The organism is Endozoicomonas sp. ALD068 (genome assembly GCF_049310145.1).
Lineage (GTDB): Bacteria > Pseudomonadota > Gammaproteobacteria > Pseudomonadales > Endozoicomonadaceae > Endozoicomonas_A.
On sequence record NZ_JBLYNU010000004.1, the window covers coordinates 1672474 to 2133846 of the forward strand.

Below are 461373 nucleotides of genomic sequence, written 5' to 3' on the forward strand. Positions count from 1 at the left end.
CACTGCCGTGCAGGCAGCTTAGAAAAGTCGGCAGGGTGACAGAAACAGTATCATGTAGTTCACTGCCGTGCAGGCAGCTTAGAAAAGTTTAAAACAAGTGCAGCAATACGGTTTGCCGTTCACTGCCGTGCAGGCAGCTTAGAAACAGCAGATCCTGCCCAATCCTCCCTTTCTTTTGTTCACTGCCGTGCAGGCAGCTTAGAAAATTGGCCGCCTGATAAAAGTTATTGGCCGCTAGTTCACTGCCGTGCAGGCAGCTTAGAAAATTGGCCGCCTGATAAAAGTTATTGGCCGCTAGTTCACTGCCGTGCAGGCAGCTTAGAAAAGCATGGCCCCGGTCTGAACCGCAGCCATTTCGTTCACTGCCGTGCAGGCAGCTTAGAAAATGTCCGGGACGTGTCCCGTTTAGGACGAACCGTTCACTGCCGTGCAGGCAGCTTAGAAAGACGTAGACCACGCCGATGCCGCGGCGTTTATGCTCACTGCCGTGCAGGCAGCTTAGAAAGGCAAGCCTTCCGGCTCAGGTTTTACCGTGACGTTCACTGCCGTGCAGGCAGCTTAGAAAATACGATGTCATAACAACGTCGTGTAAATGACGTTCACTGCCGTGCAGGCAGCTTAGAAATGAACAGCTTGCCACGCTCTGAACCGAGAACGGTTCACTGCCGTGCAGGCAGCTTAGAAATGTTCGGCAGTGTACATAGCGCAGGAGAACCAGTTCACTGCCGTGCAGGTAGCTTAGAAAAAATCAAGGATATACTCGACAAAATCCTTTCGTGTTCACTGCCGTGCAGGCAGCTTAGAAACCATGATTCTGGTCCTTGTTGTTATTGGTTTCGGTTCACTGCCGTGCAGGCAGCTTAGAAAACATCTGGGCATGGTTAAAGAACTGGGCACCACGTTCACTGCCGTGCAGGCAGCTTAGAAAACTCACAGATCGGTCAGGCCGCTTGGACTCAAGTTCACTGCCGTGCAGGCAGCTTAGAAAAGGGTGTCACTGTACGTGTCCGTTCTGCATCGGGTTCACTGCCGTGCAGGCAGCTTAGAAATCTCAGCGGTTACAGGGTTGATACTAGTGTCAGTTCACTGCCGTGCAGGCAGCTTAGAAATGAAACAGCATCCATTCAGGATGCCTTTTTAGGTTCACTGCCGTGCAGGCAGCTTAGAAAAATACAGTCCATCTAAAACGATTAAAATATATGTTCACTGCCGTGCAGGCAGCTTAGAAACTCAATGGGCAGGCCTTGCTGCTGGAGAAAAGGTTCACTGCCGTGCAGGCAGCTTAGAAACAGACAAAGGGGGAGCAATGCTCAAATATCATGTTCACTGCCGTGCAGGCAGCTTAGAAAACAGTAGCAAGGTTCGCCAATCCAACCGGCTGGTTCACTGCCGTGCAGGCAGCTTAGAAAAACGACGCTTGCGGAGATGACGAAAAAGATTAGTTCACTGCCGTGCAGGCAGCTTAGAAATGATGCTCTCCAACGTTGAAAACAGCGGAGAAGTTCACTGCCGTGCAGGCAGCTTAGAAACGACAAACTCATTATTGACCCGACGCAACTCCCGTTCACTGCCGTGCAGGCAGCTTAGAAATCAGCAGTGATCACATCAGAGGTAGACTGCTTGTTCACTGCCGTGCAGGCAGCTTAGAAAACTTGAGCTTACAGCTAATGCCGTTGTTGTTCGTTCACTGCCGTGCAGGCAGCTTAGAAATTGTAGATACCTATTTCATCAATGTCGTTGTTGTTCACTGCCGTGCAGGCAGCTTAGAAAGCTCGTTCAGTGTCGAATACCAGGGAGTCAAGGTTCACTGCCGTGCAGGCAGCTTAGAAAGTTGCTTCCGTCACTGTCCACCTGTTCCACGGGTTTACTGCCGTGCAGGCAGCTTAGAAAACACCCTGAACGCCGACCCGCAGGTGATGGACGTTCACTGCCGTGCAGGCAGCTTAGAAACACCACTGACGAAGCGATGAAAGCGGAGTGGGGTTCACTGCCGTGCAGGCAGCTTAGAAATGATCAACAAGGCCACCCTGAAAGCCCTGCGCGTTCACTGCCGTGCAGGCAGCTTAGAAATCTGGCTGGTTAGCATTTTCGCATGCGAAATTGTTCACTGCCGTGCAGGCAGCTTAGAAAAGAGTAATGACTGCTGTGTAGGTTCCGGTTGAGTTCACTGCCGTGCAGGCAGCTTAGAAAACGAATGGATTATCCATCCCAACTAATGTTGCGTTCACTGCCGTGCAGGCAGCTTAGAAAAGTTCTGAAAACCTGGCACGCTTTGCAGCTTAGTTCACTGCCGTGCAGGCGGCTTAGAAAATTTGGGACAGATCGCTCTGGCTGACGCTGCTGTTCAATGCCGCACAGGCAGCTTAGAAATTCTCAGATGAGCGCCTGACCCTGCCTGCTTTGTTGACTGCCGCACAGACAGCTCATAAAACGCTGGATTTCATCACAAAAAGGGTTTTTGAGAGCCGCCGATACCAGCGACTCCCTAACAGTGTTAAAACTCAGGAACAGTGGCTTTTTCTAAAGCCAGACCGTAGCTGTTAAACCGTCCTACTTCAGAGTTGGCTTTGCTATGGCGCTCTATAAACAGCAGAAAATTCTGACCGTTACTGCTGCTCTTCAGTCCAAGATGAGGTAACTGAAGCGGTTTTGAGATTTGTGAAAGGACAGCTTGCTCCAACTCATCTGACCAGGTCCCTCGCTCAAGATGACGCTTTTTTTGCCTTCGCAATCTGCTGTTACCCTTGGGTTGACGACGATGATAGCAACTATGTTCAGTGACACTCCCAGGTATCGTACTGACCGGTTTCAGCAAGGCATAATCCTTGATAACAGCATGACCTACCAGAGTTGAATGCAAGGCATCAATATCCGCTTTTTTTCCCAGAATACGAATAGTACCGCCCAGTGTACGCTGCTGTCTGTAGGCGGGGAAACTCAGGCCTATACGACCCTCATAGGTCGGTAATAGCTTGTGCAGTGCCTGAATAATTGCCGAAACCACAGCGGACTGGATAATCTCAGGGTTGGGCAGTGCTTTAAGCTCACAGTAGCTGTCCATAATTACTCCTTGCCGGATTCACCGAAGACACCACCACGGATCAGGATAGCCATCACATAGTGCTGTTGCTCTACAGAGGGCTTTTTGTCCTTGAGTACCCAGTTATCAAACAGGCTATAGAAATCTTTTTTTTCCTTTGGTTGCCGAAAGGCTTCACCCAGAGTTGTTACCGAACCATAAGGTTCGACGGCGATAGGCATCATGGCATCGTCACTGTACCAGGTATCAATAGTACGGATTGCATTACCGATTTTTTGAGAGTGCATGCCTGTCTGGCAAGTGGTTTCATTCACGATATAAAGTTCCTTGCTTTTTGTCTTTCCTGTATCCAGTACCAGCTCCTGTGAAGGGTAAACCTCCTGACCAAAGCCTAGGCAGGCATGGGCTTCAACATTGAGAAGAATAAAATGCTCATCACGTAATCCCGAAGCTATCCATTTGGCGACGGTGGCGATTTCATTGGACTTGTGATCAAAAGTTTGCAAACTCAGCTGGCGGGCACTGCCGATGGTGACGCGTTTCTCTGTGCCATCTATTTTACAGCGCACAGTGACTGAAACAGACTCACTGCCAAGACGGTTTCGCCACAGCCAGCGGGCGTTGAGTATATTAGTTGCATAACGTCTTGCCAGTTCTTCTACACCATGATCATGGATATAATGAGCAACAATGGATTTCACCTTGGCCTGGTAGTGCTGGTTATTACAGACACTGGGAGTGCCATCAAAAGGTATCACTTTGCATGAAAAATTGATCTTGAGAGTGTCATTGTCACTATTCAACATGGCGACATCGACAGTTTGCAGGTTAGGTACCTGAATTTTTGCGTCCAGTTTGGCCGGGTCGCTGGCATCCTTGTTTTTCAGGCGGTTGGAGATTGTGCCTCGAATGGACTTGGTACGAACGGCAATTACGGTCTCCTGAGGATGTTCCAGCTGACTATTGAATTGACTGAATACCGCGTCGGAGATATCCAGGTTGCGTTCGAAAGCGAGAACTGAGGCTGTTGCTAGTTTAGTCATTACATAACTCCTTTGATATCAGTCGACATTTTGCGCAATCAGATACAAACCGTTTTCACCGGTGTTCATTCGCCAGAAGGCGTTGTCCAGTGAGTTGAGGCTGTAAGGGAAAATCCAGCGACCAAGGCTGTAGAGTGTTTCGACATACTGGCTTGGATACTGGGGAGTCCGGCTATGTTGCATAGTTGCAGGTTCAAAAAGCGGTGAGATTGACTGGTAACCGACCGGTATTGGCACCAGCCAGCCCCGGCCATGTTTTATGCTGGTCGTCTTCCAGTGCACGGGTTGTTCTTTGTCTTCATTCTTTGCGGGCAACTGTTCGGGTAAGTGATGCAGCATCGCCGTCTCGAGAAGCGCATCCAGAGCGGTCGCATCGGGTGATTGCTGCTGTAGCTGCCTGGTAATTTCTATCATCTCCTGACGGGCATCCATAAGAATAAAGGCTGGTGCCAGACGAGCCTTTAGCTGATCGAGGTTTTCTACCGATATCAGCTCAACCGTTTTGATACTAAATACACTTCCACCAGCCATTCTCTGTTGCTGTAATGTTTGATCAATCCAGTGACAAAACTCTTGTTCATTGTCATGAAGCCAGTCCTCGTCATCGAAGCCCTCACAGCGTACAGGTATGACCAGGCTGATAGTCATATCAACCTTGCCCTCTTCAACAATGGCTGGTGTTGTTCCGTTTTTCTTGATCGGGTTGCGGCTTTGATTGAATGTGTAGTCGCTGAAAGCATTGGGACGATAACGTCTTACCCTGCAATCATGGCTGGCTATCAGTGCTCCATCAAAAGTCAGGCTGACAGGAAACGTGATTTTACGTTCCAGAGCGTGAACAGCACCTAAAAAACCTGTTAAAGCTGGAAAGCCATAACTGAGCGGGCCAGAGATGGCATTGGCAGCCTGTACCTTGATTTGGGCAATATGCAGGTAGTAATCAATATCACTCATGAGAATATCCCCGCATCATGACGCTGGCTCGCTTTGATGGCTGCTTCCATTTCTCGCTGCCATTCACTGAATTCCACATCGTCAAAGTCGGTGGCTTGTTTTTTGAATCTTGCCTGCAGCAAATTGTTCAACCAGAGTGCGAAATCCTGCATTACGATCTTTACCCATTCGCCTCTTTCTCTCTGTTCTTTGAAAGCGTCCTGGTCTTCCTGATCTGCTCGCAGAGGGTCGAGCCAGAGTTTGTGCGGCATTTTTAGCCGGTAGTTTTCACTCCACCCTGCAAGAAAGTTTTGTTGTATATAGGCCGCTATTTGTAAAATCTGGCCAAGAATGAGATTGAGAGCTTCTTTTCGCTGTTCACGAATATCCATGATACTGCCGGGAGCTTCGATCACTGCATACAGCATCTGTAGACCTTCGTAACAGTGATAAGCCAGATTCCTGTTAAAGAAGTTTTCTTGTCGTTTGCCAACGGAAAACTCATTCCGTCGGGAGTAGGTGGGTGGCAGGGATTCAAGTAGCAGGTTTACCCCACCCTGTATCCCCGTTATTGCGCTCACATTTCTTGATTTTAAAAAGCCTCCACCACCTAAGATACATTTTGCAATTGAAGAGATGGTGACATAGGGGGCAGCGTCGCTGCCTTTCTTATATCTGCCTTTCACCACCCCGATTGATATTTGCCTAAAATCTGTTGTCAAAGAAATAAACAGACATTCAGGTGCACCAACATGCCTCAAGCTCAATACCAGTCTAAGAACCTCAACCACCTTGGCTTGGTTGCCGCTATGTGTCGGGAGTTAAAGATAGCCGAATACATTGATGCCCGTATCACAAATGACTCCGATGTTCGTAATGTCACTATTGGACAAGCTGTAGTTGCAATGATCATCAATGGCTTGGGCTTTACGGGGCAAACTCTGTACATGCTCCCTGAGTTTTTTGAGGATAAGCCGATTGACCGCCTTATCGGGGAAGGTATACAGGCTGAACACTTGAACGACAAGGTACTTGGTCGGGCTCTCGACAGTTTGTACGACGCTGGTGTTAGCGACTTGTATCTCAATCTGGCCGTCAAGGTCGTCAATCATCTGAAACTTCCTTGCAAGGCATTAAATCTGGATGGCACCAGCTTTCATGTGGATGGAGTCTATAACAGTCATGACAATCCAGACGACTTAAATTGTATTCATATCTGCCAAGGTTACAGCCGTGACCACCGGCCTGACCTGAATCAGGTAGTCTTGCAGTTAATGACTGAAAATCAGGCGGGCATCCCTGTGTTTATGGCCCCTGCCAGCGGTAATGTAAACGACAAAACCTGTTTTCAGGAAATTATCAAAAATCATCTGTCATGTTTTAAGGCCGCTTTGAATAGCCGCTATCTGGTTGCTGATGCTGCCATGTATGTTGCAGAAACCCTTCAGTTGCTTGATGAGCAAAAGCAGCTGTTTATCTCCCGGGTGCCCCTGAACATCAAGGAGGCAAAGGAGCTGGTCTGCAAAGCGCCAACCATGTCGCTGGTGCCTGTTGAAGGCTATGAAGATTACTATTCAGCTGAAGTGCCTTCCTGCTACGGAGGGGTTCAGCAACGATGGTTCCTGTTTCTCAACAAAAAGCGCGGGCTTAGTGAACGGAAAACATTGACCCGAAAGATGCAAAAGCAGTCACTGAAAGAGGCCCGTGATCTGGAGAAGCTGAGCAAAAAGGCCTTTTTGTGCCGGGACGATGCATTGAAGGCTTTTGCCTTGTGGCAGAAACAATCGAAACTTTGCCAAAGCGAAACAGAGCCAGAGGTTATCCGTAAACCCTGCTATTCGGGCAAAGGAAGACCATCGCCGGATAGCAAGCCTGATCACTTCGAGTACTTTGTGCAGGCTGAATGCTTTGTTTCCTGCGAGAAAAGGGAGCATGCAGAAGCCTCACTGGGTTGTTTTATCCTAAGCACCAATGAACTGGATAAAAATAGTTTGAATGCCTCTGAGCTGCTGTCTACTTATAAGTCGCAACAAAAAGTTGAAGGCGGCTTTCGGTTTCTGAAGAGCCCGGACTTTCTGGTCTCTTCGCTCTATCTGAAGAAAGCGGAACGTATTGAAGCCCTGTTAATGGTGATGACTCTATGCCTGATGGTCTATGCTGCTATCCAGCACAGAATCAGGCAGGAACTGAAAAAGCAAAGTCGTGTATTTCCAGACCAGAAAAAAAAGCCCTGCCAGAACCCAACAGCAAGATGGGTATTTTTCTGTTTCCAGGGGCTTAGTGTATTAACGGTCAATAATCAGGAGGAACATGTGATTGGCTTGAAGGAAAGGCAGTGGACGATCATTCAAATTTTGGGCATTTTTTACGAGTCCATGTATTCCTGATAGGGGTGGTGAAAGGCGGTTATATCTATTAGCCTTATTTTTTCTATTATCTTCACTGTTACGTGCACTTTCAATTTTAGTGAATGCCTTGTTAATTAAAATGGTTGGGTGAAGAGGTAAAAGGTTGCGATAACTGTCTTTTTTTATAGCATTTTGCATAGGCCAAAGCAGTTGCTTGTTAACTCCTGATGCTTTTGGCGATTCCTGTCTGCTAGTCAGAGAGTTATAAAAACTTTCTTGATATTTCTTTGATGTCGCTATGTCATCAGAAAAAGCTCCTTCTAACGACTGGTGCTCACCAATTATCAGGTCACGAAGTTTGTTTTCCTGAATTTGGATGTCAAAAAAATCAGCTAGTGGCAAGGCCGCAGAGTTTCCACTGGCATCTAACTCATCCCCCAAAGCTTGTTGTGAGCCGATAATTCCATCGGGAAGGTTGTTTTGCGGACGGAAGTTGATGTTATCCCCTTTTGAGTCTGGGTGTATGCCCTTTGAAAAGTGAGATCCAAATGTTAGCTGCTTAGCTAGCGTTGTGGCGAAAAATTCCAGTCGCACGGGCTTGGAATATTTACGCTTTTTAACTTCAATAGACTTGATGATATTTGATTCTGTATTGCTGTTAGGCTCTGCCTTAACCAGTTTCTTCTGCTCTGGCCCCAGTTTGCTCCGGAGCTGTTCACTGAGATACTGATCAATAGCCTGGATGACGTCATCAGGTGTGATTGACTTCATGGCTTCTTTCCACCTTATATCAATTCAGTCGAACTGACAGTATGGCAGAAAAAAGAAACCATTCGGGTGTGATTCTTAAAATATGAAAGTGCGATTCTTTGTGTAATCAAAAAACTTTGACTTTTTATAGTTGTGGTAGACTTTGCTTTTCTGCCGAGCAGGCAGCTTATAAAATTCAAGTGTGGTTCTTCATGCAAAAATTACTGCCGAACAGGCAGACACCAAAAGGGCTTTCTGTTAGAAGCCCTTTTGGTGATGCATCTCACTTCCGGGTGTCAGCTCAGGCTGGCCAAAACCCAAACCATGGATGAAAGCGCCAGCTTTTTTGTTCGGCCAATCGTATTGAACTGAAGCGAATAGAAGTCTTTATTGGTGATTCGTCATTCAACTGTGCACAAAGGTCATCCAATGCCGTATGAAAATCACTGACCAACCAGGGCTGGCTTGTCGCATTTTGTGGTGCAAAATCGTCGTAGGCAAACTGGCTGTTTATGCTGTCTTGCCCCTGAGGGTTCTCCCGGGCTTTATCCGCATAACGAAAACGTATTCCTGCCGGGTAGCCCTCGTCAGGTACAGCAACAATGTCAGCCTGTGGGATCTGATCATATCGAAATGGAGTTGCTCGCTGCATATGGATGTTGGCCTGTGCTGCAGTGTTGCGCTGCCAGAAAGCATTGACAACGTTAGTACTTTCCGAGTTGAGAAGGTCGGCCATAACTGCATGTTCAAGGTCGGCCAGCCGAAGGTCTGGCTGGAGTTCATCGGGCCGGGCTATTCGAGGGACTGAATTGATATTATCCATCTGCTGACCGGTAATCAGGCGATCTGAGCAGCGATGGCTATTGAGAAGATGCGTTTTGCTCTCAAATCCAGGCCGCAGAAATACAGGGTCTCCAACCCCCAGATTGCTCCCGGCCTGAAGGGCTTTGATGTTGCTATCAAGAATCAGCACATTGGCTTTGGTCGCTATCTTATCTGGTCGGTGTCGCCAGATTCGCCCAACCAGCTGAATGATTGAGCGCATTGATGATGGTTCAATTATGGCCCAGTCGTAATCGTGATCCCGGCCCACTTCAGCAACAGCTGTAGCAAGAACGATAAAGATATGATGTTGTTTATCGCCGTTCTGAACTGCATTGGTAATTTCTGGATGGTCAAACAGGTTTTTGTCTCTATTCCGGTTGAGAATACGATCCAGCTTATGTTCCAGTCGGCTGCGTAAAAGAAGCAGTTGTCGGGCATGATAACAGCAGATATGTAGTTGAATATTGTCCGGTAACGTTGACTGGTAAAGTGCTCTTGCCAGATCAACCATTGGATCAATATTCGCCATCCGAACCAGGCCAACACTGGCGGTTCTGTGACTTACAGGACAGGTTTCATGATAGGTGTTGTGCAGGCGTAAACAGGCATCGGTAATAATTTGTGCCAGAGTACGGTTGTGAATTTTTTCCTCTTCAGATGCTTTGGGAAGAACAGTAGGTAGAATTTCTCCTATACGTTTTGGCGGAAGTGCACTCAACGCTCTAATACGCCTGCGAATAAATTTGGTGTGGCACCTGGCAAAGGTTTGTCCGTTAATGCAAGGTTCAATATGTTGGTTGAATTCATCAAACCATGCACAGTAGATATCCATGTTTTTTTCATTCTGGTTAAGTTGCCAGAGCTGGCGGCCTTTTTGGTAGGCTACAAAGAGTCCTTGAACCAGGTCTGGTGTCAGGGTGGCAGAAGAGAGCAGGATATTACTCCCCATCATACCAGCCATATGAACCAGACGACTCAGGGCGGGCAAATCATTTTGATCAAAGTCATCAGGCTCATCAAGAATCAGGTCGCTGGTCATTAGACGGAGGATCGGCACGATATGGCGCCCACCGCGCAGTGTTTCTGTTGCACTGATAATGTGGTCAACTGTACAGGAAACTACCGGTGCGTAGAGCAGGTCGCTGGCTTTTGGATCTTGAATAATGGTTCCCAAGGTGGATTTATCCAGTACGCAGTTCTCGTAGTCGAGCTTATCGATAATCAGATCGGCAGCCGATTCACTGCCGTTATCCTCGGTAATCTCCTCTTCCACTTCCTGCTGTAGATCAAACAGTGTCCGTTGGGCCGTACCGCCGACAAGAATAGCCAGTTCGGTATCATCCAGGTTTAATCTTTCTCGCAAGGCCATGCCCGTCTGAAGGGTTAATACCCGCAAGCCAAGGGCGATGGTAAAGCGGGGTCCTCGCTCGGGATCAGCAAGTGCGGCCATGATCCGGGCATTGCCCAGAGTTTTACCACAGCCCGTGCTGGCCAGATTTACACCAAAAAAACCTTGCCGACGAGCCTCCTTCTGGTGTTTTTTTATCAGGCTCCAACCTTGGTTTTGCCACTGGAATCTTGGTATTGAAGTCCGTCTGGAAAATGGGCTGATATCCTCGAGGCGGGGCAATTCATGGGCAAACCGTGGTAGTAAGCGCGAGAAATCACCCGTAAACCGGGCAACCCCAAGCAGATGCTCATCCAAGGCTTGTTTTGGTTGTTTTGATAGGTAATCAGTATTGGCAATAAGTGAAGTTGAAAGGCTTTGATCACCAGTAACACGACGTTTGTCATCCGCAGACAGGCTGGAATAGTTGTGGTCGCCCACCATAAGACATAAGCGTGCCAAGTGCATCAGTAATGGATTATTCGTTTCAGGTGGATTCAATAGCTGAGGATGGTTCAGTGCTTTTGTGGCCCAGCGTTTTACTGTTTTTTGCCACATCAGGCTGTCGGTGGCTTGAGCTGAAAATCGCCAAAAATCTCCTGTATCATTGCGTTCACTCTGTGCTTTTTCCGAGAAAACCCAATAGTTATAGGCTGATAGCCGCTTGTAGAAGCGATCAAGATCCAGTTGCAAAAACTTCAACTGGTCGCATAGTTTTTCCCTTTCCCTAAAATTATGTCGGTCATCACAGGGGAGGCGGTGGTGGGTGACAATCAACCAGGAAACTAATTGTGCCAAGGGTGGAAGATAGGCAATACCTTTGGATTTGTTTTTGTGTTTATGGTCGTTGTAGAGGTTATCAACCCAGTTGGGTTGCTGTTTGAAATAGATGGGCAGATTGCATAATCTTTCCAGCCATTCCCTGTCAGTCGAACAATCATAAATCAGCGCCTCAAATAGGCGAAGGGATATCCACTCGTGACGGTAAGGGTCACTTTGTTGAGTTCCAGAGCTCTTAAGTTTTCGTTGGAATCCAACCGTTGCTTTGCCCAGGTCGTGCAGAAGTGCAGCAAGTACGGCAACAATTTGTATTGAGGTTGCCATAGTCCAGTTGTTTTCCCACTCTGTGCCCGTCAGAGTTCTCCGGGTTCGATTGACTGGCACAAGGCCTTTGTTATTAAAGGCGCTGCGTTTGCCCACCACCCACACCAACTCACTACGCGACCGAGACCGAATCCAGTGGCAACTGACGGCAGTACTCTTAGTCGCTGTTTTGCGCAGCAGTTTTTTAACGGCGTTTAATCCCTCCTGAGTAATAATGGTTTGCCAGGTGTTGTCGCCAATTCGGTCTGCAAAAGCATCCAGAACCCGTCGTGTTTTTTTCAGAGCATTTTTTTCACACTGGGAGACAAAGGTGACCATCATGGCTGCTTACTCCCAGTCATCTTTCAGGGCTATGGCTTTTACCTGATCAAACATAAAATCCAGGGCCTTATGATCAGTAAATGCCTGCAAGCACTGTTGCCGGAACTCTTGCTCTGTGGCGTCTTCCTTTGCACAGATAAACGACCAGGGAAGAACCAGCGTATCCTTGATGAGATCAGCTACGTCGAATACCAGGGCTCCCCGGCGGGTTTTGCCGTGCATCACTGCAAAACCGTGGGGGATGCCTAATACCCAAAGCGTGGTTGCTGCCAGTCCGTAAGCCAGATAATTACCATGATTCAAAAATGTATTGGCCTGATCTTCTGCGCTGCGTTCACGAGTAAATGAACCATAACCGGTTTGCCGTGCTGCAAACTTATAAAGCGTCTTGGTCAGCCGTGCCTCTGCCTGTAGTAAATCATTGACTGTTAATACCTTGTTGATTGTGCTCTCAGTAGTCTCAAGGTCAGGCTTTATGCTATCAATGAGAAAGCCTTCATTTTTGAGGTCTCGGTCTTTGCTCCAAATTGTTTTCATAAACTGAATTCTGGCGAGCTGCATTTGTTTTGCTGCTTGTAATCTTTTCTGGTCATCAAACCAGAACTGCATCCAGCCCTGCATGTATTCTGTAGGGCGATATTCACTTTGTGGCGTTAACCATTCCACCTCATTGGCCATCAACAGGGGCGTTCCACCGCCACCACAAAAACCAATTAACACACCGGCAGAAGCCAGCATACGAACAGCGGCCTGAGTAATAGAGGTTCCGTTGCCCAATAGCAGGCAAGTGGTGTTGGCAATGGGAATATTCCAGTAGTGGTTGTTATTTTTTGCTTCGGTGAGATACAGTACCCGGCCATCTTTCTGCATGATCCGGCATTTTTCCAGATAATAGATATTGGCTCTTTTTGAGTGCAGAATAGCCTTGAGATCAGTCAATATATCCATTGCATAATACTCCTTTTCTGAATCATGGCTTTCGTTTAAACGCATTAAATTCAGATTTAGAAAAATAGGTAGGATTGGTTGGCTGTCGTATTTCAACGAGCTTGGGAATTGATAAAAGAGGGCTTTCAAGCCCTCCCGGATCGGTCGATCAGATATCAATCACGTCAAAAGGCACTAATGGATTAACATCCGCCTCATAATCAACGCCTTCAACACCAAAACCAAAGAGTTTCAGGAACTCTTCCTTGTATTCAACGTAATCAGTCAACTCGGCCAGGTTTTCGTTGGTCAGTGTTGGCCAGAGTGCCTGACAGTGTGATTGAATGTCGTCTCTCAGCTCCCAGTCATCCAGGCGCAGGCGATTGGTGTCGTCCACTGCCGGAGTCTGGCCGTCTTCTCTGTAAAGGCGATCACGAAACATTCGGTTGATCTGCTCGATGCAGCCTTCATGAACACCTTCTTCGCGCATCTTTTTGAAGACCATGGCGATATAGAGAGGCATTACCGGAATGGCGGAGCTGGCCTGGGTAACGACACTCTTCAGTACTGCGATGTTGGCTGAACCATTCAGGCTCTTGAGTTGTTTATCAATGGCGTGGGCGGCACGGTCGAGATCCTTTTTGGCTTGACCCAATGCACCTTCCCAGTAAATAGGCCAGGTAAGTTCGGTACCAATATAGCTATAGGCCACAGTTTTACAGCCTTCTGCCAGGACATCGGCTTCTGAAAGAGCTTTTATCCAGAGTTCCCAGTCTTCACCCCCCATTACCGTCACCGTTGCTGCTACTTCTTCTTCGGTCGCAGGCTCAACAGAGGCTTCAAACAGTTGATCTTTGTTGGTGTCGACGGCAGTCGCCTTATAAGGCTGTCCCATAGGCTTGAGTACGGAACGGATCACTTCACCACTGTCAGGCAGTTTACGGACGGGAGAAGCCAGGGAATAAACTACCAGATCGATCTGGCCCAGATCTTCCCTGATCAGTTCGATTGTTTTGGTTTTGGCTTCGTGACTGAATGCATCTCCGTTCAGGCTTTTTGCATAGAGACCTGCTTCATGGGCCAGCTTTTCGAAAGCGGCAGAATTGTACCAACCTGCCGTACCGGGTTTTTTTTCGGTCGCAGGCTTTTCAAAGAAAACACCGATAGTGGCCGCGCCTGAACCAAAAGCCGCAGTAATTCGAGAGGCAAGGCCGTAACCACTGGAAGCACCAATAACCAGGACCCGCTTGGGACCCCCGGCCACTTCACCCTGAGCCCTGGTATAAGCGATCTGCTCTTTAACGTTCTGCTCACACCCGACAGGGTGGGTCGTTGTGCAGATAAATCCGCGAATCCTTGGCTTGATAATCATCTTTGGCTCCGGTTAACGATAAGAGACGGCACTCGGTTCACTGTGCCATAACAGTCGAGTAAAGCTTATCCAAAACCGGCAGGGTGGAAAAGGCGCAGGCGGTATAGATCAGTCGGTATATTGATACGAAATGTATCAAGAGCTCTCAAGATAGAAAAGTTTGTCCCGAACACTGCGCTTAAAGTCGCTTGGCGTGAGCTGGAAGTGTTTCTGAAACAGTCGGCTGAAATAGTCAGGGTCTGTGTATCCGGCCTGGTAGGCTGCTTCCCTGATTGAAAGGTCGGTACTTTTCAGGAGATCCGAGGCCAGTGTCAATCTCATTCGCTGAATATAAGCGGTGGGGGAGAAGCCCGTTGCTTCCTTGAATCTTCTGTGCAGCGTTCTTCGTGTCAAGCCTGAAGCAGCTACCAGGTTTTCCATCTCAATAGCTTCACAATAATGCTGCCTTATCCATTCCTGAAGCCGGACGATGATTTCATCGTTATGAGCGGTTGTGTGATCTTCGGCGAACAGCATCTGATCCATAGGTCGACGAATTTCGTGGGAGAACTGCTGCTCGACCTTATGGGCAATTTGTTCTCCCATACTCAGCTTAATAAGGTGAACCATAAGATCGGCAACCGAGTTGACACTTCCGGCACAGAATATTCTGCCCGAGCGGGTAATCAGGTGGTGGGGTTTAAAATCAACCTTGGGATAGTGTCGCTTTAATCGTTCAAGAAAATACCAGTGAGTCGCTGCGGGCTGGTGATTCAATAAACCTGTTTCGGCCATAAATGTGACCCCGGTTGCTGCTACGCAGAAGGTAGCGCCCTGCTGATGCTGATACCTTAGCCATTTCACCATTGCTCTGGATTGTTTGACCACGGGTAGGGGATTGCGCCAAAGGCCGGGCACAATGACAAGGTCTCCGGGACCTGTTTCAGGAAAGGTCACTTCCGGTGTCAGAGGAATTCTGCTCATGCTGATGATCGGGTTAAGTTGCTCAGCACAGAAACAGACTTCGACGTCTGGATACTGATGTCTCAGTCGACTATAGGTGACTCCTGCCTGGATCATTTCAAGGGGTAAACTGATGCTGGTAGACAGCATATGATCCACAAGGGGAATCAGAACTCTATTCAGTGAAAGCGTTTTCTGTACCAATGCACCGGCCTGTGAATTCGATGGTATGGCGTAATAATCAGGTATATTGGCGTAAATGTACAGATGAGTTGATGAATGTCCTATTAAACTACCGCTATATCTTTTCTCTAAATGGAGTTGTTACCGTGAGCAGATTGCCGGTCATTGTCGCGCAGGGAGGCATCAGCCCGGCGGGACGAAGTTCAGGGTTTCATGGCTATCATCGCCTGATATTTGATCAATTGGGTGCTCAGCAACAGCAGAAAACATTGTCTGCTATCGCACGACTCAGGGGGTTGGATAAAGACACTCCGGCAGACACCATTCTTTCAGGTACTTTGATCAGGCAGCTGGAAACCAATCTGTTTGATAATAACGCTCTCTATTATCACCAGCCCCTCAAAGCCGACAAGGGGTCCGAGCTGATTCTGCCCAAGTGCAGGTTGCCCAAGCCATTGCCGGAAAACTGGCAGGTGGAAGCACTGAATGATGGTCGAAATGTCAGAGTTTGTTTTTCTGGTCTGCAAACCCTGATGTTGCCTTCAACAAGGGCTGGTTCGGTCAATGCTGCTGGTCAGTTACCCAGCGGTTTTGATCCTGCTGCGCTCTATCAGTCGAGACATCATCCCCGCTCACTGGCTATGACGGTTTATGGTGCGTCAGATGCCTTGCAATCCTCAGGTTTGGAGTGGCAGCTCTTAAAAGAGAATTTGTCTCCCGAACAGATTGCTGTCTATTCTGGCAGTGCCATGAGCCAGCTCGACTATAACGGCTATGGCGGTATGCTGAAAGCCCGCCTGATGGGTAAGAGAGTCAGTTCCAAGCAATGTCCACTGGGCTTTGCTGAAATGTCTGCTGACTTTATCAATGCTTATATCCTGGGTTCACTGGGTAATACCGGCACTTCAATGGGAGCCTGTGCGACCTTGCTTTATAACCTGCAGCTGGCAGTAAACGACATTCGTTCCGGCAAGCGCCGTGTGGTGATTGTTGGCAACAGTGAGGCACCGGTCATTCCTGAAATCATGGATGGCTATAGCACCATGGGAGCTCTGGCTACGGATGATGCTTTGAGGAAGCTTGATGGTCTTGACGATCTTACCAACCCCGATTGGCGTAATGCCTGTCGTCCTTTTGCAGAGAGTGCCGGTTTTACCATTGCCGAGTCTTCTCAATACTTTGTCTTGATGGATGATGGACTGGCGCTGGAGACCGGTGCTGAAATTCTCGGCGCGGTGGCTGATGTTTTTGTGAACGCAGACGGCTATAAGAAATCCATTTCAGCGCCCGGTGCCGGCAACTATCTGACCCTTGCCAGGGCTGCCGCTCTCGGCAGGGCCATTCTGGGAGAGGACGCTCTGCGACAGAGAAGTTTTGTTCAGGCTCACGGTACCGGTACCCCACAGAACCGGGTGACTGAATCCCGCATCCTCAATGAAACGGCTCGTCATTTTGGTATGAATAACTGGCCTGTCACTGCAGTTAAGAGCTATCTGGGTCACTCTATTGGTGCGGCTGCCGGTGATCAGCTAATGTCGACACTGGGTGTCTGGCATCAGGGCATTATTCCCGGAATCAGAACCATTTCCGGCATTGCTGAAGACGTTCATCATTCACACCTTGATATCAGTATGAATCACAAACAGATGGACCCATCACAGATGGCCATGTCGCTGATCAATGCCAAAGGTTTTGGGGGCAACAACGCTACGGCACTGGTTCTGAGTCCTGATATAACCCGTGAGATGTTAAAAGCCAGACACGGCGAGCAGGCACTTTCATCCTGGCAGCAGTGCTACGAAACTACGTTCCGCCGTCAGGAAGAGTATGAGTCTGCACAGCTGTCTGGCCAGGCGGAGCCTATTTATCTATTTGGTGAAGGGGTTCTTGGAGAAGACGATCTGGAGTACACCGACCAATCCATTAAGGTACCCGGTTTCGGCCACCCGGTGAATCTGGAAGTAGATAATCCTTTCTGGTCTTTTTGATCTTGGAAGCCTGATGAAGTGGGGGCACCACCTTTCCAGCCCGGGACATAAGAAGAGTTAATGTATCCCGTTATTCGGCTGCACTGGATGATATTATTGAGTCATACCCGAGCAAACGTTCAGTTGATTTATGGTCTATTTTACGGGCATGTTCTTCAAAAGCTTTACATCATTATCCGGGCTGGTCATTGAGTTATGTATAAAGGTAGACTCAATCAGTCCTCAGTATCTCATTAAAGGGAGAAAGTCATAATGAGAACCAGACTCAAACTGACCGGAATACTGATTAGCTCTATTGTTCTTACTGGCATGGCTGCCAGTATGGTAACGGCAGATGAAGATGAACAGGCAGGAAGAGTGGAAGTCAGTCACGCCAACAGTACTCATTTAACGCTTTACCCGGACAAAACCCTGGTTCGTCAGCAGTTCAAAGTGCTTCCCGGATCGGATGGGAGCCTGGTCGTCGAAGGCATGGCCGATGACTGGGAAGATGACAGCCTTGAGCTGGAATACATCAAAGACAAACAAGGTCTGGTGCCCGATAGCCTCACTTGGCACAGAGGTGGGCTGGACCGGGATCATCTATACAACAGGTTGGTCGGCAAGTCGGTTGAACTCGTAGGGGGAGGGCTGAACGTTCCGGTACAGGGTGTGTTGCTCTCCTATGACAGTGGAATGGGTCTGGTCCAGGGCAGTAATGGTCGACAATACCTGGTGGACTGGAACGATCCGCAGGGTATCAGGCTGGCTTCGCGCGAACAGGTTTTTCTGGAAAAAGACTATCAGACTCGTCTGATAGCACGCTTCCCGGATCTGGAAGGTACCGACCAGTTACGTCTTTCTTACATCACGCCTTCCATTCGCTATTCAAGCCATTATCGAATGACTCTTGATGATGATGGAAAGGCCCGTATTGAGCTGACGGCGCTGTTAAACAACAACACAGAAACCGATTACAACAACGCAGATATCAAGCTGGTGGCCGGTGATATGGGGCGACCCAACGTGGGCTATGCCCATAAAATGGTGAGGGCGAATGCTGCCAGTCCCATGCCCGGTCAGGAAAATCAGCGGGTGGGTGAAGTCATGGTCATACCCTTGCCGAAGGATCAAACGAAACTGACCCCGTTCTCCTGGCAACAGATGACGCTCTACAAGGAAGATCAGATAGCACTCGATCATTACTATCAGCTGGATGTCAATGGACGTTCATATTCGGGCAGAGGTTCAGATCTGCAAAGACCCAGACTGAATTATCGCTTTAAGGCAGGGCGCGATCTTCCTGCGGGTGAGGTGAGAATTCTTGAGTCTACCGGCGACGGCACTGTGATTATCAGTGGTAATGCCATGATTCCCCAGACCACCAAAGGGGATTATGCCCATCTTGCTATGGGCGAAGCTCTGACTGTGAGGGTTGAGAGAAAGCGTGTTGACAGTCAGCAGCGCGAGAAGGAGCTGATCAGTCGCTGGCAGGCCGTCGTATTCAATGACAGTGATGAAGAGGTGACCTTGATGATGACAGATCGCGATCATTCTCTGATTAAGTTGGAAGATGTGAAAGGCGGTACTCTGGAGCAGACTGACACCATCAAAGTCAAAGTTCCCGCAAAAAGCAAGAAAACGTATACATATACCTCGGTATACACTCGGTAATACCGTTCAGGTCAGAAGTCTGAAGGCAATAGTTGTTCAGGCTTCTGGCAAAATAAAATGCAACTTACTACAGATCAAAGGCTCATGCTCAATTATCCATCCATTGTAGTTCTGACTGGTGCCGGTATTTCTGCCGAGTCGGGTATTCGAACCTTCAGGGGCAGTGATGGCCTTTGGGAAAACCATTCGATTGAAGATGTCGCCACGCCGGAAGGTTATTATCGCAATCCGGCCCTGGTGCAGGCTTTCTATAATGACAGGCGACAACGACTGAGTGAAGTGGTTTGTAATGCTGCTCATAAGGCTCTTTCAGACTTTGAAAAGTCTTTTGATGGTGAGTTTCTGCTGGTAACCCAAAACGTGGATGATCTGCATTCCCGGGCGGGCAGTCAGAACCTGATTCACATGCATGGTGAGCTTTATAAAGCGAGTTGTCAGGATACAGAGCAGGTTTTCGAGTGGTATGAGGATCTGACTACCGAAACACTCTGCCCCTGTTGTCAAATGGCGGGCAATTTGCGGCCTCATATCGTCTGGTTTGGTGAAATGCCCCTGGAGATGGATCGTATCTACAAAGCTTTGTCGCAGTGTGATCTTTTTGTATCCATCGGAACTTCAGGTAATGTTTATCCGGCTGCTGGCTTTTTTGAAGAAGCCAAAGCTGCGGGTGCCGAAACTGTAGAGTTGAATCTTGAGCCCGGCTCCAACGCCTCCCGGTTTGATCGAAGTCTAAGCGGTCCTGCTACTGAATTGGTTCCTGAATTCTTTAATACTTTGCTGGAATAGATGTACGGCAATATTATCCTATCTCAAATTTTTCGATGCCCTGCATGTTATGCTTCTTCTCAATTGGAGAAAGCGGAGTGTGTTTTTTTTGGCAGTTCGTGCTTCTGTTCCGAAGAGGAATTTTTTACTTTTGGGGTATTATCCAAAGGCGACAGTTTGTCTGAGTGGTCAGGCTTGTAATCTGAATGCAATGGGTCAACGGCATCAGGCGCGTGTTGAGATACAGCGGCTGCAGAACAGCCAGAGACTGCCTCTTCCCTAAAGTCACCGACGAATATAGCAGCTCTTTTACCAGCGCGCCTTTCACCAAGCGTTTGACCAGTAGCCGGAAAGGCAACAAAATTGAAGAGTTCAGGGTTGATACTGTTATACCTTGTAAACAGATGCTTCAAAACATCTTTAGTGAAGACGCTGCTGAGACAGCCTGAATATTCAAATTCAATCCTGATAATAGGTTTGTCCGATGTACGCTCCGATACTGTTCGTTTGACAAAAAGAGACTGTCCATCTGCAGACCAGCTGAACGAGGCTTTTTCCAGAGACTCAGGGGGAAACCATACCATTGGAACAGCATCAAATCGGTAAGTAACCGAGGTACCGGGCAGGCCAACAGAGACAACAGAGGTAGTACCTTTGATTTCGGGCGGATGAACAAGAATATTCAGCGATGATAAGAAGAAATTTTGCTTGGCTTTACCTTTAAATGACTTCACGTAGCTGAGGTAACCTGCATTCCTGTAATTAGCAGTAGCGTGGTAATCATGGTCAACGATCCACAGATACTCAGGGAACAAATCTGCCGGTGCCTGCGCCATAACCGCTCGAACCGTTGTCATAACAATCAGAAAAATAACAGTTTGTCGCACCAGAAATACCTGCTGGTTTATAACAAACGGTAACTATAGACGCTCAAAATGGTTCTGCAGACAACCTTGATCGGAAAATAAAAAATAAAGGGCAATCACAAGCTAAAGGCATTAAAGGAAGGACCAACAGCTGTCACCAATTCATCATGAAACTGACACCCTTGTAACATCACTGTGTCTTATTTCTTACATACCCTGTGCTCGCAAAATAACCCATAACAAACGGGAGTCCTTGTGAGAGTTCTGAGTTTTATACCACTGATTGTTTTTTCACTATTGCTGAGTGGCTGTGACGATGAAACAGAAACCGCCAATGGTGACAATAATACCAGTGAATACCACTGCCCAGTTGAATAAATAGTAAAGGCAATCAGCTAATTATGAAAAAAGCGTTGAGTCGTCGTAAATTTTTAAAAGCGTCAGGTATCGGTTTAACTGGAGTGACAGCATCAGGGTTGCTTCCACCTTCAATTGTGAAGGCTTTATCCATTCCGGCAAATAATGTCCATGGCAACATCAATGATGTCGAGCATGTGGTTATATTGATGCAGGAAAACCGGGCTTTTGACCACTATTTTGGAACCTTGGCAGGGGTTCGTGGTTTTGCTGATCGCCATCCTGTTCCTACGGTGTATGGCAATGTCTGGAAGCAAAAATATAAGCAACGAAATAATGAACGCTTTATTTATCCCTATCATCTGGATGCGGAACAGGGTAATGCCCAGCGGGTGAATGGTACGCCACACACTTTTCCGGATGCCCATGAAGCCTGGGATCACGGGCGCATGAGCGATTGGCCAACCTATAAAGAAGATCAGTCGATGGGTTACTACACAGAGGCTGAATTACCTTTTCAATTTGCCCTGGCCGATGCTTTTACTGTCTGTGATGAATACTACTGCTCATTCCATGGGGGAACTAACCCTAACCGGCTGTATCATTGGACGGGTATCAATCATCACGAACTGGACCCTAACCCACCTGCCATTTTTAATGATTATGATAGTCTGGGCTCGTCCAGTGAAGGGTATACATGGACAACCTATCCCGAGCGTCTGGAGCAGGCGGGTGTCAGTTGGAGGATTTATCAGAACTTACCTGATAATTTTACAGACAACCCTCTGGCCGGTTTTAGACAGTACCGGGAAGCCAATGAATCAAAAGGCAATCAATCCAATGGTAAGCCTTATCCCGAATGGTCAGAAGACGATGACAACATAAGCCCTTTGCTGAAAGGCGTCGCCAATACCATGGCTGACGGTGGCTTTTTGGAAAGTCTTAAAAATGATATTGAAAACAAAACTTTGCCACAAGTGTCATGGATTATTGCGCCAGCAACTTATTCCGAGCACCCGGGACCTTCGTCACCGGTACAGGGAGGCTGGTATACACAGGAAGTTCTGGATGCATTAACCAGTGACCCGGACACCTGGAGTAAAACAGTCCTGATTATCAATTTTGATGAAAATGATGGTTTCTTTGATCATATGCCTCCACCTTGCCCGCCTTCCCTGAGTGAGGGAGCTTTTCATGGTGAAAGTACTGTTGATACAACCGGAGAGTATCATACTGAAAATCAGGCTTATGGTCCGGGTCCAAGAGTTCCGGCATTGATTGTTTCTCCGTGGAGCCGGGGAGGCTGGGTGAACTCACAGGTGTTCGATCATACGTCGGTGTTACAGTTTCTGGAGAAGCGTTTTGGAGTGATCGAAGAGAATATTACGCCTTTTCGCCGTGCGGTTTGCGGTAATTTATTATCGGCGTTTAATTTTGAAAACCCTAATGACGAGCCATTGCCATCGCTACCGGAAATGACTAAGTCCGAGGCTGATACCATAAGATTCTTCCAACAACTATTGCCACAGATTAATCCTCCGGCTGAAGATGACCAGCTACCGCCCGCTGCGGATGCAGGTATCCGGCCTTCAAGAGCTCTTCCTTATGAGCTGCACGTCAACGCTTTGGTCGATATTGATCAGTATTCCGTTGTTCTGACTATGACCAACAGTGGACAGCAGGGCGCGGTGATTCATGTCTATGATCAACTGAATCTGGAAGAGATACCTAAGCGTTTTGTCATTGGAGCCGGAGATACCGTACGGGCTACATGGCCGACATCTCTCGACAATAAGTATGACTTGTGGGTGCTCTCTGCTAACGGTTTTCATCGTCAGTTTAAGGGAACCTGCGAGCAGGAACATAACCAGGAAGTCTCCGTATGTTATGGAGTTAACAAGGAAACGCCGTCGGTTCTTGTCAAGCTGGAAAATCTTGCAGATACAGAGAAGCGTGTAACTGTAGACTTCTCAGCCTACGAGCCAGGTAATCAAAAGACTGTCACTCTGGCAGCCGGTGAAAAATCGTCTGTTGAGCAGTTTATCAAGCCTGCATCCAACTGGTATGAGCTGGAAGTCAGTGTTGAAGGAAGTGACACGTTCAGACGTTATTGTGGCAGGGTTGAAAATGGCACTCATGGCGTTTCAGACCCTCTGATGGGGTCATAAAACTTCTGAAAATTCAGAGGGTGCCCAAAGTGATGGGGGATACCAATCGAACTTTCTAACTTCCTATTGCGCTGAAGATTTGAGCCTTAATCCTGCGTTGGCGATCGTCGCCATAGTTAAGGCTATGACTCCTCACGCCGCCTTGTCTCAAGGCTCAAATCTCCATGCTCATCATGGCAGTTAGCAAGCACGATTGGTATAACCTTTGTTTTTAGCCACATTGGCTGTCAGTCTGGGAGGTTTGGCTCATGATGGATATTTTGAGGCAGGATGACTATGGAAAAATAACTGGCCAGATGAAATGATAACCCTTAGTAATACTTTTTTAGACACTATCTGCAGGACATTCTATTGAGCCCTTCAACATGTCAGCTTCCGGATGGTCTGGTTGATGCAATGCGACATTTCAGTGCAATTGATGCCATCTATCTATACGGTTCACGGGCAAAAGGGAATGCCAGGGACGACAGCGACTGGGATCTTGCTGTTATTTATACAGATTATGAAACCGATCTTCTGGAACGTGCCGTCCGGCCACAAATGATGGAAGCCGAGCTAGAGCGGCTGTACCCCGAGCTTGAACTCAGTGTTGTTGATCTTCGAGAGGTACCTGTGCCTCTGCAATGGAATATTATTCAGGGTATGAAACTGTTTGACCGCTATGTTCCGGCCGTTCGCCGTCTTGAGCATGCCATTATTTCTGCCTGGGAAAAAGACTATGAACGATAAAGCGTACGAACAGGAAATTGAGAATGTTCAGCAGGAGATGATACTTATTCTTGATGAGCTTCATGATGATCTTGGCAGCTGGAGAGCCAGGGACATGCTGGCTGCCCAGAGAGCATTACAAATTCTGATTGAGTCGCTGATTGGCTTATCCCGATATGTTTATCAGGAAAAATTCGGAGTTAAAGTCACAAAATCCCGGGCGGCAATCGATGGTTTAGAGAAGCGGAACGCTTTAACTCGACAGGATTACGACACAGCGATGAAGATGATCGGTTTTCGAAATGTACTAGTGCATGACTATCTTGACGTCAATCGCAATATTCTTGAAGCCATTATAAAGAATAAGTTTTATCGTGATATTCAAAGGATTACTCTTCATATACAGTCTCTTTTGTAATATTTATCTGCTACCTGCAGTGCTACCTGCATGACATCCATAAACCTTCGTTTCCATAAACCTTCGTTTTCAACTGACTCACGGGTTTGGTGAGGGCTGCCCAGACTGAGGCCGGATGATCAGAACCATAGTACCTTAGTCAATTACCCTGAAATCTTCACGAGTACCGCTATTCCAAGGAATACTGGAAATTTGAAAGGTTCGTCAGGGTCAGTCAGAAGAAGCTGAAGAAGACTTTTTACTTGACGGTTTACTTGGTCGCTGAAATGGATGGGTTCACTGGCAAGTGCTTCGTTGAGAGTCTGCTCAATCGCTTTTAAGTATGAAGGCGATAATATGGTGTTGAGTCGCCGGCATCGTCGGCCTGACGCAATGCTTGATAATGGGTATTTTGTTGGTCACGAATGATGGTTTCTACGGGCAAAAAAGCCATCGGCTCAGCAATGGCATCACGGATGGAAGGTCGCAACGGCGTAAAAAGCCCTTGCTACACAAGAGTTTCAGGCAAAAAGAAACCCGCGACTCTGGGGGAAGAGTACGCGGGCTAAGACCATTTTAGGAGTGAAACATAGGTACACAATGCAAGTATCAAGGCCACTTAAGTCAGCAGCCCAGACTGATTGATCGTAGGGGGAAGTCGACCGGATCAGTAGAAGTAATTATGGTGCAGATTCTTCTCGCGTCCACTGAGCTATAAGATCAATTCTGAATAATCAGCTTTTTTATTACTCTTGAATGATTTGATGCCTCTCAGTTTATTCACCAGGCGTCAGTTCAAAGTGTTTCTGTTGTCCAGAGTCTCTGAGCCTGAGCCACTGTTTAATCCTATCTGCTGCAGTTCTTTCACCTCATCAGGGGTGATATAAAGATCTCCTTCCTTACCTTCCAGAGCGCCATGGCCATGCCAGGGAAGCAGTTTGTAGTCCGAATGGTGGGTATAATCGAGAAAGGGGTATTTAATGATCTGGAAATAGGGAGAGTAGTCAAAGTCACTGGGTGTGCAGAGTTTGGGATTGCGCTGAAACAGCTGAACACCATTTTCTCCATTCATTTTCACCAGAGGCAAAATCGGGAAGTGAATAAAACTGAATGCCTCGGCAATCATACTGGAGCAAACAGTTTTGGTTTCATCTCCGGGTGAATGTTGAAATAAAGTGGAACGCCAGCGCCTGGGCATTATGGAATAAGGGAAGAAAAAGCGGGCCAGGTCCAATATATGGCGCACGTTGTAATCAAGACCCAAACGGCTGACAGCATAGTGAATGACCTGCTGGCTGTCGGAATAGTTTAATCCATTGGGTCGACAAATTCTCAGGTGTTCACCTTCATAGCGGCTTAAAGGGTGTACGACTGTTCCAAATCCAAGCTCACTCTCAATGATAAGTTGATCATCCGGAGAGCCGTCATAAGACTCTTTAACGGTCTGTCGAATACGGTCGTCTTCTATATCATGCAGGCGGCCAACATAAAGCATGGCATGGGACCAGGGGCTCTGGGTGATCTGTTTGATGACATTGCTGACTCGAGATTTACCTTCAACGAGCACTACATCGCAGGGCTTAAGCTCATGGCGGATTCTTTCGAAATCACAGAGAGGTCGGTTGTTGTCTTCAGGCTGTTGCATGAGCCATTTGGTGAGTAAGCCAGCGAGTGATTTGAAGAGCTGCATTGTTTTTCCCTGTCGTTCTTCGACTATGCACTTCTCCATAACTTCAGTGCTTCAACTTAAATAGTAGCATTTGTCATATCCCTGATAGGGTCATGGGTGACTTCTAATCTCGATCTTGCGAACTATCCTTTCTGGATCGATCGAGTGTCCGGCAGAGATAAATCAGACGGCGTCCTCATTAAGACGATATAATGTCTTTGTTGCATCCGTGTTTCATTCGAGTACTGACGTTTCGCCAGAACAATGACAACAGACTGAGGGGCCGAATTATGAGTGATCAATCCATATCACCCGGACAGCTGGCTGAGAGCATGAAGCCTCTCCTGAAACAGCAGGGGTTACCTCCTGTTCATTCATGGAATCCCGATTTTTGTGGGGATATAGACATGAAAATCTGTCGGGATGGCAGTTGGCTCTACATGGGATCACCCATAGCCAGAGAGTCCATGGTTAAACTGTTTTCTAACATTCTCAGGCATGATGAGGATGACTGTTTTTATCTGGTGACCCCGGTAGAGAAGGTGAGAATCCAGGTAGAAGATGCTCCGTTTGTGGCTGTCTCCGTTGAAAATAATGACAATGGCCTGACTTTCACTACTAACGTAGGTGATAAAGTGACTCTGGATCGAGAGCATCCTTTGTGGGTGAATATTGATTCGTCGACGGGAGAGCCTTCACCGTACATCAGAGTCAGGGCTCAGCTGGATGCTCTGGTTCATCGTAACGTCTTCTATCAACTCATTGAGATGGCAGAAGAAAAATCTACGGAGCATGATGATGTAGAGTTGTGCCTCAACAGTCACGGTCAAACTTTCACCATTGGCAGTATAAAACCTGAATACTGATCCGGGATGGGAGGCAATAAATCTGCCTGAGCATCCATAAAACAGAAAAGGAGCCTGATGGCTCCTTTTCTGTGTAACCCGAGCTACATGTTCGGGTAGTTAGGGCCGCCGGTACCTTCCGGAGCTACCCAGGTGATGTTCTGAGCAGGGTCCTTGATGTCACAGGTTTTACAGTGAACACAGTTTTGACTGTTGATCTGGAAGCGTTGTTCGCCGGACGTTTCCTCTTCGACAATTTCATAGACACCAGCCGGACAGTAACGCTGAGCAGGCTCGTCGTATTTTGGCAGATTATCTTTCAGAGGAATCGATGCGTCCGCCAGTTTCAGGTGGCAAGGCTGGTCTTCTTCATGGTTGGTGTTGGACAGGAACACAGAACTCAGGCGATCAAAGCTGATGACTCCATCCGGTTTTGGGTAATCAATCTTCTTGCTATCAGCGGCTGGTTTCAGGGTTGCATAGTCGGGTGTTTTATCATGCAGGGTAAACGGCAGCTTGCCGCCAAAAATATTCTGGTCGACAAAAGCAAAGCCGGCACCCACAAAATTGCCCCACTTATGCATGGCCGGTCCAAAGTTTCTCTGTGCCTTAAGCTCTTCACCCAGCCAGGAGTTTTCAAAAGCCCGGGCGTAAGAGGTGAGATCTTCACCACCTTCGGAACCAGTGCTGATTGACTTGAAAACTTCTTCAGCCGCCAACATGCCGGACTTCATGGCCGTATGAGAGCCCTTGATTTTGGCACCGTTCATGGTGCCGGCATCACAACCGATCAGAATGCCACCGGCAAAGGTCATTTTTGGCAGCGACTGAGGTCCACCTTTAGCAAGGGCGCGGGCACCGTAAGAAACCCGTTTGCCTCCCTCTAGGAATTTCTTGATGGTTGGGCTCTGTTTATAACGCTGGAACTCTTCAAACGGACTGATGTGGGGGTTGGAGTAACTCAGGTCGGTAATGAGACCCAGAACGACCTGATTGTTTTCAATGTGGTAAAGAAAGCCACCACCGGTTGAGCCGCTTTCAGTCAGAGGCCAGCCAGCGGTGTGCACTACCAGGCCCTGAGAGTGGTTCTCTGGAGCTATATCCCACAACTCCTTGATGCCTATACCGTAATGCTGAGGGTCTTTACCTTCGTCCAGATTAAAACGGCTGATAAGTTCTTTGCCCAGTTGACCACGACAGCCCTCTGAGAAAAGGGTGTATTTGGCGTGCAGTTCCATGCCAGGCATGTAACTGTCTTTTTTCTCGCCATTGGCAGAGATGCCCATGTCACCAGTAGCAACCCCTTTAACACTGCCATCTTCGTTGAACAGAATTTCGTTGGCAGCAAAGCCTGGGAAAACTTCTACACCCATGCTTTCTGCCTGCTCGGCCAGCCAGCGGCAGAGGTTACCCAGGCTGATGATGTAATTGCCTTCGTTGTGCATGGTCTTGGGTACAAAGACCCCCGGCACTTTCAGAGCCTTTTCCTGAGAACTCAACCAGTAGATATCGTCGGATGCGACAGCGGTATTCAGTGGCGCACCTTTTTCTTTCCAGTCAGGAAACAGTTCATGCAGAGCAGTGGGTTCGAATACGGCGCCGGACAGGATGTGTGCTCCTACCTCTGATCCTTTCTCAACGACGCAGACAGAGAGTTCCTGACCCGCTTCCTGTGACAGTTGCATAAGACGACATGCTGCAGACAAACCGGATGGACCAGCGCCCACAATTACCACGTCGAATGGCATAGACTCGCGTTCCAAAATGAATCCCCTCCCTCACCGAGTTATCATATGGTGATTTTCATACACTATTTTTTATCTGATGACGCTTTAACTTTTCCGGTTAAATTTTCCGGCTGCCGTTGTCAGAAGAATCTGCCAGCATGAAAATCAAACAGTTGTTTGAATTTTTTTCTGCATTATACTGTCTCATACGCAAATAACCAGCATTCGCTGAGTCGGAGTCCGTTCGATGCAGAAGAGTGTCAGGTGGCTTTCTGCCAATGAGATGCCTCTGAGGCAGTTTGCAGAATATGCGATAATGCTCGGGCGCTCTAATAAAAGGCACTGGTCAGACAAATTGTTCATAAAACTGCTTGATAATCATCAATCTTGAACATAGGTTTGAACCCTTATTGACGTGCTGTTAGACTGCCCACACAGCAGTGATGTGAAACAATGATAACAATTGATGCTCCGCGCGATGTTTTCGGAGATTTCATGCCCTGCCTCACAACCAAGTATCCAGTCATAGTATAAATAAGGAAGGCTGCGAACCCATGAAAATTCTTGTAGCCGTTAAGAGAGTCATCGACTATAACGTCAAGGTTCGTGTAAAAGCGGACCATAGTGATGTCGATCTGACGAACGTAAAAATGGCCATCAACCCTTTCTGTGAAATTGCTGTTGAAGAAGCGGTGAGACTCAAGGAAAAGGGTGTTGCAAGTGAAATCGTTGTCGTATCTCTCGGTACCAAAGAGAGTCAGGAGCAAATACGCACCGCTCTGGCTCTGGGTGCTGATCGCGGCATTCTGGTAGAAACCGACGAAAAGCCCGGTTCTCTGTCTGTTGCCAAACTGCTGAAAGCCATTGTTGATGAAGAAAAGCCGGATCTGGTGATTCTGGGTAAACAGTCCATCGACAGTGATAACAACCAAACCGGTCAGATGCTGGCGGCACTGTCTGGTCTTCCTCAGGGTACTTTCGCCTCTGAAGTGACTGTAGAAGATGGTAAGGCCTGTGTCACTCGTGAAGTTGATGGTGGTCTGCAGACTGTTTCCCTGTCACTGCCCGCTATCGTGACGACTGACCTGCGCTTGAATGAGCCTCGTTATGCTTCCCTCCCCAACATCATGAAGGCCAAGCGTAAACCTCTGGACGTCAAAACACCTGCAGATCTGGGTGTTGAGGTAACTTCCTCCCTGAACACACTGAAAGTTGAGCCGCCCGCCGAGCGCAGTGCCGGTATCCGTGTGGGCAGTGTTGATGAACTGATCGAAAAACTGAAAACAGAAGCGAAGGTAATCTAATGGCTATTCTCGTAGTTGCAGAACATGATAATGCAGCCTTGGGCGCAGCCACTCTGAATACTGTAGCGGCTGCCCGCCAAATAGGCGATGATGTTCATGTATTAGTCGCCGGGTCCGGATGTGGTTCTGTTGCCGAAGCAGCATCAGCCGTTGAAGGTGTCAACAAGGTTATGGTTGTGGACAACGCCGCCTATGAGCATCAGCTGGCAGAAAATGTCAGTTTGCTGGTTGCTGAGCTGGGCAAAGGCTATAGCCATATTCTGAGTGCTGCCAGCACCGGCGGTAAAAACTATATGCCTCGTGTTGCTGCTCTGCTGGATGTTGATCAGATTTCTGACATTATCCGTGTAGATAATGCTGACACTTTTGCCCGTCCTATCTATGCCGGTAACGCCATCGCAACAGTACAGAGTGGTGCTCCTGTGAAGGTTATCACCGTTCGTGGTACCGGCTTTGATCCTGTCGCCGCTACAGGTGGCAGTGCAGCTGTTGAACAGTTGGATATTGCCCACGATGCAGGTATTTCTTCTTTTGTCAGTGAAGAAATGGCCAAGTCTGATCGCCCTGAGCTGGGTGGTGCCAAAATCGTAGTATCCGGTGGTCGTGGTATGGGTAATGGAGAAAACTTCGAAATCCTGTACAAACTGGCTGACAAGCTGGGTGCTGCCGTAGGAGCTTCTCGTGCTGCGGTGGACGCAGGCTTTGTTCCTAATGACATGCAGGTCGGTCAGACCGGCAAGATTGTTGCTCCCAACCTCTATGTTGCTGTAGGTATTTCCGGTGCGATCCAGCACCTGGCAGGTATGAAAGACTCTAAAGTCATTGTTGCCATCAACAAGGACGAAGAAGCGCCTATCTTCCAGGTAGCCGACTATGGTCTGGTAGCAGATCTGTTTGAAGCTGTACCAGAGCTGGAAGGCAAACTCTGATTTCAGAGTCTGATGTTGCTATCAGGCTGGTAGCATAATAAGCCTGCTGTACGGTATTATTCGTGCACAGGCTTTTTTGGTGGCATTGGAATGATTTACCATCAGGGAAGTAAGAGACGGATTAGGAAAATAACAACTATAAAGATGCAGGTTGGAGTGTTTCATGATTCGCGTACTGATTGCTGACGATCATGATCTGGTGAGAACGGGGCTATCCCGTATGCTTTCTGATGTACAGGAGCTGGTCATTGTCGGAGAGGCCAGCAGTGGGGAAGAAGCCATTGAGAAATGTCGAAGCCTGAAGCCTCAGGTTGTCTTGATGGATGTTCGTATGCCAGGCATTGGTGGTTTGGAAGCCACCCGCAGAATTAATCAGTCATTCCCGGGAATTCAGGTCATTGCTGTCACCGTCTGCAATGATGAGCTTTATCCTGCCAAGCTGATGGAAGCCGGTGCAGCCGGGTACGTGACCAAAGGCATCAGTATCGACGAGATGGTGACCACCATCAAGTCAGTGGTCGTTGGCAAGCGTTGCATTAGCCCTGATATTGCACAGCAAATGGCACTGAAATCGTTACGTCCTTCCTCCGGCTCCCCCTTTGAAAAACTTTCCAGCCGGGAAATGCAGATATGCCTGATGATCGTCAACTGTGAAAAGGTGCAAACTATTTCAGACAAGCTGTGTCTGAGTAGTAAAACGGTGAACAGTTATCGCTACCGTATTTTTGAGAAGCTACAAATAAACAGTGATGTGGAGTTAACTCATCTGGCCATTCGATGTGGCCTGATTGAAGTGGGGCAGGATATTGTTTCTGTCTAATCAGCCGTATGCTCTGAACTAAAGTTTCAGTAGGTCTCTGGGTTAGTTTGTCAGTATACTGTTCGAAATTAATCGACAGTATTAACACTCCATGACAGGCTCAATGGTTCAGGGTGAAGAAAAAGAGCGCTTCGATCACAAGGCTTTTCTAAAACAGGCGCCCAGACAACCGGGTGTCTATGACATGCGGGACAATCTCGGGAATACCCTCTATATCGGTAAGGCGAAAAATCTTAAAAACCGTCTTTCCAGTTACTTTCGTCCTACTGGTCTGACCACCAAAACCATGGCACTGGTCAGCAAGATACACACTATAGAGGTTACCATTACCAACTCCGAGTTGGAGGCTCTGCTGTTGGAGCAAAACCTCATCAAGGACCGGAAGCCGCCTTACAATATCCTTCTCAGAGACGATAAGTCCTATCCCTTTATTTATCTTTCTTTAGAAGATGAATACCCTCGCATTGGCTATCAGAGAGGTCGGAGTAAAAGCAAGAAAGGCTTGTTTTTTGGCCCTTATCCCAGTGGCGGTGCCGTGCGGGAAAGTCTGAATCTACTGCAAAAGGTGTTCAAAGTCAGGCAGTGCGAGAACAGTTATTTTCGCAATAGAAGCCGTCCCTGTCTCCAGCACCAGATTCAACGCTGTAAGGCTCCGTGTGTCAATCTGGTCAGGCCGGAAGAGTATCAGCAAGATGTGCAGGATACTCGTCAGTTTCTGGAAGGAAAGAGTCAACAACTCATCCGTAAACTGATCAAGAGAATGGAGAATGAGGCTGAAGCATTGAGGTTTGAAGAGGCAGCTGAAATTCGGGATCAGATCAGCCAGCTCAGACATGTCCAGGAGCAGCAGTCGGTGAACCGCAGCACCGGCGATGCTGACATAGTCGGTTACAGCAACCAGATGGGTAAGGTCTGTTTTGCGGTACTTATTTTCCGCAATGGTCAGCTATTGGGTCACAAGAGCTATTTTCCGAACTTCAGACTGGATCTTCAGCCGGAAGATCACCTGTCAGAATTTCTGGCCCAATTTTATATCAAGCTCGCCAACAGTCGCAATTTTCCCTCTGAGATTATCCTGCCCATTGCCATGGAGGATTGTCAGGTGCTAGAGCAGGGAATAAGTCAGTTGTCGGGTAAAAGTGTCAAAATCAAGCATCGGGTGAGGGGAGAGCGGCAGGACTGGTTGAAGCTGGCAGAAAAAAATGCACAGATGAGCCTTCAGTCTGAGCTGGCCGGGAAAACTCACCAGCGCAAGCGCACGGAACAATTGGGTAAGCTGCTGAAGCTGAAAGAACCTTTAGCCCGGTTTGAATGTTTTGATATCAGTCATACCATGGGAGAAGCAACTGTTGCCTCCTGTGTTGTTTTTAATCAGGATGGGCCTGATAAAAGCCAGTATCGGCGTTTCGACATAACAGGCATTGAGCCCGGTGATGATTATGCAGCCATGAAGAAAGCCTTACATAAGCGTTATAAAGGCTTGGCTGAGCATCCAGAGAACACACCTGGTCTGATATTGATTGATGGCGGTAAGGGGCAGTTGAGGGTGGCAGAGGAAGTCATGTACGATTTGTCTCTGCAACATATTCCTTTATTGGGTGTCGCTAAAGGAGTTTCCAGAAAACCAGGTCTTGAAACACTCATCTATAAGGGCAGGGAGCTAGCTGCACTGGAACAAGATGGCGCTCTGCTACTGATTCAACATATACGAGACGAGGCACACAGGTTTGCCATTACCGGCCACCGGCAGAAGCGCAGTGTTGCCAGAAAGCGATCAACTCTGGAAGATATTCCGGGCATTGGTGCCAAACGCCGTTCTGCATTGCTCAAGTTCTTCGGAGGGCGTCATGGCGTAATGAATGCACCAGTAGATGAGTTGGCAAAAGTCGAGGGAATCAGTCAGAACCTGGCAGAGCAAATACATGCTCATTTACATGGTTCCTAGGAGGCCGAAATTGACAGGCTTCTGGATTCGGGTTTGTACTCTGTCTCCTGACTGTGTAACTTATGCGGCTGTAAATACTTTCAACGACAGTCTGTCGGGTCTCCATCTGCACCAGACCATTCGAGGTTGTATGGGGGCTCTTATACAAAGATCTCAGCACTGTTTTCACATCATGGTTAGTTATCTGTTGCTATGAATATTCCAAATACTTTGACGATGCTACGCGTTGTTCTGGTTCCTTTTCTGGTCTTGATTTTCTACCTGCCCATTGAGATGCGTTACACCCTTTGTGCAGGCATCTTTGCAGCAGCTGCTGTCACTGACTGGTTTGACGGATATCTTGCCAGGCGCTGGAATCAGACCACACCCTTCGGGGCTTTTTTTGATCCTGTAGCAGACAAAATCATGGTTGCAACAGCGTTGTGTCTGCTGGTCGACGAATTCAGGGCAGCCTGGATGACCATACCCGCTGTTATCATTATTGGTCGGGAAATCGTTATTTCTGCTCTGCGTGAATGGATGGCCGAAATAGGAAAGCGTACCAGTGTGGCGGTGAATATGATCGGAAAATTTAAAACGGCCGGGCAAATGATGGCGATTACCTTGTTACTGCTTGCACCTGCTCCCCTGGAATCCATGATTGGTTATATTGGTTTGGCACTGCTTTACATTTCTGCGATCCTCACACTCTGGTCCATGTACGTATACCTTCATGCGGCATGGCCTGATCTGACACCATTCTCTAGGGCTGAAAGCTAATTCGTTGCTCCAATCTATTGACAGCAGACGAAATATTCTTAAACTACGCAGCATCTTCGACGGAGACGAAGCCCAAACGCTTCAAGCACTGACGAATACAAATGCGGGAATAGCTCGGTAGGTAGAGCACAACCTTGCCAAGGTTGGGGTCGCCTCAGAGTTAAAGAGTGAGTCTCGTTTCCTGCTCCGGACTTTGAAGAAGTCCTAAATTATCTTCATTGCGGGAATAGCTCAGTTGGTAGAGCACAACCTTGCCAAGGTTGGGGTCGCCTCAGAGTTAAAGAGTGAGTCTCGTTTCCTGCTCCGGACTTTGAAGAAGTCCTAAATTATCTTCATTGCGGGAATAGCTCAGTTGGTAGAGCACAACCTTGCCAAGGTTGGGGTCGCCTCAGAGTTAAAGAGTGAGTCTCGTTTCCTGCTCCGGACTTTGAAGAAGTCCTAAATTATCTTCATTGCGGGAATAGCTCAGTTGGTAGAGCACAACCTTGCCAAGGTTGGGGTCGCGAGTTCGAGTCTCGTTTCCCGCTCCAGTTCAATTACAGATAAGTCTGCGAGCTGAGAAAGGTTGGGTTCGTCTATACATGGCAGTGGCGAAACCCGTTCCCGATCCAGTCTCTCAAGAGATAAAAGGCGAGTTAGCAAAGCGGTTATGCAGTGGACTGCAACTCCATTTAGACCGGTTCGACTCCGGTACTCGCCTCCAAATTCAAAAAAACAGGTAACTAGCCTGTTTTTTTTCGGCTTGAATAGATAAGCTATTTATTTAGCCCGGGTGGTGAAATTGGTAGACACAGCAGACTTAAAATCTGCCGATCGTTAAGATCGTGCCGGTTCGATTCCGGCTCCGGGCACCAATCACAAAGGTCATTGTTTATTCAATGGCCTTTTTTTGTGCCTGTTTTAAAGCCTTAGCCCTTGCAAAACGTGCCTTTCGAGCAAAATTGACAATTTTCAAAATTTTTATTTCTCACTATTTTTCACCTCGTTTCACTGTGTTTTTCGTTCAAAAATTACCACTCTTCCACCACTCGATCTACCACTAAAATCTCCTCTGTAGACTTAGTATCAGAGGATGTTCAGTAATGGCGACTTTTGAAAAGCGTAGGCACGGATGGCTTGCCAGAGTGCAAAAACTGGGAGTTCGTGAAAGCAAGACTTTTGACCTGAAAAAAGAGGCTATTGTCTGGGCTGAACAAAGGGAAGAAGAAATAGCGGCCATGGGCAACTCTGAAAGAGAGGTGGCAAAAGTGATAAGGCAGAAGATTACCCTTCGCCAGTGCTTTGAACGATACATCAGGGAAGTGAGTCCCAAGAAAAAAGGCAAAGAGACTGCTCAGCGAGAAGGCAAACGGTTTATGCAGTTTTGCACCAATCCTTCTCACGAACCGCTGGGCAGTTTGATGGATAAGAAAATGTCAAGAATCGAGCCCCATCATATTGCTGAATGGAAACTGAATCGCTTAAACCATGTGACTAATGGTTCGGTGGTCAGGGATAAGAATTTTCTTAGCCATGTATTCAGTACAGCGAGGGAGTGGGGGTATATAGAAGAAACCCCGTTTGGCGGAAAAGTGAAATTCAGTGAGGACGATGACAGCGATCGGCAACGGAGGGTAACTAATCAGGAAATTGAGGAAATGCTGTTTGCTCTGGACGACTGGGATCGCCACAGAAAACCGGAAACAACAAGAGAGACTGTGGCGCTGTTATGGTGTCTCTGCCTTGAAACGGGAATGCGTTTACAAGAAGTGAAATTTCTTGAAGCGACCGAAATCGATCTGAAATCGGGCGTGATCGATTTACCCAGGGAAAAGGTCAAAGAGAAACGTAAAAAGTCAGTAGCCCTTACAGATGAAGCACTGCGGTTAATTCAGTTGGGAAAAACAGAAGAAAAGTTCTGGTTTGGCAGCAACAAACTGAATGTGAGCGCCATTTTCTCAACGGCCAGCCGACAGACGACAATAAAAAATCTCCAGTTCCGGGATTCCAGGCATGAAGCATTAACACGTCTGTCTGAAAAGCTGAAACCCTTTGAGCTGGCTCGTCAGGCAGGGCACAGGGATATAAACCGGACTTTAAAATATTATCGGAAAACAGCAAGGGAGTTCGGGCAAAAGCTTCGTGATTAATTGGCGGCTCGCTTGCGACCTCTCTTTTTGGGGGGCTTCTCAGCTGGATTCTTAGACTGGACGTAGGCATTTTGAGCCCACAAAATCACATCACTGTTTAACCACCGGGGTTTGCTTTTGTGACGCTGACCATCGATAACGATTTCGTTATGTCTCGGAGGAGGGAAACCAGGCTGTTTTACCAGCACGTTACGAGTGTAGTTTATGGAATGATCAAGAAAGCGGGCGATGCTTCTAATAGACCAGAACTCGGTTTCATTGTTCATCTTTCAGTGCCTTTGACAAAGAGCGGAATAGCTCATTATTAGGGTAATGGAGTGAAGATAGGGGATGGGTTCCTGTGATTTTTGTTGCGGTATATTCTCGATCATCGATCCATTGTTGCTCGTTGGCCACTTCGACCAGCCGGTCAACCAACGCTGTGAAGGAGAGTACTCCCTGACGAACCAGCTTGATATTGCCGGGCGGGCGCATCAGAAATAGTGCAGGATAAGAAAGAATGTGCAGTGCATCTGGTGGTGATAATTCAACACGACTATTGGGGAACTCATCAATCATGCCTCCGTCCGTTGATATTGGAATTACTTCAAATCCATAGTTCATTTGTAGCAAGAGAACGGTTTTGGCCTGAACATGACATAAGGGGCAGCTGCTTTTGTAATAAAATACCAGCCCCGCAATTTTAGAGATTTTTTTCAGAACGGATTCTTTGGCTTTGTAGGCAATATCATCTTTCAGCCTTGCCGCTACGGGAGATATAGGGCGTCGGACGTTTTCATCCAGATAAGGATCGCTTTCTATAATTTGCTTACCGACGTGAGCAAATCGCTCGGCTTTGTCTTTCACAATTTTATTCAGATAAAGATAGGCACTAACATTCTTTTTGCTTGGGGCGTCTATTGCCCTGTCGAGATACTGACCGATATTCTTTCTGATCCAGCTGGCAGATAGCTCATATGAAGATACGCGTGTCACTGGTTGGTTTTTAGTTTGCTCTTCTGGTTCAGGTATAGATTCATACCAGAACCAGCCTTCAGAGTGGCGGCTAAACCATTGTTGTTCAGCTGAAGCAGTCACTGAAATTAATCCGACTAATAGCAGAACGAAGGGCATCAGACTTTCTTCTGCCAGTTGGCTGTCCACCATCCCAGACAAATTGCAGTCAGCCAGGCTGCAGCAGGAATTAGTAATACGGGAACCGGCAGAGGGATGATGATTAGATAAAGAAATAAACCCGGAATCCATTTTGATGCCCGTCGGCTCCAGAGGTTTTGCAATGGACTGGTATAGTGAAAATCGTGATAACGGATTTTTCGGATTAAAAGGCCGTCGATAATGGCTGCAATAAACATCACGCCCCAGAATGGCAGGCAAGCCAGCAATACGGAAATTCGATAGAACAGCTGTCGTATCAGACTAAAGAAGTTCTTAGTCACACCCTGAAAGAGCTCCATGGCCTTTGCCAACCCTTCACCCGAGTTTCGATCTGTAGTCGTATGTTCCAAAAGAAAGCGCTGAATACCCGATTTCATAATGGTGGCTGCATATAATTGGTCGCCTGTTCGTATAATCCACACAGCGTTCTCCTGCCCCAGCCTTTGAGCATATTGTTGCTGCTCTTTGTACAGGTACTGGTTCATGTTTTGGTCCGAAAACACCAACCAAAGCAGTATCAGACCGATTCCAAAACACCAGATTGCAACGGGGCTGGTTTGTTTTTGAGAAGTTGTCATAAGAAAGATGGAATCAAAGGTTCAGGGTTTTGGGGAGCAAAGAATCGGGATTCTTCCTTTCAATAAACGTCCTCCGCCCAATCGTGCAACGTATTCCAGATTGGGCAGCTCACCAAGCAGTTGTGGTGGAAACAAGTCTCCGGTTTCTTCCAATTGCTGTTCACTGAGGTTTCCGGTGAATTCCATGGGGCGGTTAGCGTCGGTGCTGATGCCCTGATTACGGATAAAGTAGCGGTAACGAACCGGCGGCAGCTTATCGGTGATAAATTTCTGGGTGTCAGGGTTCTGTGTTCTCAGGCAGATAAGGTGATTGCAGTTGTCTATAAACTGTTGGGCAGCCGCTTTCGAGCCCAACTGAGCTTCAAAATCAGCCAGTGTCTGGGTAGCGACGTATAACCGGAATTGAGCCCCCCGGCCTTTGTTAAGCAGGGACAGAAGTTGAGGGCAAAGCACTTCTGCGGCTTCATCGACAAACAGGTTGATGGGTTTGTCGTTGTTAGCTGCGTAGTTATAACGATCTCCCGCCACGGCTGCCAGGTCTGCCAATAGCAACTGTCCAATAGCTTTGCCAACCATGGGATCAGACAGGGAATCGAGCCCAAAATACATCACCTTGTTTTGCTCAATCAGGCTGGCGGTATGGGTACAGGGGCGCAGGTCGTCTGTATCGGTGGGATCAGGTGATAGCAGTCGGGCCAGTGGGCCTCCTGTCAGCATTCCCAAAGCAGGCAGTAAGGTGGCAATCATTTTTCCATAATGGGCCCGATCATGTTCAAACAGCGAGATTAGTCCTTCCACGTCGGTGCAGGACGATTCAGGCATGACCTTATCCCGATAGAACTCTATCCAGCGTCGTGCCTCAGCTTCGGCTTTATTCTTGCCTTTAACTTCCTTCGCCCGAATGATATCTGCTGCCTGAGCCAGGTGTCGTGTACAGACAATAGTGAGCGCTCTGATTAGCAGTCTGGTGACGCCACCTTCCAGTCCCTGACGAATCATGACAAGGGTCGGGCGCTGACCACAGAGCAGATAGCCCTGAACTACGGCATCAACGGCTTTTTGGGCAAAAGCCTGAAAGGGGGCATTATCACCACCGGAAGGCATCAATCCAGAAATCCGGCTGGCCAGCTCACTGGAACGGTTGAAGTTCTGTAGCAGGTTGATACGAATGGAATTTGCAGGAAAGCCCGGATGGAACTTCATAAACCGGTATTGATTGCCTGACAGCTCGCAACTTCTGAGGGTATGGCTAGCAAGATCATGGTCGCCTTTTGGGTCGACGATAATAACAGGCTCATTGCGTAATACGGCTTGTGTCACCAACAAATCAAAGAGTCGGGTTTTACCGCTGCCCGGGACACCGATCACCATGGTATGCATCTGAGTCTGTTCAAGAGGCTGATATAACGGCTCCTCATGTTCTTCCATACCGTGAATCCAGCCTGCTCCCATGTTTTTTTCTGACTTGGTTGGCAGGTTATCACTTCCTAATAAGTCCCAGGCTCTTTGTCCATGGAGCCGTTGCCATTCAAAGCCCCAGCCTAACCAGACTCCTTGCTTCTGATTCTTTGTTTGCAATGAATGGCATTTTTTTCCCGTTAGCTTTAACAGAGCCAGCTTTTTCCCCTTAAGCCGCCGATGCTGTTGCCATCTTGGCAAAGCCTGTCTCAGCCGAATGAACATCATGGCCCCGCAGAAAGTAGAGGTTAGAACAAAACCAATCTGCGGCAGTAAACTGTAAAACGACAATGTATAGGCTGTAATAATGGCGGAAAACCATACGGCAGAAGAAATCAACTCATAAATGGGTCGCCAGTTTTGCAGATATGGGCGATCACTGATCATGCTGTGTCCCCGTGATGTTTTTTGTTGGTAACCATTGTTTGCACTGTTCGGAAATGACAGGTTGCAGAGCAATGACCAGTCGGCCATTACGTCGAAAAATAATCTGATTCCCAACAGGTCTGATCCAACCTCTCTGGTTCCATTGTTTGAGCAAGATATCTGGTTCTGGAGTTTCCCTGGATTTGACTGCATTAGGCCAAGGCAGCAGAAGGCTGTCTTTCGCCCATTTGATATCCTCTGCGTGGAGGTTACCTATAACCAGCTCGAGCCAAACCAGTTCATCATCTTTTTTTGCTGTTGACTGATTCTCAGTTTTGGATGGTTTCATGATCTGGTTAAGCGCTTCCCCGTTTTCGAAATGCAATTTGATGCTTTTCAGACGCGCCAGCTCAACGGCATCGATGATTTGCGATACGCCATGGCCGCTTTTTTGTCCGGTAAGCGCACCGATAAAAGTCTGCCAGAGAGCACCATTACTGTTGTCGGGTTGCAGGGCATTGCGGAATGCCTGAGGAGTCAGCAGCGGCAAAAGTAACAGATTGATGGCCGTATATTCTGGTCCTAATGGTTTCCTGGGATCGGTATCACACTGTTTCCAATGGGGTGAGTAATGGCTAATGCGGTGTTGTTGCAACCAGCTTCCAAGAGGTTGCTGGAACGCTGGCCATTGCTCTGCTGATTGCTCTGCGGATGATGTTTGAACAACAAGACAAGAGGTCATTCGCCCACTGTCATATAAAAGTCCGGCGATCCCTGCCATTAACCGCCATAGCGGTTCCCTCGCTCTGCGTTGATCTGGATACAAGTCGTGGTCTCTGTGAATCTGTTGCATGGCTGTGACGGACCAGAAGGCCGTTTCCAGAGCATGGCGGATCGCGCCTGCTGGTTCACAGTGGTGCTGAGGATGAGCAGGTAAGAGATGGAGCCAGTTGGTGAGATTATCCAGTGTTTGGTCAAACATGCGCTGCAGGTCTGCTGGCAAATTCAGCTGCTCGTTTAACTGTTCCAAAAGCTTTTGTTGCTGATGCAGGATTGTTCCTGTGCTCACCTGATACCCAGCGCAACCTGAACCTGGTTGTATAGACTGATCAGCTTCTGGAAGATTGATTGGTAATAGGATTTTTTCATCAGCGTGATGCGGGTGTAACCAGTGATCGATAAGGGCTAAAGCCTTTGAGGTGAACATGGTTAAAGCCCGAAAATGGAATTAATAATGGTGGGAGTGACCTGCAATCCGACAGCGGCCCCCACTCCGGTAGCAAAGCCGATTAATGAGTTTCGAGCCATGCCGTAGGCCAGTCCGATCAGGACAAAAGAGATAGACAGTGTTCGCCCCAGGTCTCCCTTGATCCAACCCACCAAACGACCATAAATTTCCGCAAAGTCAGTGGAACCTGTCACATTGACAGGATTGGCCGCCTGCAGCTCCTGTGGCAGTAGAGAAAGAATGATCAGAGGTGCCAGCGACACCATCAGTTTCTGCAGCTTCATAATAAATGGTGGTCTATCAACAAGAAGTACAGGCATGGTCAATGACTCCATTAATCATCAGACGGTGAATAGACGGGAATGGCAGACTGCCAGTCTCTTGGTGCGATATCGGTCATCACAACTCCGCCGCTGTGCCAGTTGCCCTGCTTGTCAACCCAGGGTGCAATCCAGATTTTCAGGATTTGAGCGGGTGTGCGGTTGGGTATCGCTTCGGGCGTTACAAAACGAAGATCGGGTTCTGAATAGTTTTTCGGAGTTGAAGGAAACAGGTTTTCAGCAAACGTTGAACCGGTATCCTGATAGACCTGTCTTGCCGATTTACACACGCCTTTGCCGGGTTCCGGGCAGGCATACTCAGCTTCACCAACACCAAACAGTGAGCAGCCCTGAATAACAGGTACCAGCGAAACCATCAGAAGCAATGCTCTGGTATCGTGTTTAGACATAGAAAAAGCCTCGAAAGATTAGTTTTTCAGACCACGGGTGAGAATCAGGTCCACCTTACGTTCGGCGCTGATTTCAATGACGGGCACCATCTGGTCAGCCAGCTGCAGGTAAAAATCTGCCAGCTTTTCCAATGCTTTGTTACTGCCCTTTATCAGAGAGCTTTGCAGAGCTTGGCTGCCCTTCAAGCCAGACTGAAAAGGAGACTGAATCTGGCCGTTCTGGTTGGGGATTACAGACAAGACTGGGACGGGTTTGGTATCAAAGGCCTCACTGATACCGCTGAGAAAGCCTGCCATAGCCGCCTTGGCCATAACCTGCCCCTGTTTACTGACCAGCCTGCCACGTAATCCGGCTTTGCCATCTTCTCCGGCGATATAACCTTCTAAAGGTCGTTCAATCACTTCTTCCTTGTCGTTGTATTTGAAGATGCACGACAGGGTTTCACTGCGAAGATAAGCCCGCTCGGAACTCAGGTCGCCATAGCCCGATGCCAGAACAAAGCATTCCCTGACGTTAGTGCGATAGCGATTGGGCAAAATGGCAGAAGCTTTGATGCGGATAAGGACAGGATAAGGTTCACGTCTTGCGCCTTGCCCTGTTGGAACATCCAGCCCGGTGATTAACTGGCCGGATAGCAGGCTTCCTGCCGGTAAGCGCAAAAGCTTTGGTTTATCCTCTGGTTTTGAATTTAGGGTGACTGCCTGAGGGTTGGTAGTTCCTAATACCCGGATAGGTCTGGGTGGTTGAGGAGGTGTGTCATAGTAATCAGTTTCGTTGTATTGGGTTACTGGTGATTGACTGTACTGATTCCACTGCAATACATCCGGAACAGGCTCTGGCAACGAAGGTTCAGGAGCAGAGAGTGTGGGTTGAACGGGCTGCTTCAGCTGGCTAATTTCCTGTTGCAACCGCTCCATTTCTTGTTGATGTGCTCCATGCATAGCTTTCTGTTGCTGATGGATGCGTTCCAGATCACCACTGATACGGTTCAGAGTTAACTCTTTGGGTGGCACACCGGTAAAGTCTACAGAGGTGGTAGTTTGCTCCGGGGTTTTGGTAATTCCTGAATCCTGCCGCTTACTGGTCATAAAAATCAGGGTGACCAGAACTGCTGCGGTACCCAACACAATGCCATAACGCTTTATTCCTGGTGTTAAATAATGGTTGATGGTGTTCATTGCTCTGCGATTAGTAGTTCAGCAGGGAAGGGCGCAATATGGGAGCAGATTCATAATCAGGCGTATTCAGAAGAATAAAAAGCTCTCTGCGCTGGCCAGGATGCAGGGTGTTGTTTGGCCACATTGCGACAGCGGCGGTATGGCTGCCCTGGCAATTTTTTTCATGGAATGTAAGCGGCTTTTCGGTGTTATTTCGGGCAGTACCTATCAGAATGCTGAAATGATGCCCCTGAACCTGCTGGCCTTTGGAAAAATCAAACATCAGGCCGTCCTGCTCGCAATGCTGAATATCGGATTGATGCAACATGCTCAGTTCATAACCTTCCGGTATCTGTCCCTTCACCAGCGCAGCAAGCACTTCCGTGATAGCCTGCTGATAGTCCGAGGCTTCTTCAAATCGTTTTGCTAATGCCTTGTTGTGGTTGATTTTTTGCTGCCATGGTTTTGATAGTGACAGTTGGATTTCTTTGGGAGGAACATCCAGTGGTGTTACCAGCAAAGAAAGGGCATGAGACTCATTGTCATGAGGAGTGATATACACGACAAAAGGTTCTTCTTGCTGCGAAGAGAGATAAATCACTGAACCTTCAATCCGAATATCAGCCTGATCAATGGTTCGAATCTGGGGAGCGGAAAAAGGCGTGACAATTCGATTCAGGTGTAGACGACTCAGGGTTATGGGTTGCTGTTGACCCGGTGATACCTGCAGCTTCACTGGCGCAGCTGCCAGAGTCAATGAACAGTAAAAACAGACAACAACAAGCGCTTTGTTCATAGAGGAATCTCTGAATAAAGGAAGGATTACTTGAGATCAGATTCAATCTGAATGACAGCAAGCACAGGGCGATAACGGGTCAGACTGAACTGAAAGGTAAAGGTTTTCTGCCCAGACAGGCGTTGATGGCCCGATGAGAGAGCACTGTTCCCCGTCACTCTGACCTCATGAGTGTTTTCATCAAAGTCAAGCTGCAATGGCTCAAAGCTCAGGGAAACATTGTCTTCCCGTAACTGGTGGAACTGCCGATTCAATATTTCATGGACTTGCCGGTGCAGATTGGGTGAAAGCAGACTTTGCAGCCTGGACTCAACAAACGACAGATTCTGCGGATTGAGATTGCCCAGCAATTCAGCCAGAGACAGTCCCCACCACTCGTAATAGATCTGCGAAGCCTCACCGGAGTGAATGACGATCTGCCCATCCATCAATGGCAAAGTCAGCTCAACAGCCGGTTTGCGACTGAGGCATTGGAAAAGCAGCAGTGCATTCGTCAGCACCAGTACCAGCAACATCAGCCTGTCCACACAGAGCTGCTGCTGCCATTGCTTCAAACGACGCAGATAGTCTTGAATGGTCATTTTCGGGAAGGGTAAAAGACCCTGACATAAGGGTTGGGCAAGGTTCTGGCTTTCACAAAATAAAAACCCAGCCAGTAAAGCCGGTGGCTCAGGTGGCCGTCAGGGTGACGATCCCGGAATCGTCGATAGACACGAATTGCCATCCAGCCCAGAAACATGCCCAGAAGCAGCTGGTCAAACCAGATACCCCAGATCAGACCCACGGCTACGGGGTAGATTTCATCCAGAGACCAGAACAGGAACTGGATGGGGTCGTTGATGGTGCGGGGGATTTCCAATGGTTTATTGTCCTTGCTGGCGTATTGATTCTGTTTTTCGGAATTGATAGTAATTGAGTTCGGATGGGCTGATGTTGTTGTATCGCGCTTCCAGCCTCTTTCGACTGTCCTCCCGGTGCTGGTCGAAATCCAGCCTTGACCCTTTGCCTGTCAGAGTTTCCAGATTCAACTGTTTCAATGTATCGGCATTCAACTCTGGCAGTTTGTTTTGCAATTTTAACAATGCCAGCCACTCGCTAAGGTCAATCTGGCTCCAGTCCACTGAATGCAGAGTTTCAGGCGTTATACCCGAGCAATCGGGATGTTCGGCAGAACCCCATCCAGTGTTCAGCTGCTTCCTGATCTGCATTTGCAGGATGCGGGACAGGGGTGAACTGAAACAGCAATAGCTGTTGTACTCCATGCTGCTCAATCCCAACAATTTGCTTTCCCTGTAACTGCCGACTTTATGGCAGGTTTTCATCTCCCGTTTGGCGGCCAATTCAAATTCTTCGGTATCACATTTGTTGGTGATCTGGATAATCAGTTTGGTCATGGTATAAGCCGTGTAGATCATGGTGACGACGCTGATCGCTGAGGTGATGGCCGGGTTCATAATCAGGGTTTGTTGGCTCAGCTGACCGCCCTGAGAAGCCAGGTTGTCACCAACCGTTTGGAACAGCAGATTGGTGGCATCCTCGCCCAGAATTTTATGGACGACTTCCGCCATCTTTCGCATCAATTGTTGTTGCATATTTCCGAGCATAGATTTCTGAGCTTCCTGCGACAGTTCTCCGGCAATGGGCTTGGCAGTGGCAGCCTGGGTATGAACTTCAGCCGGTGTCGGCCATAGCCTTTCTGTGAGCTTGTCCCAGCTTTTGCCTAAATCGGACCATAGATTCTTTGCAGGCTGACTGAGCTTGTTGATGCCCTCCATCAGTGGTTCCCTCATTTTCTGATAAGACCCGGTCAGCTGATTGGGAAAATTCCCCTGTAGATGGATTGCTGATTGATCAAACAGATAGCCCATCAGCAGCAGGTTCATATAGCCGGCAAAATTCACATGGGTAGGTAGATTGCAGCAGTCCACTATATTGAAAATGCCTTGTTTGCAGGTGCAGGGCTTGCCGCTGAATATCCTGCAACCACTCCCGTCCTGATTGCACTGTATATCGTGCGCCATATGTTTTGCGGCATGGAGACCGCTGACGGCACTGGCAAAGTCAGTGTTATCCGCATCGGAAATATTGGCCTGACACTCGCCTAACATGCACTGCATGGGTTCACCTTCGCAGTGAATACTTTCCTCGATACCGATGCGATTTACGTGGCCTTTGTAGCCACAGTCATAACGATCCTGTCGGGTATAACAGATGCCGGACTTTTCCCCTAAACAACGGCTGTCCAGATACTCACAGTGAGGGTTATTGGCATAGTGAGCACAGTGATCCGGCGGAGATTGTGATGATCTCGTTTTGTAGTAGAAACAGTCGACTTCAGCCTTGGCCATTTTACAGTCCGAAGGTAATTCTGGAGACAGTGAAGAGAACAGAGGGACGGTTTTGCCGTGAACGGTATATTCAGCTGCGGGCAGTCGTTCAAGGCAGTGAAACGACAGCTTGCATAGACCATCGTTATGCCACTGCTGCATATTGGCCAGCAGCTCTTGTTGTGCCAACGTCCCCCAATGGTCTGATGAAACCAGCTGACCAAGATCAAAATACAGACGGACCAAGGCAAAGCCTTCCCCTTTATCACCGACGAAGGTTCTTAACCGAAAGGATATATCGGGTACTCCGGACTGAATGACTTCCCTGGCAAGGCTGACTTCCTGGTTCAGGTAATAGTTTTTATCCCGGTCACACCGGCCACCGGATTCTGGCGGAAAATCTGGGTTGCTTTGCCAGAGCTTATGATCATTCAGCCAGAGTTGAATGCGGTCATCCCAACGGGCATCGACCAGTTTGACTCGATTGAGGGCTTCGGGTTTCAGCAGTTGCACCGTCAGTGACTCTTCCTTAATACAGCAGCGGCAACGGTAGTAGTTGTCAGCACTGCGGCTGAAGCCCAACCGGATTTCCAGGCAACCTTCTGTGTCTGAACCACTGTCGCAGGCTTTTAGACCGGAGATACTGCTGCCGCGTATATGTTTCAAAAAAGGCTGGACAGTCAGGTGACGATTGAGTGTCAGGCTGTGATCTTTAACCAGAACCCGGCTGCACTCCCTGATGTCCGGGCTGTGTACCTGACGGTCTTGTTTCAGTACCAGTGTTCTTTGGTAGTCACAGCCTCTGAAGTGTCGACGTAGTCGTGCGATCGTGGCACTCATTTCGCTCTGCCCATCTAAAGAGTTGTCGTATATGGGATTGCCATTAGCATCTGTAGGCCAGTGCTTCTGTTTAGACCAGGTGTTGGGGTGCTGCAGGGCCTTAATACTTTGCTCTACAGGGTGGAGAATCGTGTGTTCGTTGGCATCGGGGTAATATCGATCCGGTGACTGGTTCAATAGGCGCCATGCTTCACCTACCGGGGATTGTTCAGTTTCCAGTTGTTGCGCCCGCTGTTCACCAAAAGATTGTAAGCCATCGAAATCTTCATTTTGATAATAACTTTCCAACTTCCGACGGTGAGTAGTGTCTGAAGGTTTTTCCATCATCAGGTTTGGTAGCTGGTTGGAAACAGGTTGAGGGTTTCTTGTAATAGCTTCAGATTGCTGGTTAATCTGATGGAGCCAGGTTGAGCGGGTATGCTGCTCAAATGTGCGAATGGCTTCCTGAGTGGTTTCTGCCATTGCCGTGTGAAAGCAGAAAGCTAACAACCGACCCAGTAGGTTGTAGCAGGCACGTATTGTCATTGACTGACGGTCTGGCAACAATCCCGATATTGCCAAAGCAGATACATAGCGTCGTCTTTAGCCAATGGGTGACGATGCATTCCCCATGTTGCGGCTGAAGCTCCTATCCAGTGTGCTTTCTGCTTTTCCGGCTCAGGCCAGAACATGCTCATTTTGTACTGGCTTTTGGGGAGCCAGGGAGTGATCCGGCTCTGGCACTGGGCCTCTTCTCCTATGGTTTTTCTGCCAAGACCAATCCGGTGAATTTTGGCTAGAGCACGTGTTGCCAGCAGACTGGTGTTATCGGCAAAGTGACCGAAGGTGCTGGTAAAACCGGATAGAGGATAAAGGGAACCCCAGCTACCAGCGCACCAGTGTAGATTATCCATAGGTTGTGAATTCAAAGCGGCTAGGCCATCAGCTGTACAGGCATTCATGGCAGCAGGATCGGCATAAGCGGCCAGCTCGGGAGAGAGCAGGGCGGCCAGCTCCGGGTGATTCCACGACGGGTCTACTTCTGACAAATTCAGCAGGTCAAAATCCACCAGATCACTGGTACAGCCGCCAATACCGGTATACATATTCAGCATTTCAATCAGTGGCAGGCTGTAAACGTGAGCGTGGAGATAGGTTAAGCCTTTGGGAATATTGGCAGAACCCAGTGTTCCCCAACGACGATGGTCAACCATATGTAGCTTGTGACCACCCAATGCCATCAGGCAGCCGGGACTGCGGGTTAGTTCAATCAGCTTTTGAGGTCGCCAGAAGCCGGTAGTCACGCCAGGGTGAAACATGCCCGTACTGTCTTCGCAGAAGCATGACCCCGTACTGGTGTTAGCTCTGTCATCAGGCTCTTTGCCCGAACCCAGTTTTGCCAGTCCGATACGAATGGGAAACAGCTCTTTCCAAGGTACAGAATTAATCAGCTTCTCTGACAGAATCGGTACGTTCTGGCACAGGGCTTTTGATGGGTTGTCTGTGGTTTCCTGAGCAGAGGCAGATTGTGCTGACATGGAAATCAAAGTTCTTGCCCATGACACCACATCAATGGCAGAAAACTGTGATACTGCTGCTGTTATCACTCGCCAGTGATTCAGGTTTTCTGGTGTCATTAATGCGGGCAAGGTAGTCAGTTGAAAGCGATGAATCAGCTCCGGGGGCATGATGTAAATTGGATGTTCATGCCAGAGACTGGATGGTTTTTGAAGCTGTTGCAGTGATCCACTGGATACCAAAATCAGGGCATCAGGATATTGCTGTAACCATGGAATCACCGCCTTCAATTGCTGACGATCATTGATATCCACGGCAATCATAGGTGTGCGCCAGTGACCGGGTATTTTCACAACTTTGCTGGATGCCTCTTGGCTGGTTGGGAGCTTAGCTCCGAAAGAAAGGGTTTTAGCTTGCAACCGTTTCTGCGCTTTTTCTTGAAGGGCTTGCCAGTTCTGTTGTTTGAGCCGCAGCAACAAATGCTCCAATAAATCCGGTTCGCTGACAGGAAGTATTGAGCCATAGGCTCCAATATTGCCACGTCTGCCAGCACGGTACTGGCGCATCATCCATTCAGGTGAGGTAACACCAAAAGCGGTCAGTTCATTATTGCCGTTAACGACAACAGTTATTGCGGGTACATGATTTATATTCTGTTCCCGAAACAAAACAGGGTTGATTTGAATCTCCTTCCCGAGACCGGCCTGCCTTATCCGGTATTGCCAGCGACTGATACTATGAGTCAGATTGGTATCTTTGGCTCCCATTCCTCGCACGATGATATTGAAGTTGTGAAGAGATGCTGTCTCCCGCAGTAACTCAATCAGAGTCACCTCACCCAGAGCTTCAGATACAAACAGATTAATGGTGAGGTTAGAAGACAGTGCTGTATTGGCTGGCAATAGCAGAATAATCACCAGCCAGAAGGGCGAGAGAATCATACGTTTTTAAGTTCATCAATCCGCAGGCGAACCTCAGGGCGGGTTAAGTAATGCCAGACCGCTCGTGTTGCCAACGTATCGGACAAAGCACGATGCGCTTCGCCTTCCCATTTGTGCAGCACATACTGACTGGCTTTGTTGAGATTCTGCCATTTGTAATTGCCATGCCAGGCACTCCATTCACCGAAGTGTTGGGCAAACAGCAGCATGCAGCACTGTACAATTTTCGCTGCTCCAAGTTCTGTGCCCAGATATTGGCTGTCGTACGCCCTGTTGTAGATTACCACTTCCTGATTCTGAAACAGCGTCTGGATTGTAGTCCGAAGCTCATCATAAGTCGGAGCATGGGCCACTGCTTTCGGACTGACTCCGTGAATCGCCTGGGCTTCTGGCCAGCAATCATGATGTGTTGGTCTGACCAGTGTATTCAGGAGAGCTTCACCATCATCATTGACAATAGCTATCTCAACAATCTCGTCTTGTGGGCTAAGGCCGGTAGTTTCAGTGTCAACGTAGATAGTCATACAGCATTCCTGTCTTTCAGTACCTGCATAATGGCATCACTCAGAGAAAGTCCCAGAGATCGATAAGTCCGGATCGCACTTTCATCTTCAGGGTGACTGGAATAGAGTAGCTTTTTAAAGGGATTCAGAATCAAACGGCCAATTCCAGAGCCCTGTTCTGTGAGCACCAGTGCTTCTGAATATTTGCCTTCAACGGTATGGACGGTTTTCAGCAGTTTGTAACCTTCTGGTGATAAGGGTAAGCGTTGCTGTTTTTCTAATTCATTGATAGTGGACAGCTGTTGCTTGAGCAGAAATTGAGTGGCACTGTTATCCATCGCGGCCCGCCCTGCAGCGGTTTCATAAAAGTCTTCAATCCGCTGTGCCGCCATCAGGTTGGCACCATTAAATCGTCGAAAACGGCGGAAACCATGTTCGATGAATAGGGCAGCTCCCTGAGTATCCCGCATCAGGCTCCAGGCTTCGTCAATCACCACCAACTTCCGGCGGCTGACATCACCAAAGTACATAATCTGCTGGATCAGGTAGATTAGCTCCAGAATCACCACTCGTTGCAAGTGCTTGCGATTGTCCAGATGCCGAAGTTCAAGCACGGTAAAAGACTGATTGATATCCAGCGTATTGTCTCCACAGAAAAAACGACCATATTCACCTTTGGAAGTGAAGGCTCCAAGCTGCACGGCCAGGTCGGTGATACGTTCATCCGGATGTTGCTGTAATCGCTCCTGTAACAGATCAATACAGCTGTCCGTACCTTCCCCTTCCCAGAGTTCCCGAATTTGTTCACGTAAACCGGCTTCCTGATATGGGGTTAAAGGCTCTCGTGGAGACACCATGGCAATGATCAGTGCCAGCAGAATATCGCCTTCCTCTTCATAGTCATGGACCAGAGCGAACGGGTTCATACCGATCTCACTGCCCTGATCAAAGTCCAGAAACAATCCATCAAAATGCTGGCACAGCTTTTTATAACCCTCGCCAATATCCAGTGCCCAGCATTGCCCACCCCGAATCAGAATATTGCTGATGACTTCATTGACCAGCACGGTTTTCCCTGCGCCGGAAGTAGCTGCAATAATGGCGTTGTAGTTGCTGTTGGACTCAAACAACGACAGGTTCATCAGCTGCCCACGACGGGATACCAGGTTCAATAACGCCTCCTGATGCCCTGACCAGTCATCAAATAACGGCAGCAGTGGAACGGCGTGACGGGTTGCCAGGGTCTTCTCATGCATGGCAATGGTCTGAGTGCTTTTCTGGACATTGCCGGGCAAGGTGTTGAGAAACATCGGGAGCATGAAATACACGTCTTCATAAAGCATAAACCCCAGTTCACGGAAGTAGCTGCAGGCATTGGACGACAACCGGCTGGCTTCTTTGTTGGAACTACAATAAAGCACCAGGGTAAATGTCAGCTTCAGGGGGGCATCGCCCTTGTTAAGTGCTTCAAACAGCACATCAAAATCTTTCTTGCGCTCCATAAGCCTTGGTTCAAAACGGGTAATAGGGCTGGAGGCTTGCTGTATGGCAATACGCTGTTTGTTGTTCAGTGAAGATTGCAGCTGGTTGATTGACGGGAAGTGAAGCAGTACATGAATGTGGGCGTAACACTTGATACCCCGGTTGCCATTCTGGCTGTCACCCAGGTAATTAAATGCCTGACCCAGTGGTGCATAGGCTGGGAGCTTTTTTGCAACCAGTACTTTAACGACTCTGGATTTATGTCCGGAGCCCAGCTCTATCTGATGTGGTGACACAGCCAGAGGTGTATCTGGATCGAACACCTGCCGGTTAAGAGGTCGTTCTGAATCCACACGGGCACCTTCCATTGCCCAGTGGCCGTATTCATGATGATTGGTAAGGACCATGTTTAGGCGAAGCCAGTCATGTTGAGTCATAGTGATAGACAACAGCCCGGCTGTTTCAATGCCTCCCTGGAAGGAAGATTTGAGTTGCCTGACTTTCAGTAAATCATCTTCATTAGGTGAGAGCTCGCGAATGGGAACCTTGATCGTGAACCATAAAATCCCATGCCTTAGCATTTGTTCATTGGTTACCGGTTCATGAATGCCTGCTTGCAACTGCTGAATATTCTGTTTCAGCATGGCTTTGAAACGAGGTTCAGTTTGATCCCTGGCCAGCATCAGTTGGCGAATGGTGTTCATCACGTCGGGGCTGGAAATCAAGCCGCACTGGAGTAGTGTGTCGTTGGGCCAGTCCTGGTTGAGTAATCCGTTCAGACGGTCATCCAGTCCACTGTCCAGACCGCTCAGAGGCAGGCTGAGAAATCCGAAAAACAGATGTTTATCGTCGCATAAGAAAACCTGACTTTCAGGATCGTAAGCACGGGTCGTCAGTAGTGAATCTGTATACTGGGGTTCTATAGGTATCGTTGTATTGGGGTTTTCAAACATTCGGCATTTCCCGGCTGATTTTGAACTATGTTGATGAACGAAACTGAAAACTCAGTAGGGAGCTACTGGGAGGTGAAGACGATGAATTTGTTAAAACGGATTAAAGGGTTTGTAGCCAGTCTGATAGGGCTGACTTTTTGTTGTCTGTTGATTGAGCAGTTGGTTTACCTGGTTTTGGTTCCGGGCTATGGCTGGAAGCTTTTGGGGTCTCCGGTTCTTTGGGGCCTGTTTTCTGTTGGGTGCTTTTTTCTGCTTTGGCAGTTTAACCGGGAGTTCTCTGAAAAAATCGCTTCACAGCCAGCCAGTGAGGGTTGGCAGTTAAAGGGAGAAACCAATCCGACAACCGGCTTGCCTATGGCAGGTGGAATTGATGTGGGAGGAACACCTTATGGAGGACGGCCGGAGTCGGGTTTTATCAAGTTCGATAGCTTCTGACTTGCATCTCGATGTGTTCTCGATAATTTACTTGGTGGCTCCCGGTAGAGGCCTTTATCCTGTCTGCCGAAAACCCTAAGGTTGTTGTCTGACTGGCGCTGCTGAATCTCACTCCCGACATTGCTACCGATATGTTCAGGAGGCATAGTCGTATCAAGGTAGTTGCCTTCCATCGGGAGTAATGATTGTCCCCTTAACCATTTTTCAATTGAATGTTCATAATGTTTTAGTTCTGGCTGATAAAGCCGGTTCATTTCTCCGATCAGTGTCAGTGCCGCATCAGTATGTTGTGGGTTATCTGCAGCGTGGGTCAGATGATTAAAGGCGTGCTGACCTAAAACTGCACTTTGATCTCCCCAGCCTCGGCTGATTTCAGCAATGGATTGCCCTAAACGATGACGTCGGTCTTCTGGATCAGAGCTTCGTTCATATTTTGGATCACGGTCTTTGACCAGTGACGCAAATGTTGCGGCCTGATTATCTGTCAGGCCGTGGGATGCAGCTCGATCAAAAGCCTGATTGTATGTCAGCTGCATTCCCGAGCCCGATGTAGAAGGGGCGGTACCGTAGGCACTGTTTTTTAAGAGGCTTGTGATATAAGGCTTGTTCCGACCTGAATGCAGATACCGACTTTCGATAGATTGGTTGGACTGGTCATAATCTTTAGCCAGTGGCCGGAGAGCATCGTGCAATTGCAGTTCGGCAGATGATTGAAGATTTGCCACTTGTAAGGTTTTTGGTTCTGGTAGCTGGCTGGACTCTGATATGTGTTGTTTAACCTTATCGTCGTTTAGGCTTTCTGGTTGATTCAGAGCTTTGTTGATAGTGGCTGCAATATTGTTACCACTTCTTTGTTGTGAAACCAATGATTGATTGTATTCAGGGCTGTGCTTCTCAGTAGCTGAGCTCATAATGTCGGACTTCTGTAAAGCCTCACCCAATCTGCTCAAATCTGCCTCGCTGGAACCGCTCAGATAGGTTGAAACCAGCGCCGCTGCCAGTGTTTCTGATGGGCTAGCAAACTGATCATTGAATCTTTGAACATTGCGATTAACCTGCTGTTGGAACTCAGGATCAAAGGGTTTCGATTGCAGTATGTCCATGGCCGATTCTGAGGCAGCTATGCGGTTAGCCCAGATTGCGGGTCCACACTTCAAAGCTTGCCCCAGTTGTTGTTGTAACTGATTGGCCTGTTCAAAACTTTTCTTGCTACTAAGACTTTCCTGAGCCATTTTCTGATAGGACAGGTCATCACTCATGCCCAGTTCTTTCATCCAGCTTTGGGAATGGCTTTGAGTGGCATCCATTGAAAGAGCTTTCTGGAGATGAGAACTCCAGTTTTTTGAGAAGCTTTCTTTGTTCAGGTATGTGACCGCATTCTGGAATGCATCAGTTATTACATCGCGGTTTATTCCTGACCACTGCTTTTTATAATTACCAGCTACGCCAAATAAACTACCAAGCAAACTGCCGGTTGAGATTCCACCTCCGGCTTCAAGTACTTTTGTCGTGGCCATATCCTTGGCTGTCTGGGAACCCAGACCAAATTGCTTTTGCAGGTCTCTCGCCAAATCATCCCGCATCTGAGCCACCTGGCTTTCCCCTGTGCTCAGGCTGCTGCTGAATTGACGTAGCTCCCGGCTATCCACTGTATTTCCGTAACGTTGCTGAATCGCATGACCAGTCGCCTGACTGAACGCCATCCCGGAAGATTTCCGTGCCGCATCTTTGGATTGTACGAGATTGGATAGATGACTACTGGCTGATAATGCCGGAACCACTTGATCAATTTGCCCACGAGTCGCTCCCTGCTGCGGTCCGATATTCCAGCCAGCTTGCTGGTTAATAGCAGACCCCGGCATCATAATATCTGGGGCAGAGACCTTCTCATTAATAAAATCACCACTTTGCATCCTGCCCGCAAGATGGGTGGCGGTGATCGCGCTGCCATAAAGCAACATCAGAACCAATGCTGGCGTAGACGCGGCCATCAGTCCACCAACACCCAACCAATATTCCAGAATCGGTCCCGACTCCATGATACCGGTGAAGCTGGTGATCGGGGCCGACAATGCAGCCATAGCGCCCTGAGAAACCAGAGTAATATAGAGATTATTGATCGCCAGCACTGGCATCCAAAGCTGGACCCATAACAACAGCATCAGATATTTAAAGGCCAGCCGCACGCCAAACAATCCAACGCAAACCAGCAATCCCATCAGGGGAGTCACGGCGAACACAAACCCTTCAATATACGCCATCATTGCCCGCATGCTGCTCAGAAAAAGATGTTGTTCTCCTGCCCATTGAGTATTGCGTTGCAGAATGGCTTGCTGAGTCATAATGGCAGCTTGTGGCTGTTGCATATCCTGCAATTTTTCGATGGTGGCATCGTGATAAATAGGAAGAAGAGCAGAGGCCATCAGAAAATTACGGCTGGATTCTGCACCCTGGCTTAATGACTGTAATGCAGCACCCAAAGATAAATTCCTGTCAGGAGAGGCACTGTCTCTTTGGAGTTCTCGATCAAACCAGCCCGTCATTCTGGGTTTCAACCAGGTGAATGCCTCTGTGCAGGTCACATTGGTAGGTTGCCCATTCCTGTAAATCAGAGTACCGAATACTTCAGAGGGAAATTCCAGTGCCGCAAGAACGTCACTGTTATTGAATACTTCATGCAACGTTTTGAAATTCAGATCAATGCCAATGAGCGTGCACTCCTTGATGTAGTTTCGCCATGACTGAGCCAGTGTCGGATGGTTCTGAAACTGATTCATGGCTTTGCTGCGGGCTTCCATCATTCTGGTCAGACTGGACAGGTAGCCGTTATGGGTAAGTTTTGCGGCATCGACACTATGAAAGGTTTGTTCAAAAGTTTCCGTCAGTTTCCAGGTAATCGTGGACAGCATACTGGCTGTCAGGGCGATACCAAACGGCACATTATCGACCTTGCGATTGGTGTCGGTATAAACATCATATATATCCACGTTGATACCCTTGTAACTCCTGCCTGCCGTGGGTAAACCAAATAAAGCGGAGTAGATCAGAAGACTGAGAAGCAAGTGCTGGAATGCTGGAAACTTTCCTGCCATTAGCCCCTGTAGAGCCAGATAAAACACGCCAATAGTGAATCCAATCTTGATGGTCATCAGGAACTCAGGATCGTTGACGATCATTACGAGACCATTCAGGACTGTGTAGAGAAAACTCGCATCACCAATGGAATAGATGGTCTCAATCAACGCTCTTGGCCTTCTGATAGCGTTGATAGTGATTGGGTTCCAGCTGAAGTCTCTGATATCGCTTCTGTTCGGCTACCGCCAGCATATGGCGATAGTCTTGTATCAGTTCTCCAAACCGGCCATAGCGTTCTCCCAGCCTTTGTAGCTCCTGATGCAACTGGGTTTTGGAAGATTTCAGTGTGTCCTGAAGTTGTTGGGCAAAGGGATGATAGTCACCTTCCATATTCACCAGCGACACGGTGATATGGTGTAGATCTTCCATAAACTGATGCACCATGTAGAAAGCAATATGTGGCGCAGCCTGAGTAATAAATAGCTTGGCTAACTGAACGTCGGCAGCCGTCAGATTTCGGATCATGGCTCCGATGCCTGCGGGTAAATTCTGAAGCAGTGCTGGAGCTGAAACACCGTTAACCGTCAGCAGGGAATCTTTTGCATTGCGATGCCAGTGATCTGCCAGAGCATTCAGCAATTGAGTCAAATGCTCAGATAATCCCGACAGTTTTTGCTTATCCATCAATGTCATAGACAAGCAAGCTGAATGGTTATGACAACGATACAGACTTACCTTATCAGAGCCATAAATCAGGTCCTCCACTTTCAACTGATTACCCACATAGCTAAACAATCGTGGCTGAGTATCTCCGGATTCCATGGAAACAATGATGGTTCCTGTCAGGCTCATAACTGCTTCACGGTACTCATTGCCGGTAATAGCAGAGGACTTTTTCAGTGCATTCCAAACCAGATTACCCAGCATCTTTTCCTGATCCTGCGGACTGGCCGATTGCCGCCAGGCTTTGACCGGATCACGGTTGGATAATCCCGTGCCGGTAAACGACTGAAAGGTGTCAGCCACATTGGCGCGACTTATATTCAGTGACGCATCGGTCTGAAATTTTTTCATAGCCGCAGGCATTGGCATACTGTTCACTAAACCCTGTCCCATCTGGCAGGAGTTTGAGAAGAGACTGTTCAGGTGCATGATTTTTTCCTGCAAGGCCTCGATATGCTGATAGGCCTTTTCATTCATGGCGCTGATGGCCAGTCCCAGTAAATATCCTGAAGCATTACCGGCGATATCCCGAATCAACTTGTTGAACTGTTCGCTGTTGATGAAAGAAAAAGAGCCGCCATAGAGGTCAATTCCGCCACAACCAGCCGAAAATTCCGGAGGTACAATCCCCGTCAAGTTGGTTTCATTGATGCGATTTCGGGCATGAAAGGCACCCCCTGAAATGACACCACGACGCTGGGTTTGGTATGCCGCCGGATCGGAACTGCTGGACAGGGTGTTCAGCATTTTGTTCAGTTCCTGCTGCAGTGAGATGGCGTCAACCGGAACCAGGCAGGAGAACACCAACAGATAAAACAGAATCAGGTTCCTGACCTGACTATGATGGGTCAGTGCTTTCTGAAGCTTCATCAGTTTGATGCACGGATTTTTGATATTGAATGTACTTCCTCCGCAAGGGCAGGAAGTGATCAACACAGTCAGATAAGCCTTTGGATATAGCCCTGGTCCAGACTCTGACCGGTTCACGGGACTCTTCACGCTCCCATTGTCCTGTCAGCCATAACTGGTCACATCGTTGAACCAGTAAGTCAAAGTCTTTCAGCAAATTAATATAGATTTGGGCATGAGGCGTCGTACAGGAAATCTCAACGGTTTTTGGGTAGCTGTATTCTACGGAGGTGCTGTCATTGCATAGAGTTGGCAACTCTTCGATGGCATTTTTCAAATCGGCATCGAGTTGCTCTAATAATTGAATAATCTTCTGCACAGCACTTTCAGCCATGTTTTGCAGAGTCTCATTCTCCTTGTATACCACTTCCAGCATAAACAACATGTTTTTCAACCTGAAATCCATCCAGATACTCATTCTTTGTGCCTGGTTAGTCTGCAAAAGACATTCAGCAACAATGGCTGGTTGGGATCGTTTTTGATTGTTTGACATGATTGAGACTGCTAATCAGAGAAGAATTTAAAACAAAGGCTACCGCACGTCTCCGACCTTAGGAGCATTTGGCAAAAGTATTTCCAACAGGCAAAGGAGCAGCCTGCTTTTTTTGATAAGCAAAAAGCACAGAAAAGATCAGAGTGGCTGAAGCCGTCAGGCGGAAACAGTCTTCTGAATCAGTGACCTTGCTGTTGGTATTAAAGGAGTTGAATCAGTAATAAAACGAAACAGCTGCTTCCAATCCGAACAGCAAAAGGGAGGTGGCTTTTGAGACAAGATTAAGATCGTCATGATACAACTCCTGAGAGCAGCTCATGCCGAAGTCACAAATTGACTGTCAGAACGACAACCGAGTGGCTTTGACATAATGGCAGTAACAGGAAACCAGATTGAATCAGTTGAATTTCCTGTCGTTAAAATCAGCTACTTCTTAGGCCAAGCACCTGATCAGTATTGGAGTATAGAAGATTTGATAATCTATCAAGACAAAATTGAAAGTTATTTCTTAATAATCAATATTGCTTCTTATAACCTGTTTTTAAGACGGCAGTGACTGAGTATCTGGTTAACACTTATGAAAGGATCAGGGAAATCTGTTTACCGGTGAAGCGGGAAGGGAGGTATTGATGGTACCCTTTGGCGATAGCTGCTTCGACAATATCTGGCAGACGGTGAACACCAAATTTTGTCTTGAGAGCACTGATACGACCTCTGACTGCAGATTCAGAGATGTTAAGAATCCTCGCAATCTCTTTTGTTTTTTTATCGCAGAGCAATAAAAAAAGAACTTCGGTTTGAGAGTCTGGCAGATCTTCCGGACACTGACGCAGAATGGAGATATCAGACTTCCCCGTGAAATAGTTATAAAGCCGCTGCAAACCCATTACTCCATTTTTCCAATGCTCGAGCACATCCCGCCCCTGATGTAAGGTGCCAACGATTTCTGCTTCATGGTGCTTTGCATGAGAACTGCTGATGACCTCATTTTCCAATAGGAAAATGGGCGTCTTTCTGAAAATATAAACGAACCATTCATCCTTATTTCCAGGGTGTATATCCAGTACTTCAATAGTACTGCGGGTTTGCAGGCAGTGTTCGTTCTGTTCGATAAAATTGCCTGCGCAGACGTCATAACAGGCTGCGGGAGGTTCGGTCATATGACGACCTTCAAAATCATAACTCTTATTAAGACCCACCACCTTGTTAAGATTTTTGTTGGCAAAGGCAAATCGATTGTGGATGTCCATTATGTCCCAGACGTCCTGAGGGTGGTATTCCATTAAAGAACGATAGTGCAATATTACAGAACGAGCCTTATCCATAACAGAATGACTGTCTTCTCGGGTGATTGATGAAAAAATCTGTTTATTGTTTTGAGGAAGATGGTCAAACACACGGTCGCCTATGTAACGAGACTGGGCAGCATGATCCGGTCACTATCCAAGTGCTCAGGCGGGCATACAAACATGAATACCAGGTCAGATGTAGCCATAAGCTGGTGTGCGGTTCCGGCATCTATGGTGAAGTTGTCTCCCGTAGATACTTTGCGGGACAGTGTCTCGCCAATCTGACCGTCATCGTCTACTACTGCGGTAAAAATAATGCCTTCGCCGGAAAGGATAGAATAGACCTCCTCTCCATCGGTGTGGTAGTGGCAACCTACTTTATGGCCTTCTTTGATTTCTGCACAGAACAGGCAGAAATTCTTACCAGAGGAGAGCGGAGCAATAGCAATTCCGACATTTTCATCGGTTTTTGCCTGGCTCAGGGCTTCTTTGATATTTATAATCGTCTTCACAGTATTTCTCACTCGACTGAATTTTTATTCGTAGGTCAAAGCATTGTTTAAGAACCGAAAAAGACAAGTTAATGAAGTCGTCGTTATTAAAATGATTTGAAATCGAAAATAGTTGGATTAATAACCGTTTAATACAGTAAAAATTACAGGTCAGCTTTTTGAAATGCTGATTTATACTTCGAACGATTTGTTTTTAATGCGAGGTCATTGTTGTTATTTCGAAATAAGTTTTCTTCCAGAACCCCATCAATCGTATTTGAGAAGCTAGTCTGTTAATTTCGATATTTCATTATTCAAGAGCAGTATCGTAAAGCAGTAAGAGACAGAGTGCCCTGCCTAAAGAACACCCTGTCGACGCTCACCACAGGGGGTGAACCGGCTTCTCAACCAGCCCCTGCCATTATGTCAAAGTCACAGGCTGACTATGAAACCGTTGGTTATTATAGTCAGTTCTGCGACTTGGGCCTAAATACTTTTATGGAGTATTTATGTTCAGGTATCTCCTGCGGACAGCCTTTGCCTTAAAGGCTGCCGGTCTGGATCTTCTGTTCCTCCAATACCTTTCGAAGCCTGTTCTCCAGCTGATCGTCCGATCGAGACTATTTCGAAGTTTATACCCGGTTTTTCAGTAACCGCTGTGCAACCTGCTGTTGTCTGACGGCAGCAGATACTTTCATTTCGGCACAGCGATTTGCTTTGTTTTCCAACCATGGAAGCCAAAAAAGAAAAAGCCCGGTCATAGAACCGGGCTTCCTGTAGCAATGTCTGTTGTGTCAGTGCAGGACCATACATTGCCTGTTCTCTTTCTAGTTGAGATTGGCGTGTCTGGCAAGGTTTCTTGTCATGAACAAGTTGTCTGACGTTCCGGTTGATCCGACCGGGTATCTTCAGGAAAAAAAGCTGGATTTTGCGTTATTGAGTTCTCTGATTGGATTAAGAGTTGGGCGGGACTGGTGGTATGGTGATTGCCTTGAGTACCCGCTTATAAACGTTCGTGGTCAGGTAACAGGATGTGAGCGAATCTATCCGCGAGGGTTGTTGCACAAACATTGTCCGGATCGCTTTGCAGTCAAAGACAACAAGAAAGTTACCAGGGGAACGAAAGTTTCTCAGAGTTTTACCTTAGTGGGAATTTCTCATACAGAGCTGCCAAAGTATCATGGCTGTCTAAGAATGGTTGGCGGTATGGCTGATGCGATCAATGTCTACCTGGCCACTGGTAAACCTGTGGTTTGTATAGTCGGCGAAAACAATGCCCGGTCAATTGCTGCACAATTGACTAATAAATGGCCGCACCTTGCCCGTAACCTTATCATTGCTTTGGATCATGATTTGCCGGGAATAATGGCGTGTCATCGTGCCGGTTTTCGGTGGGTGATACCGCAAAGATACGGAGAAGACTGGAGCGACGTAAGGCTGGATGCAGGTTTCCAGGGCTTAAGACGACAGCTGCAGTGGGTGAAGAAACCAATACACGCTATCAATTTAAAATCTGTGCCCGTAGCTGCTGTCGAAATGGCAAAGGATAATTTCTGTGGTGACTATCAAAGTGCCCTTAAGCTTCTTGCCAAAGCTAATAATGAGCAATCTGCGGGAACACTGGCAAAAGCCATTGTCAGTCGCTTTCATCAAAAGGTTCCAGCCCAGTGTGACGAACACGATTTTATTCAGAAGATTCAGGCCGCTAATCCCTGTCTTTTCCATCCTGACACACTGAACCAGCTTAAACGGCAGTTAAGCGGCTACTGTTACAGGCAGCAACAGGCTATTCAGAGTGGGTGTGGATTAAGCTCTGGTAAACGAAAGTCACTAGGAGAGTCCTATCACCCGGTATCAGCAATTACGCCCCAAACCGTTTCTTTAGAAAAAGGTCGGATAACTCTTGTCAAAGCCCCTTATGGATCAGGTAAAACAAAACTGATGTCGGCACTCTCTCAATCTGCTGTGCAGAAGGGTGAGCGGATTTTAGCTATTACGCATCTGGTTTCCCTGGCTCATGAACTGGCAAAACGACTGGGGCTGGAGAGTTATCTGGATACCCATGAATTCTGCATGGCAACTGTCAACCGGCTAGTGACGTGCATTAACAGCCTGTGTGCCCCGAATGTCAGCCGATTTCTGGAAACAGGAAAGACCGATATTTTGCTGCTGGATGAATTTTCGCAACATATCTCTGTGCTGGGGACCAGTCCTCATATCAAAGACCCTTCAGTTCTTGCACGTTACCTGGATTTAATTGAACAAACGCCTACCGTCGTTATCTGTGATGCCGACTTGTCCTCTTATCATTTAGGGTTGTTGCAGGAGTGGTTTCCTGAGAGGGAAATACATTTTTACGAGATGCCGTATTCTCGGGATGTAATGCTGTCCTGCCAGTTTGCTACTGGCAAAACTCAGGCTAAATCGGTCATCGATCAGCAGCTACTGCCCTCTGTCGCTCAGGGCAGAAAAATAGCGATTGCTACAGACAGCCGAGTGTATGCAGGCAAACTGGAAAAAATCATCCGAAAACAGTACCCAGACATTTCAATGTTGCTGTTTCATGGAAAAAATCGTAATGAGCCTGATCAGATGGCCTTTCAGAAAAACTTTGATCAGGAAGCTCAGCGATACCAGGTCATCATCTATACGCCCGCCATTGAGTCAGGTGTTTCGATTCAGACGCCGTTCGATCAGGTGTTTGGTTTTTCCCATAATGTTGTTTTGCCGACGAAGTTTGTGCAAATGCTCCGGAGGTTCAGGTCTGCCCAACAGTTTACTATGGTTGCCGATCTGATTCCGGGTAAAAAGGATAATGAGGACTGGCTGGCCAGAGTCCGGGCATTGCAGTATGCCGAGCGCTATGTACGCAACACTGATGGCATAACAGTGGGGGAATACGATGGATTTTGTGAAGCAGAACGTAGCCGACAGGTGAAGCTCAGGGCATTGGGCGGCAATGGTCTTTTTTATCTGATGCAGAACCGAGGATTTGCTATTGAGTATTACCAAGGTAAACAACAATCAGAATCGTTTGATTTGTGCTGGAAAGCCACTGAAGAGGAGGTGGAAAAAGAGGAGAGGGCAGCGATACAACAGTCGCCTATCGTCTCTGCAAGCCAGTACGATGAGCTGTCTCATAAAGTCGAACCAAGGCTACAGGAAATATGCAGTTGTGAACGCTATCGAATCTGTGAAGAGTTGGGTATTGAGCCGGTAGCTCTGAAAGGTGAGGATATTGAGTTCTGGAAGAAGGTTGGGCTGACACGACTCAGGCGATTTATGCAGTTCCCATTGCCGGATGGTAGCCATTACCGGCCAGAGCCTGATCAGGAAAGCACTTCCATTTGTCATCGACGATTTGAATCCATTGGCGTTGATGTTTATCGAGAGCTTTTGAAGCCATTATTTCCCAACTGGGATTACCAGCAATCATGGGGGGAGAAAGAAGCAGAGCAGGTGGTGGATAGAGTTGAGGCTTACCATAATGAGTATCCTTTCATGCTGAACCAGCTCAAGCTGATACCGGATTCTGTGATTTTGAACACTTCGGAAGGGGCAAGATTTCAGCGCCCAAAATCGGCCTGCAATTTCGTCAATCGATTGTTGAGAATGGCTGGGTTGGTCATCAATAGTCAGCAGGTGCGAACTGGTGAAATGCTTGCCGATACTGGACAGGGGAAGAGGGTCAGGCGTTATAGTATCAATTTGGAGTCATTGGCTTGTATGCGTGGTTATGCTCGATCCAGGGCGGTTTACAAGCAAATTGGGCTGTCACACACTGGTGTGGGTAGTATGAAAAGAGGGCAATGTGTGACAGCTTGTAAGCATCAGCATCAAGTAACGGCTTGCGAGACATTTCACATTGCAACAGAGTCCCAGCAACCTGAAAAAACGGATTGTCCAGATGTACTGAGCACCCCGTCAGGAAATATGGAGAAATCAAACATCAACTTAGAATACAGTCGGGAAATAACCTGAATGCGTACATCACAGTCACATCCTCTAATCATTGAATGACTCATTTTTCGGGATCAAACCTGCATGCTGTCGAGCGACATAAAGGCTTTGAAAAGCTTCCGGTGGTTCCGGTTGCGCTATTCCAGATCAGGCTCCCTGGATCACCTACGTAAGTTGATTTCTGAAAGCAGTTCTTCACCACCTTGCAGGTTGCGGATATTTTTCGCTGTAGTGTAGTGGTCAAGTAAAAACGGACACAACCTGACTGGCAGTCTTTCTTCTGCAAACAATGCAGGAGATGCGAAGCATGAATCAACCGACAAACCCCTTTACCCGACTCACCCCCGAACAGTGGCTGCGGATTATTGACCAGCAAATGGCTAGCGGTTGAGCCAGAAAGCTTTTTGCCAAACTCAAAACATCAGCCCGGCTAACTTCACAAACTAGAAACGTAAACTCAAGAGCGAGGCCTTCGGTGCGTGACTTGAAGGTTTATAAAGCCTGGCCTTCAAAGGAAAAACTAACGTGAAATAGCAGTGTTTCAACAGCCTGGTGCGCACACTAACGAACTGTACAGAGCTGCAGGAAACCATGGGAGGCCTGAAAGTCAGAAGGGAAGGCTACTACTGGTACTGGATGATCCATCTCTGCCACTGCAAAACAATCTCAGCGAGAGCCAGATCAGTGTCGGTACACTAAGCGAATTCCAGGTAGCTTCAAAGCATTTCCTCCAGGCATTGGTTTACATATCAGCAGTCGCTTTGCAAAGTGAGGTATTCCAATTAGTCTTGGTGCACTGAGCGAGAGCTTTAATGTCATTGTAATGAGAAAGAGGTTCGCTGAACCTGAGAAAGAATATTTTCCCCGAAGCTGCAGCGAAACCTGTTTCGAAAATTAGCCGCTGTTCCGGACAGCGAGTCTCGCCCTGAAGGTATCCTTTTCTGGTGGCGCATTCACAAACGTCGCGTATTCAAAACATTGTCGAATGTCGTCGGCTCCATCTGAAATATTGACAATGTCGGATCGTTGATCTGTCTGATACAGACAAAACCACCTGATTCATTGGCGGCTATCACGCATAGCAGCCGAATAGCAGATTCTGTGTTCAGCAAATGGTATTGTTACAATGCCTGTTCGATTATAAGGCGGTACTGACATTGGTCGGGTGTCATGATTGCATTTGTACAGGAATTGCGAATGATTCAGGCTTTCTTTTTGGGGGGCTTGAAAACCACTACAACCCTTAAAGTCAAGGCAAAAAAAAGCCACTACCGGAGTGGCTGGATATTTTACAGTACTCTACCTGGCAAAAGGATTTCATGCGTCTCACAGAAAACCCACTTTAACAACGGATGATAGAAAAGATGTCAGCTTTTACCAAAAAAATAATTGCATTTTTTTAGAACAAATAATGCTTAAGCTGGCATCAGTTGATGCGAACTTTTTAGCTGTATCAGTTGTTGACCTTAGAACAAAACGCAGTCAGAACTATCGGTTCATCAATGGCCCTCTGAAATATTGGTATCAACCTTGAGTCAGATTCAGGGCAGACTATTTATAATTACCACATCCAACTGATATCAAGATGGAAGGGAGATGTCACAAATCTCAGAAGAGAGGCGAGACATATTCCTTCCGGGCAAAGGAGGCTTCTTATCAACCTCAAGCAATTAGATCAGCAGTGCAGTCGGCATTTCTATTTCAGGGATATCATTTGCTGCGGTGAAACCTTTATGCGAGAGGCGATAGACAACCTCCCGTTACAGCAGGCTAGTTGGGAAGCTGTATCAGACCTCGCCCAAAATATTCTCGATCCGGTAGTTGATAAATTTGGCTCACTTCAGCTTACCTACGGCTTTTGTAGCCATAAACTGGGACTGGCAATAGCGAAAAACGAGTTCCCACGAATCGCTCCAAAACTTGATCAGCACGCTGCCTACGAACTGAACACAAAGGGCAAGCGAATTTGTGAACGTGGTGGTTTGGCCTGTGACTTTATTGTCCCCGAAACTTCATCGTCAGAGCTGGCTGCATGGGTGGTAAATCATTGTCTGTTCGACCGACTTTATTACTACGGACAAGATCTGCCTATTCACGTCAGTTACTCCATTAATCCCAGTGGCGAAGTATGTTGGATGACGGGATCTAGGTTTGGCAGGCGTCAGCCTCGACGCTACACTGTTGAGGACTTTTTGCAGCAACTGACCGATCATGAGTCCTGAACAATACCACGAATATGTTGATGGCTTATCCATTGGGAAAAAGTTGCCCAAAGCCGTGTATCTTCACAAATCTGCTCTGCAAGGTATTGAAGAACAACTTAAAGAGTACGCCCTAATACAAGTTGTCACCGTGGGACTCAAGGAGCAGGACTGGGATATCCTCAAATTTCATCGTGACGGATTCAGGCTGACACTACTCAGCTATCCTGCATTTTTTTCTGATGCATACCCTGCCTTACACAAAAGCATCAGCATTGATCTGGCTAAACAGCAATGCAAACAAACCTGTTATCAGAAAACAGATAACCCGCCAATACTGCACCGTAAAGAGTTAATGGTGCAGAGCAACTCACCGCACTACGAAGATTTTTGCCTGATTACCCAGGAGGGGGAGCTGGCTGGTTTGTATGAAAACAGCCGGGCCATTGGCTTCAAACGATCCTGGGAAAGTTTACTGGAAAGTAAAGGCTATACGCTGGTAGATGGAAGATTGTTTCGCTCCGCCGCCGTTGACTCGTCGGAAGTACACACCATTGACAGACATAAAACGGCTCTATCAAGGAACGACCTATCGACTCCGATGAGGTCACTGGCAAATCACGGCTATCTGGATGGCCGATTTTCAGTATTTGATTACGGATGTGGGCATTCTGATGATTTGCGGGAGCTGGAAGCACACGGAATCACAGCCCAGGGGTGGGATCCTAACTGGCGTCCAGAGGGCAGCAAGGTCAATGCAGATTTGGTCAACCTTGGCTTTGTGATTAATGTCATCGAAGATATTGAAGAACGGGTTGATGCACTGCTTGGCGCATGGCGGCTTACCGATAAACTTCTGGTCATCGCAGCCATGCTGGGCACTGAGGCTCATGTTAGCAAGTTTAAAGCCTACAAAGACGGGGTGATCACTTCACGAAACACCTTTCAGAAATACTACAGTCAGCCAGAGCTTCAGAGCTTTATTGAGCAGGTGTTGGAAGAGGAGCCGATAGCAGTCGGCCCTGGCGTATTCTATGTGTTCAAAGACAAAGAGGAAGAACAACTATACCTTGCCAACAAAGGTCGACGCCGACAGCGATGGCGGCAATTGTCTCAGAAAACGGTACGAGTCCCAAAAGTTCAGCAAGTTCTGGAGAAGCATTCTGAGTTGGTTCAGTCGTTTTGGGAAAGGTGTCTTGAGCTTGGCCGACTTCCCGCACTTGAAGAACTTGATGCCAGAGATAAGATAAAAAGGTGCCTGGGTTCACCCAAACAGTCTTTTAAACTGGCTTGCCTGAAATACGACCAAAATGACTTCCTCCGTTCAGAACAGCAAAGGAAAGAGGAGTTGCTGATCTATTTTGCCCTGCAACTCTTTAGCAAACGCCGCCCCTACAAAAGTATGCCGGAACAGCTAAAAAGGGATATCAAAGTGTTCTTTGGAAATTACCGCTCGGCTACAGAGGAATCCAAAAACCTGCTTTTCTCCCTTGCTCAGCCCGATCTGATCAATCAGAAATGTGAAGAAGCTCACCAGTCGCTGCCAGCCAGTATTTTGAATGGCAGACATTCTCTGATTATGCACACCCGTTTTATTGACCAGCTTCCCATAGAGTTACAGCTCTACATTGGTTGTGCGACTCAGCTTTACGGGGAGATAGAGGGGGTAGACCTGATAAAAATCCATATCCGTTCAGGTAAGCTGTCGTTGATGGTTTACGACGGCTTTGAAACTCAGCCATTACCTATGCTGCGAGAACGGGTCAAGGTCAATATGCGGGCAGGGCGGATAGAGTTCTTTGACTATGGCTATGGTGACTATGAACCGCAGCCGTTGTATTGGAAGTCAAAATTGATTGATGACAGTTTTTCGGATTACAGTAAGCAGCTGTCGTTTGATCGTCGGCTGCAGGAGATGAAGTTGCTTGATGAGAGCAAGAACTTTGGTCCAACTATGGATGAGTTGACCAGAGTACTCAAGGGCATTCATTGTTTTGAAGTGAGGGGGTATCGTTTTTTCAGGGTGAACGGTTGAGGTTTGTCTTGATGCGAAAAATACGATTCTTATAGTGTTGAACAGGGTGTTTTACAAAATCTTTGGTGAGCAAGATCAGGAATTTTATTTGCGAGCTCTTGAGCTCCAAGCGGTTGGTAATGCTCTTGAAATCACTCTCGCCATTGGTCTCATCAAGAGCCAAGTCTAAAAACCGGGCGAGTTCAGAAAGTACTGTTGAATGCTGGCTTGAAATGTTTGTAAGCGAAGCATTGAGTAGCCTGCGGGCGGTGTAGGCTGTTGAGTTAAGCTCGGCAGCTATTGTGCGAAACGGAGTGTTATTAGCCATGAGCTTAAGAAGAAGGTACTCCTCCTCCGGTAGCCTTTCGCTCAGCTCATCACAGAGATTTGAAACAGTGCGTGAGAGTGGGCGATGTTTTGCTGAAGATAAACCAGTTTTTCCTGTGGTTTCATTAGGGTGATTTAGGCGGTCATCTTCGATAGGGCTCTTCATACTAACTCAGTTACTCCCGGGTACAGGGAGAATTGCTCCCCCCCCCTTCTTTAAGTGATATAAGAATTTACTATCAAACTCTCTGTGTTTTAGTAGTTTATGTCCCAAGAACGAAGAGAACTTAGGAATATCCATTTGGGTTGATGGGTCTGTAGCAATAACTTCCAAAATCTCGCCTGCCTTCATTTTTCTGACAGCATTATGAAGCATCATGACGGGCACTGGACAGTTTAGCCCCTGTGTATCAAGTGTGTGATCTATTTGATAGTTTTCTGCAAGTTCTGGTAGGGCCATTTTATATTACTCATAGGTCTTAGACTGTTTGTGATAATCTTACTATTTTCACTTCCAGTGTATAGTTGTACAATATATTTTTTACATACAGACGCCAGCATGAGTTCCAATCATTTACGTGAATTTAGTCATACCTTTCCGGCGGTGAGAGGGATACAATCCGGTCGACCATGCTACATAGCCATGTGCCCCATGCGACTTATCCCTAAAATATTTGTCTTTGACGAAGAAGAAGTTCCGCCTGAGCTCAGGGCGCAGCGCACACTGAACCGCTCCCGTATTCCTGAGATGGTAAGATATCTGATTGGCAACAGAGAGGACTATACCCTTTCTGCCATCACGGCTTCCATTAATGATCAAGTGCATTTTGAACCACTGGCCGATACCGGTGTTGCAGTAAACCTTGGCCTTCTATCAGTACCTATGGATTCTCAAATCCTCATTAACGATGGCCAGCATCGCAGGGCAGCCATTGAGGACGCGATCAGGGAGAACAGTGAGCTGGGGCATGACAACATCCCGGTTCTGTTTTTCATTGATGAGGGTTTGAAACGCAGCCAGCAGATGTTTGCGGATCTCAACAAGCATGCGGTACGCCCCAGTGAGTCGCTGAGCACTTTGTACGATCATCGTGATCCAAGCTCAAATATGGCTCGTTACATTGTTGATAATGTTTCATGTTTTAAAAAGCTAACAGAGCTTGAGAAGTCAAGCATTTCTAACCGAAGTATCAAATTATTTACATTGAGCAGTGTAAAGCTAGCCAGTCGCAGCTTACTGAGAAAGGGCCTGAAAGATAGTATCACTCTGGAAGAAATGCAGCTGGCTAGCGATTATTGGCGGGCAGTTACTGAGGCCATGCCAGACTGGAAAGACGCAGAGAATCGTAAAGTATCTTCAGCGGAACTCAGAACGAACTTTGTTCATGCGCACGGGGTAACGCTCCACGCTTTAGGGTGTGCTGGTGCAGACCTGCTAAGTCAACATCCAGATAGCTGGCAATCTCGACTGCAAAAGCTAAATACCATTGACTGGTCAAGAGCGAATAAGGAACTTTGGGAAGGGCGAGCATTGCTGCATGGGAAGTTAAGCAAGGCACGAACCAACGTGGCTTTGACGGCAAATATAATACGTAAGGCGCTGGATGTAAGGCTCAATCCATTAGACAAGTCTCTTGAAGAGGCATTTGAATTATGACTGATAAAGCCCTTTTATATTCCAGTATTGATGAAATGCTGGAGGATGTTGACAGCCTCTATGCGGGCCGTCCTCTAAAAGACCTTGTATACGAAATTCAGGAGCTTTATCTCCACGACGATAAGCCTTGGGTTATTGGTTTCTCTGGTGGTAAAGACTCAACGACGATTTTATCACTGGTTTACACAGCTCTTCTTAAACTGAAACCGGTAGAACTGAAAAAACATGTATATGTTGTTTCTTCTGATACATTGGTAGAAACTCCTGTTGTTGTTGATCAGATCAAATATGTTATTGATACCATAAATAAAGGCGCCAAAGAGCATACGCTCCCTATGTCTGCTCATCAGGTATTTCCTAAAACAGACGAGACATTTTGGACAAACTTGCTTGGTAAAGGTTATCCGGCCCCGACTACCTCTTTTCGTTGGTGTACTGAGCGAATGAAAATTGATCCAGTAAGCGAATTTATCATGGATAAAGTCGAGCAGTTTGGAGAAGTTATTGTAATTCTTGGTTCACGTAGTCAGGAAAGTTCGTCTCGTGCTCAGGTGATAGCCAAACACAAAATAGATGGCAGCATACTCTCTCGCCACGCTTCTCTGCCAGGGGCATTTACTTACATGCCCATCGAAGATTGGTCTCATGATGAAGTTTGGATGTATTTGTTGGCAACTTATGCGCCATGGGGCGGCACCAATCGAGAGTTATTTGACCTCTATAAAGGCTCTAACGCTGGTGAATGTCCTTTGGTCATCGACAAAAATACGCCTTCCTGTGGTAGTTCCCGTTTTGGGTGCTGGACTTGTACCGTTGTTACTAAGGATAAAGCGATTGAAGGCCTGATTCAGAATGGTGCAGCTTGGATGCAGCCCATGCTCGAATTTAGGCAAAAGCTATGGGATACAACGAGACCTGAAAATAAAGACAAAATACGTAATAAACGTCGCAGAAATGGCTATATATCATATGTATCAAGTAGAAAGATCAATGATGATGGCAAAAATGAGATCAAGCGCTCCTTTGGTCCATACCTTCTGGAACACCGTAAGCAATGGTTGAAAGAACTTTTAGAAATTGAGAGAACTCTGCGAGAGCAGGGACATGATATTGAACTAATAACTCGACCTGAGTTACATGCAATTCGCAATGAATGGTTGCACGATCCGCTTGAGCCAGATTGGTCTGATCAATTGCCTTCTTTGTATCGAGAAATATATGGAGAAGACCTCGATTGGGTTGAAAATGATGCAGGTGCTTTTACAAAGCCAGATTCTGATTTACTTCGTGAACTCGAAGAGGATCACGATGTGCCTGCCGAGTTAATTATGAAGTTAATTGAGCTTGAATTGTCCATGGAAGGTCTCAGTCGACGAAAGGGGTTAATGGAAAAGTTGGATGGGCTTTTGCGACAGGATTGGATCGAGGAAGAAGCTCTTTCGCACCGTGAAGATGTTGTTACAAAATTAGATAGTTATAAAACCGAATTAAAAATATTGCGTGGAAAGTACGAAGAGCTCACTAAATCAGAGGCTCAGTCATGATTCTTGAAGAACTGAAAATCTGTGACTTCAGGGTCATCAGTGATGAAGAAACTATCAGCCTGACGCCTCAGGTGCGTGCTGGTCGCAAACGTCCAATCGTATTATTTGGCGGTTTAAACGGTGCGGGTAAAACTACAACACTGACGGCTATTCGTCTGGCTTTGTATGGCAAGCACAGTTTGGGCAGCAATGTTTCTATCAGGGAATATAAAGAGTACCTGAAAGAATCTATACATAAGAGCAAAAAGGCTAATATAAGGAAAAACTCTGCAAAAATTCATCTGACGTTTAGCTATGCAACCCGTGGTAAAGTCTCTCGCTATACAATTAAACGTGAATGGACAGCCAATGGCGGTAAAGTTCATGAAATTCTTAAAATTGAGAAAGATGGGCAAGTGCTCAGCGGTCTTAACGATGACCAATGTCAGAATTTTCTTAATGAATTGATTCCTATTGGTGTATCCGACCTGTTTTTCTTCGATGGTGAAAAAATCGCTGAACTTGCAGAAGATACAACAGGCCGAGCTCTGGGGACTGCCATCAGGAAATTGCTTGGCCTGGATGTTATCAATCGGATGCGTGATGATCTGGCCATTTATCTTCGGGAAAAAAACACCTTATATATGCCAGAGCAGCATCAACAAATAATCGGTGCTCTTAAAGAAAAGTATGATGTTGCTTATGCCACTTACGAAGCAGCATTGAATGAGAAAAGCGAAGCTATCCGTCAGGTTGTAGTTATCGACAGTGATATCAGAGAATCTGAATCTTATATTTCCAGCAAGGGTGGAGCATGGGCTCGTTCAAGAAATGAAGAGCAGGCAAGGCTGGAACAGCTGATTGCTGAAAAGAAGCATCTTGAAGAACAGATTCGCACTTCTATGGGAACCATCTACCCTTTAGTGCTGGCTATTGGCCGTGTGAAGAATTTGCTAAACCAGCTTGAAAAAGAACAGGATTTTAAAAGGCAAGCCATTCTCAAGGGCAGCTTTGACCAGAAGGTTGAATTGTTGAAAAGCTCGTTATTGCAGTCAATCAATGATAAACAAGCGGTTGAGATTGCAATTAACAACGCCTTCACTGAATTGTTTGATGAAATAGAACAGATTGATATCGTCCACGATTGTTCTGAACGTCAGTTCAATCGTGTTCAACTATTGCTGGAAAATATTATACCTGCCTCAAGACAACAGATGTTGGATATGGGTAAGCAGTTGGCTGATATTCAAAGCCAGCTGGATCATGCCAGTGAAAACCTGCAACGTGCACCAGATGTAGCTTTCCTCAAAGACGAGCTTAAACGGCTCCGTGAATTGAATGAGAAGAGAACAGCCGTGAAAAACAGAATGGCTGTTGCAAAAGATGATGCCAAAAATGCCTTGCGTGAGGCTATGGACATCATGCGTCAAATGCAGAAAAAAGAACAGGAGTCCAGTGTTAACTTCTCTAGTAACCGTGCCTACCAGATGGCTCAACGCTCCAGAGAATTGCTTAATGTCTTTGCTTCTAAAGCTACTGAAAATAAAGTGAAACAGCTTGAAAAAGAATTTGTTAAATCCTTTAGAAAGCTGGCACGTAAGGATGATATCAGCCTTCGGGCTTGGATTGATCCGAAAAACTTTGGCGTTAAACTGCTCGACAAGCAGGGCAATGAAATCAATAAAAAGCAGCTTTCTGCTGGTGAGAAACAGATTTTTGCGATTTCTATTCTGGAGGCCTTGGCACGTACATCCGGCAGGAAACTGCCAATCATTATCGATACTCCATTGGGCAGACTGGATAGTAAACACCGCGGCAAGTTGGTGGAAAATTACTTCCCAACAGCCAGTCATCAGGTGATTATTCTTTCCACGGATACCGAGATAGACCAGGATTACTTCAGACAGTTATCGCCACATATTTCTCATGTCTATGAAGTGGAATACTTCCCAAAAGAGGGATATTCTGAATACCTGAGAAAGCACTATTTCGGCTTCAAGATATCTAAAGATGCTGAAAATAAAGAGCAGGAGCTCGCTGAAGATGTTGCCTAACAGAATTCGTATATCCAAGAAGGCTACAGACCTACTGGCAAGGATGAAGGGAAATACCGGACTGACGCCCAATATTCTGGCACGGCTGGCAATTGCCCATTCTTTGGAGACAGGCAGCCTGAAAAAGAAGGTCAAAACTGTACAAGATGGTCAGGAATTCAATACCAATACCTTGCTTGGTGAGCAGGCTGATGTTTATGCCATGCTAATACGTCAGCAGTCTCAGGATATTGAAATTTCCAAGGCTGTGGCTCAGCTCGTTGATGATGGGCTTGGGGTCTTTTCCGGGGTTAACGATCTTTCGGATTTGGTTTTGAAATGTAATGGGAAGGTGGCATAAGCCACCTTGATCATGATTACTATTTTTTAAATGAGCTCCTCAGTATAATCAATAACTCTCTGAATATGTGTAGCGTTAGAGTCCAACTCGGTAATACTCACACCGTTACCTAAGAGGGATAGCAGTCTGTATCGATCAATAAAAATAGGAACGGTAATGTCTGTGTGATCAGACGGTTTTCCGTTCGTTTTTCTTGAATCGTAGGGTATGCAGATCATGATAGTATAATTATTGTTTAGACTTAGATGGTTGTTGATTTTATCAGGTTCATGTTGTTTGTTTTTCCAATCTCTTCCTGTCGCACATTGCGCAAAATAAATTTGATTATAGTTTTTATAAGTATCTCCTGGGATATGTGACCACGCAACAATATCTAAACCTTTGTCTCCAGTATCTGAAGCGGCGAAATCATCGACATCAAAGGTAGTGTTAGTGCCTAAATCTCTTGCTAATAATCTAAGCTTTTGTGAAATATGGCCAGAATACCTGTCAGTTTCTAAGCCTGACTTTCCAAAAATATGACAATCAGAAAAAATAGGAAGGTAATATTTTATTGCGCTATTACACAAATGCTCAAAGTCTCGTCTTAAATCAGAAGCGACACTTCTATCTAACTTTGAAGTACATGAGCAAAGTAAAAGAAAAATGTAAGCTCTATTTAGATTGGTTTGATCTTCTCGTAATTTCAGTGTTTCATTGTCATCCAATAAAAATGGATAGTTTTCGCCGTATATATCTGATCGATATGCAATTAACTCATAGCAATCAGTTAAAAAGTCGTTTGTTGTTTCCTCATTTTGATTGTCTCCATCATCAAAGATTCTTTCTGATGCTTCATCCTTTGATATACCTTCCTCATCTTGGCTTAGAGCTAAAAGTTCGATGAAATCAGCAAAATGATGTTTTAGATATTTTGCATCAGAGGGAGGGTTTTCTAAATCGAGCATAACAACCTTCCCTAGCTTAATTATTCTCTATTGCATTAATTGTTAATTTTATGATTTCAGCAGTTTTGATGATTTCTGAAAGTGTCTCAATATCTGTTTCATATGCTTCCTTGATACTTGGTAATTGGTGCATTGCATTTGTGATATGTTTCTTAGAAATAGCAAGATTGTGATTAAATGAGTCGTATGTTTTATCTAACTTTTCGTATGATTCTTCTAGATCTTCATTTCTAAATAAATATTCTGTGGCTATTCTGTCTGCTAATACGGCATCTAGTTTAGATAAGCTATCACTGTCACCTCTTATGGCGACTCTATTTCTACCAGATTTGTCGAAAAACCATTTTATAAGTCTTTCAAAATTAGCATGTTTAGCTTGAATGTTGTGATATTCTTCAAGAGGGTTTTCGCTTCTTGTATTTACTCCAATGAATTTGCTAATATTGGATCTTCTCAATGAATCTAATAAATAGTTAAAGTGAAACTTTTCTTCTGTTAGATCATTGATATTGAAAAAATTATTGCTTTCAATTTCACTGTATAATTCAAACCCAATTAGTAGTCGGTTCACGTAATCAGATTTACTACCAATTGCTTTAGCTAGCTCCTTCTTTAACTGAATGGGATTGCTAATTTCCAGTTCTTCAGCAAGTGAGTTTAGATATCTAGCTTTTGATAACAACTCCCATTCTTTTACGCCAGTGACATGTCGGTAGCCAAGGTATTTATTAACTTCGCTGCGATTGGAAAAAATTATACACGGAATTTCTGTAGGTCTTTCTGTTGTTTCTTCAATAACTGTTTTTACTTTCTTTTTATGGCGATTGGCAATTGTTGAATCTTGCAATAATTTAAGAGATGCAAGTCGTCTATTACCTTCTATAACAATGTATCTATCACCTTCTTTTATAGTGAGTAGCGGTTCTCCTGGAAAGAATCCATTGTTTCCTATTGCAAGCATTAACTCAATAAGGGATGCATCAGTTAGCATCCAGTTTATTACAACTTCTTCTGGTTGAATACGTAATCTTGTTGGTAAACGAGGGTTGTGGTGATCTAGTTCGAGTTGCTCTAAATTAATAACTTCATATTGCTCTTTCATGTTTTACCCAAATATTACATTAATTTACTTTAATAGTAGTAAAAGTTATAAAGTAAGAAACTTTATGACCTTCAAGGTGTGAAAATGTTCTCGTTATGCCAGTCAATATAGGTTCTCTGAGGAAGGTCTTCATCATTAAGCGGCAAATGGAACTTTCTTCCCTGATACCGATAAATCAGGTCAGTAAAACCTTGTCCGCCATATGCAAGACTACTGATCTTAATTGTATAGTCTTTTGTTAGCGTCAAGACGCCTCTATCGAAAGCCTTATGATGTAACGCGCACATGGCTATTCCATTGTCTATAGTTGAGGGACCATTGCTCTGATGCCACCTGATATGGGCGGCCTCAAGACCAATAGATGCGTGACCCAGTCGGCAGTCAAACCCACATATAGCACATTTATAGCTGTAAGCTGTCAGGACTTTATGACGAAAGTTAGGATCACGTTTATGGGGGTTACCCATATACTCAGTAATATCAAGCTTCTCAATAATATCTTCGTGAATCGTCTCGGGAAAAAACTCATCTAACAATGATCCAATAGTTAAGGCCAAATTATCTCTGTTCTGGATATTGTCAAATTCACTCTGAATTAATCCACCTGCAACGTTGTATCTGAGTAGCTCCGTTTTTTTCGCATCAGAGTTACTGGAACGAGGTTGAGCTTTTTCATGGTTCTTTAACTCCCAAAATCCATCATTTTGCAATCGCCAAAATGGATATTCCGGGTGATGAGATTTCCGATAAGGACCAAATTCAATCAGCAGATCTTTAAGCGGCTCATCAATTTCAGAGTACGAGAAAAAACGATCATGACCTTTTTGATATTGTGACAGCGCATATAACAACAAGAGCGGTTTATGAACCGCTCTTTGGCTGCCACGCTTCCATACGTTTAAATTTAGCTCCATTGCTTTCCTTTAACGCTCACCCAAGCTACTAATATTTATTTTCTTCACACTGAGTTCCAACTCACCATACTGATTAAGATGCTGCCCAACAGACAAACATTGCCCTTTCTTAAGCTTACTCAACTGCTCAATCCAATGCTGCCGTTTAGAACCCTGAACAGTAACCTCCAAAATCTCAGCATATTTCTTGATTTCAGTTTCCGCTGGAGCAAAAAACAGCTTATGTGCTGCCTGAAACAAGCGATCCTGCTCATCTTTTGATAGATTGCTTAGTGTTTGGGTCGCTAGAATCAGTGAAAGGCCATATTTACGGCCTTCCGTCAGCATTTTACCCAGAGGGCTATCCAGTCGATGATCCAGGTTTTGCACCTCGTCCAGAACAACTGGCAGAGGGTTATGCTTATTGCCTGTGCTGCAAGCATGGGCATACAAATCCCAGAGAATAAATTCTGTTGCCAACCGCTGAACATCGGTTGGAATACTGGCCAGCTGAATCATATGGGAATGACAGTCTGTGCTGTTATAAATCGCATCCCAACCGCCTTCTGCACGGGTATCAAACAGATTGCTTTTCACCATGGTGGAGAGTTTGTTTGCCAGTGCTTCACCGACTTTGCTTTCCTCGGCCAGATGAGTCAGCAACTGCTGGAAGGTATAGTCTTCACCAAAGCATTGAACACCGTTTTCAATCACGTTATTCAGCGTAGCCAGCTGCTGCTCACCGATGGTGGAGTACACAGAGTTAAATACTGAGGAAACTCGTCCTGCTATAACATGGGGCTGATCAGCCAGTTCAATACCAGCAATCAGCTGCTTCTGCTTTCTGAATGGATTAATCGCCAGCGGAGAATGTGCCACCAGATGGGTTTTAGGATTAACTGCCGCCTGAAACTCTGGCTCAAGGTGATCCGGCAGGAAACCATTGGTGTAATCCACCACCATGGAGTTGCACTGGGCTTTTGCTAGTTCCTGAAGAATACCCTGTATGCAATACGTCTTACCCTGGCCGGAACGGCCAAAGATCAGCAGATGTCGGTTTGGCAACTTCTCATGGTTAAATTCCCAGTACACTGGCTGATGGGTCATTTCTTCCCGGCCAAATAGAATTCTTCCGGATTCTGCTTCTGTCGCTGGAGTGACTATGGTAGCCGATTTGTTTTCAGCTTCAGTCGACTTGGCAGGCTTTTCCGTTTTAGTTTCTACTTCTTCAACAGATTCAATGGCCATTACTGAATCATCTGCTTTAGTTGCTGGAATAGAGGATACCTTGCTGTTTTGCCCAAGGAACCATTGTTCAGAAATACCAAGAACATTGTCTTCCAGCACCCAGGGCAATAGTTTCTGATAGGGAGTACTGATCAAATGATCCTGATAATCTGGAATCTCCAGCTGCAACAAGCCATCTTCGAAGGTTTCCTTGGTATGAATGGTGGTTGGGCTGGTCAGATGCGCTATAACCATCTTTTCAGGGAAGTCTGCAATGGTGCCTAGCTCGTAGTCACCCGTAAGCCACTGCTCACGCTGATTCAAGAATGCTTCAAAATAGTCAGCCTTAAACACTTCATAGAGCTGATACTTTTCAATCTGCATCAGCACCTGGCGGATGAACAGGCTCCTGTAGATACGACCTTCCAGAGTTTTTGGCCCCAGAATACGCTCAACCAGATAAGCTCGCAGTTTTTCAGCTTGTTCTCTGGCTTTTTCTAGAGAGGTGCCGCCATGCTCGCCTGCTTTCACCTCAACTGGCAGAAGGAAGAGCTTATTATCTTTAAAGCCAGCAAACAGAATATCGTCGGACATCTTGCCGCTGTAGTCATCTTTGTTGTGTAAAACAGCAAAATCACTCTGATTCATCTTCAGACCGATATTGCCGGAAACCCTGACCATTTCAGCGATAGAAATTGGAATCCATGTAATATCTGACTGCGACAGCATGGCACTCACCAGCTTCCAGCCGGCAACAATGCCTAGTTTGCCTTTCTTATCATTTTCCGGATCTGTGACCATTTTCAGCAGCCACTCACCATTGAAGGCATTAAACTCTTCAATCAGCTGGTCGCCCTGCTGACTCAGCATTTTCTTATACAGGTCAGACTGACGGGTTACGGTAATAGCGTCGTAGCCTGCTGAATTGGTGTACTGATCCGAATAATGAATCAGAATCAGGTCTTGTTCCTGCTGGAAGAAGTCCAGAGTCACTTTCGGATCAATAATCGTAGTCCAGATAGAGCTATCGTAGGAACGTTCCAGCTGTTCCTTGAAAGAATCGCTGACAGCAATACCAATGGAGGAGTGGGCATGGTATTGCTGGTTCGGCTCCAGGCACGGCTTAAACAACCGGCCATAAAGGCGGGACATTTCCAGATGTTGCTGACCATCAGTGTTTATTTTGTTGAGGCCGTAGGCTGTCTGGAAGGTTTTATTTTCGCAGACAGAAGCTTCACCACTCAGTAATCCGTTGCAGGCAATGCCGGAAATAAATTTGTCGATATCGCTTTCGAAGGTGGTCACCTTCTGATTGTTCTTGAAGAAGCTCAGGTGGGCGTAGTTTTGCTCAGTCACATCTTTGTGTTTGAACTTTGAAAACGACAGTTTTGTGCGGAGCAGGTCGGTAATATATTCCGATTGTTCCCGGGCTGAACCTTTATCCAGAGAATATCGCTGTTTTATCTCCTCGTGGGAACTCATCTCCGCGAAGATATCAAACTCTGTTTCGCAGAACTGGTCGTCATACAGGTTGACATGAACCGGATGACATTTAGTCAGATTCTTTTTGAAATAGGTCAGCAGCCCCATAAACACTTCACAGTTGTCGCCATTGTTTATAGAATTGATAATCAGCGGCGCATCATTCACCTGTTTGAACAGCTCGCTAAAGGTTTCGATGAACTCTTTAGACTTTTCCTTTACCAGAGTGCTGACATAATCGTAGTCAGCGTCCTTTCTGGGAACGAGTTTAAGCCAGAGCGGATTTTCCTTCACCTTTTGGGTATAGCTGAACTGGTTGCCTTTACTGTAGACGAAAGGTAGCAAGCCTTTGGGGTTCAATCTTTCCATGGTCACTGCAGGCAGGTTACGGAAAGATTTGTGCTGTTTGTCAGCCCGAATTTCATCCACCACCTTCAGGTAATAACTCAGAATTAATGGGTGGTAAGGGGAGAGGTATTTATTACCTTCAAACTCTGCCATACCCATAGCCAGAACAATACGATTTTCATCACTCAAGGTGCTGTCCATTGGGATAGCATTGAGAGAGTTCAGAGCAGCTTGCACATAGTTTCTGACTCGTGCTGTGAGATCATCCCCCCAAAATTCAAGGGATAACAAAGACTTCCTCTTTTTAAGGTGGTCCGAGAGCTCCATCCAGGCTGCATATAATTCAGGTTCAATTGATTCCAGCTCCTCTGCTTTAATAGCATCGGGACCAATAGAGATGAGTCCCTCAGTCAGAAATTCCTCTTCCCTACGTAATAAGGGCAGACGAATACCCGGTACTTTAGATTCCTTATGGTCGATAACGACCTTGCCCTTGGCGTTGATAAATTGACCGTAATGATCGTCTTTAAACAGCTCATTGAAACGGCCGGTGTCCATCAGGATAGGTAATGACAAGCTTACCGGGCTGGCTTCTCCCTCAATGGTGAACTTGATCAAATGGTCATTGCTCTGAACTTTAAATGAGACGACTTCTGACTCTTCGTAGACCTGCTGGTAATTGAGAGTACTGTAGATGCTGGCATCAACCACTTCATTATTTTCTGAGAGAATAAACTCTGAACCTGATTTTTCTGTCAGCTCCAGGCTCATATCTTCAGTTTGCAGAATTAGACCGTTTTGGTTGGGTTTAGGTTTAACCAGGAACTTGTTTTTAATAGCTGGTATATAAAAATCACCTTCTTCCACTACCAGAATCTGGAAGGTGAAGCACTCATTGTTGTTAGTTCGTTTTACCTTCAGGGTGAAGAAGGTAGGTGAACCATCAAAAGGCGCATTGACTGTAACATGGCGCTGAACAGAACCGGCAATCTTGATAATGCTGTTTTTCAGTCCACGCAGGACTTTGTTATTAATCAGCTGTAGCTGTTCTTTTTTTAGGTCGTTACCATCAAAAGTTAGCTTAAAATCGAATGTTTCGCTGCCTTTAGGTACTTCGAGAATAATGTGGTTTTCCCGCTTTTCTGCAGCTTTCTCTGATTTTGTGCGAGGGCCTGTCAGTCTGGCATTTCCTGAGCTGACAGACGCAAAGCTAATGATGTTTTCTTTCTGTTTTTCTTGTTCGGTAAATACATCGCCCATGTCCAACTGTGCGCGCCACTCTTCGCTAGACGTGTCGGAGAAATGCTTTTTAATGAACTCTTCGCCCAGCTTTGGAAGTTTGTCATGGATTTCCTCTGGGTGATTTTGCAGGGTTTGTTCCAACTTGTCGTGGAATTCTTTGTTGTCTTTCAGGCGTTTTTCGATTTGGGCTGGTTTACTCAATTCCCAGAGGCCCTTATCACGAAGAAAGCCCAGCTTTGATAGATCTGGAGTATCACCGCTGGTCATGGCAGCGTAAAGCTTTACAAAGCCAAACATGCTGCCGCTATCTTCTTTAAGCTGTTCAGCTTTAGTCTTGAGAAGATATCTCAGGACAGTATTGTTCTGTGGTTGATTATCGATCAGTTTTTTCAGCTGCTCCTCAATGCCGTGAGCAGACCATGGCATATCACCATGAGCCAGGTCTATGGCGTTTTTGACCAGAGTATCCAGCGCACTGTTATGGATAAAAATCAGCGCCGTGTTTTCAAAGTCTCCAGATTTTGAGGATACGCAATCTCTCAGGTGAGAAATGTAGTATTCATTGAAATACTGGTCTGGTGCTTCCTGCTCATCGAAGTGTGTGGCAAAGATGACTTTTATCCCATTCACCACAAAATAGCGAAGCTCTGTGCCATCGTAGAAGAATGACTGGGTACATTTGTAGATTTCGGCGTATAACCGCTGGGTATTATTCAGGTTAGTGGAGCGAAGCTGGTACTTCTCTCCGACTTGCACGTTCTGGTCGAGCCAGCCTTTAATACGCTCTACAGCAAACTGTTCAAATTGTACTGCGCACATAGACGGCATCCCCACTATCACTCATACGGTCTACATTGCCCACACGCTCATAAAAAGCGATCAGAGCCTGTTCGGATTGTTTATCAAAGTACACGCCACGCTGACGGAATTCCTGAAGCAGTTCCTGGAAACGCAGTTGGCGGTTATCGCCAATGGCAATATTGGTCAGCAGAAGCAGGAAGTCTTGGTTTATTACCAGTACACGCCCTGAACGACCTCGACTCTGTATGAAATGTTTGCCAATATGTTCAACAAATTGTTTCTGGTAGGCGTCCCTGATTTCATGTCGGCTGGCATCTGTGTCGTACCGCTTTATATCAAATTGGTCGAGCGCATACCGGAATAGCTGATTAAGCTGGGCCTTTGGTGTTAACTCCGCTGCGTCCCGAGCTTTGATTTTTCTTTTTTCCTGAAAGTTACTGGCAAAGCGTTGAAGGGCTACAGCGACTTCTTCAGCAGAAAAAACATCAGACTCTAATGCTTGAGTGTACTGCCATAGTGGAACTACCTTGCCTTTCCTGCCTTCCTTTCCTGCTTTATTGATGTTTTCCAGCATCGAAAGTGTAGGGAATATCGTACCAAATGACGAGAACAGGTGCTGATAGCCATCGTCCTGAATATGTGTGCGTTCCTGGCTGGCTTTCTCAGTATCCAGAATAAAGTACAGCGGACGTTTTTTGGGAACATCAAACTTGAAGTTCTTGATGTTGAGCGCCAGCTGAGAGCAGTAGATAAAGTTGTAAAGCTCCAGAAAACTCTCCAGATGGCTTAACAAGTACTCCGGTTTGCTGTTGAGAAACTGAATATCCTTGGCGAACAGGTCAGCAATGTAAGGTAGATAAGGTTCTACATTAGAAGCTTCCTGTCTGACTGGCTTCAGGTATCTTTGCATGACTTCCCAGAAGATCTTCTCGATAAAATTCGCTTTGGATATATCCTTACAGCTGAGATCTTGCTGAGTCAGAAAGTTGCGAAAGATTTCGCTGAGGTGAGCACTGGCTTTGGATTCTGCCCCCTGACGACCCAGAAGCAAAAATTCAGGTGATACCTTCAGTAGGGCATTATTCTGGAAGTAGATATTTTTGAAGTGTTCCAGAATGCTTTCATCAGAGAGCTTGCTGGCTAGTTCATCCAGACAGGTTTCCTCGAACTCAGCCGGATCAAATCCATGAAGCTTTTTACCGAGCAGCAAGCCCAGAACATTTCCCGCTACGGTGTCATAATTAAGGACATTTTTCTTACTGCGAATGGGCAGATAATTGCTCAGATTGTTGTCACCAATCTTGCTTTGATCAATCTCACCGAGGGCTACTAAACGACTAACAATGCTCATTAGTAATCCTCCTCGACAGTAATCTCGTCATAGTCTTCGTCATTAGTCAAAACCCATTGTCCCTCAGTGGTATGGATTTTGAGCTGATTACTGTCTCGCAGTTGGGCTGTAACCTGGTCAATAAACTCCTCGAGGATCACAATATTATTTTTATCGTGCTTATTGGGACGATAACCGCTGTTGATTTTCATAATCAGTTCCAGAAAATTGGCACTGATCTGAAGTGGTTGCTCCAAAGGTTTGCCGTTAAGCATCAGCATGGCATTGAAGTACCCCAGTCGCTTGGAGCGGTTATTTGGCAGAACCTTCAGGTTATCTTTAATGACAGCTCGGGTCGACAGACAGTAGCTATTGTAATCAGCCAGATACCACTGCTTTTGCCCCAGTTCAGGAGCCAGTCGGTTAGCAAAGCGGAAAATGGCCTCCAGCAAATCATTCTGGTAAAAATCTCGCAGGATATCCCGGTGGCTTTTATCTTTACTATCGAATTGGTCGTGTAAGCGCCAGATATTAATGTATTTCTGATACAGCTCTTGGTTAAAGCTTGATCTGAACTGATGGTGGTAGTTGTTTTCGAGAGATTTATCCTGAAGTAAATAGAAGCAGCGTATCCATGAACCCACTTCCATATAATCTTCATTTATCAGATGACGGATGCCGTCTTTGAAACGATTGAATTTATCGTCCTTAACCTTCATTGAACTCTGGATCAGGAAAATATCAATATCTTTTGAGCGAATGGTGCAAGGATCAAAATGCATCAGTGCTCTGGTTAACTCTGTGGCTGTATTGGTAAATATATTATCGAAAAGGTAGCCGGGACCGGTCAGTGCTGAGTAGATAAAATCGAGCAGCGTGCGTGCAGTGAGGAACTGATCATATTTGAGTCGTACTTTCAGGAGAGTCTGGACTATAACCTTCTGCACTTCCGGCATTTGCAACATTTCATAGTTGGCATGCAGTATTTCTGGATAGTGATCTTTCTCTTTGAACCAGGCTTGGTAAAAGGCATTTTCGTCAGTAGGTTGAGTCAGCTTAACCAGCAGCTTTTCGATAAAGTCAGCAGAAACACTGACACCTTCAGGCTTGAATTTTGAGTAGTCTTCAAAATTCAGAAAGATGTGATGAGGAGACAGACCTTCTTTATCATCATTGAGAAAAGCCTTTATAGACTGAATAATATCCAGATGCTCTCTTGAACCTTCTTCAGCGTAGTTTCCGAGCATGCCAATATTGATGCCGACGATAATGGGCTTGCCTTCTAACTTATGGAGTGAAAACTGGTTATCCAGTGTCTGAATCGCACTCATATCTGGCTGGAAGCTATGAGTAGCGTCTAGATGGAATCGGAACTGATGTTCGTATCGATCATAAAACTTGGTCAGAATTTCAGACTTGCCATCACCACTGGAGCCGCACAGAAAAATGATGGTCTCCGGGGAGTTTGAGTCTTCAACGTATCGCTGAAAATCAGTCTCAATGGGGGTTTTGATATATAGATAGTCTTTAAGAGGGTTCCCTTTAGAGTTACCCAGCGTCCTGACTGCTTCGGCTGACGATCTTGAGAGTGGCGCTAATAGTTTTCTGAGCTTCATAAGCACATGGCTCGTTGATATGATCAGGTTGCAAGAATGCTACCGCCCGTTGGACTTTATGCAGCCTCTTACAGGCTGAATGGGCGTATGTCTCATAGCTTAATGCAAATTGTCGTTTGATAATTAAATGGTTCGATTGTGCCAGATTTTTTGAAGGCTTGGTAGCATGCCACGATAGAGTGTTTCATCGGGAAAGGCCGCACAATATACACTTTTAGGCTTGTGATTATGGTGCGGCTAACTTGATGTCGGCATTGTGCTGACAGCTATCAGTGTCACATACATTTATAAATCACCACAAAGGCTAAAGTTGGTTGTATGAATAGGTTTTAACTGATTTCTGAATACGTTCCAGCGCATTTGCTATTATTTCACCGTCAGTGCTATGTCACTTAAAGCGGACATATGCACGTTAAAAGGGCATTCTGCTAAGGAAGGAGAAGTTAAGACTTCGACGTTAAGTTCTGCAGAATCCAACTTTTTGCCGTGAGGCAACCACCACTCTTTGCGAGTCTTCCCACGCAGCAGCCTCCTTGCTGCAATTACACCAGAGCTTAATCACTCTGGCTGGCGTGTTGTTCTGCTCGTCAGAATAACCTGTCACATTTGCTGCCCATTTCTCAGAGCGTGAGTACCTGTGTTTGCCATCACCCATTACATCGGATCACAGGTAAGTGCGCACTGAAATCTGGTTGCAGCGCATTTCCAAAAAAAACCATTTCAAGAGACCCTCTCTGGATATATTGGCATCCGTGCCACACAGCCAGACCAGTGTCTTCTACCGGCATTTTCTGTTGATTTGATCAACTTTTTTATAAGCAGGCGAACGTGCTAAACCCGGCCATTCTTCAGTATTGGTTATAACAGCAACCGCCTCAGCTGCTGGCATCAGCAAAGCTCAGCTCTCTGGAGCAATGAGCGTCACTGCCCGCAACCCTTGCGTTACAGGCTGTCCCGTCTGGCCACTGCGTGATGTGGCTTCGAATTGAACTTTGTTCAGGGTTTCGGGACTGATTGTCCGATGTGCCAGATTTGGATGGAGGGGTGGAGCTGTGTCTCATTTTTTAAGCCGTAACGGCCATAATTTTGGTTTTGGCCGACAGTTGTCTTATGCCGGACGGAATGCACTCAGGGCAATGATGCCGGGTCAATTTTGTACGGTGGCCACCCACTCTGAGCGATGGAAACAGTTTTGTGCCTGGTGTCAGACCCGGAATATTTGTGAAGCTCATCAGTTGAATAACCGGACATTGAAGCACTATGCCGTTTACCTGCGGGCAAGGCTGGAAGGGCAGGGCAAACCATTATCTGTTGCCACAGCACAGAATCTGCTGTCTACCTGCAATGTGGTTTTGAAGGCGCTGCGAGGCAATGAAGATATAAGGATTAAACCCTCTGAGGCTCTACAGGTGAACCGGGAGAAAATTCGCACTGAACCACCGGAGCTAAGCAGGGATAAGTTGGCTCAGGCACAAGCCGAGTTACTTTTGAAAGGGCAGGAGCGAATAGCAGCCGTTTTAGGTCTATGTCGAGAGCTTGGGCTGCGTTCCCGTGAAGCTGTGCTATTGGATTGCCATAGGGCTCTTGAGCAAGACAAAGCCTGCGGAAAAATCGATATTGAGCGGGGTACAAAAGGCGGACGTGGAAAATCGACGTCTACCAGTCCTTCACGAGTTGAACGGTGGGTTCCAGTATCCGGCTATGCACGTATGGCTTTGTCTCAAGCGGTAAGGATGCAGGGCGACAACGATTGCCTGATACCTGTCGGTAAAAAGCTTGAAGATTTTCTGGCTCTGGTGCGTATGCTCAGCGGCCCGGTTCTCAAAAAGTATGGGCTGAATAACCGGCATGATCTCCGGGCGGCCTACGCTTGTGAACAATATCAACAAATTACAGGTTGTTCTGCACCTGTTTTATCAAGTGGTATCAACATTGATATACACGGCGATCTTCAAGCCCGGAAGGCCATCGCTGGTCTGCTAGGCCATCACAGAAGCACTGTGGTTTCAGCCTACATTGGCAGTAATCAGCGAGATAGAAGCAAAGGGCGACTGCCGAAAAAACGACGTTGAATTAGCGATCTGAAATAACTGGACAACACGAAGAGTCGGTCACTACGCGACCTGATTAAAATCAATGCGTTCCAGCTTTGCTGTATCGACCACTTGCCTGGCTTTCCACAAGTCAAAGCTTTCCTGAAGTGTCATCCAGCTTTCAGCAGAACCACCCAGTACTTCCGACAGTCGAATGGCCATTTCCGGTGAAACACCTGCTTTTTCATTCAGCAAACGATTGAAAGTACTTCTGGCCACGCCCAGTTGGTCGGCAATTCTATTAGCGGTCATTGAGGTGAATGGCTCAATATAGGTGCGGTAGATCAATGCCCCTGGGTGAGGTGGGTCAAATTGTTGTGTAGCCATCAGTGGTAATCCTCGTAGTTCACGATGTAGGCATCTCCGTCTTTAAATTCAAACACAATGCGCCAGTTACCTGATACGTTAACGGCCCAAAGGCCTTCACGGTCGCCCTTCAACGGATGGAGGCGGTAGCCCGGTTTATCCATGTCATCAATGGTTTTTGCTGCATTCAAAAAAGCCAGACGATCACTGATTCGGGTGGCATGGGAAGGTCTTATACCTGATTTGGAACCTTTGGTGTAGAACTTCTCAAGCCCTTTGTGTTTAAAGCTTTTGATCATTATTGTAACGTAGCTATAAATTCCCTGTTGCGCAATTAGTAATCATTTTATTATGGTTAAATGCCGCAGATTCCAGGTTAGTGAGATCTGCAACCACTAGTTCGTTCGTTTCTGCCAATATTTGATAATGATTGTAGTTAGAATCAGGTCATGCAGGTTGCAAGCTGCATAGACCGTTGCCTTGGTAAATTCATAACTCGCATCAGCAGCTTGATATGAGATCAGCGCAATTCCGCACACAGTCTGTGCTGAATCTCTGAAATAGAAGATAGAATCGGCGATGACTGGACCCCTGAGCAAGTTGTGAAGCGACACGAAAAAATTGAATTAGCGATCATGTGTCCTATAGTTACCACTCCTTCCTGGAATATGATCTATGGCGTAGTGACCTCATCCTTGATGAGACCGCTACAACGGTAATGATCAGAATACGATCTCACAGGTCAGTGTGTTTTGCAGATCCGGCAGATAAAACACGCGCAGCGGTGAGGTGGTTGTCACAGGGAAATGACATTCCGGAATCAGCCTGTCAGCTTTGCGATCAGACATTCAGAGCATCAATTTTCTACTGACGTTAGCAGAGAAAGTCTGTTTTCGTGTCCATTGATCACTTCGGTGATCCACCCTTGTCGTATGAGCTTCTGGCTTCGCCAGAATCTTATTCGTCCCTCTGCATGGCAGAATTTCTCTGTCATCTGAGGAAGTTCTGTCTTGCATCTTGTTTTTCAGGAAAGTGAGAGAGAACTTCTTATGAATCATTCTTGTGTTGTTAATGATAGTGGCAGTGCCAACGATCTGGTGGCTCGTTTTGCGGAGCGCTATGGCTTCCGTGAAGATGAGTTGTTGAATACTTTGGCGCAGACAGCGTTTCGACAGCAGAACGGCAGCGTTCCCACCCGGGAGCAAATGCTGTCTTTGCTGGCAGTGGCAGACAGCTATGGTTTGAACCCATTTATCCGGCAGGTGTGGGCTTTATCCGACAGAAAAGGTGGAGTATTGCCTGTGATATCTGTCGATGGTTGGGTTTGTATCATGAACTCCTATCCAGAAAGTGATGGGATTGAATTCGGTTATCCCGATGAACTTATCCAGTTCGATGAGGATATGAAACCCTGCCATCCCTGGATTGAGTGCACGGTTCACCGTAAAGATCGGGAACATGCGATTCGGGTACGTGAGTATCTTGATGAGCTCTACCGGCCTGCGGTGATAAAGAATGGCAAGAAATTTCCCGGCCCCTGGCAGACTTGTCCTAAGCGAATGCTTCGCCATAAGTCTCAGATTCAGGCCATTCGGATTTCCTATGGTCTCAGCGGATTATTTGAACCGGATGAAGCTGAACGGTTACTGGAAACCCAGATGGGTGATCCTGTGCCTGATCTGCGGGAGTCTGAGTCAAAGCTGGCAGAAGCAGCGGGCAAGAAAGTGAAGGAAAAAGCTGGGCTTGTGTCGCCTGAACCGGATGTTCAGGATGACACGCTGGCTGAGATAGCAGGGGAGTTATTACCAGCGAAAGCCATTATTGGTGATGAAGTGCCTGAGCCCAATGGTCTTGAACCACAGGTTGTGTCGTTTATTGAACAGATTGTGGAACGAGCCAGGGGAACAGGAGCCTTTACCGCCGCTCAGGGTTTTGCCCAGGAGCGGTTTAAGGAAGATGGTAATGCTCTGAATTACTGCCTGTTCCGGCTGGATGTTGCGCAAGCAGAATCAGCAGAACAGGCTGTTTAAGGTGATTTGTGATGAAGCAGGTCAATCTTGAACAGCGATCCAGGGAATGGTTCGACTGGAGAAGCTGTGGCGTCACAGCCAGTGATGCCGCAGTGATCCTTGGGCAGTCACCTTATAAATCTCGTTGGCAGCTTTGGTGTGAAAAGAAAGGTGCAGAGAAATCAGGGATTCTGAAGGAACCGGATTTATCTTCAAACCCTCATGTTCAACGCGGGATTGAGGATGAAGACGACGCAAGGATTCAGATGGAAGAAGCGTTGGGCGATGCACCGCTCTTGCCCGTTTGTGGAGAGTGGGAACAGAACCCAAGGCTGCGTGCCAGTTTTGACGGTATGACCAGGGACGGTATTCCGGTAGAACTGAAAGCGCCAAGTGAAAAAATCTATCAGGATGTGAAGACTTTGAAGGGTCAGTCGGAAGGCTATCGACGTGCATTTGCACAAGTGCAGTTTCAGATGTTGGTTGCAGACTCTAACCGCGCCTGGCTCTGTTTTTATCGAAAAGGTAGGCCGATTCTTCCAGCCTGTATCAGCAGGGACGATCACCTGATTCAGCAATTGCGGACGGAAGCAGAAGCTTTCTGGCAGCTTGTGGAAGATGGTGATGAGCCGGAGAAAGATCCGAATCTGGATGTTTATGTGCCAGAAGGTCCGATGGAGCAGGCGCATTGGCTCAAGCTGGCAATGGTCTATCGCCGTCGTCAGTATCGTCTCGATGAGTTGAAAGGGATGCTGGAAACCGGGAAGTCTCAACAGAAGCGGCTGCAACAGGAGTTGCAAAAGTTAATGGGCGCTTTCCGGGTAGCTGAGTCTGATGGTTTACGTGTCTGCTGCAGTGAATGCAGTGGTTCCATAGATTATCAGAAAGCGCTGGAAGCGTTGTGCAAACAGCACCAGCTGGCGTTGCCGGATCTTGATGCTTTTCGCCGCAAGGCGAGAGAACAGGTAAGGGTAACCTTGTTGGAAAGGAGAGTGGACGACAGAGAGTCAGAAATTGAAGTGTCTGAGAATGATCGGTTGATCTTAAACCCGACCGTCAGTCACCAGAACTTCTATTTCTGAATCCAATTTTCATTAACCCGGGTGGGGCAGTTGTTTTCCCCATCCGGGGGAGATTTCTGCCCTTTTTTTGTTTTATGAGAGTGCAGGATATTAACAATGGAAAATGATGCTCAGTCTGAGCCAGTGGGCTTGCAACCGGCATTTTATGAGCTGAATGAAACCTTCGATCTGGATTCCAATCAACTGATCCTGCTCGAAGGTTATAAGGAATGTGGGCATCCGGCAGTACCGGCTGTTCAGCCTTATGTATTTGACAGAGACCGGCTGCGGAAGGTGCTGGCGTTTCTGGATAATCCGGAGGGTGATGGCTTGTATTTGTGCGGTCCGACAGGGTGTGGGAAAACCAGTCTGGTTTCCCAGGCTGCTGCAAGGTTGCACTGGCCAGTGCAGATGGTGCCTGTTCATGGAAAGTTAGAGCTGGATGATTTGCTGGGACAGAAAGTGTTGGATAAGGGATCAACTCCCTTCCAATATGGCGCTCTCAGCATTGCGGTAAAAGACGGTCATATTCTGATCCTGGATGAGATGGATGTTGCCGACCCGGCAGAACTCGCTGGTTTGTATGATCTGCTGGATGGTGCGCCTCTGGTATTGGCGCAAAACGGCGGAGAAATCATTCCGGTGCATCCACGATTCCGGTTTGTTGCCACCGGTAACAGTGCCGGAGCAGGGGATGGCAGTGGTCTGTATCAGGGCATATTAAGACAATCATTAGCCTGGTTGGATCGGTTTCGTGTGATTTCGGTGGATTATCCTGACGAATTCACAGAGCTGATGATTCTCAACCAGGTGGTGCCCGACCTGCCCGTTGTCGTCAGAGAAAAGATGGTGAAACTCGCTAACGAGGTGCGTCGTCTGTTCACGGGTGACTCTGATGGAAGAGCCGGAGAAGGCGAATCACAGCTCAGTGTCACTTTGTCCACTCGTGGACTGGTGCGCTGGGCAAGATTATCACTCCGGTTTCAGGGTGCACCCAGAGTATTTGAGTATGCGCTGGAACAAGCCCTGACTGCCAGAGTGGAACCTGCGGAGCGACAGGCGATTCATCGGATTGGGCATGATGTATTCGGTGACTTATGGTCTTCAGGAGTCGACTCATGACAGATCACGCTGTTGTAGACAAAGTTCTGGATCAAATGTCTGTGATTGCCCTGGACTGCTCCATCTGGTCGGGTGCCCGTCGTCTGAAACCAGAGGATTTGGTGCTGGGAAAAGGTGGTCAGTTGCCGTCTGATGAAGTGGCATCGCTGGGAAGCAAAAAACTGTGTAAACGGGAAGTGCTCAAGCCATTTCATCGTCTGAGAGATCAGGCCTGTCGGCTCTGTGGTAGAGAAGGTGTGCGGTTTCTGGGTGGTTATGCTGTGCCCGATCATTATGTTTCAGGATTAAGTCTGACACTGGATCAGGTTCAGCAGGACTTTAACCAGGAAAAGAGGGTGTTTCTGACAGGCTATGACCAGCATATTCAGGAATGGGTGAGTGCCCATCCTGACTTTGCCGAAGCCATAAGAAGTGCCGTGCCGGATGCTCAGGATGTAGGTCAACGTTTTCATTTTGGTTACACGACTTACAAAGTTGTGGCATCGCCCCAGCCGGAGAACCTGAATCAACAGGTAAACCAGTTGGGTGGCACACTGCGAGAAGAAATCAGTCGAGATGCCCAGGCTCTGTTTGAGCAGACCTTCAAAGGGAAAAACAAAGTCACCCGTAAAGCCCTGAATCCGATTCTTCGGCTCAGAGATAAACTGGATGGTCTGTCGTTTGTTGATCCCGGAATTTCACCCATAGTGCAACGGCTGGATGCCGGGTTATCGCAATTGCCTAACAACGGAGCATTGGAGGGTGAGGTGCTGACTCAGCTGATGGAGCGGGTTTTACTGCTGTGTTCTGTGGAGCAAATGGAGCGTTGTGCGGAGGGGTTGATGGCTCTTGAACCTGTGAAGGTGCAGGAACAGGAAATGCCTCAAACCCAGTCGCCGACATTAAATGAGATAGAGATTCAGGAAGAACCTCTCAAAGAGCAACAGGTTGTCATACCGCAGGAAACGGTTCCTACAGCCACTTTCTACTTTTGAACCGGCTGGTGTAATCCAGCCATCCCAAGCGGGACATAGTGCCCGCTTGGGCAGGAGCTATGTCCCTTTTTTATGTATACGAGGTATTTGGATATGGCTTCTGTTTTACAAAAAGCGCTCCCTATTGTTGGCTGTGCATTGGGCAGAAAGATGGGTGTTCGGGTTGAAGTCTCTGGCCGTAAAGCGTGCACCGATGGCGAGTGCATCTGGATTCCAGCCTTTGACCCGCAGCAACGTGAACAAGAAACCCTTTGTTGGGGATTCTTGAGTCATGAGGCTGCTCATGTGCGTTACACGGATTTTGATCTGGACTATGAAGGCTCTGCTCTTCGGCACAGGCTGACTAACCTGCTTGAGGACATTCGGATCGAAAAAGCAATCAGCCAGGAATACCCTGGTGCTGGCTTTTCGCTTGCAGAAGTCATCCGGCAGTTAGTGGCTGAAGGTCGTGTAGGTGCACCAAAAAAGAGTGATCCACCTGTGAAGGTGTTAAACGACTCTTTATTGTCGATTCTGCGCTACGAGGTGCTGGGACAGATCGCTTTGGAGCAGGAAGCAGCGAAAGCCCGTGAAGTGATGAAAGACTGTTTTTCCAGACAGTTACTGGATTCGCTTGATGAACATTTGGTCAAGGTGCCTGACCTGAAAAGCACGAAGGAAGCTTTGAGTCTGGCTGACCAGATTATCGCGTTATTTCAGAATCTCAGCCATGAAAATTCTGAAAGCGAAGATTCAGGTGAGGCAAGTGCGGAAAAAACAGAAAATTCGTCAGTAGATCAGGAAATCTATTCTCAGCATTCTGATACACAGGATCAGGAGGATAAATCAGATTCTGTGTTAGGTGATGATCTGGAATCCGATTCTGAGGAAGGAAAAGAAATAAAAACTGAGAATTTGTCAGGAAACGATGATCAATCTGTTTCAGCAAACGGAGAAGCTTCAGACAAGGCTGAAGACCCGATTCTGAAACGAATCCTGGAGTCGTCCGATGTTGACTGGCCTGAAGACCTCTACGAATCCGTGGCAGGACAGCTTGAATGCTGGAGTTACAAGCAATCACCCAGATTGTCAGCAATAACTACGACACCTGGAATTGATGAAGTGTTCATAAATGATGAAGACAGAGAGGCCGCAAAGGATTTGCTCTGGAAGGTAAAGTCAGAATCCGCTCGTCTAGTTGCACAGCTAGCCGGATTGGTTCAGGCGAAGACCTTAACCAGAGATCGCACTGGCAAGCGAGGTATGAGAATCAATGGTAAAAGGCTGCACAGGATAGCTCTGGACGATGGTCGTCTTTTCAAACGACGTTCAGAATCCATAGAAACCAATGCGACAGTTCATATTTCTCTCGATATCTCAGCGTCCATGGGCCCACGGATGGAACTGGCAAGAGAAGCGGTTCTGGCTCTGATAATGGCATTGAAGCCGATTAAAGGAGTCACTGTGACCGCTTCTGCCTATCCTGGCACTCTGTCTGACCGGGTATACCCAATAGTTTCAGGCAAGGAGTCCGATCTACGAATTGCAGGAACACTCTCTGCTCTGGACAGCCATGACTCAACCCCCATGGCCACAGGGTTGTGGTATGCAGTGCATCAGATTTGTCAGTCAAATGCCGAAAGGCGCTTGATTCTGATGATGACCGATGGAGCACCGGATATTGATCACTATGATGCGGTGGTTGATCTGGTGAAACGCTGTGGCTTTTCAGGGATAGATGTTGTGGGGCTGGGGATCGGTATTCAGTTGTCGGAGGAGCTGTTCCCAAGAAATCTGATGATTGAGCAGTTGGGGCAGCTAAAGTCCTCTCTCTTCGCTTTGACCTGGGACTGGTTGGTTCGATAGGTTGTGGATCAGATTGATGGAGATTAATAAAACCGGGCAGGGAGTGCCCTTTAAAAATGTTTTCCTGCTTGCCAATGTGGTTAACGCCAGTGAAGTCGAGTGGCTGAGTTTTGCTTTCATTGGGAAAGGATCTGCTGTTCACAGAGGAGTTGGCATTGCTTCTAAGCAGAAAATCTTTAAACTGACTGAATGCAGCTGGGGCGTCTAAATGGCCTACCGCCTGCGAAAAAGCTTGCCGAATATACCCGGGGCTGGATGGGGTATTTCAGAATAAACGAATATTACCGTGCTATACCGCTAATGGATCAATGGATACGTCGGCGCATCCGCTGCTTTTTCATTAAGCAGTGGCGCAAGCCGAAAACCCGTTATCGAAATTTAGTCAAGTTAGGTGTTGATCATATCAAAGCCGCTTCGATTGCAGCCAACAGCAAAGGGTATTATCGCTTGAGCAAAACCTTCGCAACACAGCAGGCATTCAACGACAGTTACCTTGCAAAAATTGGGCTTGTTTCTCTGAAAGAGTTGTGGATCAGGTTTCACTATCCTCGGTGAACCGCCCGGTGCGGACCCGCATGCTGGTATGGTTGGGGAGGGCTGGAGAAAGACCAGCTCTTACCCGATTTAGCTTTGGCTTTGGGTTTGTATAAATTTTTTGGCTATTTTAAGGTTTTCATGTCTAAACAGACTGAGAACTGCTATGTACAAAAATGAAAGACAGAACGACATTATTGATGAATTTGAAAGAGTTGAAAGACCTTTTATGTAAACTGGTGTAATAGCTACAGAACAAGTTACTATGTATAGCCCCATATAGAGACTTACTCCATGCTTTTTTATGAAAGGTTTGGAGTAGAATTGTTTCCATTTATATGCGTTGGCCTCTCTATCAAATTCAATAAAATGGTTGGACTCATTTCTCTGACTTATTTCAAAGCTGGGTGAGCCTTTATTTAAAAGGTGCTTTATTTCATCTATCGAATATGTTTTTCCACTTAACGCAAAGAAGCCTTTCTCGATTATATATGGGTGTGTTTCCTTATTTTTTAAATCTTCAAGGAACTTCTTGGTAAATTCGTATTCATCTCTTCTACGGATTGACTTTGCCAAGACTACATCAACGATCAACTTGTACAAGGCAAAAACACTTGCCAAAGAACCAATAAACTTCAAAAAGAGTTCAATATCCATTTAATTCTCGATGTTGATGTTTGATAGAACCTAACATGGGATAATACAGAACACGCAGTATAATATCATTAACAACCGTACCAAGTAGGATAGTATCATGGCAGGGAAAGCTGCTCCCAAGTAAATGGCAAAGGCCGACCATTGCATCCGCATGGCCAAAGCCCGCCTTATCAGGGACATCCTCATCGGCTGGAAATAATGCCCATTTCAGCCTTACCGCCGAAGGCAACCTAGTGGACGCAGCCCCTATGGAAAAATCATGAAACCCCACACCCAGCAAGGACTTCAGACAGGTATTGTGTGTTCATGGCTGCCTTTTTCTGTTTACGCTTTAAGCCTGCTTAAAAGGTTTTGGTATTGTTCAACATATTCACTGCCATATGCCGAAAACCTGTGAGCATTTCAGCGGCATTGCCCCTTCTGATTCGACAATCATCTTCTCGCATTGCAACATCCATTTTCCAATGGAGTTTATTTTCGATCGCCCAATGCTCTCTTGCGGCATGTGAAAATTCTTCTGCTGTTAACTTCGCAGAGGAGATATAATAACGGACACTGATATCATCAGCATTGAACACTTTATCTTCCATTCTGGCAGAGAAAATAATCCCGAGTGTTTTCATTCCTTTCCAATCAAAAGAAAAATTAACGAACTCATCAAAGGTATCACTTACTATGTGAAGGCGTGTTTCCATTCTACCATGGCTTTTCTCTTCGATTCTGAAAGTATCACCATTCCATTGATTCACTTTTTCAACAGAGAAATGTTTCTCAAATGCTTCATAAAGCTTACCCTGGTTGCCTTTTACCGCTAACAAATAATCAGCGCCTTTATCAACGATTTTCTTGGCAATATCCCTCTGACACCCCATGGCGTCTATAGTTATGAGGCAGCCACGGATTTCCAGGAGATCAAGCAATTCAGGTATGGCGGTAATCTCGTTACTTTTATCATTAATTTTAATTTGGCCAAGAACCAATTCATTTGCAGTCGCAAATGCACTCACCATGTGAATTGCACCTTTGTCCTTGCCTTTATCGTAAGAGCCTCTTGCTGTTTTTCCATCAATTGCAATGATCTCACCATTGGTTGTCTGGTGACAGGCTTGCATCCACTCAATAAAGCATTTCTGGAATTGCTTTGGGTTAATAGCAGCAACTACTCTGGAAATTGTATGATGTGAAGGAATACCGTATTCAAATTCACCATACTTTTTTAACCATTGCAGTCTTTCATTGCCGAAGTCTTCAATTTCTTCTCAACCTTCGCAGCCTGCAATGACAGCACAGATGGTTAAGAGCAGAATATCGGCAAGTTTATGATCTACTTTCCATTGCTGACGTGCGTCATAAATGACAGATAGCCTATTCATTAAATCAAATGCATTCATTTCCAGGACATCCAAATCTTTTTTATATAAGACAATGGATGTGTATTTTACTCTATAGGTGGATATCCTTATAGCCATTGAGCTCAGTGGCTTCGGGGGCTTTCATGATTTCTCCCTAGAGTTAACAGTGTAGTGTGGGGGGAGCTGAAGAAAGACCAGCTCTTACCCGATTTTGATTTACTTGCATTTATTCGTGAAATACCTTCGTACATATGTATCAAGTAAGGCATTCAATTCCTTATCTACAGCATCATGCTTCTGTGGATTTCTTGCTTTTCTCAGATGTTTCTCAATAAATTTATTTGATAATTTGATAACAACTTTTTTATGTTCAGTATAAAGTTCTTTTGTCCAATTTAATTCTTTAGCTTTCTCTAAGTTGTTATTGAATGATCTTGTAATAATAAATGCAAATTTACCGTAATCATTTGCAAGGTAAGAGTTTATTTGCCTGTATTCTGTTGATCCTAATTCTTGGTAGTTCTTTATTTCAAAAATAATTTGCCTAGTTTTATAGTCATCTAATATTCGTTTCCAGAACTTGGTTTCACCCAAGTTTGTACCCACGATGTCTCTCTGTTGCAATCCATTTTTATTTGGGTGTATTTCAATATTGCATATAGATCCAGCGAAAATTACTTTAAGTGATTTTAGAGCCCAAGATTCAAAATCATAAGCGCCAAGTTTTCCTTCTTTTATATCTTCTATTTCTTGAAGTAATGCTTCTATTCTTTGGTTTCTATGCTCTTTACTTATAGAAGTTACTTCAATGTCGTATTCGTCGTTTATGTCTTCTGCTTCGTCAATTTTTAGTTCTGACTGAGTTGTTGCTAAAGCCAACCAGTAGCATGGATGTATGAGAAACCGAGACTCTGAATTAAAATCTCTATCAGGATCTTTGCCGTCATGACAGAATACAAAGGACGCAGATTGTTCATTATACATCCCCAAAAAGCCAACACTGTACAAGCTTTGTAAAACCTGCTTTGCATTTTCGAATAGGAAAATATCTTGTTGTTTATTTCTTTTTAATCCATCTTTGCTAAGAGGTCTATCAATAATTTCAATTGATTGTTCTAAGTTTATTTCTGATGATGAACCATGAAAAGATGAAGTAAACTGATCCAATGATGGAAAAATATATTCATATTCCTTATGTAAGTCAGAGAGTCTATTTGATGAAATTGTTTTTGCTGTAATTTCAATATCGTCAAGAACTATATGTTTTCTCTCTTTAGAGTTAGCTCTTAGAAATGCTTCGTTAAGCAGTACTAGAATATCTCTTGGGCGGTAGAGAGTACGTTTAAGTGCAACCCTAAAACCTTCCATGCCTTTTAGTTCTTTAGCGGCGAATTCATTCCAAACTCTTACACTTTTTTCTGTGTCGGTATTAAATGCAGCTCTTAATCTTTTACAGACAAGATTAAATAAATTATATTCATCCCAGTGTAGTCTTAATGCTTGGCCTTCGATATTTCTTGTGAAATCAGGATCAAGTTTTGAAATTGCTCTATATATATTGTCCCTAACAAATGCGAAGGCTACTACTTTCTCGTCTAGTTTAGATTTTATGTCTATAACTGTTTGTACGAATCCATCTACTATTGCAACACCTAAATTGTCCGGGCTATAACCTTCATCTAACTTATCTGCAAAAATAACATATTGTACATTCGAATTTTCTAAAGCTTCTGAAAGAACTTCTTCTAAAAGATCGAGTTCAAGAGAGTCGGATAAATCGGCAATTCTTGACTGTGGTGTTGCAGCTTCAGTTAATAATGATTTAAGCTTCCTTCTTACTTTCGTAGCAATACTTTGCCGCTTAGACCCCCAAGATGATATATGATCACGAATAGCGGCAGCGTCAATGTTCTTTGAATATTTATAATGATTTGTTATGTCGGTAATTACTTCCATATAAATCGCATATCTCCACGCCATTTTTGTACCGGCTTTTATATGGAGATATTTATCACCAAATAATTCAAAAATATCTCTAAGACCAATAACTTGTTCTTCTTCTGGTGCGATTTTTATAATAGAAGTTCTTGGCTTTGCTTCCCAGTGCTTCGATAACTTGTGAGCAATTGCACTTTTTCCTGTACCTCTTCTACCCACTACTATCGGTCGATCATAGGATTCAACTAAAGCTTTGTAATCTGAAGATTCCCAAAATGCACTCTCTAACATTTTGGTATCTTGTTCAGCTCTAATGTCACCGAGTACATTTCCCTTCATTTACTTCTCTCTAAATTATTAATGATAATGTTTGGTTAAACCTAACGAACCTGTAGAAAAAACCAAAAACAAAGCCGTAAAACTTTTGGCCCCTGTTTTTAGCGAGAGCTGATCTGCAGGCTCCCGGTTAATTTATAACTTTTCCATCTTGGCTTATTACCAGTCTGAGAACCGTTCAGAACACTGCAGGCGCTTCTGGCGGGGCAAGCTGTTCACACAAACACCGACCAGAGTCTCAGCGTTTCTTTTTGATCTTCTCCATCCGCTGTAGCAGCTTCTCGCCGCCATAACCATGGATTTTCTTGAGATTGTGCAAAGCGCATATCAATTGCTACTGGGCATTGACCTTAGGACGCCCTCGAAGCATGAACTGGGTGAGCCCCATCTCATGCATATGACCGAAGGGCGGTTCGGCTATGGCGAGGCGTTTGCTGTAAATCCGTTTATTTTCCTGCACCCCATTTTGAGTTCTGCCTGTCAGTCTCTTTGGCGGATTGCGGTGACGAAGCTTTAATAGCTCTTCACTGTCGTTCACCCGTCTGGTTCGCTCCTGACCTGCCGCTGGTTGAGACTAAACGCTTGAAGGCGTTCTCCCCAAAGCTTCACAACTTGGATTACTCCGCAGCATGTCCGGGTAGGAGCAGCTGGAAGTACAGCAGTCCGAATCACATTATATGTGTCGATACCTCAGCCTTACCCTTGTGAATCGGGCTTATGCGTCCCCGATTCGCTGGTCGCATGCACGCTACCGCTCCTCAATACCATTTCATGAGTCCTCAGGCTGTTTTGCTGCTCTATAAACAGTATTAAAATCACTGTTGTACATCATTTCGGATTCTTCCGTTCTGAGATAAATCAATCAATACAGGCATCCCAGCTCGGAAAATAATCAAATTCATATCCCTCAGTTACTACAAAGCTCAAATGCCAAAAGTACGCAAATGTGTGCCAACTTCATATCTGAACAGTAGTCAGTAGCTATTATGCAGTAATTTCCTACTGCATCAAATCGTTGAAAAATAATGCCTTCATGTCACAGTATCCGACAGTTTTATTGCGGGATAATATTTCATGCCTCTGAAGGGCTGAACCTGCTTATCGACACCGATCATAGCCCGAGTTTGTAAGCATTCAGGCGAGATAGCCTTTTTTTGGTGCTATACGAGATATTGCAGGCGGCAGCGTTAAGGCGCTACAACCAAAAGATATTTCTGGCTTGAGTGAGCTGCTTAATGATGAGCTGATAACCACCGTGCTGACCGGTAGGCGGGCAGCGGTCTGGCTCCAGGAAGGGGACATTCTTTTTATCAGTAAAGGATTACGTCATCCTGCCTGTTTTGTTCCGCAGAATTTGCCTCTGACTACGGCGGCTCCTAGCCTGTTTCTGCTAAGGGTGAAACTGGAATATAAGGGCAGACTCAATCTGGAATTTTTGGTCTGGCAGATGAACCAACTTCCCATTCAGCGATATCTTATGAACAGTGCCGAGGGCAGCCGCCAGATTAACATTCGCAAGGCTGTTCTCGCCGCTACACCTGTGGTCTTGCCAGATATTGAGACACAAAACACCATTGCCTGATTATACGCAGTAAGCATTCGTGAAAATGCTCTTCTGCAAAAGCTGATTGCCAATAGGCAACAGCAACTTTACACTATTGCTACTGATTTATTCGCTTCAGATTACTAACTGAGAATCGATGTACCTCATTCCCCTATTAACCAGCAAGAGATCAACAATACTGTCTGGGAGGCTTGTGACACCTATAGGTGCACTGTTGATCCGTCCATCTATAAAGACTTTATTCTGACAAAAAAACCTGCCAGAACCCAACAGCGAGATGGATATTTTTCTGTTTCCAGAGGCTTAGTGTATTAACGGTCAATAATCAGGAGGAACATTTGGTTGGCTTGAAGGAAAGGCAGTCGAAGATCATTCAAGTTTTGGGCATTTTTTACGAGTCCATGTATTCCTGATAGGGGTGGTGAAAGGCGGTGGTAAACAAATGACTTGAGTTTATGAACTTTATTGAGGATAATTTTTATTAGCATCAGCGGTGTTTTTATGGTTATTTTGTCTGCTAACAAAAAACCTACTAAAAATCAGCCGCTGGTACTTCTACCTATCAAATTGACTGATTTTTACCCACAGACATCCCTGAAGAGCCCTTTTTATAGACTTGCACTTATAGCTCACAAACTTTTTGAAATTTCAGGTAACTACCCCGTTATTCAACATGCTGATGATGACAGCTGATGCCACGCACATTGTAAAAGAACTCCATCACTGAAAGGTCTTTTTGGGGCGAAAATCAGGTAGTATTTTTTGCTATATGGCACATGAAATGGCATTAATTCAAATCGGCCCTTGAGCCAAAGGCTATTCGATTCCGGCTCCGGGCACCAACTCCAAAAAGTCTTCCAGAAATGGGAGGCTTTTTTTTGTGGTGCGCCGAGTATGGCGCGTAGCGCCAAACGGCGCTGTACCAGTACGCGTGGTGGCGGCTGGATGACTTGGAGGTGAAAGTCCTCTATCAGCCCGGCAAGGGGAATGATTAGCCGAACGGCAAGGGTGTCCATCGTGAGGTGGAATCTGAAGAAAGCTGAAGGCAAAACACTGACCCGACGAACAGGAATCGCATAGTAGGCGGTCGCAGTGGGTAAGAAGGCCATTATCTTCAAAGCCCAATACTTGCATGGAAACTGCGGACGTAGATGCGGCGGGTATAAGTGGTAGAGAAATTAGGACACCCAAATATGGAGGGCGGTGTTTGTCAACAAAGAGGTCGCCTCAACTTATGCAGCTAAATCACAATGCTGCTGATTCTCTGATCGCTCAGGGTTAAGCCATACCTCTAGGAGCCTTATATGGTCCGCCCCGTTTTGCAAGAGCCTGTTTTGTTAATTAACAAACAAAGATAACTGCAATCATATATACGGCCTATTCATGAGGTCTAACCCTCTGGCCCTGATGGGTATCCGCGCAACCTGGCCTTATCAGTCCGACGGCCTCAAGGGCCAAGACTCCTATCAGGTTTCAGGTTGCCGGTTTTTACCTGTTTGCCATCAACTGTACATGCTCATCGCAATCTGCGGGGGGGTTCCCCTTTGATTAAGCTTATGCTTTACTTTGCCGCTGCCGCCTTTACCTCATTATGCAGCCTTGTAAACTTCATTTCGGGTCATGATGACCCAGACAATCCGAGCCATTTTATTAGCCAGACCAACGGCGGCAACGTTGTGATTGCTGCGCTCATTAAGTTGGCTAACCCATTTTTTACAGCGGTCATCCTTATTTTTGAGGCAGTGGAGTACCGAACGTGCGCCGTGTATCAATAATGTGCGCAGGTATTTATCACCCCGTTTACTGATGCCCAGCAGGACTGACTTACCGCCTGTGGAATGCTGTCTTGGAACTAATCCCAACCATGCGGCAAGGTGTCGACCAGATTTAAAATACGTCGCATCACCAACGGCTGCCTTCAATGCTGTGGCAGTGATGGCTCCGATACCCGGCATAGTCATCATTCGACGACATTCGTCGTCGTTTCCAGCCAGCTCCTGAATTTTCTGGTCATACTGTTGAATACGCTTGTCAAGACTGGCCAACTCTTCTGATAAACCATGTAGCAGCTCACGAGTCAGCGAATGGAGTCCATTTTCAGCATCTTCCAGAATTCGTGGAAGCTGTGCACGAACTTTACCAATACCCTGGGCAACCACAATACCTTCTTCCAATAGTGACCCCCGGATCTGGTTAACCAGGGCAGTTCTCTGATCAACCGCTTGTTGACGATAGCGGTGCAGAAGTTGCCAGGCCTGCTGCTCTGACGTTTTAACAGGTACAAAACGCATGCTGGGCCGTGAAGCTGCTTCTGCAATCGCTTCAGCATCGTTGTAGTCATTTTTGTTGGTCTTGACATAAGGCTTGACAAATTGAGGTGAAATCAGCTTGACAGTATGCCCATAGTTCTTGAATAACCGAGCCAAATAGTGAGCACCACCACAAGCTTCCATAGCGATAATGCATGGCTCCAGATTTGCCACGTACTCCAGAAGGTTCTTCCTGGACAACTTCTTTCTGATGACTTTGCTACCCTGGTCATCAACACCAAACAGGTGAAAGTTGTTCTTGCCAATATCGATACCAAGTACTGAAATAGTCATGGGTGGTTCGCTCCGGTTAATCTTGTTTAAATGGTTAACTCCATTTTGGCTCATTTGAAGCCGTTTAGGAGGGGCGGACCATCCCATTAGACCGAGAATAGCGCCCGTCTAGGCGACCCCGTAGCGAGGACGGCAGAAAATTGAGGATGAAAATTCGGTTTTGTGAGGTGAATAGCGAGCTATTTGACGAACAAAAGCGGATTTTCAGACCAATTTGCTGCCGCCACAGTAGGGCAGTCTATTCTCGGTCAGGCTCCTAGGAGCCTGACCGAGAATAGGCTTATCTGTTATGATAAGCCTTAAACCAACTCTGATTATGCCAAATGTCACCACCACCAAAGTTTAAGGACAGTCCTGTTGAGTTTGATCAGCATCTGCTGTTCCCAACCAACGTTTTCGATTTGCTTCCCAAAGATCATGATTGTTTTATTTATGAAAGCATTTTTCAGAACATTAATACGTCTGAAGTCGAAAAAAAATATCACCACCTTGGTCAGCACGCATACCCTCCAAAGCTCATTGTCGCTATTCTGATCTACGCATACAGCCATGGTGTTTTCAGTTCCCGTGAGATTGAGCGACGGTGTCGACAAGACTTGGCGTTCATGTATATCTCACAAATGAACTGCCCGAATTTCAGGGTTCTTGGTGACTTTCGTAAGGATAATCTGTCGTTTTTCCATGACTGCTTCAAACAGTCAGTCAAACTGGCCATTGAACTCAAAATGGCATCACTGGGTCATATCAGCCTGGACGGCTCCAAGTTCAAAGCCAACAGCTCAAAACACAAGGCCATGAGCTACGGGAGGCTCAAAGCGAAAGAGGCAGAACTCAGTGCCGAAGTGGATGAGCTGATCAAAAAAGCCAGTCAGTGTGATCAGGAAGAAGATGACGCCTACAAAGCAACCAATGGTTACAGCATTCCTGAAGACCTCCAGTTTAAAGAAGAGCGCCTGAAAAAAATCAAAGAGGCCAAGAAAGCACTTGAAGAACGTGAAAAAGCTTTAAATCCAGACAAACCAATAGACGACAAAAAGCAGATCAGTTTTGCAGATCACGATGCCCGCATGATGAGCAAGAAGGGGTATTGTGAGTACAGCTACAATGCTCAAATTACAGTTGATTCCGATAACCAGATCATTGTTGGCCAGCATGTCAGCCAACACGCCAACGATGTACAGGAAGTGGAGCCGGCGCTGAGGGCATTATCAGGAGCCACTGATGGCGCGGCTGTAGATAAGTGGAGTATGGATAATGGTTACTTTTCAGGGTCAAACTTACATACAGTCGAGCGACATGAGATTGATGCCTATATCGCAACCGACAAGGCGGAGAAGCCTGCCGCTGACGACCTTGAAAGCTCTGACAGGAAGTTTGTCAAAGCGGATTTTGCGTATGATTCCGAAGCTGATGTATTTATCTGTCCGGCAGGGGAAAAGCTGGTAACGAACCCGGCCAGCAAAAGCAAAAGAAAAAGCTACCGGGCAAACAAGACGGTATGCAGGGAATGCCCTTATCGTCGGAATTGCAGTGATTCAAAGAAAGAGGCTGGCAGGGTTATCCGTACCGATAAGTTTGAAAAAGCACGTCAGGCTATGAATAAGAAAATGGAGACAGCCGGTGCGAAAGCCATATATGAGCGTCGTAAAGTTATTGCGGAGCCACCATTTGGACAGATAAAAGAATCTGGTTTCCGAGGGTTCAGTCTCCGCGGCAAAGAAAAAGTTTCAGCGGAATTTTCACTGGTATGCACTGCGCATAATATCAAAAAATTTGTAAAAGCGGCTTCCACGAGGTCAATCCGTCTTGAAGATTTGAAAGAGGCTAAAAAGGCAGCATAGAGGCTGTGAGAAGGCATAAATATGCAAAAATGAGCAAAATCCCACTAATAATTGGATATTTTTTGCTCATTTTAAGATTTGGGAAAACTTCTGTTGGTCTGGTTGCGCTATTCTCGGTCAGGCTCCTAGCAGCCTGTCGGACTTAAGACTGTCCTACTGCGGTTGCAATAAATTGGTCTAAAAATCTCTGTTTCTTCGTCAAATAGCTCGCTATTCTCCTCAGAAACAGAGATTTTTATCCTCAATTTCTTGCAATCCTCGCTACGGACGCTTAAGTCCGACAGGCTGCTAGCGGTAATTTCCAGTTTCTGGTTATACGACTTCAGCAACGCTCAGGGTGTTGCTCTTTTGCTTTACGGTAAACTCTTTCACGATTCAGACCCTTTTTTTGAGCCTTCCTTGTGTGTCTGTCGTAACTTGATGCCACTGTGCTTATGCTCCATGTTGTACCAGTTTACGAACCCATACACCCACTCTCTGGCTGACTCCAGACTGGAGAAGTGATTCGGATACCCGGGTCGGTATTTCATGATTTTGAAGTCTGATTCCGGGTTTGAGTTATAGTCACTCACGCGTGGCCTGCTGAACGATGTCTGTGCACCCAGCTGCTGAAGAGTACTCAGTATGGTCGCCCCCTTCATCAGACTACCATTATCCGAGTGCAGGACCAGCGGTTGTTCCTGAAGGCTGATCTTATGATGCATGAAAGCTTTGCGGATCATCTGAGCAGACAGATCAGAGGACTCCCTCTGATGGACTTCCCAACTCTCAATCATGCGGCTATAGACGTCCAGAACCAAATAGTTTTTGTTAGGCATCCTTACATCTCTGTCAGTAACAATATTGAACTTAATAAAGAACTAAAGAACTAAAGGACGACTAAGAGGACTAAAATACATGAATCCAGTAACCACAAGCTCTAGCTTACTTGGCAAACACTCTAATATTGATCAAGAAAAAGCTCAAAGTATACAAGATACTACAGCAAGAAAAATACCTGAATTTGAAAGTGCTACACCAGAAGGAAAGCACATAGCACAAAGAGGGGTTGAGTGGCTTAATTATGGCGATCCGAAAATTTGGGATCTTGAATTTGAAAATGCAGTAACAAACGCAGTGGATAGTATTAAAAAAAATGACCTGAAATCATCAAACATTATTGAGCATTTTGAAAAAACAAGAAACCATATAGCGCTCAAAAGAAATAATGAGAAATTCAACCTATTTGGTTTGCGTAGAGATTTAAATACAGGGGGTGCTTTATTTAATAATAAATCGTGTTATACAAAAATAAACCGTAAAAGTAAGGCATATGGCTATGCACTGGAACGGGCTGTAAAGATTCCATATGACAAAAAACACTTTTTCAATTTGATCAGTGACGACGGATTATTATGGGCAAGAAAACATTTTTATGGCGGTGGTGCTACGGGTGAATTGAGATATGGCTTGGTTCATGGCCACATAGATGATACGCCAATTCCATTAACGCAGTATGTTTTTTGCCCTAGAGAATCTGGCAATAGAAGATATGAAAGCGAAAGATGGTTTGGAGTGGGCGATGATGATTATATTGGAGATAATCAAGAATCTGGTCTTTGGCTACACACTGGTAGGGAACAAATACCCATCGTGCTAGAGCATGTAAGAAATTTAATAGATAAAGCCATAAGCGGTGATCTAAGTGTTATTCCAAGAATACACTGGTGGTACGTTCACCTTGCTCCAACCTGCAGAGGCTCTGGGGGAATAGCAGAGATGTTAACAAATACATTGTGTCGGCTCCACGGTATTGACTTGCCAGCTTGGAAAAAGGGTATTGCACCATCTGTAGAAGTGCTTCTTGAGCCTAATGAAGAAAAGTTTTGCTCTAACTACCGTCTATTGTTTGAGCAAGGTGAAAAGAAACTCAAAGAAGTATTCCAGCCTGAATTAGATGCCTAATCGGGAAAGGGCAGAGTCTCACAACTCTGCTCCTCCCACAACACCGGCCATACGGATCACGTAGCTAAAAAAATGCCTCGTCAGCAAAATCTGTGGGGCATTTCTGGGTATTCCGGAGCCATTCCGGTAGTATCCGGCCACTGATTCCGGTAAATCCAGCCACCCCTTTTCTGACCAGTGGCGCAGTCCTATTTTTCACCGCTACCCTCAAACTTGAGACCTCTTCAAGGACGAGCGGATAGCATCATGAAGAGACTGCCCATGCGCAAGATTCGTGAAGTACTCAGACTCAAATTCGAGCACCTCCTCAGCGAGCGGAAAATCGCTAACAGCTGTAATATTTCCCGAGCAACCGTAAGTGACTATCTGGGACGCTTTGCCGTGTCGGGGTTGACTTGGCCACTACCAACGTTCCTAGCATAAAGGGCGTCATACCACCGAGCCAGGGCATATGCCTGAAAAACACCGAAACTATGCCGAATGGACGCCTGAGCGACTGCAAAACAGGGCGGCAAGGACAGGTCCGGAAACAGAAGCAGTTATCCGCCGCATCCTCTCAACCCGTCGACATCCAGAGCAAAGTGACCGCAGTTGCCTCGGCATCATGAAGTTAGGTTAAGGCTATGGTCATGACCGGTTGGAAAACGCCCGCCGTCGTGCACTGTATGCAGATACCTGCTCCTACCGAAGCATTGAGTCCATCCTGAAAAACAATCTGGATCAACAGTCGTTGTCAGAGCTGGAGCCTGATGAAGTGCTGCTGGATGACCATGAGAACCTGCGCGGCTCAGACTACTACCAATAACAGTTAACAAAGGGATAAGAATCATGTTACTCAATCCTACCCTGGAAAAGCTTCAGACTCTCAAGCTAACAGGCATGTTGGAAACTGGGCTCCCCTTCAGGCTCATTTCATATTGGAAGAGACTAAACTGGCAAGATCCAAATATAAGTCCTAAGCTCCATTCCGATGCGTCGCTGCGCTCCGATGAGGGAGGTGGCCGGATGCTACCGGATTGAGTGGCCGAATGCTCTGGAATAGCCAGGGTTGACAGGTTTGGCCGAAACGCCACTGATAAAGGCTGCTTTCCATTGCTGTATTTGTTCAGCAAAAAGGCCTTTCTTACGACAGTATTCGGCCATTTCTGCTTTATATAACGCCGCCGTTTCAATGATCACGGCTAATTGGTTTTCCGGTGTCCACTGATCTGGATTTTTTCCGTTGCCTGGCACAGGTATTCCTTGAGATAAAGCTTTCTTTCGCCAAGTGTACAGAGTCACATCGGGGATACCAGTATCACGTACCAGCTGAGAAACTGGCGCATTATTATTGGGGGGCATCATCATCTGAATGATGGACTCTTTGAGCTCTTCTGAATAGCGAGCCATTGATCACTCAGTGCCCGCCCCCTGTTTAGGTTTCTAAATTCAGGAGAGGCGACAACTATGCTGGCACAGGGGGGATTTGGATATTCAGGTATGCTCAAATTTATATGTTAAGTGAGGTTTTTCAGTGGAAAAAAGTTTGTTGCAGACATTGTTAATTTCTATTTTGATTACCACTGGAACGGTTAAAGGAGCTACTCTCCCAAATGCTCCGCCTGGGCCATTATCTATAGTTCTCGGTGACGGTTTCATTATTGTTGAGGCCGATATGATTTTATCGATCCATGGTTTTACTCCATTTTTTGATTCCCAAAAAGGCTCGGTACTCCTTATTTCTGACATTAACAAGAAAAATATCATCAGACTTCGGGCAGATGCTCACCAGTCCCTGGTTGTGACTGATATTTCAGATAATCAGATACCTATTGATTTGCAGGCTCTGGCAAAAAAGAAGAAGGTTTTTTTTGCGCCTGTTGATGCTTCAACTGATATTAAAAAAACAGGGCAGCATTTTTCAGGTATTACTATAACGGCAAAAGAATGGCCGACTGGTTTAAATCAAAAGGGCAGTCAGCAAGAATACTATTCAGGCAGCCTGACTCCGGGTCAGGCTATTTTTTCTCTTTCAGGTCTTGGCGATCAGGGAAAGACACTCTTACCGACAAATTATGGACTACCGGGAATAAACGACAACAAAGCGTTACGCTCTGACTTTCTGGATTATCCGTTAACGCCAGCTTTTCTGGAAGTGACGGCCTATATCAATTATAACAACTACCCAGATACTGGAGATATCAATGACACTATGATTCTGCTGAGGTTTTTGGCGGAGAAATCGCCCACAGCAACCACTTTTTATTCTTTGTTGCACGCAATGTTTCCTGACAACCTTGCTGGGAAAGATGAGTTTATGAAAAGATTCTGCAAGAAAGATCAATCGCTAAAGCTGAAAAAACTTTATAACTATTTGGTAGCCAAAAAGCAAAGAGAAATAAGCAATGCGCCCCAATCCACTGAAGGTGCAACCGGGGGAGCTTCGGCGGTGTTGACAGAGTCTGAAAACGCAGTAACAGCACTGGGTTATATGATTGCCAATCAAATTAGAAGTGGGCATCAAAGAAACAGAAATGACGAGATCAATGCTGTCCTGGAACGTTTCCTTGCACCGGTAGCCGTTCTGCCTGTTCAAAAACCATCTGCCTCCCAACGGGGTGTACCTGTCTGGAGGGGCGGTGCAAATACCGTTTCTGTTGATGATGGTTCTGCAGGAGGTACTTTAATGCTTACTCGCCAGGGTGCAGAAACGATACCAAGGGGTGAGCTACGGGGACTCCAGTGTGCTGTGCAGCGTGCCACCGGGGTAGATATGGAACTGTCAGATGAAGGTGAAGATGAGGCTGCAGCTGAGCCACTGTATGATCAGGCCACTTCTGGCGATGAACCTCTGCCCCTGCAATGCTGTCGTTCCGGAAATATTGAGGCGCTGTCTGACTGGCTTGACCGGGAATCCGAGCTGGCCGGTCAAAGCTTCTACTCAGCGTTTTATGGTGGCTATGTCACGCTGCTGCATATCGCTGTCCAGGCCGGCAATGAGGCGTGTGTACAGATGCTTATTGACCATCACTCTGATGTCAATGCCGTCTCGTCTTCAGGCGCGACGCCCCTGCATTTTGCTGCCGAATTTGGCCAGGAGCAGTGTGTCAGGACATTGGTCTGCAATGGTGCCAATATCAATATCCGGGACAGTATGGGCAGGTCGCCCCTGCACAGCGCTGCCCTGCATGGTCAGGTGAAGTGCGTGGAACGTTTTCTTGAATTCAAGGCGATTGGCAATGAAATTGACCATTTTGAAACCACTCCCCTGCATCTCGCAGCTATGATGGGGCACGATGCGTGTGTGGCAGCCCTGCTCTTCATCGGGCCCAGACAGAAACGGGAGAGGAGTTGGGTGAGGCATGAAGAGAACATAGATGCCACCCGTGATCACCACCATACGGCACTGCACCTTGCCGTTCTCAATGGTCATGGCAAGTGTGCTCAAATCCTGCTGGATCACGGAGCCGATATCAATGCCCTGCTGGACAAGGGCAAGACGCTCTTGCATGTTCTCACCCGAAGTGGCCCCATTAATTCCCTGCAAGTACTGCTTGACAGAGGGTTAGCTGTCGATGCCAAAGACGACAATGGCTGGACAGCCCTGCACGTTGCCGCCTTTACTGGCCGTATGGACTTTCTGGAACTGTTGCTCAAGCACAATGCCAGCCTGCTGGATGCCACGGACAACGGCGGCTCTACGCCCCTACATATGGCAGCCCTGGCTGGCAACGCCCGGTGCGTGGAGTGGCTGCTGCACCGACAGGCAAACGTCAATTGCAGAAACAACAGAAACTTGTCGCCACTGAGCAGCGCTGCCCATCAAGGGTATCCGGAGTGTGTAAAGCTTTTACTCGCTCATGGTGCCGGGTTTATTGAAGCCACCACAGAGCCTGGCTGGTCACCCCTGCACAGTGCCACAGATCAGGGACATGTTGAATGTGTGGAACTTTTGCTTGGCGCCGGGCATGAGGTCAATGCGGCCACCTCTGACGGTATGACTGCTCTTCACAGAGCCACCTTAACTCCCCAGCGAAACTCCGTGGATATCCTGCTCAAATACGGTGCCAACATCCAGGCCCTTACAGAGGGCAATAATACCCCCCTCCATAATACCCTCATGTTCGACAGCGTGGAGTATCTGCTGGCCTTGATCAGGCAAGGGGCTGATATCAATGCCAGGACCCTTTATGGCTTGACGCCCCTGCATATTGCTGCCCGGGAAGGGAGTGTAAAGTGTCTGAAAGTCTTGCTTGAACACCAGGCGCTGATCGTTAGCTCCCAACGAGGAGGGGGATGGACGCCCATGCATTTTGCCAGCAAAAATGATCACAGTGAATGTCTTCGGTTACTGATGATGGACAAAAGGGTGAGCATCAATCCCGTGGATGAGGCAGGCTTTACCCCCCTGCACATCGCTGCTCAGTTTGGCAGGGTTCGTTGTATGGCTGTGTTGTTGAATGCTAAAGACCATGTGCATATTAATTTAAGGAGTAACAGGCATTGGAGCCCTCTGCATTTGGCCGCACAATTTGGCCAGTTGGAGTGTGTTCAACTCCTTTTGGCTTATAAAGCAGATATTAATATCAGGAATGTACAGGGCCTGACTCCCCTGCACCTGGCCGTCATGAACGGTCACGTGCAGTGTGTGCAAGTCCTGATCGATAACAATGCCAATATCAGTGCCACGGATAGCGGTGGATTTTCGCCCGGGTTCTACGCTGCCCGACATGGTCATTCTGCCTGCCTGGAACTGTTGATTGATAAGCAGACAAAGTCCGGTATTTCCGTCAATGAGTTAAAGGGAGGGGAATCGCTCTTGCATCACGCGGCCCAGTGTAGCCGAATCGACTGTGCTCAAGTCCTTATTAACAGCGGGGCAGATGTTAATATCGCTTCACCTGAAGGCTTGACCCCGCTGCACAAGGCCATGAAGCGGGACATGGCAAAGACTGCACAATTCCTGATCCATAACGGGGCAAATATCGATGCTACCAGCAGCATGGGCCGGACGGTGCTGCATCATGCTGTCATGTTAAATGCCATTCGGTCTCTGTCTGTCCTGATCGACAGCGGCGCTGATATCCATGCCAGGGATTGCCATGGCCAGACACCCCTGGACCTGGCCAGGAGGAAAAAACGTGAGCAGCTGATATTGATGCTTGAGAAGGCAGAAGCAAACCTGGGCAACACTCCCGACACAGCAGGGCCATGATCCTTCGTTCTTTTTGCCATGGATTTTCGCTTTGCTATCCAGGCTGGCGGTCACCACATAGCGGCCATCGCCACTGAAGGTAGCTGAGTACTTATAGCTCGATGTGTGCGCAGAGCATATTTGTATGGAGAGGACCGTTTTTGTGATATAGTTACTGTAATAAATATTACGGTAACTTTTTATGATATTCTATAATCGAGAAGATGAGCTTGAACAGCTCCGTGAGTGGAGTGAACTAGCCTCTAAAGGAACGGCCCACCTGACAACTGTAGTAGGAAGGCGCCGGGTCGGTAAAACAGCGCTGTTAAATAAAACCTTTCCTCAGCGCAATACTTCTGCAGCCTCTATCTATCTGTTCGTATCCAGAAAGCAGGAGTCATTGCTGTGCGAGGAGTTTGTCGAGCAAATCAGAACGGTCTTGAATATTCCCATATTTGGTCAGCCTGCACGTCTTCGGGAAGTCATGGAAATCCTGTTGCAGTTCAGCATCACAACGCCGGTTACCGTCATACTGGATGAATTTCAGGATATCCAGCGGGTTAATCGGGCGTTTTTTTCCGAACTTCAGGATTTATGGGATCGATACAGACAACAGAGTCGTATGCACCTGGTCTGCTGTGGCTCTTTATACAGCCTTATGACCCGGTTGTTTCAGGATGGACGAGAGCCCTTGTTTGGTCGTGCCGATCATCGCATCAACCTTCAGCCGTTGCGTTGTCGCTATATCGCCCAGATGCTGAATGACCGGCAGGAGTTTACGCCTGAAAAACTTCTGCAGTGGTACATGCTCAGTGGCGGTGTTCCTAAATATCTGGAGTGGCTGTTTAACATTGATCCTGCAACCGACCTTTGGTCGCAGCTGATTAACGCACACAGTCTGGTCATTGAGGAAGGGCATTATCGTCTGGCTGAAGAGTTCGGACCTGAACATGGTACCTATTTTTCCATACTGGCTGCTATTGCTTCCGGGAGTACGAGCCGACCTGAAATAGAATCTTTGCTGGGTATTTCCGTGGGGCCACAGCTTGATCGCCTGGAAAATGAATTTGATATCATCAGCCGAAACCGACCAGTGTTGTCTAAACCGGGAACCCGGTTGGTTAAATATCGTATTGCCGATGCTTTCCTGGCCTTTTGGTTTCGCTTTATTTATAAGCACCGTAGCGCAGTGGAGATTGGCAACTTTCCGTTTATCCATAAAGTCATTGAGCGTGATTACCCGACCTGGAGTGGTCACTGGCTGGAAGAAATCGTCAGGGAAGTGATTGCGGAAACTGGCGAGTACAATATCGTCGGCAGTTACTGGGAGAGAGGGAACCAGAATGAAATTGATCTTGTCGCGGTCAATGAACTGGATAAAAAAGTCCTGATTGCTGAAATCAAGCGTAACCCGAAAAATATCCGAAAAACGCATTTACAGGAAAAAGCCACCAAGTTGGTGCAGCAACTGAAGGGATATGAAATTGAGTACAGGGGCTTTTCTCTCGACGATCTGGCAGATTGGTTTTGACAGGATTGCTCTGCCATGACGGTTCTGTCCGACGGGTCAACAGGCGACGCTACGCGCATGAAAAGGATTTTTCCTTATCAAGTCCCGTGAAATTCGCGCAGGGCGTGATTGAAAAATCATGGCTAATATTACTGCCCAGACGGACTCCGAACACAGGCACCCTGAAAGTACCCGGAAAACAGGTGAAGCTGGCAACGTTCAAATTTTTTGATCACAACAGGATTACCACTAATTCTGTAAGTAACTGGAATATCCAGGATTAATTTTCCGGCTCCGGGCACCAACTCCAAAAAGTCTTCCAGAAATGGGAGGCTTTTTTTGTACCTGTTACTCACGTTTTCTCACTATTAGATTTTGCTCCTTGTAGATTTCTTTGTCATATTTTTGCTGATCTACCCGATTTCACTTCGGGGGAATCACTGCTTCAGCAACTGACTTCTTGACCTCGAGGAGGAATGCATTTGAGTCATATCCCTTGTCAGCAAGAACGGAGTCCGCTGAAAATCACTCTATCAGAGCATTTGCCTGTCCGTATTCTGATGCTTGTCCAGCCGTGAGAATGAAGGGAAGAGGATTACCAAGCGCATCCGTCGCAACGTGGATCCTGGTTGTTAAACCGTAAACGCCAAACAAACCCACGTACTTCAGAATCAAACTCCAGCCTGAAATGATAAGCCTCCCAAGAAAACGGAGGCCGGTATGGCAAAAAACTCACCCGAGCACAATGAATGGCAAGAACGCATCCAGGCCTGGCAGGCGTCGGGACTGACCCAGAATGCCTGGTGCAAGCAGCACGACATCCGGGTATCCAAATTTGGATACTGGAAACGAAAGCTGGAAAAACCTCTAGCAGCCTGCCGTCCTCGCTACGGGCGCTATTCTCGGTCTAAGGCTCCTAGATCACTTTCAGGTGTCTTTCCGGTTAGGTGTCTGATGTTTTTATCTGTTCGGTCGGCCTCCTGGAGGGAGTCTGTTCGCTTACTTCTGTTCAACTCTACGTTTCGAACTGATATTTTTTTCCAGGTCTAAACGTAGGATTTTATGCCTTGAAGCTTGCTCAGGTTTTCAGTCCAGACCGAGCGCTACAAGCTATACTGCATCGTCGCTTCTATCGTATCTCTCAGGTCTTCTAAAGCCTGCTGTGTGTATGAATATCATGAAAACAATTGCCTTGGTACATACCTGCTTCAGTATTTTTTACTGCCTGAAGGTTTTTCCGAGTCTAACTGCTACGGCAGCGCTACCCGCTGTAAATAAGCAGGCGGCGTAAGTGTTAATTCATCAGAGGTTATTTATTATGAGACTGCACAACTACAAAACATTTTTCTATTGTTTGTTATTGCTAATTTTATCTGCTCAAAGCTTTGCCGAAGAAAATACGCAGGGCAACGCTTTCGAAAATCTTGTTTACTTTCAACCCCGGATTTACATTGCAGAAAAGGCTCAACCTTGTATTGGGGTGCGGGTTTCAAAAAAGCATATTTTTACCTCGCCATCCTGCGCCAAGCAAATACTCGCGCTATTCATGCAAGCCGTTGACATAAATGTACTGAGTCCCGGTAGCGTGAAGCTTGGCCATATTCAAACTTCACATAATCGGTCGGCTACAGCAGGTCTCCTGTCTATAGATCTTTATGCTGATAACTTGCCCTATCAACCGCCTGTATTGAGTACCGTTAATGTTACAAATGGAATTGAGCTAACGGCTTATTACATGCAACAAGGCGATGAAGAGATGAATGTTACAAAGCATTATTTTATCTTTGATAGCCAGCAAAATTCCGGAGTGCAAACAATGATCAAGCTGCCATCGGATATCAGTATCCCTGATGGGGCTCCGGTTAGACTAAGAAACCAGCTGTTCTGCGTAGTGGTAAGCGATACTTGCATCAGGTCATCCTACTTATTAAACGCTTCTGCAAAAGACTATGACCCCGGATGTCCAAGGGCTAACGATACTTATTATTTTCATTGCCGAGAAAGGGGGATGTACAATTGTAGTGAAGTTATATCACCAGAAGGTGTTGCAGGTCTTGATGTAAATGGGTCATGCGTTAACCCCAAGTCAAAAGAGCAGTGTACATTCAACTCTTCGTACGCTTTTAATTCTGATGAAATGGATTATGAGAGGAAGGGTGATTTTATTACATGCAAATCTTGTTCAGCCCAGTATACGTGGTCTAATTCGTCGTTGACCGGCAGCAAATCTGTGATTTGCAGACCCAAAGGCTGTATGCCAGGTTGTAAAGGTAAACCTGATCCAAAGCATTCTGGCAAAAAAACTGCTGACTCCATCGGAGAAGGAATAGCTGGAGAAGTTGCAGCGTTTGTTTTAATTGGTGTGATTGCTTCTGTGGGCTACCTGATTTACAAACTCTACCACAGGGCAAATTATCAGAGTTTGTAGTTCGGCGGCAGGTGCCCAGCTGATGACCCTGCCATGTTATTAAAGGCGGTTCTGTTCGCCTATTCCACAGCATAACTTCCAGTCCCCGGATTGCCAGGGCTTGTCAGGAAAACGTGATATTCATGGCGCTGTTTGCTGACGAGCGTTGCTGTAACCGGCTCTCATCTTCATTCGCGTAAGACCTTCAACGAGCTTGGGGGGCTTACGCGAATTAAGGATGAAGATGCCAAGAATCTGTTGCTCGAAGTTCACAGAACCAACCAGGGGCTACCAATGAGAATAATAGGGCAGGGTGATTGTTTTCTTCTTTTTAGCCGAGGTGAGCCTGACGCCGCTGCGGTGGTTGGTATCAACAAGTGTGAACATGGCCAGGAGTATTGGGTAAATACGGAGGAGCACAAATTCTTCTGGCATCAAACTTACTTTGATGTCATCGAACCTGCTGACACATTCATAGTAAACAGCCAATGGCGTAGGCTATACATACCGGGGCGCAGGGCTAAAATGTGGATGCTGCGGTGATGATCTGACACGATAAGAACTTTTGGCTGGCGCATTGCTGAAGTGCGTTGTTAAAGGTACAACCAGACGAAAAAAAACGCCAATCTTGCGATTGACGTTTCCAGAGAAGCTTCGAAATGGCGTCAGCCTGTTGTTGGCCTTCCTTGCATGCATCTTGCAAGCAAGTCCTTTGCTCCCCCTTTGTCCATTGGTTGTAGTTTCTCAAACCTGTCCGGTTTTCATCATCTGTGGTTATACCTGAATTTCTACGGCCAACCTGGTTCGATCCGGCTAATTTATGCTGGAAGTGGTCAGGTGCCTTCACCAGTTGCATTAAAAAGAGTATGAAAGTACCTGGGACAGGTCTGTTGAATGCTTGCTTCTGTCATATCTCTGCGTGATTTACCTGCGGTGTGGGGAATTGCCTGCTCATCAGCAGCTTTGCTTGCTACTTTTTTGACACCCTCCTGAGCACTTGAGTTCTGGAAGATAGCAAAGAAGTCCATCCAGAATCGTGCCGTCACGGAGCTTTTTCAGGAATGATCTGCCCGCCCTTTTCTATTCACCCCTTAACTCTGTGACATAAGACAGAATTTTACTGCGCAACCAGCAGTTGGTTTTGCTATTCCGGACCCGGCTATGGGCTAGCAATTTGTAGTTAATGGGCAAAGAACGAAACGGTATTTTCATGATCTGTAAACCAAATTGTTGAGAAAACATCTTTGCCAGACTGCTGCTCATAGTGCCAATACTTTCACTACTGGCTACCAGAGCCATTAACGCAAGCAGGGAGTCGCACTCAGCCATAACCTTCCTTGGTTGCAGGGGCTCTTGCGTAAAAGAGTCTGCCAAAAATGTATTTTCACGCCTTAGTTTCAACGTTATATGTTTTTCCTGATAAAACTGCTCAGCTGTAACGCTTCCCTGGATTCTGGGGTGGGATTGGCTGGCAATCAGGCAGATCTGGTCAGTAAACAAAGGCTGGGAAAAATAAGATAAGGTGGAGACATGAGCAAAATCTATTGCTAAATCCGCTTGCCGTAAATTGAGCTTATCAAGTAACTCTTCCTCAGTGGTCGGTGTTGGGAAAAGCACTATTTCCCGGTTTTCCAATGTTGAGTCAGCTTCAATCTTGGGGAGCAGTACCAGCATTACGGGCTCTGGGGTATACACGATGAACCGGCGCTTTCCATGATGGCTGAGTCCCTGCATATCAATGAGAGTATTGTTTATAGTTTCCAGGGCGGGCTCAATCTGGCGGGCTATTTCGTGGGCAAAATCCGTTGGCGCAATGCCTCGGCCATCACGAACAAACAGGGTATCTCCCAATTGGTTTTGCATTCTCTTTAATGCGCCACTGACGCCGGGCTGGGTTAGCTCCATAACCTCAGCCGCCACTGTGATTGATTGATAGCGATAGACCGCCAGAAAAACTCGCAGGAGATTAAGGTCGAACTTTGATGCTTTCATCAATATATAACCAGCAGTGATGATTAAACTAAAAAATCGTAAATTTATCATTATGAATTTAGCCATTAAAGTGATCGAGTCTTCAGTTCAACTGTGAATAAGGACCACTATGAAACCGACACAGACTCTATCAGCTATTACCCTTGCTATTCTTGCGTCGTTTAATGCAAGTGCTGAATATACCAGCCTCGAGGACTATCAGGGCGAACCTGCCACTGCCCATACTGAACAGGCAAACCAGAATCTGGCAAAAAACCTGCCATGGAAAGATGTATCCGCTTTTGAACGTACCCGCAAAGGGCTGATCGCAGAATTTGGCAATCATGCTGCGGGAGAGCTGAAAAATCGTTTTCAGTACATGACGGATATGTCGATTGACGAAATACCTGCCACGGTGAATCCGTCTATCTGGCGTCAGGGTATGCTGAATTATACGGCGGGTGGCTTGTATCAGGTGACGGATGGTGTCTATCAGATTCGCGGGGCTGATCTATCCAATATGACCATTTATCGATCCAAAAACGGCTATGTCATTCATGATCCGTTGTTGTCCCGGGAAGCGGCTGCAGCTGCCTGGGATTTTGCCAAAACACACCTGCCTGAAATCAATGGTGAGCATAAAATTACCGGGATGATTTACTCCCATATGCATGCTGATCACTTTGGTGGTTCCAGGGGTGTCTATGAGTCCGGCAACTTCGCCGAAGGCGCGCAAATCTACGCGCCAAAAGATTTCATCAAAGAGCTGGCTGACGAAAACGTCATCGCCGGTACTGCTATGGGCCGCCGGGCAAACTATCAGTATGGAACAACGTTAACCAATAGTACCAAAGGCATCGTTGACAATGCTCTGGGGTTGGGTACGTCAAGGGGCGAGGTCACTCTTGTGGCGCCTACGACAGAAATTACGTCACGTGAAAAAGTGATTAATATTGATGGCCTGGAGTTTCATGCCATAAATATGCCGGGCGCTGAAGCACCTGCGGAAATGGTGCTCTATGTTCCGCAATACCGCTCACTCAATACCGCTGAGCTCACTTATGACGGCATGCATAACATCTACACTTTCCGGGGAGCAAAAGTTCGTGATGCTCTGGTCTGGACCAAGTATCTGACTGAACTGAAAATGCGTTTTGTGGATTCCGGAATGGTTGACAGTATTCACGCTGCACACTCTGCACCAGTCTGGAATGATCCCGCCACTGAAAACAACGAAATTGCCGAGTATATGACCCTGCAGCGGGATAACTATGGCTTTATTCACAATCAGGCCATGCGCCTGGCCAACCATGGCACCACTATTAACGACGTAGGTCGTGAAATTGAGAAGCTGGTGCCAGAGGTTCAAAAGCAGACCTGGCACACCAATGGCTACCACGGTTCATACAGTCACAACGCTCGCGCGGTGGTCAATTTATATCTTGGTTATCACGATATGAACCCGGTAAACACCAACCCGCTTGAAACCAGAGACAAGTCCTGTGTTTATGTGGATGCAGCGGGTGCAGGGGCACTTTATAGCGCAGGAGTTTCACACTTCAATAACGGGCAATATCAAGAAGCATCCCAGCTGTTCAACGATCTGGTGCAATGTCACCCGGATAATCTGGATTATCGCTATGCACTGGCTGACAGCTTTGAGCAACAGGGTTATCAGTCAGAAACCATGGCGTGGCGCAACTCCTACCTGCAAGGTGCAGTGGAGTTGAGAACCGGAGAGATCAAACCATCCATTAAGCTGGCCTCTGCCGATGTTATTGCTAATACGCCAACAGGCATGTTTCTTGACTTTCTGGCGGTTCGCCTCAATGCCGAAAAAGCGGAGCAGGCGGGTTTAGACTTTAGTTTTGGCCTTTATCACCCGGACTTGGAGCAGCGCTTTTTTGGTGAAGTTTCAAACGCCAATATGAGTAATATAGAAGTGGAAACACTGCCGGAGACTGATGTTGAACTGGTCATTCAAAAAACTGACCTGACAAAAATGGCGCTGGGTCAAACTTCCCTGACAACCCTCCTGAAGTCAGGTGATGCTGAGATCAAAGGCAACGCAGAGCTGATAGAAAAGCTGTCAGCAACTCTGGATGACTTTGACGGAATGTTTGAGATCATTCCAATGCCTGCCAGCTAATGACTTTCTTTGAATGATTTTTTGGTTGGGATGAACGACAGTAGTCATCTCAACCTTTTTTTCTATTTACAAACTTTATCCGAATCTTTTAGTGAAAAAAATTCCTCCACACGCATTTGCAGGCGCCATTGACTATGACATGTGACTGTCGTGGCAGAAGAGCTGCAGGATATGTCTGATCCTCTGGCGGTCCAGACACAGGTTGGTGCTGGCATCGCAGAGTCCGATATCAGGATCTAATGGATTACAAAGCGGCTGTAGGTGCTATAAGACTTTCAGCTTTGGATGAGTTATCAGCCTTGGCACATGCGCATAAGCCGGAGTTATGTGGGGCGGCCCGCCGTTGACAATCATCACCAGGGGCTGCGAATTGGCTCAGGATTACTAAAGAACGTCATGCTGCGTAAATGCCAAACACATTGCTGACTTATTTCCTCAATGATCGCTGGCGCAGTCTGGTTTGGCCTTGCTGAAGTGTTTACATGGAACGGAATAAGCGACTTTTGGAACACATATCGCTTTGGTGATTGACCCGGTTATGGCTATTGCTCCGTCACGACAAGAGAACATTCCGGTAGTTGATATGTAGCGTCTGATCATTTACGAGCGACCTGATACCGGGTACTGCGACCACCACCCGGCAATTTCTCAATACATCCTTTATTCAATAAATAAGACAAATGTCGGGTAGCTGTTGCCTTGCTGACTTTTGCCACCTTCTGGTATTGCGATGCACTGATCCCGGATTCAAACCCTTTCTCCCCGCCGTCGAGTAGCCGGTTAAGTACTTTGATCTGCTCATCGGAAAGCCCCGTATCGTGAAATGCCCGCCAGAACCGCGTTTTGTGTAGTGTACGATCAATCTTTCTCAACGAGGCTTTGATCGTTTCATCGAGCATTTGTAAAAACCAGAGCAGCCAGTGGGTGATGTCCACCTTCCCACGCTGGGATTGTTCCAGGATCTGATAATACGCTTTGCGATTATCCAGAATCGCGCTGGACATAGCGTAGAGCCGGATGCTTTGGGCATCGGCTTGTGCCAGGGCCAGGTCGGTAATAGCCCGGGTTAATCGCCCATTACCATCATCAAAAGGATGCAGTGTCACAAACCAGAAATGACTGATGGCAGCACGAAGCAGGGGATCACACTTTGGATCGTTTCTGCTCTGGTTAAACCAGTCAAAGAATCGCTCCAGCTCTGACACCAATACACTTCTTGGCGGTGCTTCAAAATGAACGGTGGGCCGATCAATACGTCCGGACACCACCTGCATGGGTTCATCGCCCCTTAACTGACCTGCCTGAACCTTATGAAAGGTAAACTCTGTATTGGGAAACAGCCAGCGGTGCCATTGGAAAAGACGATCCAGACTCAGAGGGTCATCCAGGTTAGTGATTGCATCCAGCATCATTTCTGCCAACCCTTCGGTTCGCTCGGAAGTCGGGTAGGCAGTGTCATCAGTACCTTTGAGATTCAGGCGTTTCGCCAGTGATGACCGGACAGACTGGGCATTAAGGCGTTCACCTTCGATGGCAGAAGAGGTGATGATGTTTTCCAGCAGGGTGTCCAGTGCAGAGGCTTCTGCTTTATCACTCTGGGTAGTGCTGGCTTTTCCTAACAGGACTCCCAGGCTGAAGCGAACTTCTCTGAGTAGAGGTAACACAGCCTCTTCTTGCCAGCAAAACTGGGGCCAGTCTTTGTTTTGCCAGATCCACAGCGTTGGTGAATAATCGGTCATTTACGGGTTTACCCAAGATAGTGAGCCGGTTGTGAATCTTAATCGACTCAAATTATGAGCTAAATAGTAGTATTAATTGGCTCAAACAACAAGATTACAGGGTCAATCAAAACTACTGAACACAACATCAGTCACAACTAATTCCGTAAATCTGCAAAAACGGATTGTTCGGATATACTAAAAGATCCCGTCAGAAACTATGGGAATATCGATTATTAACTCAGAATAAAGTCCGGGAATCATTTAAATGCGAGCATCACAATCAAATCCTTTAGTCATTGATAGCGTTTCTATTCCCGGAGGTGGAATTCTGGGCATGGCCGTTGCACCCGGTAAGAAGGGGCAGTCAATGTTTGGAGAGGACTGGAACCGGGATCTGGCTACAGACATTACCACTATAAAAAAATGGGGCGCAGTGCTGGTGATCTCTCTGATTGAAGAACATGAGTTCCACATGCTGGGTATCGGTGAGCTTGAAGATGAGGTTAACAAAGCAGGTATGCAGTGGCTGCATTTGCCGATAAAAGATTTCTCCATTCCTGATGCCCGATTTGAACAGCATTGGCAGCAGTCTGTTAATACGATTTATCGTTGCCTGGACCAGGGGAAGAAAGTATTGGTTCATTGTCGTGGAGGGCTTGGGCGCACCGGACTGTTGGTTGCCAGACTGCTAATGGCCTATGGTGCATCATCTGATGAGGCTATTTCAAATGTACGAAAGGCCAGGATCGGAGCCATAGAAACCAGGGAACAGGAAGATTACGTGCGGTCTATGCCCTCGGGCAATCACCCTGTCAACACTAAAGCAAAAAAAGTTTAACAAGCCGCACAAGAAAACACTGTTTTATTCAATGCTTTCTGATGCAGCCTGATATCGCTGCGACCACGATGTTTATCTTTACGGTTATAAGTACTCAACCATACGAAATCATATTTTCTGACTTATTGTTCAGGCACTCGCGGCAACTGCTCCTGCGTTGCTCTAGCTCCTGCATCCATGCAGTCGTGATGCGTTGCAACTCTGGTCACATAGCTTGCTATGTTCCCGTCGTTGCGCCTTGCAGAGCACCTGCCCAATAAGCCAGAAATATTCGATTCCGTATGGCTGAGTACTTAGCGGTTTTTCAGCTCTTCCCGACGTTGGCGAAACATAGGGCCTTGCATCAGTTTCAGCACCGCCGAAGGCGAGTGCTTACGAGCGTTTTTTTGCTTTTTCATTGTTCGGTCTCCTGAATGTTGTTGGTATCTTTCCATTCCGGCCTTGAATGTTGCATTCATTCTGGTAATACACGTTGCGCACTGCAAACCTGGATTCATGGTTTCAGGTTTCAATCACTCGGTAACTCCAGACCATTGCTACTTCTCTTTTTTCCTAGTGCAGCCAAGCCTTGATATCCATACAGGCCACTCGTTCCGATACTCTGAGGTCGTCATTCCCGCGAAGGCGGGAATCCAGCGCCAACAGCGGGTCTCTGCCTTCTCGCGGATGAAAAGGCCAGGGGGACACCGGGCAGTATGGTTCTGGTGATGAGTCTGTGTGGATTCCCGCCTTCGCGGGAATGACGGGAGTGAGGCCGGAAATGACGGGAGGGGAACGGGTTTTGCGACACCCTCTGTTGCGTGGGAACGAGGGGTGTATGGATATCAGAGCTTAGCTGCACTAGCCTTTCACATTAACGATCTGTCGCAGTGTGCACACGACCTCAACCAGATCGTTCTGCAGGCTCATGACCTTATCGATATTTTTGTAAGCGGCGGGAATTTCATCCAGTACGCCTTTGTCCTTTCTGCACTCTATGCCCTGTGTCTGATCTTCAAGATCACGAACAGAGAAGGTTTTTTTGGCAGCGGTACGGGACATGCTCCGTCCAGCTCCGTGAGCGCAGCTGCAAAATGCTTCGGGATTGCCTCTGCCACGGATAATGTAAGACCTGGCTCCCATAGAGCCGGGTATAATGCCCAGTTCGTTGTTTCTGGCCCGGATGGCTCCTTTACGAGTTACCCAGACTTGCTGGCCATCATGTAGCTCCTGCTCAACAAAGTTGTGGTGGCAGTTAATAGCTTCATTGATGACGGTGAACGGTTTCAGATGCTGGTGCAATACGTTGAGAATACTGTTCATCATGTGTTCCCGGTTCAGCAGGGCGTAGTTTTGTGCCCATGCCACGGCTTCAACGTAATCATCAAAGTGGTCCGAGCCTTCCTTCAGGTAGCCGAGGTCTCTGTCGGGCAGATGAATCTGCTGCCTTTCCATGTCTTTTCGAGCCAGATGAATAAAGTACTGACCTATCTGGTTACCGATACCCCGGCTTCCGGAATGCAACATTACCCATACGTTGTCGTGTTCATCCAGGCACAGTTCAATAAAGTGATTGCCAGAACCCAGACTGCCCATCTGACGAACAAACTTGTCCCGATTGCCTCTACGAACAATATCCGGATGCTTTTCCAGAATACGTTGCAAGCCATGAGCAACAGATGAATCTCCGGCTATTTGCGCTTCTTTATGCTGTCCGCCGGCTCCAAGGGGAATAGCCTTTTCAATATCATGCCGGATGGCCAGAAGGTTGTCCGGCAGATCAGAGGCTTTCAGCGATAACTGAACCGCATTCATGCCACAGCCTATATCGACGCCAACTGCGGCAGGAATAATGGCTTCTGTGGTAGCAATAACCGATCCTATTGTTGCACCTTTGCCCAGATGGATATCAGGCATGCCAGCCACATGTTTGTGAATAAAGGGCAGGCTGGCGACTTTACGCATCTGTTCAAGTGCCTGTGGGCTGACCTCATCCGTCCAAATCTTAACTGGCTTTTGGCTATCGGTACCCTCTAGCAAAGTAATCACTGGCATGATGTTGCACCTCTCTTATTTTTTTCAGCGGTATGGTCCAAAATTTTATGGAGCAGGTGATTGATGGTCTCAAATGATCCCACAGTCGTTTGCTGGCTGCCCTTGAAGGCTTCCAGCGCAGAGAGTTGTGACTCCATGAATTCATTCAGTCCCAGCATAGCCTGAATGGTTTTCGTTTCGCTACTCCCCAGGCGCAGCTCCCGGATTCAATGGCATAGTGAATAATGACGTTGTGGTCTTTAATACGTTCTAAAATCTCATCTCTCATATTGCGCTCCCTGAAAGTTGATGGCTTGCTCATTGATTGTTTCAGATGTACTGAATGGTTAGACCAAATGCCGTGCCAATAAGTTCATTATGAGCTGAAAAAAAATAAGGCACTGATATGTAGAGGTTTAATTTTAAGCTATCCTCAAGTTCTCCAGTGTTTCTGTGACGACAGGACAGGTTACCTTCCCTTTGACGTTTATCTTCCCGTACCTGTTCTTCATTTTTTGCCAGCGCTGAACCCTGTGTATCGACAGGTTGAGCCTGGCGTGGGCCTTCACAGTACAAGTTCCCTTTGCCTTGTTTGTCAGAACTAACAGAGCCGATGGATTCTTACCATCACCGGGCACGAGTATACCTTGCACTTTTGTCTGTTTGCGTCAAGTATACAGAGCTGCATCAGTAATGCCGGTTTCTCTTTTTTAAGCTGAGCCACGAAAACATTACTGGCTAGGAGCCTGACCGAGAATAGTCTGCCCTATGCGGCAACTGCTCCTGCGTTGCTCTAGCTCCTGCATCCATGCAGTCGTCGGCAACTGCTCCTGCGTTGCTCTAGCTCCTGCATCCATGCAGTCGTGCGGCGGCAGCAAATTGGTCTGAAAATCCGCTTTTGTTCGTCAAATAGCTCGCTATTCTCCTCACAAAACCGAATTTTCATCCTCAATTTTCTGCCGTCCTCGCTACGGGGTCGCCTAGACGGGCGCTATTCTCGGTCAGGCTCCTGGCAGCCTGTCGGACTTAAGACTGTCCTACTGCGGTTGCAATAAATTGGTCTAAAAATCTCTGTTTCTTCGTCAAATAGCTCGCTATTCTCCTCAGAAACAGAGATTTTTATCCTCAATTTCTTGCAATCCTCGCTACGGACGCTTAAGTCCGACAGGCTGCTAGCATCACCTTCTGGAAAATGGGTTCTTCCATTTTTTGCAGCAGCGAGCCAAAACAGTCTCTTTTTATCTGCTCTCACTTATTGAAAGTCATGTATCAAAAGAGGCGATATCTATCCTGACGTAGGGGTTACCTATATGTCATTTATTTATGAAGCCAAAATATTATTCTACCGCTTTAGAGTATTAGTTACGCTAACATTCATATTTTTAGATGTATGTCCCAGCTCTATGGCGGGGTCAGATCTGATGCCTCCCCCACCCACGATATCCTCATCAGGAGGAGCAAGCGGCGGTGATGATCGTGACCCATGTCACTGGCAGAAACGCTGGGTGAAAATTGGTCAACAAACATTTTATGTGCATGCCGAAGATGAAGAACTCCTTCAGCAGCTTTCACAACAACTTGAGCAGATGCGAAATGCTGGGATGCTTATCCCCTATAGCATCAATCGGGGAGCCAATCTCTTTCCAGGTGAATGGATACCGCAAGCAATAAGAAGACTGATGGTACGCTATCCAAATGGAGTGACTATTTTTTCAGCCAGTGTCTGTTTTGCCGGAATGATAGCTTATTGCAGATATAATGGAATCAGTGGCACGTTAAGTCCAATACTGCAAGGTGCCGGCTCGGCCACTTTTGCACACATGATGTTTTTTGTAAATCTATGCCCTTCTTACTTACAGCGACCATTAATAGTTGGTTCTATAGGTGCGTCTGTCACTAATACGATTTGTAGAAATGCCATTGCTCATCATCGTTCACTATTAAATGCACGCAGGACTACAGTTATAAATCCTCAAGTTATTTTTCTGGAGCTACGGGAAGGCCAAATTCAAATGTTGAATGCTGATCAAGATGTAATTGTGCAAGCACAAGCAATAAGACCGGATGATGAACACAATATTGATGATAGATTACTTACTCATACCCGAACTTTAATAAGAACATCGCTAAACTATTTTTGGCAAACATATCATTGGCTTATGCACCTTTATTTCCGTTATCGATAATTGATGTTTCAAGGAACATAACCGCCTGCTTCAGCCGAGCGCTGGCAGGCGACTAAAAGTCATACACGACCACCAATGTGTAACTTACGGGAAAATTCTACCTATACCACGACTGGATCAATGGATACGCCAGCATATCCAGACGGACGCTAAAGTCCGACAGCCTCCTGGAGACCTTCGAAAACCCGATTTATGTCGCGTTTATAGACTACCTTTTTGAATTTATAGTATGAAAGGTTGAGGTGAGGTCGTTATGCACTATTTTGGGCTGGTTTTTCTAATTGTCTACTCCAGTTGCATTTTTGCATTAGATAGACAAAAGCGATACACAGAACCCACTCAAGTTGTTGCACCTGGCTTGCTACCTTGGGTTGTTAAAATGACAAATACCGGTGGCACTTTTACTGGAGTATTGATATCAGACAGACATATAGTAACGGTTGCTCATGCGTTAGATTCTTTTCCAGATGCTGACTGCCTTAAGGCTCATTTTAAAAATGCTTTGACTCCATTTTCGGTTAAAGCAAGCAGATATATATTGTACTCGAAATTTGATTCTTCACGAATTATTTATAATTATGACTTTGCGATAGTTGAGCTAGATCAAAAAATTTTTCTGGATGAGAAAGGTATAAAGCTACCCTTAATCGATAATAAAACATATTTAATAAATGATTTATATAAAATCAATCCCATTTACGCTGCTGCTTATTCAGATCACGATGCCTTGAAGAAAGTGATTCTTACATGGTTATCAGTTAAGAATTCAGTTTATGAGTTAAATTATGCTGGTTATGCAGAAAATGGCAATTCCGGAGGCCCCCTATTCTACAGCATGAACGGTACTGCATATTTATTAGGATTACTTGACGCAAGCGCTGGCGTGGCTGGTGGCGTAATTATCTTCGAAACCCTATCAAAATATCTTGATTTTATCGTAGATAATACCAGTTTAAAAAAGTCTCAAAAAGATAATTGGAAGGATGTTATTTGTATTTTTGACATTACTGTTGGCATTGGAGCTGGTGTTGTTGGCACTCTTCTTGGAATAACAGCCATTCTATATGTAAGTAGAAAGCTCAAAGAAACCCGCATGACAGGAGAAACAATATAATTGGGATAGGGCAGAGTCTCACAACTCTGCATCTCACTGACCAGGATCAATGCAGATCACCCAGGGATTATGGGAAAGAAAAGGCGTGTTAAACCGCTTTCAATAAATGCACACCGTCGGGCAATTATTATGTTCATGTTCACCTTCTTACGGGTATAGGGGATGCCTGCAAACAGGGCAGTGTTTTAACCTGTTTTGAACCATCGCAAGGCCGCACTCCCCGTGGACCTGGTGGGAGCAGGGAAGGACAAAACGGCTGCCGGGGACCTCTTCCAGACAGATGCAGCAGGTTTCGCGCCCTGAGATTTGCCGGCATTTGTGCGTGCTTTGTAAATTTATATCAAGGCAAAGGTTGCAAACATCACAGTGAAAGAGTTTATCCTTGCTCCTATGGCAAGCATCACATTTATCGCAGTGGAACATGGATCTTTCGCTAGAGGTAAAGAGTTTGCAACGTGCACAGAAATATTCCGACATTTGCTGGTGGCAGCCAGGGCATTTCTGGGAGTTTTCTGTAATGTCCCCCTCATATTTGCAGAGAGAACATTGAAACTGTTTTGCATCAAACGGCAGTTTATTCGTAACCTCGCATAGATCACTTTCGTTATGACATCTATGGCAGGGGAAATAGAATCTGCAGCAGTCAAATTTCAGAAGGCAGAGTCTGTAGTAATGAAAACAGAGCGACATTGGTTTTTTTTGTACAGATGTCGTCGACTGTGCCTTCGACGGGCTGGTCGTTGAAATCGGTTGCTGCTCTCCATGGGGCATATCGTCTACTGATGGTAGCTCTGAATGCTCATTGGATGAGTTTGTCGCCTCATACGAAGGGGTTGCAAGCTCATTGTGAGTGCCCGACTGCTGGTAAGAACCACTATGCCCGGCACCATTGCTTCCCATCGGCGGGCTGGCGGCTGTCATAGGTTCTTGCGCCCAATGGGGCATAGCGTTTAATGATTCTCGTAGCTCTCTGAGCACATACTGCGCCTTTTCAAGTTGTTTACTAAAGCATTCGTTTTCAGCCTGCAGGTAGCTCACGCAGCTCCGTAATCCCTGGTTATCTGTATTTAACGCTTGATTCTGCCTTCTTAACCCTTCAGCCTCCATTCTTAACTCTCGATTCTCTTTGCTTAGCCCTTTAACTTTTTCAGTTAACTCTTCAATCTGTTGTCTTTTATTTTCTTGTTTTTCCTGAGCTCCTCTTTTCAGCTCAACTTCGATTCTTAGCCTGCTGTACTCATTTAAAACAGTTTCCAGCTTTTCTAAACCACAATTGATAGTTTGAAATTCTTGATTGTTGGGGCTGTCGCCTGCATTAGATGGATTTCCCGGAGTAATCGCTGGGGTATCTGAAAGTAGTCCGTGGGTATACTTCATCGGTGCAGGCAGGGATGGTTGGGAATAAGGTTGCCGAGTGAGAAGGGAGTTGTCGGCAAAGCCAGAGGCTATTGTTCTGTTAGAAGTGCTGTCTCTACTAATGATTGCAGCCCCTTGCAGTGGAGGCTGCTGTGGTAAAGTGTAAGTTTTTAACTGAATCAACAGTCGATTTAAGAAATGTTTTAATTCATGAAACGATGGGTGTTGAGGGAATTGTGTAACGGTATATAAAAAAGAGGTGGAAAGTGTAAATGACTGTGCGCCAATAAGAATATCTAGCCTTACTTCCGGATCTGATATTTGTCCTAACGGATAAAGAATAAGTTCAAGTGGGTTGGAACGGAGCAGGAACAATTGAACGAAGTACTCTGCAAAGCAACATTTTTCAAATTGTCCTATAGGTGGCTGTTGGCTGGATTGGTTGACCCTGTGGATTATATCCCGAACAATTTTATACAAAATGATCAGGTTCTTGTTTCCAGCTTCGGACAGAGTCCGGTCAGGTGGAATTATCGGCTGGAGTTCAGACGGAATGTTAACATCATCCAAAGTCCGTGTTTTATCACTGGTGGCTTCTATCAGCTGTTCGATAAAACGGTTGCGCGTTGAGTTTTCGTAGAAGGAACGCTGCAGCTTCAATATCGCCTCAAGGGGCGTGAGACTAATGCCCTCGGTGTTTGTGCTTTTTGTTTCCAAAACCTGCAAACGCAGAGGCATGTTCAGCTCAACCAGTATTTGCCTCAGCTTAAAAACGGCATCGGGATCGTCGCTTTCAATGATGGCTACAAGTTGCTTCGCCAGTACCTGAAGGTCTTGAGTCCTGCTGTTTTTTTCACTTTCTTTTCCATTGTCGTCTTTTCTGTTATTACCATCTCCACTGCTATCATTGTCTTCTCGCTGTGAATTGCGCTCCTGATCTTCAGGGGCACCTTTTTTTTCTTTTTGATGGTCGTTATTTTCGTTCTTTAGTGATTTATCTTGTACCTTATCCGATGACTCCCCATCCCCATTACCTGCCTTTAATACATCAGCATGATCTGTCTTCAAGGCAGTGTACTCAAGAAATAGTTTTAGACAGTCAAGCTGCCACTGAAGGCTCTCGCTGGCTGGGCAAGTAGTGGCGGCACGCTGGAAGAGGGTGTTCCAGAAATTAACATCGGTCAGTTGTTCTATATTCAGGAAGTTAAGCCAACCAACGGGTATAACGGCCTCACTGGAAGAGCCGTCGGCATTGACGCGTGTCATTTTCAGACGCGCCGGGGATCGCTGTTCCGCAAACGAGACAGAATCCTTGCCTATGGACATCAGCCAGTTGATGACGGGTTTCAGGATAACCAGGTCAATTTCGAAGAATCCCGATGGTCTTCCCCCTCCGCCTCCCGGAGAGGGAGGCGAATAGAAAAAGCCTCCATTACCGCCACCGGTAAAATCGGTGTTGCCAGCGAACCCGGCTCCTTTCAATGTGATTGTGTTATTTCGGGTTTGCCCGATTTTCAGCCCAATGTCGGGCAGGTTGTCGGGATAGAGCAGAAGGGTCAGCGGGCTAGCCTGGGTTTTGTCGTTCAGCGGTTGATCGGTGGTTACAGAAATAAGCTCTGGTCTGTCCGCCGTCGTGGATTTCAAGCGAACCAGTGCGCTATTCTCAGAGGCACCTTGTGAGAGAGGCCGGAAGACGGGTGTTTGCTTCTCATTTGGAAGCACTAGCTTATAGCAATAGTCACTCAAGTCGTTCGTGACCCATATTGCGATACTGTTCAAATCAGTTGGTACCACAGGTGCCTTAAAGCAAAGAATGCTGTTTCGGTCATTGAAGCTTTCCGAAAGCAGCAAACTCACTTGCCAATGACTCACATCCCGGGGATCTGTATCGTCGCTGATTTCAATCTGAACTCTTTGTCCATCGGGATTATGTCGGTCGATGATGGTTGAAGAATAGACTGATGGCACAACTACGATAGTTATCAGAGAAACAACAAATGCTATGAATAAACGACAAATTTGCATTCGAATCCCTCAAAAAAGGCTGTGTCAATAATATCAATTCCATTCTTTTCGCCTGATAGCAAACGGCAGGACAATCCGTTTTGACTTTCTGTTCTGGAAAAATAAAGGAACATCATTGGTTGATTTCATTATTTGTTGTAGAAACAGAGAATAGCCAAAAATTTCTGAATCGCTAAACGGTTAATTGTCTTGTGCCAGAGTGCTTTTCGCTGAATCAACTTCTTTGCCAGAAAAATACTTGTCTATCTGGCCAGTTAAGTATTTACAACGGGTTTTTCGGATGAGCTTTCTATTCAATCAGTCTTCCTTCCATAACTCAGTGATTGTTGCCTTGTGACCACCCATCGCCATGGGACCTCTGCCGGCGGTCACCACAAAGCGACTATCGTTGCTGAAGGAGGCTGGTTTTATCGGACCACCATGTCGGATGGTGACTTCATGTTTCCATGTTGCATCGCCCCTACGGCTATAGATTTTCGCCCTTCTATCTACACCAGCGGTTAACACAAAGCGGCTATCGGGGCTGAAGGTGGCTGATATCACTGGGTCATAATGGCGGATGATGGTTTCTTCTTCCCATAATCCATCATCCGTCAGGCTATAGATTTTTGCTTTACCATCTTCACTGGCGGTTATTACATAACGGCTATTGGCGCTGAAGGTGGCTGAGTTAATCATACCTTTATGGTGAATGGTGGCATCTTCTTTCCATGAGCCATCATCTTTCAGACCATAGATTTTCGCCTTTCTATCATCACTGGCGGTCACCAGATGGTGGCTATCGGCACTGAAGCTGGCTGAATTGACCGTCTTATCATGGGTAATGATGACACTTTCTTTCCATAAACCATCGCTCCACTGGCCAGTGATTTTTACCTCGTTATCCTTACCGACAGTCACAATATGGCTGCCATCAGCACTGAAGCTAGCTGATTTGACCGGAGTATTATGGCGAATGGTCATTTCTTCTTGCCATGATCCATCGTTTTTCTGAGCAAAGATTTTCGCAGTATGATCCTCACTGGCGGTCACCAGATGGAGGCTATCTGCACTGAAGATGGCTGAGTTGACAGTGTTGTCATGGACAATGATGGCTTTTTCTTTCCAGACTTGATCGGCTCGCTTGCCAGCTACTGTCACCCGATTTTTGTTTTTTATAGTTACAAAAAGCTGACCATCGGCATTAATTTCAACGACTCTCTCCCTTTGCCCATTAGATACAGTCAGTACATGGTTGCCATCGGCACTGAAGGAGGCTGATTCGATCGAACCACTATGGTGAATAGTGGCTTCTGTTTCCCAGGTTCCATCGTCCTTTTGGCCAGTAATTTTCGCCCTGTGATGCCTGCCGACAGTGACCACATGTCGTCCATCCTGACTGAAGGAGGCTGATTTGATCGGACCATAGTGGCTGATAGTGACTTCTTCTTGCCATGATCCATCCGCCTGGTAGCCATAGATTTTTGCCGTTCCATCGTCACTGGCGGTTATTACCAGGTGGCCATTGCTGCTGAAGACGGCGGAGTTGATCTTATATTTATGGATAATCTCAGCTTTTATAACCGGATGAATTATTTTTCGCAGGATACTTACATACTGTAAATCATCCGATGCCTGGCTGTTATGTCTGCAAAGTTGGACAAAATGATATAAGACTCCATGACATGCTTCTGCTTTATTCCATTCGTTCACTGCTCTGGCAGCAATATCTAATGAGTAACAACCGTCGTATTTATCCAATAGCCCATTTAAGTCTTTAAGTTTGTTCCTTAAGCTAATCAATTCTGCGCGACAAACAGGGCAGGTTTTAACTGTCCTGTTTCGCAGTCTGGTTTGCAGCCACTGATACAAACAATGCACGTGAAAAAGGTGTTTACATGGCGTTTTCATTATACTTGCCGTGTGTGACCCATAACAGACTGAACAATTCTCGTCAGTAACTTGCGCTTGTTCCAGTTTGAATGCACTGTCGCTGAAAGCACTAATGTTGATTAAAGCATTCAATGCTGTTTTTTCAGTGACATCGGAGGTTCTACCCTTACTAACAGAAGATGATACACTTCCCCGGCGAGCTCGCTTTGGTGGTGGCGAGTATGAACCTGAAATGCTGGAGTTATTATTAATTCCGTCCATGTCTGGCTCCTCCAAAGTTAGCGTTTATTTCCGGTTAGCAAAGACAGTAAACATTGATTCTGTAAATCAGAATGGGTTTTAGCATGAAAGTTCATAACATCTTGTTTAGCGCAACGGATAAAGTTTCTTTCAGCACCTACAGGGTGATGTTATCCAGTGACAGCAGACAAAAAATGATGTCTCCGCAGTTCAGTGATTTTTACCATGCCATACTCGCTGGAGGTGATCACCTGGCTGCCATCAGCGCTAAAGGTGGCCGATGAGAGCCAGTCATCATGAACAATGGTGGCTTTTTCTGACCAGGACCCATCATCTTGCTGACCAATGATTTTTGCCGTTTTATCAAGGCTGGCAGTCACCAGATGGCGGCCATCAGGGCTGAAGTTGGCTGATATGACGTGACTCTTATGGGAAAAGGTGGTTTTTACTTTCCACGAGCCATTGGCTTTTCTGCGGTAAATTTTTACTCTGTGATCGTAGCCGACAGTCACCAGATGGTGGTTATCGGTGCTGAATCTGGCGGATTTGACCCAGTGTTGAATGGTGGTATTTTTTTTCCATGATCCATCGGCCTCCTTGCCATAGATTTTCGCCTTCCGATCAGGAGTGTTGGCGATCACATTGCCAGTGTCGGCTCTGAAGATGGCTGACAAGACGTTACTAACATGGGTAATGGTATCTTTTTCTTCCCATGATCCATCGTACTTCTGGCTATGGATTGTCACCGTGTTATCAGAGGCGGTTAATACATGGCAGCCATCGATGCTGAAAATGGCATCATAGAAAAAAGTCTCATTGGGAAGGGTGGCCGTTAGCTCCCATGATCCATCGTTCTTTCGACTATGGATTTTCGCTGTATAATCCCAACTGGCGGTCAGGATATTTCGACCATTGCTGCTAAAGCTGGCTGATTTGACGATACCATTATGGTGAATGAGGGTGTTTGGCTCCCATGATTCATCACAACTCAGATCATATATCTTCGCCGTACCATCCGAACTGGCGGTGACTGCATGATGACCATCGGGGCTGAAAATCGCTGATCTGACCCGTCCTTCATGGGCAATGGTGGTATTTTTTTCCCATGTTCCATCAGGCTTATGGCCGTAGATTTTTGCCGTATTGTCTCCATTGGCGGTCACCAGATAGCGGCCATCGGCACTGAGTGCGGCCGAGTAGACTACATTGATGCTTCCCATTCGGATGAGATCGTCAATGTTGGCTTTAGTAACCAATTCAAAGGTATCACATTCAGACATCAGCTTAGCCTTGGTGAAAAATAACAGACCAGGTAAATAAACACTCGTCGGTCGGCGATCTGCGAGTGAATCGGCTAACGCTTTATTATTCGAAAATGACTCAAACCATGCACGGAGTTGATCCTTGTTTTTTGTACTGAGGGTCATCCTTAGTTGCTGCTGATGTGCTGAAGTAAACTGGCGATACCAGGCTTTTGCCAGAGCGTTATCTTGCTTGATAACGTCGCGAAGACGGGTAGATACCTTTTGTAAACTGCGAATATCCCGAAGTTTCAAATGGCAAAAAATCATGGAAAGTGTATCTGAGGCCAAATCCTGTAATGAAAGTTTTTGCTTTTCTTTCTTGTCAGCTACTGTGATGGACCTACCCTGATGGTCAGCCGTTAGTGCCAGCGCTCTGGCTCTGGCTCGCGTCAGTGGAGGTTCAAAACCGGAATTATTGATTCCATGCATGTCTGGATCCTACAAAGTGGGTGTTTAATCTCGATCATCAGGGAGGTTTAAAAATTATTTAGTTAGTCAGAGACATTTCCAGAATGAAAGTTCATAACAGGTTGGTTAGTGAAACTGACAAAATGACTTTCGGCCCATGCAGAATAGTGTCACCCACTGACTGCAGACAATAAATGATTCCTGCGTAGTTCAGTGATTTTTACTATGCCATCCTCACTGGAGCTGATCACCTGACTGCCATCGGCATTAAAGGAGGCCGATGAGAGCCAGTCATGATGAACAATGGTGGCTTTTTCTGACCATGAGCCATCGTCCTGCTGACCAATGATTTTCGCCGTTTTGTCCCGGCTGGCAGTCACCAGATGGCGGCCATCAGGGCTGAAGGTGGCTGAAATGACGGTACTCGTATGGGAAAAGGTGGCTTTTTCTTGCCACAAGCCATTGGCTTTTCTGCCGTAAATTTTTACTTTGTAATCGTTGCCGGCAGTCACCAGATGTCGGCTGTCGGGGCTGAAGGTGATCGAGCTGACAGCTTCCCCTTGATTGAAGGCACTTTCTTCCCATGACCCATCGGCCCTCTTGCCATAGATTTTCGCCTTGCCATCCAAACCGGCAGTGGCCGCAAAGCCATTATCGGCACTGAAGGTGGCTGACATGACAAAACCATTATGGGGAATGATATCTTTTTCTTCCCATGATCCATCGTACTTCTGGCTATGGATTTCCACCGTTTTATCAGAGGTGGTTAATACATGGCAGCCATCGATGCTGAAAATGGCTGAATGCACAAAAGACCGATTGGGAAGGGTGGCCGCTAACTCCCATGATCCATCGTTCTTGCGGCTATGGATTTTCGCTGTGCCATCCCAGCTGGCGGTCAAGACATGTCGACCATTGGTGCTGAAGCTAGCTGAGTTGACGATACCATGATGGTGAATGAGAGTGTTTGGCTCCCATGATTCATCACAACTCAGACCATATATCTTCGCCACATGATCCGAACTGGCGGTGACTAAATGATGACCATCGGGACTGAAAATCGCTGATTTGACCCGTCCGTCATGGGGAATGGAGGTTTTTTTTTCCCATGTTCCATCAGTCTTATGGCCGTAGATTTTTGCCGTATTGTCTCCATTGGCGGTCACCAGATAGCGGCCATCGGCACTCAGTGCGGCCGAGTGGACTGTATTGATGCGTCTAATTCGGACGAGATCGTCAATGCTGTTGGTTAAGTGTGTGTTATAAGTTTTGTCAATGGTGGCTTTAGTAACTAATTCAAAGGTATCACATTCAGACATCAGCTTTGCCTTGGTGAAAAATAACAGACCAGGTAAATAAACACTCGTCGGCCGACGATCTGCGAGTGAATCGGCTAACGCTTTATTATTCGAAAATGACTCTAACCATGCGCGGAGTTGATCCTTGTTTTTTGTACTGATGGTCATCCTTAGTTGCTGCTGATGTGCTGAAGTAAACTGGCGATACCAGGCTTTTGCCAGAGCGTTATCTTGTTTGATAACGTCACGAAGGCGGGTAGATACCTTTTGTAAACTGCGAATATCCCGAAGTTTCAAATGGCAAAAAATCATGGAGAGTGTACCTGAGGCTAAATCTTGCAATGAAAGTTTTTGCTTTTCTTGCTTCTCAGCAACAGAGACGGACCTGCCCGCATTGTTACCCGTTAGTGCCAGTGCTCTGGTCTGGGCTCGCTTCAGTGGTGGTTCAAAACCGGAATTATTGATTCCATGCATGTCAGGATCCTGCAAAGCGGGTGTTTGTTCTTGATCACCGGCGAGGGTTAAAAATTGTTTAGTTAGTCAGAGGCATTTCCAGAATGAAAGTTCATAACAGGCTGGTTAGTAAAACTAACAAAATGACGTTCAGTGCCTGCAAGATGGTGTCACTCAGTGACAGCAGACCATGAATGATTCCTTTGCAGTTCAGTGATTTTTACTATGCCATCCGAACAAGAGGTGATCACCTGACTGCCATCAGCGCTAAAGGTGGCCGATGTGACGAAGTCATCATGGGCAATGGTGGCTTTTTCTAACCATGTCCCATCATCCTGCTGACCAATAATTTTCACAGTTTTCTCATAGTAGGCAGTAGTCAGCAGATGGCGACCTTCAGGACTGAAGGTGACTGATGAGACCGCCCTGCCATGGGAAAAGGTGGCTTTTATTTCCCAAAAGCCATCAGCTTTTCGGCCGTAGATTTTCGTGCCATCGCTGCTGCCAGTGGCTAGATGTCGGCCATCAGGACTGAAGTTAGCCGATTTGACCAGATTCCTGTGTTGAATGATTTTATTTTCTTCCCATGATCCATTGGCCTTCTTGCTGAAGATTCTCGCCTTGCAATCCTTACTGGTGGTGACCACATAGCCACCATCGGCGCTGAAGGCGGCTGACATGACAGAACTATCATGGGGAATGGCATCCTTTTCTTCCCATGATTCATCAGCCCTCTGACTATAGATTTTTGCGGTATTATCCCAACAGGTGGTTATCAGATGGCAGCCATCGTTGCTGAGGGCTGCTGATTCGAGACGAAATCCTAGGGAAAGTATGGCTGTTAATTTCCATGATCCATCGCGCTTGTGGCTATGGATCTTCACCTCTCCGTCGAGACTGCCGGTCAATACATGTCGGCCATCGGTGCTGAAGGCGGCTGAATGGATCTGATAATAATGGAGAATGATGATTTTTCGTTTCCATGATTCATCGCACCCCAGATCATATATCTCTGCCGTGCAGCCCGCACTGGTGGTGATTACATGGTGTCCATAGGCACTAAAAATCGCTGATTCGACCAGTCCGCTATGGGGCAGGGAGGTTTTTTTTTCCCATGTTCCATCAGCCTTTTGGCCGTAGATTTTTGCCGTTTTGTCGCCATTGGCGGTGACCAGATAGCGGCCATCGGCACTGAGGGCCGCCGTGCTAACTCGATTGCGGTTTAATATACGAAGGTATTCAGCAATGCTGTTCGCTGAGTTGGTATTATAAGTTTTGTCAATGGTGGCTTTAGTGACTGATTCAAATGTTTCACATTGAGACATCAGTTTAGCCCTGGTGAAAAATAATACCGGTGAATAAACACTCGTCGGCTGGCGATCAGTGAGTGACTCGAGTAACGCCTGATCATTGGAAAACGGCTCAAACCATGCACGGAGTTGATTCTCGGTTTTTGTAGTGAGGGTCATCGTGAGTTGATTCTGGTGTGCTGAAGAAAACTGGCAATACCAGGCTTTTGCCAGAGTGTTATCTTCCTTGATAACGTCGCGAAGGCGGGTACATACCTTTTGTAAACTGCGAATATCCCGAAGTTTCAAATGACAAAAAATCATGGAAAGTGTATCTGAGGCTAAATCTTGCAATGAAAATTTTTGCTTTTCTTTCTTGTCAGCTTCAGTGATGGACCTACCCTCGAGGTTACCTGTTGGTGTTAGTGATAGAGCTTGAGCTTGTTTTAGTGGTGGTTCAATAACGGAATTATTATTTATTCCATGCATGTCTGAATCCTGCAAAGTTGGTGTTTATTTTCGATCACCAGGGAGCTTTAAAAATTATTCAGTCAGTCAGATAAAGTTCCAGAATGAAAGTTCATAACAAGTTGGTAAGTACAACTAACAAAATTTCTTTCGGCACACTCAAGATGGTGTTACTCACTGACAGCAGACCATGAATGATTCCTTCGCAGTTCAGTGATTTTCACTATACCGTCCCGACTGGAGGTGACTACCTGACTGCCATCAGCGTTAAAGGTGGCCGATGAGATCCAGGCATCATGGGCGATGGTGGCTTTTTCTGACCATGAGCCATCATGCTGCTGACCAATGATTTTCACCGTTTTCTTGTGGCTGGCAGTAGTCACTATATGAAGACCATCAGGACTGAAGGTGGCTGATGTGTCCCAACCAGTATGGGGAAAGGTGGTTTTTTCTGCCCATGAGCCATTGGCTTTCAGGCCGTAGATTTTTAATGTGCCATCATTGCTGGCAGTGACTACGTGGCGGCCATCGAGGCTGAAGGTGGCAGAGTTGACTCTTATCCTGTGTTCAATGATGGTATTTTCTTCCCAGGATCCATCGGCGCTCTTGCCATAGATTTTCGCCTTGCCATCCAGACTGGCAGTGACCACATAGCTACCATCGGCGTTGAAGGTGGCTGAAATGACACCTCTATCATGGGGAATGACACCTTTTTCTTGCCATGATCCATCGCCCCTCTGGCTATGGATTTTCGCCGTCTTATCCCAACAGACGGTCACCACATGGCAGCCATCGGTGCTGAAAGTGGCTGACTCGACAAGATCGTTATGGGGAAGGGTGGCCGTTAATTCCCATGATCCATTATCTTTCTGGCTATGGATTTTCGCTGTTTGATCCCAACTGGCAGTCACCAGATGTCGACCATCGGTGCTGAAGTTGGCTGATCTGATGAATCCATCATGAATAATGGTGGTTTTTGGTTCCCATGGTTCATCACACTCCAGATCATATACCTTCGCTCTGTTATGACTGGCGGTGACCAGGTAGTGACTATCGAGGCTGAAAATCGCTGATCTGACCCATCCTTCATGAGGAATGGTTGTTTTTATTTCCCATGATCCATCAGGCTTGTGGCCATAGATTTTTGCCTTCAGGTTTGCATTGGTGGTAACCAGATAGCGGCCATCAGCACTGAGGGCCGCTGAGTCGACTTCATTTTCATGCACCATACGGATGCGATCATTTAATGAGGTGGCTGAGTTGGCTTTGTAAGTTTTGTCAATGGTGGCTTTGGTGACTAATTCAAAGGTTTCACATTTAGACATCAGCTCAGCCCTGGTGAAAAATAACAAAGCAGGTGAATAAACACTCATCGGCTGGCGATCTGTGAGTGACTCGACTAACGCTCTATTATTCGTAAATGACTCAAACCAGGCACGGAGTTGATCCTTGTTTTTTGTACTGAGGGCCATCCTGAGTTGCTGCTGGTGTGCTGAAGTAAACTGGCGATACCAGGCTTTTGCCAGAGTGTTATCTTGCTTGATAACGTCGCGAAGGCGGGTAGATACCTTTTGTAAACTGCGAATATCCCGAAGTTTCAAATGGCAAAAAATCATGGAAAGTGTATCTGAGGCTAAATCCTGCAATGAAAGTTTTTGCTTTTCTTTCGTGTCAGCCAGAGTGATGGACCTGCCCGCATGGTTACCCGCCTGTGCCAGCGCTCTGGCTCGGGCTCGCGTCAGTGGTGGTTCATAACCGGAACTATTGATTCCATGCATGTCTGGATCCTGCAAAGCGGGTGTTTATTCTCGATCACCGGGGAGGGTTAAAAATTGTTTAGTTAGTCAGAGATATTTCCGGAATGAAAGTTCATAACAGGTTGGTTAGTAAAACTAACAAAATGACTTTCAGTACCTGCAAGATAGTGTCACTCAGTGACAGCAGACCATGAATGCTTCCTTCGCAGTTCAGTGATTTTTACGATGCCGTCCCGACTGGAGGTGACCACCTGACTGCCATCAGCGTTAAAGGTGGCCGATGAGATCCAGTCATCATGGGCGATGGTGGCTTTTTCTGACCATGTCCCATCATGCTGCTGACCAATGATTTTCACCGTTTTCCTGTAGCTGGCAGTAGTCACTATATGGAGACCATCAGGACTGAAGGTGGCCGATGTGACCAAACCAGTATGGAGAAAGGTGGTTTTTTCTGCCCATGAGCCATTGGCTTTCAGGCCGTAGATTTTTAATGTGCCATCATCGCTGGCAGTGACTACGTGGCGGCCATCGAGGCTGAAGCTGGCCGAGTTGACTATTAGCCTGTGTTCAATGATGGTATTTTCTTCCCAGGATCCATCGGCCCTCTTGCCATAGATTTTCGCCTTGCCATCCAGACTGGCGGTGACCACATAGCTACCATCGGCGTTGAAGGTGGCTGACATGACAGCTCTATCATGGGGAATGACACCTTTTTTTTCCCATGATCCATCGCCCTTCTGGCTAAGGATTTTCGCCTTCTTATGCTGACAGACGGTCACCACATGGCAGACATCGGTGCTGAAAGTGACTGAATGGACAGAATCGTTATAGGGAAGGGTAAGGGTGGCCGTTAATTCCCATGATTCATCCTCTTTCTGGCTATGGATTTTCGTTGTGCCATCACGACTGGCGGTCACCACATGTCGACTATCGGAACTGAAAGCGGCTGATATGACGAAATTACCATGGGAAATGGTGGTGTTTGGTTCCCATGATTCATTGCACCCCCGATCATAGATTTTCGCAGTGTGATCTCCACTGGCGGTGACTACGTGGTGACTATCGGGGCTGAAAATCGCTGATTTGACACATCCTTCATGAGGAATGGTTGTTTTTATTTCCCATGATCCATCAGGCTTGTGGCCATAGATTTTTGCCGTCCTGTCTGCATTGGCGGTAACCAGATAGCGGCCATCAGCACTGAGGGCCGCTGAGTTGACTTCATTTTCATACATCATACGGATGCGATCATTTAATGAGGTGGTTGAGTTGGCTTTATAAGTTTCGTAAATGATGGCTATGTTGACTAATTCAAAGGTTTCACATTGAGACATCAGCTCAGCCCTGGTGAAAAATAACAAAGCAGGTGAATAAACACTCATCGGCTGGCGATCTGTGAGTGACTCGACTAACGCTCTGTTATTCGTAAATGACTCAAACCAGGCACGGAGTTGATCCTTGTTTTTTGTACTGAGGGCCATCCTGAGTTGCTGCTGATGTGCTGAAGTAAACTGGCGATACCAGGCTTTTGCCAGAGCGTTATCTTGCTTGATAACGTCGCGAAGGCGGCTAGATACCTTTTGTAAACTGCGAATATCCCGAAGTTTCAAATGGCAAAAAATCATGGAAAGTGTATCTGAGGCTAAATCCTGCAATGAAAGTTTTTGCTTTTCTTTCGTGTCAGCCAGAGTGATGGACCTGCCCGCATGGTTACCCGCCTGTGCCAGCGCTCTGGCTCGGGCTCGCGTCAGTGGTGGTTCAAAACCGGAATTATTGATTCCATGCATGTCTGGATCCTGCAAAGCTGGTGTTTATTCTCGATCATCAGGGAGGGTTAAAAATTGTTTAGTTAGTCAGAGACATTTCCGGAATGAAAGTTCATAACAGGTTGGTTAGTAAAACTAACAAAATGACTTTCAGTACCTGCAAGATAGTGTCACTCAGTGACAGCAGACCATGAATGCTTCCTTCGCAGTTCAGTGATTTTTACGATGCCGTCCCGACTGGAGGTGACCACCTGACTGCCATCAGCGTTAAAGGTGGCCGATGAGATCCAGTCATCATGGGTGATGGTGGCTTTTTCTATCCATGTCCCATCATCTTGCTGACCAATAATTTTCACAGTGTTGTCATAGCAGGCAGTAGTCAGCATATGGCGGCCCTCAGGGCTAAAGGTGGCTGATAAGGTCCAATCCCCATAGGACTCATAGAAAAAGGTGGCTTTTTTTTTCCACAAGCCGTTGGCTTTTCTGCCGTAAATTTTCACTTTGTTATCGTTGTCGGTAATCAACAGGTGGCGGCCATCGTTGCTGAACCTGGCTGATCTGACAATTCCCCAGTGTTGAATGGTGGTATTTTTTTTCCATGATCCATCGGCCTTCTGACCATAGATTTTCGCCTTCCATTCCAGACCAGTGGCAACCAAATAGTGACCCTCGGCGCTAAAGGTGGCTGACAGGACATCACCAACATGAGGAATGGCATCTTTTTCTTCCCATGATCCATCGTCCTTCTGGCTATGGATTTTCACCGTATTATCAGAGGTGGTTAACACATGGCAGCCATCGATGCTGAAAATGGCTGAAGCGCCAGCAGTTTTATGGGGCAGGGTGGCCGTTAGCTCCCATGATCCATCGTCCTTCCGGCTATGGATTTTCGCTGTGCCATTCCAACTGGTGGTCACGACATGTCGACTATTGGCGCTGAAGTTGGCTGATTTGATGTCACCATTATGGGAAATGATGGTGTTTGGCTCCCATGTTTCGTCGCACCTCAGATTGTATATCGTCACCGTGCCACCCGAACTGGCAGTTACCAGATGGTGACCATCAGAGCTGAAAATCGCTGATTTGATCTCTCTGACATGGGGAATGATGGTTTTTTTTTCCCATGTTCCATCAGGCTTATGGCTGTAGATTTTTACCGTATTGTCGCCATTGGTGGTCACCAGAAAGCGGCCATCGACACTGAGTGCGGCCGAGTGGACTCTATTGTTTCGTCTAATTCGGATGGGATCGATAATGCTGTTGGATGAGTGGGTTTTATAAGTTTTGTCAAGGGTGGCTTTAGTGACTAATTCAAAGGTATCACATACGGACATCAGCTTAGCCTTGGTGAAAAATAACAGACCAGGTGAATAAAGTCTCATCGACCGACGGTCTGTGAGAGATTCGACTAACGCTCTATTATTCGTAAATGACTCAAACCAGGCACGGAGTTGATCTTTGTTTTTTGTACTGAGGGCCATCCTGAGTTGCTGCTGGTGTGCTGAAGTAAACTGGCGATACCAGGCTTTTGCCAGAGCGTTATCTTGCTCAATAACGTCGCGAAGGCGGGTAGATACCTTTTGTAAACTGCGAATATCCCGAAGTTTCAAATGGCAAAAAATCATGGAAAGTGTATCTGAGGCTAAATCCTGCAATGAAAGTTTTTGCTTTTCTTTCGTGTCAGCCAAAGTGATGGACCTGCCCGCATGGTTACCCGCCTGTGCCAGCGCTCTGGCTCGGGCTCGCGTCAGTGGTGGTTCAAAACCGGAATTATTGATTCCATGCATGTCTGGATCCTGCAAAGCGGGTGTTTATTATCGATCACCTGGAAGATTTGAAAATTATTTAGTTAGTCAGAGACAGTTCCGGAATGAAAGTTCATACCAGGTTGGTAAGTACAGCTAACAAAATGACTTTCGTCGCGTGCCGGATGGTGTCACTCAGTGACAGCAGACCATGAATGATTCCTCCGTAGTTCAGTGATTTTTACTATGCCATCCTCGCTGGATGTGATCACCTGGCTACCGTCGGCGCTAAAGGTGGCCGATGTGAGCCAGCCTTCATGGACAATGGTGGCTTTTTCTAACCATGAGCCATCATCCTGCTGACCAATGATTTTCGCCGTATTGTCCATGCTGGCAGTCACCAGATGACGGCCATCAGGGCTGAAGGTGGCCGAGAAGACCCGACCCTTATGGAAAAAGGTGCCTTTTTCTTTCCAAAAGCCATTGGCTGTTTTACCGTAAATTTTCACTTTACAATCATTGCTGGCAGTGACTAAATGGCGGCCATCGGGGCTGAAGCTGGTCGAGTTGATAAAATCACCGTGTTGAATGATGCCGCTTTTTGCCCATGATCCGTCGGCCTTTTTCTCATAGATTACCGCTTTGCGATCCGGACTGACGATGACCACAGAGCCGCCATTGGCACTAAAGGTGGCTGAAATGATACTACCGTCATGAGGAATGGCATCTTTTTCTTCCCATGATTCAGCGTCCTTCTGGCCAATGATTTTCAACGTCTTATCCTTACCGGCGGCTACCACATAACAACCATCGGTGCTGAAATTGGCTGAATAGATAGCATTCTTATAAAAAAAGCTGGCTGATAACTTCCATGATCCCTCACCTTTCTTACTAAGGATTTTCACTTTACCATCCAGACTGGAGGTGACCAGATGTTGGCTATCGGTGCTGAAGGTGGCTGACCTGATGTACCCATTATGAACAATGGTGGTTTTTGGTTCCCATGATTGATCACATCCCAGATCATATATCTTCGCTGCACAATGACGATTGACGGTGACTAAATGGTGACTATTGGGGCTGAAAATGGCTGGTTGGAAATTGCTTTCATGAGGAAAAGAGGTTTCTAGTTCCCATGTTTTATCAGGATTTTGGCGGTAGATTTTTGCCCTATGGTCGCCATTGGTGGTTGCCAGATAGCAGCCATCGGCACTGAGGGCCGCTGATTTGACCTTGTTGAGACTTGCGTTAGCGTTGGGGTTTTGTAGGCTGATGGCTGGGTTGATTTCATGAGTTTTGTCAATGGTGGCTTTAGTGACTAATTCAAAGGTTTTACATTTAGACATCAGCTCAGTCCGGGCGAAAAATAATAGTGCAGGTAAATAAATATTCGTCGGCTGGAGATCCAGGAGTGACTCGACTAACGCCTTATTATTTGAAAACGACTCAAGCCACTCACGGCGTTGATTCTTATCTTTTGCGCTGATGGTCATCCTCAGTTGATTCTGTTGTGCTGAAGAAAACTGGCGATACCAGGCTTTTTCCAGAGCGTTATTTTCCTTGATTGTGTCGCGAAGACGAGTACATACCTTTTGTAAACTGCGAATATCCCGAAGTTTCAAATGGCAAAAAATCATGGAAAGTGTATCTGAGTCTAAATCTTGCAATGAAAGTTTTTGCTTTTCTTGCTCGTCAGCTTCAGTGATGGACCTGCCCTCGTGGTTACCCGTTGGTGTTAGCGATAGAGCTTGCACTGATGGTGGTTCAATAACGGAATTATTATTTATTTCATGCATATCTTGACCCTGTAAAGCGGGTGTTTATTCTCGATCGCCAGGGCGGTTAAAAAGTTATTTAGTTAGAGACAGTTCCAGAATGAAAGTTCAAGACGGGCTGGTCAGTGAAACTAACAAAATGACTTTTGGTGGATGCAGGATGGTGTTACTGAGATAGCGTCACTCAGTGACAGCAGACAATAAATGATTCCTTTGCAGTTCAGTGATTCTCACCGTGCCGTCCTCACTGGATGTGATTACCTGGCTGCCGTCGGCGCTAAAGTTGGCCGATGAGAGCCAGTCATCATGGACAATGGCGGCTTTTTCTGACCATGACCCATCATCCTGCTGACCAATGATTTTCGCCGTTTTGTCATAGCTGGCAGTCACCAGATGGCGGCCATCAGGGCTGAAGGTGGCTGATATGACCAGACTCCTATGGGAAAAGGTAGCTTTTTCTTCCCATAAGCCATTGGCTTTTCTGTCGTAAATTTTTACTGTGTGATCATAGCTGGCAGTCACCAGATGTCGGCCATCGGGGCTGAAGTTGGCCGACTTGACAGGTCCCCTGTGTCGAATGACGGCATTTTCTGCCCATGATCCATCAGTCTTCTTGCTGTAAATGATCGCCTTGCAATCGACAATACTGGCAGTGGCTACACAGTCACCATCGGCGCTGAAGGTGGCTGAGATGACACTGCCACCATGTTGAATGACATCTTTTACTTCCCATGATGGATTGTCCTTCTGGCGATGGATTTTCACTGTCCTATCCTGACAGGCGATTAACGCGTAGCAGCCATCGGTGCTGAAAGTGGCTGAATAGATATCACAATGATGGGAAAAGATGACTGATAACACCCATGATCCATCATCTTTTTGGCTACTGATTTTAACTGTGTTATCCAAACTGGTGGTCACGATATGTCGACCATCGTTGCTGAAGGTGGCTGATCTGATGAGATCATAATGAGTAATGGTGGCTTTTGGTTCCCATGATTCATTGCATCCCAGAGCATAAATCTTCGCTGTGCCATCACCACTGAAGCTCACTGCATGGTGACTATCGGGGCTGAAATTCGCTGATTTGACCCATCCTTCATGAGGAATGGTTGTTTTTATTTCCCATGATCCATCAGGCTTGTGGCCGTAGATTTTTGCCGTATTGTCGCCATTGGCCGTGACCAGGTAGCGGCCATCACTACTGAGGGCGGCTGAATTGACTCTATTGAGGTGTTCCAGGTGGATACGATCGACTAATTGAAGGTCTGGGTTGGGTTTATATATTTTGTCAATGGTGGCATTAGTGACTAATTCAAATCTTTCACATTTGGACATCAGCTCAGCCCTGCTGAAAAATAACAGAGCTGCTAGATAAACGCTCGTCGGCTGCCGATCTGAGAGTGACTCGAGTAACGCCTGATCATTCGAAAACGACTTAAACCAGGCTCGGAGTTGATTCTTATCTTTTCCAGCGATGGTCATCCTTAGTTGAGACTGGTGTTCTGAAGAAAACTGGCAAAACCAGGCTTTTGCCAGAGCGTTATCTTCTTTGATAGTGTCGCGAAGGCGGGTAGATACCTTTTGTAAACTGCGAATATCCCGAAGTTTCAAATGGCAAAAAATTAAGGACAGTGTCTCTGAGGGTAAATCCTGTAATGAAAGTTTTTGCTTTTCTTTCGTGTCAGCTATAGAGGTGGACCTGCCCGCGTAGTTACCCGTTAGTGCCGGGGCTTTGGTTGGAGCTGGCGTCGGTGGTGGTTCAAAACCGGAATTATTGATTCCATTCATGTCTGGATCCTGCAAAGCTGTTGTTTATTCTCGATCGTCAGGGCGGTTTAAAAATTATTTAGTGAGCAGAGACATTTCCAGAATGAAAGTTCAAAACAGGCTGGTCAGTGAAACTAACAAAATGACTTTCGGTGCATGCGCAATGGTGTTGATGAGATAGCGTCACTCAGTGACAGCAGACAATAGATGATTCCTTCGCAGTTCAGTGATTCTCACTATGCCGTCCTCACTGGATGTGATCACCTGACTGCCATCGGCGTTAAAGGTGGCAGATAAGATAGGGCCATCATGAACAATCCTGGCCTTTTCTAACCATGTGCCATCATCCTGCTGACCAATGATTTTCGCCGTCTTGTCCCTGCTCGCAGTCACCAGATGACGGCCATCTGGGCTGAAGGTGGCTGATAAGGCACAATGCTTATGGGAAAAGGTGGCTTTTTCTTCCCATAAACCATTGGCTTTTCTGCTGCAAATTTTCACTGTGCCATCCTGGCAGGCAATCACCAAGTGATGGCCATCGGGGCTGAAGGTGGCTGATCTGAGAGGTTTCTCGTGTCGAATGATGGTGTTTTTTTCCCATGATACATCGGACTTCTTCTCATAGATTTTCGCAGTGTGATCCACACTGGCAGTCACCAAATAGTGGCCATTGGGACTGAAGGTGGCTGAGCAGACAAGCTCATTATGGGGAATGACATCTATTTCTTCCCACAGTTCATCGACCACCTGTTTATGGATTTTCGCAGTATTATCATAACTGGCGGTTACCACATAGCGGCCATCGGTGCTGAAACTGGCTGACCAGACAGCTCTTTTATGGCGAAGGGTAGCGGTTAATTTCCATGAACCATCGCGTTTTTGGCTATGGATTTTCGCTGTTCGGTCGCCACTGGCGGTCACTACATGTTGGCAATCGGTGCTGAAGGCAGCTGACAGGATGGGACTACCATGGGCAATGGTGGTGTTTGGTTCCCATGATTCATTGCGCACCAGATCATATATCTTGGCCCTGCCATCCAGACTGGCTGTCACTAGATGTTGGCTGTCGTTGCTGAAGGTCGCTAATTGGACCCAGAAGTCATAGGGAATGCTGGTTTCTTTGTCCCATGTTTCATCAGCCTTTTGGCCGTAGATTTTTGCCGTATGGTCTTCATTGGCGGTGACCAGGTATCGGCCATCAGCACTGAGTTTTGCTGAGTACACATCACACTTTATGTCAATGGAGGCCTTAGTGACTAATTCAAAGGTTTCACATTGAGACATCAGCTTAGCCCTGGTGAAAAATAATAAAGCAGGTGAATAAACACTCGTCAGCTGGCGATCTGTGAGTGACTTGATTAACGCCTGATCATTGGAAAACGACTCAAACCAGGCTCGGAGTTGATTTTTATCTTTGCTGGTGATGGTCATCCCCAGTTGATTCTGGTGTGGTGATGAAAACTGGCGATACCAGGCTTTTGCCAGTGTGTTATCTTCTTTGATAACTTCCCGAAGGCGGGTGCATACCTTTTGTAAACTGCGAATATCCCGAAGTTTCAAATGGCAAAAAATCATGGAAAGTGTATCTGAGTCTAAATCTTGCAATGAAAGATTTTGCTTTTCTTGCTTGTCAGCTTCAGTGATGGACCTGGCCGCGTGGTGACCCGCTGATCTTAGCGATAGAGCTTGAACTTGCGTCAGTGGTTGCTCAAAACCGGAATTATTGATTCCATCCATGTCTGTATCCTGCAAAGCTGGTGTTTATTCTCGATTATGAGGGGATTTTGAAAATTATTTAGTTAGTCAGAGACAGTTCCGGGATGAAAGTTCATAACAGGTTGGTAAGTAAAACTGACAAAATGACTTTTTGTGCATGCTGAATGGTGTCACTCAGTGACAGCAGGCGATAAATAATTCCTCCGTAGTTCAGTAATTTTCACTATGCCATCTTCACTGGATGTGATCACCTGACTGGCATCGGCGCTAAAGGTGGCCGATGAGATCCAGTCATTATGGGCAATGTTGGCTTTTTCTAACCATGAGCCATCATCCTGTTGACCAATGATTTTCGCCGTTTTACAAAACACGACAGTAGTCACTAGATGGCGGCTATCAGGACTGAAGTTGGCTGACAAGAGCCAAAGCTTATGGGGAAAGGAGGCTTTTTCTTCCCATAAGCCATCGACTTTTCGGCCGTAAATTTTCACTGTGCGATCTCTGCTGGTAGTCGCCAGATGGCGGCTATCGGGGCTGAAAGTGCCCGAGTTGACAGTATCTTTGTGTTGTATAGTGGTATTTTTTATCCATGATCCATCGGACTTCTTCTCATAGATTTTCGCTTTGTAATCCATACTGGCGGTGACCAGATAGCGACCATCGGCGCTGAAGGCGGCTGACAGGACAGTCGCCTCATGGGGAAAAACCTTTTTTTCTGTCCATGATCCATCGGTCTGCTGACTATGGATTTTCGCAGTGTTATCGTAACTGGCGGTAACCACATGGCAGCCATCGGTGCTGAAACTGGCCGAATAGAGCGATTTCTCATGAGGAAGGATGGCTGTTAACTGCCAGGAACCATCGCGCTTTTGGCTATGGATCTTCGCCGTTCCGTCCATACTGGCGGTCAACACATGTTGGCTATCGGTGCTGAAGGAAGCTGATCTGATGTGATTTTCATGGGAAATGGTGGTGTTTGGTTCCCATGATTCATTGCATCCCAGGTCACATATCTTTGCCATGTCATTACTAATGACGGTGACTAAATGATGACTATCGGGGCTGAAAATTGCTGATTTGACATGGCCTTCATGAGGAATGGTGGTTTTAATTTCCCATGTTCCATCAGGGTTTTGACTGTAGATTTTTGCCGTATTGTCTCCATTGGCGGTGACCAGATAACGGCCATCGCTGCTGAGGGCGGCTGAATTGACTTTACTGAGCTGTCCCAGGCGGATGCGATTAATAATGCCGGTGGCTGAGTTGGTTTTGTAAGTTTTATCAATGGTAGCTTTAGTGACTAATTCAAAGGTTTTACAGTTCGACATCAGCTCTGCCTTGGTGAAAAATAACAGAGCAGGTAAATAAACACTCGTTGGTCGGCGATTCGTAAGCGACTCGATGAACGCCTGATCATTGGAAAACGATTCAAACCAGGCACGCAGTTGATTCTTATTTTTTACAGTGATGGTCATCCTTAGTTGAGACTGATGTTGAGGAGAAAACTGGCGATACCAGGCTTTTGCCAGTGTCTTATCTTCTCTGATAACGTCGCGAAGACGGGTACAGACCTTCTGTAAACTGCGAATATCCCGAATTTTCAAATGGCAAAAGATCAGGGACAGTGTATCTGAGGCCAAATCCTGCAATGAATGTTTTTGCTTTTCTTTCTTGTCAGCTACAGCGATGGATCTGCCTGCATGGATACCCGTTGGTGTTAGCGATAGAGCCTGCGTCAGTGGTGGTTCAATACCGGGCTTATTATTTATTCCATGCATGCCTGGTTCCTGAAAAGTTGTTATTTATCTACGATCAGCAAGGACGTTTAAAAATTATTTAGTCAGTCAGAGACAGTTTCAGAGTGAAAGTTCATAACAGGCTGGTCAGTGAAATTAACAAAATGACTTTCGGTACATTCAAAAGGGTGTCACTCAGTGACAGCAGACAATAAATGATTTCTCCGTAATTCAGTGATTTTCACTATGCCATCTTTACTGGATGTGATCACCTGACTGCCATCGGCGCTGAAGCTGGCCGATGTGATAAAGTCATCATGGACAATGTTGGCTTTTTCTAACCATGAGCCATTATCCTGCTGACCAATGATTTTTGCCGTTTTACAACGCTTGTAGATTGACACCAGGTGGCGGCCATCAGGGCTGAAGCTGGCTGACAATACTTCATCATCATGGAAAAAAATGGCTTTTACTTTCCATACACCATTGGCGTTTCGACCGTAGATATTTACTGTGCCAAAGTTGCTGCCGGTCACTAAATGGCGGCTATCGGGGCTGAAGGTGGCCGATTTGTTAACGTTGTTGTATAGAGTGAGGGTATTTTCTTTCCATGATCCATCGGACTTCTTCTCAAAGAGTTTCGTCCTGCAATCCATACTGGCGGTGACCAAATAGCAACCATTGGGGCTGAAATTGGCTGAAATGACTTTACCACTATGGGGAATGGAATCTGTTTCTTCCCATGATCCATCCGCCTTCTGGCTATGAATTTCCACCGTTTTATTAAAAGAGGTGGTGACCACATGGCAGCCATCATCGCTGAAGTTGGCTGAGTTGTAGGCTTTCCTGAGGGTGGCCGTTAATTGCCACGATCCATCATCCTTCCGGCTAAGGATTTTCCCTGTCTCATCACAACCGGTGATCACCGCATGACGACTATCAGTGCTGAAGGTGGCTGAATTGATGAGAGCACCATGGCGAAAGGTGGTGTTTGGTTCCCATGATTCATCCCATGCCAGATCATATATCTTCGCCGCATTAAAACTTACGATTAATATATGGTGACTATCGGGGCTGAAAATGGCTGATACAACCGGTTTGTCATGGGGAATAGTGGTTTTTATTTCCCATATTCCATCAGCCTTGAGGCCGTAGATTTTTGCCGTACGGTCTCCATTAGCTGTGACCAGATAGCGGCTATCAGCACTGAGAGCGGCTGAGTTAACCCTATTGAGCTCTGGCCTATTCAAGGGACCGGCAATGGGGGGGGATGAGTTCGCTTTATAAGTTTTGTCAATGGTGGCTCTGGTGACTAATTCATAGGTTTTACATTGAGACATCAGCTCAGCCCTGGTGAAAAATAATAGAGCGGGTGAATAAACACTCGTCGGCTCGCGCTCTGTGAGTGACTGGAGTAACGCCTGATCATCGGAAAAGGACTCAAACCAGGCTCGGAGTTGATTCTTATCTTTAATGGTGAGGGGCATTCTCAGTTGATTCTGGTGTGATGAAGAAAACTGGCGAAACCAGGCTTTTGCCAGAGCCTTGTCTTCTTTGATCAGGTCGCGAAGGCGGGTACATACCTTTTGTAAACTGCGAATATCCCGAAGTTTCAAATGACGAAAAATCAGGGACAGTGTATCTGAGGTTAAATCCTGAAATGAATATTTTATTTCCTTGTCAGATACAGTAACGGACCTGCCCGCACTGTTATCCGTTGTTGTTAGCGATAGAGCTTGTGTTAGTGGTGATTCAGTAACGCGATTTTTATTTATTCCATTCATGACTGGCTCTTGCAAAGTTGCTTTTTATCGTTGATCAACAAGGGCAGTTAAAAAATATTCAGTCAGTTAGAGAAAATTTCAGAATGAACGTTCATAACAGGCTGATCAGTGGAACTAACAAAATGCCTTTCGGTGCATGCAGAAAGATGTCACTCAGTGACAGCAGACAATGAATGATTTCTCCGTAATTCAGTGATTTTCACTATGCCATCCACACTGGATGTGATCACCTGGCTGCCATCGGCGCTGAAGCTGGCCGATGAAACAGAGTCATCATGGAAAATGTTGGCTTTTTCTAACCATGAGCCATCATCCTGCTGACCAATGATTTTCGCCGTTCCGTCCTTGCTTGCAGTCACCACATGACGGCCGTCAGGGCTGAAGGTGGCTGAAAAGACCCAATCATCATGGAAAAAAGAGGCTTTTTCTTCCCATAAGCCATCGGCTTTTCGGCCGTAAATTTTCACGGTTTGATCTCTTCTGGCCGTCACTAAATGACGGCCATCGGGGCTGAAGGTGGCGGATTTGACATATTTAGTGTGTTGAATGAAGGTATTTTCTTCCCATGATCCATCGGATTTCTTCTCATAGATTCTTGCCTTGCAATCATTCATACCGACGGTAACCACATAGCGATCATCGGCGCTGAAGGCGGCTGACAGGATAGCCTCCTCATGGGGAAAAACTTCTTTTTCTTCCCATAATCTGCCGTTCTGGCTGTAGATTTTCGCGGTTTTATCCCTGCAGGCAATTAGCAAATGGCGGCCATCGGTGCTGAAAATGGCTGAATGGATAGCATCGTAATGGGCAAGGATGGCAGTTGAATTCCATGATCCATCATCCTTCTGACTGTAGATTTTTGCTGTGTGATCCAAACTGGCGGTTACTACATGTCGACTATCGGTGCTGAAAGTGGCAGAAGAGATTGGATTATCATGGCGAATGGTGGCCTTTGGTTGCCATGTTTCATTAGATCCCAGGTCAAATACCTTCACCATGCCATAGCCATACGAACTGACGATCACCAGATGGTGACCATCGGGACTGAAAATTGCTGATACGACCTGTCTATCAAGAGGAATGGTGGTTTTAATTTCCCATGTTCCATCCGTCTTGTGGCCGTAGATTTTTGCTGTATTGTCGCCATTGGCGGTTACCAGATAGCGGCCATCAGCACTGAGGTCGGCTGAGTGGACTCTATTGTCAGCTTCCATAATCATGAGCTCGTCAGAGCTGGTGTCTGAGTTGGCTTTATAAATTTTGTCAATGGTGGCTTTTCTGACTAATTCAAAGGTTTTACATTGAGACATCAGCTTAGCCCTGGTGAAAAATAATAGAGCAGGTGAATAAACACTCGTCGGCTCGCGCTCTGTAAGTGACCGGAGTAACGCCTTATCATTGGAAAACAACTCAAACCAGGCTCGGAGTTGATTCTTGTCTTTTATGGAGAGGGTCATCTTCAGTTGATTCTGGTGTGCCGAAGAAAACTGGCGATACCAGGCTTTTGCCAGAGCGCTATCTTCTTTGATCACGTCGCGAAGGCGGGTACAAACCTTTTGTAAACTGCGAATATCCCGAAGTTTCAAATGGCGAAAAATCAGGGACAGCGTATCTGAGGTTAAATCCTGAAATGAAGATTTTTTTTCCTCGTCAGATACAGTAATGGACCAGCCTGCACTGTTACCCGTTGGTGTTAGCGATAGAACTTGAGTTTGCGTTATTGGCGGTTCAATAACGGGTTTATTATCTATTCCATGCATGAAGGGCTCCTGCAAAGTTGTTATTTGTCTTTGATCAACAAGGACGTTTAGAAATTTTTAGTCAGTCAGAGACAGTTTTAGAATGAAAGTTCAAAACAGGTTGGTAAGTACAACTAACAAAATGATTTTTGGTGCATGCAGGATAGTGCTACTGAGATAGTGTCACTCAGTGACAACAGACAATAAATGATTCCTCCGTAATTCAGTGATTTTCACTTTTATTGCTCACTGTTGAAGGCTGCCCGATGGTTGGGCTCCATAGTCTTCAAGAAGTTTCTTGCAGTCTGTGCAGATAAGCTGCATAGCATAGTCGAGAGCCGTCCTGCCATATTTATCCTTCTCTTTGGCTACTAAGCGGTCAAAGTCCAGCAATTTCTGGATGACCTCTGGATGGCCACAATTAGCAGCTGTGTGGAGAGCCGTTTTGCCATTGTTGTCCTTCTCTTTGGTCAGTGAGCGGTCAAATTCCAGCAATGTCTGGATGGCCACTGTGTTGCCACGAAAAGCAGCATTGTGGAGAGCCGTTTTGCCATCGTTGTCCCTCTCTTTGGCCAGTGAGGGGGCAATTTTCAGCAATTTGTGGATGGTCTCTGAGGGGCCTTCATAAGCAGCTTTGTGGAGAGCCGTTTCGCCAAAGATATTCTTCTCTTTGACCAGGGAGGGGTCAAAGTTCAGCAATGTCTGGATGACCTCTGTCTGGCCTTCCGAAGCAGCCAGGTGAAGAGCCGTTTCGCGATCAATCTTCTCTTTGGCCAGGGAGGGGTAAAAGTCCAGCATTCTCTTGATGAATTTTGTGTTGCCATTGCGAACAGCAGTATGCAAATCCCGAAGGTGCTTGATTCGGTCACTGTCCGACAATACCTTGGCCTTGACGGCCTCTGTGTGGCCTTGACCGGTAGCAAAGTGGGGTGATTTTGCTCCATCAGACGACGAGCTTTTTTCTTCTGGCTTCAATTCAGGTCGAACATCAAACACTTTCGTCACAACAATCTCAGGCAATCGGATGGTTGTTAACTGATTGGCTGAAATACTCTTGCGACAGAGAGAACACTCTTTTTTGTCTTCTACCCAACGGGTAATGCAATCTTTATGGAAGAGTTGACCGCAACAGGGAGTGGCCGCAACATGTTCGACCATTGCCTCCATGCAAATTGGACACTCCATGTGAGCCACTGCGTCTGAAAGCTCCTGAGTTGATGGCGATGAAGCAATTTCAGATGACGTGGGTTTTTGATTGAATATCGGCTCAAGCAGCCCCAGAACCTGTTTGAGTTTCAGGTCTTTTTCAAGGTAAGGAGATACACGAGCATAATCGTATAAAGGCCGCCAGCTAAGTTCGCCTACGAGATTTTTATCAAGCAGCTCATTGGCCACAGCATCTGATAAACCATGCAAAAGCCAGGAAAAAATAGTACCGGCGCCGATACCTCGATCAACCAATATATGAAAAGGCGTACAACCAGCAATATTGGCTTCTGATAGCATGGCTGGCGTAATGGTTTCAGCATTGCGTTCAAAGAATGCTGCAATCTCTTCAGGTGAGCTGTTTCTTGCTATTTCGTGTAACTGGTTTTTACCACTGGCGACAGTGACTATGGATTTTTCTGTGATGCTTTTTTCTCGCTCTTCCTTCAACCAGTCAAGTCGATGTGACCTGACTTGAAACAGCCTGGCCTGTTGAAACAGCTCGTCCCAGCTGAGTTCAGGGTTAGTCTCCAAAAGTGTTTTTAGAAGCTGGTCATGCTTATGCTCAAGGTCAGCCCGCAACCAAGACGATGCAGCTGCAGGAGAAGTATGCTGTAAAAACATCTGAGATACAGAGACACCGGCATGGTTGGTTGTTAATCCTATGAGATAATCAAAGTAAACCCTGCCCAGAAATGCTTTGGTCAGTGAGATATTACCTCTGGCAAAGAGAAGATGCAGCGGGGTATAGCCATCAATGGCTCGTTTTTTGCGTAACACCTTAGAGTCAAGGTAAATGCGACAGCCTTCAATAAGCCGTTGAATGGTAGATGGATAAGCCTGACCAAACAGTATGTGCAGTGGCGTTTCGCCATTATGGGCTTCAGCCTCCAGCATAGCACCGGTCATCAGGGAATAATTCTGGTCAATAAAATTATAAATCAGCGTGTTACTGCAACTGGCAAAAAGAATATGCAGCAGGTTTGCGCCACTGAAATTCTGCATTGCCAGATCCTGGCGAACAGGTCTGCCTGTCTGATTTTGTAATCTTTGAAACACTCCCTCCACTGCCCGGAAGAAATTCCGGTGATAAAGAATATGAAGCGGAGTTGAACCTCGGCGGTTCTGCCGGGCCTGCAATTCCCAGGTAATCATCTTGCCATTAGATTGAATGGTTTCCATGATGTCCTGTTCCGACTGATATTGAAACAGGTAGTGTGCTGATGTCCAGCCGTCATTGTCTGGAAGCTGTATCAGTTCAGCGGTTACCCAATGCTTGAAACGCTGCAGAAACGACCGGATGACTGCCGGTGAAGTATATTGAGCCAGATCGTGAAGCACGGTTCTGTGGTTACGATCTGTCTGATTTATATCCTCAGCGACTATCGGTAAATCGAATTGTTGTAACAGGTCGAGCAGGGTTTCTTCGGTTCCGAAACGAATCATGAAACGGAACAGAGTCAGAGTACTGTCCATTGAAGGTGTTCCCGGTACTTGCCCTCTGTACCGAGTGCACTGACTTTGGGTATGGCTTTTTAGCATTACTTGGCGTGCGTCAAGGGTACCTGCAATGGGTCTGAATTGTTGACACTGATCGCATGTTATCCGGTGCCTTTCTGCGTGAGGCAGTACTTCCTGAAGCAGAAACCCGCTTTGTTCGCAATCCACACAAGATAGCCTTAAACCGGCTTCTGACGCAGGCCTGTCCAGATTCGCTAACACCTGTCGTTTGCTGACGTGATATTCGGTTTGATGCAGTATGACGGTGTAATACTCATCATCCCCGGACAATGCATTATGAGTGTAATCGGTACCTTTGTTATCAGGTTCTGGATAATTCTGCTCTGGCTGGTTTTGTTGTTTTTCATTGTTGTGTGTCTGGCGGCCTGAATAACGCTGTTTGTTGCCTTTATTCACTGCGGGATTTTGTGAACTTGTGCTTTCGGAGTTTCCCAGCTGTATGGTTCCGGGGGGTGTCTGAGTCTTGGTCTGTCTTCTAAAGGTGCGTTCCAGTTCCGAGTATTCAAACTCAAGACTGAACTCAGTATCTGGAAGTTCCAACACGATAGCCAGTTGCTTTCGGAGGGATTTAAGGATTTCTTCAGATAATGGGTTGGGTAGTTCATCTGAGTCTGCTGTCAGCTCCAGAAGCTGTTGTATCAGATGCTCCCTGCCACTGAGTTTGGGTGCGAGCCAGTGTAAAAGCGCCCGTGTATTAAGCAGCTTATCCGCCAGTTCCCGGGATTCAGCCAGGCTGATTTGGAAGGTAAGCGGCGGCGAATCGCCGAACCGCACAACCATCGTTACTCCTTCGGGCTGAGTATTGGTAAGCCAGTGGTACACCCCGACAAAGGGCAGATAATCACGCCAGTTAGCAGGCAGGCTCAGAGTGGGCAGGAGAATCAGGTCGACCATCATTTTGTCAGGTACGGGCATAAAGGGCGGTCGTTTGAAATCGTTGTCATCGTCAGTGTCGTAGCCACCACCTGAAGGGCTTTGAAACAACACAGGCTTGATTGGCATATCGGCGGGAGGAATTGCCCCGGCATTTTGAGTATTGAGCGTTTTTTCTACTCGTCCATCTACCACTAAAAAAGGCCTTTTTGAACGCAGATATTGCCCTGATGTGAATGGATACGGGTGATTAAAAGACTCCGGGCAAGGCTGGCTTTCTTTAATCGTCATTCTGCCCGTTCGCTCACTCAACGTAAGCACATAAAGGTGGGTTGATTTATCATTATCAGAAAAGGGGAAAGGTACAACAGCACTGGCTTGATAAGTAAAGCCCTGAGCGTTTAAGCCTTGTGCACAGACAATGAATGGCTGGTCGATCTGCCCGAAAATAGTAACTTCGCCAGTAAAAGACTGTGTTCGTGTGCTCTGAGTTTTTGTAGCAACACTTACCGACCTGGCTCGAACGGATAGAGAGGCATCACTTTGTTGGTTTACAGGCAACTGCCATTCCAAATATTCACCAGCGGCCACTTCAGGATTTGTGAAAAAGGAAATTACTGTTGCTACAAATGATACAGTCGACAGCTGTAGAAAGGTGTAAAAGATGTACATTGCCAAAGAGTTTAGGTTGCTGAGTTTATACAGGGTAGTCTGTTTTGTTGAGACTGAGAATTGGAATAAGCCTTGTGAGGCTGTCGCAAAACTCCAACAACTCGTTCCCATACTCCGAGGTTGTCGAAAAACCCTGGTTCCCCTCCCGTCATTCCCGGCTAGACTCCCGTCATTCCCGGCTAGACTCCCGTCATTCCCGGCTAGACTCACGTCATTCCCGCGAAGGCGGGAATCCACACTGAATCACCACCAGAACCATACTGCCCGGTGCCCCTGGCCTTTTCATCCGCGAGAAGGCAGAGGCCCACTGTTGGCGCTGGATTCCCGCCTTCGCGGGAATGACGACCTCAGAGCTTGGGAACGAGGGCTGTATGGATATCAAGGCTTAGCTGCACTAGTCTCTTCCAAAATTGATGCAGTTATTTTTCGGCGTGCTACCTGAAGACTAAAGTCGAGAAACGTTGGTGAAAAGGCGTTTATTAAGGATGGGGAGGTCAAAGGTACTGCGACGGGTTTAGCGCAGTATGAGGGCGAGGTTTGAAATAATCAGGAATCGGTTCTCCGCGCAATTTTATTGCTCACTGTTGAAGGCTGCCCGATGGTTGGGCTCCATAGTCTTCAAGAAGTTTCTTGCACTTTCTGTGGCCACACTTGATAGCAAAGTCGAGAGCCGTTTTGCCATCGTTATCCTTTTCTTTGGCCAGGGAGCGGTCAAAGTTCAGCAATGTCCGAATGTCCGCTGTGCATCCCTCACGAGCAGCTTTGTGGAGAGCGGTTTCGCCGTAGTTATCCTTCTCTTTAGCCAGCGAGAGGTCAAACTTCAGCAATGTCTGGATAACCACTGTATGGCCCCAAAAATTAGAAACAGCTTTGTGAAGAGCCGTATTGCCATAATAATCCTTCTCTTTGGCCAGAGAACGGTCAAACTTCAGCAATGTCCGGGTGGCCTTTAAGTGGCCACATTCAGAAGCGAAGTGGAGAGCCGTACAGCCATAGTTATCCTTCTCTTTGGCCATTGAGGGGTCAAAGTTCAGCAATGTCTGGATGGCCTCTGTGTGGCCGTTATAAGCAGCTAAGTGGAGAGCCGTACAGCCATAGTTATCCTTCTCTTTGGCCAGTGAGGGGTCAAAGTTCAGCAATGTCTGGATGGTTTCTAGTTGGCCATTACGAGCAGCTGAGTGGAGAGCCGTCGAGCCATCGTTAGCCTTCTCTTTGGCCAGGGAGGGATCAACCTTCAGCGATTCCCTGATCAACCATGTGTTGCCATTGCGGGCAGCAACGTTAAAATCCCAAAAGCGGATGAATCGGTCAATGTCCGACAATACCTTGGCTTCGACGGTGTCTGTTTGGCCTTGACTAGTAGCCAAGTGGGGTAATGGTGTATCGCCCATCTTATCTGTCGTTTCTAATTGCATACCGGCTTTAAAGTCAGGTTCAACACCAAAGGCAAAACCTTTTGCTCCATCAGGCGACGAGCTTTTTTCTTCTGGCTTCACTTTAGGCTGAGCATCAAACCCTTTCGGAACAACAATATTAGGCAGTCGGATGGTTGTTAATTGATTGGCTGAAATACTCTCGCGACAGAGAGAACACTCTTTTTTGTCTTCTACCCAACGGGTAATGCAATCTTTATGGAAGAGTTGACCGCAACAGGGAGTGGCCGCAACATTTTCGACCATTGCCTCCATACAAATTGGACACTCCATATGAGCCTCTGCGTCTGAAAACTCCTGAGTTGATGGCGATGAAGCAATTTCAGATGATGTGGGTTTTTGATTGAATATCGGCTTAAGCAGGCCCAGAACCTGTTTGAGTTTCAGGTCTTTTTCAAGATAAGGAGATACACGAGCGTAATCGTATAAGTGCCGCCAGCTAAGTTCGGCAAAGAGATTTTTATCAAGCAGCTCAACGGTCACAGCATCTGATAAACCATGCGAAAGCCAAGACAAAATAGTACCGGCGCTGATACCTCGAACAACCAATATATGAAAAGGCGTAATACCAGCAGTATTGGCTTTTGATAGCATGGCTGGCGTGATGGTTTCAGCATTGCGTTCGAAGATTGCTGCAATCTCTTCAGGTGAGCTGTTTCTTGCTATTACGTGTAACTGGTTTTCACCACTGGCGACAGTGACTATGGATTTTTCTGTGATGCTTAAAACCTCTGAAGATTTTTCAGCACTTGCAATGGAGACTTCCGAAGTCGTTGCTTTCTCCGGTACAAACAGCGGCGGAGCGGATGGCCCATGAGCAAGCCTTGTCGAACCCAAAGGTTCTGAAAGCGGTGCCGAAAATCCAACAAATGATGGTTCAAGTTTTTCTCGCTCTACCTTCAACCAGTCAAGTCGATGTGACCTGACCTGAAGCTGCCCGGCCCGTTGAAACAGCTCGTCCCAGCTGAGTTCAGGGTTAGTCTCCAAAAGTGTTTTTAGAAGCTGCTTATGCACATGCACAAGGGTAGCCCGCAACCAGGTCGATGCAGCTGCAGGAGAAGCATGCTGCAACAACATCTGAAGTACAGAGACACCGGCATGGTTGGTTGTTAGTCCTGTGAGATAATTAAAGTCAAAGCTGTCCAGAAATGCTTTAGTCAGTGAGATATCACCTCTGGCAAAGAGAAGATGCAGCAGGGTATAGCCATCAATGGCTCGTTTTCTGCTTAACACCTGAGAGTCAAGGTAATTTTTATAGAGGTCAATAAGCCGTTGAATGGCAGATGAAGAACCCTGCTCAAACAGTATGTGCAGAGGCGTTTCGCCGTTATGGGCTACATCCCCCAGCATAAAACCGGTCTTCAGGTAATTCCGGTCAATAAAATGATAAATCAGCGGGGTACTGCCACTGGCAAAAAGAATATGCAGCAGGTTCACGCCACTGAAATCCTTCACTGCCAGATCCTGGCTAACAGGTCTGCCTGTCTGATTTTGTAATCTTTGAAACACTTCCGCCACTGCCCGGAAGAAATGCCGGTGATAAAGAATATGAAGCAGGGTTGAACCTTGGTGGTTTCGCCGGGACTGCAATTCCCAGGTAATCATCTTGCCATTAGATTGAATGGTTTCAGTGATGGCTTGTTCTGACTGATATTGAAACAGGTAGTGTGCTGAAGTCCAGCCGTAATTGTCTGGAAGCTGTATTAGTTCTGCTGTTACCCAATGTTTGAAACGCTGAAGAAACGATCGGATGACTGCCGGTGAAGTATATTGAGCCAGATCGTGAAGCACGGTTCTGTGGTTACGATCGGTCTGATTTAAATCCTCAGCGACTATCGGTAAATCGAATTGTTGTAACAGGTCGAGCAGGGTTTTTTCCGTTCCGAAACGAATCATGAAACGGAACAGAGTCAGAGTATTGTCCATTAAAGGTGCTCCCAGTACCTGCCCTCTGTAGCGAGTACACTGACTTTGGGTATGGTTTTGTAGCATTATTTGGCGCGCATCAAGGGTACCTGCAATGGGTCTGAATTGTTGACACCGATCGCATGTTATCCGGTGCCTTTCTGCGTGAGGCAGTAGTTCCTCAAGCAGAAACCCGCTTTGTTCGCAATCCACACAAGATAGCCTTAAACCGGCTTCTGACGCAGGCCTGTCCAGATTCGCTAACACCTGTCGTTTGCTGACGTGATATTCGGTTTGATGCAGTATGACAGTGTAATACTCATCATCCTCGGAAAATGCATTATGAGTGTAATCGGTACCTTTGTTATCAGGTTCTGGATAATTCTGCTCTGGCTGGTTTTGTTGTTTTTCATTGTTGTGTGTCTGGCGGCCTGAATAACGCTGTTTGTTGCCTTTATTCACTGCGGGATTTTGTGAACTTGTGCTTTCGGAGTTTCCCAGCTGTATGGTTCCGGGGGGTGTCTGAGTCTTGGTCTGTCTTCTAAAGGTGCGTTCCAGTTCCGAGTATTCAAACTCAAGACTGAACTCAGTATCTGGAAGTTCCAACACGATAGCCAGTTGCTTTCGGAGGGATTTAAGGATTTCTTCAGATAATGGGTTGGGTAGTTCATCTGAGTCTGCTGTCAGCTCCAGAAGCTGTTGTATCAGATGCTCCCTGCCACTGAGTTTGGGTGCGAGCCAGTGTAAAAGCGCCCGTGTATTAAGCAGCTTATCCGCCAGTTCCCGGGATTCAGCCAGGCTGATTTGGAAGGTAAGCGGCGGCGAATCACCGAACCGTACAACCATCGTTACTCCTTCGGGCTGTGTATTGGTAAGCCAGTGGTACACCCCGACAAAGGGCAGATAATCACGCCAGTTAGCAGGCAGGCTGAGAGTGGGCAGGAGAAGCAGGTCGACCATCATTTTGTCAGGCACGGGCATAAAGGGCGGACGTTTGAAATCGTTGAAATCGTCAGTGTCGTAGCCACCGCCTGAAGGGCTTTGAAACAATACAGGCTTGATTGGCATGTCGGCAGGGGGAATGGCCCCGGCATTTTGAGTATTGAGCGTTTTTTCTACTCGTCCATCTACCACTAAAAAAGGCCTTTTTGAACGCAGATATTGCCCTGATGTGAATGGATACGGGTGATTAAAAGACTCCGGACAAGGCTGGCTTTTTTTAATCGCCATTCTGCCCGTTTGCTCACTCAACCTGAGCACATAAAGATGGGTTGATTTTGCACTATCAGAAAAGGGGAAAGGTACAACAGCACTGGCTTCATAAGTAAAGCCCTGAGCGTTTAAGCCTTGTGCACAGACGATAAATGGCTGGTCGATCTGCCCGAAAACAGTGACTTCGCCAGTAAAAGGCTGCGTTCGTGTGCCCTGAGTTTTTTTAGCAACACTTACCGACCTGGCTCGAACGGATAGAGAGGCATCACTTTGTTGGTTTACAGGCAACTGCCATTCCAAATATTCACCAGTGGCCACTTCAGGATTTGTGAAAAAGGAAATTACTGTTGCTACAAATGCTACATTGGACAACTGTAGAAAGGTGTAAAAGCTGTACATTGCCTGATCGGTTAGGTTGCTGAATTTATTCAAGGTAGTCTGTTTTGCTGAGACTGAGAATTGGAATAAGCCTTGTGAGGCTGTCGCAAAACTCTAACAACTCGTTCCCTCGCTCCGTGGGTGTCGCAAAACTCCAACAGCTCGTTCCCATGCTCTGAGGTCGTCATTCCCGCGAAGGCGGGAATCCAGCGCCAACGGTGGATCTCTGACTTCTCGGGGATGACAAGGCCAGGGGGGCTCCGGGCAGTATGGTTCTGGTGGTGAGTCAGTGTGGATTCCCGCCTTCGCGGGAATGACGGGAATGACGGGAATGACGGGAATGACGGGAATGACGGGAATGACGGGAATGACGGGAATGAAGCCGGGAATGACGGGAGTCAACTCGTTCCCTCACTCTGTGGGTGTCGCAAAACTCCAACAGCTCGTTCCCATGCTCTGAGGTCGTCATTCCCGCGAAGGCGGGAATCCAGCGCCAACGGTGGATCTCTGACTTCTCGGGGATGACAAGGCCAGGGGGGCTCCGGGCAGTATGGTTCTGGTGGTGAGTCAGTGTGGATTCCCGCCTTCGCGGGAATGACGGGAATGAGGCCGGGAATGACGGGAATGAGGCCGGGAATGGCGGGAATGAAGCCGGGAATGACGGGAGTCAACTCGTTCCCTCACTCTGTGGGTGTCGCAAAACTCCATCGCAAAACTCCAACATGGGTGTCGCAAAACTCCAACATCAACTCTTTCCCATGCTCTGAGGTCGTCATTCCCGCGAAGGCGGGAATCCAGCGCCAACGGTGGATCTCTGACTTCTCGGGGATGGCAAGGCCAGGGGGGCTCCGGGCAGTATGGTTCTGGTGGTGGGTCAGTGTGGATTCCCGCCTTCGCGGGAATGACGGGAATGACGGGAATGACGGGAATGACGGGAATGACGGGAATGACGGGAATGACGGGAATGACGGGAATGACGGGAATGACGGGAATGAAGCCGGGAATGACGGGAGTCAACTCGTTCCCTCACTCCGTGGGTGTCGTAAAACTCTAAAACTCCATGTAGGATGGTGTCACTCAGTGACAGCAGACAATAAATGATGCCTCCGTAATTCAGTGATTTTCACTATGCCATCCTCACTGGATGTGATCACCTGACTGCCATCGGCGCTAAAGGCGGCCGATGCGATAGTGTCACTATGGACAATGTTGGCTTTTTCTAACCATGTCCCATCATTCTGCTGACCAATGATTTTCGCCGTTTTGTCATAGCTGGCAGTCACCAAATGGCGGCCATCAGGGCTGAAGGTGGCTGAGAAGACCGAACTCTTATGAGAAAAGGTGGCTTTTTCTTCCCACAAGCCATCGGCTTTTCGGACGTAAATTTTCACTGTGTTATCTGCTCTGGTCGTCACTAGATGACGGCCATCGGGGCTGAAGGAGGCCGATTTGACAGTGTTAATGGGTTGAATGAAGGCATTCTCTTCCCATGATCCATCGGACTTTTTCTCATAGATTTTCGCCTTGCCATCATACATAGTGACGGTGACCACACTACGATCATCGGCGCTGAAGGCAGCTGACAGGACTGTCTCCTCATGGGGAAAAACCTCTTTTTCTTCCCATAATTCATCGGCTCTCTGGCTATAGATTTTCGCCGTTTTATCCCCGCAGCCGATTAGCAAATGGCGGCCATCGGTGCTGAAAATGGCTGAAAGGACAGAACCGTGATGGGGAAGGGTGGTTGTTAACTTCCATGTTCCATCATCCTTCTGACTGTATATTTTTGCTGTTTTATCAAAACTGGCGGTCACGACATGTCGACTATCGGTGCTGAAGGTGACTGAACAGAGTGGACTTTCATTGCAAATGGTGGCGCTTAGTTTCCATGATTCATCAGATCCCAGGTCACATAGCCACACGGTGCCATGCATACTGCCGAGGACCAGATGGTGACTATCGGGACTGAAAGTGGCTGATTTGACCGGTCTGTGTAGAGGAATGGTGGTTTTAATTTCCCATGTTCCATCTGACTTGTAGTCGTAGATTTTTACTGTGTTGTCGCCATTGGCGGTGGCCAGATAGCGGCCATCAGCACTGAGATCAGCAGAGTGGACTTTATTGTGAACTTCCATAGACATGAGCTCGTCAAAGCTGGTGGCTGAGTTGGTTTTATAAATTTTGTCAATGGTGGCTTTTGTGACTAATTCAAAGGTTTTACATTGAGACATCAGCTCAGCCTTTGAGAAAAATAATAGAGCAGGTGAATAAACACTCGTTGGCTCGCGCTCTCTGAGGGACTGGAGTAACGCCTTATCATTGGAAAACGACTCAAACCAGGCTCGGAGTTGATTCTTGTCTTTTCTGTTGATCGTCATCCTCAGTTGATTCTGGTGTGCTGGAGAAAACTGGCGATACCAGGCTTTTGCCAGTGCGTTATCTTCTTTGATCTCGTCGCGAAGGCGGGTACATACCTTTTGTAAACTGCGAATATCCCGAAGTTTCAAATGGCGAAAAATCACGGACAGTGTATTTGAGGTTAAATCCAGAAATGAAGATTTTTTTTCCTTGTCAGATACGGTAATGGACCAGCCCGCACTGTTACCCGTTGGTGTTAGCGATAGAGCTTGAGTTATTGGTGCTTCAATAGCGGATTTATTATTTATTCCATGCATGACGGGTTCCTGCTTATCTTTGATCAACAAGGACGGTTAAAACTATTTAGTCAGTCAGAGACAATTTCAGAATGAAAGTTCAAAACAGGTTGGTCAGTGAAACTAACAAAATGAATTTCGGCACATGCAGGATAGTGCTGTTGAGACAGTGTTATTGAGACAGTGTCACTCAGTGACAGCAGACAATAAATGATTCCCCCGTAGTTCACTGATTTTCACTATGCCATCGAAACCGGATGTGATCACCTGGCTGCCATCGTCGCTAAAGGTGGCCGATGTGACCTCGTCATCATGGACAATGGTGGCTTTTTCTAACCATGTACCATCATCCTGCTGACCAATGACTTTCGCCGTTTTGTCCTCGCTGGCAGTCACCACATGGCGGCTATCAGGGCTGAAGGTGGCAGATATGACGAAATCCTTATGGGAAAAAATGGCTCTTTTTTCCCATAAGCCATCGGCTTTTCGGCTGTATATTCTCACTGTGCCATCGTTGCTGGCAGTGACAAGATGGCGGCCATCGGGGCTGAAGTTAGCTGAGTTGACAATTTTCTTATGTTCAATGATGGTATTTATTTTCCATGATCCATCGGCCTTCTTGCTAAAGATTTTCGCCATGCAATAATCCACACCGGCGGTGGCCACATAGCGACCATCAGGGCTGATGGTGGCGGTGGGTGACATGTCACCATCATTAATGGGAATAACATCTTTTTTTTCCCATGACCCATCGTCCTTCCGGCTGAAGATTTTCACCGTTCCATCGCAACAGGCGGTTACCAGATAGCAGCCATCATTGCTGAAAGAGGCTGATGAGACAGTATTTTCATGGGAAAGGGTGGTGGTTAACTGCCATGATCCATCGCGTTTTTTGCTATGGATTTTCGCCGCCTGGCGGCTACCGGCGGTCACCACGTGCTGGCTATCGGGGCTGAAGGTGGCTGAGTTGACGTAAAGATCATCGAGAGTGGTGATCTTTGGTTCCCATGATTCATCGCCCAGATCATATATTTCCGCCGTGTTCATCGAACTGGAGGTCAGTACATGGTGACTATCGGGGCTGAAAACCACTGATTCGACCCTTTCATCATAATGGGGAATGGTGATTTTTATTTCCCATGTTCCATCAGCCTTGTGTTCGTAGATTTTTGCTGTGTTGTCGCCATTGGCGGTGGCCAGGTAGCGGCCGTCAGCACTGAGTGCGGCTGAAATGACTCGATTGTGAAATGCCATATCTGAAATATTGGCAGAGAGATCATAGGAGTCGGCTTTATAAGTTTTGTCAATGGTGGCGATAGTGACCAATTCAAAGGTTTCACATTGAGACATCAGCTCAGCCCTGATGAAAAATAGTAGAGCAGACGAATAAAGGCCTGTGGGCTGGCGTTCTGTAAGTGAATTGAGTAACGCCTGATCATTGGTAAACGACTCAAACCAGGCTCGGAGTTGATTCTTGTCTTTTCGGGTGAGGGTCACCCTCAGCTGATTCAGGTGTGCTGGAGAAAGCTGTCGATACCAGGCTTTTGCCAGAGCGTTGTCTTCTTTGATAACGTCGCGAAGGCGGGTACATACCTGTTGTAAACTGCGAATATCCCGAACTTTCAAATGGCGAAAAATCAGGGACAGTGTATCTGAGGTTAAATCCTGAAATGAAGATTTTTGTTCCTTGTCAGATACAGTAAAGGACCAGACCGCACTTTTTCCCATTGGTGTTAGCGATAGAGCTTGAGTTTGCGCTATTGGCGGTTCAATAAAGGAATTATTTATTTCATACATGACTGCTTCCTGTAAAGTTGTTATTTATCTTTGATCAACAAAGGCGTTTAAAAATCATCAACAATAATCAGAGAGAATTTCTGAACGAAAGTTCAAAACAGATTGGTCAGTGAAATTAACAAAAGTTCTTTCGGCACGTGCAGGATAGTTCTATTAAGATAGCGTCACGCAGTGACAGCAGACAATGAATGATTCCTCCGTAGTTCAGTGATTTTCACCACGCCATCCAGGCTGGATGTGATCACCTGGCTGCCATCGGCGCTAAAGGTGGCCGATGTGATAATGTCACTGTGGACAATGTTGGCTTTTTCTGACCATGACCCGTCGTCCTGCTGACCCATGATTTTCGCCGTTTTGTCATAGCTTTTAGTCACCACATGGCGGCCATCAGGGCTGAACTTGGCTGATGTGACCCAACCCTCATGGGAAAAGGTGGCTTTTTCTTCCCAAAAGCCATCGGCTTTTCTGTCGTAAATTTTCACTGTGCAATCTTTGCTGGCGGTCACTACATGACGGCTATCGGGGCTGAAAACGGCGGATTGGACAGTTTTCCTGTGTTCAATGATGGTATTTTCTTTCCATGATCCATCGGCTTTCTTCTCACAGATTTTCGCATTGCAATCATCACTGGCGGTAACCAAATAGCAACCATCGGCGCTGAAGGTGGCTGACATGACAGAAGAATTATGAGTAATGACACCTTTTCCTTCCCATAATCTATCGTCTCTCTGGCTAAGGATTATTGCCACTTTATCGTGACAGCCCAATACCAGATGGCGGGCATCGGTGCTGAAAAAGGCTGAATAGACAGGTCTGTAATGGGGAAGGGTGGCTCTTAACTGCCATGATCTGTCATCGTCGTTTCGGCTGTGGATTTTCGTTACGCCATCATAACTGGCGGTCAAGATATGTCGACTGTCGGTGCTGAAGCTGGCTGAAGTGATGCCACCACCATGGGAAATGGTAGTGTTTGGTTGCCATGATTCATCGCACTCCCGAACATATATCTGTACCGTGCCATTATCACTGGCAGTAAGTAGATGGTGACTATCGGGGCTGAAAATCGCTGACTTGACCCATTCGTTATGGGGAGTGGAGGTTTTTTTTTCCCAGGTTCCATCAGACTTTTGGCAGTAGATTATTGCCGTATAGTCTCCATTGACGGTAACCAGATAGTGTTCATCAGCACTGAGGGCGGTAGAGTAGACTTTACTGAGTTGTCTCATATAGAGGCGGTCGCCCCTGTCGGCAGCCGGGTTGGGTTTATTCGTTTTGTCAATGGTGGCTTTTGTGACTAATTCAAAGGTTTTACATTGAGACATCAGCTCAGCCCTGATGAAAAATAATAGAGCAGGTGAATAAACACTCGTGGGCTGGCGATCTGAGAGTGACTCGAGAAACGCCCTGTCATTCGTAAACGACTCAAACCAGGCTCGGAGTTGATTCTTGTCTTTTCTGGTGATGGCCATCTTCAGTTGATTCTGGTGTGCTGAAGAAAACTGTCGAAACCAGGCTTTTGCCAGTGTGTTATCTTCTTTGATCAGGTCTCGAAGTCGGGTACATACCTTTTGTAAACTGCGAATATCCCGAAGTTTCAAATGACGAAAAATCAGGGACAGCGTATTTGAGGTTAAATTCTGAAATGAAGATTGTTTTTCCTTGTCAGATTCAGTAATGGACCAGCCCGCATGGTTACCCGTTGGTGTGAGAGATAGAGTTTGAACTTGCTTTAGTGGTGGTTCAGTAACAGCATTATTATCTATTCCATGCATGACGGGTTCCTGCGTAGTTCAGTGATTTTCACCACGCCATCCACACTGGATGTGATTACCTGGCTGCCATCGGCGCTAAAGGTGGCCGATGAGATAGCGGCATCATGGACAATGTTGGCTTTTTCTAACCAGGTACCATCATCCTGCTGACCAATGATTGTCGCCGCTTTACAATGCAAGGTAGTTGTCACCAGGTGGCGGCCATCAGGGCTGAAGGTGGCTGACATGGCCAAAAAATTATTGTCAAAGGAGGCTTTTTCTTCCCATAAGCCTTTGGCTTTTCTGCCGTAGATTCTCACTGTGCCATCGAAGATGGTAGTCACGACATGACGGCCATCGGGGCTGAAGGTAGCTGAGTTGACACCATTTCTGTGTTGACTGATGGTGTTTATTTTCCATGATCCATCGGACTTCTTCCTATAGATGTTCACTGTGCCATCGAGGCTGGCTGTGACCACAGAGTTACCAGCGGGGCTGAAGTCGGCTGACATGACAGCACCTTCATGGGGAAAAACCTCTTTTTTTTCCCATAATCTATCGTCTCTCTGGCTATAGATTCTTGCCGTTTTACTCCCGCAGGCGGTTACCACATGGCGGCCATCGCTGCTGAAAGTGGCTGAATAGACAGAATAATTATGGGAAAAGGTAACTGTTAACTCCCATGATCCATCATCTTTCCGGCTATGAATTTTCACTGTTTTATCATAACTGGCAGTCACGACATGACGACTATCGGTGCTGAAGGTGGCTGAACTGATCTGATGATCATGGAGAATGTTGATGTTTGGTTTCCATAACTCATTGCATCCCAGGCCACATATCTTCGCCCTGTGATTCGAGACGGTTACCAGATGGTGACTATCGGGGCTGAAAATCGCTGATCTGACCGAACTGCCATGGGGTATGGAGGTTGTTATTTCCCATATTCCATCAGCCTTTTGGCGGTAGATTTTTGCCGAATTGTCTCCATTGGTGGTGATCAGGTAGCGGCCATCGGCACTGAGAGCGGCAGATTGGACTTTATTGAGTTTTCTAAAATGGTCGGTTTCGTCAATGCCGGTGGCTGAGTCGACCTTACAAATTTTGTCAATCGTGGCTTTTGTGACTAATTCAAAGGTTTCACATTGAGACATCAGCTCAGCCCTGGTGAAAAATAATAGAGCAGGTGAAAAAACACTCGTGGGCTGGCGATCTGAGAGTGACTCGAGAAACGCCTGATCATTGGAAAACGACTCAAACCAGGCTCGGAGTTGATTATTATCTTTTCCGGTGATGGCCATCTTCAGTTGATTCTGGTGTGCTGAAGAAAACTGTCGAAACCAGGCTTTTGCCAGAGCGTTATCTTCTTTGATTAGGTCACGAAGGCGGGTACATACCTTTTGTAAACTGCGAATATCCCGAAGTTTCAAATGACGAAAAATCCGGGACAGCGTATCTGAGGTTAAATCCTGAAATGAAGATTTTTTTTCCTTGTCAGATTCAGTAATGGACCAGCCCGCATGGTTACCCGTTGGTGTGAGAGATAGAGTTTGAACTTGCTTTAGTGGTGGTTCAGTAACAGCATTATTATCTATTCCATGCATGACGGGTTCCTGCGTAGTTCAGTGATTTTCACTATGCCATCCTCACTGGATGTGATCACCTGGCTGCCATCGGCGCTAAAGGTGGCCGATGAGATAGCGGCATCATGGACAATGTTGGCTTTTTCTAACCAGGTACCATCATCCTGCTGACCAATGATTGTCGCCGCTTTACAATGCAAGGTAGTTGTCACCAGGTGGCGGCCATCAGGGCTGAAGGTGGCTGACATGGCCAAAAAATTATTGGCAAAGGAGGCTTTTTCTTCCCATAAGCCTTTGGCTTTTCTGCCGTAGATTTTCACTGTGCCATCGAAGATGGCAGTTACGACATGACGGCCATCAGGGCTGAAGGTGGCTGAGTTGACACCTTTTCTGTGTTGACTGATGGTATTTTTTTGCCATGATCCATCGGACTTCTTCTTATAGATGTTCACTGTGCCATCGAGGCTGGCTGTGACCACAGAGTTACCAGCGGGGCTGAAGTCGGCTGACATGACAACACGTTCATGGGGAAAAACCACTTTTTCTTCCCATAATCTATCGTCTCTCTGGCTATAGATTCTTGCCGTTTTATCCCCGCAGGCGGTTACCACATGGCGGCCATCGCTGCTGAAAGTGGCTGAATAGACAGAATAATTATGGGAAAAGGTAACTGTTAACTCCCATGATCCATCATCCTTCTGACTATGAATTTTCACTGTTTTATCATAACTGGCAGTCACGACATGACGACTATCGGTGCTGAAGGTGGCTGAACTGATCTGATGATCATGGAGAATGTTGATGTTTAGTTTCCATAACTCATTACACCCCAGGCCACATATCTTCGCCCTGTGATTCGAGACGGTTACCAGATGGTGACTATCGGGGCTGAAAATCCCTGATCTGACCGAACTGCCATGGGGTATGCCGGTTGTTCTTTCCCATATTCCATCAGCCTTTTGGCGGTAGATTATTGCCGAATTGTCTCCATTGGTGGTGATCAGGTAGCGGCCATCGGCACTGAGAGTGGCAGATTGGACTTTATTGAGTTTTCTTAAATAGTTGGTGTCGTCAATGCCGGTGGCTGAGTCGACTTTACAAATTTTGTCAATCGTGGCTTTTGTGACTAATTCAAAGGTTTCACATTGAGACATCAGCTCAGCCCTGGTGAAAAATAATAGAGCAGGTGAAAAAACACTCGTGGGCTGGCGATCTGAGAGTGACTCGAGAAACGCCTGATCATTGGAAAACGACTCAAACCAGGCTCGGAGTTGATTATTATCTTTTCCGGTGATGGCCATCTTCAGTTGATTCTGGTGTGCTGAAGAAAACTGTCGAAACCAGGCTTTTGCCAGAGCGTTATCTTCCTTGATTAGGTCACGAAGGCGGGTACATACCTTTTGTAAACTGCGAATATCCCGAAGTTTCAAATGACGAAAAATCCGGGACAGCGTATCTGAGGTTAAATCCTGAAATGAAGATTTCTTTTCCTCATCAGTTACAGTAACAGACCTGCCCGCACTATTGCCCGTTGGTGTTAACGATAGAGCTTGAACTTGCGCTAGTGGTGGTTCAGTACCGGAATCATTTTTTATTCCATGCATGACGGGTTCCTGCAAAGTTGTTATTTATTTTTCATCAACAAGGACGGTTAAAAATTATTTAGTCAGTCAGAGACAATTTCAGAATGAAAGTTCATAACCGGTTGGTCAGTGAAACTAACAAAATTTCTTTCGGCACAGGCAGGAAGGTGTCACTCAGTGACAGCAGACAATAAATGATTCCTCCGTAGTTCAGTGATTTTCACTATGCCATCCACACTGGCTGTGATCACCTGGCTGCCATCGGCGCTAAAGGTGGCCGATGAGATCCTTTCATCATGGGTAATGGTGGCTTTTTCTGACCATGACCCATTATCCTGCTGACCAATGATGAACGCCGTTTTGTGATAAATCACCATATGTCGGCCATCAGGGCTGAAGGTGGCTGATAAGCCCGGACACTCAGAGGGTGTATCAAAACCTCTGGTTCCCGGGCTCCAGCGTGGTAACCCATACAATATCACAGGCTGTAGAGTCTGGTTTTCAGGGAAGTAATGTATTCTCACCCTCTGCGTGGGAACGAGTTGTTGGAATTTTTCGACACTCTCCTTAAGGCGAAAGGTGGTTTCTTTTTCCCATGAGCCACTGGCGGTTCTGTCGTAAATTTTCACTGTGCCATCGTCGCTGGCAGTCACTAAATGGCGGCTATCGGGGCTGAAGGTGGCCGAGTTGACAGTTTCCTTGTGTATAATGATGTAATTTTCTTCCCATGATCCATCGGCCTCCCTGGTATAGATTTTCACCTTGCCATCCATGCTGGCGGTGACCACGTAGTTACCATCGGCGCTGAAGGTGGCTGACAGGACAGGATCTCTATGGGGAATGGTTTTTTTTACTTCCCATGATTCGTCCTCCTGGCTGTAGATTCTCGCCGTTTTGTTCCAGCAGGCTGTGACCAGATGGCTGCCATCGGTGCTGAAACTGGCTGAAAAGACTAAATCCTTATGGCGAAGGGTGGCCGTTAACTGCCATGATCCATCATCGTCCTTCCGGCTATGGATTTTTACTGTTTTATCGTTACTGGCGGTCACCAGCTGTCGGCTATCGGTGCTGAAGGTGGCTGATCTGACGGCACTATAATGGCGAATGGTGGTGATTGGTTCCCATGATTCATCGCACCTCAGATCAACTATCTTCACCTTGCCATTCCCGCCGGCAGTCACCAGATGTTGCATATCGGGACTGAAAGTCGCTGATCCGACCACTCCATCATGGGGAATGATGGTTTTTAATTCCCATGTTCCATCAGGCTTGTGGCCGTAGATTTTTGCCGTATGGTCTCCATTGGCGGTGACCAGATAGCGGCCATCAGCGCTGAGGCAGGCTGAGTTGATTTTATTCTTGCGTAGTATATCGTCGCGATCCTCATCGCTGGTGGCTGAGTTCGCTTTATACGTTTTGTCAATGGTGGCTTTAGTGACTAATTCAAAGGTTTTACATTGAGACATCAGCTCTGCTCTGGTGAAAAATAATAGAGCAGGTGAATAGACACTCGTCAGCTGGCGATCTGTGAGAGACTTGAGTAACGCCTGATCATTAGAAAATAATTCAAACCAGGCCCGGAGTTGATTCTTGTCTTTTCTGTTGATGGCCATCTTCAGTTGATTCTGGTGTGCTGAAGAAAACTGTCGAAACCAGGCTTTTGCCAGTGTGTTATCTTCTTTGATAACGTCGCGAAGGCGGGTACATACCTTTTGTAAACTGCGAATATCCCGAAGTTTCAAATGACGAAAAATCAGGGACAGTGTATCTGAGGTTAAATCCTGAAATGAAGATTTCTTTTCCTTGTCAGTTACAGTGATGGACCTGCCAGCATGGTTACCCGTTAGCGATAGAGTTTGAGTTTGCGTTATTGGTGGTTTAATAACGGAATCGTTATTTATTTGATGCATGACTGGTTCCTGCAAAGTTGTTATTTATCCTTGATCAACAGGGGCGTTTAAAAATTGTTTAGTCAGTCAGAGACAATTACAGAATGAAAGTTCAGAACAGGTTGGTAAGTGCAACTAACAAAATGCCTTTCGGCACATGCATGAAGGTGTTACTCAGCGACAGCAGACAATAAATGATTCCTCCGTAGTTCAGTGATTTTCACTATGCCATCGAAACCGGATGTGATCACCTGGCTGCCATCGGCGCTGAAGGAGGCCGATGAGATAGGTTCATCATGAACAATATTGGCTTTTTCTGACCATGACCCATCATCCTGCTGACCAATGATCTTCGCCGTTTTGTCATAGCTGGCAGTCACCAGATGGCGGCCATCGGGGCTGAAGGTGGCTGATAAGACCCAATCTTTATGGGAAAAGGTGGCTTTTTTTTCCCAAGAGCCATCGGCTTTTCTACCGTAAATTCTCACTGTGTTATCTTTGCTGGCAGTCACTACATAACGGCTATCGGGGCTGAAGGTGGCCGAGTTGACAGTTTTGCTGTGTTCAATGAAGAAATTTTCTTCCCATGAGCCATCGGCCTTCTTGCTATAGATTCTCGCTGTGCCATCGATATTTGCGGTGACCACATAGCGACTATCGGGACTGAGCGTGGCTGACTGGGCATTTGTATAATTGGCGATGGTACCTTCTTCTTCCCATAATCCATTGTCCTTCTGGCTATGGATTTTCACCGTTTTATCCCAGCAGGCGGTTATCATATGGCGGCCATCGGTGCTGAAAATGGCTGAATAGACAGATTTTTTATGGGGAAGGATAGCTGTTGACACCCATGATCGATCATCCTTCCGGCTATGGATTTGCGCTGTCTTATCGCAACTGGCGGTCACGACATGACAACTATCGGTGCTGAAGCTGGCTGAATTGATCTCAAGATCATGGCGAATGGTGATGTTTGCTTCCCATGATTCATTGCATCTCAGACTATATATCTTCGCCGTGCCATCATCACTGATGGTTACTACATGGTTACTATCGGGGCTGAAATTCGCTGATTCGACCCCTTTATCATGAGGAATGGTCGTTTTTATTTCCCATGTTCCATCAGGTTTGTGGCCGTAGATTTTTGCCGTACAGTCTCCGTCGGTGGTGACCAGGTATCGGTCATCAGCACTGAGCTCGGCTGAGTAAACTTCACACTTTATGTCAATGATGGCTTTAGTGACTAATTCAAAGGTTTTACATTGAGACATCAGCTCAGCCCTGGTGAAAAATAATAGAGCCGGTGAATAAACACTTGTGGGCCGGAGATTTGTAAGTGACCTGAGTAACGCCTGATCATTGGAAAACGACTCAAACCAGGCTCGGAGTTGATTCTTGTCTTTTCTGTTGATGGTCATCCTCAGTTGATTCTGGTGTGCTGAAGAAAACTGGCGATACCAGGCTTTTGCCAGTGCATTATCTTGTTTGATCAGGTCGCGAAGGCGGGTACATACCTTTTGCAAACTGCGAATATCCCGAAGTTTCAAATGGCGAAAAATCAGGGACAGTGTATCTGAGGTTAAATCCTGAAATGAAGATGTTTTTTTCTTGTCAGGAACAGTGATGGACCTGCGCGCATGTTTACGCGTTGGTGTTAGCGATAGAGCCTTAGTTTGCGTTATTGGTGGTTCAATAACGGAATCATTTATTCCATGCATGACTGCTTCCTGCAAAGTTGTTATTTATCCTTGATCAACAGGGGCGTTTAAAAATTGTTTAGTCAGTCAGAGACAATTACAGAATGAAAGTTCAGAACAGGTTGGTAAGTGCAACTAACAAAATGCCTTTCGGCACATGCATGAAGGTGTTACTCAGCGACAGCAGACAATAAATGATTCCTCCGAAGTTCAGTGATTTTCACTGTGCCATCGAAACCGGATGTGATCACCTGGCTGCCATCGGCGCTAAAGGTGGCCGATGTGACCCAGTCATCATGGACAATGTTGGCTTTTTCTGACCATGTGCCATCATCCTGTTGACCAATGATTTTCGCCGTTTTACTGGAGAAGATAGTAGTCACCACATGGCAGCCATCGGGGCTGAAGGTGGCTGATAAGACAAACCCGCTATAGGAAAAGGTGGCTTTTTCTTCCCAGACGTCATTGGCTTTTCTGCCATAAATTTTAACTGTGCGATCGTCGCTGGCAGTCACTACGTGGCGGCCATCGGGGCTGAAGGTGGCCGAGTTGAGATAATCACCGTGTTGAATGACGGTATTTTCTACCCATGATCCATCGTACTTCTTGCCATAGATTTTCGCCTTGCAATCGGTACTGGCAATGATCACATAGCAACCATCGGCGCTGAAGGTCGCTAACTCGACAACACTATCATGGGAAATGATATCTTTTTGTTCCCAGGATCCATCGCCCTTCTGGCTATAGATTATCACCGTCTTATCCTGACAGGCAGTTACCAAATGACAGCCATCAATGCTGAAAATGGCTGAAAGGAAGGCATTGTGACGGGGAAGGGTGGCTGTTAACTGCCATGATCCATCATCTTTCTGGCTATGGATTTTCGCTGTGTTAGCCAAACTGGTGATCAAGACATGTCGACTATCGGTGCTGAAGGTGGCTGATTTGATCTTACGATCATGGAAAATGGTGGTGTTTTGTTCCCATGATTCATTGCATCCCAGATCATATATCATTGCCTTGGCATCACTGGTGATAACAGCATGGCGACTATCGGGGCTGAAAATCGCTGATCTGGTGTGTCCGTAGTGGCGAATGATGATTTTTATTTCCCATGTTCCATCAGCCTTGCAGCCGTAGATTTTTGCCGAACAGTCTTTATTGGCGGTGAGCAGATAGCGGCCATCAGCACTGAGAGCGGCTGAGTCGACTCCGCTGAGGTGTACCATACGGAGGCGATCAACTTCGCTGGTGGCTGAGTTGGGTTTATAAGTTTTGTCAATGGTGGATTGAGTGACCAATTCAAATGTTTTACATTGACACATCATCTCAACCCTGTTGAAAAATAACAGGCTAGCTGAATAAACACTCGTCGTCTGGCGATCTGTGAGTGACTCGAGTAATACCTGATCATTGGAAAACGACTCAAACCAGGCTCGGAGTTGATTCTTGTCTTTTCTGTTGATGGACATCCTCAGTTGATTCTGGTGTGCTGAAGAAAACTGGCGAAACCAGGCTTTTGCCAGAGCGTTATCTTCTTTGATCAGGTCGCGAAAGCGGGTACATACCTTTTGTAAACTGCGAATATCCCGAAGTTTCAAATGGCGAAAAATCAGGGGCAGTGTCTCTGAGGCTAAATGCTGCAATGAAGGTTTCTTTTCCTCATCAGTTACAGTAATGGACCTGCCCGCATGGTTACCCGTTGGTGTTAGCGATAGAGCTTCGACTTGCGGTAGTGGTGGTTCATTAACGGAATCATTATTTATTCCATGCATGACGGGTTCCAGCAAAGTTGTTATTTATCTTTGATCAACAAGGACGGTTCAAAATTATTTAGTCAGTCAGAGACAATTTCAGAATGAAAGTTCATAACAGGTTGGTCAGTGAAACTAACAAAATTTCTTTCGGCGCATGTAGGAAGTTGTTACTCAGCAACAGCAGACAATAAATGATTCCTCCGTAATTCAGTGATTTTTACTACGCCATCCAGGCTGGTTGTGATCACCTGGCTGCCATCGGCGCTAAAGGTGGCCGATGAGATAGTGTCGTCATGGACAATGTTGGCTTTTTCTGACCATGAACCATCATCCTGCTGACCAATGATTTTTGCCGTTTTACAATACGAGGGCGTTGTCACAAGGTGGCGGCCATCAGGGCTGAAGTAGGCTGATTCGACCGAATGCTTATGGGAAAAGGTGGCTTTTTCTTCCCAAAAGCCATCGGCTTTTCTGTCGTAAATTTTCACTGTACGATCTTTACTGGCGGTCACTACATGACGGCTATCGGGGCTGAAAACGGCCGAGTTGACAGTTTTCCTGTGTTGAATGATGCTATTTTCTTCCCATGATCCATCGGCTTTCTTCTCACAGATTTTCGCATTGCCATCAGCACTGGCTGTAACCAAATAGCAACCATCGACACTGAAGGTGGCTGACATGACAGGAGCATTATGAGTAATGACACCTTCTACTTCCCATAATCTATCGTCTCTCTGGCTAAGGATTTTTGCCATTTTATCGTCGCAGGCGGTCACAACATGGCGGGCATCGGTGCTGAAAAAGGCTGAATAGACAGGTATGTAATCGGGAAGGGGAAGAGTGGCTGTTAACTGCCATGATCTATCATCGTCGTTCCGGCTATGGATTTGCGTTGTGCCATCATAACAGGCGGTCAAGACATGTCGACTGTCGGTGCTGAAGCTGGCTGACTGGATGCCTGCATCATGGGAAATGGTAGTGTTTGGTTGCCATGATTCATCGTACTCCCGATTAACTATCTTTACTGTGTAATCAGCACCGGCAGTCAGTAGATGGTGACTATCGGGGCTAAAAATCGCTGATTTGACCAATCTGTTATGGGTAATGGAGGTTATTTTTCCCCAGGTTCCATCAGCCTTTTGGCGGTAGATTTTTGCCGTATGGTCGCCATTGGCGGTGACCAGATAGCGGCCATCGGCACTGAGGTCTGCTGAGTAGACTTTACACTTTAGACTAATGGTGGCTTTAGAGACTAATTCAAAGGTTTTACATTGAGACATCAGCTCAGCCCTGGTGAAAAATAATAGAGCAGGTGAATAGACGCTCGTCGGCTGACGATCTGTGAGAGACTTGAGTAACGCCTGATCATTCGTAAACGACTCAAACCAGGCTCGGAGTTGATTATTATCTTTTCCGGTGATGGACATCCTCAGTTGATTCTGGTGTGCTGAAGAAAACTGGCGAAACCAGGCTTTTGCCAGAGCGTTATCTTCTTTGATCAGGTCGCGAAAGCGAGTACATACCTTTTGTAAACAACGAATATCCCGAAGTTTCAAATGGCGAAAAATCAGAGACAGCGTATCTGAGCTTAAATCCTGAAATGAAGATTTTTTTTCCTTGTCAGGGACAGTAATAGACCTGCCCGCACTATTACCCGTTGGTGTTAGCGATAGAGCTTCGATTTGCGGTAGTGGTGGTTCATTAACGGAATCATTATTTATTCCATGCATGACGGGTTCCTGCAAAGTTGTTATTTATCTTTGATCAACAAGGAGGGTTCAAAATTATTTAGTAGTCAGAGACAATTTCAGAATGAAAGTTCATAACAGGTTGGTCAGTGAAACTAACAAAATTTCTTTCGGTACATTCAGGATGGTGCCACTCAGTGACATCAAACAATATATGATTCCTCCGAAGTTCAGTGATTTTCACTATGCCATCCAGACTGGCTGTGATCACCAGGCTACCCTCGGCGCTGAAGGTGGCCGATATGATCCTTTCATCATGGGTAATGGAGGCTTTTTCTGACCATGACCCATCATCCCGCTGACCAACGATGATCGCCGTTTTGTGATAAAACACCATATGTCGGCCATCAGGGCTGAAGGTGGCTGATAAGCCCAGAAACTGACAGAGTGTCGCAAAACCTTTGGTTCCCACGCTCTGGCGTGGAAACCCATACCTTATCTTACCAGGGCGAAAGGTGGTTTCTCTTTCCCAGGTGCCACTGGCTGTTCTGTCGTAAATTCTCACTGTGCCATCGTCGCTGGCAGTCACTAAATGGCGGCTATCGGGGCTGAAGGTGGCCGAGTGGACAGTTTCCCTGTGTTCAATGATGAAATTTTCTTCCCATGATCCATCTTCCTTCTTGGTATAGATTTTCGCCTTGCCATCCTGACTGGCGGTGACCACATAGTTACCATCGGCGCTGAAGGTGGCTGACAGGACAGCCTCTCTATGGGGAATGGCTTTTTTTACTTTCCATGATCCGTTCTTCTGGCTGTAGATTCTCGCCGAGTGATCCCAGCAGGCAGTGACCAGATGACTGCCATCGGTGCTGAAACTGGCTGAAAAGACTGCATCGTTATGGGGAAGGGTGGCCGTTAACTGCCATGATCCATCATCTTTCTGGCTATGGATTTTCACTGTTTTATCGCAACTGGCGGTCACCAGCTGTCGGCTATCGGTGCTGAAGGTGGCTGATCTGACGGAAGCATAATGGCGAATGGTGGTGTTTGGTTCCCATGATTCATCGCACCTCAGATCATATATCTTCGCCTTGCCACTCCCGCCGGCAGTAACCAGATGTTGAGTATTGGGGCTGAAAGTTACTGATCCGACCCCTCCACCATGAGGAATGATGGTTTTTATTTCCCATGTTCCATCAGGCTTGTGGCCGTAGATTTTTGCTGTACAGTCTCCATTGCCGGTGACCAGATAGCGGCCATCAGCACTGAGGCAGGCTGAGTAGATTTTATTCTTGTGTGGTATATCGTCGCGTTCTTCATCGCTGGTGGCTGAGTTTGCTTTATACGTTTTGTCAATGGTGGCTTTAGTGACTGGTTCAAAGGTTTCACATTGAGACATCAGCTCTGCTCTGGTGAAAAATAATAGAGCAGGTGAATAAACACTTGTGGGCTGGCGATCTGTGAGAGACTTGAGTAACGCCTGATCATTAGAAAATAATTCAAACCAGGCCCGGAGTTGATTCTTGTCTTTTGTGTTGATGGACATCCTCAGTTGATTCTGGTGTGCTGAAGAAAACTGTCGAAACCAGGCTTTTGCCAGTGTGTTATCTTCTTTGATAACGTCGCGAAGGCGGGTACATACCTTTTGTAAACTGCGAATATCCCGAAGTTTCAAATGGCGAAAAATCAGGGACAGCGTATCTGAGGCTAAATCCTGAAATGAAGATTTTTTTTCCTTGTCAGTTACAGCAACAGACCTGCCCGCACTATTACCGGTTGGTGTTAGCGATAGAGTTTGGGTTTGCGTTATTGGTGGTTTAATAACGGAATCATTATTTATTACATGCATGACTGTTCCTGCAAAGTTGTTATTTATCCTTAATTAACAGGGGTGTTTAAAAATTATCTAGTCAGTCAGACACAGTTTCAGAATGAAAGTTCAGAACAGGTTGGTAAGTGCAACTAACAAAATGACTTTCGGTGCATGCAGGATAGTGTGATTGAGATAGTGTGATTGAGATAGTGTCACTCAGTGACAGCAGACAATAAATTATTCCTGCGCAGTTCAGTGATTTTCACTATGCCATTCCAACTGGCGGTGACCACATGGCTGCCATCGGCGCTAAAGGTGGCCGATAAGACCCAGTCGTCATGGGCAATGGTGGCTTTTTCTGACCAGGAACCATCATCCTGCTGACCAATGATTTTCGCCGTTTTGTCATGACTGGCAGTCACCAGATGGCGGCCATCAGGGCTGAAGGTGGCTGATAAGACCGAATTCTTATGGGAAAAGGTGGCTTTTTCTTCCCAAAAACCATCGGTTTTTCGGCCATATATTTTCACTGTGCCGTCGTTGCTGGCAGTCACCAGATGGCGGCCATCGGGACTGAAGCTGGCCGAGTTGACAGTTTGCGTGTGTTGAATAATGGTATTTTCCTGCCATGATCCATCGGTTTTCTTCTCATAGATTTTCGCCTTGTAATCCATACTGGCGCTGACCACATAGCAACCATCGCTACTGAAGCTGGCTGACAGGACGGCACGATCATGGGGAATGGCATCTTTTTCCTCCCAGGGTCGATCAGCCCTCTGGCTATAGATCTTCGTCGTCTTATCGTTACAGGCGGTTACCAAATGGCTGCCATCGGTGCTGAAAGTGGCTGAACGGACTGAAGAGTTATGGGGAAGGGTGGCTGTTAACTGCCATGATCCATCGTCCTTCCGGCTATGGATTTTCGTTGTGTTATCCGAACCGGCGGTCACCAGATGACGGCAATCGCTGCTGAAGCTGGCTGAATTGATGAGACCATCATGGCGAATGATGGTGTTTGGTTGCCATGATTGATCGCACCCCAGATCATATATCCTCGCCTTTCCATTCAAACTGACGGTGACTAAATGGTGACTATCGGGGCTGAAAAGGGCTAACTCGACCCATGCGTCATGGGCAAGGGTGGTTTTTTTTTCCCATGTTCCACCGGGCTTTTGGGCGTATATTTTCGCCGTTTTGTCGCCATTGGCGGTGACCAGATACTGGCCATCGGCACTGAGGTCGATTGAGTTGACTTGATTGAGGCCTGCTAAACGGTTGCATTCCTCAGTGCTGCTGGCTGAGTTGGCTTTATACGTTTTATCAATGGTGGCTTTAGTCAATAATTTAAACGTTTCACATTCAGACATCAGCTTAGCCCTGGTGAAAAATAACAGACCGGCTGAATAAACACTCTTCGGCCGGCGATTTGTGAGTGACTTGACTAATGCCCTGTCATTCGAAAACGACCTGAGCCACGCACGGAGTTGATGCTTGTTTTTTGTCCTGATGCTCATCCTTAGTTGTTGCTGGTGTGGTAAAGAAAACTGGCGATACCAGGCTTTTACCAGAGCCTTATCTTCTTTAATGACGTCGCGAAGGCGGGTACATACCTTTTGTAAACTGCGAATATCCCGAAGTTTTAAATGGCGAAAAATCAGGGACAGTGTATCTGAGGCTAAATCCTGCAATGAAACTGTTTTTTTTTTCTTATCAGTTACAGTGATGGACCTGTACCCATGGTTACCCGTTAGTGCCAGCGATTGATCTTGCGTTAGTGGTGCTTTAATACCGGGATTGTTATTTATTCTTTGCATCTCTGGTTCCTGCAAGTGCTATTTATCTCCGATCAACAAGAACGTTTAAAAAATTAATAAGTACCTGGTTAGGTACTTACGTCAGTTGGAGAAATTTTCAGAATGAAAGTTCATAACAGGTTGTTAAGTGCAACTAACAAAATTTCTTTCGACACATGCAAGAGGGTGTTACTCAGTGACAACAGGCAATGAACGATTCTTTCGTAGTTCAGTGATTATCACTGTGCCATCCTCACTGGCTGTGATCACCTGGCTGCAATCGGTGCTAAAGGCGGCCGATGAGATCTTGCCATCATGGGTAATGGTGGCTTTTTCTAACCATGACCCGTCATCCTGCTGAGCGATGATTTTCACTGTTTTGTCTCTGCTGGCAGTCACCAGATGGCGACCGTCAGGGCTGAAGGTCGCTGATAAGGCCCAATTCTTATGGGAAAAGGTGGCTTTCTCTTCCCAAAGGCCATTGGCTTTTCGAGCGTAGATTTTCACCGTGCCATCGTTGCTGGCAGTGGCTAGATGGCGGCCATCGGGGCTGAAAGTGGCTGTGTTGACGACTCTGGTGTGTTTAATGGTGGTAATTTTTTTCCATGATCCGTCGGCCTTCTTGATAAAGATTCTTGCCTTGCAATCCCTACTGGCGGTGACCAGATAGCGGCCATTGGGGCTGAACCTGGCTGATATGACAATACCTTTATGGGGAATGGAGTCTTTTTCTTGCCATGAAAATCCATCAGCCCCCAGGCTATGAATTTTCACCGTTTTATCATGACAGCCCGTTACCAAGAGACAGTCATCAGTGCTGAAATTGGCTGAATAGACACCAGACCCGTGGGGAAGGATGGCTGTATATTGCCATGATTCATCATCCTTCAGGCTATAGATTTTCGCTGTGCAATCCCAACTGGCGGTCACCACATGTTGACTATTGGTGCTGAAGGCGGCTGATTTGATGCGTTCATTATGGTGAATGGTGGTTTTTGGTTCCCATGATCCATCGGACCCCAGGGCACATATCTTCGCCTTGTAATTCAAACAGATGGTGAGTAAATGTTGACTATCGGGGCTGAAAATGACTGACTCGACCCGGTTTTCATGGGGAATAGTGGTGTTTATTTCCCATATCCCATCCGCATTGCGGGCGTAGACTTTTACCCTATAGTCTCCATTGGCGGTAACCAGATAGCGGCCATCAGCACTGAGGGCGGCTGAATACACTTTAGCGAGGAATTCTATCGGCAGGTGATCAGGAGTGTCGATGGCAGAGTTGGCATGATAAGTTTTATCAAAGATGGCTTTAGTGACCAGTTCATAGCTTTCACATTTAGACATCAGCTCTGCCCTGGTGAAAAATAACAGATCAGTTAAATCAACACTTTCTGGCCGACAATCTGTGAGCGAATTGAGTAACGCCTGATCATTAGAAAACGACTCAAGCCAGGCACGGAGTTGATCCTTGTCTTTTGCATTAATGGTCATCCTCAGTTGCTTCTGGTGTGGTGATGAAAACTGGCTAAACCAGGCTTTTGCCAGAGTGTTATCTGTTTTGATAAGGTCGCGAAGGCGGACACATACCTTTTGTAAACTGCGAATATCCCGAAGTGTTAAATGGCAAAAAATCCTGGATAGTGTATCTGAGGATAAAGCCAGCAATGAAGATTGTTGTCTTATTTTCTTATCGGCTACAGAGACGGACCTACCCGCATTCCTGCCCACTGGTGCTAACAATCGATCTCGGGCTCGCTTTAGTCGAGGTTTAATACCGGGATTATTATTTATTCCATGCATGACTGTTTCCCACAAGGTTGATATTTATCCTTGATTAACAAGAACGGTTAAAAATCATTTATTTAGTTGGAGACATTTTCGGAACGAAAGTTCATAACAGCTTGTTAAGTGCAACTGACAAAGTTTCTTTCGGTGCATGCAGGAGGGTGTCTTTTGGTGACAGCAGACAACGAATGATACCAAAGCAGTTCAGTGATTCTCACGCTGGCATCCCAACCGGCGGTGATCACACGATGGCCATCGTCGTTAAAAGTCGCTGATGATATCCAGTTAAAATGGGCAATGCTGGCTATTTCTGACCATGAGCCATCGGCCTTCTGAGCAATGATTTTGGCCGATGAGTCACCGCTGGCAGTCACAATATGGCGGCCATCAGGGCTGAAGATGGCTGATATGACCCAGGCCCTATGATAAAAGATGGCTTTTCTTTCCCATGAACCATCGGCTTTTCTGCCGTAAATTTTCACTGTGTGATCTTTGCTGGCAGTGACTACATGACGGCTATCCGGGCTGAAGTTGGCTATCTTGACATGATCCTTGTGGTCAATGATGGCCTTTACTTCCCATAAACCTTTGTCGTTCTTACCGCAGATTTTCGCGGTGTGATCCCTGCTGGCAGTGACCACATAGCGGTTATCGAGACTGAAGCTGGCTGAATTGACTATGTCATTATGGTGAATGATGGCTTCTAATTTCCATGGTTCATTGTCCTTCCGGGAATGGATTTTCGCTGTTTTATCCCAACTGGCGGTGACCACATGGCGGCCATCGCTGCTGAAGGTAGCTGATTGGACAAAATCATCATGGCAAAAGGTGGCTGTTAATTGCCATGATCCATCGTCCTTCTGGCAATGGATTTTCGCTGTCTTGTCCCAACTGGCGGTCAACACGTGGCGGCTATCGGCACTGAAGGTGGCTGATTGCACCGAATACTCATGGGTAATGATGGCTTTTTGTGTCCATGATTTATCGCACCCCAGACCATATATTTTTGCCGTACCATCATAACAGGCAGTCACCAGATGTTGACCATCGAGGCTGAAACTGATTGAGTTGAGGTCATGGTTGTGTGAAATGAGGACTTTTTGTGTCCATGATCCATTGGCCTCCCTGGCGTAGATTCTCGCCATATCACTGGCGGTAGCCAGATGGCGGCCATCGGCACTGAGGGCGGCTGAGTTGATAGTTCTCTCTTCCTCGATGATGGAATTTGTTACCAGTTTAATCCTTTCATCATGAGACATCAGCTTGGCCCTGGTGAAATACAAGAGAGCAGGAAAATAAACACTTTCCCGTCGCCCCACCAGTGAATTGACTAACTCTTTGTCATTCGAAAACGACTGCAACCAATCACGGAGCTGATAGTCATTTTTTCTGCTGATGGTCATGCTCAGTTGATGCTGATGGGGTGAAGGAAACCGGCGATACCAGGCTTTTGCCAGAGCGTTATCCTGTTCGACAAGATCGCGAAGGTAAATACATACCTGTTGTAAACTGCGAATATCCCTAAGCTTCAAATAACGAAAAACCCTGGAAAGAGATAATAAGGTTAAATGCTGCAGTGAAGGTTTTTCATTGTTTTCTGTGTCAGTCAGACTGATGGTTCTGCCCGCACGGGTAGCCCCATCTGTTCTTGATTGAGCTTGCACAGGTGGTGAATAAAAGCCTTCAATGCTGGAGTTATTACCTATCCCATTCATGGTTTGTTCCCAGAGACTGAGTATTTATCCTTGATTAACAATTACCATTGAGCTGGTTAATTGCCGAATGGCGTCTCTCAGTGAACAGCATTCAATTATTTCTCTGAAGTTCATTGATTTGCACTGTTCCATCCCAACTGGCGGTTACCACATAGCGATTATCGGCGCTAAAGTTGGCTGTCGTAATCCTGTCATAATCGCTGATGCTGGCTCTTTCTGACCATGACCCATCGATCGCCTGAGCAATAATTTTTACTATACCGTTATCGCAAGCCGTCGCTATAAGTTGGCCATCAAGGCTGAAGGTGGCAGAACACACAGCGTCAGAATGTTCAATCACGGCTTTTATTTGCCATGATTCATTAGCGTCCAGGTAGTAAATTTTCACTGTACCATCATGACTGGCAGTCACTATATGGCGGCTATCGGGGCTGAAGGCAGCTGAGTTGACAGAATCCTCGTGGTCAATGGTGGCTATTTGTACCCATAATCCATTGCTATCCCTGGTAAAGATTTTCGCCTCTTTGTCTCTGCTGGCAGTCACTACATAGCGGTCATCGGGGCTGAAGCTGACTGAATTGATCGTTTTTTTATGGGAAATGATACCTTCTAAGTCCCAGGATCCATCGGTCTTCCGGCTATGGATGTTCGCTGTGTGATTCCCCCAGGTGATTACCAAATGGTTGCCATCGGTGCTGAAGGTGGCAGATATCTCATTGGCGTCATCGGCCCTCATGAATTTACATGATTCGATAGGATCCCGGGAAAGGCTGGCTGTTACTGCCCATGATCCATCGTCCATCCGGCTATGGATTTTCGCTGTGTGATCCCGAAAGACGGTTATCACATGGCAGCCATCGCTGCTGAAAGCGGCTGATTGGACAATACCATCATTGCGCAGGGTGAGGGTGGTTGATAATGCCCATGATTCATCGGACCCCAGGCTATATATTTTCGCCGTGCAATCGCTGCTGATTGTTAGCAAATGCAGACCATCAGGGCTGAACATGGGTGGTTTGACCCTGCAGTTATGGGGAATGCTGGTTTTTTTTACCCATGATCCAACACTCTTATGGTCATAGATAGTTGCCTCATGGTTATCATTGGCAGTCACAAGATGACGGCCATCGACGCTGAGGGCGGCTGAGTTGATCAAACTATTTTCGTGAATAGTGGCTTCTGTATTCAGATTAAATGTTTCACATTGAGACATTAGCCGGGTTCTGGTGAAATATAACAGCGCAGGCGAATAATCGCTCTCCAGCGAGAGATTTGCCATTGACTCGGCTAACGCCTTATCTTCCATAAAGGGCTTCAACCAATCACGAATTTGATTCCTGTCTTTTGCATTGATGGCCGTATTCAGTTGCTGCTGGTGTGCTGAAGAAAACTGGCTATACCAGGCTTTTGCCAGAGCATTCTGTTCTTTGAAAGCCGTTCCAAGGCGCTCGCGTGTCAGTGTTGTATTGTCAATATCTCTAAGCTGCAAACAGCGAAAAATCATGGAAGGTGAGAATAAAGACAGTAGTGATGGTCTTTGCTTTTTTTCCTCACCAGCAACAGTGACGCTCCTGCCCGCGCTGTCATTCGCTGGTGTTGCCAGTCGAGCTAGCTTTGGTGGTGAGACCTGACCTTCAACGAAGGGATTATTATCTATTCCGTGCATGTCTGACTCCTGAAAAATTTGGAATTATCTTCGTCCAATAGAGACGTTCGAAAGTTAATCATTCAGGTTAGAAACTGTTTCGGAATGATAAGTTCAAAACATTGTGTTAAGTGCAACTAACAAAGTTTCTGTCTTTTCGCCTGCGCAGAAAGATGTCAGACAATGACAGCAGGTAATGAATCATTCATCCGTAGTTCAGTGATTTGCACCTCACAGTCCCTGCCGGCAGTAATCACATGGCTGCCATCGGCGCTGAAGGTAGCATATAAGACGTTGCCTTTGTGGTAAATTCTGGCTTTTTCTGACCATGATCCATCGTCGTTCTGGCCGATGATTTTCGCCGTTCCGTCCCAGCTGGCAGTGACCAGATGGCGACTATCAGGGCTGAAGCTGGCTGAATTGACCCCATCGTCATGGTTAAAGGTGGCTTTTTTTATCCATTTTTCATCAGCGTTCAGGTAATAGATTTTCACCGTGCAGTCGTTACTGGCAGTGAGCACGTAATGGCCATCGGGACTGAAGTTGGCTGACTTGACAGCACAATCGTGTTCAATGGTGATTTCTGGCAGCCATGACCCATCGGCCTGCCTGCCATAGATTTTCGCTGTGAAATCACGGCTGGCGGTCACGATATAGTGACTGTCCGGGCTGAAGTTGCCCGTGTAGACGAGACTTTTATGGGGAATGATACCTTTCACTTCCCATGATCCATCGGTCTTCTGACTGTGTATTTTTGCTGTGTAATCAAAACCCGCTGTGACCAGATGGCAGCCATCGGCGCTGAGGGCGGCTGATTCGATACGTGCATTATGGGAAAGGGTGGTTGGTAATTCCCATGATCCATCGTCTTTCAGGCCATGGATCATCGTCGTTCCGTCCCTGCTGGTAGTCAAGACATGGCGCTCATCGGCAATGAAGCTTAATGAATGACGATTATTTGCAAGGGTCGCTTTATGTTTCCATGACCCATCAGCCTCCTTGTCATAGATTTTCACTGTGCCATCGCTACAGGCGGTCAACACACGGTCACCATCGAGGCTAAAAATAACTGAGTTGACCCAGTCCTCATGGGGAATGGTGGTTATATTTTCCCATGATCCGTCAGTCTTATAAACGTAGATTTGCGGCGTTCTTTCTCTTGGGTCTTCAGCGACGGTTACCATATGGCGGCCGTCAACACTGAGGAGAGCTGTTCTGATAGCCCTGTCTTCCTTGATGGTGGCTTTATTAACCAATTTAAAGGTTTTACACTCGGACATCAGCCTGGTCTTGGTGAAATATAACCGTGCAGGTAAATAAACACTCTCAGGTTTGCAATCTTTGAACGACGTCAGTACCGCCTCATCATTAGTAAATGACTGCAACCAGGCACGGAGTTGATTCCCATTTTTTGTATTGATGGTTTTCCTGAGTTGATACTGGTGTGGTGAAGAAAACTGTCGATACCAGGCTTTTGCCAGAGCGTTATCTTCGTTGATAAGGTCGCGAAAGCGGGTACATACTTTTGTTAAGCTGCTAACATCCCGAAACTTCAAATGGGAAAAAATCATGGAAAGTGATAATGAAGATAAAACCTGCAATGAAGGTTTATTCTCGATTTCCTTGTCGGGTTCAATGACGCTCCTGCCCGCGCAGATAACCTTTGGTGTTTCCAAACGAACTTGCCCGGGTGGTGGTGAGTGTGAACCATCGGTGCTCGATTTATTATCTATTCCATGCATGTTTTATTTCCCTGAAAGTGAATACTTATCCCTGATTGGCAAAGACGTCCAATATTGATTCAGGTAGTTAGAATCGGATTTAGAGGGAAAGTTCATGACATGTTGTTTAGTTCAACTAACAAAAACAGGACTCTGATTCCGGACAATGGTTAATAATTTCTATCTTTCAACGCAGGCAGAATGGCGTCACTCAGTGACGCTAAACAATGAATGATTCTTCCGCAGTTCAGTGATTTTGACCGAGCGGTTGCTGGCGACGCTTACCACATATTGGCCATCGGTGCTGAAGCTGGCTGAGTTGATCCAGCAGCCATCCTTGTGGGAAATGCAGGCTTTTTCTAACCATGTCCCATCGTCCTTTTTGCCAATGATTTTCGCTGTTCCGTCATTGCCTGCGGTCACTACATTCCGGCCATCAGGGCTGAAAATGCCTGAGAAGACTCCCTGTTCATGGACAATGTTGGCTTCTGGCTGCCATGATCCATCGGCTCTCTGGCTATGGATTTTTACCGTGCCTTCCAAACTGGCAGTTACCACATAGCGGCTATCGGGGCTGAAGTTGGCTGTGAGCACACGGCTAATATGGTGAATGGTGTCTTCTGGTTCCCATGACCCATCGGCCTTTTGGCCATTGATTTTTGCCGTTTTATCCATACTGGCGGTCACCACATGGCGGCCATCGGGACTGAAGGCGGCTGAGATGACCATATCAAAATGGGGAATGGTAGCTTTTTCTCGCCATGATCCATCGGTCTGCTGAGTATGGATTTTCGCCGTGTCAACTAAACACGCGGTTATTAGGTGGTAGCCATCGGGGCTGAAAGTAGCAAATATGATCGGACTGTTCGTGAGTATAGTGGCTTCACTTTCCCAGGACCCATCGTCCTTGAGGCCATAGATTTTCGCCGACATATCGGAACTGGCGGTCACCACACGGCGGCCATCGGTGCTGAAGGTGGCTGATTGGACTTTTTTGGTATGGGAAATGCGGCCCACTGGTTCCCAGGACCTGTCGGCCTTAAGGCCGTAAATTATAGCCGTGCCATCTTTACTGGCAGTCACCACATGGTCACCAGAGGGGCTGAAGCTGGCAGAAGTGACCGCTTTGGCATGAGGAAAGATGGCCTCTGGTTGCCATGATCCGTCAGGCTTATTGACGAAGATTTTTGCTGAGTCATTAATACAGGTGGTGATCATATGGCGGCCATCAACACTGAGGCTGGCTGAAGTTACCTGTTCATTTTTCTTAATCTTTGATGCTGTAACTAATTTAAACGTTTTACATTCAGACATCAGTTTACTCTTGGTGAAAAAAAACAGAGCCGGTACATAAACTTCCTCCGGGTTGCGGTCTGCCAGTGATTTCACCAGTGCCTGATCACTGGTAAACGACTCAAACCAATCATAAAGTTGATTCTTGTTTTTTGCAGTCATAGACATCTTCAGTTGGTACTGGTGTGACGAAGAAAACCGACGATACCAGGCTTTTGCCAGAGCATTATCTTCTTTGACAACCTTGTGAAGGAAGTTACATACCTGTTCTAAACTGCGGATATCCCGGAGCTGCAGATAACGAAAAATCCTGGAAAATGCTAATGAGGGTAATTTCCGCAATGAAGGTTGATCCTCCATTTTCTCGTCAGGTACCCTGATACTCCTGCCCGCATAGGTACCCCTTGGTGTTTCCATACGAACTTGCTCAGGTGGTAAGAGCGAAACTTGAGTTCTGGCGTTATTATCTGTTCCATTCATATTTTTTTCTCTGAAAGCAGGTAGCTATCCTCGATGAGCAACGATGTTCAATATTCATCCAGCTGCTTAGAGTTGGTTTTAGAATGAAAGTTCATGACATCTGGTGAAGTTTCTCGTCATTCCCGCGAAAGCGGGAATCCACACTGACTCACCACCAGAACCATACTGCCCGGTGCCCCCCGGCCTTGTCATCCCCGAGAAGGCAGAGACCCACTGTTGGCGCTGGATTCCCGCCTTCGCGGGAATGACGACTTCAGAGCGTGAGAACGAGCTGTTGAAGTTTTGCGACACCCTCTTGAGTAAGAAAAATCACAAGATGGTACAGATACGCTGAAGAAGGGGTGGGGCAGCAGGCAATAAATCACTCCACTGTAGTTCAGTGATTATCACCTTGTTGCCACCAGCGGTCACCACATGACTGCCACCGTCGCTAAAACTGGCTGACATAACCCGGTATCCATGGGAAATGCGGGCTTTTTCTAACCATGACCCATCGCGCTGCAGACCAATGATTTTCGCTGTGCCATCATTACTGGCGGTCACCAAATGGCGGCCATCAGGGCTGAAGGCCGCTGAGCTGACAGGATCATTATGTTTAAAGGTGGCTTTTATTACCCATGATCCATTGTTTTTCTGGCGATGGATTTTCACTGTATTATCCCAACTGGTGGTGACCACATGGTGGTTATCGGGGCTGAAGGTGGCTGATAGAACCGTGTGATCATGGGAAATACAGGCTATTTCTAACCATGAGCCATCGGGCTGCTGACTAATGATTTTCGCCGTGCCATCTTCGCTGGCAGTCACCAGGTGGCGGCCATCAGGGCTGAAGGTGGCTGAACTGACACGATTCTGATGGTTAAAAGTGAAGGCTGCTTCTTCCCATGATCCATCGGTTTTCTGGCGATGTATTTTCACTGTCTTGTCCCAACTGGCGGTGGCTACATGGTGGCCATCGGGGCTCAAGTTGCCTGAGTAAACAGCTTCATTATGGAAAAATGTGGCTGTCAATTGCCATGATCCATCGTCCTTCCGGCTATGGATTTGCGCCGTTCTGTCCGAACTGTTGGTTATCACATGGCGGCCATTGCTGCTAAAGCTGGCTGCCAGAACCGAGTCATTATGGAAAATGCAGGCTTTTTCTGACCATGATCCATCGCACCCCAGACGGTATATTTTCGCTGTGCCATCCCAACTGGCGGTTAACACTTGCTCCCCATCGGGGCTGAAAATAGCTGAGACGACCCTTCTTCCATGGGGAATGGTGGTGTTTGTTTCCCATGATCCATCAGCCATGCGGCGGTAGATTTTTGCTGTATAATCGAAACTGGCGATTAACAGATGGCGGCCATCGACACTGAGGGCGGCTGAGTCGACACATTCATTTGCGTGAATGGTATCTTTTCTCACCAAATTAAATATTTTATATTCGGACATCAGCCTGGCTCTGGTGAAATATAACTGAGCAGGCACAGAAGCCCCCACCGGGTTGAGGTCTGTGAGTGACTTCAACAATGTCTGATTATTCGTGAACGACTTTAACCAATCACGGAGTTGAGTAGCATCTTTTGTTTTGATGGCTGTTCTTAGTTGATACTGCTGTGGTGAAGGAAACTGACGGTACCAGGCTTTTGCCAGAGCCTTATCCTCTTTGACAGCCTCGTGAAGAAAGGTACAGGTACGTTCTATGCTGCGGATATCCCTAAGCTCCAAATATGAAAAAATCATGGAAAGTGATAATGGGGATAAAAACTGCAATGAAGGTTTATCCTTTCTTTTCTGGTCAGGTACCCTGACCCTCCTGTCTGCATGGTTACCCTCTGGTGTTTGCAATTGAGCTCGCTTGGGAGGCGAGTGTGAAACTTCAATTCTGGGGTTATTGTCTATTCCATTCATATTTTTTTCTCTGAAAGCAGGTACGTATCCTCAATGAGCAGCGACGTTTAATATTGATCCAGCGGTTTAGAATCGGTTTTAGAATGAAAGTTCATGACATGTTGTTAAGTGCAGCTAACAAAATTTATTTTTTTCAACACAGGCCGTATGGTGTCACTCATTGACCACCCGTGTTGAGTAAGAAAAATCACAAGATTGTACAGATACGCTGAAGAAGGGGTGGGGCAGCAGGCAATAAATCACTCCACTGTAGTTCAGTGATTATCGCCGTGTTGTCACCAGCGGTCACCACATGACTGCCATCGTCGCTAAAACAGGCTGATATAACCCAGTATCCATGGGAAATGCAGGCTTTTTCTAACCATGAGCCATCGAGCTGCAGACCAATGATTTTCGCTGTGCCATCATCACTGGCGGTCACCAAATGGCGGCCATCAGGGCTGAAGGTCGCTGAGGTGACAGGATCCTCATGTTTAAAGATGGCTTTTTCTACCCATTTTCCATTATTTTTCTGGCCGTAGATTTTCACTTTGCAATCACTGCAGGTCACCAAATGACGGCAGTCGGGGCTGAAGCTGGCTGATAGAACCTTCTTATCATGGGAAAAGCAGGCTATTTCTAACCATGAGCCATCGGGCTGCTGGCTGATGATTTTTGCTGTGCCATCGTCGCTGGCGGTCACCAGATGGTGGCCATCAGGGCTGAAGGCGGCTGAACTGACTCGATCCTGATGGTAAAAAGTGAAGACTGCTTCTTCCCATGATCCATCGGTCTTCTGGCGATGGATTTTCGCTGTCTTGTCCCAACTGGCGGTGACCAGATGGTGGCCATCGGGGCTCAGGTTACCTGAGTAAACAGCATTATCATGGAAAAATGTGGCTGTCAATTGCCATGATCCATCGTCCTTCCGGCTATGGATTTGCGCCGTTTTATCCGAGCTGTTGGTTATCACATGGCGGCCATTGGCGCTAAAGCTGGCTTTTATAACCGAGCCATTATGGAAAATGCAGGCTTTTTCTGACCATGACCCATCGCACCCCAGACGGTATATTTTTGCTGTGTCATCCCAACTGGCGGTTAAAACTTGCTCCCCATCGGGGCTGAAAATAGCTGTGCGGATCCTTCTTCCATGGGGAATGATGGTGTTTGTTTCCCATGATCCATCAGCCATGCGGCGGTAGATTTTTGCTGCATAATCGCAGTTGGCGATTAACAGATGGCGGCCATCGACACTGAGGACGGCTGAGTCGACTGATTCATTTTCGTAAATGGTGTCTTTTCTCACCAAATTAAATATTTTATATTCGGACATCAGCCTGGCTCTGGTGAAATATAACTGAGCAGGCACAGAAACCCCCACCGGGTTGAGGCCTGTGAGTGACTTCAACAACGCCTGATTATTCGTGAACGACTTTAACCAATCACGGAGTTGAGTAGCATCTTTTGTTTTGATGGCTGTTCTTAGTTGATACTGCTGTGGTGAAGGAAACCGACGATACCAGGCTTTTGCCAGAGCGTTATCCTTTTTGACAGCCGTGCGAAGGATGGTACAGGTAAGTTCCAGGCTGCGGATATCTCTAAACTCCAAATAGGAAAAAATCATGGAAAGTGGTAATGGGGTTAAAGCCTGCAATGAAGGTTTATCTTCTATTTTCTGGTCAGGTACCCTGACGCTCCTGTCTGCATGGTTACCCTCTGGTGTTTGCAAATGAGCTCGTTTAGGAGGCGAGTGTGAAACTTCAATTCTGGGGTTATTGTCTATTCCATTCATATTTTTTTCTCTGAAAGCAGGTACGTATCCTCAATGAGCAGCGACGTTTAATATTGATCCAGCTAGAATCCAACCATTGACCACCCTGTTGAGTAAGAAAAATCACAAGATTGTACAGGTACGCTGTAAAAGGGGTGGGGCAGGCAATAAATCACTCCGCTTTAGTTCAGTGATTTTCACCATGTGGCCACCAGCGGTCAGCACATGACTGCCATCGTCGCTAAAGCTGGCTGATAGAACCCAGCCATCATGGGAAATGCAGGCTTTTTCTACCCATGACCCATCGGGCAGCTGACCAATGATTTTCGCCGTGCCGTCGTCACTGGCGGTCACGAAATGGAGGCCATCAAGGCTGAAGGCGGCTGACCTGACGCGACCCTTATGGTGAATGATGGCTTTTACTAGCCATGATCCATTGTCTTTCCGGGCGTAGATTTTCACTGTGCCATCATAGCCGACAGTCACCAAATGACGGCAGTCGGGACTGAAGGTGGCTGATTCGACAATAGCATTATGGAGAAATATGGCGGTTAATTCCCATGAACCATTGTCTCTGCGGCTATGGATTTTTACAGTGCAATCACTACTGGTGGTCACGAGATGGCGGTTATCAGGGCTGAAGGTGGCTGATAAGACACTACTCTCATGGTCAATGATGGCTTCTTCTTCCCATGATCCATCGGTCTTCCGGGCAAGGATTTTCGCCGTACTATCCCAACTGGCGGTGACTGCATAGCGGCTATCAGGGCTGAAGCTGGCCGATTCGACACCATCATTATGGGAAAATGTGGCTGTCAATTGCCATGATCCATCGTCTATCTGGCTATGGATTTGCACCTTTCCATCCGAACTGTGGGTTATCACATGTTGGCTATCGGCGCTAAAGTTGGCTGATAGAACCATGGTATCATGGGAAATGATGGCTTTTGGTTGCCATGATTCATCCAGTTTCCATGCTTCTTCGTACCCCAAACTATATATTTTTGCTGTGCCATCGCGGCTGGCGGTCAACACATGCTTCCCGTCGAGGCTGAAAATAGCTGAGTAGACAAAGCTTTTATGGGAAATGGTGGTTACTTTTTCCCATGATCCATCAGTCATGTGGCGATAGATTTTTGCCTTGTTTTGGTAATTGACGGCTACCAGATAGCGGCCGTCGGAACTGAGTGCGGCTGAGGCGATACGTTTTTTTCCGTGAATGGTGGCTTTTGTCAGCAAATTAAATGTTTTACATTCGGACATCAGCCTGATTTTGGTGGAATATAACCGGGCAGGGAAACAACTATCCTCGCGATCGAGATTTATGAGTGACTCCACCAACGCCCGGTCATTCGAGAACGACTCTAACCAATCACGAAGTTGATTATCATCTTTTGTTTTGATGGCAGTGCCTAGTCGACACTGCTGTGCTGAAGAAAACCGACGATACCAGTCTTTTGCCAGAGCCTTATCAGCTATGACAGTCTCGCGAAGGGGGGGACAAACCCGTTCTGAACTGCGGATATCCCGAGGCTCCAAATCGTGAAGAATCATGGCAGATGATGACGGGGATATAACTGATAATGAAGGTTTTTCTTTTTCTTCCATGCCAGATACCATGATGCTCCTTCCTGCCCTTGTAACCGCTGATGTATCCAATCGAGCTCGTTTGGGTGGTGGCGAGTGAGGGCCTTGAACGATGGAGCTATTGTCTATTTTATTCATGTTTTGTTCCTTGAAAGTGAGTATTTCATCCTTGATAAGCAAGGGGCGCTATAGTTGATACTTGAATTTAGATTCGATTTTTGCAGGGAAGTTCATAACAGGTTGATAAGTAAAACCAACAAAATTTTATTATCTGACACTGGCAGAATGGCTGATTTCCAGGATGGTGCGTAACTTGAGTTATTTAAATCAGCTCATTTTTTGTATTTTCGGAGGTGTGGCTCCGTCAGTCGAGGTGTTAGTGAACGGACGCTTAGATGATTTCATTGTATTCCCACTATTTGTTGGGAAAGCACCGGCTGTTGAAACAACATCGGACAGAAATTCGATAATTGTATGAGCACCTTTTTTTCTTGCATAATCTAATGGACTATCACCTTCAGTTGTTAACTGGTCAAGAGTGAAGTCAGATCGTTTTAATAGTAATTGGATGAAACTTAGTGAATCAGACTCAATAGCTGCCATCAGTACAGTTTTTTTGCAGCCTTTTTTCTGAAGAAGTGTTTTTCTATTGCTGATCGCCTCTTCAACTTTTTTACGTGCTTTATCATAATTGTGAGAAGTTTTATTATACTCGCCAATTAATGCTACGATTTTATCTCCGTGAAATTCAACTCCCACTCTTGTATCTTTCAGATTATCTGCCAATGTCTCTATATCATAAAATTGCTGCTCGTTTAGCTTCCTCTTTATAAAGCTACGTACTGTGATATCGTATTTAATGGGCTGGTCAATATTCGCACCCAGATTGATTAGTTTGTTAATGATCTCAAGGCTTGTTGAGTTAATCTTTATCTGCAAGGCAATATGGCCTAATGCAGTCTTACCCTCAGAGTCCTTAGCATCAACGCAGAGTTTATGAGAATCTAATAGTGACTGAATTATCTCAGTAAAATCACTATTGGCATTCCTGTCTTTGCTTTTTTTGTAACAGTCAATAGCTACTTGGAGCGGTGTTATTCCTTTGAGGCCGGGAGCATTGATATCTTCTTTTTCTATTAATATCTTGACAACCTTCACGGCAGTATTCTGGATAGCATAAATAAGCGGTGTTTCATTGTTGACTTTTAAATTATTAATACTCAAGCGATTTATCATTATTTCCATCAGATCTGATGAGTCGGCTTGGATAATCGACATTAATAATCTTTCTTTGTAGTTATCTTTCAGATCACTAGCTTTGAGTGACAGCATCTCTTTTCTTATTATTTCATAAGCTTCAAATCGATCCATGCTGGTAAGTGTGTTTAGTTTGGCAATCGATGGTATCAACGGAAACCGGCCATTTCTGAAGTCTTCCAGATTGTCTGCCAATGTCTCTATATCATAAAATTCCTGCTTCTTTAGCTTCCCTTTTAAAAAGCTACGTACTGTTATATCGGGCATAATGGGCTGATCAATATTGCCACCCAGAGTGATTAGTTTGTTAATAATCTCAAAGCTTGTTGAATCAATTTTTTTCTGATGGGCAATATGGCACAATGCGGTCTTGCCCCGAAAGTCTTTAGCATCAACGCAGAGTTTATGACAATCTAATAGGGACTGAATTATCCTGGTAAAATCACTAGTACAATTACGATCGGTATCCTTATCTTTCCTTTTCTTGTAACAGTCAATAGCTACTTGGAGTGGTGTTTTTCCTTCGAGGCCGGGAGCATTGATATCTTGTTTTTCTATTAATATCCTGACAACCTTCACGGCAGCATTCTGGATAGCATAAATAAGCGGTGTTTCATTGTTGACTTTTAAATTATTAATACCCAGGCGATTTATTATTAATTCCATCAGATCTGATGAGTCGGCTTGGATAATCGACATAAATAATCTTTCTTTGTAGTTATCTTTCAGAACACTAGCCTTTATTGCCAGTATTTCTTTTCTTATTTTTTCATAAGCTTCGAATCGATCTAAACCGGAAAGTTTTTTTAGGTTGGCAGTCGATTCTATCAAAGAGTCAATAGTTAATTCATGGCTAATACCCTTCTGACTTCTGGAATTCTCTGTTTTTTCGACATCCCATAAAATTTTTATGTGATCGATAATACGGAGTCCATTGCTTAAAATGCAGGAATATAAATCACTATTCTTACCAGAACATCTATCGGGATGAAAATATTTTGTTAACGTTTTAATAATGTACTCTACATTTGAATTGTCTGAATTTTGATCAATCTTCAATATGTTGGCTAACAGAAACTTGAATATTGTTTTTTCGTTATCAGTTATTGTAACTCCGTTCTCAACTTTATTTAGAATTGATTCTATGTAGTTTCCGACACCTTTAAGTTCCCTTAAAGATTCTTTTAAATTAATCCTCTTTGATCTTTGTTGCTTATTGATCTCTTCTAGAGCGTCTTGTATTTCTATCGAATCAGCAATATTGCTCTCTATCGTTCTGCAGAAAGTTTCGGCATGCCTGTTTAATCCATCAAAAAAATCAGAGGTTTGAGCAAGGGTGGGTAATATATGAATGAATTCGATAGTTCTTTCATTGACAGGTGTGTCATTCGGAAGTTTATTGGAAAATTTAAGGCTCTGCTGACTATAAACTTCCATAAGTCTAATTTTTAAAAAGCGTCCCACAGATCTGCTGTTGCCTGAATGAATCAGGCAGCCACCTGTGTTATGTTCGTCAAACAGAACCTTTGAAATCAAACCAAGCGCTTCCATGTTCATAGTTATGTACTTCCTTTCATTAATTTTTTGTAAATGGTTTTTAGACTTTATTATTGATTAGGTCATCCGTTAGACTTTTACTTCTACTAAAAGTTCAATTAAGAGAATTTTGACTCGTGCCCACGGACCAGAGAGGCTGTCGCAAAACACTGGTTCCCATGCTTTTAGACCCTGTGGGTCCCAGCGTGGGAACCCATACCCAGCTCGCGCTGCAGAGTCCGTTTCTCATGGCAGGTATGCATTCCCACGTAGGGCGAGTGTGTTGCAAAACTTCAACAGCTCGTTCTCACGCTCTGAAGTCGTCATTCCCGCGAAGGCGGGAATCCAGTGCCAACGGTGGATCTCTGCCTTCTCCGGGATGACAAGGCCAGGGGTACACCGGGCAGTATGGTTCTGGTGGTGAGTCAGTGTGGATTCCCGCCTTCGCGGGAATGACGAGAATGAAGCCGGGAATGACGAGAATGAAGCCGGGAATGACGGGAGTCAACTCGTTCCCAGGCTGGAGAGAGTTTTGCGACACCCTCTCCAGCGTGGGAACGAGCCATGTCACCTATAGTGACTGATTTTCAGGATGATGCGTACTTGAGTTAGTTAAATCAGCTCATTTTTTGTATTTTCGGAGGTGTGGCTCCGTCAGTGGAGGTGTTAGTGAATGGACTATTTGATGACTGCTTTGTATTCCCACTATTTGTTGGGAAAGCACCGGTTGTTGAAACAACATCGGACAGAAATTCGACAATTGTATGAGCACCTTTTTTTCTTGCATAATCTAATGGACTATCACCTTCAGTTGTTAGCTGGTCAAGACTGAAATCAGATCGTTTTAATAGTAATTGAATGAAACTTAGTGCGTTAGACTCAATAGCTGCCATCAGTACAGTTTTTTTGCAGTCTTTTTTCTGAAGAAGTGTTTTTCTATTGCTGATCGCCTCTTCAACTTTTTTAAGTGCTTTATCATTATTGTGAGAAGTTTTATTGTACTCGTCAATTAATGCCACAATGTCATCTCCGTGAAATTCAACTCCCACTCTTAAATCTTACAGATTATCTGCCAATGTCTCTATATCATAAAATTGCTTTTCGTTTAGCCTCCTCTTTATAAAGCTACGTACTGTTATATCGCGTATAATGCGCTGATCAATATTGGCGCCCAGATTGATTAGTTTGTTAATAATCTCAAGGCTTGTTGAATCAATTTCTTTCTGAAGGGCAATATGGCATAATGCGGTATTGCCCTCAAAGTCTTTAGCATCAACGCAGAGTTTATGAGAATCTAATAGGGACTGAATTATCTCAATAAAATCACTATTCGCATTCTTATCTTTCCTTTTCTTGTAACAGTGAATAGCTACTTGGAGTGGTGTTATTCTTTCGAGGCCGGGAGCATTGATATCTTCTTTTTCTATTAATATCTTGATAACCTCCACGGCAGTATTCTGGATAGCATAAATAAGCGGTGTTTCATTGTTGACTTTTAAATTACTAATACTTAGCCGATTTATCATTATTTTTATCAGCTCTGATGAGTCGGCTTTTATAATCGACCTTAATAATCTTTCTTTGTAGTTATCTTTCAGATCACTAGCCTTGAGTGCCAGCATCTCTTTTCTTATTTTTTCAGAAGCTTCGAATCGATCTATACTGGAAAGTTTTTTTAGGTTGGCAATCGATGGTATCAATGGAAACCGGCCATTTCTGAAGTCTTCCAGATTATCTACCAATGTTTCTATGTCACAAAATTGCTTCTCGTTTAGCCTCCTCTTTATAAAGCTACGTACTGTTATATCGCGTATAATGCACTGATCAATATTGGCACCCAGATTGATTAGTTTGTTAATAATCTCAAGGCTTGTTGAATCAATTTCTTTCTGAAGGGCAATATGGCATAATGCGGTCTTGCCCTCAAAGTCTTTAGCATCAACGCAGAGTTTATGACAATCTAATAGGGACTGAATTATCTCAGTAAAATCACTATTGGCATTCTTATCTTTGCTTTTCTTGTAACAGTGAATAGCTACTTGGAGTGGTGTTATTCTTTCGAGGCCGGGAGCATTGATATCTTCTTTTTCTATTAATATCTTGATAGCCTCCACGGCAGTATTCTGGATAGCATAAATAAGCGGTGTTTCATTGTTGACTTTTAAATTATTAATACTCAAGCGATTTATCATTATTTCCATCAAATCTGATGAGTCGGCTTGGATAATCGACATAAATAATCTTTCTTTGTCGTTATCTTTCAGATCACTAGCCTTGATTGCCAGTATCTCTTTTCTTATTTTTTCATAAGCTTCGAATCGATGCATACTGGAAAGTTTTTTTAGGTTGGCAATCGATTCTATCAAAGAGTCAATAGTTAATTCATGGCTAATACCCTTCTGACTTCTGGAATTCTCTGTTTTTTCGACATCCCATAAAATTTTTATGTGATCGATAATACGGAGTCCATTGCTTAAAATGCAGGAATATAAATCACTATTCTTACCAGAACATCTATCGGGATGAAAATATTTTGTCAAGGTTTTGATGATGTACTTTACATTTGAATTGTCTGTGTTTTGATCAATCTTCAATATGTTGGCTAACAGAAACTTGAATATTGTTTTTTCGTTATCGGTTATTTTATCTCCGTTCTCAACTTTATTTAGAATTGAATCCATCAAGTTTCCGACACCTTTAAGTTCCCTTAAAGATTCTTTTAAATCGATTCTCTTCGGTCTATGTTCCTTGTTGAGCTCTTCTAGAGCGTCTTGTATTTCTATTGAATCAGCAATATTACTCTCTATCGTTCTGCAGAAATTTTCGGCATGCCTGTTTAATCCATCAAAAAAATCAGAGGTTTGAGCAAGGGTGGGTAATATATGAATGAATTCGATAGTTCTTTCATTGATAGGTGTGTCATTCGGAAGTTTATTGGAAAATTTAAGGCTCTGCTGACTATAAACTTCCATAAGTCTAATTTTTAAAAAGCGTCCCACAGATCTGCTGTTGCCTGAATGAATCAGGCAGCCACCTGTGTTATGTTCGTCAAACAGAACCTTTGAAATCAAACCAAGCGCTTCCATGTTCATAGTTATGTACTTCCTTTCATTAATTTTTTGTAAATGGTTTTTAGACTTTATTATTGATTAGGTCATCAGTTAGACTTTTACTTCTACTAAAAGTTCAATTAAGAGAATTTTGACTCGTGCCCACGGACCAGAGAGGCTGTCGCAAAACACTGGTTCCCATGCTTTTAGACCCTGTGGGTCCCAGCGTGGGAACCCATACCCAGCTCGCGCTGCAGAGTCCGTTTCTCATGGCAGGTATGCATTCCCACGTAGGGCGAGTGTGTTGCAAAACTTCAACAGCTCGTTCTCACGCTCTGAAGTCGTCATTCCCGCGAAGGCGGGAATCCAGTGCCAACGGTAGATCTCTGCCTTCTCCGGGATGACAAGGCCAGGGGTACACCGGGCAGTATGGTTCTGGTGGTGAGTCAGTGTGGATTCCCGCCTTCGCGGGAATGACGAGAATGAAGCCGGGAATGACGAGAATGAAGCCGGGAATGACGGGAGTCAACTCGTTCCCAGGCTGGAGAGAGTTTTGCGACACCCTCTCCAGCGTGGGAACGAGCCATGTCACCTATAGTGACTGATTTTCAGGATGATGCGTACTTGAGTTAGTTAAATCAGCTCATTTTTTGTATTTTCGGACGTGTGGCTCCGTCAGTGGAGGTGTTAGTGAATGGACTATTTGATGACTGCTTTGTATTCCCACTATTTGTTGGGAAAGCACCGGTTGTTGAAACAACATCGGACAGAAATTCGACAATTGTATGAGCACCTTTTTTTCTTGCATAATCTAATGGACTATCACCTTCAGTTGTTAGCTGGTCAAGACTGAAATCAGATCGTTTTAATAGTAATTGAATGAAACTTAGTGCGTTAGACTCAATAGCTGCCATCAGTACAGTTTTTTTGCAGTCTTTTTTCTGAAGAAGTGTTTTTCTATTGCTGATCGCCTCTTCAACTTTTTTACGTGCTTTATCATTATTGTGAGAAGTTTTATTGTACTCGCCAATTAATGCCACAATCTCATCTCCGTGAAATTCAACTCCCACTCTTATATCTTACAGATTATCTGCCAATGTCTCTATATCATAAAATTTATTCTTATTTATCTTCCCTTTTAAAAAGCTACGTACTGTTATATCGGGCATAATGGGCTGATCAATATTGGCACCCAGACTGATTAGTTTTTTTATAATCAGAAGGCTATTTGGATCAATTTTTTCCTGAAAAGCAATATGGCATAATGCGGTTTTACCATCAGAGTCCTTAGCATCAACAGAGAGTTTATGATAATCTGATATGAACAGAATTATCGCAGGTAAACAACTAGTGAAAATCTGATCTTTCTTTTTCTTGTAACAGTCAATGGCTATTTGGAGCGGTGTTTTTCCTTCGAGGCTGAGAGCATTGATATCTTCTTTTTCTATTAATATCTTGACAATCTCCACGGCAGAATTCTGGATGGCATAAATAAGCGGTGTTTCATTGTTTATTTTTAAATTATTAATACATAGGCGATTTATCATTATTTTCAGCAGCGACGATGAATCGGTTTGGATAATCGTCATTAATAATTCTTCTTTGTGGTTATCTTTCAGATCACTAGCTTTGAGTGCCAGCATCTCTTTTTTTATTTTTTCATAAGTTTTGAGTCGATAGCAGTTGTCAATTTTGTTTAGGTTGGCAATCGATTCTATCAAAGAGTCAATAGTTAATTCATGGCTAATACCCTTCTGACTTCTGGAATTCTCTGTTTTGTCGACATCCCATAAATTATTTATCTGTTTGATAATATCGAATCCATTGCTTAAAATGCAGGAATATAAATCACTATTCTTACCAAGACATTTGTCAGGATGTAAATATCTTATCAACGTTCTAATAATGTACTCTACATCTGAATTATCTGTATTTTGGTCAATCTTTAATATGTTGGATAACAGAAACTTGTATATTTTTTTTTCATTATCAGTTATTGTAACTCTGTCATAAATTTTACTTATAATTGATTTTATGAAATTTCCGACACCTTTAAGTTCCTTTAAAGATTCTTTTAAATTGATCCTCTTCGATCTATATTGCTTGTTGAGCTCTTCTAGAGCGTCTTGTATTTCTATTGAATCAGCAATATTACTCTCTATCGTTCTGCAGAAATTTTCGGCATGCCTGTTTAATCTATCAAAAAAATCGGAGGTTTGAGCAAGGGTGGGCAATATATGAATGAATTCAACAGTTCTTTCATTGATAGGTGTGTCATTCGGAAATTTATTGGAAGATTTAAGGCTCTGCTGATTATAAACTTCCATAAGTTTAATTTTTAAATCGGGTCCCACAGATGAGCCATTGCCTGAATGCATCAAGTAGCCACCTCTGTCATGTACGTCAAACAGGACCTTTGAAATGTAACCAATCGCTTCCATGTTCATAGTTATGTACTCCCTTGTATTAACTTTTTGCAAATAGCTTTTAGACTTTATTATTGATTAGGTTATTAAGTTAGACTTTTGCTTGTACTAAAAGTTCAATTAAGAGCATTTTGATTCCTTCCCACGCTCCAGAGGCTGTCGCAATGACCTGCATATGCTCTCCACATATGCTCTGGTAGGATTTAGCTCAGTAGAACTCTTAATATGAGCTAAAATATTGGATGTCCCACACATGCCACACATGTTATATGCACATACGCTAAGTACTCAGCCATACGGAATCGAATATTTCTGGCTTATTGGGTAGGTGCTCTGCAAGGCGCAACGACGGGAACATAGCAAGTATGTGACCAGAGTTGCAACGCATCACGACTGCATGGATGCAGGAGCTAGAGCAACGCAGGAGCAGTTGCCGCGAGTGCCTGAACAGTAAGTCAGAAAATATGATTTCGTATGGTTGAGTACTTATGCTTCGGGCGAGGCCGCGTTTGACTTAGACAGAGCCGTATCGTCATATGGCAGTGTGGTAAGTAATAGCGAGGGTGAAATCATGAAATTAATTATCTCCTTTTTAACTTCTCTGCTGCTATTTTTTCCGTTTTCTTTGTTTGCTGATTCTTTTGCATTGCACAATCCAGATGAATACACCATAGAAGTATTTGATGGGGATTCAGTCGTATACGACAGGCATGACAGAAGCGTCTATTTTGGGGTAAACCCTAAAACCAATTACTACACAGTAAAAGTAGATAAGTTCCCAACTCCTATAAATGTAAAATTAAACAGTTCTTTAAATCAAAAGTACTATGAAGGAGGTTGTAATTATACCTTTACACTTAGCAAAGAACTTGGTTGGGAATTTACAGGCTCTGCTTTCCCTTGCACAGAAGGTCAGCATCATTTTTACCCTGTATTTACCGTCCGAAACGATTCGAATGTCCCAGGTGATCCAACTAAAAAAGGAATCAATGTCTACCCAGCGATTGCTGCAACTAAAGACGATTTTGCCACTGATCACCTACGGGGGGTTCTCGAACCAGGAGACTCCAGACTGATTACTGAAGACAATATTATATTAGTGAACTTAGGTATAAAAATTGGTTCAAATATACAAATAGGATTTTTTGATCCTGAAATTCCTGGCTATATAGCTTGTGGGGATGATGTAATGACTTATAAGGGTCGATATACATTCACACTGACGAAAGCTAAAAAGTGTGTTATTACAAAAAGTATTGACCAGGCAAAAGCTGACTGATTATTGGAATGCGTTTGACTCCTTCCCACGCAGAGCGTGGGAAGGAGTTGTTGGGCTTTTGCGACAACCTCTCCAGCATGGGAAGGAGCCATAGCTAAATAACCAGAAGCACCCTGTTTTATTGCATCGAACTCAGTTTTGAGCAGTCAGGAACTTCTGCCTCCAAGCCAACAATCATTTCAAGTCAGAGCAGTAAGTTGCCTCGTTCCATCCTCACTGGTGGTCTCCAGGATGCGGCCATCGTAGTAGAAGATTAATGATTCGATCGGCCCATCGTGGTCAATGGTGATTTGTTTTGACCATGATCCGTTGGCCACCTCGCAATAGACTTTGGCCGTGTGATCGTCACTGGCGGTCACCACATGTTTGTCATCAGCGCTGAAGGTGGCTATTCCGATTTTGGCACTGTGGTAAATAGTGGCTTTTACTGCCCATGATCCGTCGTCAGTCAACCCAAAGATATTTGCTGTGTGATCGTCACTGGTGGTCAGCAGATGCCTGTCATCAGAGCTAAAGGTGACTGATCTGATGTTGTCATCATGGTAAATGCAGGCTTTTTCTATCCATGATCCATCTGCCTGCAGGTCAAAAATTTTTGCCGTGTAATCGTCACTGATGGTCACCAGATGCTTGTTATCATTGCTAAAGGTGGCTGATCTGATCTTGTCACCATGGCAAATACCGGTTTTTTCTGTCCATGATCCGTCTGCCTGCAGGTCAAAAATTTTTGCCGTGTAATCGTTACTGATGGTTACCAGATGGAGACCATTGAGGCTTAAGGTGGCTGAGCTGACAGGACCTGTAGTGGGAACGGTGGACTCTGCTAGTGATCCATCGGCCTGCCGATTATAGATCTTCGCGCAGCCATCGGCACTGACGGCCACCGAACGGTGGAGACCAATGCTTCCTTCGCCTTGAGTATGGTAGCTTTGCTGTTGCAAACTCTCATAACGCTCCATACAAAATTGTCTCAGTTCAACTGCAGTAACAACCTTTCCGAAACCAACACCTGTTGATGCGCTCTGCGGCTGAGCAGGTTTTGTTGAGTGTAAGTCCGGAAGTCCGTTAGCACCGGGAGCGCTATTTAAGTTATTCATATCATGTTCCTTTTTATTAAGTTGGATTTATCCTTCATTGCATAGATATTGTATTGAAGGTCATCCAATATTGATTTTCTCCATTTATTGGGAGTTCCTTTCAGGATAAAAGTTCATAACATTGTCGTAAGTGCAGTTAACAAGAAAACAGGACTCTGATTCGAAAAATGATCAATAAGTACTCAGTCATACGAAATCGAATATTTCTGGCTTATTGGGCAGGTGCTCTGCAAGGCGCAACGACGGGAACATAGCAAGCTATGTGACCAGAGTTGCAACGCAGCACGACTGCATGGATGCTGGAGCTAGAGCAACGCAGGAGCAGTTGCCGCGAGTGCCTGAACAATAAGTCAGAAAATATGATTTCGTATGGTTGAGTACTTAAGACTGAGTTTTTAAATGTCTTTTTAAAGTGAAGAGTTTAAGGCCCTGGCATGAAAAGCGATATGATCGCTGATAAAACTGGCTATATAGAAATAGCTATGGTCATAGCCTTCATCCATCGATAGCTGGATGGGGTAATTCACCTTATCACACGCCGACTTGAAATGATTTGTCAGTAATTGCTGCTGCAAGAAATTGTCCGACAGACCCTGATTAATCATAATAGGCAAAACACGATCGTATGCCTGATTCGCAATTAATACAGTGGCGTCGTAGGCAAGCCATGCGTCCTGGTTGTGCCCTAAATAATAAGTAAATGCCTTTTGTCCCCATGGGCACTGACTGGGGTTTACGATCGGCGCAAAAGCCGAAATTGACTCATAATGATTGGCATTGTTCAGACCAATCACCAAGGCGCCGTGGCCACCCATAGAATGCCCTGAGATTGATTTTTTACCAGTAACGGGAAAGTTAGCCTCGATCAGGGCTGGAAGTTCGTGCACCACATAATCGTACATCTGATAGTGCTCAGCCCATGGCTGCTCTGTTGCATTGACATAGAAACCGGCCCCTGAACCCAAATCCCAGGCGCCTTCGGAATCGTCTGCCACAGCCTCTCCACGAGGGCTGGTATCTGGACAAACAATAGCAACACCATGTTCTTGCGCAAACTGTTGGGCGCCCGCTTTTGTCACAAAGTTCTGATCCGTACAGGTAAGACCTGACAGCCAATACAGAACCGGAACCTTTTCGGATTCGGCTTTACTGGGTAAATAAATCGAGAACTGCATAGTGCAGTGGGTAGTGTCAGCTTCATGCTCATTTTGTAGTTGAACGCCACCAAAGCATTTAACACGAGATAATTCTTTCATAGCTGGTTTTGCCTGTTGATTCACTTAAAAAGTTACCTGGCGGGTGAGTAGAATTCACGAGCCTCATTCACTCATTTGTCAATATTCGATGACAGTGCGAATCGATTTACCTTCATGCATCAGCTCAAAGGCTATATTAATGTCTTCTAACGGCATTGTATGGGTGACCATTTCGTCGACTTTAATTTCACCCGCCATATATTTTTCAACATACTCTGGCAGTTGCGTCCGCCCTTTAACCCCGCCAAAGGCGCTGCCGCGCCAGACACGGCCTGTGACTAATTGAAAGGGACGGGTACTGATTTCCTGACCAGCGCCAGCGACACCAATAATCGTCGACTCACCCCAACCTTTATGACAGCACTCCAGGGCGCTTCTCATGGTTTCAGTTCGACCGATGCACTCGAATGAGTAATCTACTCCGCCCCCGGTGAGTTCCACAATCACATCCTGAATCGGTTTATCGTAATCTTTTGGATTGATGCAATCGGTGGCACCAAGGTCTTTGGCCATTTGAAATTTATCGGGATTAATATCCACCACTAAAATGCGTGCGGCTTTGGCCATCACAGCGCCCTGAACTGCCGACAGGCCAACACCGCCCAAACCAAATATAGCCACCGTAGCTCCCTCTTCCACCTTAGCTGTATTCAGAACAGCACCAATACCGGTAGACACTCCACAAGCTAACAAACAGACTTTATCCAATGGTGCGGCCTGATTGATTTTTGCCACGGCAATTTCAGGTAATACCGTATGCTCTGCAAAGGTTGATGTACCCATAAAGTGATAAATGGGCTGCCCATCTTTTGAAAAACGCGAGGTTCCATCCGGCATCAGGCCTTTGCCCTGAGTTTCACGAATGGCCTGACAGAGATTGGTTTTACCAGAGGTACAAAATTTACATTCGCCGCATTCCGGAGTGTATAGCGGGATAACGTGATCACCCACCGCGACGGATGTAACTCCTTCTCCTACGGCTTCTACAACACCTGCACCCTCATGACCCAATATACAGGGAAAGATACCCTCAGGGTCCTCGCCACTCAGGGTAAAGGCATCGGTGTGACATACGCCGGATGCTGTTAATTTTACCAGGACTTCGCCAGCCTGGGGTTCTTGAAGGTCAACTTCCTCAATAGTGAGAGGCTTGCCTGGCCCCCAGGCGACAGCTGCACGTGTTTTCATGGTTATACCTTTTTAAGTTGGACAATAAGTACTCAACCATACGAAATCATATTTTCTGACTTATTGTTCAGGTACTCGCGGCAACTGCTCCTGCGTTGCTCTAGCTCCTGCATCCATGCAGTCGTGATGCGTTGCAACTCTGGTCACATAGCTTGCTATGTTCCCGTCGTTGCGCCTTGCAGAGCACCTGCCCAATAAGCCAGAAATATTCGATTCCGTATGGCTGAGTACTTAACTGAAACTACCTGGCTTTTCTCAAACTGCTGCCGAGCTCAGCAAAATTGTAATGAGAATGAATCCTGAAATGAAGGTTTTTCCTTTTTTTCTTGTAGAGTGATGGGTCCACTCTCACTGGTTTGCTGTATTCAGTCAGAATTACTTCGGGAACACGACTTATATTTGGAAATCGTATACTTCGAAAAACATCTCATATTTTGGATCAATGCCTAAGTATCTTCTTGAAGCTGAGAATATTCTAAAGTAAGGACGATCATCCGAATTGCCTAAGGTTGAAAACAATGTAGGCAAAATCTTCTGGTTAAAAATAGCTTTAGAGCAGGATTTGTTTTTTCTTGTTTTTATTATTTTATTAAATGATGGTTCGATTTTATTTAAATCTTCTGTCATTTTTTTTATTTCATCTTCCCTTTCTTTAGAAAAAAGTGATGGCAAATTATTCTCCTGATAAAACAAAATCATATCATTGGTTTTTTTTAAGCTTTTTTTATTTTTGACTATTGTTGAAGAGTCACCATTCAGCCATTGATCAAGACTAAACGCGTCTACCATCGACTGTAAGATATGGAATCTGTTGTTTTTCCTCAGAATAACAAATTCATGAGAATATACTTTCACATTATCGTTTATGTAACTGATTCTGTGTGAAAAAGCATAATTATTTTCTGGATTGCCATTGATGTATTCCTTGTATAATTGTTGTTCGCCAAACATGAAGGTATGAGTTACTGAATACTTTTCTTTAGAGAGATGTTTTTCAAGAACTGATACCGTTGTGTGGCATATATTTTTATCTTTTAGTTCATTAATACTCAACTCTAATGGAGATAAGGTGGCAGCTCTTGCTTCTGCCTGAGGTTTTTCAGACAAACATTGTGTGTCTGCAGTCGATGTTTCAGAAGTAGCATGAGATAACAATCTACTGTCTTCCTTTACCTCATTATGAAGTGAGACACATCTTGAAAAGACAGAGGTGGCTTCATTTAAAGCTTCCTTAACAAGCTGTGATTTTTTCTCCGGAGCAATTGATTGGGCTGCACCTTCTGAGGGAGGAATATTGACTGACAAAAGTTCACTCTTGTTATGTACACTGATGTCTCTACCCATACTGACAACAGTTGGTGTTTCTGATGGCGGTTGATTAGATGTTAATGGGGTGGAGCTGTCAATACTGGATTTGTTATTTATTCCGTTCATGCTTTCATCTCTTTAAGTAAGTATTTGTCCTCAATTAGGGGCTAAATCCTTTCCACCTGTCACAGCTAAATCGGCATAGAGAGGCAACCAAAAGGATCAGTAATTTACTCTAAACGGTATTTGTTTTGAATAATATTCAGGCGCTAATCTAACGATCCTTATTGATTCTGAAGGGTATGTCTCCAGAGCAGCAGGTAAAGATTGGAAAAATATATCAATCGGACCATGCTTACTTATACATCTTCCACCTCCGATATAAAACAGACTATGAATCAATTTTTCATTTGAAAATAATTGCAGAATATCTCCGATGCATAGTTTTGTTTTGTCATCTGTATGAATGGAAGCAAAAGGAAGTTTTTCATACCACCCATTGAATTTTATATCCTTTTGTTTATCCATACCAAATGCCAAATAATTTACAAGCTGGTGACAGAAACCGTGAGAATCAATTTCTTTATTTTCAAGAGGAAAAACCGTTTTGCAAACATTCTCAAAGCCCTTTGTAAAGAGACAGGACAGCCTGCTTTTTATTTGATTCAAATAACATGAATCAATATTTGCTTCCTCAGTTAAAGGCAAAGAAACCAAACATTCTTCCTTTAAAATAGGGGTATTAGCTGGCACTTTATAATGTTTGACTCCATTCAAAGTAAAAGGTAAAAGTTTAAGCTTCCAATACACAAGAGTTTCTTCAGCGTAGAGTTCTGGATTGTCAATTTGTTCAAAAAAGATTGTTCCATCGCATTTTTGGTTAGCATATAATATTTCCGTGTGGTGCTCTTCATCAAGGAACAAAAGTTTATTGGTGGAGCCAATCTTTCTTTCTGATAATGATTTCCCTTCAACCTGCGATGGCTGGCTTTGATCAGCTTTTAAGTGATGAGTTGCTAATTCTTTTGGTGCTGACTCTCTAGTGTCTGAAATGCCTATTTGCGCTAAAGCAGGGGCAAGTTGTAAGTTTGTTTCTGTCACTGGGTTCATTGTCATACAGTCCGTGATATTTTTGTAAGTTCCCGATCAGCTGGCTTCGCCTTCCTGGAAGGCGGCTTTTTCATCCTACTGCATTTCAGGCTTGGTTGTATTGACAGATAAAACGAACAGTAATTCATTATTTTGTTAATTAATACTAACCATAAAGTAAGCCAGAATAACAAAGAGTGGCATAGAAAGGATGACAGTTGCGCCGTTACTGATGACCCAGAGCATAAGCAACCTGTTTGCCATATAATGGGCACAAGTACGATCGCAATGGATTACTCACGGTATGTTTGAAACCATAGATGCTCTCAAAGCCCAATTGGATGCCCTCAGGCCCCTGCCAAAAAACAGTGTCCAGTCGCTCCATGAAGCAATGATGCTTGAGTGGACTTATCATTCCAATGCGATAGAGGGTAATACCTTGACTCTCAAGGAAACCAAGGTGGTTCTTGAGGGTATTACTGTTGGCGGCAAGTCAATCAGGGAGCATTTTGAAGCCATTAATCACCGGGAGGCCATTGAGTGGGTAGAGTCTGTAATCGCAAGAGATGAGCCATTCAGTGAACGACTGATTAAGTCTATTCATCAGTTGCTATTAAAAAATATTGATAACACTAATGCGGGTTGCTATCGACAGGAAAATGTAATGATTGCAGGTGCTCAACACGCCTCCTGAACACCTGCACTTGCAGTCGTTAATGACGGAACTGGTGGATGGCTATGAAAATCAGGATTACCATCCTGTTGAGAGGGCAGCGAGGCTGCATGTTGATTTTGTAGGAATTCATCCTTTTGTCGATGGCAATGGCCGTACAGCCCGCTTGCTGATGAACTTTGACTTAATGAGCAGTGGTTACTTACCCGTCATTATCAGAGCGGAAAATCGTCTTGCTTATTATGAAGCTTTGGATAAAGCTCATACCAGCCTGTGCTATCAAGACTTCATAGCAATGGTCGTTGAAGCAGAGGAGGACGCTTTTAAACGTTATCTGAGCATTGTTAGTTGAATTTGCCACAGCCAAAGCTCCCGGACATAAATGATGGAGCATAACCATAAAACCAGGCTCCATCATTCTTCTGAAACACCCGGAAATCTGAATCCCTTCAGTCTTCGTAGTTCTGGAATACCAGACAAGCGTTGGTGCCACCAAAACCGAAGCTGTTAGACATGATGCGGTTCAGTTTCTGCTCGCGAGCTTTACCGACCAGAATGGGCAGATCTCTGGCTTCCTCGTCCAGGGTCTCTATGTTGGCTGAAGCCGCGATGAAGTTGTGTTTCATCATCAGCAGACAGTAGATCGCTTCCTGGACACCAGCCGCTCCCAGAGAGTGACCGGAGAGGGACTTGGTGGAGCTGATGGCAGGCATTGTGTCACCAAAGACTTCTTTCAGTGCTTTCAGTTCTGCTACATCACCAACGGGAGTAGATGTACCGTGGGTATTGATGTAATCGACAGGACCGGCAACCGTTTCCAGAGCCAGACGCATGCAACGGGAAGCCCCTTCACCGGAAGGAGCAACCATGTCATAACCGTCAGAAGTAGCACCGTAGCCCACGACTTCTGCATAAATTTTGGCACCACGGGCTTTGGCGTGCTCCAGTTCTTCCAGAACCACCATGCCACCACCGCCGGCAATGACAAATCCGTCACGGTCAGCATCGTAAGCTCGGGAAGCTTTGTCCGGGCTGTCGTTGTACTTGCAACTCAGTGCGCCCATAGCGTCGAACAGGCCGGTCTGTGACCAGTGCTCTTCTTCACCACCGCCAGCAAAGACAACATTCTGTTTGCCCAGCTGGATCTGTTCAACCGCACTACCGATGCAGTGAGCACTGGTAGCACAGGCAGAAGTAATGGAGTAATTGACGCCTTTGATCTTGAATGGGGTCGCCAGACAGGCAGATACTGTGCTGCCCATCGTTCGGGTGACACGGTAAGGGCCTACACGCTTGACACCTTTTTCACGCATGATGTCAGCGGCCTCGACAATGTTTTCGGATGAGGCGCCACCGGATGCAGCAATCAGGCCAGTTCTTGGGTTGGAAACCTGTTCTTCTGACAGGCCAGAATCTTCAATTGCCTGCTTCATGGCGATGTAGGCGTAAGAAGCCGCCATACCCATAAAACGCTGGGTTTTACGATCAATATGCTCGCTAAGGTCAATGTCGACAGTGCCGGAAACCTGGCTGCGAAAGCCTTTTTCAGCGTAGCTTTCGTTAAAGCTGATACCGGATTTTCCCTGTTTGAGACTGTCGGCCACGTCACTCTGGGTGTTTCCCAGGCAGGAGGTAATGCCGATCCCTGTAACTACAACACGTTTCATTAATCTAAACCTGAATTATCCGAATGAATCAGAATGCGTCGGTGCTCTGGAAAAGGCCTACCCGGAGCCCATCGGCAGTATAAATCTCACGTCCATCGACACTGACAGTTCCATCAGCAATACCCAGCGCCAGTTTGCGACTGATAATACGCTTGATATTGATCTGGTAGGTCACTTTCTTATTAGTTGGCAGAATCTGGCCGGTGAATTTGACTTCACCGCTGCCCAGCGCCCTGCCACGACCGGGATTACCCATCCAGCCCAGATAAAAACCGACCAGCTGCCACATAGCGTCCAGACCCAGGCAACCAGGCATAACCGGGTCGCCCGGAAAGTGACAGTCGAAGAACCAAAGGTCTGGAGTGATATCCAGCTCGGCAACGATTTCGCCCTTACCGTATTTACCGCCTTCCTCAGAGATCCGAACGATACGGTCCAGCATCAGCATGTTGGGTGCTGGCAGTTGGGCATTGCCTGGCCCGAAAAGCTCACCCTGTGAACAGCGGAGCAGGTCGTCTTTATCGAAGGATTGTTGCTTCATTCGTTCATTATTCCTGGAAAATGACATGGTCGCCCGATAAGGCAGGGGTGACACGGGTACATCGACTCCCTTTCTGGCTGATCACTGATCACGGGAATTCATTACTATCGTTCCGGCGTGCACTATACCACCGGTCTCAGACTGTCATCATCGAATTCTGTTGAAATTAACAAAAAAACAACAGATGTGGCAGCTCTCGTGACATTTAATCAAGATCTGACCTTAATGGTCAGGGTTTTTTGTGCCTTGAAAAACGCAATACCGACTTATGCACTAACTTATGTACTTAGCCCATGCTATAAACGTTTCAGGTATTGTATTATTTGTTCGAATCATTTTTCCCCGGCTTGAGGCTGAAAAGATGATTCTTGACTCATGGCCTGCCCAATAGGCTGATTTGCACCAGATCAAGAGAAATAAAGCCGAAATTATAATGATGACGCCGAATAACGATAGCAAGCAGTATACCATAGCCATCCTGGGTGGAGGCAGCTTTGGTACGGCACTGTCTGATATATCAGCTCACAACGGCCATCAGGTTAAACTCTGGATGCGCAGTGATGAGCAGGTAAAGGGGATTAACCGGGATCATATTAATCATCGCTATCTACCGGATTTTACCATTCATCCTTCGGTTCAGGCTTGTACTGATATCAAGGCCGCAGTCTCATCTGCAGATCTTGTCCTGATTGCCATTCCCAGCAAATCCTTCCGTTCAGTGGTTCAGATGGCGGGCGATGCACTGGAAGGCAAAATGGTAATAAGTACCACCAAGGGGATCGAACCGGTCACCTTTGATCTGATGAGTGAAATTCTGAATGAGGAACTTGACTCAGCCAGAGTGGGTGTTCTCAGTGGCCCCAACCTGGCCAGGGAAATTATCGCCAAAGCAGTGACGGCGACCGTGATTGCCAGCGAAGATAACGAGTTGTGTGAGATAGTACAAAAGGTGCTGCATTCGGATTACTTCAGAGTCTATTCCAATCGGGATGTCTATGGCGTTGAACTGGCCGGTGCCCTGAAAAATATTTATGCCATTGTCTCGGGTATCGGGGCGGCCATGGGTATGGGTGAAAATACCAAGAGTATGCTTATAACCCGCAGTTTGGCAGAAATGAGTCGTTTTGCTGTCAAGCTTGGTGCGGACCCTATGACTTTTCTCGGACTGTCCGGGGTAGGGGATCTGGTCGCCACCTGTACTTCCAGTCTCAGCCGTAATTTCAGGGTTGGTTATGCTCTGGGTCAGGGGAAAACCCTGGAAGAAGCTGAAGCTGAACTGGGTCAGGTCGCAGAGGGGGTTAATACCTTACAGCAGGTCAGGCAAAAAGCGGTTGAGCTGGAAGTCTATATGCCGATTGTTGAAGCATTGCATATGGTCATCTTCAAAGAGTTTGATGTCAATCAGCTGGTGCGCGGTATGATGCTTCGAGAACAGAAAACTGATGTCGAATTTATGGTCAGATGAAGGGCTGGAGGGCTTTCCTTCCTTAATATTGTCAATTAATGACGCATATCCATTAACAAAAACGGCGAGGGTTTTTTTATGGATGAGAAAGTGTTAGATAATCTGAAATCAGAGTCCCGATGGCTCAGGCTGTTGTTCATGGTGTTGTTTTACATGCTGGCCCATATTGTCGGGTTGCTGATTCTATTGATTGCCATTATTCAGGTGATTCACGGGTTTATTAAATCTGAACCGAATTCACGGTTGCTGGATTTCTCAGCCGGGCTGAATCAATATTTTTATCAGATTATCCAGTTTGTTACTTATAACGCCGACACCAAGCCTTACCCATTCAGTGACTGGCCCGGAGAGAAAGAGCCTGTCAGTGATGAGAAAGATGCCTGAATTCGTGTTGAGATGTTGTCGAAGGAGCCAGAAATCCGGACTTTCACAGGGTGTCAGGATGTAGCTGTTTTTGTATCCAAAATTGTATATATTCAGTCGTATATCAGCTCATTTAAACAAACAGGTATCTAATCATGAAACTGATCATAATGCGTCATGGGCAAGCCAGTTGGTCAGCGCCAAATGATCAGGGAAGACCTTTAACGGGCATGGGTCAGCAAGAAGTGCTCAGCACAGCTTCGAAGCTGACCCATCTTGGCATTAACAGGATACTGGCCAGTCCTTATCTCAGGGCTCAGCAGTCCGGCAGGATTCTGGCAGAAACGCTGGGCTGCTCCCTGGAAACAATGGATTGCATTACTCCAGACGACGATCCGATGGCTGTTATCTCAGAACTGCCTGCTCAGGGAAATATCGTTCTTGCCAGTCATATGCCTCTTGTCGGCGCTTTAACCGGACTGCTCTGCGAAGGATCAATTCATCAGGGACCCGGCTTTATGACTGGCAATGCAGCTGTACTGGAAATGGAGCTTCCCGGTCCGGGATTGGCAACATTGGTTGAGATGGTCGTGCCCTGAAAACATTCCATTCTTCGCCACTTTGGCTAATCTTTCTCCAGGCCGCTTTGGTTAAACCGCTTTGTTCGAAACAATGGCAAAGAACAGCCGACCGCAAAACAAATATAGCCTTATCGTGAACTGTGGATTTTTGCCTGGATTTTTTGGCTCGAAACACTTAAGCAGGTATGCTTGGTGGCACTTTTAATCCTGTGTTATCGCAGTTGCAGGACGTTGAAAAGGACAGGTTAACTCGAGAATGCCATTACTAAGATTTGACAATATAAACCTTGCCTATGGCGATCATCCCCTGATGGATGGCGCTGAGTTTCAGATACGTAAAGGTGAACGGGTCTGTTTGCTGGGACGTAATGGTGCTGGCAAGTCCACCATGATGAAATTGGTATCCGGCAAAATCGATGCAGATGATGGCAGCATCTGGCGAAAGCCGGGTATGCGTATTGGCGTTCTGAACCAGGATCTTCCTGAGCAGGATGAGAAAAAAGTTTACGATGTCGTGGCTTCCGGCCTTGAACAAGTGGGCGATTGGATCAGTCAGTTTCACGAATTGTCCCAGAATATTCAGTCGGATGAAGATATAAAAGCTCTGGAAAAAGTTCAGCAAAAGCTGGAAACTGCTGATGGCTGGAGTCTTCAGCAGAAGGTAGACACAGTGATTCAGAAACTGGGTCTGCCGGAAGAGAAGAAAATGAAGGAACTCTCCGGTGGCTGGCGCAGAAGGGTAGAGTTGGCAAGGGCACTGGTGTGTGAACCTGATCTGTTATTGCTGGACGAACCCACTAACCATCTTGATGTTGTTGCCATTGACTGGCTTGAGAAGCAGCTGCTTGATTTTCAGGGCGCTCTTCTGTTTATCACCCACGATCGTTCATTTCTGCAGTCTCTCGCTACCCGGATTGTCGAGCTCGATCGGGGTATCCTGACCAGTTGGGACTGTGATTATAAAACTTACCTGGACAGAAAAGCCCATGCACTGGAAGTGGAAGCGGAACAGAATGCGCTTTTCGATAAAAAGCTGGCTCAGGAAGAAGCCTGGATTCGCCAGGGTATCAAAGCACGAAGAACCCGTAATGAAGGCCGTGTCAGAGCGTTGAAAGTGCTTCGAAATGAAAGAATGGAGCGCCGGGTAGTTCAAGGTAAGGCAAGCTTCTCTCTGGAGCAGGGCGGTAGTTCCGGTAAGCTGGTGATGGAAGCCAGGGGTATTTCAAAGTCCTGGGAAGGTCGGCACATTATTAAAGATTTTGATCTCAGGGTGATCCGGGGCGACAAGATCGGATTGATTGGCGCCAACGGTGCTGGCAAATCAACATTATTAAGTATTTTGCTGGGGCAACTTCAACCTGAATCCGGTTCTATCAAGGAAGGCACCAAGCTGGAAGTAGCCTACTTTGACCAGTTGAGAAATCAACTGGATCTTGAAAAAACGGTCATAGATAACGTGGCTGAAGGCCGTGAGAGCATCATGATTAACGGAGCCAGCCGGCACGTGATCAGCTATCTCGGAGATTTCCTGTTCCCCGCTAACCGTTGTCGTGTTCCTGTAAAGGCTTTGTCTGGCGGAGAGCGAAATCGTTTGCTGCTGGCAAGGTTGTTCAGTAAGCCCGCTAACCTGCTGGTCATGGATGAGCCAACCAACGATCTGGACGTCGAAACGCTTGAGCTCCTTGAGTCATTACTGGTGGACTTTGAGGGTACGGTGCTGCTGGTCAGCCATGATCGTGAATTTCTCGATAATGTGGTTTCCAGTACCCTCGTATTCCAGCCTGACGGCAGGATTAAAGAGTATGTGGGTGGTTTTGAAGATTGGCTCAGACAGGGAGGCGAGGTCAGTCAACTGGTTGCGCAAGCGCAAACCAGCAAGCCAGAAAAGAAGGCTGAACCTGAACCCGGCATTCAATCCCGGTCGGAACCGAAAAAGAAAAAACTCAGTTACAAGCTTCAGCGTGAACTGGATGCTTTGCCGGGAGAGCTTGAAACGTTAGAAGAAGAGTTGATTCAGCTGGAAGAAACTGTCGCCGATCCTGTCTTTTATCAGAGTGATCAGGAAATTGTTCAAACCACTCTCGCACGTTTGGAAGCCGTCAATCAGGATATTGAAGAGAAGATGCAGCGTTGGGAAGAACTCGAAAATATGAGTTGAAAACCTTCGGTATTAAGTGGGGAGTTAGCAGTCGTTAATGTGCAGTCCTATATCTGCCAGCATTTCACTCACAGCTTCTGTTCTTATTTATGTGGCCGGTGCAGAACATCGGCTATGGTTCTGCCCAGGCTGGTTTTTTCTGCAATGATCAAACGCATCAGGTTAACAAAAGTTACTTTAGATCAATGGCTGACTATGATTACTTGCGAAGCGTTTGAAAATATTGCTGCCCTTTCTTAAGGATTTGAACCAGCTCATTCACACTGTAAGCATCGAATTTATTAATATCATCAATTATGGTGGGTGAAAAACCTTCTCGCAGAAGGAGTCCGTTCAGCAGAATACAGCCGATGGTTCTGGCATTCCCATCTCTGAAAGGGTGGGTATGCTGAAGATTCCGACATAGTTCAACAATGGCATGAATAATTGCATCCTGTCGCCGTTGGCTGTCAGTTTCAGTTATTTCTTGCAACTTTTTCTCAAAGGTTTGGCAATAATTTTTTGATAACTCCATACCTTTGTGATCTTTATAATCAAAATCAACAAGATATGTATCAGAATTCAGCCTTTCTATTTTTGGAAAATTGTTCACACTAGCCAGTCTCGTTATTTCTTCTAAACCATCCTCTGTCAAGTTTATGCCTCTTTTATAGAAAACGCTGCCTTCGTTCCAGGAGATGTCTTTAATGGCCACATCTTCATTGCTTGACAAAACCCCGGATGTTGTCAAAGTATGAATGGCTTCAATTTTACTGTAATCTAGGGGTTTATTAGCCAATATATTACCAACTTCTTTAAAGGCTCTTAGCATAGCGGCTGCGTACCCGGGCTCATCCTCATAACAAAACAGCCCTAAACCGTACTCTTTCGAGTGATCCTCATCAATAAAAAGCCGGTACAGCTCTTCCACAGGAAAGCCTTTGCACTGTTCTGTGTGATCCAGCATGGTCTGCACTTCTTCAGCCTCCTCAGAAGCACGGCAAATCCCCTTTAAAAGGTGATATAACCGCAAAGAGAAGCGCTTTTCACCTTTTTCGTGTTCAATAAGAGATTGTCGAATTTCTTCAATACTCATTTCTGAAAGAAGAAGGGCGCAAGCCTTACGTGTAAAAGCCCCAACCTTCTTATAATAATTAAAATAATTAGGCAGTTGGTCTATAGCGCTGACCAAGTCTTCACATTTACTCAGAGTGCTGTTTTCATTCCACTGAAACATGGGTACTGATTCAAAATGGCTGAGCCAGCCGTCCAGTCTCGCAAGAAAGTATGCATAATAAGTATGCCTCCGCCCTTGAACAACCGTTGCTACTCTTCCCAGATTAAATGCAGCTTTACAGTCGTTCACTATTTTTTCAAAACTGCGATCATTCTGTTTAAAATTATCGTGAGATAATCTGGTTATTTTTCTGGCATGTAACAGGGTATCAGGAGTTTGTGATGGATCCGGGTACAAGTGTCTCTTTTCGGTAGAAGGACATCTGCCAAAAACAAATCGTGACTGTTCTTTCGAGCCAAACAGATAGCGGTCTTTATCGCTCAAATCGTCTAATGGATGAATCATATTCCTGAGTGCAGTAGCAAAATAAGAAGGTATCATTGGATAGTTCGTTGTTATTTTCTGAAGTACTTGTCTATCAATTTATTGATTTTTCTGTGATTCTGTCAAGAAAACTTAAGAAGTTACAGCCCGTCAACCAGACAGCTCAAGGTCTCCGGTCAGGGCAGATACTTATGATTCAATATACGTTCAGCAATGATAGCAGGTACTCCATAAGCCTCGAGCTATCAATTAACTTGAACAATTCACCAAACCGTTATTTAAGAAAGCACGATGGGTAAGAGCTGAGGTTACAGACGACAATATACCGGTGAGTGTCAGTTCAGATATTGGTGACTAAAGCTTAAAATTGAGCATTGCTGTGATCCTTGGACTACTTTATGAGGGGCGTTTAAAGACTAAGGGAAGCAGAATGATCAGTAACTCGCTGTCTCAGTTAACGAAAACAACAAGGTCCTCGAAATATCCCCATCGAAGTAAGACTAATCAGCTATTCGCAGCCTCCCTTGGTCTCGTTATCATGGCTTGCCCTTACTCAAAACTGCTGGCAGCAAACCCTTTGTTTACGCCGTTCGATGAAAGATTTGTTGAAGAAAAGGGGGCCAAGGCGTCTGACTACTTATCCGCTTTAATTAACCATAATGCCCTTACGGGTAGGTTTCCTTTCATCACCCCTAATGATACTGATTTTATCTTTGCCATGAACTCCGGGAATGAGCATGGCATAAATAAGAGAAAGGGCCGGAAAAAACCGCAGGGAGCTGGAGCACCGCAGATGCAGCCATTAATGAACTTTCCACTCCGGCCAATGTCCCGTGCACAGATCGCTGAAATTATCCGGAAATTGAATTCAGGCCTCTCAGAAGACACCATAACCACTCTGTTGAACAATATTCCGGAAATGCCTCCCGGTGATAACCTGACCATTGCAGGCTTGATTGAGCAAGTGAAGATGAGTCTTCAAATTAACATTGACCAAAATCATAATGCAATCCTGGAAACTCTATCTTATATTCAGGGGACCCAGTCCCCTGTTAATCCGAGCAATTCAGAACATCAACAGCGCCTTGCCTGTTTTTTGCTGGCTTACTATGCAGCCATAAATTCAAGCAGTGCTTCCCCTCAAAGTGCCCATGCTTTTTTTACTTCATTTCTGCTTCATGCCGCTGATATGGCTGGAATGTCTGGATTCCTCCACCATCTGCACATAGCTCAACTGTTAGGTAGAAATAAACCGATAAAAGATAAAGCTTCTTTAAAAGAAAATGTTGCAATATCATCTTTGGTATTCTCTGGTCTGAAAGTCTTGGAAACAGAACGCATCAAGTTTTTTCAACAAGTGCTGGATCCCTCAGAGTCTGAGCAATCCAGTATATCAGTCGATGCATTACTAAGAGACTCAGCCAAACTGCTGAACGATGGCATCGACAGGAACGGAATGTCGAGTCATAAGCGACAGCTAAAATCATCCGAACGAATGCTGGAACTAATAGAAGAATATGGTGAAGATAGACCTGAATTAATAGCCTGGAACTATCATTTCCTGAATTTGGTTGATGTCGTATGTCTGGTTCTTAACCCTTTCGCGCCACAATGTGAATATCCGAATGTAAATATTGAAGATATAGAGGATTATTTTAGAAAATCAGGTAAGGATACGACCTTTTATTCCGGTAGAGACAAAAGAAGGGATTTGTTTGAAGAATTCAAAAAAGTATCAATGGAAGTGATGCATGATCAAAACAATCAAGATGTTAAAGCATTTAAGAAATTGTTTTTATACATAAAAATATATGTAGCGCAACAATTGCACTTAACTTTTACTGATGAAAATGATTGCGACACCATAGAGGAAACCCTTGCTATTGGATTCAGGGCTCTATTGGAACAATCATATGATTTATTGGCACTGCTTCCTGATAAAGCTATTGGTTCCAATGATACTGTGCAGGTTGATGAAGTCATGCATGATGAGGCAGCTAAGGAACATGAAGGAACAGAGCTTAGTGAAGAAGAGAAGAGAAAAAGAAACCAGAAAAAACGAATAAAGTACTTAAAAGAACTCGTCGAATGGCTTGAATATTACTTTGGTACTAGTCAAATGGTTCCTGATCCTGCTGACAGTAGTGAATCTGAAAAAAATGATACTGACAGTAGTGATCTTGACAGTAGTGATTTTGACAGTAACCCTGACTGGACTGATTCAGACGGGAGCGATATTGACACACCGAAGCTGTAACTCAGTAAGTCAAATGTTCGCAAGTACGAAAAAAAGATAACAGGCTGTCAGCGGTCTGCGCAATGCAGGAGCTGTTACCGTGAAGGACTGGCTTAAAACAAGCTCCTGAAACATAAATCTGAGCGTAGTTGTGATCCCTGGTCTACTTTTCTAGCAGCCTGTCGGACTTAAGCGTCCGTAGCGAGGATTGCAAGAAATTGAGGATAAAAATCTCTGTTTCTGAGGAGAATAGCGAGCTATTTGACGAAGAAACAGAGATTTTTAGACCAATTTATTGCAACCGCAGTAGGACAGTCTTAAGTCCGACAGGCTGCTAGAGACATTCGAACACTTGAGTAGTTAGCATGATCAGCCACTCTATATTTCAATTACCAAAAACGACAAAGTCATCCATATTGTCCAATCGTGCTAAGACTAATCAACTAGTCGCAGGTTCCCTTGGTATTATTATGGCTTGCCACTGTTCAATATTGCTGGCAGCAAACCCTTTATTAACGCCGGTGGATGAAAGATCTTTTGAAGGAAAGGGAACAAAAGAGTCTGACTTCCTATCCGATTTGATTGACCATAATATTCTTACAGGCAGGCTTCCCTTAGTCACTCCAAATGATACCAATCTTATCTTTGCCATGCACAACGGGAATGAGCCAGACGTCAATGAGAGTGAGGTTCAGGAACAACTGCAGGGAGCTGAAGCAGCGCAGATGCAGCCTTTGATGAACCTTCCGCTGCCGCTAATGTCCCGCGAACAAATTGCAGAAATTATCCGTAAATTGAACTCAGGCCTCTCAGAAGACACTCTAAACACCCTGTTGAACAACATTCCCGAAATGCCCCCTGTTGATAACCTGAGCATTGCGAGCATGATTGAGCAAGTTAAGGCTAGTCTTCACGTTGACGTTAACCAAAATCAGAATGCGATCATAGTAGCTCTATCTCATATTCAGGGTACCAAGTCTCCTGTCAATCCGAACAATTCGCAACAACAAATGAGTCTCGCTTATTTGATGCTGGCTTACTATGCAGCCATAAATTCAAGTGGTGCTTCTATGTACAGAGCCCATGTTTTTTTTAATTCATTCATGCTTCACGCTGCTAACATGGCTGGAATATCTATACTTCACAGGCAAAAAACCAAACTATTAGCTGAAAATAAACCGATAAAAGATAAAGATGCTTTAAAAGGTAATGTTGCAAAATTATATCCAGTATTTTACGTTCTGGAATCTTTAGAAAAAGAGCGCATTACCTTTTTGCAACCATCTGAGGATCTATTTGAAGATCCATTTGAGGACCCCTCAGTTGAGTCAATTGATGCCTTACTGTGTGACGCAGGCAAACTGCTCAATAATGACCTTGATAGGAACGAAATATCGATGTATAAGCGACAGCGAACGTCAGCTGAGCGAATGTTGGAGCTTATCGAAAAATATGGTGAAGATGAACCTGAATTAGTAGCCTGGAACTATCAGTTCTTGAATTTAATTGATCTCATTGGACTGATGCTTGACCCTTTCGCTTCGGAAAAAATAGACCTGATAGCAAAGATTGATAACATAGACGTCTATTTTAGAAAATCAGATATGAGGGCAACCTTTATTTCCCATGGGAGTGGAAAAAGCAGGGAGTTGCTGACAGAAATAAGAAAAGTAATAGTAGACGCAATGCTCGACGAAGAAAATCAAAATCATAAATCATTTAAAATAGTGATTGAATACTTAAAGTCCTATATAGCGGGACAACTGCATGTTGCTTTTACTAACGAAAAGCATCATCAAGTTATAGTGGAAACCCTCACTAAAGGGTTAAAGGCCCTGCATCAACAATCATATCAATTATGGGTAATGCTTTCTGATACAACTAATGGCACTGATATCTCTGAGCAAGCTGGCGAAGCCAGATATGATGAGGCAGTAAAAAGACAAGAAGACAAAGAGATTAGTAGAAAAGAGAGGAGGAAAAAATACCTGAAAAAGCGGCTAAAGCACCTGAATGAATGCGTACAATGGCTCGATTGCTTCTTTGGTAGTAGGACATGTGTTCCTGATTACTCATACACTAGTGAATCTGAAAGAAGTGATACTGATAGTAGTGATTCCAGTAGTTGCTCTGACGGGAGCGATTCTGAACTTGCTACGGGGTCGCCTAGATGGGGTCGCCTAGATGGGGTCGCCTAGATGGGGTCGCCTAGATGGGGTCGCCTAGATGGGGTCGCCTAGACGGACGCTTAAGCCCGACAGTCTCCCAGAGACGACAATGAACCGATGAGTGTCAGATCTGATATTCGTGATCAGAATTGAGCATTATTACCATCCCTGGTCTACTTTATATGGGGTCCTTAAACCTTTAAGTAACTAGAATGATCAGCTACTCCATTTTTGAATTCTCAAAAACAACAAGGCTATCAATCACCCATCGTACCAGGGCTAATCAGCTAGTCGCAGGCTCCTTTGGTATTATTATGGCTTGCCACTGCTCAATATTGCTGGCAACAAACCCTATATTAACGCCGTTTGATGAAAGATTTTTTTTAGAAAAGGGAACAAAAGAGTCTGACTTTCTATCTGATTTGATTAACCATAATTCACTTACAGGGAGGTTTCCTTTAGTCACCCCAAATGATACCAATCTTATCTTTGCCATCAACATCGGGAATGAGCCAGACGTCAATGAAAGTGAGGTTCAGGAACAACCGCAGGGAGCTGTAGCACTGTATATGCAGCCTTTGATGAACTTTTCGCTCCCGCCAATGTCCCGTGAACAAATTGCTGAAATTATCCGAAAATTGAATGTAGGACTTTCAGAAGACACAGTAACTACACTGTTGAACAATATTCCGGAAATGCCCCCTGGTGATAACCCGACCATTGCCAGCATGATTGAGCAAGTGAAGGCTAGTCTTAACGTTGACGTTAACCAAAATCAGAATGCAATCATAATAGCCCTGTCTTATACCCAGGGTGCCGGGTCTCCTGTCAATCCTTTTAATCCGCATGACATGGAGAACCTCGCCTATTTGCTGATGGCTTACTATGCAGCCATAAATTCAAGTAGTGTTTCCCCTCAAAGGGCTCGTACTTTTTTTACTTCATTCCTGCTTCACGCTGCTGAAATGGCTGGAATATCAAGACTCCACTGGCATAAAGATCTACTGTTAGGTAATGGTAAACCGATAAAAGATAAAAATGTTTTAAAAGAAAATGTTGCAAAATCATCTTCAGTCTTTTCTGGTATCAGATCTTTAGAAGCAGAGCGCATTAAGCTATTGGAACAATTGAAGGATCCCTTAGAATCTGAGCAACCCAATGTACCAGTCGAGGCATTACTGAGAGACACTGCTAAATTACTCAACCATAATATTGATAGTTACAGAATACCGATGTATAAGCGACAGCAAACATCAGCTGAGCACATGCTGGAGCTAATACAAGAATATGGTGGCGAAGAACCTGAATTAGTGGTTTGGGGAAATCAGTACCTGAATCTGATTGATGTCATTAGCCCAATGCTTGACCCTTTCGATCCAGAAGAGAGAGGCGTGATTACAAATATTTTTAACATGGAGGAATATTTCAAAAAAACAGGTAAAAAGACAACCTTTTATAATTATAAGAGTAAAAAAAGGAAATTACTTAAAGAAATCAAACAAGCAATGGCAGTTGAATTTTTTGGCCAGGAAAATCCAGGCTCTAAATCATTTCTAAAAGTGTTGGTACAGATGAAGTTTTATATATGCCAACAATTACAAGTGGCTTTTCCAGATGAAAATGAATTTCAAGTCATACAGGAAACCATCACTAAAGGATTTAAGGCCCTGCAGTTGCAATCATATGATTTAGTGGAAGCGCTTGACAGGTCTATCAGGTCTGATGTCGCTGAGCCAGCTGACGATACCATGCAAGACCAGGCAGTAAGCGGACAAGAAGACAAAGAGCTTAGCAAAGAAGAGACTAAGAGGAAAAGGAAACGCCTGAAAAAACGGTTAAATCACTTGGATGAATTCGTGCAATGGCTCGATTATTTCTATGGTAGAAGTCTCTCTGTTCCTTATCATTGTTGGAGTAGTGATTCTGATAGTGAGGATTCCAGAAATTATCCTGACAGCAGTGGTTCTGACAAGGATGATGTTGACAAGCCACAAGGTGTAATTCGGTAAGTAAAATGTTCTCAAGTAAGAAAAAATTTCCTTTTTCCAGTAAACATTTGTCGTGTTCCTGTTAAGGCATTGACCGCTGGAGAACTCAGCCGCTTGCTGGCTGGCAAGACTGTTCGGGAGGTCAGTCAATCTGTTGGCCATAAACGAGGCTGCAACGAACTGGATGTTGAAATGCTTGAGCTGCCCGGGCCACTGCTGAAATTCTGGAATCAGGTAAAGTACGCTCTATGGAGAGCAGGTCGTTAGAATCAGACCACGACAATGAACCGGTGAGTGTCAGGTCTGATATTCGTGACCAGAATCGGGCATTATTGCGATCGTTGGTCTACTTTACGAGGGTTCTTCAAACCTTTAGGAAGTAGAATGATCAGCCAGTCCATTTCTCAATTATCAAAAACAACAAGGCTATCAATATTTACCCATCGTACCAGGGCGAGTCAGCTAGTCGCAGGTTCACTCGGTATTATTATGGCTTGCCACTGCTCAACATTGCTGGCAGCAAACCCTTTATTAACGCCGGTGGATGAAAGATTTTTTGCAGGAAAGGGAACAAAAGAGTCTGACTTTCTATCCGATTTGATTAATCATAATGCTCTTACAGGGAGGTTTCCCTTAGCCACCCCGAATGATACCAATCTTATCTTTGCCATGAATACCGGGTATGAACAAGACGTCAATGAGAGTGAGGTTCAAGAGCAACCGCAGGGAGCTGAAGCACCGCAGATGCAGCCTTTGATGAACCTTTCGCTGCCGCCAATGTCCCGCGAACAAATTGCAGAAATTATCCGCAAATTGAATTTAGAGTTCTCAGAAGAGACTCTAACCACGCTGTTGAACAACATTCCGGAAATGCCCCCGGGTAATAATCTAACCATTGCAACTATGATTGAGCAAGTAAAGGCCAGTCTTCACGTTGACCTCGATGAAAATCAGAATGTAATCATGAAAACTTTATCTTATCTCCAAAGTACCCTGTCTCCTGTCGATCTTAACAATTCGCAACAACAAGAGAACCTCGCGTATTTGCTGGTGGCTTACTATGCAGCCATAAATTCAAGTGGAGCTTCTTCTCAAAGGGCCCATGTTTTTTTTACTTCATTCCTGCTTCACGCTGCTGAAATAGCTGGAATATCCAGACTCCACTGGTATAGAGATGCACTGTTAGGTAAACGTAAACCGATAGAAGATAAAAATGTTTTAAAAGAAAATGTTGCAAAATCATTTTCAGTGTTTTCTGGTCTGAAATCTTTTGAAAAAGAACGCATTAAGCTTTTGCAACAATTGGAGAATCCCTTAGAGTCTGGACAACCCGATAATGTATCAGTCGATGGATTATTAAACGGCGCTGTTAAATTGCTCAATCATGACATTGACAGACACGGAATACCGAAATATGTACGACAGCGAAGATCGGCTGAGCAAATGCTGTGGCTAATACAAGTACATGGTGGCTTAGGGCCTGAATTAGTGTCTTGGGGCAATCAGTTCTTGAAGCTGATTGATGTCATAAGTCTGATGCTTGACCCTTTCGATCATATAAGGTTAATAGACCTAACTACAGCTATTGATAACATAGAGGAATATTTCAGAGCATCAGGTAAAAAGACAACCTTTTATAACCATGAGCACATAACAAAGAATTTATTTGAAGAAATCAGGAAAGGAATAGTAGAAATAATGATTGATTTGGGGGATCTGGAACCTGAATCATTTCTAAAACTGTTGATACACATCAAATATTATATATGCCAAGAATTACACGCAGCTTTTCCTGATGAAAATGATTATCACGCCATACTGGCAACCCTCACTAGAGGATTTAAGGCTCTGGTGGTGCAATCAATTGATTTATGGCAACTGCTTCCTGATACAACTCTTGGCTCTATAGAACCTGAACAAGCTAACGAAGCCACGGATGACGAGGCAGCAGAGTTACAGAAAAAAGAACTGATAAAACGTCTGAATGACGAGGCAGCAAAGTTAGAGAAAAGAGTCCTGATGAAACGTATGGAGTCATTGGATGAATTCTCGAAATGGCTTGATTATTTAATTGGTTGGAGTACGGAGGTTTCTGAATTCGATTACCAGAGTGAATCTGAAAGAAGTTACACTGATGGTAGTGATTCCAGCAGTTATTCTGACTGGAGTGATTCTGAACAGGATTGATATTGACACAGCAGAAGGTGTAAATCCCACGCAGCAACTGCTCCTGCGTTGCTCTGGCTCCTGCATTCATGCAGCGGTTCGGTTGCAATAAATGGGTCTGAAAATTTCTCGCAATCCTCGCTGTGGGGTCGCCCAGACGGGGTCGCCCAGACGGGGTCGCCTAGACGGATGCTGAAGTCTGACAGTCTCCCAGAGACGACAATGAGCCGGTGAGTGTCAGATCTGATATTCGTGACAAGAATTGAGCATTATTGTGATCCTTGGTCTACTTTCCGAGGGTGCTTCAAACCTTTAAGGAAGTAGAATGATCAGCCACTCCATTTCTCAATTATCAAAAACAACAAGGCTATCAATATTCACCCATCGTACCAGGGCAAGTCAGCTAGTCGCCGGTTCCCTTGGTATTATCATGGCTTGCCCCTGTATGGCATTGCTGGCGGAAAATCCTTTATTAACACAGGTGGATGAAATATTTTTTGAAGGAAAGGGAACAAAAGAGTCCAACTTTCTACCCGACTTGATTAACCATAATGCTCTTACGGGGAGGTTTCCCTTAATCAACCCAAATGATACCAATCTTATTTTTGCCATGAACACCGGGAATGAACAAGACGTCAATGAGATTGAGGTTCAGGAAGAACCGCAGGGAGCTGAAGCAGCGCAGATGCAGCCTTTGATGAACCTTTCGCTGCCGCCAATGTCCCGTGAACAAATTGCAGAAATTATCCGCAAATTAAACTCAGGCCTCTCAGAAGACACTCTAACCACTTTGTTGAATAACATTCCGGAAATGCCCCCGGGTAATAATCTGACCATTGCAAGCATGATTGAGCAAGCCAAGGCTAGTCTTCACGTTGACCTTGATCAAAATCAGAATGCAATCATGGAGGCTCTATCTTATCTCCAAGGTACCCTGTCGCCTGTCGATCTTAACAATTCGCAACAACAAGAGAGCCTCGCGTATTTGCTGTTGGCTTACTATGCAGCCATAAAGTCAAACGGAGCTTCCTCTCAAAGGGCCCATGTTTTTTTTACTTCATTCCTGATTCACGCTGCTGAAATAGCTGGAATATCCAGACTTCACTGGCATAAAGATGAGCTGTTAGGTAAAAGTAAACCGATAAAAGATAAAAATGTTTTAAAGGAAAATGTTGAAAAATCGTCTTCAGTCTTTTCCGGACTGAAATCTTTTGAAACAGAACGCATGAAACTTTTTCAGCAATTGGAGGCTCCCTTAGAGTCTGGGCAATACAATAATGTGTCAGTCGATTCATTATTAATAGAGGCTGCCAAACTGCTCAACAATAACATTAATAGTCATAGAATAGCGGTCTATAAGCGACAGCAAAGATCAGCTGATCATATGCTGAAGCTAATACAAGAATATGGTGATGAAGAACCTGAATTAGTGGCTTGGGGTAATCAGTTCTTGAAACTGATTGATGTCATAAGTCTGATGCTTGATCCTTTCGATCATTCAAGGTATTCATACGTAGAGACAGATATTGTTAATATAAAGAAATATTTCAGAGCATCAGGTAAAGCGATAACCTTTTATAACTATAAGCGCAATGAAAAGGAATTATTTCAACAAATCAAATTTGGAATGACTGTAACATACAATAATATTGGAAACCTGGATCCTGAATTATTTCGAAAACTATTGGTACAAATCAAATATTATATTAGCCAACAATTACACAGAGCTTTTCCTGATCAAAATGATTATCGCGCCTTACTGACAATCCTCACTGTCGGATTTAAGGATCTGGTGTTTCAATCATTTGAATTATGGGAGCTGCTTCCTGACACAACTATTGGCTTGCTTCCTTCTGACACAACTATTGGCTCCAATGACGCTGAACAAGCTAATGAAACCATGGACGAGGCAGCAAAGTTACAGAGAAAAGAACTGAGAAAACGTCTACGTGACAAGAGAGCAAAGTTACAGAAAAGAGATCTGATAAAACGTGTATATTATTTGATGAAATTCACGGAGTGGCTTGATTATCTAAAGAAGATGCGAACAAGTCCTCAACCATGAGATACTATTTTTATTAAGTCAGGAGTCAACAGTCAGCAGCGTGCAGCCTTAAGAACAGATATCTGCCAACTGTAAACTCACCACTTCGGTTTTTATTTATGGTTGTTATTTTTACCCACTCTTACCGCCAGAACGTCACAGCCTGCACCATGCAGAATGCTGGTTGATGTTGAACCGAGGATCAGGGCCAGACCGTGTCTGCCGTGGCTTCCAACAACGATCAGGTCAACGTCTGATTCGTCAGCGATGCGATGTACTTCTCTTTCCGGGCGGCCATAAACGACATGCTGCTCGCCCTTGTCCAGATTAATACTCTCTGCCAAACGCGAAATACGCTCTCTGGCCTGCTGGGTGATTTCATCCTGAAGGGTTGTGAGATCCAGTGGGATATCACTGCCATAAGCCACACTCAGTGGTTCAACCACATGCACCAGGGTTAGTCTCGCCTGGTAGGTTTCTGCAAGAGACTTTGCTTTATCCAGAACATCGTCTGCCTCGTCAGACAGGTCAATAGCAACGAGTATATGGTTATATTGACTCATAGACCGTCTCTCTCTTCCCGGTGTTTTTCAGAGAAATGCAGCTCAATCCAGTTTCGTAGCCATTTTTATCATCTGAGCCGGTGAGCTGCATTTCCGGATCATGGCTGTGCACTATAACCACAACAGCTACAATACCGCTGCATAAAGTTGCGATATGAGGTTGTGACATAAAGTGGCGATTAACTGCAGGCATCATAGACCAAACGCCTATATTGTATGGCTGTAGCTGGAGTTGTCCAAGTAAATTTGCAATGGGTATTTGTTATGAATCAGTATTTTTGCGGATATATTGGTGTTCATTTCCTTGACATTGATAAAAAATTCAAAGAAGGTAGGCTCAAAAATTCAAACGGTTGTATGAATTTCTGGCGAACACAGTCTGAGATGTATTCATCAGGAGTCTTACTGAGAATAATCTGCCATTTTCGTTAAAGGCACTATTTTCAGTCAGACTTCTGGCGCCATTTGTTCAGACGTCAGTTATCAGGACAACCTTTTTCAATCCGTCCGGAGAGAGATAAATGATATATCAGGGGAAAGCGTTCAAGGTTCTGGCACTTGAAAGCGGCATCGCTGAGTTGAGATTTGACCTGGATGGGGAGTCGGTGAACAAGTTCAACCGGCTTGCCATTGAAGATCTTAATGCTGCAGTCCAGGCCATCAAGTCGGACGGCACCATTAAGGGTGTCGTTCTTACCAGTGGCAAGGAAGGCGTTTTCATTGTTGGTGCTGATATCAAGGAGTTCACTTCCAACTTCCGTCAGGAAGAGAGTGAACTGATGGAGATGGTCATGGGCGTAAACCAGACCTTCAGCAGTTTTGAAGATCTGGATATGCCGACCGTTGCCGCCATCAATGGCAGCGCTCTGGGTGGTGGTTTTGAGATCTGCCTGTGTGCTGACTATCGTGTTCTGTCCAACAAAGGCGGTGTCGGCCTGCCTGAAGTTAAACTCGGTATCTACCCGGGATGGGGTGGGACTGTCCGTTTGCCACGTTTGATCGGTGTTGATAACGCGATCGAGTGGATTGCTGCCGGTCGTGAACAGAAGCCTGATGCAGCTCTGAAAGTGGGTGCTGTAGACGCAGTCGTTGAAACCGAAAAGCTGGTGGACTCAGCGGTAGCTATCATCAAACGCTGCCTGGCAGGTGAGCTGGATTACAATGCCCGTAAGGATGAAAAGCGTTCACCTCTCAAGCTGCCTTTGCTGGAATCGCTGATGGCTTTTGAAACAGCTACGGCGGTTGTCAAGCAGCAAGCGGGCCCTCACATGCCAGCACCTGTGGCTTCTGTCAAAGCGATCAAAAAGCATGCCGAGCTGCCAAGAGACGAAGCCCTGAAAGTGGAAGCTGAAGGTTTCGTCAAGTTGGCCAAGACGCCTGTGTCTGACGTCCTGGTGGGTCTGTTTCTGAACGACCAGATGCTCAAGAAGAAGACCAAGGAGCTGACCAAAAAGGCAGGTAAAGTTGAGAAAGCCGCTGTTCTGGGCGCCGGCATCATGGGTGGTGGTATTGCATACCAATCTGCTTATAAAGGCACTCCCATCCTGATGAAAGACATCGCTCAGGAAGGTCTGAATCTGGGGTTGAGCGAGGCCAGCAAGCTGCTGTCCAAGCGAGTGGCCCGTGGTCGTATGGACCCTCTGAAAATGGGAGAGGTTCTTAATCACATTGTTCCAACTCTGTCGTACAGTGAGTTTGGTGATGTTGATGTCGTTGTCGAAGCCGTTGTCGAAAACGTCAATGTTAAGAGGGCAGTCCTGAGCGAAGTAGAAAATCACGTCAGTGAGGACGCTGTTCTGGCCTCCAATACTTCGACCATTTCAATAACAGAGCTGGCTAAGGATCTGAAAAGACCCGAAAAATTCTGTGGCATGCACTTCTTCAACCCGGTTCACGCAATGCCTCTGGTGGAAGTGATTCGTGGTGAGAAGACCAGCGAAGAAACGGTGGCAACGGTTGTTGCTTATGCCAAGAAGATGGGTAAGGTTCCTATCGTTGTTAATGACTGCCCCGGGTTCCTGGTTAACCGGGTGCTGTTCCCGTACTTTGGTGGTTTCGCCGCGCTGGTGAAAGACGGTGCCGACTTCCAGCAAGTCGATAAAGTCATGGAGAAGTTTGGCTGGCCAATGGGTCCGGCTTACCTGCTTGACGTAGTGGGTATCGATACTGGCTCTCATGCGGAAAAAGTGATGGCTGAAGGTTTCCCCGACCGTATGTCCCGTGACTGGAAGAGTGCCATTGACGTGATGTTCGAGAATGGGCGTTACGGACAAAAAAACAATGTCGGCTTCTACAAGTACGAGCAGGACAAGAAAGGTAAGCCCAAAAAGGTGGTCGACGAAGCGGCTTATGAGCTTCTCTCTGAAGTGGCTGGTGAAAGTCGTGAGTTTGAGACTCAGGAAATTATTGATCGCATGATGATTCCACTGTGTATGGAAACCGTTCGTACACTGGAAGACGGCATTGTTGATACAGCTGCTGAGGCTGACCTGGCTCTGCTCAACGGCATCGGCTTTCCGGTTTTCCGAGGCGGCGCCCTGAAGTACATCGATAGCATGGGTGTCGACAAATTCGTTGAACTGGCTGATCAGTACGCTCACATCAGTCCTCTGTATCAGCCTACTGAAAAGCTGCGGGAAATGGCCCGTGAAGGCAAGACGTTTTACGGCGCGTAAACAGCCTTGAGCGACAAAAAAATGGTTAATCACGAGCAACAGATTTAAGAGAGAATTGACTATGAGCCTTAATCCGAGAGACGCCGTAATTGTTGACTTTGGGCGGACCCCTATGGGTCGCTCAAAGGGTGGCATGTACCGAAATGTCCGTGCCGATGACCTGTCTGCCAACCTTATCACCGGAGTATTGAACCGTAATCCCGGTGTTAACCCTGAAGAAGTTGAAGACGTGATCTGGGGCTGTGTCAACCAGACTTTGGAGCAGGGTTGGAACGTCGCCCGTATGGCGTCTTTGATGACTCCCATTCCTCATACTTCATCAGCCCAGACTGTCAGCCGTCTTTGTGGTTCTTCCATGAGCGCACTGCACACCGCTGCTCAGGCTATTCAAACCGGTAACGGTGATGTCTTTGTTGTAGGTGGTGTTGAGCACATGGGCCATGTGGGCATGATGCACGGAGTGGATCCTAACCCGCGCCTGTCCAAGTACGCTGCCAAAGCTGCCGGTATGATGGGTCTGACTGCAGAAATGCTGGGGTTGATGCACGGCATTACTCGTGAAGCCCAGGATGAATTTGGTGTGAGGTCTCACATGAGAGCCTGGGAAGCGACCAAAGCCGGTCAGTTTAAAGATGAGATCATCCCTATGCAGGGACATGATGATGATGGCAATCTGGCCGTTTTCACCGAAGATCAGACGATCCGTCCTGAAACCACACTCGAAGGACTGGCGCAGTTGAAGCCTGCCTTTAACCCGAAAGGGACAGTGACAGCCGGAACGTCTTCCCAGATTACCGATGGTGCTTCCTGCATGATTGTTATGTCTGCACAGCGTGCACAGGACCTGGGTCTTCAGCCAATGGCTGTGATTCGTTCCATGGCAGTTGCCGGTGTTGATCCGTCCATCATGGGCTATGGTCCTGTGCCCAGCACCAAGAAAGCTCTCGAGCGTGCAGGACTGACTATCGATGACATTGATCATGTTGAGTTGAATGAAGCCTTTGCTGCTCAGGCTCTGCCTGTCCTGAAAGACCTGAATCTGCTCGACAAGATGGATGAGAAGGTGAATCTGCACGGTGGCGCTATTGCCCTGGGTCACCCCTTCGGATGCTCTGGTGCCCGCATCTCCGGTACTCTGCTGAATGTAATGAAGCAGAACAATGGTACGCTCGGTGTAGCAACCATGTGTGTAGGTCTGGGTCAGGGTATTACTACGGTATTTGAACGTCTGTAAGGCGTCGGCCTTTGCCAGACGGGTTCCTGTCTGGCTTATCCTGCCTGAAAGTACTCGCCCCGGAATTCTATTCCGGGGTATTCCTTTTTGATGCATTTTTATGCAGAGATTCTGCTTCGAAAATGAGTATATTTTTCAGTGTCTGCATAAGTTATTTTGTCGGTAAAACCCGACATTTTTTCCCGTCAATGATCATCATGAAATCTGTCAGGCTTCACAGTAATTAAATAATCTTTTGATATTCAAGGATATTATTGCTTATAACTGGCTGGATTAATCATTGAGGCTGTGAAACGATAAATAAGAGGGTCGTTCGAGAAAAATTCAGGATCATTGCAGGGTTTTCCTTGACCGATGTTTTTCTTGACCTTATATATTGAAACAATTTTCAATTCCCGACCTTTCTTGTTTTGGTCGCAGACAGCACTGAGTGTTTTATGATCTTTTTTCCAGGCTGGTCAGCATAACCGGAACAATGGAGCTGATTACAGGACGTGTAAGGTAGCATGGGTAAATCTTTAGTTATCGTCGAGTCGCCGGCCAAGGCGAAGACAATAAACAAATATCTGGGCAAGGACTTTGTTGTTAAGTCCAGTGTTGGTCACATTCGTGATTTGCCCACCGCAGGTGGCTCCAGGAAGCCTGTGGACCCCAAAGCTCGGGCAAAGGCTGCTGCTGAGACACGTAAGCTATCTCCTGAGCAGAAAATCATCCATAAGAAGCGCAAAGCCAAAGAACAGCTGATTGAAAGAATGGGCATCGACCCTGAAAAAGGCTGGCAGGCACGTTACGAGATACTGCCCGGCAAAGAGAAGGTGGTTGACGAGCTGCGTCGACTTGCAGCATCGGCTGACACAATTTACCTCGCAACCGATTTGGATCGTGAGGGAGAGGCCATCGCATGGCATCTTCAGGAAGCCATTGGGGGGGAGCCTGGTCGTTATAGGCGGGTAGTCTTCAACGAAATTACCAGGAATGCCATCCAGGAAGCCTTCAAAGAGCCCGGCTCTCTCAATATTGACCGAGTCAATGCCCAGCAGGCAAGGCGATTCCTCGACCGTGTAGTAGGTTATATGGTTTCTCCTCTGCTCTGGGCTAAAATTGCCCGTGGCCTGTCAGCAGGGCGGGTGCAGTCAGTAGCGGTTAAGTTGATTGTTGAGCGGGAGCGTGAAGTCAGAAGCTTTATCCCGGAAGAGTACTGGGAAGTTTACGCTGACCTGGCTACGGAAAATGGAGAAGTTATCCGTTTTCAGGTGGCCAAAGAAGCTGGCGATGCCTTCAGACCTGTCAGTGAGGCTGCCACCGGAGTTGTTCTTGAAAAGCTGAGACAGGCTGATTACAAGCTGACCGTGCGTGAAGACAAACCGACCCGAAGTCGTCCTTCTGCACCCTTCATTACCTCAACCCTGCAGCAGGCGGCCAGTACGCGTCTGGGATTCAGTGTCAAGAAGACCATGATGATGGCCCAACGTCTTTATGAAGCGGGTCACATCACCTACATGCGTACTGACTCGACCAATCTGAGTCAGGAAGCGGTGGAGAGTGCCCGGGAATTTATCGATGGTACGTTCGGCTCAAGGTATCTGCCTGAAAATCCGAACCGGTATTCCAGTAAAGAAGGCGCTCAGGAGGCTCACGAAGCAATACGTCCTTCCTCTGTGACTGCTGAGCCAGGCTCTATTTCCGGTCTTGAGAAGGATGCAGAGCGGCTCTATGAACTGATCTGGAGACAGTTTGTTGCCTGTCAGATGACGCCTGCGGAGTACCTGAGTACGTCCCTGACAGTTCGGGTGGACGACTTTGATCTCAAAGCGAGGGGCAGAACCCTCAAGTTTGATGGTTACACCCGGGTTATGGCAGCCATAGCCAAAAAGGGTGAAGACATCATTCTGCCGGCTCTGGAAAAAGGTGATCCGCTGGATCTGAAAAAACTGGACCCGAAACAGCTGTTTACAAAACCGCCTGCCCGTTTCAGTGAAGCGGCTCTGGTAAAAGAGCTTGAGAAGCGTGGAATAGGCAGGCCCTCCACTTACGCTTCCATTATTTCGACTATCCAGGATCGCGGCTATGTTTCCCTGAAAAATCGTCGTTTCTATGCCGAGAAAATGGGCGATATTGTCACAGACCGGCTGGTTGAGAACTTCCATGATCTCATGGATTACAACTTTACCGCCAAGATGGAGTCCAATCTCGATGTAGTGGCTGAAGGTGGTGAGAACTGGAAAGATCTGCTGGACAGTTTCTACAGTGATTTCAGCAGCAAGCTGGAGCAGGCTGAAGACGACAGCGACGGTATGCGATCCAATGACCCTTCTCCTACCGATATCAAATGTCCTGATTGTGGCAGGGATATGATGATTCGCACGGCCAGTACGGGAGTATTTCTGGGCTGTTCCGGTTACTCGCTCCCGCCCAGGGAGCGTTGTAAATGTACCATTAATCTGGTGCCCGGCGAAGAAGTTGAAGATGCTGACGACGAGAATGCAGAAGTCAACGCCTTGCGGGCTATGCATCGTTGTCCCAAGTGTTCTACGGCAATGGAAAGCTACCTGATTGATGAGCAGCGTAAGCTTCATGTCTGTGGTAATAACCCGGACTGCTCTGGCTATGAAGTGGAAAAAGGTCAGTTCAAACTCAAGGGTTATGATGGTCCCGTGCTTGAATGTGACAAGTGCGGTTCTGAGATGCAGCTCAAATCCGGACGCTTTGGTAAATACTTTGGTTGTACCAACAGCGAGTGTAAAAACACCCGTAAGCTCTTGAAAAGCGGGGAAGCGGCTCCCCCCAAAATGGATCCGGTACCCATGCCTGAGCTCAAATGTCTGAAAGTGGATGATCATTATATTCTCAGAGATGGTGCCTCAGGTCTTTTTCTGGCGGCCAGTCAGTTCCCAAAGAACCGTGAGACCCGTGCTCCTCTGGTCAGTGAACTGATCCCGCATCAGGCGGCTATTGATCCAAAGTATCATTATCTTCTGGATGCACCGAGACAGGATGCTGATGGTAATCCCGCAATCATTCGCTACAGTCGCAAAACCAGGACTCAGTATGTTATGACTGAGTCTGAAGGTAAGGCGACAGGGTGGAGTGCTACCTTCCAGGACGGCAGGTGGGAAGAAAAAGTCACCAGGAAGCGTAAAAAATCCTGACCTGGCCTCGTCACAAACAAGACCTTCACAGAGATCCGTGGAGGTCTTTTTATTTTTGAGAAAGATTATGTCTGAGCAGTGGCGTTCCCATACCAACAAAAAATTACACTATGCCCGTTTACAGCTGGATGCCTGGGAAAGAGCAGAAGCTTTTGAGCAGGAGGCTTTTCGAGAGGCATTTCTGATGCATGCCAGTCAAGCCTATTCCTCGATGCTGGCGGAGATATTGTCTCCCTACGGTGAGCAGCTGACCCGGTTGCTGTCTCTGGAAGATGCTTGCAGATTGATGGATGAGCAACCTGCAGAAGTGTCTGAACTCGAGCAGTTAAAGCAGCTGGAGTCATCGGACAGTTGGCTGGCAGATTTACTTAAAGCTTATGACGATATTTTTAATGCTAATGGTAATATACAATCATATTCAAGTAATAGCAGTATGATTATGATTGCTTCGGATACTAGTGAAGTCACCAAAGGTATTAAGACGCCAGAAAGTGCCAAGAGTATTCTTGCCTCCCTCAAGGAGTTGGTAGGGCACTTTAGAAATTTCAATCTTGAATGGTGATTAGATTTTTTAGATCTGATTCATGACTCATAATAGTGTGCCTGGATTGATTCAAACCGTGCATGATTGTGGGAATGTTTAGAACTCTGTTGTTTATGGCTGTTGTTCAATTTGATCAGAGGTATCTTATGACTAAGATCATGCTGTGCTGTTCGGCAGGTATGTCTACCAGCATGTTCGTGGAGAAAATGCGCGAAGCAGCTGAAAGTCGGAGTGAAGAAGTCGAGGTTGAAGCCTTCGGCGCTAGTCATTTCGATGAACAGGTAGCCTGTTTCGATGTTGTTCTGCTGGGTCCTCAGGTTAAATATATGTTGAATGATCTCAAGCTGCGTGCTGCCGAATATGCTGTTCCGGTTGAGGCGATCAGCCCTGTTGATTATGGCACGATGAATGGTGCGAAAGTGTTGGGCTTTGCTCTGTCGCTAACAGCCTGATTAATTCCAGTTTATCGTGTGTATGCTGCAATACGGGGGCAAAAGCTGCAGCTCTTTTAAGGGTTTTTACTTTCCAGTCTGCAATAACACTTTGCATTACTCTCTACTGACCTATTGCATCATAAGTCACAATGCTGCATGATTTCTCCCTCTTATACGCTATTTATGGAACGAAATATGGCTGCATCGTTTTTGGAAATTGTGGAACTTCCAACAGGAGAGATTGTTCTGCGAAGCAGTGACGACGAGGGTGAGCCCCTGCTGACTATGAAATTTTCAGAGGAAGCCAAACAGTATCTTGAAGGGGACCATTTGCAAGTGGCAAAGGTCATGTTTGATGCTGGCATGCGTGAAGTTGCTGAACTCACTCGTCCGCAATCCTCTGAAGAAGAGATTCCTGAGAACAGAGTACTGCACTGACTCCATTTTCATGAAAATGACGGGCATCATGCAACCTGTCTACTGCGAATAGCCAGCCCCTGACACTGTCCATTCCTGGCTGCGCTTTCAAGCTTAGTTAGCCACCCTTTATCCAAATGCCCCAGCCAGCTGATGACAGTGTGGCTGGTTCCGGATGCCAGCGCTTTCCTGGTGAGTTCCAATGTCTGATTAATATTGTTGGAGCTAAAGATTTGCACCTTGTCATGATTTAAGTCGCAATTCTTTAACCAGTGCAGGGTTCTGGTGTCATCTGCCAGAATCAGGGTCAACCAACGTTCACTGTCAGTGGACAGCTGACTGAGCATGGGCGTCAGGAGTTGTTCTGCCTGCCAGGGTTGACCTGAAAGAATGAGTTCATTAATACTGGGCTTCAGAGACTTTTCAGTTTTTCCTGATAAAGTCTTTTCTAGGCGCGAGGGGTTAATGCAGACTGTATTGGTCTGGTAGCTTGGGGCTGAAAAATTGTGCCTTTCACTGCTGGTTCGGTACAGCATAAATTCTTCCTTCTGGCATAGCCCGGACGCTGTTTGTTATTCGCACTTCAGCGTAGTGGGCCTTTAACAACAGCTGCCTGTTGTGAGTAGTGTCTCTGGTAATGGTCAGGCTCATCTTATTCCGTCTCAGGACTGATTTCTGATGACTCCGACGCTTAAACCTTCGATGGCAAAGGCATCCTGAGTGAGATCAACGACTATGGTTTCGAACTCGTCGTTTTCCGGATGCAGCAATACTTTGTTTTTCTGTTTCTCGAATCTTTTCACGGTGACATCATCTTCAATCCGGGCGACGACAACCTGACCGTTTCGAACATCTGTTGTCTTGTGAACGGCCAGCAGGTCACCATCAAGAATCCCGATGTCCTTCATGCTCATTCCTTTTACCCTTAACAGGAAGTCTGCCGATGGGGTGAAGAAAGCGGGATTGAGCATCAGGTGGTCTTCGATATGTTCCTGGGCGAGGATCGGGTTCCCGGCAGCAACTTGTCCGATAATCGGAAGGCCTTCAGGCTGGCTGTCCGGAATACGGATACCGCGGGAGGCGCCGGGGGTAATCTCGATAGCGCCTTTACGGGCCAGTGCCCTGAGATGTTCTTCGGCAGCATTGGGTGAGCGAAAGCCGAAGGTCTTGGCGATTTCGGCTCTGGTGGGTGGGAAACCTGTCTCGTCAATATGAGATTTGATCAGGTCCAGTATCTCGGATTGCCGTTTAGTCAGTTTGATCATGGTCTCTCAATCTGTTTTTTTATACAGTATCTGTGATTATATACAGTATTTTTGTGGTGGCAAGTTATTAAATACCTGGCCAGTTGGTTTCGCATATTCTGGCGAGTGGATTTTTTCATCCTTCAAGGCGCAACGACGGGCGCGTAGCCTTAGCTACGCAACCAGAGTTGGAACGCAGAAGGGTGGAAAAAGCCGCCGTCCAGAATATGCGAAACCAACTGGTTAGGTACTTATGTTCAGGCCAGCAAAAACTGACAAGAGGGTCGTCAATGGTGCAGGTGAGGCATGCTTTGCCACCATAGTGATGAGTTGTTGGCTGAAATTCGCAAGCTGAGTCCCTGAAGCTTTTTTTAATAAAAAATCCGGAGGTGGTTAATCTCCGGATTTGGCATTTTATTTATGATTGTGTAGAAGTTAATTTCTTCCGCAGTGCATCCCAGGCATCATTTGAAACTTCTACTTCAAAGCCATCAAAACCATGCCAAACTTTAACAAAATCTACATGTTTGTAATCAAGCCATTCTAATATTCTTTCTCTGATATCAAGGGCATTATCCTTACTACCAGTATGGATAGCTAATCTGGATTTAACTGCTTTGGCACTTTTGATATTAAAATCCTCTTTCGGATCAAACTTATGGTATATTAGTTTACTCACATCAATAGATTCATCATCTGGTAACATATATTTTATAGAGTTAATAGTTTCTTCAATAATTTTTTCGTCTTTTTTGGGTTCATCTATTTTTCTGTAATTTTTATAATTTTCGATAGGAGTCATTTTGCTATCAGCTGTCAAGTCATTTGGTTTCAAACTTTTATCAGATTTCAAATCATTAGATTTCAAGCTTTCAGCTGAGTCATTCCCGGCCGCATAAAATTCTAAAAAGCTGCCATCCTTAATCAGCATCTCCACCAACCGATTGCCTTGTCCATCTACAATGGCAATGTAACCAGGGGAGACAAAATGAAAGTGTGGTGGTTTTTTTGTACCGAAGCCTCTGAGTGTTCTTGTTGCGGCAGTGGCAACTTGACCATAAGCTCCCTCTTCATTAATGGATACTCTGGTCTTCTGAAGAATTTCCAGATCACAATTTGAGGGATGGCCTAATCTTGTTAAATCTTCAGACCTTATGACATCGGCTCCAAATGTCTGAGAAATTTTGTCGAGTAAATTAGTGTCACAACTGCCGTCTATTTTTATCCTGGGTAGCATTAGATCCATCTCTTTTTTACGGCCATTTAATCCGTCAATCAGGTGATTGATTGTATCAGAATCAAGGTTGTTAATCCCTGTCGGACTGTCATCAGGGGTTATTATTGCGACTAATTTAAGATCTTCACCATTCACTGATCGGAAATTTTTGCCAATGGCGCCAAATTTTCCATTATCAAAAAATTGCACGTTTTCAGTTGACATCATCATCTTGACGTTTTCAATCATACTTCCGTCTGCGCAGATAAATTTGCCCGAGGCCGTTTTTTCTTTAGAAAATGGCCTCTCCCAGATACCCTCGAATTCCATCACATTGCCAATTACCGTTGTAATCAGTTCTCGTCGAGTTTTACAATGACCATGAAACAACTTATTGATTTTTCCATGAGTCTTCTCTTTCACGAAGTCTTCTGCGATGTCGGCCAGGCACCTGTCCTGGTCAGGACGGTCCAGCTTTTCGGTTCGATAACATACAGACAGTATCTGATCAAGATGCTCGTTTATGACGGCAGAGTCAGAACCTATAAAGTTAGCGCAAGAGAGTGCCTTCTGTATCTGATACGGATCCTTGGCGTAAGCATGGTTAATGCTGAATTCGCCTAGTTTTTTATGGATCTCAATCTCCATCTCATCAGTTAACTCTTCTTTAGAGATACCCAGGATCGATGCCTTTCTGGCTTTATCATCCATACTCGCCAGAAGCATACCCAGAACCGGAGCCAGGCTGGTAGAAGACACTACCTTGCTTTTATTGTCCCTGTCGTCTAAGGCGTTCAGAATTCCTAATGACACTTTATCAATCAATTTTTTTACAAGATATGAAGCCTGTGAGGTGGCTTTGAAGGATGTGTTTCGCAGATTTAGCGGTTGCGATGACAATGAAAATTGTCTGAATGAATGTCCAATAGGGTGCATAATATTTTCTCCTAACTCTGATAATAATTAATTTTTTATTCAGGACAAACATACTGCTTCCATGTTTGCGGACAGCGCATGCTTTTCAAATAGCCGTAAATTCTGTGTTATGTAGCATTACTATGAGTTAAGTATTTGCTTTTGCATTAATCACTAACTGGTTAGTTAGTTACGATAACATCTTGTTTCCTGCCATAAAACTTAACTTGTCTATCTGTTCATTTTATGGGGGCTAGTTTGCTTTCAGGCTTTTGTTAATAAAAAAATCCGGAGCTGATTAAACTCCGGATTTGGCTTTTTTTTATGATTGTCCAGAAGTTATTTTAGCAATCATTTTATGCCAGGTATTATTATTAACTATTATTTCAACAGGATTATCTCTTTCATAAATCTTAACAGCAGATCTGTATTCTTCTCCTATGGATTTTAATATTCTTTCTTTAAGATCTTTAGCGTCATCCGAAGAAAAGAATTCGAGTGTTAAAATTTTATCATCTGCCATAGCGCTTTTAATTTCAAGTTTCCCATCCGGATCATAATAGTCTTTTATAAAATTACTCACATTTACAGTTTCAAAAAAGTCAAAAGATAACCGTTTTATTGCAGATAAGTCTTCTTGTACCAGCCTTATTTTTGTGGGCAAATCGATTTTAGGCTCTGTATTATAGTCACTATCAGGCATATCATCTTCACTATCAGACATGTCAAAATCGTAATAACCTGACTGGTTGTCAGAGCTCTGTTTTCCAGCGGGTGTGATTTCAGGTGTACCGCCAAGCTCAAAAAAGCTGCCATCCTTAATCACCATCTCAAGCAACCGATTACCTTGTCCATCGACAATGGCAATGTATCCAGGGTAATTAAACTCAAAGCTGGGACGAGAGGATGGGTCCCTGAGAGTAGTTGTTGCGGCAGTGGCCACTGTACCATAAGCTCCCTTTTCACCAATGGATACTTTGGTCTTCTGTAGTATCTCCAGATCACCGTCTGATGAATCGCCTAATCTTGTTAAATCAGCGGCCTTTATTATGTTGGTTCCAAATACCTCAGAAATTTTGTCGAGTAACCTGGTATCACAACTATTCTCTATTTTTATTTTCGGAAGTCTTAGATCCATCTTCACTTTACGATCATTTAATCTTTCAATCAGATGATTAATGGTTTCAGAGTCAAGTTTATTAATCACTTCAGGATCTTCAAAGTGTGGTTGTATTGCAACTAATTTAAGGTCTTCTCCATTCAAGGATTGGAATTCTTTACCAATGGCATCAAATTCACTGGTCTCAACAAATTGAAGCTCTTCAGTTGAAGACATCATCTTGACGTTTCTAATAAAACTTCCATTTGCGCAATTAAATGGGCGGTGGACCGTTTTGTCTTCAGAGAATTCATCTTTCCAAATACCGTCGAATTCCATCACATGACCTATCACCGCTTTAATTAGTTCTCGTCGAGCTTTAGAATGACCATGAAACAACTTTTCGATTTTTCCATTGGTCTTCTCTTTCACGTAATCTTCTGCGACATCGGCCAGGCACCTGTCATGGTCATGACATTCCAGTTTTTCGGTGTGATAACATTCAGACAGTGTCTGATTAAGCTTCTCATTCCCGAGGGCAGAGGTAGAACCTATGAAGTTACTGCAAGAGAGTGCCTGTTTCTGATCCGGATCCTTGGCGTAAGGATGGTTAACGCTGAATTCACCTAGTTTTTTATGGATCTCAGTTTCCATTTTATCAGTTAAGTCTTCTTTAGAGATACCCAAAACCGATGCCTTTCTGGCTTTATCATCCATACTCGCCAGAAGCATACCCAGAACCGGAGCCAGGCTGGTAGAAGACACTACCTTGCTTTTATCGTCCCTGGCGTCTGCAGCGTTCAGAATTCCTAATGACACTTTATCAATCAGTTTTTTAACAAGATATGAAGCCTGTGAGATGGTTTTGAAGGATGTGTTTCGCACATTTAGTAGTTGCGATGACAATGATAATTGTCTTAATGAATGTCTAATAGGTCCCATTATATTTTCTCCTAACTCTGATAAAAATTTATTTTTATTCAGGACAAACATACTGCTTCCATGTTTGCGGACAGCGCATGCTTTTCAAATAGCCGTAAATTCTGTGTTATGTAGCATTACTATGAGTTAAGTATTTGCTTTCGCATTAATCACTAACTGGTTAGTTAGTTACGATAACATCTTGTTTCCTGCCATAGAGGCCGTTACCATGGTGGATTTATCTCTGTCCAAAGTACTGCTATAAAACTTAACTTGTCTATCTGTCCATATTATGGGGGCTACGATACTTTTAGGCTTTTTTTAATAAAAAAATCCGGAGGTGATTATACTCCGGATTTGCCTTTTTGTTTATGATTGCCCAGAAGTTATTCTATGAATCATTTTTTCCCAAGCATCAGTTGAAATATGTACTTGAAGAGGATAAGCGTTGATAGAAGATTCATATTCTTTTCCAATGGATTCTAATATTCTTTCTTTAAGATCTTTAGCGTCACGCAGAGAAGAGATTTTGATAGTTAAACGTTCATTATCTGCCTTAGCGCTTTGAATATCAAGCTTCCCATTCGGATTATAATAGTTATTTATAAAAGTACTCACATCTACACTTTCAGTAAGATCAAAAGATAACTGTGTTATCACAGATAAGTCTTTTTGTACCATCTTTGTTTTTGTGGGTAAATCGATTTGACTGCTTTGATCATCGTCACTATCAGACATATCATCATCACTATCAGATATACCAAAGCTCTGTTTTTCAGCGGGTATGATTACAGGTGTACCGTCAAGTTCTAAAAAGCTGCCATCCTTAATCACCATCTCAAGCAACCGATTACCTTGACTATCTACAATGGCAATGTAGCCAGGGCAATCAAAATCAAAGCTGGGATGCTCAGAGGATTTGTCCCTAAGAGTAGTTGTTGCGACAGTGGCGACTGTACCATAAGCTCCCTCTTCACCAATAGATACTTTGGTCTTCTGAAGTATTTCCAGATCACAGTATGATGAATCGCCTAATCTTGTTAAATCACCAGCCGTTATTATGTTGGTTCCAAATACCTCAGAAATTTTTTCGAGTAACCTGGTATCACAACAATTATCTAATTTTATTTTCGGAAGTCTTAGATCCATCTTTACTTTATGATCATTTAATCTTTCAATCAGATGATTAATGGTTTCAGAGTCAAGTTTGTTAATCGCTTTAGGATCTTTAAAGCGTGGTTTAATTGCAACTAATTTAAGGTCTTCTCCATTCACGGATTGGAATTCTTTGCCTATGGCATCAAAGGCACGGGTATTAGCAAATTGAAGCTCTTCAGTCGACCTCATCGTCTTGACGTTTGTAATAAAACTTCCATCTGCGCAATAAAATGGCCGGTTGACCGTTTTGTCTTTAGAAAATTTGTCTTTCCAGATACCCTCGAATTCCATCACATTACCTATTACCGCTGTAATTAGTTCTCGTCGATCTTTAGAGTGACCATGAAACAACTTTTCGATTTTTCCATTGGTCTTCCATTTCACGAAGGCTTCTGCGACGTCAGCCAGGAACTTGTTATGGCCATCACATTTCAGCTTTTCGGTTTGATAACATGCAGACAGTATCTGATTAAGCTTCTCATTAATGACGGCAGAGGCAGAACCTATAAAGTTAGTGCTAGAGAGTGCTTGTTTCTCATTACTATAAGGGTGGTTTACACTGAATTCACCGAGTTTTTTATGGATCTGAGACTCTAGCTCATCAGTTAATTCTTCTTCAGGGATACCCAGAACTGCTGCTTTCCTGGCTTTATCATCTATACACGCCAGAAGCATTCCCAAAACCGGAGCCAGGCTGGTAGAAGACACTACCTTGCTTTCGTCGTCCCTGACACCTTTGGCGCTGAGGATGCCTAATGACACTTTGTCCAGCAGTTTTTTAACAATATCAGAAGCTTGTGAGGTAGTCTGTAAGGATGTGTCTGGCAGATTAAATGGCTGCCACTGCGCCGTATTCATAGAAGTTCTCATTGATTCCATAGCCTTCTCTCCTTTACTTTATACAAATTAATTAGCGAGAATAAACTCACTGCTTCCATGCTGAGGAAATAGCCATAAATGCCAAGCTTCAGCCTTGCCCTTAATACTTGATATTTAAGTATTTTCTTTCTCAGAAATCACTGACCGGTTAGTTAGTTACGATAACACCTTGTTCCCTGCAATAGAGCCTGGTTGCCATAGTGGAGGTATCTCTGCCCGAAAAACTTTAATTGTCCGTCTGTCCATCCTATGGGGCCACTATAGTTTAAGCTTTTGTTAATAAAAAATCCGGAGGTGGTTAATCTCCGGATTTGGCATTGTATTGATTCATGATTGATTAGAAGTTAACTTATTGCGCAGTGCTTCCCAAGCTTCAAAAGAAACCTCTAATTCAAAAGGAGAATTTTGACCGAGTATCCTAACAAATTTGCTATGTTCATCTCCAATTGATTTTAATATTCTTTCTCTAAGCTCTATAACTTCATCCTTAGAAGACATATTGAGTGTTAGCTGCATATGATCTGCCACATCGATCCGAACATCAAACTCGCTATTCGGATTATAGTGGTGTTGTATTAAAGTACTAATCCTATCCATCGAAGTTAGATCGGTTACATCTTTCTCAATTGTGAATTGATTATCAGATGTATAAACTTTGCTATCAGGCATATCATAATCGTTAAGAGTTTCCAGATTATCAGAGCTCTGTTTTTCAGCAGTTGTAATTATAGGATTATCTTTGCTATCAGAAATATAAGAATCGGTAGGTCCTGAAGTTATTTTATCAATCATTTTTTTCCAGGGATTAGTTAAAACATCTACTTGAATAGGTTTAGCTCTTTCATAAATCTTAACAGAATCAATATATTCTTTTCCAATGGATTCTAATATTCTTTCCCTGATATCTTTAGCGTTATCAAAAGAAGATGTTGTTATTTTTAACCTGCGATTATCTGCCTTAGCGCTTTTAATATCAAGCTTTCCATCCGGATTATAATAGTCTTTTATAAAAGTGCTCACATCTACAGTTTCAAGAGGGTCAAAAGATAAGCGTGTTATTGCAGATAAGTCTTTTTTCACCAGTTTTGTTTTTTTGGATAAATCTATTTCACTGCGATCCACTGGTTCTGGATCATCTTTGCTATAAGAACTATCATCTTCGCTATCAGAAATATAAGAACTGATAAATCCAGAAGTTATTTGATCAATCATTTTTTTCCAAGGATTAATTAAAACACTTACTTCAATAGGAGTAGCTCTTTCGTGAATATTAACATAGCAACTATAGCCTTCTCCAATGCATTTTAATATTCTTTTCTTGATATCTTTAGCGTCATCGAAAGAAGATGTTGTCATATTTAGCCTGTGATTATCTGCCTTAGCGCTTTTAATATCAAGCTTTCCATCCGGATTATAACAGTCTTTTATAAAAGCACTCACATCTATAGTTTCAAGAGGGTCAAAAGATAAGCGTGTTATTGCAGATAAGTCTTTTTCTACCAGCTTTATTTTTGTGGGTAAATCTATTTTACTGCGATGCACTGGTTCTTGATCATCTTCGCTATAAAAACTATCATCTTCGCTATAAAAACTATCATCTTCGCTATCAGATATATAAAAACTGTTAAAACTTGCCAGATTATTAGAGCCTGATTCTCCATCGGTGGAGATTATAGGGTCACCAACACACTCCAAAAAGCTGCCATCCTTAATGACCAGCTCAATCAACCGATTACCTTTTTTGTCTAAAATGGCAATGTAGCCAGGGCAGTCAAAATCAAAGCGAGGTTTTTCGCACCTTGTTTGAATTTGTGCAACAGTCGCCATCGCACAGCTGGCACCTTTTTCATCAACAGAAAATATGATTTTCTGAAGCATCTCCAGATTATCATCTGCCGAAATGCCTAATTTTGTTAGATCTCCCGCTACTATGTCAGTTCCAAATACCTTACATATTTTCTTGAGTAACTGAGTGTCACAACTGTCCATGTTTATTTTGGGTAGCGTTAGCGTATATTCCGCTTGTCTATGATTTAATTGTTCAGTTAACTCGTTAATCGTGTCAGAATCAAGTTTATCAATCGCTGTGGCACTTTTATTATGCGGCTTTATTGCGACCAGTTTAAGATCTTCTCCATTCACAGATTGGAATTCCTTTGCGATGGCACGAAATCTCCTGTTAGAAGCACATTGAACCGTTTCAGTTTTAGACATCATCTTGACGTTATCAATACAAGTTCCATTTGCACATAGAAAACGTCCAGCAGCCGTTTCATCTGGAGAAAAACTATCCTCCCAGACAGCCCGGCAATCTATTACATTACCAATTACTGCTTTAACTTCGTTCAACCCATCAAACAACTTTTCTATTTTTCCTTTGGTTTTATCCTTAACAAAAGCTTCTGTGACATCAGCTACGTCCCAGAAAGCACCTTCCAGCTTTTGGGTTAGATAACATTCAGAGAGTATTTTTTCAAACTGCTCAAATCTGACGCAAAAGGCAGAAGCAATAAAGTTAGCGCAAGAGATCAACTGATCAGGATGGCTTCCGTAAGGGTGGTCTTTGCTGAATTCACCGAGTTTTTTATGGATTTCAGTCTCCAGCTCATCAGTTAAGGATTCTTCGGGGATTTCCAGAATCAATGCCTTTTTGGCTTTATCATCCATACACAACAGAAGCATACCCAGTACTGGAGCCAGGCTGACAGAAGAGATCACCTTGCTTTTGTGGTCCTTGGCATCCTGAGTACATAAGATCCCGATTGACACTTTATTTATCAGTTTTTTAACAATATCTGAAGCCTGTGAGGTGATCTCAAAGGATGTTGCTGGCATATCAGATGGCTGCCATTGCATTGCCTGGCTTGAAGTTCTAATTGTTCCGGTTGGGGTAAATGAGTGCATAGTATTCTCTCCTTTGGTTGATACAAAGTAGTGAGAATAAACTCACTGCTTCCATGCTATTGCAAATAGTCATAAATGATGAATTACAGCATTGCCATTAGTACTTGATATTTAAGTATTTCCTTTCTCAGAAAACACTGACGGGTTAGTTATTTACGATAACACCTTATTCCCTGCAATAGAGCCCGGTTGTCATAGTGGAGGTATCTCTGCCCGAAAACTTTAATTGTCCGTTTGTCTAACCTGTGGGGGCAACTACAGGTTAAGCTTTTGTTAAAAAAAACCGGAGATGGTTAATCTCCGGATTTGGCATTTTATTTATGAATGTGTAGATTTTAACTTCTTAAACAGTGCATCCCATGCGTCAAATGAAACTTCTACATGAGAGCCATCAGAGATCTCGAAAACTTTAACAAAACATTCATGTTTGTAATCCAGCCATTCTGATATTTTATCTTTGATTTTAATAGCGTCTTCCTTGGTAGGAGTTTTGATAGATAAATCAGATCTACCTGAATAGGCACTTTCGATATTAAACTCCCCATTCGGATCAAAGCTATGACGTATTAGAGGACTCGCATCAATACTTTTGATTTTTGTTTTATCAGATAAGTGCTCTATTATAGAGTCAATAGTAGCTTTACCGCTTTTTCCGCGTTTTTTGGAAGCAAGCTTTTTCTTACCATTTGTATTGGTTTCGATTTTAGCTCTTTTGCTTTCAGCTTTACAGTCATCAGTGTTCAAACTTTCAGAAGAAATGGTCTCGGCCGGAGCAAATTCAAAAAAGCGACCATCTTTAATGATCAACTCAACCAACCGATTTTCATTTTCGTCTACAATGGCAATGTAACCAGGACAGACAAAGTCAAAGCTACCTACTTTGGGTAAGCACCTTACAGAAATTTTTTCATCACTCAAAAGCTTGTTCTGAGCACCTTCTTCATCAATGGATAGTACAGTCTTCTGAAGAATACTCAGATTACTATTTTCCGGTTTGCCTAATTTTGATAAGTCTTGTGCGACTATTACGTCGGTTCCAAATGCCTCGCAAATTATCTTGAGTAATTGAATATCACAACTTTCTACTACGTTTATTTTAGGTAGCGTTATATTAAATATCGCTTTATTATGTCTTGTATCGCTAATCAGATCAGTGATTATTTTGGAACTAAGGTAGTTAATTGCTGTTGCACTTTCTTCGCGGGGTGATATCGCAACAAATCTAAGGTTTTCTCCATTCACAGATCGGAAATTTTTGGCTATGGCGCCAAATGTTCTGTTATAGGAATAGTGGCAATTTTCCCACATCTGCATCATCTTTACGTCATTAATATGAGTTCCATCTGCGCAAAGAAAATTGCCCGGGACTGTATCATTTGGAGAAAATGCTTTCTCCCAGTTACAATCGAATTGTATCACGCTACCAATGGCCGCTTTAATGTTATCCCGCTCAGTTTCAGGATAACAATCAAACAAGTTTTTAATTTTTCCATTGGTTTTCTCATTAATGTAACTTCCTGCGACGCGTGCTACGGAGCTGTCATGACAGTCGAGCTTTTCAGTTTGATAACATTCAGACAGCCTCTGATCAAGCTGCTCATCCCTGGTGGCATCTTCAGTAGCCATAAAGCCAGCGCAAGAGACTGCCTGTTTCTGATCAGGATCCTTACTATAAGCGTGTTTTACGCTGAATTCACCGAGTTTATTATGGATTGCATTCTCCAGGTCATCAGTTAAGGTATCTACGGGAATGTCCAGAATCAATGCCTTCCTTTTTTTATCATCCATACTCGCCAGAAGCATGCCCAGAACCGGTGCCAGGCTGGTAGCAGACACTACCTTGCTTTTGTCGTCATTGACGGCCTTAGGCAGGATTTTGAGTGACAGCTTTCTGATCAGTTTTGTAACAATATTAGAAGCCTTTTCGGAGACCTCCAGGGAGTTAACTGGCGGTTGTGATGTCTGCCATTGCATTGGTTCGGTTGATTGTCTGATAGGTTGCATAGTCTACTCTCCCTTTCTTGATAAAAATTAATTAGTGAGAATAAACTCACTGCTTCCATGCTGAGCAAATAGCCATAAATCCCGGGTTACAGTATTACCCTTGGTACTTGATATTTAATTATTTCTTTTCTCAGAAATCACTGACCGGTTAGTTACGATAACACTTTGTTTCCTGCAATAGAGGCTCGTTATCGTGGCAGATGTTTCTCTTTCCGAAGTTCTGCCATAAAATTTAACTTATCTATTTTTCCAAATTATGGAGTCTGGTTTGCTTTCAGGCTTATGTTAATAAAAATATCCGGAGGTGATTAAAAACCGGATTTGGCTCTTTGTTTATGATTGTCCAGAGGTTATTTTAGCCACTTAATTAGCATTATATTTATTCACGATTTGCTAGCAGTTAACTTTTCCAGCAGAGCATCCCATGCATTAGATTGAACTTCAACTCTAAAATATTCGATAAAATCTTCAAGCCTAAGTAAATCCTCATATTCTTCTCCAATTAATTCTAATATTCTTTTTTTAAGCTTTTTGGCGTCATCCAAAGAAACGACATCGATATCTATTTCGGGTAAGCACTTTACCCGAGCGTTAATAATTTCAAGCTCTTCATCCTGGTTAAATCTATGTTGTATTAAAATAGTCATATCACCATAGCGAAGAGGGTTGGAAAGAAACTCATTGATTCTGGTTTCAATAGCGTCTTCAATATTTTTTATATTATTTGCGCTTTTTTGAACTGCGTACCATCTGGCATCAAATGTATAGTTTCTTTTGGGAGTTAGATCATCATCGCTATCAGAGTCATCAAAGCTATCAAACATCAGGTCGTCAGAGTCCGGGTTTTCCACTGTTTCCAAAAATCTGTCATCCTTAATGACCAAATCAAGCAACCGATTACCTTCTGAGTCTACAATGCCAATGTAGCCAGGGCAGAGAAATTCAAAGTCAGGGGTTTCAGGATCGTCTTTTACGGTGGTTTTTTCGGCATTGGTCAATGGGTTGCAAGTATCTTGTTCATCAACGGTTACTGTAATCTTCTGAATCATATTTAAATTTTGGTCTGCCTGTTTGCCTAATTTTGATAAATCTACTGCTGCTAGTGTGTTGATTTCACATGCCTGATGAATTCTTTTGAATAATTGGTTTTCACAAGTTTCCATGTTTATTTTTGGTAGCTTTACGTTTAATGTCATTTTATTATCATTTAATCTTTCAATCAGGTGATCAATTGTTTCAGAATCAAGGAATGTAATTGTGGACGTAGATTCAACACGCGGTTTTATTGCGACCAATCTAAGGTTTTCTCCATTTACAGATTTTAATTCTTTGGCAATGGCAATGAATTGTCCGTTGTCAGCAATTGGAAAATTATCAGTTGTACTCATCATCTTAACTTTCTTTAAATCAATTTCAGTTGTACATATAAAATTGCCCGTGGTGATTTTATCTGAAGATGCACTTGTCTCCCAGATGCCCTTGAAATCGAAACTCATCGCATTGACTATGGCTGCTGTAATTTCATGCCGTTGAGCTTCAGAATAACCACCAAACAAGTTGTTAATTTTGCCATCATTAATGTAAGTTTCTGTGACGTCTGCTATGCAACTGACAGGACACTCCAGTTTTTCGGTTTGATAACATTCAGACAGCCTCTTTTCAAACTGCTCATCCCTGGTGGCATCTTTAGTCGCTATAAAGTTAGTGCAAGAGATTGCCTGTTTTTGACCAAGGTGTTTAACGTAAGCGTGTTTTAGACTGAGCTGGCCGAGTTCTTTGTGGATTTCAGTCTCCAGCTCATCCGTTAAGGCTTCTACGGGGATGCCCAGAATCATTGCCTTCTTGTCTTTATCATCCATACTCGCCAGAAGCATGCCAAGACTGGCAGCCAGGCCAACAGAAGACAGCGCTATACTTGATTTGCCGGTAAAGTCCAGAATCGAGATTTTTACTCTATCCAGCAGATTTTTAACGACGTCGGAAGCCACTACGGTGATCTTGGAGGATGTGTCTGGCAGGTCTAATGGCTGCGCTGACAGTGATGTTTGTTCTATTGAATATCCGAGAGGTTGCATAGGCTAAACTCCTTTCCTGATGACTAAATAGTGAGTGAACTCACTGCGTCCACGCTTTGATATAGCTGTAAATCGTGAGTCACGATGCGGCCATTTATATCTAATAGTTAACAATTTGTTTTCACAAATCACTAACCGCTTGGTCAGTTACGATAACGCCTTGCTCCCTGCAATAAAGTGGTGCGTTTGAATGCAGAAGACCTTCTATATCTTTTTAAAAATAATTTTTATATGTTTTTTTTCTCTATCCATTCCTGCGGCTTTTGTGGTATCTCCTGCTTTTAACCACAGTCCAGTAAGCAGCAGCTCACTCGTATACAGTCGCAATATAATTAGTGCCCGTCCGAAAACCCTCAAATACTTGAAAATAGCGGCTTATAGCCTAATTTAAGGAACGAAGGTTTTCCACAACAGGACGTTCCCGAACTTATGCGCCAGACCATTAATCCACAAATGCAGCTTGGCGAGGTTGATATCTCTGCCATTACATTCAATCTCAGGTCAAGGGATGACACTCCCCGCTTGCTCCTGGCATTGCAATATATCTGGACAAATATCGAGTTGAGGAATCAGGTTTTTCACGTGCTTCAGGGTATGATAGCTGCCGACCAAGGTAACGGGCGTCCCGGAATGGATCCCTGGAGGATGTTGGTTTTTGGCGCCTTGCGGCTGGTCATTAACTGCGACTACGACCGGCTTCTTGAGCTGGCTAACGAGCATGGAACTCACCGAAAGATTCCAGGCCATGGGTCTTACTGTGAACACCAGTACAAACTGCAAACCCTGCAAGACAACATCTCATTGTTCACACCGGAAATTCTGGACCAGAACAATCAGGTCGTCGTCAATGCTGGCCGTGAATTGGTAAAAAAAAGAAGAGAGGCCACGCGCCCGCGCTGACTCGATCGTCGTAAAAACCAATGTTCACTTTCCGACGGATATCAACCTGCTCAGAGATGCTATTTGCAAGTTGATAGAGTGGGCAACCACTTTGTTTTCGGAGCAGCATGAAAGCCTGTGGCGACAGAGCCGCTGAACAGAAATAAACCAAAAAGTAGCACCCACAGATGAGTAGGCTGAATTTTAAACAAAAATTTTTGCTGCTGCCTGCTGAATCGGATTATTTGTGGGTTTTCGGGCAGGCACTACATGGAGTCTGAAAAGGTAATTGTTATGAACAACCTCTTTTTAAAAAATATTTTTATATGTATTTTTTCTCTATCTGTTTCAGCGGTTTTTGCAGATCTTCCTGTTTTTAACCGCATTCCAGTAACCAGCAGCAATATGGGTGACCTTCCCGGTAAGCGACTTTATTTGAAAATTTATGGACCAGAAATGGCTAAAGGAAAGACATTACTACACAACTTCGGTAATACGCAGTATTACGGCGAGATAAAAATTGGATCTGACGATCAGGTATTTAAAGTTCTTTTAGATACCGGATCAAGTTATATCTGGGTTCCTGGTACAACATGTAGTTCTAACAGCTGCTCTGACAAAAAACGTTTTGATCCACAAAGCAGCAGCTCGTTTGTACGCACTAGCCACAGACTGAACCTAAGTTACGCCAGAGGTAAAATATCTGGTATCTTCGGTTATGATGATATTACTCTCGGTGGCATAAAGGTAGTATCTCAGGGATTTGCTGTAGCCGACGTTATTTCAGATGATATCGAGGACCATCCGTTCGATGGCGTTTTAGGCTTGGGCTTTAAGAGCAATAGTATCATCCCATCATGGTTAGACAATGCCCTAAAACAGGGTTTGATCGATAAAGCTGTCTTTTCGTTCTACCTGTCCCAAAAAACCAACAAGGGCGGTAGTGTTATGATTATCGGTGAGCCCGACCCTTTCTATTATCAGGGGCCTATATACTGGCACTCCCTGATAGCTATCGATGGTGAACATCCTTATTACGATATTTCTTTTGACGGCATCTCAGTCGGAGCAAAAAATATTCTCCTAAGCTGTCAAGAAAGACAATGCAAAGCCCATATTGATACAGGGGCACTTTATATTTATGGGCCAGAAAAAGACGTCGAATCCATTCTTGAATCTCTTGATGTGAAAGCAGATTGCTCAAACGTCAGCCAACTTCCACCTCTGAAGGTCTCCATTGGTGGCCATATCTATGAGGTTCCCCCACAAATTTATGTAGTCAAAGAGCAAAACTGCTTTGGAATGGTTGAATGTCATGCTGGAATTGACGAAATGCCCGGAATAAATAATGAATCTTGGATCCTTGGAAATCCATTCATGAGAGCGTTTTACACCGTTTTCGATAAAACAGATGATCGGATTGGTTTTGCCAAGTTACATGACAGGCTCAATGAACCAAAAACACTCAGGGCATTATACTGATTAATCAGATAGTTTTCGTACAAAAACATTACCCAATGAAAATCATGGTCATGAATCCATTAATTTATTATCTGGTTCGAGCTGAACCTCAAATGACCGTCTAAAATCAAGGAGGTTTTTTTTATCTACATAGAGTCTGAAAAGGTAATCGCTATGAGAATCATCTTTTTAAATAACATTCGTATATGCGTTTTTTTTCTATCTATTTCAGCGGCTTTTGCAGAACTTCCTGTTTTCAACCATTATCCAGTGACCAACAACAGTATGGATGATCTTGCGGGCAAGCGATTCTACTTAGGGTAGACATTAAGCCCCACCCACGGCACAAAGACCTAATCTTGTAGCCCTGAACAACCATCTCGTGCAGGGTGTTCACGTTTCGCATTATCTGTCCAGAAGTTGAGCAGCTTCCTTGTATGTGAAAGCAGAGACTTTCCTGCCGCCTTTCACCACCCCTATCAGGAATACATGGACTCGTAAAAAATGCCCAAAATTTGAATCCGATATTCACCACCCCCATCAGGAATAAATCGATTGGTAAATAGACCCTAAAATAAAAATGATTGTCGACTGGCTTTCCGTGATGCCTACCACATATTTCTCCGTCCCGTTGATAGCCCAAACATGAATGCCCTCAAAGCAAGAGCTTTCCCGTATTCCTTGCTATGCAGGACTTGACTTAAATTATTGATTTATTTTCTTGACATTAGCTCCACCATAGGGTCGTGTTGTAGAGGGTAAGCTAAAGGGTATGCAAGGTCGTCCAGAGCATTGGCTTGAAGTGTTGACTTGAAGTCGACTCAAGCTGCAGCAGCCTTGACAGTTCGGGGCCAGATACGTAGGTTCTACACAGTCGTTTAATAAACTTATAAAATTCTTTGTACCATGGCACAACTTTCAACTGTCGAAAGAATTCTGGATTCAGCCGAACTGCTCTTCGCTGAACATGGCTTCTCAGAGACTTCCTTAAGAACCATTACAAAACAGGCAGGGGTTAATCTGGCTGCAGTGAACTATCACTTTGGTTCCAAAAAAGCGCTGATACAGGCGGTTTTTGCCCGTTTTCTGGACCCCTTTATGAAAGGGCTGGATACCACTCTGGATGAGTGGTCCGATCAGAGTGAGCCACCTGATCTTGAGGCTGTGCTTGAGATACTTGTTGACCATATTCTTGCTGTAAAACCCAGAAGGCCCGATGACATCTCTATTTTTATGAAACTCATGGGGCTGGCTTTCACACAGAACCAGGGGCATTTGAAGCGTTATCTGACGGAAACTTATGGAACCGTCTTCAGCCGATACTTTGAGTTGTTGTTCAGGGCCTGTCCTGACCTTCCGATAGCCGATAAATTCTGGCGTACCTATTTCAGTCTTGGCTCTGCTGTCTTTTCCGTATCTGGCGCCGATGCACTTCTCTCCATTGCCCAGAGAGATTATGACATTGATGACAATCTTGAGAACATTATGAGAAGAATGGTGCCATTTATGGCAGCTGGTCTGCGTGCTCATGCCACCTATAAGAATGGTCGATAATATTTATTCGAGTTGCTGGCTCTCGAGCCTGAGCCAAAGCGAAACCAGTCAATACGAGATTCATCTGTGCACATTAATGTTAGAATTGCCTCGCAGACTCTGGAGCTGCTGCAAAAGGGTGCAGAAACGATTTGTTACTCTGTATCCACCGCCAGTAAAGGAACAGGGCAGCAGGAAGGTAGCTGGCAGACTCCACTGGGGCGTCATATTATTCGTGCGAAAATCGGTGAGGGCCTCCCTCTCCATGCGGTTTTTGTGGGAAGGCGATACACGGGTGAGATCTATTCACCCGAACTATTACAACAATACTCTGAACGTCGGGACTGGATTTTAAGCAGAATTCTCTGGTTAAGCGGTCTTGAACCCGGCTACAACCGTCTGGGAAAGGTCGATACCATGCGACGCTACATCTATATCCACGGATCACCCGATACCGCTGTGATGGGCGAGCCGGGTTCAAGAGGCTGTATCAGGATGCATGGTCGTGACATGATTGATTTATTTGACCGGGTTCTTCCGGGAACTACTATTGATATTCTGCCAAAGTAGTTTTATCGCATTCAGACGGGTCAGGAGAGCAAGAAAAGTATGTACAGGCATGATCATAACAATGCGAAAAATAATGGCGTTCTGATAATCGACCTTGAAGGTCAGACCCTCCAGCCTGAAGAGCGGGAATTACTCCTGCATCCCGGTGTTGTCGGCGTGTTGTTTTTTGCCCGGAATTTTCACGATCGTAAACAGTTGTGTGATCTGGTCAGAGACATAAGAAGCATCAGACAAAACCTGATTCTGATGGTGGATCAGGAAGGTGGCAGGGTTCAGCGTTTCAGAAACGATTTTACCCGTTTGCCGCCTGCAGAGCGTTATGCCAGCTATTTCAAATGTGATCCCCAGAAAGCCCTGGAGTTGGTTGAGGATTGTGGCTGGCTTATGGCTGAAGAAATACTCTCCTGCGACCTTGACATGAGTCTGGCTCCGGTCCTGGATCTTAATCTGGGTCTTACAGATATAGTGGGCGACCGTGCCTTCGGCTGTGAGCCAGAAACCGTCATTAAACTGGCCGGTGCATGGTTCAGTGGTGTCCGTGAATCAGGAATGCCCTGTATAGGTAAACATTTTCCCGGTCATGGCAGTGTTAACGAAGATTCTCACCTGACCCTGCCCAGGGATAGTCGTGCGCTGGATGCCATCCAGCAGCAAGATATGGTGCCATTCAAAGCTCTGATAGAGCAGGGCATAGAAGCGATTATGCCCGCTCACATTGTTTTTCCTGAAGTAGATGATCAGCCTTGTGGTTTTTCATCAATCTGGTTGAAAGACATCCTTAGAGAACAGATCGGCTTTAATGGCTTAGTGATCAGTGACTGTCTGACCATGGAGGGTGCAGCTTCAGCCGGAAGTTACACTGTCCGGGTCGAAAAAGCCTTGAATGCGGGTTGTGATTTATTGTTATTAAGCAGCAGGGAGGGTGTCCGGGAAGTTCTGCCCTGGCTTGAACGGTCTTCTTTCTCTACGCCTGATCTTTCATCTCTTCAGGCCCGTGGCGGTCGAGCTCTGGAAGAGCTGGTGACCATGGATCGCTATCTTAGTTGCAAGGACAGACTGGATTATCTTTCTGAACGATTTAACTGATCTGCCATAAAACGTCCATAGAATGATTTCAACCTTGTGGGAATGAAATCATTCTCAGTGTTAAGTGTCCCGTTTTCTATCCGGAAGTCTGATAATGTCTCTTTCTCACCCTTTTTTTCATGAACTGGATATTCCTCAATGGGTTATTCAGGCCGTTATTGTCCTGTTGATTTCAGGCGTTATCCATCTGATCTTGTCCAGAGTGTTTGCTCATCTTTCCAGAGATGGTCGTGCAGCCCTTACCCCTTGGAATGATGCCGTTATCAGGGGACTGAGAACCCCTGTGATCCTGCTGATCTGGGTTATTGGTTTCTGCTGGGTTGTTGGTGTAGCTGCCAAGGCTACGGATTCTGAGTTAATTGATGGTCTGAATAATCTCAGGGATGTCATTATCCTGACTCTGGCGGGTTGGAGCATTATCCGTTTCATTCGTCAGCTGGAGCGAAACTTTCTGAATCCTGAACTGGCAGGCGATCGGTCTAATGATCCAACGACTGTAGTAGCGATTGGCAGATTAAGCAGAATTGTGGTCATCATCATCTGTTTTCTGACTGTATTACAGTCACTTGGCTACAGTATCTCAGGTCTTTTGGCATTTGGTGGTGTGGGAGGTTTGGCAGTCGGTTTTGCCGCTAAGGATATGCTGGCCAATTTCTTTGGTGGTCTGATGATTTACCTGAATAAACCCTTCCGGGTTGGTGACTGGATTCGTTCGCCGGATAGAAACATTGAAGGCACTGTGGAATACATTGGCTGGAGAGAAACCCGCATCAAGACATTTGATAAGCGACCACTCTACGTTCCCAACGCCACTTTCAACAGCATTTCTGTTGAGAATCCATCGCGAATGGAAAATAGAAGGATCAAGGAAACTGTTGGCCTGAGGTATCAGGATGGCCAGAAGGTGGAGGTGATCGTCGAGGAAATACGGCAGTATCTGAACGACAACGATGAAATCGCCAGCGATAAGACTCTTCTCGTATCGCTCAATGCCTTTGGACCCTCCAGCCTCGATATTTTAGTCTATTGCTTTACATGTACCAGAGACTGGGCAGAGTACCTCAGGGTTAAACAGGATGTCCTGGTCAGGATAATGGCTATTATCCATTCTCATGGTGCTGATATTGCCTTCCCGACCCGGACGCTTGATGTCCCGCAAGAGTGGCTCGGCAAGTTGAAACAGACACCGGCAAAAACGGCTGAACGAGCTATGATAGATTGATTTCAACCCTTCAGTGTTGAAATCAAAGTATGTTCGTCCAGCTTTTATCCCTTGAGGATAATTTCAATGGTCTGAATATAACCGGGAAGGCGATGGCCGATATCTCCTTTACCGTGGGGTTTTCTTGTGCGAGGAGCAGGCAATGTTTTGGGAGGGTCTTCTTAAAGGGGAGAATGTCGATTTAGTGACAGCGCTTGTGGCTGCTGTTATCGTTTCCTGGTTCAGCCACTTCCTTCTCAGTCGGTGGGCTCAATCTGAGAATCAATCGGTGAGAGCCTGTCTGGCCTCAGCTTTTCGTCCTCCGTTGTTGCTTCTTCCGTGGTTGTTATGTTTTTTTTACCTCGCTCACTGGTTTGTTGATCATAGTGAAGAAGAAGGCCATGACTGGCTGGCCACATCAGAAGCTGTCTGCTCAGTATTACTTCCACTCTGGCTTCTGCTGAGACTCATCAGGCAGTTACCGAACATTGCCGAGATCTCGGGCGTTCAAGATAAAGATCTCGACCTGGCCAGAACCCTGTCACGGTTTTTTCATATCGTTCTGATTGTTCTGGCGGTGATGATTCTGGCGCAAAAGTTGGGCTATTCGCTCTCCGCGCTGCTGACTTTTGGTGGCGTAGGCGGCTTGATTGTGGGTATGGCTGCCAGGGAATGGTTGGCCAACTTCTTTGGTGGTTTGATGTTAATGCTGGATAAACCCTTTAAAGAAGGCGATTGGGTTCGTTCTCCGGACCGACAGATAGAAGGCCATGTAGAACATATTGGCTGGCGCTTGACCCAGATAAGAAATTTTGATCGCAGACCCGTGTTTGTCCCGAACTCGGTCTTCACCAGTATCGTTTTGGAAAATCCATCCAGAATGCGTAACCGCCGGGTTGTTGAAAACTTTGGTATTCGCTACGAGGATCTGGACAAGATCCCCGCCGTCATGAATCAGATCACGACAGAATTTCTTCAGCATCCCGAGCTGGATTGTTCGGAGCCCCACTATGCAAGGTTTCTTAAATATGGGGATTCATCACTGGAGTGTCAGGTCCGGGTGCATGTCATTCCCAAGGGCAGAGTGGACTTTGTCAGGGTCCAGGAAAGCATCATGTTGATCATTGCTTCTGCAGTGCAAAAAGCAGGAGCGGAGTTCGCCTATCCGGTGATGAAAGTGATTCATAAAGCGAATGCTGAACCAGAGTCAGGTAACTCACCCGATAATGATAGCCACTGATTAAGATGAAATAAGGCCCGGCCGATAAAGGCTAAATGAATATTCTTATCGTTGAAGATGCTCGTGACCAGCGTTTGATGCTCTCCGTGGTATTGAAAAAGCAGGGGCACCAGGTACTCGAGGCCGAGAATGGTAGACAGGCTCTGGAGATTCTGCGGGAACATCAGGATGTCAGAATTATCATCAGCGATTGGATGATGCCTGAGATGGATGGTCTGGAACTGCTCAGGCAGACCCGAAAAACAGATCTTGGACGTTATATTTATTTTATCCTGCTCACCGGTAATGCAGATCATAAGGCAGTTGTTGAAGGCATGAATGACGGGGCGGATGATTTTCTTGCCAAGCCGGTTAATTTTGATGAATTGGCTGCCCGCCTGAAAGCAGGGATTCGTATCATCGAACTTGAGAGGCAGCTCGAGCTGCAAAATACACGCCTGGTTGAAGCGATTCAGACCGTTGAAAAAGATCTTGAATCGGCGGCCAAAGCCCAGGAAGTTTTGCTGGCTCAACCGGCGACCATACAACATGTTTCTTTTGACTGGTTTTTCCAGCCCAGCAAAATACTGGGCGGGGACATGTTTGGTTATCAGGCTATTGATGGTGAAACCTTAGGGTTCTATCAACTGGACGTGGCCGGGCATGGTATTCCCTCAGCGCTCTTTTCATTTACTCTGAATAATATTCTCTCAGAAACATCGGGCAGAGGCTCCATCGTCAGGGAAACATTGGATTATGAGCCATTCAATAAGGTGCGTGCGCCCGAACAAGTTCTGGCCTCACTGAACAGGCGGTTTCAGCTGACACCGGAATCGATGCTTTATTTCACCATTGCCTATGGACTTATCAATAGTCGCACAGGTCAAGTCACATTATCCCAGGCGGGTCATCCGCAACCCTTATGGATTCATCGTGATAAAGCCATTGTAGAGCCCGTTGCGGGTGGAGGCGTGCCCATCGGTATGATGCCGGATATGGAATACACCTCCTGCACTTTGCAGTTTCAGCCGGGTGACCGTCTGTTTCTCTATTCTGACGGCGTCACAGAATGTGAAAACACTGAAGGTCAACAGTTTGGTGAGGCCCGTTTGCTGCAATGCCTGCAAGATACTTTAGAAGAAGATTTAAAATCGGTTATTGACCAGGTAGAGAAAAATGTCAGAGACTGGAGTGAGCTGGACCGTTTCGATGACGATGTGACCTACCTGTTACTGGAATGGAAACCCTGAAAGCCAGGAGGATGGCATGGCGTTTGAACACCACGAGGAAGGCCACATTACAGTGGTCCGGATTGATGAGTCCCGTCTTGATGCTTCCGTTGCCGAAGCGTTTAAAACCTATGTGTTTGATCTGATTGAAGACGGCAAATCCGACATAGTTATAGATCTTGCCGAAGTGCGTTTTATGGACAGCACAGGCTTGAGCGTGCTGGTAGCGGGTCTTAAGAAATTGTCGGGTAAGGGGTCACTCAGTCTGGCTTCTGCACAACCTGCGGTGCAGGATCTGTTTGATCTTACGTCCATGGATAAATTGTTCAAACTCCATGGTTCAGTGGCTGAGGCTGTTAAAGGGAGCTGACATGTCACAGGTGCTGAAGCTGGAAATCGACAGCCAGTTATCCAATACAACGCTGGTGGCTATGGCGGTCAGAGGTGTCTGTGCCATGACCACTCTCTCTCCTGTTGAAATTAATCGGCTAGAGCTTTGTCTGGTAGAGATTGTCAACAATGCCATTGAGCATGCTTACGAAAATGAAGCGGGCCATCCGGTGGAAGTGTGTATCAATCTGGACAAGACCATGATGAATATTTCTGTTAGCGACTGGGGACACAGTATTCCGGACGATGTCATGCAGAATAAGACTGAAATGGTCGTTGATCCTGAGCATCCTGAAGCCTGGTTGTGCAGTGGCCGTGGTCTACACATTGTGAACAAGCTGATGGATCAGGTGACCTATGAGTCAAACCAGGACAAGAACAGCTTTATCATGAAAAAAGAGCTGCGCCACTGACAGCTCTTTTTATACCAATCGAACTTTCCACGCCGCCTTGTCTCGGGTTAGAAAGCACGATGGGTATTACTCCGAATCAGCTGCCTTCCTGATCGACAATTCCGGGTAGTATCCCTGGCTCCGGGCTTTTTTCCTGGTCAGCTTCCATTTCAGGTAGCAAAGGTTTATCCGGCTTTTTATAGGGCGTCAGTTTGAACAGAACACCGATGACCGGGCTGTCCAGGTACTGAACCTCATCACTGTTTTTGATTCTGCGACTTTCCTGCAAATGAAAATTACGGGAAATCTTCATGGGCTGACCGTCAGGTGCCCTGACCAGTTGCAGATTTTTATCCAGGGTTGGTTTCTTTTGAGACTCCGGGTGCGGCTGAACATTCTCCATGTTTTTTGCCAGTGCTTCCCATGCCAGTTCGCTGTACCAGAGATTAACTTTTACATGCAGATAACGACTGGAGCTGATCGTAACGGTACCTTCCAACATACTGGGTTTTTTACTTTGTGTGTTGTAGTTGCCTATCCTGATTGGCCTCGAACTTTTGCCTTCCCTGAGCGGCATCAGCCAGGCTTTTTGATCGAGAATCCGGTAGCCACCATTTTTGGACAGGGCACTGCTTTCACTTTGCAACAAGTGTGATGGGTAGGGCAGGGACACAAAGGCATCCCGCTCCAGATCTGTTGCAGGCTTTTTGTCAGGACGATCCAGAAAGTCAGTGAGATCAGAAGAGGTTCCTTTTGCGTCCGCCCCGGCGTTGTAGGATTTTAGTTTAATGGTGTCAGCGGGAAGAGGGTGAGCCGTAATATCAGGCCATTTCTCATTGTCACTGGCACTCTGCTCGTTCAAAAATACAATCATGTCGGCCTGGTACCACTGCGTATCCTCACTGGCAATGGCTGTCATGGAGATTGTGCTCAGAAGTAGGGTGCCGATCGCTTTTTGTTTCATAAAATCCCTGCTCAATCCTGAAACTCTCAGACCTTCAGTCTGGTGTGCAGCCGTTTGCCACTGCCGAGGTATATGGGGCCAGTCGATCATGGGGTCAGTCGATCCAGTAGTTGCTCAAGCAGCTTGAATCGTGCTTCGCCTTTTTCCATGGAGCCACTGTACTTCAACACGCTGCTACCTTCCAGTTTGTATAGGTGCGGCTCAGATTGAATCAGCTGAATGATCGCAATGGGGTCAATGTCCGGTTGACTATTAAATTCGATTCGGGCACTGCTGGCACCTGCATCAATTTTAATGATACCCATTTTCTCGGCTCTTAACCTGAGACGGGTCTGCCGAAAGAGGTTCTTGGTCTGTTCCGGCAACAGGCCGAATCGGTCAATCAGTTCAACCTGAAGGTTTTTCAGATCTTCGTCGTTTTTCGCTGCAGCAATTCGTTTATAGAGAATCAGTCGGTTATGAACATCATGAATATAGTCCTCCGGAAGCAGTGCGGGTAACCGCAGGTTCACATCGCTGCCTTGCTGTAAAGGTTTGTCCAGGTCCGGTGTTTCACCTTTTCGGATCGCTTCCACTGCTTTCTCAAGCATTTCGGTATAGAGTGTAAAGCCAACATTCTGAATCTGCCCACTCTGATCTTCACCCAGCAACTCACCCGCTCCCCGTATTTCCAGGTCATTGGATGCCAGCATAAAGCCAGCTCCCAGGTCCTGGGCTTCGGCAATGGCTTCCAGTCTTTTCAGAGCATCCCTGGTCATGGATTTTGGTGAAGGTGTCAAGAGATAAGCATAGGCTTGATGATGAGATCGACCGACCCGACCTCTCAACTGGTGCAATTGTGCCAAGCCAAACTTGTCCGATCGGTGGATGATAATGGTATTGGCATTCGGTATATCAATACCTGTCTCAATGATGGTAGTACAGACCAGGATATTATGTCGTTTGTGATAGAAGTCGGACATGACCTGCTCCAGCTCTCTTTCACGCATCTGACCGTGACCGACGGCAATACGTGCCTCAGGAATAAGCTCCCGCAAATCAGCAGCCGCTTTCTCGATACTGGAAACTTCGTTGTGCAGGTAATAGACCTGACCGCCGCGCAATAGCTCACGCAGAATGGCTTCTTTGACCAGTAATTGATCGTTTTGTCGAACAAAGGTTTTAACTGACAGCCGTCGTGCAGGTGGCGTGGCTATGATTGACAGGTCGCGAATACCCGACATTGCCATATTAAGTGTCCGTGGGATCGGGGTAGCCGTCAGAGTCAGAATATCAACTTCGGAACGCAGGGATTTCAGCATTTCCTTGTGCCTGACTCCGAAGCGGTGCTCCTCATCAATAATCAACAGGCCCAGATTTTTGAACTTGAAATCACCCTGAATCAGTTTGTGGGTACCAATAATGATATCCAGTTTGCCTTCTGCGACTTTCTCCCTGAGTCCTTGAATTTGCTTTGCCGATTTGAAACGTGAGGCTACGTCGATTTCAACGGGCCAGTCGGCAAAACGGTCACGAAAGCTTTCGTAATGCTGCTGAGCCAGCAGGGTGGTCGGGACCAGGATCGCTATCTGCTTGCCACTTTGGACTGCCAGAAAGGCTGCTCTCATAGCCACTTCTGTCTTGCCAAAACCGACATCACCACAGACCAGTCGGTCCATGGGTTTACCCTCAGACATGTCTTTTATGACATTGATAATTGCCTGCTGTTGGTCCGGTGTTTCCTCAAACGGAAAGCCGGCCGTGAATGCATGATACTGTTGATCCGGTGCCGAAAAGGCAAAGCCCTTTCTGGCTTCTCGTCGGGCGTAGATATCCAGTAGCTCCGCTGCAGCATCTCTGGCCTTCTCAGCCGCTTTGCGACGAGCCCTGGACCATTGTTCGCTGCCAAGACGGTGCAGAGGAGCAAGCTCATCATCCGTGCCGGTGTAACGGGCAATAAGATGCAGAGAAGCGACAGGAATGTAGAGTTTAGCTTCGCTGGCGTATTCCAGGGTCAGGAATTCGGTTTCCTGATCATCAACGGACAGGGTTTGAAGCCCACGATAGCGTCCTACGCCATGATCAATATGGACGACCGGAGCACCTTCTCTCAGCTCGGTCAGGTTACGGATGGTTTGATCGGTATCGGTCTGGGTATCGCCTTTTCGCCTGCGGCGCTGCATAACTCTCTGGCCCAGAAGCAGGGATTCCGGAATTAGGGCAATATTCAGATCTTTGAGAAAGAATCCTGATGCTAAAGTACCCAGGGTAATCCCCAGCGTCTCTTTTCTGCTCAGGAAGGTATCCCAGCTGTTGAATGTATCGGGGCGAATATCGGACTGGGCCAGCATTTCCAGCAGGACTTCCCTGCGACCCGCGCTCTCGGTCACCAGAAGAACCCTTGGTCCTGACTCGATCAGGTCTTCAAGAGGCTTTAAAGGGTGGTCGGCTCGGGCATTCAGGGTCAGCTCAGGTAATGACTGGTGATCAAGGTTGAAGCTGTCCGGGGCATCAACATGCTCAGCTGACAGGATAATACGCGGGTATTGTTTCAGAGCCCGGTTGATTTCTTCTGAAGGCATTAAAACCTTTGCGGGAGGCAGAAGCGGGTGGTGTTTATCGACTTTCCGGTTTTCGTAGCGATCCGTCAGATCCTGCCAGAAGTGTTCAATCGCTTCCTGCACGCCCTGATATTGAATGATCGTTGTGTCAGTGGACAAATGATCAAACAGCGTGGCTGTCTTTTCGAAAAACAGGGGCAGGTAGTATTCAATACCCGGGCTTGCCATTCCCTGTCCTATGTCCTGATACACGGGACACTCACGGTGATCCACATCAAACGCTTCTCTGAACAGACTGCGGAAGCGATCTCTGGAGGTCTTGTCCATTGGGAATTCATGACCTGGAAGCAGTTCTATATGATCAACCTGTTCTATGGAGCGCTGGCTTTCCGGATCAAAAATTCGCAGGGTATCGATTTCATCATCAAACAGGTCAATCCGGTAGGGGGTATCGGAACCCATGGGGAAGATATCCATGAGCGACCCCCGAATTGCGAACTCACCATGCTCGTAGACTGTTTCAACACAACGATAACCCGCCTGTTCCAGTTGTTGCCTTTTCTCGGCAAGTACAAAGGTTTCACCCCGCTTCAAAACCAGACAGTTGGATTCCAGATAATCCCGGGGACAGAGTCGGTGCAGCAGGGTGGAAACCGAGATGATCAGCAGGGTCTTTTCGCTGCGAGGCAGTCGATACAGGGTTTTCAGCCGCTGGGAAATGATGTCCTGATGGGGAGAAAAAGCATCGTAGGGCAGTATCTCCCAGTCGGGAAAGTGCAGAATCCGGGTGGACCGATCACCTTTTAGGAAGAAACTCAGTTCTTCTTCAAGGGCATTGGCCTGAGCGGAATCCGGGGTAATAACCAGAAGCGGCCTGCGGGTTGACCGGGCGGCACTGGCTATGGCGTATGAGCTTGTTGACTGGCTTAAATGACCCCAGAAGGTTTTATGCCCCGGAGTCTCTGGAAGCTGGAAAGAAGATGATTTCAAGTTGGCCTGCGACATGAAAGGTGGTTTGTTCTTTATACGCTAGACCCGCAATTGTAGCTGCTCGGGGCGCCAGATACCATGCACTGGCGCAGCAACAGTCTTTTATGTATCGAAAGAATGATTAAACGCAGTGTTAAAGTTTGTTGTACTTTGTTGCCAAGTGGAGGTGAACTCTGGATAATAGCCCCAGAGCCGAAAGGCCAAAAAACGCAGACCAATGTTGTTTGAAGTAATCTGTCGGTTGCTTTCGGGTAACAGTCTGCCAGAAGTAAACAGCCTTGAGCTGATTGACAGCCTTGAGTGCATAAAAATTACAGGATTGGAACCGTGGGAAAAGACCATTTTCAGGACTGGAGAGAACGTGAAGCCTTAGCCGAATCCATGATTCCATTGATCGGCCGCTTGTATCGCGAAAACAACGTTGTGACCTCAATCTATGGCCGCTCAATCATCAACCGTTCTGTGATTGACATCCTTAAATCTCACAAATACGTCCGCCAGGTAGAAGGTTCTGCCCTCTGTGTCCGTCAGACATTCCCTGTCATTGAATTGCTGAGCAAGCTGAACCTGGCTCCGGGCAGAATTGATATTGGCAAGCTGGCATCCGGCTACGAAAAAAGTGAAGGCAATCAGACCCTGGAAGCGTACGTTCACAGTCAGGTCTCCGGGCTGGTGGATGGCAAGAATGGCAATGACCATGATGATAAAGATGTTGTTCTTTACGGCTTTGGTCGTATTGGTCGCCTTATGGCTCGTATTCTTATTGAACGAGCGGGTGGTTCCGGTCTGAATCTGAGAGCGGTTGTTGTTCGCAAGGGCAACGCGGAAAACGACCTGCAAAAGCGTGCCAGTCTGCTGAGACGTGACTCGGTCCATGGTTCATTCAATGGCACCATCAGTGTGGATGAAGAGAACAACGTTATCTATGCCAACGGTGTGGCGATCCAGTTTATCTATGCCAACTCTCCGGATTCCATCGACTACACAAGCTACGGTATTAACAACGCTATCATCGTAGACAATACCGGTGTATGGCGTGACCAGGAAGGTCTGAGTCAACACCTTCAGTCTAACGGTGCTTCCAGGGTTCTGCTGACTGCCCCGGGCAAGGGCGATCTGAAAAATGTTGTGTTTGGTGTTAACCATGACATCATCAACGATGAAGATCAGATTATTTCTGCTGCATCCTGTACTACCAATGCGATCACACCCGTACTGAAAGCGATCTGCGACAAATTTGGTGTTGAGAATGGCCATGTGGAAACCGTTCACTCCTACACCAATGACCAGAACCTGATTGATAACTACCATAAAGGTTCCCGCCGTGGTCGCAGTGCTGCCCTGAACATGGTGATCACTGAAACCGGAGCTGCAAAGGCCGTCTCAAAGGCGCTGCCTCAGTTGCAGGGTAAGTTGACCGGTAATGCCATTCGGGTTCCGACTCCCAACGTATCCATGGCTATCCTGAACCTGAATCTGTCCAAAGACACTACCGTTGAAGAGCTTAACAGCTATCTCCGCGAGATGGCGCTGTTCTCTGATCTCAAGAAGCAGATCGATTACGTGACCTCTTTTGAAGCGGTATCCAGTGACTTTGTCGGTAACCGTAATGCGGGTATTGTTGACAGTCAGGCCACCATTGTTGATGGTAACCGCTGCGTACTCTACGTTTGGTATGACAACGAATTTGGTTACAGCTGCCAGGTCAATCGTATTCTGCAACACATGACCGGTAATCACCACAAGACCCTGCCTCTTCAATAACAGGCATTAGTCTATCGTCCTGAAAAAGCTCATCTGATGAGTTTTTTCAGGGGGTGCAGTGTATTTCCGAGGTACAGTAACTGTGCTGTACCACACCTTTAGCGTCCACGGAATTCAACCGTACGTCAAACCCCCATAGCAGGTGCAGGTGTTTGAGAATTTCCATAGCAGTTCCTGCGTGAAGGTTCTGACCTAGGTGCATGGAATGAATCAGGGTCAGCGAGCGGTCTCCTCTTACATCAACATCATAAACCTGGATATTAGGCTCCTGATTACCCAGATTGTATTGATTGGACAATGCCTCCCTGAGTGCTTTGTAACCTGACTCATCGTGTATGGCGCTGACTTCCAGGAAGGCTTTTTTGTGGTCGTCATCAATGCAAAATAACTTCATATCCCGCATCACTTTGGGTGAAAGGAACTGGAGTATAAAACTCTCGTCCTTGTATTGAACCATGGCGTGATGGATAGCTTTCAGCCAGTCACTGCCCGCCAGGTCAGGAAACCAGAGCCGGTCCTCTTCAGTAGGGTGCTCGCATATCCGGCGAATGTCCCGGTAGATATTAAAGCCCAGGGTATAAGGATTAATGCCGGAATAGCGTGGATCATCAAAATCCGGCTGAAACACGACATTACTGTGGGAATGCAGAAACTCGAGTATGTAGCCTTCGTTTATCAGACCTTCCCGGAAGAGCTGATGCATCAGTGTGTAATGCCAGAAGCTGGCCCAGCCTTCATTCATGACCTGGGTCTGTCGCTGAGGATAAAAATACTGGGCTATCTTACGGACAATTCGAATCAGTTCCCGCTGCCAGGTTTTTAACAGTGGGGCGTTTTTTTCAATAAAGTAGAGAATATTTTCTTCCGGCTCCGGAGGGAAACGTCTTCTCAATTTGGCAGGGTCTTCCTTTTTGGTCGGGACCGTACGCCAGAGGTCATTGATATTTCTCTGGATATATTCTTCTCTTTCCCGTGCCTGATTTTTTTCCATTTCTGCAGAAATAGCAGAAGGGCGCATATATCGATTGACCCCCTGGTTCATCAGCGCATGACAGGCATCAAGCATCTCTTCAACGGCATCCACACTGTATTTCTCTTCGCACTGATAAATGTAGTTCCTGGCAAACAATAAATAATCGACAATCGAGTCTGCATTGGTCCACTGGCGAAAGAGGTAGTTGCCTTTGAAAAAAGAGTTGTGACCATAACAGGCATGGGCAATCACCAGCGCCTGCATGGCCATGGAATTTTCTTCCATCAGGTAGGCAATGCAGGGGTTAGAGTTTATGACGATTTCATAGGCCAGGCCCATGTGGCCGCGCTGATAGTTTTGAAGGTTGGTGAGAAATTTTTTGCCAAAACTCCAGTGATGGTACATCAGGGGCATGCCTACTGAAGCGTAGGCATCAATCATCTGTTCCGAATTAATGACTTCGATCTGGTTCGGGTAAGTATCAAGCTTAAATTTTTCTGCCAGCTGACCAATGGCCCTGTCATAAGCATGAAGCAATTCGAAGGTCCATTCGGAACCGGTTGAAAGGTACTGGCGAGTCATGGCTATTCCACTTTCTTTTCGAAAAGACGTCGGAAGACCGGATAGATATTGCTCTGGTCACGAATCTGCTGCTGAGCAAACTGTTCACTGAAGTTTTTTTCGATGTCTTTGTAGGTATGCCAGAGGTTCTGATGCCGGTTGGCGATTTCTACGTAGGCGAAATACTGGACCAGAGGCAGAAGCTTCCGGGTAATGGCGTCATGACAGAGTGGGTTATCGCTGTCCCAGTTATCGCCATCTGAGGCCTGAGCAACATAAATATTCCATTTTGCCGATGGATAACGATCATCAATGATCTGCCTGGCTAGCACCAGTGCTGAAGAGACAATGGTACCTCCCGTTTCTCTGGCGTAAAAAAAATCCTGTTCGTTACATTCTCGTGCTTGGGAATGATGTCTTATAAAAACCACTTCAGTGGCTTCATAATTTCTTTCCAGAAACAGGTAAAGCAAAAGAAAAAACCGCTTGGCGATATCCTTGATCTCCCGGGTCATGGAACCCGAGACATCCATGATACAGATCATAACGGCTTTGCTGGAAGGTTGTGGCACCCTCACCAGATTGTTAAAGCGCAGATCAAAGTCGTCAATAAACGGCAACCGACGCAGCTTTTTGTTCAATTCAGTGATTTGATGGCGAAGCGCCTCTTCCTTCTCCCTGTCACGACCACCTGGTTGTACCTCAAGCTCCCTGAGTTGACGCTTCAACTCCCTGATCAATTTGCGTTCCTTGCCAAAAAGGGCAATTCTGCGGGCATTAGCGGCCCTGAGTGAACGCACGACATTCAACCGGTCAGGAGAGCCAAACAAGGTGAATCCGGCACGCCTGAGAGAGTATTCGGTGGTGTCCATCAGGTTTTTCCTGATCAGGTTGGGCAGCTTCAGATCTTCAAAGAGATACTGAAGAAATTCATCCCGGTTGATCTGGAAGACAAAGTCATCAATGCCCGAACCCTGATGACTGGCTTCGCCTTCACCTGCCCCCTGACCCTGACTACCCTCTGGGCGCTTGAACCTGTCACCTGAGTGGAACTCTTTGTTGCCGGGATGAACATGTTGTCTGCGACCATTATCGCCATGATGAAAGACCGGTTCTGATACATCCTTCCTGGGAATAGTGACATCCGTACCACGCTCCATATCGGTAATCGAGCGTTGGTTGATTTGCTTCTTTACAGACTCTTTGATGGTGTTTTTGTACCGTCGCAGAAAGCGTTGACGGTTAACGGTACTTTTTTTGCCGCTGTTCAGGCGTCGATCAATGATGATACTCATGACGGTCACTTGCCGGGCTACTGGGACTTTCTGACCCTGATGTACCATTCAGACAGCAGCCTGACCTGCTTTTCGGTGTAGCCATGTTGGACCATGCGGTCTACAAAGTCGGCATGTTTCTTCTGGTCGTCATGAGAAGCCTTGGCGTTGAAAGAGATGACCGGCAGCAGATCTTCGGTGTTGGAGAACATCTTTTTCTCAATCACGGCTCTCATCTTCTCATAACTGAGCCAGATAGGATTCTTGCCCTGCATGTCAGCTCTGGCCCTGAGCACAAAATTCACCACCTCGTTGCGAAAGTCTTTCGGGTTGGCTATGCCCGCTGGCTTCTCAATTTTTTCCAGCTCATCATTCAGTGCCTTACGGTCAAGAATCTGCCCGGTATCCGGGTCCCTGAACTCCTGATCCTGAATCCAGAAATCCGCGTAGGTAATGTAGCGATCAAATATGTTCTGGCCATACTCAGAATAGGACTCCAGATAAGCCGTCTGTATTTCCTTACCCAGAAACTCAACGTATCTTGGCGTCAGATACTCCTTGAGAAAGCCGATGTAACGCTCTTCCAACGCTTCAGGGAACTGTTGTTGTTCAATCTGCTGTTCAAGAACGTACAACAGGTGAACCGGGTTAGCTGCTATTTCGGTAGGGTCAAAATTAAAGACCTTTGAGAGAATCTTGAAAGCAAAACGGGTTGATAATCCTTCCATGCCTTCGTCAACGCCAGCGGCATCCTTGTATTCCTGTAGCGATTTGGCGTTGGGATCGGTGTCTTTGAGATTCTCGCCGTCATAAACCCGCATCTTCGAGTAAATGGAAGAATTCTCCGGATCAACAATTCGCGACAAAACGCTGAATTGAGCAAGCATCCGCAATGTGTCCGGGGCACAGGGGGCCTTGTTCAGAGAGCTGTGCTCAAGCAACTTCTGATAAATTTTTATCTCTTCACTCATACGGGTGCAGTAGGGCACTTTGATTATATTGACGCGATCAATAAAAGCTTCATTGGTTTTGTTGTTTCTGAATGCCTGCCACTCCGATTCGTTCGAGTGAGCAAGAATAATGCCTTCGTAAGGAATGGAGCCAAGACCTTCTGTGCTGTTGTAATTCCCTTCCTGGGTGGCTGTCAGTAAAGGGTGGAGTACCTTGATGGGCGCCTTGAACATTTCGACAAATTCCATAACGCCCTGGTTGGCTCTGCAGAGCGCCCCCGAGAAACTATAGGCATCCGGATCATCCTGGGAATACTCTTCCAGTTGTCGTATATCCACCTTGCCTACCAGACTGGAAATATCCTGATTGTTTTCATCGCCGGGTTCGGTTTTGGCAACGGCAATCTGCTTCAGTCGGTCAGGGTAGAGTTTGACGACTCTGAATCGGGTAATATCACCCTTGTATTCCTCAAGGCGCTTAACAGCCCATGGGGACATAATGTAGCGCAGACAGCGACCGGGTATACCGAATTCTTTCGCCAGCAGCTCTCCGTCCTGCTCCGGGTTGAAAAGACCCAGCGGTGATTCGAACACCGGTGACCCCTTGATGGCATAGAAGGGCACTTTTTCTATCAGTTCTTTCAGTTTTTCTGCCAGAGACGACTTACCACCGCCCACCGGGCCAAGCAGGTAGAGAATCTGCTTTTTCTCTTCCAGTCCCTGGGCGGCGTACTGGAAGTAAGAAACAATCTGTTCAATGGCTTCTTCCATACCAAAGAAGCCATCAAACGCCGGATATCGTTTGATCAGCTTATTGGAGAAAATTCTGCTGAGCCTCGGGTTTCTGGAAGTATCGATAAGCTCCGGCTCACCAATGGCCTCAAGAATACGCTCGGCGGCGCTGGCGTAGGTTCCGGGTTCATTCTTGCACAGTTCCAGGAAAGCCTGAAGGCTCATCTCTTCTTCCTGGGTCAGGTCATATCTTTGCTGGTAATGTTCAAACAGGGACATGCTGCTTACTCCGACGGGATTCGTCTGCAGGTGAAGTGAAGATAGTTGAAAAGCCAGTGATGACAATGAATCAGGGAGTGAAGTATTTCATCTTCTTCATAAAAGAACGATGAAATACTCTCAGAATGCAGACTGTTTTTCCTGTCAGGAATCAGCGCCGCTGATGACTTTCGAAGGCGGCTTCAAGCAGCTCGCGAGTGTATCCTGTTTGCGGATGGTGAAAGATCTGTTCAGTTGATCCCTGCTCAATAATCTCACCGTCTTTCATCACCAGAATCCTGTGGCTCATAGCTTTCACTACAGCAAGGTCATGGCTGATAAAAATATAGCTCAGGTTGTATTTTTTCTGCAGGTCTCTCAACAGCTCAATCACCTGAGACTGGACAGTCCTGTCCAGCGCCGAAGTGGGCTCATCAAGAATAATCAGCCCGGGTTTCAGAACCAGGGCCCTGGCTATGGCAATACGCTGTCTCTGTCCGCCAGAAAACTCATGGGGATAACGGTGCCGCCATTGAGGGTTAAGACCGACTTCTGTCATGGCTTTTATGATCAGATCGTCCCGTTCACTGTTGCTGGCCAGCTGGTGGATATCGAGTCCTTCGCCAATGATATCGGCTATGGTCATTCTCGGACTCAGACTGCCATAGGGGTCCTGAAAAACAACCTGCATCTGTCGTCGGTATGGACGACACTGTTTCTGGTTCAGGAGGTGGAGGGCTTCACCTTCAAAGTAGATCTGACCCTGACTTTCCTGCAACTTCAGCAGGGCCATGCCCAATGTGGTTTTTCCAGAACCGGATTCACCGACAATACCCAGTGTTTCACCTTTTGCAACTGAGATGGAAAGATCGGTGACGGCTTTGATATGGTCAACCGTTCTTCGAAAGAATCCGGCTTTGACTGGAAACCAGACCCTGATGTCCTGTCCTTCGATAACCTTATGTTGCTCATCAGAGACAGGAGCAGGAGCCCCTGAAGGCTCAGCATTGAGCAGCTCTCTCGTATAAGGATGTTTTGGCTGATTAAAAACCGCTTCTGTGGCACCGGTTTCCACCAGTTCTCCATCTTTCATGACGCAAATTCGATGGGAAACATGATGGATCAGGTTGAGGTCATGGCTGATAAATAAAATAGCCATACCCATTTTCTGCTGCAACTCTGCCAACAGTGTCAGGATTTGCCTCTGGACGGTGACATCCAGTGCCGTGGTGGGCTCATCAGCGATAAGGACCTTTGGCTCGCAGGCCAGTGCCATGGCAATCATGGCTCTCTGGCGCTGGCCACCGGACAATTCGTGAGGATAGGCTGAAAGCTTTTTGGCGGGCTCCTGAATGCCCACCAGTTCAAGCAGCTCCAAAGCCCGCTGACTGGCAGATTGAGGGCGCATTCCCAGATGCAGACTGAGAACTTCGCAGATCTGCTTCTCTATGGTATGCAGTGGATTGAGAGCGGTCATGGGCTCCTGGAAAATCATACCAATCTGATGACCCCGAACGCCTCGCATTTCTCTTTCTGACAGAGCCAACAGGTTTTTGCCAGCAAACACTATCTCGCCCTGGTGACTGGCATTTTCAGGAAGCAGTTGCAGTATGCTCAGAGCTGTAATGGATTTACCTGAGCCGGACTCACCCACCAGACCCAGCGTCTCTCCGGGAAACAGTTCAAAACTGACGTTTTTTACCGCATCGCTGCTGCCACCGCTCTGATTGAAGCGGACTTTCAGGTCTTTGATTTGGAGCAGGGAACTTGTCATCGCTTAGTGACCTGTAACGTATTTGCGTGGATCCAGAGCGTCGCGGGTGGCTTCCCCGATAAACACCAGCAGGGTCAGCATCACTGACATTACCATGAAGGCTGTAATGCCCAGCCATGGCGCTTGAAGATTGTTCTTACCCTGGGCGATCAGCTCACCCAGTGAAGGTGATCCGGCTGGCAGACCAAAACCCAGGAAGTCCAGAGAAGTCAGGGTGGTGATGGCTCCGGTCAGAATAAAGGGCATAAAGGTGACTGTTGCAATCATGGCGTTGGGCAGAATGTGACGAAACATCAATCGGCTATCGGTCATCCCCAGGGCTCTGGCTGCACGGACATATTCAAGGTTTCGACCACGCAGAAATTCAGCACGGACGACATCCACCAGTGCCATCCATGAAAACAGCAGCATAATCCCCAGCAGCCACCAGAAACCGGGCTCGACAAAACTGGAAAGAATGATCAGCAGATACAGACTGGGCATACCTGACCAGACTTCAATAAATCGTTGTCCTATAAGATCAGTTCGTCCGCCGTAAAATCCCTGTATGGCGCCGACGGCAACCCCTATGACAGAGCTGAACAGCGTCAGAATCAGACCAAAAAGTACGGATATTCTGAAACCATAAATAACCCTTGCCAATACATCTCTGCCCTGGTCATCGGTGCCCAGAATATTGTCAAACGTGGGAGGTGCCGGAGCAACTCGGGCATAGTTGATAGTATCGTAGCTGTAATGAATCGGTGGCCACAACATCCATCCATGGGGTTCAATCAACTCTTTTGCGTAGTCCTGGCGGTAATCCATTTCCAGTTCAAACTCGCCACCAAAGGTTGTCTCAGGGTAGATATGTAAAATGGGGGTATAGATTTCACCCTTGAAATAAACCAGAAGGGGCTTGTCGTTGGCGATAAATTCGGCAAATAACGTAGTGAAAAACAGGAAACCGAAAATCCAGAGTGAGTAATAGCCCCGCCGATTACTTTTGAAACTTTGCCAGCGTCGCCGGTTGAGCGGGCTTATACGGGAAGGCTTTATGCTTTGAGACGATGCCATATTAGTCCCTCGCCTCGAAGTCAATTCTTGGGTCGACCAGCATGTAGGTCAGATCTCCCAGCAGTTTTACCACCATGCCTATGAGAGTGAAGATAAAGAGAGATCCGAAGACCACAGGGTAATCGCGATTAATGGCGGCTTCGTAGCCGAGCAGGCCCAGTCCATCCAGTGAAAAAATAATTTCAATCAGCAATGAGCTGGTGAACAGTATGCCAATCAGGGCCGCAGGAAATCCGGATATCACCAGCAGCATGGCGTTTCTGAAAACATGTCCGTACAGCACCTGGTTATCATCCAGACCCTTGGCGCGGGCTGTCTGCACATACTGGCGATGAATTTCATCGAGAAAAGAGTTTTTGGTCAGCATCGTTAATGTTGCAAAACCACCAATAACAATGCAAAAAACCGGGAGAACCATATGCCAGGCGTAGTCTGCCAGTTTGCCGATCAGACTGAGCTGATCAAAGTTTTCCGAAGTTAACCCACGCAGTGGGAAGAAGTTCCAGTAACTGCCACCGGCAAACAGAACAATAAGCAGGATGGCCAGCAGAAAGCTGGGAATGGCATAGCCTGTGGTAATAACAGCGCTGGTCCAGACATCGAAGTGGCTACCGTGCTTTATTGCTTTTCGAATGCCCATGGGAATGGAGATCAGATAGATCAGCAGTGTGCTCCATAAACCCAGAGAGATTGAGACAGGTAACTTTTCCTTGATGAGGTCAATGACTTTCGCATCCCTGAAAAAGGAGTCGCCAAACTCAAATTGAGCGTAGTTGACAACCATTTGTAAAAAGCGCTCGTAGGCGGGTTTGTCAAAACCGTAAAGCTTTTCGATGTCTTTGATGAGTTCCGGGTCCAGTCCCCGCCGTCCCCGATACTCACCGGATTCGTCCACACTCAATTGTTGAATCTCGGCACTGCTGGAGCCTCCGATGCGACTGGTGGCATTGATTTCAAAACCTTCCAGTTTGGCAATCATTTGCTCAACAGGGCCACCCGGTGCAGCCTGAATGATGACAAAGTTCAGAAGCAGGATGCCAAACAGTGTCGGAATCATTAACGCCAGACGGCGTAGAATATAGCTTTTCATAATTCAGTTGCGACGTTTTGAACGACGGATGACCCATCCCAGAAACAGGATGACCAGTAGAATGCCGACAGGCCAAAGTGGTATGCCTTTATTTTCTTCATTTTTTTCTTCGCCATCGGCGGTCGCGTCTGAAGAAGCCCTGATGGTTGTCGGTTCTATCCACCAGGAGTCCAGGTCCAACTGATAAAGAGGTTCCTGATCAGGACGGCTGAGAGGGTGTTTAAGGGGCTTCCAGTAGGCAACCCGGTTACTGGCCAGATACCATTGGGGGATCATGTATTGATTCCAGAGCAGCACCCGATCCAGAGCCTTAACGGCGGCGACCAGATCCTCTCTGGAGTCGGCATTGATTAATTCCCTGATCAGGCCATCAACCACCGGGTTTTTAATCCCTATCAGGTTTCGACTGCCTGGCAGATCCGCTGATTCGCTGCCCCAGAAGTCCCGTTGCTCGTTTCCGGGCGAACTGGATTGGGGAATGCGACTGACCAGCATATCGAAGTCGAAGCTTCTGAGGCGGTTTATGTATTGTGAAATATCCACGATTCGCAGGTTGGCATCGATGCCCATGGCTTCAAGGTTTTTCTTCATTGGCAGGGCCACTTTCTCCATGCTTGAATCATACAGAAGAATTTCGAATTCAAAGGGCTTGCCGTTTTTCCGGAGCGAGCCATTTTCCAGTTTCCAGCCCGCCTGTTCCATCAGGGACAGAGCTTCGCTCAGCTGATTGCGGATTCTGCCACTGCCATCGGTGACGGGCAGTTTGAAGGGTTGGGTAAATAACTCGGCGGGGAGTTGATCTCGCCAGGGCTCAAGGTAGGCCAATTCTTTACCTTCAGGAATGCCGGTTGCTTCCATATCAGAGTTGGCAAAATAACTCTGTGTCCGGGTGTAACTGTTATAGAACAGATTCTTGTTAAGCCATTGGAAGTCCATGGCGTAATTCAACGCTTTTCGAACTCTGACGTCCTTGAAAATATCTCTGCGCAGGTTAAAGACAAACCCCTGCATACCCTGAGGGGCTTTGGTTGGGATGGATTCCTGAATCAGGTCACCTTTTTTAACTGCCGGAGTGTCATAGGCGGTGGCCCAGTTTCTGGCAATATTTTCAAAGCGGAGATCGTATTCCCCGGCTTTCAATGCTTGCAGTGATACGTTGGCATCCCGGTAATAGTCATAACGACGTTCATCAACGTTATAGCGACCTTTGTTGACCGGCAAATCCTTACCCCAGTAATCAGCAACTCGCTCGTAAACAATACTGCGACCCGGCTCGGCAGAGCGAATTTTGTATGGTCCGCTGCCCAGAGGGTGAGTCAGGTTGCCCTCTTCGAAGTTATTCGACTCTTTTTCCCAGAAGTGTTTTGGAAGAACCGGGAGTTGGGAAATGATCAGGGGAAGTTCAGGATTACGGTTGTGTTTGAAAACGAAGCGCACACTGCGTTTGGACAGGGCTTCAGCCTTGGCAATATCGCCGTAATATGCCCGGTAAAAAGGAGAACCTTTATCTCTGAGTAATTCAAAACTGTAAACAACATCGTCAGCCGTTATCGGTTGTCCGTCGTGAAACCGGGCTTTTGAATTGATATGGAAAGTGATACCACTGTTATCAGCAGCAGGCTCCGCATACTCAGCCACCAGGGCGTACATGGAGAAAGGTTCATCCGCACTGCTGGTCATCAGAGTATCGTAAATCAAGCCTAATCCAGCAGCGGGAGTCCCCTTGTCTATGTAGGGATTCAGGCTGTCAAAAGTCCCCATGCTGGCCATCCGCATTGTACCACCCTTGGGTGCATCGGGATTCACGTAGTCAAAATGTTTGAAATCTTTTGAGTATTTGCTGTCGCCGTAGAGCGAGAGGGAAGGGAGTTTATTAACTGCGTCCTCTGCTTTTACCGTTACAGGCATCACAGACAGGGAAAGCAAGAGGGTCGCAATGGGGAGGGACTGGAAAATCGTTGTCTTCAACGATCTTTTTATCATCACTGTATGATTCATGGTTAGCCTGGATCGCATTGTTATAACTTTTGCCTCAAAACTATAGTCGGCTCCCTGACTACAGGTATTGCTTCTTGCGGAGTTGTTCCGATTTCTGACAATATTGTAAACACCTATCAAACCTGACAGGCAAGGTCTAATTCATCATAAAAAGGTCATTAATACTTTTAGATGACGGTAAAAGTTGATCTGAAGCAATTAAAATACCTGTGTTGCTTCAGAATCAACACCTACAAACATGTAACCAGAGAGTTCCTGATTGTTAGTATCGCAATGTACCCTGTCTCCCAAGCGGTTAATCTACTTTCTTCAGTATTGAACCAGCATTAGCTCTGGCTGATGGTGGTTTATTCGTTTGATACCACCATGTACTCAGGTCAAGAGCATAAAGCGGCGTCGTCTCAGGATGCTTCAGAGTATCCCGGTACAGAACGTTCCAGGAAGGTGAGTACCAGAGAGGCAGTGAGTAGTGTCCCCACAGCAGAACTCTGTCCAGGGCATGAACCATTGAAAGCAGTTCTTTACGGCTGGTGGCTGATGGAATCAATTGAGCTATGTGATCGACCACCGGTGAATGAACACCCGACAGGTTTCTGGTTCCTGGTTGATCAACGGTTTCCGATCCCCAGAAGGATACCTGTTCGGTGCCTGGTGATGCAGTATGTCGATAGACATGCAGTACCAGTTCAAAATCCAGTTCACGGAGTCTGGCTACCATCTGGAGTGGGTCTATACGATGAACATTTAAGGTAATACCAAGACGACTCAGACCGTCCTTGATGGAAAGCAGAACTTTTTCATGTTCTTCAGTGGCTACCAGTGCGTTCAGGACCAGTGGTTCCCCCATGGCATTAACTTGTTGATTATCTTTTATTTCCCAGCCTGCCTGTTTTAATAACCTGAGTGCGCTTGCCATACTCAATCGGTCGCCCGATGCCAGTCGGCTATCAGGTACTTTGAAGGGTTCATGGAAGAGGGCTTCAGGCAGTTGTTGCTGAAAGGGGTTCAGCCATTTCAGTTCTTCAGGTGAGGGAATTCCACTGGCTGCTAGTTCAGAGCCTGCAAAAAAGCTTTCAGCAGGTCGATACATTCCAAAGAAAAGGTGGTCGTTGATCTGCCTGAAATCAAAAGCATATCCCAGACTTTCCCTGACTCTGGCATCTTTTAGAAAAGGTCGCCGGGTATTGTAGGCTAACGTCAGGGTTTGGGGGTTATGGTTCTTTATGACTTCTTGTACCAGACGATATTTTTTAATTCGGTTCTCGCTCAGCTGGGTATTCCAGATGGTTGGGTCTGTAATCAGTCTGAAGTCATATTGATTGCTGAACATCGCTTCTAACAGCACAGATTCGTTTCCGTAATATTCGAACAGCATGCGGTCAAAATTATACCGACCCCGGTTTACAGCCAGGTCTTGTGCCCAGTAATCTTCGTCTCTTTTATAACTGATGGATCGTCCGGGATTGATTTTATCGACTTGGTAAGGACCGCTGGTGACGGGGACTTCAAATCCGGAGGGCGGAAAATGTCTGTCTTTCCAGTAGTGTTCTGGAAGTATAGGCATTTGCCCCAGGATTAGAGGCAGCTCCCGGTTTTTGTTGTTTTTAAAGGTAAATAGTACCCTCATAGGCGCTGTGACTTCAGCTTTCTCGATATCATCATAGAAGTGGCGGTAGAACGTTGAGCCTTTCTCCCTCAGAAGATCAAACGAGAATTTCACATCACTGGCTGACACCTTATGGCCATCATTAAAGCGAGCTTTGGGATTAATATGATAGGCAACCCAGCGGTTATCAGGGTCCAATTCTATGAACTGGGCAATCAAACCGTATTTACTTAAAGGCTCGTCCCAGGATCTTTGCAGCAGGCTGTCGTAGAGCAAGTCGCTGCCAGCCGCAGCCGAACCGCGATCTACAAAAGGTGTAAGACTGTCAAACTGGCCGGTCACGGCCTGTCTGAATTCACCGCCTTTTGGTGCGTCCGGGTTGGCATAGTCAAAGTGTTCAAAACCCTTATGGTACTTTGGTTCACCATAGAGACTTATGGCATGCTTCAGAGGAATGTTTTCTGCTCCCCATACCAAAGAGGACGTTACTATCAAAAATATTCCCGCAACAAGGCGTTTCATTTTGGTTCTTTCTCCCACCAGATGCTGAGGTCCACAGAGCCGTAAAGACCTCCGTTGTCAGGATAGTTGTAGTGGCTTCTGTATGCTACCCGCCAGTAACGATGGTAGAGCTGGGGAATGGTGTAATGTTCCCAGAGCAGGATGCGATCCATAGCTCTGGTGGCGGTCTGCAACTGGTTGATGGATTCAGCCTTGATAATAGACTCAATCACGGCGTCAACCGCAGGGTGATTGACACCTGCGAGGTTCTGCGTGCCTTGTTGATTGGCAGTACTGCTGCTCCAGTATTCTCTTTGTTCGTTGCCAGGCACATCGGGCTGGTGGAAGGTTCTGAGCAGCATATCATAATCCTGATTGCGCACTCTTCGAATGTACTGAGAGACATCCAGCGAGGTGATCTGCATTTCAATGCCGAGCATTTCCAGATTACTTTTGAACGGTATAGCAACACGTTCCTGTTCTGGCACCGCCAGCATCAATTCGAACCTGAGTGGCTCACCGGTTTCCTTGTTGACCCTTTTGCCGTTTTTGAGTTCCCAGCCAGCCTGTTTCAGAAGTCTATTAGCATAACTGAGTTGTTTTCGGATATTGCCAGTGCCATCTGTTTGTACACCAGTCCAGGGTTGTTTAAACAGCTTCTCAGGAAGTATGTCCCGATAAGGTTCAAGCAGTTGGGCTTCAGCTCTATCGGGTATGCCTGAGTGGGCAAAATCCGAGTTGGCAAACAGGCTTTCGGGCGCTGAATAAATGCCATAAAGAAGATTGGCGTTGGTCCAGGCTACATCGTAACCCTGACTGATGGCTTCTCTGACCCGTTGATCGTTAAAAGGGTATTTTCGACTGTTAAAGATAAAGGACTGAACCTGAAAGCTCTTGCGAGGGTAATTTTTCTTGATGATTTTCCCGCTCTCCAGGTCCTTACCCTTATAGGCATAAGTCCAGTTTTTGGCCAGATTCTCTATCCGGATATCGTAGTGTCCACTGAGAAAAGCCTCGAGAGAGAGCGTGGAGTTCCTGAAATACTCCAGCCTGATCTGCTTAAAGTTATTCCGGCCAATATTCACAGGCAGCTTCTGAGCCCAGTAATCCTCATTTCGCTCAAGAAAAACGGTCTGGCCAAGCTCATAGTGTTTGATGCTGTAAGCCCCTGAGCTGACAGGAATGTGGATCTTAGTGTCAACATCTTCAGACTTTGTCCAGTAATTACTGTGAATTATGGGTAGCTGGGCCAGTCGAAAAGGCAGCTTTTTGTCTTCGGGGACATTCAGGGTCAGTTTTACCCGGTTTCCGGGTTCAACTTCTATTTGATTAACATCCTTCAACAGGAGCTTGAAGTTGGGGAAGTCGCCATTTTTATATTGAAAAAATGTATCCCTCACAGTTTCGGCAGTAATCGGGCTACCGTCGGCAAAACGGGCTTTCGGGTTAATAACGAAACGTACCCAGCGATTATCATCCGGGTATTCGATACGTTCGGCAATCATTGGATAAAGACTGCCGGGCTCATCCCGGCTGGCAAACATCAGGCTGTCGTAAATGTAGGCACCAACGGCAGCAGGTACACCTTTGGAACTAAAGAGATCAAAGGTATCGTAAGTGCCTAGAACCGCCAGTCTGACCTTACCCTGACGGGGAGCATCAGGATTGACATAGGAAAAGTGTTGAAAGTCGGCAGGATATTTGGGAGTGCCGATCAGGCTGATGGCATGACCTGTGCGATAGGATTCCTGAACACTGGCCAGTACAGAAGGATAAAACCAGGAAATGTTCAGCGCCATAAGAGTTCTTGCCCATCGTTTGATCGTCATTTTTTTCCTTGTTGTTGAAGGGCTTTAGAGGCTGGTTTCATCCACCATGAAGTGAGACGAATACCAAAGGGTGGAAAAGTGTCAGGAGGTTGCACATGCTGCCAATGAGCGATTCTTATAAAACGCCCCTGCCAATTGGGAATGAAGTAATATTCCCAGAGCAAGAGACGATTCAGAGCCTGCATAGCAGTATAAAGAGCCTCTGCGTTGTTGGCTGACAGCGCATGATCAATTAAGCCATCGACGGCCGGGTTATGAATCCCGGCCAGATTGCGGCTGCCTTCAGTGTCCGCAGACTCCGAGTGAAATAACCCTTTAAGGTCTTCGCCGGGAAGAAAAGGCACCGTCAGGGTTGTTTGAACCATATCAAAATCCCTTTGACGCAGTCTTCGCTGATATTGGCTCAGGTCTATGGCTCGAAAATCCATTTTGATTCCCACGCTGGCGAGGTTGACCGCAAAAGGAAGTATGTAACGATCAGCCAGTTTTGAGTAGTGAAGAAATGTAAAGTGAAAGGGTTCATTCCGGGCGCTTAATAATCGCCCCTGATGATAATGCCAGCCAGCCTCTTTCAGGAGTTTCAGGGCCTGTCTTCGCTGGCTTGTGATATTCCCATCGCCGTTTGTTTTTGGGAGTTCAAAAGGGTGGGAATAGAGCCCCGGTGGCACTATCGACTGAAAAGCTTCAAACAGTTCCAGCTCTTTCTCTGACGGGACCGCAGATGTATTATTCTCATGAGCGCCAAAGAAACCGGTGGTGCGGACATAGGCGTTATGGAAGAGGTTTGTTGAAGACCATTCCCAGTCGAATAACAGGCTGATAGCCTGCCTGACTCTTCGATCCTGAAACAGTGGGGATCTGAGATTAAAGACAAAGAACCTTCTGCCATAATGCATCTTGTCAGGAATGTTCAGTCTGGTCGCTTTACCTTGTTGCATGGCTGGAAAGACATAAGCTGTTTCCCAGTTTTTCGCCTCGCCTTCATAGTGGACATCGGTCTCCCCGTTCTTAAAAGCCTGAAAGCTGACATGACGGTCACGGTAGAAATTCAGAGTAACTTTATCAAAATTATAAAGCCCCTTATTAACGGGAAGATCTTCCCCCCAGTAGTCTGGCACTCGTTCAAAGACGATCGTTGACCCCGGATTGACCCTGGAAATCTTATAAGGACCACTGAGTAAGGGTGGGACCAGTGTGGTTTTTTCAAAATCACGATTCTGCCAGTAATGCTTTGGTAAGACAGGCAGCTCGCTGAGTTTAATTGGGAGCGCTTTAGAAGATGAGGGTTTCAGATAGAAGTGGATAATGTAGTGATCTTCGATTTGGATGCGTTCAACTTGCTCTAGTGTCAGTTTGAAGTTTGGGTGCCCGTGTTCCAGCAGTATTTGATAGGAAAACTCTACATCTTCCGTGGTAATGGGATGCTGGTCATGAAAACGGGCATTTGTTCTCAGCTTGAATGAGAGCTTATGTTTTTCCGTATCATAAGCTACCGCTTCGGCGATTAAACCATAGGCTGTATTTTTATGTTCCATGGAGGGGGCGTAAGGACCAGTGCCCACCATCAGGGGTTCGTTCAGCTCCAGAAAGCCAAACCTGAAAGTATTATTCGCCTGCGAGGGGGCTATTCCTCTGGCACTGTATGGATTCAGAGTATTAAAGGTTCCAAGGGCTGCTAATCGCAGATGACCACCTTTGGGCGCTGCGGGATTGACGTACCGGAAGTGTTTGAAATCTTTCTTATACAGAGGCTTGTCCATGATGGACAGATAATGTTGCCATTGCTCACCCGCAGCTATTGCGTGCATACCCTGCCAATAGAGCAGAAGAGAGAGCGTCAGTCGTTTCAATGATGCTTCCTGGTATTGTTAATCCGAATGAATATAGCATCGACAGGATAGGGGAGTGGTTTATAGAGAAAAATATCAGACCCGTTCAAAACCGGGTCTGAGCATTATGAATTTATCATTCGTAAGCGCGGGTCACATCAACATAGAGAGTCAATTGTTGACCAGGCTGCAGGTATTTGCTGTCAAAGGTATTCCAGGTTCTGATCTGGGCTACGGCGACATTGAACTTGTCAGCGATTCTGGACAGGGAGTCACCATTGCGAACCTTGTAATTGACCCTGCGAACAACACCGTCCTGGGGCGCATTGGTTTTGGTCCACACCACCAGTGTCTGTCCGATCCTGAGATTGTCTCTGGGTGACATACTGTTCCAGCGAGCCAGTTCCTGGACACCGGTATTGTACTTTTTGGCTATGCTCCAGAAGCTGTCTCCGGATTTAACAGAGTGATTCAGTTTGTGTCGTCCGGCACGCTGAGTGTTTTGCTTGGCAATACGGCGCTGCGGCGCTGTCAGGGCATACTCTTCCTTCTCTTTGACAGCGACGGGAATTAAAAGACTTTGACCAACCCGGATCAAGTCTGTTTCCATTTTGTTCGCTTCCTTGATGAGCCCGGGCTTGGTATTAAAAGTATTGGCAATCCTGATCAGGCTATCACCAGACTTCACTGAGTAGCGCTGCCATTGCATACGTTTTTCCGCCGGCAATTGAGCCAGTTCAGTCCGGAAGGATTCGGCTTTGGCAACAGGCACCAGAAGGTGGTGTGGACCAGAAGGAGGGGTGGACCAGCGATTAATCCCGGGATTCAGGCGATATAACTCATTCAGAGTAACGCCAGCCAAATTGGCCGCTTTGGCCATATCCAGCTGGCCACCGGTTTCAACCTTGGCAAAATGAGGTTTGTTAGGAATTGACTTTAGCTTGATACCGTATTTGGCCGGATCACGAACGATCTTGCCCAGGGCGATCAGCTTTGGAACATAGGCGGTGGTTTCTCTTGGCAGGTCAAGATGCCAGAAGCGGGTGGATTTACCCCGCCTTTCGTTCTTGTTGACCGCATTCATGACTCGCCCTGGCCCAGAGTTGAAAGCAGCCAGTGCTAATTCCCAGTCGTCAAACATTTCGTGCAGACTGACCATATAGTCCAGAGCTGCACGGGTGGCCTCAACCACATCACGACGACCGTCATACCACCAGTTCTGCTCCAGTCCGTAATGTTCTCCGGTAGCTGGCATGAATTGCCATAAGCCGGATGCCCCTGCATGGGAATAAGCAAATGGATCGAAGGCACTCTCTACTATGGGCATTAATGCCAGCTCCAGGGGGACGCCACGTTTCTCAGCTTCTATCAGGATGAAATAGAAATAGGGACTGGCGCGATCAGAAACGCGGTCAAAGTAGCCCTGGTTTTTCTTGTACCAGCGTAATTCTGCCAATACCCGGGGATGATTATTATCCAGGTCCATAGCGAGACCCCGACGAGTTCTATCCCACAGGTCGGTCAATGGTTTTTTGGCCAGTTGATCCTTAAGTGTTTTTTTGGCCGTTTTCCCTTTGGCAACTTTTTGCTCAACTTTGACTGGTGGAGTACCTGCCTGCTCTGGAGAATGACTCTGACAGCTTGTTAGAGTCATTATGAGTGTGGCGGCACTCAAGACTCGAATCAGGGGTTTAACTTCAGGTCCGGTATAGCGACCAGACGTTTGCTCTGTAATCAAAGGTTCAGACATAAAAACTATATTTATCTTGAAGGAACACAGGGGTTATCGTCATCAAAAGTGATCCTTCCAATGACGCAATGCTCCAAATACCTCTGAATCGTTTGACAGAGGGGCATTTGGGGCGTGCTCCTTAACAGCAGTAATGACACTATTCTGGTCAGTACGCATGAATGGATTAATGGTAAATTCCAGCTTGAGGCTAGAGGGCAGGCTTGGCCTGTTCTGCTCGCGAAGCCGGATGACTTTGTTGCGATACTCCTTAATAGAGTGGTTGTCGGGTTCAACGGTCTGGGCAAAGGCAAGATTTGCCAGAGTGTATTCGTGTGCACAATATACCCGGGTGTTTTCGGGTAGAGCGCGGAGTTTATTGAATGAGCTCTGCATTTGTTCAGCAGTCCCTTCAAACAGTCGGCCACAGCCGGCTGAAAAGAGGGTGTCGCCACAGAATAGAATGGGATCATCCTGATCAGGATTAGCGAAATAGGCAATATGATCGAGCGTGTGTCCCGGTGTTTTCAAAATACTGAATTCAGTACCGAGCACTGCCAGTGTCTCTGTGCCATCCAGGGTGTGGGTAATGCCAGAAATTGCCGAATTATCAGGGCCATAGACTGGAATGCTACGGTTTTTTGTTAACGTTTCTATGCCGTTTGTATGATCCCAGTGATGATGGGTAATCAAAATGCCCGACAATTCCAGATCAAGTCTATCCAGTGCTTTCTCGACCACGCTAGCGTCACCCGGATCAACGACCAGACTTTGTTGACTGCAATCTTCAGAGAGCAGCCAGATGTAGTTATCTTGAAAAGCCGGGATAGCTTGAATGCGGATCATAGGACATTCTGTCGGATAATGGTCAATAACATTCTAATGCCTGTAATGGACAAAAAACCATTTTTACAAATTTTGCGTGTAAAGTCTGTACTATTTTCTTTACGATTGTCATAGGGGATGACACCGATGCTGGTTGAATCCTGCCGTGCCCGATAAGATGTGTATTTGAGCAGGACAACAATCTGGCTCGAGGTTTTTGCTGATTTCACTGCAGCATACACGGAAAAAGCCTGATGCAATGGTTTAAAAAAACGACCAGACCTGAAATGCCTCAAAAATTGCAGGCCCTGCAGGGTTGGATGCAATCCGGTGCAGGAGAGTTTGTCCTTGAGACAGAACGCTGTCACATAGAACATGAGTTAAAGTATATCTTTGGTTATCATGCTGTTGAATTATCGGTATCTCCGACTGCGGCTCTGTTGTCAGAGTCCCAGGTAAGTCGAAACTTTCAGTTTCACCCCTTAAACTCTGAGCCGACGTCTTCGTTGTTGCTTGATCCTTATCACTGGCCGATAGCTCCGGGCAGCCTTGACCTGGTCCTGCTGCATCATATGGTAGAAGTGTCTGATCGCCCGCACCGACTTCTCAGCGAAGCGGGGCATACCATCATCCCCGGAGGGAAGATGATGGTAGTCGGTTTTAACCCTCTGAGTCTCTGCAACATCAAGCGTATGATACTTCCGGGTTATCGAAGGTTGTTCAGTGGTGTCCAGTTCATTAGTCCAAGTCGGATGAAGGACTGGTTAACCTTGCTGGGGTTCAGTGTTGAGAAAGTGATTCATGGTGCCTACCTGTTCCCTTCTACCCACTCAGCCATGGGCTTGAAGTCGGAATTGATTGAACAACGCTGTCGTAGTTGGATGCTGCCTTTTGGCAGTTTTTACATCATAGTTGCCACCCGGGAAGTGGCAGGCATGACACCCATCAAGCCTGTCTGGTCCTCTGTGGGGCAATCCCTGGTCGGAAAACCGATTACAGGGTCCAGTCGATTGGGAGATAATCGTTGAGCAAGCTCGTTGAGCTTTTTACAGATGGTGCCTGTAAAGGAAACCCCGGCCCCGGTGGTTGGGGTGTCATTCTGCGTTACGGTACTGCTGAAAAAGGATTGTATGGTGGCGAGAAGGAAACCACCAATAACCGCATGGAATTGATGGCCGCCATTGTCGGATTGGAAACATTAACCCGGGCCTGCGAGGTGCGTGTCACAACCGATTCCCAATATGTACGCAAGGGTATTACAGAGTGGTTGTCCGGCTGGAAACGCAAAGGCTGGAAAACAGCGGCGGGTAAACCTGTAAAAAACCAAGATTTATGGGAACGGCTTGATGCCCAGAATACTCATCATAAGATTGAGTGGTGCTGGGTAAAAGGGCATGCCGGACACCGGGAAAATGAAATGGCGGATGAACTCGCCTGTCGTGGTGCTCAAGAGATTATTGAAGGTAAGAAGCAATGAACCGCCAGATCATAATGGATACGGAAACCACCGGGATAGACCCTTCGCAGGGCCACAGGATTGTCGAAATCGGTTGTGTGGAGATGATTGACCGTAAGCTGACGGGTAATACTTATCATGTCTACATCAATCCTGAGCGGCATATGGATGATGAGGTTATCCAGGTGCATGGTATTACCAACGAATTTGTTCAGGACAAACCACTCTTTGCTGCAGTGGCCAAAGATTTTCTGGATTTTATCAAAGATGCCGAGCTGATTGCGCATAATGCCCCCTTTGATATTAACTTTCTCAACCATGAGCTAAAGTGGCTGGATCCCGCCTTTGGGCAGGTTGAGGACTACAGTAAAATTACCGACTCTCTGGCTATAGCCAGAAAGAAGCACCCTGGTCAGAAAAATAACCTGGATGCACTTTGCAAACGTTATTTTATCGATAACTCGGCTCGTACCTTCCATGGTGCGCTCCTTGACTCTGAGATATTGGCTGAAGTCTACCTTGCCATGACGGGTGGTCAGACTTCTCTGCTTCTGGGAGGAACCGGAGAGGGGACTGATGATGTAACGGTTATCAGACGTCTACCTTTGGACAGACCCGCCTTGAAAATCATCAAACCGACCGATGCTGAATTACAGTTGCATCAGGAAAAACTGGAAAAGATAGGCCAGCAGAATTGGTAATTGCTACCAGTTTGCAATGACCGACTGACCATTAACTCATCATCGAAAGCAGTGACATACATGCACCAATACCAACCTGCAAACGGCTGGACCCCGGAAGGGGGTAATGCTGATCGTTATCTAATTCTGTCTGGTCATGACATCCTGATGAATTCCGAGGGGGAGTTCCTCTGGGAGAAACACCCCTGGATGGATGACCACGAATCAATCAGAACTGGAAATCTGGACGAATATTCGGTGTCGGTCATAAAAACAGACCGAATTCCTGAAGAGGGGAGTGCTGTTAATGCCCGACAATATATGGCGATGCAACCTGAATCGATGGTGGCGTTATACAGTCATGCCGCTCAAATCCTGAGATCCAGAAAAGACCACCAATTCTGTGGCCGCTGTGGTAGTCCATGCAGGTCAAGCGAAGGGGATTGGTCAATGGTTTGTTCAGCCTGTGAGATGACTTACTATCCAAGGATATCTCCGTGCATCATAGTTCTTGTTCATAAAGGGGATGAAGTACTGCTTGTTCAACATCAGCGACATTTGCGTGATACAACAATGCATACAGTCATCGCGGGCTTTGTCGAGCCGGGTGAGAGTGCTGAGGAAGCAGTTATAAGAGAGATCAGGGAGGAAGTGGGTCTGGAGGTCGGTGAAATAAAGTACCAACTCAGTCAGAGCTGGCCCTTTCCCCATGCCTTGATGCTGGGCTATCACGCTGAATATAAATCAGGTGAGATCAGGCTTGAAGAGGAAGAGCTGGTGAGTGCTGAATGGTTCCGTAGAGATGATCTGCCGGATATACCCCCTAAATTCACAATATCCAGGATGTTGATAGATATTTGATATTATACAATCATATTTTTTATTGCTTTCGAAATGTTTAGCTCCGTGCAATTTCTTAGCACAGAAAAAATACGGAACAGAGGGTCATCAAACCGACTGCCTCCATGGGGAAACGGTACATTATCATCCGCAAAACGACGGACTTTTCACATTCTCTTTTTCAGGTATCCTTAAGCACTCATATTGAAATGAATTATTGGAGGCTCTCTTGGAGTATCTGGCGGAATACGGCTTATTCCTTGCCAAAGTGGTCACATTTGTTGTGGCACTGCTGATCATCATTGTTGCGGCAGCTGCAATGGGACAAAAATCCAAAAAGATCAGTAAAGGGCATCTTGAAATCAAGAAACTGAATGAACACTATCAGCATCTGAAGGATGATCTTCAGCATGCGACGCTCGACAAGGAAAGGCTGAAGCAGCTGGCAAAGGAAAAAAAGAAAGCCGACAAGGAAAAGAAAAAGGATAAAGAAAAGCAAGTAAAACCACGTCTGTATGTCCTTGATTTTCACGGCGATATGAAAGCTTCTGCAGTCAAGTCTCTTCGTGAAGAGATCACTGCAGTACTGTCTGTTATCACAGACAAGGATGAAGTACTTCTGAAGCTGGAAAGTGCGGGAGGTATGGTACATGCCTATGGTCTTGCAGCTTCCCAGCTACAACGTATTAGGGATCGTGGTATTAATTTCACTATTGCAGTCGATAAAGTGGCTGCCAGTGGCGGTTATATGATGGCCTGTACGGCTAATCAGATTGTTGCTGCGCCTTTTGCCGTGATTGGTTCCATAGGTGTGATGGCTCAGCTGCCCAATATCAATAAATTGCTTAAAAAGCATGATGTTGATATTGAACTGCACACTGCCGGTGAATTTAAACGCACTCTGACGGTTCTTGGCGAAAACACTGAAAAGGGGCGTGATAAGTTCAAGCAGGATATCCAGGACACTCATGAGCTGTTCAAAGAGTTTATCAAGGAGGAACGTGAGCAGGTCAACGTAGAAGAGGTCGCTACCGGTGAAATCTGGTATGGCCGTCAGGCGATTGAGAAAAACCTGATTGATCTGGTCATGACCAGTGATGAGTATATCTATAGCAGGGTAGACTCCTCAGACATTATTCAGGTCAGTTATGAAGTGAAGAAAGGAATGGCCAGTAAACTGGGCTTGGCTGCTGAAACGACTCTGGACAATGCCTTCGGAAAAATCTGGGAAAGATTGTCTCAGGGTCGATACTTTTCTTAACTGCTCCAAGTGATATCTGGATAGTTCCCACGCTCTGAGAGTGTCGCAAAACCCTCTCCAGCGAGGGAACGAGTTGACTCCCGTCATTCCCGACTTCATTCTCGTCATTCCCGCGAAGGCGGGAATCCACACAGACTCACCACCAGAACCATACTGCCCGATGCCCCCTTGGCCTTGTCATCCCCGAGAAGGCATAGATCCACCGTTGGCGCTGGATTCCCGCCTTCGCGGGAATGACGACCTCAGAGCATGGGAACGAGTTGTAGTGTTATCTGGATGGGAGAACCCCGTATTGTGCGGTTTAGTCTCTTCTCAGCTTTTCCGATACCGCTATGGGTGATTCATAGTTAAACACCACCACGTAGGAAGAGATGATCAATGTTAATATGGCAGTTGCCTGGACGACGTGAGCTGCGATCTCTCCCATCAACATCTGTCCCGCTGCCAGTACTGCAATCAGAATAGAAAACTCACTGGTCTGGCCCAATCTGAAACCGACTTCCCATGCCGTTGATTTGTTCTCATTGGCACTCAGTAAGATACCAAATGTGGCAGGTTTCAGAAGCAGACAAATAACGGTCATGATAACCGCAGGCAGCCACACTTCTCCGAACAAATTGAGGTTAAAGCTGGCACCGATTGAGAAGAAGAACAGAACCAGGAAAAAATCCCGCAAAGGCTTGAGATTAATGGCTATGTACTGAGAAATCGGGCTGGTAGCAATGCTGACCCCGGCAATAAAGGCACCAATTTCATAGGAAAGATTCAAGGCATGGGCCAGTTCAGCGAAGCCAAGACACCAGCCAATGGCTAAGAGGAACATGTATTCATGAAACCGGTCGAAGCGTGCCATCAATGGCAGCAGAGCATAACGAACAGCCAAAAAAGCCGCAGCTATGATCATAGGAAGTGCGGCGAGAGCCATCAGAACATCCATTTTACTGTTGGCAAATCCACCATCAAAGTTGTACAGCAGCAGGAGAACCAGAATCGCCAGCAGATCCTGCAAAAGCAGCAGACTGACAAGAATTTCGCCGGTATGTTTGTGATGCAGTACCGTGGTTGGCAATAATTTGATACCAATAATGGTACTGGAGAACATCATTGTCGCACCGGTTATGACGGCTTCTTTTTGGCTGAAACCAAATGCCAGTCCCAGTCCATAACCGGTTAGTGCAAATATGATCGAACTGATTAATCCTACCGTAGCTGTTTTCTTGAGCAGATGACCAAGGTGAGCGGGCTGCATATCCAGTCCGAGCAAAAACAGCAGGAATATAATTCCGACGTGGGCAATATCATTTAAAAGCCCGGTATCCGTAACCATTTCCATGCCATAGGGGCCCAGAAAGGCACCCAGTACGATGTAGGCGACCAGGAGAGGTTGACGGGTAAACAGCGCAGCAGTAGCGAGTATTGCAGCACCACTGAAGATAAGGAAGAAAGAGAAGAGCAGGGAACCACTTTCCATTAGACTCGCCAGATAAATGATTGTTTATAAAAGGGCTATTCCAGCCCGCATTTTGCTTGAAGCTAAAAGGCCAAGTATATACCCAAGGCTGTGAGTCCGGTAAACAAGAGAAGGGTAGGGCCGCTGACAGCAGCCCTTAACAAGTTGGATCTGGCTCTTCTAAGATGCCTGTCTTTTTCTGTAGAGAGGTTCAGGATCATCAGTGCTTCCCTGATACCTTAGGGTAAAAGTGTCCAATGCCTTGATAGCATCTTCTGCTTTCTGGTCTTCTCTGAGGTAATAACTTGAAAAGCCACACCGCTGCAACATGAAAATCTGATCGATAAGCACGTCACCCACGGCTCTGATATCTCCTTTGTAATGATAACGGTCCCTGAGGATGCGGCACAGGGAGTAGCCTCTACCATCAATAAACTTGGGAAAATTAATGGTAATCAGGTCGAAGCTGGACAGTATGTCAGCATAATTTTCAACTTCGTCATCACTATCAAGGAACAAGCCGGTTGGTTGCTGCTTTTGTTCAAGCAGTTTCTTATATTGATCGAGTTCCTTAGCTGGAATCAGCAGTGTCCCTGCAAATACCTGATCTGCAGATTCTGAATCCAGAATCCGGTAATCATCCTCAAAAACTTCGCTATTTTTAAGCAGCCTGGGCATACACACGCTCCTTGAAAGGGGTTATGCCAATGCGCTGGCAGGTATCGATAAACAGTTCATCTTCATGACGCTGCTCTATGTAAACACTGAGGATCTTCTCCAGCACGTCAGGAATTTCTTCACGCTTGAATGAAGGTCCAATAATCTTGCCCAGGGCAGCTTCTTTTGAAGCAGAGCCACCGACCTGAACCTGATAATATTCAATGCCTTTTCTGTCGACACCCAGAATACCTATATGACCCACATGGTGATGGGCACAGGCATTCATGCAACCTGAAATGTTCAGGTCCAGCTCACCGACGTCATGCAGATAGTCAATATCGTCGAACTTGCGCTGAATTTCCTCTGCCAGAGGAATAGATCGAGCATTGGCCAGTGCACAGAAATCACCACCCGGGCAGCAGATCACATCGGTTAACAGGCCACGATTGGCCGTCCCCAAGCCAACAGCTGACAATTTTTCCCAAAGTTCAATCAGTGCCGTTTGTTCCACGTCAGCGAATATCAGATTCTGCTCGTGGCTAACTCTGAGCTCTCCCAGGCTGTAATGATCGGCAAGATCAGCAATAACATCCAGCTGTTCTGCAGATACATCACCAGGAGCATCCCCGGTAGCTTTCAAAGTCAGGGTGACGGCACAGTAACCTGGTTTCTTATGGGGAAACACATTCTGTTTCAGCCAGGAATGGAAACCTGTCGGCGCTTTCAAAGCCAGATCATTAAAGTCCTGATCCACCAGTCCCTTGTATTCTGGATCAACAAAGTGCTGGCTGACACGCTTTATCTCAGCTTCAGGCAGAAGGGATGCGGAATCTTTGATCTGCTCCCATTCTGATTCCACTTTCTCTGTGAACACTTCAGGTGTCATGGCTTTTACAAGAATCTTGATGCGCGCCTTGTATTTGTTGTCACGACGGCCATAGCGGTTGTAAACCCTCAGAATGGCATCCAGATAGGTCAATAAATGTTCAGGCTCTATGGACTCTCTGATGACACTGGCGACCATGGGAGTTCGTCCCAGTCCACCACCGGCCAGTATCTTGAATCGCACATTGCCGCTCTCATTTCGAAAGGCATGGACGCCAATGTCATGAACCATGGTAGCTGCACGATCTTCTTCAGAACCACAAACGGCGATTTTGAATTTACGGGGCAAAAAGGCAAATTCCGGGTGGAATGTTGACCATTGACGGATGATTTCAGACCAGGGTCTTGGGTCTACAATTTCATCTCGTGCAATACCGGCAAACTGATCAGTCGTCGTGTTACGAATGCAGGCACCACTGGTCTGCACAGCATGCATCTCAACTTCCGCAAGATCAGCCAGGATATCAGGAACCTGCTCAAGCAGAGGCCAGTTCAACTGTACGTTCTGGCGGGTAGTGAAGTGCACATAGCCCTTATCATATTTGCGCGAAATTTCAGAAAGTCTTCTAACCTGGCGGGTATTCAACATGCCGTACGGGATTGCGATCCGCAGCATGGGAGCAAAACGCTGAATATAGAGGCCATTCTGCAGACGCAGGGGTAAAAACTCGTCCTCTGCGATCTCACCGGCGAGGTAACGTCGAGTCTGCTCTCTGAACTGACTCACTCTTTCGTCGACGATGCGTTGATCGTACTCATCGTATTTATACATGGGAATAATTTTTCTAAATGGGTTGGCGAGCTATCCAGAGGCCTGACTATAAGTACTCAACCATACGAAATCATATTTTCTGACTTATTGTTCAGGCACTCTGACTGCGTTGCAACTCTGGTCACATAGCTTGCTATGTTCCCGTCGTTGCGCCTTGCAGAGCACCTGCCCAATAAGCCAGAAATATTCGATTCCGTATGGCTGAGTACTTATCAGGCTTCTGGAAATCTGTTTCAGGCTCGATGCAGATTCCAGCTACGACCGAGAGTAGACAAGATAACAGTATTTTTGTATTTAGTAATAAAAAATTTTTTTATATAACTAGATGAAAACTGCATATCCGAAGAAATCCATGTATTCCGGAGACTGAATAGGTCGCTTTGCTTAAGTGCCACAAACACATTATTCCAGATAAACTTTTCAATCAAGACTTATGGCGCGGAAAAGGATCATTGAGCAGTTGCCCGAAAAGCGATAATCAGCTAGCTTGGAGGAGCACCATCGAATAACTGATTGAGGGAATGAGAAATGTCTCAGGGAAAGCCCATGAAAGACAGTACTGTTGATGCCATTGCAGCTGTTTCGATAGTAATGCTGATTGTTGTTACTGCTGTATACTGGGTCAGCCATCAATAAGCTACCCAGACTGACTGAGCACCAGTTTCACCAACATTACCAGGATCAGAATAAAAACAAGCGTTCCCACAATACCGGCGATGATGAAGTGCGCCGGACGTCCCTGCGAAAAATCACGCGCCCTGTTTTTTTCACTCTGCACACCAAACGCAGACGCTAAGGCGCTCTGCAGCGTTGACAGGAAGCCAGTGCCCTTTGCCATGATAATTCCCCGTTTCGTGAGTTCGTCTCATTTATTACATGCCAGTGATGAAGTCGCAAGTGATATGACAGGAGAAAAATTAACAAAGCGTGATAATCTTAAAAATCACCTCAAGGTAGACGTGTGAAAGTAGAGTTCAGACAATGTCATAAAAGTTGTAGTCGCCCAAATCATGAGATATTTTGCATAGCGATTGGTGAATCCGCTCGCAAATGTCTTACTGAATGAGTAGTTGCTGTAACTCATAAAAAGAGAGCCAGCCATTAACGCTGAATAGCGGGTAAAGTCACTGGCCCCCTGAGCCACCAGATATTTATCGGCACCATCAACCAATGCATACCCGGCTCCTTTTATGTAATGTCCACCGCATACAGTCATTCCAAGGCTATTAAACGCTTTTCCTATGGCAGCCTGTGTTATGGCTGACGGGATATAGGAAAGGCCAGATGTCACTTTTTTGGCCGGTTCCAGACTGGTGGCAGGAACAATGGTTATATCAGCTTCACCCAGAATACGATGGAAGAACAGTTGAATGCAGGCACCATTGACACTGATCGAGCAGGAGAGGAAGTGATCTGCCGGTACCGCCTTCAATATATTATTGGCATAGGTATTACCCGTAAAGGCAGTGACCATTAACTTTGTTCCATAGGGAAGGGCTGTAACTAAACTGGTGAACAGCGAGGATTTCATTTTATTAATCTCGCTATCGGTCTCTTTGGCAAATATTTTCTTCTCAGCAACCTCATTAATCGCTTTGGTCGCAATATTCGCAAACAGCTTCCACGTATAGAATATCCGCACATCAGACTCAGACATCTCTTTCTTGTTTAGAACCAGGCCCAGATTATCCCGATAATGTAAATAGGTGCAAAAAATAGCAAGAGACAAAGTGTAACCGCTGGCATCTATCTGAGGTGTGATGTAAGACCAATTATGATCTCTGATCAAAAGCGGTATTATATCCCCCAATGCCAGAGCTTCTGCCAGTATTTGAGCGTTGGCGAAATGTCCATAATATCCGTCACTGGTATCAACAGGTCCCGAGCTGAAGAGCAGGGAATTGAAAAGTTTGAGAAGAACAGTCAGTGATTTACCGGTGTAATAAACAATGTTATTCCTTATGACCAGACTGTCTCCATTCTCCTTATTTTGATAAACATGGACTTTTTCCAGCCAGTCCGTACCAAGTTCAGGCAGATCTGACTCCTGAAATAAAGCCGTTTTTGTTTCCGAATCAGTAGCGGTAGGACAATCCATTTTCGCAGTACAATGTAACTGGGCATCTTTTTCTAATGATGAATGATCAGAGCCTGAGGATGCTTCGGCTGGCTTTATCTGCGTAAGTACCGTAAAGCGCACAATCTCTGTCAGCTGCTTTGAAGTTTCCTGTTGATTGAAAAGGTAAATCTCAACATCACACTTGAGTCTCTGCTGATTACAGGGTGCCCGAATTTCGTGATCCAGACTTCTTGCCTTTAACAAGCCAGGTAATGTCACCTCGAGATATTCTCTTGCCTCTTCCGAATACATATCCGGTAACTCAGTTATGATAAATTCTACGGACTCCTGCTCTTGTATAGCATCAACACCAAAGTGCTGCTGAAACCAGGCAGCATGTACATCGATTCCCGTTTCAAAACCCGGAGCCGGAGCAGTATGAGGATCACGCAACTTCGAGTTTGTTTGGCCAACACAGAGAGAAGTGAAGCAAGCAGATAAAACCAAAAAAATTAACTGTTTGAGCATTAATTGCATAGAGCATCCTTTAATAATAAAAACACCTGAAAGCTTGAGGGGTTTGATAACTGAGACCTTAAGGTCTTGGCTTACAGGCATAGTCATAATTTCCCATCACGGTATGACCAAGTGCCAGTACCTTTCCTGCAGTCGGATAAGAATGACTTACCAGTGCAGAGCCCGTTTCGTAGATCATGATTAACCCGGAGCCCTGGAGTATGTACATCATCATCGATCCGGGGAAGTATCGGAGGTTGAGGTAAAGCGAACCTGCCGTAATAGCGCCTCCCATGGCGAGCCCTGCCGTATCTTTAGCAATCGGATGATCGAACAGGTTTCGACCCAGAGTGATCGCCATTTCAGTGTTGACCAGACCCGCTGCTTCTAGAGCATTCACAAGATAGACCCAGGGCAAACCACTGGATAATTTCAATAAGGCCAGACCGCTCATGCTGGCCATAGAAACAGAAGCTAACCCTTTACATAAAACCAGTTTTTCTGACTCCCCATAGTGGGCATGAGGTAAAACATGATCAAAGTTTGCCATACAGTAATTCTCAAGAGAGCCAATGGTTTCATAAGCGGCACTGATCATCAGGCCGCCCGATAGGGATACGTGGTAGTATTTTCGACCGACATAACGAGCCATCGCCAATGAATACTGCTCAATATCTTTGGCGTTTATACCTTCCATGGCTGCTGAGTTGAGCAGACCCGTGTTTACCACCCCAGCCAGAAGGACAACGTAGATGGTTGTTACATCTCTTGATGCTGCCGCAGTCGCTTCGTAACTTGTAAAGCCTTTACTCAGGTAGATATTTTTTAAGTGAGTTCTCAGGGCTGATGCCATATTGCTGGTGACACCAATGGATTTAGCTCCGATGGCGAAATTTTCCAGCATATTCACTCCGGGTCCCGGAGATGGATTGTTGGCATTATAAAATTCAGCGAATAAATTAAGGCCAACAAATGAAAGGCCCGTCAGGACGTAACCGGCTGAAGGTTCTTCCTTATAACGCTGAGTCTCGTTGCTTTCTGTCGTTTTTATTTGGTCTAACACCTTTTCGACTTCGCGGTATTCTGCAACAGGTAGAGCGTATTCGTTGGTGAAGCTGGTCTGAGGGATGGACCAGGAAAGAATGGTGACCAGATTCAACAGAAAAACAGGCTTGTGCCAGTAATTATGAGGATCAACTCCGCCTGCTATTGAATTGGTAAAAGCTGATCCCAACAATGCGAAACCACCAAACTTGATTAATGAGGCGGATGGAAGACTGTTAAAATAATTAAAATTAGTCTCGTAGTCATTGCAGAAAAAAGGTTCTTGCTGCTGGATCAGGGTAGTATTCTGAGGAAGTTCTTCTCTGGAAACAATCGGATGTCCTTCCATGCCGGAGAAGTAGGGTGGCAAGTAAAATTCAAGAAAGATGGCGTGACTGTTTAAGGGCTTTATGGTCAGAATCAACATCAGCAAAAAACACGAACTGAGGGACAGCCGAATCGATCGAATGACCATAGTATTCACCTATTTTAATATTATAAAAGTTTTTGTTAACGCCCTGTTTTACACAGAAGTCCTTTCGAAAATTCATTATAGTGTCTGTTTGAATAATTATTAGGTTATTCTTGTATCATATTGAAATGAATGGAGTTCTTTTTATTATATAAATGGTGACTGTTATCTCAGGCAGTTATCTCACACTGAAAAAAGCTAAATGTTTCGGAAGGGTTTTGAGAATGTGGCAGCCCGTATTTCAGGACTGCCAAAATATCAGATAAGGTTCTTTTCAGATTGCTGCATAGGTGCAAGAGGCCCGGTCAGAATAACAATATCGTCTTGTTCGAGGGCATCCACTTCTTCCGGATCCAGACTTTGGCCGTCCCGTTTTACTTCAACAACAGAAACATCGTCTTCAAGCGGTAAATCACGGGGATTCAATCCTTCACAGGTATTACCCCGGCAAACGTTAACAGCATGCCGTAAAGAAGTTTCCTCGCTGTCTCCCATAACATCTTCATAGCCGGGATAGTAACCATTGAGAATATCGTATTGTTGTTCTCTGGCTTTATGGATCTTGTCTCTGACCTGATTACGATCTATGCCCAGCATTAACAGAACATGCTTGACGATCAACAAACTGGATTCGAGCACTTCAGGAATAACGGCTGTGGCACCGGCCTTTTTGAGTGAGTCTGTTAGACTGTCATCCTGGGTTCTGACCAGAATGGGAATATCCTGATAATGGGAACGAATTGTTTTGACAATCTCCAGGGCATTTTCACTGCGATCGATACAGACAATGACTTGCCTGGCGCGTTTCAAACCAACTGACTCCAGAAGCTCCAAACGACGCGAGTCTCCATAAAAGACAGGTTCGCCTGCAAGTCCGGCTTCATGAACATGTAAGGGGTCATTATCTACTGCTACAAAGGCCAGCTTTTCCTGCCCCAGGAATCGGCTTATTGTCTGTCCCACACGGCCGTAGCCGCAAATGAGGGTATGCTGTCTGATGTGGGAGACCTGCTGCTCAATATCGCCCTGATCAATTTGGGACTGTATAGCCTCCTGTTTCTTATATAAAAGATTGACAATTTTGCTGCTGTTTCTGATGAGCAATGGCGCCAGAATCATGGATAGAATAGTGATGGCCAGCACCACGGAAGCTCTTTCTCCCTCCGTTTGGCCATATTGAGTAGCCAGAGCAATGAGGGCAAAACAGAATTCCCCCCCCTGAGCCAGAGCCAGACCGGTTTTGAGTGAAGTGCTTTTTTTCTCTCTGAGCACCCTTGCCAGTAGCGTAATGATACCCAGTTTGAAGATGACCAGACCCACTGTACCCAGGATAATCGCTGGCCAGAAATTCAGCAGGATATTCAGATCCAGCATCAGCCCGACGGAGACAAAGAACAGTCCCAGTAAAATATCCCGGAAAGGTCGGATATCCGCTTCCACCTGATGCTTATAGTTACTCTCACCCATCATCATGCCAGCAATAAAACCACCCAGAGCCATGGACAAACCCAGAACATGGGTTAACCAGGCCGCCATCAGAGCAACCATGAGAGCGGTTAATACAAATAACTCTTCAGAGCGGGCCCTCGCGACTTCGTTGAAGACTCTGGGCAAAATCCATTTACCAACGGCCATCATGAGAAGGACAAAAAGCAGGCCCTTGGCCAGAGCCATGCTAATGGTGGTGAAGACTGATTTGTCTCCCGCCCCCGCCAGGGCTGGAACCAGAATCAGGAACAGAACTGCGGCAATGTCCTGGAACAGCAGCACACCAATCGCCATCTGGCCCTGACGACTGCGAATTTCATTGCTCTGGGTCAACTCTTTGGAAACAATCGCAGTAGAAGATAAAGCAAGAGCTGCTGCGACGATCAAAGCTTCTTTTACTGATGTTCCAACCACCAGCAAAACCGCAAAGATTCCTGCCCCACACAAGAGGACCTGCCCGCCCCCAAGCCCAAACACTTCCCGCTTCATGGACTTAATTCGTTTAAGCGAAAACTCCAGACCAAGAGTAAACAGCAGGAAGACCACGCCAATTTCTGCCAGCAAGCTGATATCAAAGCTATGATCGATCAAGCCGGTAGCGGTGGGGCCAAGCACGATACCCACCGCCAGATAGCCAAGGCTTTCGGGCAGATTCAGGCGATGAAACAGAGCAATGGCTCCCACGGAGAGAGCCAGAATTAACATCAATTGATTGAAAAAAGTAAAGTCCATCGTTTATAGGGCCTGGTTATTCTTTTTACAGTGAAAATACAGCTCTCTAGCAAAATTTTGGGGTGAGCTAAATGAACGGTTACAATTGTATCCGACTTAGCCTCCCGCTGTTCAGGAAAACTTGTGCTGCACTTATCTTTCTATACCACATCTGGTTGCCATCTGTGTGATCATGTTGAAGAGTTCCTTATAATTCTCGGCCAACATCCCCAACTTCATAGTCAATTCTGTTGGTCGGCGGTTGAAATCAGCGTATCTGACGATTTGATTGAACGATATGGTGTCCGAATCCCGGTGATCGCTACCGAAGAGGGCGACGAGATAGGCTGGCCGTTTGAAATGGAAGAGCTCGGAGAATGGATCTATAACCACCTGACTGAGCATTCATCCCGGAGTTGATGGCTTCTTAGTCAGGCTCCTAGGATTTTTATTACAGATTCAGTATTCTGAAACTAGGGAAACAGTTTACACAACATTGATGGATCGTATGTCTACAGCCTTTAAAAAAATCTCTGACAGCCATGAAAAGTTAATGAAGCTCGCTTCAATGGCCTCAGTCACAACTGCCGCCATCCTCTTATTCGTTAAAATTGCCGCCTGGTTTATGACCGGTTCTCTGAGTGTTCTGGCAACACTGCTGGATTCTGTCATGGATGTGGTTGCCTCGGTGATCACACTCGTGGCAGTCAAAATTTCCCTCGAACCTGCCGATAAAGAGCATCGATTTGGCCATGGCAAAGCTGAGTATCTGGCTGTTCTGGCTCAATCTGCTTTTATTTCTGGCTCGGCCATTATTTTGTTTCTCAGCGCAACTGACCAGCTGTTAGGAGAGGAAGGCAGCGTTGACAATGAAACAGTGGGCATGACCGTCATGCTTTTCTCGATCGTGGTGACTCTCATACTTCTGTCTATACAAAACTATGTTGTGAAGAAGACCGGATCTGCTGCCATTGCTGCAGATTCCGCACATTACCGGGTCGACCTGCTCACCAATGCCTCTGTTATTATTGCGCTCTATGGTGCCAGTCAGGGTTACTTCTATCTTGATCCGGGATTTGCTCTCCTGATTTCGATTTATATGCTGGTCAGTGTTGGCAAAATGGCGTGGGATGCGGTTCAGCAGCTTATGGACCATTCATTGCCAGAGCAGCAGGTTCAGGACATTGAACGCATTGTGCTGGCTATTGAAGGGGTTCTTGGCATCCATGAGATGAGAACCCGTATTTCTGGTCGGGTTCCCTTTATCCAGATGCACATCGACCTTGATGGTGATCAGAGCTTGCACGAGGCTCATGACATTGGTCAGGCTGCGGAAGATGCCATTATGGCGTTCCTTCCCAATGCCGACGTCATTGTTCATCTGGATCCAAATTGAAAAAGCTAGTGCACCCAAGCCTTGATATTCATAGAGCCCACTCGTTCCTGGAGGTAACCCATCAATTATATTGAAACCGGCTACGGGAATGACTGACTTGCTAAAATAAGTCACTGTGAGAACCAATGCGAGCCAATTGCAGTTTTCTATCGTGGATGCGGTAGATCAATACCAAATCGGGTTTGATATGGCAGTCCCGGAAGCCGAGCCAGTCGCCAACCAATGCATGATCCATATGGCGGGCATCCAGCGTTTGGCCTCGCTGTAAAGTACCAATAACATCACCTACGGCAATAATATCTGCAATGGCCAGTTTGGTGATCTTTTTAAAGTCCTTCTTAAACTGATTGGAATATTCCAGGCTATACATCATTTACCTTGCCATCAGTCAGCTCATTCATTAAAACACTGACGGATTCGGCGCTTTGACCTTTGCCTTCATACAGTTCTTTCATTGCAGCCACCGAGGTTTTGTTGGGCTTCTGAACTCGCAGTTCAAAGGGGATTCCACCGTGATTGATTACCGCTTTGGCAAAGAGATTAATAGCCTGAGAAGTACTTAAACCAACAGCTTCGCAGATATTAGTAAAGGCGGCCTTGGTATCGTGATCGATACGGGCACTGAGCATTTCCTGCTTCATGTTTTACTCTCTATAAGTCAAATATGTATTACATTGCTATACATTGTACAACGAATTGTAGAAAGATATCGGCGATATTCAAGTGCAGTTGATGTCGCTTCCCTGGCTAAAAAAAGGAAATCCGGTCAAGGAAACCCGCCCTGAAGAGGTTGTCGCAAAACTCCAACCACTCTGCGCGGGAAGGCAAATGTATAGTTACCGCTTCACCAGTCCGAAAAAGCTACTGGCCGTTTCTGATGTCTCTCTGGCCACTTGTTCATAGGTTTTTCCCGTTTGCTCGGCAATGGTTTTCACTACCCAGGACAAAAAGGCAGGCTCATTCCTCCTGCTCTTTGGTTTTTTGTCCATGCTTCTGGGCAGAAGCCAGGGGGCATCAGTTTCTATCATCAGGCGATTTGCCGGAATCTCTTTCAGTAATGAATGCAGGTGCGTACCACGCCTTTCATCACAAACCCAGCCGGTTATGCCAATGTGCAGATCCAGATCAAGGTATTGATAGAGCGCTTTTTTGTCGGCTGTAAAACAATGCACAACCAGCCCATCAAGATGATCTCTGAACTCTCTGGCAATGGCTGTAAAACGCTCAGCTGCATCGCGTTCATGGCAGAAAGCAGGAAGACCTGCTTCAACGGCCAGCTGTAACTGTTGCTGAAAAACGGTTTCCTGAATCGGTCTGGGTGAAAAATCCCGATTAAAGTCCAGACCCATTTCACCCGCAGCAACTACTGGCGGTGCCTGAAACAGCTCTTTCAGGACTTTGTAACAGGACTCTGTGGCATTTTTTGCATCGTGCGGATGAATACCGGCCGTTGAGTAGCAGTAATCGGAATACTTTTCGGCCAGTTCCAATGCCTGCTGAGACTCAACAACAGAGGTTCCTGTAAGAACCATCGTATTCACGCCTGCTTTAACGGCACGCGCCACGACTTCATCCCGATCCTCTGAAAATTGCTTATCGGTGAGGTTCACACCGATGTCCACCAGATTAGGGTTCATAAAACCTCGAAGTTACAGGTAAAAATCTGGTACATTCTCTCCAAAATAAGGTGGGCATGGCAATCGGGCTATGCGCTCAATCTTTAAATTCATAGTGAGACTTTAATGACTCATTCTGCCCTGACTGTGTCCCATCTTGCCATTCACCCGGTGAAGTCACTCAAGAAGATTTCAGTCGATCAGGCTGTTATTGATCCTATGGGATTTATTAATGATCGACGCTGGCTGGTCGTCGAGCCCGATGGCAAATTTATGACCCAGCGCCATTATCCAAAAATGGCATTGATTGCTGCCATTCCAGACGAAGGTGGATTGAACCTGTCTGCACCGGGCATGTCTGATCTCATCATTAAAGACCCGGAGCAAGCGTCTGCAGCCTCGCAAAAGCCTGTTGTGGTTTGGAAAGATGAAATGCAGGCGCTTGATGCGGGCGATGCCGCATCCCGATGGCTCACGGAATGTCTTGGCTTGCCATGCAGAATGGTTAAGTTCTCAAATCAGGTGCATCGTCAGGTGGATCTTCGTTTTGCCAATGAGGGCGACTGCACGGCTTTTGCTGATGGTTTCCCTTTTCTTCTGACCACAGAAGCTTCATTGCAGGAGCTTAACAGCCGCCTTGATACTCCGGTCACCATGGACCGTTTCAGACCCAATATTGTCGTTCAGGGCAACGAGGCTTATGCAGAAGATCGTTGGAAAAGAATCAAAATAGGTGAGGTGGTTTTCCGTGTCGCCAAGCCTTGCAGTCGATGTGTCATGACAACGGTTGATCCGGCAACAGGCGCCAAGACAGGAAAAGATCCGCTATTGACATTGTCAGGTTACAGAAGAACGGAGATGGGCGTCATTTTTGGACAAAACCTGATCCATGAATCAGAAGGCATTATCCGATTGGGCGACACCGTTGAGATTATCGAATAGTCTCAAAGAGCATTATAAAAATACTCTAGCCTCTTGATATAAGAGGCTATTTTGCATCAGATAACAATCAAACGTCGAATTCTACCCAGAGAGGAGCATGATCTGAAGGCTTCTCAAGACCACGAATATCGTAATCAATGCCCGTTGCTTTGCAGTGCGTCATCAAAGAGTCCGTTGCGATAACACCATCTATTCGAAGACCTCGTTTGGGCTCACGATCAAATCCACGACTGCGGTAGTCAAACCAGCTGTAAAGTTCTTCGCTGTTCTTTTCAGGGCACACACGAAAGCAATCATTGAAGCCCCAGGCCAGAAGACGATCAAACCACTCTCTTTCTTCCGGCAGGAAACTGCATTTTCCAGTCCTTAGCCAGCGCTTTGCATTATCGGGACCGATACCAATGTCAGTATCCGTGTGGGAGATATTAAAGTCGCCCATAACCAGCAGAGGTTGACCCGGTGAATACTCTTTTTCCAGAGTGCTCATCAGATCCTGATAAAAAGCCTGCTTGGCTGGAAACTTGGTAGGGTGATCACGGCTCTCGCCCTGAGGGAAATAACCATTAATGACGGTAAAGGATTGGCCACTGTCGGTCTGGTATTCTCCGGTGATAAGACGCCTTTGGGCGTCAGGGCCATCGGTTTTGAAACCTTTCTCAACCCGGACAGGCTTTTTACGGCTCATTAAGGCAACACCATAGTGTGTTTTCTGTCCAAAATACTCAACATGATAACCCAGGGCTTCAATGGCCTCGACCGGGAAATCTTCATCAGTGACTTTGATCTCCTGCAGTCCAATGACCTCCGGCTGATGCTTTTCGATCAGTGCCTTGAGTTGATGCAGACGAACACGGATTCCATTGACATTGAATGTAATGACTTTCATAACCTTGAAACGGCTTCCTTGGGTGGTATCAGCTGCATCATAGCCGAAAAGCTCCAGGGTTATAAGCTGAAGAATCAGGGCCAAAGGTCAGAGAAGTGCAAATATATCAGCCTTTGCTTGCTGCTCAATGGTCAGCTTTTATATAGTTTCCTTTAAAGAATCGTACAAGGTCGTACGACATCTCAGGAACCATCACGACACATTGCGAACACTCTATGCCTGACATTAATCGATCCTGGATCCTTGCTGGAGGAATGGCTGGGCTTTTAGGAATCTATCTGCTGACCGCAGATGTGACTTCCATGTCCGATACCGGTAGATCCTCATCTGTGGCGAAAAACAGGCCTGTTGCTGAATTACCACTGACCAGAGTCTCAGCCAAAGTTTTTCCTGTTGAATCCATTCATCGTACGCTTAGCTTATTTGGCGAAACCCAGCCCGACAGGATCGTGACGATCAGTGCAGAAATCTCTGCCAGAGTGCTAGTCGCAACCGGCCAGAAAGGGCAGCTCATGAAAAGTGGAGAAGCTATCGTCACTTTGAAAGAGGGGGCATTACCGGCCCAGATTGCCACTGCCAAAGCCAGAGTCCGAAAAGCTGAGCTGGACTATGAATCAGCACTGTCACTGAAAAGTAAAAACCTGATTGCTGAGAATGATTTGCCACGACTGGAAGTGGACCTGAGCGAAGCGCGATCAGCTCTTGCAACGCTTGAAATTGATTTCGATAACACCCGAATCCGTGCTCCGGTAACCGGCATTCTGAATGACCGGTTTGTTGAGCAGGGTGATTATATTGAAACAGGGAAACCCGTCGCCGAGATACTCGATCTTGATCCTCTGGTGGTTGCCGTTGATGTTCCCCAGTCACATATTGCTGCAGTTACCCTGGGTGATAGCGCGGATATTCGTTTTGCTTCCGGTGAAACAGTCTCTGCAAAAGTTCGCAACATTGCCCGTCTGGCGGAATCGGGCACCCGAACCTTTAAGGTAGAACTCAGTCTGCCCAATGCAGCTATGGAGACACCGGCCGGTTTGAGTGTTGAGGCTGAACTTCAACTGGAACAAGTTGAAGCCATCAAGGCTTCACCGGCCTTATTAAGTCTGGATGAGACCGGTAACCCCGGCATCAAATGGGTGGATGAACAGGATCAGGTGCACTTCACTGCCGTTGATATTGTCAAATCTGAAGCCAGCGGTATCTGGCTTGGCGGTATTCCTGCCAGTGCCAGACTCATCACCAGAGGACAGGGTTTTGTCAGGGAAGGGGACCGGGTGATGGTTGAACTGGAGCAGGCTCTTGCGGCTAAAGGAGACAAGCTTGCAGGGGATACACCATGAGCAGCCTGATTGGCCTGTCGCTGGATCGCAGTCGTACAGTTCTGATGATGTTTATTCTGATTCTTATTTCGGGGATGGTCTCCTACCTGACGATTCCCAGAGAATCTTCGCCTGATATTCCAATTCCCTTCGTATATGTTTCCGTCAGCTACGAAGGCATTTCACCGGAAGATTCAGAAAGATTACTGATTCTGCCTCTGGAAAAAGAGCTCCAGGGACTTGAAGGCGTCAAGGAACTCTCTGCAACGGCTTCACAATCTCATGCCTCTGTCACACTTGAGTTTGAGGCTGGTATGGAGCTTGATAAAGCGCTTGCCGATGTCCGCGACAAGGTGAACCTGGCAAAAAGCAAGCTGCCAGATGGAACCGATGAGCCCGTCATTGAACAAATTACCATGGCCAGCGTAAACCCTGTGATGACTGCTATTCTCTCGGGCCATCTTCCTGAAAGAACCATGGTAAAGATTGCCCGAGCCCTGAAGGATGAGTTGGAAGCCCGCAAGGCGATTCTGGAAGTAGATATCGCTGGTGACAGGGAAGAAGTCGTAGACGTTATTATCGACCCTATGAAGCTGGAAAGTTATGGTCTGGTGCCTGCCGATGTCATTAACCTGGTTTCTCAGAATAATCAGCTGGTCGCTGCTGGCAGCATGGATACCGGCCAGGGTAGTTACTCTGTTAAAGTCCCTGCCGTTTACAAAACCCCGGCAGATATTCTTTCCCAACCAGTAAAAGTAGAAGAGAACCGGGTAGTGACCTTTGCAGATGTCGCTACCGTCCTGAGTACGTTTAAAGAGGGCGGAGGCTATGCCCGCCTGAACGGCGAAAACAGTATTGCCCTGGAAATAAAAAAGCGCCCCGGTGAGAACATTATCGAAGCCATTGAAGTGGCAAAAACTATCATCAATCATGGTATTGCAGCCGGACCCGAGACGTTGAAAGTGGATTACGTGGGTGATCAGTCCGAAGAAATAAAAAGGATGCTGACTGACTTGCAGAACAACGTCCTGTCTGCAGTGATTCTCGTTGTTATCATTATTATTGGTGCCCTGGGGGCTCGCAGTGCCTTTCTGGTGGGCATCGCAATACCCGGTTCATTCCTGTCGGGCATTCTGATTCTGGAGATTATGGGTCTGACCATTAATATGGTCGTGCTTTTCTCGCTGATTATGGCGGTAGGTATGCTGGTTGATGGCGCTATTGTTGTCACAGAATATGCAGACAGGAGAATGGGGGAGGGGATTCATCGCCAACAGGCCTATCTCGAAGCCTCTCGCAAAATGGCCTGGCCCATCACCGCCTCCACAGCCACAACACTGGCAGCATTCTTTCCACTGATGTTCTGGCCGGGAATGATGGGGGAGTTTATGAAGTACTTGCCCCTGACTCTGATTGCAACACTGGCTTCTTCACTGATCATGGCCCTGATTTTCATCCCGACGCTGGGTGCCATGATTGGCAAACCCCGCTCACTGGGGGCTGGAGAAAAAGCATCCATGCAGGCTGTTGAGTCAGGCGAATTTGATCAGACCACCGGATTCACCGGACGATATGTTTCAGTTTTAGCCCGCGCGATAGACAACCCTGGCAAGGTGTTACTTTTTACCTGCATCACGGTAGCGCTGATTTTTACTCTTTTTATCAAGACTTCCCGTGGTGTTGAATTCTTCCCTGATGTAGATACTGATGCCATTATCATTACCGTAAAAGTGAACTCAGGGAACCTTTCCGTTGACGAAAAAGATGCCCTGATGGCAAACATAGAAGCCCGCCTGCTGGATCTGCCTGGCATGGAGACACTCTATGCCAGAACCGGAGATAACCAGGTTGTAGGGACCTTAAGAATCAATCTTGAAGACTGGCAGTACCGTGACACAACCTTGACCATAGCCCGGTATGCTGAACAAAGATTGTCAGCATTCTCAGGGCTGGACATAGCCGTTGAACGTGTCAAGGATGGTCCTCCCGGCAGCAAGCCGCTGGAGCTGATTGTCAGGGCCGACAATCTTTACACTCTATACAATGCAGTAGCTAAGGCAAGAAACCTGCTCGAGAATCTGGGTTCTTTTACCAATATTGAAGATTCAGGGCCAGCACCCGGTTACGAGTGGCGTCTGAGTATTGATCGTGCTGAAGCTGCCCGATATGGAGCCGACGTTACAACAACCGGTAGTATGGTAAGAATGGTGACATCCGGATTAACAGTGGGGTCCTATCGCCCTGATGATTCCGACGATGAGGTGGATATACGCATCCGTTACCCTGAAAGTGAACGACATCTGGAAAGTATTGACCAGCTTCGTCTAATGACTTCTTCCGGACTGGTGCCCATCAGTAACTTTACAGAGCGAGAAGTCACTGGCAAGCTCGATAATATCAAGCGCATAGACGGTAAACGAAGCATCACTCTTTCAGCTGATCTGGTTGCTGGAGAGCTGCTTTCACAACAAATTCCGTTACTGACCCAAGCGTTAGCAGCGGCCAATTTTGGCGATGGTGTCAGCTTTGACTTTAAGGGCGAGGAAGAGGACCAGAAAGAGAGCGGACAATTCCTGATGCAAGCATTCAGCGTCGCACTGTTTGTCATGGCCATGATCCTGGTCACCCAGTTCAACAGTTTCTATCAGGCTGCATTAATTATGTCAGCCGTGATATTGGCCACCGGTGGCGTCTTCCTGGGACTGATGATCACCGGTCAGAGCTTTGGCATCGTTATGTGTGGCATCGGCATTATTGCCCTGGCGGGGATTGTCGTGAATAACAATATTGTTTTGATCGATACTTTCAATAGTCTTAAAAGAGAAGGGCACAGTGTACGAGAAGCGATTCTCAGAACTGGCGCTCAGCGTCTCAGGCCCGTTATGCTGACAACCATCACGACCGTATTGGGCCTGATGCCCATGGTATTGTCGATGAACATCAATATGTTTGATCATTCCATCGAGATTGGAGCACCCTCCACCCAGATGTGGAATCAGCTGGCGACCTCAATAGCAGGGGGGCTGACCTTTGCCACTCTGTTAACACTGCTGGTGACCCCCTGCCTGCTGATGATCTCCGGGAAATGGCGAACTCGTTCATTTCGCTGATCTCTCAAAAGGGCATAATGCTTACTGTTGAACATTATGCCCTTCTGGCATCTAAGCCTGCAATTTGGATAAATCGCATCTCTATATCTATACACTTTCATGCTCGAAAACAGCCGCAATTGCTTCAGATCGTTGATCGAAAGGCATTTGCTCAATGGTTTGAAGCTCCCTGTTTTTAACAGAGTCAATCACCGCAGTGGAAGTCGGCTCTTCTGTCGCCTCATGTCCCATGGCTCGAATACGTTCAAAGGTTTTGTCCATGTTTGCCTGATGCGTCTCTTTTAAATGGGCTTGCAGCTCGCGCTTCTGACCAAAATTAGTCCGACAGGCAAGGCAGAATGTCTTATGGAGGTATAACCCCTTCATTTTCCTTTTATCCAGGGGAATGAAGTTGTTATCCTTTCCAGCTGCTAGGTCATGAAGGTGTTTATTAAATGATTCAATATTGTGATAGACCTCCTGACATGGAATTGCCTTAAATGACTTAGGCGTTGCAGACTGCAGAGTGTCCGGTTTAAACAGTGATCTTGTCTCTTGTGGCTTTTTCTGCAAATAGCTAACAGCAGCAGCTGCCTGTTCCGGGTTTTTATCAAACCAGTCAAGGATTTTAGTAGTGCTTATTCGGGAGGCCGGATTGTCAGCATGGTGTTTATAAAGTTGTTGGAGCACTTTATTATATTTCAGTTGCCCGGCAGGTAGTGCTGAATGTCGGTGACGTCGTTGTTTTTTTGCGGGAGAGTTTACTTTTTTACGAAATACTTCGGTTATAAACTTGCGCTGGTCCTTATCAATCACGAATTCTGAGCGGTGTTTTTTCTCACACTGGCTTCCATCCGTGAGCATGTGCTCAAAAACAGTGATTTTAGCTGGATGGGGGAGGGTGCTTTTATCAGGATCAACAGGGGACTTTGTGCGTTTTCTGTAATTTGGGTTGTGCCTCTGTGCTGCGGGAATGGCTATTTGCTTACCTTCGACCAACACAGGAGTGCCTTCTGTACAGAAATTTTTAGCATAAAAATCCTTAACGCTTTTAGCAATTCTTTGTTTCAGGACGTGATCTCTGTGTTTGTTCTCTCTTATGGCAAGTCTCCGGTTCAAGCCATCTCGACATTCACAAAGATAACGGGTTGCTTCGCAAACAGTACACGTTGAACAGCGGCAAGTAATAAATTTACTTTGTTGTTCCCTCAGTTTTTCGTGCTCATCGGCCAGATCTGAAGGCTCCGAATCCTGTGTCAGTGTCAAGTCTTCCAATAGTTTTGGAATGGCAGTGCTCTCAGCATAAGCGCGGCTCATTTTCCAGTACCGTTGCTCAGCAATGGGTAATTCATCAAATACCTTAAGCAACTGGCTCAACTGCAAAGCCGTTACTTTAAAGGGAATAGGGATGCCAATATGTTGTTCAATGGCCAGTTTTTGTTCCTTAAGGTGACTAATGTATTGTTTGCGCTCTCGATAATATTCTTCTCCGTAGCTGATATTGCCCTGATTATCCTTTGTTACTGCAAATCCCTGCTCTTTGAACTGCTTTTTAATGAGTTTAGATTTCTCTTTTTTAATCTGCTTTGTCGTAGTTTTAATGGCCTCAATGAACCCTTGTCTGGCTTTCAGTCGTCTTTGTTCTTTTTGGAATGCTTTGAATTCTTCTGTTCCTAAAAACAGTTTCTGATTGTTGGGATTAGTATAAAACTGAGACAGTATTTCTTTTACTTGCGGAATAGGAGGTAACGTTTTCCATTCAGCCAGTTGTATTGGACGCGCCAACTGTTTAGTGGTGCTGTCGAAATAGTCTCCATTAGCAATCTCTTCACTGAGTGCATTACTTCTCCAGCTGACCACTGATCTATAGTTCATCAGGTAGTTATAAATGCCATCAAGGTAATGTAAGGTAAGGGCAATATTAGGGATGATCTCGGCCTCGACCGCTTTGCAAACCTTATCTTGCTGGGTTGGATCCTGCCACTGAGAATACAGGGGAGTCAGTTTATCGGTCTCGTCAATAAAGGCCCTGCCAATCATCAACTGAAAGGTTTCAAGTTTATGATCAGTCCATAACGATGGGTTTGCTACCAGCATAAAAGCAAAAGCGCCGATATCATAAGTCGATGAGATGCCTTTTTTCAGCTCCCGTTGAATGACTTTTTCGAATTGTTCTTTTCGACTGGCTCCTTCGTCTTCGTATGCGAAGGTATTGTCAGATATTTCCTTGGTAAAGAAAATCAGCAGATGGCAGACTCTGTTCATAGTGCATGCATTGTTCTTATCCACAGCACCGAACCAGATGTCTTTGACCAGACGGAAAAATGCCAGATATCCTAACGGTGATGGTGCACCCCTATAGCTTCGATAGTGGTCGGAGCAAACCTCCGACGTAGAATCGAAGTTAAACTTCACGTCACCTTTTAACACCAGTTCTGGCCAGTTTCTTTTAATATATCGAGCTTGCTCTTTGAGTTCAGGAGGCCAACCGTCGACAATGGTTGCAATTTCCTCACTATTGGGCCACAAGGTGGCATAGTGTTTGTCAAGTTTCTCGGCTACATCATTATTGACTGACTCTGCAAATTTTGTCAGTGCCTCGGCCAGCCGGGCTTTACCCTGAACGCCTGGTGTCCGTTTAATAGCTTCACTGAGCTGGTCAAAAAGAGGAAAACGACCAGTGCGCGAGCCCGAATCCAAAAAGTGGGATATAGCTTCATAGGTGGGGGTAATGTTTCTCTCTTGAAGTGTTTTCTCTGCTGCACTGATTTCTCGTTGTGAAAATCCCCGAATCTTCAAACTCTGTATTTCAAGTGGCTCTGTTGTAGAGGTATTTCGTGAGTGAAAAGTACTGGTTATTGATGCAGAATCCTCCTCCGAGTCACTCAGACCCACTAACCAGAACCTTTCATTCTGATCGGTTGTACTTCGATTTAGCGTCGATGAAATATCCATTTAAATTTTCTCCAATCTTTAACTGCCTCTGTTAATGACCAAAGTGGGCAACACTCAAAGAATTGCTGGTAACCCTCTGTGAAAAAAGCCATAAAACTGCAGAGTGGCCATAATAGCGAAGTTGAATTACCCTCTATGGGTACTTGTAAATATTGACCAGTGAATTAAACAAAAGTTCCATAAAATGAATAAAATAAAAGTTCCATTTTCTCCAATCTTTATTCAGGCCGGATCGTTATCAGTGGGCTGGCTCGGGCTACTCTCACTGTCACCCGGAGGCTTGCCACTCAAGTTAAGCTGCAGTTTTTCGGCCAATTCATGTTTACGCATCAACTCCCACACTTTTACCTGAGCCTGGTCAAAGTCAAAATTGCCAGATGGCTCACATTGTGCTGCCTCGTCGGCATCTTGCCCTTTATTTCTCAGAGCCAGCAGCCGTGCTTCAGCCACACAGTACCGTCCAGCTGCCTGTTCACAAAGACTCAGGGTCAGGTCAAGGTTGGGAATAGTCGAAGCTCCAAATTCATTAAGCGGGTTTCTCGACCTTAGCGCTTCCAGCATAGAGCATGCTTGCGTCTTTTTTTCATAGGTCTGTTCTTTCAGCGAGCTTGCAAGCCCTATGATAATATTTTGGCATTCACTAACACTCAGCGTGAACGGGCCTTCGTTCAAAATGTCTCGGAATAATCCTTCCGCATGTCTGAAATTTTGTTTTTCTAGTTCTATGAAAGCTTCACGCATTCTATCTTTAGCGGTAGTCTTGTTTTTACTTGTTACGGGATCTGTTGTGAAATCTGCTCGATTGACTCCTTTCCTGACGTAGATTTGCACCTGCGTACAGCTTAACAAAGTCCCTCGCATAAGAGTTTTATCACGCAATTCATAGTTTTCTCTGAGAAACTCTATTGTCTCTTTTGACACAGACAAAAAATGATCCTGTTGGTCGTCATCTTCGACAATAATGAGAACAACCACTTTATTTAATGCTTCCGATTCAGTGTATTTTTTTACTAGAGGAAAGCTAATACGATGCCCCGGCAAGTCAGGGAAACTCATAAATAATACTGAGTTCTTATCAAAAAATAAGGGAGTAATATCATCGCCCGTCAAATCCTTATCATTTACCTTCAGAAAAGGAGAAAGAGCTTTCTCTGCTAAGCCATGATCTTCTTTATCGTAGAGACTTCTGGCAGGTGAATAGTCGTAAGGTCTCACAGTAAAGCCTGCCATGGCAAATAGCGCACTGTGATAACAAAAAGGCCCTGAGCCCGCATCAATGATAACATTGTCTTTTGGATCTAGATTTAAGTTGTCCTCCAGAAAACAGCGAATCTCATCAAACTCGGACGGCAATAATGGAGCATATGTTACTATGTCCCCAGCTAAAAGAGCTTTACGTTCAGCCATAAACTTATGATATTGGATTAATCCAACTATTGAGTCTTCTGAAATATCACAAATATCACGGCATTCGCCCGGTCTATTGCTAACCTCAAACTTCTTGCCGGGATGAGCTTCCGCCTTAGAGATTTCTTGCCAGTAAATAAGACCAATACTACTGACATCAGTAAAATCCAGTTTTGGTTTGCGTTCAGCCGCTTTACAAGCATTTACATCGAAAGCAACTGCTCTGGAGGAAATTTCGATCTCTTTCTGTCTTGTTGCAGGGTCAGGTGTGAAATCTGCTTGATTGATTCCAGATGGCTCACCGCTGACAGGCCTTACGGTTTTGCATGAAGCATTGCCATAATTCTCATTACCATCGTTTTTAGCACTATAACCAGACTGGCTTGGTCCCGGATTACATGAGGTGTTAGTTAATCTGTCCATCGTTTTATTCTCTTGGCTTTATCCATGATGAAGGAAAGTTACCCTCTACAGGTACTTACGCTTGTTGACCAGTGAATAAAAAAAAAGTTCCGTAAAACAAAGGAAAAGGGTCTTGAATCTTGAATAGTTCCAAGGAAAAAGTATCTTACGTGCAGGTAAATTTGCTTTAGGTGCACATTGCGGCTACATGACTCGAAATTTATAGAATATGAACCTTGATGCGGAGGAAGGAGGAAAGCTCCATAAGCCAGCGTAAGTTGAAAGCCTCATTATATATTTAACATAATATATATTATGCGCAATTTAAGGATATCAAGAAGTCATCAATAGATGACTGCCCGGAGGTGTTTCTCTGAGGATGTCGAAGATATCCGGCGTTAAAATATAGCGACCAATAGCTTGATCATTTCACCGCTGATAACCCCATATTTGCAGGCCTCTTCGGCAGGCACTTCCGCGATGGCGACAATACTGCAACGGAACTGTTTGTACAGGTTAACCATCTGGGGCAGAACACCTTTTCCATCAAGGTTGATACAGAGGTCGTCGGCTAAGACGACAGCGAACGGCTCATCTCCAATCAAAGTTTCTCCGGTCAGAATGGCATGACCCAGTCCTTTCATTTCACGCTGACGTGTATAGGAGAATGTACATTCGTCCATCAAACCCCGAATACCCGAAAGGGTTTGTTCCCTGGATCTGATGTTCCAGTTCATAATTAATCATTAGGTAAACCCCCGGCTATGCCGGGGAGACTCGCATAGGTTATACCGAGGCTTCGGTAGCTAACCTCAAAGGTTCCGCCAAGAACCAAGAGGTTTAACTTATGCCAGACTACAAAAGTCTGACTCATACTCGTTGGGATTGTAAGTATCACATTGTCTTTATTCCCAAAAAAAGGCAAAAGGTTATTTATGGGAGCTTGAGAAAATTTCTGGGAGCCATTTTCCACGATCTTGCCAGTCGCAAAGGGTGTGAAATTGTGGAAGGGCATTTGATGCGAGATCACGTTCATATTTGCATTAGCATTCCGCCGAAATACTCTGTTTCCAATGTTGTTGGCTATTTGAAGGGTAAATGCGCAATAGCTATTGCGAGACACTTCAAAGGTAAGCAGAGGAATTTTTCTGGTGAGCATTTCTGGGCAAGAGGGTATTTCGTCAGCACAGTAGGTCTTGATGAAGATGTGGTTAGGGAATATATCCGAAATCAGGAGAAAAATGATGAAACACGAGATCAGCTGAAACTTGGTTTTGACGCGCGCCCTTGGGCGCAATAAAAGCCCTTTGAGGGCGTCACCTAATAAGCCTCCGGCTCTGCCGGAGGTCATTTAACTTATATTAAAGTGGTCGTCCAAAGCCCGTTTACCACGTCCTGTAACGATGCAAATCTCATGCAAATCACCTTGCAGGGCTTCATCAACGCCGTACTCAATAAGGGGTTTGTTTACGATAGGCATCATTTCCTTGGGCATGGATTTGGTCGCAGGCAGAAAGCGTGTCCCGTAACCAGCAGCAGGAAAAAGGCATTTTTTGATCATGGATTAATAGTAGCCTTACTTGTTTCAAAGCGTAACAGCTATGCTACCTTTGCATTAAAATAGACGACCTGACTCTTAAAATTTGCCAGATCAGTATAAAACTGTCTAATATTTGTTCTGGTACCTCTGTTGTTGCACCCGTTGTGCAGTATGCTTTAGAGGCCGAAAAATAAGAAGTATACGACGCCTTAAGTTCACAGCGCGCCCATAACCTAACCTAAAGGTAGATTAATAATGACATTAAAAGGTCTGATTAAACTTACCCACCTGCTTCAGGAATACCCACTTACCATTATCCAATGGCAGATCCTGCTGGTAGTGGCTGAGAATCCTGGCGAAACCATAACTGACCTGGTGAATGCTGAAAAACTGACCTGTGGCACACCCAGCGATATTGCTGTCAGTGTGAAGCGTCTGGGCGAAGGCCGCCATGACCGCCCTGGTCTGGGTCTGATCAAAAAGGCTCAACATGAGGACGACGGTCGTTATTTCAAACTAACCTTAACTCCCAAAGGTAAAAAGCTGGTCGAAAAAGTAAAATCCAAAGCTCGCTATATTAAGTGACCCTCCCTTTGGGCTCAGGAATGCTGCTAGCGGGTATATTAGCAAGTACGACTTTCCAGCTTGAGCCCTTACTGCGGTTTATATTGCGCCCGACTCTGATGGTTGTACCGGACGCATCGTTCTACCTGCTATAAAGTCACTCTTCAGATAGCCCCGAACAACGAATCGTTGAAAGGGTAAATTATTTCGGTTTTGCTACCCAGGCTGTGCACCAACCACCCTCCTCTACTCTGCGACCAGCAAAAAGTGTACAGCCATTATTCTTACTAGCCTCAAAGAACATACAGTTTTTGCAGATATCCCCTTCCTTATATTTTGGATTGCCCTTGGCCTCAGAAGCCTCCTTCACGTAGTTGAGAGCTTTTGCCTGTGGATCGTCTTCCTGAACTTCACCAGCGGCTGCTGGTTCCGCAACAGTATCCATGGCAACCAGTGGGATTAAGGTGCAAGCCAACCCAAGCTGCATAAACTTTCTTCTATCCATTTTCAGTCCTCATCGTATGTCATTCATCAAAATAGTTTTGTACGCATTCAGATTTAAAGCAGATCTTTAGAATTTTCGCAAAAACTATTACTTACTACCGGTAAGTTCAGTTACCGGTAGTAGATAAAGAACTTTAATACTATTAATACCAGTATTATAATACTGGTATTAATAGTATGTTCCCGGGTAAAAAATCATGGATAACAAAGCCAATAGCGAGAACCAGAAGGAAATTCAGCGCAGAGAGCTGGTTTTCAGAGTCCTCGACGATCTCAAGACCAGAGGAGAACGAATTAATGCCGATAAACTGGCCCGCATTGCCAAAATGGGGAAACAAACGGTTTTGCCCTATTACAATGAGTGGCGCTTTCTGGATGACGCCCAGAAAGAGACAAACGAAGAGCTACCTGCTGATCTTGTGCGTGTTCTGAAACGCTCTCTAATCCAATGGAAACATGATGCAACCGCCTTGCAGCGTGACTTTGAAGATCAAGCCAATCAGGAAATTGACGAGCTGCAACAGGTAGTACAGCAGTTCTCTGAAGAACGACTGGCCCTGAAACACCAACTGGAGCAACTAACGGCTGAAAATGAGGTGCTACAAGAAAATGGAAAGAAGCTGATTCAGCAACAATCAGAGCATGAGAAAAGCATCATTCAATTGAAGGAACAGCTAAACGCAGAGATCGAAAAAAATAACAAGCATGAAGAAACTCTGGCTTGCAATAAAAAAGAACATACCAATGCCCTCTCCTCTCTAGAGACTAAGCTCGACAGTCAGTACCAGGCACAAATCAACCACTGGATCAAAACCGTAGACAGTGAACGTCGGCTAAGAACAGATATTGAATCCAAGCTGGAGAAACAGAAAGAATACGGATTGGCTGCCGAGAGGGCGCACAATGAAATTCAATATCGATTGGAAGCCAAGTCTAAAGCCCATTTGGAAGCTTGCGAAGAGAGGAATCATTACAAAGCCATTGTTAAAGAATCAGATCCGCAACTTCAGGCTATTAAAGAGCTGGCACTACTTATGAACCTGCCTGTTGAAGCCATTACCAGCGCAGTGCGACAGCTTATGGATACAGAACAAAAGGCCCGACATAACGAGGATGTCATCAAAGAGTCCAGAAGGCATCAAGCTGACCTTGAGCAAAAGAACCGGGAGCTACAGGAAGAACTTGATTCAACAAAAGCACTGGAGCGCGAAGTTGAACGACTTAAAGGCTATAACGATGCTCTAAAGCTGTCTATTGAACAAAGCAAAGAGAGCAGGCCATGAGTTTACCAGCGCTCTCAAAACTTCTGCTACTTCCCGGGGGCAACCATCCAAACCATCAGTCCGACTTATCGTCGTTCAATGCTGATATGACCGGCGCTGTCAATGACAGTGAGATTCTTACTTTGTTTCTGAACAAATCTGCAGCCCGCTCCAGCGAGACGCTCAGACGCTATGAAAGAGAAATCCTGCGTTTCAGCGCCTGGTTGTATCAGGATATGGGGGCAACTTATAAAGAGGTTCGGCTGAAGCATCTTCAGATGTATCTTCATCATGTACAAAATCTGCCAGATCGCTGGCTAAAGAAAGGTATTATCCCAGGACAACCAGAAAGAATACTGTTTAAGGCATCCATCAAGCCCGGAAAAAGCACTGATCAGGTCATAGACGTACTCTCATCTTTCTTTTCTTTTCTGGAGAAAAATCGATACACACCGGGCAACCCGGCTGTTTCATTGATTCGTTCCGGCGAAAAGCTCGCCAGGGGCACTTCTATTGTCCGCTTTTTTCATGAAGAAGAATGGCAGCATTTACTGAACTGCCTTGAGCTGCAAAGGCATAGTGAGCGCATCTCTGAATCAGAGTTAGCAAGAACACGCTACATCATTATGCTGGGCTACAGTCTCGGACTTCGAGAGTCTGAACTGACCGGACATAGCTGTAATGATATTCACCCGGATATTGAAGGCGGCTATTTTCTCAGTATTCTGGGGAAGGGTCGAAAACGTCGTCAGCTGCCACTGAATAACAAGCTTATTGAAGAGATCAAGGCGTTCAGGCAAAGGTTTCACTATGAAGGCCTGTTGGGGGACGACTTCCCATTAGCTCCCAGAACACGCAAAATTCAGGGCAAAATGGGCGGACTTTCCTCCAGAGGATTACGTTTCTGGTGGCAGAGCTTTATGGACTTCTGCGCTTATCAAGCAAACGGGATGGCTATCAGGGCAAGTCGATTCAAGGCTATGCCTTTCCACGCTCTGCGACATACTGCATTGACACACCTTGCCCGTCAGATGGACATAGAAGATTTGGCCATTTTTGCAGGTCATGACTCGATCAATACCACCAGCCAGTACTACCACACTGAAGCCAAGAGATTGAAGCAAATGACTGCAACCCATTTTCTCTGAATCATCAACAGCTTTAACCTGCTCCTGCTAAAGTTATTGAGTAAGCATCACATGGCCAGGGAAGGACATGAATTTCTGCAAGAGCTGTCGAAAGCCAATCCACGGAAATGGTCTGGAAGCCCTTGGTAGTCATTGGCACACACATTGTTTTAACTGTCGAACCTGCAAAAAACCGCTTTTGAACAAACCGTTTGTTGGCTTTAATGGCCGTCCTTTTCATCCAAGATGCCTGAAATGCCCCGGATGCCGGAAGACCATCAAAGACAAATACATAGAAAACGATGGCATGCCCTGGCATCTGGACTGCTACCTGAAGCAGCATCATCCCCCCTGTGCTGTCTGCCGCAAACCCCTCGGTGAACAATATTTGATGGATTTTTGGGGCAATACCTTCTGCGAGACCCATCAGGACTACACCAATTGTTCAAGTTGCGGCCGCATAGTCTGCAAAAACATCACCGATGGCGGCATGTCTTTCCCGGACGGTCTGGTGATCTGCAACCTCTGCAATCTTCACGGTGTAGTTTCTCAGGAAGAAGGGGACAGAATCATGGAGCAGATGCGCTCTGCCCTCTCCTCTGTAGGATTGAATTTGCATCAATCCAAAACCCCACTGACACTGTGCGGTCGTGATGAACTCAGGGAAGCCAGCCGACATAACTTTCATAATGAAAGGCCAATACTGGGTCTGGCACGATGGAGTATCTCTACGAAAGCCAATGGTCAGGTCATTGCCCGAGAGTTCAACGATATTCTGATCCAGAGACATCTGCCAGAAGAACATTTCCGGACCGTAGCCATCCATGAATTAACCCATGCCTGGTTCTTCTACAACAACTATCGCGACCTACCACTGGAAGTTGAAGAAGGTATCTGTGTCATGATGGAGTACATATGGTTGAAAAGTCAGGATACAAAGGACGCAGAATTCCGGAGAATGGCGATAGAAAACAGCGATGATCCTGTCTACGGCCTTGGTTTTCAGAAGGCCAAAGCTTCACTGAAATTAATGCCTTTGAAAACACTGCTGCAATTCATCAAAGAACGGAAAACGTTCCCTACCCGTTGGAGCGCATTCTTTTATCATTAAGTCAGGACAAAAAAACAGATGTCGTTCTATACACCATTGTCGGGAGTCCGTGCACAGTCTGATTGGATAAGTATAAATACAACACCTAGACTTCCTACCGACTTCACCAGTCCCAAGCTCTAAGGATAGTGGTTAAAACAGTGTATTGAGGGTTAATTACAGTGCTGCTATCAAGAAACCGTCCATTAACATTGTCTAGGCGGTGAACTCTACTGCCGCAAGGCTAGGACGGTGTGTAAGCACCAAAAATAGAGTGATGGCTTGCTCTAACGGTCTGGGCGACCCCAGCAAGTCAACATTTCTCCCCGCACTAGAAGTACGGGGTATCCAGTTGAGGAAAATCGATGATCAAGCAGCAACATTATCTGGCTCAGTTAATCGCTTCTGTATTCCTTTTACAACCCTTAAGCCTTCAGGCTCAATCCACAACTTCTCCTGCTTCAACAGTCCCTACAACGGCATTGTGTGAATCCCTCAGAGGGCAAACAGCGGGGGTTGATAAACGACTGGACGAATACAGTAATCTTGTTCGCGGGCGAAACTGTACCTTGCTCAATGCCGATCAGACAAGAGATATGGCTGAGTTGATCAACCGGATTCCTGAGAACACCGTGATACTGCTTTCCTCCAACACTGCTACTCCTACAATGACACCTTCCCCATCAACAGCTTCCCCTCTGCCTGATAAAATCTCAGTTAAGTACGGCATTGAAAATTATATAGTTTTGAAGGATGGCCAGGACATTATTGGTGCTGCCGATGAAGGTTTTGAAATCGTCATTACGCTTCGGCCAAATTATCGTCGTACAGTTATGATCTGGGTTGGAGCTACTGATAACTTCAATTTTGGAGAAACAAAAGACAGTCATATAAGCCATATTACTTTCCTGCCAAGTAGACCTATGTTCGCCCCGGAGGATATCATCATTGTTGCAGCTGCGTGCTCTAACCGGAGGCTGATTGTCGAAAACAACGTATTCCATCTCCCTAAATGGGCTGCAGTTTATCTTGATTGCAGAGAACCTCTGGATGCATCGATTGACTCCACTCAATCTGGCCCGGGTCTGAGGTTTGCCAATAACACGGTCATAGGTGATACCCTCAACGTGTCGATTACCGACGCTATTCCCGGGGAAGCGGTGTTTATTCATCTTCCTGCCATCAAGAACCAGTCGCAAAGACTGGAGATTATCGGGAACACATTGCAGGGCAAAATGGCCGACGCAGCTGAGTTTATTCTTGGATCCGGAACCCGTGTGAATATCTTCAGAAACAAAGTCAACATCTCTAATAGTGGCTTCGCACCCCGAGATGACCCCTGGTTACTAATACCAAGGGGAGGAGGCTTCGTTCTTACAGGTCATACAGAGAACAATGCCGAACGTCCTCTTTTTAACCTGGCAGGCAATCAGATTCAGGTGACAGAGACCGCTTTAATCGTCAAAGCACCACTTGAACTGGCCTTTGCCTGTAATCACCTGCAAGGACACAGTCCGTGGCGACAAATCGAGGAACAATTCAGCCTGAAAGCGGCTGATCCGTTCCTGTTGAGAAATGAGTGCGAAAGGTTGACACCCAACTCATCCGTTGTTACGGCATCACCTGCCCTCTACGCCATCAACCAGATGATCAATACCTGGACAGCCATCAAAGGTTCCACAGCGACTGCCTGCAGCGGACTGATCAATCTCGAAGATCATTTATACTTCGACTCGGAAGTCTGCCCGGTAAACATGACAAACTACGCTTTTGTTAACAACGCAGTATCCAGTACCTTTTCAAATTCAAGCTCCATTATTAATTCAAGCTACGTTATCAATTCAAGTTCCATTATTAATTCAAGTTCCATTATTAATTCAAGTTCCATTATTAATTCAAGTTCCATTATTAATTCAAGTTCCATTATTAATTCAAGTTACAGTATGGATTCGAGTATCAGCAAGGTACCCACTTCATCTGTGGGTAAAGCCATAGTCGATACTGGTTTCGGTATTATAATCACACTGGCTCTATTACTGATTCTATAATCTGCATCGAGACAAGACTTAGTCTCATCCTTCTGGTCGTTCTGTCAGACTTACAGTCTAAATCGTTAAGCCAGCCGAAGTAACTTTCATAATGAAAGGCCGATACTGGGTCTGACCCGATGGAGCACCTCTACAACAGCCAATGGTCAGGTGATAGCCAGAGAGTTCAACGATATTCTGATCCAGAGGCATCTTCCAGAAGAACATTTCCGAACCGTAGCCATCCATGAATTAACCCATGCCTGGTTCTTCTACAACAACTATCGCGACCTGCCACTGGGGGTTGAAGAAGGCATGTGTGTCATGATGGAGTAAGTACCTGGTTAGGTACTTATATCTGGTTGAAAAATCAGGATACAAAAGACGCAGAATTCCGCAGAGCAGCAATAGAAAACAGTGACGATCCTGTTTACGGCCTCGGCTACAAGAAGGCCAGGGCTTCCCTGAAATTAATGCCCTTGAAAACCCTGCTGCAATTTATCAAGGAACGGAAAGAGTTCCCAAGCCGCTGGGCTGCTTTCTTTTACCACTAAGTTAGTGGCCAACGCCTCTTGAACTCATCATAAGCCTGGAAAATAGATAATCAACTGACATGCTCCGGCATCGAAGCCCCATATATTTTGCCATGGGTGAAAGATTAGATTCTTAAAAAAGAGAATGGAGGCGAGTACCGGAGTCGAACCGGTCTAAATGGAGTTGCAGTCCACTGCATAACCGCTTTGCTAACTCGCCGTAATGGATCGATTTTCAGATAAAAGTCTTTAAAACCAACAACTTCCAAAATATTGAAGTATTTTATGAGAGAACACGCCAAATGACAATGCTTTTTTAAGGCAATATTTGAACCCGACATATCGGGCGCAGAAGCAGGCTGTCAGGCAGAGGTGGGATCTGCCTGTTCCAGATCCCCTGCATCGAGCGAAATGGTATGGCGGCTATCAAGGCAATCACTGCTGCTCGTCTGGCTATGCCTGTTGACGGTACTCACGCGGTATCACTCGATAGCTGCATCGAAACCATATATCGCACCGGTCTTGATCTGCGGGCCAAATATCTTGAAACCCCAATGAGAGGTTCGGCTATATACGCCAGGAAAGTGAAAGAATATAACGCGATTGTCGCTTGACTCTTTAGGCTGCAGCCTTCTGCGACTTACATCATTCTGAAGTTCAGATCAAACAATATCCAGATGGTCCCACCCACCATAATGAAAATCAGAACTCCGGCAAAAAACAGCGCTGTCAGATAGTCTCTGCCCGTACGCCTGAGGGTGATGTTTAAAAAAAAACGCAAGTGAACCAGCACCTGAATCAAGGCACACAGTGCAATAATGGCAAACAGTATTTTGGCCGGGAAAGCTGAGGACCAGACGACCCAGAAAGGGATGACCGTCAGAACGATCGCCAGAACGAACCCTGCTAGATAGTCCTTCAGGCTATGTTCATGTGCTTGCACGGCTACCTCCTATATGAACACCGGTAGGTAAACGACAGAAAAGATCCCTATCCAGACAATATCCAGAAAATGCCAGAATAAACCGAGGCGATACAACCTGGAGCAGACCTGGGGCGTCAACCCTTTCATAAAAACCTGCGACACCATCATCAGGATGCCAAGCATGCCAATGCTCACATGGATGCCATGGGTAGCAACCAGTGTAAAAAAAGACGACAAGTAACCACTGATTTGAGGCCCACCCCCCTCTCCGATCATTTCTGCAAATTCGGCGATTTCCAGAGAAACAAAAGTGACACCAAAAACGAGGGTAATGATTAACCAAAGCATTACAGTCGGTCGTTTTTTATGCATAGCTGCCAACCAGGCAAAACCAAATGTGACACTGGAGATCAACAGGCAGGCGGTTTCAAGAAAGACATGTTTGAGATCGAAAAGTTCAATGGGCTCAGGTCCGTTGGCAGTATTTCTGAACATACTGACATAGGTTGCAAAAAGCAGCGCGAAGATAACCGCATCCGTCATCAGATAGAGCCAGAAACCGAATTCCCGGTTATCAAGGTACTCTTCAAGATGTTCAGCCATGGCTTGTTGGAGCGCATTCTGATTCATACAGGCCCTCCTCTGGGTGAGAGACTTTCAGCAGACATTAACTGAGCCTTTCGTTTGCTCTCAATGGCCATGACAGCTTCTGATGTAAAGATCTCCTCTTCATGATCATTAGAACTTCTAACGATCAATACTGTTACCGCACCGACCATGGCGAGGATGGCCAACCACCATAAATACCAGACGAAAGCAAACCCTACTAAAAATCCAAACAAACCAATATAAACGCCAGCTCCGGTATTAGCGGGCATTATGATGGCGCTGTATTGATCAGGAAAATAATAGGCTTCCCCTTTTTTTTTCATTTCCCAGAAGGCATCGACAGAGTTGACTTTGGGTATCACAGCAAAGTTATAGGGTGCTGCCGGTGAGGAGGTGGCCCACTCAAGAGTTCTGCCATTCCATGGATCACCGGTTAGATCCCGATGTTGATTACGGTCTCTGACACTAACGTAAAACTGCATAAAGACACTGTAAATGCCAACCAGTACAAAACATGCGCCTGCAAAAGCCACCAGCAGAAAAGGTTGCCAATCAGGCTGGGTGTATTGTTCAAGCCTCCTTGTCATACCCAGAAGCCCGAGGGCGTAGAGTGGCATAAAGGCGAGATAGAAACCGATCAACCAGCAGGAAAACACCATCTTGCCCCAGAACTCATTAAGTCTGAAGCCAAAGACCTTGGGGAACCAGAACTGAGTGCCTGCAAAGTAACCAAACAAGGCGCCGGGTATCAGCATGTTATGAAAGTGCGCTACTAAAAAGGTGGTGTTATGCATCTGGTAGTCTACCGGAGGAATTGCCAGCAAGACTCCGGTAATACCCCCTATTACAAAGGTAATAATAAAACCGATGGTAAACAGCATAGCGGGATGAAAAACAATCCGCCCCCTGATCATAGTAAAGAGCCAGTCAAATATTTTAACGCCTGTGGGAACAGCAATAATCATTGTGGCAATACCGAATATGGCGTTGACGTTTGGACTGGAGCCCATAGTAAAGAAATGATGTAACCATACTGTAAACGACAAAAGTCCTATAGCCATGGTGGCGTAGACTAACGAATGATAACCAAACAGCCTTTTCCCGGAAAACACAGCAGTTACTTCAGAGAATACACCGAAAGCAGGCAGAATCAGAATGTAGACTTCAGGGTGTCCCCAGATCCAGATCAGGTTGGCAAAGTTCATCATATTGCCACCCAGCTCATTGGTAAAAAAGTGCATCCCCACTGTCCGGTCCAGCCCCAGCAGAGCCGCCACTACGGTCAGGGCAGGAAAAGCAAACGCCATCAGAATACTGGTGCAGAGTGTGGTCCAGACAAACAATGGCATCTGCATCAATTTCATGCCAGGAGCCCGGCATCTTAGAATGGTCGTTATAAAGTTAATTCCGGTCATCGTACTGCCCACACCACTGACAAGCAGTGCCCAAATCCAGTAATCGACACCAACTCCCGGACTGAAACCAATACCTGAATAAGGTGGATACCCGGTCCAGCCCGCTGTCGAGAACTTGCCCAGAACCAGGGAAATTCCCACCAACCCGGCACCTGCAGCAGTCAGCCATAAACTGACCGAATTCATGAAGGGAAAAGCCACATCTCTGGCGCCAATCTGCTGGGGAACAACGATATTGATCAGGCCAGTAAGAAACGGCATGGCCATAAAAAAGATCATGATAGTGCCATGGGTAGTAAAAATTTGCTCAAAATGCTCTGGCGGCAAATACCCATCATTGTTGAGAGCAATCGCTTGCTGGGTTCGCATCATGACGGCTTCAATAACCCCACGGACAAGCATGACCAGTGCCAGCAAGATATACATGACCCCGATTCGCTTATGATCGACACTGGTCAGCCATTCTTCCCACAAATATCGCCACTTGCCTGCCCAGGTCACGGCCAGAGCCGTCAAAAGCACAGCCATCACGGTAACAAGAGCGCCTCCCATAGCAACCGAGCTATAGAACGGCAGTGCATCAATGGTCAATCTGCCTAACATGGCTTACTCCAGACTTCCGGTTTTTTGCAGGGGTAAGGCACCGCTTGCTCCGGTGTATTTAGCAATGATTCGACTGAACAGCTCCGGTTCAACCCAGGAGTAGTACTCTACCGGGTACTTTGTTTCCGGCCTGAGGAGCTTCTGATAACTCATTGAGTCCAGTCGTTTGTTTGCTTTTTTGACGTTATCGAGCCATTGTGTAAAGTCACTTTCAGAGAGTGATTGAACGTCAAACACCATATGAGGAAAGCCCCGGCCACTGAACTGGGTATTTCTTCCAGTAAAACGACCTGGCTCGAAGGCTTTGAGGTTCAGATGAGTGGTCATCCCGGCCATGGCATAAATTTGGCCACCCAGCGCAGGGATAATGAAGGATGTCATGACCGTGTCTGAAGTAATTTCAATATTAACGGGTCTGTCACTGGGAAAAGCCAGTTCATTGACTACCGCTACCTGCTGGTCCGGGTAGATAAATAGCCACTTCCAGTTCTGAGCCACTGCCTGAACCCTGAACGTTTTCTCATCACTGACCAGAGGTTTGTAGGGGTCGAGTTGGTAGGTGTAAATCACAACAAGAACACCGATCACAACGATAATGACCAGTGGACCGGCCCAGATAAACAGTTCAACGAAAATGGATTTGTGCCAGTCTGGCCGATAGGCCCCTTTGCCATTGGCTCGATAACGCCAGCATGACCAGAAAGTGATCAGGTAAACGGGCAGCAAAGTAAAAAGCATGATGGCTGTCGCGAGGAATAACAGATTCCGCTCGGTTTCAGCAACCGGACCTTTTGGATAAAGAATGGGAGATGACTGCATGCTGCAGCCAGAAATGAGAAGAATCGCTAACAGGACAGTCAGCCATTTTGACAAAAATACGGTACGGACGGACTTCATGAAAGAATGCCACTGTCACAGGGAACTGGTGAGAAAAACCCGTTTCAGCCTTAATACAGCGTAGATCAAAACTGGAAACAATGAACTGAACTGGCAGTAATTTTGTCAAGTTAGCCCTAAGTCTAATCGATCAAGGTCGTATACTGCTCAAGGAGTCCTCTCCACTATTCTGAGTGCGAACATTGTAATGACTAAACGAATGGAGGGACCAAAGGTACGAGGGAGGTGTCGCTTATGAATCAACCGACCGAATGATAACGAACCGGTTATCTAACTTACGAAACAGGACCAAAACAGCATTAAAAAACTCTACAATCAAACAGGGATTAAAACGAACAGGGAGGTATCGTTTATGAAAGTAGAAGGACAACAACTATCTGGAAGACCGTATCAGTCTGAGACTGACAACCTTCCGCAAACCGCCAGTGGTCGTACCTATAATCGGGACGTTCAATCCAGATCCAGTCTGGACAGCCTGCTTTATATACTGGCGGAGTTTCTTGAAGACATGGCTCTGGAGTTTAAGCCTATCAGCAACTATCTGTGTCAGGTGTTAACACTTGAGAACTTTATAAAAGCCGCCAATAAACTCAGACATGAGGCAGAACAGGCCAGTATTGATGTCAAAATGAACAATACGGACTCAAAATTCAAGCGCCTTGAATTGAAAGCTAGAAAAGAGATGAACGAGTTCAGGCACGATGTCAAAAACCGATGGTCAGAATTGAGGCATGACTTTAAGGCAGGGTGGAAAAAACTGGACAAGTGACAGTTGAGAGCTGGAACTTAGATTAAGCTCCAGCTCCAATATTTGTTAGCCTGCCATTTCTAACAGGAGTTTGTTCAAACGCTGAACGTAGCTGGCAGGATCATCCAGCTGGCCACCTGCAGCCAGCTTGGCCTGATCAAAGACCACACGACACAGATCAGCAAAACGATCTTCATCTGCTTCCTGGTCCAAACGGTTAATCAGAGGGTGCTCAGGATTGATCTCAAAGATAGGCTTGGATTCAGGCATGGCCTGACCCGCAGCTTCCATGATCTTACGCATTTGGGCGCCCATATCCTGTTCACCTACGACCAAACAGGCGGGTGAATCCGTCAGACGGTGCGTTACACGGACTTCTTCAACCTGGTCCAACAGGGCATCCTTGATGCGCTTGAGCAGATCTTCTTTCTCCTTGGCACTTTCTTCCAGGGCTTTCTTGTCGCCTTCATCGTCCAGTTGACCCAGATCCAGATCACCACGTGCGATGTCTGCAAACTGTTTGCCATCGAATTCGTTCAGATGCGACATCAGCCACTCATCGACACGGTCGCTCAGCAGAAGAACTTCGATTCCCTTCTTCCTGAACACTTCCAGGTGAGGACTGTTGGCCGCCGCATTGTGGGTTTCTGCAGTGATGTAGTAGATCTTGTCCTGACCTTCCTTGATTCTGGAAACATAGCCTTCCAGAGATTGGTCCTGGTCACTACCCTTGCTCTCGGTAGAAGCAAAACGCAGGAGTTTGGCAACTTTCTCACGGTTTGCGAAGTCCTCAGCAGGGCCTTCTTTTAATACCTGACCAAACTCTTTCCAGAACTCTGCATACTGCTCTTCTTCCTTCTTGGCCATTTTTTCCAGCATGTCCAAAACACGCTTGGTCAATGCGGCTTTCATGCTGTCGACAGCAGGGTCTTTCTGAAGGATTTCACGCGATACGTTCAAGGAGAGATCGTTAGAATCCACCACACCCTTAATGAAACGCAGGTACATGGGCAGGAATTCATCGGCCTGATCCATGATGAATACGCGCTGAACGTAGAGCTTCAGGCCTTTCTGCATATCACGATTATAAAGATCGAAGGGAGCTTTGGCAGGAATGAACAACAGGCTGTTGTATTCCAGCTTGCCTTCAACACGGTTATGACTCCACTTTATAGGGTCAGCAAAGTCATGACTGATGTGTTTGTAGAACTCTTTGTACTCTTCATCAGTAATATCAGAACGGGAGCGAGTCCACAGGGCCTTTGCGGTATTAACCGTTTCCCACTCAGGCGCCTTGTCTTCCTCCTTTTCCTCTTCTTCTGAAGGCATCTCTTGCTTGACCATCAGAATTGGCATGGAGATATGGTCAGAATACTTGCGAACAATGTTGCGCAGACGCCAGCCGTCAGCAAACTCTTCGGCATCGTCCTTCAGGTGCAGGATGATGGAGGTGCCACGTTTTTCTTTGCTGATCCCTTCAACGGTGAATTCACCGGAGCCGTCGGATACCCAACGGACGGCTTGCTCAGCCGGTGCATCCGCCTTGCGGGTTTCAACGGTGACCTTATCAGCGACAATAAAGGCAGAGTAAAAACCGACGCCGAACTGACCAATCAGCTGAGAGTCTTTCTTCTGGTCACCGGTCAGCTGTTGCAGGAAGTCAGCGGTGCCGGACTTGGCAATGGTACCCAGGTGAGCAATAACATCCTCACGGTTCATACCAATGCCGTTATCAGCGACGGTAACGGTTTTTGCTTCCTTGTCAAAATCAACACGAATATCCAGATTGGGATCACTTTCCAGCAAACCATCATTATGCAACGCTTCAAAGCGCAGTTTGTCAGCAGCATCTGAAGCGTTAGAGATCAACTCCCGCAGAAAGATTTCGCGATTGGAGTACAGGGAGTGGATCATGAGGTGAAGAAGTTGCTTGACCTCGGTTTGGAAACCCAGTGTTTCTTTTTTGGCTTCTGCAGTCATTTGGCCCTCTACATTGTTTTCTGCCAGTGGCCGTCGTTCAGAACCTTCTCATGAGCGATCAGCCTGATCATAAATTGCTTTGAAACTAATGTGGGGACAGGCTTTTTGATTTCAAGGCAGAATTCGAGAATTTTATGAATATTCTTTTGCCTGCTACTCCTTAGCAGTATCAGAGAGCGTATCAAGCACTTTGGAATGAAACTCCCGACGGTACAGAATAACCACCACCATGACCGTGCTGATGATAAAAAGTGACGGATGAATAAACCAGGACAATGTGGCCAGAGAAAAATAATAGGCCCGCAGGCCGTAGTTAAAGTGGTTGGCGGCCAGCGTCATGATAAAGCCCACCTTGTCCGCAAATACTTTCTGTTCCGTTTTATTACCACTGATATCCTGCATCAGAGGGGCACTCCCCATAAGAACACAGGTAAAGTTATAGAGTCTGAGACTCCAGGTAAACTCAAAAAAGGTATACACAAATATAACCAGCATGACCAAAACCTTCAGTTCCCAGAGTTCACGGGTATTGGTCGTCACAAAAGGCATAGCCGACAGAACGCCGACCGCTTCTTCTGATGCTGCAATTCCGGTGATCAGGCCCGCCATAACCAGAATACTGGTGGAAGCAAAGAAACTGACAGATGCCCGAAGGCTGGCGAGCAGACTGGCATCGGCTATCCGGTTATCCCTGCCAAGCAGCCGATACATCCAGTCTCGTCTGTAGAGTGCCAGAACGCTGGCCAGACATGCCGTTGCCTGCCCCCTTCGATAGGCAAAAATGGTATAGCCTACCCACAGTAAAATCAGTGACAGGAGTGCCAGCCAGTCAAACCAGGAGGCAACCCCAGATAGATTGACCATAGTCCGTCCTCTTGGGTTATTGTTGTCATTCGATAAAGCAGTATCTTCTATCTACCCCGATAGCCATGACTGCGAAGGCAATACCTGCCTCATGCCGGGAAAAGATCAAATTGCCGGAAACATATGCTAAAGTGGCCTCAAGTTAAGACTCTGGATTGCTTCAGGCGTAATATTCACGGGTTAACACCTGCATCAATATAGACTATTGTTTCAGTTTTTATCGGCCGACATCCCGGGATCAACCACCTGATTTTTTCTTATCGGCTATTTTCCTCCAGCTCTGGCTTAGCCCGGTGCCATCGTCAACAGGAGAAAGGATGACAAGTTCGCAATTTATTCTAGGCTGGACAATCTACCTGGCAGGTGCAATGGGTTGTCTGGTGTCGCTTATTATGATTACCGGAAGACTGCCTGCGCGCTTGAAGTGGGTACTGCGTTTTACAGCTGCTGCCCTGCTTTGCACACCCTGGTGGATAACCAGAGGCTCTGATCTGTTGTCTCCCGCGCTGTTTACAATGATATACGATGGCATGACCCACGGTTTTGAAGCCATGTCCAGAACAGGAATGATCATTGTGTTCGCCGCTGGATTAGCGGCCCTGATTGCCTTTGTCCTGCCCGTAAAGAAGTCAAACACAGACAAGAAAAAAACTGAGCGAGCTCCGAAACCCTCTGGTAGCGAGATACGATCCAAAAGGCAGGAACCCACCTGCTGACAGTTTTGTGAACCAACGGAACAAACAATGCCAAGAAACAATACTAACGGACAGTTGAGATGTGTGAACTGCTGGGCATGAGCGCCAACACACCGACCGACATTTGCTTCAGCTTCAGTGGTTTGATGCAGAGAGGCGGACGCACCGGTCCCCACAGTGATGGCTGGGGTATCGTCTTTTATGAAGGGGCGGGAGTACGTGAGTTTCGCGACCCCCATCCGAGCTGTGAGTCAGAAATCGCCAAACTGGTCAGGAATTATCCGATCAAGAGCGATATTGTGATCAGCCATATCCGTCAGGCGAATGCCGGACGGGTTTCTCTGGAAAACACCCACCCTTTTACCCGGGAGTTCTGGGGACGAAACTGGACCTTTGCCCATAATGGCCAGCTTAAAGGGATCAAGAAAAAACCGCTTTGCTATTACCGTCCGGTGGGCACCACTGACAGCGAATATGCTTTCTGCTGGTTAATGAGCCAGCTCAGGGAACGCTTTCCTAAACCCCCTGCACGGGCTGCAACCCTGCACCGCTACATTCATAAGCTGGCGTTGGAATTAAGAAAGCTGGGGGTGTTCAATATGTTATTAACGGATTCAAAACATCTTTATTGCTTCTGCTCGACCAAATTAAGCTGGATTACCCGAAAAGCACCTTTTGAAAAAGCGACTCTGAAGGATGATTCATTGAGTGTTGATTTTAAGCAGGTGACAACTAAAAACGATATTGTCACTGTAGTCGCCACCGAACCTCTGACCACCAATGAGAGCTGGAACATTATGAAGTCCGGAGAATTTATTGCATTCCGGGAAGGCCAGGTTCACTACCGTCATGAGTGAATAATGAATCGGGATGCCTTATTACTCCTTAATATCGCTCCAGCGAATTTCTCCGGAGCGAATTCTCTGTGCCGACATGTAGTAAACCAGTTGACCTGCTTTTACTCGCTGATCACCATTGGGGTTGAGAACCAGATCATCACCGGTGGCCGTCTCAGCGACTCCCAGAACAATAGCTTCATGCTGTTTTTTCATAAATTCCAGCAATCGATTGAACCTTACTCCCTCAAAATCTTCAGGGACTTTAACGCTGTATTGTGTGGGGCCAATCAACGTTGACAGAAGCTGCCCCTGGATTCGAGAAGAACCAGGGTCCTGAGCCGATCGCACCAGCATCTCCATGGAAATACTGGTATGACACTCCACTTGCGGACAATGGGACTTGAGCAGTTTGACCATATGTTCATGCTCAAACCAGGCCACAATATGAGCGGTTTTCGTCATTGCTGTTACGGTCAGGCAACTGGTCAGTGTTTTGTCATCGTTGGAGCGGTAAATGATGACCCGGTCGGCAGAAGTCACTCCGGCCCTGCTAAGCAGTTCATAATCACTCAGACTCTTGCCCTGAATAAACAAAACCTGATCAGGAAAAGGGTTGTCCATCTCTTCTGTGGCACAGAGCACTACCTTACGATCTTCTCTGCGGATATCACCGAAAATCAGTTCGATCATTCTGGCTGTCCTTTCAGGATGCCAGCCCAAAATCACTATATGCCCGGCCAATGCTGAATAATCGCCTTTCCCCTTCATGCCTTTTCTCCATAACTCGACAAAAAATGAAGACAGTTTGCCGAGAAAGCCGGCAAAAATCACCAAACCGCCCGGCATTACCAAAAGTGAAGCAGTCATTTTTCCGCCCGCTGTTTCTGGGGTGAAATCGCCATAACCCACCGTGGTTGCCGTGGCCACAAAATAATAAAACCAGATCTCCGGAGAAGTCAGTTCCTGTTCTCCGGACAGCCACATTAACAACCAGCTGCCAAAAAACAACAGCAGCAAAACAACAAGCAGTGCCAGCCAACTCAACTTCATCAGATTCTGAGTGATAAAGTGCAGGCTTGTTTTTATCGGCCCCACAGTTTGTTCTCCATGGTCAGTTATGTCTGTCAATCAGAAGTACCATCCCATCTGCACCAGTGACGATGACTGAGCAGCCTTTCTCAAGGTCTCCGGGCGCTTTGACGGACCAGAGGGTATCACCAACCCTGATCTTTCCCTGCCCACCGGGCAGGTCATTTTCCAGAACCAGCACCCGGCCGATCAATTGAGCAGAACGCTGATTTAACTGAGGGTAATCACTTTTTTCATTCACCCGACGGAAAAATTTCCAGTAAGCCACCGTAAAGATCAGGCTGCTCAATGCAAACCACACCAGTTGCCAGGCCCAACTGGTCTCAGGCAGCAGCCACACCAACGCTGCCAGTAGGAGAGCCGCTGCAGCACTGCCAAGAAGGAAGCCTCCTGCCCCAAGAGCTTCCAGACCCAGGCACAGGAACGCAACAATCAACCAATGCCAGGGTTGCAAAGTATTGAGAAAGTCCATTGATATACCAGATCCTGTCAGGGTGTTTTCTTCAAGCCATCGAAGAGTTCTTTAATACCCGCCAGCGAGCCAATCACATTGCCTGCTTCCAGTGGCATCATGATGGTCTTGCTGTTTTCCGCCGCCGCAACAGATTGCAAGGCATCCACGTATTTTTGCGCAACAAAATAATTGATAGCCCGGGCATCTCCATTAGCAATAGCCTGAGAAACAACTTCAGTCGCCCGCGCTTCTGCCTCTGCCAGTCTTTCCCTGGCCTCAGCTTCTCTCTTGGCTGCTTCCAGCTCACCTTCTGCCTGCAGAATTTGAGCCTGTTTTTCACCTTCTGCTACTTTGATAGCCGCTTCCCGGCTACCCTCCGCTTCAAGTATCTGAGCCCTTTTCTCCCGCTCCGCTTTCATTTGACGGGCCATGGACTCCACCAGATCATTAGGAGGAGCTATGTCCCGAATCTCGATGCGAGTCACTTTCACTCCCCATGGACTGGTAGCTTCATCCACTTTGAGGAGCAGCATGTTGTTAATACGGTCACGGTTGGACAACATCTCATCCAGCTCCATGGAACCGAGAACCGCACGAATGTTTGTCATCACCAGATTCTGCATAGCCCGATAGAGTTCATTGACTTCATAGGACGCACGAACAGCATCCTGAACCTGGTAAAAACAAACGGCATCTGTCGTTACTTGGGCATTATCGGAGGAGATAATTTCCTGTGAAGGTATATCAAGAACCTGCTCCATCATATTGATTTTTTTACCAATCCTGTCAACAACAGGCACTATGACATGCAGGCCGGGAGACAGTGTTCGGGTGTACTTACCAAAACGTTCTACGGTGAAATGAAAGCCCTGTGGAACCATTCTGACACCAGTACCTATCAGCACAGCGATCAGGACTACCAATGCAATGGCTGTAATCTCAAAACCCATTTAGTCACTCCTTAGCCTGAAAAGTAGAATCAATTCAGCGGACAGTCTGACAGAAAAAATCAACAATGTCCTAAATCTGTCGTAGCCTCTGTAAAAGTCACAGAGATCATGGAAAGATAGTCATCGTTGATCGGACAAAATATCAAATAAGTATTCACAGCAGCTACAAACCTCGTTAGAGTGCTGACAGAACTCTAACGCCAACAAATCCGATTGTGATCATGAAATTCGATTCTACCGACAATTATATTGCAACCAGCGAACTGAAAACTGCTGTGAACGCGGCCATTGCCTTGCAACGCCCTCTTCTGATCAAGGGCGAACCCGGAACCGGAAAAACCATGCTTGCAGAAGAAGTAGCAGAATCCCTGGGCAAACGACTTTTGCAGTGGAACATCAAATCCACCACCAAGGCCCAACAGGGATTGTATGAGTACGATGCTGTTTCAAGATTGCGCGACTCTCAGCTGGGCGATGAAAAAGTACACGATATCGGCAATTACATCGTCAAAGGTAAATTGTGGGAAGCCTTTGAAGCCGATGAACAGGTGGTTCTGCTGATTGATGAAATCGACAAGGCTGATATCGAGTTCCCCAACGATTTGCTTCAGGAACTGGATAAGATGGAGTTCTTTGTTTACGAGACCCGGAAAATGGTTAAGGCTCGACAGCGGCCCATCGTGATCATCACCAGTAACAATGAAAAAGAACTGCCCGATGCCTTTCTCAGACGCTGTTTCTTCCACTACATCCGTTTCCCTGATCCGGCGACCATGAAGCAGATTGTCGATGTTCACTTTCCCACCCTGAAGCAGGGGCTGGTTTCCGAAGCTTTGCAGATGTTCTTTGAATTAAGGGATATCCCCGGCCTGAAGAAAAAGCCTTCTACCTCTGAGCTGATAGACTGGCTCAAGCTATTGAACTCTGACGACATACCAGTCGATGTGCTAAGAAACAGCGATGCTCGCAGTGCTATACCGCCACTCTACGGAGCCCTGGTTAAAAACGAACAGGATATTCATTTACTGGAACGGCTCGCCTTCATGACTCGTCGATAAGGTGAACCGATGCTGACTAACTTTTTCGATACGGTTCGCGCCTTTGGTGTCCCGGCCAGTACCCGGGAGTACCTTGACTTGCTCAGGGCTATGCAGGCTCATGTAGTCTTCGCGGATAACGAAGCATTTTACCAACTATCCAGAGCCATACTGGTCAAGGATGAACGTCACTACGACCGCTTCGATAAAGCCTGCAAAGCTTTTTTTGACGGCATTGAGAGCGTTGAAGATCTGCTTGAAGCCACTATACCGGAAGATTGGCTCAGAAAAGAATTCATCAATCAGCTCAGCGAAGAAGAGCGGGAAAAGCTCAAGGCACTCGGCAGCCTTGAAGAATTGATGGAGACACTGAAGCAGCGTCTGCAGGAGCAAAAAGAACGTCATGCCGGGGGGAATAAATGGCTTGGCACTGGCGGCACATCCCCTTTTGGTGCCTATGGTAACAATCCAATGGGGGTTCGTATTGGCCAACACGAGAGCAGAAACCGGAGCGCCACCAAAGTCTGGGATAAACGGGAATTCCAGAACCTGGATGACAATGAAAGACTGGGCAGTCGCAATATGAAAATGGCCCTGCGCAGACTCAGAAAATTCGCACGACAGGGGGTTCCGGATCAGCTGGATCTCGATGACACCATTCGATCCACAGCCAATAAAGGGTTGCTGGACATAAAAATGGTTCCGCAAAGGCGTAATTCAGCGAAAGTACTGCTTTTTATGGATATCGGTGGCTCCATGGATGCTCACGTCAAAGACTGTGAAGCACTCTTTTCCTGTGCACGCTCTGAATTCAAGCATATGGAGTTTTTCTACTTCCATAACTATCTCTATGAATGGGTCTGGAAAAACAACGTCCGACGACAAAGTGAAAAAACCGAAACCTGGGACATCGTTCATCGCTTTGGTAAAGACTACAAAGTGATTTTTGTTGGAGATGCCCAGATGTCACCTTATGAAATCACCTCACCGGGCGGAAGCGTTGAACACTGGAATGAAGAACCGGGGCACACCTGGATGCAGCGTGTTCTGGATCATTTTGATAATGCTATCTGGTTGAACCCCATCAATAAAGACAGCTGGTTTTTCACCCATTCTACAAAGATCATCCATGAACAGCTGGAGGGCAGAATGTTCCCTCTGACGGTGAAGGGTCTGGAAGAGGGTATGAAAGAGTTGTCTACTAAAAGCTGAGTTATGAAAACAGTCAAGGTTATAGAAGATTATCAGGCCTGCTACCCGGACCCAGTGACTTTCAGTGAAGGTGACAGTCTGATATTAGGTAAAAGTGATGATGAGTTTCCCGGATGGATCTGGGTCACAACTGGATCGGGCAAAGAAGGCTGGACTCCCCTGCCTCTGATAAGACGTTTGAACCAGAAACACGGGATTGCATTAGAGGACTTTAGCGCCAGGAAACTCAGTGTGAAAGCGGGTGAAAATTTGAGAATCATGCGTGAGATTAACGCTTGGGCCTGGGTAGAAAACCAACAGAAACAGACGGGCTGGGTGCCTATATCCAAATTCGCTGAATACCGTCATGAAAGTGATTAATAATGTCACTTTCAACCACTGAAAACAGTCAATGTCCCCTGTGCAGTGCCTTATCCAGAGACTTTGCCAGCGATAAAAGAAGAGATTATTTCAGATGTTCTGACTGCTCACTGGTTTTTGCTGATAAAAAAAGCTGGCCAACGCCTGAGCTGGAACGCTCAGAATATGAGCTTCATACAAACAATGCCTTTGAGCCGGGATATCGAAAATTTCTTTCAAGGGTGACAGAGCCGTTGAAAGGCAGGATATCTTTGGATGCACAGGGACTGGACTTTGGCTGCGGGCCTGGCCCCACACTTTCTTTGATGATGGCTGAAGCTGGTTGGCCTATGGCTCTGTATGACCCCTTTTTCCATTCGGATCAAAGCGCTCTGGAAAAAACGTACGATTTTATCACAGTCACTGAAGTCATAGAACACATTCATCAACCGGATGTATGGTTGCCGAAACTCTGGAGTATGATCAGACCCGGCGGGACACTGGCATTCATGACCAAAATGGTGATAGATCAGGAAGCCTTTTGCAGATGGCATTACAAGAATGATCCTACCCATGTCTGTTTTTACTCAATAGAAACCTTTCAGCACCTTGCTGAACAATGGCAGGCAGTGCTCAGTTTTGAAGCCCGGGATGTTATATTTTTCTATAAATTAATGCATTAAACAGTGGGATTACTATAAAGCAATCAAAAAAAATCTCGGAACTGCGTAAGAAGTATTTGGGATTATCTTGCAAGTTGGTAAGTACGAAAGGCTCATTATTTCAGTATGCCAGGCACGGGTGAGCGAGGATGGAAAGAGTGTCTAAAAAAACGATCCCTTGACTGCAGGCGAACACAAAAATAGTAAAATCGTCTATCGCAGCCCGCCAAAGTTCTACTTGTTCTTATGAGCCTTATCAGCGTGACTCCGTTGAGCAACGACCTTGGCAAAGCGCAGAGAAATCCTTTTGCATTTACAACACCGGCCGACCTCTTCCTGTTGAAGTTCATTTAGATAGGTATTAATGAAATCCTCATTCATTGTTTTTTAGAATACCCTCAAGGACTTTCATGGCTGATAGTCATCAAATAACTACTCTGTAGCCCTACATTAACCCTGAGGGTGTTTCATGACAACTGACGGCTTCGTTGTTGTTTGATTGCATTGAAGCAGACCAACATTCTGTTGCAAATTCGATCACCACCCTGGCAAGTTTTTATTCTTGCTTGATCGCTACCAGGTATGCCTTAGATAAAAATTTTCTCTGACGGTTATAAAACACACCCATGTTCTGGTTCAATCAGCCAACGCAGAGATAATCATAGCTGGATATCGTCCGACACCTGTTTGACCTGTAATAGCTCGAACAATCGATCCGTTTCCTGAGTGAGATGACGATCTCTGGCCATGACTCCTGACCCTTGTTCAGACTCATGAGTCCCCCAGGCAACCGTTACCTTGCCCCATTCAATAATCATTCTTGGGTGATGTACGTAGGACTCCGCCAGTCCCGCCACCGCATTAAGAAAACAGAGAGACTTCGAATACTTTTTGAAGGTATAGGACTTCTCAAGGTGATCAACGCCTTCATACTGACACAACGACCAGTTACTCATATATTATCCTCCTGGTGGCTTATTACCCTACCTGACAGGCACGGCAAGAAAGCACTCTGATGGTACAGACAGAGTTTATACAGACCCCACGAAAGGATAAATGAATTTTGGGCTTTGATCGAACCTCCTTTACCAGGAAATGGCAACTGGATGAATAAACGTGCTAATCAGCAAGGGCTATACAGTATATATCTTTTCAAGACATAACTGCCTGATGGCTTGAGCCTCATATCCATACGCTGCACAGCCTGCTGCACACTACAAGAGCCTTTTACAAGCTCTCTTCGCTTTCTTCCTGATCAACCTTTTCAGCCTGAAGTTGCTCCAGCTCCTGCTTACTGGCATTGAGCTGCTGAGTGAGCTGCTTCTGCTTGGTTTTCAGTGTCCCGTTCTCTGTCGTCAGAGTCCGGTTCTGCTCCTGCAGACGTTTGATCTGTTTCTTCATACGATCAGGATTGCTGGCTCGCAGCGTTTTCAGCTCGTTATCAGCGCTCTTGACCTGCTTGTTCAGCTTTTCAGCCTTCTGCTCAGCCGCATCAAGCCGTGACTTCAGCTGAGTCACTTCTTTATCGTGCTGATCAGTGATATCAAGGAGAGCTTGCAGGCGCTGTTGCTCAATAACGTCCAGTTCTTCATTTTTAAAGAAACGGCCTCCCGCGCTCAGGGTACCCATATTAATTACCTACCTCCGAAAAGAGTTTGAAGTGATGACAACAGGAAGCTGCCCTTGCCAGCGCAGGGCATCCACACATGTATGGGGGATATTTGATAATGAGATCAATTGTTCTTCATTCAATGGCTGGCAAAAGCAGACTGACTTTAGACGGAGGCAAGTTTATTACACTTACTTCCCCTAGGAAAGCGCAATTTACACAATTTTTTGCAATGCTGCCAGTTTATTTGCTCATTCTGACAGCATTATTGGTCAATCAGGCTTCTGGTATGGCCTCCAGTGTTTTAATCAGGTAGTTCCAGAAATTTCCAACCGCCGGAATATGGACCTTTTCATCCGGTGAATGGGGGAACCGAACACAAACATCGACACCACCAGCACAGCCAACATAGAGCTCTCCTTCATCTTCAGAGTCCATGTTCAGCATGATCTCACCCTTCAGCAAACCAGGCTTAAGACCGTGAGCTCCGGTCATCCCAATCTCTTCATCAATGGTAAACAGAGCTTCAACAGGACCATGGGGAATATCCGTCGACTCAAGCACCGCCATAGCCGCTGCAACACCAATACCATTATCGGCTCCCAGAGTGGTTCCTTCCGCAGTAACCCAATCGCCATCAACGTACGCCCTGATAGGATCTTTAGTAAAATCATGTTCTGTATCTGCGTTTTTTTGAGGCACCATGTCCAGGTGACTCTGGAGAACAACGCCACGGCGGTTTTCCATACCCGGAGTAGCTGGCTTGCGAATGATCACGTTGCCGACTTCGTCTATCAGGGTATCCAGACCAAGATTCTCGCCAAACTCCTTTACGTAGGCACGCACAGCATCTTCATGCCTGGAGGGGCGGGGAATCTTGCAAAGTGCCTGAAAGTGTCGCCAAATAGGTTGAGGGGATAATTCAACAAGCTGGGTCACAGCTATCTCCTGTTGATGGGGGGGGAAAGAGTCTATGAAAATAGCCCCTGCGAGAACGAACGCCCATTAGTGAATACACTAATCAAAAACCGAGATTGCCGTATTCACTAACAGTAAAACCGAAAACCTGATCTATTTTTTAACCCGGCTGCCCAGATAATGCGCAAAACCATTCCTTTACTAGATCCCGATAGACCTCAATTTCCTGCTGCTCATGAGGCTCTGGATTACCCTGATGGCCTATTGGCTATGGGTGGCAACCTTGCCCCTGAAACACTGACTGACGCATACAAGAGGGGCATCTTCCCCTGGTTCAACGAAGGCGAACCCATTCTCTGGTGGTCTCCTAACCCAAGAATGGTGCTTTATCCAGAGTATCTGCACATAAGCCGCTCCATGAAGCGTTTTCTAAAAAAGCACTCTTATAGAGTGAGTTTTGATGAAGCCTTCAGTGAAGTCATGACTGCCTGCTCGTCGCCCCGGAAAAATCAGGATGGCACATGGATCATCAAAGAAATGAAAGAAGCCTATACTGCCCTTTTTAAAGAGGGTCTGGCTCATTCGGTGGAAGTCTGGTCAGGCGATAAGCTGGTGGGCGGGCTTTATGGCGTCACGATTGACAAAGTATTCTTTGGAGAATCCATGTTCAGTTTCGAAACCAATACTTCAAAACTTGCAATGATTATGTTGTGCAAAGAGTTGCTGAATAGAAACTTCCATCTGATCGATTGCCAGATACACAGCCCCCACCTGGAGTCACTGGGCGCGAGAATGATAAGCCGGGATGCATTTCTCAAGGCATTGAAAGACGGTTGCCGAACGCCTGCAACCAGTGCACACTGGAATTAGACAGGGCAATGGACGGCCGAAGCTGATGAGCGCACTTAAAGATCTTAAATTTTACGCAACCCAGCCACACAACTGCAGCTACCTGGAGGATAAGCAGGCTATAACATTATTTATGGATCCCGACAAAGACTTGGATCCAGCTCTTTATCGGCATTTGGCCGACATTGGATTTCGAAGAAGCGGTCGACACGTATACAGACCTCACTGTCAGGGCTGCAACGCTTGCATTCCGGCCAGAGTGGTTGCCAAGAGTTTCGAACCCAGACGCAAGCACAGAAAGCTATTAAAAAAAAATCGGGATATCCTGGTCACCCGATCCGAAGCTGAATACGATGAAGAAACCTATCAGCTTTACAAAAAATACATCTCCATACAGCATCGCGATGGCGATATGTACCCTCCCTCAATGGAGCAATTCCAATCCTTTTTGGTAGGTTGCCCTGAATTCTGTTGCTACTACAAATTCTGGCTGGACGAAAAACTCGTGGCTGTTGCAGTCACCGACGAGCTGTCAAATGGACTCTCTGCAATTTATACCTTTTATGACCCTGAAGTCAGCAAAACCAGAAGTCTGGGCAGTTACTGCATTCTCTGGCAGATAGAGGAAGCCAAAAAACTGGGGCTCAAGCACCTTCACCTGGGCTATTGGATCAAGGACTGCAAAAAAATGAGTTACAAAATTCAATACCGTCCTCTGGAAGTCTATGTTAACAACCGCTGGGTTACTTTGAGGTAGTCGTCCTGATATATACTGTAACTGATTATTCAGACAGGGTTAATCAGCTACAGCGACATTAACTCCCAGTTAATTCACCGTATTATCTGGTCAATCAGGATTTGATGGGGATCGAAAGTGATGACAGAGAATGTTTTTATATGGATAAAGGCCGGTTCACTTTGCTTTAAAGCTGGTTTTCAGGCAGAATGCCTGCCAGATTTATTCAGCTAACGCTCTATTCCTGAGGTCAAACTTTATATGGCGAAAGAAGAAAGTCTTGAAATGGAAGGCACTGTCATTGACACCCTGCCTAATACTATGTTCCGTGTAGAACTGGAGAACGGTCACGTTGTGACCGCACATATTTCAGGCAAAATGCGTAAAAACTACATCCGCATTCTGACAGGTGATAAAGTCAAAGTTGAACTGACTCCTTATGACCTGACCAAAGGCCGTATCACATACCGTTCCCGCTGACAGGGGCCTCTTGCCCCTGTCCCTCTCCTGGCTTTTTTTCAGCCCTGCTCACCATCCACAACTTCAAGATCCGAAGTCAGGCTTTTGGCAGGTTCGAATTTCAGGAACAGCCCTCCTTTCTTGACCGTCACGCGGACAAAGCCACCACTCTCAGACAGCTTGCCAAAAAGGATCTGTTCCGCCAGGGGCTTCTTGAGATGCTCCTGAATAACACGCCCCATAGGACGAGCCCCCATCATCCGATCATAACCTTTCTCTGCCAGCCACTCTCGTGCCTTATCATCAACGTCAATCTGAACCATTCTCTCATCCAGCTGCGCCTGAAGCTCTGTAAGGAACTTATCGACAACATGCTTGATAGTATCCTCGGTCAATGAGTCAAAGGGAATGATGGAGTCAAGACGGTTCCTGAATTCCGGTGTAAAGGTTTTCTTAATGGCTTCCATACCGTCTGTCGTATGATCCTGCTCAGTGAAACCAATAGAAGTACGCGTCATGCTTTCAGCACCAGCATTGGTCGTCATGATCAGAATAACATTTCTAAAGTCAGCTTTACGACCATTGTTGTCTGTCAGAGTGCCGTGATCCATCACCTGCAAAAGCAGGTTAAATACATCCGGATGCCCTTTCTCAATTTCGTCCAGCAACAAGACACAATGGGGTGTCTTGTTGATCGCTTCTGTCAAAAGTCCTCCCTGGTCATAACCGACATAGCCAGGAGGTGCACCTATCAGCCTGGAAACTGTATGAGCTTCCATGTACTCGGACATGTCAAAACGGACCAGCTCAACCCCCATGGACTTGGCTAACTGACGACAAACTTCCGTTTTGCCGACACCTGTTGGCCCAGAGAACAGGAAAGCACCCACCGGCTTGTCAGGCGCCTTCAAACCAGCACGCGACAATTTAATCGCAGTTGAAAGAGAAACAATGGCTTCGTCCTGGCCGAAGACCACCATTTTGAGATTCCTCTCAAGCTTGGAAAGTAACTCTTTATCAGAAGAAGAAACAGACTTAGGTGGAATCCGGGCAATCTTGGCGACAATACTTTCAACGTCGCCCACCTCAATGATCTTCTTGCGCTCATTCTCTGGTAAAAGACGCTGATAAGCACCAGCCTCATCAATAACGTCAATCGCTTTGTCAGGCATATGACGATCGTTGATATAGCGATTAGCTAACTCTGCTGCAGCTTTCAGGGCATCATCCTTATATTCAATGGTGTGATGCTCTTCAAAGCGACTCTTGAGACCACGAAGAATATCAATGGTATCGTCAACACTCGGTTCACTGATATCCACTTTCTGGAAACGACGAGCCAGGGCACGATCTTTTTCGAAAATACCACGAAACTCTTGAAAGGTCGTTGAACCTATGCAACGAAGATCACCAGAAGTCAGCAGTGGCTTTAAAAGATTAGAAGCATCCATAACACCACCGGATGCAGCACCGGCACCAATAATAGTGTGAATCTCATCAATGAAGAGAATGGCGTTATCGAGCTTTTTAAGTTCGCTGAGCAACTTTTTGAATCGCTTCTCAAAATCACCACGGTATTTGGTTCCAGCCAGCAACGAACCAAGATCCAGAGAATACACAACCGCTTTGGAGAGTACTTCAGGTACTTCTCCGTCCACTATTCTTTTTGCCAGACCTTCAGCAACGGCTGTTTTCCCAACACCGGCCTCACCCACCAGCAGAGGATTATTCTTACGACGTCGCGTCAATATCTGGGATACCCGCTCAACCTCTTCTGCCCGACCTACCAGTGGATCAATCTTACCTATACGGGCCTGTTCGTTCAGGTTAGTGGCATAATTTTTAAGGGGGTCTTGACCGGCTGCCTCAGAGTCAGTGCTTTCCTCCATAAGCTCTCCACCCAACTCTTCCAACTCATTGCCCGGCATTTTGGAAATTCCGTGAGCGATATAGTTGACGACATCTATGCGGGCAACGTCCTGCTGCTTCAGAAAATAAACGGCCTGACTTTCTTGCTCACTGAAGATTGCAACCAGAACATTAGCACCGGTGACTTCTTTTTTTCCTGAGCTTTGCACATGAAATACAGCGCGTTGCAGAACTCTCTGAAACCCGAGAGTGGGTTGGGTCTCTCGCTCGGTATCGTTGGCAGGTATTAAAGGGGTTGTTGAATCAACAAAATCAATCAGTTCCCTGCGCAGCTTTTCGGTTTCTACACCACAAGCTAGAAGTACTCGGGAAGCGGATTCATTATCAAGCAGTGCCAGAAGCAGATGTTCCACGGTCATGAATTCATGTCGCTTGCTTCTTACATCACGGAAAGCACTGTTAAGAGTCAGTTCGAGGTCTTTATTGAGCATATGATATTACCCTGAGAACACTAATCGGCCTTAATTGTTTTGCACAACAGGGGATGCTGGAATTCTCTGGAGTACTCGTTGACTTGCTGGGCTTTGGTTTCAGCAACATCTTTGCTGAACAATCCACATACAGCCTTGCCTTGCGTATGAACCATCAGCATGATTTGTGTTGCCTGTTCACTACTCATGCTGAAAAACTTCTCCAGGACCTCAACCACAAAATCCATCGGTGTAAAATCATCATTCAAGAGCAGAACCTGATACATAGCGGGCGGTTTGACTCTGGCTTTAGCTGGTGCCAGAGCGATATCATGATCGCCTTCCTGCTCTATCCCTTCATTCTCTAAGCTTAGACGAAGCCACTCAAAGTTACTCATGTATTGATGAACTGCTATCTGCTGCATTGCACTCGCTTCCAGGTGAATTTACAGCTGAATTAACCAGGCTCTGGACTGCCTGTAACCAGGTGTCGATGACGAAAAACGTCAAAAGCACTACACCCTGAATACCATTCTAAACACGCTGAGAGCAAAGAAAAACAATTTACATCACTCGTCACTTCAAAAGCTATTGATTTCATGGATACCATCGACTGACAACCGAAATAAAATAGCAAAAGAATCAGAAAAATAATCATTTGATCTGACAAGCAAGAAAATGACCACAGAACAAGCCTGCAGCCATTCTTGATGGGTAAAAATGCCCGGAAATTAAATCATGCCATCAATTGCCGCATTAAAGGTAGTGCTTGGACGCATAGCTTCAGTGGCTTTAGCTGGAGTGGGCTCATAATAGCCACCCAGATCAACAGCCCCCCCCTGACAATCTGCCAGTTCCGAGACAATCTGACCTTCTTTCTCGACCAGCTCCTTTGCCAGACCGGAAAACTTGCTGCTGAGTTCCTGGTCTACTTGCTGAGCCGCCAGAGCTTCTGCCCAGAACTGAGCCAGATAGAAATGACTACCACGGTTGTCCAGCTCTTTCACCCTTCGGGAAGGAGACTTGTTAGCATCCAGATATTGGCCAATAGCAGCGTTCAATGTGTCAGCCAGAATCTGGGCCCTGGCATTCCCAGTCTTAACGGCAATATCTTCAAGCGATACAGCGATAGCCAGAAATTCACCCAGAGAATCCCAACGTAAATGATTCTCTTTAACAAACTGTTGAACGTGCTTGGGAGCTGAACCACCAGCACCAGTTTCGAACAGACCTCCGCCAGCCAGCAGAGGGACAATAGAGAGCATTTTAGCACTGGTACCCAGCTCCAGAATCGGGAACAGGTCAGTCAGGTAATCACGCAGAACGTTTCCGGTCACGGAAATGGCATCTTTACCTGCCCGAATCGTTTCCATACTCAGACGGCAAGCGTCCACCGGAGAAAGAATACGGATATCCAGACCCTCGGTATTGTGGAACTTCAGGTATTCGTTGACCTTGGCAATCAGGTTGGCATCGTGGGCACGATTTTCGTCCAGCCAGAAAAGAGTCAGAGCACCTGTTGCCCGGGCACGGTTAACGGCCAGCTTGACCCAATCGCGAATTGGCGCGTCCTTGGTCTGACACATTCTCCAGATGTCACCCTCTTCAACATTGTGCTCAAACACAGTACTGCCAGACTCTTCTACAACACGGATAATGCCGTTTGCAGGAGCCTTGAAGGTTTTGTCATGAGAACCATACTCTTCAGCTTTCTGAGCCATCAGACCTACGTTGGAAACATTACCCATAGTAGTGACATCGAATGCACCGTTCTCCTTACAAAAATCGATGACTTCCTGATAAACAGCTGCATAGCAACGATCAGGAATCATGGCTTTGGTGTCATGCAGCTTTCCGTCAGGCCCCCACATTTGGCCCGAGGAACGCAAAGCGGCAGGCATAGATGCATCGATAATGACATCGTTCGGTACATGCAGGTTGGTAATACCCTTATCGGAGTCCACCATCGCCAGCTCAGGGCGAGTCTTGTATACGGCCTGAATATCCGCCTTTACTTCATCCTTCTGCTCAGCAGGCAGTTTGGCAATCTTAGCATAAACGTCACCCAGACCATTGTCCGGATCGACGCCCAGATCTGAAAATAGAGAAGCGTGTTTCTCAAACACGTCTTCAAAGAAGACTGTGACAGCATGACCAAACATGATCGGGTCAGAAACCTTCATCATTGTTGCTTTCAGGTGCAGGGAGAGCAGAACATTCTGCTCTTTAGCTTCCTGAGCAGAAGCTTCGTAGAATGCCCTCAAAGCTTTCACATTCATGACAGCGCTATCAATAACTTCACCGGCCAACAAGCTCGTACTCGGTTTTAGCACCGAAACAGATCCATCGCTGCCAACAAACTCGATTCTTACATCCGTAGCCTCGGGCATGACTGCTGACTGCTCACTGGAGTAGAAGTCACCGCTGTGCATATGAGCAACGTGAGATTTGGAATCTGCAGTCCAGACACCCATAGAGTGAGGATGCTTCTTCGCAAACTCTTTTACGGGAGCCGCAACACGGCGATCAGAGTTACCCTCTCGAAGAACCGGGTTTACCGCACTACCAAGCACTTTGGCATAACGAGCCTTGATGACTTCTTCTTCAGGATTCCCGGGTTCTACAGGAAAATCAGGAATGTCATAACCGTGTTCTTGTAGCTCTTTGATCGCATCTGTCAGTTGCGGGATAGAAGCACTGATGTTAGGCAACTTGATGATGTTTGCCTGAGGCGTCTTAGCTAGCATACCCAACTCAGACAGAGCATCACTTTGCTTTTGTGCTGCACTCAACCTCTCAGGGAAATTAGCTATGATTCGACCAGCCAGTGAAATATCCTTGGTTTCAACGGCTACGTCTGCGGCTCGGGTAAAAGCCTTGAGAATAGGGAGCAGTGAATAGGTGGCTAAGGCGGGAGCTTCGTCAGTAATAGTGTAAATAATTCTGGTTGTATCTGTTGTCATGTTATCTCCAAAAAACAACTGGCTGTGGTGCCTCTGCGGAGGGGTTTAAGTGGAGTTTGACGACCACTATTTATCACTTTATTTGCACAGCCCCGTAACGCTTTTGACGTTATCGCCTATAAGATATACCAATGTGCGTAAGGAATAAATGTAGTTTTGCTACACAATCTTCTGTTTGCATATCGAAATACTCTATAGAACTGAATTAGCCAGACAGGTACAATGCCCTGCTTCCCGATTCAGCCATACAGTAACTATGATAGACTCTTGTGCCACTTTTTCTGACGAAAACCCTCAAGACACCCGTGTAATCGTGGGTATGTCCGGAGGTGTTGATTCCTCGGTATCTGCACTTCTGCTCAAACAGCAGGGTTACCAGGTAGAAGGTTTGTTCATGAAAAACTGGGAGGAAGATGATGGCACTGAATACTGCACTGCCATGACCGATCTGGAAGATGCTCAGGCCGTTTGCGACAAAATTGGTATTAAACTCCATAAAGCCAATTTTGCTGCTGAATACTGGGATAATGTCTTTGAGCATTTCTTGCAGGAATACAAGGCCGGACGCACCCCCAACCCCGACATTCTCTGCAATAAGGAAATCAAGTTCGAGGCTTTTCTGGATTATGCCCTGACACTGGAAGCTGACTGTATCGCCATGGGCCACTACGCCCGCAGAGACAACATTAATGACCGGGCTTGCCTCAAAAAGGGTCTTGACCCCAATAAAGACCAGAGCTACTTCCTGCATCAGGTCGGAACCGAACAACTGGCCAGAACTTTGTTCCCAGTGGGTGAAATAGCAAAGCCCGAAGTTCGGCGCATAGCAGAAGAACACGATTTGATCACCCACAACAAGAAAGACAGCACAGGTATCTGCTTTATTGGTGAGCGCCGTTTTCGTGATTTCCTGAAGCAGTATCTTCCGGCCCAGCCTGGCGACATTGCGACCGATCAGGGCACAGTTATTGGCGAGCATTCAGGCTTGATGTACCATACCATCGGCCAAAGGCAGGGTCTTGGTATTGGTGGACTGAAAGGCGCTTCAGAATCGCCCTGGTATGTTGTTGAGAAAGATCTTGAGAACAATCAACTGATCGTTGCTCAGGGCAATAGTCACCCCTTGCTGTTCTCTGAAGCCCTGACCGCTTCTGAAATATTCTGGATCTCCGGCTCAGCGCCGGAAATGCCAGCCAGCCTGACCGCCAAGATCCGCTATCGACAACAGGATCAGGCCTGCCGCCTTGAGCGAACACCAGACGGGAGATATCTTGTGGTCTTTGACGAACCTCAGAGGGCGGCCACTCCGGGGCAGTCTGTTGTTTTCTACCAGAATGATATTTGTCTGGGCGGTGGAGTTATTGAAACCAGACATCACTCTCTGAGTGAGGCTCAGATTCAATAAGACATCAATCAGTTCGCTCAACTCTCCACAACCGGGAGCAGACAACCTTCCGAAAAGAGAAAGCATAAGTAAGGTAGAGAAACTCAGGTGCAATACACAGCAAAGGAACAGGCAGCTGCCCTCTCAGCGATTTTTCAGGCTGCTGGCCTTGTAGAACGTCTGGCCAAGAGCGGGCAAATCAGTGAAGGGCCACTCGAACCACTGATTGGCAGCCTGTTTGTCATCTCTCCTGATCGCGTTGAGGATGTCTTCAATGGTTACGACAGCCTGCTCACTGGCAGAAAAATACTGAAAGATGTCCTGCAACGTCAGGCCGACGCGATCCAGGCCGACACCGTTCGTTATGCCCTGACCCTGATACATCTGGAACGCAAACTTTCCCGAAATCGTGACATGCTGAATGAGATCTCCCAGCGCCTGCAACGCTGCAGGGAACAGGCCGACCACTTTGGCATCCTCCATGAAAATGTTATTGCCAGCCTTGCCGGTATTTACCTCGACACCATCAGCACCTTTAAGACAAGAGTGCAAGTTTCAGGCGACCTCCAACATCTTCAGAATCAGGGCAATGCTGACAAGATACGCGCCATTTTGTTTGCCGGGATACGGGCTGCCATTCTCTGGCGCCAGACAGGTGGCAGCCGCTGGCAGTTATTACTTAGCCGAAAAAAGTTATTGAACGGCTTGAATCAGCTTTAAACCAAATCATCCACCCTGCATCCAAAGCCTTTTTCCGGTATGATGCGCCCTTTCTATGAGCATAAGGCATGTTAAACATGGAGCTGTCTGCACTGACTGCTGTTTCCCCCGTCGACGGTCGCTATGGGGACAAGACCCAAAGCCTGAGAAGCATTTTCAGTGAGTATGGTCTGATCCGCTTTCGAGTGACCGTTGAAGTTAAATGGTTACAGGCACTGGCCAGCCACCCCGAAATCATCGAAGTTCCTGAACTATCCAAGGGTGCTAACGTCCTCTTAGACCGGCTGGTCGACAACTTTTCCCTTGAGGATGCCCAGCGCGTCAAGGAAATTGAGCGCACCACGAACCATGATGTCAAGGCCGTTGAGTACTTGATCAAGGAAAAAATACAGGATAACGGTGAGCTGGCTACTATCAGTGAGTTTGTTCACTTTGCCTGTACTTCCGAGGACATTAACAACCTGTCTCACGGGCTGATGTTGAAGACTGGCATTGAACAGGCGGTACTTCCGCCCATGCATCAGATCATCAAGGAAATCGAAAGTCTTGCTCATCAGCACAGCGATCAGTCAATGCTGTCCCGTACTCACGGACAAACAGCCTCCCCTACCACGCTGGGCAAAGAGATGGCAAACGTTGCTTACCGTCTGCGCCGTCAGGTTCAGCAAATCAACCGAATTACTCCACTAGGCAAAATCAACGGTGCCGTTGGTAACTACAATGCTCACCTGTCCGCTTACCCTGAAATTGACTGGCAGCAACATGCTGAAAAGTTTGTCACCAGTCTGGGTCTGGAATGGAACCCCTACACCACCCAGATTGAACCTCACGACTACATCGCTGAACTATTTGATGCCATTTGCCGTTTCAACACTGTCTTGATCGATTTTGATCGTGATATTTGGGGCTATATCTCCCAGGGATACTTTAAACAGAAAACTGTGGCCGGCGAAGTAGGCTCTTCCACCATGCCTCACAAAGTTAATCCGATTGACTTTGAAAACTCCGAAGGCAACCTCGGTATTGCTAATGCCGTTATGCAGCATCTGGCTATGAAATTGCCTGTTTCCCGATGGCAGCGCGACCTGACAGACTCAACCGTTCTGCGCAACCTGGGAGCGGGTCTGGGTTACAGCCTGATTGCTTATGCATCGACTCTGAAAGGTATCAGCAAGCTACAGATCAATGCCGAACGCCTGAATGAAGACCTGGATAATGCCTGGGAAGTTCTGGCGGAGCCCATCCAGACAGTTATGCGCCGATACGGTATTGAGCAGCCTTACGAAAAGCTCAAGGCTCTGACTCGTGGTCAGGAAGGCATCACCCAGGCGACTCTGGAGGCCTTTATTGACAACCTGAACATGCCTGCCGGGGTAAAAGCTGAACTTAAGAAGCTGACACCCGCGAATTATGTGGGCAACGCCGCTTCTCAAGCTAGAGCGATCTAACCTGACGATAGCGAAGCGAGCAAATCGCTTCAAGACAACAAAGCCCTCAATTGAGGGCTTTATTCATTACCATTCAGTTATTTCATTTTGCAGTGGCTTTAAATTCACGCCTTCTTGCATGCAGTACCGGTTCGGTATATCCATTAGGCTGCTGACAACCTTTCAGGACCAGCTCGCACGCTGCTTTAAAAGCAACACTGGCATCATAATCGGGAGCCATAGGTCGGTATTCAGGATCCCCGGCATTCTGCTCATCAACCACCTTTGCCATACGCTTCATGGCATCCATCACCTGCTCCTCAGAACAGACACCATGCCTCATCCAGTTGGCCATATGCTGACTGGAGATACGCAGCGTTGCGCGATCCTCCATCAAGCCAACATTGTGGATGTCAGGAACTTTTGAACAACCCACACCTTGATCCACCCATCGAACAACATAACCGAGAATACCTTGAGCATTGTTGTCCAGCTCTTGCTGAATCACATCTTCAGTCAGAGAAGCCCTGTCGTGCAGCAAAGGAATAGTCAGAAGATCATCCAGACTCGCTCTTTGACGCTCAGCTATAGATTCCTGAACTTCAAGAACATTTACGGAATGATAATGAGTAGAGTGCAGTGTCGCGGCATTAGGTGAAGGCACCCAGGCGGTATTCGCTCCTGACTGGGGATGCCCGATTTTAGTCGCCAGCATCTTGGCCATCTCATCCGGCATAGCCCACATACCTTTACCAATCTGAGCACGACCGGCCAAACCACAGTCAAGTCCTACCTCAACATTCTGGTCCTCGTAAGCATTGATCCAGGCGGACTGTTTCATTTCGCCTTTTGGAATCATCGGACCAGCTTCCATGCTGGTGTGTATTTCATCTCCAGTACGATCAAGGAAACCTGTATTAATGAAGACAACGCGATCTCTGGCCGCCCGGATACAGGCTTTGAGATTGACAGAAGTACGACGCTCTTCGTCCATTATGCCAACCTTCAGGGTATTTTTCTCAAGACCCAGAACATCTTCAATCTTGCCAAACAGCTTATTAGTAAAGTCTACCTCTTCTGGCCCGTGCATTTTTGGCTTAACAATATAAACACTGCCGGTACGGGAGTTTCTCATGCCGTCCTGTTTTTTCAGGTCATGCATGGCAATCAGCGAAGTAAACATTCCATCCATAATGCCTTCTGGAATTTCATTTCCCTGACGATCCAGAATGGCATCAGTAGTCATCAGATGCCCGACATTTCGAACAAACATCAGACTCCGGCCATGCAGAGAAAACGCTTCACCTGCGGGGGATGTATAGTTACGATCAGCAACCAGCTGACGGGTTAAGGTTTTATCACCTTTAATGAATGTGTCCTGCAGGTCTGCCTTCATTAATCCGAGCCAGTTTCGATAAACCAACGCTTTATCTTCAGCGTCGACGGCAGCCACAGAATCTTCACAGTCCATAATAGTTGTCAGAGCTGCCTCTACCACCAGATCCTTCACTCCGGCCGCATCAGCCTTTCCTATAGGAGATTGACGGTCAATTTGAATCTCAATATGAAGGCCATTATTTTTGATCAGAACACTGTCAGGCGCTTTTTCACTGCCTGTATACCCAACAAACTTTTCAGGTTGGGCCAGCGCCGTGACGCTGCCGTCTTCCAAAGAGAGAGCCAATTCTCCTTCCTTGATAGCATAACCAGCCACCCTGGAATGACTTCCTTTAGCCAGAGGCGCCGCCTGATTAAGCAATGCCTTACCAAAAGCGATGACTTTCTGTCCACGCACAGGGTTATAGCCCTTACCACGCTCAGCACCATCACTTTCAGGAATAGCGTCAGTACCATACAAAGCATCATAAAGACTTCCCCAACGAGCGTTCGCTGCGTTAAGGGCAAAACGGGCATTCATCACTGGTACAACCAGCTGAGGTCCCGCCTGGGAGGAAATTTCTGTATCAACATTTTCCGTCGTAATCTTAAAGCCTTCGCCCTCAGATTGCAGGTAACCGATTTCCAACAGAAACTGTTTATAGGCAGAAGGATCATGGGGCTGCTGTTTATGCTCTTTATGCCACTGATCAATTTGATTTTGCAGAGCCTCCCGCCTCTGCAACAGAGACCTGTTCTCAAGGACGCACTCATCCAGGACACCCTCAAAACCTGACCAGAAGACCTCTGGAGTCACTCCAGTGCCCTCAATAGCTTCAACCAAGAGATTGTGGATAGGGGCTGCTATCTGCAAACCTCCGATCTGAATACGATCAGCCATATGCCTTCCTTCTACACGCTTTTATCTTCAATTCGCGTAAGACCACCACCGAACCAGGTGGAGATGTAAGCGGGGCTTGCGAAGAGCAAGCCTGTGAACTATTTTTTCTGCTTCTGTCAGACCTGCCGTGGGGCTCACGGGATGTTAAGTCTGCAGAGTTGGTTTGAGACCCTGGAAGCAAACTTGATTAGCCCAATAAAAGCTCCCTCTGGGAGAGTTTTACGCAGTAACCAAGATTACACCCTGAGCAGCGAACCATGTAACAGAAACCTGTCAGGTGACCAACAGGGAACCCTCACCGAAATAAGGTGGGGGACAATGCCAATGTTGAGATGGACCGCCTGATTTTCACCAAAAAATCCGACAGCTCAAGTCTGGCACTATTCTGTTTGAACCGACAGGTGATGACCAATTCAACTCAGTTATATATGATATTTTTTCAATAAATAGCAATTATTAACAAAGCTTATGCACAGAAAAGCCGCACAACGGCGGCTTTTCTGGATTCTGAAACTCAATCGTCCGGATGTGATTCCTGCTTTTGCTCAGCGATGATCAGGTAGTAACTTTCTGATATATTTTCAATACATTCATCAGCCACAGGGTAAAGCGTGTGCTCTGTGCTCAGTTGTGTTAACCAGTTCATTTTATCTTACCTTCCGGTGGGTCTCGTTTGGGTATTATCAGGACTTCGACAGGCAAAGCACTTAGCTACCCGCCATCGCTCAAAGGCAATCAGAGATTAACACTAGTTAACACAACTTTCTAGATAGATAGACCACTTATTTCACATAAATTATCATTTGTTATCAAACAGGGTCGTCACCCGGCTTGGTTTGTTGTGTAGTAGCTTTGATGACCTGCCGTAGCCAGTTATGCCCGGCGTCGTGATGCAACAACGGACTCCATGCCATACGAAGCTGGATTGGGGGAATCTCAAACGGCGGCGGCAAAACCACCAGCTCATCTTCATGGCGGTGCAATTCAGCCAACTTACTGGGCAGAGTCGCAATAAGGTCATTTTGGGATGAGAGCAGCATGGCTACCTGGTAATGTCTCGTCAGGACCCTGATGTCACGTTTGTGACCAATAGCCGACAACGCCTCATCAACCCATCCGAGTTGCTGAACATCTTTTGGGTCAATACCCACCCCGACACCCATACCTGTCTTACTTGCCCATATATGCTGCGCGGAAAGATAACTATCAAGGGTGAAATTACCAATAACCGGATTGTCGCGACTCAGGACACAGGAAAAAGAGTCCTCCCAGATCAATGACTGGTGAAAAGATTGCGGCATATGACTGAAACGGTTAATGGCCATATCAACACGACCATGCTCCACATCATGAAAGGTCACATCGCTGGGCGTGAGAATATCGAGAGTAATCCCCGGAGCCTCAGCTCTGAGCTTTTTCAGCACCATGGGAATGACAGTGGATTCTGAATAATCACTGGCCATAACACGAAACACCCTGGAACTCTCTCCAGGATTAAAGGCATCCCTGGGCAGAAGAGCCTGCTCCAAAAGTTTCAAAGCGTCTGCAATCTGGGGTTTCAGGGCAAGAGCCCTCTCTGTTGGAGACATGCCTTCACTGGTTCTTACCAGCAGAGGGTCATTAAACAAACTCCTGAGTCTTTTCAACCCGTTACTCATCGCTGGCTGGGTTATGCCCAGTTGCTCAGCCGCTTTAGTGACACTTCTTTCACGCAGAAGCACATCCAGATACACTAGCAGGTTCAGATCAACACGAGCCAAGTTCATATTTTTTGTTTACATCCTGAAGCGGTTCGCCAGATGGCCAAGAATAGTTATCCCCCTGCTGCAAAGTCAAACAATCCTCTGATCCTGAAAAACGCCCCATTTATTGCTATAAGCAGCAGCAAGCTCTTTGAATGACACTTCAGGACACCTGAATCCAGAGAATACTGCTTTAAAGCTTCCGGAAGTCTTGTGACATTAACTTTCCGGTTATAAAGAAGAGTTTTTCAGTAAAAGAGCCAACTATGTAGTGGCAAGGGAAGGATATTGTGACATTTTTGATGAGAATATTCACTATAACCATAATAAATTATCAAGTTTGTTATCTTTTGTTATAGATTGAAATTGCCTTGACAAACAACCGTTTGATTTTCAGGAGAGGCGATACAATGTCAACTTATAATCGCGCTGAAGAGATTGCCCGTATCGAACAGGACTGGTCAGAAAATCCTCGTTGGGCCAATGTAAAACGCACCTACAAAGCTGAGGATGTCGTCCGTCTGCGCGGTTCCATTAAGGTAGAAAATACCTTTGCACAAATGGGAGCAGAGAAACTCTGGACTCTACTCTATGAAAACAAGTCACGCAAGGGTTACGTAAACAGTCTGGGGTCTCTGACAGGGGGTCAGGCACTGCAGCAAGTTAAAGCGGGACTGGAAGCCGTTTACCTGTCTGGCTGGCAGGTGGCTGCCGACAATAATTCGGCCAGCTCCATGTACCCCGATCAATCTCTCTATCCGGTAGATTCGGTACCGGCGTTAATCGAAAGAATGAACAACAGCTTCATGAGAGCAGATCAGATCCAATGGAAAAATGGTATCGAACCAGGCGATACAGGATACAGAGATATGTTCGCTCCCATCATTGCCGATGGTGAAGATGGCTTTGGTGGAGTCCGTAACACTTACGAGCTGATGAAAAGCATGATCGAAGCTGGCGCTGCGGGTGTTCACTTTGAAGACCAGCTGGCTTCTGTCAAAAAGTGCGGACACATGGGAGGAAAAGTTCTTGTTCCTACCCAGGAAGCTGTTGACAAACTGATTTCTGCTCGACTGGCCGCAGATGTCGCTGGAGTTCCGACTTTGCTTATGGCAAGAACCGATGCCAGCACAGCTGATCTGATCACCTCTGATATCGATGACTATGATCAGCCTTTCCTGACCGGCGAGAGAACCAAAGAAGGCTTCTATCGCACCCGCAAGGGTATTGAACAGGCGATTGCCCGGGGACTGGCTTACGCACCTTTTGCCGACCTGCTCTGGTATGAATCAGAGACACCGGATCTGGACGAAGCAAGAACCTTTGCCCAGGCTATTCGTTCCGAATACCCGAATCAACTACTGGCTTATAACTGCTCTTCATCCTTTAACTGGAAAAAGAACATGGACGATAAAACCATTGCTCGCTTCCAGGATGAACTAAGTGAGATGGGTTACAAATTCCAGTTCATCACACTGGCAGGTATCCACAGTATGTGGCACAACATGTTTGATCTGGCTTATCACTACGGTAAGGGAGAGGGCATGAAACATTACGCAGAAATGGTTCAGCAACCCGAGCAGGCTGCATTTGAACGAGGCTACACCTTTTCATGCCCTCAGAAAGAAGTTGGGACAGGATACTTTGACCACATCACACACGTGATCCAGAAGAACCGATAGTGCCTTAATTGATTGTGGGAAATTTTGGAGCTTTCTGACAAATTTTAGTACCTGTAACAGCTCTTCATCTTCAACAGATGAAGAGCTGTTTCTTATTGCACGCCATTTTCCATACCGATAGGAACTCCCGCCCCCTTCATTGTGTCTATTCTGTACTGAGTTGTACAAAATGGAACCTCTATGCCTATCCCTGACTTAAAAACCCTGAAGGAAATCTATCAAAGCCTGCAGAGCTACACTCGAAAGACACCTATGATTCCCAGTGAAGAACTGGGAGCCAGGGTCCAAGGCAAAGTATTTGTGAAAGCTGAGTCTCTGCAAAAAACCGGCGCGTTTAAATTCAGGGGAGCCCTCTACAGACTACTAAAACTCACTAAACACGAGAAATCACGAGGCGTTATTGCTTATTCTTCCGGCAACTTTGCCAGAGGACTGGCTGCAGCAGGCGAGATATTGGGCATTGATGTTCACCTTGTTATGCCCGCTGATGCCCCGAAGAACAAGATAGAAAGTGCCCGCGCCCATGGTGCAGACGTTAAACTCTGTTACCAATCCGAACCATCCAGAGAGGAGGCAGCCGCCGCAGAGGCCGTTAGACTTTCCCGGCAGCATGACTACTCTCTGCTTCACCCTTTTGATGATGCTACTCTGATTCAGGGTCAGTCAGCTGTCGCCATGGAAGCTTCCGAACAACTTGAACAGATGGGAGAGACCTGCCATTTCCTGTTATGCCCGACCGGTGGCGGTAGCCTGGCCGCCGGTTCGAGCATGGTTTTTAATACTGTGAACTACCCTGATACCCAAGTGCTGGCTATTGAACCCTCCGGGTACGAAGGAATGACTTTGTCGATTGAAGAGGGGCAGCGCGCCAGAGCAGATGGCAAACTATTCAGCTCCTGTGATGCCCTTCAAGCTTTAAGCCCGGGGGAAAAGAATCTCTCAATCATACAGAATTCAAAGGTCGTCGGCCTGGCCGTTGATGAAGAGTTTGTTCACGAAGGCATACGATTTGCGGCTTCCAAACTGAAGCTAATCCTCGAGCCCAGTGGCGCTATTGGACTCGGGGCACTATTGCAGCACTCAGAAAAGTTCAGGGGAAAAACAACTGTAATCATCGCTTCAGGCGGAAACATTGATATTGAAAAATACGCCATGATCATTCATCGATGACCCAATCATCCTTTCGTGTGGTCTAACAGCAGGCTTTTTTCAACCCTCCTTCAAGATTGCGTCATATCAACTGCTCTCGGGAGAAAAGAATTCCATTATTATCGGCGTAAACATAGCCCTCAGGTACAAAATCAACACCGTGAAAAGAGACGACCAGATTGCTTTCACCCACGCCTTTTTTATCTGTCTTCATGGGATGACAGCCCAGCGCCTGAACACCCAGCGGTAAATCGGCAATAATATCGACATCCCTGATGCAGCCATAAATAATAATGCCTGCCCAACCGTTTTCAACGGCACGCTCTGCCAGCATATCGCCCAACATGGCCTTGCGCATGGAACCACCGCCATCAACCACTAACACTCTGCCTTCTCCCGGCTGCCCTACCCACTCACGAACCAGAGAATTATCTTCAAAACACTTCAAGGTCACGACCTGTCCATGAAAAGCATTAACGCCACCAAAGTTTCTGAAACCCGGTTCAACAACGGAGATCTTTTCAGGAAAATCATCACAAAGATCCGGGGTAGTAAACTGAGTCATTCTTTTTTCCTTCTTTTATGAACAAGGTTTGCCGACAAAAAGTGTACAGGAATCAATGAAGTGAAGAAGACAAAGGAAGTGAATAGTGAATATAAAGAGAAATGATGAAGCCCGCATTACGGGCTTCATTTAGGGTTCATCGCTATTGAGACTCATTGTCAGCAAGGTACAGCCAGGTTTCCAGCACAGAATCCGGATTAAGAGATACAGTCTCTATACCCTCTTCCATCAACCATTTGGCGAAGTCAGGATGGTCACTCGGACCCTGTCCACAGATACCCACATACTTACCCTGCCTTCTACAAGCCTGAATAGCCATCGACAATAACTGCTTGATAGCAGGATTACGCTCATCAAAGAGATGGGCTATCAGGCCAGAATCCCTGTCCAGACCCAATGTCAGCTGAGTCATATCATTAGAGCCAATGGAGAAACCATCAAAGTATTGCAGGAAGTCATCGGCCATCAACGCATTAGAAGGCAACTCGCACATCATGATGACTCGAAGACCGTTTTCACCTCGCTTCAGGCCAAACTTCTCCATGATGGAAACGACCTGACCCGCTTCTTCCGGGGTTCTGACAAAAGGTACCATCAGCTCAACATTGGTCAGCCCCATTTCATCACGCACCCGCTTCATAGCCCGGCATTCGAGTTCGAAACAATCCTGAAAATCTTCAGAAATATAGCGTGATGCCCCCCGGAAACCCAACATTGGGTTCTCTTCATTGGGCTCATAGAGGTGACCACCCACCAGATTGAAGTACTCATTAGACTTGAAGTCAGACAGACGAACAATGACCTTTTCCGGTGCAAAGGCGGCCGCAATGGTGGAGACTCCCTCAACCAGTTTTTCAACATAAAAGTCTACCGGACTGCTGTAGCCTGATATGCGCTCACCTACCTGTCGCTTCACATCCACAGGCAGCTTGTCAAAATTCAGCAGGGCTTTCGGATGCACACCAATCATTTTGTTGATGATGAATTCAAGTCTTGCCAGACCTACACCTTTGTTGGGTGTACGAGAGAAACTGAAAGCACGATCCGGATTACCTACGTTCATCATCAGCTTGAAAGGCAACTCCGGCATGACATCCAGATCACGAACCTTGTGCTCGAAGTTTAAAAGGCCCTCGTATATAAAACCGGTATCCCCTTCTGCACAAGAAACGGTTACAGGAGTACCTTCCCTGAGCCTGAAGGTCGCATCGCCACAACCCACAACCGCAGGAATACCCAACTCACGAGCAATAATGGCTGCATGACAGGTTCTGCCACCCCGGTTAGTCACGATGGCAGAAGCCCGCTTCATAACTGGTTCCCAATCAGGATCAGTCATATCAGTGACCAGAACATCGCCTTCCTGAACCTTGTCCATCTCATCAATATCTTCGATCAGGCGAACTCTACCCTGACCGATTTTCTGGCCAATACTGCGACCTTCAGCCAGCAATTCGCCCTTCTCTTTAAGGATGAAGCTTTCCAGCTTTCTGCCACTGCTCTGGCTTTGTACAGTTTCAGGACGAGCCTGAACAATGTAGAGCTGCTGATCATCACCATCTTTAGCCCATTCAACATCCATTGGACAACCGTAATGCGCTTCAATAGCCATGGCCTGACGGCACAACTCAGTGACATCCTCATCGTTGATTGAAAACTGCCCTCTGGCATCCAGATCCACATCTACCGTTTCTACCGAACGACCTGCCGAACCGCTGTGGCCATAGATCATCTTGATCGCCTTGCTGCCCAGAGTACGTCTCAGAATACCGGGACGTCCAGCTTTGACAGCAGGCTTATAGACGTAAAATTCATCCGGATTAACAGCACCCTGAACAACTGTCTCACCCAAACCGTAAGAAGCCGTAATAAACACGGCCTGATCAAAACCGGACTCTGTATCCAGAGAGAACAGAACCCCGGAAGAACCGGTCTCGCTGCGCACCATTCTCTGAATACCGGCAGACAGTGCTACATTCCTGTGATCAAAGCCCTGATGAACACGGTAAGCAATAGCACGATCGTTAAAGAGCGAGGCAAACACTTCGCGAACAGCAATCAGCACGTTTTTTGCACCGCGAATATTCAGAAAAGTCTCTTGTTGACCTGCAAAAGAGGCATCGGGAAGATCTTCCGCAGTCGCTGACGAGCGGACCGCTACTGGCAGGTCATCACTCCCGGAAAGAGACTGGTAAGCTTTAATAATGGACTCTTCCAGTTCCGGCCTGAAAGGTTCCTCCATAATCCAGCGACGGATTTTAGCGCCAGCAGTGGTCAGCGCCCGTATATCATTGATGTCCAGGTCATCCAACAGGCTATGAATTCTTTGATAAAGTCCGTTGCCATCGAGAAAGTCCCGATAAGCCTCGGCCGTTGTTGCAAAACCACCCGGGACTTTTACCCCGGCCTTGCTTAAGCCACTGATCATCTCGCCTAAAGAGGCGTTCTTGCCGCCGACTTTTTCGACGTCTCCCATGCCCAGAGTTTCCAGGCCTACTACAAAATTATTCAAAGCAGCATTCCCCGCTCTTTTCTATCTGCTTATGGCTGTTTCGGTTAGCCAGGCGTGCTTGTATGCTTATGGCCAACTCTTGGCTTTTTTGTACAAAAGACAAACGTCTGTTATACCAGATTCAGTCCAGCCTATCGCTTCCGTGTTACGGTAGGTACACTATGTTAGATTTTGTTATAAAATGAAATACCTTGAAGGAAAAAAAGTGAAAAGAACGGCAATTTTCGTCTCAGATGGCACAGGAATCACTGCAGAGTCGTTCGGACAGAGTCTCCTCGCGCAGTTTGAAGGCTATGAGTTTCAACATGTTACCTTCCCTTATATAGATTCCACTGTAAAAACCATTCAGCTGATTGAAAAGATTCACAGCATTCACAAAGTAGAACAGATAAGACCTGTCGTCTTCATGACAGTTCTGAATGAAGACGTCAGTCGCATACTCCACACCAGTGGTGCTTATATAATAGACCTCTTCGAAACTTTTCTGCCGGGTCTTGAGCATGAGTTCGGCCAACACCCCCTCTATAGAACGGGCAAAAAACGTTCCACAACTCACAGCCACATTTACCACCGACGTATAGAAGCTGTTCAGTTCGCTCTTGATAATGATGACGGTGCAAAAACAAGAAATTATGACAAGGCAGATATTATTCTGCTGGGGGCCTCCAGAAGTGGTAAAACCCCGTCCTGCATTTACCTGGGCCTGCAGTTTGGCATATTCGCAGCGAACTATCCGATCACAGAAGAAGATCTGGATGAACCGCTCAGGCTCCCCAAACCCTTGCAGCCACACAGGGACAAATTGTTTGGCCTGACGATTCATCCCGGTCGTCTGGCTGGTATTCGCCACGAAAGACGGCCAAACTCACGCTATTCATCCAGCCAGCAATGTCAGTTTGAAATCCATACGATTGAGCAGATTTATCGCAAGGAACGTATTCCCTACATCAACAGTACTGATTACTCTGTTGAAGAAATTTCTACTCGTATTATGGATCTTGCTCACCTCAAACGACGGCTGAAGTAACATTCGATGGAGTTTTGATTGTCAAATTAAAAAGAATCCCCGGGGACTCTTACCCAGCCTTCCATCAGAACCCGGGCACTGCGGCTCATAATAGCTTTTTTCGCTGTCCAGCCTCCCTTTTCCAGGGCAGCTTCCGCGCCAACTCGCAAGACGCCAGAAGGGTGCCCGAAACGAACCGTATTGCGTTCACCACCACCTGCAGCCAGGTTTACCAATGTTCCGGGAATAGCGGCTGCAGTGGCGACGGCTACTGCGGCAGTTCCCATCATGGCGTGGTGAAGCTTGCCCATGGATAAGGCTCTCACCAATAGATCAATATCATCCATTTTGATCTCTTTACCACTGGATGTGGTATATGGGGCAGGCCTGGCGACAAAAGCAACCTTGGGAGTGTGCTGACGTTTTGCAGCTCCATCTACATGGTCAATGAGCCCCATCCGGACAGCACCATGAGCACGAATGGTTTCAAAACGTGCCACTGCCTCTTCATCACCATTGATGGCTTCCTGCAACTCGACTCCGGAGTAACCCAGCTCTTGCGCATTCAGGAAAATGGTTGGAATACCCGCATTAATCAACGTAGCTTTCAGCGTCCCACTCTCTATAACATGAGAGGGAACTTCCAGATCATCAATCAAGTTACCCGTTGGGAACATAACGCCATCGCCGTCGGCTGGATCAAGAAACTCCAACTGAATTTCTGCCGCCGGAAAGGTCACACCATCCAGCTCAAAGTCCCCAGTCTCCTGAACCTCCCCATTGATGACAGGCACATGGGCAACAATGGTCTTTTTGATGTTGGACTGCCAGATGCGCACCATGGAAACACCATTCTCCGGAACACGGCGGGGATCAACCAGACCTCTACTGATGGCAAAAGCACCGACAGCACCAGTCAGGTTGCCACAGTTGCCACTCCAGTCTATGAAAGGCTTATCAATGGAAACTTGGCCGAACAGGTAATCCACATCGTGATCTGGCTGACGGCTTTTAGAAAGAATGACAATTTTACTGGTACTCGAAGTAGCCCCGCCCATTCCATCAGTGTGCTTTTCATAAGGATCGGGACTGCCAATCACCCGCAGCAACAGGTTATCCCGGACTTCGCCGGGAATCTGCGCCCGCTCAGGGAGGTCCTCCAGAGTGAAGAAGACTCCTTTACTGGTGCCACCCCGAATATAACTGGCTGGTATCCTGATCTGAGGCACATGCGACATTCTTATTTGCCCTCCAGAAAGTCTTTGGCAAATCGCTGTAGTACACCACCAGCAGCGTATACAGAAACTTCTTCTTGTGTATCAAGGCGACAGGTCACAGTTACTTCCAAGGTTTCACCATTGGCACGATGAATCAGCAGCGTCAGATTCGCTCGTGGAGCAGGCTCACCCAGAACATCATAAGTTTCAGTACCGTCCAGACCCAGAGTTTTACGGGTAGTGCCATCCTTGAATTCAAGTGGCAGAACCCCCATACCCACCAGGTTGGTCCTGTGGATACGTTCAAAACCTTCAGCCACAATAGCTTCAACGCCGGCAAGACGAACCCCTTTCGCAGCCCAGTCACGGGACGACCCCTGGCCATAGTCGGCACCCGCAACAATAACCAGTGGTTGCTTGCGATTCATGTAGGTTTCAATCGCTTCCCACATACGGGTTTCTTTACCTTCAGGCTCAATACGGGCAAGGGAACCCTGTTTCACCGCGCCTCTGTCATCCAGACACATTTCGTTGAGCAGTTTCGGATTAGCAAAGGTCGCTCGCTGCGCGGTCAAATGGTCACCACGGTGTGTGGCATAGGAGTTGTAATCTTCTTCAGGCAATCCCATTTTCGCCAGATATTCACCAGCCGCAGAACTCGCCAGAATGGCATTCGATGGTGACAGGTGATCGGTAGTAATGTTGTCACCCAAAAGTGCCAGAGGACGCATACCCTTCAGTGTTCGCTCACCAGTCAGCGCTCCTTCCCAGTAAGGAGGGCGACGGATATAAGTACTCATTGGACGCCAGTCGTAAAGCGGACTACTGGCTTCTTCTACCCTATCCAGATCAAACATAGGGATGTAAACTTCGTTAAACTGCTCTGGTTTCACATTTTCAGCAACGATCGCATCAATATCTTCATCACTTGGCCAGATGTCTTTCAGAGTGACGACATTGCCGTATTTATCTGTCCCGAGTGCATCTTTTTCTATATCAAAACGAACGGTACCGGCAATGGCATATGCCACTACCAGAGGCGGAGAAGCCAGAAAGGCCTGCTTTGCATAGGGGTGGATACGGCCGTCAAAGTTTCGGTTACCAGATAATACCGCTGTAGAGTAGAGGTCGCGATCAATCAATTCTTTCTGGATGTCCGGGTCCAGGGCACCACTCATACCGTTACAGGTCGTACAGGCATAAGCGACAATTCCAAAACCCAGTTTCTCAAGCTCAGGCAATAAACCAGACGCTTCAAGATAGAGTCTGGCAACTTTGGAGCCTGGCGCAAAAGAGGATTTAACCCAGTGCTTGCGCACCAGACCCAGTTCATTCGCCTTTTTGGCAACAAGGCCCGCAGCCACAACATTGCGAGGGTTGCTGGTATTAGTACAGCTGGTGATCGCAGCAATGATCACTGCACCATCGGGCAGAAGACCGGCTTTTTCTTCGGCCTGAGCTTTGTCCAGATTTACAGCAATGCCACGCTTGGCCAGCTCAGAGGTGGGCAGACGACGATGAGGGTTTGATGGCCCCGCCATATTACGAACAACAGTGGACAGGTCAAACCTGAGTACACGCTCATATTCAGCAGTTTTCAAATCATCAGCCCAGAGCCCGGTTGTCCTGGCATAATTTTCAACCAGCGTCACCTGCTCCGGCTCACGCCCTGTAAGCTTTAGATAGTCGATGGTTTGCTCATCAATGTAAAACATGCTCGCAGAAGCACCAAACTCCGGTGTCATATTGGAAATAGTGGCACGGTCACCAATAGTCAGATCCGCAGCACCTTCACCAAAGAACTCGAGGTAAGAAGAAACAACACGCTCATTACGCAGGAACTCTGTTATGGCCAGAACAATATCGGTTGCGGTAATACCGGGCTGGCGCTTGCCTGATAGCTCAACACCAATAATCTCTGGAAGACGCATCATGGAAGGACGCCCGAGCATAACCGTTTCAGCTTCCAGCCCACCAACACCCATTGCAATAACACCCAAAGCATCAACATGAGGCGTATGGCTGTCTGTACCCACACAGGTGTCCGGATAAGCGACACCATCACGGGCCTGAATCACCGGAGACATTTTCTCCAGATTAATCTGGTGCATGATGCCGTTACCCGCCGGGATAACATCAACATTTTTAAAAGCCGTTTTGGTCCACTCAATAAAATGAAAGCGATCCTGATTACGACGATCTTCAATGGCACGGTTCTTTTCAAAAGCTTGCGGATCATAGCCTCCGAACTCTACAGCAAGAGAGTGGTCAACAATCAACTGCGTGGGAACAACCGGATTAACCTCGGCAGGATCACCTCCCTGTTCGGCAATCGCATCACGCAGGCCAGCCAGATCAACCAGAGCCGTCTGGCCGAGAATGTCATGACACACGACACGGGCTGGATACCAGGGAAAATCAAGCTCACGCTTACGTTCTATGATTTGCTTCAGGGCGTCCGTCAGGGTTTCGGGGTCACAGCGACGAACGAGCTGCTCAGCCAGAACCCGGGAAGTATATGGCAAAGTTGCGTAGGCACCAGACTGGATCGCTTCGACGGCTGCACGAGTATCAAAATAATCCAGCTGAGTTCCCCGTAATGGTTTGCGATAGGCAATGTTCATAACTTCAGGCCTTCTGTTTTATAAACGGTCTTCGATCGCAACCCACTCGGCAGTTTCCGGACCTGTGTAGTCAGCAGAAGGACGGATAATACGATTATTGGCACGTTGCTCCATAACGTGTGCCGTCCAGCCAGAAACACGTGAACAAACAAAGATTGGTGTAAACAGCTTGGTTGGAATACCCATAAAGTGATAAGCAGAAGCGTGAAAGAAGTCAGCGTTACAGAACAATTTCTTCTCGCGCCACATGACCGCTTCAACACGCTCGGAAACAGTATACAAGTACTCATCGCCAACCTGCTGAGACAATTTTCTGGACCACTCTTTAATAATGGCGTTACGAGGGTCAGACTCACGGTAAATTGCATGGCCAAAGCCCATAATCTTATCCTTACGAGCCAGCATGGTCATGATGCTTCGTTCTGCCTCATCGGCAGAGCGCCAGTTCTCTATCATAGCCATGGCAGCTTCGTTCGCACCGCCATGCAGAGGTCCACGCAAAGAACCAATCGCAGCCGTTACACAGCTGTGAACGTCAGAAAGTGTGGAAGCACAGACACGGCCGGTGAAGGTGGAAGCATTAAATTCATGCTCGGCGTACAGGATCAGGGAAGCGTGCATTACCTTTACGTGCAGAGGTTCTGGCTTGCTGTCATGCAAAGTCCACAGGAACTGTTCAGCAATGGAATCAGCTTCGGTATCTACATTAATACGAATGCCTTTATGACTGTAGTTGTACCAATAATTGATCATGCCTGGGAAGATGGCCAGCATACGATCGATGTGATCCAGTTGTTCGGAGAAACTATGCTCAGTCTCCAGATTACCCAACACTGAACAACCGGTTCGCATAACGTCCATTGGGTGCGCACCCGCAGGAACCTGCTCTAATACCACCTTCAGGGCATCAGGCAGTGAACGCATCCCTTTCAGACGGGTTTTATAGGCTTCCAGCTCGGACTGATTGGGCAGCTTGCCGTAAAGCAGCAGATAAGCCACTTCTTCAAACTGAGCCTTGTCAGCCAGTTCCTTGATATCATAACCGCGATAAGTCAGACCTGAACCAGTTTTACCAACGGTGCAGAGTGCAGTTTCACCAGCAGACTGACCACGCAGGCCAGCACCACCGGGCTTCTTAATGGAAAGCGTCTTTTCTGCCACGATCGTTCTCCGTTCTTCTTATTGAATAGGTGTCATCACTAAGGATTCAGAAATTCTTCGGTCTTAACCAGTCGCTCACGTTCCTGAAACGTCATCATGCCATTGGCAATGGCACCGCTGTTGCCGTCACGCTTAATGACTTCAAGCACTTCACGCATAGCAGTCACTGCAGCTCTCTGCAGATCGGAAGGAATGATGATCAGTTGATAGCCCATTGCTTTAAGATCTTCTGTAGGTACCAGCGGTGTCTTGCCACTGTAGAACATATTGATCAGTTTCGGGCCAGGTGCCTGTCTCGCGATCTCTTCTATCTGCTTAATAGTCTGGGGAGCTTCGACGAACAACATATCTGCTCCCGCATCAACATAGGCCTTGACCCGTTCGATTGCATCGTCAAAGCCGGTTACCGCAATAGCATCCGTTCGCGCTATGACAGTGACATTACCGGCGTATTTGGCAGCAATGGAAACTTTCCTGCACATTTCTTCACTGGACACCAGAGACTTGCCATCCAGATGCCCGCAACGCTTTGGAAATTCCTGATCTTCCAGGTGAAAGCCACACACTCCGGCGCTTCTGAAAAGTTCTACGGTGCGTCTGACATTTACTTCGTTACCGAAACCGGTATCCGCATCGGCAATCACGGGAAGTGAAGTGGCTTCACAGATTTGACGGACACGTTCGACCACTTCAGTCAAGGTCAGCAGACCAATATCGGGAACACCTGTGCTTCGAGCTATAGCACCACCACTTCCATACAGTGCAGAAAAGCCCGCTTCTTCACCCAGACGAGCAGAGATACCATCGTATACACCAGGCGCGGTAACAATGCCCTCTTTAGCGATCAGTCGACCAAGGGCGTTGTTTTTATCACTCATTTCACGTCCTCTATTTATCCAGAAAAAATATTTTGCCCCTGGGGCAAAGGTTATTTCATTCGTTCATGCTGGTGATTGGAGTCAATGAATTGTTCAATTTCTTTTCTGGCCCGGACAATATGACGGCGCATCAACATTTCGGCCAACTCACCATCACGGTCTTTCAGAGCCCTGAAGATCATCTGATGCTCAGTCAACGCTTCTTCAGGACGAGCAGGACGACCTGAAGTTTTTCGGTACATTTGAATCAGATGATAGAGCTCATCACAGAGCGAACGTATCAGCCTCTGATTGCAGGAACCATGGATCACACGGTAATGAAAATCCAGATCACCCTCCTGATCAATGTATGACTGGCCACTGTGCTCATTAATATGGCTGGCATGTGTTTCAAGCAGGAATTCGAGATCCAGCAGTTGTTGATCGGACATATGGATTGCTGCCAATCGAGCCGCCATGCCCTCAAGCGCTTCCCGAACGGCAAAAATTTCTGACAACTCATTCTGGCTAAGAGTGACTACCCTGGCACCCACATGAGGAGCACGAACAACGAGACCGGCAGCTTCAAGTTTCAAGAGCGCTTCTCGAAGAGGACCACGCCCGACACCGTACTTTCTTGAAAGCTCTGGCTCTGAGATTCTGCTGCCCTGACTTAAACGACCCGAAGTAATATCTCCGATCAGCAGGCCCATCGCCTCTTGCGACTGAGTCCCAACACGAACCGGGTCCTTGTTTGCGAACTTTTCTGGCATAAGAATTGTTTACAATATTCTTTTTTTAAGCCATTTATACATTAGTAATGCTTCAAAATACAGATTATTGTTAACAATCTGAAAATTGGCAAAAATTTTTGCAATATATATTGCTTTCAACTGAATTAAGACTAATTTCTTAGAACCTGACCGGCCTTTGAAAACAGTAATCCTGAACAATAAAACACCAGAAAAGTCCGTAGCGCCAACAATACTCTGAAGGTAAAATGCGCCTCTGATCTGACCCGGGATTTTTATGCCTTTTATGAAAGAGCTATTCATCGTTGAACTGGACTACCTGAGTGACTCCAGCCCTTATTTCGAGCCTTTTATCAAGCAACCCTGGGCATGTTATCTGGACAGCTGCTCTTCCTCATCCTTGAAAGAGCAGCACAATCGCTATGACATCATCACTGCTGATCCCTGGGCCGTCGTCACTGTAGACAGCCACTACCGCATAAAGACCATCAATCGTCTATCCGGTGAAAGTCGGGTTGAGAGCGATCGGTCCCCTTTCAAGATTCTGGATAATTTACTCGCAACCATGTCGGAAGTAGAACACTCTGAATTACCCTTCACGGGTGGCGCCATGGGATTTTGGGGCTACGAGCTTTGCGGTTTGAGTGAGCCGGAAAGGATTCAGTTTCGACAGCTGGAAACGCCTTTAATGAGCGTAGGTCTTTATCATTGGGCCATTATTTCCGACCACCATCAACAAAAAACCGTCTTTTTCAGTCACCCTGATATGCCAGAGAGTAACCGGGAAAGTATTCTTGCTCTCATCCATAACAAAGCAGGCCTCGAGGATTCATCGCCATTTCAGTTGCAGGAAAAATTTTCTACTACCATCAGCGAATCAGAGTATGAATCCGCCTTCAATAAAGTTCAGGACTACATACTTGCAGGTGATACCTATGAAGTAAATCTGACACAGGAATTTACCAGTCGATTCAATGGCGATTGCTGGCAGGCATACAAACATCTCAGGAAAGTGAGTCCAGCGCCCTATTCTGCTTACCTGTCTCATCTCGATGTCACTGTTCTGAGTCACTCGCCAGAACGTTTTATAAAAGTGACTGATTCCAAGGTAGAAACTCACCCCATAAAAGGTACAAGACCCAGAGGTGAAACACCTGAAGAAGATCTTACCCATGCTGAAGAATTATTGGCTAGCGAAAAAGATCGCTCTGAGAATCTGATGATTGTTGACCTGTTGAGAAACGATCTCGGTAAAGTCTGCAAGCCCGGAAGCATAAACGTTCCCAGACTGTTTGAGCTGGAAAGTTATGCTAATGTTCATCACCTGGTCAGCACCGTGACCGGTGAACTGAGTCAGGAACACAGCATTCTCGAACTGATGGAAGGTGCCTTCCCGGGTGGTTCAGTCACCGGCGCCCCAAAAATCAGGTCCATGGAAATCATTCGTGAACTTGAAGCTGTCGCCAGAAACGTATACTGCGGCGCTATTGGCTATATCAGCTGTAACAACAAGATGGACACCAGCATTACCATCAGGACTCTGGTTGCTCATAATCAAAAGCTTCGCTGCTGGGGTGGAGGTGCCATTGTTGCAGATTCAGACTGTCACCAAGAATATCAGGAATCCATAACCAAGGTAAAAAACCTGATGACAGCTCTCGAAACTTTCTTTGAATAAATAACCACGAGCGAAGAAAAAACAACGTTTTCATAATAAAATAAACCGCAAACCAGCCACAGGAGTCTCTTGATGAAAATCACCATGGTCAAAAAAATAATGGCGGACGGTAGCCCCTGCAAAAAATGCAGTGAAGTTCTGGAGCGACTACAAAGCTCCGGTCACCTTGAAAAAATTGACCAGGTACTGATTGCCAAGGAAGGTGAAACTTCGAGCGAGGGTGCACTTCTGGCCGATCACTACCAGGTAGACAAGGCTCCGTTTTTTGTCGTTGAGGAAGACGGTCAGGAACCGAGAGTCTACACCGTTTACTTCAAGCTGGTGAAGGAAGTGCTGAATCGGCAGGCTGCGTAATGCAGCCGCCACTTCAAAGGAAATAAAAGTCAGTGATCGGGTAGCTGAACACCAGAGAACAGTTCATCTACCTCGGCTTTGTTATGTCTTGAAATCGCTTCCTGCACAACCTCTTTCGTCAAATGTGGCGCAAAATGCTGGATGAAGTCATACATAAATCCGCGCAGGAAGGTCCCTCTTCTGAAACCAATCTTGGTGACACTGGGTTCAAACAGGTGATCCGCATTCAGGGGAACCAGGTCGGAATCCAGCTCTGGGTCATAGGCCATCTTCGCAACAATCCCCACACCCAGCTTTAATCTTACATAGGTTTTAATGACATCAGCATCGGTTGCCGTGAAGACAACTCTGGGCGACAAGCCTTCATTCATAAAAGCCTCATCCAGCTTGGAACGACCTGTAAAACCAAATACATAAGTCACCAAAGGATGTCGGGCAACATCCTGAAGTGTCAGTTCAGATATTTGTGCCAGCGGATGATCTTTCGGGACAAGCACACAGCGATTCCAGCGATAGCAGGGCATCATCACCAGATCGTTAAAGAGTTCGAGCGCTTCGGTCGCAATGGCAAAATCGACAACACCGTCAGCGGCCATCTCGGCAATCTGGATCGGAGCACCCTGATGCATGTGCAGGGACACATCTGGATACTGGGAAATAAAGTTATTGATGATGTCAGGCAGCGCGTAACGTGCCTGGGTATGAGTCGTAGCAATGGACAGAGAGCCTTTACGTTCATCACTGAACTCTTGTGCCACCTGTTTGATGCTTTCGACTTTTCTTAGAATTTCACCCGCAGTTTCTATAATTTTTTCACCAGCCGGGGTGATTCGGGTCAGATGTTTACCGCTGCGGGCAAACACCTCAACACCCAGTTCATCTTCAAGCAGACGAATCTGTTTGCTGATACCAGGTTGCGAGGTATATAAACTCTGCGCTGTGGCGGATACATTGAGATCATGGTGAGCGACCTCCCAGATATAGCGCAGTTGTTGCAGCTTCATTGATGGCCTCCGGTCGAGCTAACGTCTACCCATAGCGTGAAAAAATACAAGCACTCTTAGTTCATAGCGGCATAAGAGAATATCATTTAATTACTTCCAAGAATACAAGCCGGTCGCTACAGTTACCAGTGAATCATGCAGCTTTAATCATGATTTCAAACATCGCCTGAGCTACTTATAACTTTAGACCATATTTTATGGACACATTGCTCTACATTTCAGCGGGTGCCAGCGTGGGCTTTGCCGTTGGCTTAACCGGCATAGGAGGCGGGTCACTGATGACTCCGCTACTCCTTTTATTTGGATTTCCGGCTCACATAGCAATAGGTACAGACCTGTTGTATGCCGCCCTGACCAAAGTCAGTGGCGTCTGGGTTCATCATCGACAAAATAGTGTTAACTGGCGACTCGTCAAACTACTGTGTATGGGAAGTATCCCAGCGACTGTGGCTACTATATTCCTGTTGAAATATCTTTTCACTGGAAGCGATCATTATAGCCCGATACTTACTACCTGCCTTGGCTTTATGCTTACCTTAACAGCACTGGTGCTTATATTTAGCAACAAATTGAAAAAAATGCAGTTTTACAACAGAAAAGTGCTGTCTGGAAACAGACTGAAGTACTTTACCGTATTTATGGGGATGGTCCTGGGCGTTCTGGTCACCCTGTCATCTGTAGGAGCCGGGGCACTGGGAACAGCAATTCTCTTACTGATATACCCTGCACTGGTTTCTGTAAGAGTAGTCGGCACTGAATTGGCACATGCAGTACCACTAACCCTCGTTGCCGGGATAGGTCATACCTTGCTGGGCAATGTTGATTTTAACCTTCTGGGAGCGCTGATGATTGGTTCACTCCCAGCCATTTATCTGGGCACTAAAGTTGGCAAATACATGCCAGAGAACATAATGCGTATGATTCTGGCTACTATTCTGCTGGTGCTGGGTATTCGTTACCTAATGTAAACCAGCAAGATTTCACAATAGTAGCAACGACTTAAATTAAGCAAAATTATTATTCACAGGGTTGTAGCAGCCACAGTTCTTGATTAGAGTGAATCACCGTCGCTGAACTCTGCAAGCCCGACTTATACATACCCGGGCGAGCAATCTAAGGCGCAAACCCGGAAGGGAGTAATAATCAAAGTTGAGAGCGCAACAAATGGCCGCATTACCGATTGAAAACCTGAACATTGAATCTCAGGACTTACTGATCACTCCAGAGCAGCTGAAAAAGGAAATTCCCCTGAGCGAAGCAGCTGAGCGAACCGTTTCCGAAGGCCGTGAAGTTATTCGCAATATTCTCGATGGCAAGGATCATCGTCTTTTTGTTGTGGTAGGCCCCTGCTCTATCCATGATGTTGATGCGGCCATGGATTATGCCGGACGTCTAAAGAAACTGGCAGATGAGCTTAGCGACACTCTCTATCTGGTCATGCGCGTCTATTTCGAAAAGCCACGCACCACTGTTGGCTGGAAAGGTCTGATTAACGACCCACACCTCAATGACACCTTCAAGATTGAAGAAGGTCTGCACACTGGCCGTCGCCTGCTGATGGATGTTGCCGAGCTTGGTATGCCTTCTGCCACCGAAGCTCTGGATCCTATCTCCCCACAATACCTGCAGGATCTGGTATCCTGGTCTGCTATTGGTGCCCGGACCACTGAATCCCAGACCCACCGTGAAATGGCCAGTGGTTTGTCTTCGGCTGTGGGTTTCAAAAACGGTACCGATGGTGGCTTGGAAGTAGCGATCAACGCTCTGAACTCAGTATCCAATCCTCATCGTTTCCTGGGTATTGATGGCTATGGACAGGTAGCTGTCACGCGTACCAAGGGGAACCAATATGGTCACATTGTTCTGCGCGGTGGTAACGGCAAGCCCAACTATGACTCTGTCAGCATAACTCTTTGCGAGCAGGAGCTTGAGAATGCCGGCATCAAGCCAAACGTTATGGTTGATTGCTCTCACGCTAACTCTAACAAAGACCCGGCGCTTCAGCCTTTGGTCATGGAAAACGTGACTAATCAGATTATCGAAGGCAACAAATCTGTTGTGGGCCTCATGATAGAAAGCAACATTGGCTGGGGTGCCCAGAAAGTGCCTGCAAACCTTGAAGACTTGAAATACGGTGTATCGATTACCGATGCCTGCATTGACTGGGAAACTACAGAGAAAAGCCTGCGTGATATGAGGGAGAAGTTAAAAAACCTACTTCCTGCAAGAATTGCAGAATAATTAACAGTCTGACACGGTCAGTTTATGACTGTGTCAGCATCCTTTAAAACAAATCGAATTGATGTCCTTGTGTGACCTCTTTAGTTCCAAGTATATCTATCTCTATCTGTCAGACCAGATAATAGGTCCATTTGTGATTCTGGCACTTCCACACAAACTTCATCGGGAAAACTGGAAGAAATCAACCGCTTTTTTGGCATATTACTGATTCTTCTAGCCAGGATAGCAGCACAAATCGGGCAAACTTCCGGCAGCAAGTGATTGGTCAGCACTTTATAGTGGTGCGCACCGTGTAACACTTCTGTACACAGTGTGCGGTCCGCGCGAGATTCAATATCAAGGTTGGCTTCTACCAAGTGTGTACACTGGGAGCCGCAAGATTGGATGATCTTGGCAACGAAGAAATTTGACAGTATGACTTGCTTATACCGTTTCACAGGTTCTTTATTTACTGGAAAAACCAGAAACACTACGAAAAAGGGCACATTATGATATACGTTTATGGCCAACTGTCATACACCCTAAAACCAACATAGGTAAAAATACAGCAAAAGGCTCTGCGCTTTTGTTATGAACTCTGGTTACAAGATCCAGGACCGAAATTGTCATCAAAGTCAATGGAAAGGCTTGTATTGTATCTTGTTGATAAACCAGATTTTGTTTCCCTCCGGCGTCCTGACCAGTACTTCATCGTCAACCTGCTTACCGATTAAAGCCCTGGCCATGGGTGAATCAACGGTTATGTGCCCTCGCTTGACGTCAATTTCATCAGACCCCACAATCCGGCATTGGAGCACTTCTCCTTCCTCATTCTCGACTTCCACCCAGGCACCAAAAAAAGCCTTGCCCTCCTGCTCAGGTGAATAATCCACCACTTTGATAACATCAAGCCGCCTGGTGAGAAAGCGAATTCTTCGATCAATTTCTCTCAGCAGTCTTTTCCCTTCCTTATACTCTGCATTCTCACTTCGGTCACCCAACGCCGCAGCTTCAGAAACTGCCTGAGTCACTTTCGGTCTCTTATGCCGCCAGAGGTCATGCAGCTCTTTTTCAAGCTTGTCTTTGCCTGCCTGTGTAATGAGATTCGACTTCATTTAATGCCAATCCAGTGAAATCCAGTTTTTTTATAGAAAAAAATGAGTTAACCCAACATCCTAATCAAAGATAGAAATCAATCAAGGCACTGTTTTAGCAATATCATCCAGCACAGTCATTTTATTTACATTTTCATCTATGGTGTGAATATTGATCAATCAAGGACGATTACCATGAAAGCCCTTCCTACACCCGGTCTAGCCCAACCAACCAATAAATTACCCACACTGGAAAAACAATATAAAGAAAGTTGGTTCTACGCATTTTTGCGAAATATCAAACTTGAAGAAGCTGCACCAAAAAAAAGGAACACAGGATACAGGAGCCAGCTATTTACCAAGCCTTGTTGAGGCAGATGGAAAAACATTCAAAGCCTATTCGGGATCACCCGCAGCACTGGTCTGCCCTAAGGCCTGAGAGTCCTTAAAACCATTTACAGACAAAATAAAACCCGTTTTGTAATGTCTGGTTTACATCCATAGCAAAAGTTTTGCCCACGGCTGTGTCAGTAAAGAATGTATTGTTGAAGATAATAACCAGATTAGATTCGATGGTTTTGACATGGCAACCGAACATCAGGACAGTGCTGCACTTCATGATAAATCCATGATGAACCGGGTAAAATACTTTTCTGAAACGATCTTTAACGTTCCTCATCCAGAACTTTTGCCACCAGAAGCTTTCTCCCACGAAAAGGTTATGAGACAGCTGGTGATATCTCGGCGCTGGGTGTCACTATGGCTTCTATGAGACAGCTGGTGATATCTCGGCGCTGGGTGTCACTATGGCTTCTATGGCTCATTGTATTGCTCCTGGAGAGTGCCAGAGCATTACTGATGGACACATAGTTGAGACCCTGCAAAACACCGGTAAGCTGAAGACTTCCAGAAAGGCCATCGTTGATTATGCCGAAACATTAAAAGATGCCTGTAATAAAACATTGGAAAGAGAGACTCGATCCGGGCATCGTTTCATGATTTTAGAACTCTTGCCTAAGCTACTGGAAGCCAATCCAGAGAAGAGATATACAGCCGGGCAAGCTCTGAACCATCGTTGTTTCAAAGAGGAATTAGACAACCCCATTACTGTCAGATAATTGCTTGATTGCCATACCCTCCCAGACAAATGTGGACTGATTAACACTCAGTCCCTCTTTTTTTTATATGAGTTTCAAAGTTCGAACGAAGCCTCACTTCAATTAATAGCAATAAATATGATTGTATATTGTACATACATATAAAAATGATGCTGATTCGCTATTTCTACCATTTTCCAGCGCAAAAAAAACCGGTTTATGGAAAGAATGGACTCGCTTATAGGAGTGCCATTAGTCTATAAACCGGCTCTTAAGACAGACAGCCTTTTACTTAAAGTAGGCATTCTCGGTAATGCTGTGATCTGTCACATCCCTGACGCCTTTCAACTCAGGAATTCGTTCAATCAGAGTTTTCTCGACACCGTCTTTCAAAGTCAGATCTACTGCACTGCAGCCCTGGCAACCACCACCAAACTGCAAAACAGCAACATCCTCATCAATCTCAACCAGAGAAACAACACCACCGTGAGAAGCCAGCCCCGGATTGATTTCGGTCTGTAGGAAATAGTTGATTTTCTCGTCCAGTGGACTGTCTTCACTGACTTGGGGCAATTTGGCATTCGGCGCTTTGATAGTCAGCTGGCCACCCAGTTTATCTTCGGAGAAATCAACAACAGCGTCTTCCAGGTACTGTTCACTTTTTCCTTCTACATGGCAATTGAAGTATTCCAGCTCAAGAATCAGATCTCCTTCCTTTTCCTCTCCGGGTTTGCAGTAGGCAAGGCAGGTTTCAGCATAAGGAGTACCGGGCTGGGTAACGAACAGGCGCACCCCAATACCCTCCACATTCTGTTTCTCCAACAGGGTGGCAAGGTACTTTTGTGCTGCTTCCGCAAATGTAATCTTCAACTCAAGAACCCTCTCAACATTCTGTCGACATTCTATGCCATTCAGCGTTATGTTGAAATCCCCAGTGGGCTAGTCAGGTATTAAAGACTTGTGCTTCAACGATGGCAGGTTACACCCCATTGCTGTACTTGTCTCTTTAGTGCTTCGTGAGCCCCTAGTCTTATGTGAAATTATACGATTGTTACCCTGTTCAAAAGCCTGTACCCTTCGCGCTCTTTTTCCAGGTTAAAGGGGAATTTTGCCTAAAAATAAGGGCCAATTAATTCCTTCGAACCTTTCGAACTTATCCCTTCCAGCATAAATTTCAGTAGAACGAGTCGCAGCCATGAGCTCATTAGATATAGAAAAACACTCCACTACTGTCCTGATGATACTGACAGTGTTTGCCATTGTTGGTCCAGTCTCTATCGATATCTATTCACCTTCTCTCCCGGCTATAACAGAATATTTTGGCAGTAACAGTGCTACAACCCAGTGGAGTATCGGTATTTTTATGCTGGGTTTTTCGATATCGATGCTCATAGTGGGCCCACTGGCTGACCGCCTGGGTCGTAAAAAGACCCTGATGCTGGGTTATACCCTCTACCTGCTTGCCACTGCTGCCACCCTGTTGACCAATCACATTGGTCTATTCATAGCTGCACGCTTTGCCCAGGCCGTATTTGGTTGCTTTGGTACTGCCGTTGCCCGAATTTTGGCCAAAGATTATTTCCGAGAGAAAATGGAAGTAAGGATGTTGTCCTATATCAGCGCCTGCCTGACACTGGTCCCTATGCTGGCTCCCATCGCAGGTGGATTTATTCAAGAATATGCAGGCTGGAAGTACAACATTCTGGCCATGGGCGCTATGGCCATTATTGCGATGATGAGCCTGCTATTTATCCCTGAAAAACATCAAATCCCCAGGCGCGTTGGCCACCCTATTCTCTCAGGCTATAAAGACGTATTAACTGACTGGCGCTATCTGCGGTTCACTATCGCTGCCGGCACAGCCTTCTCTGGCGCTTTTGTTTTTGTCGCCGGTGGTCCTTTTGTAATGATCAGCCAATTAGGCCTGGCTCCAAAATTTTATGGATTCCTTTTTGCGATAGCCATTGCGGGCTACCTTTTCAGTGCAACCTATGGCCCCAAATTGAATGACCGGTTAGGACGTGAGAAAAGCACTCGACTTGCCTGGATCACTCTGGCTGCAGGTGCAAACATTTCCTTTGCCACTGCCTGGTGGAGTCATGGCAGCTCTATTCCGGGTTATATGTTTGGTATGGTTGTCTTTGAGCTGGGACTGGGTCTCTTTATGCCCCTATGCCAGGCCAGAGCCACCGAACATATGATTAACAATGCAGGCACCGCTGCCGGACTGATCTTCTTCATAGAAATGCTACTGGCTACAATAGTCAGTGGTTTGGTGGGTTCACTGCCACAAATGGGAACAGTGACGCTTGCCAGTGTAACTCTGGTTGCCACCCTGGTTGCTGGGTTTTGCCTTCAAAACAATAGCCACGACAATATTCAGGCTTCAGCATAAGCATCCCGATTTTCAAAACAGTAAAGGAGGAGCCGAGAGTCTTTAGCAATTCCGTCGCGAATGCCAGCTCCACCCTTGTCACAATAAATCATTAAATAAAGCAGTGATTTTTCCAGGCTTGATCACAATAAAATCGTTATCCGCAACATTCTGTTGTCGTTTGGCAAGCTGTAGATCTTCCGGCGGCTGCAACATCGGCTCGTTGGTGAGCATAAAGCTGCCCCAATGCATCGCCAGCGATAAGCGCGAGCCAACATCCTTATGAATGCGCACCGCCTCTTGTGGGTTAACGTGGATTTCTTTCATAAACCAGCGTGGTTCATAGGCCCCAATGGGCACCATGGCCATATCCATATAGCCAAAGTGATCACCAATAGCCTTAAAGTCTGAGCTGTAGCCAGTGTCTCCAGCAAAATAAAAGCGTTTACCCGGTTTCGCAAATACTGAAGGCGCTTCAAATACCCACCCACACCAGAGCGTTCGGTCAGGAAAGATGGAACGGCCACTAAAGTGTTGGCATGGCACTGCCGTGAACGTCCAGCCACGATGGGTATGCGATTCCCACCAATCCAGTTCAACCCAATTATCAATTCCCCGCCTGCTGAACCAATGGCCTAATCCGAGTGGCAACATAAATAACGGCGGGTTGTGTTTCTGCCTTTTCTGGATCGTCAACACAGATTGTCGATCCAGATGATCGAAGTGATCGTGGGAAATCAATATCACATCAACATGAGGTAGGGCATTAATATCTATCGCAGGAGGTGAATAACGCTTTGGCCCAGCCCACTGCACTGGCGATGCTCGTTCAGAAAAGTGAGGATCAGTAATAATATTCATGCCCTGATGACGAATCAAAAAAGTCGCATGACCAATCCAACTTGTCAGCGATTTATCCGAGTACTCAAAGACCGAATGATCATCTTCCACAATAGGAATCGAAACTTTTTCCGGTAATTTTTCAAATAACTTCCATTTTAAAATTTTCCATAACGAACGGTGATGCATTTGCATCTTGTCATTATTGCGAAAGCCACCGCTTGGGAGGTGATGTTTTTTAGAAAGGGTCACGGGTCTTCCTCATAATCAATCAGTCACATTGACGCAGTGCAGGCCCGCAAATAAATTTTGGTATCGCCGCACGGCCATAACTTTGTTTACTGACAATCTTTAACTCATCATCAAACACAAAATAATCCATACCCTCCCAGTGAAACGACCTACCAAAACGCAGCTTAATCAGTGAGGCAATAACCTTCTGGCTAAACGACATACCTGCCACTGGCAGCATATCATGCTGACCCTACAATCCAAAACTGGCTGTTTTATTGTCTTCATCAACCAACATACTTTTTTTCAATAAAGGTTAATTTTCCGTACATACCGCTAAACACTGATTTGATGGCGTTACGAACCTTCTGTTTACCTCGGGCAGTATGACCATTCATTTATCGGAATTCACACTCGTCAGCGAAATGCTCTGTAACCCGATCAAGACGCTGATTCGAAAACGCATCGTTGAAGGTGTTCAGTAAACTGCGTATATCATTCGCCATTTCTAAGTTGTCCATGCCATCCATTCAGCCCATAGGGTTTATCAAATACCACCCACCAGGTAAAGGTACTTGGCTGGCGCACGCGAAAGTGTTCACGGGTCACTTTGACAGGCTCAGGTTGGTATTCTCTACCCATTAAAATAACAGTAAAAAATGGGAAAAATATCATGAATAATGCAGTGATCACGGATAACTGCAATGGTGTTGGTTTCGCTGCGGCACAGCACTTCTGTAATGGGGATTATCGTGTGTTAGTGATTGCCATGACACCGAAAAAGCTGGGGTAGGGTCACGCCCTTTTATCAGGCAGGTGCAATGGGTAAACAATGATCGCTGATATTAAGCCTCAGCAATTTTACCCTTATTCAAGCTGCCACTGCAGGTATTAACAACAAATGCCCACAATTGAAGAACTGGCCCTGATGACGGATTCATGAGTGGCCATCCCCGGTCTTACCCGGAGGCGCAAAACCCGCGTCATTTATTCAACCAAAGTAAGCGAAAATTCACTATATTGGCACGATTTTAGGCTATTGACTGTTTAAGCTCGCCAATATTTTATTCGATCGTGGTATGGGATTGAACGTCGTTATGCCGACAACGGTATCATAGTCGACCTTGCATTTTACTTACTTTTTCTATGAATATGTGTGATTTGAAGTACACACTCTGTGGCGCATTTCTGATACCATCGCTCTCCTGAAAATACCTACAAGCAGCCGTGAACCGTCAAACTGAAACCTTGACGGCCTGTTTCATGGCAATAGAGAGAACTGGCCCGGAATCTGTACCCATGCCTAACAGTCAAGAAAGAGCACACTTTCCAAGAGCAAACCTTCTTAAAGAGCAATTGGAGAAACGGATTCTGATCCTTGACGGTGCCATGGGCACCATGATTCAAGGCTATAAGCTGGATGAAGAAGATTACCGTGGAGAACGTTTTGCTGATCACAGCTGTGACCTCAAGGGCAATAATGACCTTCTCTCTCTGACACGCCCTGAGATCATCAAGGAGATTTACCAGTCTTACCTGGATGCCGGAGCTGACATTCTGGAAACCAATACCTTTAACGCTACAACCATTGCCATGGCTGACTACGAGATGGAACATCTGGTCCCGGAGATCAACCGGGAGTCAGCCCGTATAGCCAGAGAAGTGGCTGATGTAGCCACTGCTCAAAACCCTGATAAGCCCCGTTTTGTAGCAGGGGTGCTAGGCCCAACGAACAGAACCGCTTCCATTTCGCCTGACGTCAACAACCCGGGCTATCGCAATACCAGCTTTGAAGCATTGGCTATGGCCTACAAAGAAGCAGCCCTTGCCCTGATAGAGGGGGGGTCCGATATTATTCTGATCGAAACCATTTTCGATACGCTCAATGCCAAAGCCGCTATCTTTGCTGTAAAAGAACTGTTCGACGAAGTGGGCTATGAACTGCCCATCATGATTTCAGGCACCATTACCGATGCCTCTGGTCGTACCCTTTCCGGCCAGACCACAGAAGCTTTCTGGAACTCTATTCAACACGCCAATCCTATTTCTGTAGGCCTGAACTGTGCACTGGGTGCCAGTGAGCTGCGTCCGTACCTGGAAGAATTGTCCAACATTGCCAACACTTTTATCAGTGCACACCCTAATGCTGGCCTGCCTAATGCGTTTGGAGAGTACGATCAAACTCCGGATGAAATGGCAGACATTGTTGCCGAATTTGCTGAATCTGGCCTGGTGAACATTATTGGTGGTTGCTGCGGCAGTACTCCGGCTCATATCAAGGCAATTGCTGATAGAATGACGTCTATCGAAAGACGACAGATCCCAGAAATTCCTGTCGCCTGTCGGCTCAGCGGTCTTGAACCCTTCAATATTTTTGCAGACTCGCTGTTTGTCAACGTGGGTGAGCGTTGTAATGTAACCGGCTCTGCCCGCTTCAAACGCCTGATTATTGAAGAAGATTACGACACAGCTCTGGACGTTGCTCGTCAGCAGGTTGAAAACGGAGCCCAGGTCATCGACATCAACATGGATGAAGGGATGCTGGATGCCAAAAAGGCTATCACTACTTTCCTGAATCTGGTGGCCTCTGAGCCGGACATCTCCAAAGTGCCGGTCATGGTGGACTCATCTAAATGGGATGTCATCGAAGCCGGTCTGCAATGCATTCAGGGTAAAGGCATTGTTAACTCCATCAGCCTGAAAGAAGGCGAAGAGGCTTTCCGCCATCAGGCAAGGCTATGTCGTAATTACGGTGCTGCTGTTGTGGTGATGGCTTTTGACGAGACCGGTCAGGCTGACACCGAAGCCCGCAAAATAGAAATCTGTAAGCGTTCTTACGACATTCTGGTTAATGAAGTGGGCTTCCCGCCCCAGGACATTATTTTTGACCCGAATATCTTTGCTGTGGCTACCGGTATTGATGAGCACAACAATTATGCGGTGGACTTCATCAATGCGACTCGCTACATCAGGAAAAACCTGCCCCATGCCATGATCTCTGGCGGCGTTAGTAACGTTTCCTTCTCGTTCCGGGGTAACAACCCGGTCAGGGAAGCGATTCATGCTGTCTTCCTGTATCACGCCATCAAAGGTGGCCTGACTATGGGTATTGTCAATGCCGGACAGCTGGAAATTTACGAGGAAATCCCCAAAGAGCTGCGTGAACGGGTTGAAGATGTCATTCTCAACCGCAATAACGAAGCCACAGAAGCCTTGCTGGCCATTGCAGAGGACTATCGCGGTGGCGGCACCGGCCAGAAAAAAGTAGAAGATCTTTCCTGGCGTGAGCAGGATGTCAACAAGCGTCTTGAACATGCTCTCGTGAAAGGGATAACCACCTACATTGTTGAAGACACCGAAGAAGCTCGTCAACAGGCAGATCGCCCCATTCATGTCATCGAAGGTCCATTAATGGAGGGCATGAATGTAGTCGGCGATCTGTTTGGAGCCGGTAAAATGTTTCTACCCCAGGTCGTCAAAAGTGCCCGGGTTATGAAACAGGCCGTTGCCCACCTGATTCCTTTCATTGAAGAAGAGAAAGACGGCGACGTTCAGTCCAACGGCAAGATACTAATGGCTACCGTTAAAGGCGATGTACACGACATTGGCAAAAATATTGTTGGTGTTGTGCTGGCCTGTAATAACTTCGAGGTCATCGATCTTGGTGTTATGGTGCCCTGCGAAAAAATCCTGCAGGTAGCCAGAGAAGAAAACGTGGACATCATTGGCCTCAGCGGTTTGATCACACCGTCTCTCGACGAAATGGTGCATGTCGCCAGTGAGATGCAACGCCAGGACATCCACTTGCCCCTGTTAATCGGCGGTGCAACCACTTCCAGAGCTCATACAGCGGTTAAGATAGAGCCACAGTTTCAGAATGATATAGCGCTTTATGTGACCGATGCATCCCGCAGTGTCGGCATTGCGACTCGACTGATGAGTAAACAATTAAAACCGGCACTGATCGAGGAAACGCGTGCCGAGTACGAAAAAATTCGGGTACGCCACGAGAAGCGCAGTAATAAGCGACAACTACTGACTTATCAGGAAGCCGTTGATAATCGTTTTGATGCAGGCTGGAACAACTATCAACCTCCAGTTCCAACCTTCACAGGTGTAAAAGTCTTTGAAGATTACCCACTGGAAAAACTGGTGGATTACATCGACTGGACACCTTTTTTCATCACCTGGGATCTGGCGGGAAAATATCCGAATATTCTGGAAGATGAAATTGTCGGTGAAGCAGCCACCAACCTTTACAATGATGCCAGGGCCATGTTGAAAGATCTTGTTGAGAACAAGAAGATGGGTGCTCGTGCAGCTATTGGCTTCTGGCCGACGTTCCAGGTAAACAACGATGACCTTGAGGTTTATAGCGACGAAAGTCGCTCTGAAGTCAAAGTCATGCTTCATCATCTTCGTCAACAGAACCCGAGACCGGATGATAAGCCAAACTACTGCCTGTCAGACTTTGTGGCGCCAAAAGCCACTGGCCTGAAAGACTATGTGGGTGGTTTTATCACTACGGCGGGGATTGGTGCAGATGAATTGGCCAAAACCTATGAAGACAAGGGTGATGACTACAACAGTATCATGGTAAAAGCGCTTGCTGATCGTCTGGCAGAAGCCTTTGCCGAGCATATGCACGAAAAAGTTCGCAAGGAATTCTGGTGCTACGCTCCACATGAAGCCTTGAGTAATGAAGAACTGATTAAGGAAAAGTACACCGGCATCCGCCCTGCCCCCGGCTACCCAGCCTGTCCGGACCATACAGAAAAAACAGCACTGTTTGAGCTGCTCAATGGAGAGGTAAATACCGGAGTCAACCTGACAGAACACTTTGCCATGATGCCTGCTGCCAGTGTCAGTGGATGGTACTTCTCTCACCCGGAATCCAAATACTTTGGTCTGGGTAAGATCGCCAGGGACCAGCTCGCTTCTTACGCTGAGCGAAAAGGCATAAGTCTGGAAGAAGCCGAACGCTGGTTGCGCCCAAACCTTGAATAAGTCAGGGCTTATTGAATCAGGCAGGAATAGATCTCTGCTACCAAAGATCTGTTCCTGCCACTGAAATGTTTAATACATTGAACCGCTTTTCCAGCAAGTCTTCAGCACGGGAATATTCTCATTAGAACCCAGCCTGGGATCTCTGCTGCAAGATAAAAAGCATTCAGTTCTGGCGTGACACAGGCACTTCTAAACACATACAATCTAACAGAAACATCTAAAAAGCCTGAGGTTTGCTTGAAACAGCGCGTAACTACCATACTGAAATTGAGCACCCCTATCATCATAGCGATGCTGTCTCAAAGCCTCTTGAATCTTGTCGACGCTGCCCTGGTTGGGCCCTTGGGAAAAGAAGCACTTGCTGCGGTAGGTGCCGCCAGTTACGCAAACTTTGTCGCACTCTCCCTTGTTGCAGGACTCTCCGCCGGTGTACAAGCTCAGGTAGCTCGCAGATTAGGTGCTGGCCATAGCCTTCACTGTGCGACACCCGTCAACCATGGCATCATCATCGCACTATTCTTTGCCCTACCTGTCAGTCTCATCTTGATGGTGTTAGCCCCCTGGATATTGCAAATTTTTAACCAGGGTGAACTAGTGCATGACACTGCCGTTAGCTATTTTCGCATTCGCGTCATGTCTCTGACTGCCGCCGCTCTTTGCCTGTCTTTTAGAGGTTACTGGAATGGCACTGGCAGACCTTCAGGGTTTCTGCGCATTCTGGTCATCTCCCACCTCTTCAATGCGCTGGTAAGTTTCTGCCTTATCTACGGCATAGGTCCATTACCAGCAATGGGTGTGGCCGGTGCGGCGCTTGGCACTTTCCTGGCTATGTACCTCGCCGCCATGCTGAATATGTTCAGCCTTATGGGGATCGCCAGAGAACAGGGATTCATGGACTTCAGATTTTTAATAAAGCGTGACTTCAGGCAGACCATTCGACTGATTCGACTGGCTGTTCCGGACTCTCTGCAACAGTTGCTGTTCTCTTTTGGCTTTATGGTGCTGTTTGCTATCATTGCCCGGATGGGTACCGGTGAGCTGGCCGTAGCTCATGTTCTTATGAATATTTCCCTGCTATTAATTTTACCGGGTATGGGTATGGGTATGGCCGCTAATACTCTGGTGAGTCAGAGCCTGGGAGCCGGCAAACCCGATAAAGCCTGGCGCTGGGGCTGGGATATTGTCAAGGTGGCTGCCAGTGTGCTGCTGTTCCTGAGCCTTCCATTACTTATTGCTCCAGAGCTCATGCTGAGCCTCTTTCTCCACCAGGAATCTCTTGTCGAAATGGGAAAAATTCCTCTTCAGCTGACCGGTATGAGCATCTTCCTTGATGCAGCCTCTCTGGTATTCACCCAAGCCCTTTTGGGTGCTGGTGCAAATCGCACTGTACTGGGCATAAGAGCCGCCGGACAGTGGTTAATCCTGCTGCCGCTATGCTGGCTGGTTGGTCCTGTACTCGGGCTTGGACTGACTGCAGTCTGGCTGGTTCAGACGTTGCAGAGACTGATCAGCTCCATGGCTTTTGTCATGGTCTGGCAAACCCGCAAGTGGGAAAGAGTCACTGTTTAGCAGGTGAGTTGATAGCTTATGGTAGCTCTTTTCCCGCCATGACAGCATTCTGTCGTCATATCCACGCAATATACGAACAGGGCAACAGAATGTGTCATTCGAAAAAATAACAGAACGATAAGTTTGACACTCTATTAAATATCCAGTCTAAGGACTGGTACCATGATCGAGATTATTGTTATCCATCAGGTTATTAAGAATATCAGCATCACTGCCGCCCAGGGCGAACAGGTCAACTTCCTTGAACGTAACTTTCTTCGTGACATCGCCATTGGCCGTGTCACTGATTTCCATCACGGTATCATTGCCGCTGGCAACAAAATGGAAATGCTCATCAAGGCTGTCACTTGGATCCACCAGAATATCATCCAGCTTCAACACGTCGCCTTCATCGGTGTTGAAATCGGTAATAATCAGCTCGGCAGGGTTTTGCGCAGTGCCGGTGGCATTAAAATCAAAGATATCAGCCCCCAGGCCGCCAGAAGCAGTGACATCGTCATGGTCAATGGTGAAAATATCGTCCCCGATATCGCCAATCAGAGTATCCAAACCGGCACTGGAACTATGGTCAAAGCCTGCCACCCGGTCACTGATGGTGACCACATCATTACCACTGCTGTCACTCAGGCTACTGCCGGTGTAACTGAACAATAACTGTTCTGAACCGTCAATCTGGGCACCATCAAAAGTCACGGTAACTTCTTGACCGCTTATGGCAACTCCAGTCACCAGACGTGCACTGCCGTCAATTTGAACGGTAAAGTCAGAGTTCGAGGGCGAGCCGGAAATGGCTTCGGAGAAGCCCAGCACCAGTTCATTACTGGACGCCAGGGATGAGGTTAAATCAGGTGCTTTCAAATCCGCCTGAGTCACGCTGCCTGCAGAAAGCGCGTCGGTGGTAGACTCATTACCAGCCAGATCCTTTATAAATCCGGCGGAGACATCCAGCGTATCATCGCTATAATCACCACCGGAGTTGGTTTCAATACTATCAGCTTTGGCCGCTGCCAACTCAATAACGAGTTTGTTGTTATCCAACACTTTGGCGGACAGTACATCATCTTCAGTGAAGCTCTCGGTCAATGATCCATCGACCTTGTAACTGATCTTGCTCCAGTCCAGCACCAGCCTTAACTCAGCACTGTCAGCGGCGGTGTTGCCACTTAAAATATCATTGAAGTTTGAACCCGACAGCTCCAGCTGATTGGTATCGGGGTCATAACTGGCCGATGCAATGGTGGTAAGAGGAGCGGTCGTATCAATAATCAGATCTGAACTGTTGTTATCCAGAGAACCTGCTCCTGAAGGCGGTGTCAGGGTTATGTTTCGATCTGAGTTGACACTGACCTCACCACTAGACCATCCGTAACTATCAGGTTCCTTAAACACCGTGTCAATCGGGTTGGACGCCGCAAGGGAAATACTGCCACTGACGTTGTCACCACTTTGAATAGTGTATCGGAACAAAAAGCTGTTATTGTATTCACTGGTCGGGTGGGCTGAAGTATCAAGTACCGCTGAACGCTGAACGCCACCAATATCAAATCTCAGTTCTGGGGTTGTACTGTAATTCAGTTTAACGACATGGTTAAAGTCCACTTGAATCAGCAGCTCTTCACCCGCCTTGTAAGTATCGTTATTTGAAACAACACGGATATCAGTAATTTCATTATTCTGAATGGATGATTTCCCTCCAGAATCCAAATGGTGCAGCACCTCCATATCCAAACCATTTTGTGGGGATGAAAAAGCATAATCGTTTCCTGCACGATCCACCAAAAAGCCTTCCTCAACATGCACTACGAGCTTATCAGGCCAGTCGGTATAACCCCGGAAATTTTCTTTAAAGGACTCGCCACCTTCCTGGGTCAGCTCTATATTCATCTCATACTGAATGGAATTGTGCCGTGAAAAACTGTCCGTCGCAAAATCCCCATCCTTGAAGTAATGCCGATCACCCGTATCTTTATTTTCGACATACAGCTTACTCCAGTCCGGAGTCATCTGACTAACTTCGTTTGAATTAAGCGTATTAAAGCCATCCGAATAAATAAATATTGCACCTGGGTGGCCGCTATTACCTGCCCATATATTGACGGCACCCAGACCAGGCAAAGAAGGATCAGTGGTATCAATTTCAAGTGCAGCATTGCTCGCCAGAGAATTAACATCTGCTCCAGTTGGTAGCGAACTGACATCAACAGAATTACCGGCGAGGTCTGTAATGCTGCCATTTGACAAATCCAGACTGCTGACATCCAGGTCAGAGCTATCCTCACCGCTGCCAACCGTGTAATTGAACACCAGCTTATCTGTTCCGGCACCACTGGAGTAGGTGGCCTGACCTCCGGTATCCAGGTTAAGGGCTGGAATTCCTGTAATATCAACAGCTTCGGTAAAAGATACCTCGATCTGAACCACCTTGCCTTCATTGTAAGGGCCATCCGAGGTCAGGCTGTCGACTGAGGTAATTTCTGGAGCATTAACGTCAATGATGGCATTGCCTGTCTGGGCCAGGGCATCGTTACTGTTAACCGAAGGCAGCGTGGTCAGCATGTTATTCCCTGCGGAGTCAAAGACCATGACTCCAGCAGGTATGGTCAGTGCCGTATCCGAGGCATAGTTAAGCCCCAGGGTGTTTTCACTGTTGCCCGAGCCAACGGTATAGACAAACCTCAATGTATCGGTACCTGCACCACTGTCAAAGGTGGCCACAGCGCCGTTATCAAGTGTCAGGGTTGGGTAGGTGCTGGCATCAGAGGCGTCAATACCAGTGATGGACACAGACTCACTCAGCTGGATAAGAATGACCACCTCATCGCCATTAATAAATCGACCAGGATCTTCAAAACTTACCTGCACCACTGTCGGAGCAGCAATATCGGCGTAATCCAGGGTCAGGTCACTGACTGCCGCTGCCCCTTCGTTACCCGCCAGATCCCTCAGGAATCCCGCCTGGATATCAACACCGTCCTCCGAGCCCTTGTAACCAAAAATACCCTCAAGTTCAGCAGCCTTGGCGTCAGTCAACTGGATCGACAGGGTATCCGTTCCCGCCAGACGGGCAACCGTCACATCATTGGCAGAGAAGCTGATGTTTTGTGTGATACCGTCATCCTTGTCGATATCAATCACCAGCTTGCTCCAGTCCAGCCTGCCTGAAAGATCGGCGGTGGCACTTTCGCTGTTGTTCAGCAGTTGATCAAAGTCCGCTCCCTTCAGCAGGAGCTGATTGTTGTTTTCATCGTAGGCGGCACTGGTGATGGTGGTGGTAGCTGCATCTGTGTCAATAACAATGTCACTGCTACCTGCCAGTGATTCAGTGCTGGCGGTTCCGGGCAATGTCAGGCTGACGCTGCTGCCAGCACCGTTGACCAGGGAACTCACAGCCGACGAACCTGAAACGCCGTTACTGAATGTCAGGGAACTGGTATCACGATAGTTAAGGTCATCAATGTTTTCCCCGGCACTCACGGTGTGGCGGAACACAAACTCCCTAGTGCCATCACCGGAGACATAAACGGCATTACCCCCATAAGGATCGGCCTGGGTCGGCTGCCTGTCATTGAGCAACAACAAGAGAGGATCATTGTTGGCGTCGTAATTTTGCAGCGAGACCTTTTCACTGAACCGAACGCGAATCAGAATCTCATCACCGGCCTGATAGCTTCCGTCTACGGTGTCGGAGGAAACATTAAGAACCGTAGCGCCGTTGCTGGTGACAGTGACCGCCTGATCAGCAAGGGCATCGGTAGTAGATCGGTTGCCCGCCCGGTCAGCCATAAAGCCTTGACTGATGTCCAGTGCTGTGTCACCTGATACGGTACTGAAACCGTTGTTGTCCAGTACCTTGTTGACGCCTTCATCAATGACAATCTCAAGCCGGTTGTTGTGAATCTCTACTGAACCAATATCGGAGGCGTCAAGACTGACACTTTCAAAGCTACCATCAGGCTGTTTCAGTTTTATAGACAGCTTGCTCCAGTCAAACCGTGACAGCTCGTCTCCTGTCAGGCTCAGGCCAACGGATTCGCCACTGCCCAGTAACGCATCAAAACCACTGCCATTGATGGTCAGCTTTTGATCATTGGCGCCTTCGGGAGCCAGAGTCACCCCGGTAATCGACACATCAGGGGCGGAGCCATCAATCAAGATATCCGCCGTACTGGCCAGTGAATCGCTATTGGCGGCAACAGGTACTGTCAGCACAGCGGCATTGCCCGAGAGGTCTTTAATCGTGCCACCATTAAGCTGCAAGGCACTGGCACTGAGCACATCCAGGTCAGGCGCCTCATCTCCTGGCTGAACGGTGTACTCAAACACCAGCTCCTGAGTGCCAGACCCGGAACTGAACCGGGCAGCAGAGATATTGTCACCAGTGCCCAACAACAGTACCGGCGTACCCGTCACCTCCACGGCCTCATCAAAGCTCACCTGCAAACGGATAACGGAACCCGTTGCGTATTCCCCATCCGCTGTCAGGCTGGTGACACCGCTGATAGAAGGTGCAATACCATCAGGAGGCAGTATGAAGATCTCCACGCCAGCGCTGTTGCCATCGTTCATGGTGTTACCAGCCGCATCCTGGAAGAAGCCATCACTGGTAATCCGGATCAGATCCTGACCTTCCTCGTTACCATAGCCTGAAGTGGCACGCATGCTGGCAAGCTTGTTACTGCTGATCTTGATGTTCAATTGTTGATCGTTCACGGCCAGAGCGGATTCAATATCAGCAGCGCTAAAGCTGATATCTGTGTTACTACCGCTATTGTCTACAACCCGCCATGAAAGTTTTGACCAGTCCAGTCTGCCAGTCAGATCGGTATCGGTAGACTCACCTGGTGACAGCAGTGAGCTGAAACCATCGCCGGAGAGCGTCAGAATGCCCGCTGAACTGGCTGAGCTGCTGCTGAGCCCTACGGTAGGAGACACCGTATCAATCCTGATGTCGTTTTGTTGAGCCAGGGCTCCGGCTTCATTCAGCTCAGGCAGGAGCAAGTCTGCGTTGTTACCTAAAAGGTCGGCAATCGTACCGCCACCAAGATCCAGTGCAGAGGTAGATAATGCATTGAGGTCGGCAGACTCATCAGGGTTAGCCACCGTGTAGGTAAATAACAGGACATTCGTTCCTGTCCCACCGCTGTAGGTAGCAAGGCGATCAATGGTTCCTGTTTCCAGCTGCAGGGTTGGGTTCCCTGTCACCTGAACTGGCTCAGAAAACTCTACTTTGACGGTAATGGTGTCACCATCGCGATACCACTGATCCGCGTCATCACTGTAAAGGCGCACGACTTCCGGGTTACCACCGCTGTTGGTCACGTTGTCGACGGAGAAGCTGGATATCGAAGAAGTGTCATTGCCGACAAGGTCTTCCAGGCGATCATTGTCCAGAGCACTGCCCGCAGCGGGCGGAGTGTAATCCAGAGTCACCGACTGGCCATCGGTAATCGCTTTGGAGAGCGTCAGGGTCAGTTGCTGGCCGTTGATGGCAAGGCTACTGACCGATTCACTTTGCCCATCTACGACAATACTGAACAGGGAGGGGTTGATGGTGGCATTACCATTCAATGCCTCACTGAAGGTTAATGTCACAGTGTTACCATCCACCTCGGCGGTGGAAAGGCTGGGCGAAATCGTATCCGTGATATTGGTGACGGTCACGTCGCCATGATTGAGGGCAGCGGCATCAAAGCCTCGCAAGTCTTCGACCCGGTCGTTGTTACTACTGCTGTCAGCACTGGACGGACTGTAACTGAACGTCACCGACTCCCCGTCTGCCACAGGACTGGTCAGCTGCACCGTCACCTGATTGCCACTGATCGAGGCACTGCTGATCGACCTGCTGGCACCCGCCACTTCAACATCCAGAATACCGGTCAGGCTGACACTCTCGTTCAGATCCTCCGAGTAAGTCAGGATGAGGGTATCACCGTCTACCACAGCATTGTTGAGTGTGGGTACCGAGGTGTCGGTATTATTCTCAACCAGAGCACTAGTGAAATCACTGCTATCATTGCCCTGGGCATCTTGAATGGGACCACCCCCATTATTGCTGGCATCCACCACGCTATAGGACAGCTGAACGATATCTGAATCGCCAACCGGGCTGTCCAGGGTCAATGTCATTCGGCTACCGGAAATGCTGACGTTTGATACCGTGCGGCTGCCGCCACCCACCAGAGACAGAGTGAAGGCGCTGTTGTCAGGAACGCTGCCAGGGTCAAGTGCTTCGTTATACTCAACGATCAGCTGGTCACCCTCTACTGTCATATTCTGGCGGACTGCTGCTGAAACATCAGGTGTCACCGTGGCTGAAAAACCGCTCAATGCCGCAAACGGGTTGATCCCTACCTGTTCCTGAAGAACATTACTGCCCGGTGTGTAATCAAGCGTCAAATTGCCCGAGGGACTGACCGCAGTGTCAAGACTGAGGCGAATCTGGGTATCGTTGAGGTAGGAGATGTTTAGAACATTGACAGCACTACCATCAATGGCTACATCAAAGTCAGCCAGATCAGGGGTGCTGTCCCTGTCCATATTTTCACTAAAAGTCAGCACCAGATTCTGGGTATTGGCCACGATTTCAGCAGAGGACAGGGTGGGAGCAGTACCGGAGAACATGACGGTTGAATTATCCGTTGTGACATTGCCAGCACTGTCAGTCTGGGTAACGGTAATATCGAGCTGGCCGTCAGACAGAGCACTGACATCCAGTTCGCTACCCGCCAAACTCCAGGTGCCATCCAGTCTAACCGTGACGGTGGCGGAGACAGTCGCAGCTGATGTGTCTTCAATTTCGACCTGAATGGAAGCACCAGGCTCACCAACACCGGAAACGAGAACGGCACCTTCTTCGGCAGCGCTGATCTGGTTGTCACCCATTATGTTGTTATCAATGGCAATGGTTCGGGCAAGGGTGAGCTGACCATCGCTCAGTAGCTGCTCAATAATTTCCTGGTCCGTATTACCCAGCGGCGAGAGATCTGTGTTTTCCAGCACAATCTGCTGTATTACATCACCACCGGCAACAACGCTGACATCAATGATGGTATCACTGCCTTCTGTGCGGAAATGAATAAACTGATCTGCGGTGGTATTTTCCTCGCCACTGAGAAGGGAGTGCAAATCGAGAATGTCACCACCGGCACCGACGGAAAAATCGGTAATGCGGTCAATGGCCGGATCACCGGCCGAGCCACCATCGCCAGCCTGCCAGACAAAACGATCCTGACCACTACCACCCGTTAACCAATCATCGCCCTCACCACCAGTGAGCACATCCGCACCTGCATCACCATACATAAAGTCAGTGTTGTTGCCGCCTGTTACGGTATTATCCTGAGCGTCACCACGGCTAACATTTGCACTATAAGTGGTCGCAGAACTGGCAATACCACCTGCTTCCGTAGAGGTAACACTGATATTCAGCGGATCACCATCGTTCAGTGTTAACGAGGGCGTGAAACTCCAGTTACCATCACTGCCAACCGATGCACTGTAATTGTTACCATTAATAGTGAAATTCAGGACGGCATCTGGTTGACCGGTACCTGTGATTACAGGCTGGAAACTGCCATCCAGCATCACCGAATCAATTTTAGGCGGTGTATAAAAGTCAATGGTATGGGCGCTGCTCTCCAGTGCACCATCACTCACTTTGAAACCTATACTGCCATGGTGGCTACCGTTAATGCTGGCATCTGCAGTAAACACCAAGTTGGGGATATCTCCGGCACTGATCACCTGGTTAACGGAGACAGCACTGCCGTTCAACGTCAGGCTCCCCGTAGTGGGCAGTGACGTCAAGGCAATGGAAGCAAGGCTATCCCCGGAATCCACATCGCTGAATCCGAATTCTGCATTGGTAAAGGTATGCTGTCCCGCCTCACTGAGACTTAGGTTATTATCCGCAGCAGTAGGTGCATCGTTGGTGCCGTTAATGGTGATAACAATATCGTGGGTAGTGCCATCCAGGGACTTCACCGTCACCGTCTCGGTCAGGGTGTCACCATCCCCCAGGGCCTGAATGTCGGCCTGGCTGTTGCTCGCCGAATAGCTCCAGCTGCCGTCGCTGGCCATAGTCAATGAACCGTAGCTGCCGGTGACGGTCTCTGGGGTGAAACTGGCTTCACCACCATCAACATCAGTGACAGTTAGGCTACCCGAGGTCGTCAGCGTGTTACCAGCATCCTCAGTGACACTGCCGGTATCAGCGCCGGTGATCACCGCGGCGTCGTTGGTGCCATTGATGGTGATAACAATGTTGTGGGTAGTGCCATCCAGGGACTTGACCGTCAAAGTCTCGGTCAAGGTGTCACCATCCCCCAGGGCCTGAATGTCGGCCTGACTGTTGCTCGCCGAATAGCTCCAGCTGCCGTCGCTGGCCATAGTCAATGAACCGTAGCTGCCGGTGACGGTCTCTGCAGTGAAACTGGCCTCGCCGCCATCAACATCGGTGACAGCCAAGCTGCCGGAAGTCATCAGGGTGTTGCCCGCGTCCTCAGTGACACTGCCTGTGTCAGCACCAGTGATCACCGCCGCATCGTTGGTGCCGTTGATGGTGATAACAATATTATGGGTAGTGCCATCCAGGGACTGCACGGTGATGGTCTCGGTCAAGGTGTCGCCATCCCCCAGGGCCTGAATGTCGGCATGGCTGTTACTGGCCGAATAGCTCCAGCTGCCGTCGCTGGCCATAGTCAATGAACCGTAGCTGCCGGTGACGGTCTCTGCGGTGAAACTGGCTTCACCACCATCAACATCGGTGACAGTCAGGCTGCCGGAAGTCGTCAGGGTGTTGCCCGCGTCCTCAGTAACACTACCGGTATCAGCGCCGGTAATCACCGCCGCGTCGTTGGTGCCGTTGATGGTGATAACAATATTATGGGTAGTGCCATCCAGGGACTGCACGGTGATGGTCTCGGTCAAGGTGTCGCCATCCCCCAGGGCCTGAATATCAGCATGGCTGTTACTGGCCGAATAGCTCCAGCTGCCGTCGCTGGCCATAGTCAATGAACCGTAGCTGCCGGTGACGGTCTCTGCGGTGAAACTGGCTTCACCACCATCAACATCGGTGACCGTCAGGCTGCCGGAAGTCGTCAGGGTGTTGCCCGCGTCCTCAGTAACACTACCGGTATCAGCGCCGGTAATCACCGCCGCGTCGTTGGTGCCATTGATGGTGATAACAATGTTGTGGGTAGTGCCATCCAGGGACTGCACGGTGATGGTCTCGGTCAAGGTGTCGCCATCCCCCAGGGCCTGAATGTCGGCATGGCTGTTACTGGCCGAATAGCTCCAGCTGCCGTCGCTGGCCATAGTCAATGAACCGTAGCTGCCGGTGACGGTCTCTGCGGTGAAACTGGCTTCACCACCATCAACATCGGTAACAGTCAGACTGCCAGAAGTCATCAGAGTGTTGCCCGCGTCCTCAGTAACACTACCGGTATCAGCGCCGGTAATCACCGCCGCGTCGTTGGTGCCATTGATGGTGATAACAATGTTGTGGGTAGTGCCATCCAGGGACTTGACCGTCAAAGTCTCGGTCAAGGTGTCACCATCCCCCAGGGCCTGAATATCAGCATGGCTGTTACTGGCCGAATAGCTCCAGCTGCCGTCGCTGGCCATAGTCAATGAACCATAGCTGCCGGTGACGGTCTCTGCAGTGAAACTGGCCTCGCCGCCATCAACATCGGTGACAGCCAAGCTGCCGGAAGTCATCAGGGTGTTGCCAGCATCTTCGGTAACACTGCCGGTATCAGCGCCGGTGATTACCGCCGCGTCGTTGGTGCCGTTAATGGTGATAACAATATCGTGGTTAGTGCCATCTTGGGACTTGACTGTCACTGTCTCAGTCAAGGTGTCACCATCCCCCAGAGACTGGATAGCTGATAGACTATTATCCGCTGAATAGCTCCAGCTACCGCTGCCATCAATGGTCAATGAACCGTAACTGCCGGTGATGGTCTCTGCAGTGAAACTGGCTTCACCGCCATCAACATCGGTAACAGTCAGACTGCCGGAAGTCATCAGGGTGTTGCCAGCGTCCTCAGTAACACTGCCGGTATCAGCGCCGGTGATTACCGCCGCGTCGTTGGTGCCGTTAATGGTGATAACAATATCTTGGGTAGTGCCATCCAGGGACTTGACTGTCACCGTCTCGGTCAGGGTGTCACCATCCCCCAGGGTCTGGATAGCCGATAGACTGTTATCCGCCGAATAGCTCCAGCTACCGCTGCCATCAATGGTCAATGAACCGTAGCTACCGGTGACGGTCTCCGCAGTGAAACTGGCTTCACCGCCATCAACATCGGTAACAGTCAGACTGCCGGAAGTCATCAGGGTGTTGCCAGCGTCCTCAGTAACATTGCCAGTATCAGCGCCGGTGATCACCGCCGTGTCGTTGGTGCCGTTAATTGTGATAACAATATCGTGGGTAGTGCCATCCAGGGACTTGACTGTCACCGTCTCGGTCAGGGTGTCACCATCACCCAGGGTCTGGATAGCCGATAGACTGTTATCCGCCGAATAGCTCCAGCTACCACTGCCATCAATGGTCAATGAACCGTAGCTGCCGGTGACGGTCTCTGGGGTGAAACTGGCTTCACCGCCATCAACATCGGTGACAGACAGAATACCGGAAGTCATCAGAGTGTTGCCAGCGTCCTCAGTAACACTGCCGGTATCAGCGCCGGTGATCACCGCCGTGTCGTTGGTGCCGTTAATGGTGATAACAATATCGTGGGTAGTGCCATCCAGAGACTTGACTGTCACAGTCTCCGTCAAGGTGCCACCATCTCCCAGAGCCTGGATGTCAGCATTGCTGTTACTGGCCGAATAGCTCCAGCTACCACTGCCATCAATGGTCAATGAACCGTAGCTGCCGGTGACGGTCTCTGGGGTGAAACTGGCCTCACCGCCATCAACATCGGTAACAGTCAGGCTGCCGGAGGTCATCAGGGTATTGCTGGAGTCCTCAGTAACACTGCCGGTATCAGCGCCGGTGATCACTGCCGCGTCGTTGGTGCCGTTAATGGTAATAACAATATTGTGGGTAGTGCCATCCAAGGACTTCACGGTGACAGTATCGGTCAGGGTGTCACCATCCCCCAGAGCCTGAATGTCAGCCTGACTGTTGCTAGCCGAATAGCTCCAGCTGCCGTCGCTAGCCATAGTCAATGAACCGTAGCTGCCAGTGACGGTCTCTGGGGTGAAACTGGCTTCACCACTATCGACGTCGGTAACAGTCAGACTGCCAGAAGCCATCAGGGTGTTGCTCGCATCCTCAGTGACGCTGCCGGTATCAGCGCCGGTGATCACCGCAGCATCGTTGGTACCGTTGATGGTGATAACAATATCGTGGGTAGTGCCATCCAGGGACTTCACCGTGACAGTATCGGTCAGAGTGTCGCCATCCCCCAGGGCCTGAATGTCGGCCTGACTGTTGCTGGCCGAATAGCTCCAGCTGCCGTCGCTAGCCATAGTCAATGAACCGTAGCTGCCGGTGACGGTCTCTGGGGTGAAACTGGCTTCACCACTATCGACGTCGGTAACAGTCAGACTGCCAGAAGCCATCAGGGTGTTGCTCGCATCCTCAGTGACGCTGCCGGTATCAGCGCCGGTGATCACCGCAGCATCGTTGGTACCGTTGATGGTGATAACAATATCGTGGGTAGTGCCATCCAGGGACTTCACCGTGACAGTATCGGTCAGAGTGTCGCCATCCCCCAGGGCCTGACTGTTGCTGGCCGAATAGCTCCAGCTGCCATCGCTAGCCATAGTCAATGAACCGTAGCTGCCGGTGACGGTCTCTGGGGTGAAACTGGCCTCACCGCCATCAACATCGGTAACAGTCAGGCTGCCGGAGGTCATCAGGGTATTGCTGGAGTCCTCAGTAACACTGCCGGTATCAGCGCCGGTGATCACTGCCGCGTCGTTGGTGCCGTTAATGGTAATAACAATATTGTGGGTTGTGCCATCCAAGGACTTCACGGTGACAGTATCGGTCAGGGTGTCACCATCCCCCAGAGCCTGAATGTCAGCCTGACTATTGCTGGCCGAATAGCTCCAGCTGCCGTCGCTGGCCATAGTCAATGAACCGTAGCTGCCGGTGACGGTCTCTGGGGTGAAACTGGCTTCACCACTATCGACGTCGGTAACAGTCAGACTGCCAGAAGCCATCAGGGTGTTGCTCGCATCCTCAGTGACACTGCCGGTATCATCGCCGGTGATCACCGCCGCGTCGTTGGCGCCGTTAATAGTGATAACAATATCGTGGGTAGTGCCATCCAGGGACTTGACTGTCAAAGTCTCAGTCAAGGTGTCACCAACCTCCAGGGCCTGAATGTCAGCATGGCTGTTGCTCGCCGAATAGCTCCAGCTGCCACTGCCATCAATGGTCAATGAACCGTAGCTGCCGGTGACGGTCTCTGGGGTGAAACTGGCTTCACCGCCATCAACATCGGTGACAGACAGACTACCGGAAGTCATCAGAGTGTTGCCAGCGTCCTCAGTAACACTGCCGGTATCAGCGCCGGTGATCACCGCTGCGTCGTTGGTGCCGTTAATGGTGATAACAATATCGTGGGTAGTGCCATCCAGGGACTTGACTGTCACCGTCTCCGTCAAGGTGTCACCATCCCCCAGAGACTGGATAGCTGATAGACTGTTATCCGCCGAATAGCTCCAGCTACCACTGCCATCAATGGTCAATGAACCGTAGCTGCCAGTGACGGTCTCTGGGGTGAAACTGGCTTCACCGCCATCAACATCGGTGACAGACAGAATACCGGAAGTCATCAGAGTGTTGCCAGCGTCCTCAGTAACACTGCCGGTATCAGCGCCGGTGATTACCGCCGCGTCGTTGGTACCGTTAATGGTGATAACAATATCATGGGTAGTGCCATCCAGGGACTTGACTGTCACTGTCTCAGTCAAGGTGTCACCATCCCCCAATGACTGGATAGCCGATAGACTGTTATCCGCTGAATAGCTCCAGCTACCGCTGCCATCAATGGTCAATGAACCGTAACTGCCGGTGATAGTCTCTGCAGTGAAACTGGCTTCACCGCCATCAACATCGGTAACAGTCAGACTGCCGGAAGTCATCAGGGTGTTGCCAGCGTCCTCAGTAACACTGCCGGTATCAGCGCCGGTGATCACCGCCGTGTCGTTGGTGCCGTTAATGGTGATAACAATATCGTGGGTAGTGCCATCCAGGGACTTGACTGTCACCGTCTCAGTCAAGGTGTCACCATCCCCCAAGGTCTGGATAGCCGATAGACTGTTATCCGCTGAATAGCTCCAGCTACCGCTGCCATCAATGGTCAATGAACCGTAACTGCCGGTGATGGTCTCTGCAGTGAAACTGGCTTCACCGCCATCAACATCGGTAACAGTCAGACTGCCGGAAGTCATCAGGGTGTTGCCAGCGTCCTCAGTAACACTGCCAGTATCAGCGCCGGTGATCACCGCCGCGTCGTTGGTGCCGTTAATGGTGATAACAATATCTTGGGTAGTGCCATCCAGGGACTTGACTGTCACTGTCTCAGTCAAGGTGTCACCATCACCCAGTGACTGGATAGCTGATAGACTGTTATCCGCCGAATAGCTCCAGCTACCACTGCCATCAATAGTCAATGAACCGTAGCTACCGGTGACGGTCTCTGGGGTGAAACTGGCTTCACCGCCATCAACATCGGTAACAGTCAGACTGCCGGAAGTCATCAGGGTGTTGCCAGCGTCCTCAGTAACACTGCCAGTATCAGCGCCGGTGATCACCGCCGCGTCGTTGGTGCCGTTAATGGTGATAACAATATCTTGGGTAGTGCCATCCAGGGACTTGACTGTCACAGTCTCCGTCAAGGTGCCACCATCTCCCAGAGCCTGGATGTCAGCATTGCTGTTACTGGCCGAATAGCTCCAGCTACCACTGCCATCAATGGTCAATGAGCCGTAGCTACCGGTGACGGTCTCCGCAGTGAAACTGGCTTCACCACCGTCGACATCGGTAACAGTCAGACTGCCAGAAGTCATCAGGGTGTTGCCAGCGTCCTCAGTAACACTGCCGGTATCAGCGCCGGTGATCACCGCCGTGTCGTTGGTGCCGTTAATGGTGATAACAATATCGTGGGTAGTGCCATCCAGGGACTTGACTGTCACCGTCTCAGTCAAGGTGTCACCATCCCCCAAGGTCTGGATAGCCGATAGACTGTTATCCGCCGAATAGCTCCAGCTACCGCTGCCATCAATGGTCAATGAACCGTAACTGCCGGTGATGGTCTCTGCAGTGAAACTGGCTTCACCGCCATCAACATCGGTAACAGTCAGACTGCCGGAAGTCATCAGGGTGTTGCCAGCATCTTCGGTAACACTGCCGGTATCAGCGCCGGTGATTACCGCCGCGTCGTTGGTGCCGTTAATGGTGATAACAATATCGTGGGTAGTGCCATCCAGGGACTTGACTGTCACTGTCTCAGTCAAGGTGTCACCATCCCCCAATGACTGGATAGCCGATAGACTGTTATCCGCTGAATAGCTCCAGCTACCGCTGCCATCAATGGTCAATGAACCGTAACTGCCGGTGATGGTCTCTGCAGTGAAACTGGCTTCACCGCCATCAACATCGGTAACAGTCAGACTGCCGGAAGTCATCAGGGTGTTGCCAGCGTCCTCAGTAACACTGCCAGTATCAGCGCCGGTGATCACCGCCGCGTCGTTGGTGCCGTTAATGGTGATAACAATATCTTGGGTAGTGCCATCCAGGGACTTGACTGTCACTGTCTCAGTCAAGGTGTCACCATCACCCAGTGACTGGATAGCTGATAGACTGTTATCCGCCGAATAGCTCCAGCTACCGCTGCCATCAATGGTCAATGAACCGTAACTGCCAGTGATGGTCTCTGGGGTGAAACTGGCTTCACCGCCATCAACATCGGTAACAGTCAGACTGCCGGAAGTCATCAGGGTGTTGCCAGCGTCCTCAGTAACACTGCCGGTATCAGCGCCGGTGATCACCGCCGTGTCGTTGGTGCCGTTAATGGTGATAACAATATCGTGGGTAGTGCCATCCAGGGACTTGACTGTCACAGTCTCCGTCAAGGTGCCACCATCTCCCAGAGCCTGGATGTCAGCATTGCTGTTACTGGCCGAATAGCTCCAGCTACCACTGCCATCAATGGTCAATGAACCGTAGCTACCGGTGACGGTCTCCGCAGTGAAACTGGCTTCACCACCATCGACATCGGTAACAGTCAGACTGCCAGAAGTCATCAGGGTGTTGCCAGCGTCCTCAGTAACACTGCCGGTATCAGCGCCGGTGATCACCGCTGTGTCGTTGGTGCCGTTAATGGTGATAACAATATCGTGGGTAGTGCCATCCAGGGACTTGACTGTCACCGTCTCAGTCAAGGTGTCACCATCCCCCAAGGTCTGGATAGCCGATAGACTGTTATCCGCCGAATAGCTCCAGCTACCACTGCCATCAATAGTCAATGAACCGTAGCTACCGGTGACGGTCTCTGGGGTGAAACTGGCTTCACCGCCATCAACATCGGTGACAGACAGAATACCGGAAGTCATCAGAGTGTTGCCAGCGTCCTCAGTAACACTGCCGGTATCAGCGCCGGTGATCACCGCCGTGTCGTTGGTGCCGTTAATGGTGATAACAATATCGTGGGTAGTGCCATCCAGGGACTTGACTGTCACAGTCTCCGTCAAGGTGCCACCATCTCCCAGAGCCTGGATGTCAGCATTGCTGTTACTGGCCGAATAGCTCCAGCTACCACTGCCATCAATGGTCAATGAACCGTAGCTACCGGTGACGGTCTCCGCAGTGAAACTGGCTTCACCACCATCGACATCGGTAACAGTCAGACTGCCAGAAGTCATCAGGGTGTTGCCAGCGTCCTCAGTAACACTGCCGGTATCAGCGCCGGTGATCACCGCTGTGTCGTTGGTGCCGTTAATGGTGATAACAATATCGTGGGTAGTGCCATCCAGGGACTTGACTGTCACCGTCTCAGTCAAGGTGTCACCATCCCCCAAGGTCTGGATAGCCGATAGACTGTTATCCGCCGAATAGCTCCAGCTACCACTGCCATCAATAGTCAATGAACCGTAGCTACCGGTGACGGTCTCTGGGGTGAAACTGGCTTCACCGCCATCAACATCGGTGACAGACAGAATACCGGAAGTCATCAGAGTGTTGCCAGCGTCCTCAGTAACACTGCCGGTATCAGCGCCGGTGATCACCGCCGTGTCGTTGGTTCCGGTCAGGGTGATAGTCACCTGCTGATCGACAGTACCGCCTTCGCCGTCGTCAACAGTGACGGTATAAGTCTGGGTCAGAGTCTGACCGGCACCCAGATAATCGACGTCAGCATCATCAACACTGAAACTCCAGTCGATCCGGCCGCTGCCGTCACCCTGAGTATCGTCCGCCACAGTAGCCGTCAGGCTGCCCAAATAACCATTAGCCCCGGCTCTAACACTGACACTCTGCTGATCACTCAGATCGACATCGGCAATAGTGAAGGAGCCGCTGTCGGTCAGGGTGTTACTGTTCTCACCGGCGCCACCGTCGAAAATCTCGGTGACTGTACCGGAGACATCGGTGGCACTGCTGATGGTAGGCGCATCGTTGGTTCCGGTCAGGGTGATAGTCACCTGCTGATCGACAGTACCGCCTTCGCCATCATCAACAGTCACGGTGTAGGTTTGGGTCAGGGTCTGGCCGACACCCAGATAATCGACGTCAGCATCATCAACACTGAAGCTCCAGTCGATCCGGCCGCTGCCGTCGCCCTGGGTGTCGTCCGCCACAGTAGCCGTCAGGCTGCCCAGATAACCATTAGCCCCGGCACTGACACTGACACTCTGCTGATCACTCAGATCGACATCGGCAATAGTGAACGAGCCGCTGTCGGTCAGGGTGTTACTGTTCTCACCGGCGCCACCGTCGACAATCTCGGTGACTGTACCGGAGACATCAGTGGCGCTGCTGATGGTAGGCGCATCGTTGGTTCCGGTCAGGGTGATAGTCACCTGCTGATCGACAGTACCGCCTTCGCCATCATCAACAGTCACGGTGTAGGTTTGGGTCAGGGTCTGGCCGACACCCAGATAATCGACGTCGGCATCATCAACACTGAAGCTCCAGTCGATCCGGCCGCTGCCGTCACCCTGAGTGTCGTCCGCCACAGTAGCCGTCAGGCTGCCCAGATAACCATTAGCCCCGGCACTGACGCTGACAGTCTGCTGGTCACTCAGATCGACATCAGCAATGGTGAACGAGCCAGTGTCGGTCAGGCTGTTGCTGTTTTCACCGGCACCCCCGTCGACAATCTCGGTGACTGCACCGACAACATCGGTGGCACTGGTAATAGTAGGTGCGTCGTTGGTGCCGGTCAGGGTGATAGTCACCTGCTGATCAACGGTACCGCCTTCGCCATCGTCAACTGTGACGGTGTAGGTCTGAGTCAGAGTCTGACCGGCGCCCAGGTAATCGATGTCGGCATCATCAACACTGAAACTCCAGTCAATCCGACCGCTGCCGTCGCCCTGGGTGTCATCTGCCACGGTGGCCGTCAGGCTGCCCAGATAATCATTGGCCCCGGCACTGACGCTGACAGTCTGCTGGTCACTCAGATCGACATCAGCAATGGTGAACGAGCCAGTGTCGGTCAGGCTGTTGCTGTTTTCACCGGCACCCCCGTCGACAATCTCGGTGACTGCACCGGCAACATCGGTGGCACTGGTAATAGTAGGTGCGTCGTTGGTGCCGGTCAGGGTGATAGTCACCTGCTGATCAACGCTACCGCCTTCGCCATCGTCAACTGTGACAGTGTAGGTCTGGGTCAGAGTCTGACCGGCGCCCAGATAATCGATGTCGGCATCATCAACACTGAAACTCCAGTCAATCCGACCGCTGCCGTCGCCCTGGGTGTCATCTGCCACGCTAGCCGTCAGGCTGCCCAGATAACCATTAGCACCGGCACTGACGCTGACAGTCTGCTGGTCACTCAGATCGACATCAGCAATGGTGAACGAGCCAGTGTCGGTCAGGCTGTTGCTGTTTTCACCGGCACCCCCGTCGACAATCTCGGTGACTGCACCGGCAACATCGGTGGCACTGGTAATAGTAGGTGCGTCGTTGGTGCCGGTCAGGGTGATAGTCACCTGCTGATCAACGGTACCGCCTTCGCCATCGTCAACTGTGACGGTGTAGGTCTGAGTCAGAGTCTGACCGGCGCCGAGGTAATCGATATCGGCATCATCAACACTGAAACTCCAGTCAATCCGACCGCTGCCGTCGCCCTGGGTGTCATCTGCCACGCTAGCCGTCAGGCTGCCCAGATAACCATTAGCCCCGGCACTGACGCTGACAGTCTGCTGGTCACTCAGATCGACATCAGCAATGGTGAACGAGCCAGTGTCGGTCAGGCTGTTGCTGTTTTCACCGGCACCCCCGTCGACAATCTCGGTGACTGCACCGGCAACATCGGTGGCACTGGTAATAGTAGGTGCGTCGTTGGTGCCGGTCAGGGTGATAGTCACCTGCTGATCAACGGTACCGCCTTCACCATCGTCAACTGTGACGGTGTAGGTCTGAGTCAGAGTCTGACCGGCGCCCAGGTAATCGATGTCGGCATCATCAACGCTGAAACTCCAGTCAATCCGACCGCTGCCGTCGCCCTGGGTGTCATCCGCCACGGTGGCCGTCAGGCTGCCCAGATAACCATTAGCCCCGGCACTGACGCTGACAGTCTGCTGGTCACTCAGATCGACATCAGCAATGGTGAACGAGCCAGTGTCGGTCAGGCTGTTGCTGTTTTCACCGGCACCCCCGTCGACAATCTCGGTGACTGCACCGGCAACATCAGTGGCATTGCTAATAGTGGGAGCGTCGTTGAGGCCTTCAATGGTTATTGAAGCACTCTGGCTAACCGTTCCCCCATGACCATCGTCAACTTCGTAGCTGTAATCAATTCTTTCTGATTCCCCTGCCGCCAAATAGTTATAAGCGGACGAATCCAGAGACAGGCTGTTACCATCCTCCGAGATACTGATGCCAACCGGATCACCGGCGGTGAGTCGGAGGTTCACAACATCTAAGGTGTCGGTCTGATCAACATCAGTACTACCTGCCAACAAATCAATACTCTTTGATGGCGAATTCTGGTTAGTCCTCAATAAAATTGCATTTTGAACTACCGGGTCATCATTACTTCCTGCCAGGGTGATGCTGGCGGTTTGGGTCGTAAAATCTCCCTGTGAATCCGATACTTGATATTCGTAGGTGATGATTTCCATCTCGCCAACGGCTAGGTACTTATAAGCTTCCGGATCAATAACCAGCTCTGATCCTTCTTCGGTCACACTGACGCCAGCTTCGTTACCAGAAACCAGACGAAGGCTGGTAACAGACAATTCATCGTCCAGATCCTTATCACTGGCTTTTTGTAAAAGATCCAGACTAATGCCAGAGTCATTCTGATTTAGATCAAGAACAATCGGAGCCTCTACTTCAGGCGTATCGTTGACACCTTCTATCGTGATGCCTACGGATGCCTGACTTCTGTTTCCCTGTGAATTGATAACCTCAAAAACAAAAGTAACAGTCTGGCTTTCACCCTTTGCCAGATAGTCAAAGTCTGCTCCAGGCTTGAACTCAAAAGAGCCGTCACCACTTATATTTATTGAACCTGCTTCCGTTGCAGAAACCAGAGAGTACGTCAATGCTCCGCCAGCACCACCACTATTATCTGTCGCAGAAAGCTGTCCCTGAAGGATCGGTGAATCTTCATTACCATCCATTGACAATGCCTGAGCGACAGGCTGGTACGAAATAACGACAGGCTCTGGAGTCTCCGATTCTTTCTCAGATTCTTGTTGTTGAACAACTTCGTTAGTGACAGGCCTGCTGCTGGCAGTCAGGATCTCAGAAGACTCGGTAATGGATTCCTCATCTAACTGGTCATCAGTTTCAAGCGTGATAACAGGGATATCTGATGGGGCAAGCCTGGGTTCTGTCTGGTCAGGACTTCTCTCTTCGGAGGTATCTTCTTTTGCCGCTGAAGCTTCTGTTGGAGAACCGGGATCTGCTCCTTCAGCAACAGCGTCCCGAACCTCTTCATCAGCCAGCTCTTCCTCGGCCTGTTCTTCATCGATATCAGTATCCTGACCGGACAGCACACTGTCTGTAAGAGTAAGTGGCTGCTGACCACTCAGTTCCAGAACCTGATTATTCGATGTTGTAATGACAACGAGATCACCATTTTCTGAAACGACCCGATCATTAAGAAAAACTTTGTCCCCTGGCTCGAGAACTATTTGGGTTCCATCCGGCTTTATGGCGATCACTTTACCAGACGCTGCTGAGATCTCACCAATAGCAGGTGCAGAGTTTCCTGAGCTTGAATTCATATTTCTGTACTCTCTGAATCCTGAGGGAAAAGAGGAAACTCGATCCAAGTGCTGTGCAGCCAACTCAAGCACAGAATAAGGCGAGTTCCCTTCGCTCTTATATTCACGAAAAAACAGTTTATAGTTTATTAATTTCAGGGTAGACAGAATAAAGCAGCTTTGTTGCAATGCTCCGACATTCAGCTTTTAAATCTCTTTAAGAGGTCTTTATAGCAGAGGTTACACCTTCGTAACTATGCACCTATAGGCAAGTTAACAACTTTTAAACGACTTCTTATTGAAGATAGAATCATTTTTAATAAATAAAGTTCATCTGGGAAATTGATATGATTTCTCACTACTGTCCGGCTAAACATACCCAAGCTCCAGTCCCCTGATTCATGAGTAAATTGACTCTCATTTTCTCAGTTGGATCATTGAATAACTCCATCAAAGAACGGCGGCTGATCAGATTAGGGCTGATTCTCCATGCTATTTGTTGTAAGTAGAACTTGAAAGCCGTTGTATTCTGAGCAACGCGTAACAAAAGGGAATCACTTTCAGCTCAGAGCCAAAATTTATATGGCAAGGCTAAAAGCTTCTCTGAGGCACTTGAAAGAGGTTGCTAACTGCGTAACTTGAGTTGTTTAAATAGTCAAGCATTGATAAATCAATGAGTTAAGAGATACAGAATGGCGGTGAGGGAGGGATTCGAACCCTCGATACGGCTACAAACCGTATACTCCCTTAGCAGGGGAGCGCCTTCAGCCTCTCGGCCACCTCACCGTCATATTCTTTGTTTTGATGGGGTTACCCAACTTTCAAATTGGCGCGTCCGGGAGGATTCGAACCTCCGACCGCCTGGTTCGTAGCCAGGTACTCTATCCAGCTGAGCTACGGACGCTCATATTTGAAAACTTCTTAAATGGCGCGCTCGGGAGGATTCGAACCTCCGACCGCCTGGTTCGTAGCCAGGTACTCTATCCAGCTGAGCTACGAGCGCGTAATACTAACTTGTTCACTGGCGGTGAGGGAGGGATTCGAACCCTCGATACGGCTACAAACCGTATACTCCCTTAGCAGGGGAGCGCCTTCAGCCTCTCGGCCACCTCACCGGTACAACTTATACTAGCGACACTTGCCGTTTTAATGAGTGGCGCGCTCGGGAGGATTCGAACCTCCGACCGCCTGGTTCGTAGCCAGGTACTCTATCCAGCTGAGCTACGAGCACGCTGCATCAACGGGAGCGAACTATAGAGATTTAACCCCGAGGAGTCAACGGTATTGTGGCAATTTTCACATTTGAACAACAACGCACAACAACAAAAAAGCCCCACACAGGCAGGGCTAAAAAAGTTCAGGTCCAACTAAAGACGCAGGTGGTTAGACGTTAGTTTGCAACCAATCAAAAATCATAACGGATAGTTGCATTCAAGCTATCCGCCTTGAAGTCCCCCATCCAGTTATTGTCATAATGCAGACTCAAGCTCAGGTTGTTTTCCATTTTGTAGTTAACACCCAAACCGGCCAGGAAGCGATTTTGCTCACGTTCAGCACCCGTGAATGTCAAGGTTTTACCGCCTTGAAGGATTGTCACCGTTGCTTCAGGCTTTTCATCCTTAAAGTCATGGTAACCCATCAAAACAAACTCAGGTTGGAGAATACCTCGACCCAACTCGAAATCACCCATAAGCTTCAAACCTGCACCCAGCTCCATGACTTCGAATTCCTTCATCTTACGCTTCTGAGCCCAGTCACCTGTTTGCTTTTCAGTGAGATCATCAAATTTAACACTGTTATAGCCAAAGGTGACCTGAGGCTGAAGAACCCACTGATTTATCTGATAGTTATAGCCAGCTACTAAACGTGCCCCCCAGACAGTGCTATCGGCTTCGCCTCTGTAAGCAGTCTTTTCCAGCTGAACTTTACGCTTGTATTCATTGACTCCCTTACCATAACTGAACATTGAGTCCAGGAAGTAATTATTTTGATTCCATCCAGTATAAAGGGTGCCCATATAAGTATCGGTCGCTGTTTCACGATGTATGTCGTTAGTTTCAACCTTTGTATTACCATAGGTGAAGGCAAAACCGACCGTCATCTGATCATTAAGCGTGGTATCAGCACCAAGAGTGACTCCATTAACTCTGGCTTGATAACCTTTTAGAACTTCATCATTATCAAGCTTTCCGTTATTGAAAATATACTCGGCCCAAAACCCCTGAGACTGATACATATCGCCAGCATTAACTCCAGTACGGTTACTGTTGAGACGACGACCAATCGACTCATTAACTTTATTTTGCAAAGTTACAGAAGCACGACCCACTGCGTTATTGAGACCGGGCAACTGCTGGTCAGCAAACAACTTGATGTCCTGCTGCTCCGCCATTGTTACAAGGTTGAACATAGACTGTGATGAAACCATATTGTCAGTAGACAATGCCGATTCATAGGTAGCAATGTACATTTTTGCCTGATCTTCAGACAGACTATATTGAGAGCGCAATTTCTGAACCGGATTGTCATCATACTTCACATTAATAGAGTATACAGACTTGCCAGTCTTCTCACTCTTCGCAAATCCACTGTCTGAAGCATCAATGAATACGGTACCTGTATCGGGAGCAACAAAGCTACCCTCTACTTTATCGGCCTCAATAACTGCAATCGAAGTAGTCAAAGGCTTACCAGACTTGGCTTCTTCATAAAGATTTTTGGCATTTTCAAAACGTTTCTTACTGTCAATGCTATTGGTCAAATCAAGTTTGATCTGGTTCTGTCCCTGCAACTTCAAAGAACCATCAACACTGACATAGGGGACAGACGACAGTGATTTATCATCACCATCCACGACAAGGAACAGGTTAGCACCTTTCTCAAGTGTTTTACCCTTCGTTGCCAATAATGAAGGTGCTGACTCAAGAACAGGGGTATTTTTCTCATCCAGCTTGCTTTGCTTAAACGTCTTAAAGAGTTTCAAACTACCTTTGGAATCGACAACCAAAGGAGCAACCACTTTGACCTGCTTGAGTTCAGTAGATTGAAAGATAGGCATTTGAGACTTTTTAGTAGCTACCCTATCCAAAGTTCTCAGCTCAGTAGTGCCGGGCTTAACATCAATCTGACCCGTTACAAGCACTTCCTTTAGGTGCCCTCGCTCTTTCCCATCAACAACGCCGCCAATCTCACCACCCTTCAAAGTACCTTTTTTCAGAGTAACTGTTGAACCAGTGAAGCGTTCAGGATCTTTCTCATCGCCATTTTCAGCAGCAAAGCCTTGTAGGCTACCTTCTAAAGTACCACCGTCCAAAATAAAGTGTCTGAAACCATGAATATCCTTGGACACTTCCTGCCCGACAGCCAGAGTTACATCTGCGTCTCTAATAACGAAAACAGGCTGCGCATCATTAGACATTGATCGAACGGTCGCTTTTCCTCTCAGGTCAAACGAGACCAGTGGCCTTTCGAGCGTGCTGACTTCGTCGGCATACAGTTGACCATCTTCAACCAGAACTTTCTCAATATCAGTAAGGCTGACGTGTGAGACAGAGCCTTTCCTAACCTCAAACACATCAAGTACATCTTCAGCTTCAACATCAACAACGTGCTCTGCAAAACCATCAATGGAGCCTTCCATTGCCTTCTGAGCATTAAGACCTTTAACGGGAACAGCCTTGATTTCAGTAAGCGTAATTGAATTTGGCTGTTTCATTTTCCTAGTGTTGTCATTACCTTCTAACTCATCAGAAATAATGCTTTCCAGAGCAATCTTGTTCTCTTCCTGCATACTCAGATGAGTATTACTCAGAACGATATTCTGACCAGCCACAACGCCTTTTCCAGCATTTGCTGTATCGTCGGACCCTGCATCAACAGTTATATCACTGTCTGTGATAGTGACATTAGCGGATGCTGGAGTAACACCATCTTCCGCAACACCGATTTGTCGAACAACCAACCTGGAGCCTTTGATCTCTATATCTTCATAGCCTTTCAGATTGACAGTACCTTTTTTAGCCCCATCGATAACTGCTACCGCAGCTTTTCGTGCAATTGGCTTATGGACCTTTTTACCATGCTTATTCATGGCTTCTTCCATAATTTCCAATTGCTCTGGTAGTACTCCTACCAAGTCTAAAAAAGTATCAACAGTCTTGGTTTTTTTTCCGTCAACTTCGACATCAACACCCGTTACATCATCAACACCTTTCAGATAGATGATCGTAGATCGGATAGCACCATCTTTTGCGATACGTACCGATGTACCTTCTTTGGCAACAAATGCATCAAGTGCTCGTTCACTTGTGCCGAAACCTTCATGCACCGCACTGGATCTCCCAGAAAGAACAACTGTGCCGTATGCCTTAACATCAGCCTCGTCTTCAGTTGCAGCTGATGCTACCACTGGTACTCTTTCTCCCTCTTTAAAACCACTGCTGACATCCGCCAGTTCCAACACTCTGGTTTTAAAGCCCAGCCCGGTCACTTTACCATTGCCATTTGTCTTTAATTCAAAGACTTCTTCAACATTGGTCAGCTTTTCAAGAACTGTTTTTCTGACACCCCCGTCAGATAAATCGATACCTTTCAGTATGATTGCATCCGGAGCCACCTTAACCTTTTTCGTTTTCCTGGTAGATTCATCCACAACTTCTTTTTCAACGAGAATGGCATCACGAAGTGCTAAATTTTCAAGTTCTACCAATCTTTTAACGTAGGCGTTCCTGGCTTCATTAAGGCTTTGACCGTCTTTTTTAAAAAGGTGTTTATCAAGCCCATAATCTTGACCACTAAAGCTCGATTGCGTCTCTGCTGCACCCAAAGACTCAAGTGCACTATGCGCTCTCCCCAAAACGGCCCTTTCCCGCTTAACCAAAGACTCTGACTCTTTTGGCTTGCGATCATCGGCAGATACACTTCTTTCACTTAACAATAAAAAATCAGGTGCATCTATTTCAAGCTGCTTCCAGAAACTGGCATTGATGAATAAACGCTCTGCATCTGTTTGTTTTTCATCATGTTTAACTTTATAGACTTCATAACGTTTAACTGCCTTATCAGCCTGTTTAATCAGTGGATCATCAGAAAGCATTTCATTCCGAACTTTTACCATTCCGGAAAGATCTACTTTTTCAACTGTTTTAAAGAAATCTTTGTTATTCACGAGGAATTGAGCCTGTGAACATTTACTATAACCCCCAAGAGCCGTGACCACGGCTATGGAAAGCAGTGTCTTATTAAACACCTGAACCTGTCTCATTACTGCAACTCCAACCTCTTTTCTGGATGTTCTTTTCGTTGAACTTTCTCATTTATGAGTTTTCAAATTAACGGACATATCAGACATAGGAGCCTGAAGGCAAGGTATCGTACAGATGGCAACAAGTAATATTAAATACTTTTTCAGAATTAAAAGTGATATTAATTTTTCTATAGATTCTATAGATATAAAGATTCTTTCTTTTAGAAACCTGCAACTAACCCCCAGCGCCTATTAATTAAAACATTGGTAAATTTTTCGTATATGTTTTAACAAACACAACAGTATCAATCAAAAACTGCCAGGTTAAGTCACTATATTAGGGAGCTAAGCTTCCGATAAATAAAAATGTACATTAGTTCTAAAAAATACTTGCCTATGAAGCACATTCTTTTAATACTTTCTTTCAGCCTTATTTTCTCTGGCTGTCACTCCCCTGCTCCTTTTAATACCACTACCACACAACTTCTGGCCAACTCGAAAAAACTGTCCTCTGTGGAAATATCCACTTCAACCCACACCCTCAAGGCATGGCTATCTGAAAACGCCAGAAAAGAAAGATTAAGGGTCTATATAGAAGGAGATGGTAAAGCCTGGCTAAAGAGGGGTACACCCTCTTCCGACCCAACACCGGTCAATAGACTGGTTCATAGCCTTATGTTGAAGGATCCATACTCCGATATCGCTTATCTGGGCAGACCTTGCCAGTACATCATGACCAAGTTCTGCAATAAATCAGTCTGGACTTTTGGCCGCTACGACAAGGCTTCTCTGACAAGCATTAACGAGGCTTTAGATTATTTGAAGAAAAAGGGTAATTATAGAGAACTCGAGTTGATTGGTTACTCAGGAGGGGCCACTCTGGCTCTGTTATCAGCGGCCCAAAGGGATGACGTGGCCTCAATCTTGACGGTGGCTGGCAACCTCGACCCGTTTTTCACCAACCAGTTTCATAAAGTCAGCCCAATGCCTTCTGCTCTGAACCCGTTAGATTTTCGAGATAAACTCAGAGACATTCCTCAAAGACATTTTTATGGCAGCAAAGACCCCATAATCCCCTATCAAATTTCAAAGCATTATCGAAATTCACTGAGCAACGATAAGTGTATTTCAATCGTTAGAGTTGAAGGAGCATCACATCACAAAGGTTGGAGCAGAGCATGGAGCAGATTGATAACAACCAGCCTGCCCTGTGATCTTAATGAGAAAGGAAACATTAAAGAATCTGGCGGTGAGGGAGGGATTCGAACCCTCGATACGGCTACAAACCGTATACTCCCTTAGCAGGGGAGCGCCTTCAGCCTCTCGGCCACCTCACCGCATGCGCGATTAATACTACTGTTCGCACCCTGGAATGCAAGCTTTTTCTTCTTACTTACGACCAGAGACTTTTATAAAGGTTCTAAAGTTTGTCACCTTATCGGCAAACGCATTATCGCTCCTTAATCGAGACATTTTTCATAGATAAAAAAATACCCGGGCTGTTAGCCGGGTACTTTTCACTGAATTCGGTGTTAAAACCAGATACTCAGTAAGGCTCAGAGGCAGACGGAACACCCCCGTGCTCTTTCTCTTTCTGAATTCTCTGGTAGATCTCTTCACGATGAACGGCAACTTCTTTTGGCGCATTGACTCCAATACGCACCTGGTTACCTTTAACGCCCAGCACAGTGACAGTGACCTCGTCCCCGACCATCAGGGTCTCTCCTACGCGGCGAGTCAGAATCAGCATTACAATCTCCTTATTTACATCTCTGTAAGTCAACGACCGTCAATCCTGAGCACGGTGATGCTTTGCTTGATTGACCTTAGCCCCAAATACGGGAACACTTTCTCAGCAAGGCAGCTACTGCCAGATCACCGTTTCATGCTTGAGAAGCTCTCAGCCAACAGAGTCTAGCCACCGAACCCAACATTTCCATGCGTATTTTTACTAGCAGAGAAATGTAGTCATCAAAAAAATCACATTTTGTAAGTTTTTAACAGGCACAACCCATTCTAGTTGAAGAATCCATGCCTGACGGGAATGACGGTGTATTTGTCCGATATTCCTCCTGACTGTTGATCAAACCAGTCTCAGAGCCATTCGGGTTTAGCACGTTGAACTGCAGCATTCCCTTTTCAAGATACCCTACTCAACCTTAGACTTCGCTACTCTCTACAGGTTCCCTATCCAGTTCAAATACAGAGTGAAGAGCCCTTACAGCCAACTCGAGATACTTCTCTGCGATAATAACGGAAACTTTGATTTCAGAAGTTGAGATGATCTGAATATTGATACCTTCTGCAGCCAGAGCCTGAAACATCCGGGTGGCGACACCTGCGTGGGATCTCATACCCACACCGACGATAGAAACTTTAGCGATTTTTTCATCACCGTCATATTCGCGTGCACCCAATTCCTTACAGACTTTGGCACAAACATCAAGAGTGTTCTGATAATCATTACGGTGCACAGTAAAGGTAAAATCAGTGGTACGATCATCTGACACGTTCTGAACAATCATATCCACTTCAATGTTGGCCTGACTGACAGGACCCAATATTCGGGATGCGACACCTGGAATGTCAGGTACACCTTTAATAGTAACTTTCGCTTCATCCCTGTTAAAGGCTATACCAGATACTACCGGTGATTCCATAGCTACATCCTCATCGTCGATCGTAATTAGAGTTCCGGGGCCTTCCTGCATGGAATGCAGTACCCTCAGTTTGACATTATATTTTCCAGCGAACTCAACCGCCCGAATCTGCAAAACTTTTGAACCCAGACTGGCCATTTCCAGCATCTCTTCAAAAGTAATCTTGTCCAGTCTTCTTGCCCCCTCCACAACTCGTGGATCGGTTGTATAAACACCGTCGACATCTGTATAAATCTGACACTCATCTGCCTCAAGAGCAGCTGCCAAAGCAACGGCTGTAGTATCGGAGCCGCCTCTTCCAAGAGTTGTAACATTGCCTTCAGCATCACACCCCTGAAAGCCAGCGACGATCACTACACGACCCTGATCAAGGTCAGCCCGCACCTTCTCTGTATCTATATGCTGTATACGAGCTTTTGTGTGAGCCTGATCCGTAACAATGGAAACCTGACTACCGTTATAAGAACGGGCAGGACAGTTACGCTCATTAAGAGCCATTGCCAGAAGGGCTATTGTGACCTGCTCACCGGTGGAAAGCAGAACATCCATCTCTCTGGGTGTGGGTTGTTTTTGAATACTGGACGCAAGATCAGTCAGTCGATTGGTCTCGCCACTCATTGCTGAGACAACGACAACGACATCATGCCCCTTATCCCTGAACCCTTTCACCTTGTCAGCTACTCCCTGGATGCGATCCAGGTCCCCAACAGAGGTGCCGCCAAATTTTTGTACTAACAGCGCCATGTTTATATCGTTCTACGTCAATCAGCCAACGCCGGAATTTAACACGAATAGCTTTATTAAAAAAAGCTTACGATAAAAAAACGAGCCATATGGCTCGTTTTTTTATCAGGGTAAATCGATCACATTACAGACGTTCTTGTAACCATGGTACTATAGATTCAAGCGCTTCTTTGATTTTGGAAGCATCTGAACCACCACCCTGAGCAAAGTCTGGACGACCTCCACCACGACCATTGACCTGACTGGCAACCATTTTCAACAAGTCACCCGCCTTCACCCTATCAGTAAGATCTTTGGTTACTCCCGCTACCAGAGGGAACTTAGAGTGGCCAGGGACAGCCAGAAATACGATACCGGTCTGGAGCTTACCTTTCAGCTGATCGACCATGTCACGGAGAGACTTAGGGTCTACTCCCTCTAACTCAGTAGCCAGCAACTTCACACCATCGACATCAATTGTCCTGGACAGAAGGTCAGCACTGTCGGCAGAGGCCAGCTTCTGTTGAAGTTTATGAAGCTCTTTCTCAAGTTCTTTATTCCGATCGAGAAGAGAAGAAACTTTATCTTGTAAATTGTCCTGAGAACCTTTTACCAGACTTGCGACCGATTTCAGGGTATCTTCCAGTTTTTCCTGATAATCAATCGCAGCTACACCTGTTACAGCCTCAATGCGTCGCACACCCGCTGCAATACCGGACTCAGAAATAATTCTGAATGAACCGATATCACCCGTACGACTAACGTGAGTACCCCCGCAGAGTTCAACAGAGAAGCCTTCAGAACCCATAGAAAGCACGCGAACCTCTACACCGTACTTTTCACCAAACAGAGCCATTGCGCCTTTAGCCTGAGCAGCTTTCATATCTAACAGCTCGGTTTCCACCTGACTATTATTACGGATCTGCTGATTAACCAGTCTCTCTATAGCCCGGAGTTCTCCTGGCTTAACCCCTTCAAAGTGGGAAAAGTCAAAGCGAAGTTTGTCATGATCTACCAGAGAGCCTTTTTGAGTAACATGCTCACCCAGAACCTTGCGAAGTGCAGCATGAAGCAAATGGGTGGCAGAGTGATTCTGCTCCGTTGCCTTTCGGGCTTCAACATCAACGTAGGCACTCACAATATCACCAACTTTTAATTTACCCTGGGATACTTCTGAGATATGAAGATGACTGTCGCCCTGTTTCTGAGTGTCCAGCACTTTAACCTCGCCACCCTCAAACCTGAGCGAGCCGCTATCACCCACCTGACCACCAGATTCTGCATAAAAAGGTGTTGACTGCAGAACGACCGTCGCCTGTTGACCTTCAGAAATAAAATCAACTGACTGTCCATCAACAAACAGAGCAGTGACTTCAGCTCCGTCCTGAAGACTTTCATAGCCCGTGAAATCAGTAGCTCCCTCAATAACCAACTGTTCGCTGTAGTCCACGCCAAATTTGCTGGCTGCGCGGGCCCTTTCTCGCTGAGCCTCAAGTAACTGCTCGAAACCTTCTTCATCTACCGCCAGCTTACGCTCTCTGGCAATGTCACTGGTCAGATCAACGGGGAAACCATAGGTATCGTAAAGCGTGAACACTACATCACCAGGAATAACACTATCCTCAAGCCCCTGGAGCTTGCCTTCCAGCAGTTTCATTCCCTTATCGAGCGTTTTAGCAAACTGCTCTTCTTCCTGTAGCAATATTCTCTCTATCTGCGCCTGATTTTTTGCAAGATCAGGATAAGCATCACCCATCTCACGCACTAGAGAAGCTACCAGCTTATAGAAGAACGACCCAGTGGCTCCCAATTTGTGTCCATGGCGACATGCGCGACGGATGATACGTCTGAGTGTGTATCCGCGACTTTCGTTAGACGGCACGACGCCATCGGAAATGATAAATGAGCTTGAACGGATATGATCGGCAATAACGCGCAGTGAAGCCTCTGGTGTTGGTACACCACCCAGAATTCCGGAAGCATCATTCAACAGGTTCTGGAAGATATCAATATCATAGTTACTATGCCCTCCCTGCATAATCGCAGAAATCCTTTCCAGCCCCATACCTGTATCCACCGATGGCTTGGGCAAAGGTTCCATCAGTCCATCCACCTGACGGTTGTATTGCATGAAGACAATGTTCCAGATTTCAATAAAACGATCGCCATCTTCGTCCGGAGTTCCGGGTCGACCACCCCAGATATGATCACCGTGATCATAGAAGACTTCTGTGCAAGGTCCGCAAGGACCGGTATCTCCCATCTGCCAGAAGTTGTCAGAGGCGTACGGAGCTCCTTTGTTGTCACCAATACGAATGATATTTTCAGCAGCAACACCGATCTCATTAAGCCAGATGTCATAAGCCTCATCGTCTGATTCATAAACCGTAACACAGAGACGCTCAACGGGCAGTTGCAGTTTTTCAGTCAGGAAAGTCCAGGCAAAACGAATGGCGTCCTGCTTGAAATAGTCACCAAAACTGAAGTTACCCAGCATTTCAAAAAAGGTGTGATGACGGGCAGTGTAGCCCACATTTTCAAGATCATTGTGCTTACCACCAGCACGAACACACTTTTGGGACGAGGTTGCTCGTGTATATGCTCGCTGTTCCCTGCCGAGGAATGCTTCCTTAAACTGGTTCATACCTGCATTGGTGAACAGCAGGGTTGGATCGTCGTGAGGCACCAGAGAACTACTGGGTACGACTTCATGCCCATTTTCTCTGAAGTATTCAAGAAAAGCAGAGCGAATCTCAGCACTTTTCATATATTTCACACGAGTCATACAAGTCTTCCAAACGGGAGATTAAACAGCAATCTATAAAAGACGGACATTATATAGAAGGGAAAGAAAAACAGCCATGCAGACTCTGTTTAAGTTAAATGTTGTTCATATGGGCTAAGTTAAAAATAGCTGCTTTAGACAATTTGAAATCTGAAGACTGGTAAAGCCTCTCTGCGCCAGAAACCGATACTGTTTAGATCTTTCCCCCGCTCCAGCGGGCAAGTTATTACCAAATTTGCGACACCTACTGGATCTTGCCATCTCCAGCCAGACATCATCGTCCTCAAACAGAAAAGATGAGATTACTTGATCAGCAAGGCCTTTCCTGCGCAAATCAGAGCGTATTCTGACGGGGCCATATCCTTTTTCTGTTTTTGAACGAACATAACTCTCGATAAAGCGCTCATCACTTTGGAGACCTTCGTCTTGTAATCTCTCAAGTGCAGGAACCACATCAAAATCAGGGTAACGCCGACTGAGCTTTTGCTGAAGCTCCTGAAAACTGTGTTCACGGCGTGCCAGCAAATCCATGCCAGCACGGCGAATATCTTTGTCAAAGACTTCCAAAACTTATTCCGTCAGAAGTTCATCCTGATGCTTTGCATCTGATTTTGCAGAGGCTTCAGACCCAGGTTCTGCAGAACCCAACAATTCAGCTCGAATCTGTGCTTCTATCTCTTCAGCAATCTTTGGATTGTCGGTCAGATATTGAGCAGCATTGGCCTTACCCTGACCAATTTTCGTACCTTTGTAGGAGTACCAGGCGCCGGATTTCTCGACCAACTTCTGTTTAACGCCCAAGTCAATCACTTCACCCATGTGATAAATACCCTGACCGTAAAGAATCTGGAACTCAGCCTGACGGAAGGGAGGAGAAACCTTGTTCTTGACCACCTTGACCCGGGTTTCATTACCAGTAATTTCATCACCCTGCTTCACTGCACCGGTTCTGCGAATATCCAGACGAACAGAAGAATAGAACTTAAGAGCATTACCACCCGTGGTAGTCTCGGGGTTACCAAACATTACACCAATCTTCATACGAATCTGATTGATGAAAATAACCAAACAGTTTGCCTGTTTGATAGAACCCGTGATTTTTCGCAGAGCCTGAGACATCAAGCGTGCCTGAAGGCCGACATGAGAGTCACCCATATCCCCCTCGATTTCAGCTTTGGGAACCAGAGCCGCAACGGAGTCTACAACAATGACATCAACCGCACCGGAACGAACCAACATGTCCGTAATTTCCAGTGCCTGCTCTCCGGTATCAGGCTGCGAAACGTAGAGGTCATCAACATCCACACCCAGCTTGCCAGCGTACTGAGGATCCAGAGCGTGCTCAGCATCTACGAAAGCACAGGTAGCACCCTGCTTCTGAGCTTCTGCAATTACACTGAGCGTCAGTGTGGTCTTGCCAGAAGATTCAGGACCAAAAATCTCAACTACACGACCCTTTGGTAGCCCCCCTATTCCCAACGCTATGTCCAGTTGTAATGAGCCTGTAGAGATAGCTGGAATGGCTTCCTGCTTCTGGTCACCCATGCGCATGACCGTTCCTTTACCAAACTGGCGGTCAATCTGACCCAGAGCCGCCGTTAATGCTTTCTTTCTGTTCTCATCCATTATTCAAATCCACCCTTTTAGTACAGGCCACTATTCTTTAAGTATTCAAATCTTTAGATACTGTATATTTAAACACTATCTGTATATTTGTCCAGCATTTATCTGGAAATTCTATCCGCCAGTTTAATCAAGCCGTCCAGAGCGACATCAACGGCCTGTCTTCTCACTTGCTCCCTGTCTCCGGAAAAGTGAAAGACCTCAGTCGTTACCTGATCGTTAAAACACCAGCCAACCCATACTGTACCCACCGGCTTTTCATCAGTCCCACCTTCAGGGCCAGCAACGCCAGAAATGGAAACACTCAAGGGTACAGAAAGGCGCTTGACAGCACCCAATGCCATGCTTTCCACAACAGGCTGACTGACAGCACCGTAACGATCAATCAGCGCAACAGGCACACCCAGAAACTTGTGTTTCATAGCATTGGAGTAGCTGACAATGGCGCCTTCAAACCAGGATGAACTACCGGCAAGAGAAGTAAAAACCTGACTGAGCCAGCCACCAGTACAGGATTCAGCAGCAGCCACTTTCAAGTTTCCAGCCTGAAGTTTTCCAGCCAGCAGCAGCAGCTTTTTGTCAAAATCTCCGGACATCAATTTCGCCTCTGGGTCAAATAGGAAGAGTTTTTTTGAATCGGGTCAGACATACATTCAACTGCCCGCAGCTGCCAATAGCTAAAGATAAACCATTGTTGCCATGAAAACAGCCAGCTTTTCATAGTAAAATGACAGATTGTTTGTCAGCAACCTGAATTCAAGGCTTACCCTCATCTATGAGCCAGCGCAAAGACACCCAGAGTCAGCATACACCAATGATGCAGCAATACCTGCGAATCAAACAGAAGCACCGGGAGCACCTGGTATTCTATCGCATGGGAGATTTTTACGAGCTCTTCTATGACGATGCCCGTAAAGCTGCGGAGTTATTGGATATAACCTTGACAACCCGTGGACAGTCCGCCGGTGAGCCCATTCCCATGTCAGGTATCCCTTACCATGCTGTAGAGGGTTACCTGGCTCGCCTGGTCAGACTGCGCGTTTCTGTCGCCATTTGCGAGCAAGTTGGCGACCCGGCTTCATCAAAAGGCCCTGTTGAAAGAAAAGTCGTCCGGATCCTGACACCTGGTACAGTGAGTGACGAAGCACTGCTGGACGAACAGCAGGACAACCTTCTGACCGCACTGACCCGATCAGAAAATCGATATGGAATAGCCTCTCTGGATATCAGCAGTGGTCAATTTACAGCAGTAGAAGTCGAGGGTGAAGAAGCGCTGATGGCAGAAGTTGAGCGTATCAACCCTGCCGAAATTCTCATCAATGACAGTGTTGAATGGCCAGTCCGAATTGTTGAACGTCCGGGGACAATCAAACGCCCGCCCTGGGACTTTGATCGTGACAGCGCCTATGAAGGATTAACCCGTCAGTTTCAAACCAAAAACCTGCAAGGATTCGACTGCGAATCATTAACAGTCGGTCTGGAGGTGGCAGGCTGTCTGTTGCAATACGCCAAGGAAACACAGAGAACTGCCCTGCCCCACATTCGAAGCATCCGGCAGGAAGTTCGCGAAGAAAGCGTAGTCCTTGACGCAGCCAGCCGAAAAAACCTGGAACTAACCCAGAACCTCAATGGTGGCCGGGATCACACACTTTTGTCAGTACTTGATAAAACAGCGACCGCTATGGGCAGCCGATTACTTTCAAGATGGCTGAATCGCCCCCTGAGAAATCTTTATAAGTTACAAAAACGCCAATCCATTCTCTCAACAATAAAATCTGGCTATTACTTCGAGCAGATTCAACCCTTGCTTCGCGGCATTGGCGATATTGAGCGTATTCTTGCCAGAGTAGCATTAAAATCAGCCCGTCCAAGAGATTTGGCTCGTCTGAGAGATGCTCTAAATCAGCTGCCTGAGCTGCAATCCATTCTCAAAACGATCGACAATGAGGACATTCATAAGCTGGCTGAAGCCATCAGTGAACACCCTCAGGTTACAGATCTACTGAGCCGGGCCATTATCGAAAATCCGCCCGTCATCATCAGAGACGGCGGCGTCATTGCGGAGGGCTTTGACACAGAACTGGATGAGTTTCGTGCTCTCAGTCAGAACGCAGGCGATTATCTTGTTGAACTGGAAAAAAGAGAGAAGGAGAAAACAGGGCTACCTAGCCTGAAGGTCGGCTTTAACAGGGTTCATGGCTATTACATTGAACTCAGCCGAAGAGAGTCTGAAGACGCTCCGGTAGACTACATACGTCGCCAGACACTGAAAAATACAGAACGTTTCATCACACCGGAATTAAAAGAGTTCGAAGATAAGGCTCTGTCCAGCAAAAGCAGAGCGCTTTCCAGGGAGAAAGCACTTTACGACGAATTACTGGTTAATCTTCTGGAAGCACTGGGCCCTCTTCAGGAAACAGCCATGAGCATCTCTGAACTGGACGTTCTGAACAACTTGTCAGAAAGAGCTGAGACTCTGAACTTCTGCCAGCCAGAACTGAGCCCGGATCCTGGCATTCATATTGAAGATGGTCGCCACCCGGTTGTCGAACAGGTGTTAACTGAGCCCTTTGTCGCCAACAATGTAGACCTGCATGCAACAAAAAGAATGCTTGTTATCACTGGCCCAAACATGGGTGGTAAATCGACCTATATGAGGCAAACGGCACTGATCGTCTTATTAGCCCACGTAGGGAGTTTTGTTCCTGCCAACCACGCAAAAATTGGTCTGGTAGACAGAATATTCACCCGAATAGGCTCATCCGATGACCTGGCCGGGGGACGATCCACGTTTATGGTGGAAATGACTGAAACAGCCAATATTCTGCATAACGCCTCAGCAAGCAGCCTGGTTTTGATGGATGAAGTGGGTCGGGGAACCAGCACATTCGATGGCTTGTCACTGGCCTGGGCCTGCGCTCATCACCTGGCCGACACCGTCAAGGCATTCACACTGTTCGCCACTCACTATTTTGAGCTGACTCAACTACCAGACGAGTGCAGCTCAGTTGCCAACGTTCATCTGAATGCTACAGAACACGACGATAAAATTGTATTTTTGCACTCGGTTCAGGATGGCCCTGCCAGCCAGAGTTACGGTTTACAAGTGGCTCAGCTAGCTGGCGTCCCGAGAAATGTAGTCTCTCAGGCGCGATCCAGGTTGCAACAATTGGAAGAAGGCTCAACTGATCAGGCTATGCGACAGCCCCCAAAACAGGCCAAAAAGGGTTGTCATGAGAACCCGACTCAGGCAGATATGTTTGCAGCTTCACAACCACATCCGGCCGTCGAAGCACTCAAAGATCTCAACCCTGACAACCTGTCACCCCGTCAGGCTCTCGGGTTGCTGTACGACCTCAAGTCACTGATTGCGCAAAACTGACTATGCTCATAACTGGTTAAACTACTACCTTAGAAACAATACTGGTAGACTTGTCGCCTCGACTGGTTAGGCCTTGCGTCAAACCAGTCAGGGATATGCGATTGGAAATGTCATTCCTGATGGTGACATTTCATGAATGTATTGTGACTGACTTATCATCAGCCTGAACAAACGGAGTGTAACCATCATGACTTTCGTAGTGGGTGAAAACTGCATAAAGTGCAAATACACCGATTGCGTGGAAGTGTGTCCCGTAGATTGTTTTTACGAAGGACCCAACTTTCTGGTCATCCACCCGGACGAATGTATCGACTGCGCCCTCTGTGAGCCTGAGTGCCCAGCCAATGCGATCTTCTCCGAGGATGAGGTACCGGAAGATCAGCAGGAGTTTATTGAACTCAACGCCGTACTTGCTGACGTCTGGGATAACATTACAGAAAAAACAGATGCACTCCCCGACGCGGAAAAATGGGATGGCGTTAAAGGTAAGCTTGAACATCTGGAACGATAGAACCAAGAAGATCACTATAGGAAAAGTGTGCAGAACGACCTTGATTACTGCTTTCAATGATTCGGGCGTTAACTCTTTCCCAAACAAAAAGCCATGACCCCAAGATCATGGCTTTTTTATTATCAAGGCACTGCTATCAGCTAAAAAGAGACTCCCCGGACAACCCCTGTTTCTCAAGGATCGAGCGCAATCGCTTAAGAGCCTCAACCTGTATTTGCCTGACTCGCTCTCTTGTCAAACCAATTTCCTTACCCACTTCTTCAAGGGTACTGGTTTCGTAGCCCCTTAAACCAAACCTTCTGGCCACCACTTCACGCTGCTTTTCAGAAAGCTCTCCCAGCCACTTGTCCAAACTGTCATTAAGATCAAGATCCTGAAGCAATTCCGCTGGATCAGACTCCTTCTCATCAGAGATGGTATCAAGGATGGACTTATCAGAATCCGGACCCAATGGGGTATCAACAGAAGTGACACGCTCATTAAGCCCCAGCATCCTTTTAACGTCATCGACTGGTTTATCCAGCAGTTGCGCAATTTCTTCCGGGGTAGGATCATGGTCCAGCTTTTGAGTCAGCTCTCGAGCCGCCCTGAGGTAAACATTGAGTTCCTTGACCACATGAATAGGCAGACGAATGGTGCGCGTCTGATTCATGATGGCCCGCTCAATTGTCTGACGAATCCACCAGGTGGCGTATGTTGAAAAACGGAACCCACGCTCAGGATCGAATTTTTCAACCGCCCTGATGAGACCCAGATTTCCTTCTTCAATAAGATCCAGTAGTGTCAGTCCACGATTCACATACCGCCTTGAGATCTTCACAACCAGGCGCAAGTTACTTTCAATCATACGACGCCTGCCCGCTTCAACACCTCGACGGGCAAGACGCGCATAATGCACCTCTTCCTCTGGTGTTAGCAGAGGTGAAAAGCCTATCTCGTTGAGGTAGAGCTGAGTGGCATCAATGGATTTATAGAAACCGTCATCATCACGACGGGCCCTACTGTAATCTGACGCGCTCGGTGTAAGTGTCTGCTGTGCAGGCTCTTTCTCTTCAACTTCTTCATTTTGATTGAGATCAGAGTCCAACACGTTATCAATTTCACTCTTTCCCTGGGTAAAATCCTCAGCAAAATTATTTTGCTCTGAGTCTTCCCTCTTTGCTGCCATAAGAGTCAGTCCTATCCGAAAGCCCCACTGTCTGTCGAACAACCAACTGAGAGTTGAGTCGACACCCGTGAGATCCCTCTACCGACACCGCAGAATGAAATCAGCGTACAGGCAGGAATCGCATCGGGTCGACCGGTTTGCCATTATGCCGAATTTCAAAATGCAGCTTAGGCTCTGTCGTTCCTGTAGAACCTATTTCGGCTATCTTCTGGCCTGCTTTAACTGAGTCTCCTTCACGCACAAGCAACTCCTTATTGTGAGCGTAAGCGCTCAGATAGCTGTTGTTATGTTTCATAATGATCAGCTTGCCATAGCCAGCGAGCTCACTACCCGCGTAAACCACCTCACCAGCGGCAGCTGCACTTACAGGCTCTCCCAATTTGCCTCTGATATCAATCCCTTTATTCAGCCCATTGCCGTTGTGGTATCCCTGTACCACTTTTCCATTGGCCGGCCAGCGCCAACTTGAAATATTGGATGATCGTTCTACTTTCACAGGCATTTTTACTGTTGTTTTTTTAACCGCAGCAGACTTGGATGAAATGGTTGTGCTCTTTATTACAGGACCTGGAGAGTGAGATACATAGCTCGAGGAAGTCAAATTGATATGTTGGCCCGGAAAGATCGTGTAAGGTGAACGTATTCCATTGACAGCAGCTAACTCTTTGTAATCTCTACTATAAAGCCAAGCTATTGAAAAAAGAGTTTCGCCGCCACGGACAATATGACTACCACTAACTACTTTGGGGGGTAACCTGAGCTCTTTAACCTGAACTGAGGAAGGGTCATGAGAACACCCTGACAGTAACAGAGTCAATACTATCCAACCGAATATTCTTGAGCAAACACTCAAATTAATTTCTTGCCCAAGACGATCACCTGTCATTGACTCTGCTCCATACTCAGCCTCCGAGGCACGTCCCACAATATAATAAATTAGGATATATTTAAATTTTCTTAATCTAAAAAAATATATCAAAAAAAGTGATAACGCCTATATCTCAGCGCAGTTTACCTACAAAGGATCATCAGTACCGAAACATTCTTTTCATATCAGCCACCTTCCAGACTGTCTGTCAGGAATGTATTTAGTTAGTGAGACCAGGACACCAACACACAATTCTGCAAAGAATCTTTAGAACAGCCGGGAGCAGCAACCAACCCTTGACAACTATTAAGAATTAATTGCTCACTTATGCAGCAAGAGAGCCCAATAGTTAATTTTCAGTAAAACGATTACTGAATTTCTCAAGCAGAACAACCAGCAAAATACCTGAGAACATTAAAGTAATGGATGGCAACAGGTAAGCCGACTGACCAGAAAGCGCTTCATACGTCCAGGGAGAAATATTTCTTTCCAGGAAGGGAACTTCCTGCCCCGAACTGTTTATTCTCGTTTCCAGGGTTTCTTTCCACGGCCATACTTTTCCCAAGGCACCGAGCATCAGCCCTGTCAGATAAGACAGAGTCAGATCACGATGCTGCTTTAACAACCAGGAGAGGATATGAGAAAATGTCAGCAACCCGACAATGCATCCAGATCCAAAAATCACCAGCAACAGAATATCCAGATCTTTCACGGCAGCCAAAACAGCAGGGTATAATCCCATCAATAACAGGATAAAACTGCCAGAAATGCCCGGCAAAATCATCGCAGAAATAGCAATGCAACCAGCAAAGAACAACATCAGATAAGAAGGAGTCAGAGATGTAGGCGTCAGCGTCCCGATAAAATAGGAGACACCACAGCCAAGCATAAGAAGTATCATAGAAGCGACAGTCCAATGCTTTATCTGTTTTAGCATATGAATCCCTGAAATCAATATCAGACCAAAGAGGAAAGACCATATGAGTTCCGGGTAACTTTCCAGCAGGTACGTAATAAGATGCGAAAAACTCACTATACTAATCAACACACCGCCAAACAGCAGAACCAGAAAACTCCCATCTATATGCTTCCAGCATTCAGCAACCCCTCCGGATTTGAGCTTGACCAGCAAACCGGGATTGATACTCTTCAAAGCATTTAACAGACGATCATAGACACCAGTGATAAAAGCAATAGTACCTCCTGAAACCCCGGGAACAACATCGGCAGCCCCCATCGCCACCCCCTTGAGCAGAATACCCAGACTTTCTTTCATCTTTGACATAATCCAACCTGTCTTATTCTGTAATGCATAAATCAGCAAGAGACCCGTTTATCTTTTAAGAGCGACCCGACTGGTTTTCATTCTTGAGATACAAAGGAGTGTATTACTTCTGAATCCCATCCAGTAATGGCACAAACCGCACAGCTTCAAGCATTTCTTTCTTGAAGGTATCTCCCTGACGGGTGATCCGCAATAAATCCTGAACACTGCGACCTCCAACAGGAACGATGAGACGACCATTATCTTCGGACAACTGCTGTAATAGCTCTTCAGGTATCTGATCCGGGGCAGCTGTCACAATGATTCCATCAAAGGGGCTCATGACTGACCAACCCATACCACCGTCGCTAAGTTTAAACTGAGCATTGTGAATAGAAAGTGCTTTAAGCAATTTCTTCGCTCGTTCATGGAGGGGTTTGATACGCTCAACGGAGTATATTTTTTTTACCAGCGGCGATAGGACCGCTGTCTGGTAACCAGAACCCGTGCCTATTTCAAGTACTCTGTTGAGTGGACCTGCTGCCATGAGAGCCTCTGTCATTCTGGCCACAATATACGGCTGCGACAGTGTCTGCCCGAAACCAATAGGCAAGGCAGTATCTTCATAAGCTCTGTGGGATAGCGCTTCGTCCACAAACAGATGTCTCGGTGTATGTCGAATGACCTCCAGAACCTCGACAGAGTCAATCCCCTGATCTGAAAGTCGATGGATAAGACGCTCCCGGGTTCTCCGGGAGGTCATTCCTATACCATGAATATCAACCTCTTTCATATCATCTGCCCAGCCATTCACTGAGCGCAGAGAGCGTTGCATGATGAGTCTGGTCGTACTGAAGGGGTGTTACTGAGACTAAACCTTCAGCAATTGCATGGAAATCAGTACCCTCACCCGCGTCCTGTTCTTTACCAACAGGAGCAATCCAATAGACATGCTTTCCCCTGGGGTCCAATACTTTAACAGGTTTTTCAGGCCTTTCCCTGTGCCCCAAACGAGTCACTGCCAGCCCCTGGAGCTTTTCATAAGGCCTATCGGGCACATTAACATTTAAAATGGTTCTTTCTGGCAGAGATAATTGCTCAAGTCTGGGGATCAATTCTCTGACCACCCTTCCTGCTGTGATGAAGCCTTGTTCACTTTTGCCACAGGCAGACACAGCAATGGCAGGTAAGCCCATGAAACGACCTTCCATAGCAGCACCTACTGTCCCTGAATAAAGAACATCATCACCCAGGTTGGGGCCATGATTGATGCCTGAAACAACAATATCCGGCTCTTGTTCCAACAGCGCATTGACCGCCAAATGAACGCAATCAGCCGGAGTTCCATCAACACTGTTGAAACCATTGGAATGCTCAGTCACCCTCAGGGGACGACCCAGGGTCAATGAACTGCTCAAGCCCGAACTGTTCCTATCAGGAGCAAAGACAATTCTCTCACCCAGGCCATCGAGCGAACTGTACAGGGTGGATAACCCAGTAGCTAAAACACCATCATCGTTACTGAGCAGTATTCTCACCGAAACATCCTTCTATACATTCTAAAGCTTCCCTCAATACTGCTGTTGCAAAACAGCCTTTTGGAAGAGAAAATTGAAGTTGAACACAATCATCTGATAACCATTTCCAGCTCATAGCTGCAGGTATCAGACGGATGGCCCTTCTCTCCTGCTTTATACCTGCCTGCTCCAAACCTTCACACAACAACAGGTTGCGTGCAGAAATCTCTTCTTCCATCTTTCTGCAATCCGATCCTGAAAGCAACTCCCCTCGACCCCAGAGAGGCGCGGTCAATGAGACTTCTCCCGATTCAATTCTTGTCATCAGGTCCTGGTCATGGTCCCGCAGAATTAAACTACCACTGTCCTGAAAACCGGGTACATCTCCTTCAAGGTAGCGGGTCCAGTTGTGCTGACTGACACGCTCAGAAACGACCTGATTAAATATCCAGGAACGTGCTGCAGACAAATACATTGCGCGTTTGTTTCTGTGAGCCTTGAAACTGTCGGTAAACATCAGCAATGCCCGATCAACATTAGCGCCCTCATGACCAAAGCGTTGCTCTCCAAAATAGTTGGGCACACCTTGACCGGCGATCAACTTCAAGCGTTCTTCCAGCAGCACCTGCGGCACATTTACATGCCTTAAAGTGATGATAAAGTGATTACCTTTCAATGCTCCGGTCTTGAGCTTTTTACCATGTCGGGTGGCGGCAATTATAAGCAAAGATTCGCTATTCAGCTGCGACCATTCCGGGGAGTCCTGCCCGGGCAGCCAGACACTAAACCACTGACGTGTAACACCATGGCGATCCTTTCGTCCTGCATAGCTGACTGCAGAGCGTTTTACACCAGCGAATCTGGAAAGCCGCCCCGCTACCCAATCGGTATTTTCTCCGGTTTTCTGAACATTGACATAGGCATGCTCCCCTTCACCTTCCGGAAGAAAGGGCAGCTCTTCTTCAACGATGAAATCCTCAGGCAGAGACTTGAAAGCGCACTGCCCCAGTGGACCACCCCAGCAATAAGACCAGGATGGTGTGTAAGAAATTTGATTCATTAAACAATAATCTTTCGGGTATAGCGCAAACGGATCAACAAAAAAGGCCTTTGCTATGAGTCAGAAGCACCACCGCATGAACTGCTATACCTTCTTCTCTCCCGGTATAGCCCAACTTCTCAGTTGTCGTTGCTTTTACATTGACAGCTTCAGTTTCGATCTGAAGATCTCTGGAGATATTTTCTTTCATGGCAGGAATATAAGCAGCCATTTTTGGTGTCTGGGCAACAATAGTGCTGTCGACGTTGACTACCTGGTAGCCATTCTCATGAATCAATGTCACCACATGCTTGAGAAGCTGTCGGCTGTCGATTCCCTTATACCTTGGATCTGTATCCGGAAAATGCTGACCGATATCACCCAGAGCAGCCGCTCCCAGTAATGCATCACAAACGGCATGAAGGAGAACATCGCCATCAGAATGGGCTAAAAGCTTATGGCTGTGTTCAATAGTGACCCCGCCCAACACAATGCTGGCATCAGCCGCCACTTCATCGGAAAAGCGGTGCACATCAAAACCGTGACCAATTCGCATCATACTGTCTCAATCAGTTTATCTTGCTGTTGTATGTAGAGGGCTGCAAGTGTCAAATCAGCGCTACGGGTCACCTTGATATTATCGCTGTGCCCTTCGATCATCAGCGGCTTGAATCCAGCGTATTCAATAGCACTGGCTTCATCCGTGACGGGCATTCCGTCATCCAGCGCTTTTTTGAGTGCATCGTAAAGCAGCTTCATTCGAAACATCTGCGGGGTCAGGGCATGCCAAAGCTCATCCCGATCCACGGTCTCAGTCACTTCGCCAGAAGAAGAAGTGCGCTTCATAGTATCTCTGACAGGCATTCCCAACAAACCGCCGGTGGCGTGGCCAGCTAACTGTTTCACAAGCCACTCCAGATCGGAATGACGAATACAAGGTCTGGCCACATCATGCACCATCACCCAATCCTCGGCATCTGCCAACTCGGACAAAGCCTTCAGCCCATTCAAGACGGAATGGTAACGCTCATCCCCTCCCTGCACCAACATAATTCGCGAATCCCGCAACATCTCAATATTTTTGTAGTACTCATCTTCAGCACCAATCACAACAATCAGTTTCTCCAACACAGAAAAACCCAGCAGACGTTCAAGAGTGTGTTCTATTAAGGTGCGACCATGAATCTCAAGATACTGCTTGGGGATTGTACTCTGCATTCTACGCCCCACTCCAGCGGCAGGAACAATTGCCCAAAAACGGGGCTCAAGAGGGATACTCGTACTCACATTGTCACCTACGAAAGGTCATAAGGAACCTTTTGCAAACAGAATATGTTTCAGTCTGTTATAAATCTGAAACGCCACTTAAATAGCCGATCAGGAACCTGCCCCGATCTATAAAATAGCTGCAATGATGAGCGTTGTGGAATTTTTTGCCCGGTATTGAGCCAGTATTAAAGTAGCTGGAACACTCAGTCATATATCAGATAAAACGTTTCATCTTTCTTGATCATCCCCAAATCAAGACGTGCGTGCTCTTCCAGGGTTTGCAAACCGTTTTGCAGCTCAATAACTTCGGTAGCGAGCAAGCGGTTTCGCCGATACAAGCGCTCGTTTTCCCGCTCCTGCTGCTCAATCTGTTTTTTGATCGCTACCATTTCGGCCACACTTCCCTCTCCCGTCCAGAGTTGAATCTGAAGGACCAACAGTGCCAGAAGAAGTAATGTATGCACCAGCTTTAGCATCTGAATCTCTCATTGTTTCCAGCCATTGAGTCTATCAAAGCCTGTAAAATGTGCCCACGATGAAAACAGAAAAAACTAGAATACCCGAAAAGTGATCATAAAAATAAAAGCAAAGGCTCGTTACACAGAACAAAGGGAGACATTAAAAGCCTCCCTTTATTGACGCGCTAATCAAACAACCTGTCAGGCACGCTTGAATTCAGCGAGACCACGATATGGAGCTTTTGTACCCAGCTCTTCTTCAATACGGAGCAGCTGGTTGTACTTGGAAATACGGTCAGAACGGCACAGAGAACCGGTCTTGATCTGACCTGCAGCAGTTCCCACAGCCAGATCTGCAATAGTAGCGTCTTCTGTTTCACCGGAACGGTGAGAGATCACCGCAGTGTATCCAGCATCTTTTGCCATCTTGATGGCCTCCAGCGTTTCAGTCAGGGAACCGATCTGGTTGAACTTGATCAGGATAGAGTTAGCGATACCTTTCTCAATACCTTCCTTGAGAATCCTGGTATTGGTTACAAACAGGTCATCACCAACAATCTGGATCTTGTCGCCCAGAATTTCAGTCTGATATTTGAAACCGTCCCAATCAGACTCGTCCAGACCATCCTCGATAGAGATAATCGGGTACTCTTCACAAAGATTGGCCAGGTAGTCAGAAAACTCATTGGAAGAGAAAATTTTGCCTTCACCCTTCATATTATATTGGCCGTCAACATAGAATTCTGATGCCGCACAGTCCATCGCCAAAGTAATATCAGTACCCAGCTTGTAGCCAGCTGCTTCAACTGCTTCTTTAATGACAGCCAGCGCGTCAGCATTAGAAGCGAGATTGGGCGCGAAACCACCTTCATCACCTACCGCAGTATTCAAGCCTTTGGCAGACAGAACTTTCTTCAGGGCATGAAATACCTCAGCACCCATGCGCAAACCTTCAGCAAAAGTCCTGGCAGCGACTGGCTGGATCATGAACTCCTGAATATCGACGTTGTTGTCAGCGTGCTCACCACCGTTGAGAATGTTCATCATAGGAACCGGCATGATGAACTGGCCAGAAGTGCCGTTCAGGTCAGCAATATGCTGGTAGAGAGGTATTTTCTTATCTGCAGCAGCGGCTTTTGCTGCGGCCAGGGATACTGCAAGAATGGCATTGGCGCCCAGAACACTCTTGTTCTCGGTACCATCCAGCTCAATCATGGCCGCATCCAGTCCACACTGATCAGTGGCATCACGCCCCAGCAGAGCTTCACGGATAGGTCCATTGATGTTGCCCACAGCCTTCAGGACCCCCTTACCCAGGTAGCGAGATTTGTCTCCATCACGCAGCTCCAGAGCTTCACGGGAACCGGTAGAGGCTCCGGATGGTGCAGCAGCACGCCCCATGGCACCCGATTCCAGAATGACATCGGCTTCTACGGTTGGGTTACCGCGAGAATCCATGATTTCGCGGCCTTTGATTTCAACAATTTTTGCCATAATAGCTTTCTCTCTACACAAATGCCGATAGACGATGAAAAGTACGTTGCTTCACTCTTGTTGCACAGAAAGACAAAAATACTTTTCACAACACCATGTCTATGAAGGGAAATATACCTGACCTGACCGGGCAGTGAGGAATCTTACTGTAGACCGATGAAGTCTGAGATCCAGATCTTCCCAACCCAACCATCTCAGCCCGATTAGATAATAATACTGATTCAATTTTCCAGTGCCATTATCCAATTGGACTGTTTTTAGCTTCCCAGACGCTGCAGTGCGGACACTATACCAACTCCCGGCGGGTTATCAACTATTGCACACAGCAACACCGAAAGCGCAAAGATTAAACTTGAATTCAATGGAAGCCCTTGATATCACAGTGATGAAAAACGGATAACAATGAGCGAATGAAGCTTGATAAAAAAACGAACCCCAGCCTCTTAAAGACAGAACCCTTTGCCGCCATCAAAGAGATTATTTTTGACAAAAAAAACCGCCGGAATTCGGCGGTTTTCTTACATCGAACGGAACACTCAATGGGTATCCAGCTCGGGCATTGACTTAACAAGATCGTCAATAGCCTTCACCTGTACCAGAAAGCCTTCCAACTGAGAGAGACGCAGCGCTGAGGGACCATCACAACGAGCTGCATCCGGATCAGGATGGGCTTCCAGGAAAAGACCTGCCAAACGGGTCGACATACCGGCCAGAGACAGCTCAGTCACCTGATGACGACGACCGCCGGAAGCCGCTCCCATTGGATCTCTGCACTGTAGTGCATGTGTTGCATCAAAAATAACGGGAGACTGGCCACTCACCTCTTTCATGGTACGAAAGCCCAGCATATCAACCACCAGGTTGTCGTAACCATAAGAAGATCCACGTTCACAGAGAATAACCTGCTCATTGCCCGCCTCAGCAAACTTGTCGACAATATTACCCATCTGCGAAGGACTCAGAAACTGAGGCTTCTTGATGTTGATCACAGCACCGGTTTTGGCCATGGCAAACACGAGATCGGTTTGACGCGCCAGAAAAGCTGGCAACTGAATAACATCAACCACTTCAGCTACCGGTTGGCACTGATAAACTTCATGAACATCGGTGATCAACGGCATTCCGAACGTCTCCTTCAGCTCCTGAAAGATCTTCAGACCTTCTTCCATGCCCGGCCCACGATAAGAGTGGATGGAAGAACGGTTCGCCTTGTCAAAGGAAGCCTTGAAAATATAAGGAATACCCAGCTTCTCTGTAACAGCAACATAGTGCTCTGCTATTTTCATAGCCATGTCACGAGACTCGAGCACATTCATGCCACCAAACAGCACGAACGGCTTGTCGTTAGCTACCTGAAGAGAGCCTACAGAGACTGCTTTCTGTTCAGACATACGCGCCCTTAATCCTGTTTAGCCTGATAGTTTAAAGCCGCTTCAATGAATGACTTGAAGAGCGGATGCCCATCCCTCGGCGTAGAAGTAAACTCGGGATGAAACTGGCAGGCCACAAACCAGGGGTGCTCCTTGACTTCTACCATTTCAACCAGAGCATTGTCTTCAGAGCGCCCGGAAATAACCAGACCAGCATCCTGGAGCGTTTCGAGGTAATTGTTATTGACCTCATAACGATGACGGTGCCGCTCAATAATAATGTCTTTAGCGTAAGCAGAGTGAGCCTGTGTACCAGAGATGAGGTTACACTTCTGGGCCCCCAACCTCATAGTTCCCCCCAGATCGGACGCTTCGGTGCGAGTTTCTAAAGCACCATCGGAAGCCAACCACTCAGTAATCAGACCTATCACCGGATGCTCGGAGTTTTGATCAAACTCTGAGCTGTTGGCTCCTTCCAGACCTGCCTTGTTACGAGCGTATTCAATAACAGCGACCTGCATACCCAGACAGATACCCAAATAGGGAATCTTGTTCTCACGAGCATGACGAACCGCCTGAACCTTGCCTTCCACACCGCGATGTCCAAATCCACCAGGCACCAGAATCGCACTGACACCTTCCAGACGACTCAGTCCCTCCTGCTCAAGCAGTTCGGAATCAACATAACGGATATTGATCTTGGTACGGGTTTTCAATCCGGCATGGCGAACTGCTTCAATCAGGGATTTATAAGCATCCAGAAGCTCCATATATTTGCCCACCATGGCAATAGTCACTTCCTTTTGCGGGTGGGTGTCACGATCCACAACATCTGCCCACTCAGACAAATCTGCAGCCGGAGCATCCAAACCAAACTTGTCGACAACAATCTGGTCCAGTCCCTGCTCATGGAGCATCTGGGGAATGCGGTAGATAGTATCTGCATCTTCCAGAGAGATAACCGCACGCTCTTCAACGTTAGTAAACAGGGAGATCTTGCGACGGGCAGAGGCTTCAATAAACTGTTCGCTTCGGCAAACCAGAATGTCTGGCTGAAGACCAATGGATCGTAGCTCTTTAACAGAGTGCTGGGTAGGCTTGGTCTTGGTTTCGCCCGCAGTCTTGATAAAGGGCACCAGGGTCAGGTGCATCAGCAAAGCACGGGAAGAACCCAGCTCAACTTTCAACTGGCGAATCGCTTCCAGGAATGGCTGAGACTCAATGTCACCCACAGTACCACCAATTTCAACCATAGCTATATCTGCGTCACCAGCCCCCTGAACAACGCGACGTTTGATTTCATCGGTAATGTGGGGAATAACCTGAACCGTACCGCCCAGATAATCACCACGACGTTCTTTACGAAGAACGTCCTGATAGACTCGACCCGTGGTAAAGTTGTTGCCCTGCTTCATGGTGGTGCGCACAAAACGCTCATAATGGCCCAGGTCGAGGTCGGTCTCCGCACCATCTTCAGTAACAAACACTTCACCATGTTGGAACGGGCTCATGGTGCCAGGATCAACGTTGATATAAGGATCCAGTTTGAGCATCGTCACCTTAAGACCGCGTGCCTCAAGGATAGCTGCGAGGGAAGCTGAAGCGATGCCTTTGCCCAATGAGGAAACAACACCACCCGTGACGAAAATATAACGCGTCATTGTTATCTGCTGACTCTTAAATGCGGGAAAAAAATGAATACTCAAGATGGGAGATCAGGATACCAAAATCACTGCTAAACGTAAAACACATACTGAGAAAATGCGTAGAAAGTTTGGTTTAAGTCCTGCCGTACAGACTCAGTCATCGGGACACCAGGACAGGCGTCTGCCAGCACCGGGCTCACAGGCGTACGTGTCTGTGACAAAAACCCCTGGTAACGCCACCAGCTGATCCCCATGAAAAACAAATGGAACAGACTCCCTGACCCAGGGGGGAACTTTGTAGTCCTGCAACCAACGTTTGATCGTCTTACGGCCGTCACGACCTTTCACAGCGACTTTTAGCCCCGCAGGCAGCTCAGAACGAAACAATATACGCAATGCCGTTTCCGGGAGCCGGACATCCCCTCCCTCTTCCAGCGCTAAACGCCCCCCCGAAAAAGGCAGCTTGATGACTTGCTCCGCACGCCACTGCCAGTCAAAACCTTCTCTCTCAATAGGCTCAGGTTTACGAAGCAGCACCAGCTTTCCTGCAAAGCGGCGTAACTGAAAAGCACCTATTAAGACAACAGGCTCAGCATCCTCTGCCGCTTCAATCAAATCTGTGAACAGAGCGTTCAGTCGGATTCTGTCTGGCATTTGGACCTGATGAGAGGCCAGCCAATAGCGAACCACTCTCCGGGCTGCAAGACCATTAATAAGCTTGAGCGCCTCCAGATCTAAAACGCTGCGTTCACCCCAAAGTCGGGATGGCGGTGCTTGAATAATCGGCCGGGCATAGTGCTCTGTTTGCTCAAGGAGCATCTGATTTAGTTCAGAAACATCCTCGGAAAACTGTGCCAGCCGTGCTGCAACACCTGGCCAGACGGCCTCAATCTGCGGCATCAGATTTTGCCTCAGGAAATTACGCCGAAACCTCTGATCCTGGTTGGATTCATCTTCGACAAACACCAAACCATAATTTTTCGCATAGTTTTCAATGGCTTGCCTGGAAACATTAAGCAGAGGTCTTAGCAAGACTCCACCACCTAACCCTCTTGAAACGGGCATACCGGCCACACCATCCAACCCGCTGCCTCGCAGCAATCGAAAAAGCACTGTTTCCGCCTGATCATCCTGATGATGACCCATCAACAGACAACCACCATCAGGCAGACGGTCTTCAAAAACGGCATAGCGTGCTTCACGGCCCTGTCGTTCAATATCCGAGGATGACTCAATAGCAACTTTGACCACCTCCAGAGGAACCTGCCATTGTTCACAAAGGGACAGGCAATGCTCTGCCCATGAGTCGGCGTTCTCACTGAGCCCGTGATGAATATGAACTGCCGAGAGAGACTTAATCTTCCCCTGTTCACGAAGAGACAGCGATAAATGAAGAAGAACGGTAGAATCCAATCCACCGCTAAACGCCACTAAAACTGGCTTCCCTGCAATGCCTCTGATTTGCTCAGAAAGATGCTCTGTTAAGGAGAAAAATCTTTCGTCACTGGATGAAATGAAAGACTTTTTCAATCGTCGATTCTTTTCGAAAGGCTGATCCGCCATCAGACAGCGCCGTAATCCCTGATGCGCTGGTAACGACTTTCTACCAATTCATCAGCAGCCATTGTCTCCAGCTTCCGGAGTTCCTCCTCCAGGGCAACACCCAGTGTAGAAGCCATCATTTCTGGCTGACTGTGAGCACCACCCAGAGGCTCCATGACCAGACGATCAATGAGCCCCAACTCCATCAGCCGGGATGCAGTTACACCCATGGCTTCTGCGGCTGTGGAAGCATATTCAGACTTTTTCCAGAGAATCGATGCACAGCCCTCCGGAGAGATCACCGAGTAGATGGAGTTCTGCAACATCAGCAGCTGGTCACAGACACCAATAGCCAGCGCGCCACCGGAGCCCCCCTCTCCGATAACAGTAGAGATAATGGGCACTTTCAGGCGAGACATAACGGCCAGATTGTAGGCAATGGCCTCACTCTGTCCACGCTCTTCCGCGCCAATTCCCGGATAAGCACCCGGCGTGTCGATAAAAGTCATGATGGGCATTTTGAAGCGCTCGGCCATCTCCATGAGCCGACAGGCCTTCCGGTAGCCTTCGGGCTTGGGCATACCAAAATTACGAAGCACTTTGTCCTTGATTTCACGGCCTTTCTGATGACCCATGACCATCACCGGACGACCATTGAATCGGGCAATGCCACCGATAATTGAAGGATCATCTGCAAAGTGACGATCACCATGCAGCTCATCAAACTCGGTAAAGAGATGTTGAATATAATCCAGAGTGTAAGGACGACGCGGATGTCTTGAAAGCTGAACTACCTGCCAGGCAGACAGATCAGAAAAAATCTGCTCAGTCAGGGTCTTGCACTTTTCTTGCAGGCGGCTGACTTCATCAGTAATGTTCAGTTCGGCATCGGTGCCAACCAGTCTTAGCTCTTCGATCTTGGCTTCCAACTCAGCAATCGGCTGTTCAAAATCCAGATAATTCGGGTTCATAGATTCCACTTCAAGAGTTCCGCATCAGCTGAAAAATACGTAAAAGCGATCAATATGTCGAGTTAATAAGAGTAAGCGTCTGTTACTGATACTCTACTTTGGCGGACTCTTTGCCCAGCCATTGCCTTAAACCCATCACTAGGTCATCACTGGGACTAACATTCCATTTTTCGCCCAGCTGGATACTGGCCGAAGCATCGTCACGGGTGTAGTTGACCTGCACCGGGAGCTGACCCGGATGCTGTCCGAGCAAGCCGGACATTTTGGCATGAAACGCATTGTCCACCTGCCCACTGCTTAAATCCACCAGCAGCCTGCGGGCATAGTAACTTCGGGCATCAATCAGGTTGAGAGCTTTCTTGGCTCTGACCTTGAGGCTACCAGAGTAATCATCAAAGCTGACCTCCCCTTCAAAGACAATCACCGTATCCATCTTGATGAGCGCCTGACACTGCTCAAAAACATCGGCAAAGATCGATACTTCGATTCGGCCAGTACGATCATCCAATGTCACAAAACACATTTTGTCGCCGCGTTTGTTATTCATGGTCCTCATGGCCACCACCAGGCCTGCTATGTTTTGACTTTCGCCTCTGGCTGGCTGAAGGTCCCGGATACGGTTGCGAATAAAGTGTTTGATCTCCTGCTCATATTCATCAATGGGATGACCAGTCAGGTACAGACCCAGAGTGTCTTTTTCGCCACTCAGCCGAACTTTATCGGCCCACTCTTCGACATTGCCGTACTTATCGTAGACATCCTCTTCACCGGCGGGCACCAGTGCACCGAACAGATCACCATGGCCAGAGTCAAAACTCTTGGCGGCCTGGTCTGCCGCTTTCATGGCTTCAGATTGGCTGGACTCCAACACCGCGCGGTTAAAATTGTATCGGGCCTTTTTACCCGGTGCAGGCCCCAGCAGATCAAGGGCACCGGAACGAATCAAAGCCTCCAGAACCCGTTTATTGATACTCTTGGCATCAACACGTTCACAAAAATCAAAGAGGTCCTTGAATGGACCGCCTGAGTTTCTGGCTTCAACAATGGATTCGATAGGCCCCTCACCAACGCCCTTGATGGCACCCAGACCATAAACAATATGCCCGTCGTCATTCACGCCAAACATATAGTCACCACTGTTTACATCCGGTGGCAGCAGCGTAAGTTCCATTTCCCGACACTCTTCAATAAACGTCACAACCTTGTCGGTATTCTGCATATCGGAACTCATGACCGCCGCCATAAATTCTGCCGGGTAATGGGCTTTCAGCCAAAGCGTCTGATAAGAGACCAGGGCATAGGCAGCCGAGTGAGATTTGTTAAAGCCGTAACCGGCAAATTTCTCCACAAGGTCGAAGATTTTCATCGCCAGCTCGCCATCAATCCCCTGTTTGATAGCCCCTTCTTCAAAGACTGCTCTCTGCTTGGCCATCTCTTCGGGTTTTTTCTTACCCATGGCTCGACGAAGCATATCCGCACCACCCAGGGTATAACCTGCCAGCACCTGAGCGATCTGCATGACCTGCTCCTGATACAGGATGATGCCATAGGTAGGCTGCAGAATCGGCTGAAGCCACTCGTGCTGATATTGAGCATCCGGATAGGACAACTCTTCCCGGCCATGCTTACGATTAATGAAGTTATCTACCATGCCCGATTGCAGAGGCCCCGGGCGAAAAAGGGCCACGAGAGCGATGATATCCTCAAAACAATCGGGCTGAAGACGCTTGATCAGATCCTTCATGCCCCGGGACTCAAGCTGGAAAACCGCAGTGGTCTCAGCCCGCTTGAGCATGTCGTAGGAGAACTTGTCCTCCAGATCGATCATCATGATGTCAAGCTCATCCTCGCCACGTTGCTGGCGGCGGGGGTTGATCATTTTCAACGCCCAGTCAATGATGGTCAGAGTTCTCAGCCCCAGAAAGTCAAACTTCACCAGACCGGCAGACTCAACATCATTTTTATCAAACTGGGTAACAACACCGCCACCGGCTTCATCACAGTAAAGCGGTGCAAAATCGGTCAGTTTGGTCGGTGCTATGACGACACCGCCAGCGTGCTTACCGACATTGCGGGTAACCCCTTCAAGTTTGAGCGCCATATCCCAGATTTCCTTGCCATCTTCATCGATATCAAGAAAATCCCTGATAGTAGCTTCCTGCTCGTAAGCTTTACCGAGAGTCATACCGATCTCGAAGGGAATCATTTTCGAGAGCCGGTCTGCAAGACCGTAGGACTTGCCCTGGACCCTGGCTACATCCCTGACCACCGCCTTAGCAGCCATGGTACCGAAAGTAATGATCTGGGAGACCGCATCACGACCATAGGTTCTGGCGACATAGTCAATCACCCTGTCTCTGCCATCCATACAGAAGTCGACATCAAAGTCAGGCATGGACACCCGCTCCGGATTCAGGAATCGCTCGAACAGCAGGTCATACTGAATAGGGTCAAGGTCGGTAATTTTTTGCGCGTAGGCCACCAGTGAACCAGCACCGGAACCACGCCCCGGCCCGACCGGTATGCCGTTACTTTTAGACCACTGGATAAAATCCATTACGATCAGGAAATAGCCCGGAAATCCCATCTGGAGAATAATATCCAGTTCGAAATCGAGACGATCCCGATACACTTTTTCTTTACTGACATAGTCAGAATCAGCAGGGTCCAGAATAGTTTGCAAACGTTCAGTCAAACCATCATGGGAAAACTTCCTGAAAAAGGCATCCATCGTCATCCCCTCAGGGATGGGAAATTCTGGCAGAAAGTACTCGCCCAGATGCACATAAACCGAGCAGCGCCGGGCAATTTCCACTGAATTTTCAAGCGCTTCAGGGATATCGGAGAAGAGTTCACACATCTCTTCTTCCGTTTTCAGATACTGCTCTTCGCTGTATCTTTTGACCCTGCGCGGGTCGTCCAGGGTTGAACTTTCACCGATACACACCCGGGCTTCGTGGGCTTCGAAGTCTTCTTTATTGATGAACATGACATCGTTGGTGGCCACTACCGGGCAATCGTATTTTTCAGCCAGCGCGACGGAGCCATGCAGGCAATCCTCATCACCCGCTCGGGATGTTCTGTGCAGCTCAAGATAGTAACGCCCCGGAAAAGCTTCCATCCATTCAGTCAAAAGCTCACCCGCCAGCGCTTCATTGCCATTAAGAATGGCCTGACCTACATCCCCTTCTCTGGCACCTGATAGCGCTATCAGGCCTTCAGATTTTTCCTGAATCCATTCTCTTTTGACAATGGCTTTGCCATGCTGCTGATTCTCCAGAAAGGACCGGGAAATCAGCTCTGTGAGGTTTCTATAGCCCTTCTCATTCATAGAAAGCAATACAAGTCTCACAGGCTCAAGAGCCGGATCAGAATGCGTAACCCATAAGTCAGCGCCACTGATCGGTTTAATACCCGCCCCCTGGGCACTGTTATAAAACTTTACCAGCGAGCAAAGGTTCGACTGATCAGTAACGGCCACCGCAGGAAAACCCAGCTCTCCCGCTGCCTTAATCAGTGGCTTGATGCGAACCAGGCCATCGCTCAGGGAAAATTCTGTATGAAGTCTCAGATGTATGAAACGTGCAGGCATGAGAGAAGGTAGACCGATTGATGGTGATTTTTAATTCTAACAACGGAGCCATGTTAACTGCCAGCTCGTTATAACCCCGATGCCTCCAATGCATCACGGACAGGCTTGAACGAACGACGATGGATAGGCGTCGCCCCAAGCTTTTTCAGGGCATCCATATGAACTCTGGTTGGATAACCTTTGTGACCGGCAATCCCGTAACCGGGATAGTGCTTTTCCAACTCAACCATTTCACGATCACGTGTTACTTTTGCCAGAATAGAAGCTGCCCCAATCTCCGGAACAGAACCATCACCTTTCACCACAGCCTCAGCAGGACAGGGCAGATCAGGACAACGATTACCATCGATCAGGGCCAGTTCCGGCTTCACTGAAAGGCCTGCAACCGCTCTCTGCATGGCCAGCATAGTGGCATGAAGAATATTCAGTTCATCGATCTCATGAACTTCAGCCCTGCCGATGGACCAGGCCAGTGCTTTCTCTTTGATTTCTTCAAAGAGCGCATCACGTTTCTTTTCAGACAGTTTCTTGGAATCATTAAGCCCGGCTATGGGATTATCAGGGTCCAGAATGACAGCGGCGGTCACCACCGGACCGCAGAGTGGGCCCCGACCCACCTCGTCGACACCACAAACCTGTGTAACGGTCTCGGGGACAGCAAAAAAACCCAGCTCATTTTGTTGCATCGTATTTTCCTACTACCGACATCACCGCATCATAGGCCAGAGCACTGGCATCACGTTTGAGGGTTTTATGAATCGCTGTAAATTCCTGAACCAGATGACTTCGCCACTCCTGATCGTCTAATGCCCTGGCCATGGCTTCATGAAGCTTTTCAGAGGTCGCATCGTCTTGCAGCAGCTCAGGTACACAGGGCTCGCTCGCCAACAAATTCGGCAGGCCAACATGTTCAACTTTTACCAAACGGCTGAGAATCGCAAAACTCAGTGACGCCATCCGATAGCTGATCACCATAGGCCTCTTATGTAAAGCTGCCTCCAGAGTAGCCGTTCCTGAAGCGATCAAAATCGCATTGGCTGCCGCCATCATCTCAGAAGTTTTACCGACGGCAACCGTGACATTCAGATCTGGAAAATCTTCCAGCATGGGTAGCAACTGCAACTTTCTCTTTTCATTGGCACAGGGAATGACGAACCGAATATCGGGATGGTCTTTCTTTAGCAGGCGCGCAGTGTTTAAAAAAAGCTCCCCCAAACGGGATACTTCAGCTTTTCGACTGCCCGGCAATAAGGCGACCACAAGCCCTTCTTCATCCACTCCCAGTGAGCGCCGAGCTGCAACCGCGTCCGGCTCCCAGGCCACTTGATCGGCCAGCGGATGACCAACAAAAGTGACCGGAACCCCATGCCCCTGATAGTAATCTGCCTCAAACGGGAGAAGCGCGAGCATATGATCAACGGCACACCGAATTTTCTTCAATCGGCCTTCTCGCCATGCCCAAACCTGAGGACTTACATAATGAACGGTAGGTATCTCATTGGATTTAAGGTACTTTTCCAAAGCCAAGTTAAAGTCAGGCGCATCAATCCCGATAAAAACGTCTGGTTTTTCTGCCATGAAAGTTTCTTTCAGCTGCTTGCGAATCCCTAATAGCTCTCTCAGCCGCCCCAGCACCTCAACAAGCCCCATTACTGAAAGCCTCTCCATGGGGAAAAGACTCTCAAACCCTTCAGCGATCATCATTGGACCACCAATCCCATAGCATCGGGCATCGGGGTGATGGCATTTGATCTTTCTGATCAGCGCTGCTCCCAGCAGATCACCCGAGGCCTCCCCGGCCACCAGAGCAAATGACAGTGTTCTGGACATTCCTATTTACCGTGAAAAATATGTGGCTGGCAGGGAAAGACTGACTTCGAAAATCAGCGCGTGATACCTCGGGTTGACGCTTTCAAAGAGTCAATAAGCAACTGGATTTGGGGCTGTTTTTTCATGGATTCAAGCCTGTCCAGTGCCTCATTAGTCCGCAGACCCTGCCGGTAGATCAACTTGTAACATTGACGCAATTCACGGATCAGTTCCGAACTGTAACCACGACGCCTCATCCCCTCAAAATTCATGCCGTGAGCCTTGGCCGGGTTACCACTGACCATCACGAATGCAGGAACATCCTTGAAGAGAGCTGTATGAGCAGCACTCATACTGAAATCACCAATAACACAAAACTGATGCACGGTGGTGAACCCTCCCAGGATGACCCCATCACCAATCCTGACATGACCGGCCAGCGTAGCGTTATTGGCCAGGATAATGTTATTACCAACGATGCAGTCATGGGCCACATGAACGTAGGCCATCAACAAGTTATTGCTGCCAATGCGGGTAATCGAATTATCCTGGGAAGTCCCCCGATGAATAGTACAACCCTCACGGATCACATTATTGTCACCCATTTCAAGCCAGGTCGTTTCGCCTGCGTACTTCAGGTCCTGACAATCTTCACCAACACTGGCGAACTGGAAAATGCGGTTATTTCTGCCTATTTTGGTGTGCCCCTTGACAACAGCATGGGCATGAATTTCTGTTCCAGAGTCAATTTCAACGTTTGCACCAACAATGGCATAGGGTCCGACCTTTACGTCCGGTGCCAAAGCAGCACGCGGATCAATAATGGCTGTCGGATGGATCAATTCATCCAGAACAGCATTTGATTCTTGGCTGGAACGGGAATCAATCAAGACTATAGTTCCTTTCTTGCACAGGTTATTTCAGCACAGCGGGCTATCTTACCATCAACCTCCCCCTGACAGGAGAACTTCCAGACATTTCTTTTCATGGCCAGAAATTAAGCCCTCAGCAAAACCTGATCACTGGGCATGACAGGATGATCAGGAAATACAGCAAGAGACTGATAAACCAGCCTCTTGCTGATAGATACCGAACGTGCGGCACATCAAACGGGTTTCATTCTTCGAGTCGGCGCTCGCACCGTTTAAGTCGTTTGGCCATATCATCAAGTCTCCTGAAGCGGACCGCGTTCTTTCTCCACTCCCCCGCATCCATGATGCCTGTCCCGGATGCATAGGCACCAGAACGGGATATGGATTTGGTAACCATTGCCATTCCAGAGAGATGAACATGATCAGCAATGGTGATATGACCCGCAAGACCCGAAGCACCAGCAATGGTGCAATATTCACCAACCCTGGTACTACCGGAAATACCGACATTGGCAGCAATAGCAGTGTGCTTTCCTATTATCACGTTATGAGCGATCTGCACAAGATTGTCGATTCTGACTCCGTCGTGTATCACCGTGTCCCCCAATGCGCCTCGATCAATACAGGTGCAGGAACCAATCTCTACATTGTTACCGATAACTACTCCACCGATCTGGGCTATTTTATGCCACTGCCCGTCCAATCGGGCGTTGCCAAAGCCATCGGCCCCGATAACAGCATTAGCATGAATAATACTGCGCTCACCAATAAAGACACCGTGACAGACTGAAACATTTCGACAAATATGACTGTTCTTACCGATCACAGTGTCATGACCAATCACAGCACCGGCATCAATTCGAACACCCTCAGAGATCTGAACTCCGGACTCAATCACTACTTTTGGGCCTATTGCGGCCGTTGGATGAATCGCGGCGTCTGAAGCAATAACTGCGGAGGAATGGATACCTTCAGGCAACCCCTTATCAGTATCAAACAGATGAGAAAGAGAAGCATACCCCAGATAAGGATTATCCAGAATCAATGCATTCCCGGCCCAGGCTTCAGCCTGAGCGGGTGCCAGAATAACGGCACTGGCCCCTGTAGTCTCCAGGTAGCGAGCGTAGGCGGGATTCGCTAAAAAGGCCAGCTCACCAGCAACAGCATCCTGAAGGGTATTCAGGCCAGAGATACACTCCTCACCATCACCCTTGAGTTCAGCAGCCACTCTGTCAGCCAGCTCAGACAAGGTAAAGGAAAAAGACTGTTTCATGAATTACTTCAACTTATTCATGCGCTCAATCACCTTACGGGTGATATCAAAACCAGGCTTAACGAAACGCGTAGCACCACGCTCCAGAACCAGATCATAGTCCTGCTCTTTAGACACTTCCTCAATCGCTTTATCAAGCTTCGGTCTCAGCTTACCCAGTTCGGTCTGGTCAGAACGGGCTTTTTCGCTTCGCAGCTGTCGATCTTGCAGTTGCAGATCTTCAAACTTACGCTTGATCTGGACCTGACGATTCTCACGCTGACCCTCGGTTAAAGTAGGACCATCTTTCTGCAGCTTTTGCTCCATTACTCTGATTTCTTCCTGCAGTGCTTTGAGCTGTTTGATTTTAGGAGCAAACATCTTTTCAGCTTCTTTGGCATATTTTTTGGCAGCGTCTGACTCCAGAACAGCCATCTCAGAATCCACAACAGCGATTTTTTGTGCCTGAGCCAATGGAGATAACAGCAGCAGAGCAACAAACGCCAATTTGATCGATTTCAAGTTCTTTCTCCTGAATAAAAACGCAAAGTCCAAAACAGAGTATACCTTTGTATACCAGAAACTCTCTAAAGCCTGAAACAATCACCTGATAAATTCTGAAACAGCTTCAAAGCTTTCCTAAAGCCACATGCGAGAACGCACTAATTATAATGAAATGGTATTATATCGCATCTATTTATACTGCTCTGCTTGTATAGAATCAGTAAAAACTGATTCTTTCTCCTGGCAAAAAAAGTGGGCATTCATCATATATAAAACCATCCTTCGGTATTATCGAATCGCAGGAATAATCAAGTGGAAATCAGAGCCGAAAACTGCTGAGGAAACACTCGCTCAACCTGTATGATTGTATTGGCTTCTGAAAATCTTATTGAGAGCTGCTAATGCCAGAAGCAGCCCTCAATAAAATCACGAGAGGTTTTAGAAAGGCGTACCCAGGGAGAACGCAAACACCTGAGTCTCGTCCTCTCCCTCGGGATTAAGTGCTTTGGCCAGACTAAAGGTCAGCGGTCCGAGTGGAGTAATCCAGGTCAGGCCCACGCCCACACTGTAACGAAGCGAACCAAAATCAGGCTTCGAGCAATCCTTGATATCACCGCTGGGACAATTGGTATCAAAGACATTACCGTAATCAAAGAACAGACTGGTTCTGAGCGAACGCTGATCTTTCACAAAAGGCAGAGGGAAGAGCACTTCAGCGGTACCCTCGAAGACAAAATCACCACCAATGGCGTTGTAATCATTGTCTGTCCGCTCTTTGGCCTTAGGACCCAGGGAGTTATCTTTATAGCCACGAACAGAGCCAAAGCCACCCGCATAGAAATGCTCGAAGAAAGGTATGTCGGTGGTATCACCATAGGCACCGATATAACCGATTCTGGTAGAGACGCGCCCTGTCAGCGAGTCGGTAAACGGATAGAAGTACTGGCCACGATAAACCAGCTTGTAAAAGCTGACATCCGACCCCGGAATAGTCACCTGCGCCGATGCACTTTGAGAGTAACCCCGTGTCGGCAGCAAGCCCCGATTCAATTCATTTTCGGACCAACTCAGCGTTGTCTTGACGTTTGTGAAACTATCACCATTCTCCTTCAGATAATTGAGAATATAATCCGGCGTTTCTGAACCCGTTGTAATACTGGTATCGTCAATACCCAATCCCATACTGATTGTCTGAGTTTCCGAAATCGGGTAACCAAAGTTAACATTGGCACCGGTTGTATCTGCAGCATAGTTCGAGATATCAGTATCACTGTAATCATAAGAACGGTGATACAAGTTGAAACCACGGCTGACACCATCAACGGTGAAATACGGATCAGTAAAGCTGAAGTTATAGAGCTGACTGACATCACTTTTGTTCAGACCTACAGACACCTTGTTACCGGTCCCCAGGAAATTGTTCTGACTGATAGAGCCGCCCAAAAGCAGGCCGTCAGACTGAGAGAAACCCACACTGGCTGATATACTGCCCGAAGGCTGCTCTTCAACGGTGTAGTTCACGTCAATCAGGTCACTGGTTCCGGGAACCGGTGGTGTTTCAACATTGACTGACTTAAAGAAACCCAGACGTTCCAGACGCACCTTGGATTGCTCAATCTTCTGAGTGTTCGCAGAAGCACCCTCCATCTGGCGCATCTCACGACGCAGAACTTCATCTTCGGTTTTGGTATTCCCGGTGAAGTTGATCCTGCGAACATAAGCACGTTTACCAGGATCAACAAAAAATGTCAGGGAAACGGTTTTCTTTTCGTGATCCGGAGTCGGTATACCTGTCACATTGGCAAAGGTATAACCTTCATTACCCAGGCGCCTGCTCAGAATTTCTTCTGTCGTCGTAATCACCCGACGGGAAAACACTTGTTCCGGTCTGGCCAGCAACAAACTTTTGGCCTCTTCTTCAGAGATAATCAAGTCGCCCGCCAGCTTGACATCACTGATTGAGTATTTATCACCTTCATCAATATTAACAGTGATAAAAACACTCTGTTTGTCAGGACTAATCGAAACCTGAGTGGAGCGAATATTAAAGTTGATGTAGCCTCGATCCAGATAGTAAGAGCGCAGACGCTCCAGATCACCCGAGAGTTTTTCCCGGGAATACTTATCACTGGAGCCAAAGAACGAGAGCCAGTGCGACTCTTTGAGTTCAAACAAACCCAGTACATCTTCCTGAGGGAAAACCGTATTACCAACGACATTGATATGTCGGATGGTCGCTACCTTGCCTTCTTTGACATTGATAGTCAGCTTGACCCGGTTACGGGGCTGAGCTTCAACATCAGCGGTAATACTGGCTCCATAACGACCCTGAGCAACATATTGACGCTCCAGTTCAAGTCGAATAGCCTCCAGGGTAGCCTGCTGAAAAATCTCACCTTCAGCCAGACCTGACTTACTCAGCCCCTGCTTGAGATCATCCGTTTTGATGGCTTTGTTACCCTTAATTACAATTTCACTGATTGAAGGTCGCTCAATAACCGAAATGACCAGAATATCACCGTCTCTGGCCATTTGAATATCTTTGAAATACCCCGTGCGGAACAGAGATTTAGCTGCACTGGAAATCTGCACAGATTCAATATCATCCCCAACCTCTATGGGCAATGCATTAAATACTGTACCGGCTGAAACCCTCTGAAGGCCATCAATCCGGATATCAGACACTACAAAAGCATTAGCGCCTGACGCATAGGCCATCGAGCCAATCAGCAGAGACAACAGTGATCGCTTCATGGAATCCGTTCTTAGTCCGTGTTCATTTTTCACTCTGGGTAGTCGCATCAGAAAAGCCGGCTTATGTCATTATAAAGAGCCAGCATCATTACACTGACCACCAGAGTCACCCCAATTTTCAACCCAACCATCTGAGCCTTTTCAGACAGAGGTTTCCCTCTGACCCACTCCACCAGATAAAACAACAGGTGTCCTCCATCCAGTACAGGAATGGGCAGTAAATTCAAAACCCCAAGGCTGACACTCAACATGGACAAGAAATAGAGAAAATTCTCCAGTCCTGATTGCAGGGACGCGCCAGCCACTTTAGCAATGGTAATAGGGCCGCTCAAGTTTTTTACCGAAACCAGCCCGACAACCATCTTCCACAGCGACTCAAGCGTCATTCCTGTCAAAGCTGACGTTGCCTGAATAGCTTTGGGCACTGCGGAGAGCGGGTTAAACTGCAAGGTCCTGACCATATCGTCAGGCCAGGAGACCGACTGAACACCAGCACCAATATAACCCACAGATTGACCTTCCACCTCTTTCTCACCAGGCGTAATGGTAAGACTTTGGAGACTGCCGTTACGCTCAACGTCTAACTGCAGTGTTTTACCAGAGTGACTACGAATCAGGTTAACCCATGCCAGCCAATCCTGTACAGGCTCACCATTGGTTTTAAGAATTTTATCTCCGGGCTGGAGGCCTGCCTGCTCAGCAGCACCGCCCGGAACAACCTGACCGATAACAGCAGGTAGTTGTGGTGAGTAAGGTACAATCCCCAGTGCCCTGACGGGATTCAGATCCTCCTGACCTACCAGCCAGTTATGCAGGGGCACCTGCCTGATGACTTCAGTGCCTTCAGGCTTTTGACCAGGGATTCCGGGCCTGACCACGATTTCAACAGAGCGATTGTCGCCAATAAACGACAAAAGCTCCATATTCACCTGTTGCCATCCGGGTGTATCTGTTGAGTCAATTCTTAAAATCTCATCACCGGGCTGAATACCGGCTATTGCAGCAGGAGAATCAGGCAATACTTTTTCAACCTGCGGCAGCACAGTCTTTACACCCAAAACATACATTAACCACAGTGCCGCTATTGCCAGCAGGAAATTAGCGATCGGACCCGCAGCCACAATCGCTATCCGGGACAGGACAGGCTTGTTGTTAAAAGCGAAGGCTCTTTCCGATTCAGGTACAGGCCCCTCCCGCTCATCCAGCATCTTGACATAACCGCCAAGGGGGATGGCTGCAATTACGTATTCAGTCCCCTGACGATCAGTTCGCTTCCAGAGCGGCTTACCAAAACCTACGGAAAAGCGAAGAACCTTGACACCACAACGACGGGCCACCCAGAAGTGGCCAAACTCATGGATACTGACAAGAATTCCTAACGTTATGACAAAAGCCAAAAACGTTTGCAAAGTTCCAAATATCATTTCGCGCTACCCAACCTCCGGTACGCCTGCCTGCCTGCTTTGACCTTGAACTCGCAGACAGCAGTGGTTGACAGAGTTTTATGATTCAATGTACGACTGTAAATAGAATATCGCCAGAATGACAGTAAATATATGTATTTAAGCCATGACAGCATCAAGCTGTCTTGTGCCACTGTTCAATCTGGGTTCTGGCCTGCAACCTGGCCTTTCGGTCAGCATCCAGCACCTGCTCAATATCACCTGCACTGAACACCTGAAGCGCCTGAAGCGTGGCATCAATGACTTCCGGGATACGATCAAAACGTAGATGATCACCCAGGAAGGCTTCCACAGCCGTCTCATTGGCTGCATTTAACATAGCGGCTGCAGTCCCACCGGCAGTTGCAGCATCCTGAGCCAGCTGCAAACATCTGAAACGTTGCATACAGGGCTTCTGAAAATCCAGTCTGCCAATATCGGCCAGAGAAAGTGGCTCCACACCGGATTGCACGCGCTCAGGCCAGGCCATTGCATGAGCAATCGGTGTGCGCATATCCGGATTGCCCATTTGTGCCAGAACTGAGCCATCCTCATAATCCACCAGAGAATGAATGATACTCTGCGGATGAATCAGCACCTCGACCTGGGAGGGACGAGCACCAAAGAGCCAGCAAGCTTCAATAAACTCAAGCCCCTTGTTCATCATGGTGGCCGAGTCTACTGAAATCTTTCGCCCCATGCTCCAGTTCGGATGAGCACATGCCTGGGCTGGTGTAACAGCAGGTAGAGTGTCTACCGGTGCATCCCTGAAAGGCCCACCCGAAGCGGTTAATAGAATTCTGCGAACCCCAACCCCCTGAAGACCTTCACTATAACCATGGGGAAGACACTGAAAGATAGCATTGTGCTCACTATCAATTGGCAACAGCTGGGCACCAGACTCTTTTACCGAATCCATAAAGAGCGCCCCGGTCATAACCAGCGCCTCTTTGTTTGCCAGCAAGACTTTCTTACCTGCCTTGACAGCGGCCAGAGTAGGCAGCAGACCTGCGGCTCCGACAATAGCAGCCATGACGATATCGATGTCTGAATCAGCAGCCATCAGAGCGACTGACCGACTACCACCAAGAACCTCTGTTTTAATCCCTTCAGCTTTTACCGATGCTCGCAACTGATCGGCAACAGCAGGATCTGACATAACAGCGAAGTCCGGCTTAAACGCCCTCACCTGCTCCAACATCGCATCATGACTTCGACATGCGACCAGCGACCTGACTCTGTAACGATCATTGTTTCGAGCAATGACGTCCAAAGTGCTTTTTCCGATAGACCCGGTTGAACCCAGGACACAAACCTGTTGCATGCTTAACTCCCTCCGACAATCAGAGCCAGAGTAAAGACCGGCACAGCCGCCGTCAGGCTGTCTATTCGATCCAGCACCCCACCATGACCTGGCAGTAAATTACTACTGTCCTTAATACCGCGCTCACGCTTGAGCATACTTTCAAAAAGATCACCCAATACGGAAACCAGAACAACAGCAACTGAAAGTACCAAAAGACCCAGCCCACGAGCTAAAGAAAGGTCAAAATACAAGCCCACACAGGCCGCCACCAGTAACGACATTAGTAGCCCACCGACCAATCCTTCAACCGTTTTCTTGGGGCTCACCCTCTCGGCGAGCTTGTGACGACCAAGATTCTTACCGGCAAAGTAGGCACCTATATCGGCTGCCCAGACAAGCAGAAACACCAGAATAATGGTCCAGCCATGCTGATCATGGAGTTTAAGTTTTGAGAGTGCAAACCAGGCTGGAACCAAGGTCAACACACCCATCACCAGCCTGAGCAATCGACTCTGACAGAAACGGGCAGAGGCCGGATAACTCTTCACCAGAGCAAATGCCAGCAGCCACCAGATAACAGACACTGTCAGCAGTGCATAGGCCGACATATCTTTCACAAACCAGCAGACCCCAGCGATCAGCAACACATAAACCACCCGGGCAAAAACATCTTTAAAGCCGGACAAATTAGCCCATTCCCAGGCTCCCAGCATGATAACCAGGGCAATCAGGACTGAAAAAGCGGTGGGAGGAAGAAAAATAACACTGCTCAGGGCCAATACTGCCAGAACTACAGCAGTTAGAATTCTCTGTTTTAACACGTAGCCTCAGCCTCCACCTGCTCACTGGTCTTGCCAAATCGTCTCTGGCGATTGACATAAGCCAGGAGCGCACGCTCAAACTCCCTGCGATCGAAATCCGGCCACAAGGTTTTGGTAAAATAAAATTCGCTGTAGGCACACTGCCATAAAAGAAAGTTACTGATACGCTGTTCACCACTGGTTCTGATGAGTAGATCAGGCTCGGGTATACCCACTGTACTCAAATGCTGACCAATTAACGACTCATCAACCTGGTCAGCGGATATCTCCCCCTGCTCTACCATGTTAGCCACTTTGCGGGCAGACTGGGCAATATCCCACATTCCTCCGTAATTGGCAGCAATCACCAGAGTCACTTTCGCTTCGTCAGCAGTCAAAGCTTCTGCTTCAGCAATATGTTCCTGTATGTCCGGACTAAAACGACTAATGTCGCCTATAATCTTCAGTCTGATATTATTTTTCTTGAGCTTAGCGGTTTCCTTGCGCAGCGTTCTCAGAAACAACTCCATCAAGCCATCCACTTCACTCTTCGGCCGGTTCCAGTTTTCACTGCTGAAAGCGAAAAGAGTCAGAACTTCAATACCTGCTTCACCGCAGGCTTCAATCACTTCTCTGACTGCTTTCAGACCCGCTCGATGGCCGGCAAGACTCGGAAGCAGTCGCCGTTTCGCCCAGCGGTTATTTCCATCCAGAATGATGGCCACATGGCGGGGCAACTTCTGAACTGGTACTTCCTTAAGGCTGCCGATTTCCTCTTGCGATTTCATGGCCATTCACTATTTTGTTGATCTGAAAATACAATTTATTTGCAGCACTCCGGAAGCGTTCACTGCAAATTGTAAACGCCAGCAAAGTGCCACTCCTAACACCTCAGAACAGATACACAAATCCACCTGAGAAACACCATCCCTGATCAAATGAGACATTAAGAGGAGCGATCAAACAGCCATGTTAAGGAAACACAGCCATGCCAATGACACAGAGCTGACGACAACACCACAATAACCACATTTGCAATTAAAGTGAGACTGCTATATCCAGATTGACACAGATTGATTTTCTTCGCTCATGACTGTCTATAACCAATCAATTAGAAGATGAAGCGCTCAAACTTCCATCAGGTCCTTTTCCTTGCTGGCCAACGCCGCATCTACTGCCGCAATGTATTTATCAGTTACCTTCTGGATATCGTCCTGTGCACGACGCTCATCGTCTTCACTGATTTCTTTTTCCTTTTCCAGCTCCTTGATATCGGCCAGCGCATCACGACGAATATTGCGAATAGCAATTTTAGCGTTTTCAGCTTCCTGACGTGCCTGACGGGTGTAGCCCTTCCGGGTTTCTTCAGTCAGGGGAGGCAGAGGGATACGAATCACTTCACCGGCAGTGGAAGGATTCAGACCCAGATCAGATTTCAGGATCGCTTTTTCTACATCAGGAACCATCTGCTTTTCCCAGACGCGGACAGCCAGAGTCCTGGCATCTTCAGTAGAAATGTTAGACACCTGGCTCAATGGCGTCTCGGAGCCATAATAAGAGACCCTGACACTATCGAGCAGACTCGGGTGAGCGCGGCCAGTACGAATTTTGGCAAATGCACTGTCCAGAGAGTCAACACTCTTGCTCATGCGCTCCTGCGCATCTTGCTTAATTTCTTCAATCATTTTCCACCCCACTCACCAGTGTTCCTTCTTCGCCACCTACCACTGCATTGAGCAGAGCACCGGATTTATTCATATTGAAAACCCGAACGGGCATCTGCTGATCACGGACCAGACAGATCGCAGTCAAATCCATTACGCCGAGTTTGCGCTCGAGCACATCATCATAGGTCAGGGATTCAAATTTTACTGCATCAGAATGTTTAACCGGATCCTTGTCATAGATACCGTCAACCTTGGTTGCTTTCAGCACAACATCGGACTCAACCTCAATACCGCGAAGGCAGGCTGCAGAGTCTGTTGTAAAGAAAGGATTGCCGGTACCCGCTGAAAAAATCACTACATCGCCACCATTGAGGTAGCGCATTGCACGACGATGGTCATAGTGCTCTACAACACCATCCATCGGAATGGAAGACATGACCCGGGTGTTGATGTTTGAACGCTCAAGGGCATCACGCATAGCCAGAGCATTCATAACTGTGGCCAGCATCCCCATATGGTCACCAGTCACACGGTCAAGGCCAGCGGCACTCAGCGCTGCGCCACGAAAAAGGTTTCCACCACCGATCACGATACCGACCTGAACGCCGATACCGACCAGCTGGCCAATTTCCAGAGCCATTCTGTCAAGAACACTGGGATCAATGCCAAAGTCCCCCGCTCCCTGAAGGGCCTCGCCACTGAGCTTAAGCAAAATGCGCTTGTATTTCGGTTGTCGATCATTTGCCGGCATATTCAGCTTTCCAATTCAGAGTTAGGCGAAGGCGCGCCTGTCCCCGATAACCTGCCGACTCACCCCACATCCTGCCAAATGAGCTTTCTGCACTGTCAGCAGCTCAAAAGCGGCCGTTTACATACAACCTTGCAGCAGTGCATCATTGCTCAGATACCAGAACACGGGTAAACCTGCAGACCCGCTGAACAGGCTCAGTCAAGCCTGTTCAGCTAACAGGTCAGGCACCATCCATTAACCAGTAATAACCAGTATCAGGATCAGAGTCCAGCCTGAGCGCGAACTTCAGCAGCGAAGTCCACTTCTTCTTTCTCGATACCCTCGCCAACTTCGTAACGAACGAAGCCAGTGATAGTTGCCCCAGCTTTCTTGGCCAGAGCACCTACCTTGACATCAGGGTCTTTAACAAAAGGCTGTTCAGTAAGACTGTTTTCAGCCAGGAACTTGTTGATACGACCAGCAATCATCTTTTCGATAATTTCAGCTGGTTTACCAGACTGCTCTGCCTGAGCCTTGAAGATTTCCTTCTCTTTTTCAACCAGCTCAGCAGGCATGTCGCCCTTGTTAACCACCTGAGGGTTAACAGCAGCAACGTGCATAGCTACATCACGAGCCAGCTCGGAGCTGCCACCGTCAAGGCTAACCAGAACAGCAATACGCTTGTTACCGTGAACGTATGCGTCAATCACGCCACCTTCTACGATTTCAATACGACGGACACCGATGTTTTCACCGATCTTCTGTACCAGCGCCA

332 protein-coding genes, 13 tRNA genes, 4 pseudogenes and 1 CRISPR repeat array (2 of these 350 cut by a window edge) are annotated in these 461373 nt (G+C 46.8%); of the genes and pseudogenes, 127 read left to right on the forward strand and 222 right to left on the reverse strand.

Annotated elements, in window-relative coordinates:
- Positions 1-2370: direct repeats of the CRISPR family, unit length 28 nt; unit sequence GTTCACTGCCGTGCAGGCAGCTTAGAAA; it begins 9618 nt to the left of the window's first position.
- 124 nt (positions 2371-2494) lie between these two features.
- From cas6f to ACO6V5_RS05930, 4 genes are read right to left on the reverse strand one after another with little or no spacing between them, the layout of a single operon-like run.
- On the reverse strand, positions 2495-3061 hold the full coding sequence (cas6f, locus tag ACO6V5_RS05915; RefSeq protein WP_422413238.1) for a type I-F CRISPR-associated endoribonuclease Cas6/Csy4: 567 nt from the start codon (positions 3059-3061) through the stop codon (positions 2495-2497).
- A 2-nt stretch (positions 3062-3063) separates the two neighbouring features.
- Positions 3064-4083: a type I-F CRISPR-associated protein Csy3 gene (gene csy3 / locus ACO6V5_RS05920; protein WP_422413236.1), complete on the reverse strand. Its 1020-nt coding sequence runs from the start codon at positions 4081-4083 to the stop codon at positions 3064-3066.
- Between the two features lie 18 nt (positions 4084-4101).
- Complete coding sequence (gene csy2, locus ACO6V5_RS05925; protein ID WP_422413234.1) at positions 4102-5037, reverse strand: type I-F CRISPR-associated protein Csy2; 936 nt, start codon at positions 5035-5037, stop codon at positions 4102-4104.
- On the reverse strand, positions 5034-5807 hold the full coding sequence (locus ACO6V5_RS05930; protein WP_422492068.1) for a type I-F CRISPR-associated protein Csy1: 774 nt from the start codon (positions 5805-5807) through the stop codon (positions 5034-5036). The genes csy2 and ACO6V5_RS05930 overlap by 4 nt, the downstream gene beginning before the upstream one ends.
- Here ACO6V5_RS05930 and ACO6V5_RS05935 point away from each other — a divergent pair.
- Positions 5769-7403: an IS1634 family transposase gene (locus ACO6V5_RS05935; RefSeq protein ID WP_317142404.1), complete on the forward strand. Its 1635-nt coding sequence runs from the start codon at positions 5769-5771 to the stop codon at positions 7401-7403. The genes ACO6V5_RS05930 and ACO6V5_RS05935 overlap by 39 nt on opposite strands.
- Here ACO6V5_RS05935 and ACO6V5_RS05940 read toward each other — a convergent pair.
- The 5 genes from ACO6V5_RS05940 to ACO6V5_RS05960 form a co-directional block, all read right to left on the reverse strand.
- Positions 7302-8135, reverse strand: a complete 834-nt coding sequence (locus ACO6V5_RS05940; RefSeq protein ID WP_422441828.1) for a type I-F CRISPR-associated protein Csy1 — start codon at positions 8133-8135, stop codon at positions 7302-7304. The two genes, ACO6V5_RS05935 and ACO6V5_RS05940, sit on opposite strands and share 102 nt — an antisense overlap.
- 280 nt (positions 8136-8415) lie before the next feature.
- The gene (cas3f, locus tag ACO6V5_RS05945; protein ID WP_422412011.1) at positions 8416-11751 is read right to left on the reverse strand and encodes a type I-F CRISPR-associated helicase Cas3f; all 3336 of its coding nucleotides are present in this window, start codon (positions 11749-11751) and stop codon (positions 8416-8418) included.
- A 6-nt stretch (positions 11752-11757) separates the two neighbouring features.
- On the reverse strand, positions 11758-12699 hold the full coding sequence (cas1f, locus tag ACO6V5_RS05950) for a type I-F CRISPR-associated endonuclease Cas1f (RefSeq protein ID WP_422412009.1): 942 nt from the start codon (positions 12697-12699) through the stop codon (positions 11758-11760).
- Positions 12700-12847: 148 nt separating this feature from the next.
- A complete protein-coding gene (gene fabV, locus ACO6V5_RS05955) occupies positions 12848-14050 on the reverse strand; it encodes an enoyl-ACP reductase FabV (RefSeq protein ID WP_422412007.1) in 1203 nt (400 codons plus the stop codon).
- A 135-nt stretch (positions 14051-14185) separates the two neighbouring features.
- Complete coding sequence (locus tag ACO6V5_RS05960) at positions 14186-15142, reverse strand: GlxA family transcriptional regulator (RefSeq protein ID WP_422138054.1); 957 nt, start codon at positions 15140-15142, stop codon at positions 14186-14188.
- 179 nt (positions 15143-15321) lie between these two features.
- On the opposite strand from ACO6V5_RS05960, the gene ACO6V5_RS05965 reads away from it, so the two are divergent.
- From ACO6V5_RS05965 to cobB, 3 genes are all read left to right on the forward strand, one after another.
- Positions 15322-17163: a beta-ketoacyl synthase gene (locus ACO6V5_RS05965; protein WP_422138053.1), complete on the forward strand. Its 1842-nt coding sequence runs from the start codon at positions 15322-15324 to the stop codon at positions 17161-17163.
- A gap of 252 nt (positions 17164-17415) precedes the next feature.
- Positions 17416-18816 (forward strand): DUF4139 domain-containing protein, encoded by a 1401-nt coding sequence (locus ACO6V5_RS05970; RefSeq protein ID WP_422138052.1) that lies wholly within the window; start codon positions 17416-17418, stop codon positions 18814-18816.
- Positions 18817-18873: 57 nt separating this feature from the next.
- On the forward strand, positions 18874-19602 hold the full coding sequence (gene cobB, locus ACO6V5_RS05975; RefSeq protein WP_422133880.1) for a Sir2 family NAD+-dependent deacetylase: 729 nt from the start codon (positions 18874-18876) through the stop codon (positions 19600-19602).
- Positions 19603-19661: 59 nt separating this feature from the next.
- On the opposite strand, the gene ACO6V5_RS05980 is transcribed toward cobB, so the two are convergent.
- Entirely contained in the window at positions 19662-20468 is an 807-nt protein-coding gene (locus ACO6V5_RS05980; protein WP_422138051.1) for a hypothetical protein, read from the reverse strand.
- Between the two features lie 234 nt (positions 20469-20702).
- Between ACO6V5_RS05980 and ACO6V5_RS05985 the strand changes: the two genes are divergently transcribed.
- The 4 genes from ACO6V5_RS05985 (at position 20703) to hepT (ending at position 24098) form a co-directional block, all read left to right on the forward strand.
- Positions 20703-20825, forward strand: coding sequence for a hypothetical protein (locus tag ACO6V5_RS05985; protein ID WP_422133878.1), 123 nt, complete (start codon positions 20703-20705; stop codon positions 20823-20825).
- 23 nt (positions 20826-20848) lie between these two features.
- Positions 20849-22972, forward strand: coding sequence for a phosphocholine-specific phospholipase C (locus tag ACO6V5_RS05990; protein ID WP_422133877.1), 2124 nt, complete (start codon positions 20849-20851; stop codon positions 22970-22972).
- Between the two features lie 351 nt (positions 22973-23323).
- On the forward strand, positions 23324-23701 hold the full coding sequence (mntA, locus tag ACO6V5_RS05995) for a type VII toxin-antitoxin system MntA family adenylyltransferase antitoxin (protein ID WP_422133876.1): 378 nt from the start codon (positions 23324-23326) through the stop codon (positions 23699-23701).
- Entirely contained in the window at positions 23691-24098 is a 408-nt protein-coding gene (gene hepT, locus ACO6V5_RS06000; RefSeq protein ID WP_422138049.1) for a type VII toxin-antitoxin system HepT family RNase toxin, read from the forward strand. Before mntA ends, hepT begins: the two co-directional genes overlap by 11 nt.
- 316 nt (positions 24099-24414) lie before the next feature.
- Here the strand turns inward: hepT and ACO6V5_RS06005 are convergent, their stop codons facing one another.
- On the reverse strand, positions 24415-24567 hold the full coding sequence (locus ACO6V5_RS06005; protein WP_422133874.1) for a hypothetical protein: 153 nt from the start codon (positions 24565-24567) through the stop codon (positions 24415-24417).
- 300 nt (positions 24568-24867) lie between these two features.
- Positions 24868-25767, reverse strand: a complete 900-nt coding sequence (locus tag ACO6V5_RS06010; protein ID WP_422138048.1) for a hypothetical protein — start codon at positions 25765-25767, stop codon at positions 24868-24870.
- A gap of 269 nt (positions 25768-26036) precedes the next feature.
- Between ACO6V5_RS06010 and ACO6V5_RS06015 the strand changes: the two genes are divergently transcribed.
- Positions 26037-26612, forward strand: coding sequence for a DUF1285 domain-containing protein (locus ACO6V5_RS06015; protein WP_422133872.1), 576 nt, complete (start codon positions 26037-26039; stop codon positions 26610-26612).
- 83 nt (positions 26613-26695) lie between these two features.
- Here the strand turns inward: ACO6V5_RS06015 and ACO6V5_RS06020 are convergent, their stop codons facing one another.
- Positions 26696-28354 (reverse strand): electron transfer flavoprotein-ubiquinone oxidoreductase, encoded by a 1659-nt coding sequence (locus tag ACO6V5_RS06020; RefSeq protein ID WP_422441826.1) that lies wholly within the window; start codon positions 28352-28354, stop codon positions 26696-26698.
- Between the two features lie 518 nt (positions 28355-28872).
- Between ACO6V5_RS06020 and ACO6V5_RS06025 the strand changes: the two genes are divergently transcribed.
- The 12 genes from ACO6V5_RS06025 (at position 28873) to ACO6V5_RS06080 (ending at position 36204) form a co-directional block, all read left to right on the forward strand.
- Entirely contained in the window at positions 28873-29622 is a 750-nt protein-coding gene (locus tag ACO6V5_RS06025) for an electron transfer flavoprotein subunit beta/FixA family protein (RefSeq protein WP_422411999.1), read from the forward strand.
- Positions 29622-30551: an electron transfer flavoprotein subunit alpha/FixB family protein gene (locus tag ACO6V5_RS06030; protein ID WP_422411997.1), complete on the forward strand. Its 930-nt coding sequence runs from the start codon at positions 29622-29624 to the stop codon at positions 30549-30551. The genes ACO6V5_RS06025 and ACO6V5_RS06030 overlap by 1 nt, the downstream gene beginning before the upstream one ends.
- A 163-nt stretch (positions 30552-30714) precedes the next feature.
- Positions 30715-31371, forward strand: coding sequence for a UvrY/SirA/GacA family response regulator transcription factor (gene uvrY, locus ACO6V5_RS06035; RefSeq protein ID WP_422133868.1), 657 nt, complete (start codon positions 30715-30717; stop codon positions 31369-31371).
- A gap of 91 nt (positions 31372-31462) precedes the next feature.
- Positions 31463-33316: an excinuclease ABC subunit UvrC gene (gene uvrC, locus ACO6V5_RS06040; RefSeq protein WP_422411995.1), complete on the forward strand. Its 1854-nt coding sequence runs from the start codon at positions 31463-31465 to the stop codon at positions 33314-33316.
- Positions 33317-33508: 192 nt separating this feature from the next.
- On the forward strand, positions 33509-34075 hold the full coding sequence (pgsA, locus tag ACO6V5_RS06045; protein ID WP_422133866.1) for a CDP-diacylglycerol--glycerol-3-phosphate 3-phosphatidyltransferase: 567 nt from the start codon (positions 33509-33511) through the stop codon (positions 34073-34075).
- A 103-nt stretch (positions 34076-34178) separates the two neighbouring features.
- Positions 34179-34261 (forward strand) — tRNA-Gly (locus ACO6V5_RS06050).
- A 34-nt stretch (positions 34262-34295) separates the two neighbouring features.
- A tRNA-Gly gene (locus tag ACO6V5_RS06055) sits at positions 34296-34378 on the forward strand.
- 34 nt (positions 34379-34412) lie between these two features.
- Positions 34413-34495, forward strand: a tRNA-Gly gene (locus tag ACO6V5_RS06060).
- A gap of 34 nt (positions 34496-34529) precedes the next feature.
- A tRNA-Gly gene (locus tag ACO6V5_RS06065) sits at positions 34530-34605 on the forward strand.
- A gap of 99 nt (positions 34606-34704) precedes the next feature.
- Positions 34705-34778, forward strand: a tRNA-Cys gene (locus tag ACO6V5_RS06070).
- A 63-nt stretch (positions 34779-34841) separates the two neighbouring features.
- Positions 34842-34929, forward strand: a tRNA-Leu gene (locus ACO6V5_RS06075).
- Positions 34930-35157: 228 nt separating this feature from the next.
- Positions 35158-36204, forward strand: coding sequence for a tyrosine-type recombinase/integrase (locus ACO6V5_RS06080; RefSeq protein ID WP_422413586.1), 1047 nt, complete (start codon positions 35158-35160; stop codon positions 36202-36204).
- On the opposite strand, the gene ACO6V5_RS06085 is transcribed toward ACO6V5_RS06080, so the two are convergent.
- From ACO6V5_RS06085 to traC, 15 genes are all read right to left on the reverse strand, one after another.
- Positions 36201-36470 carry a hypothetical protein gene (locus ACO6V5_RS06085; RefSeq protein ID WP_422413584.1) on the reverse strand — a complete coding sequence of 90 codons (270 nt, stop codon included), beginning with the start codon at positions 36468-36470 and terminating at the stop codon, positions 36201-36203. The two genes, ACO6V5_RS06080 and ACO6V5_RS06085, sit on opposite strands and share 4 nt — an antisense overlap.
- Entirely contained in the window at positions 36460-37281 is an 822-nt protein-coding gene (gene traF / locus ACO6V5_RS06090) for a conjugal transfer protein TraF (protein ID WP_422413582.1), read from the reverse strand. The genes ACO6V5_RS06085 and traF overlap by 11 nt, the downstream gene beginning before the upstream one ends.
- Positions 37282-37316: 35 nt before the next feature.
- On the reverse strand, positions 37317-37844 hold the full coding sequence (locus tag ACO6V5_RS06095; protein ID WP_422413580.1) for a DUF4400 domain-containing protein: 528 nt from the start codon (positions 37842-37844) through the stop codon (positions 37317-37319).
- 114 nt (positions 37845-37958) lie between these two features.
- Positions 37959-39782 (reverse strand): conjugative transfer system coupling protein TraD, encoded by a 1824-nt coding sequence (gene traD / locus ACO6V5_RS06100; protein WP_422413578.1) that lies wholly within the window; start codon positions 39780-39782, stop codon positions 37959-37961.
- Entirely contained in the window at positions 39772-40830 is a 1059-nt protein-coding gene (locus ACO6V5_RS06105) for a TraI domain-containing protein (protein WP_422413576.1), read from the reverse strand. The genes traD and ACO6V5_RS06105 overlap by 11 nt, the downstream gene beginning before the upstream one ends.
- A 140-nt stretch (positions 40831-40970) precedes the next feature.
- A complete protein-coding gene (gene traA, locus ACO6V5_RS06110) occupies positions 40971-41309 on the reverse strand; it encodes a TraA family conjugative transfer protein (RefSeq protein WP_422413574.1) in 339 nt (112 codons plus the stop codon).
- Positions 41310-41323: 14 nt separating this feature from the next.
- Positions 41324-41719 carry a TraV family lipoprotein gene (locus ACO6V5_RS06115; protein ID WP_422413572.1) on the reverse strand — a complete coding sequence of 132 codons (396 nt, stop codon included), beginning with the start codon at positions 41717-41719 and terminating at the stop codon, positions 41324-41326.
- Positions 41720-41737: 18 nt separating this feature from the next.
- Positions 41738-42898, reverse strand: coding sequence for a TraB/VirB10 family protein (locus tag ACO6V5_RS06120; RefSeq protein ID WP_422413570.1), 1161 nt, complete (start codon positions 42896-42898; stop codon positions 41738-41740).
- A gap of 10 nt (positions 42899-42908) precedes the next feature.
- Complete coding sequence (locus tag ACO6V5_RS06125) at positions 42909-43673, reverse strand: hypothetical protein (protein WP_422413568.1); 765 nt, start codon at positions 43671-43673, stop codon at positions 42909-42911.
- A 26-nt stretch (positions 43674-43699) separates the two neighbouring features.
- Positions 43700-44254 carry a TraE/TraK family type IV conjugative transfer system protein gene (locus ACO6V5_RS06130; protein ID WP_422441825.1) on the reverse strand — a complete coding sequence of 185 codons (555 nt, stop codon included), beginning with the start codon at positions 44252-44254 and terminating at the stop codon, positions 43700-43702.
- A complete protein-coding gene (traL, locus tag ACO6V5_RS06135) occupies positions 44251-44532 on the reverse strand; it encodes a type IV conjugative transfer system protein TraL (RefSeq protein WP_252180164.1) in 282 nt (93 codons plus the stop codon). Before traL ends, ACO6V5_RS06130 begins: the two co-directional genes overlap by 4 nt.
- A gap of 4 nt (positions 44533-44536) precedes the next feature.
- Complete coding sequence (gene traN, locus ACO6V5_RS06140; RefSeq protein WP_422410222.1) at positions 44537-47365, reverse strand: conjugal transfer protein TraN; 2829 nt, start codon at positions 47363-47365, stop codon at positions 44537-44539.
- Positions 47362-49278 carry a TrbC family F-type conjugative pilus assembly protein gene (locus tag ACO6V5_RS06145; RefSeq protein ID WP_422410220.1) on the reverse strand — a complete coding sequence of 639 codons (1917 nt, stop codon included), beginning with the start codon at positions 49276-49278 and terminating at the stop codon, positions 47362-47364. The genes traN and ACO6V5_RS06145 overlap by 4 nt, the downstream gene beginning before the upstream one ends.
- Complete coding sequence (locus ACO6V5_RS06150) at positions 49275-49802, reverse strand: exonuclease domain-containing protein (protein WP_422410218.1); 528 nt, start codon at positions 49800-49802, stop codon at positions 49275-49277. Before ACO6V5_RS06150 ends, ACO6V5_RS06145 begins: the two co-directional genes overlap by 4 nt.
- Positions 49799-52216 carry a type IV secretion system protein TraC gene (traC, locus tag ACO6V5_RS06155; protein WP_422410216.1) on the reverse strand — a complete coding sequence of 806 codons (2418 nt, stop codon included), beginning with the start codon at positions 52214-52216 and terminating at the stop codon, positions 49799-49801. Before traC ends, ACO6V5_RS06150 begins: the two co-directional genes overlap by 4 nt.
- Positions 52217-52297: 81 nt before the next feature.
- Between traC and ACO6V5_RS06160 the strand changes: the two genes are divergently transcribed.
- Positions 52298-52651, forward strand: coding sequence for a hypothetical protein (locus ACO6V5_RS06160; protein ID WP_422410214.1), 354 nt, complete (start codon positions 52298-52300; stop codon positions 52649-52651).
- Here ACO6V5_RS06160 and ACO6V5_RS06165 read toward each other — a convergent pair.
- The 5 genes from ACO6V5_RS06165 to ACO6V5_RS06185 all read right to left on the reverse strand — a co-directional run bounded on the left by ACO6V5_RS06165 (position 52603) and on the right by ACO6V5_RS06185 (position 59652).
- Complete coding sequence (locus ACO6V5_RS06165) at positions 52603-55893, reverse strand: conjugal transfer protein TraG N-terminal domain-containing protein (RefSeq protein ID WP_422410212.1); 3291 nt, start codon at positions 55891-55893, stop codon at positions 52603-52605. The genes ACO6V5_RS06160 and ACO6V5_RS06165 overlap by 49 nt on opposite strands.
- A complete protein-coding gene (locus tag ACO6V5_RS06170; protein WP_422410210.1) occupies positions 55886-57319 on the reverse strand; it encodes a conjugal transfer protein TraH in 1434 nt (477 codons plus the stop codon). Before ACO6V5_RS06170 ends, ACO6V5_RS06165 begins: the two co-directional genes overlap by 8 nt.
- Complete coding sequence (locus ACO6V5_RS06175; RefSeq protein ID WP_422410208.1) at positions 57288-57851, reverse strand: hypothetical protein; 564 nt, start codon at positions 57849-57851, stop codon at positions 57288-57290. The genes ACO6V5_RS06170 and ACO6V5_RS06175 overlap by 32 nt, the downstream gene beginning before the upstream one ends.
- Positions 57852-58426: 575 nt before the next feature.
- Positions 58427-59176: a helix-turn-helix transcriptional regulator gene (locus ACO6V5_RS06180; protein WP_422410206.1), complete on the reverse strand. Its 750-nt coding sequence runs from the start codon at positions 59174-59176 to the stop codon at positions 58427-58429.
- 80 nt (positions 59177-59256) lie between these two features.
- Positions 59257-59652 carry a cupin domain-containing protein gene (locus ACO6V5_RS06185; RefSeq protein ID WP_422410204.1) on the reverse strand — a complete coding sequence of 132 codons (396 nt, stop codon included), beginning with the start codon at positions 59650-59652 and terminating at the stop codon, positions 59257-59259.
- 843 nt (positions 59653-60495) lie between these two features.
- Between ACO6V5_RS06185 and ACO6V5_RS06190 the strand changes: the two genes are divergently transcribed.
- The 3 genes from ACO6V5_RS06190 to ACO6V5_RS06200 all read left to right on the forward strand — a co-directional run bounded on the left by ACO6V5_RS06190 (position 60496) and on the right by ACO6V5_RS06200 (position 67827).
- Positions 60496-63612 (forward strand): plasmid replication protein, CyRepA1 family, encoded by a 3117-nt coding sequence (locus tag ACO6V5_RS06190; protein ID WP_422410202.1) that lies wholly within the window; start codon positions 60496-60498, stop codon positions 63610-63612.
- Positions 63613-65324: 1712 nt separating this feature from the next.
- A complete protein-coding gene (locus ACO6V5_RS06195; RefSeq protein ID WP_422410200.1) occupies positions 65325-65813 on the forward strand; it encodes a hypothetical protein in 489 nt (162 codons plus the stop codon).
- Positions 65803-67827, forward strand: a complete 2025-nt coding sequence (locus ACO6V5_RS06200) for a DNA phosphorothioation-associated putative methyltransferase (RefSeq protein WP_422410198.1) — start codon at positions 65803-65805, stop codon at positions 67825-67827. Before ACO6V5_RS06195 ends, ACO6V5_RS06200 begins: the two co-directional genes overlap by 11 nt.
- On the opposite strand, the gene ACO6V5_RS06205 is transcribed toward ACO6V5_RS06200, so the two are convergent.
- Both ACO6V5_RS06205 and tusA read right to left on the reverse strand, forming a co-directional pair.
- Complete coding sequence (locus tag ACO6V5_RS06205; protein ID WP_422410196.1) at positions 67811-68299, reverse strand: hypothetical protein; 489 nt, start codon at positions 68297-68299, stop codon at positions 67811-67813. The two genes, ACO6V5_RS06200 and ACO6V5_RS06205, sit on opposite strands and share 17 nt — an antisense overlap.
- A 6-nt stretch (positions 68300-68305) precedes the next feature.
- Entirely contained in the window at positions 68306-68593 is a 288-nt protein-coding gene (gene tusA, locus ACO6V5_RS06210) for a sulfurtransferase TusA (protein ID WP_422410194.1), read from the reverse strand.
- 99 nt (positions 68594-68692) lie between these two features.
- Between tusA and dndB the strand changes: the two genes are divergently transcribed.
- From dndB to dndE, 4 genes are read left to right on the forward strand one after another with little or no spacing between them, the layout of a single operon-like run.
- Positions 68693-69790: a DNA sulfur modification protein DndB gene (gene dndB / locus ACO6V5_RS06215; RefSeq protein ID WP_422410192.1), complete on the forward strand. Its 1098-nt coding sequence runs from the start codon at positions 68693-68695 to the stop codon at positions 69788-69790.
- Positions 69787-71334 carry a DNA phosphorothioation system sulfurtransferase DndC gene (dndC, locus tag ACO6V5_RS06220; RefSeq protein ID WP_422410190.1) on the forward strand — a complete coding sequence of 516 codons (1548 nt, stop codon included), beginning with the start codon at positions 69787-69789 and terminating at the stop codon, positions 71332-71334. Before dndB ends, dndC begins: the two co-directional genes overlap by 4 nt.
- Positions 71331-73367 carry a DNA sulfur modification protein DndD gene (gene dndD, locus ACO6V5_RS06225; protein WP_422410188.1) on the forward strand — a complete coding sequence of 679 codons (2037 nt, stop codon included), beginning with the start codon at positions 71331-71333 and terminating at the stop codon, positions 73365-73367. The genes dndC and dndD overlap by 4 nt, the downstream gene beginning before the upstream one ends.
- On the forward strand, positions 73357-73707 hold the full coding sequence (gene dndE, locus ACO6V5_RS06230; RefSeq protein WP_422410186.1) for a DNA sulfur modification protein DndE: 351 nt from the start codon (positions 73357-73359) through the stop codon (positions 73705-73707). The genes dndD and dndE overlap by 11 nt, the downstream gene beginning before the upstream one ends.
- Positions 73708-73733: 26 nt before the next feature.
- On the opposite strand, the gene ACO6V5_RS06235 is transcribed toward dndE, so the two are convergent.
- From ACO6V5_RS06235 to dptF, 6 genes are all read right to left on the reverse strand, one after another.
- A complete protein-coding gene (locus tag ACO6V5_RS06235) occupies positions 73734-74654 on the reverse strand; it encodes a hypothetical protein (RefSeq protein ID WP_422410184.1) in 921 nt (306 codons plus the stop codon).
- A 16-nt stretch (positions 74655-74670) separates the two neighbouring features.
- The gene (locus ACO6V5_RS06240; RefSeq protein ID WP_422410182.1) at positions 74671-75756 is read right to left on the reverse strand and encodes a ParB N-terminal domain-containing protein; all 1086 of its coding nucleotides are present in this window, start codon (positions 75754-75756) and stop codon (positions 74671-74673) included.
- 71 nt (positions 75757-75827) lie between these two features.
- The gene (locus ACO6V5_RS06245) at positions 75828-76670 is read right to left on the reverse strand and encodes a phosphorothioated DNA-binding restriction endonuclease (RefSeq protein WP_422410180.1); all 843 of its coding nucleotides are present in this window, start codon (positions 76668-76670) and stop codon (positions 75828-75830) included.
- 9 nt (positions 76671-76679) lie between these two features.
- The gene (gene dptH, locus ACO6V5_RS06250; RefSeq protein ID WP_422410178.1) at positions 76680-81767 is read right to left on the reverse strand and encodes a DNA phosphorothioation-dependent restriction protein DptH; all 5088 of its coding nucleotides are present in this window, start codon (positions 81765-81767) and stop codon (positions 76680-76682) included.
- Positions 81748-83100, reverse strand: a complete 1353-nt coding sequence (dptG, locus tag ACO6V5_RS06255) for a DNA phosphorothioation-dependent restriction protein DptG (protein WP_422410176.1) — start codon at positions 83098-83100, stop codon at positions 81748-81750. The genes dptH and dptG overlap by 20 nt, the downstream gene beginning before the upstream one ends.
- On the reverse strand, positions 83100-84695 hold the full coding sequence (gene dptF / locus ACO6V5_RS06260; protein ID WP_422410174.1) for a DNA phosphorothioation-dependent restriction protein DptF: 1596 nt from the start codon (positions 84693-84695) through the stop codon (positions 83100-83102). Before dptF ends, dptG begins: the two co-directional genes overlap by 1 nt.
- A gap of 1052 nt (positions 84696-85747) precedes the next feature.
- On the opposite strand from dptF, the gene ACO6V5_RS06265 reads away from it, so the two are divergent.
- Positions 85748-86767, forward strand: coding sequence for an integrase domain-containing protein (locus ACO6V5_RS06265; protein ID WP_422410172.1), 1020 nt, complete (start codon positions 85748-85750; stop codon positions 86765-86767).
- Between the two features lie 42 nt (positions 86768-86809).
- Here ACO6V5_RS06265 and ACO6V5_RS06270 read toward each other — a convergent pair whose 3' ends face one another.
- Entirely contained in the window at positions 86810-87115 is a 306-nt protein-coding gene (locus ACO6V5_RS06270; protein WP_422410170.1) for a HigA family addiction module antitoxin, read from the reverse strand.
- A complete protein-coding gene (locus ACO6V5_RS06275) occupies positions 87115-87393 on the reverse strand; it encodes a type II toxin-antitoxin system RelE/ParE family toxin (protein ID WP_257253225.1) in 279 nt (92 codons plus the stop codon). The genes ACO6V5_RS06270 and ACO6V5_RS06275 overlap by 1 nt, the downstream gene beginning before the upstream one ends.
- Before the next feature lie 750 nt (positions 87394-88143).
- Here ACO6V5_RS06275 and ACO6V5_RS06280 point away from each other — a divergent pair.
- The 6 genes from ACO6V5_RS06280 (at position 88144) to ACO6V5_RS06305 (ending at position 94660) form a co-directional block, all read left to right on the forward strand.
- Entirely contained in the window at positions 88144-89124 is a 981-nt protein-coding gene (locus ACO6V5_RS06280; protein ID WP_422410166.1) for a recombinase RecT, read from the forward strand.
- 11 nt (positions 89125-89135) lie between these two features.
- On the forward strand, positions 89136-90185 hold the full coding sequence (locus ACO6V5_RS06285; RefSeq protein WP_422410164.1) for a lambda-exonuclease family protein: 1050 nt from the start codon (positions 89136-89138) through the stop codon (positions 90183-90185).
- A 96-nt stretch (positions 90186-90281) separates the two neighbouring features.
- Positions 90282-91286, forward strand: a complete 1005-nt coding sequence (locus ACO6V5_RS06290; RefSeq protein WP_422410162.1) for an AAA family ATPase — start codon at positions 90282-90284, stop codon at positions 91284-91286.
- On the forward strand, positions 91283-92260 hold the full coding sequence (locus tag ACO6V5_RS06295; protein ID WP_422410160.1) for a DUF3150 domain-containing protein: 978 nt from the start codon (positions 91283-91285) through the stop codon (positions 92258-92260). The genes ACO6V5_RS06290 and ACO6V5_RS06295 overlap by 4 nt, the downstream gene beginning before the upstream one ends.
- Positions 92261-92353: 93 nt before the next feature.
- Positions 92354-94105, forward strand: a complete 1752-nt coding sequence (locus ACO6V5_RS06300; protein ID WP_422410158.1) for a hypothetical protein — start codon at positions 92354-92356, stop codon at positions 94103-94105.
- Positions 94106-94294: 189 nt separating this feature from the next.
- The gene (locus ACO6V5_RS06305) at positions 94295-94660 is read left to right on the forward strand and encodes a group II intron maturase-specific domain-containing protein (protein WP_422410156.1); all 366 of its coding nucleotides are present in this window, start codon (positions 94295-94297) and stop codon (positions 94658-94660) included.
- A gap of 69 nt (positions 94661-94729) precedes the next feature.
- Here ACO6V5_RS06305 and ACO6V5_RS06310 read toward each other — a convergent pair whose 3' ends face one another.
- The 3 genes and pseudogenes from ACO6V5_RS06310 to ACO6V5_RS06320 all read right to left on the reverse strand — a co-directional run bounded on the left by ACO6V5_RS06310 (position 94730) and on the right by ACO6V5_RS06320 (position 98925).
- The gene (locus ACO6V5_RS06310) at positions 94730-95296 is read right to left on the reverse strand and encodes a hypothetical protein (protein ID WP_422410154.1); all 567 of its coding nucleotides are present in this window, start codon (positions 95294-95296) and stop codon (positions 94730-94732) included.
- 257 nt (positions 95297-95553) lie between these two features.
- Positions 95554-96687 (reverse strand): annotated as a pseudogene (locus ACO6V5_RS06315) (ISAs1 family transposase).
- A 177-nt stretch (positions 96688-96864) separates the two neighbouring features.
- Positions 96865-98925: a P-loop ATPase, Sll1717 family gene (locus ACO6V5_RS06320; protein ID WP_422410152.1), complete on the reverse strand. Its 2061-nt coding sequence runs from the start codon at positions 98923-98925 to the stop codon at positions 96865-96867.
- Between the two features lie 292 nt (positions 98926-99217).
- Between ACO6V5_RS06320 and ACO6V5_RS06325 the strand changes: the two genes are divergently transcribed.
- Both ACO6V5_RS06325 and ACO6V5_RS06330 read left to right on the forward strand, forming a co-directional pair.
- Complete coding sequence (locus ACO6V5_RS06325) at positions 99218-99439, forward strand: hypothetical protein (RefSeq protein ID WP_422410150.1); 222 nt, start codon at positions 99218-99220, stop codon at positions 99437-99439.
- A gap of 702 nt (positions 99440-100141) precedes the next feature.
- On the forward strand, positions 100142-100504 hold the full coding sequence (locus ACO6V5_RS06330; protein WP_422410148.1) for a hypothetical protein: 363 nt from the start codon (positions 100142-100144) through the stop codon (positions 100502-100504).
- Positions 100505-102075: 1571 nt separating this feature from the next.
- Here the strand turns inward: ACO6V5_RS06330 and ACO6V5_RS06335 are convergent.
- Positions 102076-103089 (reverse strand): IS110 family transposase, encoded by a 1014-nt coding sequence (locus ACO6V5_RS06335; RefSeq protein WP_422492069.1) that lies wholly within the window; start codon positions 103087-103089, stop codon positions 102076-102078.
- 323 nt (positions 103090-103412) lie between these two features.
- On the opposite strand from ACO6V5_RS06335, the gene ACO6V5_RS06340 reads away from it, so the two are divergent.
- Positions 103413-104930 (forward strand): IS1182 family transposase, encoded by a 1518-nt coding sequence (locus tag ACO6V5_RS06340; RefSeq protein WP_422137198.1) that lies wholly within the window; start codon positions 103413-103415, stop codon positions 104928-104930.
- Positions 104931-105298: 368 nt separating this feature from the next.
- On the opposite strand, the gene ACO6V5_RS06345 is transcribed toward ACO6V5_RS06340, so the two are convergent.
- Complete coding sequence (locus ACO6V5_RS06345; protein WP_422412782.1) at positions 105299-105748, reverse strand: transposase; 450 nt, start codon at positions 105746-105748, stop codon at positions 105299-105301.
- Positions 105749-105827: 79 nt separating this feature from the next.
- On the opposite strand from ACO6V5_RS06345, the gene ACO6V5_RS06350 reads away from it, so the two are divergent.
- The 3 genes and pseudogenes from ACO6V5_RS06350 (at position 105828) to ACO6V5_RS06360 (ending at position 107679) form a co-directional block, all read left to right on the forward strand.
- The gene (locus tag ACO6V5_RS06350; RefSeq protein WP_422412780.1) at positions 105828-106874 is read left to right on the forward strand and encodes a hypothetical protein; all 1047 of its coding nucleotides are present in this window, start codon (positions 105828-105830) and stop codon (positions 106872-106874) included.
- 246 nt (positions 106875-107120) lie between these two features.
- A pseudogene (locus ACO6V5_RS06355) lies at positions 107121-107276 on the forward strand (IS21 family transposase); the annotation flags it as partial.
- A 235-nt stretch (positions 107277-107511) separates the two neighbouring features.
- Positions 107512-107679: a hypothetical protein gene (locus ACO6V5_RS06360; RefSeq protein WP_422412778.1), complete on the forward strand. Its 168-nt coding sequence runs from the start codon at positions 107512-107514 to the stop codon at positions 107677-107679.
- A 203-nt stretch (positions 107680-107882) separates the two neighbouring features.
- Here ACO6V5_RS06360 and ACO6V5_RS06365 read toward each other — a convergent pair whose 3' ends face one another.
- Positions 107883-108263, reverse strand: coding sequence for a transposase (locus ACO6V5_RS06365; RefSeq protein WP_422138041.1), 381 nt, complete (start codon positions 108261-108263; stop codon positions 107883-107885).
- 265 nt (positions 108264-108528) lie between these two features.
- Between ACO6V5_RS06365 and ACO6V5_RS06370 the strand changes: the two genes are divergently transcribed.
- The 5 genes from ACO6V5_RS06370 to ACO6V5_RS06390 all read left to right on the forward strand — a co-directional run bounded on the left by ACO6V5_RS06370 (position 108529) and on the right by ACO6V5_RS06390 (position 116507).
- A complete protein-coding gene (locus tag ACO6V5_RS06370; RefSeq protein WP_422412776.1) occupies positions 108529-112068 on the forward strand; it encodes an ankyrin repeat domain-containing protein in 3540 nt (1179 codons plus the stop codon).
- A 181-nt stretch (positions 112069-112249) separates the two neighbouring features.
- Complete coding sequence (locus ACO6V5_RS06375; protein WP_422412774.1) at positions 112250-113578, forward strand: ATP-binding protein; 1329 nt, start codon at positions 112250-112252, stop codon at positions 113576-113578.
- A gap of 699 nt (positions 113579-114277) precedes the next feature.
- The gene (tnpA, locus tag ACO6V5_RS06380) at positions 114278-114607 is read left to right on the forward strand and encodes an IS66 family insertion sequence element accessory protein TnpA (protein WP_422412772.1); all 330 of its coding nucleotides are present in this window, start codon (positions 114278-114280) and stop codon (positions 114605-114607) included.
- 268 nt (positions 114608-114875) lie between these two features.
- Positions 114876-115985, forward strand: coding sequence for a hypothetical protein (locus ACO6V5_RS06385; protein WP_422138038.1), 1110 nt, complete (start codon positions 114876-114878; stop codon positions 115983-115985).
- Positions 115986-116117: 132 nt separating this feature from the next.
- Positions 116118-116507 (forward strand): hypothetical protein, encoded by a 390-nt coding sequence (locus tag ACO6V5_RS06390; protein WP_422138037.1) that lies wholly within the window; start codon positions 116118-116120, stop codon positions 116505-116507.
- A gap of 537 nt (positions 116508-117044) precedes the next feature.
- On the opposite strand, the gene ACO6V5_RS06395 is transcribed toward ACO6V5_RS06390, so the two are convergent.
- A complete protein-coding gene (locus ACO6V5_RS06395) occupies positions 117045-117956 on the reverse strand; it encodes a LysR family transcriptional regulator (protein ID WP_422412769.1) in 912 nt (303 codons plus the stop codon).
- Between the two features lie 109 nt (positions 117957-118065).
- Here ACO6V5_RS06395 and ACO6V5_RS06400 point away from each other — a divergent pair, with 109 nt between their 5' ends.
- On the forward strand, positions 118066-120084 hold the full coding sequence (locus ACO6V5_RS06400) for an alkyl/aryl-sulfatase (protein WP_422412767.1): 2019 nt from the start codon (positions 118066-118068) through the stop codon (positions 120082-120084).
- Positions 120085-120680: 596 nt separating this feature from the next.
- Here the strand turns inward: ACO6V5_RS06400 and ACO6V5_RS06405 are convergent.
- Positions 120681-121823: a Fic family protein gene (locus tag ACO6V5_RS06405; protein WP_422412765.1), complete on the reverse strand. Its 1143-nt coding sequence runs from the start codon at positions 121821-121823 to the stop codon at positions 120681-120683.
- Positions 121824-122070: 247 nt separating this feature from the next.
- On the opposite strand from ACO6V5_RS06405, the gene ACO6V5_RS06410 reads away from it, so the two are divergent.
- Positions 122071-122643 carry a cyclin-dependent kinase inhibitor 3 family protein gene (locus tag ACO6V5_RS06410; RefSeq protein ID WP_422138034.1) on the forward strand — a complete coding sequence of 191 codons (573 nt, stop codon included), beginning with the start codon at positions 122071-122073 and terminating at the stop codon, positions 122641-122643.
- A 293-nt stretch (positions 122644-122936) separates the two neighbouring features.
- Here the strand turns inward: ACO6V5_RS06410 and ACO6V5_RS06415 are convergent, their stop codons facing one another.
- The 5 genes from ACO6V5_RS06415 to ACO6V5_RS06435 form a co-directional block, all read right to left on the reverse strand.
- Entirely contained in the window at positions 122937-123155 is a 219-nt protein-coding gene (locus tag ACO6V5_RS06415) for a hypothetical protein (protein WP_422441823.1), read from the reverse strand.
- Between the two features lie 40 nt (positions 123156-123195).
- A complete protein-coding gene (locus ACO6V5_RS06420; protein WP_422132603.1) occupies positions 123196-123330 on the reverse strand; it encodes a hypothetical protein in 135 nt (44 codons plus the stop codon).
- Between the two features lie 153 nt (positions 123331-123483).
- Entirely contained in the window at positions 123484-124677 is a 1194-nt protein-coding gene (locus ACO6V5_RS06425; protein WP_422133852.1) for an RtcB family protein, read from the reverse strand.
- A 145-nt stretch (positions 124678-124822) separates the two neighbouring features.
- Entirely contained in the window at positions 124823-124945 is a 123-nt protein-coding gene (locus ACO6V5_RS06430; RefSeq protein ID WP_422133851.1) for a hypothetical protein, read from the reverse strand.
- Positions 124946-125078: 133 nt separating this feature from the next.
- Positions 125079-125309: a hypothetical protein gene (locus tag ACO6V5_RS06435; protein ID WP_422133850.1), complete on the reverse strand. Its 231-nt coding sequence runs from the start codon at positions 125307-125309 to the stop codon at positions 125079-125081.
- Positions 125310-125966: 657 nt separating this feature from the next.
- On the opposite strand from ACO6V5_RS06435, the gene ACO6V5_RS06440 reads away from it, so the two are divergent.
- Both ACO6V5_RS06440 and ACO6V5_RS06445 read left to right on the forward strand, forming a co-directional pair.
- On the forward strand, positions 125967-126842 hold the full coding sequence (locus tag ACO6V5_RS06440) for a hypothetical protein (protein WP_422138033.1): 876 nt from the start codon (positions 125967-125969) through the stop codon (positions 126840-126842).
- A gap of 253 nt (positions 126843-127095) precedes the next feature.
- Entirely contained in the window at positions 127096-127956 is an 861-nt protein-coding gene (locus tag ACO6V5_RS06445) for a trypsin-like serine protease (RefSeq protein ID WP_422412947.1), read from the forward strand.
- 147 nt (positions 127957-128103) lie between these two features.
- Here ACO6V5_RS06445 and ACO6V5_RS06450 read toward each other — a convergent pair whose 3' ends face one another.
- The 35 genes from ACO6V5_RS06450 to ACO6V5_RS06620 all read right to left on the reverse strand — a co-directional run bounded on the left by ACO6V5_RS06450 (position 128104) and on the right by ACO6V5_RS06620 (position 192304).
- Positions 128104-131337 (reverse strand): CHY zinc finger protein, encoded by a 3234-nt coding sequence (locus tag ACO6V5_RS06450; RefSeq protein WP_422412949.1) that lies wholly within the window; start codon positions 131335-131337, stop codon positions 128104-128106.
- A gap of 297 nt (positions 131338-131634) precedes the next feature.
- Positions 131635-133470 (reverse strand): RING finger domain-containing protein, encoded by a 1836-nt coding sequence (locus tag ACO6V5_RS06455; protein ID WP_422412951.1) that lies wholly within the window; start codon positions 133468-133470, stop codon positions 131635-131637.
- A gap of 149 nt (positions 133471-133619) precedes the next feature.
- Complete coding sequence (locus tag ACO6V5_RS06460; protein WP_422412953.1) at positions 133620-135182, reverse strand: F-box/WD repeat-containing protein; 1563 nt, start codon at positions 135180-135182, stop codon at positions 133620-133622.
- A gap of 149 nt (positions 135183-135331) precedes the next feature.
- On the reverse strand, positions 135332-136933 hold the full coding sequence (locus ACO6V5_RS06465; RefSeq protein WP_422412954.1) for an F-box/WD repeat-containing protein: 1602 nt from the start codon (positions 136931-136933) through the stop codon (positions 135332-135334).
- Positions 136934-137082: 149 nt separating this feature from the next.
- The gene (locus tag ACO6V5_RS06470; RefSeq protein ID WP_422412955.1) at positions 137083-138690 is read right to left on the reverse strand and encodes an F-box/WD repeat-containing protein; all 1608 of its coding nucleotides are present in this window, start codon (positions 138688-138690) and stop codon (positions 137083-137085) included.
- Between the two features lie 149 nt (positions 138691-138839).
- Positions 138840-140447, reverse strand: a complete 1608-nt coding sequence (locus ACO6V5_RS06475; protein WP_422412957.1) for an F-box/WD repeat-containing protein — start codon at positions 140445-140447, stop codon at positions 138840-138842.
- A gap of 149 nt (positions 140448-140596) precedes the next feature.
- Positions 140597-142213, reverse strand: a complete 1617-nt coding sequence (locus ACO6V5_RS06480; protein WP_422441820.1) for an F-box/WD repeat-containing protein — start codon at positions 142211-142213, stop codon at positions 140597-140599.
- Between the two features lie 149 nt (positions 142214-142362).
- A complete protein-coding gene (locus tag ACO6V5_RS06485; RefSeq protein WP_422441818.1) occupies positions 142363-143979 on the reverse strand; it encodes an F-box/WD repeat-containing protein in 1617 nt (538 codons plus the stop codon).
- Between the two features lie 149 nt (positions 143980-144128).
- Entirely contained in the window at positions 144129-145733 is a 1605-nt protein-coding gene (locus tag ACO6V5_RS06490) for an F-box/WD repeat-containing protein (protein WP_422133839.1), read from the reverse strand.
- A gap of 159 nt (positions 145734-145892) precedes the next feature.
- Positions 145893-147503, reverse strand: a complete 1611-nt coding sequence (locus ACO6V5_RS06495; RefSeq protein WP_422133838.1) for an F-box/WD repeat-containing protein — start codon at positions 147501-147503, stop codon at positions 145893-145895.
- 162 nt (positions 147504-147665) lie between these two features.
- The gene (locus tag ACO6V5_RS06500) at positions 147666-149219 is read right to left on the reverse strand and encodes an F-box/WD repeat-containing protein (protein WP_422133837.1); all 1554 of its coding nucleotides are present in this window, start codon (positions 149217-149219) and stop codon (positions 147666-147668) included.
- 149 nt (positions 149220-149368) lie between these two features.
- Positions 149369-150976 (reverse strand): F-box/WD repeat-containing protein, encoded by a 1608-nt coding sequence (locus ACO6V5_RS06505; RefSeq protein WP_422133836.1) that lies wholly within the window; start codon positions 150974-150976, stop codon positions 149369-149371.
- A gap of 149 nt (positions 150977-151125) precedes the next feature.
- Positions 151126-152718: an F-box/WD repeat-containing protein gene (locus tag ACO6V5_RS06510; RefSeq protein WP_422413048.1), complete on the reverse strand. Its 1593-nt coding sequence runs from the start codon at positions 152716-152718 to the stop codon at positions 151126-151128.
- Between the two features lie 149 nt (positions 152719-152867).
- On the reverse strand, positions 152868-154478 hold the full coding sequence (locus ACO6V5_RS06515; RefSeq protein WP_422413050.1) for an F-box/WD repeat-containing protein: 1611 nt from the start codon (positions 154476-154478) through the stop codon (positions 152868-152870).
- Positions 154479-154703: 225 nt separating this feature from the next.
- Positions 154704-158618: an ankyrin repeat domain-containing protein gene (locus tag ACO6V5_RS06520; protein WP_422441817.1), complete on the reverse strand. Its 3915-nt coding sequence runs from the start codon at positions 158616-158618 to the stop codon at positions 154704-154706.
- Between the two features lie 689 nt (positions 158619-159307).
- Positions 159308-163567 carry an ankyrin repeat domain-containing protein gene (locus tag ACO6V5_RS06525; RefSeq protein ID WP_422492071.1) on the reverse strand — a complete coding sequence of 1420 codons (4260 nt, stop codon included), beginning with the start codon at positions 163565-163567 and terminating at the stop codon, positions 159308-159310.
- A gap of 204 nt (positions 163568-163771) precedes the next feature.
- Positions 163772-164059: a hypothetical protein gene (locus tag ACO6V5_RS06530; protein ID WP_422492072.1), complete on the reverse strand. Its 288-nt coding sequence runs from the start codon at positions 164057-164059 to the stop codon at positions 163772-163774.
- The gene (locus ACO6V5_RS06535; protein ID WP_422492073.1) at positions 164056-164328 is read right to left on the reverse strand and encodes a hypothetical protein; all 273 of its coding nucleotides are present in this window, start codon (positions 164326-164328) and stop codon (positions 164056-164058) included. The genes ACO6V5_RS06530 and ACO6V5_RS06535 overlap by 4 nt, the downstream gene beginning before the upstream one ends.
- Positions 164225-164674, reverse strand: a complete 450-nt coding sequence (locus tag ACO6V5_RS06540) for a hypothetical protein (RefSeq protein WP_422441811.1) — start codon at positions 164672-164674, stop codon at positions 164225-164227. The genes ACO6V5_RS06535 and ACO6V5_RS06540 overlap by 104 nt, the downstream gene beginning before the upstream one ends.
- Before the next feature lie 56 nt (positions 164675-164730).
- Positions 164731-166332: an F-box/WD repeat-containing protein gene (locus ACO6V5_RS06545; RefSeq protein WP_422413523.1), complete on the reverse strand. Its 1602-nt coding sequence runs from the start codon at positions 166330-166332 to the stop codon at positions 164731-164733.
- A gap of 165 nt (positions 166333-166497) precedes the next feature.
- Complete coding sequence (locus ACO6V5_RS06550; RefSeq protein ID WP_422413525.1) at positions 166498-168108, reverse strand: F-box/WD repeat-containing protein; 1611 nt, start codon at positions 168106-168108, stop codon at positions 166498-166500.
- Positions 168109-168272: 164 nt separating this feature from the next.
- Positions 168273-169880, reverse strand: coding sequence for an F-box/WD repeat-containing protein (locus tag ACO6V5_RS06555; RefSeq protein ID WP_422413527.1), 1608 nt, complete (start codon positions 169878-169880; stop codon positions 168273-168275).
- The gene (locus tag ACO6V5_RS06560) at positions 169868-171463 is read right to left on the reverse strand and encodes an F-box/WD repeat-containing protein (RefSeq protein WP_422413529.1); all 1596 of its coding nucleotides are present in this window, start codon (positions 171461-171463) and stop codon (positions 169868-169870) included. The genes ACO6V5_RS06555 and ACO6V5_RS06560 overlap by 13 nt, the downstream gene beginning before the upstream one ends.
- Positions 171451-173046 (reverse strand): F-box/WD repeat-containing protein, encoded by a 1596-nt coding sequence (locus ACO6V5_RS06565; protein WP_422413531.1) that lies wholly within the window; start codon positions 173044-173046, stop codon positions 171451-171453. Before ACO6V5_RS06565 ends, ACO6V5_RS06560 begins: the two co-directional genes overlap by 13 nt.
- A 149-nt stretch (positions 173047-173195) precedes the next feature.
- Complete coding sequence (locus tag ACO6V5_RS06570; protein WP_422441810.1) at positions 173196-174935, reverse strand: F-box/WD repeat-containing protein; 1740 nt, start codon at positions 174933-174935, stop codon at positions 173196-173198.
- Positions 174936-175084: 149 nt separating this feature from the next.
- Positions 175085-176632 (reverse strand): F-box/WD repeat-containing protein, encoded by a 1548-nt coding sequence (locus ACO6V5_RS06575; protein ID WP_422412802.1) that lies wholly within the window; start codon positions 176630-176632, stop codon positions 175085-175087.
- Between the two features lie 149 nt (positions 176633-176781).
- Complete coding sequence (locus tag ACO6V5_RS06580; protein ID WP_422412804.1) at positions 176782-178386, reverse strand: F-box/WD repeat-containing protein; 1605 nt, start codon at positions 178384-178386, stop codon at positions 176782-176784.
- Positions 178387-178535: 149 nt separating this feature from the next.
- On the reverse strand, positions 178536-180098 hold the full coding sequence (locus tag ACO6V5_RS06585) for an F-box/WD repeat-containing protein (RefSeq protein WP_422412806.1): 1563 nt from the start codon (positions 180096-180098) through the stop codon (positions 178536-178538).
- A gap of 58 nt (positions 180099-180156) precedes the next feature.
- Positions 180157-181905, reverse strand: coding sequence for an F-box/WD repeat-containing protein (locus tag ACO6V5_RS06590; protein ID WP_422412808.1), 1749 nt, complete (start codon positions 181903-181905; stop codon positions 180157-180159).
- A gap of 176 nt (positions 181906-182081) precedes the next feature.
- Positions 182082-183683, reverse strand: coding sequence for an F-box/WD repeat-containing protein (locus tag ACO6V5_RS06595; RefSeq protein ID WP_422133820.1), 1602 nt, complete (start codon positions 183681-183683; stop codon positions 182082-182084).
- 168 nt (positions 183684-183851) lie between these two features.
- Positions 183852-185465, reverse strand: coding sequence for an F-box/WD repeat-containing protein (locus tag ACO6V5_RS06600; RefSeq protein WP_422412810.1), 1614 nt, complete (start codon positions 185463-185465; stop codon positions 183852-183854).
- 104 nt (positions 185466-185569) lie between these two features.
- Positions 185570-187165 (reverse strand): WD40 repeat domain-containing protein, encoded by a 1596-nt coding sequence (locus ACO6V5_RS06605; RefSeq protein ID WP_422412812.1) that lies wholly within the window; start codon positions 187163-187165, stop codon positions 185570-185572.
- 91 nt (positions 187166-187256) lie between these two features.
- Complete coding sequence (locus tag ACO6V5_RS06610) at positions 187257-188831, reverse strand: WD40 repeat domain-containing protein (protein ID WP_422412814.1); 1575 nt, start codon at positions 188829-188831, stop codon at positions 187257-187259.
- A gap of 155 nt (positions 188832-188986) precedes the next feature.
- Complete coding sequence (locus ACO6V5_RS06615; RefSeq protein WP_422412816.1) at positions 188987-190552, reverse strand: F-box/WD repeat-containing protein; 1566 nt, start codon at positions 190550-190552, stop codon at positions 188987-188989.
- A 186-nt stretch (positions 190553-190738) separates the two neighbouring features.
- On the reverse strand, positions 190739-192304 hold the full coding sequence (locus tag ACO6V5_RS06620; protein ID WP_422133813.1) for an F-box/WD repeat-containing protein: 1566 nt from the start codon (positions 192302-192304) through the stop codon (positions 190739-190741).
- Between the two features lie 103 nt (positions 192305-192407).
- Here ACO6V5_RS06620 and ACO6V5_RS06625 point away from each other — a divergent pair, with 103 nt between their 5' ends.
- Positions 192408-192638 (forward strand): hypothetical protein, encoded by a 231-nt coding sequence (locus tag ACO6V5_RS06625; RefSeq protein WP_422133812.1) that lies wholly within the window; start codon positions 192408-192410, stop codon positions 192636-192638.
- Here ACO6V5_RS06625 and ACO6V5_RS06630 read toward each other — a convergent pair.
- The 10 genes from ACO6V5_RS06630 to ACO6V5_RS06675 form a co-directional block, all read right to left on the reverse strand.
- Complete coding sequence (locus tag ACO6V5_RS06630) at positions 192614-194200, reverse strand: F-box/WD repeat-containing protein (RefSeq protein WP_422133811.1); 1587 nt, start codon at positions 194198-194200, stop codon at positions 192614-192616. The two genes, ACO6V5_RS06625 and ACO6V5_RS06630, sit on opposite strands and share 25 nt — an antisense overlap.
- Positions 194201-194387: 187 nt before the next feature.
- Positions 194388-195971 (reverse strand): F-box/WD repeat-containing protein, encoded by a 1584-nt coding sequence (locus ACO6V5_RS06635; RefSeq protein ID WP_422137997.1) that lies wholly within the window; start codon positions 195969-195971, stop codon positions 194388-194390.
- A 102-nt stretch (positions 195972-196073) separates the two neighbouring features.
- Positions 196074-197675: a WD40 repeat domain-containing protein gene (locus ACO6V5_RS06640; RefSeq protein WP_422413754.1), complete on the reverse strand. Its 1602-nt coding sequence runs from the start codon at positions 197673-197675 to the stop codon at positions 196074-196076.
- Positions 197676-197864: 189 nt separating this feature from the next.
- Positions 197865-200351 carry an ankyrin repeat domain-containing protein gene (locus ACO6V5_RS06645; RefSeq protein ID WP_422413752.1) on the reverse strand — a complete coding sequence of 829 codons (2487 nt, stop codon included), beginning with the start codon at positions 200349-200351 and terminating at the stop codon, positions 197865-197867.
- Positions 200352-200637: 286 nt separating this feature from the next.
- Positions 200638-200838 (reverse strand): hypothetical protein, encoded by a 201-nt coding sequence (locus tag ACO6V5_RS06650; RefSeq protein ID WP_422475173.1) that lies wholly within the window; start codon positions 200836-200838, stop codon positions 200638-200640.
- A 109-nt stretch (positions 200839-200947) separates the two neighbouring features.
- Complete coding sequence (locus ACO6V5_RS06655; protein ID WP_422441807.1) at positions 200948-201349, reverse strand: ankyrin repeat domain-containing protein; 402 nt, start codon at positions 201347-201349, stop codon at positions 200948-200950.
- 39 nt (positions 201350-201388) lie between these two features.
- Positions 201389-203422, reverse strand: a complete 2034-nt coding sequence (locus ACO6V5_RS06660) for an ankyrin repeat domain-containing protein (protein WP_422441806.1) — start codon at positions 203420-203422, stop codon at positions 201389-201391.
- A gap of 286 nt (positions 203423-203708) precedes the next feature.
- Positions 203709-203909 carry a hypothetical protein gene (locus ACO6V5_RS06665; protein WP_422492074.1) on the reverse strand — a complete coding sequence of 67 codons (201 nt, stop codon included), beginning with the start codon at positions 203907-203909 and terminating at the stop codon, positions 203709-203711.
- 109 nt (positions 203910-204018) lie between these two features.
- Positions 204019-204450 carry an ankyrin repeat domain-containing protein gene (locus tag ACO6V5_RS06670; protein ID WP_422441804.1) on the reverse strand — a complete coding sequence of 144 codons (432 nt, stop codon included), beginning with the start codon at positions 204448-204450 and terminating at the stop codon, positions 204019-204021.
- 9 nt (positions 204451-204459) lie between these two features.
- Positions 204460-205827, reverse strand: coding sequence for an ankyrin repeat domain-containing protein (locus ACO6V5_RS06675; protein ID WP_422137991.1), 1368 nt, complete (start codon positions 205825-205827; stop codon positions 204460-204462).
- A 550-nt stretch (positions 205828-206377) separates the two neighbouring features.
- Here ACO6V5_RS06675 and ACO6V5_RS06680 point away from each other — a divergent pair.
- Positions 206378-207085 carry a hypothetical protein gene (locus ACO6V5_RS06680; protein WP_422133800.1) on the forward strand — a complete coding sequence of 236 codons (708 nt, stop codon included), beginning with the start codon at positions 206378-206380 and terminating at the stop codon, positions 207083-207085.
- Positions 207086-207264: 179 nt separating this feature from the next.
- On the opposite strand, the gene ACO6V5_RS06685 is transcribed toward ACO6V5_RS06680, so the two are convergent.
- The 5 genes from ACO6V5_RS06685 to ACO6V5_RS06705 all read right to left on the reverse strand — a co-directional run bounded on the left by ACO6V5_RS06685 (position 207265) and on the right by ACO6V5_RS06705 (position 213044).
- Positions 207265-208182 (reverse strand): WD40 repeat domain-containing protein, encoded by a 918-nt coding sequence (locus tag ACO6V5_RS06685; protein WP_422133799.1) that lies wholly within the window; start codon positions 208180-208182, stop codon positions 207265-207267.
- 407 nt (positions 208183-208589) lie between these two features.
- The gene (fghA, locus tag ACO6V5_RS06690) at positions 208590-209438 is read right to left on the reverse strand and encodes an S-formylglutathione hydrolase (protein WP_422410572.1); all 849 of its coding nucleotides are present in this window, start codon (positions 209436-209438) and stop codon (positions 208590-208592) included.
- A gap of 78 nt (positions 209439-209516) precedes the next feature.
- The gene (locus tag ACO6V5_RS06695) at positions 209517-210626 is read right to left on the reverse strand and encodes an S-(hydroxymethyl)glutathione dehydrogenase/class III alcohol dehydrogenase (protein ID WP_422137988.1); all 1110 of its coding nucleotides are present in this window, start codon (positions 210624-210626) and stop codon (positions 209517-209519) included.
- A gap of 393 nt (positions 210627-211019) precedes the next feature.
- Positions 211020-212060 carry a hypothetical protein gene (locus ACO6V5_RS06700; protein ID WP_422410568.1) on the reverse strand — a complete coding sequence of 347 codons (1041 nt, stop codon included), beginning with the start codon at positions 212058-212060 and terminating at the stop codon, positions 211020-211022.
- A 96-nt stretch (positions 212061-212156) separates the two neighbouring features.
- A complete protein-coding gene (locus ACO6V5_RS06705; protein WP_422137986.1) occupies positions 212157-213044 on the reverse strand; it encodes a hypothetical protein in 888 nt (295 codons plus the stop codon).
- A 283-nt stretch (positions 213045-213327) separates the two neighbouring features.
- Here ACO6V5_RS06705 and ACO6V5_RS06710 point away from each other — a divergent pair, with 283 nt between their 5' ends.
- Positions 213328-213717 carry a Fic family protein gene (locus ACO6V5_RS06710; RefSeq protein WP_422133795.1) on the forward strand — a complete coding sequence of 130 codons (390 nt, stop codon included), beginning with the start codon at positions 213328-213330 and terminating at the stop codon, positions 213715-213717.
- A 34-nt stretch (positions 213718-213751) separates the two neighbouring features.
- A complete protein-coding gene (locus ACO6V5_RS06715) occupies positions 213752-214048 on the forward strand; it encodes a Fic family protein (protein WP_422492075.1) in 297 nt (98 codons plus the stop codon).
- A 97-nt stretch (positions 214049-214145) separates the two neighbouring features.
- On the opposite strand, the gene fabB is transcribed toward ACO6V5_RS06715, so the two are convergent.
- Together fabB and fabA are read right to left on the reverse strand one after the other, a co-directional pair.
- On the reverse strand, positions 214146-215363 hold the full coding sequence (fabB, locus tag ACO6V5_RS06720) for a beta-ketoacyl-ACP synthase I (RefSeq protein ID WP_422133793.1): 1218 nt from the start codon (positions 215361-215363) through the stop codon (positions 214146-214148).
- Positions 215364-215391: 28 nt separating this feature from the next.
- Positions 215392-215904 carry a 3-hydroxyacyl-[acyl-carrier-protein] dehydratase FabA gene (gene fabA, locus ACO6V5_RS06725; RefSeq protein WP_317146541.1) on the reverse strand — a complete coding sequence of 171 codons (513 nt, stop codon included), beginning with the start codon at positions 215902-215904 and terminating at the stop codon, positions 215392-215394.
- Positions 215905-216337: 433 nt separating this feature from the next.
- Between fabA and ACO6V5_RS06730 the strand changes: the two genes are divergently transcribed.
- The 4 genes from ACO6V5_RS06730 (at position 216338) to ACO6V5_RS06745 (ending at position 220471) form a co-directional block, all read left to right on the forward strand.
- Positions 216338-217369, forward strand: coding sequence for an NAD(P)H-dependent glycerol-3-phosphate dehydrogenase (locus ACO6V5_RS06730; protein WP_422133792.1), 1032 nt, complete (start codon positions 216338-216340; stop codon positions 217367-217369).
- Positions 217370-217447: 78 nt separating this feature from the next.
- A complete protein-coding gene (locus tag ACO6V5_RS06735; RefSeq protein WP_422133791.1) occupies positions 217448-217753 on the forward strand; it encodes a DUF4389 domain-containing protein in 306 nt (101 codons plus the stop codon).
- A 134-nt stretch (positions 217754-217887) separates the two neighbouring features.
- On the forward strand, positions 217888-218331 hold the full coding sequence (gene sixA / locus ACO6V5_RS06740) for a phosphohistidine phosphatase SixA (protein WP_422410564.1): 444 nt from the start codon (positions 217888-217890) through the stop codon (positions 218329-218331).
- Between the two features lie 238 nt (positions 218332-218569).
- Positions 218570-220471 (forward strand): ATP-binding cassette ATPase Uup, encoded by a 1902-nt coding sequence (locus tag ACO6V5_RS06745; RefSeq protein ID WP_422133789.1) that lies wholly within the window; start codon positions 218570-218572, stop codon positions 220469-220471.
- 199 nt (positions 220472-220670) lie between these two features.
- Here ACO6V5_RS06745 and ACO6V5_RS06750 read toward each other — a convergent pair whose 3' ends face one another.
- Complete coding sequence (locus ACO6V5_RS06750; protein WP_422410561.1) at positions 220671-221687, reverse strand: hypothetical protein; 1017 nt, start codon at positions 221685-221687, stop codon at positions 220671-220673.
- Positions 221688-222549: 862 nt separating this feature from the next.
- Here ACO6V5_RS06750 and ACO6V5_RS06755 point away from each other — a divergent pair.
- The 5 genes from ACO6V5_RS06755 (at position 222550) to ACO6V5_RS06775 (ending at position 232634) form a co-directional block, all read left to right on the forward strand.
- Positions 222550-224268: a hypothetical protein gene (locus ACO6V5_RS06755; protein ID WP_422133787.1), complete on the forward strand. Its 1719-nt coding sequence runs from the start codon at positions 222550-222552 to the stop codon at positions 224266-224268.
- 344 nt (positions 224269-224612) lie between these two features.
- Positions 224613-226445 carry a hypothetical protein gene (locus ACO6V5_RS06760; protein ID WP_422410559.1) on the forward strand — a complete coding sequence of 611 codons (1833 nt, stop codon included), beginning with the start codon at positions 224613-224615 and terminating at the stop codon, positions 226443-226445.
- A gap of 182 nt (positions 226446-226627) precedes the next feature.
- Positions 226628-228424 (forward strand): hypothetical protein, encoded by a 1797-nt coding sequence (locus ACO6V5_RS06765; RefSeq protein ID WP_422410557.1) that lies wholly within the window; start codon positions 226628-226630, stop codon positions 228422-228424.
- Positions 228425-228787: 363 nt separating this feature from the next.
- A complete protein-coding gene (locus tag ACO6V5_RS06770; protein WP_422410555.1) occupies positions 228788-230590 on the forward strand; it encodes a hypothetical protein in 1803 nt (600 codons plus the stop codon).
- 304 nt (positions 230591-230894) lie between these two features.
- Positions 230895-232634 (forward strand): hypothetical protein, encoded by a 1740-nt coding sequence (locus ACO6V5_RS06775; protein WP_422410553.1) that lies wholly within the window; start codon positions 230895-230897, stop codon positions 232632-232634.
- Positions 232635-232726: 92 nt separating this feature from the next.
- Here the strand turns inward: ACO6V5_RS06775 and ACO6V5_RS06780 are convergent, their stop codons facing one another.
- Complete coding sequence (locus ACO6V5_RS06780) at positions 232727-233176, reverse strand: universal stress protein (RefSeq protein WP_317146481.1); 450 nt, start codon at positions 233174-233176, stop codon at positions 232727-232729.
- A 521-nt stretch (positions 233177-233697) separates the two neighbouring features.
- On the opposite strand from ACO6V5_RS06780, the gene fadB reads away from it, so the two are divergent.
- The 6 genes from fadB to ACO6V5_RS06810 all read left to right on the forward strand — a co-directional run bounded on the left by fadB (position 233698) and on the right by ACO6V5_RS06810 (position 241650).
- Positions 233698-235851 (forward strand): fatty acid oxidation complex subunit alpha FadB, encoded by a 2154-nt coding sequence (fadB, locus tag ACO6V5_RS06785; protein ID WP_422410550.1) that lies wholly within the window; start codon positions 233698-233700, stop codon positions 235849-235851.
- A gap of 61 nt (positions 235852-235912) precedes the next feature.
- Complete coding sequence (fadA, locus tag ACO6V5_RS06790) at positions 235913-237085, forward strand: acetyl-CoA C-acyltransferase FadA (protein WP_422133780.1); 1173 nt, start codon at positions 235913-235915, stop codon at positions 237083-237085.
- Positions 237086-237591: 506 nt separating this feature from the next.
- Entirely contained in the window at positions 237592-240234 is a 2643-nt protein-coding gene (gene topA / locus ACO6V5_RS06795) for a type I DNA topoisomerase (RefSeq protein WP_422133779.1), read from the forward strand.
- 67 nt (positions 240235-240301) lie between these two features.
- Positions 240302-240796 (forward strand): DUF6586 family protein, encoded by a 495-nt coding sequence (locus tag ACO6V5_RS06800; protein ID WP_422133778.1) that lies wholly within the window; start codon positions 240302-240304, stop codon positions 240794-240796.
- Between the two features lie 128 nt (positions 240797-240924).
- Positions 240925-241230, forward strand: coding sequence for a PTS sugar transporter subunit IIB (locus tag ACO6V5_RS06805; protein ID WP_422137978.1), 306 nt, complete (start codon positions 240925-240927; stop codon positions 241228-241230).
- 177 nt (positions 241231-241407) lie between these two features.
- Positions 241408-241650, forward strand: coding sequence for a hypothetical protein (locus ACO6V5_RS06810; RefSeq protein ID WP_422133776.1), 243 nt, complete (start codon positions 241408-241410; stop codon positions 241648-241650).
- A gap of 26 nt (positions 241651-241676) precedes the next feature.
- Here ACO6V5_RS06810 and ACO6V5_RS06815 read toward each other — a convergent pair whose 3' ends face one another.
- The 8 genes from ACO6V5_RS06815 to ACO6V5_RS06850 all read right to left on the reverse strand — a co-directional run bounded on the left by ACO6V5_RS06815 (position 241677) and on the right by ACO6V5_RS06850 (position 256044).
- Positions 241677-242165 (reverse strand): SulA-like leucine-rich domain-containing protein, encoded by a 489-nt coding sequence (locus ACO6V5_RS06815; protein WP_422133775.1) that lies wholly within the window; start codon positions 242163-242165, stop codon positions 241677-241679.
- A gap of 126 nt (positions 242166-242291) precedes the next feature.
- Positions 242292-242894 (reverse strand): transcriptional repressor LexA, encoded by a 603-nt coding sequence (lexA, locus tag ACO6V5_RS06820; RefSeq protein ID WP_422137976.1) that lies wholly within the window; start codon positions 242892-242894, stop codon positions 242292-242294.
- 397 nt (positions 242895-243291) lie between these two features.
- Positions 243292-245025, reverse strand: coding sequence for a serpin family protein (locus ACO6V5_RS06825; RefSeq protein ID WP_422410544.1), 1734 nt, complete (start codon positions 245023-245025; stop codon positions 243292-243294).
- 301 nt (positions 245026-245326) lie between these two features.
- Positions 245327-247096, reverse strand: coding sequence for a serpin family protein (locus ACO6V5_RS06830; RefSeq protein WP_422133772.1), 1770 nt, complete (start codon positions 247094-247096; stop codon positions 245327-245329).
- A gap of 297 nt (positions 247097-247393) precedes the next feature.
- Positions 247394-249061: a serpin family protein gene (locus ACO6V5_RS06835; protein WP_422410542.1), complete on the reverse strand. Its 1668-nt coding sequence runs from the start codon at positions 249059-249061 to the stop codon at positions 247394-247396.
- 327 nt (positions 249062-249388) lie between these two features.
- Positions 249389-251965, reverse strand: coding sequence for a serpin family protein (locus tag ACO6V5_RS06840; protein WP_422410540.1), 2577 nt, complete (start codon positions 251963-251965; stop codon positions 249389-249391).
- Positions 251966-252283: 318 nt separating this feature from the next.
- Positions 252284-253969 (reverse strand): serpin family protein, encoded by a 1686-nt coding sequence (locus ACO6V5_RS06845; protein WP_422441803.1) that lies wholly within the window; start codon positions 253967-253969, stop codon positions 252284-252286.
- A gap of 383 nt (positions 253970-254352) precedes the next feature.
- Positions 254353-256044, reverse strand: a complete 1692-nt coding sequence (locus ACO6V5_RS06850) for a serpin family protein (protein ID WP_422137968.1) — start codon at positions 256042-256044, stop codon at positions 254353-254355.
- Positions 256045-256473: 429 nt separating this feature from the next.
- Between ACO6V5_RS06850 and ACO6V5_RS06855 the strand changes: the two genes are divergently transcribed.
- The 10 genes from ACO6V5_RS06855 (at position 256474) to ACO6V5_RS06900 (ending at position 266025) form a co-directional block, all read left to right on the forward strand.
- Entirely contained in the window at positions 256474-256944 is a 471-nt protein-coding gene (locus ACO6V5_RS06855; protein WP_422133767.1) for a hypothetical protein, read from the forward strand.
- Between the two features lie 249 nt (positions 256945-257193).
- Complete coding sequence (locus ACO6V5_RS06860) at positions 257194-258405, forward strand: pepsin-like aspartyl protease (protein WP_422412181.1); 1212 nt, start codon at positions 257194-257196, stop codon at positions 258403-258405.
- Between the two features lie 885 nt (positions 258406-259290).
- Positions 259291-259938 carry a TetR/AcrR family transcriptional regulator gene (locus ACO6V5_RS06865; protein ID WP_422133765.1) on the forward strand — a complete coding sequence of 216 codons (648 nt, stop codon included), beginning with the start codon at positions 259291-259293 and terminating at the stop codon, positions 259936-259938.
- 66 nt (positions 259939-260004) lie between these two features.
- Complete coding sequence (locus ACO6V5_RS06870) at positions 260005-260487, forward strand: L,D-transpeptidase family protein (RefSeq protein ID WP_422412183.1); 483 nt, start codon at positions 260005-260007, stop codon at positions 260485-260487.
- 39 nt (positions 260488-260526) lie between these two features.
- Positions 260527-261573, forward strand: coding sequence for a beta-N-acetylhexosaminidase (nagZ, locus tag ACO6V5_RS06875; RefSeq protein ID WP_422412185.1), 1047 nt, complete (start codon positions 260527-260529; stop codon positions 261571-261573).
- A 94-nt stretch (positions 261574-261667) separates the two neighbouring features.
- Positions 261668-262795, forward strand: coding sequence for a mechanosensitive ion channel family protein (locus tag ACO6V5_RS06880; RefSeq protein ID WP_422133762.1), 1128 nt, complete (start codon positions 261668-261670; stop codon positions 262793-262795).
- A gap of 142 nt (positions 262796-262937) precedes the next feature.
- The gene (locus ACO6V5_RS06885; protein WP_422133761.1) at positions 262938-264014 is read left to right on the forward strand and encodes a mechanosensitive ion channel family protein; all 1077 of its coding nucleotides are present in this window, start codon (positions 262938-262940) and stop codon (positions 264012-264014) included.
- 35 nt (positions 264015-264049) lie between these two features.
- Entirely contained in the window at positions 264050-265243 is a 1194-nt protein-coding gene (locus tag ACO6V5_RS06890; RefSeq protein WP_422133760.1) for a PP2C family protein-serine/threonine phosphatase, read from the forward strand.
- Positions 265244-265259: 16 nt separating this feature from the next.
- The gene (locus tag ACO6V5_RS06895; protein WP_422133759.1) at positions 265260-265592 is read left to right on the forward strand and encodes an STAS domain-containing protein; all 333 of its coding nucleotides are present in this window, start codon (positions 265260-265262) and stop codon (positions 265590-265592) included.
- Position 265593: 1 nt separating this feature from the next.
- The gene (locus tag ACO6V5_RS06900) at positions 265594-266025 is read left to right on the forward strand and encodes an ATP-binding protein (RefSeq protein WP_422133758.1); all 432 of its coding nucleotides are present in this window, start codon (positions 265594-265596) and stop codon (positions 266023-266025) included.
- 76 nt (positions 266026-266101) lie between these two features.
- Here ACO6V5_RS06900 and ACO6V5_RS06905 read toward each other — a convergent pair whose 3' ends face one another.
- Positions 266102-267058, reverse strand: a complete 957-nt coding sequence (locus tag ACO6V5_RS06905; RefSeq protein ID WP_422133757.1) for a CsiV family protein — start codon at positions 267056-267058, stop codon at positions 266102-266104.
- A complete protein-coding gene (gene mfd / locus ACO6V5_RS06910; protein ID WP_422412189.1) occupies positions 267055-270498 on the reverse strand; it encodes a transcription-repair coupling factor in 3444 nt (1147 codons plus the stop codon). The genes ACO6V5_RS06905 and mfd overlap by 4 nt, the downstream gene beginning before the upstream one ends.
- 327 nt (positions 270499-270825) lie before the next feature.
- Between mfd and ACO6V5_RS06915 the strand changes: the two genes are divergently transcribed.
- The gene (locus ACO6V5_RS06915) at positions 270826-272262 is read left to right on the forward strand and encodes a glyceraldehyde-3-phosphate dehydrogenase (RefSeq protein WP_422412191.1); all 1437 of its coding nucleotides are present in this window, start codon (positions 270826-270828) and stop codon (positions 272260-272262) included.
- Positions 272263-272308: 46 nt separating this feature from the next.
- Here ACO6V5_RS06915 and ACO6V5_RS06920 read toward each other — a convergent pair whose 3' ends face one another.
- The 12 genes from ACO6V5_RS06920 to gloB form a co-directional block, all read right to left on the reverse strand.
- Positions 272309-273817, reverse strand: coding sequence for a SpoVR family protein (locus ACO6V5_RS06920; protein WP_422133754.1), 1509 nt, complete (start codon positions 273815-273817; stop codon positions 272309-272311).
- 2 nt (positions 273818-273819) lie between these two features.
- Positions 273820-275091, reverse strand: coding sequence for a YeaH/YhbH family protein (locus ACO6V5_RS06925; protein WP_422133753.1), 1272 nt, complete (start codon positions 275089-275091; stop codon positions 273820-273822).
- Positions 275092-275108: 17 nt separating this feature from the next.
- A complete protein-coding gene (locus tag ACO6V5_RS06930) occupies positions 275109-277031 on the reverse strand; it encodes a PrkA family serine protein kinase (protein ID WP_422133752.1) in 1923 nt (640 codons plus the stop codon).
- Between the two features lie 151 nt (positions 277032-277182).
- A complete protein-coding gene (locus ACO6V5_RS06935; RefSeq protein WP_422408886.1) occupies positions 277183-278784 on the reverse strand; it encodes an ABC transporter ATP-binding protein in 1602 nt (533 codons plus the stop codon).
- Positions 278785-278787: 3 nt separating this feature from the next.
- Positions 278788-279840: an ABC transporter permease gene (locus tag ACO6V5_RS06940; protein ID WP_422408888.1), complete on the reverse strand. Its 1053-nt coding sequence runs from the start codon at positions 279838-279840 to the stop codon at positions 278788-278790.
- A 1-nt stretch (position 279841) separates the two neighbouring features.
- The gene (locus ACO6V5_RS06945; protein ID WP_422133749.1) at positions 279842-280930 is read right to left on the reverse strand and encodes a microcin C ABC transporter permease YejB; all 1089 of its coding nucleotides are present in this window, start codon (positions 280928-280930) and stop codon (positions 279842-279844) included.
- A 3-nt stretch (positions 280931-280933) separates the two neighbouring features.
- Positions 280934-282946, reverse strand: coding sequence for an extracellular solute-binding protein (locus tag ACO6V5_RS06950; protein WP_422408890.1), 2013 nt, complete (start codon positions 282944-282946; stop codon positions 280934-280936).
- A 277-nt stretch (positions 282947-283223) separates the two neighbouring features.
- Entirely contained in the window at positions 283224-285056 is a 1833-nt protein-coding gene (locus tag ACO6V5_RS06955) for an extracellular solute-binding protein (protein ID WP_422408892.1), read from the reverse strand.
- Entirely contained in the window at positions 285053-286834 is a 1782-nt protein-coding gene (locus ACO6V5_RS06960) for an extracellular solute-binding protein (RefSeq protein WP_422441802.1), read from the reverse strand. The genes ACO6V5_RS06955 and ACO6V5_RS06960 overlap by 4 nt, the downstream gene beginning before the upstream one ends.
- Before the next feature lie 26 nt (positions 286835-286860).
- The gene (locus ACO6V5_RS06965) at positions 286861-288714 is read right to left on the reverse strand and encodes an extracellular solute-binding protein (protein ID WP_422408896.1); all 1854 of its coding nucleotides are present in this window, start codon (positions 288712-288714) and stop codon (positions 286861-286863) included.
- A gap of 115 nt (positions 288715-288829) precedes the next feature.
- Positions 288830-290443 carry a LysM peptidoglycan-binding domain-containing protein gene (locus ACO6V5_RS06970; protein WP_422133745.1) on the reverse strand — a complete coding sequence of 538 codons (1614 nt, stop codon included), beginning with the start codon at positions 290441-290443 and terminating at the stop codon, positions 288830-288832.
- Positions 290444-290485: 42 nt separating this feature from the next.
- A complete protein-coding gene (gloB, locus tag ACO6V5_RS06975) occupies positions 290486-291268 on the reverse strand; it encodes a hydroxyacylglutathione hydrolase (protein WP_422408898.1) in 783 nt (260 codons plus the stop codon).
- A gap of 233 nt (positions 291269-291501) precedes the next feature.
- Here gloB and ACO6V5_RS06980 point away from each other — a divergent pair, with 233 nt between their 5' ends.
- The 6 genes from ACO6V5_RS06980 to ACO6V5_RS07005 all read left to right on the forward strand — a co-directional run bounded on the left by ACO6V5_RS06980 (position 291502) and on the right by ACO6V5_RS07005 (position 295824).
- On the forward strand, positions 291502-292275 hold the full coding sequence (locus ACO6V5_RS06980) for a hypothetical protein (protein WP_422133743.1): 774 nt from the start codon (positions 291502-291504) through the stop codon (positions 292273-292275).
- A complete protein-coding gene (gene rnhA, locus ACO6V5_RS06985) occupies positions 292272-292724 on the forward strand; it encodes a ribonuclease HI (protein WP_422133742.1) in 453 nt (150 codons plus the stop codon). The genes ACO6V5_RS06980 and rnhA overlap by 4 nt, the downstream gene beginning before the upstream one ends.
- Positions 292721-293404, forward strand: coding sequence for a DNA polymerase III subunit epsilon (gene dnaQ / locus ACO6V5_RS06990; protein WP_422133741.1), 684 nt, complete (start codon positions 292721-292723; stop codon positions 293402-293404). Before rnhA ends, dnaQ begins: the two co-directional genes overlap by 4 nt.
- 60 nt (positions 293405-293464) lie before the next feature.
- Positions 293465-294244, forward strand: a complete 780-nt coding sequence (gene nudC, locus ACO6V5_RS06995) for an NAD(+) diphosphatase (protein WP_422133740.1) — start codon at positions 293465-293467, stop codon at positions 294242-294244.
- A gap of 208 nt (positions 294245-294452) precedes the next feature.
- Positions 294453-295484, forward strand: coding sequence for a protease SohB (sohB, locus tag ACO6V5_RS07000; RefSeq protein WP_422137945.1), 1032 nt, complete (start codon positions 294453-294455; stop codon positions 295482-295484).
- Between the two features lie 73 nt (positions 295485-295557).
- The gene (locus ACO6V5_RS07005; RefSeq protein WP_422441801.1) at positions 295558-295824 is read left to right on the forward strand and encodes a hypothetical protein; all 267 of its coding nucleotides are present in this window, start codon (positions 295558-295560) and stop codon (positions 295822-295824) included.
- On the opposite strand, the gene ACO6V5_RS07010 is transcribed toward ACO6V5_RS07005, so the two are convergent.
- The 7 genes from ACO6V5_RS07010 to ACO6V5_RS07040 form a co-directional block, all read right to left on the reverse strand.
- On the reverse strand, positions 295786-296955 hold the full coding sequence (locus ACO6V5_RS07010; RefSeq protein ID WP_422133737.1) for a cation:proton antiporter: 1170 nt from the start codon (positions 296953-296955) through the stop codon (positions 295786-295788). The genes ACO6V5_RS07005 and ACO6V5_RS07010 overlap by 39 nt on opposite strands.
- Before the next feature lie 159 nt (positions 296956-297114).
- Complete coding sequence (locus ACO6V5_RS07015; RefSeq protein ID WP_422133736.1) at positions 297115-297612, reverse strand: DUF934 domain-containing protein; 498 nt, start codon at positions 297610-297612, stop codon at positions 297115-297117.
- On the reverse strand, positions 297596-299251 hold the full coding sequence (locus tag ACO6V5_RS07020) for a nitrite/sulfite reductase (RefSeq protein ID WP_422408903.1): 1656 nt from the start codon (positions 299249-299251) through the stop codon (positions 297596-297598). The genes ACO6V5_RS07015 and ACO6V5_RS07020 overlap by 17 nt, the downstream gene beginning before the upstream one ends.
- Positions 299252-299888: 637 nt before the next feature.
- Positions 299889-300089, reverse strand: coding sequence for a DUF2970 domain-containing protein (locus ACO6V5_RS07025; RefSeq protein WP_422133734.1), 201 nt, complete (start codon positions 300087-300089; stop codon positions 299889-299891).
- Between the two features lie 105 nt (positions 300090-300194).
- A complete protein-coding gene (locus ACO6V5_RS07030; RefSeq protein ID WP_422408905.1) occupies positions 300195-301763 on the reverse strand; it encodes a hypothetical protein in 1569 nt (522 codons plus the stop codon).
- Between the two features lie 142 nt (positions 301764-301905).
- A complete protein-coding gene (locus ACO6V5_RS07035; RefSeq protein WP_422137941.1) occupies positions 301906-303345 on the reverse strand; it encodes a hypothetical protein in 1440 nt (479 codons plus the stop codon).
- A gap of 255 nt (positions 303346-303600) precedes the next feature.
- Entirely contained in the window at positions 303601-305562 is a 1962-nt protein-coding gene (locus ACO6V5_RS07040) for a cation:proton antiporter (protein ID WP_422137940.1), read from the reverse strand.
- A 123-nt stretch (positions 305563-305685) separates the two neighbouring features.
- Between ACO6V5_RS07040 and ACO6V5_RS07045 the strand changes: the two genes are divergently transcribed.
- Positions 305686-305961: a glutaredoxin family protein gene (locus ACO6V5_RS07045; protein ID WP_422133730.1), complete on the forward strand. Its 276-nt coding sequence runs from the start codon at positions 305686-305688 to the stop codon at positions 305959-305961.
- 88 nt (positions 305962-306049) lie between these two features.
- Positions 306050-306937, forward strand: a complete 888-nt coding sequence (locus ACO6V5_RS07050; RefSeq protein ID WP_422441800.1) for a cation diffusion facilitator family transporter — start codon at positions 306050-306052, stop codon at positions 306935-306937.
- A 100-nt stretch (positions 306938-307037) separates the two neighbouring features.
- Here the strand turns inward: ACO6V5_RS07050 and ACO6V5_RS07055 are convergent, their stop codons facing one another.
- The 3 genes from ACO6V5_RS07055 to ACO6V5_RS07065 all read right to left on the reverse strand — a co-directional run bounded on the left by ACO6V5_RS07055 (position 307038) and on the right by ACO6V5_RS07065 (position 308574).
- On the reverse strand, positions 307038-307307 hold the full coding sequence (locus ACO6V5_RS07055) for a type II toxin-antitoxin system YafQ family toxin (RefSeq protein ID WP_422140084.1): 270 nt from the start codon (positions 307305-307307) through the stop codon (positions 307038-307040).
- Positions 307300-307578, reverse strand: coding sequence for a type II toxin-antitoxin system RelB/DinJ family antitoxin (locus ACO6V5_RS07060; protein WP_422133727.1), 279 nt, complete (start codon positions 307576-307578; stop codon positions 307300-307302). Before ACO6V5_RS07060 ends, ACO6V5_RS07055 begins: the two co-directional genes overlap by 8 nt.
- A gap of 195 nt (positions 307579-307773) precedes the next feature.
- Complete coding sequence (locus ACO6V5_RS07065; RefSeq protein WP_422137938.1) at positions 307774-308574, reverse strand: TatD family hydrolase; 801 nt, start codon at positions 308572-308574, stop codon at positions 307774-307776.
- 105 nt (positions 308575-308679) lie between these two features.
- On the opposite strand from ACO6V5_RS07065, the gene ACO6V5_RS07070 reads away from it, so the two are divergent.
- Positions 308680-309495, forward strand: coding sequence for an MOSC domain-containing protein (locus ACO6V5_RS07070; RefSeq protein WP_422408909.1), 816 nt, complete (start codon positions 308680-308682; stop codon positions 309493-309495).
- 67 nt (positions 309496-309562) lie between these two features.
- On the opposite strand, the gene xthA is transcribed toward ACO6V5_RS07070, so the two are convergent.
- Positions 309563-310381, reverse strand: a complete 819-nt coding sequence (gene xthA, locus ACO6V5_RS07075) for an exodeoxyribonuclease III (RefSeq protein ID WP_422408911.1) — start codon at positions 310379-310381, stop codon at positions 309563-309565.
- Between the two features lie 254 nt (positions 310382-310635).
- Here xthA and ACO6V5_RS07080 point away from each other — a divergent pair, with 254 nt between their 5' ends.
- Positions 310636-311721 (forward strand): efflux RND transporter periplasmic adaptor subunit, encoded by a 1086-nt coding sequence (locus tag ACO6V5_RS07080; RefSeq protein ID WP_422408913.1) that lies wholly within the window; start codon positions 310636-310638, stop codon positions 311719-311721.
- The gene (locus tag ACO6V5_RS07085) at positions 311718-314810 is read left to right on the forward strand and encodes an efflux RND transporter permease subunit (protein WP_422408915.1); all 3093 of its coding nucleotides are present in this window, start codon (positions 311718-311720) and stop codon (positions 314808-314810) included. Before ACO6V5_RS07080 ends, ACO6V5_RS07085 begins: the two co-directional genes overlap by 4 nt.
- Before the next feature lie 87 nt (positions 314811-314897).
- On the opposite strand, the gene ACO6V5_RS07090 is transcribed toward ACO6V5_RS07085, so the two are convergent.
- The 3 genes and pseudogenes from ACO6V5_RS07090 to ACO6V5_RS07100 form a co-directional block, all read right to left on the reverse strand.
- The gene (locus ACO6V5_RS07090) at positions 314898-317744 is read right to left on the reverse strand and encodes a hypothetical protein (protein ID WP_422408917.1); all 2847 of its coding nucleotides are present in this window, start codon (positions 317742-317744) and stop codon (positions 314898-314900) included.
- Between the two features lie 222 nt (positions 317745-317966).
- Positions 317967-319574, reverse strand: a complete 1608-nt coding sequence (locus ACO6V5_RS07095) for a hypothetical protein (protein ID WP_422408919.1) — start codon at positions 319572-319574, stop codon at positions 317967-317969.
- A 336-nt stretch (positions 319575-319910) separates the two neighbouring features.
- A pseudogene (locus ACO6V5_RS07100) lies at positions 319911-320297 on the reverse strand (sugar phosphate nucleotidyltransferase); the annotation flags it as partial.
- A 103-nt stretch (positions 320298-320400) separates the two neighbouring features.
- Between ACO6V5_RS07100 and tnpA (ACO6V5_RS07105) the strand changes: the two are divergent.
- Positions 320401-320853 (forward strand): IS200/IS605 family transposase, encoded by a 453-nt coding sequence (tnpA, locus tag ACO6V5_RS07105; RefSeq protein ID WP_422408921.1) that lies wholly within the window; start codon positions 320401-320403, stop codon positions 320851-320853.
- 54 nt (positions 320854-320907) lie between these two features.
- Here the strand turns inward: tnpA (ACO6V5_RS07105) and ACO6V5_RS07110 are convergent.
- A pseudogene (locus ACO6V5_RS07110) lies at positions 320908-321114 on the reverse strand (sugar phosphate nucleotidyltransferase); the annotation flags it as partial.
- A 234-nt stretch (positions 321115-321348) separates the two neighbouring features.
- Between ACO6V5_RS07110 and ACO6V5_RS07115 the strand changes: the two are divergent.
- Positions 321349-321678: a MarR family winged helix-turn-helix transcriptional regulator gene (locus tag ACO6V5_RS07115; protein WP_317141597.1), complete on the forward strand. Its 330-nt coding sequence runs from the start codon at positions 321349-321351 to the stop codon at positions 321676-321678.
- Between the two features lie 181 nt (positions 321679-321859).
- On the opposite strand, the gene ACO6V5_RS07120 is transcribed toward ACO6V5_RS07115, so the two are convergent.
- On the reverse strand, positions 321860-322162 hold the full coding sequence (locus tag ACO6V5_RS07120) for a high-potential iron-sulfur protein (protein WP_422133719.1): 303 nt from the start codon (positions 322160-322162) through the stop codon (positions 321860-321862).
- 196 nt (positions 322163-322358) lie between these two features.
- Between ACO6V5_RS07120 and ACO6V5_RS07125 the strand changes: the two genes are divergently transcribed.
- The 6 genes from ACO6V5_RS07125 to ACO6V5_RS07150 all read left to right on the forward strand — a co-directional run bounded on the left by ACO6V5_RS07125 (position 322359) and on the right by ACO6V5_RS07150 (position 328221).
- The gene (locus ACO6V5_RS07125) at positions 322359-323444 is read left to right on the forward strand and encodes a hypothetical protein (RefSeq protein WP_422408923.1); all 1086 of its coding nucleotides are present in this window, start codon (positions 322359-322361) and stop codon (positions 323442-323444) included.
- The gene (locus ACO6V5_RS07130; protein WP_422408925.1) at positions 323441-324571 is read left to right on the forward strand and encodes a tyrosine-type recombinase/integrase; all 1131 of its coding nucleotides are present in this window, start codon (positions 323441-323443) and stop codon (positions 324569-324571) included. The genes ACO6V5_RS07125 and ACO6V5_RS07130 overlap by 4 nt, the downstream gene beginning before the upstream one ends.
- A gap of 67 nt (positions 324572-324638) precedes the next feature.
- The gene (locus tag ACO6V5_RS07135; protein WP_422137932.1) at positions 324639-325661 is read left to right on the forward strand and encodes a protein DA1; all 1023 of its coding nucleotides are present in this window, start codon (positions 324639-324641) and stop codon (positions 325659-325661) included.
- Between the two features lie 344 nt (positions 325662-326005).
- On the forward strand, positions 326006-327688 hold the full coding sequence (locus ACO6V5_RS07140; protein WP_422408927.1) for a hypothetical protein: 1683 nt from the start codon (positions 326006-326008) through the stop codon (positions 327686-327688).
- Positions 327689-327799: 111 nt separating this feature from the next.
- Positions 327800-328003, forward strand: coding sequence for a protein DA1 (locus ACO6V5_RS07145; protein ID WP_422408972.1), 204 nt, complete (start codon positions 327800-327802; stop codon positions 328001-328003).
- A 26-nt stretch (positions 328004-328029) separates the two neighbouring features.
- Positions 328030-328221 carry a hypothetical protein gene (locus tag ACO6V5_RS07150; protein WP_422133712.1) on the forward strand — a complete coding sequence of 64 codons (192 nt, stop codon included), beginning with the start codon at positions 328030-328032 and terminating at the stop codon, positions 328219-328221.
- 125 nt (positions 328222-328346) lie between these two features.
- Here the strand turns inward: ACO6V5_RS07150 and ACO6V5_RS07155 are convergent.
- Positions 328347-328420, reverse strand: a tRNA-Cys gene (locus ACO6V5_RS07155).
- 196 nt (positions 328421-328616) lie between these two features.
- Here ACO6V5_RS07155 and ACO6V5_RS07160 point away from each other — a divergent pair.
- Positions 328617-328814: an L-serine ammonia-lyase, iron-sulfur-dependent, subunit alpha gene (locus ACO6V5_RS07160; protein ID WP_422408930.1), complete on the forward strand. Its 198-nt coding sequence runs from the start codon at positions 328617-328619 to the stop codon at positions 328812-328814.
- Between the two features lie 26 nt (positions 328815-328840).
- Here ACO6V5_RS07160 and cyoD read toward each other — a convergent pair whose 3' ends face one another.
- The 4 genes from cyoD to ACO6V5_RS07180 are packed head-to-tail and all read right to left on the reverse strand — an operon-like array spanning position 328841 to position 332649.
- On the reverse strand, positions 328841-329143 hold the full coding sequence (gene cyoD / locus ACO6V5_RS07165) for a cytochrome o ubiquinol oxidase subunit IV (protein WP_422137930.1): 303 nt from the start codon (positions 329141-329143) through the stop codon (positions 328841-328843).
- A 9-nt stretch (positions 329144-329152) separates the two neighbouring features.
- Positions 329153-329755: a cytochrome o ubiquinol oxidase subunit III gene (gene cyoC / locus ACO6V5_RS07170; protein WP_422133710.1), complete on the reverse strand. Its 603-nt coding sequence runs from the start codon at positions 329753-329755 to the stop codon at positions 329153-329155.
- A complete protein-coding gene (locus tag ACO6V5_RS07175; protein WP_422133709.1) occupies positions 329752-331752 on the reverse strand; it encodes a cbb3-type cytochrome c oxidase subunit I in 2001 nt (666 codons plus the stop codon). The genes cyoC and ACO6V5_RS07175 overlap by 4 nt, the downstream gene beginning before the upstream one ends.
- 3 nt (positions 331753-331755) lie before the next feature.
- Positions 331756-332649, reverse strand: a complete 894-nt coding sequence (locus ACO6V5_RS07180; RefSeq protein ID WP_422137929.1) for a COX aromatic rich motif-containing protein — start codon at positions 332647-332649, stop codon at positions 331756-331758.
- A 352-nt stretch (positions 332650-333001) separates the two neighbouring features.
- Here ACO6V5_RS07180 and ACO6V5_RS07185 point away from each other — a divergent pair, with 352 nt between their 5' ends.
- On the forward strand, positions 333002-333418 hold the full coding sequence (locus ACO6V5_RS07185; protein WP_422133707.1) for a hypothetical protein: 417 nt from the start codon (positions 333002-333004) through the stop codon (positions 333416-333418).
- Between the two features lie 45 nt (positions 333419-333463).
- Here ACO6V5_RS07185 and htpG read toward each other — a convergent pair whose 3' ends face one another.
- Together htpG and ACO6V5_RS07195 are read right to left on the reverse strand one after the other, a co-directional pair.
- Positions 333464-335377, reverse strand: a complete 1914-nt coding sequence (gene htpG / locus ACO6V5_RS07190; protein ID WP_422133706.1) for a molecular chaperone HtpG — start codon at positions 335375-335377, stop codon at positions 333464-333466.
- A 153-nt stretch (positions 335378-335530) separates the two neighbouring features.
- The gene (locus ACO6V5_RS07195; RefSeq protein ID WP_422133705.1) at positions 335531-336241 is read right to left on the reverse strand and encodes a DUF599 domain-containing protein; all 711 of its coding nucleotides are present in this window, start codon (positions 336239-336241) and stop codon (positions 335531-335533) included.
- Between the two features lie 317 nt (positions 336242-336558).
- Here ACO6V5_RS07195 and ACO6V5_RS07200 point away from each other — a divergent pair, with 317 nt between their 5' ends.
- Both ACO6V5_RS07200 and ACO6V5_RS07205 read left to right on the forward strand, forming a co-directional pair.
- Positions 336559-336957: a hypothetical protein gene (locus ACO6V5_RS07200; protein WP_422133704.1), complete on the forward strand. Its 399-nt coding sequence runs from the start codon at positions 336559-336561 to the stop codon at positions 336955-336957.
- Between the two features lie 59 nt (positions 336958-337016).
- Positions 337017-337793 (forward strand): class II glutamine amidotransferase, encoded by a 777-nt coding sequence (locus ACO6V5_RS07205; RefSeq protein ID WP_422133703.1) that lies wholly within the window; start codon positions 337017-337019, stop codon positions 337791-337793.
- A gap of 21 nt (positions 337794-337814) precedes the next feature.
- On the opposite strand, the gene ACO6V5_RS07210 is transcribed toward ACO6V5_RS07205, so the two are convergent.
- The 3 genes from ACO6V5_RS07210 to ACO6V5_RS07220 are packed head-to-tail and all read right to left on the reverse strand — an operon-like array spanning position 337815 to position 340268.
- Complete coding sequence (locus tag ACO6V5_RS07210; protein WP_422137927.1) at positions 337815-338903, reverse strand: potassium channel family protein; 1089 nt, start codon at positions 338901-338903, stop codon at positions 337815-337817.
- Positions 338887-339336 carry an NfeD family protein gene (locus ACO6V5_RS07215; protein ID WP_422408936.1) on the reverse strand — a complete coding sequence of 150 codons (450 nt, stop codon included), beginning with the start codon at positions 339334-339336 and terminating at the stop codon, positions 338887-338889. The genes ACO6V5_RS07210 and ACO6V5_RS07215 overlap by 17 nt, the downstream gene beginning before the upstream one ends.
- Positions 339337-339353: 17 nt before the next feature.
- Entirely contained in the window at positions 339354-340268 is a 915-nt protein-coding gene (locus ACO6V5_RS07220; protein ID WP_422137925.1) for an SPFH domain-containing protein, read from the reverse strand.
- Positions 340269-340489: 221 nt separating this feature from the next.
- On the opposite strand from ACO6V5_RS07220, the gene ACO6V5_RS07225 reads away from it, so the two are divergent.
- Genes ACO6V5_RS07225 through ACO6V5_RS07240 form a run of 4 tightly spaced genes read left to right on the forward strand, consistent with a single transcriptional unit; the run spans position 340490 to position 343539 of the window.
- The gene (locus ACO6V5_RS07225) at positions 340490-341326 is read left to right on the forward strand and encodes an AAA family ATPase (protein WP_422133699.1); all 837 of its coding nucleotides are present in this window, start codon (positions 340490-340492) and stop codon (positions 341324-341326) included.
- Positions 341327-341335: 9 nt separating this feature from the next.
- Positions 341336-342517, forward strand: coding sequence for a vWA domain-containing protein (locus ACO6V5_RS07230; protein ID WP_422133698.1), 1182 nt, complete (start codon positions 341336-341338; stop codon positions 342515-342517).
- A 3-nt stretch (positions 342518-342520) separates the two neighbouring features.
- Complete coding sequence (locus ACO6V5_RS07235; RefSeq protein ID WP_422133697.1) at positions 342521-342877, forward strand: SH3 domain-containing protein; 357 nt, start codon at positions 342521-342523, stop codon at positions 342875-342877.
- A 2-nt stretch (positions 342878-342879) separates the two neighbouring features.
- Positions 342880-343539 carry a class I SAM-dependent methyltransferase gene (locus tag ACO6V5_RS07240; protein ID WP_422133696.1) on the forward strand — a complete coding sequence of 220 codons (660 nt, stop codon included), beginning with the start codon at positions 342880-342882 and terminating at the stop codon, positions 343537-343539.
- 638 nt (positions 343540-344177) lie between these two features.
- Here ACO6V5_RS07240 and ACO6V5_RS07245 read toward each other — a convergent pair.
- From ACO6V5_RS07245 to ACO6V5_RS07255, 3 genes are all read right to left on the reverse strand, one after another.
- On the reverse strand, positions 344178-344474 hold the full coding sequence (locus ACO6V5_RS07245) for a 4a-hydroxytetrahydrobiopterin dehydratase (protein ID WP_422133695.1): 297 nt from the start codon (positions 344472-344474) through the stop codon (positions 344178-344180).
- Between the two features lie 271 nt (positions 344475-344745).
- On the reverse strand, positions 344746-345147 hold the full coding sequence (locus tag ACO6V5_RS07250; RefSeq protein ID WP_422133694.1) for a hypothetical protein: 402 nt from the start codon (positions 345145-345147) through the stop codon (positions 344746-344748).
- A 256-nt stretch (positions 345148-345403) separates the two neighbouring features.
- On the reverse strand, positions 345404-346066 hold the full coding sequence (locus ACO6V5_RS07255) for a M20/M25/M40 family metallo-hydrolase (RefSeq protein WP_422408940.1): 663 nt from the start codon (positions 346064-346066) through the stop codon (positions 345404-345406).
- A 159-nt stretch (positions 346067-346225) separates the two neighbouring features.
- Between ACO6V5_RS07255 and aat the strand changes: the two genes are divergently transcribed.
- From aat to infA, 3 genes are all read left to right on the forward strand, one after another.
- Positions 346226-346915: a leucyl/phenylalanyl-tRNA--protein transferase gene (aat, locus tag ACO6V5_RS07260; RefSeq protein ID WP_422133692.1), complete on the forward strand. Its 690-nt coding sequence runs from the start codon at positions 346226-346228 to the stop codon at positions 346913-346915.
- 25 nt (positions 346916-346940) lie between these two features.
- Positions 346941-347651 (forward strand): arginyltransferase, encoded by a 711-nt coding sequence (locus ACO6V5_RS07265; protein ID WP_422133691.1) that lies wholly within the window; start codon positions 346941-346943, stop codon positions 347649-347651.
- A 240-nt stretch (positions 347652-347891) separates the two neighbouring features.
- Complete coding sequence (gene infA / locus ACO6V5_RS07270; protein ID WP_252180026.1) at positions 347892-348110, forward strand: translation initiation factor IF-1; 219 nt, start codon at positions 347892-347894, stop codon at positions 348108-348110.
- Between the two features lie 38 nt (positions 348111-348148).
- Here infA and clpA read toward each other — a convergent pair whose 3' ends face one another.
- The 3 genes from clpA to ACO6V5_RS07285 form a co-directional block, all read right to left on the reverse strand.
- The gene (gene clpA / locus ACO6V5_RS07275) at positions 348149-350449 is read right to left on the reverse strand and encodes an ATP-dependent Clp protease ATP-binding subunit ClpA (RefSeq protein ID WP_422133690.1); all 2301 of its coding nucleotides are present in this window, start codon (positions 350447-350449) and stop codon (positions 348149-348151) included.
- 20 nt (positions 350450-350469) lie between these two features.
- Positions 350470-350853 carry an ATP-dependent Clp protease adapter ClpS gene (gene clpS / locus ACO6V5_RS07280; protein ID WP_422133689.1) on the reverse strand — a complete coding sequence of 128 codons (384 nt, stop codon included), beginning with the start codon at positions 350851-350853 and terminating at the stop codon, positions 350470-350472.
- A 306-nt stretch (positions 350854-351159) separates the two neighbouring features.
- Positions 351160-353391 (reverse strand): NADP-dependent isocitrate dehydrogenase, encoded by a 2232-nt coding sequence (locus ACO6V5_RS07285; RefSeq protein WP_422408944.1) that lies wholly within the window; start codon positions 353389-353391, stop codon positions 351160-351162.
- A 256-nt stretch (positions 353392-353647) separates the two neighbouring features.
- Here ACO6V5_RS07285 and mnmA point away from each other — a divergent pair, with 256 nt between their 5' ends.
- The 3 genes from mnmA (at position 353648) to purB (ending at position 356943) form a co-directional block, all read left to right on the forward strand.
- The gene (mnmA, locus tag ACO6V5_RS07290) at positions 353648-354796 is read left to right on the forward strand and encodes a tRNA 2-thiouridine(34) synthase MnmA (protein WP_422408946.1); all 1149 of its coding nucleotides are present in this window, start codon (positions 353648-353650) and stop codon (positions 354794-354796) included.
- A gap of 87 nt (positions 354797-354883) precedes the next feature.
- Positions 354884-355495 (forward strand): high frequency lysogenization protein HflD, encoded by a 612-nt coding sequence (gene hflD / locus ACO6V5_RS07295; RefSeq protein WP_422133686.1) that lies wholly within the window; start codon positions 354884-354886, stop codon positions 355493-355495.
- 77 nt (positions 355496-355572) lie between these two features.
- Positions 355573-356943, forward strand: a complete 1371-nt coding sequence (gene purB, locus ACO6V5_RS07300) for an adenylosuccinate lyase (RefSeq protein ID WP_422137106.1) — start codon at positions 355573-355575, stop codon at positions 356941-356943.
- Between the two features lie 82 nt (positions 356944-357025).
- On the opposite strand, the gene ACO6V5_RS07305 is transcribed toward purB, so the two are convergent.
- From ACO6V5_RS07305 to ACO6V5_RS07315, 3 genes are all read right to left on the reverse strand, one after another.
- Entirely contained in the window at positions 357026-359200 is a 2175-nt protein-coding gene (locus ACO6V5_RS07305) for a malate synthase G (protein ID WP_422133685.1), read from the reverse strand.
- A gap of 514 nt (positions 359201-359714) precedes the next feature.
- Positions 359715-359846, reverse strand: a complete 132-nt coding sequence (locus ACO6V5_RS07310) for a hypothetical protein (RefSeq protein ID WP_422137921.1) — start codon at positions 359844-359846, stop codon at positions 359715-359717.
- A 163-nt stretch (positions 359847-360009) separates the two neighbouring features.
- Entirely contained in the window at positions 360010-360966 is a 957-nt protein-coding gene (locus ACO6V5_RS07315; RefSeq protein WP_422133683.1) for a LysR family transcriptional regulator, read from the reverse strand.
- A 386-nt stretch (positions 360967-361352) separates the two neighbouring features.
- Here ACO6V5_RS07315 and aceA point away from each other — a divergent pair, with 386 nt between their 5' ends.
- Together aceA and ACO6V5_RS07325 are read left to right on the forward strand one after the other, a co-directional pair.
- Positions 361353-362624, forward strand: a complete 1272-nt coding sequence (gene aceA, locus ACO6V5_RS07320; RefSeq protein ID WP_422133682.1) for an isocitrate lyase — start codon at positions 361353-361355, stop codon at positions 362622-362624.
- A 180-nt stretch (positions 362625-362804) separates the two neighbouring features.
- The gene (locus tag ACO6V5_RS07325) at positions 362805-363794 is read left to right on the forward strand and encodes a threonine ammonia-lyase (protein WP_422408949.1); all 990 of its coding nucleotides are present in this window, start codon (positions 362805-362807) and stop codon (positions 363792-363794) included.
- A gap of 61 nt (positions 363795-363855) precedes the next feature.
- Here ACO6V5_RS07325 and rraA read toward each other — a convergent pair whose 3' ends face one another.
- The gene (gene rraA / locus ACO6V5_RS07330) at positions 363856-364338 is read right to left on the reverse strand and encodes a ribonuclease E activity regulator RraA (protein ID WP_422133680.1); all 483 of its coding nucleotides are present in this window, start codon (positions 364336-364338) and stop codon (positions 363856-363858) included.
- A gap of 142 nt (positions 364339-364480) precedes the next feature.
- Positions 364481-366850: a phosphoenolpyruvate synthase gene (ppsA, locus tag ACO6V5_RS07335; RefSeq protein WP_422137920.1), complete on the reverse strand. Its 2370-nt coding sequence runs from the start codon at positions 366848-366850 to the stop codon at positions 364481-364483.
- A 205-nt stretch (positions 366851-367055) separates the two neighbouring features.
- On the opposite strand from ppsA, the gene ppsR reads away from it, so the two are divergent.
- Positions 367056-367877: a posphoenolpyruvate synthetase regulatory kinase/phosphorylase PpsR gene (ppsR, locus tag ACO6V5_RS07340; RefSeq protein WP_422133678.1), complete on the forward strand. Its 822-nt coding sequence runs from the start codon at positions 367056-367058 to the stop codon at positions 367875-367877.
- 26 nt (positions 367878-367903) lie between these two features.
- On the opposite strand, the gene prpF is transcribed toward ppsR, so the two are convergent.
- From prpF to ACO6V5_RS07365, 5 genes are read right to left on the reverse strand one after another with little or no spacing between them, the layout of a single operon-like run.
- Positions 367904-369094 (reverse strand): 2-methylaconitate cis-trans isomerase PrpF, encoded by a 1191-nt coding sequence (gene prpF, locus ACO6V5_RS07345; protein WP_422133677.1) that lies wholly within the window; start codon positions 369092-369094, stop codon positions 367904-367906.
- Positions 369095-369096: 2 nt separating this feature from the next.
- Positions 369097-371697 (reverse strand): Fe/S-dependent 2-methylisocitrate dehydratase AcnD, encoded by a 2601-nt coding sequence (acnD, locus tag ACO6V5_RS07350; RefSeq protein WP_422408953.1) that lies wholly within the window; start codon positions 371695-371697, stop codon positions 369097-369099.
- An 18-nt stretch (positions 371698-371715) separates the two neighbouring features.
- Positions 371716-372858, reverse strand: a complete 1143-nt coding sequence (prpC, locus tag ACO6V5_RS07355) for a bifunctional 2-methylcitrate synthase/citrate synthase (protein ID WP_422137917.1) — start codon at positions 372856-372858, stop codon at positions 371716-371718.
- Between the two features lie 38 nt (positions 372859-372896).
- Positions 372897-373736 (reverse strand): isocitrate lyase/PEP mutase family protein, encoded by an 840-nt coding sequence (locus tag ACO6V5_RS07360; RefSeq protein WP_422133674.1) that lies wholly within the window; start codon positions 373734-373736, stop codon positions 372897-372899.
- A gap of 50 nt (positions 373737-373786) precedes the next feature.
- Positions 373787-374488 (reverse strand): GntR family transcriptional regulator, encoded by a 702-nt coding sequence (locus tag ACO6V5_RS07365; RefSeq protein ID WP_422408956.1) that lies wholly within the window; start codon positions 374486-374488, stop codon positions 373787-373789.
- Positions 374489-374753: 265 nt separating this feature from the next.
- On the opposite strand from ACO6V5_RS07365, the gene pabB reads away from it, so the two are divergent.
- Together pabB and ACO6V5_RS07375 are read left to right on the forward strand one after the other, a co-directional pair.
- Positions 374754-376145: an aminodeoxychorismate synthase component I gene (pabB, locus tag ACO6V5_RS07370; RefSeq protein WP_422408958.1), complete on the forward strand. Its 1392-nt coding sequence runs from the start codon at positions 374754-374756 to the stop codon at positions 376143-376145.
- A gap of 72 nt (positions 376146-376217) precedes the next feature.
- Positions 376218-376499 carry a hypothetical protein gene (locus tag ACO6V5_RS07375; protein WP_422133671.1) on the forward strand — a complete coding sequence of 94 codons (282 nt, stop codon included), beginning with the start codon at positions 376218-376220 and terminating at the stop codon, positions 376497-376499.
- Positions 376500-376528: 29 nt separating this feature from the next.
- Here ACO6V5_RS07375 and cysB read toward each other — a convergent pair whose 3' ends face one another.
- Positions 376529-377503, reverse strand: a complete 975-nt coding sequence (gene cysB / locus ACO6V5_RS07380; protein WP_422133670.1) for an HTH-type transcriptional regulator CysB — start codon at positions 377501-377503, stop codon at positions 376529-376531.
- 197 nt (positions 377504-377700) lie between these two features.
- On the opposite strand from cysB, the gene ACO6V5_RS07385 reads away from it, so the two are divergent.
- Positions 377701-378471: a sulfite exporter TauE/SafE family protein gene (locus tag ACO6V5_RS07385; RefSeq protein WP_422133669.1), complete on the forward strand. Its 771-nt coding sequence runs from the start codon at positions 377701-377703 to the stop codon at positions 378469-378471.
- A 196-nt stretch (positions 378472-378667) separates the two neighbouring features.
- Positions 378668-379744, forward strand: a complete 1077-nt coding sequence (locus ACO6V5_RS07390) for a 3-deoxy-7-phosphoheptulonate synthase (protein WP_422137916.1) — start codon at positions 378668-378670, stop codon at positions 379742-379744.
- Between the two features lie 80 nt (positions 379745-379824).
- Here the strand turns inward: ACO6V5_RS07390 and ACO6V5_RS07395 are convergent, their stop codons facing one another.
- Both ACO6V5_RS07395 and greB read right to left on the reverse strand, forming a co-directional pair.
- Positions 379825-380253, reverse strand: coding sequence for a hypothetical protein (locus ACO6V5_RS07395; protein ID WP_422408961.1), 429 nt, complete (start codon positions 380251-380253; stop codon positions 379825-379827).
- Positions 380254-380358: 105 nt separating this feature from the next.
- On the reverse strand, positions 380359-380838 hold the full coding sequence (gene greB / locus ACO6V5_RS07400) for a transcription elongation factor GreB (protein ID WP_422133666.1): 480 nt from the start codon (positions 380836-380838) through the stop codon (positions 380359-380361).
- 785 nt (positions 380839-381623) lie between these two features.
- Here greB and ACO6V5_RS07405 point away from each other — a divergent pair.
- The gene (locus ACO6V5_RS07405) at positions 381624-381935 is read left to right on the forward strand and encodes a hypothetical protein (RefSeq protein ID WP_422133665.1); all 312 of its coding nucleotides are present in this window, start codon (positions 381624-381626) and stop codon (positions 381933-381935) included.
- 267 nt (positions 381936-382202) lie between these two features.
- Here the strand turns inward: ACO6V5_RS07405 and nfuA are convergent, their stop codons facing one another.
- On the reverse strand, positions 382203-382784 hold the full coding sequence (gene nfuA, locus ACO6V5_RS07410; protein ID WP_422133664.1) for a Fe-S biogenesis protein NfuA: 582 nt from the start codon (positions 382782-382784) through the stop codon (positions 382203-382205).
- A 325-nt stretch (positions 382785-383109) separates the two neighbouring features.
- Here nfuA and ACO6V5_RS07415 point away from each other — a divergent pair, with 325 nt between their 5' ends.
- Complete coding sequence (locus ACO6V5_RS07415; protein ID WP_422133663.1) at positions 383110-384309, forward strand: multidrug effflux MFS transporter; 1200 nt, start codon at positions 383110-383112, stop codon at positions 384307-384309.
- Positions 384310-384387: 78 nt separating this feature from the next.
- Here ACO6V5_RS07415 and ACO6V5_RS07420 read toward each other — a convergent pair whose 3' ends face one another.
- The gene (locus tag ACO6V5_RS07420) at positions 384388-385380 is read right to left on the reverse strand and encodes an MBL fold metallo-hydrolase (protein ID WP_422133662.1); all 993 of its coding nucleotides are present in this window, start codon (positions 385378-385380) and stop codon (positions 384388-384390) included.
- 19 nt (positions 385381-385399) lie between these two features.
- Positions 385400-385600, reverse strand: coding sequence for a hypothetical protein (locus ACO6V5_RS07425; RefSeq protein ID WP_422133661.1), 201 nt, complete (start codon positions 385598-385600; stop codon positions 385400-385402).
- Between the two features lie 1058 nt (positions 385601-386658).
- Between ACO6V5_RS07425 and metH the strand changes: the two genes are divergently transcribed.
- Together metH and ACO6V5_RS07435 are read left to right on the forward strand one after the other, a co-directional pair.
- Positions 386659-390366 (forward strand): methionine synthase, encoded by a 3708-nt coding sequence (gene metH / locus ACO6V5_RS07430; RefSeq protein ID WP_422408966.1) that lies wholly within the window; start codon positions 386659-386661, stop codon positions 390364-390366.
- A gap of 237 nt (positions 390367-390603) precedes the next feature.
- Entirely contained in the window at positions 390604-391935 is a 1332-nt protein-coding gene (locus tag ACO6V5_RS07435; RefSeq protein ID WP_422408968.1) for an MATE family efflux transporter, read from the forward strand.
- Positions 391936-392082: 147 nt separating this feature from the next.
- On the opposite strand, the gene ACO6V5_RS07440 is transcribed toward ACO6V5_RS07435, so the two are convergent.
- The 14 genes from ACO6V5_RS07440 to ACO6V5_RS07505 all read right to left on the reverse strand — a co-directional run bounded on the left by ACO6V5_RS07440 (position 392083) and on the right by ACO6V5_RS07505 (position 425967).
- On the reverse strand, positions 392083-412356 hold the full coding sequence (locus ACO6V5_RS07440) for a VCBS domain-containing protein (protein ID WP_422492076.1): 20274 nt from the start codon (positions 412354-412356) through the stop codon (positions 392083-392085).
- Positions 412357-413028: 672 nt separating this feature from the next.
- Positions 413029-413121 (reverse strand) — tRNA-Ser (locus tag ACO6V5_RS07445).
- Between the two features lie 41 nt (positions 413122-413162).
- Positions 413163-413239 (reverse strand) — tRNA-Arg (locus tag ACO6V5_RS07450).
- A gap of 22 nt (positions 413240-413261) precedes the next feature.
- Positions 413262-413338: transfer RNA gene (locus ACO6V5_RS07455), tRNA-Arg, on the reverse strand.
- Positions 413339-413357: 19 nt separating this feature from the next.
- A tRNA-Ser gene (locus tag ACO6V5_RS07460) sits at positions 413358-413450 on the reverse strand.
- Between the two features lie 39 nt (positions 413451-413489).
- Positions 413490-413566 (reverse strand) — tRNA-Arg (locus ACO6V5_RS07465).
- 174 nt (positions 413567-413740) lie between these two features.
- Complete coding sequence (locus ACO6V5_RS07470; RefSeq protein ID WP_422441794.1) at positions 413741-417598, reverse strand: autotransporter outer membrane beta-barrel domain-containing protein; 3858 nt, start codon at positions 417596-417598, stop codon at positions 413741-413743.
- Positions 417599-418824: 1226 nt separating this feature from the next.
- Positions 418825-418917 (reverse strand) — tRNA-Ser (locus tag ACO6V5_RS07475).
- A gap of 209 nt (positions 418918-419126) precedes the next feature.
- The gene (gene csrA, locus ACO6V5_RS07480; protein ID WP_422133656.1) at positions 419127-419330 is read right to left on the reverse strand and encodes a carbon storage regulator CsrA; all 204 of its coding nucleotides are present in this window, start codon (positions 419328-419330) and stop codon (positions 419127-419129) included.
- 409 nt (positions 419331-419739) lie between these two features.
- Positions 419740-420984: an aspartate kinase gene (locus tag ACO6V5_RS07485; RefSeq protein WP_422133655.1), complete on the reverse strand. Its 1245-nt coding sequence runs from the start codon at positions 420982-420984 to the stop codon at positions 419740-419742.
- 124 nt (positions 420985-421108) lie between these two features.
- A complete protein-coding gene (gene alaS / locus ACO6V5_RS07490) occupies positions 421109-423730 on the reverse strand; it encodes an alanine--tRNA ligase (protein ID WP_422409558.1) in 2622 nt (873 codons plus the stop codon).
- 132 nt (positions 423731-423862) lie between these two features.
- On the reverse strand, positions 423863-424315 hold the full coding sequence (locus ACO6V5_RS07495; protein ID WP_422133654.1) for a regulatory protein RecX: 453 nt from the start codon (positions 424313-424315) through the stop codon (positions 423863-423865).
- 3 nt (positions 424316-424318) lie between these two features.
- Complete coding sequence (gene recA / locus ACO6V5_RS07500) at positions 424319-425374, reverse strand: recombinase RecA (RefSeq protein ID WP_422133653.1); 1056 nt, start codon at positions 425372-425374, stop codon at positions 424319-424321.
- 98 nt (positions 425375-425472) lie between these two features.
- Positions 425473-425967, reverse strand: coding sequence for a CinA family protein (locus ACO6V5_RS07505; RefSeq protein WP_422133652.1), 495 nt, complete (start codon positions 425965-425967; stop codon positions 425473-425475).
- Positions 425968-426185: 218 nt separating this feature from the next.
- Between ACO6V5_RS07505 and mutS the strand changes: the two genes are divergently transcribed.
- Together mutS and fdxA are read left to right on the forward strand one after the other, a co-directional pair.
- Entirely contained in the window at positions 426186-428753 is a 2568-nt protein-coding gene (gene mutS / locus ACO6V5_RS07510) for a DNA mismatch repair protein MutS (protein WP_422441792.1), read from the forward strand.
- A gap of 187 nt (positions 428754-428940) precedes the next feature.
- A complete protein-coding gene (fdxA, locus tag ACO6V5_RS07515; RefSeq protein ID WP_257281113.1) occupies positions 428941-429264 on the forward strand; it encodes a ferredoxin FdxA in 324 nt (107 codons plus the stop codon).
- A 136-nt stretch (positions 429265-429400) separates the two neighbouring features.
- Here fdxA and rpoS read toward each other — a convergent pair whose 3' ends face one another.
- The 28 genes from rpoS to tsf form a co-directional block, all read right to left on the reverse strand.
- Positions 429401-430432: an RNA polymerase sigma factor RpoS gene (gene rpoS / locus ACO6V5_RS07520; protein ID WP_422133650.1), complete on the reverse strand. Its 1032-nt coding sequence runs from the start codon at positions 430430-430432 to the stop codon at positions 429401-429403.
- 100 nt (positions 430433-430532) lie between these two features.
- On the reverse strand, positions 430533-431318 hold the full coding sequence (locus tag ACO6V5_RS07525) for a peptidoglycan DD-metalloendopeptidase family protein (protein WP_422133649.1): 786 nt from the start codon (positions 431316-431318) through the stop codon (positions 430533-430535).
- Positions 431319-431649: 331 nt separating this feature from the next.
- On the reverse strand, positions 431650-432585 hold the full coding sequence (locus ACO6V5_RS07530; protein WP_422133648.1) for a DUF368 domain-containing protein: 936 nt from the start codon (positions 432583-432585) through the stop codon (positions 431650-431652).
- A gap of 103 nt (positions 432586-432688) precedes the next feature.
- Positions 432689-433357 carry a protein-L-isoaspartate(D-aspartate) O-methyltransferase gene (locus ACO6V5_RS07535; protein ID WP_422133647.1) on the reverse strand — a complete coding sequence of 223 codons (669 nt, stop codon included), beginning with the start codon at positions 433355-433357 and terminating at the stop codon, positions 432689-432691.
- A 1-nt stretch (position 433358) separates the two neighbouring features.
- Positions 433359-434102 (reverse strand): 5'/3'-nucleotidase SurE, encoded by a 744-nt coding sequence (gene surE / locus ACO6V5_RS07540; RefSeq protein WP_422133646.1) that lies wholly within the window; start codon positions 434100-434102, stop codon positions 433359-433361.
- Complete coding sequence (truD, locus tag ACO6V5_RS07545) at positions 434083-435141, reverse strand: tRNA pseudouridine(13) synthase TruD (protein WP_422137908.1); 1059 nt, start codon at positions 435139-435141, stop codon at positions 434083-434085. Before truD ends, surE begins: the two co-directional genes overlap by 20 nt.
- 34 nt (positions 435142-435175) lie before the next feature.
- Positions 435176-435676 carry a 2-C-methyl-D-erythritol 2,4-cyclodiphosphate synthase gene (ispF, locus tag ACO6V5_RS07550; RefSeq protein ID WP_422409556.1) on the reverse strand — a complete coding sequence of 167 codons (501 nt, stop codon included), beginning with the start codon at positions 435674-435676 and terminating at the stop codon, positions 435176-435178.
- Positions 435676-436407 carry a 2-C-methyl-D-erythritol 4-phosphate cytidylyltransferase gene (ispD, locus tag ACO6V5_RS07555; protein ID WP_422133644.1) on the reverse strand — a complete coding sequence of 244 codons (732 nt, stop codon included), beginning with the start codon at positions 436405-436407 and terminating at the stop codon, positions 435676-435678. The genes ispF and ispD overlap by 1 nt, the downstream gene beginning before the upstream one ends.
- 185 nt (positions 436408-436592) lie before the next feature.
- A complete protein-coding gene (locus ACO6V5_RS07560) occupies positions 436593-436865 on the reverse strand; it encodes a septum formation initiator family protein (protein ID WP_422133643.1) in 273 nt (90 codons plus the stop codon).
- A gap of 183 nt (positions 436866-437048) precedes the next feature.
- Positions 437049-438341, reverse strand: a complete 1293-nt coding sequence (gene eno, locus ACO6V5_RS07565; protein WP_422409546.1) for a phosphopyruvate hydratase — start codon at positions 438339-438341, stop codon at positions 437049-437051.
- A 536-nt stretch (positions 438342-438877) separates the two neighbouring features.
- A complete protein-coding gene (kdsA, locus tag ACO6V5_RS07570) occupies positions 438878-439732 on the reverse strand; it encodes a 3-deoxy-8-phosphooctulonate synthase (RefSeq protein WP_422133641.1) in 855 nt (284 codons plus the stop codon).
- Positions 439733-439740: 8 nt separating this feature from the next.
- The gene (locus ACO6V5_RS07575; RefSeq protein WP_422133640.1) at positions 439741-441372 is read right to left on the reverse strand and encodes a CTP synthase; all 1632 of its coding nucleotides are present in this window, start codon (positions 441370-441372) and stop codon (positions 439741-439743) included.
- 138 nt (positions 441373-441510) lie between these two features.
- The gene (gene tilS / locus ACO6V5_RS07580) at positions 441511-442887 is read right to left on the reverse strand and encodes a tRNA lysidine(34) synthetase TilS (protein ID WP_422409544.1); all 1377 of its coding nucleotides are present in this window, start codon (positions 442885-442887) and stop codon (positions 441511-441513) included.
- Positions 442888-442919: 32 nt separating this feature from the next.
- Complete coding sequence (gene accA, locus ACO6V5_RS07585; RefSeq protein ID WP_422409542.1) at positions 442920-443870, reverse strand: acetyl-CoA carboxylase carboxyl transferase subunit alpha; 951 nt, start codon at positions 443868-443870, stop codon at positions 442920-442922.
- An 82-nt stretch (positions 443871-443952) separates the two neighbouring features.
- A complete protein-coding gene (dnaE, locus tag ACO6V5_RS07590) occupies positions 443953-447462 on the reverse strand; it encodes a DNA polymerase III subunit alpha (protein WP_422409540.1) in 3510 nt (1169 codons plus the stop codon).
- Between the two features lie 68 nt (positions 447463-447530).
- Positions 447531-448148: a ribonuclease HII gene (gene rnhB / locus ACO6V5_RS07595; protein WP_422137902.1), complete on the reverse strand. Its 618-nt coding sequence runs from the start codon at positions 448146-448148 to the stop codon at positions 447531-447533.
- Positions 448135-449292: a lipid-A-disaccharide synthase gene (gene lpxB, locus ACO6V5_RS07600; protein ID WP_422409537.1), complete on the reverse strand. Its 1158-nt coding sequence runs from the start codon at positions 449290-449292 to the stop codon at positions 448135-448137. The genes rnhB and lpxB overlap by 14 nt, the downstream gene beginning before the upstream one ends.
- Before the next feature lie 53 nt (positions 449293-449345).
- Entirely contained in the window at positions 449346-450113 is a 768-nt protein-coding gene (gene lpxA / locus ACO6V5_RS07605; RefSeq protein WP_422137103.1) for an acyl-ACP--UDP-N-acetylglucosamine O-acyltransferase, read from the reverse strand.
- Positions 450114-450387: 274 nt separating this feature from the next.
- The gene (gene lpxD, locus ACO6V5_RS07610; RefSeq protein ID WP_422133634.1) at positions 450388-451416 is read right to left on the reverse strand and encodes a UDP-3-O-(3-hydroxymyristoyl)glucosamine N-acyltransferase; all 1029 of its coding nucleotides are present in this window, start codon (positions 451414-451416) and stop codon (positions 450388-450390) included.
- Positions 451417-451419: 3 nt separating this feature from the next.
- Positions 451420-451917: an OmpH family outer membrane protein gene (locus tag ACO6V5_RS07615; RefSeq protein ID WP_422133633.1), complete on the reverse strand. Its 498-nt coding sequence runs from the start codon at positions 451915-451917 to the stop codon at positions 451420-451422.
- 420 nt (positions 451918-452337) lie between these two features.
- Positions 452338-454653, reverse strand: coding sequence for an outer membrane protein assembly factor BamA (bamA, locus tag ACO6V5_RS07620; RefSeq protein ID WP_422137900.1), 2316 nt, complete (start codon positions 454651-454653; stop codon positions 452338-452340).
- 47 nt (positions 454654-454700) lie between these two features.
- Positions 454701-456077 carry a sigma E protease regulator RseP gene (gene rseP / locus ACO6V5_RS07625; protein WP_422133631.1) on the reverse strand — a complete coding sequence of 459 codons (1377 nt, stop codon included), beginning with the start codon at positions 456075-456077 and terminating at the stop codon, positions 454701-454703.
- Positions 456078-456231: 154 nt separating this feature from the next.
- Complete coding sequence (gene ispC / locus ACO6V5_RS07630) at positions 456232-457419, reverse strand: 1-deoxy-D-xylulose-5-phosphate reductoisomerase (RefSeq protein ID WP_422133630.1); 1188 nt, start codon at positions 457417-457419, stop codon at positions 456232-456234.
- A 2-nt stretch (positions 457420-457421) separates the two neighbouring features.
- Positions 457422-458222: a phosphatidate cytidylyltransferase gene (locus ACO6V5_RS07635; RefSeq protein ID WP_422133629.1), complete on the reverse strand. Its 801-nt coding sequence runs from the start codon at positions 458220-458222 to the stop codon at positions 457422-457424.
- Entirely contained in the window at positions 458216-458971 is a 756-nt protein-coding gene (gene uppS, locus ACO6V5_RS07640; protein ID WP_422137102.1) for a polyprenyl diphosphate synthase, read from the reverse strand. The genes ACO6V5_RS07635 and uppS overlap by 7 nt, the downstream gene beginning before the upstream one ends.
- A gap of 357 nt (positions 458972-459328) precedes the next feature.
- Positions 459329-459886 carry a ribosome recycling factor gene (gene frr, locus ACO6V5_RS07645; RefSeq protein ID WP_422133628.1) on the reverse strand — a complete coding sequence of 186 codons (558 nt, stop codon included), beginning with the start codon at positions 459884-459886 and terminating at the stop codon, positions 459329-459331.
- Positions 459879-460619 (reverse strand): UMP kinase, encoded by a 741-nt coding sequence (pyrH, locus tag ACO6V5_RS07650; protein WP_317141688.1) that lies wholly within the window; start codon positions 460617-460619, stop codon positions 459879-459881. The genes frr and pyrH overlap by 8 nt, the downstream gene beginning before the upstream one ends.
- A 260-nt stretch (positions 460620-460879) precedes the next feature.
- On the reverse strand, positions 460880-461373 hold the 3' portion of the coding sequence (tsf, locus tag ACO6V5_RS07655; protein WP_422409533.1) for a translation elongation factor Ts. 367 nt of this gene lie beyond the right edge of the window; 494 of the gene's 861 nt are visible here — the last part of the coding sequence; its start codon lies beyond the right edge, outside the window; it ends in the stop codon at positions 460880-460882.

Bases quoted from the DNA above. Each gene is read 5' to 3' on its own strand.
- eno (WP_422409546.1), bottom strand. From the start codon at position 438,341: ATGGCAAAAATTGTTGAAATCAAAGGCCGCGAAATCATGGATTCTCGC.
- ACO6V5_RS07485 (WP_422133655.1), bottom strand. From the start codon at position 420,984: ATGGCGCTGTTAGTACAAAAATTTGGCGGCACCTCTGTTGGGGACCTG.
- ACO6V5_RS07070 (WP_422408909.1), top strand. From the start codon at position 308,680: ATGACTCATTCTGCCCTGACTGTGTCCCATCTTGCCATTCACCCGGTG.
- ACO6V5_RS06950 (WP_422408890.1), bottom strand. From the start codon at position 282,946: ATGCGATCCAGGCTAACCATGAATCATACAGTGATGATAAAAAGATCG.
- ACO6V5_RS07125 (WP_422408923.1), top strand. From the start codon at position 322,359: ATGGATAACAAAGCCAATAGCGAGAACCAGAAGGAAATTCAGCGCAGA.
- ACO6V5_RS07120 (WP_422133719.1), bottom strand. From the start codon at position 322,162: ATGGATAGAAGAAAGTTTATGCAGCTTGGGTTGGCTTGCACCTTAATC.
- ACO6V5_RS07095 (WP_422408919.1), bottom strand. From the start codon at position 319,574: ATGGACAGATTAACTAACACCTCATGTAATCCGGGACCAAGCCAGTCT.
- ACO6V5_RS06125 (WP_422413568.1), bottom strand. From the start codon at position 43,673: ATGAACAAAGCGCTTGTTGTTGTCTGTTTTTACTGTTCATTGACTCTG.
- truD (WP_422137908.1), bottom strand. From the start codon at position 435,141: ATGAATCAAATTTCTTACACACCATCCTGGTCTTATTGCTGGGGTGGT.
- ACO6V5_RS07200 (WP_422133704.1), top strand. From the start codon at position 336,559: ATGACAAGTTCGCAATTTATTCTAGGCTGGACAATCTACCTGGCAGGT.
- ACO6V5_RS05990 (WP_422133877.1), top strand. From the start codon at position 20,849: ATGAAAAAAGCGTTGAGTCGTCGTAAATTTTTAAAAGCGTCAGGTATC.
- ACO6V5_RS07135 (WP_422137932.1), top strand. From the start codon at position 324,639: ATGAATTTCTGCAAGAGCTGTCGAAAGCCAATCCACGGAAATGGTCTG.
- ACO6V5_RS05935 (WP_317142404.1), top strand. From the start codon at position 5,769: ATGCCTCAAGCTCAATACCAGTCTAAGAACCTCAACCACCTTGGCTTG.
- ACO6V5_RS06585 (WP_422412806.1), bottom strand. From the start codon at position 180,098: ATGCATGGAATAAATAATGATTCCGTTAATGAACCACCACTACCGCAA.
- ACO6V5_RS06765 (WP_422410557.1), top strand. From the start codon at position 226,628: ATGATCAGCTACTCCATTTTTGAATTCTCAAAAACAACAAGGCTATCA.
- ACO6V5_RS06400 (WP_422412767.1), top strand. From the start codon at position 118,066: ATGAAACCGACACAGACTCTATCAGCTATTACCCTTGCTATTCTTGCG.
- clpS (WP_422133689.1), bottom strand. From the start codon at position 350,853: ATGCAGCAGATAGCAGTTCATCAATACATGAGTAACTTTGAGTGGCTT.
- ACO6V5_RS07305 (WP_422133685.1), bottom strand. From the start codon at position 359,200: ATGGCTGATCGTATTCAGATCGGAGGTTTGCAGATAGCAGCCCCTATC.
- ACO6V5_RS06300 (WP_422410158.1), top strand. From the start codon at position 92,354: ATGGCTTCTGTTTTACAAAAAGCGCTCCCTATTGTTGGCTGTGCATTG.
- lpxB (WP_422409537.1), bottom strand. From the start codon at position 449,292: ATGTCCAGAACACTGTCATTTGCTCTGGTGGCCGGGGAGGCCTCGGGT.
- dnaQ (WP_422133741.1), top strand. From the start codon at position 292,721: ATGAACCGCCAGATCATAATGGATACGGAAACCACCGGGATAGACCCT.
- ACO6V5_RS07160 (WP_422408930.1), top strand. From the start codon at position 328,617: ATGGCGGCTATCAAGGCAATCACTGCTGCTCGTCTGGCTATGCCTGTT.
- ACO6V5_RS06270 (WP_422410170.1), bottom strand. From the start codon at position 87,115: ATGGCTACACAACAATTTGACCCACCTCACCCAGGGGCATTGATCTAC.
- uvrC (WP_422411995.1), top strand. From the start codon at position 31,463: ATGACAGGCTCAATGGTTCAGGGTGAAGAAAAAGAGCGCTTCGATCAC.
- ACO6V5_RS06880 (WP_422133762.1), top strand. From the start codon at position 261,668: ATGTCTCTTTCTCACCCTTTTTTTCATGAACTGGATATTCCTCAATGG.
- ACO6V5_RS06750 (WP_422410561.1), bottom strand. From the start codon at position 221,687: ATGTTTCAGTGGAATGAAAACAGCACTCTGAGTAAATGTGAAGACTTG.
- nagZ (WP_422412185.1), top strand. From the start codon at position 260,527: ATGTACAGGCATGATCATAACAATGCGAAAAATAATGGCGTTCTGATA.
- ACO6V5_RS06595 (WP_422133820.1), bottom strand. From the start codon at position 183,683: ATGCAAAGAATAAATAACAATCCCGGTATTAAAGCACCACTAACGCAA.
- ACO6V5_RS07215 (WP_422408936.1), bottom strand. From the start codon at position 339,336: ATGGACTTTCTCAATACTTTGCAACCCTGGCATTGGTTGATTGTTGCG.
- ACO6V5_RS06710 (WP_422133795.1), top strand. From the start codon at position 213,328: ATGTTTGAAACCATAGATGCTCTCAAAGCCCAATTGGATGCCCTCAGG.
- ACO6V5_RS07315 (WP_422133683.1), bottom strand. From the start codon at position 360,966: ATGAACTTGGCTCGTGTTGATCTGAACCTGCTAGTGTATCTGGATGTG.
- ACO6V5_RS07025 (WP_422133734.1), bottom strand. From the start codon at position 300,089: ATGGCAAAGGGCACTGGCTTCCTGTCAACGCTGCAGAGCGCCTTAGCG.
- ACO6V5_RS06735 (WP_422133791.1), top strand. From the start codon at position 217,448: ATGGATGAGAAAGTGTTAGATAATCTGAAATCAGAGTCCCGATGGCTC.
- ACO6V5_RS06970 (WP_422133745.1), bottom strand. From the start codon at position 290,443: ATGTCTGAACCTTTGATTACAGAGCAAACGTCTGGTCGCTATACCGGA.
- ACO6V5_RS06675 (WP_422137991.1), bottom strand. From the start codon at position 205,827: ATGAACATGGAAGCGATTGGTTACATTTCAAAGGTCCTGTTTGACGTA.
- ACO6V5_RS06080 (WP_422413586.1), top strand. From the start codon at position 35,158: ATGGCGACTTTTGAAAAGCGTAGGCACGGATGGCTTGCCAGAGTGCAA.
- ACO6V5_RS06465 (WP_422412954.1), bottom strand. From the start codon at position 136,933: ATGCATGGAATCAATAATTCCGGTTTTGAACCACCACTGAAGCGAGCC.
- ACO6V5_RS06590 (WP_422412808.1), bottom strand. From the start codon at position 181,905: ATGCATGTAATAAATAATGATTCCGTTATTAAACCACCAATAACGCAA.
- ACO6V5_RS07055 (WP_422140084.1), bottom strand. From the start codon at position 307,307: ATGTATAGCCTGGAATATTCCAATCAGTTTAAGAAGGACTTTAAAAAG.
- sixA (WP_422410564.1), top strand. From the start codon at position 217,888: ATGAAACTGATCATAATGCGTCATGGGCAAGCCAGTTGGTCAGCGCCA.
- ACO6V5_RS06770 (WP_422410555.1), top strand. From the start codon at position 228,788: ATGATCAGCCAGTCCATTTCTCAATTATCAAAAACAACAAGGCTATCA.
- ACO6V5_RS06660 (WP_422441806.1), bottom strand. From the start codon at position 203,422: ATGAACATGGAAGCGCTTGGTTTGATTTCAAAGGTTCTGTTTGACGAA.
- ACO6V5_RS06930 (WP_422133752.1), bottom strand. From the start codon at position 277,031: ATGTCCCTGTTTGAACATTACCAGCAAAGATATGACCTGACCCAGGAA.
- ACO6V5_RS07220 (WP_422137925.1), bottom strand. From the start codon at position 340,268: ATGGGTTTTGAGATTACAGCCATTGCATTGGTAGTCCTGATCGCTGTG.
- ACO6V5_RS06460 (WP_422412953.1), bottom strand. From the start codon at position 135,182: ATGCATGGAATCAATAATTCCGGTTTTGAACCTCCACTGACGCGAGCC.
- ACO6V5_RS06510 (WP_422413048.1), bottom strand. From the start codon at position 152,718: ATGAATGGAATAAATAAAAATCGCGTTACTGAATCACCACTAACACAA.
- ACO6V5_RS06235 (WP_422410184.1), bottom strand. From the start codon at position 74,654: ATGCTCGATTTAGAAAACCCTCCCTCTGATGCAAAATATCTAAAACAT.
- alaS (WP_422409558.1), bottom strand. From the start codon at position 423,730: ATGAAAAGTGCTGAGATTCGCTCTGCTTTTCTTGAATACTTCAGAGAA.
- ACO6V5_RS06095 (WP_422413580.1), bottom strand. From the start codon at position 37,844: ATGAACCAGTACCTGTACAAAGAGCAGCAACAATATGCTCAAAGGCTG.
- ACO6V5_RS06560 (WP_422413529.1), bottom strand. From the start codon at position 171,463: ATGCATGGAATAGATAATAATGCTGTTACTGAACCACCACTAAAGCAA.
- ACO6V5_RS05940 (WP_422441828.1), bottom strand. From the start codon at position 8,135: ATGAAGTCAATCACACCTGATGACGTCATCCAGGCTATTGATCAGTAT.
- ACO6V5_RS06900 (WP_422133758.1), top strand. From the start codon at position 265,594: ATGTCACAGGTGCTGAAGCTGGAAATCGACAGCCAGTTATCCAATACA.
- fghA (WP_422410572.1), bottom strand. From the start codon at position 209,438: ATGAAAGAATTATCTCGTGTTAAATGCTTTGGTGGCGTTCAACTACAA.
- ACO6V5_RS06580 (WP_422412804.1), bottom strand. From the start codon at position 178,386: ATGCATGGAATAAATAATGATTCCGTTAATGAACCACCACTACCGCAA.
- ACO6V5_RS06010 (WP_422138048.1), bottom strand. From the start codon at position 25,767: ATGCAGCTCTTCAAATCACTCGCTGGCTTACTCACCAAATGGCTCATG.
- ACO6V5_RS06180 (WP_422410206.1), bottom strand. From the start codon at position 59,176: ATGGATAAGGCTCGTTCTGTAATATTGCACTATCGTTCTTTAATGGAA.
- ACO6V5_RS06350 (WP_422412780.1), top strand. From the start codon at position 105,828: ATGAATCCAGTAACCACAAGCTCTAGCTTACTTGGCAAACACTCTAAT.
- ACO6V5_RS06285 (WP_422410164.1), top strand. From the start codon at position 89,136: ATGAAGCAGGTCAATCTTGAACAGCGATCCAGGGAATGGTTCGACTGG.
- ACO6V5_RS06410 (WP_422138034.1), top strand. From the start codon at position 122,071: ATGCGAGCATCACAATCAAATCCTTTAGTCATTGATAGCGTTTCTATT.
- ACO6V5_RS06345 (WP_422412782.1), bottom strand. From the start codon at position 105,748: ATGCCTAACAAAAACTATTTGGTTCTGGACGTCTATAGCCGCATGATT.
- ACO6V5_RS06760 (WP_422410559.1), top strand. From the start codon at position 224,613: ATGATCAGCCACTCTATATTTCAATTACCAAAAACGACAAAGTCATCC.
- ACO6V5_RS06565 (WP_422413531.1), bottom strand. From the start codon at position 173,046: ATGCATGGAATAAAAAATGATTCCGGTACTGAACCACCACTAGCGCAA.
- dptF (WP_422410174.1), bottom strand. From the start codon at position 84,695: ATGAAGCTCAGAAAACTATTAGCGCCACTCTCAAGATCGTCAGCCGAA.
- csrA (WP_422133656.1), bottom strand. From the start codon at position 419,330: ATGCTGATTCTGACTCGCCGCGTAGGAGAGACCCTGATGGTCGGGGAC.
- ACO6V5_RS06385 (WP_422138038.1), top strand. From the start codon at position 114,876: ATGAGACTGCACAACTACAAAACATTTTTCTATTGTTTGTTATTGCTA.
- htpG (WP_422133706.1), bottom strand. From the start codon at position 335,377: ATGACTGCAGAAGCCAAAAAAGAAACACTGGGTTTCCAAACCGAGGTC.
- ACO6V5_RS06935 (WP_422408886.1), bottom strand. From the start codon at position 278,784: ATGACAAGTTCCCTGCTCCAAATCAAAGACCTGAAAGTCCGCTTCAAT.
- ACO6V5_RS06960 (WP_422441802.1), bottom strand. From the start codon at position 286,834: ATGGCGCTGAACATTTCCTGGTTTTATCCTTCTGTACTGGCCAGTGTT.
- ACO6V5_RS06920 (WP_422133754.1), bottom strand. From the start codon at position 273,817: ATGACTCGCCAGTACCTTTCAACCGGTTCCGAATGGACCTTCGAATTG.
- ACO6V5_RS06145 (WP_422410220.1), bottom strand. From the start codon at position 49,278: ATGATTCTCTCGCCCTTCTGGCTGGTGATTATTCTGCTATTGCCAGCC.
- ACO6V5_RS07505 (WP_422133652.1), bottom strand. From the start codon at position 425,967: ATGTCCGGAGATTTTGACAAAAAGCTGCTGCTGCTGGCTGGAAAACTT.
- ACO6V5_RS06405 (WP_422412765.1), bottom strand. From the start codon at position 121,823: ATGACCGATTATTCACCAACGCTGTGGATCTGGCAAAACAAAGACTGG.
- dndE (WP_422410186.1), top strand. From the start codon at position 73,357: ATGTTGCCTAACAGAATTCGTATATCCAAGAAGGCTACAGACCTACTG.
- ACO6V5_RS06860 (WP_422412181.1), top strand. From the start codon at position 257,194: ATGGAGTCTGAAAAGGTAATTGTTATGAACAACCTCTTTTTAAAAAAT.
- ACO6V5_RS06680 (WP_422133800.1), top strand. From the start codon at position 206,378: ATGAAATTAATTATCTCCTTTTTAACTTCTCTGCTGCTATTTTTTCCG.
- ACO6V5_RS07360 (WP_422133674.1), bottom strand. From the start codon at position 373,736: ATGAGTGATAAAAACAACGCCCTTGGTCGACTGATCGCTAAAGAGGGC.
- ACO6V5_RS06245 (WP_422410180.1), bottom strand. From the start codon at position 76,670: ATGGAGCTAAATTTAAACGTATGGAAGCGTGGCAGCCAAAGAGCGGTT.
- ACO6V5_RS06815 (WP_422133775.1), bottom strand. From the start codon at position 242,165: ATGCTGTACCGAACCAGCAGTGAAAGGCACAATTTTTCAGCCCCAAGC.
- ACO6V5_RS07230 (WP_422133698.1), top strand. From the start codon at position 341,336: ATGCTGACTAACTTTTTCGATACGGTTCGCGCCTTTGGTGTCCCGGCC.
- rseP (WP_422133631.1), bottom strand. From the start codon at position 456,077: ATGATATTTGGAACTTTGCAAACGTTTTTGGCTTTTGTCATAACGTTA.
- ACO6V5_RS07470 (WP_422441794.1), bottom strand. From the start codon at position 417,598: ATGAGACAGGTTCAGGTGTTTAATAAGACACTGCTTTCCATAGCCGTG.
- ACO6V5_RS07235 (WP_422133697.1), top strand. From the start codon at position 342,521: ATGAAAACAGTCAAGGTTATAGAAGATTATCAGGCCTGCTACCCGGAC.
- ACO6V5_RS07240 (WP_422133696.1), top strand. From the start codon at position 342,880: ATGTCACTTTCAACCACTGAAAACAGTCAATGTCCCCTGTGCAGTGCC.
- ACO6V5_RS07250 (WP_422133694.1), bottom strand. From the start codon at position 345,147: ATGGGTACCCTGAGCGCGGGAGGCCGTTTCTTTAAAAATGAAGAACTG.
- ACO6V5_RS06575 (WP_422412802.1), bottom strand. From the start codon at position 176,632: ATGCATGGAATAAATGATTCCGTTATTGAACCACCAATAACGCAAACT.
- uvrY (WP_422133868.1), top strand. From the start codon at position 30,715: ATGATTCGCGTACTGATTGCTGACGATCATGATCTGGTGAGAACGGGG.
- ACO6V5_RS06505 (WP_422133836.1), bottom strand. From the start codon at position 150,976: ATGCATGGAATAAATAATAAGCCCGGTATTGAACCACCACTGACGCAG.
- ACO6V5_RS07415 (WP_422133663.1), top strand. From the start codon at position 383,110: ATGAGCTCATTAGATATAGAAAAACACTCCACTACTGTCCTGATGATA.
- ACO6V5_RS06855 (WP_422133767.1), top strand. From the start codon at position 256,474: ATGCGCCAGACCATTAATCCACAAATGCAGCTTGGCGAGGTTGATATC.
- fadB (WP_422410550.1), top strand. From the start codon at position 233,698: ATGATATATCAGGGGAAAGCGTTCAAGGTTCTGGCACTTGAAAGCGGC.
- ACO6V5_RS06825 (WP_422410544.1), bottom strand. From the start codon at position 245,025: ATGCACCCTATTGGACATTCATTCAGACAATTTTCATTGTCATCGCAA.
- traN (WP_422410222.1), bottom strand. From the start codon at position 47,365: ATGACAATACGTGCCTGCTACAACCTACTGGGTCGGTTGTTAGCTTTC.
- traA (WP_422413574.1), bottom strand. From the start codon at position 41,309: ATGCCTGTACTTCTTGTTGATAGACCACCATTTATTATGAAGCTGCAG.
- ACO6V5_RS06705 (WP_422137986.1), bottom strand. From the start codon at position 213,044: ATGAACCCAGTGACAGAAACAAACTTACAACTTGCCCCTGCTTTAGCG.
- ACO6V5_RS06615 (WP_422412816.1), bottom strand. From the start codon at position 190,552: ATGCATGGAATAGATAATAAATCGAGCACCGATGGTTCACACTCACCA.
- ACO6V5_RS06325 (WP_422410150.1), top strand. From the start codon at position 99,218: ATGGATTTTCTTGAGATTGTGCAAAGCGCATATCAATTGCTACTGGGC.
- ACO6V5_RS06780 (WP_317146481.1), bottom strand. From the start codon at position 233,176: ATGAGTCAATATAACCATATACTCGTTGCTATTGACCTGTCTGACGAG.
- dndC (WP_422410190.1), top strand. From the start codon at position 69,787: ATGACTGATAAAGCCCTTTTATATTCCAGTATTGATGAAATGCTGGAG.
- ACO6V5_RS06290 (WP_422410162.1), top strand. From the start codon at position 90,282: ATGGAAAATGATGCTCAGTCTGAGCCAGTGGGCTTGCAACCGGCATTT.
- ACO6V5_RS06940 (WP_422408888.1), bottom strand. From the start codon at position 279,840: ATGGCATCGTCTCAAAGCATAAAGCCTTCCCGTATAAGCCCGCTCAAC.
- fabA (WP_317146541.1), bottom strand. From the start codon at position 215,904: ATGAAGCAACAATCCTTCGATAAAGACGACCTGCTCCGCTGTTCACAG.
- traC (WP_422410216.1), bottom strand. From the start codon at position 52,216: ATGTTTGAAAACCCCAATACAACGATACCTATAGAACCCCAGTATACA.
- ACO6V5_RS06700 (WP_422410568.1), bottom strand. From the start codon at position 212,060: ATGAACGGAATAAATAACAAATCCAGTATTGACAGCTCCACCCCATTA.
- ACO6V5_RS06620 (WP_422133813.1), bottom strand. From the start codon at position 192,304: ATGAATGGAACAGATAATAACGCCAGAACTCAAGTTTCGCTCTTACCA.
- tnpA (WP_422408921.1), top strand. From the start codon at position 320,401: ATGCCAGACTACAAAAGTCTGACTCATACTCGTTGGGATTGTAAGTAT.
- ispC (WP_422133630.1), bottom strand. From the start codon at position 457,419: ATGCAACAGGTTTGTGTCCTGGGTTCAACCGGGTCTATCGGAAAAAGC.
- ACO6V5_RS06430 (WP_422133851.1), bottom strand. From the start codon at position 124,945: ATGAGAGATGAGATTTTAGAACGTATTAAAGACCACAACGTCATTATT.
- ACO6V5_RS06775 (WP_422410553.1), top strand. From the start codon at position 230,895: ATGATCAGCCACTCCATTTCTCAATTATCAAAAACAACAAGGCTATCA.
- ACO6V5_RS07440 (WP_422492076.1), bottom strand. From the start codon at position 412,356: ATGAATTCAAGCTCAGGAAACTCTGCACCTGCTATTGGTGAGATCTCA.
- ACO6V5_RS06160 (WP_422410214.1), top strand. From the start codon at position 52,298: ATGAATTTGTTAAAACGGATTAAAGGGTTTGTAGCCAGTCTGATAGGG.
- ACO6V5_RS06890 (WP_422133760.1), top strand. From the start codon at position 264,050: ATGAATATTCTTATCGTTGAAGATGCTCGTGACCAGCGTTTGATGCTC.
- ACO6V5_RS07285 (WP_422408944.1), bottom strand. From the start codon at position 353,391: ATGACAACAGATACAACCAGAATTATTTACACTATTACTGACGAAGCT.
- cas1f (WP_422412009.1), bottom strand. From the start codon at position 12,699: ATGGATATATTGACTGATCTCAAGGCTATTCTGCACTCAAAAAGAGCC.
- ACO6V5_RS06515 (WP_422413050.1), bottom strand. From the start codon at position 154,478: ATGCATGGAATAGATAATAAACCCGTTATTGAACCGCCAATAACGCAA.
- ACO6V5_RS07560 (WP_422133643.1), bottom strand. From the start codon at position 436,865: ATGCTAAAGCTGGTGCATACATTACTTCTTCTGGCACTGTTGGTCCTT.
- ACO6V5_RS06175 (WP_422410208.1), bottom strand. From the start codon at position 57,851: ATGTCAAACAATCAAAAACGATCCCAACCAGCCATTGTTGCTGAATGT.
- topA (WP_422133779.1), top strand. From the start codon at position 237,592: ATGGGTAAATCTTTAGTTATCGTCGAGTCGCCGGCCAAGGCGAAGACA.
- csy3 (WP_422413236.1), bottom strand. From the start codon at position 4,083: ATGACTAAACTAGCAACAGCCTCAGTTCTCGCTTTCGAACGCAACCTG.
- ACO6V5_RS06745 (WP_422133789.1), top strand. From the start codon at position 218,570: ATGCCATTACTAAGATTTGACAATATAAACCTTGCCTATGGCGATCAT.
- ispF (WP_422409556.1), bottom strand. From the start codon at position 435,676: ATGCGAATTGGTCACGGTTTTGATGTGCACCGCTTTTCCGATGAAGTG.
- rraA (WP_422133680.1), bottom strand. From the start codon at position 364,338: ATGACTCAGTTTACTACCCCGGATCTTTGTGATGATTTTCCTGAAAAG.
- ACO6V5_RS07575 (WP_422133640.1), bottom strand. From the start codon at position 441,372: ATGACGCGTTATATTTTCGTCACGGGTGGTGTTGTTTCCTCATTGGGC.
- clpA (WP_422133690.1), bottom strand. From the start codon at position 350,449: ATGCTCAATAAAGACCTCGAACTGACTCTTAACAGTGCTTTCCGTGAT.
- bamA (WP_422137900.1), bottom strand. From the start codon at position 454,653: ATGAAGCGATCACTGTTGTCTCTGCTGATTGGCTCGATGGCCTATGCG.
- ACO6V5_RS06240 (WP_422410182.1), bottom strand. From the start codon at position 75,756: ATGAAAGAGCAATATGAAGTTATTAATTTAGAGCAACTCGAACTAGAT.
- ACO6V5_RS07385 (WP_422133669.1), top strand. From the start codon at position 377,701: ATGGACACATTGCTCTACATTTCAGCGGGTGCCAGCGTGGGCTTTGCC.
- ACO6V5_RS06450 (WP_422412949.1), bottom strand. From the start codon at position 131,337: ATGCAAATTTGTCGTTTATTCATAGCATTTGTTGTTTCTCTGATAACT.
- ACO6V5_RS06835 (WP_422410542.1), bottom strand. From the start codon at position 249,061: ATGGAATCAATGAGAACTTCTATGAATACGGCGCAGTGGCAGCCATTT.
- ACO6V5_RS07265 (WP_422133691.1), top strand. From the start codon at position 346,941: ATGAGCGCACTTAAAGATCTTAAATTTTACGCAACCCAGCCACACAAC.
- ACO6V5_RS06845 (WP_422441803.1), bottom strand. From the start codon at position 253,969: ATGCAACCTATCAGACAATCAACCGAACCAATGCAATGGCAGACATCA.
- ACO6V5_RS06445 (WP_422412947.1), top strand. From the start codon at position 127,096: ATGCACTATTTTGGGCTGGTTTTTCTAATTGTCTACTCCAGTTGCATT.
- ACO6V5_RS06030 (WP_422411997.1), top strand. From the start codon at position 29,622: ATGGCTATTCTCGTAGTTGCAGAACATGATAATGCAGCCTTGGGCGCA.
- ACO6V5_RS06475 (WP_422412957.1), bottom strand. From the start codon at position 140,447: ATGCATGGAATCAATAGTTCCGGTTATGAACCACCACTGACGCGAGCC.
- ACO6V5_RS06395 (WP_422412769.1), bottom strand. From the start codon at position 117,956: ATGAAAGCATCAAAGTTCGACCTTAATCTCCTGCGAGTTTTTCTGGCG.
- cobB (WP_422133880.1), top strand. From the start codon at position 18,874: ATGCAACTTACTACAGATCAAAGGCTCATGCTCAATTATCCATCCATT.
- ACO6V5_RS06645 (WP_422413752.1), bottom strand. From the start codon at position 200,351: ATGAACATGGAAGCGCTTGGTTTGATTTCAAAGGTTCTGTTTGACGAA.
- fabB (WP_422133793.1), bottom strand. From the start codon at position 215,363: ATGAAACGTGTTGTAGTTACAGGGATCGGCATTACCTCCTGCCTGGGA.
- ACO6V5_RS06310 (WP_422410154.1), bottom strand. From the start codon at position 95,296: ATGGATATTGAACTCTTTTTGAAGTTTATTGGTTCTTTGGCAAGTGTT.
- ACO6V5_RS06190 (WP_422410202.1), top strand. From the start codon at position 60,496: ATGAACAAGTTGTCTGACGTTCCGGTTGATCCGACCGGGTATCTTCAG.
- ACO6V5_RS07130 (WP_422408925.1), top strand. From the start codon at position 323,441: ATGAGTTTACCAGCGCTCTCAAAACTTCTGCTACTTCCCGGGGGCAAC.
- cysB (WP_422133670.1), bottom strand. From the start codon at position 377,503: ATGAAGCTGCAACAACTGCGCTATATCTGGGAGGTCGCTCACCATGAT.
- ACO6V5_RS06640 (WP_422413754.1), bottom strand. From the start codon at position 197,675: ATGAATAAAATAGACAATAGCTCCATCGTTCAAGGCCCTCACTCGCCA.
- ACO6V5_RS05960 (WP_422138054.1), bottom strand. From the start codon at position 15,142: ATGCTGTCTACCAGCATCAGTTTACCCCTTGAAATGATCCAGGCAGGA.
- ACO6V5_RS06840 (WP_422410540.1), bottom strand. From the start codon at position 251,965: ATGCACTCATTTACCCCAACCGGAACAATTAGAACTTCAAGCCAGGCA.
- ACO6V5_RS07530 (WP_422133648.1), bottom strand. From the start codon at position 432,585: ATGTCAAAGATGAAAGAAAGTCTGGGTATTCTGCTCAAGGGGGTGGCG.
- ACO6V5_RS07525 (WP_422133649.1), bottom strand. From the start codon at position 431,318: ATGACAGGTGATCGTCTTGGGCAAGAAATTAATTTGAGTGTTTGCTCA.
- ACO6V5_RS07085 (WP_422408915.1), top strand. From the start codon at position 311,718: ATGAGCAGCCTGATTGGCCTGTCGCTGGATCGCAGTCGTACAGTTCTG.
- ACO6V5_RS06025 (WP_422411999.1), top strand. From the start codon at position 28,873: ATGAAAATTCTTGTAGCCGTTAAGAGAGTCATCGACTATAACGTCAAG.
- ACO6V5_RS07090 (WP_422408917.1), bottom strand. From the start codon at position 317,744: ATGGATATTTCATCGACGCTAAATCGAAGTACAACCGATCAGAATGAA.
- ACO6V5_RS06980 (WP_422133743.1), top strand. From the start codon at position 291,502: ATGCAATGGTTTAAAAAAACGACCAGACCTGAAATGCCTCAAAAATTG.
- ACO6V5_RS06130 (WP_422441825.1), bottom strand. From the start codon at position 44,254: ATGACCATTCAAGACTATCTGCGTCGTTTGAAGCAATGGCAGCAGCAG.
- ACO6V5_RS06205 (WP_422410196.1), bottom strand. From the start codon at position 68,299: ATGAAGAGCCCTATCGAAGATGACCGCCTAAATCACCCTAATGAAACC.
- ACO6V5_RS06605 (WP_422412812.1), bottom strand. From the start codon at position 187,165: ATGAATGGGATAGGTAATAACTCCAGCATTGAAGGCTTTTATTCACCA.
- ACO6V5_RS06555 (WP_422413527.1), bottom strand. From the start codon at position 169,880: ATGCATGGAATAGATAATAATGCTGTTACTGAACCACCACTAAAGCAA.
- ACO6V5_RS07375 (WP_422133671.1), top strand. From the start codon at position 376,218: ATGAAAATCACCATGGTCAAAAAAATAATGGCGGACGGTAGCCCCTGC.
- ACO6V5_RS06085 (WP_422413584.1), bottom strand. From the start codon at position 36,470: ATGAACAATGAAACCGAGTTCTGGTCTATTAGAAGCATCGCCCGCTTT.
- ACO6V5_RS06340 (WP_422137198.1), top strand. From the start codon at position 103,413: ATGTCACCACCACCAAAGTTTAAGGACAGTCCTGTTGAGTTTGATCAG.
- ACO6V5_RS06320 (WP_422410152.1), bottom strand. From the start codon at position 98,925: ATGAAGGGAAATGTACTCGGTGACATTAGAGCTGAACAAGATACCAAA.
- ACO6V5_RS06295 (WP_422410160.1), top strand. From the start codon at position 91,283: ATGACAGATCACGCTGTTGTAGACAAAGTTCTGGATCAAATGTCTGTG.
- ACO6V5_RS07425 (WP_422133661.1), bottom strand. From the start codon at position 385,600: ATGCTGCCAGTGGCAGGTATGTCGTTTAGCCAGAAGGTTATTGCCTCA.
- ACO6V5_RS06375 (WP_422412774.1), top strand. From the start codon at position 112,250: ATGATATTCTATAATCGAGAAGATGAGCTTGAACAGCTCCGTGAGTGG.
- rnhB (WP_422137902.1), bottom strand. From the start codon at position 448,148: ATGCAACAAAATGAGCTGGGTTTTTTTGCTGTCCCCGAGACCGTTACA.
- acnD (WP_422408953.1), bottom strand. From the start codon at position 371,697: ATGAACATTGCCTATCGCAAACCATTACGGGGAACTCAGCTGGATTAT.
- mutS (WP_422441792.1), top strand. From the start codon at position 426,186: ATGATGCAGCAATACCTGCGAATCAAACAGAAGCACCGGGAGCACCTG.
- ACO6V5_RS06305 (WP_422410156.1), top strand. From the start codon at position 94,295: ATGCAGCTGGGGCGTCTAAATGGCCTACCGCCTGCGAAAAAGCTTGCC.
- ACO6V5_RS07195 (WP_422133705.1), bottom strand. From the start codon at position 336,241: ATGGTCAATCTATCTGGGGTTGCCTCCTGGTTTGACTGGCTGGCACTC.
- accA (WP_422409542.1), bottom strand. From the start codon at position 443,870: ATGAACCCGAATTATCTGGATTTTGAACAGCCGATTGCTGAGTTGGAA.
- ACO6V5_RS06490 (WP_422133839.1), bottom strand. From the start codon at position 145,733: ATGCATGAAATAAATAATAATTCCGTTATTGAACCACCATCAGTGCAA.
- ACO6V5_RS07020 (WP_422408903.1), bottom strand. From the start codon at position 299,251: ATGTATAAATACGATGAGTACGATCAACGCATCGTCGACGAAAGAGTG.
- ACO6V5_RS06500 (WP_422133837.1), bottom strand. From the start codon at position 149,219: ATGGATGGAATCAATAATTCCGGTTTTGAGCAACCACTGACGCAAGTT.
- ACO6V5_RS07535 (WP_422133647.1), bottom strand. From the start codon at position 433,357: ATGAAAGAGGTTGATATTCATGGTATAGGAATGACCTCCCGGAGAACC.
- metH (WP_422408966.1), top strand. From the start codon at position 386,659: ATGCCTAACAGTCAAGAAAGAGCACACTTTCCAAGAGCAAACCTTCTT.
- rpoS (WP_422133650.1), bottom strand. From the start codon at position 430,432: ATGGCAGCAAAGAGGGAAGACTCAGAGCAAAATAATTTTGCTGAGGAT.
- fdxA (WP_257281113.1), top strand. From the start codon at position 428,941: ATGACTTTCGTAGTGGGTGAAAACTGCATAAAGTGCAAATACACCGAT.
- dndB (WP_422410192.1), top strand. From the start codon at position 68,693: ATGAGTTCCAATCATTTACGTGAATTTAGTCATACCTTTCCGGCGGTG.
- dptG (WP_422410176.1), bottom strand. From the start codon at position 83,100: ATGAGCATTGTTAGTCGTTTAGTAGCCCTCGGTGAGATTGATCAAAGC.
- recA (WP_422133653.1), bottom strand. From the start codon at position 425,374: ATGGATGAGAACAGAAAGAAAGCATTAACGGCGGCTCTGGGTCAGATT.
- greB (WP_422133666.1), bottom strand. From the start codon at position 380,838: ATGAAGTCGAATCTCATTACACAGGCAGGCAAAGACAAGCTTGAAAAA.
- aceA (WP_422133682.1), top strand. From the start codon at position 361,353: ATGTCAACTTATAATCGCGCTGAAGAGATTGCCCGTATCGAACAGGAC.
- ACO6V5_RS06905 (WP_422133757.1), bottom strand. From the start codon at position 267,058: ATGATCGACTGGCCCCATATACCTCGGCAGTGGCAAACGGCTGCACAC.
- ACO6V5_RS06610 (WP_422412814.1), bottom strand. From the start codon at position 188,831: ATGCACGGAATAGATAATAATCCCTTCGTTGAAGGTCAGGTCTCACCA.
- ACO6V5_RS06200 (WP_422410198.1), top strand. From the start codon at position 65,803: ATGAGTCCTGAACAATACCACGAATATGTTGATGGCTTATCCATTGGG.
- ACO6V5_RS06370 (WP_422412776.1), top strand. From the start codon at position 108,529: ATGATTTTATCGATCCATGGTTTTACTCCATTTTTTGATTCCCAAAAA.
- dnaE (WP_422409540.1), bottom strand. From the start codon at position 447,462: ATGCCTGCACGTTTCATACATCTGAGACTTCATACAGAATTTTCCCTG.
- ACO6V5_RS06335 (WP_422492069.1), bottom strand. From the start codon at position 103,089: ATGACTATTTCAGTACTTGGTATCGATATTGGCAAGAACAACTTTCAC.
- cas3f (WP_422412011.1), bottom strand. From the start codon at position 11,751: ATGATGGTCACCTTTGTCTCCCAGTGTGAAAAAAATGCTCTGAAAAAA.
- ACO6V5_RS07205 (WP_422133703.1), top strand. From the start codon at position 337,017: ATGTGTGAACTGCTGGGCATGAGCGCCAACACACCGACCGACATTTGC.
- cyoC (WP_422133710.1), bottom strand. From the start codon at position 329,755: ATGAATCAGAATGCGCTCCAACAAGCCATGGCTGAACATCTTGAAGAG.
- ACO6V5_RS07405 (WP_422133665.1), top strand. From the start codon at position 381,624: ATGGCTTCTATGGCTCATTGTATTGCTCCTGGAGAGTGCCAGAGCATT.
- cas6f (WP_422413238.1), bottom strand. From the start codon at position 3,061: ATGGACAGCTACTGTGAGCTTAAAGCACTGCCCAACCCTGAGATTATC.
- ACO6V5_RS07390 (WP_422137916.1), top strand. From the start codon at position 378,668: ATGGCCGCATTACCGATTGAAAACCTGAACATTGAATCTCAGGACTTA.
- traD (WP_422413578.1), bottom strand. From the start codon at position 39,782: ATGATCAGTGATCGCCCATATCTGCAAAACTGGCGACCCATTTATGAG.
- ACO6V5_RS06275 (WP_257253225.1), bottom strand. From the start codon at position 87,393: ATGATCAAAAGCTTTAAACACAAAGGGCTTGAGAAGTTCTACACCAAA.
- pgsA (WP_422133866.1), top strand. From the start codon at position 33,509: ATGAATATTCCAAATACTTTGACGATGCTACGCGTTGTTCTGGTTCCT.
- kdsA (WP_422133641.1), bottom strand. From the start codon at position 439,732: ATGTCTGAACAGAAAGCAGTCTCTGTAGGCTCTCTTCAGGTAGCTAAC.
- ACO6V5_RS07035 (WP_422137941.1), bottom strand. From the start codon at position 303,345: ATGGTCATTCGATCGATTCGGCTGTCCCTCAGTTCGTGTTTTTTGCTG.
- ACO6V5_RS06195 (WP_422410200.1), top strand. From the start codon at position 65,325: ATGCGAGAGGCGATAGACAACCTCCCGTTACAGCAGGCTAGTTGGGAA.
- ACO6V5_RS06695 (WP_422137988.1), bottom strand. From the start codon at position 210,626: ATGAAAACACGTGCAGCTGTCGCCTGGGGGCCAGGCAAGCCTCTCACT.
- ACO6V5_RS07225 (WP_422133699.1), top strand. From the start codon at position 340,490: ATGAAATTCGATTCTACCGACAATTATATTGCAACCAGCGAACTGAAA.
- ACO6V5_RS06895 (WP_422133759.1), top strand. From the start codon at position 265,260: ATGGCGTTTGAACACCACGAGGAAGGCCACATTACAGTGGTCCGGATT.
- ACO6V5_RS06800 (WP_422133778.1), top strand. From the start codon at position 240,302: ATGTCTGAGCAGTGGCGTTCCCATACCAACAAAAAATTACACTATGCC.
- ACO6V5_RS07310 (WP_422137921.1), bottom strand. From the start codon at position 359,846: ATGAACTGGTTAACACAACTGAGCACAGAGCACACGCTTTACCCTGTG.
- ACO6V5_RS06550 (WP_422413525.1), bottom strand. From the start codon at position 168,108: ATGTATGAAATAAATAATTCCTTTATTGAACCGCCAATAGCGCAAACT.
- ACO6V5_RS06810 (WP_422133776.1), top strand. From the start codon at position 241,408: ATGGCTGCATCGTTTTTGGAAATTGTGGAACTTCCAACAGGAGAGATT.
- purB (WP_422137106.1), top strand. From the start codon at position 355,573: ATGGAGCTGTCTGCACTGACTGCTGTTTCCCCCGTCGACGGTCGCTAT.
- fadA (WP_422133780.1), top strand. From the start codon at position 235,913: ATGAGCCTTAATCCGAGAGACGCCGTAATTGTTGACTTTGGGCGGACC.
- ACO6V5_RS07140 (WP_422408927.1), top strand. From the start codon at position 326,006: ATGATCAAGCAGCAACATTATCTGGCTCAGTTAATCGCTTCTGTATTC.
- ACO6V5_RS06685 (WP_422133799.1), bottom strand. From the start codon at position 208,182: ATGAATAACTTAAATAGCGCTCCCGGTGCTAACGGACTTCCGGACTTA.
- pyrH (WP_317141688.1), bottom strand. From the start codon at position 460,619: ATGCCGGCAAATGATCGACAACCGAAATACAAGCGCATTTTGCTTAAG.
- ACO6V5_RS06850 (WP_422137968.1), bottom strand. From the start codon at position 256,044: ATGCAACCTCTCGGATATTCAATAGAACAAACATCACTGTCAGCGCAG.
- ACO6V5_RS06945 (WP_422133749.1), bottom strand. From the start codon at position 280,930: ATGAAAAGCTATATTCTACGCCGTCTGGCGTTAATGATTCCGACACTG.
- dndD (WP_422410188.1), top strand. From the start codon at position 71,331: ATGATTCTTGAAGAACTGAAAATCTGTGACTTCAGGGTCATCAGTGAT.
- ACO6V5_RS07040 (WP_422137940.1), bottom strand. From the start codon at position 305,562: ATGGACTTTACTTTTTTCAATCAATTGATGTTAATTCTGGCTCTCTCC.
- ACO6V5_RS06955 (WP_422408892.1), bottom strand. From the start codon at position 285,056: ATGAAACGCCTTGTTGCGGGAATATTTTTGATAGTAACGTCCTCTTTG.
- lexA (WP_422137976.1), bottom strand. From the start codon at position 242,894: ATGATCAAACTGACTAAACGGCAATCCGAGATACTGGACCTGATCAAA.
- ACO6V5_RS07060 (WP_422133727.1), bottom strand. From the start codon at position 307,578: ATGAAGCAGGAAATGCTCAGTGCCCGTATCGATCACGATACCAAGGCC.
- xthA (WP_422408911.1), bottom strand. From the start codon at position 310,381: ATGAAAGTCATTACATTCAATGTCAATGGAATCCGTGTTCGTCTGCAT.
- ACO6V5_RS06865 (WP_422133765.1), top strand. From the start codon at position 259,291: ATGGCACAACTTTCAACTGTCGAAAGAATTCTGGATTCAGCCGAACTG.
- ACO6V5_RS06150 (WP_422410218.1), bottom strand. From the start codon at position 49,802: ATGACTATCTACGTTGACACTGAAACTACCGGCCTTAGCCCACAAGAC.
- ACO6V5_RS06570 (WP_422441810.1), bottom strand. From the start codon at position 174,935: ATGCATCAAATAAATAACGATTCCGTTATTAAACCACCAATAACGCAA.
- ACO6V5_RS06635 (WP_422137997.1), bottom strand. From the start codon at position 195,971: ATGAATGGAATAGACAATAACCCCAGAATTGAAGTTTCACACTCGCCT.
- nudC (WP_422133740.1), top strand. From the start codon at position 293,465: ATGCACCAATACCAACCTGCAAACGGCTGGACCCCGGAAGGGGGTAAT.
- ACO6V5_RS06470 (WP_422412955.1), bottom strand. From the start codon at position 138,690: ATGCATGGAATAAATAATAATTCCGTTATTGAACCACCACTAAAACAA.
- gloB (WP_422408898.1), bottom strand. From the start codon at position 291,268: ATGATCCGCATTCAAGCTATCCCGGCTTTTCAAGATAACTACATCTGG.
- ACO6V5_RS07185 (WP_422133707.1), top strand. From the start codon at position 333,002: ATGAAAGTAGAAGGACAACAACTATCTGGAAGACCGTATCAGTCTGAG.
- ACO6V5_RS06600 (WP_422412810.1), bottom strand. From the start codon at position 185,465: ATGCATGGAATAAATAATAATCCCGGTATTAAACCTCGACTAAAGCGA.
- ACO6V5_RS07365 (WP_422408956.1), bottom strand. From the start codon at position 374,488: ATGCCAGAAAAGTTCGCAAACAAGGACCCGGTTCGTGTTGGGACTCAG.
- lpxD (WP_422133634.1), bottom strand. From the start codon at position 451,416: ATGAAACAGTCTTTTTCCTTTACCTTGTCTGAGCTGGCTGACAGAGTG.
- ACO6V5_RS07050 (WP_422441800.1), top strand. From the start codon at position 306,050: ATGTCTACAGCCTTTAAAAAAATCTCTGACAGCCATGAAAAGTTAATG.
- ACO6V5_RS06015 (WP_422133872.1), top strand. From the start codon at position 26,037: ATGAGTGATCAATCCATATCACCCGGACAGCTGGCTGAGAGCATGAAG.
- ACO6V5_RS06280 (WP_422410166.1), top strand. From the start codon at position 88,144: ATGAATCATTCTTGTGTTGTTAATGATAGTGGCAGTGCCAACGATCTG.
- csy2 (WP_422413234.1), bottom strand. From the start codon at position 5,037: ATGAGTGATATTGATTACTACCTGCATATTGCCCAAATCAAGGTACAG.
- ACO6V5_RS07065 (WP_422137938.1), bottom strand. From the start codon at position 308,574: ATGAACCCTAATCTGGTGGACATCGGTGTGAACCTCACCGATAAGCAA.
- ACO6V5_RS06120 (WP_422413570.1), bottom strand. From the start codon at position 42,898: ATGAACACCATCAACCATTATTTAACACCAGGAATAAAGCGTTATGGC.
- ACO6V5_RS07180 (WP_422137929.1), bottom strand. From the start codon at position 332,649: ATGAAGTCCGTCCGTACCGTATTTTTGTCAAAATGGCTGACTGTCCTG.
- ACO6V5_RS06440 (WP_422138033.1), top strand. From the start codon at position 125,967: ATGTCATTTATTTATGAAGCCAAAATATTATTCTACCGCTTTAGAGTA.
- pabB (WP_422408958.1), top strand. From the start codon at position 374,754: ATGAAAGAGCTATTCATCGTTGAACTGGACTACCTGAGTGACTCCAGC.
- ACO6V5_RS06455 (WP_422412951.1), bottom strand. From the start codon at position 133,470: ATGGACGGAATTAATAATAACTCCAGCATTTCAGGTTCATACTCGCCA.
- ACO6V5_RS06485 (WP_422441818.1), bottom strand. From the start codon at position 143,979: ATGCATGGAATCAATAATTCCGGTTTTGAACCACCACTGACGCGAGCC.
- ACO6V5_RS07080 (WP_422408913.1), top strand. From the start codon at position 310,636: ATGGCTGGGCTTTTAGGAATCTATCTGCTGACCGCAGATGTGACTTCC.
- ACO6V5_RS06365 (WP_422138041.1), bottom strand. From the start codon at position 108,263: ATGGCTCGCTATTCAGAAGAGCTCAAAGAGTCCATCATTCAGATGATG.
- tusA (WP_422410194.1), bottom strand. From the start codon at position 68,593: ATGGCCCTACCAGAACTTGCAGAAAACTATCAAATAGATCACACACTT.
- aat (WP_422133692.1), top strand. From the start codon at position 346,226: ATGCGCAAAACCATTCCTTTACTAGATCCCGATAGACCTCAATTTCCT.
- ACO6V5_RS06545 (WP_422413523.1), bottom strand. From the start codon at position 166,332: ATGCATGGAATAAATAATAAATCCGCTATTGAAGCACCAATAACTCAA.
- ACO6V5_RS06425 (WP_422133852.1), bottom strand. From the start codon at position 124,677: ATGCCAGTGATTACTTTGCTAGAGGGTACCGATAGCCAAAAGCCAGTT.
- ACO6V5_RS06830 (WP_422133772.1), bottom strand. From the start codon at position 247,096: ATGTTTGTCCTGAATAAAAATAAATTTTTATCAGAGTTAGGAGAAAAT.
- dptH (WP_422410178.1), bottom strand. From the start codon at position 81,767: ATGTGCGCAGTACAATTTGAACAGTTTGCTGTAGAGCGTATTAAAGGC.
- ACO6V5_RS06925 (WP_422133753.1), bottom strand. From the start codon at position 275,091: ATGAGTATCATCATTGATCGACGCCTGAACAGCGGCAAAAAAAGTACC.
- ACO6V5_RS06480 (WP_422441820.1), bottom strand. From the start codon at position 142,213: ATGCATGGAATCAATAATTCCGGTTTTGAACCACCACTGACGCGAGCC.
- ACO6V5_RS06730 (WP_422133792.1), top strand. From the start codon at position 216,338: ATGATGACGCCGAATAACGATAGCAAGCAGTATACCATAGCCATCCTG.
- ACO6V5_RS07015 (WP_422133736.1), bottom strand. From the start codon at position 297,612: ATGCCCAGGCTGCTTAAAAATAGCGAAGTTTTTGAGGATGATTACCGG.
- mnmA (WP_422408946.1), top strand. From the start codon at position 353,648: ATGATAGACTCTTGTGCCACTTTTTCTGACGAAAACCCTCAAGACACC.
- ACO6V5_RS06755 (WP_422133787.1), top strand. From the start codon at position 222,550: ATGGCTTGCCCTTACTCAAAACTGCTGGCAGCAAACCCTTTGTTTACG.
- ACO6V5_RS06885 (WP_422133761.1), top strand. From the start codon at position 262,938: ATGTTTTGGGAGGGTCTTCTTAAAGGGGAGAATGTCGATTTAGTGACA.
- ACO6V5_RS06170 (WP_422410210.1), bottom strand. From the start codon at position 57,319: ATGAAGCTTCAGAAAGCACTGACCCATCATAGTCAGGTCAGGAACCTG.
- prpF (WP_422133677.1), bottom strand. From the start codon at position 369,094: ATGTCGCATGTGCCTCAGATCAGGATACCAGCCAGTTATATTCGGGGT.
- hepT (WP_422138049.1), top strand. From the start codon at position 23,691: ATGAACGATAAAGCGTACGAACAGGAAATTGAGAATGTTCAGCAGGAG.
- ACO6V5_RS07175 (WP_422133709.1), bottom strand. From the start codon at position 331,752: ATGTTAGGCAGATTGACCATTGATGCACTGCCGTTCTATAGCTCGGTT.
- ACO6V5_RS07245 (WP_422133695.1), bottom strand. From the start codon at position 344,474: ATGAGTAACTGGTCGTTGTGTCAGTATGAAGGCGTTGATCACCTTGAG.
- ACO6V5_RS06495 (WP_422133838.1), bottom strand. From the start codon at position 147,503: ATGAATGGAATCAATAATTCCGGTTTTGAACCACCACCGACGCCAGCT.
- ACO6V5_RS06630 (WP_422133811.1), bottom strand. From the start codon at position 194,200: ATGAATGGAATAGACAATAACCCCAGAATTGAAGTTTCACACTCGCCT.
- ACO6V5_RS06805 (WP_422137978.1), top strand. From the start codon at position 240,925: ATGACTAAGATCATGCTGTGCTGTTCGGCAGGTATGTCTACCAGCATG.
- ACO6V5_RS06115 (WP_422413572.1), bottom strand. From the start codon at position 41,719: ATGTCTAAACACGATACCAGAGCATTGCTTCTGATGGTTTCGCTGGTA.
- ACO6V5_RS05970 (WP_422138052.1), top strand. From the start codon at position 17,416: ATGAGAACCAGACTCAAACTGACCGGAATACTGATTAGCTCTATTGTT.
- ACO6V5_RS07115 (WP_317141597.1), top strand. From the start codon at position 321,349: ATGACATTAAAAGGTCTGATTAAACTTACCCACCTGCTTCAGGAATAC.
- frr (WP_422133628.1), bottom strand. From the start codon at position 459,886: ATGATTGAAGAAATTAAGCAAGATGCGCAGGAGCGCATGAGCAAGAGT.
- infA (WP_252180026.1), top strand. From the start codon at position 347,892: ATGGCGAAAGAAGAAAGTCTTGAAATGGAAGGCACTGTCATTGACACC.
- fabV (WP_422412007.1), bottom strand. From the start codon at position 14,050: ATGATTATCAAGCCAAGGATTCGCGGATTTATCTGCACAACGACCCAC.
- ACO6V5_RS07010 (WP_422133737.1), bottom strand. From the start codon at position 296,955: ATGGAAAGTGGTTCCCTGCTCTTCTCTTTCTTCCTTATCTTCAGTGGT.
- tnpA (WP_422412772.1), top strand. From the start codon at position 114,278: ATGGCAAAAAACTCACCCGAGCACAATGAATGGCAAGAACGCATCCAG.
- ACO6V5_RS07325 (WP_422408949.1), top strand. From the start codon at position 362,805: ATGCCTATCCCTGACTTAAAAACCCTGAAGGAAATCTATCAAAGCCTG.